A 458,033-nucleotide genomic window follows, 5' to 3' on the forward strand; every position below is an offset into this window, starting at 1 on the left:
GAAGGGTTTGCGGGCTTTTACAAGCGTGCGAATGCGTTCTTCGACAAAGGCGGTCGAAAACGGGCGGATAATCACGTCATCAACACCGGAATCGATGGCCTGCTTCATCACATGGCTGTCACGCACCCAGCTTGTGAAAGCGAACACCACAAACGGGTTGCGGCCCAGCTCGCCTGCGCGCACCGCACGCACGGCGCGCAGAAGCTCGTTCTCGTTATTGACCAGCTCGGCGATGATGAGGTCAGGCGAGGTGTCTTCCAGACGCCGCTTGAATTCGTTGATCGAGCCCAGGCAGCTGATCTCCCGGAATCCGATCTCGTGCAACGCATAGCGCGTGTTGCGCAGATTGATCCCAACCGGATCGAACAGCAGCACCGAAGCGCGCCGATAATCGATATTCCTCATCGCACCACCCATGGCAGGAGGTCTTGCTGCCTCCCCTGCTTGGGTGAACCTTGCCAGCGAAGTCTGAAAATCGCCTTACGAAGATAGGTTAACGAGGCGTGCAAAGACATGCGGGTCAAGGCTGGCGCCGCCCACCAGCGCGCCATCAATATCCGGGCAGGCCATCAGTGCCGCAACATTCTCCGGCTTCACCGAGCCGCCGTAAAGGATGCGCAGCCTGCCCGCGCCGTCACCGGGCCAGGCGGCGCGGATGGCTGCGTGCATCTCCTGGGCCTCGTCCGGACCGGCACTGCGCCCCGTTCCGATCGCCCAGACGGGTTCATAAGCAATAACCACATCGTCCGCGCTGGCTTCAGGCAAACTGCCGGCCAGCTGCGCCAGAACCGTTTCAATGGCGATGCCCGCCTCACGGTCTTTGAGTTGTTCGCCGATACAGATGATGGGCGTCAGCCCCTCGCGCAGCGCCGCCCCGGCCTTGCGGCGGACCAGATCATCGCCCTCGCCATGTCCGTCGCGGCGTTCGGAGTGGCCCACAATCACGTGGCTGCACCCCAGATCCTTGAGCATTCCGGCAGAAACATCGCCGGTATAGGCCCCGTCCGGCTCCGGCGAACAATCCTGTGCGCCCAGTGCGACTGGCGAGCCCGCGAACAGGCCTTGAAACAGGTGCAGCAAGGTCGCAGGCGGACACACCAGAATATCCGTCCCGTTCGCCGTTAGCGAATCCCGGAAACGCTGCGCCCAGGCCCCGTCGGCCACCCGGCCATTCATTTTCCAGTTGCCCGCGATCAGCGGGCGGCGAATTGACATGATGGCTCAGTCCCCTGCGTCAATGACGTGCGAGCGATACCAGCCAGCCCCGCGCGGGGCAAACCCTGTTCGTTTCGCGCAGGCAGTAGCCTTGCCCGCCGCGCGCGCCACGGCTAGGGTCCGCCGCCTTGGCCAGCCAAGCCCGTTGCAGCCCTTCTTACTGGTGTTATCGAAGCTCCATGCTCTCATCGATCCGAAACCTCGCCCGCTCTCCGATTGCCGTTCTGGTCATCATTGTTCCAGTGGTCGCCGCCTTCGCCCTGTTTGGCATCAACGACATCTTCACCGGCACCGGAAACGCGGTCGCAACCGTCGGCTCCGAACGGGTCACACTCCAGGATGTCAGCCGGACCATGCAGCGCGAGGTGCGCCGTCTGCAGATGGAAAATCCGCGCATGACACAGCAGGAAGCGGACGCAGCGGGTCTTGGCGACAGCGTCATCAACCTGCTGGTTGCGCAGGCAGCGATCAGCGCGCAGGCCCGCGAGCTTGGCATCGCGGCAACCGACGAGCAGGTAGCAGAGATCATCCAGTCCGCACCGGCCTTCCAGAGCGTGTTTTCCAATCGCTTCGACCCGGCAGCCTATAATGAATGGCTGCGCCAGGAAGGCTGGACGGCCAATACATTCGAGGCACAGCTGCGCGCCGATCTGCGCCGTCAGCAATTTATCGATGCCGCACTTACCGGCGCAACGCCGCCAGCGCTTTTCAGCCAGCTGCGCGCCCGCTACCAGGGCGAAACCCGCACTATCCGGGCCCTGCTGATCCCGCCTGCCCTGGCAGGCGAAGTTGAAGCGCCCGACGATGAAACCCTGCAGGCCTTCATTGCGGAGAACGAAGCGTTCTTCACCCTGCCCGAACAGCGCCGGATCACGCTGGTGCGTCTCGACCCGCAGCTCGTGTCTGCCGATGTCGCTGTGGACGAAGCTGAACTGCGCGAGCTTTACGATATGCGCCTGGAAACAGGAGAGCTGTCCGAGGCGCCGCTGCGCACCTTCCTGCAATGGGTCACGCCCGACCAGCAGACTGCCGAGAACATTGTCGAGCGGCTTGAGGCCGGCGAAAATCCGTCGGGCATCTCCGCAGCGACAGGTCTGGGTGATCCGGTTCGGCTGGAGGACGTGGAACAGTTTGCCGTCCCCGACCAGGTAATCGGACAGGCCGCGTTTGAAATGGCGCAGGGCGAAGCACGCGCCGTTCAGGGGCGTCTTGGCTGGCGGGCTGTCTATGTGCAGGCGGCCAACGACCCTGAAGTTCCGGACTTTGAGTCCATGGCGGATGAGCTGCGCACCGAGCTGGCCGGCGATGCTGCGGAATATCGGGTTCTTGATGCGCTTGCGGAATTCGAGGATCAGCGCGGACGCGGCGCGACGCTTGAGGAGGCTGCAGAAGCCGCCGGCATGCCGCTGGAACGCTTCGACTTCATGACCCCCGATGCATTTGAGATTTCTTCAGGTTCACCCCTGATGAGCCTCATCCGGGAGGAAGCCATCCTCCAAGCGGCCACCGCCACGCAGGAAGGCTTTGAATCCGACCTGACCGAATTTGGCGAAGGCGGCTATTTCATCCTGCGCGTCGACGCCGTTCGTCCCAGCGAGCTGGCACCGCTGGCCGATGTGCGCGAGCAGGCTGAAGCTTTCTGGCGCCTGCGCCAGATCGACGACCGGCTGCAGGAAACCGTCACGCAGGCGCTGTCGCGGGCCGAGGCCGGTGAAAGCCTTGACGCCATCGCGGCAAGCATTCCCGGTACCCGCGTTGAGGAAACCACCCTTTCACGCGGGCAGACAGCAGGTCCGTTCACGCAAGTCCTGGTGGGCGCAGCGTTCCGGGCCCGCGAAAACACCCCGTTCGAGGCACGCGCGGGCGATCAGCGCACGCGGGCAGTGGGCATTGTAACCGGCATTGCGCCGGGTTCGTCAGAACTCGACAGCACCACGCGCCGGGCCATCGCCGAAGGCTATGAGAACGATATCGTGATCGCGCTGGAGCGGGCCCTGCTGGACAATTATGATGTGCGGATCAACGCCCCGCTGCGCGACGCGGCGCTCGGCCGGTCCGACCCTGAATAGGCAGCCCGTATGATACCCGGTTCGCACGATGTCGACGCAGCCATTGCCCGCTGCGAGACAGAAGGCCATGTCCTGCTGACCGCGCAGCGCGTGGACGATCTGGAAAATCCGGTATCGGCCTACCTGAAACTGTCAGGGACGGCGCGTCATTCCTGCCTTCTGGAAAGCGTCGAAGGCGGTACCTATCGCGGCCGCTATTCGGCTATCGGCCTGGACCCTGACCTGATCTGGCAGAGCCGGAACGGCAAAGCTTATGTCGCGAAGGCCGAAGGCTTTGACGACGTGCCGGAACATTTTGCTGAAGACGGCCAGCCGCTGGAATCGCTCAAGCGCCTCATCGCAGAGTCTGCCCTGCATGTGCCCGGTGAGCTGGCACCGATAGCGGCAGGTCTTTTCGGTTATCTCGGCTATGACATGATCCGGGAGATCGAAAACCTGCCGGCAAATGCGCCGTCCGACCCGCTTGGAACCCCGGACGGATTTCTGATCCGGCCACGGGTAGTGGTGGTTTTCGATGCAGTACGTCAGGAAATTCTGGCCGCCGCCCCTGCCCGCCTCTCGCCAGGCATTTCCGCCCGTGAGGCCGTAGAGGCCGCCGCACGGCGCATAGGCGCGGTTTTTGAGCGGCTGGACACCGCTTCTCCCGTCCAGCGCCGTCAAGCCGCTTGTGAGCCGGCCCCCGAACCGCAAAGCAATATGGCGTCAGGGGCGTTCCACGCGAATGTGGACAAGGCCCGCAACTATATCCGTGCTGGTGATGCCTTCCAGATCGTGGCCAGCCAGCGCTTTTCAACGCCCTTCACGGCGCCTCCGTTTGCGCTTTACCGCTCGCTTCGCCGGACCAACCCCTCGCCCTTCCTCTTCTTCTTCGATCTGGACGGTTTCGCGATTGCAGGTTCCAGCCCGGAAATCCTCGTCCGCCTGCGCAACGGCGTGGTCACCGTCCGCCCGATTGCAGGCACGCGGACACGCGGCGCAACGCCCGACGAGGACAACGCCAACGAAGCCGAGTTGCTGGCCGATCCCAAGGAGCGCGCCGAGCACCTCATGCTTCTGGACCTGGGGCGCAACGATGTCGGCCGGGTCGCCAGGCCGGGCAGTGTGCGCGTCACCGAGCGCGAGATCGTCGAGCGCTATAGCCACGTCATGCATATCGTCTCCAATGTCGAAGGCGAGCTGAACGATGGCGAGGATGCCATATCGGCCCTGTTCGCCGGCTTCCCGGCAGGCACGGTCTCGGGCGCACCCAAAGTGCGCGCCATGGAGATCATTGACGAGCTGGAGCCGCACCGGCGGGGCATTTATGCAGGAGCTGTCGGCTATTTCGGCGCCGGCGGTGGCATGGATACCTGCATCGCGCTGAGAACAGCCATCATCAAGGACGGCGTCATGCATGTGCAGGCAGGCGCGGGCATCGTTCTGGATTCCGACCCCGAGGCCGAGCGCATGGAAACCGTGAACAAGGCCAAGGCCCTGTTCCGCGCAGCAGAAGAGGCATGGCGTTTCGCTTAGCTGGCCTGATGCCTGCCACGCGCTTCGGCAAGGCGCGAAACCGTGACGAGCTCCACCCCTGCCGCCTCGGCGCGCTCTGCCAGTCCTTCAAGGGCGGCCAGCGTCATGGCATGCGGATGACCGATGGCAATGGCAGACCCGGTCGCAACAGCGCGGTCAAGCGCCTCGCCAATCGCCGCGTCAATCGCCTGAGGCGTGCGCACATGGTCCAGAAAGACATCCCGGCGCAGAGCCGTAAGTCCGGCCCCTGTAGCGACCGCGGCAGCAACGCTGCGCTGATGGGTGAGGGAATCGACAAAGATCAGGCCAGAGCCTTCCAGCGCGGCAAACACGCGTGCCATGGCTGCCCGGTCCGTTGTCATGGCGCTGCCCATATGGTTATTGAAGCCGGTAGCGCCCGGAACGCGCGACAACGCCCACCCTGTCCGGCGGGCGATCTCTGCAATGTCGTGCGCGCGGATCAGCGCATTGGGTCCGGGATCAGCAAGGCCGACAGGCTCCATCGGCAGATGCAGGAATACTTCCAGCCCGGCAGCAGAAGCTGCATGCGCAATGTCCGGCGCGGCGTCAGCAAAGGGCAGGATGGAGAGTGTCAGGGGCAGGCCAGACGCTACGAGCGCATCGGCCACCGCCACCTCCGGCCCTATGTCATCAATGATGACCGCCAGCATGGGCCGCACGCCGGACATGACGAATGTTTCTTCAGGCAGAACAGGCATGGCAGCATCGGCCACAACCGGGAGGCTTTCCAGAACTGGCGCGGCTTCTCCCGGCGAAACAGCCTGGAGCGCGCCCTCCTCTGCCGCCTCACGGCTGCCCAGCTGAAACGCCAGACCGGCAAGCAGCAGCATCGCCGCGGCGGCTGCGCTGGCCATATGGATGACGCTGGTTGCGGGCGAGGACATGAAAATGATGCATAAGGTGAGTCGCAAACATTGGCGGCTCCTCAATGCCCGACTAGATTGCCTCTGCCGCGCCGCAATATGGACCTATCGGGCATGCTGCTCATCATCGACAATTACGACAGCTTCACCTTCAACCTGGTCCATTATTTCCAGGAGCTCGGCGCGCAGACCCGCGTGATCCGCAACGATGCCATGAGCGCGGCTGAGGCGCTGGGCCTCGGCGCAGAAGCCATCGTCCTGTCACCCGGCCCGTGCGACCCTGACCGCGCTGGCATCTGTCTGGACGTGCTGCGACAGGCGCCGGCCGGCCTGCCGGTCCTCGGCGTCTGCCTCGGTCATCAGGCGATGGGACAGGTCTATGGCGGCAAGGTGGTTCAGGCACGCGAGATCATGCACGGCAAGACCAGCCCGATCACGCATGACGCTACGGGCGTGTTTGCCGGCCTGCCCTCACCGTTTGAGGCGACGCGCTACCACTCGCTCGCCGTCGACCTGCCCGAGGGCAGCGAGCTGGTCGTCAACGCCCGCACCGCCGATGGCGAGATCATGGGCCTCCGGCACCGTTCCCGCCCTGTACATGGCGTCCAGTTCCACCCCGAATCGATTGCCTCCGAGCACGGCCATGCCCTTTTGAAGAATTTTCTGGCTGAAATCCCCCGCCAGTCCGGCAAGGCCGCCGCATGAGCCAGATGCGCCCGGCCATCTCCGCCCTTGCAGGCGGGAAACTGCCTGCGCCAGAGGCGCTGGAGGCGGCTTTTGATGCGCTGATGGATGGCGAAGCGGATCTGGCCGAGATTGGCGGCTTTCTTATTGGACTGGCCGCGATTGGCGAGGATCCGGGCGTGCTGGCCACCGGAGCGCGCGCCATGCGCGCGCGGATGAACACGGTGAAAGCTCCCGCCAATGCCATTGATACATGCGGAACCGGCGGCGACGCCCGGGGCACATGGAACATCTCCACCGCCGCCGCGCTGGTGGCTGCTGCTGCGGGCGCCGTGGTTGCCAAGCACGGCAACAAGGCTGCCTCGTCGAAATCCGGCTCTGCCGAAGTGCTCGATTCATCGGGTGTGAACCTGATGGCAACGCCTGAACAGATCGAACGGGCGCTGGACGAGGCCGGTGTCGCCTTCCTGTTCGCCCAGGCCCATCACGGCGCCGTGCGCCACGTGGCCCCTGCCCGCAAGACGCTGGGGGTGCGCACCGTGTTCAACCTGCTGGGTCCGCTATCAAACCCTGCGGGCACACGCCGCCAGCTTCTGGGTGTGTTCGACCAGCGCTGGCTTGTGCCCATGGCCGAGGCCTTGCGCGATCTGGGCGCCGAGCGTGCGTGGATCGTCCACGGCGAAGACGGTCTGGATGAGATCACCACAACCGGCGCCACCCATATCGCCAGCCTGGAGGCCGATGGCAGCGTGCGCGAGTTCACCGTCACGCCTGAAGATGCCGGATTGCCCCGCGCGAGCCTTGATGATCTCAAGGGCGGGGAACCGGCCGAGAATGCCGCCGCGCTGCACCGCCTGCTGGACGGCGAGCGTGGCGCATACCGCGACATTGTCCTGTTCAATGCCAGCGCGGCACTGGTGCTTGCGGGCAAGGCTGATGGCCTGAAAGACGGCGTGGCGCTGGCAGCAGCCGCCATTGATGACGGGCGGGCCGCCGGAACGCTCAATAAGCTTGTACATATTACAAACACCTGAGGAGCGCCCGCGATGAGCGACACGCTGGAGCGTATTGGCATCTACAAGCGCGCGGAGACCGCGCGCCGCAAGGCAGCTCTCAGCTATGCCGACATCTGCGCAAAGGCGCGCGCTGCCTCACCTGTGCGCGGTTTTTTCAGGCAGCTGCAAACCCGGCAAGCCGCCGACGGACTGGCGCTGATTGCGGAGATCAAGAAGGCAAGCCCCTCCAAAGGCCTGATCCGCGCCGACTTTGACCCTCCCGCGCTCGCCCGCGCCTATGAGGACGGGGGCGCAGCCTGCCTCTCCATCCTCACTGACACGGAAAGCTTTGAAGGAGCCGACAGCCATCTTGTCGAGGCGCGCGCCGCCGTCTCCCTGCCCGTATTGCGCAAGGACTTCCTCTATGACCCCTGGCAGGTCGTAGAGGCCCGCGCTCTGGGCGCAGACTGCATTCTGGTCATCATGGCAGCCGTGGACGACACGCTGGCCGCCGATCTGGTGGCCGAGGCTGCACGCTGGGACATGGATGCCCTTATCGAGGTGCATGACCGGGCGGAGCTGGACCGGGCCCTCGCCCTGCCCTCGCCGCTCATTGGTATCAATAACCGCAATCTGCGCACCTTCGATGTGACGCTCGATACGTTCGAGGCGCTCAGCGCGCATGTCCCCGAGGACCGCTTTCTCGTCGCCGAGAGCGGCATTTTCTCCTTCGATGACGCTGAGCGGGTGCGTAAGTCCGGCGCCAAAGCGCTTCTGGTCGGCGAAAGCCTCATGCGCCAGAATGATGTAACGTCAGCGGTGAAAGACCTGATGAAGTTCGCGTGAGACCCCGTATTCCGCTTGACCAGCCGCCGGAACAGGCATAGAACAAAACATGGCCTTTCTGGCTTTGTTCCCGCTGCGCCTGGAGATCAGACCCCTCATGCTGACCCGCAAACAACACGAGCTTCTGCTCTTCATTCACAAGCGCCTCTCTGAAGACGGCGTTTCCCCGTCCTTTGACGAGATGAAGGAAGCGCTTCAGCTGGCTTCAAAGTCCGGTGTTCACCGCCTCGTCAGCGCGCTGGAGGAGCGTGGCTTCATTCGGCGTCTGGCCCACCGGGCCCGGGCGCTCGAAGTGCTCAAGCTCCCGGATGCCTCCGCACCGCGCGCAAGCGCCGCAGATAATGTCGTCAGCGGCAATTTTGCCCGCCGTGAAGTCGAGACGGATTCGGTGGATGTGCCGCTTCTGGGCAAGATCGCGGCTGGTGTGCCCATCGAAGCCATCCAGCACGAAACCGAGCGTTTCGGCGTGCCGTCCCAAATGGTCTCGTCGGGTGAACATTTCGCGCTCGAGGTCGAGGGCGATTCCATGATCGAGGCCGGTATTCTGGATGGCGATTACGTCATTATCCGGCGCGGAGACACGGCCAATAATGGCGAGATTGTCGTTGCGCTGGTGGATAATGAGGAAGCCACGCTCAAGCGCATCCGCCGCAAGGGCGGGTCGATTGCTCTTGAAGCGGCCAACCCGGCCTATGAGACCCGTATTTTCGGGCCCGACCGGGTGCAGGTTCAGGGTCGTCTGGTGGGGCTGATCCGCCGCTATCACTGATCCGGGAGTCCGGGCGGCGGCGGACAGTCAGCTGCCCCGCTCCCGCCCCCAGACACGGGCCGCACTGCCATCATTGGCGCCGCGCAGGCGGATTATGCGGCCATCTCTGACCCAGAACTCGGCACTGCCCAGCTCTGCCCGCGCCGCATCATCGAGAACAGGCACCGCGCAGCGGCGCTTCTGCCAGGCGCTTACCGTGCCGCGCGCGACCACCAGGTCTGCGCGTACGCAGTCTTCCTCCAGCGAGGCGGGATGCTCGCTGACCGCTACGCGCAGCCCCTCGGCCGTGACGACAAGGCAGCCCAGCGGATCGCACGCGTAATCCCCGCGCGGCGCGGCGCTTAGCCCTGTTCCTGCGCGCTGCAGGAGAACGCCTGTCTCGAACCGGCCCCGGCGGCGGTCGCTGACCTGCCAGTCTCCAGGTTCACCGGACTCAGCTGAAAGGCTGCGCGAAACGAGTACGCCCGACGAGGTGATCATCATGTCGGGCGGCGATTGCAGTGCCCACAGGCCAAGCGCCCCGGCAGCAAAAGGGACACCCGCCACTCGCACCAGCCCGCGCCCCAGCGTCGCCAGGGCAAACCCGGTCGCATAAAGGCCAAGCACGATCCCGCCCGGTGCCAGCGCCGGCATGGCCGCGCCGGGCAGCGAGGATGTCCACGTGGCGATGGCAAGAACGATGTCCATGCCCGCCGCGCTCACCAGGAGCGGCAGCCCTTCCAGCCCGAAGGGAGCCAGCAATAGCCCCACGACACCCGCCGGCATGACCCAGAAGCTGAAGACCGGCATGGCCAGAAGGTTTGCGCCAAACCCGTAGGCTGCCATGCGCTGGAAGTGGAAGGCGGCAAAAAGCCCGGTCGCGCTGCCCGCCACCAGGCTGGTAACGGCAAGGCCTGTAAACGCGGCCTGTACCCGCGCAAACCAGCCATAGTCGGCCATATCGCGTGTCATCCGCCATCTCTGCCAGGCTTCATAGACGGCGATCAGCGCGGCGGTGGCGGCGAAGCTCATCTGGAAACCCGGCTCGATCACGCTTTGCGGGCTGAATGCGATGATGATGAGTGCGGCCAGAGCAAGCGACTGAAACGACACCGCTCTTCGCCCTATCAATATCGCCGTGAACATGACCGCAGCCATGACGAAGGCACGCTGGGTGGAGATCGCCCCGCCAGACAGCAGCAGATAGCCAAGGGCGGCGAGCAGTGCGATCAGCGCGGCAGGCTTTCGCGGGTCATGCGCGCGGGCGAAGGGCTCAATCGAGGCGATGAGCCAGCGCGCCGCGAAATAGATACCGCCCGCCAGCAATGCCATATGCATCCCCGATATGGCCAGCAAATGGCCAAGCCCGGATAGCCTGAGCGCCTCCGCATGGGCCTCGGTAACGCCTGAGCGCTCCCCGGTCAGCAGCGCGGCAATGACCGGTCCGGAGTTCGGCCCGGCAGCATCGGAAATGCGCTGCGCCAGCCGCCAGCGCCATCCCAGAAATGCCCGCTCGCTCTCATCGCCGGCAATCTCTTCCGGCTGAGGCTGTGAGATGGAAAAGCCGGCAAGCGCCACCCGCTGATACCAGGCCGCCCGCGCACCGTCATAGCCACCCGCCGCCGCAGGCCCACGCGGATGGGACAGGACAGCATTGATACGTATGCCGTCGCCGGGGGTCAGGGTTTCGGTGTTGATCCGCAAGCGCACCCGGAACGGCGCCACATCGGCGCGCTCCAGCGTCTGTACGCGCAGCAGCACGCGCCCCGACCGGCCTCTGCGTTCGATGCGCTCCACCCAGCCTGTAACCGTGCGGGCTCGGTCACTGACCTCGATCACGGGCGGCGCAAGCGAGAGCGTCCTGCCCTGAACATGGGCATGCCCGGCCAGCGCACAGGCGCTCAGCACGATCGCTGCCATCAGGGACGGCTTGGCGGTGAAAAGCGGGACGGCCAGAACGCAGGCAAAAGCGGCAAGCCAGAAAACCGGGATCAGCACGCTGCCAGGCTCTGCCGGAACCGAAAGATAGACTGCCGCACCCAGCCCCGCGGCCAGCGGCGCCCACAAGATCAGATCGGACGGCCGGACAGCTCTTGATGGCAATACAGGCTGCAAAAGACGGCTCAGTGCCGCGCGCTCGGCGCCCGAAACCGGGCTGCGCCCCCGCTGGATTGATGTCCAGACCGCCTGGATGTAGCGGCGCATGCAGCCACCCTGTGTTGTCACTTCAGCGGTGAGACTATCTCTTTACCGCGCTAACATGCTAATCATCCCGCTCCCTTCGCAGCGCAGCAACATCTCGCACGTGCAAAACAGATCAGACATCATCACGCGTTTCGCGCCTTCACCCACCGGCTTCCTCCATATTGGAGGGGCGCGCACGGCCTTGTTCAACTATCTTTTTGCGCGCCAGGCAGGCGGCCAGTTCAAGCTTCGCATCGAAGATACCGACCGTGAACGCTCCACGACCGAGGCTGTAGACGCGATTCTGGCCGGCATGAACTGGCTGGGGCTGGAATGGGATGGCGAGGCCGTTTCCCAGCATGCGCGCGCAGACCGCCATCGCGAAATCGCTGAAGAGCTTGTCGCGCAAGGAAAGGCATTCCGCTGCTATTGCACACCCGAGGAAGTGGAAAAGCTGCGCGAGGAAGCCTTCGCTGAAGGCCGCGCGCTGCGTTCACCCTGGCGCGATGGCGGCACACCGCCCGGTGACATGCGGTTTACCGTCCGCTTTCGCGCACCCGACAGCGATGTGACGCTGCATGACGCGGTTCAGGGCGACGTGCGCTGGGCGGCCAAGGAGTTCGACGACCTCATCCTGCTGCGCGCCGACGGAAACCCGACCTATAATCTCGCTGTCGTGGTTGATGACCATGATATGGGCGTCACCCACATCATCCGCGGCGACGATCATCTGGTGAATGGCGGCCGCCAGGCCCAGCTTTACGATGCGCTGGGCTGGGACCGGCCGGTCTTCGCCCATATCCCCCTTATCCACGGGCCCGATGGCAAGAAGCTCTCCAAACGCCACGGCGCGTTGGGGGCCGAGGCCTATCGCGAGATGGGCTATCTGCCCGAAGGCCTGCGCAATTATCTGGCGCGGCTTGGTTGGAGCCATGGCGATCAGGAGCTGTTCAACGACGCCGAACTCATTGCTGCCTTTTCGCTGGCAGGCCTGAACAAGGCCCCTGCCCGGCTGGACTTCGACAAGATGGCGTTTGTGAACCATCACCACATCAGACAGGCGGACAATGCGCGGCTTCTGGCCCTGCTGACGGAGCGGCTGGAAGGCGAGGAAGGGCTGGTCAGCGGCGCGGTGGCGAACGCCCGGTTAACGCCTGCCATGGATATGCTGAAAGAGCGTTCAAAAACACTCGCCGAAATGGAAACGCAGGCCTATTTTCTGCTCCGTGAGCGCCCGTTCACCATTGACGATACGGCGCGCAAGCATTTGTCTCCCGAGGCACTCGCGCTGCTCTCCCGCCTGCGCGCCGTGCTCGCCGCACACAATGACTGGGACAGCGAAGCTCTGGGCGAGTTGCTCAAGGCCTTTGCGCAAGATGAGGGCGTAGGCTTTGGCAAGATCGGCCAGCCTTTACGCGCCGTACTGACCGGAGGCGCCCCGGCGCCCGATATGAGCCTGGTTCTGGCATTGCTGGGCCGGGAAGAAGCGATTGCCAGGCTGGATGACCACACCCGCCCGGCCTGAACCGACCTGAATTATGTGAAGGGATTGGACCGATGAAGAACAAGACCGAAAAAACGGGCACCGCCCAGCTTACCATTAACGGCAAGACGATTGATTTGCCGGTTCTGGGCGGCTCGGTTGGCCCCGATGTCATCGACATCCGTACGCTTTACCGCGACGCGGGCGTATTTACGTATGACCCGGGATTTACCTCCACGGCCAGCTGCGAAAGCCAGATCACCTATATCGATGGTGATGAGGGCATTCTCCTGTACCGGGGCTACCCGATTGACCAGCTGGCGGAGAACTCCTCCTTCATCGAGGTTTCCTATCTGCTTCTGCATGGTGAGCTGCCGTCTGCAAAAGAGCTGGAAGAGTTTGACTGGACGATCCGCCGTCACACCATGCTGCACGACCAGTTCGACCAGTTCTTCCGCGGCTATCGCCGTGACGCACACCCGATGGCGGTAATGGTGGGAACGGTCGGCGCGCTGGCCGCTTTCTATCACGACTCCACCGACATCAATGATCCCAAGGCGCGCACCATCGCCAGCCACCGCATGATCGCCAAAATGCCGACCATCGCGGCGCGCGCGTTCAAATACTCGGTTGGCCAGCCCTTCATCAGCCCGCGCAACGAGCTGGACTACGCCTCCAACTTCCTGCGCATGTGCTTTGCCGTACCGGCCGAAGACTACAAGGTCTCCCCGACGCTCGCCCGCGCGATGGACCGCATCTTCATCCTGCACGCCGACCACGAGCAGAACGCCTCCACCTCCACGGTGCGCCTCGCCGGTTCGTCTGGCGCCAATCCGTTTGCCTGTATTGCGGCCGGCATTGCCTCGCTCTGGGGCCCGGCCCATGGCGGCGCGAATGAAGCAGCGCTCAACATGCTTGAAGAGATCGGCTCGGTTGAGCGGATTCCCGAATACATCAAGCGCGCCAAGGACAAGGATGATCCGTTCCGCCTGATGGGCTTCGGTCACCGCGTCTACAAGAACTACGATCCGCGCGCGAAAGTGATGCGCACCACCTGCCACGAAGTGCTCGACGAGCTGGGCGTGAAGGACGATCCGCTTCTGCAGGTCGCCATGGAGCTGGAGCGCATCGCGCTCGAGGATCCGTATTTCGTCGAGAAAAAGCTCTACCCGAATATCGACTTCTATTCCGGCATCACCCTGCGGGCGATGGGCTTCCCCACCGAGATGTTCACAGTGCTCTTCGCACTGGCCCGCACCGTCGGCTGGATCGCTCAATGGTCTGAAATGATTGAAGATCCGACCCAGAAGATCGGCCGGCCGCGCCAGGTCTTCACCGGCGCCACCGAGCGCGCCTACCTGCCGGTCAGCAAGCGCTAGAAACTATAGCGGACCGAGTTGAATGAGGGCGCGGGCGGCATTGACGCTCGCGCCCTCTCCTTGTCCGGCCATCAGTTTCGTTGTTTCCACAAGGGCCGCAGAGACCGCTTTGCGATGCCCGGCATCGTCCAGCAGCTTTGCCATGTCCGGCACCAGATGCTCTGGCACGGCGCGCGTCTGCAGGCGCTCTGGCAGCAATTCACGCCCGGCAGCGATATTGACCAGGCTGACATAGGGCGCCTTCAGCATGAAGTTCCACGCAATCGTCCATGCGACCGGCCCCAGCCTGTAGGCAACGACGCCCGGCACGCCCATGCGGGACAATTCCAGCGTGACCGTGCCTGAACAGGCCAGCGCCGCATCAGCAGCAGCGAACGCGTCCAGCCGCTCTTCCGGACCCGCCACAATCATCCCGGACAGCGCATCGCGGCTCGCAAGACGGCTGCGTACAGACTCCGCGACCGACGGTGCCACCACCGTCACCAGGCGCAAGTCTGGGCGGTCTTTTGCCAGCGCTTCAGCCGTGCCGGCAAAATCATCAAACAGGCGTTCCACCTCCGCCTTTCGGCTGCCAAACAGGACCAGCATCACGCGCGCTTGCGCCGCTATGTCATGGCGGCGGCGAAACCCGGCACCGTCACCCGTCAGGTCACGTTCCAGTGCCGGATTGCCAACGACGATTGTAGGCAGGCCGTAGGGCTCGAAATAGTCCGGGTCGAAGGGGTGAATGGCGAGCAGATTGTCGACCGCCTTCGCCAGCGCCTTGGCCCGGCCTGGCCGGGTCGCGAAGGCCTGCGGGCCGATATACTTCACGATCCGCGCGCCGGGGCATGCTTCGCGCGCTTTCCACGCGACACGCAGCATAAAGCCCCAGGAATCGATCAGTACAATCTGGTCGGCGCGAAATTCCGCCGCGGCGCGGGCACACGCCTCCGCGCGCTCATGCACCAGCCGCCAAACGCGTAATCCGTCAAACAGGCCCAGAACCGACAGCGCCGAGAGATCAATATCGGTGTTCACGCCCTCAGCCGCCATGGCCTCACGGCCAACGCCAGCGATTTCAACATTGGCCCCCGAAGCACGCAGCGCACGGATCAGTTCGGCACCGACCATGTCGCCAGACGGTTCGGCGGCAACGATGAAGACGCGCAAGGGCCGGTCTGCCGGGTTCATCAGATATGTCCGTTCAGCTATGTGCAGAAACGCCAACGACGAAAATGCCGTGACGGCGCGCGGCCTCGTCAACGGCTTCGCGTCCCAGTATCAGCGCCGCACCAGCCTCAACGGCGATGCCGGCAAGCCCGGCGGCCGCGGCGCGCTCCACGGTGGCCACGCCCACCACGGGGAGGTCTATGCGGCGCTCCTGCTGCGGTTTGGGCCGTTTGGCGAGAACGCCGCGCGGCGTCTGGCGGGTGCCGCGAATAGTCTCCGGCAGGCCGGCAACGCGCTCCAGCATGGCGTCGGTGCCTTCCTGCGCCTCCAGCGCAAGCACCAGCCCCTCGCATACGACCGCCCCCTGCCCGGCATCGAGAACGCCTATCGCCGCTGCCATCTGCATCGCCTTGTCGATGTCCTGCCGGTGCGCCTCCACATCCACATCGCCGCCAATCACACCGGAAGGGGCCAGCAGGGAGGAAGAGAGCTCATCGGCACCGACGACCTGCAGGCCGTGATCCTCAAACGCTTTCACCACGACGCGCAGCAACGCATCATCTCCGCGTACCGCTGCGGCCAGCAGCCGGGGCAGAAGCTTCGCACCCTCCATGTCCGGCACGAAGCTGCGAAAATCAGGCCGCGTCACGATCCCGGCAAAGCAGACGGCATCGCATCCGGCAGCGTGCAGATCCTTCACGACATGACCAAACTGGCCAATCGTTCTGACAACGGGATCGTCGAACCCGGCGGGGTCAGCAAACCCCTGCAGGGCGATCACACAGCCCAGCCGTCCATCAGCAGCACAGGCCTGCGCCACCAGGCGCGGCAAGGCGCCGCCCCCTGCTATCAGGCCCAAGCGTGTCCAGCCGCTGCTCATGGCTGCTAGCCCTGTTCCGGGCCGCAAAGCGGGCGGGCAGCCGGTGCCTTCACGAAATTGATGATTTCCATCACCTCAGGGCGATGTTCAAACAGGCGGCTGGCGTCCTCCACCCGTTCGGAGAACGCGCCCTCGGCGGCAAAGACCAGCCTGTAGGCTGCGCGCAGATCGTGGATCAGGTCTCGCGAGAAGCCCCTGCGCTTGAGACCGACAAGGTTCAGCCCCGCCAGATACCCGTGATTATCGACCATACCATAGGGGATGATGTCACCCGTTACCGGGGCGCCGCCGCCGACGAATGCGTAGCGCCCGACACGGCATTTCTGATGGATCGCGGACAGGCCGCCCATGATCACGAAATCGCCGATGACCACCTCACCGCCCAGCGTTGCATTATTGGCAAACACGACATTGTCGCCGACGATGCAGTCATGGCCGACATGGGCGCCCACCATGAAATAGCCGCCAGAGCCAACACGCGTCGTGCCGCGGGCGGTCTCGGTGCCCAGATGCATGGTGACGTGTTCGCGCAGCGTATTGCGCTCACCGATGACAAGGCTGACATCACCGCCCTTGTATTTGAAATCCTGGGGCGGCGAGCCTAGCGCCGCGAAGGGATGCACCACACAATCGGCCCCGATCTCGGTCTGGTTCAGCACACTGACATGAGAGATCAGACGGGTGCGGTCGCCGATCTTCACCTTCGGGCCGATCTGGCAAAAGGGACCGATCTCTACGCCCTCGCCCAGCTCGGCGCCCGGCTCGATAATGGCAGACGGGTGAATACGCGTGGTCAAGATGGCTCTCCTTGAGACTGGCGCTGCGCCGAAGTTGCCGAGAACTCCGCCTCGGCCACCTTCACGCCATTGACCCGGGCTTCGCCCTCGAAACGGAACAGCCCGCGGCGATTGGCCAGCACACGTACCGGCATGTCGAGCACGTCGCCCGGCCGGACCGGCTTGCGGAAGCGGGCACGGTCCACGCCAATGAACAGGATCAGCGTATTGGCTATGTCGGCGTCCAGCGTCTTGGACATCAGCAGCGCGCCGGTCTGGGCCAAAGCTTCGATCATCAACACGCCCGGCATGACGGGATTTTCAGGGAAATGCCCCTGGAAATAGGGCTCGCCCGCCGAGACACATTTTATACCGACGATGGACTCGCCTTCCACATAGCTATGGGCGCGATCAACCATCAGAAAGGGAAAACGGTGCGGCAGGCGGGCGAGTATCTCGTCCGGACCAATCATATGGCTTGCGTCGGTCATTGATCCCCCTTGTGAGCGGCCGGGCTACCCGCCCGGCTTGTCATCGTCTCTGTTGCCGCCGCGACCGCCAGAACGTCCCTTGGGCGTAGCCAGGCGTTTCAGGATAGCGAGTTCCCTGAGCCAGCCGCGGATGGGTTGAGCAGGCTGCCCCGCCCATGTTTCTCCCGGCGGCACATTTCCGGCAGGTGACGCGTTTGCCGCCAGCCGCACCCCGTCACCTATCGTGACATGGTCGACGACCCCGACACGTCCGCCGAACTGGGCGCCCCGCCCGATCTTCACGCTGCCGGAAACGCCTGCGAACGCCGCCATGAGCGTGTGCTCGCCAACATCCACATTATGCGCGATATGGCACAGATTATCGAGCTTGACCCCATCTCGCAGGACCGTGTCACCGAACATGCCCCGGTCGATCGTGCAATTCGCGCCCACACGCACATCGTCGCCCAGTATCACCCGACCGTAATGGGGCAGCTCCACCAGCCCGGAAGGGCCAGGTGCCAGCCCGAATCCGGCCTCGCCTATCACACTGCCCGGACCGATACGGCAATTACGCCCGATAACGGCAAACCCGATCACCGCGCAAGCAGACACGCGCGTCCCGTCTCCGATCTCGACGCCGGTTCCAATAACGGCGTTCGGACCGATATGACAGTTTGCCCCGATACGGGCACCTTCACCGACACAAGCACCGGCGCAGACAACCGCATCAGGCGCGATGACCGCAGACGGGTGAATGGCACGGCCCGGCGCGTTTTCGCGGGGCGCTACAACCCTGCTGGCGATAGCCGCAAAGGCCGCTTTGGGATGCCTTACGGCAATGAAGGCAGCCTGCGGGTGCAACACCGCATCCTGGAGCGCGCCAGCATTGCCGATAATGACACCAGCATGCGCCGCGAGAGCGTCAGGCAGCTTTGCAGCGTCGGCAAAAACAAGTGCTCCGGCTGATGGCGCGCTGGCCGACGCGACATCGACAGCCTCACAAACGGGATTGCCGGTGAGCTCGCCATGGAGCTCACCGGCAATGTCCTTCGCGTACAGCGTTCCGGCAGGCCGGTAGAACCGAGGGTCAACAGCCACCGGACTAACGTCTACTGACCGTTGCCGCTGCCACCCTCTGGTGCGCGAACACGCGTCACCGGCGTGGTCTGGATACGCTGGTTCAGCCGCTCGATCACTGCCGCGGTAACGTCAATGCTGTCAGCAGCATAGACAACCTGCGAACGGTCGAGCAGGACCGTGGCGCTACGCTCGTTCACCAGTTCCTGAAGCACAGTCTGCAGGGTTTGCAGAACCGGCTGAAGTGCCTGACGCTCCGTCGCCACCAGCTCCTGCTGGCGGACCCGGCGCAGGCGCTCAAGCTGCTGGGCGTTCTGCTGCAGCTGCTGAATGCGCTGCATCAGATCCGGACGCTGCTGGATGGCATCCTGGCTCAGCGCCGAGGTTTCAGCCTGCAGGGCCTCGTTTTCCTGGGTGAGAGGCTGGGCAGCGGCTTCCAGTTCAGTCTGGATTTCGCGGCCGATAACCTCCAGCTGGCTGGCAATATGCTGGCCGACCTGGCTCTCGGTAAGGATGGTCTCTTCGTTAATGACCAGAATGTTCTGTGCGTGGGCAGCGCCAAGCGTGCCAAGGGCAAGAACAATACCGGCAAAGAACGCGCGCATGCGTTTGCTGGCAATCTGGCTGGGTTGGAAAGTCATTGTTTTAGAACCCTGTACTTGTGCTGAAACGGAAGAACTCACGGCGGTCATACTCTTGATGGACCAAGGCTTCGGCGAAGTCAAAACGCACCGGACCAAACGGCGAGTCCCAGAAAATACTGACGCCTACCGACACACGCGGTGCCAGCTCGTCGATTGTGAAGGCCGATGTTGTCCCGCCTACGTCAGCAATCTGGTCAACTGAAGGCAGGATGCCCATCGTCCCGAACTCGGTGAACAAGCTTCCGCGGACGCCATACTGCTCGGGCAGACCCAGCGGGAAGCCCAGCTCAAGCGCGCCGATAGCGTAGAAATTGCCACCCAACGCGTCTCCGCGGATCAGCTCTCCCTCCGTATTGCGTTGTACGACACGCGGGCCAATACCCGCCGTCTCGAACCCGCGGAAGGAGTTACCACCCTTGAAGAAGCGGTCATTGATGCGCACATCATCCCCGCCCCAGCCCAGTATCAGGCCCGTCTCGCCCGTCAGGCTGAGGACAATATCGGAGCGGAAGACATTGCGGTAGATGGCGCCGCGCCCTTCAGTGCGCACATAGCGCACATCGCCGCCGAAGCCGGCAATTTCCTGATTGAGGCTCATCTGGAAACCGTTCGTCGGGCGGCGGAAATCGTCGATCCGGTTCCAGGCCACTGAATAGCCCACGAGAGAGGTGAGGCGCGAGCCCGCCGCACGGGCAATGGCGCTGGATACACCGGCAAAGGTGCGCACCTCGTCATTACGCAGTGTGAAATTCAACCCGCCTTCTACCGAAGCAGTGAGCGGGAAGCCCGTACGCAGGCTGAAGCCCGTCGATTCGGTTTCAAAGGACGCTTCCTGAGAGAAATTGGAGCGCACCTGGAACAGGTCGAAGCCGGCCGCAAGATTTCTGTCCAGGAAGCGTGGCTCGGTGAAACGGATATCGATCTGGCGGCGGCGCGAACTTTCAGAGACACGAAAACGCAGGAACTGGCCGCGGCCTCGCAGATTGCGCTCCGACACCGAGAAATCGACAAGGAAGGAGTCCGTCGAAGAGTAACCGACGCCGAAGGCGAGCTCGCCTGTAGGCTGCTCGGTCACATTCACCTGCAGCCGCGCACGGTCAGCGCTGCTCCCCTGCACGGGCGTAATTTCAACATTTTCAAAGAAGCCGAGGCGCCGCACCCGCTGACGCGACAGATTCACCAGCACCTGGTTGAAGGCGTCGCCTTCAACCAGTTCCAGCTCGCGCCGGATCACCCGGTCGAGGGTACGTGAATTGCCCAGAATATCGATCCGCTCGATATATACGCGAGGCGCCGGATTGATGACGTACTCAATGTCGACCGTCTGGGTTTCCCGGTTCGTGCGCACCCGCGGACGAACGTCAACAAACGCATACCCGGCGGCACCGGCGGCGAACGTCAGCGTATCTACGGATTCTTCAATCCGGCTGCCGACATAAAGGCTTCCCGGACGGGTAGAGACGATCGCTTCAAGATACTCGGAGCTGAGATCTTCAATCTCGGTCGTGACCGTGATCTCTCCGAAATTATAAACCTGGCCTTCGTCGACCGTATAGGTGATGTAGAAACCGGACTGGTCAGGCACCAGCTCGGCAATGGCCGAACTCACACGGAAATCGGCATATCCACGGTCAGCGTAGAATTCACGCAGCTGTTCGCGGTCAAACTCCAGACGGTCCGGGTCGTAATTGTCATTGGAGCTGAAGAAACGCCACCAGCGCGCTTCGCTGGTTACGACTTCGCTGCGCAGGCGGCGGTCGGAAAAGGCGCGGTTACCCACGAAATTGATCCGCCGAACCCCGGTCGTCGGGCCTTCGGAAATCTCGAAAACGAGATCGACCCGGTTCTGAGGCAGTTCGACAATCTGCGGGTTTACCTGCACGGCGAAACGGCCAGAGCGGCGATAGATCTCAAGGATACGCTGGACGTCGGCCTGCACGCGGGCCCGCGTGAACAGGGCGCGCGGCTGGAGCTGGATCTCGTCGGTAATGCGGCTGTTATTGATCGCGCGGTTACCTTCCAGCACGACCCGGTTGATGACGGGATTCTCGCGCACGAAGATGACGAGCGTAGACCCCTCAATGCCTACGCGGACATCCGCAAACAGATTGGTCGCAAACAGCGTCTGCATCGACAGATTGATCAGCCGCGGATCAGCCACATCGCCCGGCCGCACCAGCATGTAGGACAGGATCGTGTCCGCTTCGACGCGCTGATTGCCCTCAACAAGAATCTGCATGACCCGCACAGGCCCCTGCTCTTCCTGCAGGCTTTGCGCATCCAGCTGGGGCGCTTGCTCCTGGGCCGGCTGGGCATAGGCCAGCGGTGAGCACAGGAACGCCAGGGCCGCTATCGTCCAGACGAAAAACTTCATTGACTGCACCACCCTAGTCCCGTTCTGCCAGCCATCATGAGAAGAGGCCAACCAGATAACTCAAATCATTCCAAGTGGCGACAACCATCAGCCCGAGAATCAGCCCCAGACCGGCCTTGAGGCCAAGCGACTGAACCGAAGGGCTGGGTGGATGTTTCGCCACGGCTTCGTAGGCGTAATACACAAGGTGGCCACCGTCTAGAACCGGGATTGGCAGGAGGTTCATCAAACCGATCGCTACCGACAACAGACCGGCCAGCAGGACAAGGCTCGTCAGAAGCCGTGCCAGTGCGGCCCCCAGATCATAGCTTGCGCCTTCCTGCGCGCCGGGATCGCTGACAGCGGTATTGGCAATCTGCCCCGCCGTAGTGGCGATTCCCAGCGGACCGTTAATGTGCTCGAACGACGCCCGGAACGTGACCAGGCGCGCCATGTAGTCAACAATTGTTACTGAAATATCGGCCGTACGCGTGACGCCATGGCCTATTGCCTCGATGGGCCCGAACCGGCGCTGGACAATTTCGGCATCGCGCGACAGGCCGACGCCCAGATAACCGAATGCCCGCGTACCGCCGAGCCCGTCATCACGCATCTGCCGGCGCGGCGTGGCCTCCAGGGCCAGCTCCCCGCCGTCCCGCTCCACCGTAAAACGCATGGGCTGTCCTGCCCGCGTCATGACCGCTTGCGAGAGATCGGTAAAAGTGCGGGCGCGCTGACCATCAATGGTGAGCAGCAGATCACCGGGCTGAAAGCCGGCATCTTCGGCGGGGCTACCCGCTTCCACCATGCCAATGCGCGGCTCGATCGTTACATCGCCGCGTACCATGCCCAGTGCGGCAAACAGCACGATGGCGAGCAGGAAATTGGCCACCGGACCGGCCAGCACGATAATCGCGCGCTGCCATACCGGCTTGAAATGAAAAACCTTGTCCGCGTCGCTACGAGCAGCGCGCAGGCGCTCAAGCGTTTCGTGGTCGCGCGCGCTTGCTGCATCGGAATCGCCGAGAAAACGGACATACCCACCGAGCGGCAATCCGGCCACCCGCCACAACGTGCCCTTGCGGTCGTGCCAGCTGGCAAGCGTCGGGCCGAAGCCGATCGAAAACACCTCGGCGTGAACACCAAAAAACCGGCCGGCGAGATAATGTCCCAGTTCGTGGATGACCACGACAAAGGAAATCACGGCCACAAAGGCCGCGACGCTGAGCAGTCCCGATCCAAGCAAGTCCGTCACGCTGCCTTATGCTCCCTGTGCGAGGCTGGCGCTGCGCCGCGCGCGCGCCTTTACCAGCGATACTGCAAGCTCGCGCGCTGCAGCGTCTGCCGCGTATACCGTATCGAAGTCGGTCAAAGAACCTCTGGCTACCCCCTCACCCTGCTCCAGAGAGTCCGCAACGATTGCGGCGATGTCAAGGAAGCCGACATGACCATTCAGAAAGGCATCGACAGCGATCTCGTTGGCAGCGTTCAGGATGACCGGGCTCGCGCCGCCTTCGCGGAACGCGGCGCGCGCAAGATCCAGTGCCGGAAAACGCTGCGGATCGGGCGCTTCAAAGGTCAGCGTGCCCAGAGCCGGCAGGTCAAGACGTGAAACGCGCGTCTCCATGCGATCCGGCCAGCCCAGCGCATGGGCAATCGGGGTTCGCATGTCGGGCGTGCCCATCTGGGCCAGCAGGCCGCCATCCTGATGCTCCACGAGCCCGTGAACGATGGATTCCGGGTGAACGATCACATCCACCTTCTCTGGCGGCAGGGCGAAGAGGTGGCAAGCCTCGATCACCTCCAGCCCCTTGTTCATCATCGTCGCCGAATCCACGGAAATCTTGGCGCCCATCGACCAGACGGGATGCGCAACGGCGTCGCGCACGCTGGCGCGCGCCATGGTCTCAAGGCTGGAATTACGGAACGGGCCGCCCGATGCGGTCAGGATGATCCGGCGCACGCTGGCGGCATCGCTCCCCCCGAGAGCCTGGAAGATCGCGTTATGTTCGGAATCGACCGGCAGGATCGTTGCACCGGAAAGGCGCGCGCTTTCCATGAAAAGCGGCCCGGCACAGACAAGCGCTTCCTTGTTGGCCAGCGCGACAACCTTGCCGCGTTTTACCGCCGCCAGTGTAGGCGCCAGCCCCGCAGCACCGACAATGGCGGCCATTGTCCAGTCCGCGTCCATCGAAGCGGCCTCGGCAACAGCTGACGCGCCAGCACCCCATTGCAGGCCAGAGCCTGCCAGAGCGGCCTCCAGCACATGGGCCTGGCGTGGATCAGAAAGCGCCGTGAAGCGCGGACGGAAGCGCAAGGCCAGCTCTGCGAGCTCTGCCGCGCGGGTATTGGCCGTCAGGGCCGTGACGGCGTACTGCCCGGCGGGTGCTGCCGCTATGAGGTCAAGCGTCGCCAGCCCGACCGAGCCCGTTGCCCCCAGAATGGAAACGCTGCGCGTCATCTAGAAGCTCCCGCCCGGCCATCCGGCAGGTGCCAGAAGGGAAAAAAGGCCGGCAAAAACAGTCGCGAGCATCAAGGCGTCCACCCTGTCCAGCACCCCGCCATGGCCGGGGATCAGCGTGCCTGCATCCTTCACGCCAAACCGGCGCTTGGCGAGTGACATTACCAGATCACCTGCAACAGCCATGCCCGCAGCCGGCAATGCCGCCGCCAGCGCGTAGGCCGGGTCCAGCCCCCACATGCCTGCCACCAGAACACCGGCCGCCGCGCCGCATCCGACCCCGGCCACCAGCCCGGTCCACGTCTTGTTGGGGCTGGCGGCGGGCAGAAGTTTCGGTCCGCCCAGCCAGGTGCCGGCCAGATAGGCAAATGTGTCGGCCGCCCAGACCACAGCCAGCAGGAACAACAAGGCGCCGAGCCCGCCATCCGCCGCGCGCAATCCAACAAGGATGCTCGCCGCGCTCGCGACATAGATGAGGCCCAGCGGCGCTTCCCACGCCCTGCCCCGCCTGCGGCGGTCCAGATACGCGCCCGCCGCACCAGCCAGCACCCAGACGGCGCACCAGACCCATTCGCCATTGGCGGCCAGCAGAACCGCGCCAACGGCTGTGCCCGTAGCGATTGAGAAGGCGCGCGGCGGCGCATCCCGGTCCGACATGCGCACCCATTCCCACGCCATGGCGGCCGAGAAGGCAGCGACGAAGATGGCGAACGGGTAGCCGCCAAGCCAGACCAGCCCCAGAGCCAGCGGTGCGAGCACGAGAGCCGATGCCAGCCGGCGCAGGAATACCGGGTCTCTGGGTCCGGGAAGGCGGGCCAGCAGACTCACGGGCGGCCGCCGAAACGCCGGTTGCGCGCCTGGTAGATGGCGATCGCCTCCTTCATGTGGTCCACCGAAAAGTCGGGCCACAAAACATCCATGAAAACCAGCTCTGAATACGCACCCTGCCATAGCAGGAAGTTGGATATGCGCATCTCGCCGCTGGTTCGGATAATCATGTCAGGATCAGGCAGGCCGCTGGTATCAAGGCGCGCGGCGAAAGCCTTTTCGTCAATCTCGCCTTGCAGGGCGCCGGCCTGAGCCTCTGCCAGCAGCGCTTTGGCTGTCCGGACGATTTCGTCACGGCCGCCATAGTTGAACGCCACATTGAGATTGAATCTTGAATTGGAAGCGGTTCGCGCCTCCGCGCGGTCAATAATGTCCAGAATGTCTCGCGAAAGACCCTGTCGGCTGCCCAGGATACGCACCCGCACGCCATTGCGTGCCAGATCGTCCAGATCGGCGTCGACAAATTGCTTGAGCAGGTCAAACAGCGTGCTGACTTCCTCGGAGGAGCGCCGCCAGTTCTCGGTCGAAAAGCCAAAAAGGGTCAGATGGGTCACGCCCAGATCAGCCGAACCACGTACCAGCGCGCGGACGGCCTCCACACCCTGCCGGTGCCCCATGGCGCGCGGAAGGCCGCGCGCGGACGCCCAGCGCCCGTTCCCGTCCATAATTACGGCAACGTGGCGCGGCACCGGGATTTGGCCACCGGGTTCAGCTGACATCGCAAACAGTCCTCCCCGGACCTGTCAGACAGCAAGCAGGCAATCAGACCTGCGTGATTTCTTCCTGCTTGGCCTTAAGCAGCTCGTCGATCGCGGCGATATTATGGTCGGTGGCCTTCTGGACCTGATCGGAAAAGCGCTTGTGCTCGTCCTCGCTGATCAGATTGTCCTTCTCGGCGCGCTTGAGCGCTTCCATACCGTCCCGGCGCACATTGCGCACTGCCACGCGCGCCTGCTCGGCATACGTGCCAGCCGTCTTGGCCAGCTCGGCGCGGCGCTCTTCATTGAGCGGCGGGATCGGGATGCGGATCAGCGTGCCTTCAACAACCGGATTAAGGCCCAGCGAAGAGTTGCGGATCGCCTTGTCCACCGCTGGCGCCAGATTCTTGTCCCAGACCTGAACCGACAGCATGCGCGATTCCGGGACCGACACCGTGCCGACCTGGTTGATCGGGGTCAGGCTGCCATAGGCATCAATCTTGATCGGATCGAGCAGCGCGATGCTGGCGCGTCCGGTGCGAAGCCCGCCAAACTCCTTCTTCAGCGCCTCAACAGCACCGTCCATGCGGCGCTCGATATCCTTCAGGCTAAAATCGCCAGCCTTGCTCATACTGTCCTCACCTCTTTTGTGCCGGTTTGGGCCCGACCACGGTGCAAACGCCCCGCCCGTCAAGCACATCGGCCAGACCATTCGTCTTCTGGATATCAAACACCACAATCGGTATCTGGTTGTCGCGCATCAGGGTCACCGCCGATGCGTCCATCACTTTCAGGTCGCGCGCGATAACATCAAGATAGTCCAGCTGGTCATAGCGTTCGGCGTTCGGATCCTTCTTGGGATCGGCCGAATAAACGCCATCGACCTGCGTGCCCTTGAACAGGGCGTCACAGCCCATTTCGGCTGCCCGCAGCGCCGCCGCCGTATCAGTTGTGAAGAACGGATTGCCGGTTCCGGCCGCGAAAATGACCACCCGGCCCTTTTCCATGTGGCGCACGGCCCGGCGGCGGATATAGGGCTCGCACACCGTCGTCATCGGGATAGCGGACTGCACACGCGTCTGCACGCCCCGGCGTTCCAGCGCCGTCTGCATGGCCAGCGCATTCATGACGGTTGCCAGCATGCCCATATAGTCAGCTGCAGCCCGGTCCATGCCCTTGGCGGCTGCCTGCAGGCCACGGAAAATATTCCCGCCGCCAATTACAAGGCACATTTCATAACCGGCCTTCACCGCAGCGCCGACTTCCTCGGCAATGCGTTCGGCCGTGTTCATGTCGATCCCGTAGGACTGATCGCCCATCAGCGCCTCGCCGGAAACCTTCAAAAGGACCCTGCGATAGGGTCCGGAGGGAACCGGGCGGGCGTCGGCGGGTATCTCGCTCACGGGTATCGTTGCTCCGTCCTGTAAAGCTGTTCCGGCGGCCGGATGGTCCAGCCGCCGGAGATATTCAGATCACGATTTGCCGAGTGCGGCCACTTCGGCAGCGAAATCTTCTTCTTTCTTCTCCACGCCTTCACCCAGCACCATGCGGACAAAACCCGTCAGCTTGATGGGGGCGCCCGCATCCTTGGCTGCCGCCGCGATGGCGCCTTCAACCGTCAGATCCGGATCAAAGACGAAGACCTGCTTGAGAAGCACGACTTCTTCGTAGAACTTGCGCAGGCGGCCTTCGACCATCTTCTCGATGATGGCTTCCGGCTTGCCCGACTGGCGGGCCTGGTCGGCGAAGACCGCTTTCTCACGCTCGATGACGTCAGCAGACAGCTCGTCCACATCAACCGCCAGCGCCACAGCCGGCGAACCGGCGGCAACGTGCATGGCGACCTTGCGGCCAAGCTCGGCCAGAACAGCCTTGTCACCCGTCGATTCAAGCGCGACCAGCACGCCGATCTTGCCAAGCCCGTCAGCGGCGGCGTTATGGACATAGCTGGCCACCACACCGTTCTCGACCGAAAGCGCTGACACACGGCGCAGCGACATGTTCTCGCCAATCTTGGCGATCAGGCTGGTCAGGCTGTCCTCAACCGTCTCGCCAGACTTCGTCTTGGCCTGACGCAGCGCATCGACATTATCGGCATCGATGCCCAGCGCGGTGATTTCAGTGACGGCGGCCTGGAACAGCTCGTTACGGGCCACGAAGTCGGTCTCGGCATTCACCTCGACGGCAGCTGCCGCCATGCCATTGCCGCGTGCCGCAGAGGCAACGCCAACAAGGCCGTCGGCCGCTACGCGGTCAGCTTTCTTGGCCGCCTTGGACAGGCCCTTCTTGCGAAGCCAGTCAATGGCTGCCTCGACGTCACCATTGGTTTCAGCGAGCGCCTTCTTGCAGTCCATCATGCCCGCGCCGGTGCGTTCGCGCAGGTCCTTGACGAGAGCGGCTGTGATCTCGGCCATGGGGAGTCTCCTGTTATTTTTTGTGTCGTTCGACTTAGGCTTTGGCGTCTTCGCTGGCGGGTTCCGCAGCAGCCTCGGCTTGCGCCTCGGGGGCGTCTTCTGTCAGCGCAGGCTCGACCGCCGGGTTTACTGCAGCGCCCATATCGACGCCCAGCGACGCCTGGCTGTCGGAAATGCCGTCCAGCACCGCATCGGCGACGAGGTCGCAGTAGAGCGCGATGGCGCGGGCCGCGTCATCATTGCCGGGAATCGGGAAATCGACCGGATCGGGATCGCAATTGGTATCCACCACGGCCACGACCGGGATGTTCAGACGCCGGGCTTCCTGGATGGCGATCGCTTCCTTGTTGGTATCGATCACGAAGATAAGGTCCGGCGTGCCGCCCATTTCCTTGATGCCGCCGAGCGAACGCTCCAGCTTCTCGCGCTCGCGCGTGAGCATCAGGATCTCTTTCTTGGTGAGGCCTTGCGGGCCGCCATCCTGATCGAGAATGCCTTCCAGCTCGCGCAGGCGGGCGATGGAGATCGAGATCGTGCGCCAGTTGGTCAGCGTGCCGCCGAGCCAGCGATGGTTCATATAGTACTGCGCGCAGCGCTGCGCGGCCTGTGCGACCGGCTCGGACGCCTGACGCTTGGTGCCGACAAACAGGACGCGGCCGCCATTGGCCGCCACTTCGCGCACCTTCACCAGTGCCTGGTGGAGCAGCGGAACCGTCTGCGACAGGTCGATAATGTGGATGTTGGAACGCTCACCGAAGATGAACGGACGCATCTTGGGGTTCCAGCGGTGGGTCTGGTGACCGAAGTGCGCACCAGCTTCAAGGAGCTGACGCATGGAGAAGTCAGGAAGGGCCATATCGATTTTCCTTTTCCGGTTGGCCTCCGCAGGGCGGAGCCGGTCTTCCTGTAAAACAGGAAAAGCCAGGCACCGGATCGACGGATTCGAATACCGAACCTGCCGTTGCCCCACGTGCGGGATTGCGGGCGCGCTTATAGGCGTGCTTTGCCCTGCAGACAAGCGCCTGTCTGCGGTAGCCGGCCGGAATTTGACCGGCCTGGCCGGTCAGACTGCCAGTGCCTCCACGGCGCTGACACCCGGCACCTCTTTCAGGGCGCTGCGCAAGGCCGGATCCAGCCGGTATCCGCCCGGCAGCCGCACCCGCGCACGCGAGCGCCCCTCAACCGGCAAATCGAGCACCACGACCCCGCGCCCCTCGCTTCCGGCAGAGCCCAGGCGTGACAACCGGGCATGGATGCCATCAAGCGCGGCCACATCCTCCACCTCAACACACAGGCCCGGCAGTTGCGCCTCGCGCAGCAGCCCTTCCAGGGGCTCGCAGCCATCCATGATAAGCCGTATCTGCTCGTCCTGGTCCTCGACCTTGAACGTCGCCAGAACCCCCTGCCCGGCCTCCAGAAGGTCACGCACCTCATTGAACACGCGCGGCGGAACCAGCGCCTCGAACTCGCCGCTAGGGTCAGACAGGGTGAGGAAGGCAAAGCGCTCATTGGAACGGCGGGAGATTTTCTCCTGCCGGCGGCGGACAATGCCCGCCATGCGCACCGCCTTTACAGACCCCTCCTGTACACGCTGGACCAGCTCTGACCAGCCCACCGCGCCGCGCCGCGCCAGCACTTCGCTAAACGCATCAAGCGGGTGGCCGGACAGATAGAAGCCGATAGCGGCCAATTCCTCGTCCAGACGCCGGGAGGCCTCCCACGGCTCGAAGGAAGGTAAAGGCGGACGCTCCAGCGCCACCGGATCACTCCCGCCCCCGCCAAACAGGGAAACTTGCGCAGAATCGCGTTCAGCCTGCGCGGCCTGCGCAATCGCGCATAATGTTTCTGCGGCAGCCATGACACGCGCGCGATCCGGCTCAATCCCGTCGAATGCCCCTGCCCGCGCCAGCGTCTCCAGCAGGCGCTTATTGACATTGCGCGCATCCACGCGCGCGGCAAAATCATAAAGGTCCGCGAACGCGCCGCCATTATTGCGCGCGCGCACGACCTCTTCCATCGCGCCCATGCCGGCACTGCGCACCGCGCCTAGCCCATAGCGCACGGCACCGTCCTCGACCGAAAAATCGGCCAGCGAACGGTTGATGTCCGGCCCCAGCACAGAAACGCCCATATGGCGGCATTCCTGGAAGAACACGGCCAGCTTGTCGGTATTGGCGGCGTCCAGGCTCATCAGCGCGGCCATGAAGGCGACCGGGTGGTGCGCTTTGAGCCAGGCGGTCCGGTAGGCGATGAGCGCATAGGCCGCCGCGTGGGATTTGTTGAAGCCGTAACCGGCAAACTCGGCCACGAGATCGAAGATATAGGAGGCTTTATCCTCTCTCACCCCGCGCTCGGCAGCGCCCTTGAGGAAGCGCTCGCGCTGCTTGTCCATCTCCTCCTTCTTCTTCTTGCCCATGGCGCGGCGCAGGAGATCGGCCTCGCCGAGCGAGTAGCCCGACAATATCTGGGCGATCTGCATCACCTGTTCCTGATAGATGATGACCCCGTGGGTCTCTTTCAGGACGGGTTCCAGATCGGGATGGAGGAAGTCAGGATCAGACCGGCCGAACTTGCGTTCGACATAGATGTCGATGTTCTTCATCGGGCCGGGACGATAGAGCGAGATCAGCGCGATAATGTCTTCAAACGTGTCCGGCTTCACCTTCTTGAGCGTATCGCGCATGCCGGAACTTTCCAGCTGGAACACACCGATCGTACTGCCCGCCGCCATCAGCGCGTAGGCCGCAGGATCGTCAAGAGGGACCGCATCCAGATCGATGTCTTCGCCCGTGGACGCCTTGATATACTCCACCGCACGCGCCATCACGGTCAGCGTTTTCAGGCCCAGAAAGTCGAACTTCACAAGCCCCGCGGGTTCGACCCATTTCATGTTGAACTGGGTGGCGGGAATATCAGAGCGCGGATCGCGGTAGAGCGGCACAAATTCGGTCAGCGGCCTGTCACCGATCACGATACCGGCTGCGTGCGTGGACGCGTTCCGGTAGAGGCCTTCGAGCTGGAGGGCGACCGTCATCAGCCGGTCGACGGCTGCATCCTCGCGCCGCATGGCCTGCAATTTGGGTTCGGTGTCCACCGCCTCGGCCAGCGTGACAGGCTGGGCCGGATTGTTCGGCACCAGCTTGGCAATCCGGTCCACGACCGGGAACGGTATCTGCAGGACCCGGCCGACATCGCGCACGACCGCGCGCGCCTGTAGCGTCCCAAAGGTGATGATCTGGGCCACGCGGTCCGAGCCATAGCGCTCCTGCACATAGCGGATCACCTCGCCCCGGCGCTCCTGACAGAAATCGATATCGAAGTCCGGCATGGAGACGCGTTCGGGGTTCAGGAAGCGCTCGAACAGAAGACCAAACCGCAACGGATCGAGATCGGTAATCGTCAGCGCCCAGGCTACGACCGAGCCTGCACCCGAGCCCCGGCCCGGCCCGACCGGAATGCCTTGCGCCTTCGACCACTGGATGAAGTCGGCAACGATGAGGAAGTAGCCGGGGAAGCCCATGCGCTCGATGACGCCCAGCTCGAAGGCCAGCCGGTCCTCGTATTCCTTGAGGGACGCTGCCGGTTCCACGGCCGCCAGCCGCGCCTTGAGCCCGTCCCGCGCCCGCGCGGCAAGCTCCTCGGCCTCGGTGCGCCCTTCAAGCCCCGGAAAGCGCGGCAGCACTGGGTCACCTGTGCGCGGCCGGTAGGCGCAGCGGCGCGCAATGTCGAGCGTATTGGCGATAGCCTCCGGCAAGTCGGCGAACACGGCCGCCATTTCAGCACCGCTTTTGAAATAGTGCGCGGGCGTGACCTTGCGGCGGTCATCGACGATCACATAGGTCGACTGCGCGATGCACATCAGCGCGTCGTGGGCCTCATGGCGCTCCGCCGTCGCGAAGTATGGCTCGTTGGTCGCCACCAGCGGCAAATTGCGGGCATAGGCCACAGGGACCAGCCAGTCTTCGGCGGTCACATCATCGGCCCGCCCATGGCGCTGCAGCTCAATATAGAGCCGCCCGGCAAACGCTTCACAGAGCCGGTCCAGCACGGCCTCGGCGCGCGGTGCCTTGCCGGAGACAACCAGACGGTTGAGCACGCCGTCATATCCGCCCGTGAGGCAGATCAGCCCGTCACTGTGTTCGAGGATCGCGCTGAGCGGCACCGAAGGTTCATCAGCGGGTCCGACATCGAGATAGGCTGACGAGGAGAGCGAAACGAGATTGCGGTAGCCGGCCTCATTCTGGACCAGCAGGACGAGCGTGCCAGTGGGGACAATTCTCTCCCCGGGCCTCTCCGATTCCAGCTTCACAGACAGGGTGCAGCCGATGATCGGCTGCACGCCCGCACCGGACAGATATTCGGAAAACTCCAGCGCGCCGAAGAGATTATTGCTGTCGGTCAGCGCCAGCGCAGGCATGTCCATCTCGCCGCAGAGCTTTGCCAGCTCCGGGATGCGCGTGGCCCCCTCCAGCAAGGAATAGGGCGAACGGCTACGCAGGTGGACGAATGCACTGTCGTTCATACCCGTCTCCTGTAGCCCTGACCGTCAGACAGATTGAAAGTCTCACCGGATTCGGGCGCGCCACCGACTTGCCATGACAGCCCTACCCTATGAGCGCCGTGCTCCATGTCAGCACAACGGCAACGAACCCGAGCGTAACAAAGGCGGTGCTGGCCTCTTCGATCAAGCGCTTCATGTGAGAACTCCTGTTGAAAATTGCGATATTCCCTGTTTGTTCCACTTGAAGTATTCGCTTTTTGTTCCGCCGTCAAGCCGAATCGCCCCGGCGGCAGAAACAATGTCCGCCCCTATTGATTTCATGAGGAAAATGCGAGGCCGTCAGGCCGCGACGACGCGGCCATTCTCCAGCGTGACGACCCTGTCCATCCGCGCGGCCAATGCGAGATTGTGGGTGGCGACCAGCGCCGCTGCGCCCGCCTCACGGCACGCCGCCGCCAGCGCGTCAAACACCTGATCGGAGGTCGCCGGATCGAGATTGCCGGTCGGCTCATCGGCCAGCACCACACGCGGTTCGCCCACCAGCGCGCGCGCGATGGCGACACGCTGCTGCTCCCCGCCGGAAAGCTGCGCCGGCAGATGGGTCAGCCGGGCGCCAAGCCCCAGCTTTGTCAGCCAGTCACGCGCCTTGGCGCGCGCCTTCGCCTTGCTCTCGCCTGCGATCAGGCGCGGCAGGGCGACATTATCGAGCGCATCAAGCTCAGGTAGCAAATGGTGGAATTGATAGACAAAACCGACTTCGCGGCGACGCAGCGCGGTGCGGCCGCGCTCGTTCAGCGCGAGGCCGTCAATACCCGCAACATGCACCGAACCGGCATTGGGCTTTTCCAAAAGCGCGGCCGCGTGCAGGAGCGAGGACTTGCCGGAGCCCGAAGGGCCAACAAGGCCGACCAGCTCGCCAGGCATCAGGTCGAGATCGGCCCCGCTGAGCACCTCGATCAACTCGGCATCGGTCTGGTACTGGCGCACCAGGCCGCGAATGGAAAGGGCCGGATCACTCATAGCGCAGCGCCTCCACCGGATCGATCCGCCCTGCCCGCCAGGAGGGCGGCAGCGTGGCAATCAGCGCGGTCGCAAAACCCCACACGGCCACGAACGCCACTTCAGCCCAGTCCAGCCGCGCAGGCAGGCGGTAAAGCAGATAGACGGACGGATCGAACACATCGACGCCCGTCACGAACGCCAGGAAATCCTGTATCGGGCCGATAAACACGGCGATCAGCACGCCCAGAATGATGCCCGCAATGGTGCCCAACACGCCGATGGCCGCGCCGGAGATGAGGAAAACGCGCATTACCGCGCCTTGCGTCGCGCCCATCGTGCGCAGAATGGCGATATCGCGGCTCTTGTTCTTCACCAGCATGACGAGGCCGGAAATGATGTTCATCGCCGCAATCAGTACGATGATGGAGAGGATCATGCGCATCGCCATGCGCTCCACCTGCAGCGCGGTCCAGAAGGACTGGTTCTGCCGGCGCCAGTCAAACACGGCGGTGCCGGGAGGCACGAGCTGGCGCACAGCCTCCACCACCGCCTCAGGCGCATCGGGATTGGTCACGCGTATATCGATATAATCAGCGCCGCCCGATCGCCCGAAGAACAAAGCGGCCTGCTCCAGCGGCATGAAGACATAGATCCGGTCGAGATCGAGAACACCCATGGAAACAACACCGTCCACGACATAGTTTTTGCGGCGCGGCACTGTGCCCATGGGCGTAGACGCACCCTGCGGTGCCAGCAGTGTAACCGTGTCGCCTGCACTGACGCCCAGCTGCGCGGCGATGCCGGAACCGATCAATATGCCGTCGCCGCCATGATGGCCGACACCGAAGTCATCAGCAGACCCTTGCACGATGCCGCCGCCCGCTGCGGCCGCATCGCCTTCACCGGCAATGAGATCGAACTGGCCAAGGTCAGACGGGCGCACGCCAATCACCTGCGCCCCGGAAGCGCCGCGCTCCGAGCTGATCAGGGCCTGCGCCGCGATGATCGGTCCGGCCTGGCGCACGCCCGGCACCTGATTGATCCGGTCAACCAGATCACCCGTCAGCGCCGCGCTCTCAGCGGTATAGACATAGACATGCGGCTGCACGCCCAGCAGGCGCGACAGCAATTCGTGGCGGAAGCCGTTCATGATCGACATGACGGCGATCAAAGCGGTCACCGCCAGCGTGATACCGATAAAGGAAATCACTGATATGAGCGTCACACCGCCATGCTTGCGCCGGGTTCTGAGGTAACGGAAAGCCAGCAGGAATTCCCAGGCGCTGAACGCGCCTGCGCCTTTGCTATTGCCGGGCTGTGCTTTCGCTGAACTCATTTGCCCGCCTGATCCGCTGTCAGCTGAGAGAGTGCGCTTTCAAGGCTGACCTCAAAGCGCTCGCCGGTGGCGCGGCGCTTGATCTCCACCTTGCCCTCTTTCAGCCCGCGCGGACCGGTAATGAGCTGCCAGGGCACACCGATCAGATCCATGGTGGCAAACTTGCCGCCCGGACGCTCATGGGTGTCGTCCAGCAGCGGGTCTTTTCCAGCCTTCACCAGCGCGTCATAGGCGCTCTGGCAGGCCGCATCGGTATCGGCGTCACCGGGTTTGAGATTAATGATGCCCACGCCGAACGGCGCAACGCTTTCCGGCCAGATACACCCGGCCTCGTCATGGTGCGCTTCGATGATCGCGCCCAGCAGGCGCGACACCCCCACCCCGTAGGAGCCCATATGGACCGGGCGGTCCTTGCCGTCGGGATGGGTGACGTTCGCGCCCAGCGGCGCCGAGTACTTGGTGCCGAAATAGAAGATATGGCCCACTTCAATGCCGCGCGCGGACAGACGCCGCTCTTCGGGCACTTCGGCTGCAAAGCGCTCCGCCTCGTGCATTTCCTCGGTCGCGGCATAGAGCGAGGTGCGCGCGTCGACAAGGGGCTGGAGATCGCCGTCAAAATCGACGTCGAGGCCCGGCGCGCCCATATCGACGAGGGCGGAATCGCAGAACACCTCGCTCTCGCCGGTCTCGGCCAGGATGATGAATTCGTGGGAGAGGTCGCCGCCAATCGGGCCGGTATCGGCGCGCATCGGCACGGCTTTCAGGCCCAGCCGGTCGAACGTGTTCAGATAGGCCACGAACATGCGGTTATAGGCGCGGCGGGCCGATGCCTCGTCCAGATCGAACGAATAGCTGTCCTTCATCAGAAACTCGCGCCCGCGCATCACGCCAAAGCGCGGGCGGATCTCGTCGCGGAACTTCCACTGGATGTGATAGAGAATCTTCGGCAAGTCCTTGTAGGACCGGCAGTATGAGCGGAAGATCGCGGTGATCATCTCCTCATTGGTCGGTCCGTAGAGCAGATCGCGCTCATGGCGGTCGACAATGCGCAGCATCTCCTTGCCGTAATCCTCATAGCGCCCGCTCTCGCGCCAGAGATCGGCCGGCTGCAGGGTAGGCATGAGCAGCTCGATCGCCCCTGCCCGGTCCTGCTCCTCGCGCACGATCTGTTCGATCTTCTTGAGCACCCGGAAGCCCAGCGGCAGCCAGGAATAGATGCCCGCCGCTTCCTGCCGGATCATCCCGGCGCGCAGCATCAGCCGGTGCGAGACGATCTGCGCATCGGCAGGCGTTTCCTTCAGGACGGGCAGGAAAAAGCGGCTAAGGCGCATGGAAACGGTCTCGCGTCAGGGCGGTTGAACAACTGGAGCAACGATTAGACCGCACCGTCAACGCCCGCAAGGCACGCATTGCGGCTAAGGGGGTTGAAACGTGTCATGGCCCGTGCCTTCAGGGTTTCTCCCCCCGTTCACGGGGGGAGTGGTCCGAAGGACCGAGGGGGGGATAAAACGAAAACCTCCCCCCTCCGCCTTCTTCGAAGGCACCTCCCCCGTAAACGGGGGAGGAAAGAGCAGCACGCTCCGAGCATGAATCACCGGCACAAATCAATGCAGGCAAGCCAGACTGCAGGCTACCGGTACTCAGGCCCCCAGAGCGTGTTGAGGTCGATCAGGCCCAACTCCATCACCGCAAAGAAAACCAGCCAGAGCACGCTGGTGATGACGGTGGTCAACAGCGCCTTCTCCTTAAGGCGCGGATTGACCGGCGCGCCGGGCTCACTGCCATCGACAATGTCACCCGCCTCGTACTGGCCCTGTATGCGCAAGGGCAGCACCGTGAAGATCACGATCCACCAGGTGATGAGATAGACCACCAGCCCCTCGACAAAGCCCACCTCGCCGGAGGTGACAAATAACTGCGCGAACATGATCACCAGCGCCAGAACGCTGAGAAACAGGCCGAGATAGCGAAACGCGGGTTGAACCTGCACGCGCGGACGCTCTGCCATCAGTGCGCCCCCTCATCCGGTGCCTGCATCAGCTCGACCAGCACGCCGCCCGTGTCCTTGGGGTGGACGAAGATCACCGGCACGCCGTGCGCGCCGATATAGGGTTCGCCCGTGCCGAGCACTGTCGCGCCGCGTTCACGCATTGCATCACGCGCCGCCACGATGTCGCTGACTTCAAAGCACATATGGTGCTGGCCACCCTTCGGGTTCTTCTCCAGGAATTTGTGGATCGGGCTGTCGGCGCCCAGCGGTTCGATCAGCTCGATCTGCATGTTCGGCACGGAGACGAACACGACGCGCACGCCCAGATGGGGGAAATCCTTCGCCTCGGTCGCGTCAATGGCACCATAAAGATCGGCATAGGTTTTCGCCGCCGCCTTCACGTCCGGCGTGGCTACGCCAACATGGTTCAATCGTCCGATTTTCATGAGCGCGCTTCCCTAGACCATCAACACCATGGCTTCGACGACGGGCTTCTTGCCCCATAGCCGGTTGGCCTCGCGGCGCACGGCCTGTCTCACCACTTCCTCCACCTCGTCCTCGTCGCGGCGCGCCTTGTTACCCATTTTGGCAAAAGCCCGCTCGGCGGCATCGGCCAGAGCATCGAGGAATTCATCCATATCATCACCGCCGGTATCGGGCACACCCAGCGCCCGCAGGTCCGGCCCCGAAACGATCTCGCCCTTGCCGGAGACCGCCAGCGCCACGCTGATCGCGCCGCCATAGGCCATCTTGCGCCGTTCGCGCATGGAGCTGGCCTCGGCATCGACGATGAAATTGCCATCGAGATGCAGGCGGCCCGCCGGGGCTTCATCGATAATGCGCGCGCCGTCCGCATTGATGGCAATCAGGCTGCCATTGCTCGGGATGACGGCGGAGGGAACGCCCAGCTGTTTTGCATAGGCCGCGTGCTCGATCAGATGGCGCGCCTCGCCATGCACGGGGATCGCCACTTTCGGCTTCGCCCATTCATACATTTGCTTCAGCTCATCGCGGCAGGGATGGCCGGACACGTGGATATGCCGGTCGCGCTCGGTGATGATCTTCACGCCGCGCAGAGCCAGCCGGTTCATCAGATCATAGATGCTGCGCTCATTGCCGGGGATCACGCGCGAGGAGAAGATGACCGTATCACCCTCGGTGAGGGTCACATTACGGTGCGAACGGTCAGCAATACGCGAGAGCGCCGCACGCGGCTCGCCCTGACTGCCTGTGCAGACAAAAGCGATCTTGTCGCTGGGGAAATAGCCCGCCTCTTCCTCTTCGACGAAGGGCGCGCACGATTGCAGGAGACCCACGGACTTCGCCGCACCCGCCATGCGGTGCATGGAGCGGCCAACCAGACAGACGCGCCGCCCATTGGCCTCAGCCGCCAGGATAGCCGTTTCAAGGCGCGCGACATTGGAGGCGAAGGCGGCAATCGCCACCTTGCCCTTCTGCTCGGCGATGACCTTGGTCAGGCTTTCGCGTACGCCTGCTTCAGAGCCCGCCTCGCCCGGCGTGAACACATTGGTGCTGTCACACACCATGGCCAGAATGCCCTCGCGGCCCAGCGCCTTGATGGCTTCGGGGTCAGTCGGTGCGCCGATCAGCGGCTCAGGATCGATCTTCCAGTCGCCGGTATGCAGGATCAGGCCCGCAGGCGTACGGATGGCAAGCCCGTTCGGCTCCGGGATGGAGTGCGTCAGCGTGATGAGTTCGAGGTCGAACGGTCCGATGTCGAACCGGCCGGTCAGCGAAATCTCGCGGACCTTGGCTTCGTTCGACAGGCCGCGCTCGGCCAGCCGGTCACGCATCAGATAGGCGGTAAAGGGCGTGGCCCAGATGGGGCAGCGCAGCCGCTCCCAGAGATAGGCCACCGCGCCCATATGGTCTTCGTGGGCATGGGTCAGCACGATGCCCAGAAGCTGATGCTTGCGCTCTTCAATGAAGCGCGGGTCGGGCATGATAACGTCAACGCCGGGCGTCGTCAGATCACCGAATGTCACCCCGCAATCAACGATGATCCATTTACGGTCCTCTTCCGGCCCGAAGCCGTAGAGGTTCAGATTCATGCCGATCTCGCCCGAACCGCCCAGCGGCAGGAAATAGACCGTGTTTTCACTCTCACTCACGCCTCAGGCTCCTTTGCGGACGCTATTGAGGCGCCAGACTTCCAACAAACCGCGAATGGTCACATCCGCGTCAAAATGATCGATAGCGCGCGAGGCGCCCTCAAAGAGCGACGCCACGCCGCCGGTTGCGATGACACTCATGGGCTGGCCGTACTCGGCGCGGATACGCCCGATCAGCCCGTCTATGAGGTCGATATAGCCCCAGAACACGCCAGACTGCATGGCGCCGACTGTATTCTTCCCGATCACGCGATCAGGCTTCTCGATGGCGATGCGCGGCAGCTGCGCCGCCGCATTGTGCAAAGCCTGCATGGAGAGATTGATGCCCGGCGCGATGATCCCGCCCTCAAACACCCCGTCCGCGGACACGATATCGAAGGTCGTCGCCGTGCCGGAATCCACAATGATGAGATGGCCGGGATACTTCACCCGGCAACCCAGCGCATTGACCAGACGGTCCGCACCTGCCTCTCCCGGCCTGTCCAGATTGACGCTGATACCCAGATTGACGCCTGCATCACCAATCACCACCGGATCGGTCTTCAGATAGCGCTTTGACAGATTGCGCAGATTGAACAGGGATTGCGGCACCACTGATGAAATGACGCAGGCCGACAGATCGTCGAAGCTGAGGCCCTGCAGGGTCATCAGCTGCGCCAGCCAGACCGCGTATTCGTCCGCCGTACGCGGGCTGTAGGTGGCGGTGCGCCATTGCGCGCGCCAGTCCTTGCCGTCATGAACGGCAAACAGCGTATTGGTATTGCCGCAATCAATCGCCAGCAGCATCGCGTTCAGCCTTGTGGGTTAGCCGGAAAGAAGACATCGCCTGCGGAGATAAGCCGTCTTGTGCCATCTGCCAAATCCAGCCGCAGTGCGCCATCGGGCATCAGATCGGCGAATATGCCTTCCACCGTCTCGGTCTCCAGCCGCGCCACGACCCGCTCGCCGAGCCCGTGCGCGCGGGCGAGCCACGCATCGCGTATCGGGGCAAAGCCACTCACCTGCCAGCGCTGCAGCCAAATATCGAAATGATGGGCCAGCCGCTCCCCGGCATGGGCCGGGTCAGGCTTGGTGCCATGGGCGGCAAGGCTGGTCGCGGGGCGCTCGGAATCTTCCGGGTGATGGGCGAGATTGACGCCGATCCCGGCAGCCAGCCACAGACCGCCGCCCGGAGCCGCGCCAGATTCCAGCAATATGCCACAGACCTTGCGGCCCTCGATCAGCACATCATTGGGCCATTTCAGGCGCGGATTGAGACCGGGAGCAAGTTCCTCGACGAGATCGGCGACGGCCAGGGCTGCGGCAAAGGAGAGCCGCGCCGCATCACCGGCCTGCGTATCGAGCACGTAAAGCCCGGTGATGAAGAGATTGCCGGGCTGGCTTACCCAGGTGCGGCCGCGCCGTCCGCGCCCTGCCCCCTGACGGTCTGCGCGTATCCAGACCGGCCCGCGCTCTCCTGCGAGCGCCCGGCGGCGGGCCTCTTCATTGGTGGAATCCAGCTCGGCGTAGTGATCGATCCGCAGCACGCTCTAGCCGCCGATGGCCGAACCCGCCTCGATGACGCGGTTAAGCATGAACGGCACCAGCAGGAGCAGGCCCACGGTCGCAATGCCGGTCACGCGCGTGATGACGGCCACGCTGGCGGGCGGGTTGAGGAACTCGCCGCCTGTGGGTTCGTCAAACCAGACCCGCTTCAGGATCATCAGATAGTAGGCAATCGAGACGGTGGAGAAGATACCGGCCAGTACCACCAGCCAGACAAGGCCCGCCTGCACGGCGGCATAGAACACGAACAGCTTGCCGAAGAAGCCGACGAGGAAGGGCATGCCGCCAATCGACAGCAGCAGACCCGTAAAGGCGAGCGCAAGGCCGGGGCGGGACTTGGAGAGACCCGCCAGATCCTCGATCCGCTCCACCATGCCCTCAGCGCGGCGCATGGAGAGGATGACGCCGAACGCGCCGGCCACACCGATCACATAGAGCGTCATGTAGAGCAGAACGGCCCACACAGCCGCCTCGCTGGCTGCAGACAGACCAACCAGCGCATAGCCCATATTACCGATGGAGGAATAGGCCATCAGGCGCTTGATATTGGTCTGCAGGAGCGCGCCCAGCGACCCGATACCCATTGAGAGGATCGCCAGAATAATCGTGATCTGCTGCCACTGGTCGGACATCGCGCCAAACGGCTCCATCAGCACGCGGATGAGCAGCACCATGGCGGCAAGCTTCGGCGCGGTCGCAAAGAAGGCAGCAACCGGCGTCGGCGCGCCCTCATAGACGTCCGGCGTCCACATATGGAAGGGCGCAGCGGAGATCTTGAAGGCAAGGCCGGAGACCACGAACACCAGGCCGAAGATGAGGCCGACAGACGGGTTTTCCGCCGCCAGCGCAATCGCGCCAAACTCGGTGGAGCCAGCAAAGCCGTAAACCAGCGACGCGCCATAGAGCAGCAGGCCGGAGGAAAGCGCGCCGAGCACGAAATATTTCAGGCCCGCTTCCGAGGCGCGAAGGCTGTCACGGTTGAAGGCGGCGAGGATGTAGAGTGCCAGCGATTGCAGCTCGAGACCCAGATAGAGCGCGATGAGATCGCCGGCCGACACCATGACCGACATGCCAAGCGTCGCCAGCAGGATCAGCACCGGGAACTCGAAACGCGCCAGCCGCTCGGTGCGCAGGTAATGGCCAGCCAGAACCAGCGCGATAGCCGCCGCCAGATAGACAACCGCCTTGGCGTAAAGCGAGAAGCTGTCCAGCACGAATGCGCCAAAGAAGGCCGTGCCGCCACCTTGCGGGGCCAGAAACACCGCCACGCCCGCCGCGAGGATCAGGAGCGCCATCGCCGCCAGCGACACCAGACGCGCGGCCGTTTCCTCACCCTTGATGAAGACACCCGCCAGCAGGAGCGCCATGGCGCCAACGGCGAGGATCAGCTCAGGAACGATGAGGCTGAGATCGGCAAGAAGCATGGATCCGGTCATGGGCATCAAGCCTTGAAGCTTACGGGTTGGCGGAGGCGGCCAGCGCCCCCTGATATTGCGAGATCAGCGCTTCGACCGAAGCGGTGGTGATGTCGGTGATCGGGGTGGTGAAGAAGCCGAGCCAGATAGCCAGGAAGGCCAGCACACCCAGATTGATCCACTCACGCCAGTCGAGATCGGTGGCCGACTCCAGTTTCGGGTTCGTCATCTCGCCGAACACGACCTTCTTGTAGAGGGTCAGCATGTAGACGGCCGAGACGATCACACCGAAGGCGGCACCAAAGGCGACGCGCGGGTCGTACTCGAACGCGCCCATCATGGTCATGATCTCGCCGACAAAGCCCGAAGTGCCCGGCAGGCCGACATTGGCCATGGTGAACAGGGCGAAGAAGGCGGCATAGACCGGCATTTTGTGAACCAGCCCGCCATAGAAGGCGATGTCGCGCGTGTGGAAGCGGTCATAGATGACGCCGACACACAGGAAGAGCGCGCCGGAGATGACGCCGTGGGAGATCATCTGGAAGATCGCGCCCTGCACGCCCAGCGCGTTCATCGTGAAGATACCCATCGTCACGAAGCCCATGTGGGCGACCGACGAATAGGCGATCAGCTTCTTGATGTCGGTCTGCCGGAAGGCGACCAGCGAGGTGTAGATGATCGCGATGACCGAGAGCACCATCACCATCGGCGCAAAGAAGGCGCTGGCATCGGGGAACATCGGAATGGAGAAGCGCAGGAAGCCATAGCCGCCAAGCTTCAGAAGGATGCCCGCCAGAATGACCGAGCCGGCCGTCGGCGCTTCCACGTGCGCATCGGGCAGCCAGGTATGAACCGGCCACATCGGCATCTTCACAGCGAACGAGGCGAAGAAGGCCAGCCATAGCCACATCTGCGCATCGCGCAGGAATTCATGCTCCAGCAGCACGGTGATGTCGGTCGTCCCGGAGACGACAAACATATAGATCATCGCCACCAGCATCAGCACCGAGCCGAGGAAGGTGTAGAGGAAGAACTTGAACGCCGCATAGATGCGGTTGGCACCGCCCCACACCCCGATGATGAGGAACATCGGGATCAGCGAGCCTTCAAAGAAAATGTAGAAGAGTACGAGGTCCAGCGCGCAGAAAATGCCGATGACCAGCGCTTCGAGCAGCAGGAAGGCGGCCATATAGTCGGCCACGCGCTTTTCCAGCTTCCAGCTTGCCAGAATACAGATCGGCATCAGGAAGGCGGTCAGCAGGACGAACAGCACCGACAGCCCGTCCACGCCCATGCGGTAATTGATGCCCATGGCAGTGAGCCAGTCGGCCGTCTCGACAAACTGGAAGCCGGGCTGGGCGGTATCAAACTCCAGCACCAGCAGGATCGACAGCGCGAACACGAACAGCGTCACGAACAGGGCGACACCACGCGCATTACGGTCCAGCGCCGGACGGTCTTCTGAGCGCATCAGCGCGCGCAGGACCAGTATCGCCACCGCGCCCAGCGCAGGCAGGAAGGTCAGCGCAGTAAGGATGGGCAGTTGTCCCAGCATGCCTATTGTCCCCCGGCCCGCGCGACCAGCCAGACGGCAAGGCCCAGAACGCCGATCAGCATCACGAATGCGTAGTGATAGAGATAGCCCGACTGCAGGCGCACGATGCGGCGGCCCGCCTGCATGACGGTGCCGGCCACGCCATCCGGGCCGAGCCCGTCAATGATGCGCCGGTCGCCCACCTTCCAGAACAGATCACCAAGCCCGCGCGCGCCGCGCACGAAGATGAAGTCGTAGATCTCGTCGAAATACCACTTGTTATAGAGGAAGCTGTGGAGCGGGCCGCCACGCGCAGCGATCTTCGCGGGCAGGCCTTCCTTCACCACGTAGAACCAGTAGGCGAGCACAAAGCCGAGCACCGTCACGGCAATCGGGCTGAACAGCACCCAGTCGGGCGGATGATGGCCCGTGGCCCCTTCTCCGTAATTGCCTATCGCGTACGGACCGGCAGGCAGGCTGCCGCCCCAGAACTCCAGTGCCCCGCGGCCAACAAAATCACTGCGGAACAGCCAGCCGGCGAATATCGCACCAACGGCCAGCAGCAGAAGCGGGATCACCATGATCCACGGGCTCTCATGGGCGTGGTCAAGCGTATGCTTGTCGCCACGGAACTTGCCGTGGAAGGTCATGAAGATAAGGCGCCAGGAGTAGAACGACGTCAGGCCCGCCGCGATGATGGCCACCAGGAAGGCGAGATAGCCAAACGTCACGCCGTCCGCGCCCGCCATGAAGGCTTCCTCGATGATCATGTCCTTCGAGTAGAAGCCGGCAAAGCCGAGATTGAGCAGCGGAATGCCCACGCCCGTCAGCGCCAGCGTGCCGATAATCATCATGATCCAGGTGACGGGCAGCAGCTTGTAGATGCCGCCCATATTGCGCATGTCCTGCTCGTGATGGAGGCCGTGAATAACCGAACCGGCACCCAGGAACAGGAGCGCCTTGAAGAAGGCGTGCGTAAACAGGTGGAACATGGCCGCCGAGTAGAGGCCAAGCCCCGCCGCGAAGAACATGTAGCCGAGTTGCGAGCAGGTCGAGTACGCGATCACGCGCTTGATGTCGTTCTGCACAAGGCCAACCGTGGCGGCAAACAGCGCCGTCGTCGCACCGATGAAGGTGATGATGGCCGAAGTGTTCGGCGCCAGCTCGTAGATCGGGTAGCAGCGGCACACCAGGAACACGCCCGCCGTCACCATGGTCGCGGCGTGGATCAGGGCGGAAACCGGCGTCGGGCCTTCCATGGCGTCGGGAAGCCAGACATGCAGGAAGAACTGCGCCGATTTGCCCATCGCCCCGATGAAGAGCAGGAAGGCGATCAGCTCCAGCGCCATGAATTCGAGGCCGAACAGGGTGAGCGTCTGGACACTGCCGTCATCGACCTGACCGAACACGGCATCGAAATCGAGCGTGCCGAACACGGCAAACACCGCCATCACGCCGAGCGCCAGGCCGAAATCGCCGACGCGGTTGGTGACGAACGCCTTGATGGCCGCGTCATTGGCGGACTTCTTCTTGTACCAGAAGCCGATGAGCAGATAGGAGGCGAGGCCCACGCCTTCCCAGCCGAAGAACATCTGCAGGAAGTTGTCAGCCGTCACCAGCGACAGCATGGCGAAGGTGAAGAGCGACAGATAGGCAAAGAAGCGCGCGCGGTGCGGATCGTCGGCCATATAGCCCCACGAATACACATGCACGAGCGCGGACACGCTGGTCACAACGACCAGCATTACCGCCGAGAGCGAATCCAGCCGGATGTCCCAGCTAATGTCGAAATTGCCGACGGCCATCCACTGCGCGAGCTCGTAAGTGCGCGCATTGCCAAGGATTGCCACGTCCACAAACAGCCATGCCGATGCCAGAGCGGCGGCGATAGTGGCCCCGGTGGTGATGAACTGGCTGGCGCGCGTGCCGATCTGTTTGTGGAACAGGCCGGCAATGATGGCTGCCAGAAGGGGTCCGAAAACGACGATAAAAGCCATGATGCCGCTCTAGCCCTTCATCAGGTTGACGCCCTCAACCGCGATATCGCCGCGGTTGCGGAAGAAGACGACGAGGATGGCGAGGCCGACAGCCGCCTCAGCCGCTGCGACCGTGAGGATCAGCATCGCGAAGACCTGCCCGGTCAGGTCGCCCAGATGGGAGGAGAACGCGACCATGTTCACGTTCACCGCCAGCAGGATCAGCTCGATCGACATCAAAAGGATGATGACGTTCTTGCGGTTCACGAAAATGCCGAACACGCCAATCGTGAACAGGATCGCGGCCAGCGTCAGATAGTGTCCCAGACCGATCTCGAACATTAGCCGATCCCCTCGCCCGATTTGACCTCGACCAGCTCGACTCCTTCCTCGCGGCGGCGCTGCACCTGGCGCGCGATGTTCTGGCGGCGCACGCCCTCGCGGTGACGCAAGGTGAGCACGATGGCCCCGATCATCGCCACCAGCAGGACAAGGCCCGCCAGCTGGAAGAAGAAGACGTAACGGTCATAGAGGATGGAGCCGAGCGCCTCGGCATTCGTCATCTCCGGCGGTACAGGCGTCTGCAGCGCAGCGCCCGCCGTATCCGACACCACCCAGGTGATGCCCGTCAGGGACAGAATGCCCACCAGCGCCAGCGCAACCGCGCCGCCGAGTGGCAGATAGCTGAGAAAGCCCTCTTTGAGCGCGGCAAAGTCCACATCCAGCATCATCACGACGAAGAGGAAGAGCACCGCCACCGCGCCGACATAGACAATGACCAGCAGCATGGCGAGGAACTCGGCCCCCAGCATCACAAACAGGCCCGCCGCCGAGAAAAAGGTCAGGATCAGGAACAATACGGCGCGCACAGGATTGCGTGCGGCCACTACCATGAAGGCGGAGATAACCGCCGTCCCTGCCAGAATGTAAAACGCCGCTGCCTGCAGCATGGTCCCCCCTTGGGCCCGAACGGGCTGTGGGCTGTCTGGTCAATAACGGCACCGGAAAGGCTTTCCGGACCGGGCTAATATGAGTCGGGCGCCCTTCTAGCGTTACCGGTAGCGGGCGTCGAGTTCGAGGTTCCGGGCAATCTCACGTTCCCAGCGGTCCCCGTTCTCGAGAAGCTTGTCCTTGTCGTAGTAGAGTTCTTCGCGCGTTTCGGTCGCGTACTCGAAGTTCGGGCCTTCCACGATGGCATCGACCGGGCAGGCTTCCTGGCAGAAGCCGCAATAGATGCATTTGACCATGTCGATATCGTAGCGCGTGGTGCGGCGTGAGCCGTCCTCGCGCGGTTCGGCCTCGATGGTGATGGCCTGCGCCGGGCACACCGCTTCGCACAGCTTGCACGCGATGCAGCGCTCCTCGCCATTGGCGTAGCGGCGCAGCGCGTGCTGGCCACGGAAGCGGGGCGACAGGCGGCCCTTCTCGAACGGATAGTTCACGGTCGGCTTCGGCGTGAAAAGCTGGCGCATGCCAAGGCCGAACGCGCCCCAGAAATCCATCAGGGCGGCTCCGCGCAGGGTTTGGGCGATACGGCTCATTGGATTGTCCTAGCTTGCATTCGAGTAGACAACGACAGCGCCCATCACCGCGACCGCGACGAGCGAGGTCGGCAGGAAGATCTTCCAGCCCAGACGCATCAGCTGGTCATAGCGGTAGCGGGGTACGAGCGCCTTCACCATGGCGAACATGAAGAACAGGAACAGCACTTTCAGGGCGAACCAGAAGACCGGCGGTATCCAGGTGAAGGGCGCGACATCAAAGGGCGCATGCCAGCCGCCGAGGAACAGCACGGTCATCAGCGAGCACATCAGCACGATGTTGAGATATTCGCCGATCATGAAGAGCAAATAGGGCGTGGAGGAGTATTCCACCTGATAGCCCGCCACCAGTTCGGATTCCGCTTCCGGCAGGTCAAATGGCGGCCGGTTGGTCTCTGCCAGCGCCGAGATGAAGAAGATCACGAACATCGGAATGGTGATGACAAAGACCGGCCAGGGTAAGAGGTCAAACGACAATACATGCCAGTTCCAGAAGCCGCCGGCCTGCGCCATCACGATCTCGGATAGGTTCATCGTGCCGGCCATCAGGAGGATGGTGACGATCACGAAACCGATGGAAACCTCGTAGGAGACCATCTGCGCGGCAGAGCGCAGCGCGCCCAGGAAGGGATATTTCGAGTTCGACGCCCAGCCGCCAATGATGATGCCGTAAACGCCCAGTGAGGAGATCGCGAACAGGAAGAGAATGCCTACATTGATGTCGGAAATCACCCAGCCCGGCGCGACCGGGATCACCGCCCAGGCGATGAAGGCGAGCGTGAAGGTGATCAGCGGCGCGAGAATGAAGAGCGGACGGTCCGCGCCTGCCGGAATGACGATTTCCTTCAGCACGAACTTCAGGAAGTCAGCGAAGGACTGGAGCAGGCCGAACGCGCCGACCACGTTGGGGCCTTTACGCATCTGCACCGCCGCCCAGACCTTGCGGTCCATCAGCAGCAGGAAGGCCAGCGACAAGAGCAGCACGACCATGAAGGCGAGGATCTGGCCAACCGCCAGCGCCGTGCCCCAGACCGGACCGAATTCGGTGACGAAATCGTTCATCAGCCCCTACTCCGCTGCCTGCAGCGTGGCACGCGCGGCCTTCGCCGCAGCCGAGCACTCCGCCATTGTTTTCGACGCCCGCGCGATGGCGTTCGTCAGGTAGAAATCCTTCACCGGGCTGACGAAGGGCTCAGAGGAAACCTCGCCCGCCTCGCCCAGCGTGGACGGATCAAAGCTGCCCGCACCTTCTGCGCCCGGCGCGTGGTCGATCTGGCCGAAGCTCTCGATCTCCTCGATCAGCTTTGCCCGCAGCGCATTCAGGCTGTCATAGGGCAGCGTCTTGTTCAGACGCGCCGACAGAGCGCGGAAGATCGCCCAGTCCTCTTTGGCTTCGCCTTTGGGGAACACGGCCCGCTCGGCCAGCTGAGCGCGGCCTTCGGTGTTCACGTACAGCCCAGGCTTTTCGGTATAAGCGGCTGACGGCAATATCAGATCGGCGCGCATGGCACCGGCATCGCCGTGATGGCCTACATAAATGACAAACGCCTTGCCGAGCTTGCCCGTGTCGATCTCGTCAGCGCCGAGCAGCACGACCGTATCGAGCTGCCCCTTGCCCGCCGCTTCGAGAATGGCATCCGTATCGCGTCCGCCCTCGCCGGGCAGGAAGCCCATATCGAGACCGGCAACGCGGCTGGCGGCCGTGTGCAGGACGGAGAAGCCGTTCCAGCCTTCGCGCACCACACCGGCGGCTTTGGCCAGCTCTCCGGCGGCGCGCAGCACTTGCGCCCCATCGGCGCGGGCGGTGGCGGCATTGCCGAGGATGATGATCGGGTTTTTCGCGTCTTTGAGCGTCTTGATGAAGCCGGAGCGCTTCTTGGCAAGCGCGCCAATCGCGTCCGGACCGCTGCCCAGATGCTCATACGGATAGGTGAGATCAACGGCCTCGCCGATCATCGCCACATCGAGCTGGCCATTGAGCCAGCGCTGGCGGATGCGGGCATTGAGCACCGGCGCATCGACGCGCGGATTGGCACCGATAAAGAGAATGGCGTCGGCCTTGTCGATACCGGCAATCGTCGCGTTGAAGAGATAGCCTTCGCGCGCTCCGCCGCCGAGTTTCGAGCCATCCTGACGGCAATCGAGCGATGTCACACCGAGCGCGTCAAAGAGGTCTTTGGCGGCTTTGAGGCCTTCGGCATCGTTGAGATCACCAGCGATCACACCGATCTTCGACGCATCGCCGGAGAGTTTTTCCGCCGCCACGGTCAGCGCCTCATCCCAGCCAATGGCGGTGAGTTTGCCGCCCTTGCGCACATAGGGCTTGTCGAGGCGCTGGCGGCCAAGACCGTCCCACACGAAGCGTGTCTTGTCGGAAATCCATTCCTCGTTCACGCCCTCATGGATGCGCGGCATGATGCGCAGCACAGCGCCGGAACGGCTATCCACACGGATATTGGCGCCGAGCGCGTCCATCACGTCGATAGTCTCGGTCTTGGTCAGCTCCCAGGGCCGCGCATTGAAGGCGTAGGGGCGCGAGGTGAGCGCGCCGACCGGACACAGATCGATGACATTGCCGGAGAGCTCCGACGTCATGGACTGCTCCAGATAGGTCGTGATCTCCATGTCCTCGCCGCGCCCGATGGCGCCGATTTCCGGCACACCGGCAATCTCGGTGGCAAAGCGCACGCAGCGCGTACACTGGATACAGCGCGTCATAACCGTCTTGATGAGCGGGCCCATGTATTTGTCTTCAACCGCGCGCTTGTTTTCGCCATAGCGAGAGCCTGCGCGGCCATACATCAGCGACTGGTCCTGCAAATCGCACTCGCCGCCCTGGTCACAGATCGGGCAGTCCAGCGGGTGGTTGATGAGGAGGAACTCCATCACCCCTTCGCGCGCCTTTTTGACCAGCGGAGAAAGCGTGCGCATGGCAGGCGGCTCGCCATTGGGTCCGCCGCGCATGTCACGCACCAGGAAGGCACAGGACGCCACCGGCTTGGGCGCACCGACCAGCTCCACAAGGCACATCCGGCAATTACCGGCCACCGACAGGCGCTCATGGTAGCAGAAGCGCGGAATCTCGCGCCCCGCCGCCTCGGCAGCCTGCAGCAGGTTATAGTCCTGCGGAACGGTGACCTCGTCGCCGTCAATGATGATGGTGCGCGTATTCTCGCTCATCAAACCTGCTCCACGGCCCCTTCGGGCATCAAACTTTCGTCAGGGCGCCTTCGCCCACCACAGTCGTCCATTCACGCACCCGCCAGCTCGCGATCAGCCCGTTCTTCACGTACGGGTCTTCGTTCGCAAACCGCTCGGCCACGCCTTTGTCTTCACCCTTGAACACCAGCACCGCGCCATCGGCGGGGTCTGCCAGCGCACCGGCCAGCACCAGCTCGCCGCGCGCCTGAAACTCGCGTGCGAGACCCAGATGCACCGAGCGGAACTCGCCCCGGCGCTCCATGTAGTCCGGCGCGGTCTCGTAGAAGAGGATGAAGTGTTTCATCGTTCCCTACTCCGCTGCCGCAGGGTGAAGGATGGAATCGGCCAGCCGCCGAGACGCATGCAGCACCTCGATACCGACAATCTTGTTGTCAGCATCCAGATCGATCACGATGTCATCGGCCACCTCGTCGCTTTCCACGACTTTGGCGTCCGTGAGGCGCAGATAGGCTGCATCTGCCTCGTGGTCATACCGCCAGTTCATCACTCTCTCCTGCTCCGGCGCTCTCCGCGGTCGAAGAATGCCGTCACGATGGTGTAGCTGCCCGACTCCTGCCGGGAAACCACTCTGAGGACCCTGCCTTCAAACTCAGGCAGTGCCTTGAAATACCTTACCAGATCCGGGTCTTTCGGGTCTGGCTCTGTCCGGTCTGGCTGAGACAGCGCTGCCTCAATCCATTCCGTTTTTACACCTCTCGCTTCGATCCGCTCACGCGCATGTGCCGTCAATCGAAGCCTCACGCTCCTACTCCGCTGCCACCGGCACAAACACCGGCTTGCCGGCGCGGTAATTATTGATCCGGTCTTCGATCTCGTGGCGGAAATGGCGGATCAGGCCCTGTACCGGCCAGGCCGCCGCATCGCCGAGCGCGCAGATCGTGTGGCCTTCCACCTGGCCCGCCACGTCCAAGAGATCATCGATCTCGCCGATCTCGGCTTCACCGCGCGCCATGCGCTCCAGCACGCGCCACATCCAGCCCGTACCCTCACGGCACGGCGTACACTGGCCGCAGCTCTCGTGCTTGTAGAAATAGCTGATGCGGGCAATCGCCTTCACCACGTCGGTGGAGTTGTCCATCACGATGACGGCGGCGGTGCCCAGACCCGATTTCACATCGCGCAGCGCGTCGAAATCCATCAGCACGTCGTCGCAGATCTCTTTGGGGATCAGCGGCACGGACGAGCCGCCCGGGATCACGGCCTTGAGATTATCCCAGCCGCCGCGCACACCGCCCGCATAGGTGTCGATCAGTTTTTTAAGCGGGATCGACATCGCCTCTTCCACATTGCACGGCGCGTTCACATGGCCGGAAATGGAGAAGATTTTGGTGCCGGAATTGTTCGGACGGCCAAACTGAAGAAACCACTCCTTGCCCCGGCGCAGGATTGTCGGTGCAACGGCAATGGATTCCACATTGTTCACGGTGGTGGGGCAGCCATAGAGGCCCGCGCCTGCCGGGAATGGCGGCTTCATGCGCGGCTGACCCTTCTTGCCCTCAAGGCTTTCCAGAAGCGCCGTTTCCTCACCGCAGATATACGCGCCTGCGCCGTGATGGATGTAGACGTCGAAATCCCAGCCGTTCTTGTTGTCCTTGCCGATGAGTTTGGCCTCATAGGCTTCGGCGACAGCAGCTTCCATGCGCTCGCGCTCATGCACATATTCGCCGCGCAGATAGATGTAGCAGGCATGGGCCTGCATCGCGAAGCTGGCGATAAGGCAGCCTTCGATCAGATGGTGGGGATCATTGCGCATGATCTCCCGGTCCTTGCAGGTGCCGGGCTCGGACTCGTCGGCATTGACCACCAGATAGTGCGGGCGCGCGCCCACTTCCTTTGGCATGAACGACCATTTGAGGCCCGTCGGGAAGCCTGCCCCGCCGCGTCCGCGCAGGCCGGACCCCTTCATCTCGTCGATGATCCAGTCGCGCCCCTGCTGCAGGATTTCGGCAGTGCCGTTCCAGCATCCGCGCTTTTTGGCCCCCTCCAGGCGCCAGTCATGGCGGCCATAGAGATTGGTGAAAATCCGGTCTTTATCGTGAAGAAGCATTATTCAGCATCCTTCTTCGTGGCGGGTTTCTTCGCCGCAGGTTTTTTGGCCGCAGGCTTTTTCGCGGCAGTCTTGGCGGCAGGCTTTTTGGCCGGAGCCGTTTTCGCCACGGCCTTCGCGGTCTTGCGCGGCGCGCTCTTCACCGCACCGCCCGATTCATCAGCGTCAGGCGCCTTTTGGGCCGGGCGGCCCTTCTTGACGGGATCAGGGTCTTCACCCTTTTCCGCCGCCGCTTTGGCTTCCGGTGTGTTGGGCAGGTAAGGCATGGGCTTTGCCCGGCTGCCATCATACAGCTCCGCGGCCGTCAGAACCGCAACATCAGCTTCGACAGGCTCGGAGCATTTGCGCCCCGTTACGGGCCCCATCTCGACGGGTTTACCAGCAGCCAGATCATCCAGAATCTGTTCCAGCGCGGCGCCTGTCAGATCCTCGTAGTAATAGTCACCATCCTTGTTGGCGATCTGGACCATGGGCGCGTTGGAGCACGCGCCGAGGCATTCCACCTCTTCCCAGGAGAATTTGCCATCGGCGCTGACATTGCCGCGGCCCTTCTTGCCGATGCGCTTCTCGCACACGGCTTTCAGGTCGTCCGCCCCGCGCAGCCAGCACGGCGTCGTGCCGCACACCTGGATCAGGTGCTCGCCCACAGGCTCCAGATTGAACATGGTGTAGAAGGTCGCGACCTCGTAGACGCGGATATAGGGCATCTCGCAGCGCGCCGCGATCTCGCGCAGGGCAGGCTCGGACACCCAGCCCTCCTGCTTCTGGGCAAGCCAGAGCAGCGGAATGACAGCAGAGGCTTTCCGGTCTTCCGGATACTTGTTCATCCAGAACGCAATTTTCTTCTCGCTTTCCTTTGAAAACGTGAAGCTTTCCGGTTGCACTTCGGCGGCTGCAAGACGGCGCACGCTCATCCCGGCTACCCTTCCCTTATAAAGTCGACGCGCGCGATAAACCCATCACGCACGGTGTAAATCACAACAAGATCGATGGGCGCGGACTTCGCTTCGCCTTCCAGCCAGACGCGCTCATGATCGATCACGCGAGAGCCGATCACCGCGCGGTGGACAGCGATGGCGTGAAGGCCTTCGCTCTTGAACCGCTCGACATAGCGCGCGCGGAAGGCATCGCGGCCTTTCAGGCTCAGCACGCCGGGGAAATCATAGACTTCCACATCGTCTGCAAAGCAGGCCGCGAACGCGTCCAGATCGCGCGCATTATACGCGGCCAGCTGGGCCTCAGCGAGGCGCTCAGGACTGGCAGCGTCTGCTATGGCGTGCGCGGCGAGCATTAGCGGTCCACCTCTCCGAACACGATGTCGAGAGAACCCAGAATCGCCGATACGTCAGCGAGCATGTGGCCCCGGTTCAGATGATCCATGGCCGCAAGGTGAGCAAAGCCCGGCGCGCGGATTTTCACCCGGTAGGGCTTGTTGGAGCCATCAGCGACCAGATAGACGCCGAACTCGCCCTTGGGCGCTTCCACGGCGGCGTAGCAATGGCCCTCAGGCACGTGGACGCCTTCGGTGTAAAGCTTGAAGTGGTGGATGAGCGCTTCCATGGAGCGCTTCATCTCGGCGCGGCGCGGCGGCGCAAACTTGGTGTCTGTCGGCAGCACTTCGCCCTGATTTTCAGGCTTCGACAGCCACTCACAGCATTGCTGCATGATCTTGCAAGACTCGCGCATCTCCTCCATGCGGACGAGATAGCGGTCATAGCAATCGCCGTTCTTGCCAATCGCGATCTTGAAGTCGAGCTCGTCATAGACCTCGTAGGGCTGCGCACGGCGCAAATCCCAGGCCATGCCGGAGCCGCGTACCATCACACCGGAGAAACCCCAGGCGAGCGCATCTTCCTTCGACACCACGCCAATATCGGCATTGCGCTGCTTGAAGATGCGGTTATCGGTCAGAAGCGCGTCAATGTCGTTGAGCGCCTTGGGGAATGCCTCGCACCATTTGGCGATGTCATCGACCAGTTCCTGCGGCAGGTCCTGATGGACGCCGCCGGGGCGGAAATAGTGCGCGTGCAGGCGCGCGCCCGACGCGCGCTCGTAGAAGATCATCAGCTTTTCGCGCTCTTCAAAGCCCCAGAGCGGCGGGGTCAGCGCGCCAACGTCCATCGCCTGCGTGGTGACGTTCAAGAGGTGATTGAGGATGCGGCCGATCTCGCAATAGAGCACACGTACATACTGGCCGCGCTTCGGGACAGGGATGCCGGCAAGCCGCTCGACCGCCAGGCAGAAGGCATGCTCCTGGTTCATCGGCGCGACATAGTCGAGACGGTCGAAATAGCCGATGCCCTGCAGATAGGTCTTGTGCTCCAGCAGCTTCTCGGTGCCGCGATGCAACAGGCCAATATGCGGATCAACGCGCTCGACTACCTCGCCATCCAGCTCCAGCACCATGCGCAACACGCCGTGGGCGGCCGGGTGAACGGGGCCGAAATTGATCGTGAAGTTGCGGATGTCTTCGGTGGCGGGCGTATCGGTCACAGCGGCGCACCTCCGTGCAAAAGCGAGTAGCGAGTAGTGAGTAGCGAATAGCGGGCGCGCTCTGGCGTCCGGTCTTCAAAGTGGCGTGCGGCGGCGATGCTCATGTCTTTTCCCACCCACTCACTGCGCTTTCTCATCACCGGGAATGACGAGCTTGGCGCCTTCCCATGGCGAGAGGAAATCGAAGTCGCGGTATTCCTGGATCAGGTTCACCGGCTCGTAGACTACGCGCTTTTGCGCGGCGTCGTAGCGCACTTCGACAAAGCCGGTCAGCGGGAAGTCCTTGCGTAGCGGGAAGCCCTCAAATCCATAATCGGTAAGGATGCGGCGCAAATCCGGGTGGCCATCAAAGACCACGCCATACATATCGAACGCCTCGCGCTCGAACCAGTTGGCGGCCGGGTAAATGTCCACCACGCTCTCAACGCTGGCGTCTTCTGCGACGGTCAGCAGCACGCGGATTCGCGTATTATGATGCATGGACAGCAAGTGATAGACGACGTCGAAACGGTCCGAGCGCGACGGCCAGTCTACCCCGCAAATATCAATCAGCGTCGTGAACCGGCAGGCCGGGTCATCACGCAGGAAGCGCAGCACCTTCTTCACCCGGTCACGATGAATGGTCAGCGTCAGCTCACCATGGGCAATCGCGTGCTCGCGCACATCCTCATCAAGCGCATCGGCAAGATGCGCGGCCAGTTCTGAGAGGGTATCGGGCTTGCTCAAGGGAGGGGCTCGCTTGCTCTGATGGTTCTTACTAGCGCTCTATCGTGCCTTCGCGGCGGATCTTCTTCTGCAGCTGGAGAATGCCATAGACCAGCGCTTCGGCTGTCGGCGGACAGCCCGGCACATAGATGTCCACCGGCACGATCCGGTCACAGCCACGCACCACGGAGTAGGAATAATGGTAATAGCCGCCGCCATTGGCGCAGCTGCCCATCGAGATGACGTAGCGCGGCTCCGGCATCTGGTCGTAGACCTTGCGCAGGGCCGGAGCCATCTTGTTGGTGAGTGTGCCGGCCACGATCATCACGTCGGACTGGCGGGGCGAACCACGCGGCGCCGCGCCAAAGCGCTCCAGATCATAGCGCGGCATGGCCGCCTGCATCATCTCGACTGCGCAGCATGCCAGACCGAACGTCATCCACATCAGCGAGCCGGTACGCGCCCAGGTGATGAGATCATCGGCGCGCGCCACCAGAAAGCCCTTGTCGGCCAGCTGGTCTGACAGGCCGTCAAAGAACGGGTCGTGCTTTTTCGGATCGTATGCGGGAACGCCGGTGCGCGCCGCAGACATTGCCGGAACAGTGGGGGCCGGAACAGTGGGGTTCGCCATGATCGTCTACTCCCAGTCCAGGGCGCCCTTGCGCCACTCATAGAGGAACCCGACGGTCAGCACGCCGAGAAACACCATCATCGACCAGAAGGCGAAGATATTCCCCTCGAAGATCGGGAAAATCCACGGGAACAGGAATGCCACTTCCAGATCGAAAATGATGAAAAGAATTGCCACCAGATAGAAGCGGACGTCGAACTTCATCCGCGCGTCCTCGAAGGCGTTGAAGCCGCATTCGTAGGTCGAAACCTTTTCCGGGTCAGGATCAGACGGCGCGAGCACGGCTGCCGCGACGATGAAGCCGATCCCCATTGCCAGTGCGATGGCAAAGAAGATCAGAACGGGAAGGTATTCCAGAAGTACCGCGTCCATTGTCCGCCCTGGCGTAGCTAATCAGCCCCGGATAGCCGGAACGCAGCCCTGCCGCGCCCAGCCGTTGCACAAGCCCCTGACAGAAGAACAGCCCTCCTGTCAATTTCGGCGGAAGCTAGTGCGCACCGCCCCCGCCCGCAAGCCGTATGAGACATCAATTGAAGCGCATATTGCCGCTGCAAGCATCTGTTTTTGCGAGCCATTCTCATCTAGAGAGCCCAAGCTCAGTCCCGGTTCATCTAAGCGACGGAAAATAGGCTGTCATTGCGTTGGACGTAATGAACCCGTTCCGGCTAAAGCGGAGCCCACACCATTGGCGCGAGCAAAGCAGATATGAAAAAATTCCTCCTCCCCGGCGTTACCGCCATCATTGCCGCACTGGCGGCGTTCTGGGCATGGCAGTCATTTTCATCACCCGGCGAAGGCAGCCTGCAGGTCGAGACGGACCGGATCGCCCCGCGCGACCTGTCACGTCAGGTTGCCTCTACAGGCTCCATCGCGCCGCTGATCACGGTGGAGGTCGGCTCCCAGCTTTCCGGCCAGATACTCGAACTGATGGCGGACTTTAACGACGAGGTGGAGGCCGGGCAGATCATCGCCCGGCTGGACCCGCAAACATTCGAGACGCGCGTCCGCGAGGCACAGGCCAGTGTGGAGGTGGCGCAGTCCCAGGTTTCCGTCAGCCAGGCCAATCTGACCCGTTCGCGAGCCGAGGCGCGTGAAGCAGAGCGCGCCTTCGAGCGGGCGAGCGAGCTGGTTGAACGCGGAACCTTCTCGCGCGTCCAGTTCGATACTGCCGAGACCGCGCGCGATTCTGCGGCAGCCAATGTTCAGGTAGCCGAAGCCAATCTCAGGAATGCCCGTGCCACGCTCGACCAGCGCGAGGCCAGCCTGGAAAGCGCGCAGGTTGATCTCGACCGCGCCACCATCCGCTCGCCCATTGACGGCGTGGTTATCGACCGGCAGGTCGATGTCGGTCAGACAGTGGCCGCCAGCCTGAATGCGCCCGTTCTCTTCATCATCGCGCGCGATCTTTCACGCATCCAGATTGAGGCGCGGGTGGACGAATCCGATATCGGCCAGATCGCGGTAGGCCAGCCTGTCACTTTCGAGGTTGATGCTTTCCGGGAACGTGAATTCTCCGGTGAAGTGCGTCAGGTCCGGCTTGCCGCCATCGCCGAGCAGAACGTGGTCACCTACACGGTCGTCATCGAAGCCGACAATCCCGGTCAGCGCCTGCTGCCGGGCATGACGGCCAATGTGAACATCATCACCGGCGATGTTGCGGGCGCGCTCACCGTTCCGGCGACAGCCCTGCGCTTCCAGCCGCGCGGCGCAGCCGAAAGCCTTGTTGCGCCGGACGCTGCAGCCAGCACTCCTGCCCAGAGAAGTGGCGGCAATGCCATGATGGCCCGCCTGCTGGATCCGCTGGAGCTGCCTGATGACCGGCGGGCGCGGGCCGAGCAGGCCCTGCAATCGGCTTTTGAAAACATGCGCCGCAGCGGCCCTCCGGGCATGGGCGGCGACGGTGGCGGCAACATGCAAACCATGTTGCAGCGCGCGCTCGGTGATGTGCTGACATCTGAAGAGTTGGCGCGTCTGAACGCAATTCTGGCCGATGGCGCCCGGCGCAGTGGCGGACGCCAGGGCGCGCGCGAGGAAGTTCAGCGCGGCACAATCTGGATACAGCGCAGCGATGGACGCCTGGAACCACGCCCGGTGCGTGTCGGCCTGTCCGATGGGCAGTACACCCAGGTCATGGGCGAGAACATCAGCGAAGGTGAGCGTGTCGTGGTGCGCGTGCGTGAGGTCCGCTGATGACAGATAGCGCTACGCTGATCAGGGCGCGCCAGCTATCGCGCGTTTACCAGCTGGGCGGCGGCGACGTTCATGCCCTGCGCGGGGTGGATTGCGACATTGCCGAGGGCGGCTATGTCGCCGTGATGGGCGCGTCCGGCTCGGGCAAATCCACCTTCATGAACATGCTCGGCGCACTCGACACGCCTACCAGCGGCGAGCTGACCATTGCCGGACAGTCCCTCCTGAACCGCACAGCCGATGAACTGGCGGCGTTCCGCAACCAGACCGTCGGCTTCGTGTTCCAGCAGTTCAACCTGCTGCCGCGCACTACGGCGCTGGATAATGTCGCCCTGCCCCTGCTCTATCGCGGCATGCCAGCCTCAGAGCGGCGTCAACGCGCGGCGGCATGTCTGGAGATGGTGGGGCTGGGTGACCGCATGGATCACCACCCGTCCCAGCTGTCGGGCGGCCAGCAGCAGCGCGTAGCCATCGCCCGCGCCCTCTCCAATGAGCCGCGCATCCTGCTTGCCGACGAGCCTACGGGCGCCCTCGATTCAAAGACGTCCGACGATGTGATGGACATTTTCGACCAGCTGAATGCATCCGGCATCACCCTCATCCTCGTAACGCACGAGCCTGATGTGGGCGCGCGCGCGCGCCGGCGTATCGTTTTCCGGGACGGCAAGATTGTGGAGGACACACAATGAACTTCACCGCAGCGATAACCGTCGCGCTGACCGCACTGAGAGTAAACGCTCTGCGCAGCTTCCTGGCCATGCTCGGCGTTATCATCGGCGTCGGCTCGGTCATCGTGATGATCTCGATTTCCCAGGGCGCCAAAGCCGCCGTCGATGCGCAGATCAGCGCACTGGGCGCAAACTCGCTGCAGGTCCGCCCTGGCTCCTCCTTCCGGGGCGGGGTGCGCGGCGGTTCGGGGTCCGGCACACCATTGAGCGATGAAGACGTCGAAGCGCTGCGCGAGAACGTGCCCTATGTGATTGCAGCAGCCGGCATCATCCAGCAACGCGGTCTGACCGCCGTGGTCGACGGCGTGAACTGGTCCACCGAAGTGGCCGGCACGCACCCGGACTATTTCATCGTTCGTGAGTGGGCCGTCGTGGAAGGACGCGCCTTCACCGTGCCCGAGCTTGATGGCGCCGCCCGCGTTGCCGTGATCGGGCGCACCGTAGCCAACGAACTGTTTCCCGCCGGCGGCGCAACCGGCGCTGCCGTACGCATCAATGGCGTGCCGCTCGAAGTGGTCGGCATACTCGACGAGCGCGGCCAGTCCAGCTGGGGACAAGACCAGGATGACGTGATTTTTGTTCCGGCAACGACCATGCGCGGCCGCCTGGGCGGGCTTTCAGCAGCCGGGGTGCGCAACCCCGTCCAGTCTATTTGGCTGGGTATTGACCGCGCGCGTAACATGGACGCGGCGACGGAAGAGATCACGGACCTGATGCGCGTGCGCCGCAATATCCGCGTCGGCGGCACGGACGATTTTGCGGTCGTGAACTTCGCGGAGTTTCTGCGCGCCCGCAACGAGACCGAAAGCCAGCTGGGCCTGCTGCTTGCAGCGACAGCGGTAATCTCGCTCGTCGTTGGCGGGATTGGCATCATGAACATCATGCTGGTGTCAGTGACCGAGCGCACGCGCGAGATTGGCCTGCGCCTGGCCATCGGCGCCAAGCAGGCCGATATTCGCAACCAGTTCCTCATCGAGGCCGTCGTGCTGTGCCTGGCTGGCGGGCTGGTCGGCATGGCAGGCGGCGCTATCGGCGCGCTGGTGGTGGAATCGATGGGACAATTCCCCGTCTCGATTGAACCCACGATTGCCTTTGTCGCCATCGGCGCCGCTGCAGGTGTGGGCATATTGTTCGGCTTCTATCCGGCACACCGGGCCAGCCAGCTCAATCCGATCGACGCCTTGCGATACGAATAAGGGAGACCCGGCACGGGGCCTCAGATGCCGGTCTCATCCCTTGCACCGGCCGGGCATCCCCTGGTCGGCATGGCAAGCAGCTCGGGCAGTACGTCGTCGCGGAACACGTCATGCAGGCGGCGAAGCTCTCCGGCCGGATCCTCATGCTCGTCAACACGGATATCCCATAGCGGGTATTCCTCGGTGGACACGATCAGAAGATTGGCCGAGCGTTCGCCCTTGCGGTCGCCGCCCACTGCCTCGCCTGCCTCCACGGCGCGGATCAGCTTCTCATCAAAAGGCGCATCGCGGCTACCCTGATACGCCTCTGCCATGGCCTCCAGCACGTGCGGACCCGCCAGCCGATTGCCCTGCACCGAAAAGTCCGCCCGCTCCAGCGCCCCTGCGTAGGCAATGCAGTCTGCGCCAGTCCATGTCACTGCAGGTCCGGTGGCCCCAATTACCGCCAGCTGCCGCTCGTCCGCGCGCGGATCAGCGCAAATCAGACGCTGCAACGCATCAGCAGCATCAACACCCCTCCGCAGCAATTCCATGGCATCGATCCCCAGATACGGATTGACCTTGGCCTGGGTCGCAGCCGCGCCGGCACCCGGCCAGGCATGGCTGAGCAGCTTGCCGACGGCAGGCATCTCGGTCAGTGCCGCCACGCCGAACAGTTTGCCGCATGAAGAACGCGCAACGATGGAAAATGTCATGGCGGCTCCGGGCAGCGCAGATCAATGGTAATGGCGGATTCGTGGTTCCACCTCGCGTAGCTCCCACAACGTTATGGCAGGCCGGACGTTCCGCTTCGAGGTGGGGATCATTCTGTCCGTAGACGCATGGGTCACAAAACAACGGGCGGTTTCATAAAACCATCAAGACCGGCTGCTACCACTCCTTGCACTCCAGTGACGAGAAAGGAGCGCCCAGATGCGTTTTGTCGCCGCCACGGCCATGGCTCTCGGCCTTGCCATTTCAGCCAGCGCGGATGAACCGCGCGCGCTTCCCAACCCGCCAGCTCCCCATGCGCCGGGGGCCCCTTACGCTCCGGCGGGCGTTCCCGACCGCATTATTCTAACTGTGGGCGCCGATCCGGCCCGGTCCGTCGGCATTAGCTATCGCACCGATACACGCCAGAGCGTGGGCCGTCTTGAGCTGGTGCGCGCCGTCCCCGGCCCCGCACAGAACCCGCAGCGCCAGATGTTCGAGGCTGAGACCCGGGCGCTGGAAACCGAGAACGGCATCGCCCATCATCATCGCTTCGCGCTCGACGGTCTGGAACCCGGCACCGCCTACAGCTATCGCGTCGAAGGAGCCTATGGCTGGACCGGATGGATCGATTTTCGCACCGCTGCAGACAGCGACGAGCCCTTCCAGCTCGTCTATCTGGGCGATGTGCAGAACTATATCGGCGAAGTTGGCCATCGCGTGATTACGCAGGCTATCCGGCACGCCTCCAACCCGGCTGTCATCACCACGGCTGGCGATTTCGTATCCCAGCGCGCCGACATGGTCCACGACGATGAGTGGGGCAAGTGGTGGGACACTGGCACGATGCACTACGCCTCGATCCCTCACATCCCCGCCGCCGGCAATCACGAATACATTCCCGGCGAGATGCCAGATGGCAGCTCTGTTCGTGTGCTGGGACCGCACTGGCCGCTCCAGTTCGTGCTGCCGGAAAACGGTGTGCCGGGCGCGCAAGTCACCTCCTTCTATTCGGACTATCAGGGCGTGCGCTTCATCGTGCCGGATGTCACCGCCGTGCTGAGCCTTGGCCAGATGGAAGCCACTACTGACTGGATCCGGGAGGTGGCCAGCGCGAGCGAAGCCAACTGGAATGTCGTGGTGATGCACCAGCCGCTCATCACCTGCGCGCGGCCCGAAAACACTGACCTGATCCACGAATCCTGGCTGCCCATGTTTGAGGAGGTGGGCATCCATCTCGTCCTGCAGGGCCACGATCACTGCTATGGCCGCTGGAGCAATGCCGATAATCCGCGCCGTCCGGGCGCTGAGCCTGCCCCGCAGAGCGGCCCGGTCAGCATTGTGACGGTCGTAGGCGGCAAGATGTATGCGCTTAACGACCGTGTCGCCAATGAGGCGGATCGCTGGGGCGAAGGCACCCAGCTCTATCACCTGATCGACTTCTCGCGTGATGAGCTGGCCTACACCGCCTACACCGCTCAAGGCACGCTCTATGACGCCTTCACGCTGACGCGCAGGGAAGACGGCGCGGTATGGATCGCCGACGATCTGGCCAGCCTGCCGCCCGTACGCGAATGCGCCGATGACGATACCGGCCCGGATGGTTTTGCCTGCACCTCGCGGGAGAAATAACCCCGGCAGTTTGCAGCCATGAAAGCAAAAAGGCCGCTCCTGAAGGAGCGGCCTTTTTTGGTATCTCTCTTGTGAAGAAGTGGCGCGAGTGACGGGGCTCGAACCCGCGACCTCCGGCGTGACAGGCCGGCACTCTAACCAACTGAGCTACACCCGCTTGGCACTTCTTCTCCGGGGCTGGCCCCGAACGAGATGGGTTACTTAATCGGCGTGTTCTGGCCGGTCAAGCCGGTTCGATCAGGCCGTAGTGAGGAAATACACAGCCATCCGCCCCTAGCCGGAATAATAGCTGCGATAGTTCTTGTAGTAGTAGGACGAGCCTTCATACCCGTAGCGGGCCTGCGCGTTCATATCGACCTGCGCAAGCGTCACGCCGAGCACATTCGCCTTCACATCGCGCAGCGTATCAAGAGCGCTGGCGGCCGCCTCGCGCGGCGTCGTCTTCCATTTGACGTTCATCACAACGGCGTCCGCCTTGGCCGCGATGGCGCGCGTGTCGGTAACGGCCAATACCGGCGCCGTGTCTATCAGCACAAGATCATAACGTTCGCGCAGCACGCTCATGAGTGATTTGAAGGCGTCGGAGTTGAACACGTCACGCGGTGTGAATTGCGATTCGACCACGGGCAGGATCTGCAATCCCTGTTCGGCATCAGCGACCAGCACTTCATCAAGCGTGCAATCGCCGGACAATACTTCCAGCAGCCCCTTGCTGGCCTGGGGTGCAGCAGCCTTGGTCAGCAGGCGGCGGCGCAGATCGCAATCCATTATCAGCGTGCGTGAGCCCGACATCGCCGATATGCGCCCGAGGGAATAGGTCGTCGTCGTCTTGCCCTCACCCGGCAGGGCGGACGTTATCGCGACAATCTTGTGAACGTTATCGATGTTGGACAGCAGAATCGCTGAGCGGATGACGCGGAAGGATTCCGCGATTCCCGAGAGCGGATTTTCGCGGACATAGTCGTAAGGCTGATCGCCTTTGCCCGATCGCTTCTGCCCGAACCGTCCTTGAGCGAGCATCGGCACAGACGCAATATGCGCCGCGCCCAGCTCGCGTTCGACATCGGCCTCGGTGCGCACGCCATTATCAAACACTTCCAGCAGCACAATCGCCCCGGCACCGGCCATACCCGCAAGCATCAGGCCCAGAGCCAGATTGAGCAGCCAGTTGGGAGCGCTCGGCTCCAGCGGAACCGGCGCACGCGCCACGATACGCGCATCTGCCGTGGCAAGATCATCCTGCTCGCTCGTCTGACGGAAGCGGTTCAGAAAGGATTCGAACAATGTGCGCGAGGCTTCCGCCTCCCGCTCAAGCTCGCGCAGCCTCACCAGGGCCCGGTTATTCGTCACCAGCTCGTCGCGGAAGCCCGACAGCGTGCTCTGAAGGGAGGCCACCCGTTGCCGGGCCACATTCACTTCTGTCTCCAGCCCGGCGACGATGCGTTGGATTTCGCGGCTGATCTGCTCTTCCAGATCGGCAACCTCGCGCTCCACAGCCAGAAATTCCGGGTGACGCGGACCATAGCGCGAGGCCAGATCGCTGCGGCGGCGGCTGGTCTCGGTCTGCTGGGCACGCAAGGCGCGGATGGTTTCAGAGCGCAGCACCTCACCAATCGTATCAAGCGATGCACCACGCTGAAGCTGTGTCTGGACACTGCGCAGGGACGATTCAGCGGCCGAAAGCTCGGCGCGCTGAATGGCCAGCTGCGCATTAAGGTCCGAAATCTGCTGCTCGGTCAGATTACTGCCGCCAGCATCCAGCAAGCCGTGCTCTGCGCGGTAAAGCTCCACAGCCTGCTCGGCCGTACGAACCTCTTCGCGCAGAACATCCAGCCGGTCATTCAGCCAGGTATTGGCCCGCTCCGTCGCGTCGAACTTGGCTTCCAGCTGCGACAGGAGATAGAGATCAGCAAAAGCATTGGCGATACGCGCCGCCTTGGCCGGATTCTCCGAGCGAAATCCGATCGATATGACATAGGTCATGCCGGAGCGGCGCGCGGTGAGCCGCTCGAGCACCGCCGAGGTCACAGCCTCCAGCGTGCGCTGGTCGTCATCAATGCCGGCATGCGCCATCTGGGATGGCACCAGCGCAGACAGGAAGCCGCGAAGCCCCGCGGCAATGACTCCCAGCCCGGACGGCTCACGCAAGCTGTCATTGAATTCCGGGTCCGCCGTCAGATCGAGACTATTGATCACGGCAAGTGCCAGTGAGCGGCTCTGGATCAGCTGAACCTCGGTGTCGAGCGCCTGCGCATCCGACCCCACCCCGGTCAGCACGGCCTCGATATCGATCACCTGAGACTGGCGCGGATCAATGATCACGCTGGCCGTCGCGGTATATTGCGGCGTCATCTGCATCGTCACGATGACGGTCAGGGCGAACACTGCAAACGCGACAGCGGCGAAAACCGGGAGCCGCCGGCGGAATATCCGCCACAACTGGCGCAGATCGACGAGTTCGTCATCAGCGGGCTGTTCGGCATACACCTGCGGCTCGCCCCGATTATACGCCATGATTACCCCGGATTTTCATTATACGGCCACACGGATACGCCTTCACCAGCGAAGTGCCGTCAGCTGCCAGAACTGTCAACTGGAAAGCAAGTGCGGGGCCAGCGCTGTCCGCATCCGGTGTTCGCCTCAGTACTGCAGCACAACACCCAGGATGAAGCGGTTGCTGCTGAAATCGCGTGGCCCGGCCGTGCCTGACGAACTCTGGTCGAGATGGCTGTAGCTGGCCGTCAGGCCCACATTGCGGTTCATCAGATAGGTGGCCTGAACGGTGGCACCCCAGCGCTCATCTTCGCGGTCAATGCCCTGATACTCATCGTTGGCGTAATCGAGGCGCGCCGTCAGGATGACATTGCGCAGCAGCTCGTGGTCGGCCTGAGCGGACACCGACGTACCGATAAAACCAGCAGACGCGGCAATACCGGAATCTTCAATGCCACGCCGGGCGGTGAAGGTGAACGTGGTCAGCTGGGTCGGGAACCACTCCAGCAGGCCGTCAATGCTGACACCGTCCACGGTGCCAAAGGCAGGGCTGTCATACTCCTGCTTCATATAGCCGACGCCGATCTCACCGCGCGCCAGACCACCCAGATCAAACTCCACGCCCACATCGAACGTGTAGCCGTCAGAATCGCGGTTGGTGGCGACAGCCGGCGGCGAGAGCCGGAAATCGCGCTGGTTATGCCGGTAGCGGGCAAAAACCGCCGTATCCGGGCTGATCGCCCAGTCACCACGAAGGGTGAAGCGATGCATGTCCTGATCGCGGAAATCCTGGCTCGCGACACCGCCACCGATCAGCCGCGCATCATCATAGTCCGACTTGGCAAAGTCATAACCGCCACGGATGCGCAGCCGGTTGAAGGTGTGCTCCGCACCGATGGCGAAGGTCGTTGTATCAAAGCGGATAGGCTCGGCAGCGAAGCCGGCAGCACCGGCCGAGGTGCGCGGTTCGGTGCCCCGGCTGTGGGACGCAGACGCCCCCACCGACGTGCCGCGATGGATGTCGAGGCGGCCACCGGCGCCGAGCGAATAGTCGGTCGTGCTCTCGGAACCGAAATCCGCATACTCGTTGCGGCGTACATCGGCGAAGGCGTTGAAGGCGTGGCGCGACCAGGTGGTGTCGACCGTGACGGAAGGATTGATCACGAAGATCGTGTCGGACTCCTCATTCGTCGCCGTTGCGAAAATATTGTCGTTGAACTCGACGCCAAGGCTCAGTTCGGGGCGCCAGATGAACGCGCCAGCCCTCACGCCGAGCGCATCATATTCCGGACGCGGCCGCTGCGTCACACTGACATTGCGGTCACGATCCCACAGCCATTGCGCGTCGGCGTCACCGGCCGCCGCAAAATTCGCTGCGCCTCCAGCCGTCAACGTGAGTGCAACCGTTCCTACGCCCGAAAACAGCTTGTTCTTAAGGCCAACCATCTCGTCCCCACCTTATGATACGTCACGCACACGAAGTCCGGCCTGGACGGCACAATGCCCTGTCTGACAATCCGCCGCCGGGTCCGCCAGCTTCAGTAGTCAGAGCCGCCACGGCCGCCCGGGGGCGGAGGCGGAGGCGGGGTCGGCGAGCTGCCTGCAGGGCCGCCAGGCACACCGGCAACACCGGAGCTGGACAGCTGGGCCGCCGCACTTTGCGTTGCAGCCTGCGCAGCCGGGGTTTGCATGACGGGGCTGGCCGAAGCGATGGCAAGAGCGGCCGCAGCCGTCTGGCTGTCAGCGCCGGACGCGACAATCGCACTGACGATTGCAGCCTCAACCTCCTCGGCAGTGGCATCCGGACCGAGAGCGGCAACGGCGGCAACGATGGCGTCGGCGACTTCCTGCGCGGTCGGTGCGACCTGCACGGCGGCCATGGCATAAGCCGGAACGCTCACGGCACCGGCCGGGACCAGACCAAATACCGCCGCGCCCAAAACAGCTTTAGAAAACTTGATAACGGATTTCATAGTAAACCCCTGTAAATTTACCTTCGGTTTACTACTACCAAAACCATGAGCGCGGAGCCAGCCAGATTCCGCGAGAATCTGCGAATTTGGCAATGGACGCAGCGATCCTGGCGACCAGATGCAAAAAAGACACGCCACGCCGCGAATCCGGCCCTGCCAGCCCGGATATTGGGCGCGCAGGAACGCGGCCCGCAGCCCGATTATACATTCTTTAAGTGCTGGAATCGTAGTATTTGCCAATCTGCAAAGTAAATGAGGCCAGTGCGATGGCTGTCAATGCCCGGTCTGAAAATGCGGAAAGCACAGTTTCCGGCGCATTGCCCGATGACATAGCCATTCCTGCCATGAGCAATCCGGCAGCGTTTCTGCTGGACGCAGGTACGCATCCACTGTCCCCTGCCCCATCACCGGCCCGCACTCTCCAGCAAGAACTGGATGCACAGCTGACCGGCTTCAGCGTCCAGATTGCGGATTCAGCCGTCCCGGGCGGAAAGCCTCAATGGTCAGCGCGCCGGACGCTCGCCCTCATACTGGTCAGCAACGGCGTGGCCTGGGCAGCGCTGGCTTGCGCAATATTCGCGCTGACGCGCTAGACGGCCCGAAACACCCGGAAATTCACACCAAGGCGCCGGGCGCAGTTCGCCATCAGCGCGATCAGTGATGTTCATCTTTTGGGAATGAGTGTCGCGGTGGCAGGCCCTAGGGGAATCGAACCCCTCTTTCCAGGTTGAAAACCTGGCGTCCTAACCGATAGACGAAGGGCCCGCATCAGCGCGAGAGCGGTTCTATATCCAAGCAGAATCCCTCACGCAAGCCCTGCGGGTAGCTTCTTGTGCAAGATTGCGCAGTGCAGCTGCGTTCAACCTGCTGCTGCCATGTCTTCCAGATGCAGCTCTGCCTTGCGCCCGAAGCGATTGTCTTCGGCCTTTATGCGCCCGGCTACATGCCATTTGCGGTCCCGTGCGCCTGTCAGCGCGTCGCCCAGCGGCTTTCCAAGCGCCCGGAAGGCTATCCCGGACACCTGCGCGCCGGTATCGGCCTCGAAGGTGAAGCGCAGATGGCCGGTCCCCACCTCCTTCACGAAGCGGATATGCAGATCAGACAGCGCAAAGCGCGGCTCGGGATTACCCATGCCGAAGGGTGCCGCCTGCTTGAGCGACTCGCCAAAATCAAAATCCACCGCCGCCGGATGCACCACCCCATCGAGGCGCAAGGTGCGGGCCTCATCGGCTGCTGCCCATTCCGGCGCAAGCCTGTCGGCAAGGAAGTCGCGAAACGCGGCGATCCTGCCCTCTTCGACCGTCAGCCCCGCTGCCATGGCGTGCCCGCCGCCCTTTTCCAGCAGGCCGGCTTCGCGCGCCGCCAGTATCGCATTGCCCAGATGCACGCCAGGGCAGGACCGCCCTGATCCCTTGCCGACACCGTTCTCGACGCCGATCACGATAGTGGGCCGGTTGAACTGGTCCTTGATGCGCCCCGCCGCGATGCCGATCACGCCGGGATGCCACCCTTCCCCGGCCAGTACGATCACCGGCCCGCCGGCATCGGTGCGCCCGGACTCAATCTCATCAAGTGCAGCCGTCAGCACGGCGTCCTCGATGGCCTTGCGTTCGGCATTGAGCCGGTCGAGCTCCAGCGCGATTTCGCGTACGCGGGCGGGATCCTCTGAGCCCAGCAGCTCCAGACCCAGCCCGGCCACGCCTACGCGGCCGCCCGCATTGATGCGGGGGCCCAGCAGGAAGCCGGCATGATAGGGGCTGGCCGGTCCTGTCAGCCCGGACACCTCCGCCAGCGCCGCCAGCCCGACTTTGTGCCAGCCGCTCATCACTTTGAGGCCTTGCGTGACGATGGCGCGGTTGGGCCCGGTCAGCGGCACGACATCGCAAACCGTCCCCAGCGCCGCCAGATCGGTCATGGCGAGAATATCGGGCTCTGGCCCCTTGAAAGCGCCCCGCGCCCGCCCTTCGCGGTTGAGCGCTGCCAGAAAGACCAGCGTGACGCCAGCCGCTGCCATATGCCCGCAGCCCGAAGTGTCGCCAGGCTGGTTGGGATTGACGAGCGCCAGGGCGGGCGGCGGCGGTCCGTCCATCAGATGATGATCGATCACCACGACCGGCAGGCCCATGCCGGCAGCACTTTCCAGCGCGCCATGCGCCGCCGCGCCGCAATCGACCGTCACGACCAGCCCAGCGCCTGCCGCCTTCAGGCTGGCGAAGGCTTCGGCGGAGGGGCCATACCCCTCCTCGATGCGGTCAGGCACATAGGTCAGCGCCTCCTGCCCCACCGCCCGCAACCAGCGCACCAGCTGCGCGCCGGAGCTGGCTCCATCGACATCATAGTCGGCAAAGACGGCGATGCGCGTGCCAGCCTCCACGGCGTCCCAGACGGCGCGGGCGGCGGCATCCATGCCCAGAAAGCTCGACGGATCGGGAAAGCTGTCACGCAGGCGCGGAGACAGGAAGGCGGGCGCGTCATCAACGCTGATGTCCCGCGATGCCATCAGGCGCGCCAGCGCATCATTGCAGCCGGTGGCGCGTACAATCGCTGCCACCGCTTCATCTGACGCCTCACTGAGCGCCCATGCCCGGCCGGTCACCGATGCGGTGACGCCAAAGAGCGGTTCGCGGCCAGCCATTGGCGGTCAGCTGCCCTCCACAAAGCGCTGGGTCGTGATGATGCGGCGCGAACGGGGCGCGGAAGACAGGAGCAGGGTCTGCGTCGTCACCGTGCCCGGACCGTTCGTCACCGCCTCCAGCAACTGCCCGCCCGTGACGCCGCTGGCGACAAACAGGCAGTCCTTGGACGCCAGTTCAGCGCCCGAATACTTCCGGTCGAGATCCTTGATTCCCGTCTTCGCGGCGCGCGCGCGCTCGTCATCATTGCGGAAGAAGAGGCGGCATTCGATCTGGCCGCCAAGACAGCGCAGGGCCGCCGCTGACAGCACGCCTTCTGGCGCGCCGCCCTGCCCGACATACATATCCACCGGCCGCGCGGGATCGGCTGCAGCAATGACCGCGGCTACGTCACCATCCGGGATCAGCACCACGCGCGCGCCGGCGGCACGCACACCGTCAATGATCGACTGGTGGCGCTCGCGCTCCAGCACACAAACGGTGATGTCAGAGACCGGCACACCTTTGGCCTTGGCTACAGCGGCCACGTTCTCGCCTACCGGCTTGTCGAGACTGATCACCCCTGCAGGCAGGCCAGGGCCCACCGCAATCTTGTCCATATAGGTGTCTGGCGCATGCAGAAGGCCGCCGCGCGGCGCCAGTGCCAGCAGGGTCAGGGCTTCGGGCTTGCCGCCAGCGGTCAGCGAAGTGCCTTCCAGCGGATCAAGCGCAATATCGATTTCCGGGCCTTCGCCCGTGCCGACCTCTTCGCCGATATACAGCATCGGCGCTTCGTCGCGCTCGCCTTCCCCGATCACGATACGTCCACGCATGGGCATGTCGTTGAACGCCTTGCGCATGGCATCAACCGCCGCCTGATCGGCAGCAATCTTGTCGCCGTGACCGGCAAGGCGGGCGGCGGCAATGGCTGCGCGCTCGGCAGCCTCAACAGCACCAAGAGCGAGATTGGATAGAGACGACGAGGTCATTTAACAGACATTCCTTGTGTGAAAGGCAGAGTTGGCGAGCAGTCTCAGTCCCGGCGGGCCGGCGGAGGCGGCGGTGTCGCCCGCTCACGCGCCTGCTGTCCGAAAACCAGGGGATCAATGGGGGGAAGCTGGACCAGCTGGGACTGGGACACCACCAGGTCACGCGTATCGGCCAGCTCGCGCGCGGCGGTGGCCATGCGCCAGCTTTCCATCTGCGGGCGCGGTATTTCCGGCACGAAGGCAGGCGCCTCCCGGGCGGGATCTTGGGCCATGCGCGCCTGTGTCCAGGCCGCTTCCCCTTCGGGCACGGTCACCAGGACGCAACCTGAAAGGAGCGGCCCGGCTAGCGCCGCACTCATGAGCAAGGCAGTCAGGGTGCGCAAGACAGTTATCCTCCCGAAGGGATTGGACGGATCACACGCTTTCTATACGCTTCGCTTCATCAGTGTCACGCCCTACCGGAAGTGCTGTCTGCCATGGCCGAGAAGAAAACACCCTCCAAACGCAAGAAACCCGCATCATCCGGCAAGAAGCCGGCGCCAAAAGCAGCAGCAGCCAAGCGCGCGTCCACACCCGGCAAGGAAGCAGGAAAGCCCGTGACGGCCAGCCCGGGGTCCACGCCGGAGACGCCCTTCCCGGCCCTGCCCGCAGCCGATCTGGAAACGCTGGAGACCATCTCGCGCAATGTCATGCAGTCTGCCCTGAAGAGCCAGAAGCTGATGGCGGACATGATGCGCCGTTCACTGGACGGCGATCCGGCCCTGAAACCGCAGGCCGATCCGTTGCATGCCTCGCCGGAACTGGCACAGACGTGGGAGAATGTGCTCGGCGACCCTGAATTGCTGCTGCAGGCCCAGTCAGACCTCTACCGCGGCTATCTGGATTTGTGGGCCGGTGCCACGAAGAAGATGTTGGGGGAGGATGCACCGCCCGTCATCGAACCGGAGAAGGGCGACAAGCGCTGGCGAGCGGCCGAATGGACCGAACATCCGATGTTCGACGCCATGCGCCAGTCCTACCTGCTAAACCAGCGCTTCCTTTTGAGCCTCGTCAACAATGCCAGGGGCATAGACGAGGAGACGCGGCGCAAGGTGAATTTCGTCACCCGCCAGATGATCGACGCCATGTCGCCGACCAATTTCGCGCTGACCAATCCGGATGTGCTCAAAGCTACGTTCGAGACGAAGGGCGAAAACCTGTCACGCGGGCTGATAAATCTCGTCAACGACCTTGAACGCGGCAATGGCCGCCTCGCCCTCACCCAGACAGACATGGAAGGCTTCGAGGTGGGCGAGGACCTCGCGGCGACGCCGGGCGATGTTATCTACCGCAATGCGGTGATGGAGCTGATCCAGTATGCGCCCGCAACAGACACCGTGCGCCAGCGCCCGATCCTCATCGCGCCGCCCTGGATCAACAAATTCTACATCATGGACATGCGCCCGCAGGGCTCGATGATCCGCTGGCTGACTGAGCAGGGTTTCACCGTCTTCCTGATCTCATGGGTCAATCCGGATGCGTCCATGAAGGACGCAACCTTCGACGACTATATCCGCCAGGGACTGTTTCAGGCGCTGGAGTGCGTGGAGCAAGCCACCGGCGAGCGGCAGGTGGACGCTATCGGCTATTGTATTGGCGGCACCATGCTGGGCAGTGCGCTCGCCCTGATGGCGGCTGAAAACGATGACCGCATCGCCTCGGCCACCTTCTTTGCCGCGCAGCTGGATTTCGAGCTGGCGGGCGAGCTTCTGGTCTTCATCGACGAGGAATGGTTCAAGGAAATCGGCCGCCTCATGGACGCGCAAGGCGGCGTGCTGGACGGGCGCACCATGGCCGACACGTTCAACATGCTGCGCGCGAACGATCTGGTCTGGTCCTTCGTCATCAATAATTATCTGCTCGGCAAGACGCCGCAGGCCTTTGACCTGCTCTACTGGAATGCCGACCAGACGCGCATGCCCAAGACCTTGCACCTCTACTATCTGGAGAAATTCTACAAGAACAACGCATTGTCCAAAGGCGAGCTGGAGCTGGGCGGCCACAGGCTGGACCTCAAAAAGGTGAAAATCCCGGTCTTCATGCAGGCCAGCAAGGAAGACCATATCGCCCCGGCGGACTCGGTTTACCGCTCCGCGCGCCTGTTCGGCGGCAAGACGCAATACATGATGGCCGGATCGGGCCATATCGCGGGCGTGGTCAATCACCCCGATGCGAACAAATACCAGCACTGGATCAATGAGACCCTGCCGGAGAGCCGCGAAGACTGGCTGAAAAGCGCCAAAGAGCATCCCGGCTCCTGGTGGCCGCACTGGAAGGCCTGGCTGCTCTCAATGAACGACGCGCAAGTGCCGGCGAGGAAGCCGGGCGGGGGCAAGCTCAAGCCTCTATGCCCGGCACCGGGCGAATATGTGAAGGTGCGGAGTTGATAGCAGACTTACTCGATCCAGACGTGTTGATCCCGATTATCCTGCTGACGGGGATTGCCGTGATTGCAGTTGGCGCCGGGATGCTAAGGCGTCGCAGCCGGGGTTACGTCGTCGTCACTGCGAAACACTTATTTTATCGAGACAAGCGAAAGATCACCGTTCCGCTCGGATCCATTGTCGCCATCGAAGCGGTATCGGTCGATCTGACAACGCATGAGAGTTGGGGATTACAGCTCCAAACCAGCTCGGCGACACATTATCTGGATGAGGACCTGAAAGGGTTTGAAAAGGCGGCATACCAGCTTGGCGCGCATTTTGGATTCGACGCCAAGGAGGCCATCGGTTCCGCGAACGCTTCACTGATCAAGCGGCCCTTCAACAGCTTTCGACACACTGTGTGGACGGCTAGCGCCAACTGAATGTTCAGTCGGGCCCCGGTGAGTATGTGAAGGTACGAAGTTAGAGGCTTCCGCCCAAGTGCGTTTCACCGGGATGAGCCGGTATCCGGCCCCCGAGCCGGAATCCAGTCTCCAGTTCCACAAAGCATTCCTCGTTGTCCTGGGAATGACGCTTGAGCGCCGATCCCAAACGAAAACGGGCGGCGCCATCTGGCACCGCCCGCTCCGTGTGATCGGCATGGCTCCGCGCAAGCGCGGAGAATAAGCCTTAGCGCTTCGAGAACTGGAAGCTGCGGCGGGCTTTCTTCTTGCCGTATTTCTTACGCTCGACCACGCGGCTGTCACGGGTCAGGAAGCCACCGGCTTTCAGGACGCCGCGCAGGGCCGGCTCGTAGTAGGTCAGAGCCTTGGAGATGCCGTGACGCACCGCACCGGCCTGGCCGGAGAGGCCGCCGCCAGTGACCGTGGCGTACACGTCGTACTGGTCGACGCGCTCAGCCGTCTCGAACGGCTGGGCGAGCATCATGCGCAGCACCGGGCGGGCGAAATAGACTTCCTGCTCGCGGCCGTTGACGACGATCTTGCCGGCACCCGGCTTGATCCAGACGCGGGCGATGGCGTTCTTGCGCTTGCCGGTGGCATAGGCGCGGCCATGCTCGTCGATCTTCGGTTCAGCAATAACCTTGTCTTCGGTTGCGGATACAACCGGAGCATCGGCCTGCTTCATCGCCGATTTCAGGTCTTCAAGAGAGCGTGCTTGTTCGGCCATTATGCGCTCCGCACGTTTTTGGTGTTGAGGGACTTGAAGTCGACGACTTCCGGCTGCTGGGCCTCATGCTTGTGCTCGGAGCCAGCATAGACGCGCAGTTTTCCAAACTGGGTGCGCGCCAGCGGGCTTTCTTTCGGCAGCATGCGCTTGACGGCGTTCTCCAGAACGCGCTCGGGGAACTTGCCCTCGATCAGCTTGCGCGGGCTGGTTTCCTTGATACCGCCCGGGTGGCCGGTGTGGCGGTAGTAGCGCTTGTCTTCGTACTTCTTGCCCGTGAAGATCACCTTGTCGGCATTGATAACCACAACGTGGTCGCCACAATCGGTGTGCGGGGTAAAGTCGGGACGGTGCTTGCCGCGCAGACGGGTCGCGATATAGGCCGCAAGACGGCCGACAACGGCCCCTTCGGCATCAATCACAACCCATTTGTGTTCAACGTCTGCGGGCTTGGCGGAGAAGGTCTTCATCGCGTGGGCCTTGAAACTGGACAGCGAAGCCGGAACCGCCCGGCCTCTCATGGGATGCGGGCTGTTACGCCTGCCAACGGTTGGTGTCAACACCGTCTGTGAAAAACGCTGTAATTCAGCATGATAACAATGCGGTATATAGTTACCGCATATTTTGAGCGGATGCAGCACACGCTCCGCACGCACTGTCATGCGCCTGCCAAATCACCTATAGATTATGGACACTCCGGTCTCACCCCGGCCCATTTTTCTGGAGATATGAGATGCCACTTTCCCGCCGCCGGTTTCTGGGCACCGCCGCTGCCACGGCAACGGCCTTTGCCGGGCTTGCCGCGCTGACGGGCTGCAACGGGGCTGCGCCGCGCAATTATCTCAATCAGGTGCGCGGCTACGGTCCGCTCCGCCGCGACGGGCGCGGACTGTTCGATCTGCCTGCCGGCTTCTCCTACACAAGCTTTTCCGAAACCGGACAGGAGATGAGCGACGGCCTTCTGGTGCCCGGTGACCATGATGGCATGGCCTGCTTTCCCGGCGCCTCCGCCGATCATGTCATTCTGGTCCGCAATCACGAACTCAATCCCGGCGAAACGGAGAAATCCCCGTTCGGGCAGGATCATGGCCTGCTGGACCGTATCGATCCCTCCTACCTTTATGACACCCTGCCCGGCGGCGAGCCGCATCTGGGTGGGACCACGACAATCCATTACAATCTTCGCACACGGCGCGTGGAGCGCGAGTTCCTGTCGCTCGCCGGGACGGTCAACAACTGCGCAGGCGGGCCAACGCCGTGGGGCAGCTGGATCAGCTGCGAGGAAACCCTGATGCAGCAGGGCAGCGTGGCGCGGCTGGACCATGGCTGGAACTTTGAAGTTCCGGCGTCAGCTACCGGCCTTGTCGAGCCTATTGCGCTGCGCGGGATGGGCCGCTTCCGCCATGAAGCCGTCGCCGTCGATCCGGACACCGGCATTGCCTACCAGACTGAAGATGCCGAGCCGGGCCTCTTCACCCGCTTCATTCCCGACCGGCGGGGCGAATTCTGGCGCGGCGGAAAGCTGCAGGCTCTGGCCCTTCGCGGCCGGCCCGGCGCCGATACCCGCAACTGGGAGGACAGCGCCGATCCCATTCCCGTCGGCGAGACGCTGGATGTGGTCTGGGTGGATCTGGAAGCCATCCACAACCCGGAGAATGACCTTGCACCGCGCTCCATAGCAGCGGGAGCGGCCAACTTCACGCGCGGCGAAGGCGCCTGGTTCGGCGAAGGCGAACTCTATTTCTGCTGTACCGATGGCGGTCCGGCCCAGATCGGCCAGATCTGGCGCTACCGCCCCAGCCCCTATGAGGGGACGCCGCGCGAACGCGAGGCACCGGGCCAGCTGACCCTCTTTGTGGAATCCACCGATGCGCGCCTGCTCGAGAAGTGCGACAACATCACAATTGCGCCTTGGGGCGACCTTATAGTTGTCGAGGATGGCGACGGCGAACAATTCATCCGGGGGGTCACACCCGCCGGACAACTCTACACGATCGGCCGCAACGCGGCTCCTGATGCAGATGGCGAATACAGCGAGATAACAGGCCCATGTTTTTCACCGGACGGAACGACGCTTTTCTTCAACGTGCAGAAGGGGCCGGGGCGCACCTTCGCCGTACGCGGCCCCTGGGAGCGGCGCTCGCTAGCCTCTGTCTAGCGGCTACCCTAAGCGCTTGCGAAGAGCCACCGGCCACCGAAGACCGCGAGCGCGCCGGGACGACAGCCAATATCCGCGCGGTTCCGGTCACGGGGATGACGCAGGAGGCCAGCGCCGCCGATCACATCGCGCTGCTGCCCAATGGAGAGGCGCGCGATGCGGGCCTTATCATCGCGGCCGTGCGCGGTGGCGGGTTCGACGCCTTCAACGATTTTGGCGAGCGCGTCTTCCAGACGGCTGGCCCGGCCCTGACCAGCCTGGCCGCCGTACCGGCGTTTGACATGCGCGGAACCACGCTCTCACTGCTGTTTGGCAGCGATGCCGACCGGCTGGTGCGCGGCTTCATCGTTCTGCCGGGCATGCAGGCCGTCGAGCCCCTGCCTCTGGACGTTGCCAGTGTCAGCGATCCGGTCGAGGGGGTCTGCCTCTACCGGCGCGGGACCGGGTTTGTCGAACTTGCCCTTTTGCACGCCAACCGGCGCGCCACCGTATGGCGGATGATGGATACGGGCGGAGAACGCCTGACGCTCAACCGCACCGCCGAAATCGCCCTGCCCTTCACCGCAGAGCGCTGCGCAGGCGTAGATGGCGACATCATCATCGGCAGCTCAACCGGTGGTCTGGCCCGCATTGACTCCGCAGGTTCGGTACGCGCCGATGCCGATGGCCTATCGGTACTGCACTTTGCCTATACCGAGCTTTATGGCCGCCCTGTCGTACTGGTTCCGCTGGCCGCAGAAGGCGTGGTCGGCGTGTTTGACGCGCGCACGCTGGAAGAGATTTCCGCCATTGAAGTGCGCAGCGAAATGTCGATTGCCGGGCTGCAGCGCCCCGGGGCCATCACGGTCACCGACCTGCCCTTCAGCGGCATGGGCTTCTCCACCGGCCTTGCCGCCATTCACGATGGCGAAGATGGCCGGATCAAGCTGGTGACGCGCGACGTGCTGGGCCGGGCTGTTACCGCGCCGGAATAGTTCGCGCCAAAGCGGCGACTTCATTCTGCTTGCGGAAGACGCGCGCCCGCGCCATCGTTCCCGTCAGGGTCCGGCTAATCGCTGGCATCTGTTCAGGGGGCGGCGATGTATGTTCCAAAATGGCTTATTGGCGTAGTAGCCGTGATCTTTATCGGGTTTGCCGTCTGGACGAGCTTGCTGCTCACCGGACGCAATCCCCTGCCCTTTCCTGATTTCGGCTCGCGCATCTATTCGGCCTCATCACCGGAGGCCAAGGAAGTGGTGGTGGAGATTCTGCGCCGCCACGGCGTCTATGAGCGGTTTCAGGTCAATACAGATGGCGTGCTCCGTTCCATCATGATGGACGGCACCATCATCAACCACCCGACCCCGGAAGTTTTCGAACGCGTCGGGTCAGCGGCTGCCTGCATCGGGCTTGTCAGCAATGATCCTGAAACCAGCGCGGCTGAAGCTGCCGCCCTGCTGCGCGATGCGGGCTTTTCCGGCGAGGTTCTGCTGGATGCCGAGCCCGGCCTGCCAATCGCCTTCGTGCTTACGGATGCGTTGAACGGCTCCTGCCTGAACTTCAGGCCTCACATCACACAGATGCCGTCGCCTTAGCAGGCGTTACGCCCTGCGTTCGCGCCGTCAGCCAGGCCGTGAAGCCCGCCATCAGGAAGAGCGCAATCGCGCCGCCCTGATGGGCAAGCGACAAATTCAGCGGCGAGGCCGAAACCAGCGTCCAGATGCCCAACGCCACCTGCCCGGCGATCAGGACCGGCAGGACGGTTCCTGCCCGGCGTAGATCCTCCGCGCCTGTACGCCACAGCCGGAAGGCCAGCACGCCCCCCAGAATGGCCAGCGCATATCCCACCCAGCGATGCTGGAACTGCACCGCTGGCAGGCTTTCAAACACGGCGCGCCAGACGGGCAGGCCTGAGAGATACCCCTCCGGCACCAGCTGCCCCTCAAAGCCCGGCCAGGTGGTGAAGATGCGCCCTGCCCCGGTACCCGCCACCAGCGCGCCGAGCGCAATCTGGAACAGCACCGCGCCCCAGAACACGCTGGCGAGCGTGAACAGCTTCCCGCGCTGAAGGATGGGCGTCTTGCCGTAGCGCAGCTCCAGCGCCGTCCACAGCGTCAGGCCCAGAATGGCGAACGCCATGATGAGGTGGGTGGCAAGCCGGTACTGGCTGACCGAGACGCGCTCTGTCAGCCCGGAGGCGACCATCCACCAGCCAATCGCGCCCTGCAGCCCGCCCAGCGCAAACAGCACCCATAGCCGCGTCTGCAGACGCTGCGGCACACGCCGGGTGAACAGGAAGAAGGCGAAGGGCAGCGCAAACGCAAAACCGAGGAAGCGGCCAAGCTGGCGGTGGCCCCACTCCCACCAGTAGATGAACTGGAATTCCTCCATGCTCATCCCGCGGTTCTGCAGCTGGTATTGGGGGATCTGGCGGTATTTCTCCAGCTCTTCCTGCCAGCCTGCATCCGTCATCGGCGGAATGGCCCCGGTCACGGGCCGCCATTCCGTGATGGAGAGGCCGGAACCCGTCAGCCGCGTCGCCCCGCCCACGACGATCATCGCGATGACCAGCACGGCGATGACCACCAGCCACCAGAACATGGCGCGGCTGGTACCTTCCTGGGAAAACGGACGCGGCAGAGCTGTATGGGCGGACATGGGCGGCCTCTGGTCAACAAGTGCTGGCCCGCTACTTATCGCGTTGGCGGCATCCTGCAAGCGATGCGCGCGCTTTCGCCGCGCTGCCTGCTCACAACCAAGCGCAAATCGGGGCTGGCGTCACGCGCAGCCTCAGCCTAACCTTGACGTAAACGTAAACGGGAGGAGACCTCGAATGTCCCTTGAAACATTCCGCAAAGAGACCCGCGACTGGCTGGAGGCAAACTGCCCGCCGGGCATGCGCGTGCCCGCCAAGGGCGAAGCCGATATATGCTGGGGCGGGCGCAACTGGACCTTTGCCAGCGATGACCAGCGAATCTGGCTGGAGCGCATGGCGGAGCGCGGCTGGACCGTGCCGACATGGCCCAAGGAATATGGCGGCGGCGGCCTCACGAAAGAAGAAGGCTTCGTCCTGAAGGAAGAGATGAAGGCCATGAAGGCCCGCTCTCCGCTGGACAGCTTCGGCATCTGGATGCTTGGCCCGGCTTTGCTCAAATACGGCAGCGAGGAGCAGAAGCGCGAGCACCTGCCCAAGATCGCCCGCGGCGAAATCCGCTGGTGTCAGGGCTATTCAGAGCCGGGCGCAGGCTCCGACCTGGCCAGCCTTCGCACCAAGGGCGTGCTGGACGGCGATGAATACGTCATCAACGGCCAGAAGGTGTGGACCTCCTACGCCGACAAGTCCGACTGGATTTTCGCGCTGGTACGCACCGAGGCCGATGCGCCCAAGCATTTAGGCATCTCCTTCATCCTGATCGACATGGATACGCCCGGCGTCTCCACCAAGCCGATCAAGCTGATCTCCGGCAAATCGCCCTTCTGCGAGACCTTCTTTGACGATGCGCGTGCGCCGGTGTCGAACGTCGTCGGCAAGCCGGGTCAAGGCTGGGACATCGCCAAATACCTGTTGAGCCACGAGCGCGCGGGTATCGTGTCTGACGCCGTCTCCGGCGGTCTCAATCCGGTGGGCGCGGCCCATCTGGCGGGCGAAGTCGATGAAAAGGGTAGAATCGCCGATCCGATCCTGCGCGGCGATGTCGCGCGCCTGACCATCGATGCGCTGGCGTTTGAAGCCACGCTGCGCCGCGTGAAGGATGAGGCCGACAAGGGCGAAGGCGTGGGCGCCAAGGCCTCGATCCTGAAATATGTCGGTACCGAGCTGAACAAGCGCCGCCATGAGCTGAACATGTCCGCGCTCGGCTCTGATGGCCTCTTGTGGGAAGGCGAGAAGGAAGAGGATGGCGAGGCCGCCCGTTCCTGGCTGCGCAGCCGCGCCAACTCCATCGAGGGCGGCACCAGCGAGATCCAGCTCAATATCGTCGCCAAGCGCGTGCTTGAGCTCCCCGGCACCTGATTTTCATAAGGCATTGAACCCATGAGCTTTGTACTGAACGACGAAGAGCAGATGCTGCGTGACAGCGCGCGCAGCTTCCTCAGCGAAACCGCGCCCGTCACCGCCTTCCGCAAGCTGCGCGACGAGAACAACCCGGACGGCTTCTCGCGCGATCTGTGGTCATCCATGGCGGAGATGGGCTGGACCGGCATTCTGGTCGAGGAAGACCATGGCGGGGCCGATTTCGGCGTGTTCGCCGCCGGCCTCCTCCTGCAGGAGATGGGCCGCACGCTCACCCCCTCCCCGTTCCTCTCCACCGCCGTGCTGGCCGCGACGGCCTTGCGGGTAGCAGGTAGCGACGCACAGAAAGCCAAATGGCTCCCGAAAATCGTCTCCGGTGAAACCGTGATCGGCTTCGCCGTGGACGAGCGCGCCCGTCACAATCCCGATTCCATCAACACGACCGCGAAAAAGCAGGGCAATGGGCTGGTGCTGAACGGCACCAAGCGCTTTGTCGCCAATGGCGCGGCGGCTGATGCCGTCATCGTCGTGGCCCGCAATGAGGATGGCGCGCCCTGCCTCGTGCTCGTCGACTGCAATCAGAAGGGCGTGACCCGTAAGGCCCGCCGCACGGTCGACAGCCATCTGCCCGCCGACTTCACCTTCGAGGACGTCGCGCTCGACGGTGATGCCCTTCTGGACGGCGCGGACAACACCGAAGGCGCGCTGAAACATATTCTCGATGTGGGCCGGGCCTGCGTCGCGGCGGAAAGCCTTGGCGTTGCCGAGCAGGCCTTCGATGTGACCATTGATTACATCAAGGAACGCGAGCAGTTCGGCGTGCCGATCGCCAGCTTCCAGGGCTTGCAGCACCGCGCCGCGCACTTGCTGTCTGAAATCGAGATGGCCCGCTCCATCGTCATGAAGGCGCTGCGCACGCTCGATGAAACGCCCTCGCAGGCACCGATCTGGGCGGCAGCGGCCAAGGCCAAGGCGACCGCCGTATCGCGGCTTGCCACGTCTGAAGGCATCCAGATGTTCGGCGGTGTCGGCATGACCGACGAGTACGATATCGGCCTCTACTACAAGCGCGCGCAGGCCGCCGGCGAGTTCCTTGGCGATGATGCCTGGGGCGCAGGCCAGGTGGCGAAACTTTCCGGGTATTAGATAGTCAGGGGTATTAGATAGACGGCCCCTCCTCCTCTTCGTCATTCCAGAAAGCGCGTCAGCGCTTATCTGGAACCCAGTTCTTCTTAAAAAAAGGCTGGGTTCCGGCTTTCGCCGGAATGACGAGGGATGGGATCAGCGCGCGCGATCCCAGCGCCTGAAGACGCGCCACCCCGGCGCGTAGCGCCGCAAGGGCGATCCCCGGTCAAGCCAGGGACAGGCCGCCCGTCCGAGACACCCTCACCCTGAGGAGCCGCCGCAGGCGGCGTCTCGAAGGGGCGAGGCACGACGCGCGGATGCGCGGAGCATCAAGCAAAATTGCCCCTGTTCCGCCACAATCGCCCCGGACGGTGTTAACCATGGACGGGCGGGAGCAAGCTGACACCAGGGACAACCCGCATGGCACGGGCGGGGCGATGGCTCGCGCGCTGCTGATCCTGGGCATTATCCTGTTTCCGCCGGGCATCATGCTGCCCCTCTTTGAGGCGCAGAGCCTCATCGTCTTCAAGGTCAGCTATTCGATCCTCGACACGATTGCCGCCCTCATCGGCGCGCGAGAGCCGGTGCTGGCCCTGCTGATCGCCACCTTCTCGCTCGGCACGCCGCTTTTGAAGGTGTCCATGCTGATCGCCATCCACCGCTTATCCCCCTCGCGCGTCAGCCCTGTCGCCATGCGCTGGATAGAGCTGCTCGGCAAATGGTCCTTCACCGATGTGGTGGTTGTGGCGCTGGCTATCGTGATCTGGTCGAACGAGGCGCTCTCCACCGCCGCCAGCCAGCCGGGCCTGTGGTTCTTCGCCGCCAGCGCGCTCAGCCTGATGCTGGCGTCGGGCGTGATGGCGCGCGACTTACGGGAGCGGGGCGTCGGGCAAGCGGCGGGCGGCTACGAATAGTGTCTACGGGAGACTTTTATGGATGAGACGACCGACCGCGCCAGAACAATTGCCTGGTTCCACCAACAATGCATAGAGTTATGGCCTTGGGCGATCGAGAATGACGGCCTCGTCCTGCTCAATGCCAATGCCAAGCTGGAACAAAGCCTAACTGCCAAAATGGAACGTTGGCGTGACCCACAAGCCGAGGCCGACTATGAGGAAGCGAGGCTTTCATTTGAGATCGAACGTTTTCACTTCATCAGCACGATTGGTGAGGCAGCCGTTCGCCTGAAGTGGGCGTGCTCGACCTATCCGGAACTGGAGCCCCATCTCCAGAAGGCGGCGCACCTGTTCACTGAGGGCCGCGAGCTACGCAATATGACCGTCCACGTGGATGAGTACTTTGAAGGCCGTGGCCACCAACAAAGCCGGTTCGAGCGGTCAGACGTTATTCAGGGCGTAACCGCAGACGCGAGCTCAACGGTCATAAATGAACATGGGCTGTGGCTCGGCGGTCGGTTCAATGTCCAGATCGCCATCAGCGAGGCTCGCGCGCTGCAGGTAATCTGCCAGGACCTCATCGCGGCCGGACCTCGAATTCCAAGCTAAGCCTGTGCGTCGCCACGACCAGAAGTGCAACGCTGTAAACGCTACGGCCCATGGCAGTAAACGGGCCGAATAAATAAATTAAATCAACTTTATAAAAAGCAGTATGGCGACCCCGGCAGGATTCGAACCTGCGACCATTCGCTTAGAAGGCGAGCGCTCTATCCAGCTGAGCTACGGGGTCAATCACGCCTGCCGGGCCGCCAGCAAAGCCAGGTCAGTGCGACCAGGGCTCTTTACGGTCGGCAGCAAAGTTGGACGCGTAGGATTTGATGCGCCGCGTGGTCTCGCGCGCCTCACGGATCTGGAAGGCAATGCCATAGCGCTTGGCATAGGCCACCGCCTCGTCGCGCGTATCAAAGGAGAGATGCACCTGACGGCGGGTATCGCCCGAGCCGGCCCAGCCCATCAGCGGATCGGGGCGCTTGGCCTGCGCAGGTTCAAACTCCAGCACCCAGGCCTTGGTCCGGGCGCGGCCGGACTGCATGGCATTTCGCGAAGGCTGATAGATACGTGCGAACATCCCTGCCTCTTTCCTCGCTCGTCCGGGGTGGGACCCCGGCCGTCAACAATGCTGGTCGGGGCGGCAAGATTCGAACTTGCGACCCTCTGCTCCCAAAGCAGATGCGCTACCAGGCTGCGCTACGCCCCGAATTTCGTGTGCATCGTTTAGGCAAAGCCGTGCGCACGCGCAAGGCCGGGACGCGTCCTACTCCTCAGCGGCCTCATCGTCGCCGGCATCAGAGCCTTCTGCGTCCGGCTCAATAGCGTCCTCTGCGGCGTCTTCGCCAGCATCCAATTCTTCGGCGTCCACCATCGGCTCATCGGCCACATCGGTGCCAAACAGGGCATGACGCACCAGATCGCCCGGCGCAATGCCGGTCTCGGCAGAGCGCCCGCCCGCGATCTCCAGCACGGCCAGAACCGGGAAGTCCGACGGTAAGGAGCGGCGCGAAAGCGGCTGCGCATTGGCGATGATCTTGGCAATCGTGCCGTCCTCGCGGATGAAGATAATGTCCAGCGGGATCAGCGTGTTGGCCATCCAGATGGCCACCGGCTGCACGACTTCAAAGTCAAACAGCATCGCCTCGTTCGGCTCCATGGATTCGCGGTACATCATGCCGCGCGCCCGTGAGGCCTCGGTGGCCGCGATCTCCGCGATAAACTCGACCGGGCCTTCAGCCGTCTCGATGATAACCGGGTCAGGCCCGCCATACTCCACAACCGCGTCCGGCGCGGTGGGATCGAACTGGGCATGAGCCGCAGCGAACAGGACAAGCGCCAGGAACGGCGCGGCGGAGAGGATGAAGCGTTGTATTGTCATGGTCCGCACGCTAGCCAAGCGGCGCGCGGCGCGCAATCGCTCATGCAGGCTGGCCTGAGCTTATTGTGCAGTGCAAAATGCGTCTTGCCTCACGCGCTCAAGCCGCTATCACACCGGCAAAACCAGCCCGCCCCGCATGGGCAACACGAAACCGGAAGGCCCTCATCATGCGTATCGACAAGATTTCCCCCGGCGCCAACCCTCCTGAGGACATCAATGTCATCATCGAGGTGCCGGTAGGCGGCGAGCCGGTGAAGTACGAGATGGACAAGGCCTCCGGCACCGTCTTCGTCGACCGCTTCCTGCACACGCCCATGCGCTATCCGTGCAATTACGGCTTCATGCCGCACACCCTGTCCGAAGATGGCGACCCGATCGACGTCATGGTGCTGGGCCAGACGACGCTGGTGCCGGGCTGTGTGGTACGCGCGCGCCCCATCGGCGTGCTGATGATGGAAGACGAGAGCGGCATGGACGAGAAAATCCTCGCCTGCCCGCACCCCAAGCTGACCCCGCTCTATGACGACATTGTGGAATACACCGATGTCACCAAGGCGCAGATCATGCGCATCACCCACTTCTTCGAGCACTACAAGGATCTCGAACCCAATAAATGGGTCAAAATCCAGGGCTGGGCCGGCAAGGCGCGCGCGCAGGAACTCATCATGGACTCGCTTGAGCGGGTAAAGGGCTGACAAAGCGGTTTGCGGGCCTTGCGGCCTGTGCTGGTATCTCACTCCATAAGAAGTGAGACAGCGATGAAAAAGACCGAATTTGTCAGTGAAACTCAGCCCGGCGACCCGGTAGAGGCGTATGTGAACCCCGATTTCATGGGGTCACCCGATGCGCGCCCCTTGCGCATTCTGGCGGAATATCTCTATCCGAAGAAGCAGTTCGAGACCCACAAGGTCGACGACACGATCCTCTTCTTCGGCTCTGCACGCATCCCCAGCAGGCAGGACGCGCAGGCCGCCCTTGAAACCGCGCGCAAGACCAGCGCAAACCTCAAGGCCGCCGAGCGCGCCGTCTTCATGTCGCAATATTATGAGGCCACGCGGGAGCTGGCGCGACGGCTGACGGAGTGGTCACTTAATCTGGATGATTGCCAGCAACGCCGCTTCGTCATCTGCACGGGCGCTGGCCCCGGCATCATGGAAGCGGCCAATCGCGGCGCGAGCGAAGCGGGCGGTGAAACCATCGGGCTCGGCATAACCCTGCCCAAGGAAGAAACCAATAACCCTTACGTGACGCCGGACCTCAATTTCGAGTTCCACTACTTCTTCACGCGCAAATTCTGGTTCCTCTACCCGGCCAAGGCGCTGGTGCTGATGCCCGGCGGGTTCGGCACGCTGGACGAGCTGTTCGAGACGCTGACCCTGCTGCAGACGCGCAAGATGAAGAAACGCCTGCCCGTGGTGCTGTTCGGCTCTGAATACTGGGACAAGGTGCTCAATCTGCAGGCTCTGGCCGATTTCGGCTCGATCAACCAGGAAGACCTCGATCTCGTCTACCGCACCGACAGCGTGGACGATGCTTTCACCTATATCGTCGATGAACTTTGCAAATACGCCCTGCCCAATCCCGGCAAGGGAATGTAGGGCTGCGGACGCAATGGCTGACAACGAGGTCCAGACCGCATCTGCACCGGGGGAGGCCTGCCGGAATTGCGGCGCGCCTCTCTCGGCGCGGTACTGCGGTGTGTGCGGGCAACGCGCGCTGGACCCTGATGAACGGCGCTTCGGACATCTCCTGCGTGATGCATTTGGAGTTCTGACCAATCTGGACGGAAGGGCGTGGCGGACCTTCATCGCGCTTCTCTTCCGTCCCGGTCAGCTGAGCCGGGATTATATCGCAGGGCGCCGGATATTCTGGCTTTCCCCGATTGCTGTCTTCCTGCTGGCAAACCTGCTGTTCTTCCTCTCCCCGCCGATTAGCGACTTCACGCTTCAGTTCGAGGATCAGGTCACAGGCGAAGTCATACTGATGGCGAACGAGGGCCAGACGGTGTCACCGCAGCTGGAGGCCCTGCTGAGAGACTGGCGCGGACCGGTTTACAGTCCTCTTACCTCCGGCCTCGTCAAAGGCAGGGTGGAAGCGCGTGACGCTGCCGCGCGGGCAGAAAACCCGCCCACCGGCAGCTATTCCGTCTCCAGCTACCGTGATGCCTACAACGCCGTCAGCAGCGAGACCGGCAAACTGCTGATCGGCCTGCATATACCGTTCATGGCACTGGCTCTTGCAGCTCTGTTCCCTGCCCGCCGCCTGCTCTTTACAGACCATTTCGTCGCCGCCCTGCACATGTTCAGCTTCTTTATCATCGCGCAGCAGCTATTGATGCTGCCGTTGCGGATCGCAAGCGGGCTGACCGATGCAAGCTGGGTGTCAGCAGGCTTCAGCTATCTGGTCCTGACCGGATTGCTGGTGTTCGCCGCATACATGGTCATTGCCATACGGGCGATTTACGCGGCGGCGTGGTGGCGAACCGCGCTGTCGTCGGTAGCACTGCTCGCGGCGCTGCTGGCAACTCACCTGCTCATCTACCGGCCTGTCCAGTTCCTCGTCATTCATGCGCTGATCTGATCAACGAAAAAGCCCGGCGGTTTCCCGCCGGGCTTTCCATAGTCCGCGATGTCTGCCGCCTACTGGCTGTAGAGTTCGGAAATGTGGAGCTGGGCGTTGGCATTGCTGTTAGAGCCCCAGGTGCCCACCCAGATGTCATACTGGCCGGACATCGGGCTGTTCCAGCGCAGTGACGGGTTCAGCCCCTGACCACCATCATCATTGCAGTACCACCGGCCATCCGGACCGTTGATGACCAGCGTGGTGTCCGAACCTGAATTGACCGAGATGATCAGGGGCAGGCTGCCGGCCTGAAAGTGCAGCCGGACGTCGGGCGCGTTGGCGACATACCCTACGCAGCTGCCACCCAGCGTCTGGGCCGCATTGATGTTACCGCCAGACTGCAGGTTGATGACATAAGGATCCGGCGCGAATCCCCCGCTAAGCGAGACGGTGCCATAGATCGGGTTCAGGCGAAAATCCTGCGCCATCCCGGCAGCGGCCAGCATGGCAACGCCGATGGCGGCGGTTGCGGCAGTACGAAGCATGGTCGTGATCTCCAGATGCGACCGGCTCGGCTCCCCGCCCCGGTCATTAAGCGTCCCTCTTGCAAAAAAGACGCTATAACGCAGCCTTGACGGGGTAAAGGACAAACACGCCGATACTTCGGTTTTCCACAAAACTGACAGCAAAGATCAGGCAGATACTGCCCGCATGGTCACGATGTCAGTTCAGCCATGTGCCGCCAGGAAAGCAGATCACCCGGCATTTGCCGTGCAGTCCATTGATAGGGCGTTTGCGTCCAAGGCAGGATGTAGGGCGTCATATTGTCCAGCACGTAATCGCCCTGATCAGTGCTCACGACCAGTACCGCGTGGCGCCCTGTAGCCAGCGAATAGCCGACCGCCAGGAACAGAGCACGTTCTGGTATGCCTGCCGCAATGAGGGCCTGGCGCTTCTCCAGAGCATAGTCTTCGCAATCACCTTCAGCAGTGCCCTCGAGCGTCAGCGGCAGGGTCCAGTATTCACTCACACCATAGACATCCTGATCGTCGCGGGGGCGTATCTGCATGTTGATGGACTGGTTGACCCGGTTCAGCAGCGCAAACAATTCCGGCGCCGCGACAAGACGGTCATCGCCATTCAGAACGGCGCCCTCTCCTTCAGCAGGCTCAGCCAACTGCTCTGCCTGCTTCTGGGTCACAGTGCCAGCATCAGGCTGGTCTGCGGGCGCATCACCGCGTTCCCCGGCACGGGTATCGCTGGCGCTCTCCAGCAAGTCCGCATCAGGGGCCAGGCGGTATGCCTTCGCCCCGTCTGCGCTCTCACGCAAAGCTGGCAATGTGGCGCCGGTAGCTTCCGCCAGAGGAATGTCTGCACTGGCCAGCACAATCGCCGCTCCGGCATCGGCTTGTGCGCCCGCAGCAGAACCGCAGATCTCCGGCGCACGCCGGCACATGTCAATCAGACCCGCCGGCGGCATGGCCACACCGGCAACCGGCATGTGTGACGAGGCGGGGGGCGTTGTTGCACATGCCGTTACCGCCAGCCCCGCAAGGCATGAAAGAGCGAGGCCGCGCATCATGCGCGCCAGCGCCTCGGGACCGAACCCATTCATGACCACCCCTCCGTCTTGTTATCGGAGAGCGATCTTGAATAATGGGATTTAAGGCTACGCTATTTATTATAGTTAAGATTACATTTATTGTATTGATTTTTATAGTTAAGTGAAATTAACCATAACAATTTGCTTATAAATATAATGCCATTTAAGTTCTGTTTACTGTGACTACAGCGCCGTTCCGCCCTAGCCCGTTCGCGCCAGCACAGCCTCGATCTCCTCACGGACATTGTCCGGCACTTCGTTCGCAAACTGCTGCAGCCAGCGCCGGTCCATGACGGCCTGGCCACCCAGCTGCAAGCGGACACTGGTGCGGTTGAGATCATCAAGCTGCTCCCACGCCGCAGCCGCAATCTGCAAGCGCCAGCGGAGAATTTCACGGTCACCGTACAGGTTCAGATAGAAGCTCCGGGCGAGCGCCGCCTGCCCTGCCGCCGTCAATCGGCCATTGCGCGCCAGATCGATATAGACAAGGCGGTTCCACGCGGTGACCAGCCGGGGCTCGCGTTCAATGGCCGCCAGTGTCGCGCGGTGGGCAAAGTCCAGATTGCCAGTGTCCGCCTCGATCGCCCGCGCTGCGTAGGCGTCGGCCAGGTAGGCTGAAGGCGGCAGGCCGGGCCCCTGGGCGATGGCGTCCAGCGCGCCGGGCGTCAACTGATGAGCCAGATTGGCACCGACGCGCATCTGGCCTTGCCAGCCAGCCAACAAGCCCGCCGCCAGCGCCAACACGACGAAGCCGGAGCGCGATGCAAGCGCCAGCCGGCGGCCGAGTGCGCTGTCCTGCTGGCGCTGGCGTTTCTGCCCGTTGCGCCCTGCGGCCGCGATCCCCGCGCCCAGCCCCAGTATCCAGGCCCACCACCACATCACACCAGGCACTTCAAGCGCGAAATCCGTCAGCCCGTGCAGGACGACGAACGCACTGATGCACAGCACGGCCCGTAAATAGCCCCGGTGGCGCCGGCGCACCTTCAGCCCCTGCATCACCTGCCAGATCAGAAGCCCGGTAACACTCCACATGGCCAGTGCGCCCGTCCATCCGGCCTGCAGCAGCCATTGCAGGAAGACGTTATGGGCAGCATTTGTGTTGCCCAGAGAGCGGACGGTCTGGCTGGTGATAATGAGATCATTGGTGAAGACAAAGCTGCCCAGCCCGTGGCCCGTCACGGGTGCGAGTGCCACCGCGTTCCAGTAAGCGGCGAACATTTCCGCACGCAGAGCGTCGTGCAGCCCCCTCTCGTAACGCGTTGCCGCCAGCTCACCTGACACCGTCCAGACAAGCCCGCCTATGACGAGAACGCCGACAAAACCGGCAATGCCAAGACCAAGGCTGCGCTGGCTGACGCCGCCATCACGCGTCCACGCCAGCACCTGCCAGCCCGAGAGCGCTGTGGCAGCCAGCCCCGCAAAGGCAATACCTGCCCGTGACGCCGTCAGCACCAGACAGGTTGCTAAGATCAGCACGCAGATCAGGGCTAGCGCCAGCGGCAGCGCCCTGTCTGCAAACGCCCGTCCGCCGCGCAGCCCCTTGCGGATCTGTCCCAGCAACTCGGCAAGCCCCATCAGGGCGATGATGCCAAAAAACGTGGCGGCCGTGTTTGCCGACAGAAAGCCTGCGCTCAACCGCGCAACCGGCGGTGTGCGTGGCGCCATGGTGAACTCGACAAAGGCCCACACGGCGATAAGCGTGCCGGCCGCCAGCGTGGCGCGCCAAAGCACGCTTGCAGTATCGCGCTGGCGCGCACTGCCATAGCCCATCAGCCAGACCGCGCCGCCCGCCGCCAACGCCGCGAACTCTGGCGCGGCGGTGTCCATCCACCCCATCATCACATGCTGGACGCCAAACGCGGCCAGCAGGAGGGCAACGCCCCACACCGCAGGCATGGGCCGGAAAGACGCGCCAAAGCCCACCGATACCGCAGCGGTCAGGATGAGGACGCAGGAAAAAATCGCTTTCGCCGCCGGGATGTCAGCCCCGAAATAGACCGAGGCCGCGCCAAGTATCAGCAGGCAGAATCCGGCAGGAAACGCCAACCGCGCGTATTGGCTCAGCTGGTCCGGCATCATGGCTTCCCGGCCCGGCGCGGACCGGCCTTAGAAGAACCGCTCGCCGATGCGTATCGTGTCGCCCGGCTGGACCGGCGTGTTCACCGTCAGCGGGTACTGGACTTCGCGGTCAGACCCTGCGCGCTTGATGAACACCACGCGGGTATTGGCCCTGTAGGAAAAGCCACCCGCCGTGGCAACCGCATTGACGACCGTCAGGCCGGACGTGAAGGGATATTCGCCCGGCTCGCGGACTTCGCCCATGATGTAGAACGGGCGGAAATTCATGACCTCGGCGCTGACGCGCGGATCGTTCAGATAGCCCTCGCGCAAGGCGGCTTCCACCGCGCGCTGGAACTCGCGCAAGGACAGGCCGCCCGCGCGCACCTCCCCGATCAGGGGCAGCGAGACAGCGCCGCTGCCATCCACCGTATATTCGCCCGACAGGGTGTCCTCGCCAAAGACGATCACGCGGAGCCGGTCGCCCGAACCGAGCCGGTACTCGACCAGTTCGCGCTGCTCCTGGGAGGGGTCAGCCAGCATGACATCCGAACCGGCCACGCCAGCCGAGCCGGTGGACACGCCCGACGTCGCGCACGCCACATTGGAAAACGCAAGAACGAGCACAAGCAACAGGCGGTACATCAGGCATCCCCTCGATATGCCGGCGCTTGCAGCACGGGCGTCTCGCGCACCATGCCAACGTCCGGCCTGCTGATTTAGCGTTCCCCGCGGCGTGATTGCAAGAAAGTTACGTCATCGCCTTCCAGCCGGACGGCGGTCAGCACCCCTGTCAGATAGGCGCCGGTATCGATGCCGATGCGCCGCTCATCCTGATGATGGCCCTGTTCAGGCGTGTGCCCGTGTACAACGACATACTCGAACCGGCGCGTCGAATGCAAGAATTTCTCCCGGATCCAGTAGAAGTCGTGCTCGTTCTGCTCTGCCAGCGGCTTGGCAGGGTCCACCCCGGCATGGACGAACATGTAGGGGCCCTCGACCACGAACGGCTCAAGCCCCTCCAGAAAGGCGCGGTGATGGGCAGGCAACGCCCCGGTCAGCGCCGCGTGCGCATCCTGCCAGGCCTGCGGGCCAGCCTGCGCGGCAGGCGGCTTCACGCCATAGCCCGCCAGCGTCTCCCCGCCGCCATACTGCACCCAGAGCGCCCCCGCCGCCGGATCGGCCAGAAAGTCCAGCATGGCCTCCTCGTGATTGCCCTTCAGGAAGCGCACGTCAAACGGCAAGTCTGACAGGGTCGACAGCCGTTCGATCACCCGCGCAGAGCCGAGCCCCCGGTCTATATAATCGCCCAGCATGATGAGGGTGCAGCGCGTACCCGCCGGCGCCGCCAGCGCGTCATCGCGCAGACGCGCCAGCATCAGGCCCAGAAGATCGTCCTGCCCATGCACATCACCGACGGCATAGAGCCGTACACCCGGCGCGAGACCGGATCTGGCCGTAGCGCGCGCACGCGGCGCGAAGAGGGATTTCAGCCGTTCAAACATGGTATGATGTATAGGCTGCACACCCTGCCGCCGCAACGCACCGGCCCGGACCGGAGGGGCGCGCATCAAAATCGCCGCACCGGGGCCGGAAAATCGCGATGATCTGACCGCCAATGCCTTGACATGGCGCGTTTTCAGGCAAACGGTCCGCCCCGGTGGCGGCTGGCACGGCGCATGCGTTCCGGCCAGCTGGCGGACCTGACGGCCGCGCGGGGAATGATGGACGATACTGGCAACATACCCGGCCCCCACGCCCCGCCCCGGCGCAGCCTGCGCGCGCGTGTGCTGGACTGGGTCCGCGGCCCCGGCGCGGTCAGGGTCGCCGGCCTGACGGCCCTGCGCATCCTCGCCGCCATCGGCACGCTGCTCTCGGTGACGGTTATTGTGCGCGTCTTCCCGGTGGAGGCCGCAGGGCAGTTCTTCGTTTTCCTGGCCGCAGCCCAGTTCGTGGCGGGCGCGGCGCTGGCCCCCCTTCTCACGCTGGCGATACGCTTTGGCTCGGTTCACAAGGCCGATGGCGACCGCGACGCGCTGGGCCGGCTGATCGTGTTTGGCGGCGGCGCGATTGTGTCCGTGGCCGGGCTGGTATTCCTGGCCCACCCGCTGGTCACGCAAGGCGGCTCGCTCGTTCCCGGTGAAGCATGGGCCTTTGCCGCTGTGGCGGCCCTGAGCGGCGCGATGTTCTTCCTTGGCGGACTGGCGCGCGTGAATGGCAAGGTTATAGCCGCCATCGTACCGGAGAACGTGCTGCGCCCCGCCGGCCTCGCCCTCGCCGCGATCACGCTATGGCTGGCAGGCGCGGCGGCCTTTCCCGCGCTCAGCGCCGCTTACGCCGTTGTCCTCGTTGCGGTCTGCGCAGTTCTGGTCCTTATGGCGCCGTGGCGGGCGGCGCGCTTCGCTCCGGCGCCAATCCCTGCCTGGCGGCCCTATTTCAAGGCTTACGGGCCGCTTCTTGTTTACAGTTTTGGAAACACAGCTCTTGCAACCGTTCATATCCTGATAGTTGCCTACGTGGTTTCAGTTGAGGCAGTGCCCGCTTTTAAGGCTGCTGTGCAATACGCACTCTTGTTAGCGACGGGCGTGCAGTTTGCCGAACTAATCTATGGGCCACAGATCGCGATCGCGCACCAAAGGGGTGACCTGCCCGCCCTGCAGCGTCTTGCCCAATCCTCCTCGCGCCTTGCGTTAGGGTTTTACGCATTGGCTTTTGCGCCGCTACTGACCGGCCCGTTCATGTTCGAGCTTGCCTTCGGGGAGATCGGCAGGGAAGCTTGGGGCTTGGCACTGATCCTATGCACCGGGCGGTTTGTCAGTGCGTGGTTTGGCACCGTCGCAAATATTGCCAACCTGTCCGGCCGCACCACACAGTTCGCGCTCACGCAAGGCGCCGGCGTCTGTGTGTTGATTGTCGCAGGGCCGATATTAGGCAACCATTTCGGCAACATGGGAGTGGCGTTGGCGTCCGCGCTCGCAATGACAAGCTGGGTGCTGGTGAGCGTATTTCTCCTGCAACGGAGCCTGAATATAAAAATGGGCCCAATAGGAGCGCGGCGATCTACATGACTTCGACAAAGAAGTATCAATTAGCTCCGCGAAAAATTGCAACGACAGCATTATTTCTGGCTGTCATGTTCCCGTATATCGGGCCTATACCGGGAATAGACACTCAACCTTTTGCCGCGATGATAGCGGCACTTATTGGCATTTATGCCTTACGTATAAATGACCCAATCGTGCAGTCGGCAGCCTTTTCAGCGATCATTGTAACTGCTCACAGCATATTATTCAGCAACGATGCCACAATAACATATATCGCTCGCAGTTTTTTTCCTATTTTTACTGCACTATTTATATACATTTGCTGCAAAGAAAACTGGTTTAAATTCAATGTAACCAACATAATGTTGGTCGCCGGCGTATACATAGCGGTAGGCCTAATTCAAAAATTTATAGATCCCAGCTTTCTGACCGGGCTGGTATCGCGGCCCACGGAACACATTAACCTTCTGATTCAAAGTGGACGAGGCCTCCGCTCATTAGCCCCTGAACCAGCTCAACTCGGGCACACGCTCACCATTTTTAATGTGTTAGTATTTCTGCTTTTCTCAAGCCGGATATCCAATATAAGCACAACTACATTTATTTTTATTTCGTTGATATTGCTTTCTGCAAACATATATATATCATCATCACTATATTCTTTTGCTGTTCACGGAATAATAGTTTTTGTAATTTTTCTTCTTTACCGCCCTACTGTGCTGGCTGCCAGTTTGGCGGCGCTAATTTTGTATGGCGCATTCGAGTTGTTTGGCTCGATTACAGGGCAGGACAGTCGGTTTTTTGTCCTACTCAATGATGCTCGCTCAAATCCAGAAAGTCTTTTTCGTTACGGCGCCATATATAGAGTTTTCAACATTCCAATTTCAATAATCTCGTCGATTCAGTACGGCATCTTTGGATTTGGGCCTAGCGACGAGAAGGTCGTCGTTTATCTAAATATGTTTGGAATTGAATTTTCGTTTTTGGCCGGAGGACGAAACTTAGGCGGACTCATCGAATTTTTTCTACAGTTTGGAATACTGTCGGCAGCGCATTATATTTTAGTGTTTATTATATTTATTGGAAGCATGAAACGATTGGCGCAAGGGCTAAAAAAGTCCGCTAGGGTTAAACTGTATACAGTTTATATTCTATCATTGGTTCTACTTGGGTTTCAATATGGATCTACGTCGAATCCGCTTCTTTGGCTCCTGTTGGTAGTAGGATGGTGTGCGACGGCAGTTAATTCGCGGCAGCACTTCCTCCCCTACCGCCAAGCCTCAAGGCCGGGAATGATGCCGTAATAGCGCTCAGGCGCCATGGGCAGGAGGCCGGGCGTAACGGTCAGGGCGGCGATCCAGACAACTGTGCCAGGGGTGGCGAACACGCGCATGGCGATATTGTCATAGCCTGGATGCTGGCGCGGATTACTGACGAGCTGGCGCGTGACCTGCCGCCAGCCATCATCCGGCGTAAGGCGTTGCGTGGTAGCTTGCGGCACACCGTCAAGAAACAGCCGGTTGGCACTGCTGACATCGGTGCATGCCAGGCTGCCCGACTTTACCAGAACATGCATGTTGATGGTCAGCTCTGGCGGCTGCGGCAGTTGGGGCGTCTGCAATGGCAGGTAATGGGTTGTGCCGTTGACTGTGCGCACGGTGGAGGTGCCGCTGCCTGCCGTTACCTGCAGGACAAAGAACTCCACCCCGTAACGGCGGAAGGCCGGGTCTTTGAGGCGGGTGACGAGGGCATCAATGTCCGGATCTAGCGCTCCGCCCGGCCCGCCATAAGTGCTGTTATTATAAATATATTTCGGACCGCCCACGAACACTGCGCCGTTCACTGGCTGCAGATAGGCGGGCGCCTCGAATGAACTAACGAGGGCGCTTTGCGGCTCGGGGCTGCCACCGAACCGGCCGGCATCTTTCAGCAGGTTGAAGCTGTTGGCCACCGGCGGGGTGTGCGGGCAGGAGACGGCGCCGCTCGCCGCATCAATGACTAGCGCGTCCCGCCAGTCAGCCCCGTTGGCGCTGACCTTGATATGGAAATCGTCATCGCCCGTGGTGCCAAACTCCGCCCGGCCCGACCAGCCCGTCTGGTAGAGCAGGCTCGCAGTGCCGCCGGGCGCCGCCTTGTTCAGCTTCAACTGGATGCCGCCATTGCCCGGCGTCACATCATCATGGCTGAACAATACCGCATCGGACTTTACCGCCAGCCGGTTGGTTTCATCCGCCTCCGTATTTACCCCCGCCATCGCCGCCGGGTTGAGGCCCGCGCCGGCAAACGCGCTCCAGGCCTCGCCGTCAAAGACCAGCGCCCCGCCCTCATCGGCGATCCACGCCGTCCACCCCGTCTGCGGCGCGAAGAACCGCCATGCCCCGTCCTGAAACGCGGCGAGATGGCCCTCAGGCACGCCGGTCCACGGCCCGCTTGCCGCGTCTGCCACGATATGGCGCTCCCCGGCCTCCGGCTCTTCGGGCGGCGCGGATAGCTGGCGGCTGGCGACACTCAGCTGCACCAGCGCATCCAGCATGAGGAGCGCGTCATTGTGCGTGACGTGCTTTTGCGCCTGGGCGGGCATGATGAAGGGCAGGTTCAGATTGGAAGTGGCGTTCACGGGCTGGCGGTTCCTGTCTGTGGTTCGACAAGCGGTCAATTTGGCCCGGAACGCGCCCCAGCCGGATTGATTTGGCGGATTTTTTGCCTCTGCAGGCGATTTTCGCCCTCCGGGCACTGGACAGGCGCCTCATCTGTCCGCAAGAAGCGGCGAAGGGACGGCGGCTCCGCCGCGCGGGGGGATATGAATTGGCGCAAAAAGCATCCCAAACGGGCATCGGCGTGGCCAGTCGCATGACGATTTGTTGCGCGAAACGGGTGCTCCCATGACCGCTGTCGAATGGATGGACCGGACCTTCTATCCTGGTGTGGAGGGCCGCTGGGATGACCGCCTGTTCCGCGACCGCATCCTTTCCGCGTTGGGCCACGATGCAGAGATACTGGATGTTGGCGCGGGGGCCGGAATCATCGAGCTAATGAACTTCCGTGGTATTGCGCGGCGAGTGTGCGGGGTTGATCTGGACCCCCGCGTTAAAGCCAACCCCAACCTCGATGAAGGGCGCGTAGCCGATGCCGGTGCCATCCCGTTCGAGGACAACCGGTTCGACCTTGCCTTCTCCGACAATGTGGTCGAGCATCTCGACGATCCAGCAACTGTCTTTGCCGAGGTCTTTCGGGTGCTAAAGCCCGGCGGACGCTTCCTATTCAAGACCCCGAACCGCTTCCACTACATGCCATTGATCGCGCAGGCGACGCCGCACGGGTTTCACCGATGGATCAACCGCAAGCGCGGACGCGCAGAGGTCGATACCTTTCCGACACGTTACCGGGCAAATTCTGCGCTAAAAGTACGCCAGCTCGCCGCCTCGATCGGCTTCGAGGAGGAACGCCTTGAACTGGTGGAGGGGCGGCCCGAATACATGCGTCTATCGCCGATCACTTATGCCGCCGGTATCGCCTATGAGCGTACCGTCAATGCAAGCGGCTTTTTGCAGAACCTTCGTGTCCTGATGATGGCTACCCTGCGCAAGCCGGAGTAGTCGAACGAAATGACCTCCATCCATCGGGTGGAAGACGCCTAAAAGTGACCGCCATACAAGCATTGCTCCGCCGCCAGTCTCGAGTTTTCAAAGGCGCTTTCGGAAAGCGATCCACCACCGACATGGCCTCTTCATCACAGCACACCCTGATGCGCTATTTCGAGACGCTCCGTCACCTCAAGCCCGGGCAGGTTTATCACCGCATCTGGTTCCGGCTGGCGCGTCCCAAACCGGACCTGCGCGCAGCACCGTCCCGCCGTCCCGCCGCAGCCCAGTGGAGCGCGCCTGCCCGGCGCCATCCTTCGATGACCGGCGCTACCAGTTTCCGCTTCCTCTCAGAGCCTGCATCACTGGATGAAGCAGGCTGGGACGATCCCGCGCGCGACAAGCTGTGGCGCTACAATCTCCACTATTTCGACGATCTGAACGCGGCAGATGCCAGCGCCCGCGCCCACTGGCACGGTGCGCTCATCCATCGCTGGATAGCGGAAAACCCGCCGGGCAAGGGCACAGGCTGGGAACCCTACCCCGTTTCCCTTCGCATCGTGAACTGGATCAAATGGCTGCTGGCCGGCAACGTGCCGCCGCCCGGCATGGTGGACAGCCTTGCCGTTCAGACGCGCTGGCTGATGGGGCGGCTGGAATACCATCTGCTCGGCAATCATCTGTTTGCCAATGCCAAGGCGCTGGTCTTTGCCGGATTATGGTTTGACGGACGCCAAGCAGATAGCTGGCGCCAGACGGGCTTTTCCATTCTGGCGCGGGAATTCGACGAGCAGATTCTGCCCGATGGCGGGCAGTTCGAGCTGAGCCCCATGTATCACGCTCTGGCGGTCGAGGACGTGCTAGACCTTGTGAACATCACGGCCGTCTTCGCTGACGCGCTGGAACCAAGGCTAGCCCCCTCTGCAGATCACTGGCGTCATTGCGCGCCGCTTATGCTGCGCTGGCTTGCGGCACTGTCCCATCCCGACGGAAAGATCAGCTTTTTCAACGATGCGGCCTTTGGCATAGCGCCCAATAATCACGAGCTTGCGGCCTACGCCGGGCGCCTGGGCCTCGTCCCCTCGCCTGCCTCTCCTGGCCCGGTCTTTCTGGAAGACAGCGGCTATGCCCGGCTGGAGCTTGGCGAGGCCGTCCTCATCGCTGACCTCGCCGCCATCGGCCCAGACTATCTGCCCGGCCATGCTCATGCCGATACGCTCAGTTTCGAGCTATCCCTGTTCGGCCAGCGCGTGATCGTGAATTCAGGCACTTCTGTTTACGGCACCGGGGCTGAGCGCCAGCGCCAGCGCGGCACACCGGCCCATTCCACGGTGAATATTGCCGGCGAGAACTCCTCCGATGTCTGGAGCGGGTTCCGGGTGGGGCGGCGCGCCAAGATCTCCCGCCGCCATGTGGAGTTCTTGCCGGAACGTCAGACCGCCACGGCCAGCCATGACGGCTATCGCCATCGCCCCGGCAGGCCGGTCCATACGCGCACCATCGCCCTGGACGGGCAACGCCTCACCATCGAGGACACGATTTCAGCGCCCGGCGGCAACCCGGCAGAGGCGGTCTTCCACCTCCACCCTGATGTGAGCGTGCAGCAGGACAGCGAAGCGCACGGCACGCTGACCCTGCCCGGTGGCAAACGCGTGAACTGGCAGGCGGAGGGCGGGCGTGCGCGCATCGCGCCATCCAGCTGGCATCCGGAGTTCAAGGCGCGCCATACATCAAACTGTCTCGTCCTGCCGCTAAGAGGCGGGAAGTCTCGGCTATGGCTGAATTGGGGCGGTGATACCGCCAAGGGATCAAAGTTTCGCCCATGAGAATTCTGATCATTTCCCAGTACTTTTTGCCGGACATAACTGCCGCGGCGTTCCGGATCGCAGAAACCGCCGACATACTGGCGGAAAACGGGCATTCGGTATCGGTGATCTGCGCCAAGCCTCACCGCTCAAAAGGCGAGGAAGGTGATACTGACAGCAACTACCCCGTGAAGCGGATAGGAATCCTGCCCTTAAACAAGGGCGGTATGGCCGCTTACATTCTTCATTATTTCTCGTTTGTGATCGGCGCGATCTTTTCCGGTATCGGGATCGTGCGGCGCTTCAAACCTGATATTGTCTGGACAACCTCACCGCCACTATTCGTCGGGATGGCCGGGGTTTTTCTTTCCCGGCTCGCCGGAGCACCCCTTGTTCTGGACATACGGGACATCTGGCCGGATTCGGCCGTAGCCGTTGGCCAGATCGGCAAGGGCGGCACGGCCTTCCGCATGGGCCGCATTCTTGAAACATGGCTATATCGCCGCGCTGCGGCAATAACCTGCGTGGCAGAGCCCATGGCGCAGTATCTCATGGAGACCGCGCAGCGCCAGGACGTAACGGTGATCTACAACGGGCCGCGCCGGTCCGCGCTGCCTCAGCCCGGGACCTCCCTTGAAACACGGACAACAAAGACCTTGCTTTACGCGGGAAATCTCGGCCACGCCCAAGGTCTTGACGTCCTGATTTCCGCTTTTGACCAGGTTGCGCAGACCGAAGCTGGAGAAGGCTGGCATCTGGAGATCATCGGCTCTGGCGCGGTGGAGGCCGAGTTGAAAAGCCAGGCCGCCAGCGGCAAGAGCTCGAACCGCATACGTTTCACGGGCGCCCTGAACAAGGCCGCCGCCTTGAAAAAAATGGCGTCGGCAAACCTGCTGTTTCTCAACATCAGGTCAGACGAAGCCTTTGAGCTGACCATACCGTCAAAGGTTTTTGACTACATGCTGACGGGGGTTCCAGTCCTTGCGGGCATAGCCGGGGAAGGCGCACAAGTGCTGGGTCAGTCGGGTGGCAATGTCCTCTTCAAGCCCTCTGATCATGACGAGCTTTGCCGGCAGATGGAGCACGCATTTCGGGACGTGGAGCAGCTGGAAACGAACGCCAGAGAGAACAAAAAGATTGTGCTGGAAAATTATTCCCGCGAGGCCTCTACCGGCAAGCTGGAGCAGCTCTTTTACGCATTATCGGGGCAGACAAAGCCATGAACATACTGATTACTGGCGGAAGCGGCTTTATCGGCACGGTTCTGGCAACCCGGCTCCTGGAACAGGGGCACAGGGTTCGGATTTTTGATAAAAACCCGTCCGCAACGCATCAGCATGTCACGCGCATCGGAGACATCCGCGACTACGACGCCGTGCAGTCGGCTTGTTCGGGCATGGACGCCGTCATCCACCTCGCAGCAGAGCATGCAGACGATGTGGATCCCGTATCGCTCTATTATGACGTGAATGTCGATGGCGCGCGAAATATCGCACGCGCATGCACCGCGTCTGGCATCGCAACATTGATCTTCACCAGCACGGTCGCTGTTTATGGCCTGAATGCAGGCGTCGCCGATGAGGACGCGCCCCCGGCTCCCTTTAACCATTACGGTAAAAGCAAGTACGCCGCAGAGGCGGTTCTTGCCGAGTGGGCTGAAAGCAATGCTGGCAGCAGGCTCGTTATTATTCGGCCCTCGGTGGTTTTTGGTGAAAACAACAGGGGCAATGTCTATAATCTTATTGAGTCCATTCAAAAAGGACGCTTCATAATGGTTGGCGGCGGCGCGAACCATAAGTCCATGAGCTATGTTGAAAACCTCGTTCTTTTCATTGTCCGTGCAATGTCGCAGACCCGGCCGGGCGTCGCGATATACAATTATGCGGATCAGCCAGACCTGTCGTCCGGAGAGATTGTAAGCATAATTCACGAAGCGCTGGGCAAGCGCCAGCCGCGAATTCGGATCCCCTACTGGATCGGCATTGCCGGTGGTCACGCCCTCGACCTCATTGCCAAGCTTTCCGGCAGACGCTTCCCGATCAGCGCCATCCGCATAAAGAAGTTCAACGCCAGCACGGAGGTCAGCTCTGCCAAAGCCCGCGCGACCGGCTTCGAGGCGCCATTCAGCCTTCGGGACGGGCTCACCAGAATGATCGAAGCGGAGTTCCACCCTTCAGCCGAGGATGGCAGCAAGGCGCCGCATGGATAGCGGCACGCCAGCGCCCGCCGCTTGCTTAACAACCCGTTACGCAAATGCAACATCCGTGCGGTAAAGTGCCGGAATTGGGGGCGCTGTCCTGTAGCCGGAGTGATTCACATTGCGGAGCAGGGTGCGCAAGTGTCACGGTCCGCGCGGGACGCTGGCAGGAATGATGGCAGCAATGGACAATCGCGGCACTCTTCTGGGGAGGGATGCAGACGGCCTGCTGGCACTCCGGCAGAGCGTCCAGATGCGCACGTCCGGTCAGCCCGGCCCCTCACCGCGCGATGACGCTGGCCGCGCCTCGCCGGGGCGCGAAACCGGCGGAATGGGAAAGCGCCTTTTTGACATTGTAATTGCCGGAGCTGCCCTGACCTTCATGCTGCCACTGCTGCTGGCAACGGCTCTGCTTGTCAGGCTGACCAGCAAAGGGCCAGTTCTCTTCTGGTCGGCGCGTGATAACGGCAATGGCGGCACATTCCCCATGCCGAAATTCCGTACAATGCAGGCCGGGTCGCCGCTGCAACCGCGCGAGCAGTTCACCACTGCACCTCCCAGCCTGACCCCGCCGGGCCAGTTCCTCCGCCGCACCAGCGTGGACGAGTTGCCCCAGCTTATCCCGGTGCTCACAGGCAAGATGAGCCTGATCGGCCCGCGCCCCTTATTGCCCAGCGATCCGGGGGTTTACGAGCGCAGGCGGCTTGCCAACGGCAAGCGGTCGCGGCCAGGCCTGACCGGGCTGGCGCAGATCAGCGGGCGCAACGACCTGAGCGCGCGCAAGAAGGCACGCTATGACCAGTTCTATACCGATCACTGGTCCTGGCGCCTCGATATGTGGATCCTCTGGCAGACCGTAAAGGTCGTCATCTCGCGCGCGGGCGTGCTTTAGCGGGTAATGCCCGCCCCTTACTGTGCATGGAGCGCCGCTGGAACACGAGCGACGTCAAGGCTGTACACTGTCACCACGCCTGTCGCCTCCCGCGAGTTTCCACCCCCTGCCCGCCGTGTGGCTGCGGGGAAAATTCTCATTTCAATGCTGCCGGCCGCTTGCACGGGAGGGATCAGCGCCTCGAGGGATATTCTGCCGTCATCGGCCATATTGGACCGAAGCACCGCGAATGCCTCGCCGCGAGCCCGGACAGCTCCTGTCATCGGGTCAACATAGATATTGTACTGCTTCAGGTCTGCCGCCTCGCCAATCTCGATACGGATGAGTATCTCGGCGCGTTGCCCGTGCGAGCTGGCAATCTCGCTACGCAATGCCAGCCCTTCATTCTCCGCCAGAAAAAGTCCGGCACGATTGGGCGTTGTGGTAATACGCCGAGAAACATAGTCGCCACTTGAATCGTCCCTGAGGAGCCGGGCTTGCGAACCAGCCGCACCGAGGACCGCCGCAAGGTCAAAGGGGTGAAGCTCGCCCCACGCAATAGTGGAGCTGCGCGGGGCGAATTGTGCCAAAGGCGCGAAGACCGCCTCAGCCAGCGGATCATCGCGGAGGGCCTCGCCCAAAAGGATCGATCCATGAGCGCTCACATGCCCATCATCGTAATAAACGAGTTGCCTGTCGAGAAAGGCCGAACACTGCCCCTCGCGGCAAATCACATCGTTAAAATCAAAATAGGTTGCGCCCGCTCGGCGGGCTGATTGCGCGATTTGCTCATTGATCGCATCAATCACCCCACGCGGCGCCTCCCAGCGGGCCCCGCAATCGAGAAACGGCAGGCGCAGCCTCTTCCAAAGGCAATTCCGGTCGAAATTGCCAATGCGTGAGACCTGGCCGAGAACTATCACATACGTACCGGCCCCGGTCAGGCCACGGACCGTGGCCTCCAGCTCGTCCAGCATCAACGGCGTATCCCGCAGGGCGTAGGTGTCCCAGCTGGCGGAGATAATGACTGCGCTATACTGGCGGGCAGCCTCAGTCATCATGCGCGCAGAATTCACACATTCATCCAGCCTTGCTTGCCGCGCAAATACCCTCGCTTCGTTCGCAAAGGGCGGGCACGCGCTGTGAGCGGCATTGCGAAACGCAAAGCCATAGCGCTCGGCAAGCACACCAAGAGCGGGCACATAGTGGCCGGCGTGGCTGTCACCCCATACGAGCACGAGCGGTTCGTCATCGGTGTTGACGGTGCATGCCGGATTCAAAAGGTCATTTGGCGTAAGATTGGGCCGCTGACACACATAAGCCAGCCGCGAGGCAGGTTCCGCCGCCCCCTCATAACTCGCAACGCTTGCCCGATACCCGGCATCAAAATAGCGCCACGCATACCCGCCCGTCATTACGACCACGCCCACCACCAGTGCGATCATCAGGGCGGGCGCCGCAAAGTGAACGGTAAACAGCCGGGAAAAACTGGCCCGGCTGTGCCGGACCGGCGTCTCGATAAAATAGTAGGACGCGGCCGAAAGACCGAAGGTCAGCGCGATCGCAACAAGCTGATGAGCCAGCAACAAATCGCCGAACATGTAGCGGGAGTACGCCAGAATCGGCCAGTGCCACAGATAGAGCGAGTAGGAGAGCAACCCGATCCAGACGACCGGGCGCCAGGCCAGCAGCCTTCCCAGCGTAGTGGGCCGCGAGGCACCAGCGACGATGATGGCCGCTGTACCGGCAGTTGCCGGCAGGGCGGCAAATCCCGGAAACAGGCTTTCGGCATTGAGCGCTATCAGGCTCCAGCCGATGGCGAGAACGCCGGTCCATGACAATATCTCGCGCCCTGCCCGACCGAGCTTGTCCGCTACGCCTCGCTCGGTCAGCGCATACGCAAGTGCGCCGAGCAATAGCTCACCGGCCCGCGCAGGCAGCATGTAGTAGGCAAACATTGGATGCTCACCCAGGAGCGTCTGGGCCAGCGCGAACGACGCCATCGCCGCGATGATGATTGCTACAATGCCAACACGGCGAGTCAGCCAGACGGCGCCGGCAATCCCCAGAATGGCGGGCCAGACGATATAGAACTGCTCCTCCACGCCGAGAGACCAGAGGTGAAGCAGCGGTTCCAGAGCAGCACTGTCGGCAAAATAGTCCGTATCCAGCCCGAAGGTGAAGAACACATTGGCGGCAAAGAAAATGCTCGCCAGCGCCGATAGCGCCATGCGCTGATTGTCAGGCTCGTTGAGGATGAACTGACCGGCGAGAAGCGTTGCCCCTATCACCGTAAAAAGGACAGGGAATAACCGCTTTATGCGCCGGCGATAGAACTCGGCATAGCTGAAACTGCCGGTTTGATGGGCCTTGGCGATAACGCCGGTGATCAGAAATCCGGATATGACGAAGAAAATGTCGACGCCAATAAAGCCACCGGGCATCCAGCTGGCATTGGCATGAAACAGAATGACTGACAGCACAGCAACAGCGCGCAACCCGTCAATGTCGGCCCGATAGGCCATCTCTGACGCATGTCCACTGAACGACACGGTTTTTTCAACTCCCCCGGAGAAGCTCATTTAGAGCCATGAGGGGTCTAGCCGGTAGCGGCACGATGAGCAACGAACAACCCTGACCTGAGCTGGCATGCGGCGGACAGGCGAGGCCCGTCAATCAAACGAACAGACAGGGCAGCCATCGCAGGAGAATCTGGTGGGTGGTGACGGGGTCGAACCGCCGACCTACTCGGTGTAAACGAGTTGCTCTACCAGCTGAGCTAACCACCCTTCCAGAGGCCGCTGTTTAGCGCCGCGCGCGCGCGCGGGCAATCGCCGCGCTGCCATCAGTTGCACCGAAGCTGCGGCCTATGCTCCGCCCCGCCTGGCCGGCTCCAGCCGGTCCGATCCGTAAGACCCGAACGAATGGACTGACACCGCATGGCTGTGCAGCGTCTCGAGCGCACGCGCCACGTTCGGGTGCTCCTCATGACCATCAAGGTCGAGGAAGAACATTTGCTGCCACGGCTTGCCCGCAATCGGCCGGCTTTCCAGCTTGGTCAGGCTCACCCCTTCCTTGCGGAAGCCGTCCAGCGCGCTGACCAGCGAGCCGGCAGCGTCCGACGTCACAATGACGAGCGATGTCTTGCAGGGCAGCAGCGGCGAAGCCGGTTCGGGGTCAATCGCCAGCGCGACGAAGCGCGTGTAATTCTCCGGGTGATCGGAGGCTTGTGAATCGATCACATTCAGGCCGAACAGGCGCGCTGCGTCGCGCCCTGCCACGGCGGCAATATCCGGCTTGCCCGTCAGCGCCTCGTTCAGCGCCTCGGTGGAGGAACTGACCGCGCGGGTTTTCAGCTCGGGATGACGGGCGAAGAAGCGCTGGGACTGACGCAGCGCCTGGGGGTGGCCCAGCACGGTGCGCACCGTGCCCAGATCGTGCGCCTTGCCGACTATGCAGTGCTCCACCTTGTAATGATGCTCGCCGGCAATCTTCAGCTTCGTATCGCGCAACAGGTCGTAAACTTCGACAATGCCGCCGGTCGTGGTGTTCTCGATGGGGGCAAACCCGTAATCGGCCTCGCCCTTTTCGACCGCTTCAAAAATGCCGGCAAACTCGCGCTGGATCACGGGCATGACGGCGGAGTAGCGCCCCGCGAAATGCGCGTCGGCTGCAAACTGGCTGTAGCTGCCCGGCCCGCCAAGATAGGCCACTTTGGCCTCGTTAAGCGTGGCGGTGCGCACGCGGGCATCCAGCCCGGCGCGCTGACGGCGCAAGGAGTCGTCGATAACCAGCTGGAAGAGCTTTTCAACGAAGGCCTCGTCCAGCCCCTCCTCCCGGCCCAGCGCAATGGCCCGGTCCAGCACCGCCCGTTCCCGCTCCATATCGCGCACCAGCGCGCCGTCACCGGCTTTCAGCGCACCCAGCGCCTCGGCCAGCCGCCGCCGCTCCACCAGCGTGCGCACAAGATTGGCATCTGTCTGGTCAATCGCATTGCGAAGGCTTGCACGCTCTTCGGTCCGGCTGTCGCTGTGTGTGGTCATGGCACCCTGCCCTCTTGTCCCTGAAATGAAAAACGGCCCCGTCCGGTTTGATGGAGGGGGCCGTGAAATCCGTCTGGCTGCTAGTATGCGCGCAGATTTCACCCGCCCCCGGTAAAGAGGCCGAAATAATAGCGGGTGGCAAAAATGCTGCGAGTGCTCATGCGCGCACTGTGAGCGCGAAATCGGGCGCGGTCAACGCCCTATGGCAACGGGCTTGGCAATGCCTCACCCGCGTGGAACGCTATGGCCAGCGCACATGAAGGACATAACAGCCATGAAACACTTCGCCCTCGGGCTAGCCGCACTCGCTCTTGCCGCCTGCACGCCGCCAGAGGGCCAGGAGGGCTATGGCACCCCGCAATCGGAGGTGATTGCCGCCCGGATCGTCACCTCGCTTGGTGTGATTGAGCTGGAGCTTTATCCCGATGCTGCGCCGGCATCAGTCGCCAATTTCATCGAACATGCGCAAGCCGGGCATTACGATGGCGGCTCTTTCTACCGGGCAGTGCGCCCCGACAATGACCGCCCCGGCATCGAGCCCATGCATCTCATTCAGGGCGGCTACGGATTTGACGGCTTGCCAGACGCGCAAGGCATTACCCATGAGCCGACAGAAGAGACCGGCCTGTCGCATGTTTATGGGGCCATATCGATGGCGCGCAATGAACCCGGCACCGCCACGACCGAGTTCTTCATCATGGCCGAAGACTATCCGGGGCTGGATTCCGGCCCCGGCCGGCGCAATCCCGATGAGGCGGGCTATGCGGTCTTTGGCCGGGTCGTTTCGGGCATGGACGTCGTTGCGGCCATCGCGGCGCAGGAAACCGGTCTTGATCGCGCGCCAGAGGACTTCCAGTACCCGCAATTCATCGTGGAGCCGGTGCGGATAGAGAGCGTGCGGGTTACGGAGGAGTAGATTTTGGCCTTGGACTGTCATCCCCCGGCCGCGTTGCGGTCCGGGGGAGCCATTCCTCTCTCATCTTGGTTTCGCAGCCCATCCGGGCTGCGATGTTCCGCGCACTGGCGCGGGCGCGCAGTCGCGCTTGCGGCGCTGCGCGCCGGGGAGCCCATCCGGCCCCGTCAGGGGCCACTAGGCCGAACGGCCGCCCGCAGCGAAGGGTGAGCTTGCGAGCCCGTAAGCGAGGAGCGAAGCCCGGATGGGCTGAGCATCACTAAAGACCCCTAATGCGCTCTTGCCTCGCCCGCCTCGCCAGATGACGGCATGGCAGCCAGAGCTGCCTCGTCGGCCTCGGTCCACTCCACCGGCTCGACCGGATTGACCAAAGCGATGGAGAGCACTTCATCGACGGCTTCCACCGGGATGATGGTGAGGCCAGCCTTCACATTATCCGGCACCTCGGTGAGGTCCTTTTCGTTCTCCTTGGGAATGAGAACGGTCTTGACCCCGCCGCGCAGCGCCGCAAGCAGCTTCTCTTTCAGACCACCGATGGGCAGGACGCGGCCACGCAGCGTGACCTCGCCGGTCATGGCGACATCCTTGCGCACCGGGTTGCCGGTCAGTGCCGAGACGATGGCCGTGACCATGGCGATACCGGCAGACGGGCCATCCTTCGGGGTCGCGCCTTCCGGCACGTGAACGTGAATGTCGGTGCGCCGGAAAATGGTCGGCTTGATACCCACTGACGGCGCGCGCGACTGCACGAAGGAGTTCGCCGCCGAGATGGATTCCTTCATCACATCGCGCAAATTGCCGGTGACCTTCATCTGGCCGCGGCCGGGCATGGTGACAGCCTCGATGGTCAGCAGGTCACCGCCAACTTCCGTCCAGGCAAGCCCGGTGACGAGGCCGACGCGGTCGGCCTCCTCGGTTTCGCCAAAGCGGTATTTCTTCACGCCGAGGAAGCCTTCCAGGCTCTCCGGCGTAATGACCACCTTGTCGGTCTCGCCCTTCTCCAGCTTCACCACGCTCTTGCGGGCGAGGCGCGCCATTTCGCGCTCCAGATTACGCACACCGGACTCGCGGGTATAGTAACGGATCACCTCGCGCAGCGCGTCATCGGTCACCGACCACTCGCCATCTTTCAGCGCGTGGTTCTTCAGCTGGCGAGGAATGAGGTGGCGCCGGGCAATCTCCAGCTTTTCATCCTCGGTATAGCCCGCGATACGGATGATCTCCATCCGGTCGAGAAGCGGCTGAGGCATGTTCAGCGTGTTCGCCGTGGTGATGAACATCACGTCGGAGAGATCGTAATCCACTTCCAGATAGTGGTCGTTGAACGTCGCGTTCTGTTCCGGGTCGAGCACCTCCAGCAGGGCCGAGGCCGGATCGCCGCGATAATCGGCGCCCAGCTTGTCGATCTCGTCCAGCAGGAAGAGCGGGTTGGAATGCTTGGCCTTTTTCATCGACTGGATGACCCGGCCCGGCATCGAGCCGATATAGGTGCGCCGGTGACCACGGATCTCTGCCTCATCGCGCACACCGCCCAGCGACACGCGCACGAAGTCACGTCCCGTGGCTTCCGCAATCGAGCGGCCAAGCGAAGTCTTGCCGACGCCCGGAGGGCCGACAAGGCACAATATGGGCCCGCGGATCTTCTTCGTGCGTGATTGCACGGCCAGATGCTCGACAATGCGCTCCTTGACCTTCTCAAGGCCGTAATGGTCGTTATCGAGCGTGGTCTGCGCCTTGGTCAGGTCGATTTTCGAGCGCTTGCGCTTGTTCCACGGAATGGACAGGAGCCAGTCGAGATAATTGCGCACGACGGTCGATTCCGCCGACATCGGGCTCATCTGGCGCAGCTTCTTGAACTCGGCATCGGCCTTGGTGCGCGCTTCCTTGGTGAGTTTGGTCTTGGCGATGCGCTCTTCAAGCTCGGCCAGCTCCTCGCGGCCATCATCGCCCTCGCCCAGCTCGCGCTGGATCGCCTTCATCTGCTCGTTAAGGTAATATTCGCGCTGGGTTTTTTCCATTTGCCGCTTGACGCGGGAGCGGATTTTCTTCTCCACCTGAAGGACGGAAATCTCGCCCTCCATCAGGCCCAGAACCGTCTCCAGACGGGCCACGACATTCGGGTTGGACAACAGGCCCTGCTTCTCGGTCAGCTTCACCGCCAGGTGCGCAGAAATGGTGTCAGCCATCTTGGCCGCGTCAGAGATTTCGCTGACGACCGAGAGGGCTTCGGGCGGCACCTTCTTGTTCAGCTTGGCATATTCATCGAACTTGTCGGCGGCCGCGCGCATCAGCGCTTCAACCTCGGACTGCGGCCCGGTGTCTTCGTCAACCAGCTCGGCCTCAGCCTCAAAATAGGCCTGATTGTCGCTGAACGCCTTGATGGTGATACGCTGCGAACCTTCCACCAGCACTTTCACCGTGCCGTCGGGCAGCTTCAGAAGCTGCAGTACCGACGCCAGCACACCGGATTCGTAAATGGCATCCGGCTTGGGGTCGTCATCGCCTGCGCTCTTTTGCGTGGCGAGCAATATCTGCTTGCCGCCGCGCATCACTTCTTCCAGCGCGCGCACGGATTTGTCGCGGCCGACAAACAGCGGGACGATCATGTGGGGAAACACCACAATGTCGCGCAAGGGCAGCAGCGGAAGTGTCTTGGTCTCGCTCATACTCATGTCTCCGTTGGCCGCAGCTGGCCCGATAACCGGCTGTGACGGACTGAACCCGTATCGCAGGGTCCGCCAAGGGGTTTAACGGCGCGCTATGCATCTAGCCTCGCGCGCTTCGCTTCGCACAACAAGTGGAAGCTGAAGCGGGCCGGTTCAAGGCGCGCCGCTGTCAGAGCGCCAACAGACAATCTGAGCGCTCCCCTTCCCGCCCCTGAAGGGAGGGGCTGATACGAAAAACGCCCCGGCGAACAGCCGGGGCGTCGATCTTTCCACCATTGTCAGAAGGCGTTAGGCGCCCTGACGCGGTGCCTCTTCCAGCTTGGAGCGGGCTTTGGAATAGATGTAGAGCGGCTTGGCATCGCCATTGACCACTTCGGCGTTCACCACGACCTCTTCCACGCCTTCAAGGCTGGGCAGATCGAACATGGTGTCGAGCAGAATGCCCTCCATGATCGAGCGCAGGCCGCGCGCGCCGGTCTTGCGCAGAATGGCCTTCTGGGCGATGGCGATCAGCGCATCCTCGGTGAAGGACAGGCCCACGCCTTCCATCTCGAACAGGCGCTGATACTGCTTCACCAGCGCGTTTTTCGGCTCGGTCAGGATCTGCATGAGCGCAGCTTCGTCGAGATCTTCCAGCGTCGCGATGACGGGCAGACGGCCCACGAATTCCGGGATCAGGCCGAAGCGCTGCAGATCGTCCGGCTCCACCTCGCGCAGAACATCGCCCTGACGGCGCGCATCCGGGTCACGCACATCGGCGCCAAAGCCGACAGCAGAACCCTTGCCGCGCAGCGAGATGATCTTCTCAAGACCAGCGAACGCGCCGCCGACGATGAAGAGGATATTGGTCGTGTCGACCTGCAGGAATTCCTGCTGGGGATGCTTGCGCCCGCCCTGCGGCGGCACGGAGGCAACCGTGCCTTCCATGATCTTCAGCAGGGCCTGCTGCACCCCCTCACCCGACACGTCGCGCGTGATGGACGGATTGTCAGACTTGCGGCTGATCTTGTCGATTTCATCGATATAGACGATGCCGCGCTGGGCGCGCTCGACATTATAGTCGGCCGCCTGCAGCAGCTTCAGCACGATATTTTCCACGTCCTCGCCCACATAGCCGGCCTCGGTCAGCGTGGTGGCGTCGGCCATGGTGAAGGGCACATCCAGGATGCGTGCCAGCGTCTGGGCCAGCAGCGTCTTGCCGCAGCCTGTGGGGCCGATCAGCAATATGTTGGATTTGGACAGCTCCACATCGGCGTTCTGGGCCGCGTGGTTCAGGCGCTTGTAGTGGTTATGGACAGCCACCGACAGCACGCGCTTGGCGTGCGACTGACCGATCACATAGTCCTGCAGCACCTGGTAGATTTCCTGCGGGCTGGGCACGCCCTCACGGGACTTCACCAGCGAGGTCTTGTTCTCCTCGCGGATAATGTCCATGCACAGCTCCACGCATTCATCGCAGATGAATACGGTCGGCCCTGCGATGAGCTTGCGCACCTCATGCTGGCTCTTGCCGCAGAAGGAGCAGTACAGGGTGCTCTTCCCGTCGCCTGTGGTCGCCTTGGTCATACTCGCTCCAATCGGCAGCGCCCGTGTGTCTTAACATAGGGACCCGATCCGCCATCTTCACCCGTCTGCCGCCGGAATCAGTCCGGTAGGCTACCCTGCAAGATCAGGGCCGGAGCTTGACGAAACGTTTCCCTTCAAACGCCATTCGATCACCAGCGCGCATGTCAATCAAGCGCGAGGTGCTGCCCGCAGCGTAAACTGCGGTTTCAAAACAACAGATGAACAGCGGCAGAACTTTGTCAGGCGCCAGCTTCAGCCCGGCGCTCATAGACGGTGTCGATGATGCCAAAATCGGCCGCTTCGTTCGCGCTCATATAGGAATCGCGGTCCAGCGTTTTCTCCACCGTCGCCAGATCCTGGCCGGTGTGGCGCACATAAATGTCGTACATGCGCCGCTTCATTTTCACCAGATCCTCGCCATGGCGCTCAATGTCGGCTGTCGTCCCGCGAAAGCCGCCATAGGGCTGGTGCATCATGATACGCGCATTGGGCGTAGCGAAACGCATGCCCTTTTCACCGCCCGCCAGAAGCAGCGATCCCATGGACGCCGCCATGCCGATACAGGCCGTCGCCACCGGCGAGGAGATGTATTGCATCGTGTCATAGATCGCGAGACCGGCCGTCACCACGCCGCCGGGCGAGTTGATGTACATGGCGATCTCTTTTTTCGGGTTTTCCGACTCAAGGAAGAGCAGCTGGGCCACCATAAGGCTCGCCATATGGTCCTCGATCGGCCCGGTGACGAAGATGATGCGCTCTTTGAGCAGGCGCGAATAGATGTCGAACGCGCGCTCGCCCCGGCTGGTCTGCTCCACGACCATGGGAACGAGGTTCATCATCACGTCCTGGGGATCTCTCATCACCGGCTCCGTTCGGAATGTGCATTGATACTGGCGCGGACACCCGGACGGGCAACGCCTCAAGGTGCAAGCTGGTAGGCTTCGCTCAATTTGGCAAGCCAACACCGGACCCGCAAGCGGACCCGGTGTTCATCAGGCTGTCAAAGGCAGTTAAGCGGTCTTTCAGTTCCGCAGCCCATCCGGGCTGCGATGTTCCGCGAAAAGTCGCGGGCGGGCGGTCGCCCTTTTCGGCGGCCTCTGGCCGCCGCAAGCCCGAACGGGCGTCCGAGCCTATGCGAGGAGCGACGGGGCGGAGCCCCCGGAGCACAAAAGAAAAGCAGCCTGCAGGTACACACTACTCTTTTTTGGCTGCTGCTTTCTTGGCAGGTGCCTTCTTCGCAGCGGGCTTGTCGCCATCAGCCTTCTTGGCCGGAGCCTTTTTGGCTGCAGGCTTGTCGTCCGCCTTGGCCGCAGACTTCTTCGCCGCAGGCTTTTTGGCAGGTTTTTTGGCCGGGGCCTCGTCCTCATCAGCAAAGAGCGTGTCGCGATCGACGCTGACTTCCTTCACCTCTGCCAGCTCGATAATATAATCGACGACCTTCTCTTCATAGATCGGGGCGCGCAGTGCCTGGACGGCGCCCGGATTGTTCTGGAAGTACTCGACGACCTGACGCTCCTGGCCAGGATACTTCATCGCTTCCTGGTTGACGGCGCGGGCCAGCTCTTCCTGCGTCACGTCGACCTTGGCGTTGCGGCCGATCTCGGCCAGCACCAGACCCAGGCGCACACGGCGCTCTGCAATGGCCCGGTAATCGGACTTGAGCTCGTCGTCGGACTTGTCCTTGTCCTCGTCTTCCAGCTCGCCAGCTTCCTTGGCCGCCAGAACTTCACGCCAGATATTCTCGAACTCGGCTTCGACCATGCGGCCCGGCAGATCAATATCGCCGTGCGCTTCGTCCAGCTGGTCGAGAAGCTGACGCTTCATTTTCATGCGCGAAGCCTGATTGTGCTCCTGCTCGAAGCGCTTGGTCAGCGCATCTTTCAGGGCCTCAAGATCAGACAGGCCGAGGCGCTCGGCCAGGCTGTCATCGATCTTGCTGTCCTGAGGCGCCTGAACCGACTTAACCTTGGTCTCGAACACGGCATCCTTGCCCGCGAGATGTTCCGCGCCGTAATCCTTCGGGAAAGTGACCTTGATTTCCACATCATCACCGGCCTTGGCACCGACGAGCTGGTCTTCAAAGCCGGGGATGAACGCGCCATCACCCAGCGCCACGCGCGAATCGGTTGCCGAGCCGCCCGGGAAAACCTCGCCGTCAATCTTGCCGACGAAATCGATCACCACGACATCGCCGGTCGCTGCCTTGGCGGTTTTCGGCTTGTCTTCGTATGACCGGCTATCCTTGGCGAGGCGCTCCAGCGCTTCATTGACCTGGTCGTCGCCGACCTTGGCCACCGGACGCTCCAGCTTGAGCTTTTTCGGATCGGTGGTCTCGAACTCCGGCATCACTTCGACATTGATCTCGAAGGTGAAGTCCTTGCCGTTCTTCAGAACGTCATCCGCGTCCGATTTCACTTCCACGTTCGGCTGGCTAGCCGGGCGCAGCTTGCGCTCGTCCAGCGTGGACTGGGTAGCCTCAGGCACGATCTCCTGAAGAATATCGCTCATGATCGAAGCGCCAAACATCTTGCGGATGTGGGCAGCAGGCACCTTGCCGGGGCGGAAGCCCTTCAGGCGCACTTGCGGGCGGATTTCCTCGATCTTGGCAGAGAGGCGCGATTGCAGGTCAGACGCAGGCACAACCACTTCAAACGTGCGCGAGAGACCTTCGGCGGATTTTTCCAGGACGTTCATGCGTATTCAGGCCTTGTCTTGACGGGGCCGATAGGGGCCATGCCGGGGATAGTACGGCGCGGCCAGCGCGCGCGACGACGCCCTCGGCCCCATACCGAAACGAGCGCGGGTTATGTCACGCGCCGCAAGAGCGCGCAACGGTCCCTGCATGCGAATTTCCACATGGGGGTTGTGGCACCTTTGTACAGCGCCGGACCGCTCCATGCTGTCATCACCCGCTTCATGCGGGTCAGCCATCTTTGCTGATGCTCCGCACATCCGTGCGTCGCTCCTCGCATAGGCTCGGGCGCGCGGCCTGTCCTCGACTTGATCGGGGATCGCGCTTGCGGCGCTGCGCGCCGGGGTGACAGTCCGGCCCCGTCAGGGGCCGCAAGGCCGACCGGCCGCCCGCGACTTTTCGCGGAACCGACCCCGCGGATGCGGGGGAGGACAGGAGAAGTGGTGCGGGTGAGAGGACTCGAACCTCCACGGATTGCTCCACTGGAACCTAAATCCAGCGCGTCTACCAGTTCCGCCACACCCGCATTGGCCGCTTTCTATGACGTGACGCGATGATTGACCAGAGGCGTCTTCCGCGCCGCCGCGCGCCCCCCCTCCGGGGCAGATTCATCCTTGCCATCACCGTCATAACGGGAAGGATCGGCTAATGGGCTATTCAATGAAGTCACGCGACATCATCAAACGTCTTGAGCGCGATGGCTGGCGGCTGGCGCGGGTGACAGGCGACCACCACACCTTCGTGAAGGAGGGCGTGGACACTCTCGTCACTATTCCTCACCCCAAGCGCGACCTGCCGATCGGCACACTGAGGGCCATTTTCAGGCAAGCGGGCTGGAGCTGGCCGCCGCGTTGACCAGATGGCCGGCGATTGTGTATAAGTTGTGTACTGCTTCGGAGTCACAACGATGCTTGCCCCTTTCATCGCCATAGTTCACCGCGACGGGGAGGACGTGTTCGGCGCGTTCTTTCCTGATGTACCGGGGTGCTATGCCAGCGGCGCCACGCTGGACGCGCTTCTTCACTATGCCGCGCATGCCTTGCGCGCCCATCTCGATGCACTGGCCGATTTCAACCGCCCGGTTCCGACGGCGCGTTCCCTGCAGGCCGTGATGGAGGATCCTTCGCTGGCCGAAGACCGGGCCGATGCCTTCGTGGTCGTGCCCGTTACACCGCTGGCGCGGGCAGGAAAGCCCAAACGCATCAATATCAATGTCGACGAGTTTGCGCTTGAGCGTATCGACCGGGCCGCCCGCAAGGCGGGTGTCTCCCGCTCACGCTTCCTTGTGGAAAGCGCCTTGCAGGCCGGTTCGGAGCGCTGAAGTCCCTTGAGCGCTGACCCGTCCCCCAACCCGCCCCTCGACTGGGATGCGCGCTTCCGCGCCGATGATACGCCGTGGGAGAGAAAGCGCCTGCACCCGGCCTTTACCCACTGGCAGGCGCTGGGCCTGCTTGAGGCCGGCAAATCCATCTATGTGCCGGGCTGCGGGCGCGGCGAGGAGCCGCTGGCGCTGGCGAAGGCGGGCCTCAACGTCACCGCCATAGACCTCTCCCGCACCGCGATTGACTGGCAGAAGGCACGCTTTGCGCAAAGCGGGCTGACGGCGCATCTGGAAGCGGGAGACGCCCTCGCCTACCGGCCCGAAACGCCGTTCGATCTTTACTGGGAGCAGACCTTCCTCTGCGCCATTCCGCCGAAACTGCGCGAAACTTACGAGGCGGGCGCCTACGCGCAGATTCGCCCCGGCGGGGTGCTGCTCGCGCTCTTCATGCAGAAAGAGGAGATGGGTGGCCCGCCCTATGGCTGCGGATTGCCCGCCATGCGCGCCCTTTTCCCGGATACGCGCTGGCAATGGCCGGATGGCGAGCCAACGGCCTTCCCGCATCCGGGGTTGAATGCCAAGGAAGAGCTCGCGGTGCCGCTGGTGCGGCGGTAGCCCGGTCAGTCAGAGACATTGACCAAACCACTAATCCGCACCACCTTGGTGTTATGAAAACCGGCTGCCCACATACTGCACACTGCTTCTTTGCAGGTACGCTTCTCGCAAGCTAGCCGCCCGGGCTGGAACGCCTGAGGGCGTGTCTGGTTCGGGGTATTTCATTTCTCAGCACCTTCATTCTGGCACCGGCCTGTCCGGTCATACCTGTCCGCAATGCGCCGGGCCTTGGAAAATCAGTCATGCAAACTCTCACACAACCGGCCATCTATCTGGATGAAGACACCGCCGACACCCTGTACGACATCGCCAGCGCTGCCCCGGAGGGTAGCCGTGCGACTGCCGAACGCCTGCTTGGCGAGCTGGAACGCGCGATAGTCGTTCCGTCCCGCGACTTGCCAGACAATGTCGTCCGGCTGGGGGTGAATATCGCTTACAGGGATACCGATACCGGGCGGGTGCGTACGGGTTCAATCGTGCTGCCTCAGGAAGCGGACATCAGCGCCGGACGCATCTCTGTGCTGTCGCCGGCTGGCGCGGGTCTGATCGGCCTTGAAGAAGGCAGCGCCATCAGTTGGCAAATCGGCGACCGGGAGACCTCCCTTCTGGTCCTGCAGGTCGGGTAAGCGGCCGCCGCGGCGCCAGCTATTCAACAGGCCCGTCGAGCGGGAGACGGTGGTGTGCCCCCACTAGGCCGCATCCCGCCAGTCGAGGATGACCTTGCCAGACTTGCCAGAGCGCATCGCGTCAAAGCCGGTCTGGAACTCCTTCGCTGGCAGGCGGTGGGTGATCAGCTTCGACACATCAAGGCCCGATTGCAGCATCGCAAGCATCTTGTGCCAGGTCTCGAACATCTCGCGTCCATAAATGCCCTTGAAATTGATAGCGCGCATGATGAGCGAACCCATGTCGAGGTTGAACGGCTTTGCCGGCAAGCCCAGCATGGCGATATTGCCGCCCATCACCATGTGATCGACCATCTGCTTGAAGGCGGGCTCCGCCCCGCTCATCTCCAGGCCCACATCAAAGCCTTCGGTCATTTTCAGCTCCGCCATCACATCGCGAAGCTCTTCTTTCATCGTGTTGACCGGGCGCACGCTCGGCACCACGCGGGTCGCCAGCTCCAGCCGGTCCGGATTGATGTCGGTCAGCACGATATGACGCGCGCCGCAATGACGCGCGACGGCCGCGGCCATGATGCCGATAGGGCCAGCGCCGGTGATCAGCACGTCCTCGCCCACCAGATCAAAGGCCGTCGCGGTGTGGACCGCGTTGCCCAGCGGATCGAGGAAAGCGGCGATCTCCATCGGCACATTATCGGGCAGCGGGACCACGTTGAAGGCGGGGATACGCAGATATTCGGCAAACGCGCCCGGCATGTTCACGCCAATGCCGCGCGTTTCAGGGTCGAGGTGGAAGCGCCCGGCGCGTACCGCGCGGCTCTTCTCGCCCACCACATGGCCCTCGCCGGAAACGCGCATGCCGGGCTTTACCCGCGTCACCTCACTGCCCACCGCCTCGATGACGCCGCCAAACTCGTGGCCGACCACCATGGGCACGGGCACGTTCTTCTGCGCCCAGTCGTCGTAATTATAGATATGGATGTCGGTGCCGCAGATCGCCGTCATGTGGACGCGGATCAGCACATCATCCGGGCCGATTTCGGGCTTGGCCACATCCTGCATCCAGAGGCCTTCACGCGGCTCAGCCTTCACAAGCGCTTTCATCGGGGTTTCCTCCGGGCAGGTGTTTTTATCTGCCCGCTATCTAGCGCATTGTGGAGGCCCGGCGAAGGGGATGGGTGCATCTTCAGCGCTGCAACGCATCCGCGTTGCGATGTTAAAGAATGGATCCCGGGTCAAGCCTGGGAACCCGGTTGAGAAGCTCGGTGACAAATACCGGGGTCCCGGCCCCCGAGCCGGGATCCACAGTTCACACCCACACGGTGCCACCAGACCGGAACGGATCAATTCTGCGATCGAGGCGCTTGAAGCCCTCTCGTCGCCTCCAGAATGGGCAGTCCCGCTTCTGTCGGGACGTAAATCACATCCTGCTGGTTCTCACTGAGTGCCAGGATCCAGAGATAGCGAAGATAGCCCTCCGGACCGCCAAGTCCGTCCGCGATAATGGCGTTAGCTTCCGCCACGCCACGTGCGCGCTCAACCTCGGCCTGGGCGTTCAGACGCTCGGACTCCAGACGGGCTTCGGCTTCCAGAACAGCAATCCTGCGGTTCTGTTCGGCGCGTACCAGCTCGGCACGCCCCGCCTGTTCCTGCTGCCAGACCGAGTAGATCGGTACAATCCACATCGCGAGCGCCACCAGAATGACGCCCGAAATAACCAGAACCATAACCCCGCCTGCACGCATGCCGCTCTCCCAGACCGATTTTGAAAACATTGGCCGCATCAGGCCCTCGCGAAACCACTCACGTGTCTGGCGAGAGACTTACATGCTTTTCTGGCGAAGTTAACGTGCAGATCAGACAACCCCCAGCTTCTTGCCCACCTTGGTGAAGGCCTCCACCGCGCGATCGATCTGCTCAGGCGTGTGGGCGGCGCTCATCTGCGTGCGGATGCGGGCCTTGCCCTTGGGGACCACCGGATAGAAGAAGCCGATCACGTAGACGCCTTCATCCATCAGCGCGGAGGCCATGTCCTGTGAAAGCTTGGCGTCGCCCAGCATCACCGGGATGATCGGGTGCTCGCCGGGCAGAAGCTCGAAGCCGGCCTCGCTCATGCCCGCGCGGAAGCGCTTCGCATTGCTGAAAAGCTGCGCGCGCAAGTCATCGCCGTGCGCGACCATGTCCAGCGCCTTCAGGCTAGCGCCCGCAATCGCCGGAGCCAGCGAGTTGGAGAAAAGATAGGGCCGCGAGCGCTGGCGCAGAATGTCGATCACGGGTCGGCTGGCGCAGGTGAACCCGCCCATCGCCCCGCCGAGCGCCTTGCCGAGCGTGCCGGTGACGATATCGACCCGGCCCAGCACGCCGCAATGCTCCACACTGCCCCTGCCCTTAGCGCCCATGAATCCATGGGCGTGGCAGTCATCGACCATGGTGATGGCGTCATATCTGTCGGCCAGATCGCAGATCTCTTTCAGCTTCGCGATATAGCCATCCATGGAGAACACGCCGTCCGTGGCGATGAGGATGTGGCGGGCACCTGCCGCGCGCGCTTCTTTCAGTTTCGCCTCCAGATCATCCATGTCCGAATTGGCGTAGCGATAGCGCTTCGCCTTGCACAGGCGGATGCCATCAATGATGGAGGCGTGGTTGAGCGCATCGGAGATGATGGCGTCATTCTCGTCCAGCAGCGGCTCGAAAAGCCCGCCATTGGCGTCAAACGCCGCCGCATAGAGGATCGCGTCCTCGTGGCCGGTGAAGGCGGCCAGCGCTTTTTCCAGCTCGCGGTGAACGCTTTGCGTGCCACAGATGAAGCGTACCGAGGCGACGCCATAGCCATAGCGGTCGAGCGCGTCTTTCGCAGCGCTGATCAGCTCAGGCCGGTTGGCAAGGCCCAGATAATTATTGGCGCAGAAATTGATGACATGGCTCTCAGAGCCATTCTTCGCGACATCGATCTCGGAGAATTGCTGCGAAGTGATGACCCGCTCGCGCTTGTAGAGCCCCTCGGCCTCGATCTCCTGCAAGGTGCTGGCAAGGTGGGCGTAAAAGCTGTTGGCCATGGCGGGTGTCTCCGGTGTTTGCGTGCTCGCAACCGGGATAGGCCAAGCGGCTTTGCAGGGCAATGCACCGGGCCTCCCTCGTGCTTCGAGACGCAGCTAGCGCTGCTCCTCAGCATGAGGGAGCCAGATGGTTTTTGCCCTCATCCTGAGGAGCCACGCAGTGGCGTCTCGAAGGACGAGGGCAAAGTCTGCCCTGGGTCCCGGCTCTCCCTGCGGTCGGCCGGGAGTTCAGGCAGTGGGGCCTACCGCACCGGTTCCGGCTTGCGTTTCACGCCGGACTTGCCCTTGCCTTGCGGCTTGATGCGGTCGCCGGGGATGATCTCGAAATCGAGACGTTCCTCATCGGCGGCATCGACATCGACCTTCACCACACCGCCCTTGCGCAGCTGGCCAAAGAGAATTTCGTCGGCCAGAGGCTTCTTGATGTGCTCCTGGATCACGCGCCCCAGCGGACGCGCACCGAACTTCTCATCGTAGCCACGCACCGCCAGCCAGGCCTTCGCAGGCTCGGTTAGCTCGAAGGTCACGCCCCGGTCGGACAGCTGGGCTTCCAGCTCCAGAACGAATTTCTCCACCACGCGGGCGACGACATCCTGCTTCAGGCCGGCAAAGCCGATCACGGCATCGAGCCGGTTGCGGAATTCCGGCGTAAACAGCTTTTCAATCGCTGCCGTGTCCTCGCCCTCGCGCTTGCCGCGGCCAAAGCCGATGGCTTCCTTCGCGGCATCAGACGCGCCCGCATTCGTGGTCATGATCAGGACCACGTTGCGGAAATCGATCTTCTTGCCGTTGGCGTCGGTCAGCTCGCCATTATCCATCACCTGCAGGAGGATGTTGAAGATGTCCGGGTGCGCCTTCTCGATCTCGTCCATCAGCAGGACCGAGTGCGGATGCTGGTCGACCGCATCGGAAAGCTGGCCGCCCTGATCATAGCCAACATAGCCTGGAGGCGCGCCCAGCAGGCGGCTCACCGTATGGCGCTCCATATATTCGCTCATGTCAAAGCGCAGGAGTTCCACGCCCAGTACCGAAGCGAGCTGACGGGCGACTTCGGTCTTGCCTACGCCGGTGGGGCCGGAGAAGAGATAGCAGCCAATGGGCTTTCTCGGCTCGCGCAGGCCCGCACGGGCGAGCTTGATCGCGCTGGAGAGTTTCGAGATAGCCTCGTCCTGGCCGAACACCACGCGTTTCAGCGAGACATCGAGATCTTTCAGCACCCGCTCGTCGGACTTCGATACCGATTTCGGGGGGATGCGGGCCATCTTGGCGACGACCGTCTCCACTTCCTTCACACCAATGGTTTTCTTGCGCTTGGACGCAGGCACAAGACGCATGGAGGCACCAGCCTCGTCGATCACGTCGATGGCCTTGTCCGGCAGTTTGCGGTCGCCGATATAGCGGTCGGCCAGCTCCACCGCGCTTTTCAGCGCTTCATTGGTGAAGCGCACATCGTGGAAGTCCTCGAAATAGGGTTTGAGCCCCTGCAGGATCTTGATGGAGTCCGGCACGGACGGCTCGACCACATCGATCTTCTGGAAGCGGCGGGCAAGCGCCCGGTCCTTCTCGAAGTGCTGGCGGTATTCCTTGTAGGTCGTTGAACCCATGCAGCGCAGCGAGCCGGACTGCAGGGCGGGCTTTAGCAGGTTGGAGGCATCCATCGCCCCGCCGGACGTGGCGCCCGCACCAATGACGGTGTGAATTTCGTCGATGAACAGCACGGCGTTGGGCCGCGCTTCCAGCGCCTTGACCACCTGCTTGACGCGTTCCTCGAAATCGCCGCGATAGCGCGTGCCAGCCAGCAGCGCGCCCATATCAAGCGAGTAGATCGTCGCCTCTTCGAGCACTTCAGGCACATTGCCTTCCACGATCAGGCGGGCAAGGCCTTCGGCGATGGCCGTCTTGCCGACGCCCGGATCACCCACCAGAAGCGGATTGTTCTTGCGGCGGCGGCAGAGAATCTGCACGCAGCGCTCAACTTCCGCGGCGCGCCCGATCAGCGGATCAACGCTGCCGGCTTTCGCCTTGGCATTGAGATCAACGCAATAGGCGGCCAGCGCATCATCCTTGTCGTCGGCCGCGTCCTCATCGGCCTCGTCAGCGCCCATGGGGCGGCGGCTCTCGTCCGCGCCCGCCTTCTTGGCGATGCCGTGGGAGATGAAATTGACCGCGTCATAGCGGGTCATGTCGCGCTCAGCCAGGAAGTAGGCCGCGTGGCTCTCGCGCTCGGCAAAGAGCGCGACGAGCACGTTCGCGCCGGTCACTTCCTCACGGCCCGAATTCTGGACGTGAATCACCGCACGCTGGATGACGCGCTGGAAACCGGCCGTGGGCTTTGCATCATCATCATTATCGACGATCAGGCTCGCCAGCTCGTTATCGACATAGTCGCCGAGCGTGGCGCGCAGCTCCTCCACATCGACATCGCAGGCGCGCATGACCGCTGCAGCGTCCTCGTCATCGCAGAGGGCCAGCAGCAGATGCTCCAGCGTCGCGAACTCATGCCGGCGCTCATTGGCCGCCGTCAGCGCGATATGCAGGCTTTGCTCAAGGGCAGGCGAAAATGATGGCACGGGACTAGTCCTTTTCCATGGTGCACTGGAGAGGATGCTGTGCCCGGCGTGCCGCGTCCATAACCTGCGCCACCTTGGTCTCAGCTACCTCGAAGGTAAAAACGCCGCAAACCCCCACCCCATTCTGGTGAACATGCAGCATGATGCGAGTCGCGTCTTCCTGGTCCTTGTGAAATATGACCATCAGAACCTGAATGACGAATTCCATCGGCGTAAAGTCGTCATTGAGCAGCAGGACCTTGTACATGGACGGGCGCTCGGTACGCGGGCGCGTTTTCACGGTAATGCCCGTCTGGCGCTCCGTGTCGCCGGGCCCAGGTGCCGATGGCCCCTTTGGTCCCGATGGTTTGCGCGGGTCCGTCATGCCCATTCGCTGGTCCGCCTCGCTTCGCATGCGTCTCCGGGCGAATTGCCGCCCGTCCGGAGAATTAAATAGGCATGCGGGGGCCAGTGAGAAGCCCCCCAGAGCGGCTTGTTAACAGTCCGCGCTGGCAGCGGGCGGCTGGAAACACATTTTTGAAGGGGCTTGGTGAGCCGGCCGGGGCTCGAACCCGGGACCTACTGATTAAAAGTCAGTTGCTCTACCAGCTGAGCTACCGGCTCTCATCAAGAGTGCGCGTATCTATAGAGGCCCGCCGCGCCGGTCAAGGCGCTCAAGTGCGTCACGATTGCGCGTTTCACCCTCATGTTTGCCATGGCTTTGCCATCATGGACAGACACTCTGCTCCGGCAGGAGGACGGGCTTGATGAATTTTGCGCGTATGGTGGTGATATGTGGCGTGTCGGCGCTGGCGGTTTCCGCCTGCACGACATCGCGCGAAACCTTTGATGAAGCAGCCGGGCGCACCATGCCGGCCGCCTATGATGCGCTGGGCGCGCCGCGCGAGCGTCCGGGCGCGGTGATGGTGGAGGAAGGCGAGCGCACCGTCCCCACACCCTATGGCGGCTCTGGCGCGCGCCGGGTCTGCTCCACCGTGGCGACCGACATTGCGCGCCTGACAGCCGTACTCGGCCCCGATCGCGAGCAGCCCCCTGCCCGTGACGAAACAGCCGAGGAGGCCCGCGAGCGCTCCATGTGGGATAGCGGGCAGGATTTGCTGTCGCGCGCGCCGGACGCCGCTCAGGACGCAGCCGTGGACGCCTATTATTCGGCCATTGTGGGGCTGAACCCGGTCCGGCCCGTCGCCCGCTTTGTGCAGAATTCGGCGCGTATCGAGGCGCAGGCCCGCGCCCAGCGCGAAATGGCCGACCGCCGCCGTGCATACTTGCGCGGCCTGTTTGACGGGTATGGCTGCAACCGGCGCATCCTGGAACAGACCTTTATCCGCTACGGGCTGGCGGAGGGGGAATGATCCGGACGGATGCTTCCGGCACGGATCTGAAGCCAGCAAAGGCGCCGTAAATCCAACACCCACGCGTGGTCATGTGACACTACTTGGCCAGCGCGGCGGGCAGTCTATATTCCCATTTAGCGCGCTCCACAGGGAGTATCGGGCAAGAAAGTCTGCCCTCCGCGCAGTTGAAGAGATGCTGTTCATGACCGAAAATGTCGACATTCAAGTCTGTGACGTCCGGCACATCGTGCATATGCGTTTTCCCTCACGGGTCAGTGCTGGCCAGCTCAGAGAAATCATTGGACAGTTGATGAGCGGCGCCATCCCCGCCGATTACAATATTCTGCTGGATTTCACACAGACAGAACAGGCCAATGTCCCGGCGACGGAGATACTGGACCTGGCGATGAAGCGCCGCAAGATGTTGCCAGCCCATCCGCTTGCCCCGGTCAGAACCGCCGTGTTGGGCGTGAAAACGGATATTGAAGATGCTCTGGATGCCTGGGAGAGCTTCCTGACGGAAAGCCCGCCCGCAGTCATTTTCAACAGATTTGACAGCGAGACGCAGGCGCTGGCCTGGTTGACCGAAGGTCGGCAAGCGGACTAGCCGCGCTTGCCTGTGCCCTCTTCCCAGCGGGCGAGGAACTCGTTGCGGAACGCCTCGAACCGGCCTGCAGCAATGCTCGCGCGCATGCGCGCCACCAGATCCTCGTAATAGGCGACATTGTGCCAGGAGAGGATCATGGAGCCCAGATACTCCCCCGCGCGCACCAGATGATGCAGATAGGCCTTCGAGTAGTCGCGGCTGGCCGGGCAGTTCACCGCCTCGTTGAGCGGGCTTACATCCTCGGCATATTGCGCGTTTTTCAGGTTGAACGGGCCATAGTCTGACCAGGCCTGACCATGGCGGCCAGAACGGGTCGGCATCACGCAGTCGAACATATCGATCCCGCGCGCCACCGCCTCCACAAGGTCAATCGGGCGGCCTACACCCATCAGATAACGCGGGCGATCCTGCGGCAGGTGCGGCGTTGTCACGTCCAGCACATTGCACATCATCTCAAACCCCTCGCCCACAGCGAGCCCGCCGACCGCATAGCCATCAAAGCCAGTCTCGATCAGGGCTTCGGCGGACTGTTGACGTAAGTCCGGATAGACAGAGCCCTGCACGATGCCGAACAGGTTCTGGGTCTCGCGCCCCCCGAAAGCCTCTCTCGAGCGCCGCCCCCAGCGGATGGAAAGCTCCATGGATTTCGCTGCCGCGTCGCGTTCACACGGGAAGGGCGTGCATTCATCCAGCTGCATGGAGATGTCGGCGCCCAGAAGGTCGGCCTGAATCTCGATAGAGCGCTCCGGGGTCAGCATGTGTTTGGAGCCATCGATATGGCTTTTGAAGGCCACCCCCTCCTCGCTCATCTTGCGAAGCCCTGCGAGCGACCAGACCTGAAACCCGCCAGAGTCAGTCAGGATCGGCCCGTCCCAGCGCATGAAGTGATGCAGGCCGCCAAGGCGCTTCACCCGCTCCGCGCCGGGGCGCAGCATGAGGTGGTAGGTATTGCCCAGAAGAATGTCCGCGCCTGCCTGCCTTACCTGATCGGGATAGAGCGCCTTTACGGTCGCTGCCGTCCCCACCGGCATGAAGGCAGGCGTGCGGATCTCCCCGCGCGATGTTTTCAACGTGCCGGTGCGCGCCTGGCCATCGACGGCGGCGATCTCAAAGGGAAAACTGGCCATGTGAGTCGGATGTCCTGATGCGGCGGGGAAAGTGGAACGGATGAGCTGGAAAGACGAAATTGAAGAGTTGCGCAAGCGTCAGGCGCTGACACGCGCCATGGGCGGGCCGGAAAAACTGGAGCGCCAGCGCGCCGCAGGACGGCTGAATGTGCGCGAGCGCATCGCCCTTCTATCCGATGAGGGCAGTTTTCGCGAGATCGGCTCCATAGCAGGCACAGCGAGCTATGATGAGGACGGCAAGCTCACCGGCCTGATGCCCGCCAACTGCGTCTTTGGCCGCGCTAAAGTGCGGGGCCGCGACGTGGTACTGGTGGCTGATGATTTCACCGTGCGCGGCGGGGCGGCAGACGCCGCCATCGTCGAAAAGCAGATTCAAGCCGAAGCCATGGCGCGGGACTTGCGCCTGCCGCTTCTGCGCCTGATCGAAGGCACGGGCGGCGGGGGCTCGGTCAAATCCATTCTCGACATGGGTGCCACTTACGTGCCCTTCAATCCGGCCTGGGATCTGGTGGTGGAGAATCTGGAGACCGTGCCTGTAGTCTCGCTGCTGCTGGGGCCCGTGGCAGGGCTGGGCGCAGCCCGCGCCGTCTCCAGCCATTATTCGGTGATGGTCCAGGGGCAGGCGCAGATGTTCGTCGCAGGGCCGCCTGTGGTCGCGGGCATTGGCGAGCACGTCACCAAGGAGGAGCTGGGCGGGGCGGACATCCAGCTTGCCGCTGGCGCGGTCGATGACGCCTTTGCCAGCGAAGCCGAAGCGATGGAGGCCGCGCGCTGGTTCCTCTCCTATCTGCCAAACTCCGTCCATGAACTGCCCGCTCGCACCACGCCGAAGGACGATCCGGCACGCACCGATCCGGCGCTCTCCTCAATCGTGCCGCGCGACAAGCGCTACGCCTATGACATGCACGCCATTCTCGCCTCGACCATGGACAAGGGGTCGGTCTTCGAGATGGGCCGCAATTTCGGCCAGTCCGTCATCACCGCCTTTGCACGGCTCGATGGCTGGCCGGTGGCGGTGGTCGCGTCGAACCCCAAAGTCTATGGCGGCGGGTGGACAGCAGAGGCCGCGCAGAAAGTGACGCGCTTCATCGATCTGGCCGAAACCTTCCGCCTGCCGATTGTCCATTTCGTGGATATTCCCGGCTTCGTCATCGGCACGCGCGCCGAACGCGCAGGGACCATCCGCCATGGCGCGCGAGCGCTCGCCGCGCTCTATCAGGCCAGCGTTCCCATGTGCGCGATCATCGTGCGCAAAGCCTTTGGCGTCGCCGGTGCGGCCATGATGAACCATACCGGCTTTCGCTATCGCTATGCCTGGCCGTCAGGCGATTGGGGCTCACTGCCGCTCGAAGGCGGGGTGGAGGCGGCGTTCAAGGCGGCGCTCGAAACAGCCGAAGACCCGGCCGCGATGAAAGCGGAGCTCTCCCGCCAGATGCGCGCCTTCTCCTCCCCCTTCAAGACGGCCGAACGCTTCTGGGTGGAGGAGATCATCGATCCAGCAGAGACACGGCCTTTGCTGACCGAGTTTGCGCGGCTCTCTGCGCCTCTGCGGGAGCGGGGAGAGCGGAAGCCACGCTATCGGCCTTAGGGGATTGTCATTCTGTGGACCGGTTTCCTCCCCCGTTTACGGGGGAGGTGTCAGCGAAGCTGACGGAGGGGGGAGCTTTTTTGAACAATCCCCCCTCGGCCCTTCGGGCCACTCCCCCCGTAAACGGGGGGAGAAACCGTTCCCTCGGGATCGCGCAGCGATCCAAAGATGGAAGCAAAACCAACACCTTAAAAACCTTACCAGCTTCGTCAGATGCAACACGGCACGCTTTGAGGGACGGTCCCTTCCGTTAGCTCCTTTGGGGGAGTGAGAAGGAGAACCGTCATGAAACGCATCCTCTTTGCCGGGCTGGCGATGGCCGCCCTGTCTGCACCCGCCCTCGCCCAGCAAGGCCAGGTGATCCGCATGGGCGATAGCGCGCTGTCCTGCCGCGAAGTGATCGTGGAAGCCAATGCTGCCGCCGAAGTCCTTGGCGGCGCGCCCGAAGGCGGCGTTTTCGATTCCACCTATGCGACCGAGGCTGCAACCGGCCTCGCGCAGCAGGCCGCGCTGATGTCAGGAGCGGGTCGGGCCATTCCCGGCATCGGCGCGGTTGGCGGCTTGATGCGCCAGCGCGCCCAGCAGCGTGAAGCCGAGCTGGCCGCCCAGCGCGAAATCGCCGAGAAGCGCTGGTACTGGCTCTCAGGGCTTTATGAAGGCGGGCAGTGCGACAGCGTGCTGCGGGCCGAAGCGCAAGCCGCTACAGCGGCAGCAGCTCAACCGCAATCAGATGAGCCGGTCTATGAAATGGGGGATCCGGCAGAAGAGTAAGTCCCTCCTCTTCGCACGGTGCAGGCGTGCTGCCTTCAGTCCGGCCGTCCCCGGTTGCGGCTGAAGGCAGCGCGCAGCGCATTCATGGCCTCGCGTGACAGGGTGACATTCATGCCGGTTTCGCGGGCCTCATAGGCGTCCCAGCCGCTCGGCCAGCGCCACGCCGCCCAGTTTGCGCCAGCGCTTTCCAGCGCGGCAATACGGGTCTGGAAATAACGGCCCAGATCGGGCGCATGCAGCGCCGCGCCAAACTCCAGACAGCACCAGCGCGGATAACCCGCCATCGCCTGTGCCAGATGGCGGCCGTCATCATTGAGGCGCACGCCGGCGCGCGCGCCCTGATGGGTATATTCCCGCGGCGCATAGTCATGCACGTTGATGATTGTCTGCGCAGAGACACTCTGCATGGCGCCCAGCGCCTCTGCCCGCGCCCAGCGGTCCGGGCTGAGGATAAGCGGCACGCCAATGGCTTGCGGCCAGTTGCGGTCAATCGCGGCGGCGATTGCCGGCCAGACAGACGGATGGCCCAGATCACTGCCATTGGGTTCGACCATCGCCAGAATGCCCGCCAGCGCCGGATGCGAGCCAAAGCTGCGCGCCGCATGCAGGCACATGGCCACCCAGGCGGCCTGTGCCTCCTCATCGTGCCAGAGCGCATTGTTCAGCAGGCGGCGCGGATACCAGTCATCATCGGGGTGGAAGGCAAAGGCGCTGCGCCCCGGTCCGGTGCGAAAGCCAATGACCGTGTAGAGACCGGCACGCTGACACATATCCAGCCAGCGCCCGACATGGTCCTCAACCGCCGGATCAACGCCAAAGCGGCCCGTTTCACCAAACACGCCCGTGCCAGACCAGACGGCCAGATTGGCGCCTGCCTCGGCCAGTGAATCCAGCGCCGCCTGGGAGACAGGCGCACCCAGCGGCCCCGGCCCGAGAAACGTTGTGCCATCCAGCTCCGGATAGACGCGCCGCTGGGCAAACACAGCCCCGCGCAAATGCGGCCCGGATGTATTGTCCCACAAGGCCAGGCGGCCTGAAGGCGATGGATCGTAGGACGCAAGGCGCAGGCCCGGCGGCGCAAACGCGGCGCTGAAGGCCGCTCCGCCAGAGGCCAGCACATTGCGCCGGGTCGTCATGCCGCCCGGAACGCTGTGAAACGGTCGATACGCCGGAAGGCCCGGCCCGGAAGCGTGGAGATTGGCCCCAGCGGCAGGCGCTCGGCCGCATCCTGGATATTATCGGCCAGCTGGCGGGCAGCACCTGCCAGTGACGGCGCAGCCACATAGCCGGACATCAGCGGAAACTGCCAGCTGGCCAGTTCGCGCTTGAAGTCATATTCGCCCGGGCCAAGGTGGATTTCTTTCAATCCCTGGGCCGGCAATTCGCGTGCGATCTCAAGAAGCAGGTTCAAACCCGGTCCGACCCGTGCAAACTCAGGATCATAGACCGGAAACCAGTAGTGCAGCACCGTGCCGGAGCGCACGCCCACATGAGCGGCAGCCAGCTTTCCGTCAATCTCCAGGCTCGACACCAGCCGCTGTGCATTCTCAAGACCTTCAACGCCCAGCGCATTGATGAGGCGGCGCGTCCAGTCCACCGAGAACACGTCGAAATGGCCGGTGCGCACATACTGGGCTGATTTCCACTCCAACGCCTTGGCCAGCACCTCGGGGCGGTCGTCATGAACCCTGAAGACGAAGCTCGTGGTCTCGTCCTCCAGCTTGCGCCTGCGGGCGCGCAGATTGCGGAAGGCCTTGGGTTCGACGGCGCCGCGCCCGGCAAGCCACGCCTCATATCCGGCGCTGAGATCAATCACCCAGGATCCGTCCGTGAAGTGCGCATGGGGGCGGAACGCGGCTTGCGTGCCGAGCGCGCCTGAGAAGTCGAAAACCTTCAGCCCTGCCTGGCGCAGGACCGCACGCAGATCAAACTGCGCATCGGACGGCGCGATAAAGCCGTGATGGTCGCCCAGCGGACCGCCCAGCGGCCGGGCATAGCCGAGCAGGCCCTGATGAAAGGGCAGGAAGCCGGTGATGGCACCCTTTTCGCGGATCACCGCAATGTGGGTATCACGGCGGGCCTGCGCCACCGCGTCGAGAAAACCGAGCGAGAAATAAGGGCTCGCCAGAGACGGGTTCGCGCCCTGAAACGCGCTCCACGCGCTGCGCTCATGGCTGCCCAGCAGGGATGCCCGGCATGTCTCGACTTCAACCATTCATCCATCCCCATGAACGCGCGCAGCTACCCGCCTGCCCCATACCGGGACGGTTTTTATCCGTCCGGTCTGGTTAAGGCGGTTCTTAAGGCTTGTTATGCATGCTGCGTTCCGCTGCGGCTCCGGCACCGGGCTTGCTAGCAGACAGACAATGTAGCGCACCGGAACGCCTGATAATGCTGAACCGCCATCTGCTGACCTATCTGCCGGTCTATGCCGCGCAAATCCTTGTCGGATTTGGCAGCGTGGTGGTGTTCACGCGAGTCCTGTCACCCGAAGACTATGGGCGCTACACGCTGGTACTCGCCGGCGCCCTGCTCACGCAGACACTGGTATTTACCTGGCTGGACGCCGCCGTTGCGCGCCATCACGCGCGCGCCACCGCCAGAGGACGCCTTGGCGGGCACCTCGCTACAGCGTTTTCCCTCTACGGCGCGCTGGCCGTTCTGAGCCTGGTGATCTTTGGCGGCGCCATCGCGTTTGCGCCCGTCAGCACCGAAATGAAGACAGTGTGCGCGTTCGCGCTGGTCTCACAGGTGCTGCGCTCAGCCATGATGATCGCGCTGGAGACCCGCCGCGCCGAGGGCGAGGCTGTGCGCTTTGCGCTGCTGGAAAGCTTTATCCTCAGTGCCGGTTTCGGCCTTGGCGTGGTGTTCATTCTGGCGGGCGGGATGGGGCCTGCAGGCCCGTTCGCAGGCATAGCGCTGGCGTGCGTGGTGGCCATACTGATCGACATTCCGGTCCTCCTGTCCAAGGCCAAGCGAGACCGTGCCGGGCCGCGCCGGGCTTTGCGCTTCTTTGCCTATGGCGCGCCTGTGGCGGTGTCGCTGGTGTTTGAACACCTGCTCTCCACCGGAGACCGTTTCGTCATTGCGGCGCTGATGGGCGAAGCTGCGACCGGTGCCTATGCCGCCGGATACGGCATTACCGACCGCTCGCTGAACATCATCTTCATCTGGCTGGGCATGACCGCCGGGCCGCTGGCCATCAAGGCGTTCGAGCACGAGGGCGCAGAAGCCGCGCGCGCCGTGCTGCGCCAGGCCGCCGGCCTGATGGGTCTGATCGCGATTCCCGCCGCCACCGGCATCGCATTGCTCTCCGAACCCTTCGCCCGGCTTCTGATCGCTGACAGCCTTGCCGGTGCCGCAGCGCCCATCATGCCGCTGATCGCGCTGGGTGCGATGCTGAACGGCTTCATGACCTATGTCTTCCATGAGAGCTTCGTGATCGGGCGCAAGCCGAAAGTCATGGCCGGGCTGATGGCGGGCAGTGCGGCGCTTAACCTGGCGCTGAACTTGGCACTGATCCCGATGCTGGGCCTGATCGGCGCGGCGCTGGCCACCGTCCTCTCCTACGCCATTGCGCTGGCTGCGTGCGTGGTCATGGGCCGGGGTATTTTCCGGCTCTCTTTGCCTCTGGATGACTGGGTGAAGGCCGCGACCGCCAGCGTCATCATGGCGGCTGCGCTGATGGCGTTGCCGGTGCCGGAAGCCGCCTTCGCGCATCTGGCATTCCACGTTCCGGTGGGCGTGCTGGTCTACGCGGTTGTGGCCCTGACGCTGGACATTGCCGGATGCCGCAGCGTGTTCGTGATGCCCGCCATGCGCCGCCTGCAATGGAGGGGTGCATGAGCGCGCCCTCCCTCTCCGTCCTGATCCCGTTTCACGGCGATGACCCGTCTGCCCTGCTGGACGCCCTGCTGGCGCAGGCCGGAGCGGACATGGAAATCGTCCTCTTCGACGACGGATCACCCGCCGCAGATGTCTTCGAGCGACTGTCCGAGCATCCCGATGTCCTGGACGGGGCGGTGCGTATCTTGCGCTCCGATACCAATATCCAGCGCTCCGGCGCGCGCAATGCGCTGGCCGGGGCGGCAAAGGGCGAATGGCTGCTGTTTCTGGACGCGGATATGGAGCTGCCTGAGGGTTTTCTTGCCCGCTGGCAGACATTGCTCGAAAGCGCGGAGTTTGACGCGGCCTATGGCGGCTATCTCGTGCCAGAGACCAAGGCGGGTCAGTTCGCCGTTCATGCAGCCCTCGCCCGCGCCGGTGACATAAACAATGCCGAGGCCCGCGCCAAACGCGGGGCATCGGCCTTCGCTGGCTCCAACATGGCGGTCAGATCGGCACTGATGGCCCGCGTGCGCTTTGACGAATCCTATCGCGGCTGGGGCTGGGAGGATGTGGACTGGGCCGTACGCGCCGCCAAGACCGGACGCCTCGCCCATATCGATAATCCGGCAGGCCATGGCGGATTGCAGAGCGTTGACCGGCTGATCACAAAATTCGCCGAAGGCGGCATCAATTATGCCCGCTTCCTCGCCCGCCATCCCGACCAGGCAAGCCTTCCCGGCGCGCGTCTTGCACGCCTGCTGGCCCAATGGCGCCTGTTTGCGCCGGTGCAGGCGCTGGCCCCGGCCCTGTCCCGGACAAACGCCCTTCCGACCCGCGCGCGCGTGCTGGCGCTCAAAGCCTACAAGGCAGCGTGCGCCGCAGCAGCTTTGAAGGAGGTAGCGCCATGAGCGGTATCTATCAGCCCGCCGGTAATCTGCTTGGCAAGGTACGCCGTCTGGCAGCGCGCGCGGGCGTCAGGCGTCCGATCGATGTGGCGATCAACGAGCCGATCGTCTCCTTCACCTTTGATGATTTCCCGCGCTCGGCTGCGCTGATTGGTGCGCCCATGCTGGAAAGGCGTGGCTGGCGTGGCACCTTCTACACCGCCATGGGCTTTCTCGGTACGACCACGCATCTGGGCGACATGATGCAGCGCGCCGACATCGAGGCGCTGCACGCGCGCGGCCACGAGATTGCCTGCCACACCTACGCCCATCTCGATGCCAGTCATTGCGAGCCTGACGTTTTCGCAGACGATTGCGAGCGTAATTGCGCCGAGCTGATGGAAATGGGCATTTTGCGCCCGCGCACCAGCTTTGCCTTTCCCTATGGAGAGGCAAGCCCGGCCATCAAACGCGCCCTGCAGCCGCGCTATGGCGCGCTGCGCGGCGTACGCCATGGCATCAACCGCAAGGGCGATGATCTGAACCTGCTAAAAGCCGTCGCGCTGGATGGCGGAAAAGCCGGTCTGGACAAGGCCTTGCGGGCTATCCATGAGGTGAAAAGCGAACCGGGCTGGCTGATCTTCTATGGCCATGACGTGCGCGAAAACCCGTCCGAATGGGGCTGTACGCCGGAGTTTCTGGCGACCATCTGCGCGGAAGTGGACGCGCAGGACCTGCCCGTGCTGACGGTTGGCGAAACGCTGTCCATGCTGTCGGATGAACCTGCCCGGATACCGGCATGAGCGAAGACGCCTCTGTCAGCGTGCTGATCCCCACTTTCCGCAGGGCCGAAGGGCTCTCGCGGGCCGTGGCGAGCGTACTGGCGCAGACCCGCCTGCCTGATGAAATCGTGATCGTGGACAATGACCCGGCAGCAAGCGCGCGCCATGTGGCGAGCCAGCTCGCAGACGATTCGCCCGTTTCGATCCGCTATGTCCACGAGCCACGCCCCGGCGTCGCGAATGCCCGCAATGCCGGGTTTGCCACGGCAACGGGACGCTTCATCGCCCAGCTGGATGATGACGAGGCGGCCAGGCCGCAATGGCTGGAAAGCCTGCTGGCTACTCGCGAAGCCATGGACTGTCCCATCGTGTTCGGGCCGGTCACACCGCTGGCAGTGGACGCGAGCCCGACCGCGCGGGCCTTTCTGGAACGCCTCTATGCGCGCACCGGCCCGCAAGAGGACGCATTGCGCAGCCGGGACTGGGGCTGCGGCAATTCCCTGATCGACCGGGCCGCGGTGTCCCTGCCTGATCCACCTTTTGATGTGCGCACCAATGAAATGGGCGGCGAGGATGATCTTCTGTTCGTGGGGCTGCAGGATACCGGGGTTCGTTTTGCCTGGTCAGCGAAAGCCGAAGTGATCGAGCATGTAGAGGGCAAGCGCGCGCGCTGGCCGCACATGCTGGCGCGCAGCTTCGCCTATGGTCAGGGTGCCAGCCAGAACTGCATCCATGGGACCAAAGTCGATTATCCCGGCCTGCTGGGCTGGATGGTGGTCGGTCTGGGGCAGGCAATGGTGTTTGGACTGATCGCCTTGCCTGCGCGCCTGGCTGCCGGGCCTGAGGCTGGCGCGGCCTGCCTCGACAAGGCCGTGCAGGGGATTGGCAAGCTGTTCTGGATGGAGCGTCTTGCGCCGCGCTTTTACGGCGCTGCCTCGCGCGGCTGAGCCAGCTTGGCCGCCGTTGCGGTGAACATCACCCACATGAGCGAGTTCTGCTCGGCCAGATTACTCTCCGAAAAACTGATAAGCCCCCACATGACGAGGAAGGGCAGCGCCCAGTACGTCTCATTGCCCTTAAACAGGCGCATGGCCGCGCTGCCGAGCGCCCCAGTATAGGCAATCAGGGCAATCCCCACCCCGACCAGCCCGGTGGCGAGCGCCGTCTCTATCCAGCCATTATGCGCGGTCGGCACAGGCCAGCTTGTTTCCAGCCGCACCCAGTGCGCCGGCCCCAGCTCCACCTGCCAGAACACGCCATAGCCAAAGCCCAGCATCGGGCGCTCACGGATCTGGCGGAAGAGCGCCTCCCATATGTCTGTCCGGCCGGTGAAGGTCGCATCGCGCCCTAGTGCTTCGAGCAGCACGCCGGGGCCTATTACCAGCACCAGAATGCCCAGCGAAACACCCACCACGCCGGCCATGACGGCAATCGCGGACGAGGCCGCATCGCGGCGCGCCATCGCGATCATGCCCGGCCCGGCAATCGCGATGAAGCTTGCCAGCAGCGCCGTGCGCGAGGTGGAGAGCAGGACCAGAGCCAGCGCCGGAACGACAAGGGCGAGCCAGAGCATGCGGCGCCTTGCGTCAAACGCCGCCGCGCCCACAAAAGCCAGCACCGCCCAGCCCATCATCGCGCCCAGCGTGTTCTTCTCCCACCACAGGCCGCGCCATGCGCCGGGGTGGATTTGCTGCATCACGCCAAAGCCCGGCACCAATGCCCCGGCAATCGCGCTGCCAATCATCAAAATGGCGAAGCTGACAGCCAGAATGGTCAGCAGAGACTTCCAGTCGAACCGCGATGCCAGCCACAGGCCAAACAGCGTCGTCATGGCCAGTGCCAGCGCGCGGCGCGAGGTGATGTCAGGATCGATCGACCAGAAGGTGGACAATCCGGCGAGCACCGCCAGCAGCACCAGCGGCCAGGCCCTGAACGCCGTCTCCAGGAAGGCCAGAGGCCGCATGGCAATCAGGATGAGGGTCACACCATAGACCGGCAGCCAGACCAGACGCAGCGCTTCGGCCGCATCCGGCTTTAGCGGATCGACCAGCAAGGGCCCCAGCAAGGCCTGCGAGAACAACAAGATGGCCAGAACCGCCAGCGCCGCTTCCAGCAAGGGCAGGAAGGTCAGGCGGGGAAAGGCCGAGCGCCAGACTGCCGCCCGGTGGAGCGCGTTCATTGCGCGGCTCCCCTCGCCTCACCCTGCCAGTCATGGGCGCGGTTCACGATCACGCCCAGCACTTTTGCGCCCAGCTTTTCGATATGAGCGGCAAGGCGTTCGGCATCGGCGCGCTTGTCGCGCCGTGCATTGGCCACAAGAATGACGCCATCAAGATCAGGCGCGACCGCGGCTATGGCCGGTGAGCCATGCGGCACATCCACCACGCTAAGCGGTGCCATGGCGCGCAATTGCTGCCAGTAGCCCGGCGCGCGCTTGTAGACGAGGCGCTCCATCTCACCCGGCTTGTGCTGGAAACGCGTGACCAGCACATAGGCCGCTTCCAGCTTGCGCAGTACCAGACGCCCCGTTCCGGCCGGTTCCGCCGTCCAGAACGGTTCTGCGCCGATTTCGGTGGAATAGGCCGAGCCATTAAGGCGCGCGCGGCTGGCTTGCGGATTATTGGCAAAATCGAGATCCACGAGCCAGACCGGCCCGCCGGTTTCTACCGCAGCGGCGCGCGCCAGCCCGGCGGCGACGCTGGACGTGCCGGCCTTGGCGGTGATGCCAAGCATCATGACAACTTTGCCCGGCGCACCGGGAGGCGCCAGCCGGCGTGCCAGATCGGCAAGTTCTGTGGCGAACGGGTTCACGCCGTCTGTCTCCGCTAGCGGCTGCGCGGGCAGCTCATGCCGGGGCCCGGTCATGCGTGCCCTGACCCGTGCATGGCGCCGGGACCAAAATCCCGCACGCGGGCCAGCACCGCAAGGGGTCTTGCAGCAGGTTCAACATGCGCGGCGCGCTGACCGCCTTGCGGGCGTGGCGCTGGGGCTGTGCTGGCCGCCTGCCGGTAGGGCGCTGGCGCCGGCTCGACATGGGCGTCGGCAAGATCATCCTGCTCACGCCGCGATACCGGACGAAGGGCGCGCGGGTCGCGCGTGGCATCGAAATAGCCTTTCAGCAGCCCCAGCAGAACGGCCGCACCGAGCGCCAGTATGCCCGCTGCCCCGATGGCCGCAGTGCGCAAGGAGCGCGCCTGCGCGGGCGGGGTCGCCCGTTCGACGATACGCACCGAGTCAGCAATGCCGGAGGCACCGCCCCGGCGCGATGAAGCCGCGGCAAACTGGAGGGCGAGACGCCCCGCCGCCTCTCCGCGTGAGGATGCCTCGCGGCTCAGCCGGTCATACTGGCTTGCCAGCCCCGCAAGCCGGTCAGCCTGGGACCGCGCCGCATCAAGCTGGACACGCAATGTGGCCGCAAGGCGCGCCTGCGCAGCAGCCTCCGCCTCCCGTTGCAGCCGGGCCGTATCCAGTTCCTGATAGACCGGATTGGTACCAGTACGGCGCTGGCCGGCACCGTCCGCCCCGCCTGACTGCACCAGCTCACGCAAGGCTCGTATCTCGCGGTCAAGCGCCTGCACGGGCGGCGCGTCGTCCTGATAACGTGAGCTCAGCTCACGGCGGCGTACGTCCAGCGCCAGAAGCTGCCCGGTGACGTCATTTTCAACATAAAGTTCAATGGACTGCGGCATGTCCTGCAGGCGCTGTGAGAGAGCTGCAGCGCCTCCGCGGGCGGACTGCGTGGCCGCCTCCGCAGCCAGAAGAGAGTTTTCCAGCTCCGTCATGCGGGTAACCAGCGCCAGACGCTCGGCCTGGAAATCGACAATGGCATTTTCTGTCAGGAAGGCGCGCAGATTGGTCTCTGCCACGGCAGCAGCTATTTCGGCAGCGGCCAGACGCTGGCCCAGCGCATCGGCGCCGTCTTCAACCAGCACTTCACGGCGATAGGCGAGATAGGCATCGATGATGGCATTGAGCACATTGGCTGCCGATTGCGGTGTTTCCCCGCCATAGCTGGCCTGCAGCACGCTGGCATGCGGAGCCCGCTCGACCTTGAAGCTGGTGCGCATCTCGCGCAGCACCGAAGGCTGCGGCGAACCGCCCTGACGCTCGATGGCGAGGCGGCGAACCGTCTCGGAATTGAGAAGTTCGGCCTCCGACTGAAGCACCTGATCAAGCGTGAACGCGCCGCCGGAGCCGGCCGCGCCGGGCGCCTGGTCCTCAGGATCCAGCAGCACGAGCAGCCGTGACTGGGCAACGTATTCGGGCTTCAGCACGAACCAGGCCGCACCCGCCATGGGAAGGAACAGGAGAACGAAAACGATGACGATCAGCAGTTTCTGCGACCAGGCCAGAGCCAGCAGGTCAAACAGGTCCAGCTCCCGGCGGGCATGTCCCGCCGGGCCAGAATTTCCTGTGCCCGATCCACGTGTTGATTCCATAAGCGACATCTGGCGGAGGTGCGCTTAATTTTTTCTTAGCCCGGCTCGCAGAAGGCTACACTTTATCAAGTACAAGCGACTCGAAGGTGGCAGCCCATGCGCGAATTTGACTGGACCCGGCGCAACGCGCTCGCAGCCCTGCTGGCTGGCAGCGTAGCAATCGGCCTTTCCGCCTGCGGCGGGCGGGCACGTCCGACCGCCAGCTTCGAGGCCTCGCGCTTCCAGACCTGGAGCGGCGGCGATCCGGTTTACCGGCTCTATCCCGGCGATGCGATCGAGGTAACGGTTCACACCGCGCCGGAATTATCGCGCGAAGTGGAAATCGGCCCGGACGGGCGCGCCAGCCTGCCGCTGGTTGGCGGGGTGATGGTGTCGCAGAAGACAGCGCCAGAGGCCGCACGGGCCATCGCAGACGGCTATGCGCGCATCCTGCGTGATCCGATTATCGAAGTGCGCCCGCTGAGCTTTGGCTCGCAGCGCATTCTGGTGGGCGGCGAAGTAAACGCACCCGGCCCCTACCCGCTGCCGGATGGCCGGACAGGCGTGCTCGAGGCCGTCATGTTTGCCGGCGGGTTTCAGACCACCGCACGGCGCAATTCCGTGGTCGTGCTGCGGCGTGCGCCCGATGGCGGCGCGATGATGCGCACGGTCGATGTGCGCTCCGCACTGCGCGGACAGCCCGCCGACATGATCCCGCTGGCCCGCCACGATGTCGTATTCGTGCCGCGCTCAGGCATCGCCGAGGTCAATCTGTTCGTCGATCAGTATATCCGGGGCATCCTGCCCCTGGATTCCGGGTTCAACTACCTGCTGTTCGAGGCCACCCGGAACTGATCGGACAGATCGGCCTAGTGACGGGTGGAAAGCCACTCGCGCGCAGCACGCTGTGCCGCCGCAATGTCTTCGGTGCCCATCTCGCTCGACACTTCCTTGCGGTAGTGCTTGGCAGGCTCAGAGCCCATCAGCGCGGCCAGATTGAACCATTTGTGCGCCTCGACATAGTCGATGACACCGCCCTGGCCCGTCGAGTAGAGCAGGCCGAGCTTGCAAAGGTCCTCGCCGGTCGGATCGGTATTGATCGCGTCGTGAACCTGACGGGTTTCCACATCAGTGAAAGCCATTTGTCTTCCCCATTCCATTTGGGTTCTGCGGGGCTTTGCCCTCGTCTCGAACCCGTGATTGACACCCCACCACCCACGCAATGTTTCGCGTTTGTGTGAGAGCATATTCGCGGGGAATGGTATCCACAGGGTTAAGGCAAACTAAGAATAATGCATTTTAAGCATTTATTTTCGTTAGGTTTTCCTACCAAGAAGTAACTCACGCATCGCAATATCGATGCGCTGGCCGAGGCCCGCTCGCCCGGTGACGCGCACACTGAACGCGGAGACCAGCGCCGCCAGCACAATGCCAAAGGCCAGCGCCGCAAACACGCCAGCGAGCACAAATCGCTCCCATGCCTCGGCGGTAATGCGCGAACCGGCCTGCTCGCCACGGTCCAGCGCCAGCGCATCGCGTCCATGGAAATGCGCCAGTGCCAGCGTACGCGGTCCCGCCTCCAGCGACAGGCGGCGCAGGCGCGCAGCGTCCTGGGGCGTTTCCAGCAGGGCAGTCAGCCGGATGGCATCAATGTTAGACGTGTAGCGCGCCACCGCGCCCAGCTCGCTAGCTACAGCCTGAAGCGTGTCCCCTTCTGCTGACTGAAGGCTGGCAGCAAACGCCTCACCGGCATGCCCTGTCAGCAGGGCAGCGCGCAGAATACGTGCCCCCTGTCCTGCGCCGGTATCGCGGCCGATACGCGCCAAGGCACACGCCAGCGCCTGTGCGCCGGAACAATCGTCAAGAAGCACGGCGCCGTCAGACGCGAGCCACATCTCACCTGTCCCGGACGACAGCCCCGGCAGCAGGGCTAGATTGAGGGCGCCTTCCTCGTGGCCGGCAAAAAAAGCGGCCTGAGACAGCTCCAGAGCGTCGTACAGGCGCGAGGCACGGTCGAGGCGGGCTCTTACCGCCGCGGGCGCCATCACACTGGCGATCTGAGTGTCCGGCTGCGGCGCCCGGCTGGCCCAGGCCGTCTCCAGTTCGCGGGTCCTGACCCAGACGGGCAAGGCCCGAAGAACGGCTTCGGCCTCGCGCGGTGGCCGGGCATGCAGTTCGGCCCACAACATGCTGGAGAACCGTTCACGGCCAGCAATGGGCTCGAATGCGGCCAGGAGGCTCGCTGCCAGCGCATTGTCAGGCGGCAGGCCGGCACGCGGCTGCATGGCCACCTCCAGTTCACGGCTCCAGAGACTGGACGCTGCGGCCGCATCGGGCGCCAGCGATACAAAGGCATCATTTACCCGTCCGGCCCGGGTCGTGGCATCAGCTGTGGGATTTAAATGGCGCAGCCCGTCGAAAACCCAGAATCCGGCAAGGGACACCAGCAAGACGAAAACCGCTGGCCTGACGCTGGACGCCGCCAGCTGCCAGCTCCGCCACAGGACACGGCGTCCCAGCCCTGCTTCACGCAGGGTTCGTACGCGCCGCGCGCGCGCCTCAATCCTGCGAAGACTGTATTTCGATCCCCGTGCCACGCTTTCCCCCTTGCGCACGCCCTATCCAAGCATGGGAGGGGGGATGGGGGAAGGCCTTGCGAGAGCACTCGTGCGTCGCCGCAGCGGGTCATTCTCCAAGCACGGAGCCGTGCGGGGGTGACAAGCAGGCACCTTTCCTCCCCCGTTCACGGGGGAGGTGTCGAGCGTCAGCGAGACGGAGGGGGGAGCTTTTTTTGAATTATTCCCCCCTCGCCGCTTCGCGGCACTCCCCCCGCAGGCGGGGGGAGAAAGAGTCCAAACCGAAACGCAACTGGAACAATCAAAGCGCCTTCTGGCCGAAGAGGATCGCGCGGGCCTTTTTGGCTTCCTCGGAATCCTCGGCGAGGTTGGAGCGCAGCTCCTTGCCCGCATCGCGCCCGCGGCGCAGGGCCGGGCGCTGCTTCAGCCGCTCCACCCAGGCTTTCAGATTGGGGAAGTCGTCAAGGTTCTGCCCCTGCCCCTCGGGCAGTATCCACGGCCAGGCGGCCATGTCGGCGATGGAGTAGGCACCCGCCAGATATTCCCGGTCAGCCAGACGCCGGTCCATCACACCGTAGAGCCGGTTCACCTCATTGGTGTAGCGGTTCGCGCCGTATTCGAGCTTCGTCTCATCGGGCTCGATCTTCTTCGCGTAGGAGCGGAAATGATGCGCCTGGCCTGCCATCGGCCCCAGCCCGCCCATCTGCCAGTAGAGCCATTGCTCCACTTCGGCCTGCTCGCGCGCGTTCGCGCCATGGAACTTGCCCGTCTTGCGGGCGAGATATTGCAGGATCGCGCCGCTTTCAAAGATCGAGATCGGCTTGCCGTCAGGTCCATCGGGGTCGGTGATGGCGGGCATGCGGTTATTCGGGCTGATGGCGAGGAATTCCGGCCTGAACTGTTCCCCGGTGCCGATATTCACCGGACGGATCACATAAGGCAGGCCCATCTCCTCCAGCGCGATGGTGACCTTCCAGCCATTCGGCGTCGGCCAGTAGAAAACCTCGATCGGGGATTGGCTCATGGGACTCTCCTGCTCAGCGCGACATTGGGCCGCGTGATTATGACTGGCAAGTCGTCCCCTATGGCTGCATCGTCAAGGGCAAGCGCCCTTCATCTCCATGGCAAGACGCGCTAAATGCCCTGCCCCGCCCCTTCAAGCCGGTAGATCCATCATGACCGCCATCCTGCAAGACCTGATAAAGCCCGTCTCCTTTGCGCAGGCCGCGCGTGACCCGCAAGGCTTTGCCGATGCGCTGTGCGGCAGTTTTCGCGAGTACGGTTTCGCAGTCGTCAGCGATCACATTATCGATGAGGAGGTCATTGACCGGGCGGTTGCCGAGACCAAGGCCTTCTTCGCCCTGCCCGACGAAACAAAGCGGCAGTATCACCAGCCCGGTGGCGGCGGCCAGCGCGGCTACACCCCGTTCGGCGTGGAGGCGGCCAAGGGCGCAGCTTCGGTCGATCTGAAGGAGTTCTGGCACCGGGGCCGCGACCTGCCGCAAGGCCATCGCTTTTCTGACGTCATGCCCGCCAACGTCTCCGTAGATGCGGTCCCCGGCTTTGATGAAGCCACGCGTGACCTCTTTGATGCACTCGACGCCATGGGCCGCGTGCTCCTCAAAGCCATTGCCCGCCATCTGGAGCTGCCGGAAAACTGGTTCGAGGCGCGCGTCGCCGAGGGCAACTCCATATTGCGCCTGTTGCACTACCCGCCGATCCAGGGCGAGCCGGACGGCGTGCGCGCCGGCGCGCATGAGGACATCAATGTCATCACGCTGCTCTTAGGCGCGGAGGAGGCGGGCCTGCAGGTGAAGACCCGCTCTAGCGAATGGCTGGCCATCAACCCGCCGCCGGGCGCTCTGGTGGTCAATGTGGGCGACATGCTGCAGCGCCTGACCAACCATGTCCTGCCCTCCACCACACACCGCGTGGTGAACCCCAGTGCAGAGCGCATGGCCTTCTCGCGCTATTCCACGCCCTACTTCCTGCATTTTGCGCCGGACGTGGAGATCAAGACCCTGCCGCAATGCGTCAGCGCGGATAATCCGGACCGCTATTTGCAGCCCATCACCGCTCATGAGTATCTTATGGAGCGGCTGCGCGAGATTCGGCTCGCCTAGAGCATTTCGCGCCCTGCCGCCGCCGACGGGGAGGAAGGGCATGTCAGGGCAAAAAAGTCCCGAAGACAGCGTACAGACCATCCGTCTGATGACGCGCCTTAACGGCATTGCCGTTATCGTCTGGCAAGGCGGCGAAGCGCTCACCCTGATTGGCGGCGCCGGCCTGGGTGCCGGTTATCTTGCCTCCGGCATCGGCTTTGGCGTCTGGCTGGTCACCTTGATCTTGTGGGTCTGGATCGTGATCTTCGCCCGCCAGCGCTGGAAGCTGGACGTTCTGGGCGATGCCACGGCCCGTCAGGTTTTCATCCGTGCCGGGCGGACCACCCTGCCGGTTCTGGTCGTGTGCATCGTCATCGGCGGCGGCGTGACGATGCTCACCGCTGTCTCGGGTGAGATCATTCTGCGCATTTCCATTGCCGCCATCGCCGGGACGGCCCTGCTGAGCGCGGCGGCCAGTGACAGGGCCCTACGGCCTGCAACTGCCGCGCAATAGATGCAGGCAATCACTGCCAGCAAAATTATTTATTTTATTGATTGCCTGCTGGCGCGTATTGTGATGTCAGGCTCAGTTCCTGACTGACCAACCTGTAACTCTTCCAGCGCTCCTGTTCCCCGGCAGGAGCGCTTTCTTATTGCGTCAAACCCTCCCCGCTTCACTATTTTGTCACACGAAAACCTGCGGTGAGGCGTTGTATCGCCGGGATCGAGTCCCTAGCTTAGACGTTACCCAAATATATCTGTTCACAAACAGGCTTGCGCGAGGGCGCGCGGGCCCAGGAGGATTCATGACCCCATCAAAACGTCCTTACCGTCACAATCGCGAACCGCGTATCGATATTGCCCGTGTAGGCGAGTCTGGCACCATTCTGGCGCTCGCCGCTCCGGGCTTCTCCGTGCCTGACCTGAATGCTGCGGCCAGCGCTGCCGAGCGCTCCGGCTACAAGCTCAAAGTCGCATCCAGCGCCCGCGCGCTGGTGTCCGGGCGCACGGAAACCGGCGAGGAGATGAACTTCGTCGTCGATACCGGCTTTGACGATGTCGCGGCTGATGAGGGCGCGGGTCTGGTACTCCCCGGCGGCCGGCGCGCGGTCGACGCGTTGAACGATTCCAATGCTGCGCTGCGCCTTCTCCAGGATATGTTTGCCAGTGGCCGCCCGATCTTCGCTGCAGGCGAGTCACTCGCCATGCTGGCCGAAGTCTCCGGCAAGGAAGTCGGTGACGCCGATGCCGCCCTTGCCCTGAATGGCGAAGTGTTTGCCGCCAGCGGCGAAACCGCCCGCGACGATGTCGCCAAGGTGTTTGCCGAGTCGCTGCAGACTCAGGCGTCTGAAGCCGCGTAGCTCAGGCAGCCCGCAACAAGAAAAAGCCCCGGAGCTACGCGCTCCGGGGCTTTTTTTTGCGCAAACGGCAGGGACTACCCTTCCCAGTTCCTCGGCAGCCAGCGCGCCGCAAGAAACATGAAGCCTGCGGCCACCAGATAGAGGCATGAGCCGATCAGGATGGAATAGCGCAGCGATTCATCACCGAAGGTTGGCATCAGCATGGTCGACAACTCGCCCAGCACGTAGATGCCGACGCCGATCCCCAGCAGATTGTTGATCAGCAGGAAGATGGAGGAGGCCACGGTGCGCATCGACGCCGGCACAAGGTTCTGGAAGGCAGACAGCACCGGCCCCAGCCAGGCCAGCGCCAGCGCATTGGGAATGATGAAGACGAAGAAGGCGATGGTCGCATTCGGTGCCAGCACGCCCACAGCATAGAAGGGCATGGTGAACAGGAAGGCGATGCCCGGAACCAGCGCATACCAGGCCTTGGACTTCTTGCCGACCCAGTCGGAGACGAAGCCGCCAAGGATGATCCCGGCTGCGCCGCCAATGACGAGAAGGCCGCCAAACATCCAGCCCGTGGTGACAAGGTCCAGCCCGTAGGAACGCGCCAGGAAGCTGGGCACCCAGAAGAACACGCCATAGCCCATCATGGATGAGCACGCCGCCCCGAAGGTGAGGAACCAGAAAGCGGGCTTTTTCAGCAATACCCGGATAACGGCAAAGAAGCTGGGCTTGGCCGCCTTGGCATCCATCTTCACCGTATCAAGTTGTCCGCGCGCCGGCTCGCGCACTGTCAGGCGGAAAATCGGCGCCAGCAGAATGCCGGCCAGCCCGACAATGACGAACGCCCAGCGCCAGTCCAGCCCCTCGCCAATATTGCCGCTGGCGATCTGCGCGCCAGCGACGACGCCAAACGCGCTGCCCAGCGGGATCCCAAGCGAATAGAAGGCAAGCGCGCGTGCGCGGGCCTGCGGCGGGAAATAGTCAGCGATAAGGGAGTAGGACGGGGCAACGCCGCCCGCCTCTCCAACGCCTACGCCGACACGGGCACCGAAGAGTTGCCAGAAATTCTGTGCCATGCCGCAAAGGGCTGTGAAACCGCTCCAGACCCCAAGCGAGATGGTGATGATCCAGACCCGGTTGGTGCGGTCTGCCAGCCACGCGATCGGCACGCCCAGCACCGAGTAGAGCAGCGCAAACGCGATACCGCCCAGAAGGCCGAGCTGGCGGTCATCCAGGCCCAGCTCATCACGGATCGGGATGGCGAGAATGGAGATGATCTGCCGGTCCAGAAAGTTGAACGCATAGACCAGAAACAGCATGACCATCACATACCCGCGATACAGGTTGGATGGCGGCTTTGGCACGGTGGTGGCGGCGGCCACACCCGGCGCGCCCGGCAGCGTGTCACTCATGGATATTTCCCTTTGCAGTCAGGTTTGCCTGTGCTGATCGCGCCAACATCTCTGTGGCGCATTTTGACGGGCTGATGGCAGGGCGCAAAAGAAAAACGCCGCCGGAGCTGCAAAGCATCCGGCGGCGTCATTCCAGCCGTCCCCCGGCCTGTATTCCGTCCTAGTAGCGTGCGGTGAACACCAGACGCCAGGTACGCGGCGCACCATAGTAGACGGTGCGGATATTGCCCACCGAGGAGAAGTCCTGACCGTCAGTGCGATAGACTTCATCGGCGAGGTTGCGGCCATAAAGACCGACAGAGTAATTGCCGTTCCGGTTGGTCCAGACCGCGTTGGCGTCATAGAGCCAGTAGGCGTCCTGGAACAGGCCCTCGATCTCGACGTCTGAGTTCACCGGCGTGTTGTCCACCGCCAGCGCCATGCGTGAGCGGTAGCGGGCCGAGCCGGACAGGCGCAGCGTGCCATTCTCGGCAAGATCGAAGTCATAGGCCGCACCCAGACGCGTCGTCCACTCCGGCGAGAAGGCCGGGGTCTGGAAGGCGCGGCTGCCACCGAAATTGGTGAAGCGGGCGTCTTCGAACTCACCGTACTCCGCATTCAGATAGCCGATCTGGGCGTCCAGCATCAGCTCGGGCACCGGGCTCCAGGCCAGCTCTACTTCAAAACCGGAAATCTCGAGGCTACCGGCATTGAGCACCGTCAGCTGCGGCACCGGCAGGCCGGTCCCCGGATCGGTCACGAGGCCCGAAACGCGCGCCTGGAAGTCTTCGTAATCGTTATAGAAGACCGTGAAGTTGGCGCGCAGCGTATTGTCGAGCCAGTCGGTTTTGACGCCCAGCTCATAGGAGGTGACGGTTTCCGGATCATACGGAGCCTGCTCGCCCGGATTGTTTGCACGGCCATTGAAACCGCCGGACTTGAAGCCCTGGGACACGCGGCCATAGAGCAGAACATTGTCGGACGCGCGATAGTCCAGCGACACCATCGGCGAGGTGTTGGTCCAGCTGTCGCGGATCGTGAAGGCCAGAGCCGGGTCAACCGTGAGCCCCGGGAAATCCGAGAAAGTCGACGTGGTGCGGAAATAATCCTTCTGCTCGTCGGTATAACGCACACCGGCGGTCACGGAGAGACGGTCCGTCAGCGCATAGGTGGCATTCACGTAGAACGCCCAGCTGCGGGTCTCCAGATCATCGTCAATGGTACGCAGGAAGGTGAAGCCGCCCGGCCCGGTCAGCAGGTCATCGGCAAACGCTTCCTGGTGCGAGGTGATGTTTTCCAGCATGTAGAACAGGCCGCTGACCACCGTCAGGCGCTCGCCCTCATAGTTCAGCTGGAATTCCTGGCTGATCTGGTCCTGATCCACCGCAACGAGCACGTCACCCGTTTCAAGAGCGGTCGCATCGATGTCGATGTAATCTTCGTACTCCAGCTCACGATAAGCCGTGATCGAGCGAAGCGTCAGATTGTCCGACAACTCCCAGTTCATGGTGAGCGCGGTACCCCAATGGGTCATTTCCGTGGAGTTCGGCAGGCCCGGCGTAGCCACGCCCGTAAAGTCATACGCGGGAACCTCGGCCGGCACCGTGAAGATCGGCACGCCGAACAGTGTCGTCAGCGTGTTGATCGGCTGGCCCATAACCAGCGCGTTGTTTTCACGCGACCAGTCTGCATTCCAGTCAACGGTGAAGTTCGGGGCCGCATCCCAGGCCAGCGCCACACGTGCCGCCGAGGCGTTGCGGTCATTATACTCTTCGCCGGTGACGGGATTGGTGACGAAACCGTCCCGGCCCGTGCCGAACAGGGCAATGCTGCCGGCCAGATTTTCGGCAAGGCCGCCGGAGACCGAAGCGCGCGCTTCCCACAGCGAGTAATTGCCAAGGCCGACCTGGAACTGGCCGCGCGTTTCCTGGCTCGGACGGCGGGTGATGACCCGAAGGGCGCCGCCAATGGTGTTCTTGCCATAGAGCGTGCCTTGCGGGCCGCGCAGAACCTCGATGCGTTCAATGTCGAACAGGTCCAGCTGCGTGCCGCGGATACGCGAGAAATAGACATCATCGACGTAGAAGCCGACCGCCGGGTCAAAGGTCTGCAGCGCATCAGGCTGGCCTACGCCGCGGATATAGATGTTGGTGGCGTTCGACGAGCCGCGCCCCTGAACGATGTTCAGGTTCGGAACCGCGCCTTGCAGGCCACTGGGGTCCGTAACGTCGATCCGCTCCAGCGCGGCTTCAGAGAAAGCAGACACCGCACCGGGAACATCCTGAAGGCTTTCCTCGGTCCGGCGCGCCGTGACCACGATCACTTCGCGGTTGGCGCTGGCGCCCTGCTCCTGGGCAAAAGCCGCAGGCGTCATGAATGCAAGCGGTGACACACCGGCCAGTACGGCCGCAGCACCGAAGGTGCGCAGTTTCGTTTTCATGGTGATCCTCCCAATCGAATCATTTGGCGCCTGATCCCTGCCAAGCGTCTCGCGGCGAATTACTTTCAACGTTGAATGAAATGTCAATTGGTATCACACTCGAAGCGATCCATCGTCTGAGGAGTGAGGCTATGCGGCAACAGATTGCCATCGACGCGCGCGGCGAACCGGCTAAAAGTCGGGCCATGGCAACCCGTACCAGAACCCGTCCGCAGAACCGCCGCGGCGAAAAGACCCGCGCATCCCTGCTGGACGCCGCAGAATCGCTCTTCGCCGAGACCGGATTTCACGCCGTGACCGTGCGCGAAATTGCACGCAAGGCAGGCGCCGATCCCGCGCTGGTGACGTATTATTTCGGCGGCAAGCGCGAGCTGTTCGACGAGGTGCTGCTGCGGCGCGCCACCGAGCTGAACGCCATCCGCCTGAAAGAACTCGAAGAGCTGGAGGCCAAGGCAGGCCCTGATGGCCCGACGGTGGAGGAGATCATCAACGCCTTCACCCACCCCCTGCTGGACCGCACCGCCAATGGCGGGCCAGGCTGGAAGAGCTATTTTGCGCTGATCGGCCAGATCACCAATACGCCCGAATGGGGCGCGGCGGTGATGAACAAGTATTTCGATCCCATCGTGATCCGGTTTCTCGAAGCGCTGCGTCCGAAAATCCCGGACTGCACGGAAGAAGACCTGTTCTGGAGCTATCACTTCCTGTCGGGCGTGCTGGTGCTCACCTTCGCGCAGACGGGCCGGATAGATGTGCTGTCGAAGGGCCTTTGCAAGTCATCGGACATCGCCAGCGTCCACGAGCGCATGCCCGGCTTCATCGCCGCTGGCATATTGTACCTGCAGGAGCGCTCACGGGCGCAAAAGAATGGCGGAGCTGACAATACATGAGCGGGTTTACCCAGCACTTCCATACGGCGCCTGACGGCATCAGGACCGCCTTTCGTCACTATGAGCCTGACCAGCCCAGCGGCGCCCTGCCGGTGGTCTGCCTGCACGGCCTGACCCGTAACAGCAAGGATTTCGAGGAAGTCGCGCCGCGCATAGCGGCATCAGGACGCCGCGTCATCGCCGTTGATGTGCGCGGGCGGGGCCTGTCAGACCGGGGCACACCACCCGAAAGCTATAGCCCGCAGGTCTATGTCGAGGATCTGTTCGGCCTGCTCGATCAGGAAGGCATTGAGCGCTTCGTTGCGGTGGGCACCTCGATGGGCGGCATCATGACCATGATCGCGGCTGCGATGCGCCCGGACATGGTGGCAGGCGCGGTACTGAACGATATAGGCCCTGAGCTGGACCCGGCAGGCCTCAATCGCATTGCGGGATATGTCGGCCGGGCCAAGGGTCCTATGGATAGCTGGCAGGAAGCCGCCGCCGCCGTGCGCGCCGTCAATGGCGAGGCCTTCCCCGACGAAACAGGCGAGGCATTCTGGCTGGCATTTGCCCGGCGCACCTGCCGTGAAATGCCGGATGGACGGGTCGAGCTGGATTACGATCCCGCTATAGCCGCACCTTTCCGCGAACCGGAAGGCGCAGCGCCGCCCGATATGTGGCCGCTGTTCGATGCTCTGTCGCCGGTGCCGGTACTGGGGATACGCGGCGCGATCAGCGATCTGCTCTCGCCGGAGGTTTTCCAGGCGATGGGGAAACGTCACCCGCGCTTTACAGGTGTTGAAGTGCCGCGCGTTGGCCACGCGCCTCTCTTGACCGAAACTCACGCCCGCGACGCGATTGACGCGTTTCTGAGAGATACCGACTGATGCGCAACGCTCTTCTCACCCTTCTCGGCATACTCCTCCTGCTGGGCGTTGCCGCCATCGCGCTCTTCGCCTGGCTGACCCGCACGCCCGAACCGGCCGAGCCCCCTGCCCCATCTGCCGGGGAGCGCATGGTGGACGCCGCCGGCATGAGCTGGCGGGTGCGCGAGGACGGCCCTGCAGGCGCGCCTGCCATCGTCCTCATCCACGGCTTTTCGCACTCTCTGGAGAGCTTTGACGGCTGGGCCGAGGCCCTTTCTGACAGCTACCGCGTCATCCGCTTTGACCTGCCCGGCCACGGGGTCACCGGCCCGCATCCTGATGGCGCCTATTCCAACGAAGACACGGCAGCCCAGGTCGCCGAACTTCTGGACGCGCTAGAACTGGACAGATTTGTCATCGGCGGCAGCTCGCTGGGTGGGCTGGTGTCATGGCGCTATGCCGCCGCCCATCCTGAACGCGTCGCAGGCCTCGTTCTGGTCAGCCCCGGCGGCTACTCGATCAATAATGTCGGAGACGAGCCCGTAGAGGTGCCCGTCCCGGTACAGCTCTATCTGCGCCTCGCCCCGGATGCCGGTATCCGCATGGCCACGCAGACATTATACGGCGACCCGTCACGCCTGACCGAGGAACGTATCGCCCAGATCGGCCAGATGATGCGCCAGCCCGGCATCGGTGAAGCCCTCATTGCCCGGCTGCAGCAATTCACCCTGCCCGACCCGGAACCCGTGCTCGCCACCATAGACGCCCCTGCCCTCATATTATGGGGAACGGCGGACACAGTTGTTCCGGCGAGCCACGGCGCGCGCTTTGAAAACGTCATGCCCGATGCCCGCCTTGTTACCTATGACGGCGCTGGCCATGCGCTGATGGAGGAATACCCGGCCGAGACGTCAGCCGATGTGCGGGCGTTTCTTGAGGGTATTGGCTGGGAGTAAGCCCTACCCCTCGAACACGATTTCCGGCGCCGGGCGGTTCGCGGTCCGGGCCGTCTCCAGCATGGCGCTGGCGGCGCGTTCAAACGCACCGGCCAGCGGCCCGTCTTCCAGCGCGACAAGGCGGCCCTCATCGCTGGCAACCCGCAAGGACGGGTGAAGCGGTATCTCGCCCAGAAACGGCACGCCCATCATCTCCGCCTCTGCGCGCACGCCGCCGCGCCCGAAAATCTCGCTTCCCTCTCCGCAATGCGGGCACAGGAAGAAGCTCATATTCTCGATCATGCCGAGCACCGGGATTTCGGTACGCTCAAACAGGGCCATTGCCTTGCGCGCATCGTCCAGCGCCACAGTCTGCGGCGTGGAGACGATCACCGCGCCGCTGATCGGCACGCCTTGCGCGATGGCAAGCTGGGCATCGCCAGTGCCGGGCGGCATGTCGATGATGAGAACGTCCAGAGGGCCATCACCGCCATCCCAGTCCACTTCGGTCAGGAACTGTCGGATTGCGCCCGTCACCATCGGGCCGCGCCAGACGACCGGCTCGCGGCTTCCCACCAGAAACCCGGTCGAAACCAGCTTCACGCCGTGGGCGCGAAGCGGCTCAATACCGGCATCTGTCTTGCGCAGGCCCGGCGCATCCGTGAGGCCGAAGAGGCGCGGCGCGCTGGGCCCGAACACATCGGCGTCCACCAGCCCGGTGCGCAGCCCCAGCCTGACACACGCACCGGCCAGATTGGCCGCCACGGTCGACTTGCCGACCCCGCCCTTTCCCGAGCCAACGGCGATAATCAGCCCGGCCGGCGCTTTCGCACGGGCAGGAGCACTGCGTTTGGTAGCAGCCGCAGGCTGGCGTTCGGTTTCCACGATGACCCTCACCCGCTCAATGCCATCAAGTGCCAGCAGAGCCGTTTCAACGCGGCTGCGTAGCCCCGCCTCATCGCCGCCGTCAGCATGCGCAGGCGGAGAGAGGATGATGGTGGCTATGCCTGAGCGCACATCGAGCGCGGAAACGCGTGCGCTCACCTCGGGAAACTGCGTTTCGAGGGTGTGGCGGAGAGTACGGGCTGAATCGTCCTGCATGGCCTGCTCATAAACCAGCCAGGCTCGCGCATCCACCGGAAGTGGCCGCTGTCATTATGGTTAATTTTTCAGGATCAATTCGAGCGTTCGTGCGTTTCCCCTTTCGGACCACTGCCCGCACGGTTATGGTTAACAGATGATTACCGTGTGCGGGCTGAGGGGAAACGCCAGCTACGGTGTTTGGGAGGGGAGTGCGAATCAATATGTCGAGGGAGGGTGAATCCCGGTATTCGCGGCGGCAGGACGACCCGGTCAGTCCTATGGTCGTGCTATTGTCGGTCATCGTCCTGCTCGTCATCATCCTGATCGCGGGCTATGTGATGTGGCCCTGCAGCGACCGGCCGGGCAGTTTCAAACCCTGCCAGATCGACCGTTTCCTGCTGCGCACGGCGGTTGCTGACGCGTGCTTGCGCGAAGGCCAGAGCCGCTACGTGGACACGGCACCTATCCGGGTGCCGTCACGCTACCGGGACCGCCGCAGCCAGTCATCCAGCTTCACGGCATTTGGCGCGGCCACTCTGGATAGTCTTCCGCCATACACGGCCACTGCCGTCAGCGGCCGCTCATTGCGCCAGCGCCAGGGCGAGAACATCAACTGTCCTGGCGTTACTGAAACACTGATCCCTGTTGGAACCGACAGGTTCTCCGCGGCACGCGGCATGCTCGAATATGAAGCAGAGCTGGTGCTCTACCGTCTTCTCGTGGTCGAGCGCCGCCCGATGAGCCTGCGTGAGACCTACCCTTTCCTGCCTCAGCGCGATGCCGCCACGATCGAGCGGGTAATCCGGCTCAACATTGACGACATCCGGTCGCGCGGCGGCACATACCCGCCCCGGCCCTGGTATGTGCGCTGGGATTTGTGCGGCTATGACGACAATGATGATCGCCGCCCCCGCGCCGCGCTGTTCATCGATCCCGAGCGGGATTCCTTCGAGTGCATGTCACGCGAGAACGCCGCACGGCTATATGCCGAAGGCGCGCGCTACTGGCTCCTGCTGGGCGATGCAGAACTGGCCCGCAGCGATGTCCAGTGCGTCTGGGACAGCGAATATGACGGGTTCTGCCCCGGCGGCTACCGCGACGGCTATACCTATCTGCGCCATGGCAGTTTCGAGCCGGCGCCCACCGCGCTTGATCTTGCAATGCAGAACTGGCGCCGCGCTTCTGACTGGGGCCGCGTCTTCGGGGCGCAGGCCTCCCTGATGGCCCAGCGGCGGCTGCAGGCGCACACCGTGCAGTGCCAGAGCTCGCTGGACGGATCGAGCCTGCGGCGCATCTCACGCTTCGGTCCGGACGGTATTGGCGAGGTTATCCGCCTGTCCTTGCGCCAGCGCGCGCTCGCTTCGCTTGGCTATCATTCAGGTGCGGTTGACGGCTATTACGGCCCGGAAACGCGCGAGGCGGTGCGTGGCTTCCAGCGCGAGCTGGGCTTTGACGAGACGGGCGCGCTCACCCCGCGCCAGACCACCCTGCTGATCTGCCATTCCGCCCAGACCGCAAGGGAGGCCAGCGTGCAGAACACGCTTGGCATCATGTACGCCACGGGGCTGGGCGTGGAGCAGAACACCGATCTGGCGCTGGAATGGCTGGAGACCGCCGCCCGGCGCAATGACCCGGATGCCTATTTCAACCTCGCCATCATCTACGGGACCGGCGCCGTGCTCGGCAGCTATAATCTGTGCGGCATTATCGAGAATTTCGAGCGCGCCGAATCCTATCTGGCCGAGGCGGCCCGGCTGGGCCATCCGGTTGCGCGCCGCTGGCGGGCGAGCCCGGAGTATAACCGCCTGCCCTCCCCCCGCGCGCGCTGGCAAACCATCTCCGAGCGCATCCGCTCGGCCGCCATCGAGGGCGGAGGGTTTTTCTATCTCGAATGGGAAGACCGCAATGTGCGCCTCCCCGACATTGATCTTCTACCGCCCGGCTGCCTTGAGGCCGAGCGCTTCCAGGGGGGCTGACGATGGCTTCGCAATCACTGCCGGGGCCTTTGCGCCAAACACAAGTTGAAGGATGTACGCCATGAGCCTGGTCCGGATTTCAGCCTCTCTCGTGAGCTTGTCACTGCTGGCCGCCTGCGCAGCACCCCAGCAATCGGTCCCGGCGCGCGATATTCACGCACTCGAAACCGCGGAGCGCATCTGCAATATCGGCAGCCTGACGCAGGAGTATAACCGCCTGCGCAACGAGGCGCGCACCGTGGTGACGCCCTCGCACTGGACGTCGAACTGGATACTCGCCCCCTGGCCGGGAAGCTATGTCGACAGCCATTCCAGCCAGTCCTCAAGCCGCAGCGAGGATGTGAGCATCCGTCCGCCTTTCGGCCCCTCCACGCCCACCATTGATCTGGTACGCACCTTCGAGGTCGATCTGGACGCGTCCTACCGGGCATCCACCTCGTCCTGTCAGGCCTATGCCGCCTGCATGTATCAGAACCGCTATAATGAGGGTTACTGCCAGCGCTCGGCCGCCGACTGGCAGATCGCACAGGAGCGGTTCCAGAGCCTCTCCTACCGCCTCGCTGACGTGCGTGTGCAGATGGCCCAGATCTGCCCGGACTGCCCGCCGGCCATCATCGTCCCCGGCCATCGCCGTTATGGCCATGGACATGGCTATCCGCCCCGTCACTACGCGCCCTACCGGCGCGCGCGTGATTGCGAGGATTATATCGGCGGGGTGTTCACCACCAGCTCCTGCAGGCGCTACTAGCCTGTTGGCCGGGCCTTGAGGGTGGATGATCAGGCGGGGCACCGCGCGTGTCCCGCCGGCGCTTTGACAGCCATGGCAGATATATAGGCTTGATCGCGCTTTGCCTTAGCGGCTAAACCGGCCAGTGGAGAGGTGGCCGAGTGGTCGAAGGCGCTCCCCTGCTAAGGGAGTATACCTCAAAAGGGTATCGTGGGTTCGAATCCCATCCTCTCCGCCAGATTTCCCAAGCAAGACGCACCGATAAGGCGCGGATTTCAACAACAGTTTCTCAACATTAGCCTTCCCGTTCGATCTCTGACATCGCGATCTGCTAAACATTTTGCTGCACATTTGCGGCTCGGAGCGATGATTATCACCCGGCGTGGGAGCACGTTTAATCTCTTCCGGCGGGCGCCGAAGTGCTAGCAGCGAGTGGAAAAGTGCGCCACGATCTGGATCAGCCTGCGCACCGATCTTGAAGGTGAGGCGCAGCGCAAGGCTCCGGCCGCGCAGCGTCTGATAGGGGCAGTTTGAGAAGCGCGGCCCCTGCAAGAAGCGTAGTGCTTACACTTCAAACAGAGACACTCCCGCCCTGCACTTTCACTTTTCGTGCCTGATGCGCCTCTGATCAGCAAACCGCGCGCCGGTTGGCAATCTTGATGAGGAGCGCCAACGGTTGGTGCCGCCCACGATACGTCTACCTGGAAACCAGGTTCCAGCCTCAGTTTCAGAAGAGCACCCCGCTTGTTGGCATGCGAGCCGGGATTCTGGCCCGGACCAATTTAACAATGCGACTTATTCGCGATACAGATTAATGCCTGTGAAAATGCTCAACCCATGAATATTGAATGATAATGCCTATAAGATGCGCGGCATTTTCATCAATATTATTGATCTCATGCGCAGGAAGCACGCATGGTAAATAAACATCTATCCCAGATTCTTTACTTTAATTTGAATATGAAGCGATTGGATCGGATCATACTGGGCAGAGCAATATAGTCAAAATCTCTCTGGACCGGCAGCCACAAGCGCACTGCAATCAATCGCTAGTATTTGCAGTATCGTACACGGAGTTAAGTGCATCAATCCAGACTACGCCTATGGCTGGAGAAGAATTGTGGAGACGAGTATATTTCAAGTGGAAACCCATGGGCGGATATTTGTTATCGAAGGAGCTTCTAGATGAACAGAAAAGCAATGTTCACTGGTGGTGTTTTCGCCATCAGCCTCTCGATTTGCCTTCCCGCTTCACTCGCTACCCCCCCTGCACTGAGGGCGGACACCGTGGACGAGATTGCGCTCGCCCGTGTCCAGACCCACGCAAACACGTACCGGGATCCTTTGCTGGAAACAGTGTTGGACGCGACCGGTTGCCACGCACAGGAATGGGCAACACATGGTCATATGCCCATGTTTGCAAATGGCGTTCTGATCGAAATTCCGGAAACCTTGTGGGGTTCAAGGGTGATGGCGGTCTGCCAAGACGGAATCAGTTACGCATTCAGCTCGGCGCGGACGGGCACGGTCCAGGTCGATGATCACGAGTATGGCGTGGGGGTGCGGCTGGCCGAGAACCGGGAATTGAGCAGCAGCTTTGCGGGCTACCCTGCCGAGTTCATCTCCGGGGCCGCGGTCGATGGACGCACCTGGACAGGAATTGTCTGGCAAGCCGATCCGAATACGCAATTCCGCATCCAGACCTCAGACCATGGCGAGCGTGCCCAGGACGCGTCCACGGCTATTGAAGCCATGGTCCAACTGGCGATCACAGCGATAGAATCCCAAGGCTGAGACCCGATCATATCCAGACGGCCACGACGGCTGTGACTGATAGAAAGTTGGCACAGCGCCAGCCTGACGGAGACCGCTGCCATTATTGCCCTCGCCTGCCGTGAAAGAGTTATGTGCCCGGCGCAGGCCAGCAGGCGCGGCGGCGGCGTCAGTTGTATTGCCTGTGACCCCACCCCGTGATCGGTGACACTTGGTGCATTGTGACGAGATCAAAACCGCCACGCATGCCCGGCTGTTTTCCATGCGTTGCGAATGAGAATGATTCTCGTTACTAGCTAAACCCCTCGTAACCGGTAGAGGGGATTGAACCTGATGAAATACGTATCTTTGGCCGCATTGGCCCTGGCGACAGGGCTGGCTGGAACGGCAGCGGGCCAGCAAGCCGAGCCTGAACATTCCGAAACACAGGAGCGCCGCGGATCGACAACTGATCGCGAGGTTCCGCTTCAGCCAGTAGAGGTGGTCGATACGGCACCGTCAGCCGGAAGCTATGGTGGCTTCGACCCGATCGATACTGGCCGGACAATAGTGGGTGAACGCTCGATCCGCGATCACGAGAGCGGCGAGCCTGATATGCTTGATGCTCTGCGGCTGGTGCCGGGTATTCAGTTTGACATCAATCAGCGCTCGGTCAGCCGCGACGATCTCCTCGACCTTCGTCCGTCCGACATCTCGATCTCGGGCGGCCCCATATACGACAACAATATCCGGCTCGACGGTGTGGGCGTGAACAGCGTGCATGACGTCACCAATGATAATGCGCTCAACTGGTTTGAAACCAGCGGAGCTGCGGCCCAGACGATCTTCGTGGACCCGAGCCTGATCCAGCGCCTGGAAGTCCAGGATTCCAATATCTCGGCGCGTTATGGTGACTTCACGGGCGGCGTGGTTGATGCGGTTATCCGGGAGCCGGAACGCCGCTTCGGCGGCCGGATCCGCTTCGGGTATGAGGACGACAACCTGGTCAACTATATCTACAATGACGAGGCGGACCTCGACCGTGCCGACGTGCCACCCTCATTCCACAAATGGCGCTTCAACGCCTCGATTGACATTCCCCTGTCCGACCGTGCCGAAGCGCTCATCAGCTATGGCCGCAATGAAGCCCGGGTCGATTACCGGCAAGGTACCAATTACGGTGGAGAGATGGTGGGGCGCAGCGCGCTGTCGGAGACCTGGCTGATCAAAGGTGTGCTCCGCGCGCGGGAGAATCTGCGCCTGACGGGCAGCCTCGTCTACAGCCCCTATGAAAGCGAGGCAGCGTCACCCAATGGCCGGGACAATCTGGTCCGCACGCAAGGCGGCGGCCTGACTGTTTGGGGACAAGCCGAAGGCCGGCGAGACGATACGGACTGGAGAGTGCGCCTATCCTACGCGGACGCGGACATGACGCGCCGGGCGCCGCCGGCCAATTTCAACTGGAGTTCGGCCGCGCCGAGCATCGATTTCTGCACAGCGAGCAGCTGCACCGAGGGCGGCGGCGGCGATCTTGATCAGTATCAGCGTGACCTGACGCTTGAAGCTGATTTCTCGCGGCCCCTCGCCGGCGGCACACTGAATGGCGGCGTGGAACTGGCCTTCACCGACGCCTTCCGCGAACGCCAGACCGATCACCATGCTTACCTCAGAGGCTCATACAATCCGCTTACGGTATGCGCCTCGGCGGCTGATCCGGCATGTATCGATGGAGAGATCGCCCTGACGACGCTTCAGCTTCGCCCGGCCTATGAGGCGCAGGTGGACTTCCAGCGCCGCGCCTTATGGGCGGAATACCGGCGCGCGCAAGGGCCCTTCGAGATACGCGCCGGCCTGCGCTATTCGTGGAATGATTTCCTCGACAATCACAACGTCGCACCACGGCTCAGCGCATCCTGGGAGTTGCCCAACAGCTGGACGCTCAGCGGCGGGCTGAACCGTTATTATGGCCAGAACATGGTGGGTTACGCCATCCGCGCCCAATACCCCGATCTGTATATCTATGACCGGACAGGCCAGACGGAGGGTGGCTCCCTCGTCTTCAGTCTGGACGACTGGACTCTGACCTCGCACAATGTGCAGGTTGGGCATCGCATGGCCGAACTCAGCACGCCCTACAGTGACGAGGCAACGGCGGCGCTGACCATCCCTGTCTGGATCGGGGTCGGCCGGCTCAAGGCAGTCTATCGCGAACATCGAGACCAGTTTGCCCGCCTGCCTCAGGAAGTTTTCGAAGAGTCCGATGGTCAGGGCGGCACCTATGAGCGCCGGGTCTGGCTACCATCCAATGACGGGCGCACCGACCATCTTGGCTTCACAGCTGAATATGTGGCCGGGTGGCGCAACCACGCCCTGACCCTCAACTTCGCCTGGACAGAGACGACCACCAATTTCGGAGATTATTTCGACACGGTCGATCTCGAAGCCAAGGAGGCCGAACTGCTGGTCTATAATGGCCAGATCATGTCGCGGGCGGAGCTGGAGAACATCGCTCAGCGGGAAAACTTTGCCCGTCCGCTGGCTGCGAATGCCAGCCTCCAGTCGGACTGGTTCGGTGAAAGATTGCGGACCACCGTGTGGGTTTCCTGGCTGGGCGAATACGAGACGATCGCCAGCACGAGCCAGTTCGAAACAATCGATAGTGTACGCTACCGTGTATGGGAGGACAGTGTCCGTCCATCGACCACGCGCGTCGACCTGAACGCGGAATACCGCCTTCCCATGCCTGCAGGTGCCGGGCAGGCGCGTGTGGAAGCACGTATCTCCAACCTCTTCGAGGCGCTGCCCTACACCGATGTAACGTCAACCTTCCCCTATCAACGGGGACGCAGCATCTGGCTGGGCATGAACTACGCCTTCTAAACCTGGCAGGCCGGACCGCCAATCAGCGGTCCGGCCCTTGCCGCAGGGAGAAGCGTATTTCGGTAACATATCGCCGGGTGTGCCAGTGTACGCTCTCCGGCGCCGGCGGAAATGGTGCCGCGCGAGCAATTTGATCAAGCGCGGCGCGGTCGAGTTCTCCCGAACCCGACGACTGTGTCACCGCGCTTTCACGCACGCGCCCGTTCCGATCAATCTCGAACATAACACCAACTGCACCTTCGACACGGTTGATCCGCGCGCGTGGCGGGTAGCGGCGGGCATTGGCGAGAGCCGCCAGAACCAGACCGTCATGGTCTGCAAGCGCACGGCGGCCGGTCTGGTCGCTCTCTCCTTGCGTGTCCGGCAGCGGGGACTGCACAGCCTCACCTGTTTGCACATCCGCGCCTGGAACTGGCACCGGGTTTGCCGCTGCGGCTTCGGCGGCCTCCTCTCCCTGGTCTCGCGTGGCGCTGACCGTATCCGGCGCGCGCTCGACAGCAGATTCAGGAGCAGGCCGCTCCGGCACAGGCTCCGGCACTGCCTCCTCCACCCGTTCAGGTGTCGGCTCGGCCGCCATTTCCAGTTCCGGTGGCTGCACCGGCTGCGCGCCTGGCGCCGCGCCCGTTGAACCCAGCGCTATGACATAGGCGGCCGGTTCAGCGGGTGGTTTTTCGCCGTACCCCGTCAGAAAGAGGGCCGTGCCGGTGGCATGAGCGGTAGCCGACAGGGCAATGAGTACAGACAGAGTGTGACGCGGCCGGGGCGGCATGAAGATCAACGCCTCCGTACGGATATCTCTGCGCCCTCGAACCCGGCGGAACTGGCGATGTCCAGTGCATCCAGAAGGCGCTGCGCCGGAGCAGCAGCATCAATGGCGATGACCAGCGGCCGCTCAGGATCGTTAGCGCGGACAGTTGTCAGTGCCGCCCGGAGTGCTCCGTCGTCTTCCAGTCGTTGGGCTTCGAAGCGCCAGCCCGCCTCCTGGACCTCCAGTACGGCGGGGTCTGCCGTCATGGCCCGGGCGATGTCGGAGTGGGGCGTGGCGATACCGGCCGCCAACGGCGCAGCATTGGCTGTAAGCATCAGGAAGACGAGCAATAGAAACAGCACGTCGACCATGGGTGCCAGCGGCGGCGAGCTGCCCTCTTCCCCCGCGCCGGATGCCGTTTCGTTCAGACGGATCATGGGTGTTCGCCCCCCGTCTCCAGAGCCAGAGAAAAGCGCGAGAGCAACCGCTCGGCGCGAGCAATCCGGGCACGGGCGGCCGAACGGAAGAAGGCATGGGCGATCAGACAGGGCACGGCAATGATCAGGCCCGCTGCCGTCGTGATCATGGCCTGCCATAGCCCGCCCGCAATTACCGCAGGTTCAACCGGACCGGCATGGCTTTCCATGGCCTGAAAGGCGAACATCATGCCGGTGACCGTGCCCAGCAGGCCGAGCATGGGCGCCAGCGCCGCGATTGTTGCCAGCCCGTTCAGCCGGGCCGTCAGCGGAGCGGCGCATTCAGCCAGCGCGATCGTCGCGGCTTCATCCCGCAATGGCTTGGCCCGGCCGCTATGGGCGGCGAGCGCCGCAATCGCTGCCGAACAGAACCCACCCTTGGCGGCAGCTGCCTCAAGCTCGGCCGGAGCGAGCGCGTCTGACGAGCGCGCGGCAAGGCGCTCCACCACCGCCCTTGGCCGTCTCAGCCGCGCGAACACGAGCGCCCGCTCGGCAATAATGGCTGTGGCCGCTATGGAACACAGAGCCAGGGGGATAAACGCAATCACGAGCGGCAGGTTTTCTGGATATGTCATGTTGATCTGATCACAGTGCTCTGAGGAAGGCTTCGAGCGCCAAGCGCTCTTCCGGGCTGAGATCGAGCGACTCAAGTAGCTCGCTCGGAGTAGGGAAAAATGGATCGTCCAGCTGGTCCGGCCGGGGGCGCGGGCGCGGGCCGCCTACGTTGTAGATGGCGATGACACCCGCCAGTTCCGGCACGATTCCGTTGTGCATATATGGCCCGGTCCGGGAAACATGCCGCAGGCTGGGCGTAAGAAAAGTCCCGCTATCTTCGGGCCGGCCCGTGATCGCCGCCCGTCCGGTATCTTCCAGCGCGCGCCCATAGAAATGCAGCCCGATATTGTGGAACCGGTCATCCGTCAGGCGCGGGCCCATATGACAGCTCATGCAGCGCGCCGTGGTTCGGAACAGGTGCAGGCCCAGTATCTGCTGATCGTCCAGGCGATCACGCTCGCCCGACATGAAACGGTCGAAATCCGTGGTCTGGTGCAGCGTCCGCTGGAAGGCCGCGAGCGCGCGTGCCACGTCTTCAAGGCGGATCTGGTCAAGCGGGCCGAAAGCCTCGGCAAAGAAGGCGCGGTAGTCCGGATCGGCATTGAGCCATGCTTCGATGTCCGCACGCTCACCGGCCATTTCACCGGGGTCGAGAATGGGCAGCAGTGCCTGCTCCTCCAGGCTTGCGGCCTGGCCATCCCAGTGAAATAGCGGCTGATCAGCCTTATCGAGAAGGGTCGGGGCATTGCGGCGCGTGCGCTGGCGGTTATGGCCGAACGAGGTCCGCACCCGATCGGTAAAGGCGAGCTCCGGGCTATGGCAACTCGCGCAGCTGATCTGACCCGACCCCGACAGCCGCGGATCATGAAACAGACGCTCACCAAGCCGCGCCGCAGGCGTCCCGCGCCGGGGCGCCTGCCGGGAAACCGCTGCCATTTCCAGGATCGGGATGCCTGGCTCGCCCCAAGGAGTGGGCCAGGTCTCTACCGGACCGGCATAGCTTTCCCGGAGAGTCTGGCCAGCCAGGCAATGCTGCGGACCACACGTCATCTGGTCCCCTTCGGGCACACCGTTGCGCTTGGCCAGCGCCAAACCGGCAATCATCATCGTCGCAACCGCGAGGCTGAGGGAGACACGAAGGAATGGCATCGCCGCGGGTTATCAATATTGCGAATGAGATGCAAACACATAAGGCAGGGCCAGCCAACTCGCCGCACTCATGGCCTCGGCCGGCGGTTATTCGGGCAAGTTGCGCGCACTCCGTCGACAAACACCGCGCCTTGCTTGCGCACTGTCTCGTCATCCCATAGCTCGGACGCGAGATGCACCTCTTCCAGCGCATCTGCCAGGCGCGCGATTTCCGCCGACCCGCCGGCTGCACGCGGCCGGATGAGCGGGACGCCTAATCGGCCCTCTCCATGATCCGGGCCGGAGAGTTTTACGGCAGGTCCGTTCAGAGATGTGGGCCGACGCTCCTGCCACAGCGAGACCCATTCACGCGCGTCTGACAGCACCCGGACGGCCGGATTCAGGAGGCTATAGCTCGTCGGCCGCATCGACGGCTCCGGCTATTTCGGCGCGGAACCAGGCAGCAAACAGGTTCACGGCATCCGACCGCCTGCGGCCGCGCGCGAAGGCGAGCCAGTAGTTTTCCCCGTCCGGCATGTCGCCATCGGCAAAGACGCTGACCAGCCGCCCCTCGTTCACGGCGCTGGCGACCAGCAGCTTGCGGCCCAGCACCAGTCCTGCCCCCGCCTCTGCCAGAGCCATGGCCGGGCCTGTCCCGTCCGTGATGAAGGCCGGCTGCACGGCGATGCCGTAAGCGCCGCGCCGCGCCAGCCATTCCGTCCAGCCAAGCGGGATGCTGGTATCGGCAATGAGAGGCAGGGTTTCGAGATCGGCCGGCGTGCGGATCTGGCGGGCGAGCGCCGGTGCCGCCAGCGGGCTCAGCGTCTCGCGCAGCAGGAGCTGGCTGTCCTGCCCCGTGGGGGTATCGGCGCTGCGTATGATGGCGAGGTCTGCCCCTTCGTCCAACGCGGTGAGTGGATCGCGGGTGATGATCTCCAGGCCGGGGGCAGAGCTGCGGGCTGCAAGACGCGGAGCGAGCCAGAGGCTTGCCATGTCGAACGGCAGAGCCAGAATGATCCGCGCGGCCCGCTTGCTCTCGCGCATGGCGGCGCTCGCCTCGCCCATCAGCTCGAATGCCCGGCTCAGCCGGTCCAGCGCTGCCCCGCCCCGCTCGGTCAGGCGCAAGGTGCGCCCCTCACGCTCGAACAGGGCAGAGCCGATCAGCGCCTCAAGCTGGCGGACCTGCTGGCCGATGGCCGCGGGCGTCACGTTCAGCTCTCCGGCTGCGGCAGCGAAACTGCCGCGGCGGGCAGCGGCCTCGAAGGCACGCAGGGCATTGAGAGGAGGCAGAGCGGCCATGGCAAACCAACAAAAGAAAATCTATCCGATAGAGGCAGAATAACTGATTGGAGAAAACAATCCATAGCGCTTTAGGCTGGTCATCCAGATCTGAAGGACCACGCCTTATGGACCAGTTCCTGCCTGCCATTCCCTTGAAGGGCGCCCGCGTCATCGTTATCGGTGATGGCGAGGCTGCCCGTGCCAAACTGCGCCTGTTTGCCAGCGCACCCAGCGAGCTGATCTGGCGCCCGGCGGCAAAAACCGTCACAGCCCTGCCCGCTATCGATGGCGAAACCGGAGCCCGTATCCTCCCGGGACGGTTTGTACCGCCTGGCGCTTTTTCCGGTGCGAAATTCGTGTTCATCGCGCTGGAGGATGAAGCCCGTGCCGCCCGCCTTGCCGCGCGGGCACGCCGGGCCGGCGCTCTGGTCAATGTGGTCGATAATCTGCCGCTCTGCGATTTCTATACGCCCGCGCTCGTGGACCGGGGCTCTGTGACGATTGCGCTCTCCACCGGCGGGGCTGCGCCCGTGCTGGTGCGTGATATACGTTCAGCGCTGGAGGGGCTGGTCGCGCCCGGCGTGGGTATTCTCGCCCGCAGCGCCAACGCCTTGCGTGATACGGTGCGTAACGCACTGCCAACCGTCGATGAGCGCCGCCGCTTCTGGGAAAGTGCGCTGCGTGGCGAAGCGGCAGCACGCGCCGATGCGGGCGATGGCCCCGGCACCTCGCGCGCCCTGATCGCCACGCTGGACCGCTTTCGTGACGGCAAGGCAGAGCCGGGCCGGGTCTTTCTCGTCGGGGCCGGGCCGGGTGATCCTGAACTCCTGACGCTCAAGGCCGTGCGCGTGCTGCGCGACGCCGATGTGATCGTGCATGACCGGCTGGTGCCGGAAGCGATCCTGCAGCGCGCGCGCCGTGATGCGCGCCGCATCGATGTGGGCAAGCGCCGGGGCCATCACTCCGTGCCGCAGGAGCGTATTGGCGACATCCTCATCGAGGAGGCCCGCAAGGGCCTGCGCGTCGTGCGCCTGAAAGGCGGGGACAGCTTCATCTTTGGCCGCGGCGGCGAGGAAGCCGAGGCGGTGCGCGCTGCGGGTATCGAAGTCGAGGTGGTGCCGGGCATTTCAGCCGCGCTCGCCTGCGCGGCATCCGCTCAAATCCCTCTCACCCACCGCGAGGCGGCGCAGGCCGTCACCTTCGTTACCGGCCAGCCCAAGGCGGACGGGCCGGAGCTGGATTATCGCAGCCTCGCCAGCGCCCGCCATACCCTCGTTGTCTATATGGGCGTGGCCACTGCCGCCGTTCTTAGCGCGAAGCTGATCGCGGCGGGACGCAGCGGCGATACGCCGGTGGCCATTATCGAGAATGGCTCCCTGCCGGAAGAGCGCAGCGTGTCCGGCACGCTGTCAGAGCTTCCCGCCCTGATCGAAGCACATGAGATCAAGGGCCCGGCCGTGATCGTCATTGGCGAGGTCGTGGCGCGCGCGCCGGAGATGATCTCCGGCCTCGCCCGTCAGGCAGAGCTGGAGGCGGCGGCATGAGAGCGATCACCGCAAACCGGCTGACCGATGGCCATGTCGTCTACCGCCGCGCCGACGGCATCTGGACGCCGTCCCTGATCGAGGCGGAACGCTTTGGCGATGAGAAGGCCGCCGAACCGGCGCTGAACGCGGCGCTGCGCGACATTCTCACCGTGGTCGCGCCTTACCTCATCGAGCTCGACGGCGAACAACCGGGCGGGCGCAAGCATGTGCGCGAGGCGATACGGCTGAAAGGCCCCACCACCGGCACCAGCCTGCTTTACGCCGGGGAGCGCTAGGCCGATGTATCGTTATGACGAGATTGACCGGTCGATAGTCACAGAGCGCGTGGAGGAGTTCCGCGAGCAGGTAAGCGCGCGTCTCTCCGGCGCGCTCACCGAAGACCAGTTCAAGCCCTTGCGCCTGATGAACGGGGTCTATCTGCAACTGCACGCCTACATGCTGCGCGTGGCCATCCCCTATGGCACGCTGGATGCGCGCCAGATGCGGGTTCTGGCCCATATCGCGCGCCATTACGACAAGGGCTATGGCCATTTCACCACGCGCCAGAACATCCAGTATAACTGGCCGGCGCTGGTCGATATTCCTGAAATTCTGGAACAGCTTGCCGATGTGGAGATGCACGCCATCCAGACATCGGGCAATTGCATCCGCAACACCACGACCGACCCGTTTGCCGGTGCAGCACAGGACGAGGTGGAAGATCCGCGCCCCTGGTGCGAGCTGATCCGGCAATGGTCCACCTTCCACCCCGAATTCACCTTCCTGCCGCGCAAGTTCAAGATCGCGGTGACGGGCTCGGACGCTGATCGCGCCGCCATTGGCGTGCACGATATCGGGCTGAAGCTGGTGAAGAATGAGGCCGGTGAGACCGGGTTCGAGGTGCATGCAGGCGGCGGTCAGGGCCGCACGCCGCGCGTGGCGGTAAAGCTGCGTGACTTCCTGCCGAAGGGCGAGCTGCTGGCTTATCTGACCGCAATTATGCGCGTCTATAATCTCGCCGGGCAGCGCGACAATATCTACAAGGCCCGCATCAAGATCCTCGTGGAAACCATGGGCGCGCAGGCTTTCACGGCCGAAGTGGAAGCGATGTACCGCCAGCTGCGCGGGCGTGATCTCGCCGTGCCGGCCGAGGAGGCTGCGCGCATTACCAGCTTCTTCCCAGAGCCTTCCCCTGTGGACCGGCCTGAAGGGGTGAGCGATGCGCCGGGCTTTGCCCGCTGGCGGGCCATCAATGTGAAGCCGCACAAAGTACCGGGCCGGGCCATCGTAGTGATCTCCTTGAAACCCCGCGCCGGTTCGCCGGGCGATGCCACTGCTGAACAGATGGATGCCGTCGCCTTCCTCGCCGAGCGCTATGCGGATGGCGAAATCCGCGTCACCAAGGAGCAGAATCTCGTCATCCCCCATGCCGTCGCGGCGCACCTGCCCGCGATTTATGAGGGTCTGCGCGAGGCCGGGCTTTCCACCGCCAATGCCGGGCTGGCCAGCGATATCGTGACCTGCCCGGGCCTCGATTATTGCAGCCTGGCCAATGCGCGCTCGATTCCGGTGGCGCAGGCCCTGTCAGCAGCCCTGATCGACCGGGGGCTGGATGAGGATACGCAAGACCTCACCATCAAGATTTCCGGCTGCATCAATGCCTGCGGCCATCACCATATCGCCAATATCGGCCTGCTGGGCGTCGATAAGAAGGGCGATGAGGTCTACCAGCTCACACTCGGCGGCGTGGCCGATAACGGCGCGGCCATCGGCAAGATACTCGGCCCCGGCCTGACGCCGGACGAGGCCGTGGAGGCTGTGGCCGCTTGCGTCGGCGTCTTCCGCCGCGAACGCGGGGATGATGAAACCTTTACCCACACCCTGGCCCGCATCGGGTTCGAACCCTTCAAGGAGGCCGTCTATGGGCAATGATAGCGCAGCAACGCCCCGGCTGGCCCGCGTGGAGATCGATACCGCCACCACGCCGGACGCGGCGCTGGAGGCAGCGCGCAGCGCACAGGCCATTGATATTCGCTTCCCGGCGTTCAAGGACGGGCGCGGCTATTCGCTGGCAGCGCTGATCCGTGAGAGCGGGTTTGCCGGTGAATTGCGCGCGACGGGCGACATCCTGCCCGATCAGAAGGATTACCTCACCCGCACCGGGTTTGACGTGATCGCGCCGGATGACGGCTCGCCGCGCTGGGCCAGGACCAGCTTTACCCATGCCTACCAGCCAGGGCTCGCCAAAGGCGCCAATGACCGGGTGCCTGCCTATCGTGCGCGCGCGCTGGCAATCCGCAAGGCGCAAGTTGAGGCGCTGAACCAGCAATATGGCGATGCCGTGCCGGAGACCATCATTGCCGTCGCGGTGGAGGTGTTTGAGGGGCGGATCGCCATGCTCTCCTCCTTCGGGATCGAGGCGGCGCTGGGGCTGGCTTTGCTGGCGCAGGTGGACCGCTCGGTGCCGGTGGTCTTCCTCGACACCCAGCGCCATTTCCCCCAGACGCTCAGCTATCGCGACGAGCTGGTGGCGCATCTGCGCCTTGAGGATGTGCGCATCCTCACGCCTGATCCGGCCGAAGCGCGCGCCGCAGACAATGATGGCAAGCTGTTTGAGCGCGATGGCGAAGCCTGCTGTGACCTGCGCAAGGTGCGCCCCCTCAATGCCGGGCTGGAAGGGTTTGACGCGGTCATTACCGGGCGCAAGCGTGCCCATGGCGGCGGACGGCAGGCTTTGCAGCCCTTCGAGTTCGATGGCGAGCGGGTGAAAATCAATCCGGTCGCCGGGCTGGCCCCTGCCGATATTGCTGCGCTCTACCGCGAGATGAAGCTGCCCGCCCATCCGCTCAGCTCACAGGGTTACACCTCTGTGGGGTGCTGGCCTTGCACCGCGCCCTCATCAGGCGCACATGCACGCGACGGGCGCTGGCCCGGTTCGGATCGCAGCGAGTGTGGTATCTTCGATCCGGTCCGCACGGCGCGGGCAGATGCGGCGCGCAAGCGGGCCGTGCGCCTTATCGGATAGGCGGGACGCGCATGACAGGCCAGATTATCGACCTTATCGGCAATACGCCGCTGATCCGGCTTGAGGCGGCCTCACGCGCCACGGGCTGCGAGATTTTTGGCAAGGCCGAGTTTCTCAATCCGGGCGGCTCGGTGAAGGACCGCACCGCGCTGGGGCTGGTGCGCGCGGCGGAAAAATCCGGTGCGCTGAAACCCGGTGGCACCATTGTGGAAGGCACGGCCGGCAATACCGGCATTGGGCTTGCCATTGTGGGCCGCGCGCTCGGCTATAAAACGCTGATCGTCATGCCGCGCACGCAAAGCCAGGCGAAGAAAGACGCGCTCATCGCGGCGGGCGCGCGCATTATCGAGGTCGACCCGGCACCGTTTTCCAGCGAGCACCATTTTGTCCATGTCTCGCGGCGCCTCGCCGAGGAACTGGCCGTAACACCTCAAGGCGCGTTCTGGGCCAACCAGTTTGATAATCCCGCCAACGCTGCCTTCCACGCCGCCACAACAGGCGAGGAAATCTGGAGCCAGACCGGCGGTGCGATTGACGGCTTTATCTGCGCGGTCGGCACGGGCGGTTCCCTCGCCGGCATTGCCCGCACGCTGCGCGCGAAGAAGCCGGACATCGCCATCGGCCTTGCCGATCCGTCGGGCAGCGCGCTCTACAATCATTTCACCCGGGGCGAGCTTAAAGGCGAGGGATCGTCGATCACCGAAGGCATTGGCGTCGGCCGCATTACCGGCCAGTTGCAGGGCTTCAAGCCCGACCATGCCTATCGCATTGAGGATGCCGAGTTTCTGCCCATCCTGTTCGATCTGGTCGAAAATGAGGGGCTGTCGCTGGGCGGATCGGCGGGCGTGAACATTGCCGGAGCGATCCGGCTGGCGCGCGCGCTGGGGCCCGGCAGGACGATTGTCACCCTGCTGTGCGATTCCGGTGCGCGCTATGCGGGCCGGCTGTTCAATCCGGACTATCTCGCCGCGCGCAGCCTGCCCGTCCCACCCTGGACGGACAGCGGCAATACCGCGCGCAACGCCATCTGACACGAGTTGAGGATTTTGCCATGACCGCCCTTCCCGCTGCGGCTGAGACCCTTGCGCCTGTTATCGAGGCCGGTGCCTTCTTCGATTGCGAGGTGCTGGAGGTGCGCCACTACACCGATACGCTGTTCTCCTTCCGCACGGCGCGTCCGCAGAGCTTCCGCTTCCGCACCGGCGAGTTCGTGATGATCGGGCTGGCGGGCGAGGGTAAGCCGACGCTGCGCGCCTATTCGCTGGCCGGTCCGAGCTGGGATGATGCGCTGGAGTTTTACTCCATCAAGGTGGAGGACGGGGCGCTGACCTCGCGCCTGAAGCATATCCAGCCCGGTGACCGGGTGCTGGTAGGCAGAAAACCGACCGGCACGCTGGTGCTCGACGCACTGCTGCCCGGCAAGCGCCTCTTTCTGCTCTCCACCGGCACGGGCGTGGCGCCCTTTGCCAGCATTGTGCGCGAGCCGGATGTCTATGCGCGCTACGATCAGGTGATCCTCACCCATACCTGCCGGACCGCGGCCGAGCTTGCCTACTCGCAAGATCTGGTGGCGGGGCTGAAGGATGATCCGCTGGTGGGCGAAAGCGCGCCGGAAAAGCTGGTCTATTTCTCGTCCGTGACCCGCGAGGATGGCCCGCAGACCGGGCGGATTACCGATCTCATCCAGTCCGGTCTGTTCTTCCAATCCATCCAGCAGGCCCGCTTTGATCCCGAACATGACCGGGTGATGATCTGCGGATCACTGGCCATGCTCGAAGAGCTGAAAGCCATCTTCGGCGAGCTGGGCTTCACCGAAGGCTCCAATGCCCGTCCGGGCAGCTTCGTGGTGGAAAAAGCCTTCAGCGGCGACGGCATTTAACCGGGCTCATAGCCGTGCGTCAGCTTTCCGGAGCAACAGCTCTGGGTGGCGGCCAGGGCGTTGTCTACACAGGGCAGAGCACCTGATAGCTGGCGGACGCTGGCTGCCCCTGCCAGCCGGATCCAGATGGAGCCGGACCATACTGGCTGGGGCGAGCGTCTCGATTGCTGCGCCTAGAACCGCCAGGCTAGCTTGACCGAACCGCTATCGCTCCGGCTGTGATCCCCGCGATACCCTTCATACACTGCCGACATTTCCCACCGCTCACCCGCAAAGGCACGCAGGCCGAGTTCCACGCTCGCGGCGATGTCATCGCGTTCGTGGGTATAGGAAACAGGCCTTGAAGAAAAACGCCCGCCATTGAGCCAGGATTGACGCACATTGCCGTCATTCACGGCCAGACGCGCGCCCACAGCCACATGCGGCCGTAAGACTACATCCCTGATAACCGTCTCGGTGCCAAAGCGGATGGCAGGGTGAATGTCGAACAGAAACTGGCCGTGTGAATGCACCCGCAAGGCCTGGTCGCCCGGCCCGCTTTCGCTATAGCCGAAATCATGGACAAAGCTCGCGTCCACATCGATCAGCGGGATAATGTCCAGGCCACCTGCACTGAATAGCCGCGCAAACCTGAACCGGCCTGACAGGCTCAACGACTCCTGGCTGAACGTGTACGCGTCTGGCGTGACGCTGGCAGTATCAAAGCGCGTGCCGTCTGAACTGTAATAGCCGACCGCGGCCGAAGCGGACGCCAGAGCGGGACCGTTCACGTATTTGATGACACCGCCAAGATTGATCTGCTGGCCTTCACTGCGCGCTGTTGCCGAGCGTGCTGTGGTCTGCTCGTACCCCAAACCGAAACCGATACGCAGCGTGTCGCCGAGCGCGGCCTGCCGGCCAAAACCAAGGGCATAACGGTTCTGACTTGTGCCAGACCTGTCGTCGCGTCCATAGCCTCCAGAACCTCTTACCCAGACACATTCAGCCTCGGCGATGGCCGCCCATTGGCCCGATGGCTGCCCGCAGCTGTGAACGGAGTTGAGGTGGGATATGGCCGACAGGTGATGGAACGCACCGGCCCTGTGTCCGTCGCTGGACGACAGCTCGCCAGCAAACAGCTCCGCTACGTCCTGCGCTGTCTCAAGGCGCGCGGCATAGAGAAGTGTCTGGTAAAAGTCTGCATCAGCCGAATCCACTTCTTCACCGTCCATCCACGCTGTGACGGCCTCATTTGCCAGTTGCGCCACTCCGGATTGGGTGCTGCCAACCAGTGGCAGGAAGTCGACGCTGGCAGCGTGGATCAATACGGACTGCCCCGAGCCGGAACCACTGAGCCGCACATCAAACCGTGTTGCGGCCGGATCATGAATTGAAGCGAGAATATCGTGCGGCAACGCGCCAGATTGCGCGATCAGGGTGACGGGCGCGTCAAAGCGCTGAAAACTTGCAAGATAGGGCCTGATCTCGCCGCTCACGCGGTCCAGCCGCGCGGCCGACAAGGCCGGACCCGGCATTGATGCCGCGACCGGCACATAATGGCGCGCACCCGCAAACAGGGCGTAGTGGCCGATATTGCGAGCGTGCCCGTCCAGCGTGCCGCGCACATTCAGGTCGACCTGCCACGGGCCGGCATTGTCGATGCCGCCGAACACCAGCCCGCCTTCATCGACATTGATCTGGCCCCGGCCATATGTCCGGATTGCCGTGCTGTCATAGGACGTGACCGCATCACCGCTTGCAACCAGCCCACCGATACCAAGCTCAAACCGGCCTATCGTATCAGTAATGTCGATGCCGGTACCACGCGATGACGAGACGACGGACCCGCCGCCCAGGACTCTGAGATAGCTGGTGCGCGTATCGTGCGGAGTTCCTGGCGCGTCCTCGCCAAGACGAACATTGTGCATGCGCACGGCTGCGGACCCGTCCCCGGTTACATCGATCGCGCCAGAAACGTCCACACGCACAGCGTCCTTCTGGTGGAGAGTGGCGTAGGCGTCGATCCCGTGAGCGCGGTTACCTTGCGTTGTAAGCAATCCGGAGTGGCTGACATGGACAGTGCCAGAGCCGTTGGTGCCAAACCGGCCGACACGGGTAAGGCCATCCAGATCCGAAATGACAGCCTCAGCGCCCGCCGCACTGATCGCAACCAGTCCGGAAGCGGCGTCACCGAAAGTGGCAATCAGCCCTCGCGAGTCGATACTGACCGCGCCGCCATGGCCCGCAATACGGTCATAGTCCAACGCACTGGCCAGAGGCGCACCATGGCGGGAAACCAGCAGGCCGCCGCTGGACGTTGACTGGGCGAAGATGCCATGCGCGCCGCGCCCCTGCGTTTGCACTACAGACTGTGCGCCAAGGACAATATTGACCGCTTCACCCTGGCTTTTGCCCTGGTAATTCAAGGTAACAGCTTCGGTCAGACGCGACTGGCTGGCAAGGTTCACCAGCCCGCCGCCGCCGCCGATTGACTGGACGATCAGCCCGAAAGCCTGGTCTCCGGCTGTGCGGATCTCGCCATCGAGTGCCGCGTCGACGCGGCGGCCATATCCAATATCCGTGCCGCCGAATGACACAGCGGCATCCACCCCGCTACCGATGTCGGCAAGGCCGCCGCCGGTCCCGATGCCCTGGAGGATCACCCCGTGTGACTGGCTGCCCTCGGTCTGAACAATCCCCGACAGTGCGGCTGTAAGATTTTGCGAGTCCCCCTTTGCGGCCTGGGCACCGAGACGAAGCGTAAGGTTGGCGCTGCCAGCATCAATACCGCCAAGCTGGAACGTACCGCCGCCGCCGCCAATGCTCTGGCCAATCAGCCCTGCCGACTGGCTGCCGCGCGTTACAATTCTGCCGTCGTGGACAACGTCCAGCGTGCCGGCATGGCTGGTATGGTCGGAAGTGCCTCCCAGCGCGCTGTCGCCGTCAAAGGCCAACTGGAGGCTGAACCCGGCCAGGCTCGCAAAGCCACCGCCACCGCCAATCGACTGAGCCATCGCGCCTGCCGACTGGTCGCCATGCGTGGTGATGTGTCCCTGGAGCTCAAGCGTAACCGCAGCACCATTGCCGCTGCCAGCCTCGCCGCTACCCAGCTGAAGCTGGGTCATTGCAGAGCGTGCATGGCCCTGCCCGTAACGCAGATCACCGCCGCCGCCGCCAATGGACTGAGCAAGAAGCCCGAGCGACTGCTCGCCGTACGTTGTAAGCACATTATTCAGCGTCACGTTCACCGCGCCGCCCCGGCTCGATGAGTGTTCAGCGCCCAGCACACCCGTCAGCGAGAGGGCGTCAATGCCCCCTGAGCCATGAAGCAGGCTGCTGCCGCCACCGGCGCCGATAGACTGGGCCATGACGCCATGCGCGAAATTGCCCTCAGTTGTAATGTCTCCGCTCAGGCTGACAATGACTGTCCCGCCTACGCCGTTGGCACCATGGCTACCGCCGAAACGGAAACTGTGGCCGCTGACAGATCCAGTGACACCGCCATGGTAAGAAAGCCCGCCGCCTGCGCCGATTGACTGGGCGTGGACGCCGGTCGCGGCGTTGCCGGAAGTCATCACGGTGCTGGCTGTGCTGATGGTGACCGACCCGCCATTGCCCGCAACATTGGTGCCGCCAAGCGCGATGTCGAGATCAGGGCCATCATCGCCACCCTCGAGTTCTGCATCCTCGTCATTGTCGAGGCTGGGAAGGTCATCTGTACTGAACTCGGCAAAATCCTCGCCAAAGAACTCCAGTGCCGATGCGGTGCTCCCTGCAGCTCCGCCACCACCACCTATCGACTGCGCGAAGATTCCCGCCGCACTGCTGCCCGAGGTCTGGATCCTACCGCCTCCGTCACCAGGCGTCTCACTATCGGCGATAACGACATCACCGCCATGATTGCCCGAGCCGCCTGAACCGCCGAAATTGTGCCGGCTGTCCGTCGTGTCGTCGTCATTGGCGCCTGATATGCGGCCGTATGAGTGGGCGTGGCCGCCGTGACCACCACCCCCGCCAATCGATTGGGCAAATATCGCATTGGCGCCGCTACCGGCGGTCAGGAAGCTGGCGCCTGTATTGAGGTTGATGGTGACCGTTCCGCCAGTATTGCCACGGCCGCCCGCGCCGCCCAGCGCGATAGCGCGCACCGTCGCCTTGCCGCCACCGCTCTCCTCGTCATCATCACCAGACCCTCCGCCACCCGTCTCGGCAGAGATATTGACGGTTTCCGCGTAGCCGCCATCTCCGCCTCCGCCACCGATGGATTGTGCAAACAGGGCGTGGGAAAGAGCGCCTTGCGTGGCGATATGTGCGTCCGCTCCGGCTGTATAAACAACAGCGCCGCCGCGCGCACCGGACCCGCCTGCTCCACCAATGGCCAGTGTGGTCTGCCGGGAACTGGCGGCACCGCCCCCTTCTCCTGCACCGGCCACGACATTGGCCGACACAGAAATCACGTGACCGCCAGAGCCACCTCCGCCGCCAATCGACTGCAGAAGGAGGCCATGAGATTGAACCCCTTGGGTTTCGAGGCTGCCTGTCTGTTCAAAGCTGACTGCGCCGCCATATCCGCCTGAGCCGCCCGAGCCGCCAATGGCTATATTGACGTTTTCAGCCTTGCCGCCATCGCCGGCCGCGCCAGTACCCAGCGCAGCGGTGAAGCTGTAGGCGTTCCCGCCAGACCCGCCGCCACCGCCGATGGACTGAACCAGCGCGGCATTGGAATGGTCGCCGTATGTGGTGATCTGTCCAGCATGCGTGATGGAGACATTGCTGCCATGACCACCGCCACCGCCCGATCCGCCCAGCGTCACTGCCGCACTGTAAGCAGACTCGCCAGCACTCGCTGATACGCCAACGGCATTGCCGCCATCACCGCCGCCCCCGCCGATCGACTGGGCTACGAGCCCATGTGAACGCGCGCCGGACGTCAGGAGTGAGCCGGTCAGGTCCAGGCTTACGGCCCCGCCATCCCCGCCATCCCCACCCTTGCCGCCAATGGCGACGGACACCGAAGCGCCCACCTCGCCTGCACCAACGGCCACGGCCACGGTATGACCGCCAGCGCCCCCGCCCCCGCCTACCGACTGGGCTGTCAGCGCTGAAGAGAGACTGCCGCCCGTCTGGATATCACCGTGGATATGGGCTGTGACGGCCCCGCCATGGCCAGCCGATCCGCCATGCCCGCCCAGACCGATAGCGGCGCCAAATCCAACTCCGTCCGGGTTCACGCCGGCGCCGACCGACAACGCGGATCCGCCATGACCACCCCCGCCGCCAATCGATTGCAGGACAGCTCCGGACGACTGTTCGCCCCGGTTGCCTGCGCCTGTTGTTATGCTGGCGTTTTCCTCGAGCAGGAAGCTGATGGCGCCACCATGGCCGCCCTTCCCGCCGCGCCCTCCGATGGACACACTGACCGCAGCTGCGCCAACGGCGATGCCGCCAGCATTGCCGCCCGCGCCTCCACCTCCGCCAATGGATTGCGCCAGCACAGCCACAGCATGGTCACCGTCTGTAGCGGTCACCGATCCAGACCGCAGGGCGACATCGACATTGCCGCCATGACCGCCGCCGCCACCCGATCCACCGATGGCAACATCAACAAACGCGCCAGCCGAGAAGGCTGCCCCGCCCCGGCCTCCCCCGCCACCGACAGACTGGGCCAGCACGGCATTGCTCCCGTCGCCGGACGTCGAGATATGACCCGTTGAATGAATACTGACATCGCCGCCAAGCCCGCCCCGGCCACCGGCGCCTCCGATGGCAAAAAACAGGCCTGAGCCCGCACCGCCATCACCGCCATCACCGCCCACGGACAGAGCGTGTACGCCGGCCGAACTCGTGCCGGAGGTCGCAATGCGCCCCGTTATACCAACGCGGACATGGCCGCCGCCAAAGCCGCCCGATCCGCCTGATCCACCACGTGTGCTGAACCAGCCCGAGCCCTTGCCGTTTCCGCCTTCGCCGCCCGAGCTTCGTGCGAGGATACCGTCGGCAAAGTCTCCGCCTGTCATGATGACGCCGCCCAGATTGGCATCAATCAGCCCGCCATCACCGCCATCGCCGCCATCGGCGCCCGAGCCGCTGCCGCCACCGCCTGCATTGCCGCCATGGCCACCCTGGGAGACCAGAACGATTGCGTGCCCGCCATCGCCATCCGTCTCTAAAGTAAACCCGCCTACTAGAGTGAGCGCCAGATCACCGCCATGGCCTCCGTGTCCGCCATGACCGCCGTGCAGTCCGGTTGCACTGCTACGCCCCCCTTCACCGCCATGTCCGCCGGATGAGTACACGTGAATAGCCGAGCTATTGCTCAGGCTCGCATCGCCCTCAATGCACAGATTGGCGTCATCGCCCGCCTGGCCCGTTCCCCCGGTATGCCCGGAATGTCCAAAGCCGCCATGTGAGCCCTTCTTGCCATCTGCGCCTTGAGAAGCCGCCGTATATGGAAGGCTGGTGACAGCCGTGCAGGGCGTTTGTGTTTGTGTTTGCGCTTCCGCAGCTACGGCGCTCAGCGCGCTCGACGCATAAAGGAACACTGCAGACGCCAGAATATCACGCCGCCGGCGCACGATCAGATTGCTTTTCATGTTTGCCATCCCTGCCCAACTGATAAGGAGCGTACAACGTTATGGCGAACATCAGGTTAAGCACCGCGATAAGGTTGGCGCGGCCTTTCCAACGCGCGCAAGGCGACGCGTTCCGGTGCGTCAAGCCCCCACCAGCCCGCTCTGCGCAAGCCCCGCTGCGCCGGCACGCAGCCAAACCCATTGCGCCGGGCGCTGGCATCGTTAAACCGCCCCCATGCTTACGATCTCAAACCTTGATTACCGTATCGGCGCGCGCTCCCTGTTCGAGAATGCGTCCGCGCAGATTTCCGGCGGCTGGAAGGTCGGCCTGGTCGGCCGCAATGGCACCGGCAAATCCACGCTTCTCAAACTGATCCGCGAAGAGATCGTTCAGCCTTCACCGGACACCTCCATCCGCCTGAACAAGGGCGCGAGGCTCGGCTGGGTGGCGCAGGAGGTGGAACCCTCCGACGAGACAATCCTTGAGGTGGTGCTGGCCACCGATACCGAGCGCCATGCCCTGATGCAGGAGGCCGAGACCGCGCAGGACCCGGACCGCATTTCCGAGATTCACATGCGTCTGGCCGATATTGACGCGTGGTCGGCAGAGTCCCGCGCCGCTGAAGTGCTGATGGGGCTAGGCTTCACCGATGCCGATCTCTACCGGGCGACGCGCGAGTTTTCCGGCGGCTGGCGCATGCGCGCCGCCATTGCCGGCGTCCTGTTCTCCGAGCCGGACCTTCTCTTGCTGGACGAGCCGACCAACTATCTGGATCTGGAAGGCGCGGCGTGGCTCGAAACCTATCTGAAGAAGTACCCCCATACCGTGCTGCTGGTCTCGCACGACCGGGAAATGCTCAATCGCTGCGTCACCCACACCATGGCGCTGGAGCACAAGCAGCTTTCCATCTCGCCGGGCGGGTATGATGCCTGGCTGAAACTGCGCGCCGCCAGAACCGCCCTGCTGGAAAGCCAGCGCGCCAAGCAGGAGGCCGACCGCGCCCATCTGCAATCCTTCATCGACCGCTTCGGTGCCAAGGCGTCCAAGGCCAGCCAGGCGCAGTCGCGCGTGAAAATGCTGCAGAGAATGCAGGAGATCACGGTGCCGCTTGAAGAGCGCACCGTCCCCTTCTCCTTTCCCACCTCCACCGACAAGCTTGCCGCGCCCCTGCTGCAGCTGCGTGGCGCGTCAGTCGGCTATGGCGAGGATGCCGTGATCCTCTCTGGCGTAGATCTGCGCCTCGACCCTGATGACCGTATCGCCATCGTGGGCGCCAACGGTCAGGGCAAGACGACGCTGGTCAAATCCATCGCCCAGCGCCTGCCGCTGATCGCGGGCGAGCGGACCGCGCCGCGTGCCTTGCGCATCGGCTATTTCTCGCAAGACCAGATGGACGAGCTGCGCCCCGGCGAAACGGTTCTGGACCATGTCCGTGACGCGCTGCCCGAAGGCACGCCGCCCGCGAGACAGCGCGCCGTCGCCGCCGCCATGGGCTTTGCCCACGAGAAGGTCGGCACCAATATCGAGAAGCTGTCAGGCGGCGAGAAGGTGCGTCTTCTGCTGGGCCTGATGGCGATGGAAAAGCCGCACATTCTGATCCTGGACGAGCCGACCTCCCACCTTGATATCGACAGCCGCGAAGCGCTGATCTACGCGCTGAACGACTATAATGGCGCGGTCATCCTCATCACCCACGATGTCTATCTGGCCGAAGGCACGGCAGACCAGCTATGGCTGGTGAAGAATGGCCGCGCGACGCGCTATGACGGCGATCTCAATGATTATCGCAAGCTGGTCCTGCAGGCCGACCGGGCCAACGCGGCGTAACGGCTCAGCCTTGCGCGGCGGCATGGGCGCTCGCCCACGCCCACTGGAAATTATACCCGCCAAGCCAGCCGGTGACATCGACGCATTCGCCGATGAAATAGAGCCCCGGCACAATCCGGCTCTCCATCGTTTTCGATGACAGCTCATCGGTATTGATGCCGCCAGCGGTCACTTCGGCCGTGCGCCAGCCCTCGGTGCCTGCGGGCCGGACCGTCCAGCGCGACAGGCTGTCCACCAGCGCCTCTATCGCCGCGTGGGACATGTCGGCCATGCGCGGCATGTCCGGAATATCGCCGCGCTCGCTGAGCAGCGCCACCAGCCGGTTGGGAAGCAGGGTTTCCATCGCGCTGGCGAGTGATCTCTTGGGATGCTCCGCCTTGAAGGCGGTCAGCGCAGAGACGGCGTTCAGCCCTGCTAGCAGATCAATCACCACCGGCTCACCTGGCTGCCAGTAGGAGGAAATCTGCAGAATCGCCGGGCCGGAGAGGCCGCGGTGCGTGAACAGCATGGCTTCGTCAAACGCGGCCCGGTCATTCGATGCCCGCACCGGACAGGCCACGCCTGAAATGGAGGCAAAATCCTCCTTGTCGCGCCCCTCAAACACGAACGGCACCAGCGCGGCGCGCGGTTCGATCACGCTATGGCCGAACTGGCGCGCTATATCATAGGCAAAGCCCGTCGCGCCCATTTTGGGAATGGAAAGCCCGCCACTGGCAATGACCAGCCGCGCTGCCTCAATGACGCCGCCCGACGTGCTGATCCGGAAGCCGGTATCGGTGCGGGTAACGCTGTTGATCGATGTACCAAGACGGAGTTCTCCGCCCGTCTCGCGCAGCTCTTCCAGCAGCATGTCGATAATTGCGCCTGAGCGGCCATCGCAGAAGAGCTGGCCCAGCGTCTTCTCGTGCCAGCCAATATCGTGACGGGCCAGCCGGTCCAGAAAATCCTGCGGCGTGAAGCGCGCCAGCGCCGATTTGGCAAAATGCGGATTGGCGCTGATGAAGTTCTCAGGACGGGTATGGATGTTGGTGAAATTGCAGCGCCCGCCGCCGGAGATGCGCACCTTCTCGGCGGGCTTGGCGGCATGATCGATCACCAGCACGCGCAAACCGGCCTCGCCTGCGCGCGCGCCATAAAATAGCCCCGCCGCCCCGGCCCCGATGACCAGCGCGTCAAAGTGTGTGTCTGCGTGCGCGGTGAGTGTCATGGCGTGCTGTCAGCCGGTACGCGCCTACTCGGCGTCGGGCTGCCGGTCCGGGGCGGCATTGGCAAACGCATCGAGCGCCAGACACGCCGCTTCGGCGGCCAGAAGGCGCGGATAGGCATAAACATCCACGCCAAAGCGGCGGGCATTGCCGAGCTGCGGCACCAGGCAGACATCGGCCAGTGTCGGCGCATCGCCAAAGCAGAACGGCCCCGGCTCGCGTGCGGCCATGACCTCCAGCGCCGCCAGCCCGCCGGCAATCACCTCGCCCGCCCATTTCGGACCGGCATTGTCATCCCCCGCCAGCGCCGAGACCTTTTTCAGGATGCTCAAATTCTGCAGCGGGTGAATCTCGCACGCTATCGCCAGCGCAAAGGCGCGCACCTGCGCTGCCCTCACCGGATCGGCCGGCACCATAAGCGGCTGCGGCTTCACCGCATCCAGATACTCGATGATGGCCAGCGACTGAGTCAGAACCGCTCCGTCATCGGTCTCAAGCGCCGGTACCAGCCCTTGCGGGTTGAGCTTCAGATAGCTTTCAGAACGCTGCTCGCCCTTGCGCAGATGGTGGGAGACCTGCCTTGCCTCAATACCCTTTAGGCCGAGCACGATGCGAATGCGCCAGGCGGCAGAGGAGCGAAAATATCCGTGCAAGATCATGGGGTTTTCCAGTGTTCCTAATGGCCGGAAGGCGTGCCGACCGTCACGTTCAGCGGTGCAAGCCCGTCAATCGCCACCTCTATCACATCGCCCGGCACCACCGCGCCAACGCCTGCAGGCGTGCCGGTATAGATGAGGTCGCCCGGCTCCACCCGGTACAGGCCGGAGAGATAGGCGATCACATCGGCCACCGGCCAGATCATGTCTGACAGGTCCGCGTCCTGACGCACCGCGCCGTTCACCGAGAGGCTGATACGGCCCTTTGCAGGGTCAAAGCCGTCACTGGCGGGCGTGATCAGGCCCAGCGGCTTGGACTGCTCGACATTCTTGGCGACATCCCACGGGCGGCCATGGGCCTTGGCATCGGCCTGCAGATCGCGCCGGGTCATGTCCAGCCCGGCGGCATAGCCATAGACATGATCCATCGCGCTTTCGGCGGGGATGTTGCGCCCGCCCTTGCCGATGGCGACGACCAGCTCGGCCTCGTAGTGATAATTGCTGGTCTTTTGCGGATAGGCGATTGTGCCGCCGCCGGTCGCTACCGTTTCGGCCCAGGCGGTGAAGAAGAAGGGCGGCTCGCGGTCCGGATCGGCGCCCATCTCGCGCGCATGGTCGGCATAGTTGCGCCCGACACAGAACAGGCGCCGCACGGGAAACTGCTTGCCATCGCCCGCAGGCGCAAGCACGGGCGGCAGGGGTTCGAATACAAGGGTCACGCTGATACTCCCGGAAGGGCGGCGCGGGTTCGCGCGAAAGGGTTGCGGCAACGAACAGCAGCCCACCCGAAAGCGCAAGGGGTTAGCGGCAGGCGGTGCCGGGCCGGTCAGGAGCCTAAACCGCCTCGCGCGCTTCCCCGTCATCCTCGCGGTCATGGCGCAGCGGCGCCAGACTGGCGACAACACAGTATGAGAGAATGTCCGTGCCGCGGTCCTGCCGGACCACGCAAGGGTGAATGGCGATACCGGAAAAACCCGCCTGCGCCAGCAGCGCGGCGATATAGTCCTGCCCGTGCGCAAACCGTCGGCTATCACGCAGCACGGTATCGCCCTCGCCCGCCTCGACGGTGAAGGCCAGCATGCCATCCGGCACAAGGGCATTGCGGCACCACGCGATGACGTTTTCCAGAGCACCGATATAGGCAAACACGTCGGCCGCCACGATCAGATCAAAGACCTCGCCACTGGCCTCCTGCCGGGCAATGTCACGCTTGTGCAAAGCATCATAGACGCCCTTGGCACCGGCCTCGGCCAGCATGCGCGCTGAGATGTCCACGCCTTCCAGACGGCCGCAATGCGGGCGCAGCACCTCGCCCATCAGGCCAGTGCCGCACCCCAGATCAAGCGCCTTGCCCGCATGACGGAAACCAGCCGCCTGCAGCCGCTGCATCAGGATTTCAGGGCCGCGATACTGGAGGCGCTCGACGAGGGCGCTATCAAAGTCCGGGGCATACTGGTCGAACAGCAATTCCACAAAGGCGGGCGGCATCGACTCCGCCAGTGGCACGGCGCGCGCCAGATCCAGCTTCAGGCTGGCGCCAAACGGGTCGGACGGATCAATCTCCAGCACGCGCGTCCAGGCATTGCCAGCCGCTTCGTCTTGTCCGGCATCCTGGTGATACTGGCCAAGCTGGAACCAGCCAGCCGTCCAGTGCGGCGCCAGGTCCAGCGCGCTCTTGAGCACGTCGATGGCGGCCTGCGTCTCACCGCGCGCCGCGAACTGCCCTGCATATTCGGCGCGCCGGTCCGCGACCGGATCACCAGAGGAAAACCGCGTCGCGGTCATGATTACAGCTTTCGAGACGGCCCGCTCATTTACCCTTGCCGGGTCACGCGGCGGACGGGGCGCTGCATGCAGCCCGCAAGGGCTGCTGCATCGCTATCGCCATTACGAGGGCGGTACCAAGCTGTCAATCACTCGCGCCTAGAGAATGCCCGGCAGGTTGAGCCCGTGCTCGCGCGCGCAGTCGGTGGCGATGTCATAGCCCGCATCGGCGTGACGCATCACGCCGGTCGCCGGGTCATTCCACAGAACGCGCTCCAGACGCCGGTCCGCGTCCGCGCTGCCATCACAGCAGATCACCATGCCCGAATGCTGGGAGAAGCCCATGCCGACCCCGCCGCCATGATGCAGGCTGACCCAGGTGGCGCCGGACGCCGTGTTCAGAAGCGCATTGAGGAGCGGCCAGTCGGAGACGGCATCAGACCCGTCCTTCATCGCCTCGGTCTCACGGTTGGGCGAGGCGACAGAGCCGCTATCGAGGTGATCGCGTCCGATGACGATTGGCGCTTTCAGTTCGCCATTGCGCACCATCTCGTTGAAGGCGAGGCCCGCCTTGTGACGGTCGCCAAGGCCAATCCAGCAGATGCGCGCGGGCAGGCCCTGAAACGCAATGCGTTCGGCGGCCATGTCCAGCCAGCGGTGAAGATGCGTGTTCTGAGGGAACAGCTCCTTCATCTTCGCATCGGTCTTGCGGATGTCTTCAGGATCACCGGACAGCGCGCACCAGCGGAACGGGCCGATACCCCGGCAGAAGAGCGGGCGTATGTAGGCGGGCACGAAACCGGGGAAGGCGAAGGCGTTCTCCAGCCCCTCCTCCAGTGCGACCTGACGGATATTATTGCCGTAATCGAGCGTCGGCACGCCCGCCTCATGGAAGGCCACCATCGCCGCGACATGGGTTTTCATGCTGGCGCGCGCGGCGCGCTCGACTTCCCTGGGATCGCTTTCCTGCTTTGACCGCCAGTCCGCCACGCTCCAGCCCTGCGGCAGATAGCCGTGTAAGGGGTCATGCGCGCTGGTCTGGTCGGTGACGATGTCGGGCCGGATTTCACCGGCTTCCATGCGGCGGACAAGTTCGGGGAAAATATCAGCCGCATTGCCGACGAGGCCGACCGATTTGGCTTCTCCGGCTGCGGTCCAGCGGGCGATCTTTTCCAGCGCCTCATCCAGTGTATGTGCTTTTTCGTCCAGGTATCTGGTGCGTATACGAAAATCGATGCGCGTCTCGTCGCACTCAACGGCAAGGCAGGATGCTCCGGCAAAGACTGCGGCCAGCGGCTGCGCCCCGCCCATACCGCCAAGACCGGCGGTGAGTATCCATTTGCCGGTCAGATCGCCTCCAAAGTGCTGGCGGCCCGCCTCGGCGAAGGTTTCATACGTGCCCTGCACGATGCCCTGCGTGCCGATATAGATCCACGAGCCAGCCGTCATCTGGCCGTACATCATCAGGCCCTGCTTATCGAGCGCGTTGAAATGCTCCCATGTCGCCCAGTGCGGCACCAGATTGGAATTGGCAATCAGCACGCGCGGCGCATCGGCATGGGTACGAAACACACCCACAGGCTTGCCCGACTGCACCAGCAGCGTCTCGTCCTCATTGAGGTCTTTAAGCGCCGCAACAATACCGTCAAACGCTTCCCAGTTGCGCGCCGCCCGGCCAATCCCGCCATAGACGACCAGCTCGTGCGGGTTCTCGGCAACATCCGGGTGCAGATTATTCATCAGCATGCGCAGCGGCGCTTCGGTCATCCAGCTTTTCGCATTCAGCGTGGTGCCGGTGGGCGGATAAATGTCGCGCGCATTGCGCCGTGTGCCGGTCATGATGTCACCTTCAGATCGGGCGCCAGCTCTTCCAGCCGGTGCAGGATTTCAGAGAGGACGGCGCGCAGGCTCGTGGCCTTCGCGTCGTCATAGGCAAAGGGCGCAGTTTCGCTTTGCAGATAAGCTGACTGGGCCAGCTCCATCTGGATCGCATGGACGCCAGTATCGGGCTTTCCGTAATGGCGGGTTGTCCAGCCGCCCTTGAATCGGCCATTGAGGACATGGCTGTAGCGCGCTGATTTACTGGCGATTTTGATCACTTCCCCAGACAGAACTTCAGCACAGCTCGTTCCGTCTGCCGTGCCGATGCACAGGTCCGGGAGTGTGCCATCAAACAGGAAGGGAATGCGCGAGCGGATGGAGTGCGCATCGTAGAGAATGGCCACGCCATGGCGCGCTTTGGCGGCGTCCAGCGCCGCCGCGACCGCCGCATGGTAGGGCGCATGATACGCCGCTACGCGCGCTGCTATCTCGTCCGTTGTAGGCGGCTCGGTCCAGATCGGCTCGCCATCAAAATCGGTATTGGCGACGAGCCCGGTCGTGTTCTGGCCGGGATAGAGGCTCGCCCCGTTGGGCGGCCGGTTCGGGTCGACCACATAGCGATGGAAGTTCGCCACTACCATTGCCGCGCCGGGGAGCAGCCCCTCATAGAGCCGGTCCACATGCCAGTCCGTATCGGCCAGGGCCTCACCCTTCGCGTTCAGCCGCGCACGTACCTTTTCGGGTAGCCAGGTGCCGGCATGCGGCACGGCGATGACGACCGGGCTGGTGCCTTGTCTGACGCTAACCGGGTTCACGGCGCGATCTCCAGACCCGCTGCGCGGATCAGCGCGCCGGAGCGCACCAGTTCGGCGGCACGCTCGATATCGCCCGCCATATAGCGGTCGGCTTCCAGCACCGGCACAGCCGCGCGCAGCGCCTCAATCGCGGCGATTAGCGCAGGCGAAGTCTGCAGCGGCGCGCGGAAGGCGATGCCCTGCGCCGCGCTCATCGCCTCGACGGCCAGGATGCGGGCAAGGTTGGCATTCATCCGCATCAGGCGCACGGCGGCGTGAGCCGCCATGGACACATGGTCTTCCTGATTGGCGGAGGTGGGCGTGGAATCGGTCGAGCACGGATTGGCCAGATGCTTGTTCTCGCTCATCAGGGCAGCGGTCGTGACCTCGGCGATCATGTAGCCGGAATTCAGGCCCGGCGCGGGGGTGAGGAAGGGCGGCAGATCATGATTGAGGTTAGGATCGACCAGAAGCGCGATGCGCCGCTGGGCAATCGCGCCTACTTCGGCAATCGCCAGCGCGATCATGTCCGCGGCGAAGGCCACCGGCTCTGCGTGGAAATTGCCGCCTGAAACAATGGCATCATCCAGCACCAGCGGATTGTCGGTGACGGCATTGGCTTCGATCTGAAGTGTCGCGCCCGCCTGGCGGAGCAGGTCCAGCGCCGCGCCCGCCACCTGCGGCTGGCAGCGTATGCAGTACGGGTCCTGCACGCGGGTATCATCCTCGCGATGACTGTCGCGTATCTGCGAGCCATCCATCAGGGCGCGCATGCGCTCCGCCACCTCGATCTGTCCACGATGACCCCGCAGGGCATGGATTTGCGGATGCAGGGGCGCGGTAGAGCCCATCGCCGCATCGGTGGAGAGGCAGGAGGTGAGCACGGCATTGGCGGTCATACGCAGCGCATCGAACAGCCCCGCCAGCGCCATGGCGGTGGAGAATTGCGTGCCGTTGATCAGGGCCAGACCCTCCTTGGCTTCAAGTACTATCGGTTTCAGGCCCGCTGCGCTGAGAGCCTTGCCGCCGGAAAGGCGCTTGCCCGCATGGATGGCTTCGCCCTCCCCGATCATTACTGCGGCCATGTGGGCCAGCGGGGCGAGATCACCCGACGCGCCGACCGAGCCCTGCAAGGGGATGACGGGCGTGACGCCGCGCTCCAGCATGGCTTCGATGAGCGCGATCAGCTCCCAGCGCACGCCTGACGCGCCGCGCCCCAGGCTCAAAAGCTTTAGCGCCATCATCAGGCGCACGATTGCCGCGTCAGTCTCATCGCCGACACCGCAGCAATGGGAGAGGATGAGATTACGCTGCAGCGTGCGCGTGTCGCCCGCAGCGATCTTCACATGGGCGAGCTTTCCAAAGCCGGTATTGACGCCATAAACCGCGTCCGCGCCTTGCGCAGCTTGTGCCACACGCGCAGCAGAGGCTTCCACGCCCTCGCGCGCGGAGGGATCAAGGCGGGCGGGCAAGCCCTCACGCCAGATGCGTTCAAGATCAGCGAGGCGGACCGAGCCGGGAATGAGGGTCAGCATGGGCGGCCTCCGAACATGCGTTGGTGAAGCGGGTTGAAGCCGATACGCCCGGCGAGTTCGGCCGGAATTTCAGCATCCCAGATGGCGAGGTCGGCGCGCTTGCCCGGCGCGATGATGCCCCGGTCATCAAGACCCAGCGCCTTCGCCGCGTTCAGCGTCACACCCCGTAGCGCCTCATCCGGCGTCAGGCGGAAGAGCGTGCAGCCCATATTCATGGTCAGCAGCAGGGATGTCAGGGGCGAGGAACCCGGATTGCAGTCCGTCGCCAGCGCCATGGGCACGCCATGCTGGCGCAAGGCGGCAATCGGCGGCAGCTTCGTCTCGCGCAGGAAGTAGAAGGCACCGGGGAGCAGCACGGCGACCATGCCGGCCTTGGCCATCGCCTTTGCATCGCCCTCATCGGCGTATTCGAGGTGGTCTGCTGACAGCGCGCCATAGCGCGCGGCGAGCTGTGTGCCGCCCTGCTGGGAAAGCTGTTCGGCGTGCAGTTTCACCGGCAGGCCGAGCGCCCTGCCTTCAGCGAATACACGCTCGATCTGGTCCGCGCTGAAGGCGATGTTCTCGCAGAACCCGTCCACCGCATCGGCGAGGCCCTCCGCGTGCGCGGCGCGCAAGGCGGGCAGGCATACCTCATCGATATAGGCATCCGCCCGGCCCTTGTATTCCGCAGGGATGGCATGCGCGCCAAGGAAGCTGGTGCGAATGGTGACAGGGCGTTCAGCCTCCAGCGCGCGCGCCACGCGCAGCATGGCCAGCTCGGTTTCGATGTCGAGACCATAGCCGGACTTTATCTCGACCGTCGCCACCCCTTCGGCCAGCAGCGCATCAAGGCGCGGCAGGGCTTCGGCGAGAAGCTGCGCTTCGCCAGCGCCGCGCGTCGCCGTGACGGTGGAGACGATGCCGCCCCCTGCCCGCGCGATCTCCTCATAGCTCGCGCCCTCAAGACGCAGCTCAAACTCGCGCGTGCGGTTGCCGCCATGGACGAGATGGGTGTGGCAGTCGATGAGCGCGGGCGTCACCAGACGCCCCTCCAGATCACGCGAAGGCGCCCTGGAATACGCGCCCGGCAGATCGCTCTGAAGCCCTGCCCACGCAATGCGTTCGCCTTCGATGACGATGGCACCGGGGCCAGTCACGGGCTCTACCGTCATGGCGAGCCTCGCGCCGGTCAGCACATGGGTGCGGGCGTGTTCCACCTTGATTCCTCCTGCAAGCCGGCCCATTAAGTATAGACTTAATATGCGAGTCAACGGAGCGGGCATGAGCGTCATTCACGCGGGCGAGGCACTTCTGGAATCCGGCTGGGCGCGCGATGTCCGCGTGGTACTGGAAGGGGATCGCATTACCTCAATAGAGGCAGGCGCTACCCCTCAGAGCGGCGATTACCGCACCGGAATCCTGCTGCCCGCACCCGCAAACCTGCACTCCCACGCCTTCCAGCGCGCCATGGCGGGCCTGACCGAGCGGCGCGGGGCCGACCCGTCGGATAATTTCTGGACCTGGCGCAAGGCGATGTACGCCTTCCTGGATGCCCTCACCCCTGATGATGTGGAGGCCATCGCTGCCTTCGTGCAGATGGAAATGCTCGAAGCTGGCTACGCCACCAATGTGGAATTTCACTATCTCCATCACGGCCCCGATGGCGCGGCCTATGACAATCCGGGCGAGATGAGCCACCGCATCGCCGCTGCCGCCAGCCAGACCGGTGTCGGCCTCACCCTGCTGCCTGTGCTCTACCAGCAGGGCGGGTGCGGTGGCCGTCCACTGGGCGCAGGCCAGATCCGTTTCGGCAATGATGTCAGCCGGTTCGAGCGCCTTGTTGAATCAGCCAGCGAAGCTTTGAAGCCCCTGCCCGCCGATACAAGGCTCGGCATTTCCGCGCATTCGCTGCGCGCGGTCAGCCGCGAGGGGCTGGCCGCCTGTATCGCGCTTGCGCCCGGTGCGCCGCTGCACATGCATCTGGCCGAGCAGACCGGCGAGGTGGAGGAAGTGCTGACAGCTTACGGCGCACGGCCCACCGAATGGCTGCTGGCCAATGCAGACGTGGACGCGCGCTGGTGCCTCATCCACTGCACGCAGATGAATGACGCAGAAACGCGCGCCCTCGCCCGTACAGGCGCAGTGGCGGGGCTGTGTCCGATCACCGAAGGCAATCTCGGCGATGGCATTTTCAACGGCACGACATGGCTGGAAGCCGGTGGGCGGTTCGGCGTCGGCTCGGACAGCAATGTGCGCATCTCCCTGTCAGAGGAATTGCGCCAGCTTGAATACTCCCAGCGCCTGCGTGACCGCAGCCGGGCGGCGCTTGCCACGCGCGAAAAGTCCGCCGGGCGGGTGCTGCTGGAAGGCGTGGCGAAAGGCGGCGCGCAGGCCGCAGGGCGCGAAGCGGGCGTGATCGCCGCCGGGAAACTGGCTGACCTCGTGGCGCTCGATACCGGCCATATCACGCTGGAAGGGCGTTCCGGCGATCTCACCCTCGATAGCTGGGTGTTCGCAGGCGATGACAGCATGGTCAGCGATGTCTGGGCCGCAGGCCGCCATCAGGTTCGCGAAGGACGCCATATCGCGCATGACGCGATTACCGGGCGCTATCGCGCCACGATCCGGCGTCTGGGAGCGCGCCTGTGACCGCCAGCGCCTATGCGTGGCAAAGCGTGCGGGCGGAGGCCCTGCGCCGTATCCGCACGCGCGAATGGCCACCGGGCGCGATGATCCCCAAAGAGGCTGAGATTGCGCAGGAGCTGGGCTGCGCGCGCGCCACGGTGAACCGGGCGCTGCGTGATCTGGCCGAGGCCGGTTATCTCGACCGGCGGCGCAAGGGCGGCACGCGCGTGACCGAGACGCCGGTGCGCCGCGCCGTGTTCGAGATTGCGATCATCCGCCATGAGGTGGAGCAGTCGGGCGCCAGCTATGGCTACACGCTGCTGGAAGACCGCATCGAGCGCCTGCCCGATGAGCTCGCCGCCACGCTGGACCAGCCGCGCGGCACGCGCTGGCGCCGCGTCATTGCCCTGCACAGCGCGGGCAAGCGGCCCTTCTGCCTGGAGGATCGCTGGCTGAACCCGGATCTGGTGCCAAAGGAGCGCGCGGACTTCGCTGCCTCCAGCGCCAATGAATGGCTGGTCCGCAACGTGCCGTTCACGGGCGGCGAGCTCAGCTTTCAGGCCCGCAAGGCCGATACCGCCCTCGCCTCCCGGCTCGGCTGCGCGCGGGGCAGCGCCGTCTTTGGCGTGGAGCGCATAACGCGTACCGATGATGCCGCCGTCACGGCCGTTACGCTGACCTATGCGCCGGGCTATCGCCTCACCACGACGCTAGGCTGAAATCCGCTCGGTAATCGCGCGGCCCATGCCTTCAGTGCCAACAAGACGGGTATCCTCGCCGCCCAGCAGATCGCCTGTGCGGTAACCGGCGTCGAGCACATCGCTCACCGCCTTTTCGGTCAGGTCAGCAAGGTCCGGCCGGCCCAGCTGGTAGCGCAGTGCCATGGCCAGGCTGAGGATGGCCGCGCACGGATTGGCGATGCCCTTGCCCGCAATGTCCGGCGCGGAGCCGTGGATCGGCTCATAGAGGCCCGGCAAGCCCGGCTCGCCCAGCGCGGCAGAGGGCAGCATGCCCAGCGACCCGGTCAGCATGGCCGCCGCATCGGAGAGAATGTCGCCAAACAGATTATCGGTCAGGATCACGTCAAACTGGCGCGGATCGCGCACCAGCTGCATCGCGCAGTTATCGGCATACATGTGGGACAGCGCCACATCGCCATATTCACGCGCATGCAGGGCGGTGACGGTCTCGCGCCAGAGCAGGCCGGATTCCATCACATTGGCTTTTTCCACCGAGCACACCCTGCCCTCGCGCTGGCGGGCCAGATCAAAGGCCATGCGCGCGACGCGCTCGATCTCGGGCGTGGTATAGCTTTGCGTGTTGAAGCCGCGCTTTGTGCCGTCGGGCAGGGTTTCGATGCCGCGCGGCTCGCCGAAATAGACCCCGCCGATCAGCTCACGCACGAAGAGAATGTCGAGGCCGTCGATCACGTCGCGTTTAAGCGTGGAGGCATCCGCCAGCGCCGGGAAGCACAATGCCGGGCGCAGATTGGCGTAGAGGCCCAGACCTTTGCGCAGATTGAGAAGCCCCTGTTCGGGACGCAATTCGTAAGACACACCCTGCCATTTCGGCCCGCCGACAGCGCCCATCAGCACCGCGTCGCTGGCTTTGGCCATTTCAAGGACGTGCGGTGCCAGCGGCGTGCCGTGGCGGTCCAGCGACGCCCCGCCTATGTCACCGTTCTCCACGTTCAGGCCAAGACCGTGATGGGCGTTGAGCCCGTCAATAACGCGCCGGACTTCCGCCAGCACTTCAGGGCCAATGCCATCTCCGGGAAGCAGAAGCAGTTTCATCCGTATTACCCGCCAACTTCAACACACCGTGCGAAACTGCGCGACACGGGGAAATTACGCAAGTGCAGCAAAGCGGCGCTGGCAGTGCAGGCGGGGCTGTGCCTTAGTCTTCGGCGCTGTCATCCGCGTCTTCGCTGCTATCGCGGGGCGCATCGGCTGTTGCTTGTGCCGCTTCCTCGCGGCGGCGCGCCTCCAGCGCATCCAGCTCCCGCAGGGCTGACGTGCCTTCAAACATCCGCCGGAACACGCCGGGAGCCAGCGCCGACAGCGGATTGGCAGAAACACGCGTGGCGTCAAACGGGCCCTCGGCGGCAAAGGTCACGCCGACAATGCCCTCACCCCGGCGCGAGGTCAGCAATTCCCCCACAACCGGCAGATTGCCCAGCACGGAGTTCAGCCCGTAGGACGGCAGGATCGTGCCGGAGAGGTTCATCCGCTCACCAGCCGTATCAACCACGCCCGTCCAGGTCAGCCCGAGAGAGGGCCCCGCCACACGGCCTTCACGCATTTCCAGCAGCCCGTCGGCAAAGGCGTAGTCGACCTCCAGGCGTTCAAAATCGATGCCTTGGCCCGAGAAGAGGCTGCCGAGCCCTTCCAGCGATCCGGCTGCCAGAATGCGCGCCAGAAGCGGCATCTGCTCCAGCCGGAATCCGTTTGCCAGCAGGCGCCCCTGAACACCGCCCGGCGTGCCCGCAGGCGGCAGCAGCCCCTCAAGCTCCATCGTGCCGCCGGTAATCGTGCCGAACCCGCCAAGCGTTGTGAGCACCGCGCCTGCATCGGCGCTTCGAGCCGACAATAGCCGCATCCCGTCGGGCTGGGGCGCGACCGCAAGCGAGATCTCCCCGCGCGGCAGGGCCGCCTGCAGATTAAGCCGCTGCAGGCCTTGCGCATCTGACTCCAGCGCCAGTCCGACAGCGCCATAGCGCACCCGCCCGGCCTGGACCGTCTCCACATCGGCGATCAACGATACCGCGCCAGCGCCCTCTCCGCTGAACAGCCGGCCCGATACGAGATTTGAGATCAGGTCACTCGCATCGAGAAAGCGCCCGGAGATGCGAATATCCAGCGGGCCCTCGCTGCCATCCGGCCTGCTGGCGCTGATGGCCAGATCGGACCGTCCTCCGACAATCACGCGTTCAAACCCGGCACTGAGCAAAAGCCCGTCTGCTGCCAGACTTGCCTGTCCGCGAATATCCACTTCATCGCCCAGTACGGCCAGACGGCTGATTTCAAGCCCGCCTTCGGCTGAGCGTTCGGCTACCATCTCCAGCGCGGCGGGCATGCCGCGCGGCTTGGTCCACAGATTCGCCGGCAGCACCAGAGCCGCGTCGGTGAGATCACCCATCACGACATAGCGCGAGAAATCCAGGCCATTGCCGACAAAGGTGGCATCGAGACCAATCTGTCCGTCAATAATCCCGCGCGCGGGTATGCCGGCCAGATCGAGATCACGCGCATCCGCGTTGGAAACGATCCGCACCCGTGTGCCCAGCTCGCCCTCCGGCGTCTGGAACCGCTCACGCCACTCCAGACGCGCCAGTGACCGGCCGATACGTACATCGCCGCTCGCCTCCAGACCTGCACTGTCCGCCTGGAAGCTGATATCGCCGTCAGTGAAGCGCACTTCGCCGACACCACTGGGACCGGCAGCGCCCGAAAAACGCCCCGACACATCAAAGCCGATATCCTCGTATGGCACATCGCGCAGCATGGGACGGGTGATCTCGAAACGGACCGCGCCCTCCCCTTCAAGCGTCTGCGGATCAAACCCGTAACCGCTCGCCAGATTGAGAGGCGGCTGGTCGAGCAGGGCCACCAGGCCGGATAGCAAGCCGCGCCCCTCTCCGCCAAAGCGGGCTGGCGCGCCGCGCGGATTGAAGCGCGGTATCTCGACGAAAAGCGTATCGATCTCCAGCGCGTCTATGCGCGCTGAACGTCCTGTCAGACTGAGTGAATTGCCGCGCAGCACAGCCGAACCCGAAAGCCCGGTCAGCGGCGTCATGGTGGAGATATAGCGCGCTGTGGCATTGCTGAAATCAAAGCTGACCGTCAGATCTTCATCATCCAGCATCCCGGCATTGAACGCCTCGGCGGGAATGTTGATGTCCGCGCGCAGATTGCGCGCCTCGCCTGCAAGCACATTGGCCTCTACCCAGTCGCGCCCGCCCAGCGCAAACTCCACCGGCCACAGCGCCAGCACTGCGTCCTTGCGTATAACGCCGTCTACATCGCCCTCGATGCGGATGGCGGGCCTGCGCCCTTCCTCCGTCTCGTCGAGCCCCAGACGCCCGGACAGGCTGGCGGTGACATCGAGAAATTCGGCTTCCCCGTCATCAATGAAGAGTTCGAGTGACCGGGTATCGAGCCGCCCCGAAAACGCACCGCGCGACCAGGCAAACGGCCCTTGCAGGGTACCCGGCAGGATCAGCTCTCCTGCGCCCAGAACCAGCTCGTACCGGGCGCGCGAAGGCAGCAGATTATCGTAACCGGCAAAGCCATGCAGACGGCCCGATACGTCCAGCCGCAAACGTTCGCTGTCCAGCTGCAGGGCGCGCAGCTCCAGCTCCCCGCCAGCGGCGTCCAGCGATGCGCTGACATGCGCAGACTCTATTCCCAGCGCGCCATCTGCACCGCGGAACACGCCCGCTCCCGCATCAAGGGTCAGCTCCACGGCGCGCAGCCCGGCTGACCGGCTGGCATCAAGAACCAGATCGACATCGAGCGGGACATCAAAGGCGCCGAGCCGCCCCCACACACCCTGCAGATTGCCGAGCGTGGCGGGAACCAGTCCCTGTGCCGAAAAGGCCAGAAACATGGTGTCAAAATTGGCGCCGGTCTCAAGCTCGACCGTAACCGGCACGGCGCCTGCAGGGGCCAGAAACCCGGCATTGGCAGACACCTGCACGGCGCGCCCATCGCGCTCCAGCGCCAGCTCGGCATCAGCAAACCGGGCCGAAAGCCCGCTGATCGCGTCTTCCACCCGCAGTTCCGCGCCGCTGATGCGCGCGCGCTGCAGGCGTGCAAGCACGGTTCCCGCCGCATCATCGCCGCTTGTGTCTCCGGCCTGCGCGGTCCGGCCGCCCAGCGAGGCGCTCACCACGCCGGACCCATCACGGCGTACGGTAAAGACACCGCCTACCGCATTGATCTCCACCGGACGGATGCGCCCGATGACCAGCTGGTCCAGCGCCAGCGCCAGCTCCACCTGCTCGGCTGTGGCCAGCACCGCGCCGCCGGGCCCGTCAACCTCCAGCTGACGCATGTCGATAACGAGCGCGCGGCTGTCCGGCGCATAGCGGATACTGGCACTGCCATAGCGGGCTTCTTCGCCGCCAAGCGCAGTGGCAATGGCGGGCCGCAAACCGGCCACCACCGCATCGACATCGACCGGACCACTGGCCAGCCGCCACAGCAATGCCGCCGCAGCAAAGATGGCGAGCGCCATCAGAACGGCAATCGCCTCCAGCGTGTAGATCAGGAAAAGGCGGGCGCTTCGGACTAGCACGGCTACCTGTATGTCAGCGTAATACTGGACGGACGCGTCCGGGCACCCACATCTTGCCCGGAACCAATCGGCACACTTGTCAGCAAACCAGGGAGTAAACTCTTGAGCACACTCAAACCCGGCGACGCAGCCCCCGGCTTCTCGATGCCCACCGACAGTGCAGGCACTGTTTCGCTGTCTGACTTCAAGGGCAAGAGCGTGGTTCTCTATTTCTACCCGAAAGATGACACTCCGGGCTGCACGAAGGAAGCTATCGGGTTTAGCGGCAAAATTGACGAGTTCGAGGCGGCAGGTGCAGTTGTGATCGGCGTATCCAAGGATACAGTCGCCAAACATGGCAAGTTCCGCGCCAAGCATGAACTTGCCGTGATACTGGCCTCCGATGCCGAAGGCGATGTAACCGAGCGCTACGGCGTCTGGCAGGAAAAGCAGATGTACGGCAAGACGTACTGGGGTATTGAGCGCTCCACCTTCCTTATCGGCCCGGACGGCAAGCTGAAAGCGGTCTGGCGCAAGGTAAAGGTGCCCGGCCACGTCGAAGAGGTGCTCGAAACGGTGAAGTCCGGCTCGTGAGCGTTTCTGCCCAGGATGCCATTATTGCCGTATTGCAGAGCGCAGAACCGCAGGCGAAGGCGCAACGCGCACGCGAAACCGCATCCCTGTGGGACGGCGGCGCGCTGGCCTTTGACCCGGACTGGCACGATCATGTGCCGGACCGCCCGGCCCGGCCGGAGCGACCCCGTCTCGTCCCGCCTGCGCGCGTGCCGCGCCGCCGCCTGAACAGCGAGGCGGGACGCGCGGCCCTGCTGCACGCCGTGGCCCATATCGAGTTTAACGCCATTGATCTGGCGTTTGACATGGCCCTCCGGTTTGGCAGCGCGGCCGAACTGGAGGGAGATGCGCGTCATGCCTTCCTCACTGACTGGATCCGCATTGGCGACGACGAGGCACGCCACTTCCAGATGGTCAGTGTCCGCCTGTCAGAACTGGGGACGGCCTATGGCGATCTGGACGCTCATGACGGGCTGTGGGCTGCGGCGATGGCGACGTCGGACGATATTGCCGCGCGCCTTGCCATTGCCCCTCTGGTGCTGGAGGCGCGCGGGCTGGACGTGACGCCGGGCATGATCGAGCGTCTTCAGTCCGCAGGTGATGATGACAGCGCGAACATCCTCAGGACGATTTACACTGAGGAGATCGGCCATGTCGCCGCCGGACGGCGCTGGCTGGACCATGTCTGCGAGCAGCGGGGCGAGAACGCCCGCGAGACCTTCCATCGCCTCGTCCGGGAACGATTCCCCGGCGGCTTGAAGCTGCCTGTCAACGCTCTGGCACGCGCCGAAGCGGGACTCGAGCCGGACTTCTACGAAACACTGCTTCCGTAATGACCGCTTAACACTTTGAATTAAAAAAGATTTAATTTTGCCCAACGCGGATACGGCCCGAAGGTTGCATCCGATTGCATGGAACTGGTTGAAAACCGTCACATTACTGTGCGAGTGTTTCGTCTTCGAGGCGGGATTTCAACGAAAAACCGGGCGGGAGCGCATGGTGAAACGTCTTCTCGCCGGCCCATGGGAGCTGATAAAGCAACGCTTCCCGGACCGGCAGATATACCATCGCAGTGATGGCCACGTGCGATACTTCGCCGTGACCACGGAGATGCAGGTGGGAGCCTTGGCGGCCGCATGCGGCCTCGCCATCTGGCTCACTATCTCCACTGTCAACATGATCCTTGAGAGCCGGACGGAGATGATCCGCTCGGCCCGGTTCAACGAAACCATCACCGCTTATCAGGCACAGCTTGAAGAAGCCCGCGCGGCAGAGGCCGCGGCCATCGCCTTCCTGGAGTCACGCAGCGACGCTTTCGACCGCACAGCCGGCGAATTCCAGGTGCGCCATGACACGGTCCGCCGCCTGCTTGATTTCGCCGAAGACCTGCAGATTGGCGAACGCCAGCTGAGCCCCAGCCTCGATAATGGCCGTATTCTGATGGCTGCCAGCACCGCTGAAGCGGCGCCGCGCGAATCCCTGATCCGCACCGTCGCCCATTCAGGCGATGGAAGCCCCGCCGAAGAACGCGTGGCGGGCCTGATGACCGATCAGGAAGACGCGCTGGCCCAGGCGGAAGAGTCCGCCGAATCCCGGCTGGAGAATTTGCGCGCAGTCCTGCGCCTCACGGGTTTGCGCCTCGAGGAAGTGGTACGTGAAGGCCGGTCCGGCGATGGCGGCACCGGCGGACCGTTTGTGGCGCTCGACAACGCCGCCCTCATGGGCGAAGGGCTGGATCTGTCCGATCCGTTCAATGCGCGCGTGGCGCGTATCGCATCCCGGCTCGTCGAACTGGAAGAGCTGGAACGCGCACTTTCCGCGACGCCGCTAAACCTTCCGGTTTCGGGACCGTACCGGGATACCAGCCCTTACGGCTCACGCATTGACCCGTTCACCCGCCGTCCCGCCTTCCACACCGGACGCGACTTCGCAGGTGCTCGCGGCACGCCGATTACTGCTGGCGCAGCGGGCAGTGTCGTTTACGCAGGCTGGCGCTCGGGCTATGGTAGAACCGTGGAGATCGACCATGGCTACGGGTTCAGGACGCGCTATGCGCACCTGCACACGATCGACGTTCGCCGCGGTGATGTGGTGGAAGCAGGCCAGCGCCTTGGAGGAATGGGCACGACCGGGCGTTCGACAGCAACGCATCTTCACTACGAAGTCTGGTTCAGGGGTAACCACCTGGACCCTGAGCGTTTCTTGAGAGCAGGACATTATGTTCAATAAAAAGGCCTCCCCCGCCCCGGAAACGGGAAGCCCGCCGCCCCCAGCAAAAAGGTCCGCCATGAAATCGAAAGCCCCCTCCATTCTCAGCGCTGATCTGACGATCACGGGCTCCATCTCCTCCGAAGGCGAGGTTCAGCTCGATGGCGTCGTCGAGGGCGATGTTCGCGCCGGATCGCTCAGCATCGGAGAGGAAGCCACGGTAAAGGGCGAAGTGGTGGCCGAAAGCGTCGTTGTACGCGGCCGCGTTGAAGGCTCGGTGCGCGCCCGTCAGGTGCAGCTCGCCGCGACCGCCCGCATCGAAGGTGACATTATTCACGCCACGCTCGCCGTTGAAAGCGGTGCGTATTTTGACGGCCATTGCCGCCGTTCGTCCGATCCGCTCGCTGACAAGAAATCAGGTAGCGCGGACTCCATCACGCAGGACAAGCCGAAAGTGGCCGCCTCCTCCATGCCGCCCGCCCCGCCGAGCTCTGCAGCGGCAGCGCCGCGCCCGGCAGCAGCGGCCAATAGCGACCCGTTCGCCTCCAAGGCATAGGCCTTACGTCACAAGCCAATACGATAAAGGGCGGCTCGAATTGAGCCGCCTTTTTTTGTTTTCTTGCCAATCGCGCCCCGGTGGTTGCGCGTCAGGCCTCCGCTTCCCCGCCGACGCGCGCAGCGAGGGCCGCGGCCATGAAGGCATCCAGATCCCCGTCCAGCACGCCCTGCGTATCGGAGGTTTCGACGTTTGTCCGCAAATCCTTGACCATCTGATAGGGCTGCAGGACGTAGGAGCGGATCTGGTGGCCCCAGCCGATATCCGTCTTGGCGTCGGCCTCTGCCTGCGCGGCCGCCTCGCGCTTTTGCAGCTCCAGCTCGTACAGGCGCGCACGCAGCATGTTCCACGCCGTGTCGCGGTTCTTGTGCTGGGAGCGGTCAGCCTGACACTGCACCACAATACCCGTCGGTTCGTGGGTCAGGCGGATGGCGCTATCGGTCTTGTTGACGTGCTGGCCGCCTGCGCCAGAGGCGCGGAACGTGTCGGTACGCACATCCTTGTCGAGTATCTCGATCTCGATCGTGTCATCGATCAGCGGATAGGCCCAGACGCTGGCAAAGCTGGTATGGCGGCGCCCTGAGCTGTCATAGGGCGATATGCGCACCAGGCGGTGAACACCCGCCTCGGTTTTCAGCCAGCCATAGGCGTTCTCGCCCTTGATGAGCAGGGTTGCCGATTTCAGGCCGGCTTCCTCGCCTGCCTGCTCCTCGATTACGTCCACCTTGTAGCCGGAGCTCTGCGCCCAGCGCGAATACATCCGCGTCAGCATCGCAGCCCAGTCCTGGGCCTCGGTACCGCCCGCGCCCGGATGGATCTCGATATAGCAATCATTGCCGTCCGCTTCGCCAGACAGCAGCGCTTCCAGCTCTGCGCGCCCTGCCCGCTCACGCACGGCCTTGAGCGCCGTCACGGCCTCCTGATAGAGGTCCTCATCGCCTTCAATGTCGGCAAGCTCTGCCAGCTCCACCGTCTCGGACAGCTCTGCCTCGATCTCGCGGACCGTGGTCATCTGGCGGTCGAGCTGGTTGCGCTCGCGCATCAGGCTTTGCGCGCGGGCAGCATCATTCCAGAAGTCAGGCGCTTCCGCGCGCGCGTTCAGTTCATCAAGGCGTGCTTCAGCCTGATCCCAGTCAAAGACGCCTCCTCAGCAGTTCCAGTGACTGCTCGATGGAGGATTTGAAGGACGCGATGTCAGCGCGCATGAGAAACCCGTTTCGCTGCGGAAAGTAAAATCGCCCCGGAACATGGGGCCACAAGGCGCATAGCCAACACGGCCGGACCACACAAGGCCCGCGCTGTATCGGCAGTCATTGCCCCGGCGCGTTGATCAGTAAATTCCGTCCAGACTTTCCTGCGCATCTTGCGTTTCGCTGTCCTCGCGCTCGCCCTCACGCAGGCGGCCCGAGCCAAAGCTCAGCGTCTCTTCCTCGCGGCTGGCCCCGCGCACCGGCTCGGTACCGGGACGGAACGCTTCAAGGATCACGCCTGCCCGGCCGAGCACGGACGGTTCGCCCGAGCGCGCATCAATCGGCACCAGGCGCACCCCTTCAGGCACACGGAACGGCGCAACAGGATAGTCGTCAAGGATCGGCGCGAAGGTATCGCGCGCAATCGGCGCAGCGGCTCGGCCGCCCGCCTCGCCGGAACCCAGCGGCGCCGGCGTGTCAAAACCGACATACACACCGACCACCAGGTCGGGCGTAAAGCCGACAAACCAGGCATCGCGGAATTCATTGGTCGTGCCGGTCTTGCCGGCAACCGGGCGGCCAAGCGCGTTCAGCGCGCTGCCTGTGCCGCGGCGCACCGCGCCTTCCAGCATGGAGACAACCTGATAGGCCGTGACGGGATCGACGACCTCCTCGCCCAGCTCGGCAAGCTCCGGCTCGGCCAGCCCGTCGCGCCATTCTTCCACATCGCATGCCACGCATTCACGCTGGTCGTGTACATAGATGGTCTGGCCGGTACGGTCCTGCACCCGGTCGATCAGGGTTGGCGTCACACGCCGCCCGCCATTGACCAGCGCGCCATAGGCACTCATCAGGCGCCACAGCGTCGTCTCGCCTGCGCCAAGGGACATGGACAGCACCGGGTCCATCCGGTCGTAAATCCCGAAGCGCTGCGCATATTCGGCGATGGGCTCCATGCCCGTATCCTGCGCCAGACGCACGGTCATGACGTTACGCGACAGCTCCAGCCCGAGCCTCATGGTCGACGGGCCATAGAACTGGTCTGAATAGTTGGACGGGCGATAGAAGCGGGCATCCCCGCCCCCTGTCGCCGCAAACGGCGCGTCCAGAATGATGCTCGCGGGCGTAAAGCCATTGTCCAGCGCGGCAGCATACACAAACGGCTTGAACGAGGAGCCGGGCTGGCGGCGCGCCTGCGTGGCACGGTTGAACTGGCTCTGCTGGAAGGAATAGCCGCCAATCATGGCCATCACCCGGCCGGTATACGGATCAAGCGCCATCACCGCGCCATTGACCTCGGGCACCTGGCGCAGGGCGTACTCCTCGCCGTCTTCGGACAGGCGCTGTACCAGCACCACATCGCCCAGTTCCAGCACATCAGATGCGCGCTGTATGGACGGGCCAAGCACCGGGAAATTGGTCGTGGAGGATCGCGACGGACGGCGCGCCCATCTCAGCTCGGACAACGGTATCGTGCCTCTGGCCCGGTCAGCCATACCGATCGACACATCGCCATCGCGCACTTCCAGCACCACGGCGTGGGTCCAGCCTTCATCGAGATCGCGCGGCACCTCGATGTCGGCCAGCTGTTCCGGCCAGGCATCAAAATCCTCAAGCGTGGCCAGAGGTCCGCGATAGCCGTAGCGGCGGTCATATTCCAGCAGGCCTGCGCGCAGCGCCGAGCGGGCTGCCAGCTGGGCCCGCGTATTGAGCGAGGTGCGCACCGACAGGCCGCCGGAATAAAGCTGCTCCTCGCCATACATATTGAAGAGCTCGCGGCGTACTTCCTCGACGAAATATTCCGCAGCCAGATAGGTCTCGCCCTGCAGCCGGCGGACAGTTTCCAGCGGCTGGGCCTGCGCTTCGCGCATCTCCGCTTCCGTGATGAAGCCGTTGACGTGCATGCGCGCGAGCACATAGTTGCGCCGGGCAATGGCCGCTTCGGTACGCCGCTCCGGGTGGTAGTTGTTCGGCGCCTTGGGCAGGGCTGCGAGATAGGCAATCTCGTGCAGCTCCAGCTCGTCCAGCGAGCTGTCAAAATAGTTCAGCGCAGCAGCCGCCACCCCATAGGCGCGATTGCCGAGGAAAATCTCGTTGAGATAAAGCTCCAGAATGCGGTCCTTGGTGAAGGCGCGCTCCATGCGCATGGCCAGCACCATCTCCTGCACCTTGCGCCCAACGCGCTGTTCGGAGGTGAGCAGGAAGTTCTTGGCAACCTGCTGGGTGATGGTCGACCCGCCCTCAAGGCGCCTGCCATTGAGGATATTGCCGATATTGGCAATCGCGGCGCGGACCATACCCGTCAGATCGATACCGCCATGATTGTAGAAATTGGCATCCTCGGCAGCGAGGAAGGCTTCAACCACGTGCGGCGGAATGGCCTCAATCGGCACAAAGACCCGCCGCTCGAAGGCATATTCCGCAATCAGCAGGCCGTCACCGGCATGCATCCGGCTCATGATGGGCGGTTCGTACTCGGCCAGCTGCTCATAGTCTGGCAGGTCCTCGGTGACCTGAACGACATAGATCGACACCGCCACAAGAGCGACAATGCCCACGATGGCGATGGTTGATCCTGCCCAGAGGGCCAGCTTGCCGAAATTTTTCACACTGAAAACTGCCATGTATATCGCCCGTCCAGCCCATGCCGCCTGCCTGATGGCCGCGGCAGCAGACCATGCCCCTCACTGCGGCGGCATTATGACGTGATGAGCCTGATCCGTCCAAGCCGGTTTCAGGCAAGTGTACTAGCGCAGCGCCGGACCACCGGCATTGCTGCCCGCAGCGGCTGTGCGCACCGGCCCGGAATTGTTGCAGACGGCAAAATAGCTATCGATGGAATCGGCCACAGCTGTCATCAGGCGCTGGCGGTAGGCCGGGGTGTTGAGATTGCGCGAGTCGTCCGGGTTGGTCATGAAGCCCATCTCGAACAGAACGGCCGGTATCTGGGAATCCAGCAGCACCCAGAAGCCCCGCTCCAGTGGTTCGTGCCGGAAGAGCGGCGTGATCGAGGAGGATGCCTCCAGAATTGAAGCGGCGAAGATCAGCGACTGATTGCGCTTTTCCTGCAGTGACATTTCCAGCAGCAGATTGTTCACCTGCTCGGTGCGCGATGCGCTGGTCTGCAGCCACTCACCGTCCTGACGCGCGCGGTTACGCGCCCGGTTGGTGCCCGAATCCGACAGCGTGTAGACAGCCGCGCCGCGCGGCCCGGTAGCACCGTTCGGTGCGGCATCGGCGTGCAGGGAAATGAAGATGTCGGCCTGCGCCCGGCGCGCCACCTGGATGCGGTCATCCAGCTCCAGGAAAATGTCCCGGTCACGCGTCATGATGACTTCATACCGGCCACGCGCATTCAAAATGTCACGCAGCGCCAGTCCGGCAGCCAGCGCCAGCTGTGATTCCGACACGCCGCCAAACCGGCCAGGCGCGCCCGGATCGCGCCCGCCATGGCCGGGATCGATGACGATGCGCGGGCGCTCGCAGCGCGGCGGCACGTACGATACCTGCACACGCTCGGCCAGATATTGCGTCAGCGTATGGCCCGCGACATCGAAACCCGTACTGGCCGTAACGACCGCGGCAGGCGCCGGTTCGATGTCAATGACGATGCGGTGGCCGCCCTCGCCCGGAGGCAGGCTGAAGCTCTCGCGCACCCGCGCGCTCTCGGTAAGGTCAAAGATCAGGCGGGGTGTCTGCGCGGCCGGTTCAAAGCGGAAGCGTCCGGCAAGGCCGTGTCCCTGCCCCTGCCCGCCATCCAGACCGCTTACGGCCCAGCCGGCACCGGGTATGTCGACAACAAGCCGCGGCGATACTTCGCCGGAGGCAAAGGCGCGAAACTCCATCTCGGAGCGGGTCTCGATGACGATGCGGGTATGGGTGTCGTGTACACCAAAGCGCACAGCGACGATCTCGTCTGCATAGGCGAATCCGGCGGCCAGCATGGCCAGCAACGCCGCCGCGCATGCCGTGAGGCTCGATAGTCCCTTGCTGGTCGCCACCGCCATCACCCTCTGTAAATTGCACCCTCATGCGGCCTGCTTGAACGCAGGTCTCATACAGAAGATACCACGCGCCGGTTTCGATTCGGTTACCAGCGCGTAACGATAATCGCTGGCTAGCACGGATAAGCTTGCTTTTCATCCCGGAGCGAATGGTGCATGGTGTGCTTCGGTGTTGATAACGCTGTCAGCCAGTCCGGCATTTGCTGGCGCCTGACACGCTTCACTACCTCGCCCCGCGCGAAACGGAGTCTGGCCAACGCCACTGGCTTCTGAAGCGGACCAACGGGGCAGCAAAGATTTACCGGGCAGACGCCGCGGGCCGCTTATCCGGTTCTGCGCGCACGCGCCCCAGACCAGTCAAAGCGGCCTGTTCCGCGCTTTGCCCCTGCATGCCGGGGGCTGCCGGGCAGGCCGACAAGGAACCTTGAACATGCGCCAGGCGCGTGCTTTCCCTTCACTCCCTTCTGAAGCGACGCCGCCCTTGCGCTCCCAACTCAGCGCCCAGCCTGTCACCCTGGCCTTCAATGGCCGGGCGATTCGTGCTGGCGCGCGCACCGGAGCACGCCTTTATGTCCCGCAAAATGCTGATCGATGCCTCCCACCCGGAAGAAACCCGGGTGGTCATTGTGGATTCAAACCGCGTTGAGGATTTCGACTTTGAGTCGGCCTCCCGCAGCCCTATCCGTGGAAATATCTATCTCGCCCAGGTCACCCGCGTAGAACCCTCGCTTCAGGCCGCTTTCGTTGAATATGGCGGTAACAAGCACGGCTTCCTGGCCTTCAACGAGATTCATCCCGACTATTACCAGATCCCGTTCGAGGACCGTCAGGCCCTGCGCGAGGCCGAAGCCGAGCTGACCGCCGATACCGAAAGCGATGGCGGCGACGATGCCGATGATGACGAGGATCTGATGGAGGAGATTGCCCGCAAGCGGCGCAATCTGCTTCGCAAATACAAGATCCAGGAAGTCATCAAGCGCCGCCAGGTCATGCTGGTGCAGGTCTCCAAGGAGGAGCGCGGCAATAAAGGCGCGGCGCTGACCACCTATCTGTCGCTTGCCGGACGCTATTGCGTGCTGATGCCCAACACGGACCGCGGGGGCGGCATCTCGCGCAAGATCACCAGCGCGACGGACCGCAAACGCCTGAAAAGCGCCGTTCAGGGCCTCGATCTGCCGCGCGGCATGGGGCTCATCATCCGCACAGCGGGTGCGGCCCGCACCAAGCTCGAGATCAAGCGCGATTACGACTATCTGATCCGGCTGTGGGAAACGATCCGCGAGACCACGCTGAAATCCGTGGCTCCGTCGCTGATTTACGAGGAAGGAAACCTCGTCAAGCGCGCGATCCGCGACCTCTATGACAAGGACATCGAGCACGTTCTGGTCGAGGGCGAGGAAGCCTACAAGGAAGCCAAGGGCTTCATGCGCATGCTGATGCCCAGCCACGCCACGAAGGTACAGCCCTATACTGACGACATGCCGCTTTTCCTGCGCCACGGCACGGAAAGCCAGCTTGAGGCGATTTACTCGCCGGTCGCGCAGCTCAAGTCCGGTGGCTATCTGGTCATCAACCCGACCGAGGCGCTCGTCGCCGTTGACGTGAACTCGGGCAAGTCGACCAAAGAGCGCAATATCGAACAGACGGCGCTGCGCACCAATCTGGAGGCAGCCGAGGAAGCAGCCCGTCAGATGCGCCTGCGCGATCTGGCCGGCCTGATCATCATCGACTTCATCGACATGGAGGACTCCAAGAACGTCCGCGCCGTCGAAAAGAAGATGAAAGAGGCGCTCTCCAAAGACCGGGCGCGCATCCAGACCTCGAAAATTTCCCAGTTCGGCCTGATGGAAATTTCCCGTCAGCGCCGCCGCACCAGCCTTGTGGAAGGCTCCACAGAGCCCTGCCCGCACTGCAACGGGATCGGCTATCTGCGCAGTGTGGAATCCAGCGCGCTGGCGGCTGTTCGCAGCGTCGAGGAAGAAGGACTGAAAGGGCGCGCATCGAAGATCGCGCTGCACTTGCCCAATGAGGTGGCCCTCTACCTGCTGAACGAGAAACGCGAATACCTGCGCGCCGTCGAGCAGCGCTTCGACATGCGCGTCATCATCGCGACAGACATTGATCTGAAACGCGACGGATCGCGCATCGAGCGCCTCGAAACCCGCAAGGACGGTGATCGCGGGCCCTATATTCCCAAGCCGCTGACCGTTGAATCCGCCGTGCTGACCCCCGAGGACGAGGCCGATCTGCGCGCCGCCAGGGAGGAAGCCTCACTCGAAGAGGAAGAGGCCGCCGAGGTCTCCGGCGAACGCCCGCACGAAGAGGGCCAGGGCGAAGAACGCCGTGGCCGCAAGCGCCGGCGCCGGGGCGGACGCAACCGGGGCGATGGCGACAACCGTCCTGATGCAGCCGGACAGGAGGGCGGCGAAGCAGACGCCGCCGAAGGCGAAAGCACCGAGGCGCAAAATGATGGCGGCCAGCCGGCACCAGCACGCGCGGATGCCGGCGATGATGAAGCTGGCCGCAAGCGCCGCCGCCGTGGCCGCAGGGGTGGCCGTGGCCGCCGCCGGCGCGGTGATGGCGAAGCATCCGGCGATCAGGCTGCAGCCTCCACACAGGATTCAGGCAGCAATGCCGGCGGCGACGCCGACATTCCGGGCCTGTCTGTAATCGAGCCGGGTGAAAGTGAAGCCATTGGTTCTGGCGAGACGCCGCCTTCGCGCACCCGCCCCTCTCGCCGCCGAAAGCAGGCTGTGGCGGAGACCGCACCGGCGACTGAAAGCGCTGTTGAGGCGGCTGACGCGCCTGCCGCGTCCGGCGAACCTGACCCTGCCGAGGAGGCGCCCAAGCCCAAGCGCACACGGCGCAAGAAGGCCGATCCTGCGCCTGCAGAAGAGTCTGCAGCCGAAACACCGGCCGCCGGTGAAGCCGCTGAAAAGCCCAAGCGCACCCGCAAGGCACCTGCGCGAAAGGCGGCCAAGGCTGAAGAGAGTGCCGTAGAGGACACGGCCGAGCCGGCAGCGAAGGCACCGGAAGACAAACCGGCCAGACCGGCCCGCAAACCGCGCGCCAAGAAGGCTGAATCCGCGCCGGAGGCACCGGCCGCCGGGGACGCGGCGCCTGCCGAAGAGTCACAGACCGGCGACAGCACCGGGCCAAAGCGGTCTGGCTGGTGGCAGCGCTCCGGCAAGCTGTTCGGACTGGGTTCCTGATACGGGAAATATGCAGCCCGCCGGTGCCATGCACTGACGGGCTGCATATCTGCCATGAAAAGGCTATGGTTCAGCGCGAAGCAGGGGGTGGAAACAGGATCGGAGGTCATCTCTCCATGACGATTATTGCCCGCCTGAAGAAATGCTGCACCACGGCCACCGCCTTCGCTGCCAGCGCAGCCATGGTCGTGTTCCCGTCCACGCCCGCCCAGGCCCAGAGCATAAGCCTGATCCGCGATACCGAGATCGAGGCGGTCATGCGCGGCTATACCGATCCGCTGCTGGACGCGGCAGGCCTCGAGCGCGACTCGGTCGGCTTCTACCTGGTCGGCAATAATGAGTTCAACGCCTTCGTTACGCGCGGGCAGAACATCTTCATGCATACCGGGGCCATCGTCACTGCCGAAACCCCCGGCGAAATCAAAGCCGTTATCGCCCACGAGATCGGCCATATCGAAGGCGCACACCTTGTGCGTTTTAGTGATGGTTCACGCGGTGCCATGGCGACGATGATTGCCACGCTGGGTCTGGGTATCGTCGCGGCCATGGCCGGTGCAGGCGCCGGCGGCGCGGCCATCATTGCCTCCGCGCCGCAGTTCGCCACACTGGACATGCTGCGCTACACCCGCACGCAGGAAGCGGCTGCCGACCAGGCCGCCATCACCTTTCTGGACCGTACAGGCCAGTCATCTCGCGGGCTGGTCAGCACTTTCGAGCGCTTCCGCTATCAGGAAGTAATGAGCGAAGCCCGGCGCTATGAGTATTTCCGCTCGCATCCCCTGTCCTCCCAGCGCATCGACGCCATGCGGCGCCGGGTAGAGGCATCGCCCTATGCCGATGTCGTGGACAGCCCGGAGGAGATCGCCGAGCTCCGCCGCATACAGGCCAAGATCATCGGCTTTACCGTCGCACCGGCCCAGGTTTTCCATCGCTACCCGGAGAGCAATACCAGCGTTGAGGCGGTATACGCCCGATCAGTAGCCTATTTCCGGCAGGGGCGCCTGGAACTGGCGCGCGAGCGGCTGGCACAGCTGATCGAGATGGAGCCGGAAAACCCGTTCTTTCATGAGCTGGAAGGCCAGATGCTGTATGAAAGCGGGCGCATAGCCGATTCCGTGGCGCCGCATCGCCGGTCAGTGGAGCTCATGCCCGACGCTCCGCTATTGCGGGTAAACCTTGCCGCCTCCCTGATAGGCACCAATGAAGCGGATGCGCTTGATGAGGCCGTTTCGCACTTGCGTTTCGCACTGGCGCGCGAGCAGGAAAACGGCTGGGCCTGGTTCCAGCTGGCGCTGGCGCACGAAGCGCGCGGCGAGACGGCACTGGCCCAGCTGGCAACAGCAGAGCGCTACTTCGCCGTTGGCAACAATATGCAGGCCTTTGTATTCGCCAGCCGTGCCCGTGACGAACTGGAGGGCGGCACACCGGCCTGGGTACGCGCCAGCGAGCTGATTGCGGTTGCCGAACCTACACCGCAGGAAATCCGCGAGTGGAACCGGGCTCAGCAAGAGCGCCGTCAGTTCGTACCCGTCAGCCGCGACCACGGCACCGGCCTCAGCTTCAACTAATCTTCATCCGCTTTACGAAAGTGACCTTATGCGCCTCCTGATCGCGTTTGCCGCCTGCTTTGCCCTTGCCGCCTGCTCTGCCAGCAGCGAGGAGACGCGCGCCGATGACGATTTCGATCAGCGCGTGCATCGCTATATCGTCGAGAACCCGGAAGTGATCGAGGAAGCGCTGGTCGCCCTGCAGCAAAGGGCACGCGCACGCGAACAGGCGCAGCTGGCCGCCGGGGCGCAGCAATACCGCGACGCCCTCTTTGCCGACGCACGCGACCCGGCCGTGGGGCCTGAAAATGCCGATCTGACCATTGTCGAGTTTTTCGACTATCGCTGCCCCTATTGCGTACAGGTCAATGACTGGCTGACCGGCGTGATGGAGCGCCATGAGGGACGTGTGCGGGTCGTGTTCAAGGAGCTGCCCCTGCTGGGCGCAGCATCAGAGGAGGCCGCCCGGGCCGCCCTCGCCGTCTGGGCTCTGTCACCGGAAATCTATGGCGATTTTCACGATGCGCTGATGCAGGCCGGCCAGCCGATGAACGCTGAACGCATCGACCATATCGCCGCCGAACACGGCATCGAACCGGACGCGCTGCGCGAGGCTATGGCCGCGCCGGAAATCGAGGAACATCTCGATAGCGTGTATCAGCTGGCACGCTCGATCGGCGTGAGCGGTACGCCCTTCTTCGTTATCGGGGATGAGATCATTCCCGGCGCCGATATTGGCCGTCTCAACCGGATCGTGGCAGCCGCGCTGGAAGACTAGCGAGAGAACGCGCCGTCAAGAACCCATATTGATCCGCCCTTCGGCGTCTATCGCCCAGTAGGGATTGAAGGCGACTTCCCAGGCATGGCCGTCCGGGTCGGCGAAATAGCCCGAATACCCGCCCCAATCGGCCTTGTGCGCGGCTTTGAGCAGGCTGCCGCCGCTGGCCACGGCGTGGTCGATGATCGCATCCACCTCGGCCTCGGTGCGGGTGTTGTGGGCGAGTGCAATATGGCCATGCCCTGCATTCTCGCGCGCCATGTCGGCATCAAGGTCGTGCTTGCCAAACAGCGCCAGCACCAGCCCGCCCATGGGCAGGAAGACGACCTGCTCATTCTCGAACGCAGCCCTGAACCCCATCGCCTCATAGAAGGCTTTCGAGCGGGCAAGGTCCGCCACGCCTAGCGTGACGAGGGAGAGGCGCGCTTCCATCATGGGCGGGGTTCCTTGTTCCAAGCCGCAGAAACAATCGGAACATTATGGGAGCATATCAAGGGTGTTGGGAGCCCTGTCATCCGCCGGTCGGGCGTTAGCGAAATCCAGAACCCATTTCGGCAGGGAGTGTCCTCCCCCGTTCACGGGGGAGGTGTCTGGCTTGCCAGATGGAGGGGGGAGCTTTTGGGGATGTCCCCCCCCTCGGTCCTTCGGACCACTCCCCCCGCAGGCGGGGGGAGACACCGGGAGTGGCCCGGGTTCCCGCCTGCGCGGGAATGACGAATAAATGGACGGATATATGGGAACGCCTAAATCAGCCCGGCCAGCGGGCTGGACGGGTCGGCATAGCGCTTCTTGGGCATGCGCCCGGCGAGATAGGATTCGCGGCCCGCAATGACGGCGTGCTTCATCGCGCTGGCCATCCGCACCGGGTCTTTGGCTTCGGCGATGGCGGTGTTCATCAGCACGCCATCGCAGCCCAGCTCCATCGCGATAGTGGCGTCAGAGGCCGTGCCGACGCCCGCATCGACAATCACCGGCACCTTCGCCGCTTCGATGATGAGGCGGATATTGACCGGGTTCTGAATGCCGAGCCCTGAGCCGATGGGCGCGCCCAGCGGCATGATCGCGCACGCGCCAGCGTCTTCCAGCTTGCGGGCATAGACGGGATCGTCAGAGCAATAGACCATCACGTCGAAGCCGTCGGCGATCAGCATCTTCGTGGCGCGCAGCGTCTCCTCCATCTCCGGATAGAGATGCTTGGGGTCTGACAGCACTTCCAGCTTCACAAGGTTCCAGCCGCCCGCCTCACGCGCAAGACGCAGCGTGCGCACGGCGTCCTCGCCGGTAAAGCACCCGGCCGTGTTGGGCAGGAAGGTGACCTTTTTCGGGTCGATATGATCGACCAGCATGGGCTGGCTCGGATCGGATAAATTCACCCGGCGCAGCGCGACCGTGATGATCTCCGCGCCGGAGGCTGCAAGCGCTTCGGCATTCTGCGCATAACTCTTGTACTTGCCTGTGCCGATGATGAGGCGGGAGTTGAACGTCCGCCCGGCAACGGTGAAGGGACGGTCTTCAGGCAGGGTGGAGGCGGTGTCGGGGGAGGTTTTCTCGGTCATGGCCGCTTATCTAGCGCGCGATTGACCGCCCGTCACGCCCCGGATGAGCCGGGAGGATGCCCGCAGAAAAAAGAACTGAGCGTCAGACGATTTTCCGCTCCCGCGCTTCCCGTGAGAGCAGGAACAGCCCGATCAAAGAAAAGGCTATCCAGAAGAAGATCATCACGCCGTCCAGCGCTTCCTGCTTGTCCGGTCTGGACCGAATGACGGCTCGCGAAGCCAGAACCATCATCACGAGACAGCTGACTGAGGCGATCACCACGCTCGACAAAACCAGCGCAAACTGGCCCGGCAGAAGTCCGTCTATGCCAACAGACCAGACTAGGCCGCCGGTCAGCAGAAATATCCCGGTAGTGGCGATGAACAGGACCGGCAGGCTACGGCCCGCGCTTGAGAACACGTAGACAATGGATGTGTTGATGAAGGCTATCAGCATAAGAATCGCCGCGCTCACCAGAAAGTAAGCTCCACCATCAACAATTTCGGCCACTACGGAGACCAGAACTACTAGCGCTATTGCTGATGCAAGGAAGCGGGCCGGATACCGGATGGGTGCGCAAAGCAGGATGTCTCCGATATTATGCCGGCCATTCTGCTGAGTAGAACCAGACATTATTCCCTCACCCTCCCCCTGCGAACTGGACGATTTCCAGCCGGTCACGGCTATGCGCCTAGCGCATCCGCCCAGAGCTCAAATAGGCGGCGCGCGCCAGCAGCCTTGAATACATGGTCGGCACCACTTCGGTGAATCAGGCCCTTAAGGTCTGAAGGGCTGGCCTCGTTCAAAAGCTTGCGAAGCAGTGGCTTCAGACTCTCGCGCTCATCGGCGCCAAGCAAACCGGCTGGCATGCCCGCGATTGCGGCTTCGACACCTCCGGCTTGTTCAGCCTCGAGCAGAAAGTCCTGATGAAAGCCCGCCATCAGCTTTCGCAGGGCGGGCGGCGGCTCGCGCAGCACTTTCAAACTTATCACCCTCCCCCTACGAACTGGACGATTTCCAGCCGGTCGCCATCGGCAATCGCAATATCGCCATAGGCCGAGCGCGGCGCGATCTCCAGATTGCGCTCCACGGCCACTTTGCGCGGGTCCAGCCCCAGATGGGTCAGCATGGCCGACAGCGACAGGCCGGCGGGCAGGTCGCGCGCCTCGCCATTCAGCGTCACGCGAATGGCGGTGTCAGTGGCGGCGCTGGCGGTCTTCATCATGGCGTCCCGTTTCCTTTAAAATGCCGGTAGTCCTTGTTTATACGGCGCGAGGCGTCGTAGAAACGACATATGGCGCTGCGGTCCGGGTTTTGCACCGCCTGGGCGCATCAGACAGACCAGCCGGGGGACAGTGTACAGGTGGCCAGGCCGCTTTTCATCCTGAACGGACCCAATCTCAACCTGCTCGGCACGCGCGAGCCGGAGATTTACGGCTCTGCGACGCTGTCCGACATCGAGGCGGCGTGCGCCGAGCATGCCAGCATGCTGGGCCTGACCATCGATTTCCGCCAGACCAACCATGAAGGCGTGCTGATTGACCATGTACAGGACGCCGGACGCGCCGCGTCCGCCCTCATCATCAACCCGGCCGGTTATGGCCATACGTCGGTTGCACTGCACGACGCCTTGAAGGCGATTGCCATTCCGGCCATAGAGATACATCTGTCCCAACCGGCTGCGCGCGAGGCGTTCCGCCATCACTCCTATGTTTCCAGCGCCGTTTCCGGCACAATCAGCGGGTTCGGCGCCCGCAGCTACATCCTTGGCATAGAGGCCGCCCACGCGCTGATCGCTGCGTCCGGCCCGAAGACAAAAGCATAAAGGTTCTCCACATGGCTTCCACGCCCTCCAAACCCGGTATCGACCCGAAACTCATCCGTCAGCTCGCGGACATCCTCAATGATACCGACCTGACCGAGATCGAGGTCGCGCAAGGAGAGCTGCATATCCGCGTGGCGCGCGAAGTGCCTGCGCCGGTCTACACGCAGGCCGCGCCGATGGCGGCGGCCCCGGTGGCCGCTCCCGCTGCGCCGCCCGCATCCGTGGCAGCTGCGCCCTCTGCCGATCCGGCTCCCGCTGCGGCGAAGGCCGCGAACGCCGTCAACTCGCCCATGGTCGGCACGGTCTATCTGCGCCCCAACCCGGACGCCGATAATTTCGTCAAACCCGGCCAGAGCGTGAAGGAAGGCGACACCATCCTCCTCATCGAGGCGATGAAGACTTTCAACCCGATCACCGCGCCGCGCTCGGGCAAGATCGGTGAATTGCTGGTCAGCGATGCCCAGCCTGTCGAATACGGCGAGCCGCTCTTCACCCTCATCTAGGAGCGGCCCGATGTTTGAGAAAATCCTGATCGCGAACCGGGGCGAGATTGCCCTGCGCGTCCACCGCGCCTGCCAGGAAATGGGCATCCGCACCGTGGCGGTCCATTCCGAGGCCGATTCAGAAGCCATGCACGTCAAGCTGGCCGATGAGAGCGTGTGCCTTGGCCCGCCCCCGGCTGGCCGCTCCTATCTGCACATCCCGGCCATCATCGCCGCTGCCGAGATTACCGGCGCGCAGGCCATCCACCCCGGCTATGGCTTTCTGTCGGAAAATGCCCGCTTTGCCGAGATCGTGGAGGCCCACGGCCTGACCTTTATCGGCCCCAAGCCGGAAACCATCCGCCTGATGGGTGACAAGATCACCGCCAAGAAAGCCGCCGTCGAGGCTGGCATTCCCGTCGTTCCCGGCTCCGCCGGCGCGATCTCTGACATGGCTGAAGCGCGCAAAGTGGCCAAGGAAGTCGGCTTCCCAGTCCTCATCAAGGCGGCTGCCGGTGGCGGCGGGCGCGGCATGAAGGTGGCCGAGACCGAAGACAAGCTGGAAAGCGCGCTGCAGACGGCTTCTACGGAGGCGCAGGCCGCCTTTGGCGATGGCGCGGTCTATATCGAGCGCTATCTCGGCAAGCCGCGTCATATCGAGATACAGGTAATGGCCGATGAGCACGGCAATGTGCTCCATCTGGCCGAGCGGGACTGCTCGCTGCAGCGCCGCCACCAGAAAATCCTTGAGGAAGCCCCGTCCGTGGCCCTCACCCCTGAGGAACGCTCACGCATTGGCGAGATTGTGCGCAAGGCGGTCGGCGCAATCGGCTATCGCGGTGCCGGCACGGTGGAATTCCTCTACGAGAATGGCGAGTTCTTCTTCATCGAGATGAATACCCGCCTGCAGGTGGAGCACCCCGTTACCGAGCTCATCACGGGTATCGACCTGGTGCGCGAGCAGATCCGCGTGGCCGCGGGCGAGAAGCTGGAGCTCACCCAGGACGACATCAAGGTCAATGGCTGGTCCATCGAGTGCCGGATCAACGCAGAAAACCCCTACACCTTCACCCCATCGCCGGGGAAGGTAACGGAATTCCACGCGCCCGGCGGACCCGGCGTGCGCCTCGATTCCGGCCTCTATGCCGGCTATTCCATCCCGCCCTATTATGACAGCCTGATCGGCAAGCTGATCGTGCATGGGCGCGACCGGCATGAAGCGATCATGCGCCTGAAACGCGCGCTCAAAGAGATGGTCATTGGCGGTATCGAAACCACGATCCCGCTCCATCTCGATCTGCTGGAGGAGCCGGACTTCATCAGCGGTGATTACCATATCCGCTGGCTGGAGAGCTGGCTGGCAGAGCGCAACGCGAAGGCTTAGCGCCTTGGTTTTGGAACGCCTGACGGTTCCGATGTCCTCCCCCGTTTACGGGGGAGGTGTCGAGCGTCAGCGAGACGGAGGGGGGAGCTTTCTGGCAATCCCCCCCTCGCCGCTTCGCGGCACTCCCCCCGTAAACGGGGGGAGACACCCAGACGGTTCCGCCTCCGCCCGGAGTATCAGCTAAATGCGCGGCTTTGGCGCAAAAGAGCTGCTGGAATGCTATGCGCGCGGCGTCTTCCCTATGGCCGAGGACCGGGACGACCCGCGCGTCTTCCTGCTCGATCCGGACGAGCGCGGCGTCATCGCGCTCGACCAGTTCCACATCCCGCGCAGCCTGGCCAAGCAGGTGCGCAAGGACCGCTTCCACGTCACCGTGAACCGCTGCTTTCCAGTCGTGGTTGATCATTGCGCCGCGCCAGCGCGGGGCCGGGAAAACACCTGGATCAATGATCCGATCCGCAATCTCTATGGCGAGCTGCACGAGCGCGGCCATGCCCATTCGCTGGAATGCTGGCATGAGGGCAAGCTGGTGGGCGGACTCTATGGCGTGAGTCTCGGCGGCGCCTTCTTCGGCGAGAGCATGTTCTCGCGCATGACCGATGCGTCAAAAGTGGCGCTGGTTCACCTCGTCGCGCGGCTTAAAGCGGGCGGCTATACCTTGCTGGACACCCAGTTCATCACCGCGCATCTGGAACGCTTCGGCGCGCAGACCATCACGCGCAATGCCTATCACCAGCTGTTACGCGAAGCGCTCAAAGGCGATGGCGATTTCTTCGCCCTGCCGGAGGGCCTGAGCGGGGCTCAGCTCCTGCAGTCAATCACCCAGACATCATAGACGGGGTGATCGAGCGCATTGAGCGCGGGGTTGGAGGCAAACATCCACCCCGAAAACAGGCGCAGCCCCTCATCGGCTGTGCCGAACCCGTCCGTGCGCTGGTCATTGATCTCCATGAACACGAACACCTCCGGCGGCTCTTCAGGCGGGCGGCGGCGGCAATAGCGCACAGTGATGTCCAGCGCGCCGAACCTGTAGCTTTCGCCGACATTGACCTCGAAATCGCGCGTGCGCGCCGTCACCTTGTCGAGGCCACGCAGGACCGCAATCGTGCCGGGCCGGGAGCTGAGCTCGCCTGAACGCGGCGCACGGCGCAGCTCTTCCTGCTGTTCCAGTGGCGCGGTCAGCTCGGTGTCCGGCTCCTCAACATCCTCTTCCCATTCCTCCAGCGAGCCGGGCTCATCGCCTTCCTGGGCAAGAGCCGCAGAGACAAGGATCAGGCTGGCGAGCGCAAACGCGCAGATGGGCAGAAGGCGGATCAGTAATGTCATCGTTGGAAAAACTCCCCTCGCCCCATACTCACCAGCGCAATGCGGCAGCACAAGGGCGAATCTCCGGAGACCAGTAGCCAGAACTGGCAGCGCCTAGCTGTCGCCGCCGCCGCGCCCGCCCGACACGAAGCCGCCAATCAGCTCGAACAGATCAACCGCGCCTTGGGTGAAGACGATCTCACCGCCTTCGGCGATCATGTCGTCATCGCCGCCCGCCTCGATCTCCACATAGGCCCCGCCCAACAGGCCGGAGGCCGTGATCTTGGCGGTGGAATCGGCCGGGATCAGCACATCGCGGCGCAGGCGAATCCTGACTTGCGCAAAATAGGTTTCGGTATCGAGATCAATCGCCGTCACCGAGCCGACCGGCACGCCGGACACGCGCACTTCTGCACCCCGGGTCAGAGCGCCGATCTCGGAGAAGCGGGCTGTCAGCTCATAGCCGCCAGCGGAGGGGTCAGAGTCGAGGCGTCCTTGCGCGAACACGAGGAACACCACCGCGACAACCAGCACGATCACGCCAACCAGTGTTTCGAGAACCGCTCCGCCGCGCATGGTTTACCTAGCCTTCCGGGTTCCAGCTCTCATAGTCCGCCGTCGAGCGCGCACGCGGGCGCGGATCGGCCAGCGACCCGGCCGGGCGGTAGGCATAGAGTGTGCCGGTCATGTTCGGCTTGTGGTCCAGCTCCCATTCGCGGCGCGGCAAAGGCGCATCAACGGGCGCCTCGGCAAAGGTGTGGTGCAGCCAGCCATGCCAGTCTGCCGGCACGCGCGAGGCATCGGCATAGCCGTTATAGATCACCCAGCGGCGCGGCACGCCATCCGCGCCCGAACCGCTCTTGCGTTCCTGGTAATAGCGATTGCCGTAATCATCCTCGCCGACGAGCTTGCCGCCACGGCTGATCGTCCACAGCGCGCCCAGCGTCGCGCCATTCCACCAGGCAAACAGTCGTCCAATGAAGTCGAGCATGGCAGGTCCGCCCCTCGCGAAACATCAAATCAGGTGTGACGGTATATGCCTATCGCGCGCGCCCGCGTCCAGTGTGACGGGCTGCATCCTCAAGGCGTACGCAGGATTTTTTCCATCGCCTTGCCGCGCGCCAGCTCGTCCACCAGCTTGTCGAGATAGCGGATCTCGCGCATCAGCGGATGCTCCACCTCCTCCACGCGCACCCTGCACACGACGCCCTTCACCAGTTCACGCGCCGGATTCATCGAAGGGGCCTTGGCAAAGAAGGTCGCAAAATCGGTCTTGTCATCAAGCACCGCGCGCAAACCGGCTGCGTCATAACCCGTCAGCCAGAAGATTATCTGGTCGACCTCTTCCTTGCTGCGCCCCTTGCGCTCTGCCTTGGCAACGTAAGCGGGATACACGCTCGCAAAACTGGTGGTGAATATCCTATGCTGGGTCATCGATGAATTCCCTGTCCGGCCTGCGATCAGGCTCCTACAATACAAGGTGGAACGGAGGCTGGAAATGACGAGGAAGTTCTTCGAACCGCTGACACTCTGGTACATCGCGGTGTGCCTCGTGCATGGTGGGGCTTTTCTGGCCTTCGACGCAGGGCTGGCGTGGTGGCCCGAAGCTATCACCGATCAAATTGTTTTCGCTTCGTTTTTGCTTTTTCTTTTTGGAACTTTGTTTGTGACAAGCAGGCTCAATGATAGGCCGGCTACCAAGAACGGTCCATTTCCTGTTATGGATATGGAAGCAGAAAAACTGGTCAGCAAAGACTTTAAATTAATGCATTATTTTATCTTTGGATCACTTTGCGTTACTATTATATTTATTTTATTTGCTTTATTTATATTGCCGCTGCTTCTATATTGATCTGCTTTGCCGGATATCGATTGGAAGAGCGACTCCTTCCTATACTGGAATCGTCATCTCCCCATCCTTCGACTCACCTCCCCCGGAGGCGGTATCATTGGCGACAAGTGATTCGCATCTGCTGCCCGCGAGGCTTCGCGGCGGCGAGACGGCCCGCCGCCAGCAAGGCGGCAAGAAGGGAAGTGTCCACGCCATGACGATCAACCGCCGCCTGACTGACGAAGGTGCCGATCCGCTGGCGGGGCTGGAGTTTGCCGACCATCTGGCCGGTAATGCCGACCCGGATGCGCTCACCCCCCATGCGGTGAAGATCAGCGCGCCCGCAGACTGGCCGGAGAGCGCGGTGACGGCGCTGGGGCTTCTCACCGGGGCGGACGTTTCAGGGGGCATGCTGGACGGGCGCAAGGCGCTGGAAAGCACCGCCGCGTCGCTGGCCGCTCTGGCGGGCGTGAAACCTGACAGTATCGAGGCGGCAGAAATCCTCGCGAGCCTCGCCGCGCGCGAAGCCTGCCCTGCCCCGCATCTATGGCGCGGCGAGACGGAAGCCGACATGCCGCTGGAAACGCTGGCCAGCGGCCCGTTCGAGGCCGGCGCGCTCATCAGCATGATAAACACCGCCGCGATGGCGGGGGCCGCGAGCGATGTCGGCGCGCGCATCGTGCGTGACCGGCTGGAGGCCGTGGCGCTCGCCTGCATCAACTGCGATGGCAGCGAGGGCGAGTGCTTTGACCCGCGCCATAACCGCGCCCTTGCCCGCTCTGTGCGCGCCGCGCGGCGCGACGGTGTGCCGGACGCGATGATCGAGCGCGCGATTGCACGCGCCCGCCAGGGCATCGACACGATTGAGGATGGCGCGGGCTTCGTACCCGACATGCCGGTCAATCCGGTGATCGAGATTGGCGCAAACCTCCTGACCGATACCGATCAGGGCGCGCGCGCTTTCCTGCGTGATCTCGCCGCGACGATCTGGACCCATGGCCAGCCCGCCTTGCGCTTTGACGATGCAGTTCTGCCCGAACCCGCCATCGTGCTGGACCTCTCTGCCTTTGCTGGCGATGACGCCGCGCTGGAACACGCTGCGGCGCGGTGGGGGCTGGTGGCGGACAAGGCCGAAGGCAGCCTGTTGCTGGCAGGGCTTGGCGCGTTGCTCGCGCTGGAAGGGCTTGCCTATGACAGCGATGAGGGCCGCGCCCGCGCCGCTGAACTGGCGAGCCTCGTTCGCGAGGCAAGTGCGGCTCCGGTCATCACCGGGCCTGCGCCGGCCGAGATCGCGGGCTATCTGGCGCTGGCCACCCACGGGATCGACCCGGCAGGCATTGCCAGCAACTCGCCCGCTGCGCGCGGCTTTGCGCAAACCCTGCTGGCGGAGCTGGACGCAGACACGGCGAATGCCGCCCTCGCCCACGCCTTTGGCGCAGGCACGCTGTCGGGCCTCAATCCCGGCTGGCTTGGCGCGCTGAAAGAGGCGGGGCTGGACGCCAATGCCCTTGCCCGCATCGAAACAATGATCGCCGATGGCGCGCCGGTGCGCCACGCCTTCAACCGCTGGACGGTGGGCGACGAGATCGCCCAGCGCTGCGGGCTGAGCCCGGAGCGGCTGGAGCAGGCCGGCACGCGCCTGCTGGAGGCGTTCGGCGTCTCCGCGCTGGAGATCGAGGCGGCAGAGCGCTGGGTGCATGGCACCGGCGAGCTGCACACGTGTGAGGCCCTGCCAGAGGCGTTTAGAGCCGCGCTGGCGCCCGTGACGCCCGAAGCCCGCCTGACCATGGCCGCGGCGCTGGAGAGCGCTCTGGAGGCCCCTGCAGGCCTTGATCTGGTCCTGCCCGGCCACGCGACGATTGACGATGTGTCCGCGCTCATCCTGTCGGCGGCGCGTGAGGGCCTTAAAGCCGTCCGCATCCGGCGCGAGGGCGAGGCGCTCTACGATCTGCTGGCCACGATAGAGTTTGACAGCGCCGACCGGGGCGAGCGCCCGGTCTTCACCGGGGAGCGCATTGTCGAGCGCGTAGTGGAGCGGCCCGTGGAGCGCGCGGCCAGCCGCCGCAAGCTGCCCGACCGCCGCAAAGGCTATATCCAGAAATCCACCGTGGGTGGCCACAAGGTCTATCTGCACACCGGCGAGTTTGAAGATGGCGAGCTCGGCGAGATTTTCATCGACATGCATAAAGAGGGCGCGGCCTTCCGCTCGCTGATGAACAATTTCGCCATCTCCATCTCCATCGGCCTGCAATACGGTGTGCCGCTGGAAGAATATGTCGATGCCTATGTGTTCACCCGGTTCGAGCCCGCCGGCCCGGTGGAAGGCAACGATTCCATCAAGCACGCGACCTCCATCCTGGACTATCTCTTCCGCGAGCTCGGCGTCTCCTATCTGGGCCGCGAGGATCTCGCCCAGACCGATGCGCGCAAATCCGATCCGGGCGGCATCGGCAATGGTGTGGCCAGCGAGAAAGTTATCACCGGCGAAGAGGCTTCACGCCTGATCTCGAAAGGCTTCTCGCGCGGGCAGCTGCCCGACAATGTGGTGATGCTCGGCAGCCAGCCGCGCAAGACGGCGCCTCCGCCTGCCAGCGGATCAGGGCGCAAGGGCGATGCCTCGCCCGCTACACGGCCCGAACCGGTCTATTCGGGCGAGCCCTGCCCCAGATGCGGACATTTCACGCTGGTTGAAGCGGGTACCGAGCTGAACTGCGAAGCCTGCGACTGGTCCGGCGCCCTGCCGGAGGGGTGAGGGGCGCTATGCGATGAGGTGTTGTCCTCCCCCGTTTACGGGGGAGGTGTCAGCGTAGCTGACGGAGGGGGGAACTTGTTTGAGTTATCCCCCCCTCGCCGCTTCGCGGCACTCCCCCCGTAAACGGGGGGAGACACCGGCGGGCAAGCCCCCTCCAGTTGTCATGGCCCGGCTTGTCCGGGCCACCCATGCCTCAGGCTTTCGTTTCCCAAGCCCTCGTCCTTCGAGACGGCTTCTGGCGAAGCCCCTCAGGATGAGGGCTTGGGATGCTCTTCCCCTCATCCTTTCGGACGCGGTGGCGCTCGAAGGACGAGGGAAAAGCAACCTCAAACCGGCAATTCCGTCGTGTTCTTGATCGCTTCCATGGCGAAACTCGCGCTGACATCCGACAATGGCGCGATGGCGATGAGTTTCTTATAGAAGGCGTCGTAATCGGCAATCTCCGGCAGGGCGATCTTGATGAGGTAGTCCACCTCGCCGCTCATCCGGTAGAACTCGATCACTTCGGGCAGGCGCGCGACGCCCCTGGAGAAGCGCTCCAGCCAGTCGGCATCATGGCGGCTGGTCTTCACGAAGATGAAAAGCGTGGCACGCAGGCCCAGCCCTTCCTGATCGATCAGAGCCACACGGCCCCGGATCAGGCCCGCCTCCTCCATACGCCTGATGCGCCGGTTGACCGGCGTGGCGCTGAGGCCCACCGCATCGGCCAGCTCCTGCACGGTCTGGTCCGCATTGGCCTGCAACAGGCGCAAAATCTTCCGGTCGTGGTCGTCAAGCTCCATGGGCGCAGCCTTTCATGGTGATTTTCACTACCATACGCGAGAATGCGCGCTGAAATAGGTCAAAAACACTCTCAAAGCCGTGATTTCCTGACAGCAAGAGGAGGAATCATGGCTGCGACAGACATTTCAGGCACTCAGGCAGTGGACACGCTGCGCGAAGGGCTGACCGCCCGGCATGGCATGATCCGTACGCCGTTCGGGGAGCGCCCGCTTGTCTATGCAGACTATACCGCCTCCGGCCGCCCGCACCGCGCGGTGGAAGACCAGATCAATGCGCTCCATGCCCTCCTCGCCAATCCGCATACCGAAGACAGTGCCACGGGCCGGGCCTCCAATGCCTGGCTGAAAAACGCCGAAACGACCATTAAGCGCGCGGTGAACGCCTCTGCCGATGATGCCCTGATCCCGTGCGGGGCCGGCGCCACCGCCGCCATCCACAAGCTGCAGGAAGTTCTGGGGATTGCCTGCCCGCCCGCGAGCCTTGCCCGGATGGGCGATGCCGTCAGCGCCGCTCTGGGGCCAGAGGCGAAGGCCGCCCTTGAAGCCCATCTGGCGGCCACGCGTCCGGTGGTCTTTGTCGGCCCCTACGAGCACCACTCCAATGAGCTGAGCTGGCGCGAAAGCATGGCCGAAGTGGTGCGCGTGAAGCTTTGCCCCGATGGCGGGATAGACTTTGCAGCGCTGGAAACCCTGCTCAAAGCCCCGCAATGGCAGGGAAGGATGCGCATTGGCGCGTTCTCTGCGGCCTCCAACGTCACCGGCATCATCAGTGATGTGCGCCGTCTGGCGAAGCTCCTGCACGCGCATGACGCCATTCTGGCGCTCGATTGCGCGGCCAGCGCGCCCTACACGGCTATCGACATGCACCCCGCAGATGAGCCGGATGCCTATGTGGACGCCATCTCCTTCTCGCCGCACAAATTTGTCGGCGGGCCGGGATCATGCGGCGTGCTGGTGTTCAACACCGCGCTCTACCGGCGCGAGCTGCCGCCCACCTGCTGCGCGGGCGGCACGGTGCGTTATGTCTGGGATGGCGGGCATGACTTCCTGGACGATGTGGAAGCGCGCGAGAAGGCCGGCACGCCCGGCCTGCCCCAGCTGGTACGCGCCGCACTGGCGCTGGAGCTGCGCGATGCGCTGGGCCTGGAACGCCTGCACACCATCGAGCAGGACTGTCTGGAGCGCGCTTTCACGGCGTGGCAGGACTGTCCCGGCGTCGAGATACTCGGCCCGCAAGACCCGTCCCGCCGCCTCGCCATCGTGTCGTTCAACTTGCGTGATCCGCGCGGCGGCTGGCTGCATCCGCGCTTCGTGACGACGCTACTGAGTGATCTCTTCGGCATTCAGGCACGCGCGGGCTGTGCCTGCGCCGGGCCGTACGCGCACGATCTTTTGGGGCTGGGCGAGGATGAGGCGCTGGCCTATCGGGACGCCGTCCTCTCCGGTCATGCGGGCCTGAGGCCGGGCTGGAGCCGGGTCAGCCTGCACTGGGCGATGGACGAGGCGGAGATCGGCTATCTCATTGACGCCATCGCTTTCCTGTCGGCTGAGGGCTGGAAATTCCTCGACCTTTACAGCTTCGACGTGACGACCGGCGCGTGGAGCTGGCGCGGGGCGGCACGCATGGATGCACGCGACGCGATGTGTGGCGAACGCATTGATGACCGCGGCGCACTCTTTGCCGCCCTTCTGGACGAAGCCGCTACACGCGCCTGCGCCCTCTCCCCCTGCCCGGATGCCCGGCCCCGCCTGCCTGAAGCGGTGGAGCGCTTGCGCCAGTTTTCCCTGCCGGTGGGGTAGATTCCGGGTCCCGGCTCGGGGGCCGGAACCTAAGGTATTTGTCACTTAGCTCTCAACCGGGTTCCCGGGCTTGACCCGGGGTCCATTTTTCCTCCCCCGCCTGCGGGGGAGGTGTCAGCGCAGCTGACGGAGGGGGGAGCTTTTGTGAAATCCCCCCTCGGTCCTTCGGACCACTCCCCCCGTGAACGGGGGGAGAAAAGGAGAACCGGGCCATGACAATGATGGGCCGCAGGAGAAAACCCCTACCCCTCATCCATGCCGAAATCGAAATTCGGGGCTGAGTGGGTGAGCGCGCCGACCGAGATCACGTCAACGCCGGTTTCAGCAATCGCGCGGATGGTGGAAAGGGTTACCCCGCCCGAGGCCTCAAGGACAGTCTTGCCTTTGGCGGCTTTCACGGCGGCCGTCATGTCATCCAGCGGGAAGTTATCGAGCAGCACGCTCTCCGCGCCCGCTGCCAGCGCTTCATCCAGCTGGTCCAGCCGGTCGATCTCGACGGCCACCCGTGTCATGTGCCCGGCATGGGCTTTGGCGCGGCGCACCGCCTCACCCACACTGCCCGCAACGGCCACGTGATTGTCCTTGATGAGGATAGCATCATCGAGCCCGAAGCGATGGCTCGCCCCGCCGCCAGCGCGCACCGCGCTGAGCTCCAGCGCGCGTAATGTCGGCGTGGTCTTGCGGGTATGGGCGATTGTCACGCCCGTGCCCTTCACCGCCTCGACATACAGCCTCGTCAGGGTGGCGATGCCGCTAAGGCGGCCCAGGAAGTTCAGCGCCGTGCGCTCGGCCACGAGAATGGCGCGGACAGAACCCTCCACCGCCAGCACCACATCGCCTGTGGCCAGCGCATCGCCATCATGAGCACGCCAGTAGGTTTTCAAGGTGGGGTCGCACTGGCGGAAGACTTCAGCCGCGACCGCCTGCCCCGCCAGCACGCCCTCGCCCCGCGCCGCGATAACGAAAGCCGCATGGGCGTGGGCGGGGATCACCGCTTCGCTGGTCACATCGCCGCGCCCGCCCAGATCCTCGGCCAGCGCGCGCGCCACGATGTCATGCAAGTAGGCGCTGTTCATTCGGCAGGCTCCGCGAGCGGGGGAATGTGGGGATGCACGGCGCGCGCCTCTGCGAGCGTCAGGCGGGTATGGGCGGCCACGGCACTGTCAGAGGGATGATCGCTGCGGAAATGCCCGCCCCGGCTCTCGGTGCGCATCGATGCCCCTGCCGCCACGAAGCGCGCGGCGATCAGCGCATCGGCCTCGCCACAAGCGGCTTCCAGCGTGTCGATCAGTTCAAGCAGGCGGGCAAGCCCCGCGCCGTCGCGCTCCACCCCTGCCTGCATCGCCATGGCGGCGCGCAAGGCACCAAGCGCCTCTCCGGGCAACTCCGGAGCCGGATCAGCGGCAACAGGCTTCAGCGTACGCTGCGGCGCGTTTGCAAGCGCTTCTGCCGCCCGCCTTCCGAACACCAGCCCTTCCAGCAGCGAGTTCGAGGCCAGCCGGTTCGCGCCATGCACGCCGGTGGAGGCACACTCGCCGACGGCCCACAGGCCCGGCACGCCGGTAAAGCCTTCAGTGTCCGTCGCCACCCCGCCCATGTGGTAGTGCGCCGCTGGGGCGACCGGGATCGGCGCCACGCGCGGATCAATGCCCGCCGCCCTGCAGGCCGCAAACACGGCCGGAAAGCGCTCAGGGAATTCATCACCCACCGCCGCGCGGGCATCGAGATAGGCACCGCGCCCGGTCTTCACCTGCCGGTGGACAGCGCGGGCCACCACATCGCGCGGGGCCAGCTCTGCTTGCGAGTGCACGCCGCGCAGGAAGCGATGGCCCTTCGCATCGATCAGGGTAGCGCCCTCGCCGCGCAGGGCTTCGGTGGCGAGCGGTGCCGGATCGCGGCCCACATCGATGGCCGTGGGGTGGAACTGGACAAATTCCGGGTCCTGAATGACCGCGCCGAGCCTTGCCGCCCAGGCCAGAGCCTGCCCCTGGCTGCTGGCGGGCGTGGTCGTCACGCCATAAAGCCCGCACAGGCTTCCCGTGGCGAGCACGGTATCGCTCGCAAGAAGGTCATGGCGCGCGCCGCCCGCATCAAACGCGGTCACGCCCGCGCAGCCGCCTTGTTCATCAGGGATCAGGCCCGCAGCGCGCCAGCCCTCGCGGATCTCGATATGAGGCGCGGCCTGAACGGCTTCGATCAAAGCGGCGAGTATGCCCGCCCCGGCCTGATCGCCCTTCACCCGCGCCACGCGGGCTCGCGAATGGGCGGCCTCCCGCGACAATGCCCAGCTGCCGTCTGCCTCGCGCTCGAACGGCGCGCCCAGCGCATAGAGCGCCTCGATCTCGGCAGGTCCGGCTTCGGCCAGCAGATGTGCTGCCGCCTCATCGACCAGCCCCGCTCCGGCGGCAATCGTGTCGCGCGCGTGCAGGGAGGGGCTGTCATCAGGGCCGAGGGCCGCCGCAACGCCGCCCTGCGCCCAGCCTGTGGAACTCCCCTCGCCCAGCCTTGCGCCCGTCAGCAGAACCACCCGGCGAGGCGCAGCATGCAGCGCGGTCCAGAGACCCGCTATGCCAGCGCCAACGATGATGAGGGGGTGGTTCACCGGATTACCTATCCTTGAAATCCCGGCCGAGCTTGCGAGAGCCGGGATCGGGTAGAGGCTCGGCACGAGGCCCCGGATCGCTGCGCGTCCGGGGTTTCAGCCCTGTTGGCTAAACGCTCACATAGGGGATGGAGACGGCAGGCTTGCTGGTGTCAAACGCAGGCGGCTTGCCCAGCGAGGGCAGCGCCAGCATGGCGTCCACGCTGGCCTTCGCGCGCTCAGCGATGAGCGGATCGACATGCACTTCATGCTTCATGTCACGCAGCGCCTCATAGATGCCGCGCAGCGTAATGCGCTTCATGTGCGGGCACAGATTGCACGGTTTTACGAAGTTCACGCCCGGATTTTCCACCGCCACATTATCGCTCATCGAGCACTCGGTGATGAGGATGGCCGTTTGCGGCTGGTGATCCTTCACATAGGCCGCCATCGCGCCGGTGGAGCCTGCAAAATCGGCGGCTTTCAGCACGTCCGGCGGGCACTCAGGATGCGTGATGATCATGGCCTCGGGATGGGCGGCGCGCAGCGCCTCAATATCCTCCACCGTGAACTGCTCATGCACCTCGCAGCTGCCCTTCCAGGTGAGGATGCGGATGCCGGTCTGGCTGGCGACATTTTTCGCCAGATACTCGTCCGGAATGAGGATGACCGTGTCGGTATTCCATTCCGCCGCAATGGCCTCGACCACCTGCACGGCATTGGATGAGGTGCAGCAAATGTCGGAATACGCCTTCACCTCGGCCGACGTGTTCACATAGGTGACGATCGGATAGTCGGGATAGGCCTCGCGGATGGCGCCCACATTGGCGCCGGTGATGGAGGCGGCCAGCGAACAGCCCGCACGCTCATCGGGGATCAGCACGGTCTTTTCCGGCGAGAGGATTTTTGCCGTCTCGGCCATGAAATGCACGCCCGCCTGCACGATCACGCGGGCTTCGGTCTTGGCCGCTTCCTGCGCGAGTTTGAGCGAGTCACCCATGATGTCGCCCACCGTGTGGAAGATGTCGGCGGTCATGTAGTTATGGGCGAGGATGACGGCATCGCGCTCGACCTTCAGGCGGTTGATCGCGTCGATCAGCGGCGCATGCAGCGGCCACTCCATCGGCGTCACTACCGATTTCACCTTCTCATAAAGGTGATCGGTGCGCGCCTTCACGCCCGCATCATAGACCAGCGCATCGGCTTCGGGCCATGCATTATCAATGGCTTGCATGCGGGTCGGGTCGTGCCGGTCCATCGCGTCTCATCCTCTCTCCGCCCTCTTTTGCTCAATTTGAGCATTACGAGGGGCCAGAAAATCGGCGGGTCCGTAACCGGTCTCGCCGTTATGCTCCAACTGAGCCTAAGGTGGGATGTTTCTACGCCCCGGCAAGGGGGGATGCAAGACAGTTTTCTTACACCCCATCGTGAGAAGCGGCGCGGGCGCCAGCCGTCATGCCTCGATTTCCCCGTATCGGGACCATTTGCGACGGTAGATGTCTCCCCCCGCAGGCGGGGGGAGACATCTACCGCATGGGTGTGTAGCGCGCCTACAGCCCGAAAATCAGCGAGCGGTGGGCGGCGAGGCCAGCCATCGTGCCATCGGCGACTGCGAAGCTGACCGAACCGGCCGCGCGCGCCATGTCCCCGCAGGCGAAAACGCCGGGGCGGCTGGTCTGTTTCATTTCGCTGGTTTGCACGAAGGCACCCAGCGGCCCTTCCTCGAAGGCAAGGCCCATCTGGTGCGCGATCCCCGACGCCATCTCCATGCGTGGCTGGACGAAAGCACCAGCCATAGAGATCCGCCGCCCGTCGGCCAGCACCACGTCCACGCCTTCGCCTTCCAGACCGGTGACATGGGCATGTTCCAGCACCACGCCGCGGCGCTCCAGCGCGGCAAGCTCCTCGCCCTCCGGCACGTAGACGCCATTGGTGAAGAGCGTCGTCGGCCCCCAGTCAGGCAACATCATCGCCTGATGCACGGCCATGGGGGAGCTGGCGATCACGCCGACCGGGCCCTCATCCAGCTCAAAACCATGGCAGTAAGGGCAATGGAAAACGTGCCGTCCCCAGCGCGCCTCCAGCCCGGCAATGGCGGGCAGAATATCGCGTATGCCGGTCGCCAGAATGATGCGCGAGGCTCTGGCCGATGTATCGCCGAGGCAGACCGCATATCCGCCCTCAACCGGCTCCACCTGTCGTGCCTCACCCTCATGCCATTCCACCGTCGGATAGGCGAGAATCTGCTCCCGGCCCAGTGCAGCGAGGTCAGCAGGCGGCACGCCGTCATGGCCGAAAAATCCGTGCGAGGCGCTGGCGAAACGGTTGCGCCGCACGCCGGCATCCACCACCAGCACCCGCCTGCGCGCCCTCGCCAGCTGCAATCCGGCGGCCAGCCCCGCATAGCTGCCCCCGATAATGATCACGTCATACTGCATGGCTGGCTCCTTCTCACCTATCACGCCACTTTAGATGTTACGTGTTTGCGGCGGAGTCAATCCCTTGCTACTTTCAAAGTTGCAAGACCCGCGAAACAGGACGCCGCCCATGGCACGCGATTACCGTCTGAGCCGCATGCTCCACGTGCTGATCCACATGGGGGAGGCTGAAAAGCCCTGCACCTCGCAGGAGATAGCCGCCATGCTGAACACCAATCCGGTAGTGGTCCGGCGCACGATGGCGGGCCTGCGCGACCAGGGCTATGTGGTGTCGGAGAAGGGCCATGGCGGCGGCTGGCGGCTGACCCGGCCCTTAAGCGCCATCACCCTGCTGGATGTTCACCGCGCGCTGGAGCCGGGCACGCTCTTTGCCATCGGCCCCAGCCGGGACCGGCCTGAATGCCTGGTGGAGCAGGCAGTGAATGCCTCCATGCAGGAGGCTTTTGCCCGCGCCGAGGCAGAATTGATCCGCGAATTGCAGGGCCGAACCCTCGCCGACATCGTGGACGGCATGAAGCGTCCGCCAGCCTGCGACACCCACCCCGCCGCCACCACCTGACACCGCCTGATCTGCGGCTTGATTGCGGGCGCGGGCGCGCCTAGGTTCGCGCGCGATTTTCACTCCCGCCGGAACCCGCGCCATGGCCGAGCAAAAAGCCCCGTCCTTTCAGGACCTGATCCTGACGCTCCAGCACTATTGGGCCGAGCAGGGCTGCGCCATTCTGCAGCCCTATGATACCGAGGTTGGCGCTGGCACGCTGCACCCGGCCACGACGCTGCGCTCGCTGGGCCCGAAGCCGTGGCGGGCAGCCTATGTGCAGCCCTCGCGCCGTCCGGGCGACGGGCGCTATGGCGAGAACCCCAACCGGCTGCAGCACTATTACCAGTTCCAGGTGCTCCTCAAGCCCTGCCCGGCCGATATTCAGGACCTGTATCTCGGTTCGCTGGACGCGCTCGGCATCGACCGCAAGCTTCACGATGTGCGCTTTGTGGAGGATGACTGGGAGAACCCGACCGTGGGTGCCTGGGGCCTCGGCTGGGAGGTCTGGTGCGACGGGATGGAGGTCAGCCAGTTCACCTACTTCCAGCAGGTCGGCGGGCTGGATGTGGAGCTGGTCTCCGGCGAGCTGACATACGGGCTCGAACGCCTCGCCATGTATGTGCAGGGCGTGGAGAATGTCTACGATCTCGATTTCAACGGCGCGGGCCTCACCTACGGCGATGTCTTCCTTGAAAACGAGCGCCAGCACTCGGCCTTCAATTTCGAGCATGCCGATGTCGACATGCTGATCGAGTGGTTCAAGGGCGCGGAGAAGCAGTGCATGGCGCTGCTCTCGCTGGATACGCCCCTGCCCCTGCCCGCCTATGACTGGTGCCTGAAGGCCTCCCACCTCTTCAACCTCGTCGATGCGCGCGGCGCGATTTCGGTCGCCGAGCGCGCCAGCTGGATTGCGCGGGTGCGTGAGCTCGCCAAGGGCTGCGCCAGTGCCTGGGTGGAACAGCAGAAAAAGGATGCCGCGTGATGGCCGCTGACCTCATCGTCTGGCACGGCCCCAATACCCGCTCTACCGGCACTGTCTGGCTGGTGGAGGAGCTGGGCGTGCCCTACGAGCTGCGCAAGGTGGACGTGTTCGGCGGAGAAACGCGCGAGGCGGAATTCCTGAAAATCAATCCTGCCGGCAAGGTTCCCGCCATCCGCCACAAGGGCAAGACGCTGACCGAAATGGCCGCGATCTCGCTTTATCTGTGCGATGAATTCCCGAAAGCCGGCCTCGCCCCTGCCATCGGCGATCCGCTGCGCGCCGATTATCTCTACTGGAGCGTGTTCCGCCCCGGCGTGCTGGAACCGGCCATCGTGACCAAGGCGCAGAACCTCGATGTTGATCCGCGCACGGTCGGCTGGGGCGAGTGGGAGACGGTCATCACCCTGATCGAGACCGCGCTGGAGGATGGCCCCTACCTGCTTGGAGAGCGCTTCTCGGCTGCCGATATTCTCATTGGCGGCGCGCTCGGCTGGCTGAAACACTTCAAGCTGATGCCGGACAATCCGCGCATTGACGATTACATCACCCGCCTGCACGCCCGGCCCGCCTATGCCCGCATGCAGGCCAGCAACCAGTAAGAACCGGACGCTTTCCCCTTGGCCCAGCTACTCATCGAACTCTTCTGCGAGGAAATCCCGGCCCGCATGCAGGCACGGGCCGAAGAAGACCTTGCCCGGCTGATGGGCGAGGCGTTCAAGGCGGCGGGCCTTGGCGTGGATGCCCTTACGACTTTCTCCGGCCCGCGACGGATCGGCCTGGTGGCCGAAGGCGTGCCTGCCCGCACAGCAGATGTCAGCGAGGAGCGCAAAGGCCCGCGCGTCGGCTCGCCCGAACAGGCCGTGCAGGGCTTCCTGCGCGGTGCTGGCCTCTCCAGCCTCGATCAATGCCGCATCGACAATACGCCGAAGGGTGATTTCTACGTCGCTGTCATCGAGAAGCCGGGCCGCGATGCAGGCGAGGTGATTGCCGAAGCGCTGGAAAGCGCGATCCGTAATTTCCCCTGGCCGAAATCGATGAAGTTTGGCGAAGGCGAGAAGGCCCAGCGCTGGGTGCGCCCCTTACACCGCATCATCTGCCTGCTCGATGGCAAAGTCGTGCCGGTAGCTGTGTTCGGTATCGAGGCTTCTAACCTCACCGAGGGCCACCGCATCCATTCGAAGGGTGAACGCGTCTTCGCGGTGAAGGACTATGCCGATTACGCCGCGAAGCTGCGCGATAACGGCGTGGTGCTGACGCGCGCCGAGCGCTCCGCCATCATCCTTGAAGGGGCAAAGCGCACCTGCGCGCATGCCGGCCTTGAGCTGATCGAGGATGAGGGCCTCTTGGCCGAGGTGACGGGCCTTGCCGAATGGCCGGTCGCGGTGCTGGGCGAGATCGACCCTGCCTTCCTGGACCTGCCCGCTGAAGTCATCGCGCTCACCATGAAGGTGCACCAGAAATACTTCGCGGTGCGTGATCCCAAGACCGGCAAAATCGCCCCGAAATTTGTAAAAATCGCCAATCAGGACGCGACAGATGGCGGGAAGGCGATTGCCCACGGCGCAGCCCGCGTCGTCTCCGCGCGCCTGTCGGATGCCCGCCATTTCTGGGATCTCGACCGCAAGCGCGGCCTGGACGCGATGGCGGGCGAGCTCTCCAAGGTCACCTTCCATGAGAAGCTCGGCACGCTGGCCGACAAGGTGGAGCGGGTCGCTGCGCTCGCGCGCGAACTGGCCCCTGCGGTGGGCGCAGACCCGGAGCTGGCATACCGCGCGGCGAAACTCGCCAAGGCCGATCTCGTCAGCCAGATGGTCTATGAATTCCCTGAACTCCAAGGCGTGATGGGGCGCTATTACGCGCTTGATACTTCTGCTGAAACCCCGGAAGCGCGCAGCGCTGTCCGGGGCCGGGGTCAGGATGGGCACGAGGTCCCGGCTCGCGCCTCCGGCGCGTCCGGGAGTTCAGGGGGGATGCTCTCCGGCCTCACCTCAGACCAACGCCAGCAGATCGCCGACGCCATCCGCGATCACTACAAGCCGCAAGGCCCGTCAGACGCGGTACCGACCGCTCCGGTCAGTGCGGCGGTCGCGCTCGCCGACAAGCTCGATACGCTGGTCGGCTTCTGGGCGATTGATGAAAAACCCACCGGCTCGAAAGACCCGTTTGCGCTGAGACGCGCGGCGCTGGGGGTGATCAGGGTTTTGATGGAAGGGGATATTCGTATACCGCTCAGGCACTACATATTGCGAATTTCTCAGCTATCAATTTTGGCAATTACTGGCTCGCAAATAAAAGGAAGCAACTTGAGTTGGCTGGAGGGATATCTCGGAAAGGGGATGTCTAACGAGGGGATGAAGGCTGGTCTTCAGCACTTTGTTGACCGTAAGTTGAACGAAATTGAAGGCGATCTGAACTTGATTGCCGAGAACGTTTCTGATCTGGGCCGCTTTTTGGTCGACCGACTTGCGGTTTACCTAAGGGATGATGGGGTGAGGCATGATGTCATCAATGCCGTTTTCGCACCCCAAGACGATGGGACACTTGATGATGACCTCGTGCGCGTCACCGCGAAATCGCGCGCGCTGCAGGCTTTCCTCGATACCGAGGACGGCGCGGCGCTGCTGGCCGGTTACCGGCGCGCGGCAAACATTCTCAAAATCGAGGAAGGCAAGGGCTTTGACGTGGCGGCGGCGCTTGCAGAGCTTGATCCCTCGTCCACCTCTGAAACCCCGGAAGCGCGCAGCGCTATCCGGGGCCTCGATTCCGACGGGCACGAGGTCCCGGCTCGCGCCTCCGGCGCGTCCGGGAATTCAGCCCTGCTGAAAGCCCTCTCCGCTGCCGCGACCGAGCCACAGGAAAAGGCGCTGATCAGCGCGCTTGAGACCGCGAGCGCCGATGCCGCGAAAGCACTGGAAGCCGAAAACTTCGAAGGCGCGATGCGGGCGCTGGCCTCTTTGCGTGCGCCGGTTGATGCCTTCTTCGAGGCGGTTACGGTGAACGCGGACGATCCCATGTTGCGGCGCAACAGACTTGTTCTATTGTCGCGCATCCGTGCGGCCGTTCAGGCCGTGGCAGATTTTGACAGGCTGGAAGGCTAGGCAGGCGCCCGGCACATCACATGACCGCCCCGGCGCGGCGGACCTTAGGAAGAGCGAGTACACTGGCGATGACGAAATGGGTTTATGCCTTTGGTGGCGGCGCAGCCGATGCGATGACCGGCGATGCCCGCGCGCTTTTGGGTGGCAAGGGTGCAAACCTTGCCGAGATGGCGCGCCTTGGCCTGCCTGTCCCGCCGGGCTTCACCCTGACCACCGAGGTTTGCACCGCGTTTTACGCCAATGACCGCGCCTATCCGGCCGAGCTGGAAGGCCAGGTGGAAGCCGCCCTCGCCGATCTGGAAAAGAAGGTCGGCAAGACGTTTGGCGATCCGGCCAATCCGCTGCTGGTTTCCGTGCGTTCGGGCGCCCGCGCCTCCATGCCGGGCATGATGGATACGGTCCTCAATCTGGGCCTCAATGACGAGACAGCAGAGGGGCTCGCCAAGCTTTCGGGCGACCGGCGCTTCGCGCTCGACAGCTATCGCCGCTTCATCACCATGTATTCGGACGTGGTCTTAGGCGTCTCCCATAGCGAGTTTGAGGAAATCCTTGAGCGCTACAAGGAAGAGAACGACCTGCAGCTTGATACCGAGATCACGGCAGAGGGCTGGGAAGTGATCATCGCCGACTACAAGCGGGCCGTGAAATCGGCGCTGGGCGAGCCCTTCCCCACCGATCCGCGCGACCAGCTGTGGGGCGCGATGGGCGCGGTGTTCGGTTCATGGATGAATGACCGGGCCATCACCTACCGGCGCATGTATGACATCCCCGCCAGCTGGGGCACTGCCGTCAACGTGCAGGCCATGGTGTTCGGCAATATGGGCGAAAGCTCGGCCACGGGCGTGGCGTTTACCCGCGACCCCTCCACGGGCGAGCGCGGCTATTACGGCGAGTTCCTGATTAACGCGCAGGGCGAGGACGTGGTGGCGGGCATCCGCACGCCGCAATGCCTGACGAAAGCCATGCGCGAGAAGATGGGCGATACCCAGCCCTCCATGGAAGAGGCCCTGCCGCAAGTCTATGGCGAGCTGGCAAAGGTGTTCGACACGCTCGAGCGCCATTACCGCGACATGCAAGACATCGAGTTCACCGTCGAGATGGGCCGGCTGTGGATGCTGCAGACCCGCAACGGCAAGCGCACCGCGCGCGCGGCGCTGAAAATTGCCTGCGACATGGTCGATGATGGCCTGATCACGCAGGAAGAGGCCGTGCTGCGCGTGGACCCGTCCGCGCTGGACCAGCTGCTCCACCCGACGATTGCCGAGGACTACCAGCGCGACGTGATCGCCAAGGGCTTGCCCGCCTCTCCGGGCGCGGCCTCTGGCCGGGCGGTGTTTGATTCCGATGAGGCCGAGCACCGCGCCAGCCTGGGCGAGAAAGTCATTCTCGTACGCGTGGAAACTTCGCCTGAAGACATTCACGGCATGCACGCCGCCCAGGCCATCGTGACGGCCAGAGGCGGCATGACCAGCCACGCGGCGGTTGTCGCGCGCGGCATGGGCCGGCCTTGCGTGTCGGGTGCGGGCGAAATCCGTATCGATGCGGCGGCCAAGAAGTTCACCGCGCGCGGGCGCACCATCACCGATGGCGACATCATCACCGTTGATGGCGCGACAGGCGAAGTGCTGTTTGGCGAGGCGCGCATGATCAAGCCGGAACTGACCGGCGATTTCGGCAAGCTGATGGGCTGGGCCGACAAGGCGCGCCGCATGAAGGTGCGCACCAATGCCGAAACGCCCGCCGATGTGCAGACGGCCAAGGAGTTCGGTGCCGAAGGCATTGGCCTCTGCCGTACCGAGCATATGTTCTTTGACGCAGACCGCATCGCCGCCGTGCGCGAAATGATCCTGTCGGAAGATCAGGACGGGCGCATCAATGCGCTGGCCAAGATCCTGCCCATGCAGCGCGATGATTTCGCTGAGATCTTCCGCATCATGGAGGAGCGCCCCTGCACGATCCGCCTGCTCGACCCGCCCCTGCACGAATTCCTGCCCCATAATGAGGAAGACGTGAAAGCGGTCTCGGAGGCGACGGGCCTGCCCGCCGACGCGCTGATGGAGCGCGCGCGTTCGCTGGCCGAAACCAATCCGATGCTCGGCCATCGCGGCTGCCGCCTCGGCATCACCTTCCCTGAAATCTACGAGATGCAGGCGCGCGCCATCTTCGAGGCGCAGGCCCTTGTGGAAAAGGAAACCGGCTTCAAACCCGTCGCCGAAGTGATGATCCCGCTGGTCGCCACGGCAAAAGAGCTGGAAATCCTCAAAGTGCGCGTGGCCGCTGTGGCCCGCGATGTGGAGCGGGAATCGGGCGTGGCCCCGGTCTATCTGATCGGCACCATGATCGAATTGCCGCGCGCGGCGCTGCGCGCAGGCGATATCGCGGAATTTGCCGAATTCTTCTCGTTCGGCACGAATGACTTGACCCAGACCACGTTCGGGCTCTCGCGCGACGATGCCGGCAAGTTTCTGGGGGCTTATCTCGAAGCACAGATTTTCGAGCGCGATCCGTTCGTATCCATCGACCAGGACGGCGTTGGCGACCTGATCCGCATCGCCGTTGAGCGCGGACGCGCCGCCAGGCCAGAGCTAAAGCTTGGAATTTGCGGGGAACATGGCGGTGATCCGGCCTCGATTCGATTCTGCGAGTCCGTCGGCCTCGATTACGTTTCGTGTTCACCTTATCGTGTGCCGATTGCCCGTCTGGCAGCAGCGCAGGCCGCACTCAAGGCAAAGCAAGACTGATCTGAACTATAACACCATTACCCCAATACTGAAGTTGGGCGGAATTGTGGCTATAGTTAACGGGCAGTGCAGAGCGGTTGACCTCGTCTGCGCACTTGAGTATGCATGAGCCAGATTTCGTTCACACCTTGCTAACCGAAGCGGGCACTCCATATGTGCCATCTCTAACGCTCGGTCTGGTTTGTGAGCTGCATGGGGGACATGCAGGCCGCAACACCCGAACGGCAAGGCGGAAGAAGAGGTATGCATGGCTATCGCGACGCGATTGCGTTCTGCGTTGTCAGGGTTTGCGCGCCTTTCAGGCGTGGCAGCCACAATCAGTCTGATGTCCGCACTGCCGCTGATCAGCGGCGAGATGTCCGCACGCGCGGACAATGCGCTGTGGTCATCCATCGCTGAACGCTATCTGGGCAGCGCGCTTGAAGGCAGCTGGGATGAGGGCGAGGCCCTGTTCCAGACGGCGTCCTTCACTATCGACGCTTCGGACAGCGATATGGTTCCGCAGGTCAATGGCCGCTCGCTGGACGATCTGCAGACATTTGATCTCGGCCACCTCGCACTCGCCCGTGATGCCCGCCGCCAGCAGAACTGCCTGGCAGAGGCTGTCTATTACGAAGCGCGCGGCGAGACTCTCAGCGGCCAGATGGCCGTTGCCGAAGTGGTGCTGAACCGGGTGCGCCACCGTGCCTATCCCGACAATATATGCGGCGTGGTCTATCAGGGCTCCGAGCGCCAGACGGGCTGCCAGTTCAGCTTTGCGTGTGATGGCTCGGCAGAACGGGCGCCGCGCGGCCGCGCCTGGCGCCAGTCACAGCTCGTCGCCAAGCACGCCATGCTGGGCTTTGCCCCGCAGGTCACGCGCTCTGCCACGCATTTCCACACGGCCAGCGTCAATCCGGTCTGGTCCTCCAGCCTCGTGCAGACACGCCAGATCGGCTATCACGTCTTCTACCGCATGCCGAACCGCGCCGAGCGCGATCTGATCGACCGCGGCGTCTAGTCCCGGTTTTCCAGCCGGCTTTCAACCGCTTTGCGGGCCGCTTCGGCGGCCCGTTCGCGTTTCTGGCGGGCATTGCGGCCGAATATCAGCGCGAAGATTATGGCCAGCACGACAAGGCCGATAGTCAGCTCGATCATGACCGTCTCCTCTCCGGGGACTGCAGGGCAAGGCGCGCCTCGCCCGTCAGCACGGCCTTCGCCTCCGGTGTGAACCGCTCTCCCTCCCCGCCATGCACGATAAGGCCTGGCAGTATACGCAAGGGCGCGCGGCTGGCCTTCACCGCCCGCACGATGATCCGCTTCGCCGGCTCTCCTGCGTGCGGGTGGATCGGCAACACGCCGATATCGCCCGCGCGGCCCTGAAGCTCCGCCAGAATATCGCCCAGCCGGTCCGCCCTGTGGATCAGCACGATCTGGCCCCTCGGGCGAAGCGCTTTCAGGCCTGCGCGTATCCAGTCTGCCAGCGGCGCATCGCTGATCCAGGCCCCGCGCTTTTCCGCCGAGGGCGGGCGCAAGGCGGTCTCGTCATCAAAGAAAGGCGGGTTGGAGAACACCGCATCGAACCGCGCCGTTCCGGCCAGCGCCAGCGCATCGCCGGTTTCCACCTCAATCCGGTCATCACCGCCATTCAGGGCAATGTTCGCGGCGGCTAGCGCCGCCATGGACTGATCTTTCTCGAACGCCGTAAAGCGCGCTTCAGGGTTCAGCCGCGCCGCGCACAGGAGCGCGGCCCCTGCCCCGCAGCCAAACTCGCACGCATGGGCGCCGGGACGCAGTTCCAGCGCCGCGGCCAGCAGGACGGCATCAAGCCCCGCGCGGTAGCCTTTGACCGGCTGGTCCAGCGCCACACGTCCATCATGCAGGGTAGACCGGCTTAGCTGAGCCTCGCCTGAGGCAGCAACGCTCATGCCTTGCCTGTGTTGCCCAGCGCATCGGCGAGGAGGCGGCGGGCCTTGTCCGCATGCTCATCGCCCACCAGCACACGGCGTTTTATCCACGGCACCGCGCCGCCAAACATTCCGGCCGTCTCTGCGTCGGTCACGACATACCTGATCCCGGCATCCTTCAGCACAGCCTCAATGAAAGACAGCTTTACCGGATCGTTGGTGGTCTCTATCTCGATCACGCACTATCTCCTGATGAAGCGGGTTCATTGGCCGCAGTGTCCTGCGCTTGCTGACACGCTAGCGCATTTCTATTGTGGCGGCTTGAACCCGCGCTTAGCAAGAGTACAGCCCATCGTGAACGGACTGCCCCTTTCAGACACGCCGCAGGCGGTAGCCGACCCGGTGTCCACGCTGATGGCGCTGGCCGGCGACGACATGCCGCGCGTGGAGGCCTTGCTGAACGAACGCATGGCCAGCCCTGTCGCGCTGATCCCGGAACTGGCCGCCTGGCTGGTCAAGGCCGGCGGCAAGCGCATCCGCCCCCTCATCACCATCGCCAGCGCGCGCATGCTGGGCTATGAGGGCGAAGGCCATCTGGCGCTCGCGGGCGCTGTGGAGCTGATCCACACCGCCACCCTGCTGCACGATGATGTGGTGGACGAAAGCGAATTGCGGCGCGGCAAGGCGTCCGCCAACCATATCTGGGGCAATCCGCAGAGCGTGCTGGTGGGCGATTTCCTGTTCGCGCAGGCCTTCATGCTGATGGTGGATTCCGGCTCGCTGGACGCGCTGCATGTTCTCTCACGCGCCGCTGCCATCATTGCCGAGGGCGAGGTACGCCAGCTGGCTCTTGTGGGCGACATCGCTGTTTCCCGTCAGAGCTATATGGATGTCATCGATGCCAAGACGGCGGCCCTGTTCGCCGCTGCGGCGCAGGTATCCCCCATTCTGGCCGGGCGCCCCAAGGCAGAGGAAGACGCGCTCTACACCTATGGGCGCGAGCTGGGCCTTGCCTTCCAGCTTGTCGATGATGCGCTGGATTATGGCGGGCTGGCTGCCCTTCTGGGCAAGAATACCGGCGATGATTTCCGCGAGGGCAAGATCACGCTGCCCGTCACTCTCGCGCTGGAAAAAGCCAGCGATGAAGAGCGCGCCTTCTGGACCCGCACGCTGGGCGGCAAGACGCAAGATGAGAGCGATCTGGACGAAGCCATCACCATCCTGAAACGCCATGGCGCGCTGGATGAGACGCTGGCACAGGCACGCGCCCACGCGGCCAACGCCCAGTCAGCCTTGAGCATCTTCCCGCGTAATGAATGGACCGCTGCGCTCTCTGCGCTCGCCGAGTTTGTGGTCGACCGCGCCTACTGAGCGCTACCCGCAAGCCTTGCCGCATAACGCCCGCCCACCAGGTAGAGCGCGCTCAGACCGGCGGTCATTACGCCAAAGACGATAAATGGCGCGCCTTGCGGCCCCTGCAGCGCCAGAAGGCCTGCCAGCACGCACAAGGCACTAACCCCCGCATAGAGAACCGCCACCCGGCCGTGGCTCCAGCCGACTGCGATCAGGCGCTGATAGAGGTGCTCGCGGTGGGCCTGCATGTCCAGCCGCCCGCCAGCGGCACGGCGCGCCATCGTCAAAAGCACATCAGCCAGAAACGGCAGGATGAAGAGCGGTGCCAGCCAGAGCGCACCGGAAAAGCCATATCCGGCCATCGCCAGTGCCCCGCCTGCATAGAGCGCGCCTGCGGTCAGTGACCCGCCATCGCCGGCAAACACCTTCGCAGGTGGCCGGTTGAGTATCAGAAAGCCCGCCAGACCGCCTGCCAGCGCGGCGCCGGCAAAGCTGGTGTCCAGATGGCCGGTGGCCAGCCCCGCCAGCACCAGCCCCACCCCGCCGGGCAGAAGACCGGCGACCAGCATGCCGTCTGACCCGTCCATGAAATTGACGGCGTTGACCGTGACGAAAATGAACAGGCCCGCACCGGCAACCGCCCCCCAGACGGGCAAGGCGAGATACACCGTCTCCGTCACGGCTAGATAGCCCGGAACGCCTATAAACCACGCCAGAATGAGCACGGACGCGGCCATCAGGGCGAACTTCGTGCGCGAGGACAGGCCAAAAAGATCGTCCGCCGTGCCCAGCGCGCCCATGAGGGCAGTCAGCGCCAGAATGGCAAGCGCACTCCCGCCCGGCACCGGCACCAAGGCAAGCCACAGGAAGGCTGCGCCCGCCGCGGCCAGTATGCCGATACCGCCGCCGCGCGGCGTGGGCGTCTCGTGCAGGGATCTGTGATCTGGCATGTCCAGAACACCGGCCTTCCAGACCAGCGCCGAGACACCGCAACTGATCAGGAAGGCGATCAGCGCGCAGATGGCGAGCATCATTCCCATCAGGCCGCTCTGGCCAGCCGCACGGCGCGGACAATCCAGTGCGGATGACTTTCCGACAATGCCCGGGCCACTTGCGAGGCCATTGCGGCCTCATCGACCAGCGCAAAACAGCTCGCGCCCGAGCCGGACATCCGTGCCAGGCGCACCGCGTCGATGGCGTTCAGTTCGGCGAGCACATCGCCAATAACCGGCTCCAGCGCCATGGCAGGCGCCTCCAGATCATTGTGGCCCGCCGCCGCGAGTGCCAGCGCCGCCGCCGGGTCTCCGGCCACCGGCGCACGTGTCAGCGCGCCGAATGCCTTGCGCTCCTTGCCCTGATCGAGAGCCCGGAAAACATCTGCGGTCGATACTGGTTTGCCCGGATTGACGATCACCGCGTTCAGCTCGGGCCATGCGGGCAGAACCCTGATGTCCTCGCCAATACCCTCCATCAGCACGGGGCGCGACCAGACACAGGCCGGCACATCCGCGCCAACCACGCTGCCGATCTCGGCCAGTGCGCGGGTCGAAAAGCCCAGCTCCCAGAGATCATTGAGGACACGCAAGGCTGCCGCAGCATCGGCAGAGCCACCGCCCATGCCGGAGGCGACAGGCAGATGCTTCTCCAGCACGAGCCGCGCGCCCAGCTGCGGCCGGTCTGCGGCTGCGCGCAAGGCCCAGCCTGCCTTGAGCACCAGATTGTGGGTGTCATCCGCGAGCGCCGGTGCAAACGGTCCATCCAGCTGCAAGGTGAGATCATCAGCCGGGCTGGCGTGCAGCGTGTCGCCCCAGTCGGCAAACACGACAAGGCTTTGCAGCGGGTGATAACCATCTGCGCGCGGCCGGGCCACGCGCAAGGTCAGATTGATCTTGGCAGGGGCAAAGACGGTGAGTCGGCCCGCCTGTGGGGCGCTCATTCAATATCCTCAGGCGCGCCTTCAAGGCCGTGCGCAAGGCGCACCTCCAGCAAGGCTTCCTCGCGTGGGTCAGAGGTGAGGTCGAGCGCGCGCTGCCACTGGAAACCCGCTTCAAGCTCCCGTCCCGAGCGCGCATAGGCGTCGCCCAGATGCCAGTGAATGGTCGCGTTGGCGGGCGACAGCTCCACCGCCCGTTCCAGCCATTGCACGGCCTGCTCGTACCGGCCGAGCTTGAAATGTCCCCAGCCCAGACTGTCAAGAATGGCCCCGTTATCGGGCGCCAGCTCTGCGGCGCGCTCCACCAGGGCAAAGCCTTCATTCACCCGCTCGCCCAGCACGATCCAGTTATAGCCCAGATGGTTGAGCACGCGGGCTTCGTCAGGCTCCAGCGCCAGCGCTTGCAGGAAGCCTTCCTCGGCCCCCGTCCAGTCACCGGCAATCTGCAGGCATACCGCCCGGTAGAAGATGTGGCGCCAGTCCATGCCCCGGCCTTCGGCGGACCGCTCGGCCAGCACCGCGTCGTAGAGTGCCACCGCATCATCACAATGCCCGGTCAGCCGGTATATGTCGGCCAGCAGCAGGCGCGGCTGCTCGGCCATCTCGCCGGAGGCCAGCGAGCGGGCGCGCGCCAGCGCATCGGTCTGGTCGCCGCGCCTGAACAGGGTCCACGCCGCATCGACGCGTGCCTGCTCCAAGAAGGGCGCACTGTTGACCGAGTCGAAGGCGGCAATGGCGTCATCCTCCAGGCCGAGACGGTCCAGAACCGTCGCCAGAAGCATGGTGTTACGATCAAAGTCCGGGTCGATGCTCTGGACGATACGCAGATACAGCGCGGAATATTCCGCCGGCGCCGACGCGTTCAGCATGGCAGCAGGCGCAAACATGGAGCGTGCGGCGCCCTGCGCCGGCGTGAAGCGCGCCGGTGGCCGCCGCCCGGCCTCCAGCCGTGCCAGCGCCTGCACCACTTCCGGGTCGCGCTCACCGGCACCGCGGTTCAGATGCGTTTCATAAAGACGCCGCGCATCGTCGCGCCGCCCCTGCCGCTCGAAGAACGCGCCCCGCACAATGGTGGTGAAGCCTTCCATGTCGAGACCGGAATAGGCGGCGCGATAGGCTTCGTCTGCTGCCTCCATCCGTCCGGCCGCTTCCAGGATCATGCCCCGGTGGAGCATGATATGCCCGGTCAGCCCGGCAGAGGCCGTGACCGGCCGGTCAGCAGCCTCATTTGCCCTGCCGGCACGCACCAGCCGCCAGTCGTCCAGCATCGAGGAGACCATCGCGCCAAACGGGCCGAACGGGTCTTCAAGCTCGACGGACGGGCCGCGTATGCGCCCCGCCAGCTCACCGCCCTTCAGGTAGACATGGGCCAGCTGCAAGCCGTCCGGGTGATCCCCGGCAACACGCGCCGGACCGTCTGCCCGCTCAAACTGCCCGGCCAGCAGCGCCGAGTAGAAGGCCCGTTCCGACAATAGCGAGGAACCTGGATCATGGCTCAGCGCCTCGGCATAGAAGCGCGAGGATTCCGCCGTTTCGCGTGAGGAACCGGCATAGCGCCCGGCCAGGAACGCCCCGTAGGCGCTCGGCTCCTCGTCCTGCAGCAAACCGTGCGGCAGCGCACACGACACCGCCAGCACGGGCAGGCACAGGGCCACGCGCATCAGACCGGCCATCATGGCGCGCCGTGGCGGCGCATCCGGGCTACATATTGGGGTAGTTCGGGCCACCGGCTCCCTCTGGCGTCGTCCAGTTGATATTCTGGTTGGGATCCTTGATGTCGCAGGTTTTGCAGTGGACGCAGTTCTGCGCATTGATCACGAATTTGGGTTCACCGCCCTCATCGACCCACTCATAGACCGCTGCCGGGCAATAGCGTGCGGACGGACCGCCATAAACATCGTGCTCGCTGGCTTTCTGCAGCGCCAAGTCGGCCACTTTGAGGTGGATCGGCTGGTCTTCCTCATGGTTGGTGTTGGAGATGAACACCGAGGAAAGCCGGTCGAAGGTCAGCACACCATCGGGCTTGGGATAGTGGATCGGCTTGCACTGGTCTGCCGGTTTGGTCGCCGCATAATCCGGGCCGCCATGGCCGAGCGTGCCGAAAATGGAGAAGCCGAACAGCTCGTTCGTCCACATATCCATTCCGCCAAGCCCGATGCCGATGAGCGTGCCCCATTTGGTCCAGAGCGGCTTGACGTTACGGACCTTTTTCAGCTCCGACTTCACCCAGGACTTGTCATAGGCCGCCTCATAGGCGTCCAGCACATCATGCTGGCGGCTTTCGCCCAGCGCGGCAAAGGCGGCTTCAGCGGCCAGCATGCCGGTTTTCATGGCGTTGTGGCTGCCCTTGATGCGCGGCACGTTCACAAAACCGGCCGAGCAGCCGATCAGCGCGCCGCCGGGGAAGGCCAGCTTCGGCACGGACTGGAAACCACCCTCGGTGATCGCGCGTGCGCCGTAGGACAGACGCTCCGCCCCCTCAAGGACGGGTGCAATATCGGGATGGGTTTTCAGGCGCTGGAATTCGCCAAACGGGAACAGGTTCGGGTTCTTGTAGTTGAGGTGTACCACAAAGCCGATGGCGACCAGATCATCGCCGAAATGGTACATGAACGAGCCACCGCCCGTATCGTTGGAGAGCGGCCAGCCCATGGTGTGCATGGCCAGGCCCTTCTTGTGGTTCTCTGGCTTCACGCGCCAGAGTTCCTTCATGCCGATGCCATATTTTTGCGGCTCGCGGCCCTCATCGAGATTGAAGCGATTGATCAGCTGCTTGGAGAGGCTGCCGCGCGCACCTTCGGCAAAGAGCGTGTACTTGGCGCGCAGCTCCATGCCCGGCTGGTACATATCCTTGTGGCTGCCATCGCGCGCCACGCCCATATCGCCGGTGATGACACCCTTGATGACGCCGTCTTCCTCGATCAGCGAGGCCGCCGGGAAGCCGGGATAGATCTCCACGCCCATGGCTTCAGCCTTCTCGGCCAGCCAGCGGCACAGATTGCCCAGCGAGCCGATATAGCAGCCGTGATTGTGCATGAAGCCCGGCATGGCGAAGCCGGGGAAGGTTGCCGAACCGGACTCGCCCAGCGCCACGAACTTGTCGTCGGTCACTTCAGTGTCAAAGGGCTGGCTGGGATCGTCACGCCAGTCGGGAAACAGCTCGTCGAGCGCCTTGGGATCAAACACCACGCCGGAGAGAATATGGGCGCCAATCTCGGAGCCCTTCTCGATCACGGCCACGGAGACCTCACGGCCTTCGGCCTCGGCCAGTTGCCGGATGCGGATGGCAGCCGCCAGACCCGCCGGTCCGCCACCTGCAATCACCACATCATATTCCATTGCGTCGCGCTGGATCTCGCCGTCAGCCATGTTGCCTCCCGTCAGTTCTTCTTCCCGCGCTGGATATATGCGCTGGCTTGACACCAGCGTTTGCGCGAGGCCCTGTCCCGTCTTAGCTTACCGCCAGGAAATGAGCTAGGGCATCAGCCCCGCTACGCCAGCAAAAAGCGCAGAGCGCGGATAATCCCCAACGCACAGAACGGACCCCAACGCGTGACGCCTGACCATCCACCCTCCCAAGCCGATGCGCTCGCCGCGCTGAAAAGCCTTGTGGGCTGGTGGGATGATGCCGGGATCGCGGTGGACATACCCCCTGCCCCGCCCCCTGCGCTGCGCACCAGCGCGCCGGAGCGCAAATCCGCCCCGGCAGCCCCTGCGGTGAAATCTGCGCCTGCCGCACCGGAAAAGCCTGCGCAGGACGCGAGCGCGATGGCGCGCGACGCCACTGACATCGCGGCCCTGAAAGCCGCCGTGGAAAGCTTTGACGGGTGTGATCTCAAACGCACCGCCCGCAACACCGTGTTCGCGCGCGGCAACTCTGAAGCGCCCCTGATGGTGATTGGCGAAGGCCCCGGACAGGACGAGGACCGCGAGGGCCTGCCCTTCGTCGGCCGGTCGGGCCAGCTTCTCGACCGCATGCTGGCCGCCATCGGGCTGGATGAGGCCAGCGCCTACATCACCAATGTCGTGTTCTGGCGTCCGCCCGGAAACCGCAAGCCCTCGACCGAAGAGATTGAAATCTGCCGCCCCTTCGTGGAGCGCCATATCGCGCTGGCAAAGCCGCGCCTGATCCTGCTCGTTGGCGGCATCTCCACGCAGGCCATGCTGAAAACCCCGCAAGGCATCATGGCGCTGCGCGGGCGCTGGTCGCAAGTGACCGCCGGAGGCCATTCCGCCCCGGCCCTGCCGACCTTCCACCCGGCCTTCCTCCTGCGCCGCCCGCAGGAAAAGGCCAAAGCCTGGGCCGATCTGCTGAGCCTGCAGGAGAAGCTGGAAGAGCTCTCCTAAGCCTCATCCACATCGGCGAGTTCGCGCAAATACGCGATGCGGGCAAGGCCGTGGGCGTGAAGGCGCGCTTCCAGATCGCGGCGCGTATGGACGCTCGACCAGCGAATGCCATCAAACAGGCCGGGCGGTGGCGGGCTTTCAAGCGCCAGCAGCCAGTAGCCGCCATCTTCCGCCGGGCCGATCACCGCGTCATGGCGTTTGAGCAGCGCGAAACCGCGCGCCACATCCCGGCGTGTGATGTCGGGCGCGTCGGTGCCGATAATGGCGATGGGAAGCGCCCCTCCCCTTTTCTCCCCCCGTTCACGGGGGAAGCGCCCCCGCAGGGGGCGAGGGGGGGAGGTTCTTGAAAAAACATCCCCCCTCCGGCCTTTCAGGCCACCTCCCCCGCAAGCGGGGGAGGAAAACCATCCTCCAGCACCGGCCAACACCCTTGCCTGACGCGCGCCGAGATCACCGCCCCCTTGCGGCCAGCGCGCCAGATCATCCGGCCAGACCTTGCCGAACGCGCGAGCGATGGCGCTGTCCGGACTGACCGCAAGCACGGTTCGCCAGCGCGCATCACCGCGTACAGCCCGAAGCGTTTTGGCCGTCATCGCCCGGTAGGCGCGCCACGCCATCACCTTGCCGATACCGGCGGCGAGGCGCGTCTTCGCCCCGCCAATCACCGGCGCGCGGGCAAAGACGATGAGGCGCGGCTTTCTCATGCTCTGCGCCCGGAATAGGCCCGTGCCAGCTTTTCCGGGTCCGCCCCCAGAAAATAGCGCGCCAGCAAGACCAGATTGGCCGCAGAGCGGCGCAGATACCCCTCGGAGCGGAAACGCTCTGCGCTGGTGACGGCGCGCGCAGGGAGAGGTTTCAGCCGCCTTTTGCCGATGCGGCGCACCAGCTCCACATCCTCAAACAGGCGCATCAGCCTGTATCCGCCAAGCCTCTCATAAAGCTGCGCCGGAATGAGCAACCCCTGATCGCCATAGGGCAGGGCGAACACGGCGCAGCGCCAGGCCACAAACCGCTCCAGACGGCGCGCAGGCGCGCTGTCATCATCCAGCGCAAACTGGAAATAGCCTGCCACATCCCCGTTCCCATGTTCTGCCATGAAGGCTTTTACCGCCTTCGCCCAGCCCGCCTCCAGCCGCGTGTCCGCATGCAGGAAGAGCAGCCAGCCGCCCTCGCCTGCGCTTTCCATCGCGCGGGCAGCCCCGGCGGCGAGCTGCACACCGCGTCCGGGCGGGGATTTGACCACATCAAACCCGCGCGCACGGGCGAGCTTCACGCTGGCATCGCCCGACCCGCCATCGGCCAGCACCCAGCGCGAAATCAGCCCGCACGCAATCGCAGGCTCCAGACCGGCGAATGTGTCCGGCAAGGAGGGGGCCGCGTTCAGCGAAGGAATGACGACAATCACATGGCTCATGCGCGCCATAAGGCGCACGGGCGGCGAGCCTCGTCAAATTCATTTTGTTCTTGAATTGTTCTATTTTTCGAGTCAGCGTCCGGGCATGAACGCGATCACCCCCGCCCGCCAGTCCGAGGCCCTGCCCGATCCCTTCCAGCCCAGCGGAAGAGGCGCGAAATCGAATGCCGCCGGGCGGTTCGAGCGCGCCACCGCGGAGCCGGTCGATGATGGCTGGCATAGCGACGCGCCGCCGCGCCAGATCAAGACCACGCTGATCCGCGATGGCGCGCGCTCCATCATCGCAACGAATGACAGTCCGGATATTAGCTTTGACCAGTCTGTGAACCCCTACCGGGGCTGTGAACATGGCTGCATCTACTGTTTTGCACGGCCCACCCACGCCTATTGGGGGTATTCGGCCGGATTGGACTTTGAGAGCGTCATCTTCTTCAAGCCCGGCGCGGCGGAACTTTTGCGCAAGGCGTTTTCAAAGCCCGGCTACGTCCCGCGCGTGTTGGCCATGGGCAGCAATACCGATCCCTACCAGCCGGTGGAGCGCGATTTGCGCATTACCCGCGCCATTCTTGAAACCTGCCTCAGTTTCCGTCACCCGGTCAGCATCATCACCAAATCGGCAGGGGTGCTGCGCGATCTCGATCTATTGCAGGAGCTGGCGGGCATGGGCCTCGCCCATGTGGCGATCTCCGTGACCACGCTGGACGCAAAACTGGCAAGGACGATGGAGCCACGCGCCTCCACCCCCACGCGGCGGCTCTCGGCCATCACCGCATTGAGCGAAGCGGGCGTGCCGGTCAGCGTCTTCACCTCGCCCATGATACCGGGGCTCAACGATCACGAGCTGGAAAACCTGCTCGGCGCAGGGGCAAAATCCGGAGCCCGCCATGCCAGCTATGTGCTGCTGCGCCTGCCGCTGGAGGTGGAGCCGCTCTTTAAACAATGGCTCTCGGTAGAGCGCCCCCTGTCAGCCAAGAAGATCATGGGGCTGATCGAGAGCACACGCGGCGGCAAGGCTTATGACAGCCGCTTTCATGCCCGCATGCGCGGCGAAGGCCCGGTGGCGGAGCTGATCCGCGCCCGCTTTGAGCGCGCCTGCCGGGCAAACGGGCTGTCCAGGAAAGTAGTGCCGCTGCGCACCGGTCTTTTCAACGTGCCGGAAAAGGAGAGCGATCAGTTGAGCCTGTTTTGATTTTGCCTACCTGGTTGTCATGGCCCGGCTTGCCTGCGCCCGCGCAGGCGGGTGATGACAAGGGATGGCTACCTCCCCCCTTTACCCCTTGTCCGCAGCGCCCTAGCAAGGCGGTATGGCCACAGACGCGATTATCGCAGGCATTGACGAAGCCGGGCGCGGGCCGCTGGCCGGACCGGTCGTGGCGGCAGCGGTGATCCTGCCTGCGGGCTTTTCTGCGCTGTCCGAACTGGCAGACTCCAAAAAGCTCACCGCCAGACGCCGCGAGGCGCTGGCTGCCGTGATCCGCGCCGAAGCAATAGTGGGCGTTGGCATTGCCGAACCGGCAGAGATCGACCGGGTCAATGTGCTGGAGGCCACGATGCGGGCCATGTCGCGCGCCTGCCGCAATCTGCCGCTCACGCCCGAACGGGTGCTGGTGGATGGCAACCGGCTGCCGCATCTCGACTGCCCGGCAGAGGCCATTATCGGCGGCGATGGCAGCGAGCCGGTGATTTCTGCCGCCTCCATCATCGCAAAAACCGTGCGCGACGCGCTGATGATCGAAGCGGCACTGCGCTGGCCCGGATACGCGCTGGAGGGGCATAAAGGCTATGGCGCAAAGGCCCATATTGATGCCCTGCAAGGGCTGGGGGCCACCCCCATCCACCGGTTTTCGTACCGCCCTGTCGCGGCTGCGGCAGAAAAAAAAGCACACGGGTGATTCGCGCTTAACCCCTCGTTAGGCGTATCATTTCAACCCTGCTGCACCGGGTTGGAATGAGGGTGACGCTGGTGTCAACAAGTTTGCCGATAAATCAGGTTCTGCATGGGAACTGCGTGGAGATCATGCAGACCTTGCCCGACAACAGCGTGGACCTGATCTTTGCCGATCCGCCCTACAACCTTCAGCTTGGCGGCGAACTGCATCGCCCGGACAATTCCAAGGTGGACGCGGTCGATAATGACTGGGACCAGATTGGCGGGTTCGACGAGTATGATCTGTTCACCTGCGGCTGGCTGGAAGAGGCCCGGCGCGTCCTGAAAGAGGATGGCGCGCTGTGGACCATTGGCAGCTATCACAATATTTTCCGCGTCGGCACCTTCCTGCAGGATATGGGATTCTGGGTGCTCAATGATGTCATCTGGCGCAAGTCCAACCCGATGCCGAACTTCAAGGGCACGCGCTTTACCAATGCGCACGAGACGCTGATCTGGGCGGCCAAGCACAAGACCAGCAAGGTCACGTTCAACTACGCAGCCATGAAATCGCTCAATGACGGCGTGCAGATGCGCTCTGACTGGACGCTGCCGATCTGCTCGGGCGGTGAGCGCCTGAAAGCCCTTGATGGCCGCAAAGCCCACCCGACGCAGAAGCCAGAGGCGCTGCTGCACCGCGTGCTGCTTTCCACCACCCATCCCGGCCAGATCGTGCTCGACCCGTTCTTCGGCACCGGCACCACGGGCGCAATGGCGAGGAAGCTGGGGCGCAAATTCATCGGCATTGAGGCCGACGCGGACTATGTGACGCTGGCCCGCCAGCGCATCGAGGCGATCAGCCCTGGCGATGCCAGCGCGTTGCAGGTGACAGCCTCCAAGCGCTCGCTCCCGCGCATTCCGTTCGGCAATGTGGTCGAGGCCGGCCTCATCAAGCCCGGCGATACGCTGTTCTGCGCGCAGGGGCGGCGTACCGCGCGCGTGCGCGCTGACGGCTCGGTGACAGGCGGCGGCGAGACCGGCTCCATCCATCAGGTCGGCGCGGCTGTTCAGGGCGCGCCCTCCTGCAATGGCTGGACGTTCTGGCATATCCGCCGCAATGGCACGCTGATGCCGATTGACGTGCTTCGCAGCCGCATCCGCGCCGAGATGGAAGAGGCGTAGGGGGCTCTGTTTGCTTTTCCCTCGTCCTTCGAGACGCTCACTGCGTTCGCCCTCAGGATGAGGGAAAAGCGCGACCCAAGCCCTCATCCTGAGGAGCCACAAAGTGGCGTCTCGAAGGACGAGGGCGACCTGCCTACAACACCGCCTGCACGGCCTTCTTCATCGCTGTAGGCAGCCCGGCCGCACGGATGGGATGCACCGCCACCCAGCGCGCGCCATCGGGCAGGCTGGCCTTCGCATCGAAGGGCGCGGCAAACACAGTCAGGCGCAGCTCAAAATGCGTGAAGACATGGGTGATCCCGCCCGCTTCTCGCCACTCCAGCGCCAGTGGAGCAGCCTCCTCTGGTGACGGGAGCGCTCCGGCATCCTCAACCCAGTCCGTTCCCGGCACTTCCAGCATGCCGCCGAGCAGCCCCTTGTCAGGGCGTGTACGCACCAGCACCTCGCGCGCCTCGCCTGCCCCGCGAAAGACCACGAAAGCGATGCCATGGCGCACCGGCTTTGCCTTCTTCGCGGCTTTCACCGGATAGCGCTCCTGATCGCCTGCGACGCGCGCGGCGCAATGGCTCTCCCACGGACACGATCCGCAAGAGGGAGCGCGCGGCGTGCAGATGACAGCGCCCAGATCCATGATGGCCTGCGCGTAGTCTCCCGGCCGGTCCGGATCGGCCAGCATGGCGGCGGCTTTGCGGATTTGCGGCTTGGCTGAGGGCAGCGGCGCTTCGATGCGGAAGATCCGCGTAATCACCCGCTCCACATTGGCATCCACCACGCTGGCGGGCAGGTTGAAAGCGGCGGCGCGGATGGCGTGGGCGGTGTATTCACCAATGCCCGGCAGCGCGCGAAGCCCTTCCAGATCGCTGGGGAACACACCCGCCAGACCACGCGATACAGCCTGCGCACAAGCGTGCAGATTTCGCGCGCGGGCATAATAGCCAAGCCCTGCCCACGCGGCCATCACATCCTCGCGCGGGGCGTTCGCAAGATCATGAACCGTCGGCCAGAGGGAGAGGAATTTCGCATAGTACGGCGCGGCGTGCGGCACGGTCGTCTGCTGCAGCATGATCTCAGACAGCCATACCGCGTACGGGTCCGCCGCGCGCCCCGCCGCGCGCTCTTCAGGCCGGATCCGCCAGGGCAGGGTTCGCCCCTCCCGGTCATACCAGGCGAGCAGTCGGCTACGCATGGCGGCGATGTCACCGCTCACCGGGCTTGCCGCATCATCTCGAAGTGCCGACACTGTGCTCATGGATGAAAGCTGGAAACACGATCGCCAAAAGGCAATCACGCAGCGCAGGCGCATACGCTCGAAAAGCGATGCGGTCTCGCGCGCGGAGGCGGATCTGTGGGCCGTCGATCATCGGGGCAAACCCGCCATCAAGCCACCGCCCCCCGCCGGGAGGGCGCTGGCCAAGGTGCTGCGGCCTCTGTCGCGCGCCTTCGGGCCGGGTGCCTCCGAGCTGGAGGAGCATTGGGAGGCGATAGTCGGCGAGGCGCTGGCGCGCTGGACCAGTCCTGAAAAGCTGCAATCGGGGACACTTACCGTGCGGGCGCGCGGACCTGCCGCTGCGCTGATCGAGGCGCAATCGGGCGTGATACTGGAGCGGGTGGCTCAATATGCGGGCCGGGCGCCCAAACGCCTGCGCATCGTGCAAGGCTCGCTAGCTGCGCCCGCCGGGCCGGTACGCCGCGCGGCAAGCCGGGTGATCAAGCGCGCCGAACCCTTGCCCGAACCGCCCGCCGATCCGGCTGAACGGCTGGCCGCGGCGCTGGCCGACTTCGAGGCGGCGGTAAGGGAGCGCGAGGGCGGGTAGCCGCTGGGCGTTTTCTTTTCCTCCCCCGTTTACGGGGGAGGTGTCAGCGAAGCTGACGGAGGGGGGAACTCTCGTGCAATCTCCCCCCCCCTCGGCCCTTCGGGCGTTCGAAGCTTCGCTTCTCACCCCGCCCGTGAACGGGGGGAGAAAAGGGTCTTCCCTGTATGAAACCCCTTAAAGCCCGCAGGGCTATCCAGGGCCTGTTGCCGGATTATCCTGCACAAGGTCCCGGCTCTGCGCTGCGCTTGGCCGGGAGTTCAGGGGACTGAAATGCCTACCCCGCATCCGCCTCGATATGCAGGCGCACGGTGACGTTCGGCGCGACCTCAGCCCAGCTGGAGCCGCCGACACCAAAATCTGCCCGCAGGATTTCCAGCGTGCCTTGCGCCACGGCGCGGCCATCGCTGATCTCGACCGTGAAGGGCAGGACGGCGTCACGGCTCTCGCCCTTGATGGTCAGGGTTCCCCGCGCCTCATAGCCCTCATCTATCGCCACGACCTCGTCAGACACGAAGATGGCTTCGGAATATTCCGCCGGGTAGAGGCCATCGCGGCTGACAAGCGCGCTTTGATACTCGCGGTTGGGAATAGTGCCGGTGCCGCTGGTCACGCGCGCAGAAATCTGCGCGTTCTCAAGGTCTTCCGGATCGAATGTGATCTCGGCTGAGAACTCGGCGAAACTGGCCGTCACGGCCTGGCCGAAGACGCGGGTTTCGGCGGTGACTTCAGACGCAGCTGCGTCGATCACCCAGTCCTGCGCAGAGAGGGGGAAAGTGCCGGTCAGGGCAAAGGCAAAAGCGGCGATGGACGCACGGATCATGGGGAGCTCTCCGTAAAAGGATTGTTTTTCTTGTAGTTATACGCGGAATTTCAGGAAGGGGATCATGCGCGTCAGCACATCATCCCTGTTGACGAAATGATGTTTCAGCGCCGCGCCGACATGCAGGGCCAGCAGCGCGAAGATCACCCACGCGCCGGCGCTATGGATAGACCCCAGCGGCTCATAGGCCTCATTGGGCACCGGCAGGTGCGGCAGTTCCAGCGCGGGGTTATTGGCGATGTAGGAGGGAAAATTGGTCGCCGAGGCTGTCAGCCAGCCAACCAGCGGCATGCCGATCATCACCGCGTAGAAAGCGATATGCGTGGCGCGCGCCGCGATTGCTTCCCACGGCTTCATGGTGGCGGGCAGCGGCGGAACCTTGTGCGTCAGCCGCCAGCCAAGGCGGACCAGCGCCAGCACCAGAAGGCTGATCCCGATGGTCTTGTGCCAGTTATAATAGGCCTGCACCTCGGCGAAGCTCATCTCGCCCGCCAGCGCCATTTCGCGCATATCTTCCATCTGCCAGCCCATGAAGATCATGCCAACCAGCAGGGCCGCCATCAGCCAGTGGAGCGCTATGGCAACAGCCGTATAGCGGGGGTGTCCGGTGGTGCTCATTGTTTCGCCCATCCCTGTTGTTCCGGCTATATGAGGCAAGCCTGCCGCCACCGCCAGCCCTTCGCAAGCGCGAAGAGGGAAAATGGCTCTGACAGCAGCAGGTACGGCCGGATTTCCATAGCCTGTTCAATGTATTAGCCCATTCTGGAGTGGCGCAAACAACACTGTTTCCGGGAGGGGGTGGATTGCGGTTTTGGTGGTGAACCGCCCCTCATATCGTCGTTCCCGCGCAGGCGGGAACCCAGAGCCACTTCGCAACTGACAGCGCCTTGTGATCGTCTGGATTCCCGCCTGCGCGGGAATGACGAAGGGGCACATGGTCCAGTTTCCCCGTGCCAACCCCGTCCGGCCCCTGTAGGATTGCGCTCAGGGAGGCCGGTCATGCTGCGGCTGCTGGGCGCAATTCTGATCGCAGGTTTCGCCGTTCTCGCGGCGGCATTTGGAGCGGCCTGGCTGCTGGATGCCCGTGCCACAGAAGGCGGGCGTGAGCTCGCCCTGTCACTGGCGATTAGGGATGCGGATACAGCGGCAAGGCCGCTGGAGGATTGTAGTCTAAGATTGCCGGAGTGGATGATCGTTAACTCGATGCGCGGTTGGAGTTATGCCCGCGCTGTTGTCGACGGCGACGACACGTCCTGCTGGCTACCAGTGGTGTGGAGTGATGCTTTTTCAAAGCTCTATTCTCCGGAAACCGGAAACGCGTGCCGCTTCGATCTCGAGTATGCGGGTGACTACACTCTGGCTCACGACAACAGCGGATGTGCGACGACATACCTGTTCCTACCGGGCTTTCGCGAAGAGCTCGGTTCCTGCCTCGGCCTGTCCCCGGACCATCCCCGCGTGAACGTGGAGCTCCGCCGGGACTGGCCGGAAAGGCCGGAGTATCGACGGCCGGTCCGGCCCAGCACTTTCAGCATTCTCACCGGCTGCCCTGATCCGAAATCGTAGCAGCCCTTTCCGCGCCTATCTGCCGCGCAGCTTCGCCCTCGCGTTCGGCGCGCGCCGCGCTATGTTGTGCATCGCAAAAACCTGAACCGGGGAGACCATCCATGAGCTATCGCGCGCCCGTCCGCGACATCCGTTTCAGCCTTGAGGAGATTGCCGCGCTGGACAGCGTGCGCGCCACCGGCGCCTTCCCGGAGTTTTCCGGCGACCTTACCGGCGCGATCCTCGAAGAGGCGGCAAAGCTGTGCAATGACGTGATCGCGCCGCTGAACTGGCCGTCAGACCAGCAGGGCTGCACGCTGAAAGACGGCGAGGTGAAAACCCCGGACGGCTTCCCGGCGGCCTATGCCAAATTCGTCGAAGGCGGCTGGCAGGGCCTGCAGTTCGGGACAGAGCATGGCGGCATGGGCCTGCCACGCGCGCTGGGCTGCGCGCTGATGGAGATGCTGCAGAGCGCCTCGATGAGCTTTGGCCTTGGCCCGATGCTCTCCTTTGGCGCCATCGAGGCGCTGATCGCCCATGGCTCGGACGAGCAGCGCGCGCTCTATCTGCCGAAAATCATTTCGGGTGAATGGTCAGCGACGATGAACCTTACCGAGCCGCAGGCGGGCTCCGACGTGGGCGCGCTGCGCACCAAGGCCGAACCCAATGGCGATGGCAGCTGGGCGGTTTCCGGCCAGAAGATTTTCATCACCTGGGGCGAGCATGACTGCGCGGAAAACATCATCCATCTGGTGCTGGCGCGCACGCCAGACAGCCCGGCCGGCACCAAGGGCATCTCGCTCTTCCTGGTGCCGAAATTCATTCCCGATGAAAGCGGTAATCCGGGCAAGCGCAATGGCGTGAAGGCCATTGGCCTGGAGCACAAGATGGGCATTCACGGTTCGCCCACCTGCACGATGGAATACGCGAACGCGACCGGCTGGCTGATTGGCGAGGAAAACCGCGGCATGGCCGCCATGTTCACCATGATGAACTCGGCGCGCCTGAATGTCGGCGTGCAGGGCGTCGGGATTGCCGAGCGCGCCTATCAGCAGGCGTTTGAGTTTGCAAAAGAGCGCCGTCAGGGCCGGGCGCCGGGCGCCGAAGGCCCTGCCCCGCACGCCATCATCGATCATCCCGATGTGCGCCGCATGCTCTCCCTGATGAAAGCAAAAATCGAGGCAGCCCGCGCTATCTGCTTCCACGCCGCAGTGGAAGGCGATCTGGCCGAGCACCATGGCGATGAAGACGAAGCCGCCTGGTCACGCCGCCGCGAGGAGCTGCTCATCCCCGTCGCCAAGGCCTGGTCGACTGATCTTGGCGTGGAGGTGGCATCGCTGGGCGTGCAGATCCATGGCGGGATGGGCTTTATCGAGGAAACGGGCGCCGCCCAGCATTACCGCGATGCGCGCATCGCCCCGATCTATGAGGGCACGAACGGCATCCAGGCGATCGATCTGTCGGGCCGCAAGCTGTCCATGGAGGGCGGGCTCGCCTTTGCCGAGCTGATCGAGGATATCCGCCAGACGGTGGAAGATTGCGAGACCTCCTCCAACCCGGCCTTGCCGGAGCTGGCGGCACGCCTCGCCCCGGCAGTGGACGCGCTGGAAGAGGCCGTCCAGTGGATGGCATCTGCAGACATGGAAGACCGGCTGGCGGGCTCCACCGCCTTTTTGAAACTGACCGGCGATGTGACAGGCGGCTGGCTCTTGTGCGTCGGCGCGGTCGCCGCCCAGCGCCGCCTGAAAGAGGCGGAAGGCGATGCGGGGTTTGCCGAAAACCGCATCGCGCTGGCGGGCATTTATGCCGAAACGGTGCTGGCCGCCGCGCCGGGCCTGATGGGCGAAATCCGCATGGGCGCCGCCCCGCTCTTCGAGCCGGGCCTTGCCATGCTGGAGAGTGCTTGAGGAAGTTTAGTACCGGACGCTGAAATCCCGGGCGAACGCAGTGAGACCCGGGACCTCGTGCAGGAGAGGCGGAGAGAGGCCCCGGATCGCTGCGCGTCCGGGGTTTCAGCGACTATGGCTTCAACCCAGTAGGTGTGGGTACAGGTCACGCCAATCAGGATTGACCTTTCCAATCAACGCAATTTTCCATTCCCGCCGCCAGCGCTTGATCCGCCGCTCGCGTTCCGCGGCATAAGTCACATCCTGATGCGGCTCGAAAAAGACCAGCGTTTTCAGATTGTACTTGCGCGTAAACCCGCGCACATCGCCCTCGCGATGCTCCCATATTCGGCGCACCAGATCGACGTTGCACATACCGGTGTAGAGGACGCCATACGGCTTGTTGGTGAGTATGTAGACCCAGGCGCGATCCATATCCGCCTCCCTTTTCAAAGGAAAAGACAGTGGCAGAGAAGAGTCCAGCTTTATCCGGCCCGAGGCCCCGGATAGCTCTCCGAGCTTCCGGGGTTTCAGTGATTTGACATCCACATAGCTGAACTCCCGGCCAAGCGCAGCGCAGAGCCGGGACCTCTTGCAGGAGAGGCGGAGAGAGGCCCCGGATCGCTGCGCGTCCGGGGTTTCAGCGGCATCAATCCCCCAATCTATCCCCCTCCCCCCGGCGCGGGCGTAATATGCGTCTTGCCGGTCGGGTTGAGAGCGTGTTCGCGACACGCCTGATGCAGACCGGCGCGAGGGATTTTGTCCCCCGCTCCGGGTGTTGAATGGTTGTCCGCATGGATGGCGCATCCCTCACTGCCCCGCATGGGGCTTAATGGAGATACGGGAAGACAAGCCCTTCGCAATGCGGACGGTCCCAAAAGGCCACGCTGAAGACTGCCCCGACTGCCCATTTTCCGGCCCCACGGGCCGTCCGCATCCCTTCGCCACAAGGCCCTTCGGCCATTTTGCCCAGCTTGTACTTTTTTTTTCAAAGTTCTTTTGACAAGCGTCATACTTTGTCATAAGGTTCAGCCATCAACCCCGGCTGGAGGCCTTACACATGGACCTGAGAGACGAACTTCTGGATGTGCGCCGCAGTGCCTATGCGCGTCTGCGGGGCGGCTACCCGATCATCATGGCTGGAACGGTGTTCTGGCTGGCGCTGGCGGTAATGAGCCAGTTCATGGAGCCGGTGGCGATGCTTCAGGCGGCCTTTGGCCTTTCGGGCATGATCTTCCCGGTGGCGCTGGTCTTTGCGTGGCTGGCCCGCATTCCCTTCATGAAGGACCGCACGGTGCTCAGCCCGCTACTGGTGCCCACCTTCATCGCCATGCTGCTCTTCTGGCCGATGCTGTTCATCGCCACGGCAGAGGCCGGCGCGGGCGTGATCATGAGCATACTGGCCATCGGGCTGTCCCTGCACTGGCCGGTCATTGGCTGGACCTATGGACGCACCGCGCTGTTCTGCGCCCACGCCATCATCCGCGCCGGTCTGGTGTTCTGGATCTATTACGCCTTCCCCGGCCAGCAGATGCTGTACATCCCGCTGGCGGTAGCGGCCTGCTACGCGGTGACCGCGCTCATCGTCTATGCCGATGCCAGCCGCCTTGCCCGCCGCATGGGGATGCTCCCCGCACGGCAGGCCCAGGCGATGGCGGTCTAGCCAGACGCTAGATCCAGAAACCGCGCGGATCGGTGTGGCTGCGTCCTTCGGTCAGGCGGATCAGCCCCACCACCGCGCGGATGATGAACCAGATCGCGGTGGCCAGCATGATGAGCAGGCCAAGGCCCAGCACCCAGATCGTCAGCACACCGATCACCCAGCCTGCCAGCCCGTACCAGAAAGTGCGGATCTGATAGGTGTAGTGGTTCTTCAGCCAGTCCGGGGCCTGATCCTTGCGGACATAGGCGATGATGACCGCGATAACCGCAACCAGCCCGGCGGTGACCACCGAAGCGGCCTGCAATATGTAGCAGACGAGAGCGACGGTACGGTCGCTGTCATCAGACGGCGCGGCAGGCGGCGGGGCAGGCGGCGGGGCCGGGTGTGTGGTCTGCTCGTCGGTCATCGGGAAAGGCCTTTCCTTGTCATCGCCTGCGGCGCGGATACGACACTGTCACAAATTTAATGCAGGCGAAGTGGTCTTTCGCCTTGGTTGTGCCGCTCGGCACGGCCAATATTCCGCCCATGATTGGTGAGGATAATCAAGTTGCCAGGCCGGTAGCGTTGTGGCTGGAGCGCGCATCACTGGCCGCAGGCGGGCTGGGTCTGCTCGCCTTTGGCGCCGGCCGTGCGATCACCGGCGAAGGCCTTGCCTATCCGCAATCCCTGCTCTGGATGGTGCCATGTGCCCTACTTGCAGCGGGCTGCGCACTGCTCTACTGGCGTGTGGCCACACGAACGCCGCAATGACAGGCAAGGAAGCCCCCATGACCGCCCCCGCAATCATCGTCACCATGTCCGACAGCGTGCCTGGCCGCCAGATGGGCGATGTTCTGGGCATTGCGCGCGGCAGCGTGGTGCGTGCCCGCTTTTTCGGCCGCGACTTTGTCGCCGGCCTGCGCAATCTGGTGGGCGGTGAAGTGAACGAATACACCGACCTGATGGCGCAGACGCGCGAACAGGCCATGGCGCGCATGATCGCGCATGCAGCCGAGCTGGGGGCAGACGCCGTTGTCACCTTCCGGTTTTCCACATCCACCATAACTGAAGGCGCTGCCGAGATCCTGGCCTACGGGACGGCGGTGAAGCTGACATGACCGATCATTCCGGCGAGGGCGAAGTACGTCCGCAGAACATGGTGACCACGTTTTTCCGGCGGGTCGTGTCCGAGTTTGGCGAGACAATCCGGTTTTTTGCCGGCGTAGCAGCTGTGTGGTTCGCGCTGGTGACCTTCGGGTTTGCCGCCTTCCACATCCCGTCTGAGAGCATGCAGCCGGCCCTGCAGGTCGGCGACCGCGTGCTGGTCTCGAAGTTCACCTATGGCTATTCGCGCCATTCCCTGCCGCTGAACATGGGCTATCTGCTGCCGGAGAGCTGGACGGGCCGCGTCCTGCATTTTGGCGGACCGGCGCGGGGCGAGGTGATCGTCGTGCGTGATCCGCGCCAGCGCATCAACATCATCAAGCGCGTCATCGGCCTGCCCGGCGACACGATCGAGGTGCGCGGCGGACGCCTGATCATCAATGGTGATGTCATGGAGCGCGTGGAGCAGGACGTCATCCGTTACCGCACGCGCGAGGGCCAGATCGTCGCCGTCACCGTGTATGAGGAGCTGCTGCCGGAAGGCAATAGCCACATTATCTACGAGCGCACGGACAATGCCCTGCTGGACAATGTCGGCCCCTTCCGCGTGCCCAATGACAGCTACTTCCTGATGGGCGACAACCGCGACGCGTCCGCCGATAGCCGGGTCGGGTCGCAGCTGGGCTATGTACACCGCGACAATATTGTCGGCCGGGCCTTCACCGTGCTCTTCACCTTTGCCAACTGCCGTAATGAGGAAGGGCTGACCTGCCCGCCCTGGAGGGTCTTCCGCGGGCTGTAAAGGCGCTCACCGCATTTTCAGCAAAAGTGCAATGCGGTTTTGCGGTTCGAAAATGCGGCAGTCCAGAAAGGTAGAGCGTTTTCAATCTGTGAAAACGCTCTACTCTCCTCCCTGAAAAAAGGGAGGAGAGCCAGATGAGCTTACAAGGAAAGACCATTTTCATTACCGGGGCCAGCCGGGGCATTGGCCTGGCCATCGCTGAGCGCTGCGCGCGCGACGGGGCCAATATCGCCATCGCCGCCAAGACCGCTGATCCGCACCCCAAGCTGGAAGGCACGATCCACACCGCAGCAGCCGCCATTGAGGCCGCTGGCGGCAAGGCCCTGCCCATACAGTGCGATATTCGTGAGGAAGAGAGCGTGGAAGCAGCGGTCAAACAGACCGCTGAGCATTTCGGTGGCATCGACATTGTGATCAATAATGCCTCGGCCATCTTCCCCATGCCCACCAAGGACACGCCGGCCAAGCGCTGGGACCTGATGCATCAGGTCAATGCGCGCGGCACCTATGTGGTCACCCGCGCCTGCCTGCCCTACCTGGAAAAGGCCGAAAACCCGCACATTCTCGCGCTCTCCCCGCCGCTGGACATGCGCGCCAAATGGTTCGGCCCGCACGTGGCCTATACCAGCGCCAAGTACGGGATGAGCCTGTGCATTCTGGGCTGGTCACAGGAGTTCCGCGGCAAAATCGCCGCCAATGCCATCTGGCCGCGCACCGCCGTGGCGACAGCGGCCATCGCCCACGTGCTGGCAGGCGAAGAGGCGTTCAAAAACTGCCGCAAGCCGGAGATTCTCGCCGAGACGGCCTACCGCGTGCTGGTGAAACCGGCGGCGAAGTTCACCGGCAATTTCCTCATCGATGACAGCTTCCTCGTCTCCGAAGGCGTGACCGATCTGGATCAGTATTCGGTGGAGCCGGGCGTGGAATTGCTGCCCGACTTCTTCGTGCCGGACGTCCCCCCTGCCCCGCCGGGCGTAAAGATCATGGCGATCCCGCTGGGGCATTAAACCCTACTTCCTGAAATCCCGGCCAAGCGAAGCGCAGAGCCGGGACCTCACGCAGAACAATCCTGAGAGAGGCCCCGGATCGCTGCGCGTCCGGGGTTTCAGCGTCCCCGAGTAAAGAAAAAACCCCGGAACCTGCAGGTTCCGGGGTTTCATTTTCAGGACTTTTCAGAGCCGTCAGGCCGCCTGCACGTCGCGGATATAGCGCTGGATGTCGCTCTTGATCCGTTCCGAACGCTCGGCAACCTGGGAAGCGGTCATGGCCAGCTGGTTGGCGGCCGCTGCGGTGGTACCCGCCGCCTGCTCCAGCCCGCCCAGCGAACGGGATACCGCTTCGGCGCCTTGCGCCGCCTCGTTGACATTGCGGCTGATCTCGCCGGTCACGGCCACCTGCTCCTCGGCAGAGGAGGCGACAGCGGTCGAGATCTGGCTGACCTCGTCAACCACCTGCTCGATGCTGCGCACCGCCGTCACCGCGGTCTCGGTGCCTTCCTGGATGGCACGGATCTGCTCGATAACGGTGGCGGTTGCCTTCTCGGTCTGCTCGGCAAGCTGCTTGACCTCGTTGGCCACGACCGCGAAGCCCTTGCCGGCCTCGCCAGCGCGGGCTGCTTCAATGGTGGCGTTAAGGGCCAGCAGCTTGGTCTGCTCGGTCACAGCGCTGATGAGCGCGGCCACTTCATCAATGGCGCTGGCGGCATTCACCAGCACATCGATCCGGCTCAGCGCCTCGTCCACGCGCTTGGTGGCGTCAGTCGCAATACCGGAGGTGCGCCCGATCTGGACGGCAACCTCCTTGATCGAGCTGGTCAGCTCCTCGGCGGCACTGGCAACCGTTTGCACATTGGCAGCCGTCTGCGTGGTGCTGGCGGACACGGTCTGCGTCTCGGCCGAGCTTTCCTCTGCCGTGGACGCCATGGACTGCGCGGTCGATTGAAGCTCTTCGGCGGCGCTGGCCAGCGTGGCCACGGCCTCGTCGATTTCCTTTTCGAAGCTGAGGGTCAGGGCGTTGACCCGCTCGGCCTGTTCCAGCTTGCGGCGGGATTCGGTCTCCTGTGCTGCAGCCAGATCGCGGGCAGTGATCGATTGCTGCTTGAATGCCTCCAGAGCCTTGTTGAGCACCCCGATTTCATCGCCCCGGTCAGCCTCGGCAATCTCGACCTCCAGATCACCTCCGGCAAGGCTGTCCAGCCGGCCAATGGCGCGGGTCATGGGCTGGCCGATCCCGTAGCGGCCGATCAGGAAGCTGATCGCGCCGCCAGCTGCCAAAGCGGCAATAATCCCGATGATCATCAGATTGCGGGCTGAAACGACAGTGGCCTCGGCCTGTTCATAGGCGGCAAGCTCATTGGCGGCTTCATAGTCTTGGAACGCGTCTAGGGCAGCGCGCGCCTCAAGGCCGAGCGTGCGTGCAGCGTTCACCGCGCGTTCAACGCGCTGCTGCATCACCTCCCGGTCGGCACCACGCATCGCGCGCAACTCGGCAACGGACGCATCGAACGCCGTGACAAAGCGATCAAATGGCGCGCTGATCGCTGCAAGCTGCTGGCGTCTCCCCTCACTTGCGCCTTGCGAGAGGGCGTCATATTCCGCCTGGAAGCTCTCGCGCGCCTCGCGAACCCGGCTATCAATGCTCTCGACTTCACCGGGCTCGACCGCCAGCAGGTACCAGAAGCGCCGGATATCGCCGAGCGCCTCACCCATATCGGCGGCACGCTGCTGCTCCGTGGAAGCCGTGTGTATCCGGTAGGCGGAATCGCGCACAAGGTGGATTTCATAGATCGCGAACGAGCCAAGGGCAACGAGGGCAACCGCCATAGCCGCTACGATCAAAAGAAGTTTGCCCATGATGGGCAGGTTGGACAGGCGCATAAGGGAATCCCCCAAACAAAGAGCCGATTTCGCCCGACACTTGAAGTAGCCGGGTTAATGCGCCCTAAATCATCCGGCGCACACGGAAAAATGCTCTTTATATATCAATGCGGTAATATTGTTACTTCGCTGGAATGGTTTATGCGCGCCGCACGTGAATAGGCTATCCCGGGTTCAGCCAGCCCGTCACCCCTCTCGCCGCCGCAACACCGCTGGCGAAACCCGCCTGCAGCAGATAGCCGCCCGTGGGCGCTTCCCAGTCGAGCATTTCGCCCGCCACGAACACGCCGGGCATCGCTTTCAGCATGAAGCGCTCATCCACCGAGGTGTGCGCTATGCCGCCTGCACTGGAAATCGCCCGGTCGAGCCCCTGCATGCCGGTGAGCGTGATCGGACATGCCTTGATACGCGCGGCCAGTGCTTGCGGATCACGCGGCACTGCGCCCGCTTCGCGCAGCAGCGCAGCAGAGAGGGGCGACAGCCTCGCCTGCTTGCGCAGCGTGTTGGAAAGCGACTGGCCGGGTTTGGCCGCGTCCAGGCGCTTGACCAGCGCCTCCTCTGATGTGTCAGGCGCGAGATCGAGGGTGAGGACCGCCCTGCCTTCGACCTCAATCGCGGTGCGAAGGGACGCACTCAGCGCATAGATGGCCCCGCCCTCCATGCCGTAGGCGGTAATCATGGCTTCGCCGCGTATCGTGCGGCCCTGATGGCTGAAGCTCGCGGTTTTAAGCGGCTCACCGGCGAATCGATCCCTGAAGACCGCAGACCAGCGCGCATTGAAGCCTGCATTGGACGGCGTGAAGGGCGTGATTTCGACGCCGCGCTCTTTCAGCCAGCCGGTCCATTCACCCCTCGAGCCCAGACGCGGCCAGCTCGCCCCGCCGAGCGCCAGGATCACCGCATCCGGCTCAATCGGCCGGTCAAGCCCGTCCGGCCCGGCGATCAGGAAACGGCCTGCCCCGTCAAAGCCCCGCCAGGTGTGGCGGGTGTGGATGGTGACGCCCAGCGCATCCAGCCTTGCGAGCCACGCTCGCAAGAGCGGCGAGGCCTTCATGGATTTGGGGAAGATGCGCCCGCTGGACCCGGTGAACACCGCCTGCCCCAGCCCTTCACACCATGCCGTCAGTTCAGAAGGCGGAAAGGCGCGGATGGCAGGCTCCAGCCAGTCACGCGCCGCGCCATAACGCTCCAGAAAGGCGTCGAGCGGTTCGGAGTGGGTGAGGTTCAGCCCGCCCCTGCCCGCCATCAGGAATTTGCGCGCGACGCTCGGCATGCGCTCATAGACATCGACCGCGAAGCCTTCGCCCGCCAGCTTTTCTGCGGCGATCAGGCCCGCTGGGCCCGCCCCGATAATGGCAATGCGGGTGCTGGTCTCGTAGCGGACAGTCATGGATCAGGCTGCGCCGTCAAGCGCGCGCGCCACCGCGTCCGGCATGGATGCGATCACGCGCAGATAGTTGCGCGTGGCGGCATCCGGCTTGCGCCTGCCCTGCTCCCAGTCGCGAAGGCTCGCCACCGGTACGCCATAGCGCGCGGCAAATGCAGGCTGGCTCAGCCCCGTCGCCGAGCGCGCCTTGCGGGCCAATACCGCCGCGCGGCCCCGCTCGAATTCTTCATCAGAGAGTGGCGCGTCGGGATCAGGGGCGTTGCTCGCCATGATATCTTTCTGTCTCACGCTCATTGGCTTTCCTCACCGAAATGATGCGGGCCACGCCATCCCTTGGTGCATGGACGCATACCCAGACCCGTCCTTCTGCGAGCCCGTAGGTGACAAAGCGCTCCTCGCCATAGTCGAACCGGGTATCCAGCACATCGACCTTGCCCCGGTCCGCCAGCACCATTGCGGCAAAGCCTAGCGGGACGCCATGCTTGGCGAAGTTGGCTTCATCCTTCTCAGGATCGTAGTCCAGCTTTGACCAAGTATACGGCAATGCCGCACCCCTTTCAATCTACCCCCACACCGCCGAGCGGAGCATGTTGAGGGCGACGAGGGCCAGACCAATCGCAAACGCCTGACGCAGGCGCGCGGCGTTGAGGCGGTGGGCGAGGCTCGCCCCCAGCGGGGTCACGAACACAGCCGTGATGGCGAGCAGTGCAAAGCCCGGCATGGAGACAAAGCCGAGCGAGAACGGCGCACGGTCTGCAACGCCCCACCCCGTAATCACGAAGCCCAGCGCCGCCGGGAAGCCTATCGCGACGCCAAAGCCCGCGGCCGTCGCTACGGCGACATGGATGGAGCGGCCAAAGACGGTCAGCAGCGTGACGCCGAACACGCCCCCGCCAATGCCCATCAGGGCGGACATGATACCGATCGTACCCGCGAGCAGCGCCCGGAAGGGCTGGCCCGGCAGATCATCGCCGAGCTTCCAGTCCGCCCGGCCGAAGAAGAATTGCAGCGAGAGCACCAGCGCCGTGATGGCAAAGATAAAAACCAGGCCGCGCGTCGGAATCGCGCCGGCTATCGCGGAACCTGCCAGCGCGCCCAGAACAATCCACGGGCACCATTTTTTGAGGATGTCAAAATCCACCGCGCCGCGCTTCGCATGGGCCATGACGGAGCGCGCAGAGGTGATGACGATGACGGCAAGGGAGGTGCCCACCGCCGCGTGCATGGCGTGTTCGGGATAGCCGAGAAATACCAGCGTGTAATACATGGCCGGGACCATCACGACCCCGCCGCCAATGCCGAACAGCCCGGCGATCAGCCCTGCAAATGCGCCGACAGCCAGCAGGGTGAGAAGGTAGACGATATAGGTTTCCATCAGGCCGCCGCGCGCGCCTCCCTCACGGCGACAAGCGCCCGTTCTACCACATTCCAGTCCGCGCCATCCTTGTTGGCCTCGGTCGACAATATCTGCCGCCAGCGCCGCGCGCCCGGCATGCCCGCAAAAAGCCCCAGCATGTGACGCGTGATGGCATGCAGGCGAACGCCGCGTGCCAGCTGGCCTTCCACATAGGGGCGGTAGGCTTCGACCACGGCAAAAGGATCGTCATGCGGGTCGGCCTCACCGAAGAAGAGAGAGTCCACGCGTGATAGAATGAAGGGTGTGTGATAGGCCGCCCGGCCCAGCATCACGCCATCGAGGCCCGCCATCTCGGCTTGCGCGTGCTCGAGATTTTCCAGCCCGCCATTGAGGATGATTTCCAACTCGGGGTGCGCGGCTTTCAGGCGGCGCACAATATCATAGTCCAGCGGCGGGATGTCCCGGTTCTCTTTGGGTGACAGACCTTTGAGCCACGCCTTGCGGGCATGGACGCTAAAGCTCGTCACGCCGCTCTGCGCCACCGTCTCCACGAAGGCAAAGAGGGTCTCTTCCGGGTCCTGTTCATCCACGCCGAGCCGGTGTTTCACCGTCACTGGCACCGACACCGCCTCGCGCATGGCGGCAAGGCAGTCGGCAACCAGTTGCGGCTCGCGCATCAGGCAGGCGCCAAACGTGCCCGACTGCACCCGGTCTGACGGGCAGCCGACATTGAGATTGACTTCCGCATAGCCGAAATCTTCCGCGATGCGAGCGGCGTCGCTGAGCAACTTGGGATCGCTCCCGCCAAGCTGGATAGCCACCGGGTGCTCGGCATCGTCAAATCCTATCAGGCGCTTCGCATCGCCGTGAATGACCGCCTGATCGACCGCCATCTCGGTATAGAGCAGCGCACGGCGCGTCATCACGCGGTGGAAGGCCCGGCAATGCCGGTCCGTCCAGTCCATCATGGGCGCGACGCTGAAGCGTCTGGAAAGCGGTGCCGGGCTCATGCCCGCCATGTAGGCCAGAGCGGGCAAAAGGGCAAATGGGATGGATGGTACGAAGCGCAAACCCGGTGACGCCCCGGAACCGCCTCGCCCTTCTTGCGTTTCCCTGCTGATCATCTTTGGCAGGGCGCGGCAGAGCTGCGCGAGGAGACACCTGAAATGGGCAAGGCAATACTGATGTGGTTCCTGGGGATTCCGATCCCCGTCATCATTCTCATTCTCATTCTTTTCTAGGAGGCGCACGACATGACAAATGCACCCATCACTGCGCCTGTAACGGCGACTACACCCGCCCGCTGGGCCGGACCGGCGATCAGCTGGTCAGCCGTTTTTGCCGGCGCGTTTGCCGCTGGCGGGCTGACCATCATTCTGGTCATTCTGGGTTCGGCGTTCGGCTTTGGCGCCATGTCGCCTTTCGCTGACGACGGGCTGTCCCTCACCACGATCAGCATTGTCACGATCATCTGGCTGATCTTCACGCAAGTTTTCGCCTCCGTTCTGGGCGGCTATATCGCCGGACGCACCCGCCTGCGCTGGTCCATCCATGCAGACGAGGTGTTCTTCCGTGACAGCGTACACGGCTTCCTCACTTGGGCAGTGGCCACCGCCTTCATGTTTGCGGCTGCAGCCATCGCCGCTGGCGGTGGCGCTCTGGGCGCAACGGCGGTGACGGCGGCGGCCGTACATTCCGAAGAGGGCGCACCGGCCCCGGCCACCATTATCACTGACCGGCTTTACCGCGCGCCGGGTGCCGACCCTGAGGCCCTGGCAAGTGCCCGCGAGGAAGCTGACCGCTTCGTGGTCCGCGCCATCACCGATCCGGACTCGGTGACGGCAGAAGACCGCGCCTGGCTGGTCGAGGATGTGGCCGAGCGCACCGCCATCGGCGTCAATGAAGCCGATGCCCGCGTCCAGGCCGCGTTCGGCCAGATGGATACCGCACGCGAAGAAGCCCGCGACGCGGTGGACACCGCCCGCGCGGCCAGCGCAACGCTGGCTATCGCCACCGCACTGGCCATGCTGTTCGGTGCGTTCGTTGCCTGCGCGGCAGCCATCTTTGGCGGACGCGAGCGCGACGGGCTGGAAGACAGGCTGGTTTCGCCGTAAGGCGCCAGCAGGTCTTCATCAAAGGGCGCAGCTTCCCCCCGGGCTGCGCCCTTTTTCTTTGCCTGGAAACCCGGCACAGTGCTCGCGCGTAAGTCAGATACGCGTTGGAGGCCTCACATGCCCCGCTGGCTCTTGTTCACCGCCTGTATCATCATCGCCGCCCTGGCGGGATGGTCATTCTGGCGCGCCTTGCCGGCACCGGCGGCTCCGCTGGCTGACCCGATCGTGATCACCCAGACCGGCAGTGTCTCTGGCACAAACCTCATCGCGATTGATCCGGTCATGCGCACCGAAGACTACGCCAGCACCGGGGCCTTCACTGCACGGCTGGCTGACTATCTGGAAGCGGCGCGCGAAGCAGGCGTGCTGACGCCGCGTACGGTGGCCGTCTTTCCCGAACATGTCGGCACCTGGCTGGTCGCTACCGACGCGCCGCGCGGCGTATACCGGGCGGCAAGCGTCGAAGGCGCGATGACCGCGCTCATCGCGGCCAACCCCCTGCCCTTTGCAGGCTCGGTGCTGGCAAGCCCTGAAGCGGACCGGGCTGCCGCGGCCGTATTCCGCATGCGCAGCGCCGATATGGCAGAGCGCTATCAGGCGGCTTTTTCAGCGCTGGCCGAAGACTACGGCATCACCCTTGTTGCCGGTTCGGTCGTGCTGGCAGGCGCCCGCATCGAGGACGGCAGGATCGTGACCGCGAACGATGGCCCGCTGGAGAATGTCAGCGCCGTCTTTGCCCCGGATGGCTCGGTCCACGGCGCACTGGTGCGCAAGGTCTATCCCATTCCGTCAGAGGCGGGCTTCACCGCCGCCGCCACCCTGGAAGACTATCCCGTGTTCAACACGCCTGCCGGGCGGCTGGGCGTGCTGATCTGCGCCGATTCCTGGCACCCGGACGTCTACGCAGCACTTGAGGGGGCGGACCTGCTGGCCGTGCCTGCCTTCCTGCAGCCGGGCGGCGTCTGGGACCAGCCATGGGGCGGCTATGTCACCCCCTGGCCCGATGATGTGCCGCGCGAGGATGCTGGCCGCCTGAGCGAAGGGGAAGCCTGGCAGACCCATGCCCTCGCGGGCCGGCTGCAGGACAGTTCCGCGCGCGCCGGCGTTACGGCCTTTCTGGGCGGCTCGCTCTGGGGCATGGAATCTGACGGGGCGGCCATTGCCGTCGACGCCGATGGCGTCCACGCCGCACGGCGCACCACCGGCGGCGAGATTTTGGTGATGTGGGTCTCCGGCTAGCCTTCAGCTTGCAGTCATGTGTGGCCTGTCAGGGATTATGCCGGTTAGAACTGGAGGCATGAGTCTGATGGCGTTTGCACGATGGATGACCGCTTCGGGCGCTGCCCTGATAATGGCGGCGTGCGCGGCGGCGCCTGCGCCCTCCCTGCAGCCCTCACGGGCGCTGCCCGGCGAACGGGAAACCATCCATTACTGGCAGGACATGCCGGACGGCTCGATCCGCGTTCAGGTGCGCTCAAACGGCTGCACCACAAAGGAGAGCTTCGAGCCCGTGGTGATGGTGGATTCGCGCACCCGCTGGACGTTCACCGTGGAATTGCGCCGCCTGCAGCCCGATCACTGCCGCGCCTTCCTGCCTGAAGGGGTGGAGCTCGTGTGGAGCCGCGATGAGCTGGGCCTGCCGGGGAGCGCCAGCGTGCGCGTCATCAATCCGCAGGCACCGACGCCGAGACCGAGAAGGTAGGTTTCAGCTCGCAGCCCATCCGGGCTGCGATGTTCCGCGAAAAGTCGCGGGCGGGCGGTCGCCCTTTTCAGGCCGCTTTGCGGCCTGCAAGACCCTCGCCCTTCGAGACGCGCTCTTGGGAGCGCTCCTCAGGGTGAGGGCACAGGGCTTGCTTTTCCCTCATCCTGAGGGTGAGCGTAGCGAACGTCTCGAAGGACGAGGGAAAAGCAAGCTCTCAGGCCGCCTCAATGCCCTTTTCGTCGAAAAAGGCTTTCAGCTCGCCGGTCTCGAACATCTCTTTGACGATGTCGCAGCCGCCGATGAACTCGCCCTTCACATAGAGCTGGGGGATGGTCGGCCAGTCGGAATAGACTTTGATGCCTTCGCGTACATCCATGTCTTCCAGCACGTTTACCGAGTGATACTCCACGCCCATATGCTGGAGCACGCGCGAAACGAGGGAGGAAAATCCGCACTGGGGAAAGAGCGGCGTGCCCTTCATGTACAGCACGACATCGTGGCCTTCCACCGTATTGCGGATCGATTCAAGCGTGGCGGTGTCGGTCATCGGGGCGCTCCTTCGCGCGGGATTATCTTGCAAGACAGCTAGGAAGCGCCAGCCATCCGGTCAAGCATGGCTGTCAGGGCGGGGCACTCAGGGCGCGCGGGTGATGAGCGCCAGCGCATGTAGCTCGCCGCCCATGCGTCCGCCCAGCGCATTATAGACCAGCTGGTGCTGCTTCACACGGGGCAGTCCGGCAAAGGCCGGTGAGACCACCGTCGCGCGGTAATGGTCGCCATCCCCTGCCAGATCCTCGATCTCCACCTGCGCATCGGGCAGCGCCTCGCGGATCAGACGCGAAATATCGTCGGCGGCCATGGGCATGGAAAAACCTCCTGTTCGCGGCAGCTTGCCCCGCGCTAGACTGGCGCGGAATTACCGGTGCGAATCCCGCTCCGGCCAGCATTATAACAGTTCATATGGGACGGGAGCCCGCTAGCCCCATGCATTTCAATCTTCGATTCTCAGCGCTTCTGGCCGCGCCGGTGCTGGCCCTGTCGCTCGCGTCCTGCGATATTATGGCAATCTCCGGCGGCAGAGAGCCGCAGCCGGTTACCGATCTGCGCATTCTGTCCGCCGATGACATGCAAGGCCGTCTGGTCGGCAGCGAGGGTAATGCCCGCGCCCGCGCCTATATCGTGGAACGGCTTGGCGAGATCGGCGTCGAGGCGGTGTTTGAAAATTACGAGCAGAGCTTCACCTTCCAGCGCTCACTGGATTTCCGTGACCCCGACGCGGAGCGTGAAACCATCACGGCCGTCAATCTGGTAGGCCGTATCGCCGGGACCAATCCGGGCGATCATGTGATGGTCGTTGGCGCGCATTACGACCATGTCGGCATGGACGAAGACGGCAATATCTTCAATGGCGCGGACGACAATGCCTCCGGCACGGCGGGCCTGCTGGCGGTCGCGGCGGCCTTCATGGAGAACCCGCCGGAGAACGACGTGATCCTCGTGGCGTTTGATGCCGAGGAGGGCGGTCTTCGCGGCGCGCGCCATTTCGTGGCCAACCGGCCCGAAGGCTATGAGAGAATAGGCTTCATGCTGAATATGGACATGATCGCCTATAGCGAGACCGACGATCTCTACGCGGTCGGCACCTGGCATTATCCGGTGCTGCTGGATCTGGTGGCGGCTGCGGCGGAGGCCTCCCGGATCAATCTGCGCACCGGCTATGACGAGCCGAGCGATGATCCGCGCAATGACTGGACCATGCTGTCAGACCACGGCCCCTTCCATGCGGCAGGCATCCCCTTCCTCTATCTCGGCGTGGAGGACCACGAGCACTACCACCAGATCACCGACACGTATGAGAATATGACGCTGGCCTTTTTCGGCGGCGCGGTGGAGACGGCAGTGGACGTGGCGCGCCGCGCCGATGCCATGCTGGACCTCATCGCCACGTCTCCCTCCCGCCAGCCTGAAGCGGTGGAGAAATAGCCGGCATGATGCTGACGGTCGAACAACTGAACGAGCTTGGCGTACCGCTGGCACGCACGCTGGGCGTGGTGGTTCTGGAAGCCGGGCCGGACCGGGTCGTTGCCGAGATGGAGGTGCGCACAGAAATATGCACGCTCGGCGACACGCTCCATGGCGGTGCGATGATGAGCCTGGCAGACATTGCGGGCGCGACGGGGGCCTTCATCTCCCTGCCTGAAGGTGCGGTTGGCACCACGACGACCGAGAGCAAGACCAATATGATCTCCAGCCCGCCCGTGGGCATGAAGGTCATCGCGACGGCGACACCCATCCACAAGGGCAGGACCAGTCAGGTCTGGCAGACGCGCATCGAACGCGAGGACGGCAAGCTGGTCGCCCTGACCACCCAGACCCAGCTTAATATGTGGCCGCAGGGTTAGGGGCAGCTGACCTCTATAGATGTCTCCCCCCGCCTGCGGGGGGAGTGGTCCGAAGGACCGAGGGGGGGATTTTAAAAAGGCTCCCCCCTCCGTCTCGCTTGCGCTCGACACCTCCCCCGTGAACGGGGGAGGACATCTGCGAAGGCCAGGAAGCGGCCTGAAAAGGCCGAACGGCCGCCCGCGACTGCCTGTGCCCGCGCAGGCGGGTATCCGGGCCACCCATGCCTGAGAGGTTGCTTTTCCCTGATCCTTCGAGACGTTCGCTTCGCTCACCCTCAGGATGAGGGAAAAGCGCGAGGAAAGCCCTCATCCTGAGGGGCTTCGTCAGAAGCCGTCTCGAAGGACGAGGGCTAGGAAAAGGAAAGCCATAGGCATGGCTCCCCCGGACCGCTACGCGGCCGGAGGATGACATCTGGACTTAAGCAAACGCCTGATGGCCGGTAATGGCGCGGCCCATGATGAGGGCGTGGATGTCGTGCGTCCCCTCATAGGTATTGACGGTTTCCAGGTTCATCGCGTGTCGCAGGATATGGTATTCCTCGGCAATGCCATTGCCGCCATGGATGTCGCGTGCCTCGCGGGCAATGGCCAGCGCCTTGCCGCAATTATTGCGCTTCATCAGCGAGATGGCTTCCGGCACGAAGGCGCCCTGATCGATCAGGCGGCCAAGTTGCAGCGCCCCCAGAAAGCCAAGCGTGATCTCGGCCTGCATGTCGGCGAGCTTCTTCTGGACCAGCTGGGTGGCAGCAATCGGCTTGCCGAAGACAACGCGTTCCAGCGCGTATTCGCGCGCGGCGTGGAAGCAGAACTCCGCCGCGCCCATTGCACCCCATGAGATGCCGTAGCGCGCCTTGTTGAGGCAGGAGAAGGGCCCGCGCAGACCCTTCACATTCGGCAAGATTGCATCCTCGCCCACTTTCACGTCATCCAGCGAGATCGAGCCGGTGACAGAAGCACGAAGAGAGAGCTTGCCCTCAATCTTGGGCGTCTCGAAACCCTTGGTGCCACGCTCCACGATGAAGCCGCGTATCTCGCCATCAAGCTTGGCCCAGACCACAGCCAGATCGGAAATCGGCGAGTTGGTGATCCACATTTTCGAGCCGTTGAGGACGTATCCGCCATCAATCTTCTTGGCGTTGGTGCGCATCGCGCCCGGATCAGAGCCGCCATCGGCCTCGGTCAGGCCGAAACAGCCGACAAACTCGCCCGATGCCAGCTTGGGCAGGTATTTCTTTTTCTGCTCGTCAGAACCGAAGGCGAAGATCGGGTACATGACGAGGGAAGACTGCACGCTCATCGCGGAGCGATAGCCGGAATCGATGGCTTCCACTTCGCGCGCGATCAGGCCGTAGGCGACGTGGGAGAGGTCCGACCCGCCATAGACTTCCGGCAGGGTGGCGCCCAGCAGGCCCAGCTCGCCCATCTCGGTCATGATTTTGCGGTCGAACTTTTCCTCGCGCGCCGCCTCGATCACGCGGGGCAGTAGCTCGCCGCGCGAATAGTCGCGCGCGGCCTGGGAGACCATGCGCTCTTCCTCGGTGAGAAGCGTGTCGAGATGAAGGGCGTCGTCCCAGCGGAACTGGATTACCGAGCCCTGGGTGTTGGTGCTGGCCATTATACGTTCTCCTCGCAGTTTTCGACGGACCCGAGTGGCGTCTTGCTACTACCCTTGGCGCGCAAAAGGCAGAGACTTTTTCACCTCACGCACAGGATGGTGCGAAGACCGTCAGGTGAACAGCACCACGCTGGCAATGCTGAAATAGATCACCACGCCGGTGGCGTCCGCGATGGAGGTAACCAGCGGGGCGCTGGCCGTTGCCGGGTCCATGTTGAAGCGCGACAGGATGAAGGGCAGCGACATGCCGATAAGACTGCCCACCAGCACGATGATGATCATCGAGCTGGCAACGACCAGCGCAATATCCGGCCCACCCCGGAAGACACCAATGCCGGAGACCGCCAGAGCCATGGTGATGCCCAGCGCGCCGGCAACAAGGAACTCCCGGCCCAGCATGCGGCCCCAGTCGCGGGACCTCACATCGCCAGTGGCGAGCGCGCGCACCATCAGCGTGGCGGCCTGAGACCCGGCATTGCCGCCAGAGGCGATGAGGAGCGGCAGAAAGAAGATCAGCGCGATATGGGCGGCAATCGTGTCCTCGAAATAGGCAATGCCAAAGCCCGACAGCAGATTGCCGAAGACCAGAAGGACCAGCCAGACAATGCGCGCGCGGTAGAGCGTGATAATGCCGGCGGTACGCACGCTTTCGGTAATCTCGCCGTGCGCGCCGAGACGCAGGAAGTCTTCGGTGGCCTCTTCTTCCAGCGCGTCCATCGCGTCATCGTGTGTGACGATGCCCAGAAGATGATGCTGCGCATCGACCACCGGCACGGCCAGGATGTCATATTTCGCGATGGTGCGCGCCACGCTCTCCTGGTCATCGTCCACAAAGGCATAGACCGGATCATCATCCATCAGATCGGCAACCTTGCGCGAAGGGGGCGCAAGGATGAGGTCAGTCAGGCGCACCGTCCCGATCAGTTCGCGATCATCTTTCAGCACATAGGTGCGGTAGATGGTTTCCTTGTCGGGCGCCTCGCGCCGGAGCTGCGCAATCGCATCCTTGGCCGTCATGTCCGCTCTCAGCGTGGCGTAGTCCGAGGTCATGATGGCCCCGGCCGTCGCTTCTTCGTACGAGGACAGCTTGCGGATATTCTCGCGTTCCACATGGGCAAGGGCAGGCAGCAGCATTTCCTGCTGCTCTTCGGACAGGCGGTTGAACACGTCGGCCCGGTCATCGGCCTTCATCTCGGTGATGAGAGCGGTAAGCTGGGGGCGCGTCATGTGCTCGATGGTCTCTTCCTGCAGTTCCGGCTCGATATAGCCGAACACCTCGGCCTGAACCTCGACGGGCAGTGCGCACAGCAGCTTCCAGGCCTCGCCGGGATCGATCTCGGACAGGGCATGGGCGATGTCAGCCGGATGGTCTTCTGCGTCTATGGTGATCGCCATTCCGGCTTCATCGAATGCCATATGAACTCCTTGCAACCAAAGGGGAGGTACCGCGTTACCTGTGTTCTAGACCTGCAAGGCGGCACTTACCAAGAGCGTATCACTCAGATCTCTGCGCTCCGGTAAGCTAGTCCACGCCGCCTCGCTGTCACTGCCACGAAGAAGGAAGGACAGATATATGAGCACCTCTGCTGCACGCGCCGCCAAACAGGTGAAAGACGCCGTCAAGCGCGAAACCGACGCGGAGTCTCTCGCTGCCGAGCTTGAAGAGCTCAAGCGCGAGTTCCGTGAGCTGGTCGAGCAGGTCGGACGCGTTGGAAAAGTCGGTGCTCACGAAGCCTCGACCGCCGCGAAAACCACGGTCAAGCATGGAAAAGATGCCGGCGAGCAACTCATCGAGGAGGTCGTCGACCAGTGGAACTCGGTCGAAGGCCGGATCGTCAAGGAAACGCGTGACAATCCCTGGCAGGCACTTGGCATTGCGGCAGCCGCCGGCCTTGTGATCGGCTTCCTGGCGCGCCGCTAACGGTATGCTTGGTCCTTTAAATGGCTTGATGTCGCTGGCCAGCGGGCACGTATCGCTGGTCAGCCGGCATTTCAAGCGCCGCATCTATCTGAAAATCCTGCTGACCCTGTGCGTTATTGGCGCGGTGGTGTTCGGCTGTGTGCTCGCCAGCGTGATGCTGGCCGAGGCAATCGGCCTCATCACCACCCTTGCCCTGATGGCCGGCGTGTTTGTGTTGGCTGCCCTCATCGTGCTGATCGTGATGGCCGTCGAGCAGAAGCGCCATGAAGCCAGGGAGCGCGCGCAACGCGAGGCGGAGAAGCGCCTGGCCAAGATCGCGCTCGTTTCGGCCCTGCCCGCGCTGAAAGGCGGCGGGCTGCTGGCCGCAGGCGCAGCTGCCATCGCGCTGATGATCGTCATGGGCCGTAGCGGAGGAGATGATGACGGCGAATAGCGCCGTCACACCTAATCCTCTCAAGGGCTTGCCGATCACTTCGTAGCAGACCAGTCTTTGCCTCCACACCGATGCGGGGGCAGAGATGGCTGGCGGCGAAAAACTTCAGAGGCAGATAACGGCCCGGGGCATCTGGCTTCTGGCCGTCAACGGCATGATCGGCGCCGGCATTTTCGCCGTGCCGGGCGGCGCGGCGGCGCTGATGGGCGTGTGGAGCCCGCTGGTCTATGTGGTCTGCGCCGTGCTGCTGGGCCTGATCGTCGCCTGCTATGCAGAGCTTGCCAGCCGCTTCACCTCCACCGGCGGGCCGGTGCTCTATGTGCGCACGGCCTTTGGCAAGTTTGCCGGGTTCGAGACCGGGCTTGCCGTCTACGCGACGCGTATCACCGCCTTTGCCGCCAATGTGAACCTGATGGTGGCCTCCATCGCCTTCTTCGTGCCCGCGCTTGAGAGCGGGCCTTTGCGCATTGTGGTCATCGTGGCCATCATCGCCGTGCTGGCGGGCATCAATATCGCAGGCGCCAGGCCCGCCATGCGCGCGATGGGTGTTCTCACCATCCTGAAATTCCTGCCACTGCTGGCCATCGCGCTGGTGGGCCTGTTTCACATCAATCCTGACATCTTCCCGGAAAACTCCATCGGCTTCCCTGAAAGCGCGCAGTGGAGCGCGGCCGTTCTGCTGGTCATCTACGCCTTTGTCGGATGGGAAGCGGCGGTCATCCCCGCCGGCGAGACGCGCGAGCCGGGCAAGGCCATGCCGCTCGGCCTGTTCTGGGCGCTCGGCGTCGTTGCGCTGCTCTATGTGGTCATCCAGATCGTCTGCGTCGCCGTGGTGCCAGATCTGGCCAGTTCGGAGCGCGCACTGGTTGACGCAGGCGCGATCCTGTTCGGCCCGGCAGGCGCTCTACTCCTGACGCTCGGCGTGATCGTGTCGGTCGGCGGCAATATCACCGGCACGGTGGTGACAACCCCGCGCCTGACCTACGCGCTGGCACGCGAAAACACGCTGCCCGCCTGGTTCGGCAAGGTCGATGAGCGCACCCATGTGCCGGCCAATTCCATCATCTTCTTTGCCGTGCTGGCCGCCATCCTCGCTGTGGTGGGTGATTTCTTCGCCCTCGCCGCGATGAGCGCCTTTGTGCGCGTGCTCATTTACGTCGGCTGCATTGCCGCCATGCCGCGCGTGCGCGCTTTGCCCGCCGAGACCGAAAAGCCGATGCGCCTGCCGCTGGGCTGGACCATCCCGGTGCTGGCGGTGCTCGGCTCGCTGGTGCTGCTGAGCCAGGTGCCGATGCGCTCCATGGCCATTACGGCGGCGTTTCTGGTGGCAGGGGCCGTCATCTACGCGCTGATGCAGTTTGTGAATGCGCGCCGGGCCTGAGCGATAGAACAAGACGGGGGAGAGAATGAACGCTGAACTGGCCGTGCTGATCACGCTGGTGACCTACAAGCTGGTGCTGGTCGGGGTGGGCCTTTGGGCCTCGCGCCTGAACCGCACCGAGACCGATTTCCTGCTGGGCGGACGCGGGCTGGGGCCGTGGGTGGCGGGGCTTTCCTATGCGGCCTCCACCTCGTCTGCCTGGGTATTGTTGGGCTTCTCCGGCTTTGTCTACGCGGTGGGCCTCTCCGCGCTATGGATGGTGCCGGGGATACTGGGTGGTTATGTGGTGATGTGGGTCTGGTTCGGCCCGCGCATGCGCGCCGAAAGCGCGGCAGAAAATCAGGTAACGCTGGGCGATTTTCTGGCCGCGCGCGCCAAAGGCACAGGCCGCACAGCGATCCTCTGGGCGGGCGCGCTGCTCGTCCTCTTCTGCTTCATTTTCTATATCGCGGCCCAGTTCGGGGCAGCCTCGATCGCCTTTGAAAACCAGTTCGGCCTCGGCCGGATGGAAAGCGTACTGATCGGGGCGGGCATCATCCTGCTCTATTCGCTGCTGGGCGGCTTCTGGGCGGTCAGCATCACCGACACGCTGCAGGGCGCGATGATGGCCCTGATCGCCATCCTGCTGCCCGTGCTGGCCCTTATAGCCGCAGGCGGGCCAGCGGAGGTCTGGTCCACGCTGCAGGCCACCGCGCCGGACGGCTATATGTCCTTCACGGGGGAGCGCGCCTTCTTCATCTTCATCGGCTTTGCGCTCGGCGTCGCCGGTATCGGGCTTGGCACGTTCGGCCAGCCGCAACTGATGAGCCGTCTGATGGCAGTGAAGGACGAGGCGGCAAGGAAGCGCGCCTTCGCCGTCTCCATCGGCTGGGGCCTCATCGTCTATGCGGGCATGATCACGCTAGCCCTGTCGGGCCGTGCGCTGCTGGGTGCAGGACAGGAGGGCGAAGCGCTGTTCTACACGCTGGCAGGCGAGCTTTTACCGCCCGTGCTCGCCGGTATCATCATCGCAGCCGTGCTGTCGGCGGTGATGTCGACTGTGGACTCCCTGCTTATTGCCACGTCTGCTGCCGTCTCCCACGATATGGGCGTCTCGAAGCGCTATCCGGGCCGCGAGGTGATGATCTCGCGCATTGTGATGGCGGCCCTCTGCGCCGCCGCCGTGGTGATGGCGCTGGCCATCCCGGCGACAATCTTTGACCGCGTGCTGTTCTCATGGTCGGCGCTAGGCGCTGCCTTCGGGCCGATCATCGTCGCCCGCGTGGCGCGCGTCGAACCCGCCACCGGCGCGATCCTTGCCGCCATGGCGCTCGGCTTTGGCATGAGCGCGCTCTTCTTCCTCATAAGGGGCGTGGGGCTGGAAGGCACCGGCGGCATTGGCGGCGTCCTCGCTGATCTCGCCGCCCTGCCGGGTTCACCGTTCGAGCGCGTGGTGCCGTGGATACTGCCGCTCCTCATCGTCTTCGCCTGGAGACGTCCCGCCCATGCATGATGTCATCATCATCGGCGCAGGCTTTTCCGGGCTGGAGGCGGCGCGCCGCCTCGCGCCCGGCCATGATGTCGTGGTGCTGGAAGCGCGCGAACGGGCGGGCGGGCGCGTCCTGTCCCACAGCTTTGCCAATGGTGACGGGACCGATCTCGGCGGCCAGTGGGTCGGCCCCGGTCAGGACCGGCTCTACGGCCTGATTGCCGAGATGGGCTTTGCCACCTATCCGCTCTGGGATGAGGGCGATCATCTGGTCAAGGCCGGGCGCCTCAAACGCTATCGCGGCACCATTCCCAATCTCCCCATCCCGGTCCTGCTCGATCTCAACAACGCACTCTCACGTTTTGAAAAGATGGCGCGCCAGCTCGATCCCGCTGCACCATGGACGCACCCCAAAGCGCACATATGGGACCGGATAACGGTTGCGGACTTCCTCCGCCGCCATACGCTTACAGCCCGCGCACGCGAGATGTTCACCATCGGCATCGGGGCGGTGTTCTGCGCCGAGCCGCACGAGCTGTCGCTTCTCCATGCGCTCTTCTACGCCCGCTCTGGCGGCTCGCTGGATGCGCTCCTGTCGGTCTCCGGCGGGGCGCAGCAAGACCGGGTGCATGGCGGCATGGGCGGGCTTGCCAGCGCTCTGGCCGCCTCTCTGGGCGATTGTGTGCGCTATGGCGAGCCGGTGCAGGAAATCGGCTGGGACAAGGATAGCGCGACCGTCATCACCAGCCGCCAGAGCTGGCGCGCGAAACGCGTAGTCCTTGCCGTCCCGCCCTCTCAGGCGCTGGGCATACGCTTTGATCCGGCGCTGCCATCAAACCGCGATGCGCTCTGGCGGCGCATGCCCGCCGGGGCCTGCATCAAGTGCGTCGCGCAATATGAGCGGCCCTTCTGGCGGGAGCGTGGCCTGTCCGGTCAGGCAGTGGGCGGTAATCTCGCCGTACGCGTGACCTTCGACAATACCGAGAAGGGAAAAGATGCCGGACTGCTCCTTGGCTTCATCGAGGGCGAGGAGGCGCGCCGCTGGTCGCAAGTGCCAGCAGCTACGCGCCGCGAGGCCGTGCTGGAGGCGTTTGCCGATTTCTTCGGGCCGGAGGCCCGCAGCCCCATCGACTATGCCGACAAGGACTGGACCAGCGATCCGTGGACGCGCGGCTGCTACGCCTCCATCCTCGGTCCCGGCGTCTGGACCACGCTGGGCAAGGGCTTGCGCGAAGCCATAGGGCCGATCCATGTCGCCGGCACCGAAACCGCCACTTACGGCTTTGGTTATATCGAAGGCGCGCTGGAGGCGGGTGCGCGCGCGGCGGGCGAAGTGGCAAAAGCGCTGGGCCGCTAAAAACAAAAAGCCCGCCAGCAAAGCTGACGGGCTTCTCGCATTCGATATTCCGGCGGCGTCTTACGACGCGTAGAATTCGACAACCAGGTTCGGTTCCATCTTCACCGGGTACGGCACGTCGGAGAATTCCGGCACGCGGGTGTAGGTGGCTTTCATCGCCTTGGCATCGAGATCGATATAGTCCGGCACGTCGCGCTCGGCGCTGTCCAGCGCTTCGAGGACGAGGGCCATGTTGCGCGACTTCTGGCGCACTTCCACCACATCGCCCGGCTTAACCTGGTAGGACGAAATGTTGACGCGCTTGCCGTTCACCGTCACGTGGCCGTGATTGACGAACTGGCGGGCCGCAAACACGGTCGGCACGAATTTGGAACGGTAGACCACCGCATCCAGACGGCTTTCCAGCAGGCCGATCAGGTTTTCGGCCGTGTTGCCACGGCGGCGCTGCGCCTCTTCATAGGTGCGCGCAAACTGCTTCTCGGTGATGTTGCCGTAATAGCCTTTGAGCTTCTGCTTGGCCATGAGCTGCAGGCCGAAATCGCTCATCTTGCCTTTGCGGCGCTGGCCGTGCTGGCCGGGGCCGTAGGAGCGGGTGTTCACCGGAGACTTCGGACGGCCCCAGATATTTTCGCCCATACGGCGGTCAATTTTGTATTTCTGCGAATGACGCTTCGACATGGTTCTCTCTTATGTGATGCGGCCCGGCCTGTGCGCCCTCACCTCGCACCGGCTCTCAAAACACGGCGGTTCACGCATCGTCCCGTGGGATGAATATTCAGGACTCTCACCAGCCCCAGCGTGAGGGAAGCGCGGCTTATGCTGCAGAGGGTAGGAATTGTCAATTCGGGAAGGTGTGGAGGGGGCGGCCGTTATTCAAACGCGATATCGATCACGACCTCATTATCCCCATCAAAAGACCACGACAAAGTAGTGGCCGGAGCAACTGAGTCCCCGTCATTTCTGTCCTGGACCCACCCGCAGACAGGATTTCGTTCGCCTCGGCAAGTCGAAAACGAAAGCGGCGCCGAGGAGCGGAATGTTACTGTCATGGTCCGGGCGGCGCCGGGATCGCTGACCGTTACCCTCTGACCTTCCACATTCACCGAGAGATCACCGGGAAAATGAAACCGCCCTGCCCACTCACCCGGCGCTTCCGACGACAATGTATCTGTTATGCGCACCGTCTGGAAATCGCTGTCAACGATAATGGCCCGCGTAAAGGAGGCCGGTTCCAAGAACCGTTCCGAACGCCCCTCGATCCGGTAACCGGACTGCTCAGAGCTGCTATCAGTGATACCGACCGCCCGCTCAAATTCTTCATGTTCGTCAAGATAGCCGCCATTTAGCGTGTAGGTGTTATGGGCAAACGCGCTGCGCAGATAATACGTCATGGGACTACTCTGCGTGGAGTGCTGGCCGCCTTCAGTGATCCACATCCGGCCATGATTGTAGAGCAGCACTGAAAGTTCATCGGCATGGCGCTTGCGTGCAGGCAGATTGTGCGACGCAGTGAAGTGCAAATACAGACCATCGGGATGGCCGCCGCGGATGACGGCATGGCCGTAGCCGGGGAAAACCGTTAGCGAACGCGCCAGTTCTTCCAGTCGCCGCTCGATTACCCGGCCTCTTGCAACGGCCGGACTGATCGTCTGCTGGCTGGACCGCCCGACGGTCGGGATAGTGCGGTCCGGCAATGCCGTATCCACCAGAAAAGCTCGGCTGGCATTCTGGTTGCGAATGAAACGGCTCGGGTTGAATCCGGCATCGCGATCACGCAAGCGCCTGACGCCGTTCATCAGCGCCACCATGTAATTCACATACCCTGGCGCTTGCTCCGACCAGATACCTTCTTCGGTGAACATGCGGCGGGCCGCCAGCTCCAGACGGCTTTCGGCCAGCTCCAGCATTTCACCAGCCCGCGGATGCTGGGGCAGAGACAAGGCTGTCGCCGCCAGCAACATGTCCTGACGAATGCCATGGTTGCCCGGTGAGTACACGTTCGGCTCGTCCAGCAGATAGGTCGCGCCAGCATCGATCAGATAGAGAAGCGTCGTCAGGGTAAGCTCGTCATGCGGACCATGGGCGCGCATATAGTTGAGCGTGTGCAGCAGGTTGGACTGCCGCTTCATCACCGTGCCCTCGTGCCAGGCACGCGGATTGACGTCGCGGTTGTGCGCCGCGCAGTGCCCCCAGTTGAGGATCAGCCGCATCAGGGCCTGTTCAACATCCTCATCCTGTTGCTCTTCATGCTGGGCAAACAGCGTACCGACCGCCGTGAATCCATGAAGCTGAGTAGACACATAGGTGTGGTTATTTTGGGACCAGTCCACCGCGTCTAAAACAACAACATCGCCACGTCGATCGACAAAGATGCGCCCTTCTCGGATAAGCTCCACCTGACGGTCGGTGCTTGACGTGAAACGGGGAACCCTGACTACCGGACCATCCAGAACAGCCTGCTGGGCCTCGGGCGAAAACAGCGCCTCGTAATACGCCGAACCTTCAGCCAGATGTTCTTCAGCCCAGTCCGCTGGAATGATGCGCTCAGCCGGTTCCTCACAAGTCGCATACTGAACCGTGGCAGACGGCGGCGGTGACGGTTCCGTGCAAGCAGCGAGCGCGGCAAGCGCAGCGAGCGAGAAGAGAAGACTAAAACGCATCCGGATCCCCTTTCCCCTGATGCCTAGCATCCCCAGCTCTCCGGGCAACCCCTGCCAGGGGCGGCTTTGAGCCTTTATTATTCAAATGCGATCTCTATCGAGATCTCGTTGTTGCCCTCGAAGGCCCAAGACAGGGTAGTAACCGGCACCGCGTTATTTCTCTCCTGCGCCCACCCGCAAAGCGGCGATCGCTCACCATTACAGGTTGAAAACAACAAATTCTGCGCCGACTGGAAATTCAGCGTCATCGTACGGTCAGTCTCAGGGTCCGTCACCGACACAAGTTGGTTATCGACAACTACTTCAAGATCACCTGGAAAATGAAAGCGACCCTCCCACTCACCCGGCGCTTCCGACGAAAGCGCGTCGGTCATCCGGATCGCGGAAAAATCGTTATCGACATGGATTGTCCGAGTAAACGCCGCAGGCTCTTCAAACCGCTCCGAAAACGCCTCCAGCCGATAGCCGGACCGGCCAGAACTACTGTCTGTAATCTCCACCGCCAGCTCAGGCGCAGAGTGTTCATCGAGATACCCGCCATTCAGCGTGTAGGTGTTATGTGCAAACGCACTGCGAAGATATCGTGTCATCCCGCCCCTTTGCGTAGAGTGCTGCCCTCCCTCAGTGATCCACATCCGGCCGTGATTAAAGAGCAAAACTGAAAGCTCATCGGCATGGCGCTTGCGCGCAGGGAAGTTGTGAGAAGCAGTCAGATGCAGATACAGTCCGTCCGGGTGATCGCCCCGGATAACCGCATGGCCGTAGCCATGGAAAATGGTTATCGAGCGCTCTAGCGCTTGAAGGCGCCGACCGATTTCAGCTCTTCTTGCGACAGAACTCGCAATTGTCCGCCTGCCCGACCTGCCTATCCGCGGGATAGAAAAGTCTGGCAATGCAGTATCAATTAGAAAGCTACGGCTAGAGTGATAATTGTTAATAAAATTCTGAGGGTTGAACCCCGCCTGCCGATCAACCAACCTCTCGGTACTGCTCATTAATGAAACCATATAATGAACATAACCCGGCGCGTGTTCGGCCCAGATACCTTCTTCGGTGAACATACGGCGGGCCGCCAGCTCCAGACGGCTTTCGGCCAGCTCCAGCATTTCACCAGCCCGCGGATGCTGGGGCAGAGACAAGGCTGTCGCCGCCAGCAACATGTCCTGACGAATGCCATGGTTGCCCGGTGAGTACACGTTCGGCTCGTCCAGCAGATAGGTCGCGCCAGCATCGATCAGGTAGAGAAGCGTGGTCAGGGTGAGCTCGTCATGCGGACCATGGGCGCGCATATAGTTGAGCGTGTGCAGCAGGTTGGACTGCCGCTTCATCACCGTGCCCTCGTGCCAGGCACGCGGATTGACGTCGCGGTTGTGCGCCGCGCAGTGCCCCCAGTTGAGGATCAGCCGCATCAGGGCCTGTTCAACATCCTCATCCTGTTGCTCTTCATGCTGGGCAAACAGCGTACCGACCGCCGTGAATCCATGAAGCTGAGTAGACACATAGGTGTGGTTATTTTGGGACCAGTCCACCGCGTCTAAAACAACAACATCGCCACGTCGATCGACAAAGATGCGCCCTTCTCGGATAAGCTCCACCTGACGGTCGGTGCTTGACGTGAAATGTGGAACCCTGACTACCGGACCATCCAGAACAGCCTGCTGGGCCTCGGGCGAAAACAGCGCCTCGTAATACGCCGAACCTTCAGCCAGATGTTCTGCAGCCCAGTCCGCTGGAATGATCCGCTCGGCCGGTTCCTCACAAGTCGCGTACTGAACCGTGGCAGATGGCGGCGGTGACGGTTCCGTGCAAGCAGCGAGCGCGGCAAGCGCAGCGAGCGAGAAGAGAAGACTAAAGCGCATCTGGATCCCCTTTTCCCTGATGCCTAGCATCCCCAGCTCTCCGGGCAACCCCTGCCGGGGGCGGGTTGCAAGCGTCCAACCCCTAATCCCTCACCACCCTGGCCTTCCCTCTCCCGATGGTCAGCGCCTTGATGGCGCCGCGGAAAGTGCGCACTTCCTGCTCGGTCAGGCCCGCACGGGCGAAGATATTGCGCAGATTCTGCGTCATCAGCGGCTTTTTCTCCAGCGGGAAGAAGAAGCCCGCTCGCTCCAGCTCGTCCTCGAAATGCTCATACATGCGGTGGAGCGCCACCGCGTCTGCGGCCTCTTCCAGCGGCTTGAACTCTTGCGGCGGCGGATCGCCTGCGCGCCATTCATGGGCCAGCACGCCCACCGCCATGGCGAGGTTCAGCGAGGCAAAGCCGGGATCCACCGGCAGGGTGAGGATCGCGCGCGAGCGGGCAACCAGCTCGTTGGGAAGCCCCGATTTTTCTGCCCCGAAGAGGAAGCCCGGCTTCTGGCCTGCCGCGATCAGCCCCCTCGCCTCGGCCATCGCCTCGCGCGCGGTCATTACAGGTTTCACCATGCCGCGCGGGCGCGCCGTTGTGGCGTACAGCACCGTGCAGCCCTCCAGCGCATCATCCAGATCATCACTGACGCGCGCAGACGCATAGAGGGGCGAGCCGGCGCTCATCGCCTCGGCGCGCTCATTGGGCCAGCCATCGCGCGGGGCATGGATTCGCAGATCATCAAGACCGAAATTGGCCATCACCCGCATCGCCGCGCCGATATTCTCGCCCATTTGCGGATTGACCAGCACAAAAGCGGGGCCGGGCACGCCTGCGCCGTCACTTGATGACATACCTGCCCTTTCTTAAACGGGTGGGCGATGCTAGATGACCGCCCGAACCAGTAAGGCCCACCTCTAGCGCGTCCCTTCGCGCGCCCTCAAGAGAAGAGCACACCGCACATGGCAAAGATCAAAGTCGATACCCCCGTTGTTGAGCTTGATGGCGATGAGATGACCCGGATCATCTGGGATCTCATCAAGCAGAAGCTGATCCTGCCCTATCTCGACATTGATCTGAAATACTACGACCTCTCCATCCAGAAGCGCGACGAGACCGATGACCAGATCACGGTCGAAGCCGCCGAGGCGATCAAGCATTACGGCGTCGGCGTGAAATGCGCCACGATCACCCCGGACGAGCAGCGCGTGGAAGAGTTCGGCCTGAAGAAGATGTGGCGCTCGCCCAACGGCACGATCCGCAACATCCTTGGCGGCGTGGTGTTCCGCGAACCCATCGTCATCAAGAACGTGCCCCGCCTTGTGCCGGGCTGGACCAAGCCGATCGTCATCGGCCGTCACGCCTTTGGCGACCAGTACCGCGCCACCGACATGCTGGTGAAGGGTCCGGGCAAGCTGACCATGACCTTCACGCCGGAAGACGGCAGCGAACCGGTCACCCACGAGATCTTCAACTTCCCCAGCGCCGGCGTTGCGATGGGCATGTACAATCTCGACGACTCGATCCGCGATTTCGCCCGCGCCTGCCTGCGCTATGGCCTCGATCGCGGCTGGCCGGTCTACCTGTCGACCAAGAACACGATCATGAAAGCCTATGACGGGCGCTTCAAGGACATCTTCGAAGAGATCTACCAGGCCGAGTTCAAGGCCGATTTCGACGCCAAGAAGATCACCTACGAGCACCGCCTGATCGACGACATGGTGGCCGCGGCGATGAAATGGTCCGGCGGTTATGTCTGGGCGTGCAAGAACTATGATGGCGACGTGCAGTCCGACACGGTGGCACAGGGCTTTGGCTCGCTCGGCCTGATGACCTCGGTGCTGATGACGCCGGACGGCAAGACGGTGGAAGCCGAAGCCGCCCACGGCACCGTCACCCGCCACTACCGCCAGCACCAGCGCGGCGAGCAGACCTCCACCAACTCCATCGCCTCGATCTACGCCTGGACGCGCGGCCTCTATCACCGCGGCAAGATGGACGGCAATCAGGCCGTTATCGACTTTGCCGAGAAGCTCGAGCTTACCGTCACCAAGACGGTCGAGAGCGGCTACATGACGAAAGACCTCGCGCTTCTGGTCGGCGACCAGCAGGGCTGGCTCTCCACCGAAGGCTTCCTGGACAAGCTGGGTGAGCGCTTCGAGCAGGCAATGAAGAACTAGGCTTTACCGCCTGACGTCATTTGAAAAGCCCCGCCGGAAATGGCGGGGCTTTTTTGTTGTATTGGCGGGCTGGAGGCTACCCCCTCGTCATTCCGGCGAAAGCCGGAACCCAGTCTTTTTGAGAAACGCTGGGTTCCAGATAAGCGCTGACGCGCTTTCTGGAATGACGATGTAGGGGGCGCGCGAGCCAAATTGGCCTGACTTGTCCGAATACCTATCAACCGGGGGGCTGCCCCCGAGCTGGGAGCCATGAGGTGGCGACGCGAGCCCCCTACCCCCCGAACGCCTCCTCGCACGGCGCAAAGCGTTCCTCCAGCGCGGCCACATCATCGGCGAGGATATGTTCCTGATTGACCGGAAAGAGCGCGTCCTGGACCGACATGATGTATTCGCGGCTGGTGCGGCCATCAGCGACGGCCTGATCCAGCCATTCTGCCGTTTCCATCATCAGGTTTTCAGCAAACTGCGTATCGGCGAGATATTGCGTCATGATACCGGCCTGCGCGTTGCAATAGATATTGAGATCCACCTCGTTCAGCTCCGTCGCAGGGGTCAGGGCAAGGCTGGCGGCAATAAGGGCGATCATGGCGGGTCTCCTGTCATGAATATGTGCCCGAGCCTGCGCCGGGCCAACGCGCCTGCCAACTGACAAACCGTGTCAGCGCCACCCCTGCCTTGCCAAGCCCGGCAAATGGCGTATGCGTGGGGCCATGAGCGAGATTGCTGACCGCCTTATTTCCGGAGACCGCGCCGCGCTGGCGCGCGCCATCACGCTGGCTGAATCCACCCGCGCCGACCACCAGCAAGAGGCGCGCGCGCTGCTGACGCAGGTGATGGATCATACCGGCGGGGCGGTACGTATCGGGCTGACGGGCGTGCCGGGCGTTGGCAAGTCCACCCTGATCGAGGCGTTTGGCACCTTCCTCACCCGTCAGGACCACAAGGTGGCCGTGCTGGCGGTGGACCCGTCCTCCACGCGCACCAGAGGCTCCATTCTGGGCGACAAGACGCGCATGGGGGCGCTGGCGACCGACCCCAACGCCTTCATCCGCCCCTCCCCTTCAGCCGGCACGCTGGGCGGGGTGACGCGCAAGACGCGCGAGAGCCTGCTCCTGTGCGAGGCGGCAGGGTTTGATGTCGTCATCATCGAGACGGTGGGCGTTGGCCAGTCAGAGACCGAGATTGCGGGCATGGTGGACGTGTTCGTCGCCCTGATGCTGCCGGGCGCGGGCGATGAGCTGCAGGGCATCAAGAAGGGCCTGCTGGAGCACGCCGAGATATTGTTCGTGAACAAGGCCGATGGCGAGAACGAGAAGCGGGCGAAACGCGCCGCGCGCGATCTGGAAGCCGCACTGCACCTCTTCACGCCGACCAATCCGCACTGGCAGCCCAAAGTGCTGACGGGCTCAGCGCTGGAGGGGCAGGGTATCGACGCGTTGTGGGAGGCCATCACAGCTCACCGCAATGCCATGCAGGGCGCGGGCGCGTTTGAGGCCCGGCGGCGCGAGCAGCAGGTCGGCTGGATGCGGGCCATGGTGGAAGCGATGGTGCTGGAGCGCTTTCACGCGAGCCCGGCTGTACGCAGCGCTTTGCCCGGTCTGGAAAGCGATGTGGCCAGCGGCACCCTGCCCGCCAGCGAAGCGGCAGAGCGCCTGACCGCGCTGTGGAACAAGGCCCGGCTGGACTAATTCTCCGCCAGTGCCTTCGCCTGCCCGACCCAGTCATCGCGCACGATACGCCCGCGTGCATTCAGAAGCGCGTCATACTTCTCGATATCGGCGGCGCTCCACGCGGCGACCTGGCGGAAGTGGAACACGCCCGCCTCGGTCAGCGTGCTTTCGGCTTTCGGTCCCAGTCCCTTGATGCGGGTCAGGTCATCCGGCCCTGCACTGGCGTCCGCGCCCGTCTTGGCCGCTTCGGGAGCGGGCTTCACCGTTTCCGCCCTGGCCGGCTCTGGCGATGGCGCAGGCTGTGCCGGTTCGGCGGCCGGTGCAGAAGCAGCGGCGGCGGGCTTTTCACGCGGCGGGAGGCGCAGCGTGCCTTCGGGACGCGCGCCGCGCAGTATCCAGCCAATCACCCCGCCCAGCAGCGCCGAGAGCGCCAGCAAGACCCACATATGCCACATCAGCCACATCATTACGGTTCGATCCTAACTTGCTTCGGACACGTCTTCAGCGCCGCCACGCGCAATCACTTCCAGCGTGACCCCCGTCTCCCCGGCCGGGCCGCTGGCGCGTACCATCAGGCGCAGCGGATCGGCCCCGCCCGCAATCAGCGGTGACATCAGGGCTTCAGCAATGGCGGTTCCTGAGCGTGATGGCGTCGTGATCACAAGCTCGCCGCGCTGGCAGCGCGAAAAGGCAGACCCCGCCTCTGCCAGCGCATCCACGGCATCTGGCGAGATCGGCAGGCGCGCCTCCAGCGCACTGCCATCCGGCCCCAGTGCAGCCTGCACCAGAAGGTCACACAGCGCGACAGACCGCAGAGGCGCAGCAAAAACGGTATTGCCCGCGCGCACATGGGCGGCTGAGCCAAAGGGTGGCGGGGGCGACATCATTCCACCGGCAACGCTCTCGCCTGTCTGGATGCTGCCAGCAAACCCGGCAAGCGCAAGCCCCTCATCAAGCAGGAAGGCCGTGCCCTCCTCCAGCCGCACCAACTCGCCCAGAAGCAGACGCACAGCCGCTTCCCAGCCATCGGGCATCTGGCCTGCAGACTCTTCAAGAAACACATCTGCATCCGCTATCAGCACACGGGCGATTTCCTCGACGCGGGAGGCCGCACCGGGATCGGGCGCAAAGCCGCGAACCACCAGCGCGTTGCGGTCCAGATCCGCACGCAGGGCAAGGCCAGCTTCCGGCAAGGCAAGGCGTGTCTCGTCCACCACGCGCGTGACACCGCCCGCAACAGCGCCGCCCGCCCAGTCGGCCTGACGCACCGCCCTTACCGCGCGGGCGCGGGCATCTTCCGAAGGGGCATAGCCTGAGATGATGGCGCGCTGGCCGCGCATCTCCACAACCGCCCATCCCTGCTCGCCCACGCGCTCCAGCCCGGCCTCTGCGGCAGCGCCAAGACGCGCCTCCATGGCCCGCGCCGACCAAGGCGAAAGATACACCGCCCATATCCCGAACAGGATGAAAACACCTGCGGCAATCAGCAGGCCACGATGACGAATCAGAGGGGCGAAACGGTTCATGTCCGCCACTCTAGCGCGAATTGTTTGCGGGTTTTAGGGGGAAAGCGGAACTGAAAGCCCGCTACTCCCTGATCTTCTCATAGGCAGGCAGGGTGAGGAATTCCTCGAACGCCTCGTCGAGCGCCAGCGAGGTGAGAATGTCCTCAGCCTCGCCAAACCGGCCCTCACCCCACGCATTATCGCCGATTTCCGCGCGGATGGCCTTGGCCGCCCCGGCAATCACTTCTTTCACGTAAGCGGCATCGACCACGCGTCCTTCCGCCGTCTTCGCGCCGTGCGTGCGCCATTGCCAGAGCTGGGCGCGGCTGATCTCGGCGGTTGCCGCATCTTCCATCAGATTATGGATCGGCGCTGCGCCCCGCCCCTGCAGCCAGGAGGCGATATAGCGGATTGCGACATCGGCATTGCCCAGCACACCCGCATGCGTGATCGTGCCTTCAGGCGCGGTCAGCAGCGCGGCGGCATCTTCGGTCACGTCCGGGATTTTGGAGAGCTGGTTCGGGCCGGTCATCACGGCGTCGAACGCCTCCATCGCCACGGGCACCAGAGCCGGGTGGGCGACCCATGCGCCGTCATGGCCGATGCTCGCTTCGCGCGTCTTGTCGGCCTTCACCTTGGCGATGGCGGCTTCATTGGCCGCATCATCGCCCTTGACGGGGATGAAGGCGCTCATCCCGCCCATGGCGTGCGCGCCGCGCCGGTGACAGACGGCGATCAGGCGCTTGGCGTAGGCGGCCATGAAGGGCACCGTCATCGTCACCTGGCCCCGGTCGGGCAGGATGGCTGCCGGATTGGTCTTCTGGCGCTTGATATAGCTGAAGATATAGTCCCAGCGCCCGGCATTGAGCGCGGTGATGTTCTCGCGCAGGACGTAAAGGATTTCATCGAGCTCGAACGTCGCCGTGATCGTCTCGATCAGAATGGTGACGCGCACGGTCCCTGCGGGCAGGCCCAGCACGCTCTCGCAATGGCGGATGACGAGCGACCAGAGCTGGGCTTCCTCCATCGTCTCCAGCTTGGGCAGGTAAAAGTAAGGCCCCGTGCCGTTCTTTTTCAGCTGGGCATGGTTGTGCAGGAGGTAAAGCGCGAAATCGGCAAAGCCGCCGCTCATGGGCGCGCCATCAATCTCGATATGGGCTTCATCCAGATGCAGCCCCCGCGCCCGCACGATCAGGACCGCATGATCCTTGTTCAGCGCATAGGATTTGCCGCTATCGGGATCGGTGTAATCAATCTTCTTGTGGACGGCGTCGCGCAAATTGACCTGCCCCTCCATCATGTTGGTCCATGACGGGGTGGAAGCGTCCTCAAAGTCCGCCATGAAGCATTTCGCGCCGCAGTTAAGCGCGTTGATGATCATCTTGCGGTCGACCGGGCCGGTAATCTCCACACGGCGGTCAGCGAGGTCAGCAGGCGCGGCAGGGACGGTCCATTCGCCCGCCCGGATCGCGGCGGTATCGGCGCGGAAGCCAAGCGTTTCAGCACCGGAATCCAGCCGTTTCTGACGCTCGGCCCGCGCCGCCATCAGCGCCTTGCGGCGCGCATCGAACCGCCGGTGGATGTCTGCCAGCAGGGACAACGCTTCGCCCGTGAGGATCGTCTCGTAGCCGGGACGCATCGCGCCCTTGATGGTGACGCCTGCGGGCGTGGAGATGGCTTGTCCGGTCATGTGAATGTCCTTTTTTACGCGTTTTCCCGGCGCAAGCCGGGATCCAGTCTTTTTAGTGATGCTCCGCACATCCGTGCGTCGCTCCTCGCCCCTTCGAGACGCCGCCTGCGGCGGCTCCTCAGGGTGAGGTGCCTCGGGCGCAAGGCCCGTCCCCGGCTTGATCGGGGATCGCGCTTGCGGGCCGCTTCGCGGCCCGGGAAGCCGGGTCCCAGATCAGATTTCCAACTTCCCCGCCGATACCACAACCCCGTCGCGGTCAGCATAAAGCCAGTCTCCGGGTGCGAAGGTCACGCCAGCAAAGCTGACAGAGATGCCGCGCGTGCCGAGGCTTCGCTTGTCGGTTTTACGCGGGATGAGGCCGAGGGCCAGCACGCCCAGCTGTTCGGCCTCCAGCTCGTGCGCATCGCGCGCCGCGCCATGGACCAGAATGCCGGCCCAGCCATTGGCCGCCGCAAGCTTTGCAAGGTCTCCGCCGACCATGGACCGGCGAAGGCTCGCCCCGCCATCGATGACCAGCACCCGGCCCTCGCCCGGCTCCGACAGAGCTTCGCGCACCCGCGAATTATCTTCATAGGCCAGAATGGTCTCGATAGGGCCATGAAACACCTGCCGCCCGCCATAATGGGTGAAGAGCGGCGCCAGCACGCGCACCTTGTCCGGGTAGGTGTCGCAGAGGTCTGCGGTGTGGGGCATGGGTTTTGTCCCTCGTCCTTCGAGCACCACGTGTCCGATGGATGAGGGGCGCATCAAGCATTCCCCCGTCCTTCCAGACACAACTCTCAGCGTCATTCCGGAAAGCGCGTCAGCGCTTATCCGGAACCCAGAGATCATCAAAAACGCTGGGTTCCGGGTCTACGCTGCGCTTCGCCCGGAATGACGCATAAGAGGTGCGAATTACTCCGCCGCGCTCGCCTTGAACTGGGCGGTTTCGGTGCTTTCGCCCATGGCGGTCGTGGAGGCATTGCCGCCCGACAGGGTGAGGTTCACCTTGTCGAAATAGCCGGTACCCACTTCGCGCTGGTGGCGCGTGGCGGTGTAGCCATCCTTCTCGGCCCCGAACTCGGCCTGTTGCAGCTCTGAATAGGCGCCCATGCCCCGGTCGCGATAGCCGCGCGCCAGCTCGAACATGCCGTAATTGAGCTGGTGGAAGCCAGCCAGCGTGACGAACTGGAACTTGTAGCCCATCGCGCCCAGCTCGCGCTGGTAGGTCTCGATGGTGGCCTTGTCCAGATTGGCTTCCCAGTTGAAGGAAGGCGAGCAGTTATAGGCCATCATCTTGCCCGGATAGGCTTTCTGGATGGCTTCGGCAAAGCGCTTGGCCTCTTCCAGATTCGGCTTGGAGGTCTCCCACCACAGGAGGTCAGCCACTTTCGCGTAGGCAAGGCCGCGCTTGATGCAGTGCTCCACGCCAACGCCGCTTTTCAGGCGGAAGAAGCCTTCGGCCGTGCGGCCCGCGTCGAAATCGATAAACTCGTGATCGCGCTCGTCAATATCGGAGTTGATGAGCGTGGCTGATTCCGCGTCCGTGCGCGCGACGGTGATGGTCGGCACGCCCATGATGTCAGCGGCCAGACGCGCGGCATTGAGATTGCGCTCATGCTGGCTGGTCGGGATCAGCACCTTGCCGCCCAGATGCCCGCACTTCTTCTCGGCTGCCACCTGGTCTTCAAAGTGGACGCCAGCAGCGCCCGCCTCGATGAAGGCCTTCATGATCTCAAAGCAGTTCAGCGTGCCGCCAAAGCCGGCTTCGGCATCGGCCACGATGGGGGCAAACCAGTCACGGCTCGCCTTGCCGGTCTCGGCCACTTCGATCTGGTCGGCGCGCTGGAGCGTGCGGTTGATCTTGCGGGCGAGCTCCGGCGCGGAATTGGCCGGATAGAGCGACTGGTCGGGATACATCGCGCCTGCGGTGTTGGCGTCGGCGGCAACCTGCCAGCCGGAGAGGTAGATGGCTTTCAGGCCAGCACGCACCATCTGCATGGCCTGATTGCCCGACAGGGCGCCCAGCGCATTGATGTAAGGCTCGCTGTTGAGCAGCTGCCAGAGGCGGGCCGCGCCGCGCTCGGCGAGCGTATGGCTGATCTGCACGGAACCGCGCAGCTTGATCACCTCTTCAGCGGTGTAATTGCGCTCAATGCCGTCAAAACGGCCCGGTGCGGCGGCGGGGACGAGATCGTAAAATGTGGTCATGGCAGACCTCCTCAAGCTAAAACTTGTAGGTTTCATACACCCAGCGGGCGCGAACGGCACATATGACCGCATATAAAAGCGGAATGCGTGTCGCATATTGATGCAAATCAATTTGTGTGGTTGTAATTATTCATACATGGAGCTGACGCTGATGGACGCTGGCCAGCAGGAAAAACTGTATGCGGGCGCGCGCTTGCGCAGGCTGCGCCGTGAGCTGGGCCTGTCACAGGCCGAGTTCGCCGAAACCGTCGGCATATCGGCAAGCTATCTGACCTTGCTGGAACGCAATCAGCGCCCGGTGACGGCGCGCGTGCTGCTGGCGCTGGCCGAAAGCCATGATGTGGATGTGCGCGCCTTTGCCGCCGAGTCCGACCGGCAGACGGTCAGCGATCTGACAGAGGCGCTGGGCGATCCGGTTCTGAAGGGCGCGGAGCTGGACCAGCGCGACATAAGAGAGCTGGCCGACGCCCATCCGCGCGCGGCCGAGGCCATGGCGCGCCTGTTCCAGGCCTATCGGGAGGCACAAGGCAATGCGGCTGAGCTGGCCTCGCGCCTGGCGGACGGGCCTTCAGCCCCCACGGGCTCGCTCCTGCCACTGGAAACGGTACGCGATGCGCTGGACAATGCGCAAAACCATTTTCCCCAGCTGGAAGATGCCGCCGATGCCCTGCGCGAGGCCGCCCGTCTTGACGATCTCGGCCGGACACAAGGCATGCATGATTATCTGCGCCGCCAGCACGGGGCGGCGGTGCGCGTCTATGATGACAGCGTAATGGCCGGCACGCTGCGCCGTTTCGACTTTCATGCACGCAAGCTTCTGCTGTCCGAACTCCTGTCGCCTGCCGGAAAGGACTTTCAGACTGCGCTGACCATGGTGCTGCTCGACTGCGCTGATGTGCTGGACGCGGTGACAGCGCGCGCGGCCCTGCCAGATCCTGTCACCGCGCGCCTGTTGCGGGCCAATCTGGCCGGATATACCGCCGCCGCCCTTCTCATGCCCTATGACAGCTTCCACCAGGCCGCTGAAGGCACAGGCTATGATGCCGAAGCGCTGAGCTACCGCTTTGGCATCAGCTATGAGCAGGCCGCCCACCGGCTGACCACGCTGAACCGCCCTTCCCGGCGCGGCGTGCCCTTCTTCCTCATGCGCATCGATCAGGCGGGCAATGTGACCAAGCGCTTCGGTGGCGGGGTGATCCCGTTTGCGCGCTCTGGCGGGGGATGCCCGCGCTGGCCGGTACACGACGCTTTCCGCATGCCTGAGCGCAGCCACACCCATACCGTCGAGCTGACCGATGGCACTCAGTACGTATCCGTTACACGTGCCGTGACCCGCCCCCTGCCCGGCGGCGGCGCGGCGCTGCAGGCCGTTGTGCTGGGATGCGAGGCAAAGCATGCAGACCGGCTGGCACTAAAACCCTCATCGGGTGCGCCCATCGGCATCGGCCTGACCTGCCGGCTGTGCGAGCGCGAGATGTGCGCCCAGCGCGCCTTCCCGCCCTTGCAGCGCAATCTGAAGATAGAGCCGCACACAAGGCCAGTGGCGCCGTTTGCCTTTAACTAGAGGCGGCAAACAAAAAGGGCCGGAGCGATGCTCCGGCCCTTCCCGTTTCAAGGTTTCTTGCGAAACCTAGAAGCGCGTGCGCAGCGTGATGCCGTAGGTGCGCGGAGCACCCAGGAAGGCAGCATAGCTGGCCGTGTTGCGCGGCTGGGTCCACTCACCAGCATCAAAGCCGGCCTGACCACGGCGGCCTTGCGCGAAGGCGTCAATCGCGACCTGAGCGTAGGTCTCGTCGGTGAGGTTGCGGCCCCACAGTTCGAGGAACCAGCGTTCGTCGTTCGAGCCGATGCCGATACGGGCATTAATCAGCGTGAACGCGTCCTGGAACTTCTCCGGGTCGTTGTCAGAGCCGGTATTGTAGCCAGACACGTAGCGGCTATCGAGGCCCATACGGGTGATGAGATTATTGCCCAGAGACGCTTCGTAGTTCACCGCGAGATTGAAGAAGTGCTCCGGTGACAGCGAGAAGCTCTCACCCTCCAGCGCGTCGATCAGACCATCGCCGGTATCCACCGTCTCATAGAGCGTGTTGACGTAGGCATAGCCGCCCGAGATATCGAGCCCGTCGACCGGGGTGAGCCAGAGGAAGTCGAACTCGGCGCCGTAGGAGCGGGCCTCATCCACCGACTCCACCACGAAGGCGGTGCCGTTGAAGGTGTTCAGCTGGAAGTCCTCAATGTCCTGGTAGAACAGGTTACCATTGAGCTGCAGAACGTTGCCGAACAGGGTCGACTTGAAACCGGCTTCCCAGGCGGAGATGGTTTCGGGCGCGAACGAGGTGTCCACGTTCGTGTAACCGGTCGCATCAAATGGCCCGTTGAACTGGCGGTCGAGGTTGAAGCCGCCAGCCTTGAAGCCACGCGAGTAGCCGCCATAGATCATCACGTCATCGGTCAGGTCATACTGCGCGCGCAGCGTGCCCGACACTTCCTCGTCCGTGCGCGACTGGTCATAGCCGTTCGCGTCCAGGCCGGAGCGGGCATAAGGCAGACACATATTGCCAATCGCAACCGAGCCAAGAATGACGTCGTTCATGGTCAGAAGACCTGCCTGAACGGCTGGCGCGGCAGACTGCTGGAACCCGGCAATGGGATCAAACCCGAACGCGCCTTCCAGCGCGGCGCAGGCCGCCGGGGAGTTGGTGGAGAAGCTCGCCGTCAGGTCTTTCTCCTCACGCGTATAGCGCAGGCCCGCCGTCACCGAGAAACGGTCCGTGAAGGCGTAGGTGTTGTGGGTGAAAGCCGCCCAGCTTGTGGCGGTCTGGTTGTAGATATCCTGATTCACGCCGGTGCCAGCGACGATCGCCTGGCCGACAGGGATATTCACCGCACCACCCGTCAGGTTGGAGATGGTCTGGCTGACGCCCGCGACGTTGCCCGCCAGCAGGATGCCCAGGAAGGGCTCCCAGTCCGCGCCAAAACGAATGGAATCGCCCAGTTCAAGCTCTTCACGCGAGTAGAAACCGCCGACGAGCCAGTCGAGATTGCCGCGTACGCCCTGCAGGCGGAATTCCTGGCTGAAACGGTCAAGGTCAGTGAAATTGCCATCCAGACGGTTGGCTATGTCCAGGCTGGAATAGTCGACATCCTGGGTGCGCTCATTCTCCCAGTGGCGGAACGCCGTGATGGAGGTGAGAGTCGCACCGTCAAAATCCACATCGAACTCAGCCGAAAGGCCCCAGTCCGTCACGTCCTGCTGGTAGGGCGTGTTGGCGAAGGCCTGACGGGCAGACGGATCGGCCGGGCTCAGGACCTGACCGCCCAGCGAGCCGACAATGCCGACGATGGTCGGATCATAGTCCCACTGCACGGCCGAGCAGCAGAATTCGCTGCGGTCGGAGAAGTCGGCAATGATGCGGCCGGTGACGGTCGCGCTCGGCGTCCACAGAAGCTGGCCGCGGATCGAGTAATAATCCTGATTTTCAGAATCGGTGACGGTCATCGTGCCGCCGTCACGCAAGTTCATGGTGGTGAAGCCATCGCGCTGATTGGTGACAGCAAACAGGCGGAACGCCAGCTGGTCTTCAACAATCGGGCCCGTGATGGAGCCGGACAGGCGGCGAAGATCATAATTGCCGACCTGAAGCTCTGCCTGGCCGCCAAACTCGAACTCGGGCTGCTGCGTCATGATGTTCAGAACGCCGGCCGAAGTGTTCTTGCCAAACAGCGTGCCTTGCGGGCCGCGCAGAACCTCAATGCGCTCCAGCTCACCCAGATCGCCAAAGCCCACGCCGTTACGGGCGCGGAACACGCCGTCGATGTAAACGCCGACGGAGCTTTCAAGGCCGAAATTGTCACCCACCGTGCCGACGCCGCGCACACGCGCCGTGGTGATGGTCTCAGACTGGGTGGACGTCACCATCAGGCCCGGCGCCAGAGCGATCAGATCCTTGATGTCCTGGATACCGGAATTTTCCAGCTGTGCCTGGTTGAAGGCAGAAACAGCAACCGGCACGTCCTGCAGACTTTGCTCGCGCTGCTGCGCGGTTACCGTGATCACTTCGAGCTGGCGCTGGGCGCCGGGCTCGCCTGCTGTCTGGGCGAATGCACCGCCAGCCAGCACGATCGGTGAAGCTGCGGCGAGAAGCGCCGCGCGTACAAACTTCATTTTCATTTGTTTCCTCCGCGAATGCCGGGCAGGGAGGCCCGCATTTCTTGTTGCAACGCAGCATTTCTCTGCGCTGCACCCAGACTATCCTTATTTGCGCAGAAGAGAAGGGGGGACCGGCCAATATCCTCAGAAAACCGTCGCGAAACCCGGTCTTCTGCTGCACTCGCGTCGGACGTGTTGCGTTGCGAACACGCAACTGCGCAAAAACTCGCAATGTATTGGCTGCATTTATGCTGCAGTCGCAAATATACTATACGCAGCTGCAGCAATTCTCCGAAGGGGCCATTGATGCATTCACGCCCCTTGTGGAGTGAGCGATTTCACCATGGAAAAAGGCCGGGGCGATTGCCCCGGCCTTCTCTCCTCCCTGACGGTTCTGATGACCGCTTCAGGCCTATGAGTACTGTCTATACTAGTTTCTGACGCGGAACTCCAGCCCGACGACCCGGCCGCGGTTAAGCGGCGAGAACGTCCCGCCCAGCGGGAACGGCCCCAGCGTTGCGGGCAGCTGGGTGTCGTTGCCGTAAGTGACCTCATTGGAGAGGTTCTTGCCATACAGCGCGAGAATATGGCGGCCTTCATTGAACGACAGCGACAATCCGGCATCCCAGATCCCCACCGAGTCAAAGAAGCCAAGATTACTATCGGTATAGGCGTTCGCGTCGCGATAGTTATAGCTGACCGAGCCGGTCAGCAGCGTTCCGCCAAACAGGTTCAGCGGGACATCGTGATACAGCCCGACCCCGTAGGTCCATGGCGCAAGCCGCGGAATGTCGAGAGCCAGATCTGCAGCATTGATCACGCCATCACCGTTAAGGTCGAAGATGACGCTGTCATAACTGCCGTCCAGATAACCGACCTGTGCCGTCAGCAGCGTGTTCTCGCCCAGGAAGAAGCGGCCCTCCACCTCGAAGCCCTGGATTGTTGCGTCAGCCGTGTTGCGGATGATCTGGACAACCCCGGCCATCGGGTCCGACTCATTGATCTCCCGCTGCATGTCATTGATGCTGTTATGGAATGCAGCGATATTCAGGCGAATATTGCCGTTAGCCAGATCCGTTTTCAGGCCCACCTCGAAGGAATCGATCCGCTCCTGGTCAAACGGTCCGGGAGTGATCGCCGGGTTGGGCGAGGTATTGCGGAAATTGTAGCCACCTGAACGATAGCCTTGCGACCAGCTGGCATAGAGCTGACTGACATCATCATAGCGGAACTGCACGCCGACCCTTGGAGCGAACGAAGACCAGCTGTCAGAGTCAATGAACGCGCCCGGATTTCCGGCAACCACCGTACATCCCTGTCCGACGACACAAGGCGTGCCCGGCAGCAGCGACTGGATACGCGCATCCTTGTCTTCAACCGAGTAGCGGCCGCCAATGCTGAAGGTCAGACGCTCGCTGGCGTGAATGTCGAAATTGGCAAACACACCCCAAGTCGAGTGGTCGATCGTGCCGCCACCCGCAGTGATGAGCGCTCCGCCAAGCAGGTTGCGCCGCTCAACATACTCGATCGTCTGGTCGAAATAGAAGAGCCCGGTCGTGACATCGACATTGCCGAACGTACCCGCGTACCGCAGCTCGTTGGACCACTGATTCTGGGCCAGCGATGACGGCGCGTGGAAGAGGAAGCCCGGCGTGGCGTCAATATCGCCAAGCGACTGACCATCATAGTCCCGCCAGCCAAGGACATTGGTGATCGTGCCGTTGCCGAAATCCACCCCGATATTGGTCTCGAAGATGGCCTGACGCCAATCAGCACGGGCAAAGCCCGGCTCGTCGATTGCAAAGTCGAACGTGCCGCGCTGGAAGAGACCCCCGACACCCGAACCGTTGACGTGGTTCTGGCCTGACGGCCCGTCACCATCGGTCTCGCCGTATTCAAGGCGCAGCAGGAACTCCAGATTGTCGTTGGGCCGGAGGGCGATGGCAGGCCGGATGATCGTGACCTGATTGGCACCATGCGATGAGTTGTCAAAGCGGTTGGTGAACCAGCCATCATCATCGCTGTGATAGACTGCCAGCTTGGCCGATATTTGCTCGGTGAGCGGGCCGGAAATGACACCGGAGGCAACCCAGCGCAGGCCAGTCTCAACGCCGACGCGCCCATTGAAGCGGAACTCATCGGTCGGGGTGGTGGTGCGCACCACGACGGCGCCGCCCGTCACGTTGCGCCCGAACAGCACACCCTGCGGTCCGCGCAGGACTTCGATGGCTTCAAGGTCGAAATTGTCTACGACAACGCCGGAATTGATGCCGTAATAGATGCCGTCAACAAAATAGCCGACAGTCGGGTCAATCGCCGGAATCGAGCTGTTGATGCCGAGACCCCGAATGGAAAAGTTCGCGATACTCGGGCTTGTCCCGACATCTTCAAACTGGACGTTGGGAATGACATAGCTCAGCGAGCTGATGTCCTGATACTACAGGGCGGCCAGCTGATCACCGCTGAACGCCGTAACGGCAACCGGCACTTCCTGTACCGCCACGCCGTCCGGCCGCTTGGTGCCGGTAATGGTGATGACCTCGCGCAGCGCCTCTGTGGCGCTTTGCGCCTGCACGCCTGCCGTGAACACCAGAGGCGAAGCCGCCGCCAGCAACATCATCCGAATCAAAGAAGCTTTCATTGCGTTCGTTCCTCCCGCTCCGGGAGTTCCGCCCCGGATTTATTGTTGCAGCGCAATACAGCACTGTAATTCCGAGATTGGCTGATCCGCCATGCAAGTAAAAGCGGGGCCGCCCGAACAGCAGGCAGGAAATTCGGCGTTTCCGCCCCTTATAGTCCGAAAAGAGCCTTTATGTTGCAAAACTGACACGCAATTTCGCTGATCATTATTTGTTGAATCTGAAACTATTTTTTGCAGATGCGAAGCGACAGCGCCAGCGCAGCAAATCAGGCCGATGCCGAGGGCCTGGCCCTTACGGCTTCCAGCCACCCCGCCAGCGCGTCGTGATTTCCAGCCGGCGCGATCTTCACCCACGCCGCGAACTCGACAAAGACGAAAGCGGCTATGTCCGCGACTGAAAACATATCCCCCGCAAGCCACGGCGTGTCGCCAAGACGCGTGTCCAGAACATCAAGAAAACGATGCGCCCTGGCCCGGCCGCGTTCTGCCAGTTCGGGTATCTGCTCCACCGCATGCGGGCCCGGCAAGGCCCGTCCCGCCATGGCTCTCGAGCTGTTGCGCAACACCTCCATGATGGCCATCAGCCCCTCGAACTCGGCTCGCCACAGCCATTCGGCCACCCGCGCCTTCTCCAGCGGTCCGGTACCCATCAGCGGCGGGTCAGGATACACCTCCTCCAGCCAGCGCGCGATGGACGCATTATCACACAAGGCCTCCCCCTCCGGCGTCACCAGCACCGGCACGGTGCAGGCCGGATTGACCGCCCGGAACTGTTCGGAAAATTGCTCCCCATTGCGCAGATCAATCTCCACCCGCCTCACCTCCACGCGCTTTTCGGCAAGGATCATGCGCGCACGTCTGGGACTGGGGGCGGTAGCGCAGTCGTAGAAAATGATTGTCATGGTGGGGCCTCCGCCCGGGTTGCGCGCCGGGGTGCCGTCCCGGTTCACCGTCAGGGCAATGCTTGGGACACAAGGCCTGCCCCGATTCTGCCCAGATGTGTCCAAAATGGCCTTATTCTGTCCAAGTCCTGACGCGAAGCATAATTACGGTTAATACGGGTTGAACACTAACGGAGGGGGGCCTCCTCATGTCATCGTATGAATTGAGAGATACTATTATACGCCGGCGTCCCGAATACCGCACCGCAGACACCACTGTTTCGGGAGACGTCAGACAGATGAGCCGTATTGACCAGAAGACGCACCAGATTGTCGACCGGCTGAGCGACGCCTTCTATCGCGCAGCGGGTGATTTCAACGCCTATCTCGATTTCAGGGCTACGCGCGGCCGGATGTTTGGCGGGGCACTGCCGCCCCATCGCTGGGTGCAGCGCGCGGCGCAGTATCCTGACAGTCATATCATGCACTTCTCCATTCTGGCCGCCCTCATCCTGTTTGAAGGCCTGGCCAACGCCTATTTCTTTTCCAAGGCATCAGACCTCGGCCTTCTGGGCGGCTGGATTCAGGCCATCACCGTGGCCTTCACCAACGTCATTGCGGCCTTCTTCCTGATCGGGTTTGTCGGCCTTCGCAGCCTGTCCAATCCGGACCGGCCCTTCTCCTTCATCGCGGCGCTGATCGGCGTTCCTGTTGCGCTGAGCTTTGTTGTCTTCCTGAACTTCTCGGCCGCGCACTATCGCGACCTGCTGGAGATCAACGAGGCGGTTCTGGCAACGGGCACGCTGGCCGGTACCGGCGAGATACTCGCCCCTGTCACCCGCGCGCTCACCTTCCAGCCGTTTGAAACACTTGAAGCGCTGCTGCTGTTCATCCTGGGCATCACGTTTGCCGCGATTGCCGCCTTCAAGGGCGCGACCTTTGATGACCGCCTGATCGGCTACGGCGCCGTACAGCGCCGCGCCATCCGCTCTGCCGCCCATCTGGCCGCTGTCATCAAGCAGGTGCCGCTGGACCGCAGCCAGGAGCCGCAAGGCGCCAGCAACACGGTCGGCAGCAGCACCTATGAAGACGCGGTCCGGCTGAAGCTGGATATTGACGCCTTCTTTGCCGAGCAGACCCAGCGCGCGCTCAACCGCCACCGCGAGGCTGCCGATTTTCAGGATGACGCCGCCCGTCATGGCAGCGAGCCCCGCTCGCGCGACGACAAGCCGCCCTTTCCGGGCTAGTATCCGATTGGCCGGTGCGGGGGCGCTGGCGGAAAAGGGGCTGGAACCATGAGAGGCAAGGATCTTGTAGGCCTGTTTAACATGGTGGTTGTCGCCGGGGTACTCGGCGCAATCAGCTATGCGGCTCTGGTCCTGCAGCCAGAGGAGTATGATCCCGAAACGCTCTGCCTGGTCGGGGAAACACCTCCGCACACGGTCATCATGATTGACCGTACCGAGGTCCGCTACACGCCCTCGCAGGCCCGCCGGATCAACGACGTCATCCTTGCCGCACGCAGTCAGCTGGAAATCGGCGAACGCCTCTCCCTTTTTGAGCTCAACCATCGCGGCGAAATCCGCAATACCAACCGGTTTTCGGTCTGCAATCCGGGGCGGGGCGACCAGATCAACCCGCTCTATCGCAACCCGAACCGGGTGCAGGCGCGCTATGATGCGTTGTTTGACCGCCCGCTCGACCGCGCGCTCGACGGGTTGATGGATCTGATCGACTCGCCCGTCACACCGCTGCTGGAATCGCTGGCCGAGCTGGGCAATAGCGAGGATTTCAACACCGCTGTCCCGCGCCGGCGCATCATCCTGATCTCCGACATGCTGCAGAACACGCAGCTATATTCGGTTTACGGCCCCGCCCGCGCGGACCTGGCCAACCGCCTGCCTGATCCGGGCACAATCGCGCGCCAGATCGAAGCGCGCTATGGCCGCACTCTGGCTGGCGTGGAGATCGAGATACTGTTCGTCGCACAGGATCATGATGGCTGGACGCCGGAACAGCGCGCCGCTATCCGCGCACACTGGCAGGCCATTTTTGCCCAGCTGGGCGTGCGCCAGAGCTGGCAGGAATTCGCCCAGTAGGTGAAACCTTCATCCTGCACCTCCCGGTGTCATGGTGTCTCCCCCCGTTCACGGGGGGAGTGCCCCCGAAAAGGGGGCGAGGGGGGGGGTAACTCAAAACAAGCTCCCCCCTCCGGTCCTTCGGACCACCTCCCCCGTAAACGGGGGAGGACATCACCTAGCGGGCTAGGATCACCGGCATGCGCGGGTGATGACAACTTGCCCCAGAATTTAACCGCGCCTTAACCATACCAATTATTTCAGCAATTTACCAAAAATAAATCACGAATTTTTACCGGACTGAAACGCTCCCCGGTGTTTACTCTGCTCACGTTCAGGACGGGTCGGGATGGACTTGGCTCTGGGCAGCCAGCGAGCTAAACAACAAGGAGTAGTGGGATGAAAAATCTGGTTTCGCGTTTCTTCAAAGACGAATCGGGTGCAACGGCCATCGAATATGGTCTGATCGCCGCCCTTATCGCCGTTGTGATCATCAGCGCTGTGACCCTGCTGGGCACCAGCCTTGAGAGCACCTTCGAGACGGTTGAGGAAGCCCTCGGCTAAGCTGGTTTAGTCCAGCCACAAGTTCCCGACCCAGAGTCGGCTGGATGGGCCGCCCCTTGAAGGGGCGGCCTTTTCAGTTTTGGGAGTTGCCCATCTCTGAAATCCCGGCCCAGCGCAGCGCAGAGCCGGGACCCGTTGCAGGATAAAGCCCTCGTCCTTCGAGCGCCACCGCGTCCGAAAGGATGAGGGCTCTGGGGCTTTTCCCCTCATCCTGAGGGTGAGCGTAGCGAACGTCTCGAAGGACGAGGGAAAAGGCCGCCGGGAAGCGGCCCCGCCCTCCGGTTTCAGCGGTCGGAACTTCCCTCCCGCGCCCTGCCGGTATACTCACTGGCACCATGACAGATCAGATCATACCGCTCGCTGACGGATTTGCGCCCGCCACGCCGGATGCGTGGGAAGCGCTTGCCGTGAAGGCACTGGCTGGCAAGCCGGTGAACTTGCTGACACGCCGCACGCGCGACGATGTTGCACGCGGTCCGCTGTTTGCGCCTCACAATGCGGCGCCGCCTGATGCGGCGCTGCCCGGCACACCGCCCTTCGCTCGCGGGCGCGTACTGGCGCGCGATGCCTACCTGCCCTGGGCCATGCGGCAGGCGCACGACACCGCCGCTCCGCGCGAAGCCAATACCGCCATACTGGCCGACTTGGCAGGCGGGGCGAGCGAGATCACGCTGGAGATCGATCCCTCCGGCAAATCGGGAATCGCCGCGCGTAATTCAGACGAGCTCGAAGCCGTCCTCGCCGATGTGATGCTGGACCTCGCCCCGGTCCATTTGCGCGCAGGCGCGTGGGATGTTGAGGCAGCCCGCCTGCTGCTGGACCTGCTGGAGCGCCGGGATGCGGTAGCGGGCGGCGGGCTGGGCCTGTCAGCCGCGCTGGGCCGGGAGGCAGGTAAACGCATCGCACTGGCCACGCGGGCGCGCAAAACATCGCCTGCCATCCGTGCCTTCCGCGCCGATGGCCGCGCCGTATTCGAGGCGGGCGGCACCGAGGTGCAGGAGCTGGCTTTTGCCGCCGCCAGCGCCGTCGAGGCCATGGAAGCGCTGGTCAAAGCGGGCTGGGATGCGGGCGATGCCGCCGCCACGATAGAGGTGGAGCTGGCCGCCGATACCGATATTCACCTGACCATTGCCAAGCTGCGCGCCATGCGCCTGATCTGGGCGCAGATGATGGATGCGTGGGGCATCAGCGACGAGCGCGGCGCGTTGTATATACACGCGACGACCGGCGAACGGGGCCTGTCCGCCATTGATCCGTGGACGAACCTCATCCGGGCCGCCTGTGCAGGCCTTGCCGCCACGGCGGGCGGGGCAGATGCGCTGACCATCACACCGATGACGCGCGCTTCCGGGCGCTCCACGCCCTTCTCACGGCGTCTTGCGCGCAATCTGCACATCTTGCTCGCCGAAGAGACCCATGCCGGAAAGATCAATGATCCGGCAGGCGGCAGCTATCTGCATGAAACGCTCAGCCATAAGCTTGCCGAAGCCGCATGGGGCGAGATGCAGCGCATGATCGCTCTTGGCGGGGCCAGCGCGGCGCTACGCTCCGACAGCTGGAAAGGAGATATCGCCAAGGCCGCTGACGGGCTGATGAAGCTGGTCAGCACGGGCAAGGAGCCGGTTATCGGTGTTACCAGCTTCCCTGATCTCGATCCGCGCGCCCTGAAAGCTGAAGACGGCGCCTACACACCGCCAGCCCTTGCCAAATCTGCCTTCGCAGACGCGCCGGTTGACGCCATCCCGCTGCCCGCACCGATGCGCACAGCCGCGCCCTTCGAGGCTATCCGCGCCAAGGTGGAGGCCGCCGCGCCGGGGCCGGTTTTCCTCGCCACGCTTGGCACTTTGCCGGAATTCAATGCCCGCGCGGGCTTTGCCACCAACCGGCTGGGCGTGGCCGGGCTGCGTACAGCGCCTGCCATGGCCCATGACAACGTAGAGGCATGCGTTGAGGCGTTTAGAAGCTCCGGCTCTGCCCTCGCCATCATGTGTGGCACTGATCAGGCTTATGCAGACCACGCCGCCGGGCTCGCCGCAGCGCTGAAAGCTGCCGGTGCGGTATCCGTCTGGCTGGCCGGGCGGCACGACAGTGCCCCGGCAGACGCCGCCATAGATCACGCGATCCATATGCGCTCTGACGCGCTGGAAGACGCCCGCCTTGCCGCGCGCGCGATGGGAGTGGATGCATGACCCGTCAGACCCCGCCCGATTTCACGCGCCTGCCCTTCAATCCGCCGCGCGCAGCAGCCAGCAAGGCCGCCCGCCCGGACGGCTGGATGAGCCCTGAAGGCATCGAGATCGCCCCCGCCTATGGGCCGCAGGACACCGCGCCGCTGGACTTTGCAGGCGGCCTGCCGGGCCTTGCCCCCTTCCATCGCGGCCCCTACCCGACCATGTTCGTGCAGCGCCCGTGGACGATCCGCCAGTATGCGGGCTTCTCCACGGCGGAAGACTCCAACGCCTTCTACCGGCGCAATCTGGCCGCCGGGCAGAAAGGGCTTTCCATCGCCTTCGATCTGGCCACGCACCGGGGCTATGACAGCGATAATCCGCGCGTGATCGGCGATGTCGGCATGGCGGGCGTGGCGGTCGATTCCATTCTCGATATGCGCCAGCTTTTCGACGGCATACCGCTGGACCAGATGAGCGTGTCGATGACGATGAATGGCGCGGTGCTGCCCGTGCTCGCGCTCTATATCGTCGCGGCAGAGGAACAGGGCGTAAAACCGGCCCAGCTTTCAGGCACGATCCAGAACGACATCCTGAAAGAGTTCATGGTGCGCAACACCTATATCTACCCGCCTGCGCCCTCTATGCGGATCATCTCCGACATTTTCGCCTTCACCTCGACGGAGATGCCGCGTTTCAACTCCATCTCCATCTCCGGCTACCACATACAGGAGGCTGGCGCCCCGGCGGATCTGGAGCTGGCCTACACCATCGCGGATGGGCTGGAATACATTGCCGCCGGCGTGAAGGCCGGGCTGGACGTGGACACATTCGCCCCGCGCCTCTCCTTCTTCTGGGGCATTTCCATGAATTATTACATGGAAGTGGCCAAGCTGCGCGCCGCGCGCCTGATCTGGGCGAAGCTGGTGAAGGAGCGCTTTGCGCCGAAGTCCGACAAATCCCTCTCCTTGCGCGCGCACAGCCAGACATCCGGCTGGTCTCTGACCGCGCAGGACGTGTTCAACAATGTCGCGCGCACCACGATCGAGGCGATGGCCGCTGTCGATGGTCACACCCAGTCGCTGCATACCAATTCGCTGGATGAGGCGCTGGCCCTGCCGACGGACTTCTCCGCCCGCATCGCGCGCAATACCCAGATCGTGCTGGAAACCGAGGCGCACCTGACCGACACAATCGATCCGTGGGGCGGCAGCTGGTTTGTCGAGCGCCTGACCCATGATCTTGCTGCCCGCGCGCTCGCCCATATCGAGGAAATCGACGCGCTGGGCGGCATGGCGAAAGCCATCGAGGACGGCACACCGAAACTGCGCATCGAGGAGGCGGCTGCCAAGACGCAAGCGCGCATCGATTCCGGCCAGCAGACGATTGCGGGCGTGAACAAGTTCCGCCTGACCGAGCCTGAAGACGTGCCGGTGCTGAAGGTGGATAATGCCGGCGTGCGCCGCCAGCAGCTTGAAAAGCTGAAAAAGCTCAAGGCGGAGCGCGATCCGCAACAGGTGGAGGCCGCCCTGCACGCCCTCACCCGCGCGGCGGATGAGAAAACCGGCAATCTGCTGGCTCTGGCCGTCGATGCGGCCCGCGCGCATGCCAGCGTAGGGGAAATTTCCGACGCGCTGGAAAAGGTTTATGGCCGCCACAAGGCCGCCATCCAGTCGATACAGGGGGTGTATTTGAAAGCCTCAGGCAATGACGAGAAGGTCCAGCGCGCGCTGGCCGCCGCCGATGCCTTTGCCGAGGCCGAGGGGCGCCGGCCGCGCATACTGATCGCGAAAATGGGCCAGGACGGCCATGACCGGGGCCAGAAGGTCGTCGCCTCCGCCTTTGCTGATCTCGGCTGGGACGTGGATATCGGCCCGCTCTTCCAGACGCCCGAAGAAGCCGCCCGCCAGGCCATCGAAAACGATGTCCATGTCGTGGCCGCGTCTTCGCTGGCCGCCGGACACCTCACCCTGGTGCCCGCGCTGCGCGATGCGCTGAAAGATGGCGGGGGCGGTGACAAGCTGATCGTGGTGGGCGGCGTGATCCCGCCTGAAGACGTCTCCACGCTGCGCCAGATGGGCGCCGCCGCCGTCTACCCGCCCGGCACGGTGATTGCCGATAGCGCGATAGAGCTGATCGAGAGGCTGGGTAGCGCGCGCTGATCGCCCCCTTATTTCGTCATTCCGGGCGGAGCGCGGCAGCGCGCAGACCCGGAACCCAGCGTCTTGTGAAAAATGGGTCCCCGCTCGGAGGCGGGGACCCCGGTGTTTCTGGCTATTACCTCTCAACCGGGTTCCCGGGCTTGACCCGGGATCCAGAGATCAAAAAGTGCTGGGTTCCGGATAAGTGCTGACGCACTTTCCGGAATGACGAGAAAAGAGGCTCGGTAAGCGCCCCTACCCCGCCAGCGCGGCGCGGATGGCGGCGAGCGCTTCCTCGCCCTTGCTGGCATCGGGGCCGCCGGCCTGCGCAAAGTCGGGACGGCCGCCGCCGCCCTTGCCGCCAATCGCCTCTGACCCTGCGCGCACCAGCGCCACGGCGTCGGCTGCGCTGCCCGCCAGATCCTCTGTCACCCCGACGGCAATCGCGGCCTTGCCATCATTAATGCCGACAAAGGCGGCGATGCCGGAGCCCATTTCAGCGCGCGCGGCATCGACGAGGCTGCGCAATTCCTTGCCGCCCACGCCTTCGACGATACGCCCGGTGAACTTCAGATTGCCAATGGTTTCAACGGCCGCAGGCGCGGCACCGCCGCCACCGCCCATGGCGAGCTTTGTCTTGGCGTCGCTCAATTCCTTTTCCAGCTTACGCCGTTCATCGACCAGCGCAGACAGGCGCTTTTCCAGCTCCGACACCGGGACTTTGAGCGTATCGGCAGCGGCCTTGGCGATGCCGGCCTGCTGTTCCAGATACTCGCGCGCGGCCTCACCGGTCAGCGCCTCGACACGGCGCACGCCTGCCGACACGGCGCTTTCGCCGACAATCTTGAACAGGGCAATATCGCCGGTGCGGCGCACGTGGGTGCCGCCGCACAGCTCCACCGAATACGCCTTGTCCGGTTCGCCCGGCGCCTGGCCGATGGTGAGCACGCGTACCTTGTCGCCATATTTCTCGCCAAACAGGGCCAGAGCGCCCTTGGCGATGGCTTCTTCCGGCGTGGATTCGCTCGTCTCGGTCTCGTCATTCTGGCGCACGACCGCGTTCACTTCCGCCTCGATCGCGGCGATGTCGGAAGGCGAAAGCGCGCGGCCATGGGAGAAGTCAAAGCGCAGCCGGTCCGGCCCCACATAGGAGCCTTTCTGGGAGACGTGCGGGCCCAGCACATTGCGCAGGGCCGAGTGCATGAGGTGGGTCGCCGAGTGGTTGGAGCGGGTGCGGTCACGCCGCTGCGCATCCACCAGCAGCTCCGCCTCGTCGCCTGCCTTGATGGAGGCGCCTTCGAGCGTGCCGATATGGGCGAACACATCGCCTGCACGCTTTTTCACGTCCTCGACCACAAAGCGCGCGCCGCCGGAAAAGCGGATCTCGCCTGCATCGCCAATCTGGCCGCCGGACTCGGCGTAGAAGGGCGTGCGGTCGAACACCAGCTCGCCCCGCATACCCTCGGCCAGAGTTTCCTGCATGCCGCCATCGGCGATGATCGCCTTGAGTGCGCCCTTCGCCGACAGCTCGCTATAGCCGAGGAACTGCGTCGGGCCGGTGACATCGCGCACCGCGAACCAGACAGCGTCGCCCGCGGCATCGCCGGAGCCTTGCCAGTGGGCGCGCGCCTCGGCGCGCTGGCGGTCCATGGCGGTGTTGAAGCCCGCCTCATCAACGCTTAAGCCCTTCGCGCGCAGCGCATCCTGGGTGAGGTCAAGCGGAAACCCATAGGTGTCATAGAGCTTGAACGCGGTCTCGCCGGGCAAAGCCGCGCCCTCTGGCAGATCGGCAATCGCCTCTTCGAGAAGCGTCAGGCCGCGGCCCAGCGTGCGCTGAAAGCGCTCTTCCTCACCGCGCAGCGTCTCCTCGATCACGGGCAGGGCGCGGTTCAGCTCCGGGAAGGCATCGCCCATCTCGGCAGCCAGCACTGGCGCCAGCGTGTAGATGACCGGCTCCGTCGCGCCCAGAATATGCGCATGGCGCATGGCACGGCGCATGATCCGGCGCAGCACATAGCCGCGCCCCTCATTGGACGGCGTTACGCCATCGGCGATGAGGAAGCTGGTGGCGCGCAAATGGTCGGCGATGACGCGGTGGCTGGCCAGCGCCGCGCCCTGCGCCTTCACTTTGAGCGCCTCTTCGCCGGCCTTGATGAGGTTAGCGAACAGATCAATCTCGTAATTATTGTGCTTGCCCTGCAGGACAGCCGCCACCCGCTCCAGCCCCATGCCGGTATCGATGGAGGGCTTGGGCAGGTTGATGCGCGAGCCATCGGCCTGCTGCTCATACTGCATGAAGACGAGATTCCAGATCTCGATAAAGCGGTCGCCATCCTCGTCCGGGCTACCCGGAGGGCCGCCGGGAATGTGCTCGCCATGGTCAAAGAAAATCTCAGAGCACGGACCGCACGGGCCGGTATCGCCCATCATCCAGAAATTGTCAGACGTGGCGATGCGGATGATGCGATCATCCGGCAGGCTGGCTATTTTCTTCCAGAGCGCGGCCGCGTCATCATCCTCGGCATAGACCGTGACGAGGAGCTTGTCCTTGGGGAGCGCGAAGTCCTTCGTTACCAGCGTCCAGGCATGGTGGATCGCCTCTTCCTTGAAATAGTCGCCGAAGGAGAAATTCCCCAGCATTTCAAAGAAGGTGTGGTGGCGCGCCGTATAGCCCACATTATCAAGATCGTTGTGCTTGCCGCCTGCGCGTACGCATTTCTGCGAGGAGACGGCGCGCGGATTGGCGCGCTTTTCAGCGCCAGTAAACACGTTCTTGAACTGGACCATGCCCGCATTGGTGAAAAGCAGGGTCGGGTCATCCTTGGGCACGAGCGGGCTGGAGGCCACCACTTCATGGCCGTTCCCTTCAAAATAGCCAAGGAACTGGGCACGTATGTCGCGCAAGCGCGTCATGGCAGTCTCCGCTCATCTGCAAAATTTCACTTACCGTTGCGCACATATACGAACGGGCGCCCGGCTTAGCCAAGCGCCCGCTGCAATGCAATGCGGTTAAGAGCTGCGAAGACGCCCTACCCGGCCGCTTCCGCCGCATCATCCAGATCATCATCCTCGCCCGGACCAACCAGCATTTCCTCGGCAATGAGGCCGGCATTGGCACGGATCTGGTTCTCGATCTTCTCCGAAATCTCCGGGTGATCGAGCAGGAATTTGCGGGCGTTTTCGCGGCCCTGACCGATGCGCTCGGAGTCATGCGAGTACCATGAGCCGGATTTTTCGATGATCCCGGCCTTCACGCCCAGATCAATCACCTCGCCCATGCGCGAAATGCCTTCGCCATAGAGAATATCGAACTCCACCTCGCGGAAGGGCGGCGCCACCTTGTTCTTGACCACTTTCACGCGCGTCTGGTTACCGATCACCTCGTCACGGTCCTTGATCGCGCCGATGCGGCGAATATCGAGGCGGACCGAGGAATAGAATTTCAGCGCATTACCGCCGGTCGTCGTTTCCGGATTGCCAAACATCACGCCGATCTTCATGCGGATCTGGTTGATGAAGATGACAAGACAGTTGGACTTGGAGATGGAGCCGGTGAGCTTGCGCAGCGCCTGGCTCATCAGACGGGCCTGAAGGCCCGGCAGGCTGTCGCCCATATCGCCTTCCAGCTCGGCACGCGGCGTCAGCGCAGCGACAGAGTCGATCACCAGCACATCAATGGCGCCAGAACGCACCAGCGTGTCGGTAATTTCCAGCGACTGCTCACCCGTATCAGGCTGGGAGACCAGCAACTCACCCACATCCACGCCCAGCTTGCGGGCATAGACCGGATCGAGCGCATGTTCCGCGTCAACGAAGGCGCACACGCCGCCGCGCTTTTGCGCCTCGGCAATGCAGTGCAGGGCCAGCGTCGTTTTGCCCGAGCTTTCAGGGCCGTAAATCTCGACGATCCGCCCTTTGGGCAGGCCGCCAACGCCCAGCGCAATGTCCAGCCCCAGCGAGCCGGTGGACACCGCCTCGATATTCTGGTTCGGGCGGGCACCGAGCTTCATGACTGAGCCCTTGCCGAACTGGCGGTCGATCTGCGTGAGTGCGGCTTCGAGTGCCTTGGACTTGTCCATATCGGTGTCTTTCACCAGTCGGATTGCGGAAGATGCCATCGGTTCGGTTCCCTTATTTCACGCATCGCCCGGATCGGCAATTGCGCTGCGTTGAGGGAATCTGTACCGGATTTGTTCACAGAACACAAGCGGAACATTTACGCGCGACGAACACGTCCTACCGCCCCAACTCGTCCTTCACGCGCTGGGCCAGCGCCTCCAGGCTGAAGGGCTTGGGCAGGAAGGAAATATCGAGATCCGCCGACAGGGTGTGCGAGAAATGCTCCTCGGCATAGCCCGAAATGAAGATCACGCGCGCATTGCCGAGATACTGGGTAGCGGCTTTCAGTAGCCCCGGACCGTCCAGCCCCGGCATAACCACGTCGGAGATGATGAGATCAAACTCGCCGGGGCGCTCCTCGAGAATCGCGAGAGCCTCTTCGCCATCCTCGGCCTGTTCCACCTCATAGCCGCGCTTTTTCAGCGTCGCCGCCGTAATGGTGCGTACCGGCGCTTCATCCTCCACCAGCAGGATTCGCCCGCGCCCGGCGAGGTCTGCAGGCTTGCGCTGCACCGGCACTTCAGCCTTGCGCGCTTCGGTCTTTGCGATCTCCTCGGCATCGGGCGTGTGGCCGGGCAGATAGATCGAGAAGGTCGTGCCCTCACCGGGCTTCGAACGCGCAAACAGGAAGCCGCCGGACTGCTTGACGATGCCATAGACCGTCGCAAGGCCGAGGCCCGTGCCCTTGCCGGGCTCCTTGGTCGTGAAGAACGGCTCGAAGATTTTCTCCAGCGTGGCCTCATCCATGCCGGAGCCTTCGTCGGCGACGTGAATGGCCGCCCATGGCCCGTCCTTGACGTCCGGCGCGCCAGCCGCGCGCACGATGGTGGCATCAACGCCTTCGGTGGAGATGGTCAGCGTGCCGCGCCCCTTGGCTGCCATCGCGTCGCGCGCATTGGTGGCAAGGTTCATCAGCGCGTTGGCAAGCTCGTCCTTGTCAATGCGTACCAACGGCACATCCCGGCCATGACGCACTTCCACGCGCACCCATTCTTCCACGCTCTGGCGCACCAGGTGTACGGTATCGGCGAGCGTCTCGGTCAGATCGACAGTCTCGACGCGCAGGGTCTGCTTGCGGGCAAAGGCGAGCAGGTGCTTGATCCGGCCTGCCGCCTGCGCCACCACGCCATTGATGTTCTGCAGGTCCGGATAGGTCGGGTCCCCTACCGGATGGCGCAGCAGCAGATTGTCAGTATTCAGCCGGATCGCGGTCAGGAAATTGTTGAAGTCGTGCGCCACGCGCGCCACCAGCTCACCGACCGCTTTGAGCTTTTGGGCCTGCGCATACTGGCCTTCCAGCTCGCGCAAAGCCGTGATGTCCACCAGATAGGCCGCCCGCTTGCCCGAACGCGCCGGCGACAGGAAGAGATGCACGTCGCGCAAGCCGTCCGACGATTTCAGCTTGAGCGCCACCGGCTCGCTGCGCCCGGACATGGCCGCAGCAAAGGCCGCCTCCGCACTGTCTCCGAGGCTCCAGTCGAACAGGCTTTCAAATGCCTTGCCCGGCAGCGCCGCGCCGCCCGACAGCTGCACCAGGGCCGGATTGGCATCCTCGATGATCGAGCGGGCCGGGTCGGCGCCGTCAAGGCGCGCCACGCCAAACGGCGCGCTGGCAAACATGTCATCGAAGGTCCGTCCAGTACGCCCGCCGGTGTGCTGGGCAATCATCTGGGCGACGCCGGGGGGCGTGCCTGCCGCCGTCAGCCCGTAAACCACGGCGCGCGCGCGCACAGGGCGCCCCTCATCCCATTCAACGGCGAGGGTAATCGGGCTTTCAACACCTTCGCGAGCCAGCAGCCGCGCATCAAGGCGCACAACGCCCTTCTCGCCGCGGGTTTTCAGGAAGCCCTTGGCCATGTCACCGGCCAGGAAGTCTTTCACCTTCAGGGCCTGCCCCTCAGGCACATCCAGCCAGGAGCGCAAGGTCGCATTGGCGGCCAGCACACGGCCCTCGCCATCGGCCATGAACAGGCCCACCGGCGCATGCTCGGCCCAGTCCGGCGTTCCGGCTTCAGCTTCCAGCGTGTCGCCTGCGCGCACTTCGGTGAAGCGCCACAGCGCGCCGCCCTGCGGCACCGGATCAATGGAAACGCTATACACGCCGCCACCGGACTCTCCGAGCGCGGTAAGGGTTTCACGGGCGGCCTCGCCCGATGCGGCTGCGCGCGACAGACGGTAGAGCGCGCCGCCCGAACTGCCCGGCCACAAACGGTCCGGCGCTGGCAGGGCAATGCCTGCCGTCAGCGGCATCACGGTCTTTGCCAGCTTCTGGTAGGCGTTATTGGCCCAGATCGCCCGCCCACGCACATCGGTGATGAGTATCGGTTCGCCAGCCGCATCAATGGCGGCACTGACCAGCGCATCAGCCTTGGGCCGGACCGCAGGCTCAATGCGCAGCGAGCGCGCAGCGCTCTCCCCGGCGGCCAGCGCGAACATCAGAATGAAGGCAACGAACGCTATGCCCGACAACAGCACAAACCCGTGCCAGCCCGCCGTCGACGCCGCAATGAGCGAGAAGCCGGCCGCCCCAAGCGCCAGCAGGCCCGAAATCCAGAACACGGTGCGCGCCAGCAGCGTGATCCGGCTCTGACGCTCTCTGGGAAGCGACTGCTTACGCACCGACACAGGTCCGGTACTGCCCTTCGCGGGCTTCGGATCCGGCTTTGCGGCCTTGTCTGTACGGGCGGGGGCGTCGGTCATCACGGCACTCCGTGTGGGAAAAGCGATTCGGCCACTGGTTTGACCGATTCAGGTTAACCAGTTTTCCGCGCCCTGACGAAAACTTCTGCGGCAGGCTGCGCGCTCGAGCGCGCCGATTACGGGCCAAGCCAGCGCTTCTATTTCGAGGACCGGGACGGGATCGAGTACGAGGTGGTGAGCTATTCCTAGCGCCGTTTTTTCAGCGAGAGCACATAGCCGATCACCTTGGCGACTGCCGCGAAGTGTTCCGGCGGAATCACCTCGTCGAGATCGACGCTGGCGTGCAGGGCGCGCGCCAGCGGCGGATCTTCGACGATCGGCACGCCGTGCTCCTCGGCGATCTCGCGGATTTTCAACGCCACCGCTTCCACGCCCTTGGCCACGCATATCGGCGCGGCTGTCACACCCTGCTGGTATTTCAGCGCCACCGCGTAGTGGGTCGGGTTGGTGATGACGACAGCCGCCTCCGGCACGGCGGCCATCATGCGCTTTCTGGCCCGCTCCTGACGTATCTGGCGCAGGCGCGCGCGCACCATCGGGTCGCCTTCGGACTCCTTGAACTCATCGCGGATCTCGCGGCGGCTCATCTTGTTGCGGTCATAGAATTGCTGGCGCTGGAAAATGTAATCGGCCAGTGCGATGATCGCGAACACCGCCAGCGCCGCCAGCATGAGCTGGATGGCAATCTCACGGAACAGCACCAGAATCTGGGCTGGCGCCACGGCAGGCAGACCGGCCAGCAGCGACTGGCGCGGCCACAGCACAATGGTGATGGCGATGGCCACCAGCGCCATCTTGGCGAGGCCCTTGACGAAATTCACCCAGCCCTGAGGCCCGAGAATACGCTTCACGCCTTCGACAGGGTTCAGCTTGCTGAGCTTGGGCTCCAGCTTGGACGTGGTGAAGATCAGCCCGTGCTGGACAAAATGGCCCGCCAGCGCCGCCGCAATGATCGCCCCGAACGCCAGCCCCATGACCAGCAGGACCTTCATCACCGCAGCCATGGTCAGCGCCAGCGCGCCGGTATTATCGAGCGACATCTCGTGAGGCTGGGAAAGGAAGACTGACAGCTCGCGCGTCAGCCCTGCACCCATGGACGGCCCGAAGGCGGCCAGCACGCCAAGGCCTGCCGCCAGGATAAACCAGGCCGGGATTTCCTGGGATTTGGGGACGTCGCCTTTCTCGCGCGCCTTGTCCAGCTTTCGCTGGCTTGGCGGCTCGGTCTTTTCGCTCTTGTCTTCACCTTCTGCCATGTGATCCTCACATCAGCGTTGCGGTGAAGGCTTCAAAGCGCTCCAGCCAGACCATGGCGATAGTACCAAGGGCGAGCGCGAAAATGGTGAAACCGATCAGGATGTTCACCGGCATGGCGACGAAAAATATCTGCACTTGGGGCATCATTTTCGAGAGCACGCCAAGGCCCAGATAGAAGACGAGCCCGAACAGGACCAGCGGGGCGGCCAGCTGGATACCGATATTGAACGCGCTGATGAAAATATCCACGGCCCATTGCGCCGCATCACCCCACATGGGCACCTGACCGGCCGGCATCATCATGTAGGAGCCGGCCGCCGCCTGCAGCAGCAGATGGTGCAGATTGGTGGTGAAGATCAGCACGATGAAAAGCAGGTTCAGGAAGGCCGCCGGCAAGGCGCCGGTCTGACCTTGCGCCGGGTCAAACGCCTGGGCCATGGCAATACCGCTCTGATAGCCGATCACCTGGCCTGCCACGGATGCGGAGGCCAGCAGCATGCGTGCAACGCCGCCAATCATCAGGCCGATGACCGCCTCGCCAGCGACATAGCCAGCAAGCCCGCCGAGCGTATCAGGCTGCGCGGGCAGCATCGGCGCCACGACCGGCCCGATGGCAAAGGAGAATGCCAGCGCGAAAGACAGCCTGATGCGGATCGGGATGCCCGGCTCGGCAAAGCCCGGCAGCAGCATGAGGATTGCGCCCATGCGGGCGAACACCAGCGCGGCGGCAAAGACGATGGCAGGAAGATCGAAGGTCAGAATCATCGCGGCTTCAGCCTGCCGCGATTCTGTCCGCGATATTGGTCATGAATGCGCCCAGCACCGCGCCCATCAGCGGCATAAAGACAATCAGCGCCAGGAAGATCGCGAAAATCTTCGGCACGAAGACCAGCGTCATCTCCTGCACCTGCGTCAATGCCTGAAACAGCGCGATGATGACGCCAACGGTCAGCCCGACAATCATGATGGGCGCGGCCATGGCAAGCATGGTCCAGATGGCTTCACGGCCAACATCAAGCACTTCTGCGCCCGTCATTCTGTCAGGCTCCCGCTGGCGTTACGTGTTGGTCCAGACGCCATTGCGCCGGTTAAGAAAGGTTAAACATCCGTTTACCCTGTTTACGCGTTATCGCGCCGCCACCGCTCCATGGCGCCGGAAATGGCAAACGTTTCCCGGTATTTGGGCGAACCTGACGGACGAGGCGGGCGCTCCGATGTCAGCGCCATGATCTCGGCCAGCTTGTTGTGGGCAGCGCCCGCCTGCCCGGCCCCGATATAGGCGTGCAGCTCAACGAGTGCGTTGGACAGCGGATCGTGAGCGCGGATCACGAAATAGGGCTCATCGTCGGCAAGATCGGGCAGGCAGTCGAACTGCGAGGGATTGGCCTTCGAGCCAAGCGGTGCATCACTCATTGTTTCAACCCTTTCCAGCCGGGACATGGGAACCGCCGAAAAGCGGCCTGCAGTCGGCAGTTCTAGCCGATTCCCTGCCCGCTGGCATTTACGCACATACCCTCTTTTCGGCGCCCCCGTTGATTGCCAAATATGTCGATGCGCGGCGGACACCCTTGCGGCCCGCGCGCAATATTTTTTTGAGCGTTCTTTTGTCTGGAGTTCCCCATGACCACCGAGACCGCCGCGTCACCGGCGCGGCTCACCCTGTATGCCATCATCGCCGCTGTGACCGGCTCGCTCTTCATCACCGTTACCGGCTTTCTGACCGTCGCGGCCGTGATCTGGGCGCTGGGCATGACCCTGCACCTGCCCATGCTGGCCATCGAGATCGGCGAAGTGCTCGCCGGTATCGGCGCAGTGGTGCTGACCGTGATCCTTATCCGCGGCGCCCTCGCGCTGGAGCGGCAGAGACTGACCGGCGAACTGGTCTGACATTCGCCGTCAGCCGGGCCAGCCCGTCTTGCCGTTGCCATAATTGACCGCGCACACTTCCCCCCGGATACGCCATCATCTGGCGGCAACGGGGAGGAATGTGTGATGACAGTTCGCGTGATGACGGGCGCGGTATTGCTGGCTGCGCTTGCGCTGGCAGCTTGTGGTAATGGCGGTCAGGACGGTGGCTTTCGCGATCGCGGCGATGCGGCAGTAGACGCCGCCTCTCCGCCGCAAATGTATGAGATGGCACTGTCCTCCCGACAGGCCAGCCCCGCTCCGCCCCCGCCGCCACAAGCAGGCGCGCAGGAGGAACAGGCGGCTCTGCTGGCCTATGCGCATAATTACGGCCTGCGCCTGCCAGCCCGCGTACTGGCCGATGTTCACACCGCCCACCAGCAGGCCTGCGCGGCAGCCGGTGGCAGTGTCTGCCGCGTCGTCAGCGCGACGATCAATGATCCTGATGGCGAGCGCCCCTCCGGCGCGCTGGAGATACGCGCCCGGCCGGACTGGATCGCCAGCTTCCGCGAACGCCTGGCGGGCGAGGTCGATGAGGCCGGCGGCAATATCCAGAGCGAAAACACCAGCGTTGATGATCTGACCACCCAGATTGTCGACGGCGAAGCACGTCTTCGCGCCCAGACGGCCCTGCGTGACCGGCTGCAAGCCCTGCTGGAGACCAATGAAGGCCCCATGGCCGACATACTGGCCGTCGAGCGGGAGCTGGCCCGCGTGCAGGCCGATATCGACAGCCGCGCCAGCGTCATCGCGGCGCTGCGTACACGCGTCGAGACATCGCGCCTGACGCTGCACTACCACCCGATTGTCAGCCAGACCTCGCCGGTGCGCTTCAACCCGATCATGCAGGCGCTGGAAGACTTCACCGACACGCTCTCTGAAGGCGTGGCAGCGGTGATCGTGTTCATAGCCGTGATCCTGCCCTGGCTGATCCTTCTGATACCGGCGGTCTTCCTCATTCGCTGGCTGCTGGTGCGGCGCAAGCGCAAGAAGGCTGTAGCCAAGCCATCATAGTCCGGTCCTGACGCGCCGTTTGCACAGACGTGCAAACGGCGCGTTAACCACGCTCTTTAACGCCGCTCTAAACCGGCTGGCGTAATGTGTCCGTGATTTCGCCTCTCCGGCGAGAAACAGCGGAGCCTGTCATGGCCAAGGCCGTCTTTCACAAGCACCAGCGCGTGTTCGTCCATCCGGTCGGCACATGGGCGCTGGTGGAGAAGGTCAAGCCGCAATGGGTCCGCGATGTCGAGGAGCCGGTAAAGGTCTTCTACGATTGCGGGCTGGGGCGCGATTTCCAGGCGCACGAGCTGGCGGTTGAAGATGGCGGCGGCGAAAACACGGGCAATAACTGGCGTGTACTGCGCGCGGCCAATAAATGGCAGACGCCCGAAGAATGCGCCCACCACCCCTTCCCCGGCACCTATCCGGTGGTCGTCACCGACCAGCAGAACTGGGGCGGCTGGCGTACGCCGGGCGCCGAATATGACCGCGACCCGCACCGCATCGAGACGCAAGCGCGCCTGATCGCGCAGGCCCCGCGCCTTCTGGCACTGGCTGAAGCGGTGGCGCGCGCCGTTGCCGACAATCCTGAATGCGGGCCCGAACTGGTGGGGCTTGCCCGCCAGATGTCAGAGACCGTGCGCACGGTCCGGGCGAAGCCGGGCGAGGCGGGAAGCGCGGCCAGCCAGGCCGCCGAATAATACCTTAGAGGCGCTGGACGTTTACCGGCCTGCAACCCTATTCTGGGAGCGATGATTCGAGCCCGGACAGCGCGCAATACCGACGCACGGCGTCCGCACGGACGGCCGGCCATGGACGGGCCAGCCTCCGGGCGCGCACGCCTGTCCCGTCTTGTCCTGATTTTCCTCATCGTTTTCGCAGGCGTGTTCGGCACCGTCATCTGGGCCAAGCTGCAGATGGAGTGGACCTCTGCACGCGCAGACGCGGAAAACCGTCAGGCCCGCAGCGCCGCCTTCATCGCGGAAAGTGTCTCCGGGCGCTTGTCCGAGATACGCGGCGCCCTGAGCTTTGCTGCCGCCAGCCTTGCCCGGCCCGGTGACGAGGAGGGCCAGCTTGCCATTGTAGAGGCCGTTACTGGCTCGTCTTACGTGTCTGGGGCGGCGCTCTGGCTGCCCGACAGCACGCCACTGACAGCTGGAAGCGTGCCCGCTGATCTGGCTGCAGCAGCCGATGCAGCGCTTGGCGGGCCACAATGGGTTGCCGGTATTGCCGGCGATACTACCCATGTCGTCCTGGCAGCGCCGGTTCCACTGCCGGACCGGCGCGTAGGCACGCTGCTGGCCTTCGCCAGCCCGTCCGAACTGATAAGCGCGGACCGCGCCGCCCGTATTGCCGTGCTGACTGACAGCGTGGGCCGCACGCTCGCGCTATTCCCGGAAGCGCCGGTTTCCGGGGCTCCGCTGGCAGCCGAGCGGTTCGGGCTGCAGAGTTCTGACGTCCGGGCGCTGGGCGATTCCGGCGGCGGCGCCATGACGGGCGCGCGCCTTGGCGAGACCGAGCAGGTGCTGGGGGTGGCCCGGCTGCGTGACGCCCCCTTGTACGTCTACGCCGTTGGCCCGGCAGGGCTCGACGCCATGGCCTGGAACATGACGCTCATTTTCCATGCTCTTCTGTTCTTCGGGCCGCTGTTTACCGCCATCGCGTTTTACGTCGTGCTGCTGATGCAGACCGGGGCGCTGAAAAAGGCTGAAGCGCGCCTGCGTGATTCCGAGCGCCGCTTCCGGCTGGCCATCGAAGGCGCGCGCTGCGGCGTCTGGGACTGGGATCTGGAAACCGACGCCGTTTTCATCACCGACTCCTTTGCCCGCATGCTGGGGCTGGATGATGCAGCCAGCATGTCCGGCGCCGAGTTTCTCCAGCTGTTGTCGAACGAGGACCGCTCCCGCCTGCGCACGGCCATCCGGGCTGCATCCAGAGCGGAAGAGGTGGATCTGGAGGTTCGCGCGCAAAATCTGGCTGTCTGGGTGCAGATGCGCGGCCGCCCTCTGGCCACTGACGGGGCCGGACCGGGACGGCGCCTCGTCGGCGTCGCGATTGATGTGACCGAGCGTAAAGGCGCCCAGAAGCGCGTACTCGCCGCCGAAACCCGCCTGCGGGCAGCGCTGGAGTCCATGACGGAAAGTTTCGCGCTTTGGGACTCGCGCCGCCGCCTGGTGCTGTGGAACCGCAAATTCCGCGATTTCTTCAACCTGCCTGAAGGCTCTCTGCGTGCGGGCATGGCGTATGAAGCTGTGGAAGCAGCAGCGTCCGGCTCTATAGCCAATGTCCACGCCAGCGAGAATGACGGTGAGTCCTACCAGATGGAACTGACCGACGGACGCTGGCTGCATTATTCGGAACGTCAGACCGCCGATGGCGGCCTGGTCAGCGTGGGCGCGGACATCACGCTTCTCAAGCAGCAGCAGGGCGAGCTGCGCGATAACCAGGAGAGGCTGCGTCAGTCCTATAACGAGCTCGAAACCTCATCCCAGCAGATCAGGGAGCTCGCCAGGAGTCATCACGAGGAAAAGCTGCGCGCCGAAGAGGCCAACAGGTCCAAGTCTGAATTCCTGGCCAATATGAGCCATGAGCTGCGCACGCCGCTGAACGCCATTATCGGCTTCAGCGAGATGATGCAGAAGCAGATTTTCGGCCCGCTCGGCCATGACCGCTATATCGAGTATGCTGGCGACATCCACAATTCGGGTGGCCTGCTGCTCTCGCTCATCAACGACATCCTCGATATGTCGAAGATTGAGGCGGGCAAGATGAGCCTGCAGACCGAACCGCTCGATCCGGCTGCCGTTATCGATCAGTGCATCCGCCTGATCGGCGCACGCGCACAGGAAAAGAGCCTGCAGGTGCGCGCCGAATGCGGTGATCTGCCAGAGATTGATGCCGACCCGCGCGCGCTCAAGCAGATATTGCTGAACCTGATGTCAAACGCGGTGAAGTTCACGCCGGAGGGCGGCCGCGTCGTGGTGCGCGGGTTCGAGGCCGCTGACGGCATTGTGCTGCAGGTTGCCGATACCGGCATTGGCATCGCGGAAGAAGATTTGCCCCGGCTCGGCCGGCCATTCGAGCAGATCGAGAGCCAGCACTCCAAGAGCTATCAGGGCTCAGGCCTCGGTCTGGCCCTGTCGAAATCGCTGGTGGAGCTGCATGGCGGCGAGCTGCGTATCGACTCGGTGCTGGGCAAGGGCACCACCATCTCCTTCACCATTCCCCGGCATCAGGACCAGCCGGGAGGCAATGACAATGGTGATACGAGCGCCGTCAACGAGGCCGCAGAATAGCCTATTCGGGCCGTTCGCCACCGTGATGGTGACGGTGTTCTTCGCCCGGCCTTTCACCACCCCGCCTCATGCCCCGCCCGCCCGGCGCGTAGGCCGCCTCCAGCGCGGCCCGGCGGGCCTCCGGCTCAAGGTCCGAAACGATACCGAGGATTACCTCTTCACCCGCCGCATCCAGCTGAGAGCGCAAGGCGCGAATGTCCGCGGTCAGCGCCAGCATGGCTGTCTCATCGAACGCCTCGGCGCGCAGAAGCGCGTTCATCTCGCGGCGGCGTGCAATCATCTCGCCAAACAGGGGACGCAGCTCACGCAGACCCTCGCGCAACTCGGCGCTGGCCGTCTCGCGGCGTTCCTCGGGCAGCGCGGCAATAAAGGCGCGCGGATTGAAGCCGCCACCGCCGGGCATATGCCCGCCCGCTTCATGGACAGCGCCTGCCGGCGTCAGCGCACGCTGGGCGAGTATCCCTGCCAGCACGCCATTGGCGCCCAGCGACACGACGAGAAGTGCAATCCAGAAACGCCGCCCTTCAAACCAGCTCATCAGCGCCCCTCACCATCAATGAAATCGACAAGCTCTTCATAGGCGGGGTCAGCAAAGCTGGAGAAGGCCATGGCATAGGCCGCATCGCTCTGACTGGCACCGCCAAGGCTTGCACCGCCCCAGCCAAGCCCCAGCCCGGCGCTGAGCGCAAGCACAGCCGCCAGCCGCGCCCATTCAGGCGCAAAGCGCGCCTGCGCCTGCCCGGCGGCAAGTATGCGCCCCGCAAGCTCCGCAGAGGGTGGTTCTGCCCGCGCCGCTTCCAGCAGCCCGTCCAGCTCGCCGGTCTCTGCCATCAGCCTGGTGGCCGTCTCGCCATTGTTTTCCATGAAGGCAAGCGCGCCGGGACGCTCTGCCTGCGGCCAGCGTTTGGGGTCCGCCCCATAGGCGGAGAGAAGCGCGGAAAATCGTGTCTGGTCCATCATATCGGGTCCCCCCGGCTTTGATCGCCACGGCCATGAGCCAGCGTGTTTATGAGGTCGGCTGCGTTGTCTGCCAGCTGTTCGCGCAGGCTGCGCCGCGCTCGTGACAGCAGGGATTCCATCGCTTCCACACTGACCTCCATTATCTCTGCCGCCTCGATATTGCCCAGCTCCTGAAAATGACAAAGTTCAAGCGCAAGGCGCTGGCGTTCGGGCAAGGCAGCAACAGCGGCGCGTACGGCCTCCTGACTGTCCTTGCCCGCGAGTACGCTGTCGGCATCCGCCTCGCCATCTGCCCGCTCATAGTTTTCGGGCATGCTGGTTTCGCGGCGTTTTCTCAGGCGGTCATAACAAAGATTGACCGCAATTCTCATCACCCAGCTATCGAAACGCGCCGTGCCGGGCTTCCATTTGTGAGCATGGCGCCAGACCTTCAGATAGGTCTCCTGAGCCACGTCTTCGGCTTCGCTGCTATCGCCCAGCAGGCGCCAGGCAACGCCTGTGATCTTGGGCAGGGTCCGGGTAATGAACGCCTGCATGGCAACGCTATCGCCCTGAGCGAGCGCGCGCGCCAGCGCGGCGTCGCCGTCAGGGACGGCGCCCTTTCCCGAGCCGGTAATGACCTGCAGAACCGGCCGGATGGACGCCTCCCTGACAAGCTGACCTTCAGTCGCTCTAGTCGCGGCTGCGGCGTTGGCGGCGTTCACCGCGCTCACCCCGTTCACCGCGCTGAGCGTGCATTTCCGCCATACGTTCCTGCACAGCGGCGACGGTGACGGAATCATTACCTTCACCAGCCCAGCGGTCAAACATGGCATTACCGCGCGCCTCGAAATCAGCGCGGGTGATCTCGCGATCAGCACGTTCGCTGCGCTCGCCGCCACGCTCGCCCCATTGACGGCGGCGTTCGCCATCTTCAGGGGCACGCTCGGCCCGGCGTTCAGCCCAGCGCTCGCGCATCAACTCACGGTCAGCCGCATTGATGACGCCGTCATCATTGGCGTCCATGCGGTCAAACATGGTGTTGTGATGGGCCAGAAACTCGGCGCGGGTGATGACACCATCGCCGTCAGCATCAATGTCGGCGAGACGTTCGGCAAAAGCTTCAGGATTGGCGCGCGGGCCGCGATGGCCCCAGCGATGGCCGCGGCGTTCACCGCGTTCGCCAGCTTCAGATTCCTGCACGGCCGCTTCAGCAGCAACAGCGCTGACAGACATGACCGGTACAGACGTAAAGCCGAGCGCCAGAGCAGCTGCGGCAAATTTCAGGGAGGTTTTCATTGCGTCGTAACTCCGATTGCTTCGGTGAGCAGTTGTCCCTCTGCACCCATTCAAACGAAGTGCGGCGCTCCTATCCGTCGCGCGTAGATGCCCTTTTTTCTACTGCCTTGATAAATATGGCTCTTGTCTGAGTAGCAAGCGCCTCTACCCGCGCTCTTAGCGCTTCGAGATTGGCGCAGCCTGCCGCCTGAGCGAGACGCCGGGCGAACGGTTCGCTGGCATCTTGCGGATCAAATCCGCTGCCATGGGCCAGCCGGGTCAGCTGCGTCACCGCTTCGTAAAGCGCATGGGCTTCCAGCAGGGTGTGACTGTCTGACGCCTCCAGCCAGCCTTCACCTGCCAGCCTTTCCAGCGCCTTGCGCGTGGACGGTTCGCAGCCCAGCCGGCCCGCCACCAGCCCTGCCTGCGCGACGAACTCAATATCCATCAGACCGCCCTGACGCAGCTTGAGGTCCCAAGACGAGCCCGCAGGCTTGTCGCGCTCCAGACGGGCGCGCATGTCGCTGGCGGCCTTGCACACCTCTCCCTCGCTCAGCGTGTGCGCATTGACCGTATCCGAGATGGCCGTGGAGACAGCCCTGTCATCCCCGCTGGAAACGACCAGGCTCGCACGCGTCATCGCCATGCGCTCCCACACCCATGCCTCCTCACGGTAATAGGTTTCAAAGCGCTGCAGCGAGACCGCTACAGGCCCGGCAGAACCCGACGGACGCAAGGCCAGATCAACCGGGTAGAGCGCCCCTTCCTCAGTCGGCGCAGAGAGCGCTGACACAAGGCGCTGGGTGAAGCGCGTGAACCAGACCGGCGCTTCGAGCGGCTGGGCACCGTCGGACTGCTCGGCCTGCGGCTCGTACACGACGATCAGATCCAGATCGGAATCGGCTGATAATTCCCCGCCGCCCAGCTTGCCCATGCCCAGCACATGCCACCGGCCGGGCGCGGCCCCGTGACGGCGCTCCATCTCGCGCTCAGCCGCTTGCGCCATCGCGGTCACACTATGGCGCGCGAGCAGCGAATAGGCCTGAGCGGCCTCGCTGGCCCCTGCCCGGCCCCGCAGAAGCTGCGCGCCTATGCGCAGGCGCTCCTCGCGCACGAAGCGGCGCGCGGTATTCATGGCATCCTCGAAGGTCTCCCCCCGTGCCAGACGCTCCGTCAGCGCTTCCTGGCTAGCTGGCCCGGTCTCCGACAGCGGTGCCGCAAACGCAGGCTCCAGCATCACATCCAGCAATGCCGGGCGCTTGCCAATCTCCTCGGCGAGGCTGGGTGCCAGCCCCAGAATGGCGACCAGCTCGTCGGCAAGCGCCGGATGCGCGGTGAGAAGTGATAGCGGCTGCACGCCGGAGGGCAGGCCTTCAAAAAAGGCCGCAAACCGGGCAAAGGCCGCATCGGCATCGCCGGTCGCGCCAATGGCTTCCACCAGACGCGGCGCCAGGCGCGAGAACAGCCTGCGCGCCCGCTCTGTGCGCGCGGCCCGCGCCCTGCCTGCCGCCCAGCCCGACAGCTGATGCCAGATGCGCATCGGATCGGAAAAGCCCAGCCGGGAGAGCGTTTCAAGCGTGTCAGGCGTCGGTTCCACCCCGGTCAGCACCAGGCTGCCTTCATGGGTGGCGAGGCTCTCGCCCTCCTCGAACTGCTCGGTGAAGGCGTTGTGTACGGCGCGCAGCGTATCGGCCACACGCGCATCAAACGCCTCGAGCCCGGCATAGCCTGCAAGGGCGGCAACGCGTGCCCGGTCAGCATCCTTCTGTGGAAGCGTCTGGGTCTGTTCGTCATCCAGCATCTGGATGCGATGCTCGACATGGCGCAGGAAGCTGTAGCTGTCAGCCAGCACACGCGCCGTATCGGCTTCGATAAGCTCTGCCTCGCGCAAGGCCTTGAGGGCTGACAACGTACCCGCCACGCGCAGCTCCGGCTTTCGCCCGCCAAACACCAGCTGCAGCACCTGGGCGTAAAACTCCACCTCACGTATGCCGCCAAGTCCGAGCTTCACATCGTGCCCGGCAACATTCAGCTCCGCGCGATTGCCAACGGCCTGAATCTGCTTGGCCAGCGCCCGGATGTCCTCCACGGCCGCGAAATCGAGCGTACGCCGCCAGATGAAGGGTTCCAGATCGGCGATGAAGGCGTTGCCGGCTTCGATGTCGCCCGCCACCGCGCGCGCCTTGGCATAGGCGGCCCGTTCCCAGTTCTGGCCTACCGCCTCGAAATAGTGACGCGCCATGTCGCCATTGACCGCCAGCGGCGTCGAGGACGGGTCGGGGCGCAGGCGCAGATCGGTGCGGAAGACATAGCCCTGAGGCGTCATTTCGCTCATCAGGCGCACAAGGCGCTGGGTGAGGCGCGTGGCCAGCTTTTGCGGCTCCTTGCCTTCGGGCACAAGGAAGCGCTCGGCCTCCCACACAACAACCAGATCAATATCGGAGGAGTAGTTGAGGCTCTGCGTGCCCAGCTTGCCAAGCGCCAGCACGGCAAACCCGGCCACCGCACCATCGTCGCCCGCCAGCCCCATCTCCCGCGCCGCAAAGCCCAGCGCGCCCTGAAGGGCGGCATCAGCGAAGGCGGAGATGGTGGCCGTTGTCTGCTCCAGCGGCCATGCGCCAGACAGATCGGCCAGCGCTGTGGCCAGATGAATATCCATCTTGGCCTCTCGCAAGGCCCGCATAAGGTCAGCCTCGGTGTCACATGCGCCTGCCGGGCGCGCGCTGGCAATAACCGCCTCGCACACCGATTCCGGGCTATCCGTGGCCAGCGCCAGCAGGGTGTCGGCGCGCCGCTCCATCAGCCGGGCCAGATAGGGCGAGGCCGACATCACTGCATCAAGAAACTCCGGCGGCCAGGCGGACAGTGCAGCTGACGGAATATTGGCGCGCCGCTGAAGGGCAGCGTCAGCGTCGCGGACAGGAAGCGCTTTAGTGATGCGTTTGGAGACGGGGGCGGTCATGGGACGCAAACTGGCCCGCGTCTGACCTTCAAGGCAAGCGCGTCACGCGCGATGAGTGGGAAACAGCAATGCGATGCGCAGGCCCGGCCCGGCACCGTCCAGCCCGCCGGGGCCGTCATCGAGTTTCAGCTCGGCGCCGTGTACCTCCGCAATGGCCTGAACCAGTGACAGGCCGAGTCCCACACCGGGCAGGTTGCGGCTGGCTTCCAGACGCACGAACCGCTCCAGCACGCGGGGGCGTTCCTCTGGCGGGATGCCGGGGCCGGTATCGGTCACCGAAATCTCCACCGCGCCGCTGGATGTCGCCCGCAGGCGCAACATGATGGCGCCGCCCTCGGGCGTGTACTTGATGGCGTTGTCCACAAGGTTGGCAATCGCCTGCGCTACCAGTTCGCGGTCGCCCAGTATGGAAAGGCCAGCAGCAGCATCCATCGCGAAATCATGGCCGGTTTCCTCGCATACCGGCTCGTACAGCTCGGCCACGTCGGCAATGATCTCTGCCGGATCGAGCGTTTCAAACGCACGGCGGCGCTCGCCGGTCTGAAGCCGGGAGAGCGACATCACGGCATTGAAGGTCTTCAATAGCTCGTCAGCATCCGAGATCGCCTGCGCCAGCGCGGCCTCACGGTCGGCCAGATCGCCTTCGGTCACGAGCGCCGCTTCCAGCCGCCCGCGCATGCGCGTCAGCGGCAGGCGCAGATCATGCGCGATGGAATCGCCCGCCGAGCGCATGCGCTGCATGAGGCGCTCCACGCGGTCCAGCATGTCGTTGAAGTTGGAAGCGAGGTCATCAAGCTCGTCACCGGAGAAGTTGCGCGGCGCACGGCTCTGCAGCCGTCCGGCCATCACTTCACGGGCCGCTGCATTGATGTCATCGAGACGGCGCGAAAAGCGCCGGCTGACCACCGCGCCCGACACAATGCCCATCGCCACAGCGAGGCCCGACGCGATCAGCACAGCGTTGAGGATATAGGTGACGAAGCGCGCCTCGTCCTCGACATCAAGGCCGACGAAAAGCGTGTATCCGCCTTCCAGCTCGCTGATCAGGCCGCGCGCCGCCCGGCTGGGCTCTGCCGCCGTCTGCCCGCCAAGCGGCGCACGCTCATAGGTGAAACGCACACGCCCCTGATCGTCCGGCGCGATGGCCGGAAGGTTGGAGATATTGCCCGACAGCCGCCGCCCGGATGGCTGGTTGAGGAGATAAAGAAATTCCCCGCCAGCCACCGAACGCTGGACGATATAGCGGTTGGCCGCAGCGGCCCCTTCAGCCCGGAAGCGCGCCTCGATGGCGATGCTTTCCTGCGCAATCGCATTATCGGCGCGGCGCACGCCCGCGGTAACAGTCGCGGCATAAACCAGCGCCAGAATGACGAAGCTGGAAACCGCAAACAGCGCCGCCGACAGCAGGGTTAGCCGGAAGGCCGTAGTACGGGCAAAGGATGGCAGGACGAACCTGCCATCCGAGCCCGGAGTGGACAACGGCGCGTCGCTCACGCCTGCAGCCGGTAACCGGCACCGCGAACGGTGTGCAGCATGGTCGACCCGAACGGCTTGTCGATCTTGGAGCGGAGCCGGGAAATGTGGACATCGATGACATTGGTCTGGGGGTCAAAGTGATAGTCCCAGACCTTTTCCAGCAGCATGGTGCGCGTCACCACCTGTCCGGCATGACGCATGAGAAACTCCAGCAGGCGGAATTCGCGCGGCTGCAGGAGCACATCCTCCCCGCCGCGCTTAACCGTACGCGCCAGGAGATCCATCTCCAGATCACCCACGGCAAGCTGGGTCTGGACCGAGCCCGGATCTCGGCGCCGGGCGAGAACCTCGACGCGAGCCAGAAGCTCGGCAAAAGCGTAGGGCTTGACCAGATAATCGTCAGCGCCGGATTTAAGCCCGTCCACCCGGTCATCCACCTCGCCCAGAGCGGAGAGAATGAGGATCGGGGTTGCCATGCCTTCGGCGCGCAGCGTCTCGATCACGGACAGCCCGTCACGCCGGGGCATCATCCGGTCAACGACCAGCACGTCATACTGGCCGTCACGGGCCATATCCAGGCCCTCCTCGCCGTCATGGGCTGCGTCGCAGACATGCCCCGCCTCGCGCAGGCCCCGGCACATGAAGGCCGCTACCTGCTTGTCGTCTTCCATGATGAGAACGCGCATGCCCGGAACTCCCGATCCAGATAGTGATTATGCCGCCCTATTCAGCGTCCAGCCGGAGAGCGACATAGCGCACCCCGCCCTGCTGCCGGGCTACCAGAACAAGCACCGCGTTGCGGTTGCTCTCGCGCGCCGCCGCCACTGCGGCCCGCAAATCCTCGACGCTGCTGACATCGCGGCCACCCGCTTCCAGAATGACATCGCCATTGCGTATATCGCGGCGCGAGGCTTCGGAGTCTGAGCGCACACCGCTCACCAGAAGGCCGCGCGTTCCGCTGGCACCCACACGCTCGCGCGCAGCATCGTCCGCCGGAGCGAGGCTCATGCCGAACACTTCATTGCGCGAAGGCTGGACTTCAGGCGTGGATGACGGCGTACCGGCATCCGGGCGCTCCGACAGGCGGACGCGGATGGTGCGTTCACGGCCGTCACGGATCACGCGCAGCTCGACCCGCTCGCCAGGCGGCACCGAACCGATGCGCTGGAACAGCTCGCGCTGCTCGTTCACAGCCTGACCGTCAATGCGGATGATGACATCGCCGTTCTGCAGGCCGGCTTCGGCGGCCGGGGTTCCGGCGATGACTTCAGCAACCAGCACGCCGCGCCGGTCACGCGGCAGGCCAAGGCTCTCAGCCAGATCAGCGGTCAACGATTGCGGCGCAATGCCCAGATAGCCGCGGCGCACTTCACCGCCTTCGATCAGCTGGTCAACAACGGACGCGGCCAGATCTGAAGGGATGGCGAAGCCGATGCCGACATTGCCGCCCGTGGGCGAGAAGATCGCAGAGTTCACGCCCACTACATTGCCATTGAGGTCAAAGGCAGGGCCGCCGGAATTACCCCGGTTGATGGGGGCGTCGATCTGCAGGAAGTTCGTGTAGAGCTGGGTATTGCCCAGAGGGCGGCCAATCGCGGAGACGATGCCGGCCGTCGCCGTGCCGCCAAGGCCGAACGGGTTGCCGACAGCCACGACCCAGTCACCCACACGGATGGAGGGGGTGCGGTCCAGGCTGACATGGGCAAATTCCCTGCCCGAGCCGTTCACCCGCAAAAGGGCAATGTCCGTCGCCGCATCCCGGCCTACCACTTCCGCCGGAAACTCGGAGCCATCTGACAGCGTCACCGTGATCTCGCTGGATCCGGCAATGACGTGTTCGTTGGTTACAAGCAGGCCGTCAGCGGAGATGAAGAAGCCAGACCCTTGCGAGCGGCGCTCACGCGGCTGGGCCGGGGCACCCTGCCCGCCAAAGCGCTCGAAGAACTCGCGGAACTGGGGCGGAATGTCGGACAGGTCCGGCACACCCCGCGGATCGACGCTGCCCGCCGCCTCAATCGAGACAACAGCCGGACTGACCCGTTCGATCAGGTCGGCAAACGACATCGGCGTGCCGGGCGGCATGGAAGCCGCGCTTCTGGCGGTCTGGGCCGATGCGCCCGGAGAGAGCTCCATCGGCATCAGGCAGACACTGCCCGCAAGCAGGGCGGGGATCAGAAGCGAACGGAAGGCGCGCGGTGACATCATGAGAAATCCTCTGGCGGTTGGGTGTGGTTTGACCCCGCTTGCAAGGGCGGAGCCAGATCGTCCCTGACCGCGTTCATGAACGGGTCAGGCTCTACGCTCTATTACCAAATGGTGACGAAGCTGTAATGATAAAGGGGGTCAGGTCTCGTCACCCGCATAGGCGGTGTCGATATGGGAGCTGCGTTCCAGCGTGCGGTGGACCGGACACTTGTTCGCAATCTCGACGAGCTTGTCTGACTGCTCTGCGCTCAACCCGCCCTCAACCGAAATCGCGCGGGTAAAAACATCGCGCGGCGGCTGGCCGTCTTCGGCGTCGCTTCTGGCATGGGTCACGTGGGTCGAGATACGCCCCAGCGCCCAGTTCTTCCGGTCTGTATACATCCGCAAGGTGATGGTGGTGCAGGCAGCGAGCGCGGTTGAAAGAAGCTGATAGGGAGCCGGACCGGCATCAAACCCGCCAAGCTCCTCCGGCTCGTCGACCAGAAAGCGCGCTTCGCCTGTCGATGCCCAGCTCAAGTAAGCGCCCTTGCCTGTTTCCTGCACGAGGGCTGAGTTATGGCCCGGTGGCGAGGCGGGCGCAGCAGGCAGCGGATCGTTCAGCGCATAGCGCTCCGCCCAGGCTGCGATGACCTTGGCTGCGTGGGCCGCATGCGCGGCGCCGGTCAGCAAATGATCGCCATCATCAAGACTGAGAAAGCTCTTGGGATGTTTCGCAGCAACGAACAGCCGCGTCGCGTTATCGATACCGACAATCTCATCGCGCGGCGCGTGCGCGACGAGCAGGGCCGCTTTCAGCCCTTTGGCAGCGTCCAGCACGTTCTGTCCGGCAATGTCGTCAAGGAACTGCTTGCGGATGGTGAAGGGCCGTCCCGCCAGCTGGACGCGCGCCTCGCCGGTCTGGTGGATCGTGTCCACATCATCGGTGAACTGCTTCTCCACATGAGCCGCATCGGCAGGTGCGCCGATGGTCACGACCGCCTTCACTTCGGGAATTTTTTCCGCCGCCACCAGCACCGCCGCGCCGCCAAGCGAATGCCCGATCAGGATGGAGGGGGCCTCGTAGTGCTCACGCAAATGATCGGCAGCACGCAGCAGATCTTCAATGTTGGAGGAGAAATTCGTATTGGCGAACTCGCCGTCCGACTGCCCGAGCCCGGTGAAATCAAAGCGCAGGACCGCAATGCCGTGAGCTGCCAGTTCGCGCGCCACCCGTGCGGCCGCCAGCGTGTCCTTGGAGCAGGAAAAGCAATGGGCAAACAGCGCATAGCCGCGCGGCGGCGCCTTGGGCCTGTCCAGCCTTGCCGCCAGCGTCTCGCCCTGGCTGCCCTCAAATTCCAGCTTTTCCGACCGCATCTCACCACTCCTGCTTTGCCTTGACGGCAGGAGTGTCCGGCAAGCAGCTTGCGCTTACAAGCCGTCCTTGGCGGCCTTGCGGCGCATGCTGGTGAACAGGAGCGCGCCGCCCAATGCCAGAAAGATCAAAGGCGCCAGCCAGAGCGGCAGAGTGCGCGGCTCCATGGGCGGGCGCATCAGCACTTCATGGCCAAAGCGCGCCACCAGCGCGGTGCGCACGGCCTCGTCTTCGCGCCCTGCGGCAATCTCCTCGCGGATGAAGCGGCGCATATCGCCCGCCATCGGCGCACTGGAATCCAGCACCGACTCGCCCGCGCACACCATGCAGCGCACTTCACGCATCAGGCCTTGCGCGCGCGCCTCGTCAGCCGGTGCCAGTTCGGGCGCGGCCTGCAGGGCCAGGGCCATCAGGAGCGCGGCGATCATGGCAGCACCGCGCGTTGGCGGCGGGTAAGCACCTGCGCTGTCAGTGCCGATAACCCGCCCAGCACGATCAGCGTCGCGCCAAGGCCCAGCATCCAGACCAGCGGGTGGAAGGCGGCGCGGATTTCGTAAGCCGCACTGCCGTCCTCGCGCGGACGCGCCTCGCCGATGGAGACATAGAGGTCGCCAGTGATGGACGAGCCCAGCCCCACTTCGCGGGTATGCTGGTCAGCCGCCCAGTAGAAACGCCGCTCCGGGCTGATTGTGCGCCCGTCCGACACGGCAAGCGTGGCGCGATCCGCCAGATAGTTCGGGCCATCGGCGCGGCGCACATCGGTGAGGGTCAGCGTGTGTCCGGCAATCTCTATGCTTTCACCGCGGCCGAGCGCGCTGTTTACATCCGGCGGGCGCGAGGCATCGGCTGCCGCGCCCAGCGCGATGAAGCCGACCCCGGCATGCGCCATGGCCCGTCCGGCAGCGGCGAATTTCAGCGCACGCGTCTGTGCCAGCGGGAAGGCTTTCGCGATGTCCATCACGGCCCCGGCCATCGCCCAGACGCCCAGCGCCCCGCCAATCACCGCCAGAACCGGCGCGCCAAACCAGACCAGAGCGATACCCGCCAGCGCCGCCGGCACCAGCAGCAGTGCAGCGCGGATCTGTTTCAGCGCCGGTTTCGCGCCGCCATTCGACCATGGCAGGAAGGGCGCCAGGGGCATCAGAAGGAGCGTCAGGACAAGCAGGGGTGTTGCGGCCGCATCAAAATAGGGCGGGCCAACCGAAACCGGCGCACCGCCCAGCATCTCCACAAACAGCGGGTAGAGCGTACCGACCAGCACCACGCCCGAAGCCGCCGCGAGAAGCAGATTGTTCGCTCCAATGAAGGCTTCGCGGCTGGTCGGCTCAAACCCTTCGCCCTCACCCAGATGCCCGGCACGCAGCGCGAAAAGCCCAAAGCCCGCGACGGCCGAGACGCCCAGCATGCCCAGAATCCAGACGCCACGTTCAGGATCGAGTGCGAAGGCATGTACCGAGGTGATAACGCCCGAGCGCACAAGGAAGGCGCCGAGGATCGACAGGATATAAGCCAGCAGCGCGAGGAAAACCGTCCAGCCGGGAAACGCCCCGCGCTTTTCGGTGGCGATGGCGGAGTGAACCAGAGCCGCCCCCAAAAGCCAAGGCATGAAACTGGCGTTTTCGACCGGGTCCCAGAACCACCAGCCGCCCCAGCCGAGCTCGTAATAGGCCCACCACGCGCCCAGCGAGATACCGGCCGTCAGGCTCGCCCAGGCGCCCAGCGCCCAGGGCCGCAGGGCGCGGGCAATATCGCGTCCGCTGATTTTCTGGATCAGTCCCGCCGCAGCAATGGCAAACGCTGCCGACAGGCCGACATAGCCCAGATAGAGGAGCGGCGGGTGAATGGCCAAGGCCGGATCCTGCAGGATCGGGTTGAGATCGCGTCCCTGCAGGGGCGCCGGGTCCAGCCGGTCGAACGGGTTGGACGCAAACACCAGAAAGGCGAAGAACAGGGTCTGCAACAGTCCTTGCAGGCTGACAGCGCGCGCCCTGAAAGCCGGCTCGGCCGGCCCCACCCGCGTCAGGCCATAACCGAAGAGCGCCAGAATGAGGCACCAGAGCAGCATCGAGCCTTCATGCCCGCCCCAGGCCGCCGTGATTTTGTAGAAAAGCGGCTTGTCGACATGGGAATGCCCCGCGACATACGCCACCGAGAAATCTGACTGGACAAAGGCCGCAATCAGCAGCGCAAAGCCCAGAGCCGAAGTGAGAAGCGCTGCAAGGCTGGCCGTGCGCCCGGCAGCGGCATAGGGAGAACGCCCGCCCTGACTGGCCCCAGCCCAGCTAAGCGCCATCTGCGCGAGTGAGGCGATCAGGGCCAGCGCGATCAGAAAACGGCCAAGCTCGGCGATCATGTCCGGCTTTGCCCGATGCGCGCCTGACCGAGCGTCCAGGCATCGCGCCCGGTGCTGCCCGGCAGCGCACCTTGCGCCTCGGCGCTGGCCAGCGCAGAAGCCACTTCCGGCGGCATATAGGCTTCGTCATGCTTGGCCAGCACGCGGCTGGCCACGAACAGGCCGGTTTCCTCAAACGCGCCTTCAGCCACAATGCCCTGCCCCTCACGGAACAGGTCAGGCAGCGACCCCGCATAGGTAATACGGATGTCTGCGATCGTGTCGGTTACCGAGAAGCTTGCACCGCCCGATGCGGGACGCTCGACCGAGCCTTCGATCACCAGTCCGCCAACCCGGATGCGCTCGCCGGGCAGTGGCGGCGCTTCGGCGACCATGGCCGGCGAGTGGAAAAAGGTCATCGCATCACGCAAGGCAAAACCCGCCAGCACACCGGCAGACACCAGCACGCCGGCAGATGCCAGCACGACCCAGAGACGTTTGCGCGCCTTGATCACTCTGTTTCACCCTCTGCTTCAGGCTCCAGACCGCCCGCCCGTTCAAGCGCGTTGAGGATAGCGCCGATACCGGCATCTCCGCCAGCGCGCGCGCGCGCCTCGGTTATCGCTGCGCGGGCGCCTTCGCGGTCATCAAGCACTGCGCGCACACGCGCCAGCACCATCCAGCGGGTTAAATCATCCGGATCCGCTTCAAGTCCAGCCTCCAGCCCTGCGACCATTCGTGCCACCATTGCGTCGGGGCTTTCATCCGGGTCCATCGCCCCGGCATCCATCATCTGCGGGCCGCCAGCAGGACGCGAAAGCAGATCAGCTGCACGAACGGCAATCGCCTGCCGGAAAGGGTCATCGGAAGGCAGGCGCCCGACAATGCCTGCCCAGTAATCCAGCGCCGCCTCGCGATCACCGGCATCATAGGCCGCAGCGCCCAGGAAAAAGGCCGGTTCAGGCAGCGTGCCGTCCAGCTCCATTGAGGCGGCAAATGCGCGCTCGGCTTCGGGGGTGACAGTGCCTTCGTTGAGATTGACCAGCGCCTGTCCAAGATCGGACAGCACGCGCGCGTCTTCGCGCACGCGCACGGAGCGTTCCAGCATCGCAATGGCTTCCAGATGGCGCCCGTCAAACGCCAGAAACCGGCCCAGCATGGCCAGCGCTTCAGGATTGCCGGGTTCACGCCTTACGATGGCGCGCAGGCGTTCCTCCTGCTCCTCCCCCGTCAGCTCGTCCGGCGGTATCGCCGCCAGCCGGGCTTCGGTGTCCGCATAGGGCCGCCCCTCCAGACCGGGCTGTCCGCCGGCCAGATAGATGCCCAGCGCACCGACCGCGAGACCCGCCATGACGCCAAACGCTACCAGCCGGTGCATGGGCGAGGCGGCGCCTTTGGCCAGCGGGGATGCAATCCACATCGCCACACCCACGCCCAGCGCTGCAATTATCAGCGTGAGAGCAATCATGGCGCACCCTTTGCAAAAACCAGAACCAGATTATTGGCGGGCATTTCCAGCCGTTGCAGGAGGGAAAATCCGTATCGCGCCGCGAGCGCCTCGACATCCTCGCGTGCCCGTACGCCCCAGCGCGGATCGCGCGCCTTCAGGCTGGCATCAAAGTCCAGATTGGACGGCGCGGTGTCTGCTCCCTCCAGGAACGGGCCGTACAGGATCAGAAGGCCGCCCTCGTCCAGCAGCGTTGCGGCCCCTTCGGCGAGGCCTTCAGCCGCTTTCCACGGCGCGATATGGATCATGTTGGCGCAGAACACCGCAGATAGCGGCAGTGGAACGGCCTGCCACCAGCCGGATTGCTGCGTGTCCAGATCAAGCGCGGGAGCAATGCGCCCGGCGCCATCGCGGGCCCAGTCATCAATACTGGCGCGAGAGGCCGCGTCTGGATCGCTGGGTTGCCAGTGAAGATCAGCGCGCCCGGTCACACAAGCCAGAGCATGCTCGCCAGTGCCGCTGGCGATTTCGAGCACCCGCGAACCTTGCGGCAGAACCCTCGCAAGCGCCGCGGCGATGACCTCGCGATTGCGCGCTGCACTGGGCGAGCTGAGGCGTGCGCCGGTCTGGCCGCGATCCTCAAGGGCGATGGGAGATGAACGGGTCATCCCGCCTACATAGGCTGCTGGCCGCCCGGGATAAAGCCATTCACGCGGCGCGTGCTGCGGCTGCGCGCCGCAGGAAGACCGATGCAATATCCTGTTGCCCCATCGCCGTCATCAGCCGCGCGATGACCGCAGCACGCTCCGTCAGATCGCTATCGCCCGGAGTGTTTCTCATCTGTGCCAGCAACATTTCCGAGACCATGTCGAAGCGCTGGCCGATCCGGTCCAACACTCCAGCATGCGCGCCGCCAACCGCTGCCCGCGACGCATCATCACGCGTCAGCCGCAAAAAGGTGCAAAACACCTCCATGCGCGTAGCCGCCGACGCCAGCGCCTCGCCCGATAGCTTCAGTCTTGCCGGCAACGGCTTGTGCGGATCGGGGACCGTCTTGTCGAGCTGGGTCAGGGCGGCCGCATGGATCGCCTCCATCTGGGCCGAGGCACGCTGGCGCAGGGCCAGTATCTGGCGTCCCCAGCCACCATCCTTGCGGATGCCTATTTCCCGGCTCATCCCCACCGTGACCGTGGCAAACTGGGTCAGGGCAGCGGCCATCTCGCGCGCAGCCTCGATACTGGCAGGGATCTCGGCAAACCCGCTGACATAATAGGCCGCATCTTCCAGCAGGGCGTCACCTATGGTGGAAACATCGGTACGCGAAAGCAGGAAGTCATCGTCGCGCCGCACAATCTTCTCGAACACGCGAAGTATGGCCCAGGGGCGTGTCAGGCGCGCCATGACCAGATAGAGAAACCAGACACCTGCGTCCGGGTCCGCCGCACAAGCCTCGTCATACTGGTCGCGCAGCGTCTGGGCCAGTTCCTCACTTAGCTCGGAAACTTCTTCCGGAATGCCTGCCATGGCTGCGCGCAGGACCGGCGCCGTCCGCAGGATGGTCGCCAGATCGCGCACCGCACGAAAATCACTGACCCCAAGCCGGTGGCGCAACTGCTTGGTGGCGCGCGGATCGTCACGCAGCTCGTCAATCGTGGCCAGGATACGCCGCGAAGCGTCGGCCCTTAGCCCATCCTCGGCCCTGTCATCGGGCGGCAGGAGCGGGTTTGCGCACCGCGCCTTCATGTCCGATGTGATGTCAGGCGCGAGCGTTTCGTCCAACCAGCCCCACACGGTCGCCAGCATGGCAGGCGGGATATGCGCCAGCGATGGACGGGCAAGGGCCGGATCAAGGCTCAGCGGCGCAACAGGCGAGAAAAAGCGCTCCCGCGCATAGACTTCCGCCTTTCTGGTGCAGGCATGAAGCAGCTGGCCCATAGCCTCGTCGCCTGCCCCTGCCGCCTCCACGATGCGGGCCGACAACGCCGCAGGCAGGGCGCTCATCAGGGCGCGCAACTGGGCGATCTTGGCGGGTGTCAGCGTGGTCATTGAAGTGGCCAGGATGGAAAATCCGGGGTCCAGCGTCACATTTTGCGGTTAATGGCGCGTTTCCCCTGTGCGGGTCACGCCGGGCAGCACCAGACGGGCACTCAAACCGCCCAGAGGGCTGGCTTCCAATGCCAGCGCCCCGCCATAGGCTTTCACCAGATCACTGACGATCGACAAGCCAAATCCGGTCCCCGGTGCCTGCTCGTCCAGCCGCACACCCCTGCCCAGAACGCGTTCGCGCGCCTGCGGGTCCAGACCTGGCCCGTCATCGTCCACGCTGAGCACAATCGAGCCGTCCGCTCCGGTGCGGGCACTGACCTGCACCGCGCCGGCCGCCCATTTGCAGGCATTATCGACAAGATTGCCGACAAGGTCTTCGAGATCCTGACGCTCGCCGCGAAACACCGGATCGCCTTCGACTTGCCAGTCGAGCTGTACATCACGGCGGGCATAGATGCGGCGCAGCGTCCGGCCGAGATCCTCGACCACCTCGCCAACGGGGGTTCGCGCGCCAATGGCCTTGGCGTTGGCGGCGGCCCGGGCCCGCCGCAAATGGTGCTCCACCTGCCCGGTCATCGCATCGGTCTGACGGCGGACAAGATCACCCAGCCGGGTGTCATCGCCGCGCGCCTCGTTGGAGAGCACGGTAATCGGCGTTTTCAGGGCATGCGCAAGATTGCCGACATGGGTGCGCGAACGCTCCACCACCTCGCGCGAGTGATCGATCAGCGCATTCAGCTCGGTAGCCAGCGGCAGCATTTCGGACGGGTACTGACCGGAAATCCTGTGCGTTTCGCCGTCACGCACACGGGCCACGGCGCGCCGCAATTTCAGCACCGGAGACAGGCCAACGCGCACCTGCACCACCACGCCAACGGCCAGCAGGATCGCGAAGCCGGCAAGCAGGCCGGCCGCAACGAGGCCGAATGTCCAGACACGCGTGTCGGACGGACGCCGGTCTTCCGCAGCGATGATGATGACAGGCTCTTCCAGCCCCGGCAGGACGACGGCCCGCGCCGAAAGGCGCAAAGGCTCACCGTCCGGTCCCGCCGCGTTGCCCGCGACAGGCTGGCCATTGGCGGCAATCGCCGCCGCCCGCACGCTGTCAGAGAGAATAATGGTTTCATCCCACAAGGAGCGGGAGCGCTCGACAGGCTCCGCATCAGCGGGCGCACCGGCCCGGCTCACCTGCCAGTAGCGGCCGGAGAACACCTGGCCAAATCGGGGGTCCAGCAGCTCGCGCGTCAGCACGACGCCGCCATCGGGCGTCGCTTCGAGCTGGATCAGCAGAAATTCGGCGATATTGGCCTGCCGGTTATCAAGGTCCGTCAGCACGGTCTGGCGAAATACCGCCGTCAGTGACACCGCGCCGACCGTCAGCAGGATGAGCCCCCAGCTGAGCGCGAGAAGGCTCAGCCGCCTGAGCAGCGATCCGCGTTCGATCAGCGTGTCACTGCTTTCAGCGCTCACCCCGCCTTGGCCCGCGTGTCAGGACCGGGCGCCACCAGCCGGTAGCCCAGCCCGCGCACGGTCTCGATCCGGTCATTGCCGATCTTCTTGCGCAGGCGGCCGACAAACACCTCGATCGTGTTGGAATCACGGTCGAAATCCTGATCGTAAATGTGCTCGACCAGCTCGGTGCGCGAGATCACGCGCTCACGATGGTGGATCATGTAGGAGAGGATGCGGAACTCGTGCGAGGTCAGCTTGACCAGCTGGTCGCCGACAAACACCCGCGCGCCGCGCGTATCCACAGACAGATCACCCATCTCGATCGTTGAGCTGGCATGCCCCGCCGCCCGCCTGGTCAGCGCACGCAGGCGCGCCAGCAATTCTTCAGGGTGGAAGGGCTTGGTCAGATAGTCGTCCGCGCCCGCATCAAACCCCGCCACCTTCTCGCTCCAGCGGTCACGGGCGGTGAGGATCAGAACGGGGAAGTCGCGGCCCGCACTGCGCCAGCGCTCCAGCACGCTCACGCCATCAAGGCGCGGCAGGCCGAGATCGAGCACGACGGCATCATAGGGCTCGGTATCGCCCATGAACCAGCCTTCCTCGCCGTCACCGGCCTCGTCCACGGCGTAGCCGGAATGGTCCAGCACGTCTTTCAGCTGGCGGCGCAGATCGGGATCGTCTTCAACTATCAGGGCGCGCATCAGACACACTCCGTTGAGCAAGGTACAAGCATTACATGACCCGGCCAGTGGCCGCATCAACGCGCACGTCGATCCGGTGGCCTTCCTGGGTCAGTATTTTCACGATGTAGTAGGCAGAACCCGACCGCACGAGCTCGACATCAAGAACCTGCGCGCCGGGATAGCGGCGGCGCACATTGTCGATGGCGACGCGGGCGGGCACGACATTGCCCGACTGACGCTGGTCACGCGCTTCATCGGCCGAATAGCGCGAGCGCGGGTCAAACGCCTGCGCCTCGCCTGACACGTCAGACGCACGCGCATCGGCGGCCGCAAGAGCGGCCAGGCAGGTCAGGAGAAGGGCATAGCGTTTCATCATGCCGACATGTTTCGCACCGGAGCGCTGAACCTTATCTGAACGACAGTGTCATTCTGCAGACATGCAGGCTCCGGGCCAAGCACGCATGCATTAGCTCTTTAAACGCCTGCGCGGGTCATATCCCGTCGGTGGACGCCAGCTTTCTGCAAATTCTTCCAGCTCAGGATCACCTGATGGCAGATCGACCATCAGCCGGATGAGCTGATCGCCACGCTGCCCGCCGCTTTTGGGCGCGCCGCGCCCCTTCAGACGCAGCACCGCCCCGGAACTGGCACCGGCGGGAATACGCACCTCCACATCGCCATCCAGCGTGGGCGCGCGCACCTGCCCGCCCAGCACCGCTTCTTTCAGCGATATGGGAAGGTCGAGGCGTATGTCATCGCCCTCGCGGCGGAAATGGGGATGGGGCGCAATCCTGATCTCGACGAGCAGCGCGCCGGGCGGTCCACCCGATAGCGAGCCATGGCCCTGCCCTTTCAGGCGCAGCACCTGCCCGTCATTGACGCCTGCGGGGATGGTCACATCCAGCGCCCGCCCGCCGGGCAGCGACAGGCGCTTTTTCGTGCCCAGCACCGCTTCGGGCAGGCTGATGCGCACCTCGCTGCGCAAATCGGCGCCCTTCTCCGGCGCGGACCGGCGGCGCTGTCCGCCTGCATTCTGGGCCGCGAACAGATCGGCAAAGATGTCGCCCAGATCTTCAAACCGTCCTTGCGGCCCGCGCTGGCCCGGCCCGGCACCGGGGCGTGAACGGTAATGGTATTGGGGCCGCTCCTGGCCCTGCCCGTCCACCTCGCCCCGGTCAAAGCGCGCGCGCTGTTCGGGATCGGACAAGAGCTTGAAGGCCTGCGTCACCTGTTTGAAGCGTTCCTCGGCGGCCTTGTCGCCGGGGCGCGCATCAGGGTGCAGCTCTTTGGCCAGCTTGCGGTAAGCCTTGCGGATCTCGTCCGCCGGGGCACGCTCCGAAACGCCCAGAATCGCATACGGGTTCATCATGATGCAGATGGGATAGCAGCGCTTTGACCGCTTGGCGATGTGGCGTGCTGCAGGGCTCAGGGCAAGGGGGCAGGCAGTGTGCCTTGCGCCGGGCGGCCCGGCCCGGTCCGCGCTGACGTTTGTGCCACCTGCCAGTAGGCACCAGCGGGCAGTTCCAGAGCCGTTTCAGACGGAACAAGCATTGAGGGCAGCGTGCTTTCGCCCGTCCACAGCAGCGCCCCGGCATCGTCGCTGATTTCTACCCGGTAGAGCTCTTGCGCCTCGCCCAGCGCCACCTCGCCCACGCCCCAGGCATCGCCCTCAAGGCGGGTGCGGCGTATCCAGCTCAAGGCGAGCTCATCGCCCTGCCAGACGGCTTTGAGATGCACCGGCGAGAGCGGGCGATATTCCACGCCCTCATAGAGGGCTTCCACCTGCCTTGCGGAGACATCGTCAAGGCTGCGCCCCGGCGGCACGGCAATCAGTGTCAGTCGCGCACCAAGGGCGTTGGCATCAAGGGGCAGCACCGCGCCTGCCCCGTCCAGCACTACCACGCGCGCACCGGACGGCGCGCCGCCAATGGCGCTGCCGCCTATGCCGCGTACCAGGTCACGCAATCTCCATTGTGACGGCGCTACCAGCTCGGCGCTCGCAAACTGGATGATTTCCCACCCGTCCGCGCCTTCCACCGCGAGCTGATTGACGCCTGACAGCGCCGATAATGGAGCCACGCTCTCCAGAGCGCCATCAAACAAGGTGATGTCGAGCACGCTTGCCCGGTCCCACCTGCCTTCAAATCCGGCAGGCAGATCAGCGGTCAGGCGGCCAAGGCTCGCAGGCTGCTCCAGTTCGAGCACCGGCGCCACAGACGACGCATCCGGCCCGGCATAAAGTGTCAGCGGACCGGGCCACGGCGCAGCAAAGGCCGCGACCCACAGCCCGCCCCTCTCGGACGTTTCACCAGGCAGGACAGGCAGATCAAGCGCCACCAGAACGGGCCGCGATGGCGGGGCCTGATCCGGTTCCCGCGATGAGGGCTGCGTCCCGGCCAGAACAGGATCACGCGCAGCGGCCGTCACCAGAGCGGCCTGACGGGCGGCGACGCCTTCAAGGCTTGCCACCATTAGCGGCGCGTCCATGCCGGTTTCGCCAGACAGGATGAGCGTATCGCCAGCCTCCACCGCCATCAGGGACGGCGGCAGCGTCAGATCAACGCCCAGCGCGCCCGCCTCATCACTGCGTAGCAGGCCTTGCGCCCAGCCTTGCGCCTGACCGGTATCGGCGAGAATGCGCAGGCCAAACTCCGCCACGCCCTCCACCGCCGCATCCAGCCCGCGCGCCGAGGCGATGGCCGGGCTGTAAGCTTCATCATCGGCGATATGGGCGATGCGCACTTCGCGCACGCGTCCTGCCGCTGCTTCGTGGGTGATGACCAGCGGCGGCGCATTGCCCGCGCGCAAGCAATGGCTGGCATCAAGGCTTGTGACGGCCAGCGCCGAACGCGGCCACGCGGCCACGCCATTGGCGCGGTCCACCATGTCGAAGCCGTAGAGCGCACCCAGCCGGACGAGCACATCGCGCGCCCGCTCCCCGCCATCAATGACCAGCCCGGCGACGAGGCCGTCGAGCCGGGTTGTATCCACCGCATCGAGACCGGCGCGCGCGGCCACATCCTGCACGATGCGCGCAAGGCTCGCCTGCCCGGCACGGCCGGTCAGCCAGTGGCCGAGCTGCCAGTTCGCCCCGTCATCCCAGACGGTGGACAGGGCGGGAAATTCGGGGAAGGGCCGCGCATCCCACGTCCAGGCATGACTTAAGCCGAGGTCGATCATCGGCCCGCCATAGAGTGGCGAGACGGGATTATTGGCACCCTGCCAATAACCCATCAGCGCCTCGATATAGCGCCGCTGGACCACGTCATCGCGTGTGCCGCGCGAGAAGTATGGCGCGAAACTTTCAGAGCTTTTCGGATCGATGAAGACATTGGGCTGGTTTGCGCCCTTGTCGACCGCCGGGCAGCCATATTCGATGAAGGTGAAGGGTTTGGAGCGGGGAACCCATGCCGTCGGCTGGGCCAGGCGTGTCCCGGATGCGTCGCGCTCGTGATGGGCCTCGCTCCACCAGCTGCGCAAATCCTTGTAGCGCCAGATCCATGGCTCGCCCTGACCATCGGTGATGGGCGTGCGGGTCTGGCTCTCCCGGTCAGCGGGGCTGGCATAATACCAGTCAAACCCCTCCCCGCCCTCGACCTGTGAGACGAGATAGGCCGGATCGTGGGTGGAGGTGAAACCGGCCAGCGCATCGAGATGGCCTGCGCCGTCGCGCCAGTCCGCCAGCGGGATATACCAGTCGAGGCCAATAAAATCGATATTGGCATCCGCCCAGAGCGGATCGAGATGGAAGCGGCGCTCGCCCCCGCCCGGCGCATGGCCCCAGTATTCCGACCAGTCCGCCGCGTAGGAGAGCTTGCACCCTGCCCCCAGCAGCGCGCGCACCTGCCCGGCCAGCGTTTTAAGGTGTGCGGTCGCCGGATAGACGCCGGACGCGGAGCGGATAGTGGTCAGCCCGCGCATCTCCGACCCGATGAGGAAGGCGTCCACCCCGCCCGCCGCCGCCGCCAGTGCCGCGTGGTGCAGGATGAAGCGGGAAAACCGCCACTCATTCGGCCCGGAATAATGCACCTGTCCGGACGACGTGCTGAAATGGGATGCGCTGGCGCTACCGAAAAAGCTCGCGACCTGCGCAGCGGCGGCAGAGCTGGCATCAACGCTGCCCGGCTGGCCGGGCGCGGGATGGCAGGTAATGCGTCCGCGCCACGGAAAGACCGCCTGCTCGGCCCCGCCATAGGGGTCTGGCAAGCCATTGCCTTGCGGCACATCCATCAGGATGAAGGGGTAGAGGACTATCCTGTAGCCACGGCTTTTGAGGAGCTGGATGGCTTCGATGACGCTGCGGTCAGAGGGCGTGCCGCCATAGACCGGCTTCTCTGGCCCGCCGCTGATCAGGTGCGCGTGCTCCCGGTTCACACCGCCAGCCCGCCAGGCATGGGGCCGGGTGATCTTGTCAAAGGACTCGATGCCGGGGCGAATCTGGCACTCCCCGCAGCGCAGATCAGTCCCGATCCAGGCGGTGACCAGCGCCACAGAGCGGCATTCGGGCAGGCGCATGGCCAGATCATCCAGCGCCGCCTCGATATTGGTATCGGCGCGCAGGATATGGACGTTTTCCGGCGCGTCGCGCCCGTCTGCGATCTCGCGCATGACCGGCTGGCTCGCATAGGCAAACTCGCCCGATGCCGGGATCAGGCACACGCCCTCGATGAGGCTTTCCAGCGAACCGGCTTCGGGCGCATCGCCGCCGCCCAGCACCTCGAAGTTCAACTGGGGAATGCGCAAACCAAAATCGTCCAGCGGCAAATCCTCAAACACTACATAGGCAAGGCCCTTGTAGGCGGGCGCGGCCTCCACCCCCTCGATCATCGCGATCAGCGGGTCGGGCAGCTGGCCTTCAGTTCCGGCATGTACGCGCATGGTGACGCGCCCCGTATCCAGCGGCGCGCCATTGGCCCAGACCCGCCCCACACCCGCAATCGGCCCCTCACACAGGGCGACGGCGAAGCTGACCGAATAGGCATAGCTGCGCGTGGAGCCGCCCGCACCCTTGCCCGAGCGCTGCTCCTTCACCCGCGTCTCGCGAAAGCGCGACGCCCAGATCACCTGCCCGGCAAGGCGCATCCGTCCATAGATGCGCGGCACAGGACTGCCTTCAGTGGAGGTCTGGATGTCCAGCCCGTCAGGACGTGCAGGCTCGCGCCCGCCCGCAGAAAACAGGCGTGCCACGCCCTGGGCGGCAAGCGTACGCAAGGCACCGGCGGCAAGGCGCGCGCCAGCGGCAAAGGCCATCTGGGCCATGGGAGATGTCCTTGTTCGGGAGAGAGATCAGTCAGGGATGGGAAAGGCCGCCACAGCACTGATGCGCCTCATCCAGAAGCCATCCAGCGGCGTTTCGGCCACCGCCCGCCCCTGCCATGCGTGAATGATGGAATGGGGTGTGGAGAGGATGGCGCAATGGCGCGACGGTCCGCCGACGCGAATACGGAAGAGAAGCACGTCGCCGGGTTGGCGTTCATCGAGGCCACGAGGATCGAAATGCCGGTTCAGCGCCGCCAGCAGCGTATCTTCACCTGATCGCTCCGCCCAGTCCGGGCTGTAGGCGGGCAGGGTTTCAGGCTCCGGGCCAACACACACCCGCCACACGCCGCGCACCAGCCCCAGACAGTCCGTGCCAGCGCCCTTGCAGCTTGCCTGATGGCGGTAGGGCGTGCCGATCCACTGACGTGCCTCGGCAATGATCGCGGCGCGGTTGGCGCTCACCGGCGGCCTCCATCGCGCACGGGCTCAGACCCCGCATGGCGGATCAGTACATCGTTGCCGGGAATGTGCGGGCAGCCCCGGAAGCGGGCAAAATTGGCAAACTTCGCCCGGCACGTTTCCGCCCGGCCATCGCACCCCGCAATGATATGGAATGTGTCGCCTGCCGCCAAGGGAAAGGCGGGCGCGCCGGCCAGCGCGATCTGCACCGCGCCGCCGCGCAGCTCATGGGTGTCGATGCGTGCCGCTGCACCCGCATTCGCGCCGGTCAGCCAGACCAGCCTGCCATGGGCAAACCAGCCGGGCGTGAAGCCGGCAAGCCCCGCTGCGGTGAAGCTCGCCGTGCTGGCCACATCCGCCACGTTGCCTTCGCCGGTATAGGCGGGAGCAGACACATCCACGCCGCAGCGCGCGTCGCCCAGCTCCGCATCACAAGTCTTTGAAAACACGCGGCCAATGCGCCGGTTCAGGCGCGCGGAAAGCCCTGCGAGCTCCACCTCGAACCCGGCGCCAGAGCGGCGTATCTCGCCAATCTCGCCAGTGAAGACGCGCACAGCGGTCCCCGGCGCTGCCCAGTCCACCCGCCAGACCTCCACGCGCGCGCCGTCATAAAGCCCTTTGGCGATGCCGGTCGCGCTGATCCGGTCTGAACTGACCGCTCCGAAGGCCGCACCGCGCGCCGGACTGCCGGTTTCTGCGCGGATATGGCCGGGGATCAGCCCGCTGCCCGGCTCGCACGCCACGCCGTCAATCTCCAGCACGCCATCATGGTCGGTAAAGCCGAGCTGCGTGCCGTCACGGCGCGTAATCAGCCAGCACCAGGCCAGCTGCGTCACGCCGCTATCCAGCGCGGCCTGCATGGCAGGAGGAAGGGAGAGCATGGAAGCCTCATTCAATTCGAAGAAATTTCGTCATTCCAGAAAGCGCAAAGCGCTTATCTGGAACCCAGCGCTCTAACAAAAAGACTGGGTTCCGGCTTTCGCCGGAATGACGAGGGGGGGTGAAGAACTGGTCGTCTGACTTTCAACCGGGTCCCCGGCCCCCGAGCCGGGGTCCATGTTCAGCCATTGAGCTTTTCCATGGGTCCCCCGTTCCCCGTTTTCACGGGGACAGGCGGGGCGGGGGACCCCGGTGGAGAGGTTCCGGCGATAACATTTTCGACCGGCGAGCGCGGATGCGTGGAGCATCACTAGGAGAGTCGCACCTCAACCAGCGGCACGCTGAAGACCGCACCGGCGCGGAAGGCATCGAGCGCGATTTCCAGCCTGTCGGTGTCAAAGCGCACCGGTACATCAAAGCGGAAACCGGCGCTGACGCTGGCGCCATCAGGGGCCGGTTCGGCCAGCACGATCTCCGCGCCATCGAGCGTGAAGCCCGCCGCCGCGCCATTGACCGCCACCTGCACACTGCCCGCCACGGGCAGGGCAATCGGGCGCAGATAGACGCCCTCTCCCTCGCCATAGCGTTTGAGAAGCGGGAAACGGGTCCGCGTGCCATCGCCCAGCCCCAAAAGCTGGTCGCTGGCGCTCACCTGCGCGGACGGCAGGCACGAGGCATGATCGGCCGGATCGCGAAAACGAAAAGCATGCAGACGCCCGCGCCGCGCCTCGAAAAACGCCGTCAGCAAAGCCAGATCATCTGCCGAGCGTACGCCCGGCCCCGCGTCCCAGCGGCGGCGCGAATGCGCCCAGGGAGAGTTGCGCTCCTCATGGCCGCTGGCGAGCTCGACAATCTCGGTGAAGCGTTCCGGCCCGCCGCGCGCGCCCAGCCCCACGCTTAACGGAAAGAGGACGTCGTGAAACGCGCTCATAGCCGCTCACTCCCGGCGCGGACCGCGCGCGCAAGGCTCGCGGCAATCTGGCCTTCACTGCGGCGCACGGCGGAAAGCGTATCGCCGCTCGCCTGAATGGATATGTTGATGATGGGTGCGGCACCCGTCTGCGCGACCGCGCCATTGGCCATGGGCGTGAACACTTCCGGCCCGCGCTCACCCACCAGATAGCTCTGGCCCGCCAGCACCGGACCACCTTCCGCGCGCTGGCCGGTAATCCCGGCGATCTGCTGGCCCAGCATCTGGCCCAGCGGATTGATGATGAACCGGTCCAGCGCCAGGCGCGCCAGCGATTGCAACGCCTCTTCCACCATGGTGTGGATGGAGAGCGAGCCGGAGCGCGCCGCGCGTTCCATGGCGCGGGCAATGTCATCGCCGGTGCGCTCAAACGCACGCGAGACCGACAGGGCGGCCTCTTCGGCCTCGCGCGCGGCGCTGGTAAGAGCACCCGCATCAAAGCGGTCAGTATCGGGCATGGCTCATGCCTTTCATGGATTGAAATTCAGTCAGGAAAGCGCGCCGCCAGCGCCCGCAGGGCCGCCGGGTCGGGCAGATCCGGAACACCCGCAACGGGCTGCGTCAGCGCCCGCCATTCGGCCAGCGACAGCGCCCAGAAAGCCTGCGGCGTCAGGCCGAGGCGCAGAACCGCAAAGCTCAAACACGCCGCCCAGTGCGCGTTCATTGCGCCGCCGCCTCGAAGGTGCGGGCGATGGCCTTCGCGGCCTCTGCGGGCGTGATGGCCAGCGTCCGGGCATCTGCCGCGCTACCGCCCGCCCGCAGGAGGATGGAGAGCAGGTCCAGCATGCCGCTGGCACTCAAGGAGGCGAGCTTCGGCCCGATTTCGGTCATGCCTGACGCGCCGGTCAGCGCCTCGATCTCGGCCAGCGCGCCCAGCGTCAGGCAGAGCACATGGCGCTCCCCGCCCGCCTCCAGCACCACTTCGCCGCGCTGCGGATTGGCCATGGTCACAGCGCCTCGAAGCTGAGCGCGCCGGCAGAGGCGAGCGAGATCGAGAACGTCGCCTCGCCATCATGGCGCCCGGCATATTCCAGCGCGCTGATGGCAAACGGGCCTTCAATGATCCCGAACTCCGGCATGACCAGCTGGAAGTTCGGCGTCGCGCCCGCGAAGAAGTGCTGCCTGATGGCATTATCCCCCTCACCGGAGAGGAAGATACCCGTGCCGGTGACGGCAGCCGTTTTCACGCCCGCCCCGGCGATCAGCTCGCGCCACTGGCCGGGGCTGTCTGCGTGGGTGGCGTCGATTGTGCGCGCATTGAGGCTCAGCGCTTTTGCGCGCAGGCCCGCCACGCTGGCAAAGCTCTCCGGGCTCGCGCCATTGCCGAGCTTGATGAGCATGTCCCGTCCTGCCTGGGCAGTCATGGGCGTCTCCTTTTTTGGGTTGAATTGCAGGCAAGAAAAAAGCCGCCCTAAAGGCGGCTTTTGATCAGGTGGGGAGGGCGCGTTGCCTCACCTTAAGGAAATCACCCTGTCAGCTAATTGCTGGTCACCAGCTTAGGGCGGGGAGTGGCTGCTGTCCTACGAGGGGATGGCGGCAATGGCCACGCAGGACCGCCAGCGATCCGCAGGAAGTTAGGACCGCATTCTTCAAGCTCGCGAACCTGAGCATGCAAATCCCGTATAACTTGCATTTGCTCATCGATAGTCTTTTGCGCGTTCTCCAACGCCTCACAAATTTCTCTGTCGCGCTTCTCTGCAGCAGCGCGCCCGCAACCCGGCTTGGGCGCTTTGCGACCCATCGCCTTTTGCGCAGACAGCCACTGCTCAATCGCATCAAGCGCGTTTTCCAGCGCCTCCTGCGGGGTGTCGCCGTCAGAAAGGCACCCATTCAAATCGGGTACAACAGCAATGTACCCGCCACCCTCTTCATCGGGCAGTGGAGCAACCAGAATCTCGTACTGGTTATTTGCCATTGTCATCCTCCTGCATGTGCAAGTGCGCGCAGCAAAACTCCGCGAACAGCCTAATATATAGCGGCTTAATCGGTCGTTTATAAGGCACGGTCACGTGACCTTGCGTCACATGTACGCTTGAGAAAACGTAATGGCTCCCGCCATTTGGGGACTGAACACGAAGCCCAACCTTCTCGGCAACACTCACGACCTGCTCAATCCGCCAATCATCTTTCGGATTGGCGAGCATTTTTTGTAGCGTTTTCGGCAGCTTAGCGCCCGACTTAGGCATTTTCGCCGCAACTGGCCGCCGAGCCATTGCGCTCTCCCCTGTTAGTCTCGACACAACATCACCGGCTTGGTGGAGTCAACTAACGTCGTAAGTCCCAGCGTACGGGGCGGCCCAACATGTGCCGTCGCCGCCACGCAGGACAAGGCGTTACTCTCTTTCTAGGTTGAAAATCAGACGGTCTGGACCAGCGCCCTGATCCGCACCAGGCCGTGGACGGCGCGTTCGTCTGCGCCCTCGAAATGGTCGGTGTAGACGCATCGGCAGAGGACAAGGCGCCAGCCATCAGGCAGGGCGAACTGCGCATTGTGCAGCGCGGAGGCAATCGCGCCGGTGATGGATTTCACTTGCCCAAAGTCATGGCGGCGGGTCCAGACATGAAGGGTCAGGCGATGCTCGCTCAGGGGTGCGCTATCACCATCCAGCGGTCGGCTCTCGCCCCGGCCCAGCGCCACATAAGGGTAGGCCGCGCCCGCCGGTGCGCGGTCATGGATGCGTGGTGGATTACCGAGCTGTTCCTGCACGCCCGCATCGGCCGCGAGATGCGCAAGGATAGCGGCCTGCAGCGCCTTGGCCGCGCTCATAACCGCACCTGCCGGAAGGGCCGTAAGAGACTCTCCACCGTTTCGGGCAGGCGCGCCGGGCCACGCCCCGTGGCGAGCGAAGGTTCGCTGGCCGCATAGCCTTCGGTCACCAGGCGCAATACCGCCTCGATCAGGGCGGGCGGCACGTCGCTGGCGGTCTCGCCATAACCTGCGGTGAAGTCGATTTCGATGCCCGCCGCCAGCCGCCCCGGCCTTGGAAAAGCAAAGGGCGCGCGGGCGATCAGGCGTCCGGGGTCGGCGCTGGCGTCGACGCGGTATTCGTCCGCATCCCAGAGTGTTACCTCGCCTGCGCGGTCGAAAATGCGCACGGCCTCCACGCTGACGGCAGGGGCAACCGCCAGCGCGAAGGCCGTGCCACAGCCCGACAGCCGGCGGATCGGCCAGCCATCGAGTGTCTCGCGGAAAGTACGGACAAGAAGCGCCCGGCCCGTCTCGGCCTCCACCCGCGCGGTTGCCGTATTGATGAGCGCGGTGATGCTAGCGTCCTCGCCCGCATGGCCGACACGCAGCCACGCCTTGGCATCAGACAGCGCAATAGGCGCTGCGGGGGCTGCCCCCAGCGTTTGAAGTCCCATGGGAGAAGCTCCTCAGAAGTTGGGGAAGCGCGGACCCTTTTCTCCCCCCGTTTACGAGCGGGGTGAGACGCGAAGCGTCGAACGCGCGAAGGGCCGAGGGGGGGGGATTGCACGAAACAAGCTCCCCCCTCCGCCTTCTTCGAAGGCACCTCCCCCGTAAACGGGGGAGGAAACCTGCTTGCGGAAGCTAAAACCGCCCTAGCTCTCGCCAAACTTCAACAGCTTGATGGCGTTGAAGTCCTGCACCCCGCCGCCGACGCGCTTGGTGGTGTAGAAGAGCACGTAGGGCTTGGCCGAATAGGGATCGCGCAGGATCTCGATGCCCTGGCGGTCGACCACCAGATAGCCGCGCTCGAAATCACCAAAGGCAATCGCGTACGCATTCGCGCCAATGTCGGGCATGTCCTCGGCCTCGGTCAGCGGATAGCCCATCAGGCTCGCGTCCTGACCGGCGTTTACCGCCGGCTGCCAGATATAATTGCCGTCCTGGTCCTTCAGCTTGCGGATGCGCGACACGCTCTGGCGGTTCATCACAAAGCGCGCGTTTGAGCGGTAGCCGGTAGCGGGCGCATAGATCAGATCGATCAGCGCATCGACCGGATCCTCATCGAAATCGCCCGCCGCGCCGGTGGCGACATAGCCGATCTCGCCCCAGCCTTGCGTGCCTTCCGGCTCCTTGTCATAGGCGAGGAAGCCGCGCGGCTGGTTGGTGCCATTGCCGGACACAAACGCCTTGCCCTCCTCGGCGGCGAACACGTCGCGCACCTCTTCGGCCAGCCACTGATCAATATCCACCAGCGCATCATCGAGGATCACCGGCGTGGCCGCCGGCATGGCGTAGAGCTCGGCCGTCGGGAACTCGACCAGCGTGATCTCCGGCGTCGCCGTCTGGTTACGCACGCCGGTCTCGGCAGACCAGCCGGCGACAGCGCCGCCCAGGCTGACGGGCTTCCTGAAGGTGTGGCTCGTGGTCTGGCGCACGGATGCAATCGCGCGGATCGGGGAGACGCTGGCCAGCAGGCGGTTGATCATCGCCTCGGTCTCCGGCGGGGCGACATAGCCGCCATCGCCCGGCGAGCCAGCCGAGAGGGCCTTGGCTTCGATCAGGGCAGAGGCATCGCCCCGGCGCACATAGGCGTTCCAGCCGGGATGGGCGGCGGACTTGCGCCCGATGGAGGGGCGCGTGGCGTCCACGCTCATGCGGTCCAGCGCCGCCTTCTGGCGGGTCAGGGCCGCATCAATGCGCGCCACTTTCTCCTCCAGCAGCACGTCAGAGGATTTGCGCTTCTCGATCTCGGAAAGGCGCTGGTCATTGGCGCTCTTGAAGCGCTCGAAAGCGGAGAGAAAATCGTGCAGCGCGGCGCGGGTCTGCGCATTGGGCGCACTCATTTTGGTTTCACGGGACATGGGGTTTCCTTCGTGTCGGTCAGGGATGTGAAAAGGGGGTGGGGATCAGGCCAGAACCGTGTCGAGAAAGGCTTCGACCGGTTCTGCGGCGGGCGCGGCAGGCGGCACGATGTCGAGGCGCGCGCCGTCGGCCATCGGGAAGGTGACGATGGAGATTTCCCAAAGATCCACTTCCGTCAGGATGCGGCCGCCGCCCGAGGGCCGGACGGTTTCGGACACGGCCCGGAAACCGATGGAGAGGCCATCGACCGCGCCTTCGCGGATCAGGGCGGCGGTGGCGGCGCTGCGCGGGGTGGTGCCGGTCAGATGGCCGCGCACGAACAGGCCGCGCTCATCCTCATAAATCTCGTCCCACACGCCGACGGGCTCTTCCGCGTCGTGCTGGAACAGCATGCGGATACCGCCCGCCCCGCGCGTGGCCAGGCTGTCGGCGAACGCGCCGCGGCGGATGATGTCGCCGGAATAGTCCTCAATATCGAACACGCTGGCATAGCCGGCGATCTCGAGCCTTTCGCCCGAGCCGTCATCTGCTGTCATCTGACAGCCTCCTTTTTGTTAGGGGGTCGCTTGAAAAATGAAACCCCGGACGCGAAGCGATCCGGGGGCGGGATTTGAGGGTTGGGTATCGGTCAATACCTCGTCATTCCGGCGAAAGCCGGAACCCAGCGGGCTCTGGAAAACTGGGTTCCAGATAGCGGCTTACGCCGCTTCTGGAATGACGAGTTGAAGGGCTTGGAAGAAGTGTGGACTTCACGGCGCGCAGCGCCGAAAAGCGCGAACGCGCGCCCGAGCTAATGCGAGGAGCGACGCGCGGAGGCGCGGAGCACAAAGAAAAGAGAAACTACTCCCCCGCCAGCCGCCTTTCGATGCGCTCCAGCGCGAGGCGGGTATAGGCGGAGTTTTCCTCCAGCCGGGCGATGCGCTCATAGACCGGGGCGGTCGCCTCCACGCGCAATTCCAGATGGCGGATGCGTTCAGAGGTCGCGCCGGCCCAGATCAGCCCGCCCGCGGTCTGCAGGGCCAGCGTGACGAGGACGCCAAGGGTTATCTGCCGGTCGATGCGCCAGCCAATGGGCCGTTCAGTCATCATCATCCTCCGTGTCTGCAAGCGATTTCAGGCCGAGCAGCTCGCGCTTCTCGCCATCGGTCAGGAACTCCGCCTCGCCAATGCGTTTCCAGCGGGCCAGACGCTCTTCAGAGAGGGCGGGCAGCGCATCCTCATCGGGGCGGATGTCAAACCCGCCCCCCAGCCAGGGGGAGAGCCAGCCATTGAGCGAGGCGCAGGTCTTCCTCGCCAGCGGCAATATGGTCTGGCGGTAGAAGGCGAGGTTCGCCTCGCGGTAATTGGCGTAGGTATTATCGCCCGGCAGACCCAGCATCATGGGCGGCACACCAAAGGCCAGAGCGATCTCGCGCGCGGCCTCGCGCCTTGCGGCAATGAAGTCCATCTCGGCTGGCGAGTGGCCCATCGGCTTCCACTCCAGCCCCCCTTCCAGCAGCAGAGGCCGCCCGGCATTGGCAGGGCCGGAATGCAGGGTTTCCAGCTCGTCTTTGAGGCGCTGATATTGCTGCTCGGTCAGGCGCGCGTCAGAGCCATCCTTCGATGTCACCACCAGCGCGCCGGAGGGGCGGGCGGCATTGTCCAGCAGGGCTTTCGCCCACGCCCCGCCCGCATTGTGGACATCCACCGCGCGGGCAGCGGCCTCCAGGGGCGGGGTGCCATAATGATCGTCCGACGGGTTGAAGAGTTTGAGATGCAGGACAGGGCTTTTGCCGCTCGCCCGGTCGCGCTCGATAAGGCGGCGATCAGCGCCATTGCGGTATTCCCAGGCATCCGCCCAGCCCTTCGGCCCCGGCACCACGCGCACCCGGTCCGGGCGCAGCACGAAGAGGGCGGACGGGCCGTCATAGCCTTCCGCGATCTCCAGATAGGCATTGCCCGCCACCTGCAGATGACCGTGAAACAGCTCCATAAGCTCCACGCCGGTCTGGTCCGGGTTGGGCTGGGTCAGCAGTGTTCTCACCGCATCCGCCGCCCTGCCCTGCCCCTCGATGCGCAGCGGCACCGCGGCGGCGGCCTCGGCGATCAGCCGGATACAGCGATGGGCGACGGCATTGCGCCCATAGCCCTCGCGCGACAGGGCCGCATAGTCACACGGGCTCCACGCAGGACGGGGAGACAGCGACAGCGCCACCAGCCTGCCCGCGCTCTTGCGCTGCAGTCCAAACCATTGTCGTAACATGGGTTTTTCTCTTTTTTGTTGCGTAGTTGGACGCATATCTCTTTCTCCCCCCGCCTGCGGGGGGAGTGCCCCTGCAAGGGGCGAGGGGGGGATTTGCAAAAGAAAAGTGTCCCCCCTCCGTCAGCTGCGCTGCCGTTCGTCGCTCCGCGCCTCACCCCGCCGTAAACGGGGGAGGAAACCGGGCCGTCTGGACGCCACTCCAACGGTTGAAACCCCGGATGCGAAGCGATCCGGGGCCTGGTGCCAATGCTGCCAGAGATCCCGGCTCTCGCCACCGCTCGGCCGGGAGTTCAGGAATGGGTATCGGTCAATACCTCGTCATTCCGGCGAAAGCCGGAACCCAGCCTGTTTATGATCTCTGGGTTCCGGGGCTCCCCCGGATCAAGTCCGGGGTTCGCCCGGAATGACGAGGGGAGAGGCATATTGCTTCCACCTTTGCCCACCCGGCGCGCAGCGCCAGCAAGAATGGATCCCCGGTCAAGCCGGGGAACCCGGTTTTGTTGATCTCTGACGTATCAACCGGGGTCCCCCGCCCCGACGGGGGACCCAGAAAACTCATATCCACCGAAGCCTCGGCTCAGCGCCGCTTCCCTTAAGCGCCGCAATCGCCCAGACGAGGGCGTCCACCCGGTCGGGGGAGCCGGTAAAGCCCGGCGCGCCAAAGGCGCACATCTGGTCTTCCAGCCCCGGCATCCGCGCGCCGTGCGCCACCCGGCCCATCGCATAGAGCGCGGCGACAGGTTCGGCCCGCGCGCGTTTGGCCCGGCTGGCATGGACGAGGCGCACCGGGAGCCCCGGCAGCGCGGCGGCGAGCACCGCGCGCACCATCTCCCCGCCCTGATTGCTCTCGGCGACGACGCTGTCGGCCTCATGCGCGGTGAAGGCTTTGGCGACCTGTTTGGCCCAGCCCTCAGGCCGGGCGCGCAGGGAATAATCGGCGATCACGCGGAACACCTGCCTCGCCCCCTGCCCCGCCGCACCGGCCACTACAATTCCGCATTCATCGCCCGTGGACCCGGCCGGCGGATCAACGGCGACGACAATCCTCTCCGCTTCCACCGCCTCGCGGGCGAGCGCGGCATCGATCATCTCGCGCGTCCACAGCGCGCCTTCAGGATCGTCGACCAGACGCCCTTCCAGCTCCTGCAGAGCCAGGCGCGACGCGCCATAATGCTCACGCAGCGCCTTGATGAAGCCCGGCGCCAGATGGGCGGCGTTCTCCTCGCTCGTCGCATGGGTCACGACCGTGCCGTGCGCCGCGATCAGGCGTTTGAGCGCCGGCAAGGGCCGGGGCGTCGTCGTCACCATCAGGCGCGGATCATCCCCCAGCCGCAAACCAAAGCGCAGCATGTCCAGCACGCCTTGCGGATAGCGCCAGGCGGCAAATTCATCGGCCCAGGCGGTGTCAAACTGCGGGCCTCTCAAGGCATCCGGGTCTTCGCCCGAAAACGTGTAGGCGACCGCGCCGGACGGCCAGACAAGGCGGCGGCGTGTCGCTTCCCAGACCGGGCGCTCCCTTCGCGGCCCCAGACTGCGCAGGCCGGACGGCCCGGCAATCATCACCTCGCGCACATCGCCATGCGTCGGGCCGACCAGCGCAATGCGCCCGGCCCCGCCCGCAATGCGCGCGCGTATCCATTCGGCCCCTGCGCGGGTTTTGCCGGCGCCGCGCCCGCCCAGAAATAGCCAGGCTTGCCAGTCTCCTTGCGGAGCCAGCTGGGCGGGGTGCGCCCAGCTTTGCCAGTCATCGAGAATGCGTTCGGCCTCACGGGCATCGATGGAGGCGATGAGCGCATCAATCCCGGCTGGCCGTCGCATCAAGGCGCGAAAGCCGCCGGCGAAGCTCTTCAAGGAGAGCCTCACGGGTGTGTGCATGTGCCTGCGCCTCGCTTGTCTCGGTTTTGCGGGCGATCTCGGCAAGCCGCGCCCAGTCATCAACGCTCATCGCGGCTTTCAAAAGCGCGCTGACCGCCCTTGCCCGCTTTTCCGCATCTGCCGTCTCGCCGCGCGCCAGCGCCGCTTCGGCGGCCTCCAGATGCGCTTCCAGGCGCACTTTGAGGCTGGCCGTCTTGCTGGCAGGCGAAACCCGTTCCACCCACCCCAGCCCGTCCTTGAGATATTGCAGGGTGATGCCTTCACGCAGGGCCAACCCTTCAAGGCTCATCCCTGCCCGGTGCGCCTCGCGGATCGCCAGCCAGTCGCGCCGGGGCGGTGCTCTCTTCTCGGATGTCTCGACCATGCCTGAAGTATGCCGCAAGACCGGCCCCGCCGGAGTGATTGGTGAGGGTTTGTTGCAAGCTTTTGAGGGTGTTGAGGGATTATTTTCGCGAGGTGGGGATTGGGGGGAAGTTATGCGCTCTTTTCCTGATGCTCCGCGCATCCGCGCGTCGCGCCTCGCATAGGCTCGGGCGGGCGGTCGCCCTTGCAGGCCGCGATGCGGCCTGAGTCCCCGGCTGGCCCGGAAGGGCGCAGGGAACGCCACCCCCTCGTCATTCCGGGGGAGCGGAGCGACACCCGGAACCCAGAGTTTTTGTTTCTATGCTGGGTTCCGGATAACGCCTCACGGCGTTTCCGGAATGACGAGTGGTGGGGTGGAGGACAAGAGAATGGGTCCCCCGTCGGGGCGCGGGACCCCGGTTGAGAGGTCAGTGGTAAAACTGGCCGGTCATTCGGGAAGGCAAACTCCGGGGTCCCCCGCCCCGACGGGGGACCCAGCCTTTTTTAAGAACCCTGAGGGTGTCATCACCGGCGCATACGGGCGCCCCTCCCTACCCCCTCACATAATCCTCGAAATCTTCCTCATCGACATCGCGCTCGGAGACCAGACTGCCTTTGACCGAGACACCCGCCTCAACGACGCTGTCCGCGCGCCCGGAAACCAGCGGGTGCCAGTCAAAGAGCGGTTTTCCTTCCGCGATCAGGCGATAGGCACACGTCTGCGGCATCCAGCTTAAAGCCGCCACATTGCCGGGGGTGAGTTTCACGCAAGACGGCACGCGCTCATGGCGGCTCGCGTAATCGGTGCAGCGCACGGTTTGCAGATCGAGCAGTTCGCAGCCAATGCAGGTGCGCAGCACCTCGCCATCGGGGTCGTCCTCATCAATGAGAGAGACCGTGCAGCACTGGCCGCAGCCATCGCACAGCGATTCCCATTCCGCCTCGCTCATCTGCGCCAGCGTCTTGGTCTTGTAAAAAGGGGCTTGGCGGGTCATCGCCCATAATTTAGCCGTGATCGTCTGGCTTTGAGAACACACCTTCCCCAGCGCCCGCCCGATGGAGGCTGATCATTACTTTCCGCGCCGACCAGCCGACGACCTTCAAGGAGCGCCTTGCCGCGTTTGGCGAAACCTTGCGCGCCCGCAAGCTGATGGTGATGGCGGGCATCGCCTCGCTGTTTCTGGCCGCCGGTGCCATCGTGGCGCATGCCGCATGGGAGTGGGCGTTCCACGATCTGCCGCCCGTGCCGGAAAGCGCAGAGGATCTGTGGCGCGTGCGCATGGAGTCGACCGTCACCCTGCTGGATTCTGACGGCGCGGTGCTGGCCATTCGCGGTCCGCTCTACGGCATGCCGGCACGGCTCGATGATCTGCCGCCGCACGTGGCGCAGGCATTCCTGTCCATCGAGGACCGGCGCTATTTTGAACATGACGGGGTGGACTGGCGCGGCACGGTGCGCGCCATGCTGGCCAATGTCCGTGCCGGGCGTACGGTTCAGGGCGGCTCCACCATCACCATGCAGCTGGTGAAGAACCTCATCCTGACGCCCGAACGCACAATCCGCAGGAAGATCCAGGAAATGCGCCTGGCCATGGCGCTGGAGCGGGTGCTGACCAAGGAAGAGATTCTCGAGCTTTATCTCAACCGCATCTATTTCGGCGAGCAGGCCTATGGCATCGAGGCGGCTGCGCGGCGCTATTTCAACAAGCCCGCCAGTGAGCTGACCGTGCAGGAGGCCGCGCTTCTGGCCGCGCTCCCCGCTGCGCCCTCGCGCCTTGCCCCGACAGATAATCTCGCCGAAGCCCAGGCGCGCGCCACCAATGTACTCATCGCCATGCGCGATGCGGGCTTCCTCTCCCCGATGGATTTCATCGTCGCCAACGCCACGCAGGCCGAACCGGTAGAGAGCGCTTTTCGCCCCGGCGGCGCGCTGCAATACGGCCATCTGTTTGACTATGCCGTCACCGAAGCCCAGCGCCTGCTCGGCCCGGACAATGACGTGCCCGATCTTGTCATCGAAACAACACTGGACACGCGCCTGCAGAACGCCGCGCAGGAGGTTGTCACCAACCGGCTGGAGCGCGACGGGCCGGGCGTGCGCGCGGGCGAAGCGGCCGCGGTGGTGCTGGCGGATGATGGCGCGGTGCGCGCCATGGTGGGCGGGCGCGATTATGTGTCCAGCCAGTTCAACCGGGCGATACAGGCCCGCCGCCAGCCGGGCTCTGCCTTCAAGCCCTTTGTCTATCTGGCTGCACTGGAGGCCGATTACTCGCCCTCCAGCGTCTTCAACGATACGCCCGTTACCTATGACAACTGGTCGCCGGTCAATTTCGGCGGCGGCAATCGCGGCCAGATGACGATGGAAGATGCGCTCAAACGCTCGGTCAACACGATCGCCGCGCAGGTGGGCATGCTGGTGGGGATTTCCGAAGTGGCCGAAATGGCGCGTCGCATGGGCATCTCCACGCCGCTCAACGAAGTGCCCTCGCTCTCGCTCGGCTCCAGCGAGGTCCGCGTGATCGACATGGCGGCAAGCTATCTCGTGATCGCCAATGATGGACGCCGGCTCGACCCGTATTTCGTCACCACCATCCGCACCACGCGCGGCGATGTGCTCTATGAGCGCCCGGAGGAAACCCGCACCCAGCAGGTGATCGCGCGCGGCCATGCCCGGGCCATGTCCACCATGCTGCAGGCCGTGGTGCTGGACGGGACAGGGCGGCGCGCCGCCGTCCCCGGCCACCGCGTGGCGGGCAAGACCGGCACCAGCCAGAACAGCCGCGATGCCTGGTTTGTCGGCTATAGCGCGCAATACGCCGCCGCCGTCTGGACCGGCAATGATGACGATAGCGCGATGGCAAACGTAACCGGCGGTGGCCTGCCCGCTGACATATGGCGCGAGATCATGGTCGCCGCCCATGAAGGGGAACGGGCACAGCCCCTCGCCGCCCCTGCCCCGCGCGTGCGTTCCGAGCGCGAGGAGCGCCTCGTCGCCTTCTATTCAGGGCTGTCAGCCGATTTCGACCGCGTGCTCTCTGGTGGACGGCTTAATTGAGGCTGTCCCGGAACGCGCCGGGCAGTTCATCCATGAACAGGCGCACTGCCGGGATCAGCCCTCTGCGCGAGGGAAACACCACATGCGCCAGCCCGCCCGGCAGCTCGTAATCGGGCAGTAGCGCGGTCAGCCGCCCGGCCTCGATGTCATCATGCACAAGCAGGCGCGGCAACGCCGCCAGCCCGATGCCTGCCAGCGCCGCCTGACGCAAAGCCTCCATATCGTCGGTCACAAGGCGCGGCGTGTGGCGCACACGATGGACCGCGCCGTCCGGTGCCGTCAGGGCAATCACGTGCTCGCCCGACCGGCTGGTCATGCTCAGCGTGTCAAAACGGCCAATATCTTCGGGCGTGGCCGGAATGCCGAGCCGCGCGGCCAGATCAGGGCTGGCCACCAGCGCGCCGCGATGCGTGGCCAGCTGGCGCAGGATCAGCCCGGAATCCTCCAGAGGAGGCGGGCGCACCCGGATCGCCATGTCAAAGCCTTCCTCAATCACATCGACCCGGCGATTGGTGGATTCCAGGCGCACCTGCACCTTGGGATAGCGCGCCATGAAATTGGCGATCAGCGGGGCCAGCACCTTCTCCACGATCAGAACCGGGCAGCTGACCCGGATCGTGCCTTGCGGCTCGGAGCGGGTCGCGGCCATCGCGTCTTCTGCCGCCTGTGCCTGTGCGATCATCGCCGCGCAATGCCGGTAGAAGAGCTGACCGGCCTCTGTCACCGCAAACTGCCGCGTGGAGCGGTGGATCAGCGTGACGCCGAGGCGCTCCTCCAGCTGCGCGACCTTGCGGCTGAGGCGCGATTTCGGCACCGCAATGGCCCGGCCCGCAGCGGCAAACCCGCCATGCTCCACCACTTGCGCGAACAGGTAGAGCTCGTTCAGGTCGGGCAGGTTTATTGTTCCACTCATGGAACGCACAGTGACATTTATAGCGCCTACTGGCAACGCCGTTCCATGAATAGGTTTCTGCAAACGCCGGATCGTCCGGCTGGACGGAGGCTGACATGACACTTCTTCACATCGACTCTTCAATCCTGGGCGAAGCATCGGCTTCCCGCCAGATTGGCGCTGACCTCGTGGCTGCGCTCGCGGACACCAATCCGGATCTGGGCATTGTTTACCGCGATCTGGCCGCCGCCCCGCCCGCCCATATGGACGGGTCCGTGCTGCAGGCCGTGCGCGGTGACATAGCCGGGCTGAACGACGCCCAGCGCGCCGAGCGCGTCTATAACGATACGCTGGTCGAGGAGTTTCTCGCCGCCGGCATCGTGGTGATGGGCGCACCCATGTACAATTTCTCGGTCCCGACCCAGCTGAAAGCCTGGCTCGACCGGCTGGCCGTTCCCGGCAAGACCTTCCGCTACACCGAGACAGGCCCGATCGGTCTGGCTGGCGGCAAGACGGTCTATGTCGTCTCCTCGCGCGGCGGCAAGCTGGCGGGCAGCGCGGCCGAAGCCGCCATGGACCATCAGGAAGCCTATCTGAAGACCATGCTGGGCTTTTTCGGCATCACGGATGTGCGCATCGTGCGGGCCGAGGGTCTTGCCATGGGCGAGGACGCGCGTGACGCCGGCTTGCATGCCGCAGCCAGCGATATTGTGAAACTGATCGGCCGCAAGGCCGCGTAAACCGCTTACCCGGCGCTCCCTAGGGCCTATCCTCATCCTCGCCGGGCGCTTTCCGGGCGGGCTTTGCCTGCCCGGAAAGCATCAGCGTTTTCAGCTCGGCGATCTCGCCGCGCAGGGCCGTCACCTCCTCCCGCAGCAAAGAGCGCTCGTCGGTCGCCTTGTTCTGGCGATCAGTTTCCTCGTCGAAATGTTTCGCCTGCAGCGAGTCCACGATGACCGCGATGAACATATTCAGGACGGCAAAGCTGGTCAGGATGATGAAGGGCACGAAAAAGGCCCAGGCCAGCGGATGCTCGGAGATGACCGGCCGCGCCACGCCCATCGACCAGCTCTCCAGCGTCATCACCTGAAACAGGGTGAAGGCCGCCGCCCCCAGATCACCGAAAAACTCAGGATGCGTGCCGGAAAAGAGCTTCGAGCTCATCACCGCGCCGACATAGAAGATCAGGCCCAGCACCATCATGATCGAGCCCATGCCGGGGATCGCCTTGGCCAGCGCCATGACAACGCGGCGCATTTCCGGCACGACCGAGAACAGGCGGAACAGGCGCAGGACGCGCAGCGCCCGCAGCACCGCAAACGGCCCCGCCGCCGGGATGAGCGAGATCGTCACCACGATCAGGTCAAACCAGTTCCAGCCCGAACGGAAGAAGCTGACACGATAGACAAACAGCTTGAGCAGGATCTCCGCAGCGAAGATGTAGACGATCACCTTGTCGGCAATCAGGAACGCCCCGGCCACATCGGGCGGCAGGGCATAGGTTTCCAGCCCCAGCAGCACCGCGTTGACGAGGATCAGCGCGGTAATGCCGTTACGGAACAATGCGCTCTCGACAAAGCTCTCCAGCCGTGATTGCAGACCGGCCTTTTCGCCATCCATCGCGCGCGCTCCCTTCATGCTTGGCAGGCTGTCTGGTTAGCCTTTAGCGGGGGGCGTGTGCAATGGGGGTGGTGTTCTATGATCCCTCGTCATTCCGGCGAAAGCCGGAACCCAGCATTTTTTTAGTTCCGCAACGCATCCGCGTTGCGATGTTCCGCGAAAAGTCGCGGGCGCGCAGTCGCGCTTGCGGCGGCCGTTGGCCGCCGGCGGGGTTTCGCAAAACACCACAGAAACCCTTCCTTCATCGCTTGTGCGCCAAATCAGCGTCATGATCCTCGCGCTCCTCATCGCCAGCCTGTCCCTGCCCCATGGATTGCCAGCGGGCGCGATCCTGCATGGCGAGGAAAGGCGCGGCGCAGTGCTGGTGCGCCTTGAGGGCGCGCCCGCGCTGAGCTGGCAGGCCTGCGCCTCGGCGTGCGGGTATCACGAAGCCTGTCAGGCCTGGACGCATAATGCGTATCAGAACCGCTGTACGCTGCATGCAGCCCCGCTCACTCCGCGTCCCTTTCCCGGCGCGGTGACGGGCCTCTCGCCTTCGCTTGCGGCGCGCATTGAGCGCTCCAGTGAAAGGCCTCCGAGCGCGCGCGAGCGCGAGGCGCTGGACGGCGGGCTGTCAGCCCCGCCTGCCGCCATCAGCCCGGTGCCTGAAAGCGCCCAAAGCCAGCTATTTCCTGAACGTTAAGCCTGACCGGCGATTAACCGTTCGCAGGACGGCAAAGAACGCCGCGGGAACCGGGCGTTTACCCTCAGCCCCTAACCTGCAGCGAGAACCGTATTCAGGGGTGGTGGGAATTCATGGATATTGAGAGCAAGCTTCACCATCTGACCGGACTGGCGCGCGAGAAATCGTCCGAGCGCCGCCGCGCGCTTCTGCGTGAAGTCACCGACCTGTTCTTTGAAGACACGCCAAAAAACGGCACCGGCGCGCACCAGCAGTTTGACGCGGTGCTGTCCACGCTAGCCGCCCAGACCGCGCAGGATGCCCGCGCAGAGCTGGCGCGCCGCTTTGCCGATGCGCCAATGGCCCCGCGCGGCCTCGTCATGCAGCTGGCCCGCGACGCCATCGAGGTGGCCGCGCCCATTCTCGCCCAGTCCGGCGTGCTGACCGAAGACGACCTGATCGCCATCGCCACCGAGGCCGGCGAGGAGCATCGCCGGGCCATGGCCACGCGTGAGGCGGTGCCCGAACGCCTCAGCGACGCCATCGTCGCCAATGGCGATGATGAAACGCTGGCGCGCCTGGTCGCCAATGATGGCGCACGCCTGTCGCGCGGCGCCTTCGAGACCGTTACCCGCCGCGCGGAGACCAGCCCCGTTCTGCAGGCGCCCATCGTCAACCGGGCCGACACGCCCGCCGACCTTCTGGGCGATCTGATGAGCGTGGTGGAAACCTCTCTGCGCGACCGGATCATGAAGCGTTTCGAAACGCTGGACCCGGCCATTGCCGAAGCCGCCCTTGCCGCTTCGCATGCCCGGCTGGAAGCGCGCATCGCCAGTGACAAGGCCATTGCCGACGCCCGCAAATTCGTCACCACACGGCGCATGCGCAAGGAGCTGGACGGCTCATTGCTGGTGCGCCTGCTGCGTGAGGGTGAGCGGGTGAAATGCTGTGTGGCGCTGTCCGAGCTTGCTGATGTCGATTACTCGGCCGCACAGCGCGCGCTCGACCATCGCAGCCCTGACGGGCTGGCTCTGGTCTGCAAGGCGGCCGGCTTTGACAAGGCCCTGTTCGTCACGCTGGCCATATTGCGCGGGCAGACCAGCACCAATCTTTCTGCTGACGCACAGGTGCTTGGCGCGCTCTACACCAGCCTGTCGAAGGAAGACGCCGAACGCGCCATGCGCTTCTGGCGCATGCGCAAGGACATGCAGGCGGCCTAGAACTTCGCGCCAAGTCCAGCCGATTTCAAAATCGCATTGGCTGTATGACGGCTTTTCGTGTTTCGCGGGACCAGCACCCATTTGCCTTGGGGTGACTCCCACTTCTCATGGCTACCCTTGCCGGCCGCTATCTGACGAAACCCGGCACGTTTCAGCTCAGTGATGACATCGCGGTAATAGCCCTGCCCCATCCCGCTTCACGCGCAAAGCGGCTCGGCTTCCGAAGGCCGCTGCCAAACAATGCCCGGAATGAGATCGGCGAGCGTCAGATTGGCCGCACCGGTCTGGTTGAGAATGTGGTTTTGCAGCGCCAGCTCACGGGCGTGCTCATGGATCAGCCGCTCGAACTCGTCGAGCGTTTCAGCCTCTATATGCAGCCCTTCTATATCGCTTTCGCAGACGAAGACTTTGGCTTCCTCATCCCATAGCGCCTTGACATAAAAGGTCTTCTGCATTGGCTTTCCCTCCGGGACAGCACTCCACGGCTTTGCGCCGTACTTTAGCAGGGTTTGTATCCTCAACCTACCGCGAATTGGCCTGCGCGCACCCTACTCCTCACCATCCCTGTGCTTTGGGTGGCGCTTGTAGATCGTGCCCCTGCCCTTTTTCGCCGGCATGGCGCCGGCTTTTCGCGAGCGGCGGGCCAGGCCGCGCGCGACCGGGTTGGGCTTTGGCGTGCGTCCCTTTTTCGGACTCAATCGCTATCGCCTTCCTCTCCGCGCGTGAGCGTTTCAGGGGCTGCCTTCGCATCCGGGTTGGCGTCCGGGTCAGTCTTGCGCCCATGTGCGCTGACCTTGGGCGGCACAAACACCTCCACCCCGTCATCCATATAGACGCTGGTGGACGGGAAGGCGAAAGCGGTCCCGGCCCCTTCCACAATGTCTTTCAGGGCCAGCGCCAACTCTTCCTTGAGCGCCAGCCATTCGCCCCAGTTTGTCGTGTGCGTGAAGCAGTAGAGCAGATAGTCGATGGAGGACGGGCCGAAACTGTCCACCCGCATGAAGGTCGCAACCTCCGGCGGCTTGGCAAAGCCCGGATGATTATCCAGCCATTCCAGCGTCTTGTCGCGGATATACTGAAGCTGCTCCTTGGTGGTCTTGTATTCCACGCCCACCATCCAGCGTATGCGCCGATGGGTCATGCGCGAGAAGTTCGTCACCGCCCTGTCCGACAGGAAGGAATTGGGCACATAGACCGGCGAACGGTCAAAGCGGCGTACCAGCGTAGAGCGGAAATTGATCTGTTCGACCGTACCTTCAACGACGCCGTCGACCAGAATCCACTCACCCGGCAGGAAGCGCTTCTCGGTCAGCACCAGCAGGCCGGAAATGAGGTTCTTGAACAGATCCTGCGCGCCAAGACCGACGGCCACGCCAAACAGGCCAAGGCCGGCCACAATCGGCGCCACCGGAATGCCCCAGAGCTGCAGCACCGCGCCGGCACCGACCACCACGAACAGTATGCGCAGTGTCTTGGCCAGCCAGTCCACCAGCACAGGGCCCAGCGCGCGCTGCAGCGGCCGCAAGAGATAGGAGATCGGCGTCACCACATTGTGCAGCGCCCAGAAGATCGCGATCACGATCAGCGTGCGCACCAGGTTGAGGCCCGGCCCCTCTCCGTCAGGCTGATCGAGGCCGACGATGAGCACGGCGATATAGACACCGATAATGATCGGAATCATGCGGATCGGCCCGGAAAGCGCCCGCACCACCTTCTCGTCCATCTGGGTGGTGGTTTTCTGGGCATGGGCCAGCAGGAATTTCGTGATGGCCCAGCCGACAAGTCCCCGCACGGCAAACGCCAGCGCGACCACCAGCAGGCCAACCAGCGCCTGGCCGACATTCAGGCCCAGAAAGCTCGTGGTCCAGACATCGACCACAATGGCCCACAAATCGTTCATCGTTTCCATTAAGCGCGGCGCTCCTTGGCCCGGTGGAACTCTATATCGGGCCATTTCTCCTGAATGTAGGACACCTCCCAGGCGTTCTTGGCCATGAAGACCAGCGCGCCATCAATGTCCTCGGCTATCGCCGTTTTATGCCGGTCGATCAGCGCTTCCAGCTTGTCGCGCTCACCCGTGATCCAGCGCGCGGTCTCGTAAGGGCTTGGCTCGAAAGTGACGTCCAGATTGTATTCAGCCGCTACCCGCTCTGCCATCACGTCGATCTGCAGCGCACCGACCGCGCCGACCACGAAATCGCCGCCCACCTGCAGACGGAAAAGCTGGGTGACGCCCTCTTCAGCCAGGCTTTCCAGCGCTTTTTTCAGGTGCTTGGCTTTCAACGGATCCTTCAGCCGGGCGCGGCGCAGCAGCTCCGGCGCGAAATTGGGGATGCCCGCCACGCGCCATTTGCCACTTTCCGACAGCGTATCGCCCACACGCAAAGCGCCATGGTTGGGCACACCGATCACGTCACCGGCAAAGGCCTCGTCGGCCAGCTCCCGGTCCTGGGCAAAGAACATGATCGGGCTGGAAACGGTGAGCAGCTTGCCGCTATCGGTTTTCAGCTTCATGCCGCGCTTGAACGTGCCGGAGCACAGACGCATGAAGGCCACGCGGTCGCGATGGTTCGGGTCCATATTGGCCTGCACCTTGAACACGAAGCCGGCCACTTCCTTGCCGTCGGGCGTCAGCTCCGGTGCCGGGCCGCCGGTCGCCGGCTGGGCTTCAGGCCCCGGCGCCACCTGTTTGAGGGCTTCGAGCAGCTCGAACACGCCGAACTGGCGCAGGGCCGAGCCGAAATAGACCGGCGTCATGTGCCCTTCGCGATAGCTCTGCGGGTTGAAGGCGGGGCAGACCTCGCGCGCCAGTTCGGCGCCCTCGCGCAGCTCGGCCAGCTCGGCTTCGCTCAGGATCGAGCTGATCTCGTTGCCTGACAGGGACACGCGCTGGCTCCTGACCGGGTCGGCGTCATCGGCAGACGGGCGGCGATAGACGACAAACTCGTCACGCTCCAGATCGGCCACACCCTTGAACCGGTTGCCCGAACCGGACGGCCACTGCATGGGCGCAGCGTCCAGTGCCAGCTTGTCCTGGATGTCATCAAGCAATTCGGACGGATCCATCGCCTCACGATCCATCTTGTTGATGAAGGTGAGGATGGGAATGTCACGCAGGCGGCACACCTCGACCAGCTTCAGCGTGCGCGGCTCCACGCCCTTGGCCGCGTCCAGCACCATGATCGCGCTGTCGGCGGCCGTGAGGGTGCGGTAGGTGTCTTCAGAGAAGTCTTCGTGGCCCGGCGTATCGAGCAGGTTGAACAATAGCCCGCCATACTCATAGGTCATCACCGAGGCGGAGACCGAAATCCCGCGCTCGCGCTCGATCTTCATCCAGTCAGACTGGGTACGCCGGTTCTCCCCCCGCGCCTTGACCTGCCCGGCCAGACGGATTGCACCCGCGCTGAGGAGGATGTTCTCGGTCAGCGTGGTTTTACCGGCGTCCGGGTGGGAGATGATGGCAAAGGTACGCCGCCGCGCCCATTCGGGCGACACGCTTGTGGGGGAGGTCATGGCCGGTCCTGGCTAACGAAACAGTTTCGCGCCCGGACCTAGCAATCGCTCATCACGCGCGCAAGCGCGGCGGGGCGTGCAGCCACACCGCATCATTGGCCGCGCGGGCGCTGAGCATGTCCATTTCCTGCAAGCCTTTCAGCTGTGTCAGGACCATCAGGCCGACAGAGGCAACGCGCACCTGAACGTCCTCCGGGCCACGTGCCGTGTTCGGCCTGACGGCGAGCAAGGCGTTCGCCTCATCGCTCTTCCAGCCGATCAGGGCCGCCAGAAAGCGCGCCTTTTCCGGCGCATTGCGCGCCAGCAGCGGATCTTCGTAAATCGCCTCGCGGACCAGCCTGACCGCCTTGCCGAGCGTCATGGCGCGCAGCTCATGCTCGGGCACGGGACTGACTGCCGTCAGCGCGGCGCGTTCAGGATCTCCCAGAGAAAACACGACATCATTGAACAGGAACAGCACGCTACCTGACCCCACTACCGATACGGTATGCCCGCGCCACCCGGCTGCGCTGTCGTGTGCAGCGCCTGCCCCCGGGCCGGCAAACCGTGTGAAAAATCCTCGATGGCTTCAGTCTGACTTATCCGCGTTAAAACTGCGTCACCGGCGCGTTGAGAAATAAGCAGTGTTACCGAATAGTTAACGGCTACTCCTCAACCCGTTCCATAAGGAAATGACGCCCTTCGCGATCAATGATTTCGACCGCCCATATATCCGGATCATCCTCACGGCGGCGGGCGATATAGGAATCGGCACGGGCCTCCTCCATGGGCAGGGCGCCCAGAGGCTGCGACCAGACGCGCTCACCCTCCATGTCGCGTACCGGCACAAACAGGCGTGCCAGCCGGTCTGCGCCGACCAGCTTTACCAGCACCACGCCGGCATCAGCATCGCCCTTGTGCAGCGCGTAGAAGGACGCGCCCTCACGCTCCGCACGCCACCGCAGGGCATCCACCCAGATCCATGTGCTGAGCTCAGGCATGATTCTCCCTTGCTGGCCGGACAATTGCTTAATAATGTGTAAATCGAGGGGAGCGTTTCATGACGATACAGGCACGTTGGTGGGGTGTCATGTGTATGGCCGCAGCGATGGCGGTGGCCATGACCTGTATGGTCAATCCGTCTGCTGCGGCGATTCCGGACGCCGAGGCCAGCGCCACATCCACTACCGCTCCCGCGCCCGGCCGTATCGCCCGCTCCGAGGAACGCACGCTCGCCAGTCTGACCGCAGACAGCCAGCCAGCCTACCGCCTAGACCGGAACACCCGCGAACTGCGCATCCCCTTCACCCTGGCGCCCGGCTCCGTTCCCGAAAGCGTGGAGCTTGTCCTCTCGGCGCGGCCCGCCTCCGCGCGGTCCGGCGGCCGTCTTGAGGCCCTGCTGGCCGGTTCGCGCACCATATCACTCACCCCGCGCGCGGACAGTTTCGAGGCGCGCTTCTCGCTCTATTCGGACAGCCTTCGGGCTGGCGACAACATGCTGGTGATCCGCTTTGATGCCGGTGATGCTGACGGGTGGCGCATTGATATGCGCGCGAGCCGCCTGCGGGTGACGGCCCTGCCATCAGCCGGGCATGAGACACTGGAAACGCTGGAAAGAGCGATGGCGGCACACTTCGCTGCGCCGCGCCGCGTGTTCATCCAGGCCAATGGATCAGGGCGCGAGCAGCTGGCCGTGGAGGCTCTGATCGCGCAAGGGCTCGCCCTGCGCATGGGGCAGGCGCCGGTTCTGGTCGAGCGCCCGGAGGCAGCGGAAATCGTTGTACGCGCTGCCACAGACCCGCTGTCTCCCAACGCCTCCATCGCCCTTGCAGACCCCTACACCATCCGCCTGGCGGGCGCGGAGACCACGACGGTCGCCGCAGCGGCGCGCCTGTTTGCCGCGCGCAGCTTTGCCGGGACACAGACACGGATGACTCCGGCCGATGCGCTGTCAGCGCCGCGCCTTTCCCATGCCTCGTCCGGCACCCCGTCGCGGCTGGACAATCTGCAGGCGCTGGCCGAATCCGGCATTCCCTTCGCACGGGAAAATGGCGGGCGGGCCGCGATCATTCTGGCCGGAAACAGCACTGCCGAACGGCTCGGCGCCCTCAGCCTGCTCTCGCGCGCCTCACTCGTTTCCGGGTCAGCCTGGCTCTACGCCTGGTATGGCAGTGATGCCAGTCTGGCGCCCGCCGACCATGACCTGTTCCTGATGGGACCGATTGGCGCGATTGATCCGCGCCTCGTCAGCGCGGCGCCCGCCGAAGTGCGCGCAGCCACCCAGGCGGCGAACCGGCGCGTGCCGCGCGAGCGCCGCTCCTACGGGTCCACCGCCTTCGCCGATGAAGGCAGCCCTGTCGCCGGAGCCGTTACCGGCGTTGCCGCGCTTTACCGCGATGCAGGCGGGCGCACGATCGTGCTGCTGACCGCGCCTGAAGGCGCAGACTTCTCGCGCGCCGCCCGCCGGCTGGCCCATTCCGATCTCTGGCGTGAACTGCAGGGCCGCGCCGTCCTGTGGGATGCCGGGTCAGTCACCGCCTTCGGCCCGACCGCGCGCAGCGATCACGCCCTTGGCGAACAAATGGTCGAGCTGTTCCGCCGCCATGACAGGCTGCTCGCCCTGATCGCCTTCGCGCTGGCTGTGCTTTTGCTGTTCGCGGGCAATGCCGTAAACCGGAGATCAACCCGGAGCGTGTAATACACGCGCTCATGATAGGTCTCGTTCTTGCCTCCAGCCTTGCACTGACCGCTTCGGGCGATGATGCGCGTGCCGAAACCGCTGCGCGTCTGGCACGGCTGGTTGAGGTCGCCGCCATTGACGAGGCGTGCGCCATGCTGCCTCCCGCAGAGCGCGCCATTCTCGACCGGGAGATTGCCAGCGTCCGCCACCAGGCCGAAGCCGGCGGCATGTCATCAGCCACCTGGTCATCCGGCTCGGAGCGGATTCGCCGCCGCTGGGCCAGCCCCGACTGCAGCGCGTCTGCGGCCCAGCAGACCGTCTTGCGCTACCGGCAGGCATTAAGCGGCTGGCTGATGGGCGGCGAGCGCAGCTTTGAGGGCCAGAGGCGCGTCTGGACAGCCCGCGCGGCGCAAGACGAACACAGCCACTGGGCGCTCGCCCAGGAGGCCGTCCATGGCGGCATCTCCGCGCGCTTCGGCTCCGTCATCATCGGTGAGGATGCGTTGGTCCTGCTGTCCTTGCGCGCCCCGCGCCAGCCGGCCAGCGCCGTGCTGGTCCTGCGTGATGTGCAACTGGCACCGCGCCCTGTCGATTTCACATCCGGCGGGCGCCGCCAGCCGCCGGGCGGCGAACCGCTGGCCGGTCTGGGGGCCCTGTCCTCTGGCCAGCGCCGTATCTGGTCCAGCGGTGTCCTGCGGGATGGCGGGCGCTTCGCCCCCGATGGTGACGGCGTAACGGCGAGCTTCACCTTTCCCGGTGATACGCTGGAGCAGATGATGGCGCTGGAAGCGGCCGAGGCCGCCCGCGTGGACCTCTACGATGCCTCTGGCGCGCGGATGGGCCGTATCTGGATAGAGATCGGCGCCCTGCGTCAGGCCCGCAATTACGCGCTGGCCGCCAACCCATCACCCTTGGAATAGGCCGATCAGCTGGCAGCGGCCTGCTGGACGATGGCCTCACCAGCCGCCTGTGCCAGGCGGATCTGTTCGTGGACGGCGGGCGTTTCCGGGTCGCTCTTGAGAATGCCGTCATCGCTGGCAGACACCACGGGAAGCGAAACCGTGACCGTGGTGCCCTCACCCAGCCGGCTCTGCAGGCTCATCGTTCCGCCATGCAGACCTGCCAGCGCATGCACCAGCGCCAGGCCCAGCCCTGAGCCGCGTTCATCGCTCTGGTGCGCGTTTGCGGCCTGTGCATAGGCATGGCCCAGCCGGCTGACCTCGGCCTCGCTCATGCCCGGCCCGCTATCACCGACCGCCAGCACCAGCTCGGCTCCGCTGGCGCGCAGCATCACGACGACAGCCCCGCCATCGGGCGTGAACTTGATGGCATTGGACAACAGGTTGAGCACGATCTGGCGCAGCGCCTTGCGGTCGGCGTGAACCGTGAGTTCGCTTTCGCGCAGATCGCAGCTCAGGCGGATATTCTTGTCCTCGGCGCGCAGGCGCATCATCCGCACGCACGTCTCGACGACCTCGCCCGCATCGAACGTCTCGCGCAGCAGCTCGTAGCGGTCCGCCTCGATCTTCGACATATCGAGAACATCACCGATCAGATCGAGCAGATGCACGCCGCTTTCATGGATGAGGTCGGCATATTCGGCATAGCGCGCCGGCATCGGGCCGAACAGGCGCTGCTTCATCAGGTCTGAAAAGCCGATAATGGCATTGAGCGGCGTACGCAGCTCATGGCTGATCGCCGCCAGGAACTCTGACTTGGCCTTGCTGGCGGCAACGGCCTCGTCGCGCTCGCGCGCCAGCCGGTCCAGAATCTTGTCCTCACGCTGCGGCACCGACAGGGCGACGACAAAGCCCTCTCCGGCCCGGTGCGCGCGCGCCTCCAGCGTTACCGGGCGGCCATTATCGCCGCGCATCTGTGTGACGATGGACCCGCTCGCCTTGTGCAGCTGGTGCTCCAGCATGTCGCGCCCCTCGTCTTCATAGGCAAGGTGCGACACCGGCAGGCCCGCCACATCGCGCGGCAGGCCGGGCATGAGGGAACGCGCCGCAAGCGACGCGGCTTGCATCCGCCCGTCCGCATCGCACACGATCAGGGCGGACGGCGCATGCACAAACCCGTCTGCCAGCGGCTGCACCCCGGCATTTTGCCGGTCCAGCCGGGTGAGTGCGGGCAGCAGGCCAGCCAGGGCCACCAGCACGCCAAGCCCCAGATAGGCGGCCAAACCCAGCTCAAGCGGGAAAGGCAGGCCCGAGGCAGCGGGCTGCACCACACCGGCATAGAACATGATGAACAGGGAGGCGGAATTGACCAGCAGGCTGACCAGCGCGCCGCCATATTGCCGGCTGGCCGCCAGCGCTGCACCACCGGCCAGCGCCGCAAACGGCGTCAGCCAAGCCGGCCCGCCAGGAAGCGCGGCCAGCGCCAGCACCGGCACCACCCAGCTGATGACGATGAAGGCACGTGCGGCATCGCTCCAGCCGTCCGCGCGCGCCAGACGCAGGCCCACCAGTCCGGGAAGGGCCGTGGCAGCCAGCAGGGCGGCGGTTTCAAGGGGCGAACCCAGCATCAGCGCCGACACTGCGGCGCACAGCCAGAGCGCTGCCCAGAGCGCATGAATCCAGCGGGCCCGGGTACGGGCTATCCATCTGCCAAGCCTTGTTGCCAGGGTGATCATGCGGCCCTTGAGATTCCGACTCACTAACATCGTTGATGACCGCAAGCTCTGCCTGCGGCGTTAACAATTATTGAATCCCGCTTAACGCCTGTGATCGCTGCGTGCGCCCTTGGACAACGGCAAATTTCACGGCAAAGTAGATCCACTCAAGCTGTCTGGAGCGTTACCGGCCATGATCACACCTCTGCTGGCCATTCTTTCTGTGTCCCTGCTGCATACTGGCGTTCAGGAAGTTGCTGAAAACGCTGATGAAAGCGCAGTCCCGAATCCGGTTCTCGTGCTGGAATCCGCGCCCCAGACCTCGGCCCTGCGCCTTCATGCCGACACCTATGCCGCGTATCACTCGGATGTCAGCGAGGCGGGCGCCCGCGAATTGACCTCTGTCATGGCGCTCGACGAGACAATGGACTCGCTGGCCGCCTATTACACCGATGACCGGCTTGTGGACGCGCAGATCGCCTATGCCGCCCTCGTCGCCGCGCAGCATCCCGAATTTATCGACTCGGTGCGCGCCATCGCTGACTATTACGGTTCCGGCATAACGGCCGCCAGCCTCATGAACGATCCGGTTTTTGTGACCGGCTTCATGGGCGCTGACACCGCCTCTGACAATGTGGTCGGCGCGCTGACCACCGATACACGCACGATGAACATCGTGGCCGACCGCTACCGCGAGGCGGCCTACGATCTGCAGAGCCAGACCTGGGCGCGCACGCGCGCTCAAGACCGCCGCACCCGGCTGGAGCAGATCGAAAGCGGCTCGGTCCGCCTGCAGACGCCGTTCCGCATGGCGGAAAATGGTAATGGCCGCCGTCTCGGCGCCGCCTCTGACCTGTTTGGCGCATCGGCCAATGCGCCCCGCCCGGAAGCCCCGGTACCCGGTCTGGCGCTGACCGTGGGTGAGACCCAGCTTCAGCCCGATGAGCGCCGCGTGGGCCGCATCCTTGCGGTGGCGGCGCTTCAGTCCATCGAGTCCGGCGACATGCGGGCGATGGATGCGCTGCTGGCCGATCCGGCCGTGGGCCGCTGCATCGTCTCGGCGCGGCTGAACCTCGCCCAGTGCGTCGCCGCTGGTCACTTCAAGTATGAAGACGCTTTTTGCATCGCTGAACACGCGCTTCAGGAAGTGGCTGTCTGCCTGACGACAACGCGCGCGCCAGTGGCCGAGTAGCGGCAGTGTTAATGCTCTGAAAACCATTACCAACTGGCGTTAACAGGGCATTTACCCCGAGCACTGCTTTTGCTGGAAATGGCCGGAACGCTCGCCTAGCTTTCATCGTAAGGGTCAGTAAGTCCCCGTCGAAGCAGGTCTGAGGCACAAGCCGATGATGTTCATATTGCGCGCTGTATTCTGGATCGCAGTCGTGGCGGCATTCGTGCCGCCGGGCTTCACTGCGGCTGGCGGCCTGTTTGCCAGCGACATGGAACGCATGCTGGCCGAACCGGCTGCGCGTGCGGCCCAATCCCTGCACAGCGAAACGGCCCAGCCAGCACAGACCCGTGCGCACGAAACGGGCATTTGCGCCGAGTATGGCGAGCTGTGCGAGATCTGGGACCATGTCACGGGTTTCGGCGGCTATGTCGGCTCGATGGCCCTGTCACAGGCCGACGCGATGATTGAATCGGCGCGCGAGACCAGCTCTGCAAAACCCGCCGCGCAGACGCGCTAGCACACCCGCGTCTTGCCCTTGACTGCCGGTGCGCCTAGGTCAGGCGCATGCAGACCGGCGACACTGTCATTGAATCCCTCGTGGACGAGTTCGACTTCCTGGGCGACTGGGAAGAACGCTACCGCTATCTCATCGAGATGGGCCGGGCGCTGGAGCCTTTAAGCGCGCAAGAACACAGCGATACCAACAAGGTGCAGGGCTGCGTCAGCCAGGTCTGGCTGGTTCTCGGCAAGGATGGCGAAGGCCGGCTCCTCATTCGCGGGGATTCCGACGCCCATATCGTCAAGGGTCTGGTGGCGCTTCTCATCCGCCTTTACGCCGGGCGCCCGCCGGCCGAAGTGGCCGCTATTGATGCGCGCGAAGTGCTGGCCCGCATCGGACTGGGAGAGCATCTCTCCCCGCAACGCTCCAACGGCCTTGCCTCCATGGTGGCGCGCATCCGCGCCTGGGCCGCAGAGGCCTAGCCCGCAAATGGATCAGCGGCCCTCGCGGCCCGCTTCAGCCCGTAATGGATGGCCAGACGCTCCAGCGCGAGATGCAAGGCCGTGCCGCCCGCCTTGTCCGGCCAGTCAAGATCCCGCACCGCCCGCTCCATGCCCGTCTCCCGGATGACGATATTGATGAGCAGCCTGTCCAGCCCCGGCCCTGCCGCTGCCAGCGCCGCCATCACCCGTTCGCGGGCATCCAGCGCCCGCGCAGGCGCGCCAGCGGGGTCATGACCGCCGCGCGGACCGGATCGTGGCACACCTGACCAGTCAGACGTCACGCGCGAGCGCAGCGTCGAGGCATCATAGTCAGCCCGCAGCCGGTCTGCCGCTGTCACATGGACGCGCTCCAGCAAGGCCGCACGCCCCGGACGCGCAACGGCGTAGCGGGCAACGGGCGACGCATCGCCATTGGCCAGCGCCGCTACCACGCGGCCATCGGCCTGCATGACGGCGCGCGGTTCGAGCCTGCGGTGCTGGGCGGCAAACCGGCCCTCATCGTTGCTGCCCGGCACCTCTTCGCGTTTCAGCCTTGCAAGCCCTGCCTCCGTCACGGTCCAGCACGTTCCGCCCTCGCCGGCCTCCAGCGTGCCGTCGCTGACGCCCGCAGACAGCTCGCGCGCACTGAGCACCGCCAGCGGACGGCGGCGGCGGTCAGCACCGGCAAACACGCCATAGCCGCGCCCGCCGGGCAAAGCCGCGATGCGTCTTCCAGGGCGCGCCAGCCGGATCAGCCAGGAGGGCGCGCTCACCAGCACAGCTCCGCGCGGTGGCGTCCGTCTGCGTTCAGCGGAGCTGCTGCCGGAAGAGCGGGCGATGGCATGGCCCGCAGCGAGGTTTCAAGATCATCCAGCCGTGCATCAAACCCGGCATCATCGCGCATGTCCTCGATCTTGTGGCAGGCATGGGCGACCGTGCTGCGATCCCGGCCAAAGGCGAGCGCGACGCGCGCCAGCGACATCTCGAACGCCACATGCGCCAGATACATCGCAACCTGACGCGCCTGCGCAGCCTCGGCCGTACCGCGGCCCGTAGCCTGCACCGCCTCCACCGGCACGCCCAGGCTGAACGCGGCGGCCTGGCGGGCCAGCTGGGCCCGCGCCCGGTCTAGCCTGACCCGGTCTTGCGTTCTCCTGCCCTGACCGCCGCGCGCATGCATGTTTTCCATGTCCTCAACTCCCTGCTTCAACGCCATGCCGGGCATAATAGGCCCATAAGCCGAAAGTGAGGATAATATTCCTATCTGAAACGCAAAACCCCTCTCCCCCTCACGAAACCTCTCGGAGACAAACCGGGGTGACACCCCGGCAGACCGTTGAAATCACTGATGAATGAGCTTTTGCGCGGAGCGGCCCGCTTCGCCACAGGCGATGCGGACGGGGAACATGAGCGGGGATAAGGGAGGCTGGCCTAGGCCACCGGGCGCGTCAGCGACCAGTTCCAGTAGCGCAGCACGGTCTGCGCCTTGTCGACCGAGAGCGTGTCGAACACATAGCGCGCCTGTTCGGGCGCGGGATCACCGCGCCCTGCCGTTTGCAATAGCGACATCAGATGCCCGCGTGACAGGCCGGTCGCCTTGGTGAGGACCGCCAGCGGCTCACCGCCGAAATCCGCCAGCATCCGCTCCAGCAGCGAGCGCTGGATGTTCGCCAGCCGCGCCATTTCGTCGACCAGTTCCGGAGAAAGACCCGTCCGGGCCGCTTCTTCAATGGCCCCTTCCAGCGATCCGAAGGGCGAGTTTTCCGCAGCGGCACGATTGCGCTGGCGGCGCTCGATATAGTTCAGGGCACGGCCGATCAGCTCGTCGCGCGGTGTTTCGCTAGCCGCCAGCGGGAACACGTCCTCGGCGGCGTCCTGCAATATCGCGCGGCCCACGGCGAAGCGTTCCAGCAGGGCCCGCCGCTCGCCATGCCCGCATTCCCAGAACAGGGCCATGGCCTGTGCCGGGCGCATCTCAGCGCGCTTGATGAGGCCGTGGGTCAGGGCCAGCTCGTCAGCGGCCATCTGCAGCAGGCGGTCCACCGTCTGGCTGGCAAGCTTCGCGCCGGGATTGGCCAGCAGCGCCAGTATCTCTGACGTGCTCCCGGAGGCCACCAGCGCCGCCGATACCACTTCGCTCACATGCTCACGCCGGGCAATGGCCATCCGGTGGCGGGTTTCGCCCTTGGCCGCAATCTCCATCAGATCGAAATCGGTCAGGGCGCGCGCTGATTGCAGGATCGGCTCGGCCACCTCATAGGTGTCCAGCGCCAGACGGCGCAGGAGGCCCGGCGGGGCCTCTGCCTGCTCTGCCAGCCGCCGGGCAATGCGCATGCGCAATTCCGGCGCGGCATGGCGCATGATCTCGTCCAGCACGTCAGCAACCACCCAGCGCTCCTGCGGGCTGACCTGGCTGGAGGGCAGGCAGACAATGTCGGCCAGCCGCCGCGTCAGCCGCGAACGGGCCGTCACGCTGGGCGCAATTGCTGGATCGGCTCGGTCCATTGCGGCTTGGCTCCCTGACGCACGAAAGGCTTGTCGCTGCAAAGCTTGCCTTCAGCGCGTTAAGGAAACGTGGCAAAGCCTGTTCAATCGGCGTAACTGGTCTTCTCCGGCCCGCTGCAAGGATCTGTGCAGATTCGCCATGAATGACAGACCGACCGTATCCCGGCAGCCCTCCCGGCGGCGCTTCAGACCTGATCCGTTCTGGGCCTATATGGCCGTGGTGGCGGCCTGGTTTGCCAGCTTCGGCTTGCAGACCACCCTGTTTCCGGGCGTTATCAATTTCACCCTCGCCGAAAGCCCTGCGCGCCTTGGCATCGCACAGGCCGCCCTTACAGCGCCCATGCTGTTCCTCCTGCCGCTGACCGGCGTGCTCGCCGAGCGCGCAGACCGGCGCACCCTGCTTCTGGTCTTTCACGGTGTGGCAGGCGTCTCGGCGGGCATCATGGCCGCCCTGATGTTTGCCGGCCTGCTCAGCTATGAGGCGCTGGTGGTCTATGCGCTCGTGGTCGGATCGGCGGGCGCGTTTGTGATGCCCGCGCGCGATTCCGCGATCAATGGCGTGACACGCGTCACCCAGCGCCTGGGCAACCCGCTCAGCCTGCAGCGGGCCATCGTGTTTGCGTCCCTCGTGCAGTTCGGCGCCCAGATCACCGGCATGGGCGCGGGCTTTCTGGCCAGCTATGTCGGCCCGGCGCCGCTGTTCGCCGTACAGGCCCTCATACTGGTGGCAGGCGGCGCAATGGCCATGTCGATGCCGCGCCTGCCACGCCCGCGCGAACACACCGAGCCCGTGCTGACCGCCCTTGTAACCGGACTGCGCACGGTCATCAGCTCACCCGTCATCTGGCCGATGACGCTCATCATGATCGCGGTGGGCGCGCTGGTGGTCGGCGGCGGCTTCTTTGTCATCATCCCCGTACTGGTGCGCGACATCTATCTGGCCGGCTATGACGTGCTGGCGGGTCTGATGGTCACATTCTGGGTCGGCGCGCTGTTTTCCAACATCATCCTGGCGCGCATGCCGCTGATCGAGCGTCCGGGCAGGACACTGATGGTGGTGCAGACAGCCGCCGCATTCGCGCTTGGCTGCATTGCCCTGCCTCTGCCCCTGCCCGCCCTGTTCCTGACCATCTTCGTCTGGGGTCTGGCGGGCGGCGTGGCGATGTCGCTATCGCGCGCGCTGGTGCAGGAAAACGCGCCCAAGCGCCAGATCGCGCGGGTGATGAGCGTCTACCAGCTGGGCCTTTTTGGCGGCATGCCGGCCGGCGCCGTCATCATGGGCTATGTCGTTGAGTGGATGGGGCCGCGTGATGCGGCGCTGATCCCGGCTGCCGGCATCCTGGCCGTTCTCATTGTCATCGTGCTGACAACGCCCATCTTGTCTGTCAGACGCGCCGATCCGTCATAGGCGGCGTACAATACGGGAGCTTGCCCCATGCCGCGCCTGCCAGCCGACCAAGTCCGCGCCCTGCGGGCCAGACTGACCCCCGAACAGGACCGGATCGCCTTCCACGAGGGCACCGAGCCGCCCGGCTGCTCGCTTCTGAACGCCGAAAAGCGCGCCGGAACCTATCATTGTGCCGTATGCGGCGAGGCCCTGTTTTCCTCGTCTGCCAAATACGAGTCCCGCTCCGGCTGGCCGAGCTTCTTTGAGCCGGTAAGCCCGGACGCCATCGGCACAAAATCTGATTTCAAGTTGCTGATGCCGCGCACCGAATTCCACTGCGCCAATTGCGGTGCCCATGGCGGACACGTCTTCAATGACGGACCGCCGCCAACCGGGCAGCGCTGGTGTGCAAATGGCGAAGTGCTGGACTTCCGTCCGGAGGCGAATGAGGGCTAGAGTGCAGGCCATGCCGCGTTGCGGTCTGGTCTTTTATTTCCGGAGCCTGATTTCCATGTCTTCCATTCATTTGCGTGCAAGCCTTCTGGCTGGCGTCGCCGGTCTTGCCCTTGTCGGCCTGACCGCCTGCGAGCCCGCCAGTACACCCGAAAACACCAGCGCCGCGAGCCAGTCTGAAATGAACGAGAATGCCCCGCAATCTGCCCTGATCGACCGGGCGCTTGCCTTCACCCCGCCAAGCGTGGAGGCCCGCCCCGTCACCATCGAGCAGCTGGGCCGCACCCGCACCGACAATTACGCCTGGCTGCGTGACGAGAACTGGCAGCAGGTCATGCGTGACCCGTCTGTCCTGACCCCTGAAATCCGCACCTTCCTGGAGGCGGAAAACGCCTATTACAACGAGGTGATGAGCCCGCTCTCCGAGCTTCAGGAGACGATCTACCAGGAAATGCGCGGCCGTATCCGCGAGGATGACAGCTCTGTGCCCAGCCGCGATGGCGACTGGTTCTACTATTCGCGCTTCCGGCAAGGCGGCCAGTACGCGATCTATGCGCGCCGTCCCGCCGACGGGAATGGCGAGATTTCCGGCGAGGAAGTCATCCTGATGGATGGCGATGCACAGGCCGAGGGGCTGGAATATTTCCGCCTTGCCGCCTTCTCCCACAGCCCCGACCAGCGCTATGCCGCCTGGGCCGCCGACACCAATGGTTCGGAATACTACGAGATCCGCATCCGCGATCTGGAAACGGGCGAAGACATCGCAACCCTGACCGATGAGGGCTATGGCTCGCTGGTCTGGGCCAATGACTCGCGCACGATCTACTGGGTGTGGCGTGACGAGAGCGCACGGCCCAAGCGCGTCTATCGCCAGGCCATCGACTCCACCGAGCGCGAGCTGGTCTACGAAGAAGCCGACGATGGCTACTTCATCGGCGTCGGCCGCACGGGCGGCGATAGCTGGATCAGCGTCTATACCGGCGACCACACCACCAGTGAAATCCGCCTTTACGACGCCAATGACCCCGCGGCTGAGGCTCTTCTGGTCTCCGAACGCGAGGAAGGCGTGGAGTACTCCCTCACCGAAACCGGCAACGGCATGTTCATCCGCACCAATCAGGACGGCGCGGTCGACTTCCAGATCATGCGCGCACCGGTCGATGATCCGCGCCGCGAGAACTGGGAGCCCTTCATCGAGCACCGGTCGGGCGTCTATGTCAGCGGCCTGATGGGCTTTGAGAACTGGCTTGTCCGCTCCGAACGCGAGAGCGCGCTGCCGCGCATCATCGTGCGCAATGTGGAAAGCGGCGAGGAGTTTGCCATCGCGTTCGAGGAGGAGGCCTACTCGCTCGGCATGAGTGGCGGCTATGAATTTGCCACCGACGAGATGCGCTTCACTTATGAAAGCCCGTCCACGCCGCGCCAGACCTGGGACTTCAACATGGCGACGCGCGAGCGGACCCTGCGCAAGGAGCAGGAAATCCCCTCCGGCCACAACCCGGACGACTACACCGTGCGCCGCATCAACATCACCGCACGCGACGGCACGCCGGTTCCGGTGACAATCCTGCACCGCGCCGACACGCCGATTGACAGCTCCGCGCCGCTGCTTCTCTACGGCTACGGCTCGTACGGGATTTCGATCCCGGCCGGCTTCTCGATCGGCAATCTGTCGCTGGTCGACCGGGGCATGGTCTACGCCATCGCCCATATTCGCGGCGGCACCGACAATGGCTATCAATGGTATCTGGACGGCAAGCTCGACCGCAAGATGAACACCTTCAACGATTTCGTTGATGCGGGCCGGGCACTTGCCGCGCAGGGCTATACCAGCGAAGGCCGCATGGTGGCGTTCGGCGGCTCGGCGGGCGGCCTTCTGGTCGGCGCGGCGATGAACCAGGCGCCGGAACTCTTCGCCGGTGTGATCGGCGCTGTGCCGTTCGTCGACGTGATCAACACCATCTCCGATCCCACCCTGCCGCTGACCCCGCCAGAGTGGAATGAGTGGGGTAATCCCATCACCGACGAAGCCGCCTATGACTACATGCTGTCCTACAGCCCGTACGATCAGGTAAGCGCCCAGGACTATCCCCACCTTCTGGCGACGGCCGGTCTTACCGACCCGCGCGTCACCTACTGGGAACCGGCCAAGTGGGTTGCCCGTGTACGCGAGATGCGCACGGATAACGGGCTGACCCTGCTGCGCACCAATATGGGCGCAGGCCATGGCGGAGCCTCTGGCCGCTTCGACAGCTTGCGTGAGCGGGCACAGGACTGGGCGTTTGCGCTGATGGTCTCTGGCCTGGCTGATAGCGAAGCCAGCGTCGAACTGGAAGACGCGCCTGCCGAGGATGCAGCCGAATAGGCCGCACCCTCACTTGCCTGTTGAATGCAGAAAGCCGGGCAGTGTCGCTGCCCGGCTTTTTTCTGACCGAAGGCCTGTCGATGACGCCGACGCCAGCAACGAAAAAGGCCCCGGACAAATCCGGGGCCTTTCATTGATCAGAGCGGCCAAGCCGGCTGTGGACTAGCCCGCAGCGGCTTCGCGTGCGGCACGCTCCAGAGCTTCCCGGCGTTCCGCCGCCTGCTCGTCATTCATGCCGACTTCACGGAACTGCTCGCCATACTGGTTGAAATAGATCTGACAGCGCTGCGGGACATCGATCCGCACGCGGCCATCCTCGTCTGCCTCACCGATAACCGTCGCGATGCGGCGTTCGGCTTCGACCGTCAAGCGGCACTCGTCGATCTGCACCTGCTCACGCTGGCGGGCGCGGCGGGCCACACCCTCTATCTGGCCGTTGACGAAAGTAATCCAGCCATTGGCCTGATTGCGGGAGGAGGCAAAGCGCGCGCCCTCACGGAAGGCAGCCAACGCGCCCTGGTTGTCATTGAGGTTGAAGCGCGCGGTACCCAGCAGCACCCAGGCTTCGCCGGGCTGACGCAGCCCGCCACGATTGAGGGCGGTCTGGAACGCTTGCGCAGCAGGCTCCCACTGGTTCAGCTGGTAATGCGCCTCAGCCAGCACCAGTGCCGTCTGGCCATCCTGACGCATTTCGGACAGCTGACGCAGGACCGGCAAGGCACGCTGGAACTCGGCAGCCTGACGCCACATATTGGCGAGCAACTCGACATTGCGAACATTGCGTTCGATGCGCCCGGCGTTCATTTCCCGTTCGAGAATGGTCGCGCCGCGATACGGGTTGTCGTAATAGCTGTAATACTGGGCAAGGCGCAGCAATTCCTCGCCCTGGGTAAACAGCCCGTTGAGATACATCAGCTTGTTGGCTTCAAACGCCTGTTCTTCCTGCTCCGTGCGCGCGAGAAGACTGACCAGGTTCTGCCAGCCCGTACGCTCCTGCGGGAAACGGTTCACCATCTCGCGCACAACCCGAAGCTCGTCCGCCGGACGGTTCAGCTGCTGGTAATAGACCAGCATGATCGGGTACTCGTTCAGCGTCTTGTTGGGCGTGGCCTCATACCACTGCTCCGCGTAGCGCAGCCCGTCGCTATAGCGGTCGCCTTGTGCGTAGGCGATGGCCAGAAGGCGTGCGAGACCGGCATTGACCGTAGCACCTGCTGCAATGGCGGCTTCCAGCTCGCGGATACCGGCATCGATCTGATCCATGCTGATCAGGATCTGCCCCAGATTGATCCGCAGATCGCGTACCTCATCGGCATTCAGACCGCCCGTATTGATCGCCGAACGGAAGTCGGCAACCGTCTGGTTGTAGTTGTCGACCTGAAAGTAGAGACGCCCGCGCTGCGAATACATGACGCCGGCCTCATACGCACTCGGATCCATGCCAAGGCCACGGGTGAAGGTCTGGATCGCCGCCTGATAGTTCTCGGCTTCAATCTGTTCCTGGGCCTGCAGCACGAGCGTACCGATCGCCGTTGAAAAGGTCCGGTTCTCGTTATTCTGTGACCGTTCCTGGTCCCGGTCGCGGCGCTGCGCTTCGGCATCCGTTCCGATGGCGGTCATGCCGATGCTGCCAGCTACCAGCACAGCTGCGAGGACACGCCCAATTCCGGTCATGCTCTGGCTCTCGCGGATCATCTTGTCACTCCTGTAGAACGTCTCGCAGGCAGCGAGCCGACACGTATCGCTCTGTTACTGGTCGAGGGTGTAGTCAAACTGCGTCTGGACACCACGGCGCCATTGGGGTGTGCCGTCCTGGACGCGCGGCTCATAGCGCCAGCGCTCAACCGCGCGGATCGTTTCCCGTTCAAACACCGAGTTGGTGCAGCTCAGGATACGCACATTCGTCGGGCTGCCCTCAGGCGTCACGTCGAACTCGACCGAACAACGCCCTTCCAGACCACGCTCTGCCGCACGGGGAGGGTATTGCGGCGGGATGCGCACCAGCGGCTGCGCGTCACGGTCGGACACGTCGAAGCTAATATCACCACCGGCCAGTGACGGACGGTCAAACTCCGGCAGGCCGCCGACGATGGTGGACATGCTCTCGGTCGGCTGATCGGCGCGAGCGCGCTCGATTGCCGGCGGCGGAGGCGGCGGCGTTACGTCCTCGACCTGGTCGATATTCGCGTCACGTTGCCGGGCCTGGATTTCCTCCGGGGCGTCGGCAATCGTGATCCTGACCTCATCACCCGCGTCGTCAGGCGGCGCGGTATCATCAAAGATGAGGATCTGCATCAGGGTGAAAAGGAGGAAGGTGACGATTGCCGCGAGCGGCGCACCTACAAGAAGACGGACAAGACTGGCCATCGTTATATTCCTTCCTGCCTAACGCGGACGCGTCGAAATGGTGACCGTGACGCCCAGCTGCTGAAGCACTTCCTGGACATCAAGAACGGTGCCCACAGGCGCATCAGCATCGCCTTGAATCATCGCTTCCGCGCGGGGGTTTTCCTGCAGAAGCTGCTCCAGCACGTTTCTGAGCTGGTTCATCTGGTAGACCTGACGGTTCACCCAGATCTCGTCATCGGACGTTACCGCAACGAGAATAGTGGGGCGAACCCGCTCTTCAGTCTGGGTCAGCGGACGCTGAACGTCCACACCCGGCTCTTTAACAAACACGGCCGTCACGATGAAGAAGATCAGCAGGATGAAAACGACGTCCAGCATGGGCGTCATGTTCAGTTCTGTATCTTCGTCTTCGGTTACGACCCGGCTCTGTCGGCGCGCCATACTGAATACTCCTCGCTACGACTGACCGCCGGGACGGTCGCGATTGATCGACACAGGAATGCCGTTCGCCATCATCTCATCCCAGATCTGCACCGTGATCCCGTGATGGGCCTCGTCATGAGGCTGGATCAGCACCGCAGAGTTGGGCGCTTCGGCCCGCAGCCGCGATACTGCCGCCATGACACGATCAACCGAGGTCTGATCCTGGTTCACGAACACACGGTTCTGCTCCGTCACCTGGACCAGAATTACAGGATTGGCGTCCTGTGGCGGTGTGTCAGACGGAGGCGGCGGGCGCATATCAATGCCCTCTTCCTGGAGGAAGGTCGCCGTCACGATGAAGAAGATCAGCAGGATGAACACGATATCCAGCATCGGCGTCATGTTGACTTCGGCTGAATCGTTCCCGCGGTTCTTACGTCTGCGCATGGGCTACCCCACTTCCAGTTCGTCGGCCAGCTCGTGTACACGGCGCTTGGCCATGCGTTCAATCTGGCTGGAGAAAATAAGTCCCGAAAGCGCGGAGACCATGCCGGCCATGGTGGGGATGGTGGCGCGGGCAACACCCGCTGACATCCCGCGAGCATCCGACGAGCCTGAAATGGCCATCACGTCGAACACTGCCACCATGCCGGTCACCGTACCCAGAAGACCGAAGAGAGGCGCAAGAGCCACGAGGGTCTTGATCAACTCCACATTCTGGTCGGCCTTCAGCCTGACCTCGGAAATGAGCTGGTCGCGGATGGCGTGGGCGTGCCAGGAGCTATGGTCGCTGCGCGCGCCCCACTCCCTGATCGCCCGGCCGGCCACTCCCTTGTGGGCCAGCCCGAAATAGGCCAGCCGCTCAAGGATAAACGCCCACATCACGAAGGTCAGAGCCATGATCCAGGTGAGGATCGGGCCACCGCGCTCCAGGAATTCCTGCAGGCCGGAAAAGGCGCCTTGGAAATCCATGATTGCCGGTCCTTCTAGCCAGCACGCTCTTCAGCGTGACGTGCGATGATGCCAGCGGCCTGCTCTTCCAGCGTTTGCTGTGCCCCGCGAGCGAAGCTGGCGGCAAACGAGTGGATGAAGAGCAGCGGGATGGCGGCGATAAGACCCATAACCGTGGTCACGAGGGCTTCGGAGATACCGCCCGCCATGATGCGGGGGTCGCCGGTGCCGAACAGGGTGATCTGCGTAAAGGTGCGGATCATACCCGTAACCGTACCCAGAAGACCCAGCAGCGGCGCAACAGCGGCAGCGAGCTTCAGGAAATTCAGGCCGAATTCGAGCTTGGGCGTCTCGCGCAGGATGGCTTCATCCAGCTTGAGCTCAATCGTCTCGATCGGACGGTCTTTCACCTCTTCATAGGCGAGCATGATGCGGCCGAGCGGGTTGCCCTTGGAGGCCGTGGAACGGCGCTTCTGGCCATTAATCGCCGAGTTCGTGGTGAACAGGGCAAACAGGCGGAACAAACCGAAGGCAGCCGAGAAGATCAGCAGGCCGAGAATGATCTGCGCAACGATACCACCCTGGTTGAAGCGTTCGACCGTGTTGGGGACATCCTTGTAAATGTTTAGCAGCTGGCCACGCGACGGATCGATCGGGCCGGAGACAATCTCGCCTTCAGAAGCGCGGGCAAGATTGCTGGCGGCATCAAGCAGGCGGCCTGGCGGCTGGCGCTCAAGCTGCACGAGACGGTAGCCGGCAGCCGGGTTGGTCTCTTCGGTGCGCCACAGCACGTAACGCGTGCCACCTTGCGTGATGAAGGCGTTGAACACGCCCACGCGGGTCACCGGAACCGGCTGGCCGTCATTCACACCCGACACGCGGGCATTGAAGGTTACGACATCACCCTGAAGCTCCATTTCGGAGATCATGGCCTGCCAGATCCGGTCCAGCTCGGCACGGTCCGGCAGGGTGCGGCTTTGCGACAGTTCGCGAAGCGGCTGGTGACGGCCCGGCGCCTGCGCCGAAGCGATGGAGGCCTCAATGATGGAGGCGAACTCGCCTGATTTCTGACGGGCTGCACCAAACAGCTCACCGAACGCGCCCTGGGCCTGACGCAGTTCGGCGTCAAGCTCGCGGATCCGCTCCTGATTGGCCTCGAACCGCTCCTGATTGGCGCGGCCCGCCGCTTCCAGCGTGTTCAGCTGGCCGCGCGCCTGGGCGACAAGAGCCGCCTGACGGTCACGGTTGGCACGGAACTCCTGCAGGCGGCGCTGGTTTTCCGCCGCTGCATCGCGGGCGTCGGCCCGGACACGGTCAAGAAGCTGGGAAATTGATGTCACCGGCTGGCGCTGGCTTTCCTGGGCCATCGCGGTGCCGGCAAGAAGGCTGGCGCTGAGCGAGACAGCCGCGGCAATTTTAAAAAGCGTTTTCATCGCTTTGTTTCTCCGTCTCTACAGCGCTAGCGGGTAGCCGGGCCCGGAAGGGGCGCGACAAACACATCAGGCGTGGTCACTTCCTGCGCAATCCGCAGAGCACGCTGGACGTTGTTGGCGTGAGACCCTGACAGCGGACGCCATTCAGGATTCGACTGGGTCATGATCTCCATCGAGCGGTCTTGGAAGATGCGCACCAGCGCAACACGGCCGAACTGAAGAACGTTCACCTCATTGGGAACGCCATCAATGACGACCTCTTCGCCATAGGTGCGAAGGCTGCGCCCGTAGGCGGCTTCGATCTCGTAGGCGTTCAGAATGACCCGGTACTTCTCGGCCGGCGGCACAGATGCGTCGCCCAGCATCCGCTCGATATTGTCGAGACGGGCGCGGCGCACATCGGTCTGGAACGGCAGGTCATTGGAAACGAATTCGTCGATAGCGACATACATTTCCAGAAGCATCGGCGTGAGATCGCGCTCGATCGAGCCTACTCGCTCAAGCTGGAACTGAAGCGCTTCAAGCTCGTTTGCCTGCGAACGCAGGAAGACTTCCTGCTGTTCCACATAGACGCGCTGATCCTCGATCTGCTGACGCAGAGCCAGGTACTCGCGCTCGAGATCGCCGGCGCGGTCCGCGACGTCATTGATCTCTTGCTGAGCCCGGGCGCCCTCCTGGGTGGACTGACGGGCCACCTGAAGCGCTTGATCGAGCTGGGCATGGGCAGCGCCCGCGACCAGCATGGAACCCAATCCGACGGCAATCGCCGTACGGAGACGTGATTTCAATTGTGACATGTCTCGCCTCACAGAAGCCGGCCAGCAAACAGGGAACGTTGCTCGTCCGGTTACCCTCTAAAAAAACCTGCCAGGTCAAACCTCAACCCGGCACCCCCGACAAAGCATAAGCGCCAACAACCTGGCGCCAGAGCCCGTCAGGGCCCGCGAATCGTCCGCAGGGAATAACCGTGTGATCAATTATCCCCTTTCAAACGCGGCGTTTCCCGCCGTCTTTTTGAATGAGCAGATGCCATGCATTCCACTCCATGATTTCGACGCTAGCGCTCAAAACGCCTTCGATCAACCGTGCAAGCGCTGCAAATGCTGTGCCGCTCGCAGTTAACGCTTCCTAGTGCGAAACGGTTTCGAAATTGCGACAACTTCCCGATTGCTGCAGTGCAAGGGGGCATCCCGCTGGCGGCCGGAGCGCCGGGAGGGCCACACCCGTCAGGCTGCACGGCAATGAAGGCGGTAACATGACGGGAAAATGGCTGGGGTGCCAGGATTCGAACCTGGGAATGGCGGTACCAAAAACCGCTGCCTTACCGCTTGGCCACACCCCAGCAGAACACCCGGAGGTGTTTGCGGACCGGCTAGATAGCCCGCGGCGGAACGCGATGCAACGCCCTCCTGCAACTGTCTGACACAATCTTCTGCATAAAAGCCCGCCTAGCGCGATTGCCATGCTGCCGGGGACTGGATATACAGCCCGCCGGTTCGGAGTATAGCTCAGCCTGGTAGAGCACCGTCTTCGGGAGGCGGGGGTCGCAAGTTCGAATCTTGCTACTCCGACCAGTATATCCCGCCCCCATCATCGCACATTGCACACAATACATACTTGGCGGCCTCGACCCGGCCCGCCGCGCTCTATATCTTCGCACGCGAGGGGCCCGTATTGCGGCCACGTCTTCGCATGATCGGGAGTGCTGCGATGCGCCAGTTCTGGATAACGTTTTTCGGGTCGATAGCCGGTGTCATCGCCGGTGCAATACTTACCATGCTGCTGCTCGGCTTCATGCTGGCAGCGCTGATCGCGTCTGTAGCGCAACAGGCCAGCGAAGGCCGCAGCGCGCGCGCCTCTGGCGGCGATCTGGTTCTTCAGCTGGATCTGCGCCGCGACCGGCTGGACCAGCCCTCGCGCTCACCCTTTGCCTTTTCAGAGCCGCTGTCCGTGGTTGATATCGTGACCACGCTCCAGCGCGCTCAGGGCGATAGCCGGGTACGCGGGGTTCTCGTCCGCGCCAACGAGTTTGGCATGTCTCCGGCACAGGCCGAAGAGATTCGCAGCGCCCTCGCCCGCTTCTCCGCCAGCGGGCGCTTCGTCATCGCTCACGCCCAGGGCTTCGAGGGCACAGGCATCACGAACTATTTTGCCGTCAGCGGGGCTGATGAAATCTGGATGCAGGACACATCCTCGTTCTCGGCTGTGGGCCTTGCCAGCGAGTCGCTCTTCCTGGGCGGCCTGTTTGAGCAGTTCGGCGCACAGGCGGAGTTCCTGCAGTTCCACGAATACAAGAACGCCGCCAACACCTTTACCGAGGACGGGTTTACCGAAGCCCATCTGGAAGCCACCAGCTCCTTCCTCAACGCCATTCTGGAATCGGCCCTGACGGCGTCCGCCGGGGACCGCGGAATGGAGCTTGCCACGTTCCGCCAGCGGATCGTGTCCGGCCCGCACAGCGCCGAAGCCGCCTTGCAGGCCGGCCTGGTGGACCAGCTTGGTCATCCGGCCGCCGCGCGCGCAGCCGCCCTGGAGCGGGCTGGCACCAACGCGGCGGTGCAGGACATCGAGACCTATGCCCGCAATCTGGCGGCCACGCCTGCCGCCACACGCGGCCCGGTGATCGCCATGATCAGCGGGCAGGGTTCCATCATCACAGGATCGGGCCAGACCGGATTTGGCGGCGGCAATGCCATTGGCGGCGACGCCATGGCCGATGCGATCGACGCGGCGGCAGCAGCAGACGATGTGCGCGCCATTATCGTGCGCGTCGATAGTGGCGGCGGCTCGGCCATCGCCTCAGACCAGATCTGGGACGCGGTTGTCCGGGCCCGCGAGGCGGGTAAGCCTGTCATCGTATCCATGGCCTCCCTCGCGGCATCGGGCGGCTATTATCTGGCAGCGCCGGCGGACCTGATTATCGCCAATGCGACCACGCTCACCGGCTCGATCGGAGTTGTCTTCGGAAAGATTGTCATTGATGGCGCTCTGGACCGCATCGGAGTCAATATCGAGCCTGTTTCGGTTGGCGGCGAGTTTGCCACGGCTTACTCGTCCCAGACTCCGTTCTCCGAAACCCAGCGTGCGGCCATCGAAGCCATGGCTTCGGAAATCTATGACGATTTCACTGGCCGCGTAGCCGAAGGACGAGACCTGCCGATTACGCGCGTGCGCGAAATCGCCCGCGGGCGGGTCTGGACCGGCGCGCAGGCGCTGGAACTGGGGCTGGTCGACCGCATTGGCGGCCTGCACGAAGCGCTGGAAGCTGCGCGTGAGCTGGCCGGCATCGACGCCGATGAAACGGTGCGCGTGCGCAGCTATCCGCGCCAGCCAACCCCGATGGAGGCCCTGCAACAGATCTTCGGCCTGAGTGCGGAAGGTGCGCAGTCAGCATCGCGCCTGCAAGCACTCCTGGAGCTGCCGGAGGTGCGCGCAGCGCTGGAAGCGCGCGAGCGGGCGGGCGTACGCGGCGTGCAGATGCGTACCGACGAGACCGTGCCCCGCTAGCAGCCAGCTACTCGAGACTGAAAATAATGAGCCCGCCGGAACATTTCCGGCGGGCTTTTTTTGGTGCGCTGCGCTTCAGCTAGTTGGCCAGCGACAGGGCACCGAATATGACCGCCATGAGCAGCCCCGTCATAAGGAAGAAGAAATACAGCGTGTCCAGCACGATGGTTCGCACTACCGAGCTGAACCGGCCGCGTCCGTAGACCACCCGGTTGATCCGGTAGAGATAGGCGTTGGCGTAGATCAGGAGGCCCAGCGTCGCCCAGCCCCAGCCGATCACCATGGATGCCAGCACGGTCACAGTCATGGCCAGGAACAGCGCCGCATGGAAATGCAGCGATACGATCAGGTGATCGAAATAGAAAAAGCGCCGCCGCCACAGATACACCAGGGCCAGCAGGCCTGCGTAGACTGGCAGCAGGACGAACATGATACGCGGCACCCACCGGCGGGTCTCGGCCCACAGGCGGGACGCATTGTCACGAACAAATCCAAGCCCTGCAGCGTCGAGATCGCCTGTCAGGTCCGTTGCCGCACGTCCGCTCCCGGTGCTCTCCGGCGCGTCCTGCGGCGTCGCTTGCGGCGCGCCTCCGCGCAATATGCTCTCTGCCAGTCCGAGCCCTTCAACGGCCTCCCGGTATTCCTCTTCGCTCATCTCGCCGCTATCGCGCGCCTGCTCCAGCTGCTCACGAGCGGTATCGATGCCGCCCAGGGACGGATCGAAACCGATCCCCTGCCCCAGCGTCAGCGGCAGCAGAACGAAGAATATCAGGGACGCGAAGACATACAGGCGGAAGGGCGGAATGAACCGGGCACGGCGCCCGTCAAGATAGTCCCGCGATACACGGCCCGGAAACACCATCAGCGCCGGCAGGGTTTGTGCCACCCGCCCGTCCATGACGAACAGGGTCTCGACGCTTTCCTTTACCAGCGTCCAGAAGGGACGCCGCAGGCTGCGCGCGCTTTGACCGCATTGATGGCAAAACTCGCCAACCAGATCTGCGCCACAATTACGGCAGATCCCGTCACTGCCCCCATCACCGCGGTCGGTGCCGAGCCCGCCCAGAGCATCTGCCTGGACGTGCTCGACAACCGTATCTGCGGCTTCCCCCAGCGTATCGTTCAATACCCTCAGCCTTCAGCTGAACCGTCCTCAAGATCGGAGAAGCACATCCAGCGTGTACGGTGAATGTGGACGATATTGTCTTCCCAGCCCGTCACCCGGGGATTCACCAGCGACTTGTTCACATAGTAGACAATCGGGATGTAGGGCATGTCATCGAGCATGATCTGCTCGGCTTCCACCAGCAGACGGCCGCGTTGGTCGGCGTCGACCGTGCGATTGGCCCGCGCCACCAGCGTGTCGTACTCCTCGTTGGACCAGCGGGTATAGTTCATCGGCACGGATTCAGTCTCGGCCAGGAACAGGAAATTGTAGGCGTCGTTATAGTCGCCGATCCAGCCACCATCGCCCAGCTCGTAGTCGCCAGAGCGCATGTTCGAGTAGTGAATCTGCGTTTCGACGACCTGGATATCGACCTGCACCCAGTCTGCAATCAGCTGCCAGTCCTGCTGCACCACCGGCGCAATACGCGGGTTATCGCCCGTCGCGCGGAAGGTGTAGGTGAAGCGAAGCGGGTTGTTGGGCCCGTAGCCGGCTTCTTCCAGAAGCTCGCGCGCCAGGCGGCGGCGCTCTTCTACCGGCGCATCAAACCAGCCGATGCGCGCCGTGCCCGGATAATTGTCAACACCGGGCGGAATGAAGGAGTGCGCCGGGATCTGGCCGGCCCGCAGAATGTTCTCGGCGATGAACTCACGGTCAATCGCCATGCCGAGCGCATTGCGCACGCGGGCGTCGGTGAACTTATCCAACGTCGTGTTGAAGGAGAAATACACAATGCCGAGATAGGGGTGTACGCGCACATAGTCCGGCACCTGCTGGCGCAGGAAGGGCAGGCTCTGGCCGGCAAAGTCGGTGATCAGGTCCAGCTCGCCATTGCGCACCCGGCGCTCGGCGGCCGCATTGTCGACAGTGGGGTAGTAGAACACCTCGTCGATGCAGACATTGTCATTGTCCCAGAACAGCTCGTTTCGGGTCACATGAACGTAATTGCTGGCCCGCCACGCGACCAGCCTGTAGGGGCCATTGGTCTGGATGTTCTGCGGCTGCACCCACGCATCACCGAACCGCTCGACGACGTGACGGGGGACGGGGAAGGTTGTGTAGTGCGTCAACAGGCCCGGCAGGTATGGCGCCGGAAACTCCAGCTCGATCACCAGCGTACGGTCATCAATCGCGCGCACACCCAGGTCTTCAGGGGTCATCTCGCCCGTATTGACGGCGCGCGCATTACGGATGGGGTAAAGAACGGAGGCATAGTTTGCCAGCGTCTCAGGCGTCAGGATCCGGCGCAGCGCGTACTCGAAATCATAGGCCGTAACCGGCTCGCCATCGCTCCACTGCGCTTCACGCAAGCTGAAGGTCCAGCTTAAGCCGTCCTCGGCCATTTCCCAGCTTTCGGCCATGCCCGGAATGGTTTCGCCAGCGGCATCCTCGGTGAACAACCCGATGAACATGTCACCGATAATGTTGTTTTCCCACGTTCCCGACGCCTTGTGAGGATCGAGCGTCAGGGGCTCTGCCATATTGCCCCGGTGGAGAACCACCGAATCTCCATCGACATTGCTGCGGCCGCACGCGTTAAGCGCCAGCGCGGCAATACCGGCCAGCGCAAGGCTGCCCGCCTGTCTCATTATCCCCATGGATTTTCTCCTTGTTATTGACGGCGCAGCGCGTTTCCCCTCGCGGCCACACCAAAGCATCCGGTTTGTGATTTGAACCAGACCATATCCGTTATCGTCTGGCGAGACTATGACATCTCTCTTTCGCTTTTCATCTGCCTGCTGCAGATGTTTGCATCAGCAGGGCCATATTTGACGGCAGATGTTACGCTTGCATTGACACACGCCCGCGCAGCTGGGCTCTATCTGACAAAATCGACTGTCTGGAGGAATCCGCCATGTTTCACACCGGCCGCCGCACCGCGTCTTACCTCGCGTTTGCCGCGAGTGCCCTCGCGCTTGCAGGCACCAGCGCATCGGCGCAGCAGCTGCAGGGCTCACCGCTGATGGACGATCTTCTCGCCTGCCGCGCCCTGGCATCCGATAGCGAGCGCCTCAGCTGCTTGGACCGCGCTGCGTCAGCGCTGGACAGCGCCATTGGCGCAGGCGAGCTGACCGTTGTGGAGCGACAGCGGGCCCAGGCTGCGGAACGGGACAGTTTCGGGTCTGCCGTGGCTGGCACAGGCCGCTTCTTTACATCCTTGTTCAGCCGCGAAGCGGATGCAGCCGGCCCGCAAGTGCAGACATATGAGGACGGGGCTCAGCTGATCCGGGGCGCGGACGGCGACATTGAATCGCTGCGCGGCGTGCCGGTTCGTTCGGTGCGAGCCGATCCGCTCGGCAAGCTTGTCGTCACTCTGGAAAACGGGCAGGTCTGGCGCCAGATCGATCAGCGCAGGATCGACGTGCCGCGTGATATGAACGGTGTAACGGCGGACATCACGCGCGGCGCCATCGGCTCATTCTTCATGCAGTTGAGCACCAGCCACTCCCAGTTCAGGGCGCGGCGCGACTAACGCTCCCTCATCCATGGTGTCGCCCCGGATTCCTGTGAGAGTCGCGCGCGCTAGCGATCCTTCGGATCGATAGCGTCGCCCCCGATTGATGTGAGAGTCGCGCGAGCGCTAGCGATCCTTCGGATCGATAGCGTCGCGCAGGCCATCCCCGATGAAGTTGAAGCAGAACAGCGTCAGCATCATCGTCAGCGCCGGCACGATGAGCGTCCAGGGCGCGACTTCCATATCCCGCGCGCCGTTGGAAATCAGATTGCCCAGCGAAGTGAGCGGCTCCTGCACGCCAAGACCCAGGAAGCTGAGGAAGCTTTCGGCAAGGATCACCGCCGGAATGGTTAGCGTCACATAGACCACCACCGGACCCAGCACGTTCGGCACGATATGCCGGCGGATGATGGCGAACTGGCTGACACCGGCCGCTCTGGCCGCCTCGACAAACTCCATACCCTTCAGGGCAATCGTCTGCCCGCGCACAATACGCGCCATGGTCAGCCATTCCACGGCCCCGATGGCTACGAAGATCAGGATGATATTCCGCCCGAACACCACCATCAGGATGATAACGAAGAAGATGAAGGGCAGCGAGTAGAGCACGTCCACGATGCGCATCATCAGCTGGTCTACGCGCCCGCCGATAAAGCCGGCTGTCGCGCCCCAGAGAACGCCAATGACCAGTGACACGGCGGTTGCCACCACACCGACCATCAGCGACATGCGCAGGCCGACCAGCGTGCGCGCCAGAAGGTCACGCCCCTGCGCGTCGGTACCAAACAGGTGCCAGTTTTCCCAGCCGGGCGGGATCTGCACGCGGTCACGATAGATGAAGCTGGAATCATGCACCCACAGCAACGGTCCGATAAACGCCAGGAAACACAGAACACCCAGGACAACGAGGCTGGCGACAGCTGCGCGGTTACGCAGCAGGCGCGCACGCGCATCATCCCACAGGGACCGGCCGCTTACCGCGGCGCGTTCCATCATTTCGGCCTTTTCGGTCGGAGGAGATGTAAACGCCATCAGTCGTACTTCACTTTCGGATTGAGCGCCGCATAGAGCAGATCCGCGATCAGATTCAGAATGATGATGAGGCTGGCATAGAGTATGACCACGCCCATCACGACCGTGTAGTCACGCTGCAAGGCGGCCTGCACGAACTGGCGCCCGATACCGGGCAGCTGGAAAACCTGCTCGATCACAATGGAGCCCGTCAGCAGCGCCGCAGCGGCAGGGCCCAGATAGCTGACCAGCGGCAGGACGGCACTGCGCAGGGCGTGGCGCACGATGACGCTGGCAGCGGGCAGGCCCTTGGCCTTGGCCGTTCGCACATAGTTCGACCGCAGCACCTCGATCATGGAGGCGCGCATGAGCCGGGAAATGATGGCGATCTGCGGCAGGGCCAGCGTTATCACGGGCAAGATGAGTCGCTCCGCCGTCATGCCATACCTTGGATCAAGCCCGCCCGTTGGCAGCAATCCCCAGTGCAGACCGACGAGCAGGGCCAGGATTGGCCCCATCACAAAGGGCGGAATGACAATGCCGATCGTCGATATGCCCACCACCGTATAGTCGGCTGCAGTGTTCTGCCGGAGCGCGGCAAGGGAGCCCATGATCGTGCCGACAAACACGGCCAGCGAGATCGAGAGCGCACCTATCACAGCCGATACAGGGAACCCCTCGGCTATGATGTCGGCGACCGACTTGTCACGGAATTTCAGCGACGGACCAAGATCGAACCTCGCGATCCCGGCCATGTAGTCCACATACTGCTTCCAGACAGGCTGATCCATGCCATAGGCCGCCATGACATTCTGGCGGATCTCTTCCGGCATCGGGCGTTCAAGGTCGAACGGCCCGCCGGGCGCGGCGCGCATCATGAAGAACGCAACAGTGATGATCACCAGGATCGTCGGGATAGCGACGAGCAGGCGCCGGGCGAGATAACTGAGCATGGAGCCTTGCGCGGTAACTGAACGAAGGCGCGAAGTCTTGGCCGCTTAGACGTGCGCGATCAAGCAAGCCTCGCAGTCATTTCTGCGCTCCGTTACAGAGCGCCCTGTTCCAGCACTATTCGCGCGCTGCCCGCTGGCCCCTGCCCTGCATCGCCTCCCGCAGCGCCGGGAGAGCCGCCAAGTTTTATCGCTGCGGCGACCAGGATTGCCATCAAAACAACACGAAGGCGCGCCGATATTCCCGATAACAGTTTTCCGGTCTTTGCCATTGGGCTGTACCAACCTGTTTCAGCTTTCCGCCACTGTACGCACTGCAGCAAAAATCACGCCGACCCAGCTACTGTGCAAAACACACCATTTGCGTTGCCAAGCCTCACCGAGGCGCTAGAGTGCGCCCGGAACCTGTCTGGGAGCCTAGCCTGATGGCCTCTTCTGCCTGGTGGAATGATTTCCGCTACGCCAAAGGGACGATGCATGTGAAGAAGACCGGCGCGGCGGTGCCTATCGAACCGGCCATCGTGCGGGACTTTCTGAACTGGTGCGTGTTTCACGGCTGGGTGGAATGTGCCCGCCACAGCGTGGTGTCTGACGGGCCACGTATCTGGTTTTCGCCCGACCAGCCCAGGCCCTGGTATCTCATCTGGCCGGTCATGGCGCTTAGCCGCGCGCGCTTTGCCCGCCACCCCTCCGAAGCCGATGTGATTTTCACCTTTGATGACGCCACCTGGGTGCCGGAGCGGCCAGTGCCGCTGCATGTTCCTGTGCTGAACGCCCGCTGCAGCGACATCTCGAAAACGCATGTGGCAGAGGTGTTCGAGCAGGTCTCAGGCCGGGCCTTGCGGTGTGACCCGTTAAATTACGGCGCTCCCTATGTCGAAAAATCCGAGCAGAACGCCGCACATGACGGCCGCATCCTCTACCAGCCGCAAGCGCCGCGCGATGGCTACACATACCAGCGCCTCATCAACAATCTCGACCATGACGGCAATGTGCTCGACCTGAGATGCTCCACCATCGGCGGGGAGATTGTTCAGGTCTATCTCAAGCGCCGTCCGGTCGAGCGCCGCTTTGCCAACAGCAATACGCGCGTAACGCTTGCAGACCCCGCAACGGTCTTTACGGCGGTCGAACGGGCGATGATTGCCCGCTTCTGCTCAGCCATGGAGCTTGACTGGGGCGGCATTGACGTCTTGCGTGATCGCGACACAGGCGAATTGTGGATCGTTGACGTGAACAAGACCGATATGGGGCCGACCATTACGCTCGGCCTGAAGGACAAGATTACTGCCGTACGCAGGCTCGCCACCCGGCTGGACGCCTATCTGGAGGCGCGCCTGCATCAAAAACAGTCCGCGATTGCCGCGTGACCCGGCAGGCCCCCACACCCCCGCCGCCGGTCCCCTTTGTACGGGAAATGGCGTTCCAGCCCGGACAGGCCGATCAGGTTTCCCCGGCCATCAGACGCGTGGTGGCAGGCAATTCGGGTGCCTTTACCTATACCGGCACCGGCACCTATCTGGTCGGGCGCGGCAAGGTTGCCGTGATCGACCCCGGCCCCGCAGAAGAGGCGCATTTTGCCGCGCTGAACCGGGCGCTGGACGGCGAAACGGTCAGCCACGTCATCGTCACCCATCACCATCTCGACCACTCTGCCCTCGCCCGGCGCTTTGCCGATCATCATGGCGCGAAAATCTACGGACGGCCCGCATCTGGCGGACGGCCCATGGATCCCGATGCGCCAGTAATGGAAGAAGGCGCTGATTTCAGCTTCACACCGGACCACACGCTGGAAGATGGCGATGCCATTGCCGGACCGGGCTGGACGCTGGACGTGCTGCACACGCCGGGCCATACGGCCAACCATATCTGCCTTGGCCTGATGGAAGAGAACGCCCTTCTGTGCGGCGATCACATCATGGGCTGGGCGACCTCGGTCGTGCTGCCGCCTGATGGCGATATGGGCGATTATCTCCAGCAGCTGGAGCGCGTGCGCCAGCGCGGCTTTGCGACGCTCTGGCCCAGCCACGGCCCGCCCGTGACAGACCCAGAACCCTTCATCACCGCCTACATCGCCCACCGGCATTACCGCGAGGCGCAGATTCTGTACGCGCTTGAAGCCGGACCATCACGGATTACAGATCTGCTGCCCGTCATGTATGCCGGGCTGGACGAGCGGCTCTACCCGGCCGCAGCCATGTCGGTCTGGTCCCACATGGTGGATCTGCACCGGCGCGGGCGCGTGACAGCGGGCGGCGAACCGGCGCTGGACAGCACTTACGCGCTTATCCGCTAGTCCTCGCCCAGCCGGTCACGCAGACGGTCCGAGAAAGTGCGCAGGCGCGCCGCATTGGCACCGAGATCAGATACGCCTACGCGCGATACGGACCGCGCATCCACCACGGCCCCGCCATCGGCAAGCGCCGTGACGCGCACCACAATATCGTCGCGGAAACCGTACCAGAAGGTCGTCGCGGTCGCCTCGAACATGAGCTCACGCTCGGACTCGGTGGAGACCGTCCAGCCCAGCTCGCGTGCCACCCGCAAGGCCGCCTGATAGGCAGCCAGCGGCTCGGCGGACACGATAACCGGCTGGATGTCGGGATAGGCCTCCGCCTGCACCTCCGGCAGCGGGCGGCCCGAACGCGGATCGGTCTTGGCAGCGTAATCGACGCTATTGGCGTCCGCCCCGCGCCGGATAACCAGCGAAGCGGTAAACTGGGGCGGGTTCGTCGTATCAGTGGAAATGTCGTGGATGGGCGGAATCTCGGCAGCGCGTGCGGCCACAGATGCAGCGTACCAAAGGCCGGCCGCACCGACGGCGATCGCCGCTAGTGCCGCAACCCACGAGCCGGCTCCTGCCCTGCGATCCTTGACGAAAATCGCCGTGGCAATCAGCAAGACCAGCGCCAGCGCGCCCAGCCCCAGGGCGGCAAAAAGCAGGTTTGGCCCGATCTCGCGCGTCATTATGCCAAGGCCGAAGCGCCAGTCCCACAGGCCAAAACGCGAGCCCAGCCCTGCGGCTGCGAACCAGAATGGCACGATGATCGCAGCCAGCCCTGCCAGCCAGATAACGATTACCCTGATGGTCAGCAAAATGCCCATAACGCTTCCCCGCCCCGCTTTTACATGCTGGCTAAGGATAGAGCCTTGTCTGCGTGAAGGGCGAGTCCAAATCGGCCCGCTCGAAAACCAGACGGTCATGCAGGCGGAAGGGCCGGTCGCGCCAGAACTCGATACGCAAGGGGCGCACGCGGTATCCGCTCCAGAAATCCGGGCGCGGTATCTCGCCGAGGCCAAACTTCGCGGCGAACTTCGCCACGCTCTTTTCCAGCGCATGGCGGCTTTCCAGCGGGCGCGACTGGGATGATGCCCAGGCGCCGATCCGGCTGTCGCGCGCCCGGCTGGCGAAGTATGCGTCGGCTTCGGCATCGCTGACCGGCTCCACCAGCCCCCTCACCCGCACCTGACGGCGCAGCGACTTCCAGTGAAAGCACAGCGCCGCCTTCGATACGGCCGCCAGTTGATTGCCTTTGGCGCTTTCCAGATTGGTGTAGAAGACAAAGCCGCGCGGATCGGCGTCCTTCAGGAGCACCATGCGCACATCGGGCAATCCGTCTTCATCGACTGTCGCCAGCGCCATGGCATTGGGGTCATTGGGCTCTTTCCCCCGCGCCAGGGTCAGCCAGTCGGCAAAGAGCAGGAAGGGGTCATTGCCTTCGGTCAGCGGCACATCGCCCGCCCCGCCCTCGCGCTGATAGTCCGCCTCGCTGGGGCTGGGCGGGATGATGTCGCGTGAGGCCATGAGGAAGGCTCCTTAGGAAAAAATCAGGCATGGACGCAGAAATGACACCCCGCGCCATATCGTCAACCTTTCGCCAACCGGCCTGCGGTTAGTTTGCACCGATGAGCAATGCGAGCGAAGCCATTTGTGCCGCGTACCGCGTGTTGGGCCTGGAGCCCGACAGCGACTACGCGTCGGTGAAATCTGCCTTCCGTAACAAGGTGAAAGCGGTCCACCCCGATCATGTGGAACCAACCGCCGATACGCTGTCGCGCCTGCAGATTCTGCTCAAGGCCCACGAAATCCTGAAAGTCTGCGCGCCGCGCCAGATGGACCTCGTTTTAACGCCGGACGAGGCGCGCGTAGGCGGGCTGCGCACGGTAGATCTTGATGGCCGCAGCGCCATGATGCGGGTGCCGCCGGTGACGAAGACTGGAGCGATTGTCGTCCCGATTGGCGAGCCGGTCTGGCGGGTGCGCATTCTGGTGCGCGATCCGATGGCCGACTGCGCCGCCGATGAAGGCCCCGCAGAGCGCGCCGCGCGCGAAGAGAAGGCCCGCAAGCTGGCCGAAGCCGATGCCCGCCGGCAGGCGGAGGAGAATGCCGGTCTTCTGTCGGCCTTCTATGAGCGCTTTGTCAAAGCCTCTCCGGCGGCCCGCTTTGCCCGCTGGGTGCGCAAGAACGCGGCGTAAAGCTTGTTGCGTGATCGAGGAAGTCGGCCTACATTATCTGTATGACCACTTTATCGCAGCGCCCGACGGCACTTACCCAAGCTGATGTTGATGCTTTCAAGAAGGCGTCCGAACAGGTCGTTAAAGAGCATGCTAGATCGCCCGAAGCGGCCAGAGCTTACCTCGTGCGACTCGGAGTGATTACCGAAAATGGCAATCTCCGGCAGGTGTACCGGCGCTAATTACACCCTGTGTTCGATCTGTCTTACGGTCTAGTTCTCGGATATCACGGCTGTGACGATAGCACAGCTGAAAACTTACTCAGCGGCAACCCTTTCAAAGCCAGTGAGAACGCATACGACTGGCTGGGAAAGGGTATTTATTTCTGGCAGCACAACCCTAAGCGAGGCCTTAGCTTCGCAAAAGAACTAGCTGCACATCCCAAGCGGGGCAGAGGCATCACAACACCGACCGTCATTGGCGCCGCGATACAGCTTGGACATTGCCTCGACCTTATGACGGAGCAGGGGCTTGAGCTGGTTGCTGAGAGCTACCGCACCCTCGATGCAGTCTACAAGGCCAGTCCAAGCTTACCACGCCCGACCAACTCTGCAGATCTCCTCCGGCGAAACCTCGATTGTTCCGTAGTAAACAATTTGCACCAAACCCGGGTAGACAACAAAATGCCCGCCTTCGACACGGTTCGGGGCGTCTTTGAAGAGGGCGGTAAGCTCTATCCCGGCGCTGGCTTCTGCGAGAAAACGCACATACAAATCGCTGTTCGCAATCCGGCGTGTATTCTCGGTGTTTTCCGGGTTCCTAAAGAGCATCTGAAATAGCCTATGTCTCACAACAGTTTCGGTCATCTGTTCCGCTTCACCACATGGGGCGAAAGCCATGGGCCTGCCCTTGGCTGCGTGGTCGATGGCTGCCCGCCGGGCATCGCGCTCACGGAAGCCGACATCCAGCCCTTCCTCGACCGGCGCAAACCCGGCCAGTCACGCCACGTCACCCAGCGCCGCGAGGATGACGCCGTGCGCATTCTCTCCGGCGTGTTCGGGGACGAGCGCACGGGCGGTCAGGTGACAACCGGCGCACCAATCAGCCTGATGATCGAGAACACCGACCAGCGCTCAAAGGATTATGGCGACATCCGCGATAGCTGGCGGCCCGGCCATGCCGACTACACCTATGACGCCAAGTATGGCGTGCGCGATTATCGCGGCGGCGGGCGCTCCAGCGCGCGGGAAACCGCTGCGCGCGTTGCCGCCGGAGCGATTGCCCGCAAGGTTCTGGGAGACACAATCACCATTCGCGCCGCCCTCATCCAGATCGGTCCGCGCGCGATTGACCGCGCCCGCTGGGACTGGGACGAGGTCAGCCGCAACGATTTCTTCTGCCCGGATGCGCAGACCGCCAAGCTGTGGGAGGCGGACATGGATGCCATCCGCAAGGACGGCTCGTCTGTCGGCGCGCTGGTTGAGGTGGTGGCCACCGGCGTGCCCGCAGGCTGGGGCGCGCCCGTCTATGGCAAGCTTGATGCCGATCTTGCCAGTGCGATGATGAGCATCAATGCGGCCAAATCGGTCGAGATCGGCGCAGGCCTCGAAGCCGCTTCGCTTCGCGGTGAGGACGCCGCTGACGAGATGTATCTCGATGAGAACGGCCGTCCCGCATTCCGCTCCAACCACAATGGAGGTGTGCTGGGCGGCATCTCGACAGGGCAGGATGTGGTTGTCCGCATGGCGATCAAGCCCACCTCCTCCATCCGCATTCCCCGCCAGAGCCTGAACCGCGATCTTCAGAGCGTGGACGTGATCACCAAGGGCCGCCATGATCCATGCGTCGGCATCCGCGCCGTGCCGGTCGCCGAAGCGATGGTGGCGCTGGTGCTCGCCGACCACATGCTGCGCCACCGCGCGCAGACCGGCCGATGACTCTGCACTCCGGGCCGAAGCTGGCCGTCGGCGGCGTGGTCTGGCGCGGCGGCGAGGTGCTGCTGATCCGCCGCGGCAAGGAGCCCTGGATGGGCCAGTGGTCCATTCCCGGCGGCAAGGTGGATTTCGGTGAGACGCTGGAAACCGCACTGGCGCGTGAAATCCGCGAGGAGACCGGCGTCGAGGCTGCGCTGAAAGGCTTTGTCGGCGCGTTTGAATCCATCACCGCCCACGGCCATTACGTAATGATCGACTATGCCTGTGAATGGCTGTCGGGCGAGCCGGTGGCCGCCGATGATGCGCTGGACGCCGCCTTCTTCCCCTTTGCCGAGGCGATGGAGAAGGTGGGCTGGGACGAGACGCGCAATGTCATCTCGCTCTCGAAATCTTTTCTCGCGCCTTGAACATGCCGCTTTTTCAGACGAGTAGACGCCCCATGATCGCGCGCATCGCCCTCCTCGCCCTTCTTCTGCCTGCGCTGACGGCCTTTGCCCCCAAGCCGGGCATGCTCGCCAGGCAGGCGCCCGCTCATGGCAGCGCCCAGTCCGACGCCACCTACCCGCTCGAACAGCTCGCCGGCGTGCTGGGAGAGTTGCACGCCCTCGCCTTCCTGTGTCAGGGGTCGGGCGCGCAAGCCTGGCGCCGCCGGATGGAAGAAATGCTCAATCTGGAAGCGCCCGATAATGCGCGCCGCCAGCGCATGATTGCCCGCTTCAATGAAGGCTTCCGCCAGCACCAGCAGCGCCGCACGCGCTGCGGCGCGGAAAGCGAGATGGAGGCCCAGCGCCTCGCGCTTCAGGGCCAGGCGCTGTCGGAGACACTGCGGCGCAATTACGCGGATTGATCTTGCAAATTTGTACAGAATTCTGTACATGTTCCACATGGATACGATCCTCACCTTCAGCCAAGCGCGCGCCAGCCTGAAAGCGCTGATGGAGCGCGTCACCGGCAACAAGGCACCGGCCATCATCACCCGTCAGGGCGGTGAGCCGGTGGTGATGGTGCCGCTGTCTGAATGGGAAGCCATTCAGGAGACGAACTATCTGCTCAAAAGCCCGGCCAATGCCGCGCGCCTTGCCGCCTCCATCGCCGCTGCGGACAAGGGCGAAGCCGTGCGCCACAGCGCCGATGAGCTTGCCGCGCTGCTGGACCGGTGAATGTCGAGCTGACGCCTCAGGCCCTTGAGGATATTGGCTGGCTGACCGCCCAGCAGCCCAAACTCCTGAAACGCTGCCTGAAACTCATCGAGGACATACGCCGTGCGCCGTTTGACGGCCTTGGCAAGCCTGAACCGCTAAAGGGCTCGCTGTCGGGCTGGTGGTCGCGCCGCATCGATGGCGAACACCGCCTCGTCTACCGCGTCACCGGAACGGGCGACGATGCCCGCATCCAGATCGTGCAGTGCCGGTATCATTATTGAGGGTTTGAGATGATTTGGGATAGCTATGAGTGGAAGAAATATTTGAGGCGCTTACTCTGGGATTTAAAGCGCAAAATCCAAGAAGAAGGTGATGAAGTTCCTTTTATAGTAGAGCGAAATATTTTCATTATCGCGTTCACTATCAGAAAGCTTTTTGATAGCCACAAAATAACCGACAAACTTGCGTCTCTTGAATTTTCATTCCGAATGCATCGAAAAATTGGAGAAAGGCACCACGACCGTTCACTCCACACGGCAGACCCTGAATACTGGGATTTATGCTCCCACACTGTAGCTAAAATGAAGATACGGGATGTCTGCAATGAAATTATTCACAGCGACATACTGAATTGGATCGGCGACGAACAGCAAATAACAGCCTTCTTTGTGGCTTCCGAACTGAGGGCCTCGAAGCGCCTAGTTCAGATTGATTTTGAAACGTTTACCCACATCACAGATCTAGTAATCTCTGATAGCGTGGACTCCATCTCAATTTCATTCGATGAAACTGGAAAGATCGAAAAGCGCCAGCTTAATTAGGACTCACAACGGAATATTGTCGTGTTTCTTCCACGGGTTGGTGAGTTTCTTGTCGCGAAGCGTGCGCAGTGCCTTGATGAGGCGCACGCGTGTGTTGCGCGGCTGGATCACGTCATCGAGATAGCCGCGTGAGGCCGCCACGAACGGGTTGGCAAAGCGCGTCTCGTAATCCTTCACGTGCTCGGCCATTTTTTCAGGATCATCCATATCCCTGCGGAAGATGATCTCGGCCGCGCCCTTCGGCCCCATCACGGCGATTTCCGCCGTCGGCCAGGCATAGTTCACATCGCCGCGAAGGTGTTTCGACGCCATCACGTCATACGCCCCGCCATAGGCCTTGCGGGTGATGACAGTGAGCTTCGGGACCGTCGCCTCGGCATAGGCAAAGAGCAGTTTCGCGCCGTGCTTGATGAGGCCGCCATATTCCTGGCGCGTGCCGGGCAGGAAGCCTGGCACATCGACAAAGGTGATGATCGGGATTTCAAACGCATCACAGAAACGCACAAAGCGCGCGGCCTTCTTGGACGCATCGATATCGAGCACGCCAGCGAGCGAAAGCGGCTGGTTGGCGACAAAGCCCACCGTCTGGCCTTCGAGGCGGCCAAAGCCGACCACGATATTCTTGGCATAGTCCGGCGCGATCTCGAAGAAATCGCCCTCGTCGGCGGTTTTCTGGATCAGCTCGCGAATATCGTAGGGCTTGTTCGGGTTGGGCGGGACCAGCGTATCAAGGCTCGGCTCCACGCGGGCCGGATCGTCATAGACCTCGCGCACCGGCGGCTTGTTGCGGTTATTCAGGGGCAGGAAATCGATCAGGCGGCGCATCTGGATGAGCGCTTCAAGATCGTTGGAGAAGGCCCCGTCCGCCACGCCGGACTTCTTGGCGTGGACGCTCGCCCCGCCCAGCTCCTCATGGGTGACGATCTCGTTGGTGACGGTTTTGACCACGTCCGGCCCCGTCACATACATGTAGCTGGTATCCTTCACCATGAAGATGAAGTCGGTCATGGCGGGCGAATAGACATCGCCGCCCGCGCACGGGCCCATGATCACGCTGATCTGCGGGATCACGCCGCTGGCCAGCACATTGTTCTGGAAAATCTCGGCATAACCGCCCAGCGCATCGACGCCCTCCTGGATGCGTGCGCCGCCCGCATCGAAAAGCCCGATGATGGGCGCGCCGTTCTTCAGCGCGGTTTCCTGCAGGCGGGTGATCTTGCGCGCATGCGCCAGCGAGAGCGAACCGCCAAACACGGTGAAATCCTTGGCAAACACATAGACGAGACGGCCGTTTACCGTGCCGGAGCCCGTCACCACGCCATCGCCGGGGATTTTCGATTCGTCCATGCCAAAGTCGGCGCACTGATGCTCGACAAACATGCCGGTCTCTTCAAACGAGCCGGGATCCAGCAGCACATCAAGGCGCTCACGCGCGGTCAGCTTGCCCTTGGCGTGCTGGGCCGCGATACGCTTTTCACCACCGCCAAGGCGCGCCGCTGCGCGCTTGTCATCAAGCTGTTCGAGAATGGGTTTCATCGGTTTGGCCGTCCGCCCTGAACTGGAGTTGTGTTGGTCGCCGTGCTGGTTAGCACGCAGAGCCCAAAGGGCAAATCCCGGCCAGCTCCGGCGCAGGCGCAAACGCCCCGCGACAAGCAGGCCAAACCCTTGCTAGAACGCTGTTCATGACCAGTAACGATACCAAACGGCCCGCAGACACGTTCGAGGAGATGGACGAGACCGCCACCTCCGGCGCGATCACGGCGACCGATCCCGGCGCGGCGCATGGCAAGTTCCGGCCCGGCATCGTCTCGCGCGTCGGCATGGCTATCGGGCGGGCTTTGCCACCCGGCCGTCCGGGCCTGAAGCTGGCAGGTCTTGCCCAGCCGCTTGCCATGAGCGCGCTGAAAGACGGCGTGGCCGATATCAAGGTGCTGGGCCTGAAGCTGCGTCTGCACCCTAACGACAATCTGTCCGAAAAGCGCGCCTTCCTGACCCCGCAATGCTTTGACGCGGTAGAGCTGGACGCGCTGCGCGGCGCGATGGGGCCGGGCAAGATTTTTATCGATATCGGGGCCAATGCGGGTCTCTACAGCCTTGTCGCCGCCAAGGCGGGCGGGCCGGCCGCACGCGTGATCGCGGTCGAACCACAAGACGAGATGCGCCGCCGCCTGGCCTATAATGCGCGTGCCAACAGTCTGGACAATTTAGAGATTTCCGGCGTGGCGGTGGCCGATTATGAGGGCGAGAGCGTGATGCGCCTGATCGGTCATAATCGCGGCGGCACGCAGCTGGCCGTCACCGATGATGGCGCCAGCGGACGCACAACGGCGGTGCGCGTGGCAAAGCTTTCCACCCTGCTGGAGGAAATGCGTGTCAGCCGGCTGGACGTGATGAGGATTGATGTCGAGGGCGCAGAGCTGGCCATTCTGGCCCCCTTCTTCGCCAGCGTGCCGCGTGAGACATGGCCTGAAATGATCATCATGGAGCGTCCGGCCGTCAGCAAGGCCGGGGCCGCGCGCGATGCGCTGTCACTCGCCTGCTCACGCGGCTACCGGGTAGAGACCGAGACCCACACCAACGCCATTTTGAAACTCGCCCGCACCGAGGGCTGACGGGAAGGCGCGGGGGCAATCAAGGCATGGTCTTCAGCACGCCAATATTCCTGTTCGTCTTCCTGCCCCTGACGGTTCTGGCGTTCTACGCGGTGAACCGGCGGCTGGGCCATGAGGCCGGGCTGATCTTCCTGCTCCTTGCCTCGCTTGTCTTCTATGGCTGGTGGGATGTGCGCTTCATGCCGCTCATCCTCGGCTCGATCGTGGTCAATTACGCCCTCGCGCGCGTCATCAGGCCCGGCAATGGCGGCTGGCTGCTGGCCTTTGGCGTCGCGCTCAATCTCGGCGCGCTGGCGGTTTTCAAATACGCCGATTTCTTCGTACGCAATGTGAACGCGCTGACCGGGCTGGAACTCTCCGAACCCGGCCTGCCCTTGCCGCTGGCCATATCCTTCTTCACCTTCCAGCAGATCGCGTTCCTGGTCGATTGCTCACGCCGGATCACCGCGCCCGACGGCAAACCCCACCGCTACAGCCTGTTCGTTGCCTTCTTCCCGCAGCTGATCGCCGGTCCGATCGTCCATCACCGCCTGATGTCGCCGCAGCTGGGCGAGAAAAGCCGCCAGAGCGATATTAGCGCCAATCTGGGTATCGGGCTGTCCATCTTCGCGGTCGGCCTGGCCAAGAAGGTGCTGCTGGCCGACAATCTCGCCCCTTACGCCAATGCCGCCTTTGACACCGCTGCCGCCGGGGAGCCGGTCGGGCTGTGGCTCGCCTGGACCGGCGCGCTGGCCTACACGCTGCAGATATATTTCGACTTTTCGGGCTATTCCGACATGGCGATGGGCATTGCGCGCATGTTCGGCTTTCAGCTGCCGGTCAATTTCAATGCGCCCTACAAGGCCCGCAACATCACCGATTTCTGGCGGCGCTGGCACATCACCCTGTCGCAGTTCTTGCGTGACTATCTCTATGTGTCGCTCGGCGGCAACCGCAAGGGCTATGCCCGCATGCTGGCCAATCTGATGATCGTCATGCTGCTGGGGGGCTTGTGGCATGGCGCGGCGTGGACCTTCGTGGTCTGGGGCGGGCTGCACGGCGCAGCCCTGATCTGGTGCCGCCTGCTGGACCGCTGGTTGCCGAACGGCCTCTTCGGACGCTTCTGGATAGCGTCCAGCGCCTGCACCTTCCTGTTTGTCATCATCACCTGGGTATTCTTCCGCGCCACCAGCTTTGATGCGGCGGCCATCATGCTGCAGGGCATGGCCGGACTGAACGGGCTGGGCGTCAATCCCGGCGACGGACCGTTTATCGCGGCCATTATCGGCCTCATCCTCATCTGGTCGCTGCCGGAAACGGCGCAGATCTTCTACCGCCAGATCGAGGATGGCGTGCTGAAAACCGCCAATGTCGCACCACCGCGCAAGGAGCGCTGGAAGCCGAATGCGCGCTGGGGCATTGGCCTCGCCGTCCTGCTGTTTGCGTGCATGATCGCCAGCTGGTCCTATTCCGAATTCATCTATTACAACTTCTGATCAGATGCAGCTTTATACCCGCCTCTTCCTCATCATTCTCGGCAGCGCACTCGCCCTCTTTGTGGCGTTCAACGCGCTGGTCGATCCGTATGATACGGGAACGGGCCCGCGTATTGCGGGACTGACGGCGGAAAAGACCCGCGTCCACGAGGACGGGCGGCGCGTACAGGTCGGCCACCAGATAGGCCAGGTGAGCGCCGGCACGCTCATCACCGGGTCTTCGCGCACGGTGGATGGCTTTCCGATGGAGGTCGAAGACTGGCCGGGGGGCCTGTGGAACGCGGGCATCAGGGGATCGAACGCGTTCGAGCTGGCGCATCTGGCCGCCATTGCGGGCCGGGAAGCGGACCTGCGCTGCTTCATCGTGGGCCTCGACATGGCCGAGTTTGCCAGCGGTGAAAAATACAAGCCTGCCTTCCCGATCAGCCGGCTGGCCGACGGCCGGCGTTTGGTGGCCACGGCCCGCGTGACCCTCTCGCCCAACACGTTTGCCCGCGCCGTTCAGACCGTGCAGGAGAACATCACCGGCACTGCGCCGGAGCCGCCCTTCCGGGCGGTTTACCCCGCAGGCGAGCAGTACCGGCGCTTCATGAACACGCCCCTTCCCACGCTTAGCTATTACCGCGCCATGCGCGTCTCGCCTGAACGGATGGACTTTCTCTTTTCCACGCTGGAAGCGCTGGCACGCGAAGGCGTGCAGGTGATCGGCTATATCCACCCGGTCCATGCCTGGAACGAGGAAGCCATCTTTTCCGCCGGGCGCACGCAAGCCTATTTCGACTTCCGGGCAGAGATGGCGGCACGCTTTGCTGCGCTGGAACAGGCTGGCGAACCTGTGAGCGCCTGTGTTCCCGGTGGCGCGGCCGTGCTGTGGGACTTCTCAGGCTACCAGCCCCCGTCCACCACGCCCCTGCCCGCCCCGGACCAGACCATCAGCCATGATGTCTACCACGAACCGGCGCACTACCTGCCCGCGCTGGGGCTGCAGATGCTGGCCGTCATGCAGGCGGGCGAACCGATTGACGGGTTTGGCATCAATCTCAGCCAGAGCGATCCGCGCAATAGCGAGGCCGCCATTCTTGCGCGGCGCGAGGCGTATCGCAGCACGCCGGATGGCGAGAGGCTGTACGCCATGCTGGCCCCGGCACTGACAGAGACGGGCTCGCGCGGCTGGCAGAGCGTGGGTATCAGCCACGCCGAATGGCGCAGCCTGATCGCGCTGAACGGGGCGATAGCCAGCCGCGAGGAGCGGCTCGCGGCCAGCGCCGACTAGTTGCGCTGACGCAGGAGCTTTTTCAGGAAGTATTGCAGCCCGCCACGGTTTTCCTTGCGGTCGAGCTCGTCCTGACTGGTCAGGAAGGTGACCTGGATCACGTAGCGCTCGCCCTCGAACGGCAGATGGCCGTGCCAGGAATTGTCAGAGCGCAGAAAGGCGAAGACCTGACCGGCGAGCGGTGGCACCTGGGCGGTATAATCGGCAAAATCGTCCGGCCCGTTGAGCACGCGGATACAGCCCGCATCGCTCTCATCCCAGTGCTCATTGAGATAGAGCAGCATGGTGAGGATTTTCGATTTTGAATCGTTGTGGATCGGCCCATCCGACAACTTGGAGATGCGGCGCACCGTGATCATGCGCGGCTTGCCGGACAGATCGATGCCCAGCTTTTGCCCGAGTATCTCTGCAAGACGCGGGCTCATCAGATCATCGGTGACGGCGGCGAACGCGCCCTTGCGCTCCAGCTTGGACAGCGGCAGATAGCCCGGCTCGTTGATACCGGGATAATCGGCGCGGATCTGCGCAGCCTGCTCCGGCGTCACGACATTTTCAGCCATCAGGTAGGTGTAGGGCTGGTGCTGCACCGGACCGGAGGCCAGAGCCTCGAAATTCATCAGCGTGGTGGCGCTCATCCGCTTGTCCTTTGAAACCGTCGCGCTTTCCGTGAGTTCTATCTACTATCGTAGCCTGTCCCGTTCAATCGGCCTGCGCTTACGCGCCGCAACTGGCAAGGAAAGAGACCATCATGTCCGAACCCGATATCATTATAGAAGGCCGCAAGAAGGATCTGGGCGGGTTTCAGGTGGCGCGTGTGCTGCCATTCGCGAAGAAGCGCATGGTCGGCCCATTCGTGTTCTTCGACGAAATGGGCCCGGCAAGATTCGCGCCCGGCAATGGGATCGACGTGCGCCCGCACCCGCATATCGGGCTGGCCACCGTCACCTATCTGTTCGAGGGCGCCATGCACCATGCCGACAGTCTGGGCGTGTCGCAGGAAATCCTGCCCGGCGCCGTCAATCTGATGATTGCCGGCAGCGGCATAACCCACTCGGAACGCACCGACCCGGAAGTGCGCGCGCGCGGCTTCTCCCTGCACGGCATCCAGACCTGGATCGCCCTGCCCGAGGCACGCGAGGAAGACATGGCCAGCTTCGAGCATTACAGCGCCGACACTCTGCCAGTCTTCGTCGAGGGCGGCGCCACGATACGCCTGATCATCGGCAGCGCCTACGGCCACACCGCGCCGACGACCATGCTGTCGCCGACCATCTATTTTCACGCTGAGATGGCGCCAGGGGCATCCCTCAAATTGCCCGAAGACCATGACGAACTGGCAGTCTATCTGGTGTCCGGCGACGCCCGCGTTGATGACACCGCGCTGGAGCCCGGACAGATGGGCACGCTGGAAGGCCGCAGCGCCAAGATAACGAGCCAGAACGGCGCGCGCGTGATGGTTCTGGGCGGCGCCGTGATCGGCAAGCGGTTCATTGAGTGGAATTTCGTTTCGTCCTCCAGGGAGCGCATCGAGAAGGCGAAAGAGGACTGGCGCGCCAGCGCCGCTGGCGGCTGGACCGGCACGCCCTTCACCCTGCCGCCGGGCGAAAACGAATACATTCCCCTGCCCGGCGACGATCTGCCCGAACCCCCTGCACCGTCGAAGGACTGCCCGACGACCTAGCGTTCCGTTTCGAGGGCCTTGAGGCGGGCGGCGAGGTCACTGCGCACGTGCAGGAAGTCGAGTATTTCGACGTCCCGGCCTGTTCGGCGGAACACGATGAAGTGCATGGACGCACGCCGGCAAACAACTTCGCCTTCACCGCGCATCCTCAGGCCGTGCAGACGCCGGTCGAGAGGGGATGGCGCTGGCAGGGACTGGCAGGCGTCCAGCAGTTCAAGCCGATAAGCCTGCACCTGCTCCGGGCCGAAACGGTCAAATGTCCAGTCCGCAATATCGACAAGCGCCGCGACGGCGCGTGACGTAAAGCGAACCGCCATCAGACAGAATGGCGTCGGCGGTGGCGGCGCTCCGCGCTATCGAAAGCCTGATTGATAATGTCTTCGACGCTGCCATCGGCGAACGCGCCAGCATCGGCCTCCGCAAGACTGGCTTCGATGCGTCCGCGAAGGGCCGCCATCATTGCCTCCTCCCGCTCCAGCAGGCGCAGCCCCGCCCGCATGGCTTCGCTCACATTCTGATAGCGGCCTGATTTCACCAGACCGTCCAGCATCTCGGCCTGGGTATCGGTGAGCACCACGTTGCGCGTGACCATTCCTGCCTCCTCGGACTATTGGCATAATATGCCAACAAAGGCTTGAATGCTACTCCGGCAATATCGCCTCCAGCGCCTTGCCGGTCACCAGATAGGTGGCAAAGCTCGCCAGCCAGTGACTGCCCTCATAGTGCTCATCAGAGACCGATGCGACGCCCGCTTCACGGTGCTCGGCAGCCGAAGCGAGCAGGGAGGCTATACGCGTATCGCCCTCCGGCAGGCGAGCGGCGATAGCCTCCAGATTCCAGGCGCGTGACAGGTTGAACCCGTCCAGATGGACAAGCTTTCCGTCGGTGGGGTCGAGCACCACGCCGGGGCGGATCCAGTCCGCGCTGCCATCCTCAGGGATTTGCGGCATGAAGGCGGAAAGCCAGTCAGAAAACTCTGACTGGCTCATCACCCGGCGCATCAGGTCGGCCTGCATCAGGCAGGGTGAGAGGAAGTCCTCGCCTGATGGCTCATAGGCCAGCGGACAGTTCACATCGCCCAGATGGAACTCACGCGTCTTTTCCACCAGCAGCGCTTCCAGCTCGCCATGCCTGGTCTGGCGTGCCCAGTCGAGCGCCAGGGCAAAGCCGAACGCGGTCTGGTTATGCGTGCCAGACCGCACCGGGTAGACCAGATTGGGCAACCATTCGAGATAGCGCCTGACAGCCACCTCCTCCAGCGGCTGCAGGACTTCCGCCCAGCGCTGCGCGTCGGCATCATCAAAGGCGCGCAGCTCCGCCGTCAGTTGAAGCAACCAGGCAAGGCCATAGGGGCGCTCAAACGATGCCCGGCCCTCACCCGCCATGTAAGCAGCCTCCACCGCAGCCGCGTCATCGGTGAAGTTCCGCTCCAGCGCGGCGCGCGCCTCGGCGGCGATCGGCGTATCGGGATAAAGGCGCATCAGGCGCACCAGCAGCCAGTGGCCATGCACGGCGGAGTGCCAGTCAAAGCATCCATAGAAGATCGGGGTGAGCTGGCTGGGCGGCAGCGCATCGGCGTCCGAATGCAGCACATGGGCGATCTTGTTGGGGTATTCGCGGTGTACACAACCCAGCGCCAGCCGGGCAAACCGCTCGACCTGCGAAACATCCAGCATGGCATCGCCCTCCTCTGCTTTCGCGGCTCCCGCCCCGGCCACCATGAAGCCGCCAAGGGCCCAGACCAGCAGCCATTTTCTGAAACCCGTCATCGCCTGCCCTCCCTGTCCGTTCAGCGCCGCAAGCCTAGGCGCCATCGCGCTATGGGGAAAGCGCCACACTTTGTGTACTTGGCGCGCTGGCTGTTTCGGGGCTAGAAGGAGGGCATGCACGACAAGGCCCCGGCAAGCGGGCCAGTCCGAGGGAGAGATCATGTCTGACGTAGCAACGCCGATCCGCGATCTGCGGGATCTGGGTATTACCCGTCCAGGCAAGCTGAACATCAACTGGCTTGAACCGGCCCTTTACGAAGAGGCCATCCGGCGCGGCGAAGGCCGCGTGGCTAAGGGCGGCGCGCTACTGGTCGAAACCGGCCAGCACACCGGGCGCTCCGCGCGCGACAAGTTCACCGTGCGCGACGAAAACACCGATGGAAACATCTGGTGGGACTTCAACGCCTCCATGACACCGGCGCATTTCGACGCGCTCTGGGCCGATATGCGCGCCCATATGGAGGGCCGTGAGCTCTTCGTGCAGGAGCTGTTCGCTGGCGCAGACAAAACCCACCGCCTGAATGTGCGCGTCGTCTCGGAGCTGGCCTGGCATTCGCTGTTCATCCGCCATTTGCTGCGCCGGCCTGAAACCGCAGAGCTGGCGGACTTCGCAGCAGAGTTCACCATCGTGAACCTGCCAAGCTTCCGCGCCGATGAGCACCGTCATGGCACACGCCATGGCTCTGAAACCGTTATCGCGATCAATTTCACCGAAAAACTGGTCCTTATTGGCGGCACCTCCTACGCAGGCGAGACCAAGAAGGCCGTCTTCACAATCCTGAACTACCTCCTGCCCGAAAAGCACATCATGCCGATGCACTGCTCGGTCAATGTGGGCGAGAAGGGCGATAGCGCGGTCTTTTTCGGCCTGTCGGGTACCGGCAAGACCACCCTCTCGGCTGATCCCAAGCGCAAGCTGATCGGCGATGACGAGCACGGCTGGTCGGAGAACGGCCTCTTCAATTTCGAGGGCGGTTGCTATGCCAAGATGATCCGCCTGTCCAAAGAGGCCGAGCCGGACATTTACGCCACCACCGCCATGTGGGGCACCGTCCTTGAAAACGTGGTGATGGACCCGGCGACCCGCGCGCTCGACCTTGATAGCGCCGAACTGGCCGAGAACTCGCGCGGGGCCTACCCGCTGCACTACATTCCCAATGCCTGTGACAAGAACACATGCGGCCACCCGTCCACGCTGGTCATGCTGACCTGTGATGCGTTTGGCGTGATGCCGCCCATCGCACGGCTGACCCCGGCGCAGGCCATGTATCACTTCCTGTCGGGCTATACGGCCAAGGTTGCGGGCACCGAAAAGGGCGTGACCGAACCGTCCGCCACCTTCTCCACCTGCTTTGGCGCGCCCTTCATGCCGCGCCACCCGGCCGAGTACGGCAACCTGCTGCGCGAGCTGATCGCGCGCCACGGCGTGCAGTGCTGGCTGGTCAATACCGGCTGGACGGGCGGCGCCTATGGCGTGGGCCACCGCATGCCGATCCGCGCCACGCGCACGCTGCTCAACGCCGCCATTGACGGCTCGCTGTCAGCGGCCCAGTTCCGTAAGGATCCGGTGTTCGGCTTTGACGTGCCGGTATCGGTACCCGGCATTGACCCGGCCATCCTCGATCCGCGCCAGACCTGGAGCGATGCGTCCGCCTATGACGCGCAGGCGCTGAAACTGGCTGACATGTTCGTGGCGAACTTTGAGAAGTTCGAGACCCATGTCGATCCGGCAGTGAGAGCCTCTGCCCCCAGCCCGGATGCCATCCGGGCGGCAGCGGAGTAGCTGGCAGGGCCAAAATGGAGATTGTCCGGCTTTGGCCCGGTCATGACGCCCGCTTCCGCTGAAGCGGGCGTAGTCTGCCCCGGCTCCTTATTCGTCGACGCGGGCAATAATGCAGCGATCCAGCCGGTGAAGCGATGTCCTCCCCCGTTTACGGGGGAGGTGTCAGCGCAGCTGACGGAGAGGGGAGTTCTTTTGTTTATCCCCCCCTCGGCCCTTCGGGCCACTCCCCCCGTAAACGGGGGGAGACACCATGGGCCATACGCTCGGCCGGGGGATGACAAGGTGCAGATGTGTTACGCGCTCTGGCGTTGACCACCGCCGGGCTTGCGCCGGCGATTGCCTGAACGCTTCTGGCCGCCACCGCCATTGTTCTGCTGGCCACGCTGGCCGCCCTGGCGATTGCCGCCCTGGCCACCACCGTGTCCGCCACCCCGGCGGGGGCCGCGCTGAGGCTGCACGGGACGCGTGGGGCCGGAGATCGGCGGAGCGTCATTAAGCCCCTTGATCCGAAGCCCTGTCAGCTTCTCGACATCCTGCAGCAGGCCACGCTCGTCCGGCGCAACCAGAGCCACGGCCCGGCCTTGCGCGCCGGCACGGGCTGTACGCCCGATCCGGTGAACATAGGATTCCGGCACGTTCGGCAGCTCAAAGTTTACCACCAGTTCCACGCCATCAATATCGAGCCCGCGCGCGGCAATGTCGGTCGCGACCAGCACGCGCATCTCGCCGGACTTGAACGCGGCAAGCGCTTTCTCGCGCTGGTTCTGGCTCTTGTTGCCGTGAATGGCAGCCGCCTTGTGGCCGTACTCGGCCAGGAATTTCGCCACCTTGTCGGCCCCGCGCTTGGTGCGGGTGAAGATAATGGTGCTCTTGTTGGCTTCCGGCGCCATCAGGTCGATCAGCGCCTGACGCTTTTCCGCCGTGCCGACATACATGACAGCTTGTTCGATACGCTCGACCGGCTTGGACTGGTTGGCAACAGCCACCGTCACCGGATCGTGCAGGAAGTCGTCTGCCAGCGCGCGGATGGGCGGCGGCATGGTGGCCGAGAACATCACCGTCTGGCGGGGCTTGCCCACCATGTGCAGGATTTTGCGAAGCGCCGGCATGAAGCCAAGGTCGAGCATCTGGTCAGCCTCGTCGAGCACAACCAGCGAGGTGAGATCGAGGCGCGCCTTGCGGTCGGCCACATGGTCCAGCAGACGGCCGGGCGTGGCCACCAGAATATCGAGGCCGCGCGCGAGGGCACGCACCTGCGGCCCGTGCTTCACGCCGCCAAAGACAACCGCATGGGTGAGGCCCGTATGGCGGCCATAAACGGCAATGGAATCGCCGATCTGCGCCGCCAGTTCACGTGTTGGCGCCAGTATCAGGCAGCGGCAGGACAGGCCCGGGGCCTGCTTCTTTTCGGCCAGCAGACGGGTCAGGATCGGCAGCACGAAGGCCGCCGTCTTGCCGGTGCCCGTCTGGGCGATGCCGACAACGTCCTTGCCCTGCAGAAGCGGCGGGATGGCGCGCACCTGAATGGGTGTCGGCGTCTCATAGCCTTCATCCACAACTGCACGCTCGACCGGGGCCGCAAGGCCCAGCTCAGTAAATTTGGTCATATCAATGCCTTTCATGCGGGCGCGCAAACATGCGTCAGCCCGCGAGGGGAGTTATGTTTTTTGACAACTGCGCAGATCAGCCGCCGGTTAGGAGATGGGCCTGCCACACTGGCAGATCATGCATCTCACGCCCGGACTGAAGGTTTGCGGGACATGTCCGCTACCGGTCCGATCAGGCCGCGCTTGAAGCCCTTGGGAGGGCTTTTCTACGCACGCGGCACTTATGCGCTGGCGCGGTGTATGCGCATGCTTTGCGGCGAATGCAAGGCGTATTGCGGTCAGATCACAAGATCGGGATCGAAAAAGATGGCCATCTGGCTTGCGCCGCCCACCCCGTCGCGCACCCCGGCAATATCACGCACCAGCCAGCGCCTGCTGTGACGCGCCGCCACGCCTTCGGCCCATACCCGGAAGCGCGCCCGGTCCCACTCAAACGTGTGTTCGGGATGCCGGAAACGGTGAGCGGGCACGCCCAGCAACGGATTGTATTCGGCGTTGGGTGTGGTGATGACCACCAATTTCGGCGCGATGACATCAAACACCGCCCTCTCCCAGCGCGACAACTGGTCAGGAGGCAGGTGCTCGATGGTCTCCACCATCACTACCGCGTCGACCCCTGCCAGCTCGGGGCGCGGCTCCAGCATGGAGCCTTCAATCAGCGTCACGCGGCTGCGGATATTTTCATCAAGGACGGCCAGTGCCGCGCGCAATGCCCCAAGCGCGGCGACAGATTGCTCAATGCCCGCCAGACGCACAAAGGCAGGGTCTTTGGCCAGACGCAGCAAAAGCGCGCCATCACCGCATCCCAGATCGGCGACCGAACGGGCAGCCGTCAGGCGCAGCACGTCCATCACCGCCTGAAGACGCTCCTCATGCAGGGCTGTGCTCAAGGTTTTCTCATCAGGGCGACGTCCTTGGCCGGGATTTCACAGTGCCAGCCGAAATGTCCCGCCAGCCAGCGCAGGGTTTCCTCGCGATAGAAAACCACATGGGTGGGGTCCTTGCGGTAGTGCCAGCCACCAAACCGGGCATCATCGGTGTGAAAGCAGGTCATCACGCCCAGCCATCCGCCTGGTCTGAGCAGGCCATCAAGCCGCGCAAACTCGGCCGCCGGATCGTGGAAGTGTTCGGCCACTTCAGAACAGGTCACAAAGTCATAGCGGCGTTCGAGAACCGCGGCGTCCGGCGCATAGAATGGATCGTAGAGCGCCACCGAATGACCTGCCTCCTCCATCATGGCCGCCAGTGCGGGGCCGGGACCGCAACCATAGTCCAGCCCGTGGCTGCCCTCTGGCAGCCTCTCCAACAGCGGATTGGCAAGGCGTGACAGAAATTGCCTGTAGCCCGCGTCCGAAGCGTCGTTCTCATGCAGGTCATAATGGGCGCGCTCGGCGCCGGCATCCAGCCGCGAACCCGGATCGAGATAGCGCGCGCCGCACTCTGAGCAGCGGCTATAGCCCTTCATACCCTCATGGAAAAAGGGCTCAACCTGGCACCCGGAACACACCGGGCAGACACACCGCGCCATGTTGATTTCCTACCTTGCTCCTTGATCCGGCCAAGCCTGTCACGCAAAGTTTGTAGCCGGAGCAATACAGGATTACCCTGCCCTTCAAATCAGGCGTATTTGATCATATCCACGTCTGTCAGATACGTTTATCAAAATAGCAGGCGGGGGCAGCAGAGCTTTGGTAATTCAACCGGACCGCTTCTCACCTGACAGCGGGATGGGCCTTCGGCTCGCAGGAAAGGCGGATATCGGTGATTTCCGGCGGTCTTGATCAGATTTTTGAATGGCCGCGTCCGGTCAAGCGCGCAATCCTGACCGTAGTGGACGCCCTCTTCATCGCGGCGAGCTTCCTTGCCGCCATGACGCTGCGTCTGGATAGCCTGCACTGGATGGACGCGCCCCAGATCTGGATGGCGCTGGCGGTCACACTGCCCGTAACGTTACTGCTTTTCGACAGGTTCGGCATCTACCGGACGGTGGTGCGCTTTATCGGGGTCGATTCGCTGAAGGCTCTTGGTCTCGGCGTCATTCTCTCAGCCTTGTTCGTGTTCACAGCGAGCCATTTCTTCGAGTTGCTCGTGCCGCGCTCGGTCCCCTTCATCTACGCCCTGCTTCTCTTCATAACGGCAGGCGGCACGCGCTTCGCGGTGCGCTCACTCTTCCTTCAGCGCCGGTCATTGCAGAAGTCGCGCGTGATCATCTACGGCGCTGGCATGTGTGGCCGCCAGGTTCTGGTATCGCTGCAGCAGGCATCAGACTATCTGCCAGTTGCCTTTGTCGACGATGCGCCTGAGCTTCATGGGGCCCATATCGGCGGTCTGGAGGTGTTTCCGCCCCAGGCCATACCGCAACTGATGGCGTCCACCGGCGCAAAGATTGTACTTCTGGCCATTCCCAGCGCCACGCTCGCCCAGCGCAAACGCATCATCGCGCAGATGGAAGACCTGCCCGTACGGGTTCAGACCATTCCCGACATGACCGATATTGTCTCTGGGCGGGCCAATGTCAGCGAGATCAGACAAGTGGCCCCCGAGGACATGCTCGGGCGTGACCCGGTGCCCCCCGATCCCGCTCTCATGGGCGCCAATATCACTGGCAAGGTGGTGCTGGTGACTGGAGCGGGCGGTTCAATCGGCTCTGAGCTCTGCCGGCAAATCCTTCGGCAGAAGCCCAGCCAGCTTGCCCTGCTCGAGCAGTCAGAGATCGCGCTTTACATGATCGAGCGCGAACTGGATGCGATGGCCTCCAAGGAAGGGATCGACGTTGTCATCACGCCGCTGCTCGGCTCGGTCCAGCACGAAGGCAGGATAGGCACAGTCCTCTCCCGGCTGGGCGTGAACACGATTTTTCACGCCGCCGCCTACAAGCACGTCAATCTGGTGGAGGAGAACGTCGTCGAGGGCCTGCGCAACAACACGTTCGGCACATTGACCATGGCGCGCGCCGCCATTCAGGCGGGCGTAAACATGTTCGTGCTCGTTTCCACCGACAAGGCGGTACGGCCGACCAATATCATGGGCGCCAGCAAACGGATGGCAGAGCTTGTCTGCCAGTCGCTGGCCTCGGAACAATTGAACACCCGCTTCTGCATGGTCAGGTTCGGCAATGTTCTGGAGTCCTCGGGCTCTGTCGTACCGCTATTCCGCCGTCAGATTGCCGCCGGCGGGCCGGTAACCGTGACCCACCCGGAGGTCACCCGCTACTTCATGACCATCCCCGAGGCTTCCCAGCTGGTCATCCAGGCCAGTGCGCTTGCGCGGGGAGGAGACGTCTTCGTTCTGGATATGGGCGAGCCGGTAAAGGTCTACGACCTCGCCCGGCGCATCATCAGGCTCTCAGGCCTGAAGCCCTATGTCGCCGGCGAACGCGGAGCCGAAGCAGGCGATATCGAGATCGTTTTCGGAAAGCTGGGGCCTGCCGAGAAGCTGCACGAGGAATTGCTTGTATCGGACCATGCGAGGCCAACGCGCCACCCGCGGATCCTGACAGAGCCCGTAACCTCGATGGCCTGGAGCGAGCTTGAACCCGTACTGCACCGCCTGCGCGATGCCTGCGACGCATATGACATCACCAATATACGCAATATTCTGGTGAGCGCGCCGGCCGAGTATACCCCTGCCCCGCGCATCGCCGACCTGATGTGGCGACTGACGGCGCGCAACGCTGCGGCAGAATAACATGCCGGCCTCGCGCGGGTTACGCGGCAAGTGTTGACTATGCTGAGCGGATGGTCTGTACACCCCTGACACTTGCAAGGAAGCACGGGCCAGTCATGCCGGATATCGCCGATAACCTTAAAAAATATGCCGCCCGGTTTGGTGCAGGCGCCGGCGAACGCTCACGTCCCCTGTCACCGCACCTGAAAGCGCTGGAGGCTGAATCCATCCACATCATGCGCGAGGTTGCGGCAGAGTTTGCCAATCCCGTCATGCTCTACTCGATCGGCAAGGATTCAGCGGTCATGCTGCATCTGGCGCTGAAGGCGTTTTACCCCTCCCGTCCGCCATTCCCGCTGCAGCATGTCGATACGGGCTGGAAATTCCGCGACATGATCACCTATCGCGACACGCTGGCGAGCGCGCTGGGGCTGGAACTGCGTGTGGAGATCAATGAGGACGGCGTTAAACGGGGCATCAACCCGTTCGACAGCGGCTCAAACCTGCACACGCAGGTGATGAAGACCGAGGCGCTGAGAAACGCGATGAACCGCCATGGCTATGACGCGGCCTTCGGCGGCGCACGGCGCGATGAAGAGAAATCGCGCGCCAAGGAACGGATCTTCTCCTTCCGTGACGCCCACCATGCCTGGGACCCGCGCAATCAGCGCCCTGAGCTCTGGCGCACCTTCAACACCCGCATCAAGCAGGGCGAATCCATCCGGGTTTTCCCCCTGTCCAACTGGACTGAGCTGGATATCTGGCAGTACATCCTGGAAGACGATATTCCGATTGTCCCGCTCTATCTGGCCGCTGAGCGGCCCGTTGTCGAGCGCGGGGGCACCCTGCTCATGGTCGATGATGACCGTTTCCCGCTGCAGCCAGGCGAAACGCCGCAAATGCGCCGGATCCGGTTCCGCACGCTGGGTTGCTATCCGCTGACCGGGGCCATCGAGTCCGGCGCGGAGACACTGGAAGACATCGTGCTGGAAATGCTGACGGCGCGCACGTCAGAGCGCTCCGGCCGCCTGATCGACCACGACGAATCCGGGTCGATGGAAAAGAAAAAGCGTGAGGGATATTTCTGATATGGCCGAGGGGGACGCACGCAGCGCCGTGCTGAGCCGGCTCACGCGAGCGGGTGACAAGGGGGTTTTGCGCTTCATCACCTGCGGATCGGTGGATGATGGCAAGTCGACGCTGATCGGACGGCTGCTTTACGATTCCAAGCTGTTGTTCGAAGATCAGATCGCCACGCTTGAGCGCGACTCGAAAAAGCACGGCACGACCGGCGAGAACACGATGGATTTCGCGCTTCTGCTCGACGGGCTGGAAGCCGAGCGCGAGCAGGGCATCACCATCGATGTCGCCTATCGCTTCTTCAACACCGAAAAGCGCAAATTCGTCGTCGCCGACACGCCCGGCCACGAACAATATACCCGCAATATGGCCACCGGCGCGTCCACGGCCGATCTGGCCATCATTCTGGTCGATGCGCGCAAGGGCGTGCTCACCCAGACGCGCCGCCACACCTATATCGCCAACATGATGGGCATCCGCCACGCCGTGCTGGCGGTCAACAAGATGGACATGGCCGGGTATTCCCGCTCGCGCTTCCACGAGATCGTGTCGGACTATCTGCGTATCGCTGAAACGCTCGGCTTTGACACCATCACGCCGATACCGATCTCGGCCCTGCATGGCGACAACATCTTCGCGCCTTCAGAGGCCATGAGCTGGCATGATGGCCCTACCCTGCTGGCCCATCTGGAGAGCGTGGAAACCGCGACCGAGGAAGTGGCCAACCGGCCTTTCCGCATGCCGGTCCAGTGGGTGAACCGCCCCAATCTCGATTTCAGGGGCTTCTCCGGCGCCGTCACCTCAGGGCGGATCACCGCCGGTGACGAGATCGTCGCGGCCCTGAGCGGCAAGACGGCCAATATCGCGCGCATCGTGACCGCTGATGGCGACCAGTCAGAGGCCGTGGCCGGCGACGCGGTGACCATCGTGCTCGACCGCGATATTGACGTGTCGCGCGGCGATATTCTGGCCGATGCCAAGGCGCGCCCGGAGGTCTCCGGCCAGTTTGCCGCCGAGCTTTTGTGGATGGCAGAGGAGGAGATGCTGCCCGGCCGCTCCTATCTGCTAAAAGCTGGCGGGCAGGTAACACCGGCTTCCGTCACCACGCTCAAACACAAGCTGAACGTGAACACGTTCGAGAAGGAGCCCGGCACCAGCCTGAGGCTCAACGAGATCGGCGTGTGTACGCTGGCCACTTCCCGCGCCATCGCCTTCGACCCTTATGCCGACCAGCGCGATACCGGCTCCTTTATCCTGGTCGACCGTTTCACCAATCAGACGGTTGCTGCCGGCATGATCGAGTTTGGCCTGCGCCGGGCCAGCAATGTCCACACTCATGCGATGGATGTCGATCAGACCCGCCGCGCCGCCATGAAAGGCCAGAAGCCGTGCGTGCTCTGGTTCACGGGCCTTTCGGGCGCGGGCAAGTCCACAATCGCCAACCTGGTCGAGCGCAAGCTCGCCGAAGGCGGGCGCCACACCTATTCGCTGGACGGCGACAATGTGCGCCACGGGCTGAACCGGGATCTGGGCTTCACCGATGCAGACCGGGTGGAAAACATCCGCCGCATTGGCGAGGTGGCTCGCCTGTTTGTGGATGCCGGCCTGATCGTGACATGCTCCTTCATCTCGCCCTTCCGCGCCGAGCGCGCCATGGTCCGCGAGATGCTGGAAGCGGGCCGCTTCATCGAAGTGTTTGTCGATGCGCCGCTGGAGCTGTGCATGCAGCGCGACCCCAAGGGCCTCTACAAGAAAGCCCAAGCCGGCGAGATCAAGAACTTCACCGGCTTTGACAGCCCCTACGAAGCACCTGAAACACCCGAACTGCATCTTCGCACCGGCGAAATGTCAGCCGAAGAGGCCGCTGAACAGGTGATCGACCAGCTGATAAGACAAAGGCTGATCGGGTAGGAGTAGGAACAATCACTTTGGCGTAAGGATGGGAAGGTCGGTGTTGAACGCAGCGTTGAAGCGCTCAACGGCCTCCTTCAGCTCGGCACTGTTGGTCAGGAAATTCTGCTCCTCATCAGTGAGCTCGGAGCGCGCGGGCTTCCCGGTGACATTCAGCGTGGAGTTTCTGTTGCTGGTGCTGGCTAGCGCTTGTGCAGCGGGTTGCCGCGCATCGCCGCCGAATAATGGGCGATAGACGCGGTCAAACAGCCAGTCCTCGCGGGAAGCGGCATCCAGAAACGCATTAAGATGCAACAGGTGGATCTGCCACCCCCCATCCTTGCTCTCGTTCCAGGCCTTGAACTTCACAATAGATTGCAGGAGCGGCAGCAAGCGCTCCACATATTCTTCAACGTCTTTTCTCCAGCCACGGCTATGGAGAGAGAGGAAATTCTGATCCAGATTGCGGATACAGAAGAAGAAGTGCCGCTCGTTTTCGAATTCGCCGTATAGCTCGTTCATCAGCCGCCAGCGCTTCTCTATCTGAGGCGTCTTGAAGCCCACGACATGCCTGGACGTTAAGGCATTAAAATTGAAAGGCATTTGAGGGCTTTTGGCGTACATTCCCGTCAATGTCAGGGCGACACGATGCGAAGCAAACTTCTTCTGGCGGCCGCGCCCGCGAAGGGTACGCCGGCTCGTCTCTTCAGCATGATAGGCCGCCATCTCCTCGAGGGCGCCCTTCACCTTTGGCAGGGCGTAATGGCCCACTTCGCCAAACAGCTGTGTATCGGGGTGCGCCGATATCAGATCAGCAAAGTTCCGGGTCCCGCTGCGGGGACTCCCGCCAATAATGCACAGTTTGGGATCGTTCACCTTATGGCCTCCAAAGCATTAAACCCTTGGCCCGGGTACAGTTGTTCAAGTTCGCGCAGCAATGACCACAACTCGTCATCCTGTTGGCAGTACTGCCAATCAGCATCCGACAGAGCCGTCGGGCGCTGCTTTCCAGTCGCCTGCACAGTCGCGTTCCGGTTGGTGGTTTTGTGGAAAAGACTTAGGGCGTCGTCTGCGGACATTGGCAGCTGCAACGGTTCAAAGACGCGTGAACGCAGCCACTCCCCCTTGCTGTCCGATGCCAGGAACTGATCAAGGCTCAGTATCCGTATCGCCCATTCATCTCCCAGGCCATTAGCGCCGGACATTTCAACGAGCGCCTTCAGCGACCTCTTATAGTAATCAATGAAAGATTGAATGTCTGCCTTCCACCCCAAATTATAAACAGATAAAAATATATCCCGAAAATCTCTGTTGCAGAAGAAAAATACTTTATTAGCCTCGCCAACATCCAGTATATTTCTAATCTTACTAAATTGCCACTCCGCTCTCGGGGTTTTGAATCCGATAACGGCGCCGCTTCCTTTCACCTGAAAATGCTTGGGGTACTTGGCATAGAGGGCACAAATGGACACGGCCATGCGCGCAGTCGTTTCCGCGTCCAGCACGCTATCGTGCTTTAAGTGAAAGGCGCGCAACTGGCTGATTAGCTTGTCGATTTTAACAAACGCGTACCTGCCAATTTCACCCGAAATCTGCACATCAGGATGCTGATTAAGAATATCTGTGAACTGCCGGGTACCGCTGCGCTGATACCCTCCAACGACGCACACAGTGCTCATATTGCCCCCAACCTTAATCCGGCTACACCTGCAGCAAGCGTGCAACCAGCAAAGTATTTTGCCATCAAAGAAGACAAGCCACCCGGCACAGCAATCACACCGGCAGCTGTTGTTGTCCGGGAGCGATAGCCTTCTCCCGCTCGGTCTCGGGCAAGCTCACAAATTGATCCGAAGACAGGATGTCGAAGTCCTTGGCGATCATGCTCACCAGCTCCCGGTATTCCTCTGTCCGCTGATCATTCACATAATTGGCGATCTTTCCGCCCTCCTCGAACTCCAGCAATGACCATGAGTGGGTGAGCAGGTTGAGGAATTTACGTTTCTCCCCGCTCCGGTCCTGCAGAGCGTATTTGCGGTAGAGCGCTTTCACATTGTGTGCTCCGTCACGCTTCATAGGAAAGGCGAACGAAGCAAAGACGCTCTCATCACGCTGCTCCTCGGTCAGCGGAATTTCGATGATGCCGTTGGACCAGCGGTACGGGCCATCCAGCTCGGCAGGCTGCGCGCCTCGCCCCATGGCGGCAGATTTGTGGCTGGCGTTAAAGGAAAGCTGCAACCCCGCCTCGGCCATTGCTTCAATGGTCGCGCCGCTCCAGCGGAATGACCCGGCCCGGTAGGCAAGCGTAGGCCGTCCGGTAAGCTGCGCCAGCCGGTCCGCGAAGTGCTTCAGGACGAAGTGCGCCCGGCTCTTGTCGAACTCGTTCATCTGGGACGGCTCAGACGGCAAGTCGTGACGCGCCCCAAAACGCATCGGGCAAAATCTCCGGGTGAGCGTGAAGCTGCACGTCCTCCCCCGCATCACCAAGATAGCGGGCCACATCAGCGATCGACTCGCCGAACAGCTCTTCTTCACACATATCGAGAAAGAAGACGTGCCGGGCGCCAAACTCCTTGCCTATCGCCGCCATTTCCCTGATCCCGGCGCGCCCTTTTGGGTGCTCCCCCCAGATCAGCTTGTTGACGTGGCGGTTTTTCGCCCTGTAGCGCATGGCCTCGGTATCTACCGTCAGGAAAGCCAGCCGCGAGCCCAGCCGGTTTACCGCCGGACGAGCCGGGCGCGTTCCAAGCAAATTTGCATCCCGCTTGGGCGCGTACTGCGAGTAGGTTTGCCACTTTCCGGGATCAATAACGCCCCTGGACGCCAGGGCGGAAATGCCATCTGCCAGCTTATGTGCGGCCGCTTCCTTCTCCGCCTCCGTCAGACGGATTTTCTGCGTATTTTCTGACAGCTTAGTGCGGACGTAGGGCACCTCCTCAAACGGGAAGGCATCAATCTGCAGAAATTCTGAAAGGCGCCCCAGCAACTCGGCGCGCCTTTGTTGGAGATCCTCAAGCGCATAGATGAATAACCGCTTTCCGGGAAACGCGTTCTCGAAGCGCTCAAGCTGCATGTTGTAATCAGAGTACGCTAGCGCCTGAGCAAGAAACTTGGCTCTTGCCTTCGGGTTTTCAGGATCGACATATCCCTTGCCCGCATTGTGGACAAAGTGACTTTCGATCCGCTCGATCGGATCCCTCATGGCGTAGATAAAGGTGAAATCCAAGCCTGAGCGCCGCATCCGCTCAGGCACCCGCTTGATAAGGGGGTATTTGGTATAGTGGGTGGACGATTCCAGTCCGTATAGATGGGCTTGAGGATCGAACTTCGTCCATCCTGAGAGATACCAGCTCAGCCCTTTCTTCCAGTTCTCATCGCTCGAAAAGAAATGCGGGTCGTGCGCCTTCTCGTGGGGGCACAGCTGAGGGTGCTGGGACAGATAGCGCAGCATCGCCCGGGTCCCACACCGCATGCCGCCAATCATGACCAGTAGTTTGGCCGGTATAGCCTGTTTGGTTACGCTGGGTTGGGGCGGTGCGTCATTCATAGGATCTGACCTTGGCAGAAAAGTCGGAAAATGGAGGGCGCTACGCCCGTGCTATGGCTTCGCCCGCTTCCATAGTCGCCAGATTCAATGGCCGAGGCTACCGCCCCCTGTCAGTCAGCACCTTGCGGTAAACGTCTGCCACGCGGGCGCCCGCCACGTCCCAGGTGCGGTGGGCCAGCACCCAGCGGCGCGCCTCGGCGCCCAGACGTGCGCGCAAGGCCGGGTCAAGGATCAGGCGCTCGAGTGCATCGGCAAGAGCCTGGGTCGAGCCCTTGGCAAACTGCAGGCCGCGCTCCTCGTGCTCCACGATCTCGGCCAGCGCCCGCACATCCGACACGATCACGGCCTTTTCCATCGCCATGGCTTCAAATGGCTTCAGGGGCGACACGACCTCGCACACCTCCCAGGGTTTGCGCGGGAAAGGCGCGATGTCGACCAGCGAGTAATAGGCCTCCACCTCTTCGTGGGGCACCCGCCCCGGCGCGATGAATGTGTCGCCAAGCCCCGCTTTCTCGGCCCGGTAGATCAGATCGGGCGTTTCCTTGCCATCCCCGACCAGCAGGAGCCGGAAATCGATCCCCTTGCCGCGCAGGCGTGCGCACGCATCGATCAGATCATCAAGACCCTCATAGATCACGTGGGACCCGATATAGCCGATGACCGGCACTCCCGCCGGCACACCCAGCTTCGCGGCCAGCGCTTCATCGCGCGCCTGCGGCAGGAAGCGGGCGGCATCCACACTATTGTGAACCAGCGTGATCTGGGCCTCGTCCACGCCGCGCTCGATCAGCTCGTCCTTCATGGCCGAGGTCAGCGTAATCGCCGCGTCGGCTTCACGCGCGCAGACTGCCTCCAGCCGCGCCATGCCCCGGAACTGGGAGCTGCGGCGGAAGGCCGGCTCGCGCGATGCGCGCGTGATTTCCCAAAACCCCCTCGCCTCATAGATGAAGGGCACACCGCACCGGCGTGCTGCGATCAGGGCCGGGAAGCCGGTCATGTAGTTCGATGCAGCGTGAACCACCGCAGGGCGCACCTGGCGGATCAGCTTTTCAAACTCGTCGGCGGTCTTGTGGATGTATTCCGGCTCGGTGTGTTCGGGGCGGCCGAACACGGTGTTGTAAACATAGGTCACACCATCAATCTCGAGAGTCGGCGGTATGACCTCCGGAACGGACGGACCGAGATCAAGATCGTGCGGGAAACCCGGCCGTGTAGCGGGAACCACTTGAACGCCTGCCTTGATCAGCCCCAGGCAAATGCCATGGCTACGCGTAGCGTACCCTGCCGAGGCGTAAGGCAGAGCGTTGTGCAGGAAGTAAATGGCTTTCCCGCTATCAGGCTCGAACGCAGACTCGCCCGGCGCCCCAAGACGCGCCAGCTCGCCTTCAGCGTTTTCCCAGAGGAATTTCTTGTCGATCAGCTGGGCAACCTTCAGCACGTCCTCGCGGCCTTGCGCATCCTCGCGCGCACGCAGCCGCTCGATCAGCGCGCGGGCCTCGATCACCTCACCCCGGCGTGTCAGGAAGCGGGCCATCTCCACCATGTGCGACGGCGATGCATATATATCGATCGCCTTCGACAACAGCTCACGCTGGACATCTATATTGCGCAACGCGCCGGCAGCGGCGGCGGCATAACCGTAGAGCGCCGAGCGCGCATAGTCCGGCCGGCCCTCGCCGAGGCGGTCCAGCCATTCTTCCAGCTCCCGCATCTTGCCGGCGCTGATCTGTGAACGCGCGAACGCGCGAACGCGGGCACGGTCAACCGGCAAGATCGGCCCATACGGCGGACTGACGAGCACTGGCGCCCCGTCTTTTTCCGGAGCCGGCGCCCCGGCAAAGAGGGCCGCGCGCGCGGCCGCGCCGTCGGCAGGCGGGTTGACGGCCGTCTGGCGGAAACGGTTGCGCAATGTGCGTACCACCCCGCCCAGCCTGACCATCACATTGCGTCCCACACTGTCCTGCGCAGAGGAGAGTGCCAGCACGGCCTGGTTCAGAGCGATTACGTCCGCCGCCAGCCCGCGGCTGAGCTGATCGACCTCATTGAGCCGTACCTCGGCCTTACGGGCGCGGATTTCAGCGCTCTGCATCCGTCCCAAGAGGGACTCAACCGATATCTGGGTTGTCTCCAGACGATCTTGCACTTGCCAGCGGCTGAGCGGAGCCAGCCAATACAACTCCGGCAGAAGCGGGGCCAGCGCCACAGGGGCGTCGACGGGCTGGAAGCGATTGGACAGCCTTGGTGCGTGCTCCTCGGCAATCCCGGGAGCAAGCAGAGCCAGCCTACCATCTTCCTGCAGCATACGGTCAGCAAGCCTTGCAAACGCACGCCCGCCGACGTCAAAAAACACATCGCCCTTCTTCGGCGCCACCGTAACAATCAGCTCGAACAGGGCGCCGGAATTGGCGATATCCGCCAGTGCCTGCCCGCTGTCCGGCGACCACAGGGAAACGGCGAAACCTGCCTTGGCCAACGCGGCAGGGACCTTACTGCCCGGCTGGGCGCATACCAGCGCGGCGCGCTCACCCTTTGAATGGGCCGTGGCCGCGAAACCATCGGGTGCGTCCGGAACTGTTTCCATAACCTTGTCGCTCATATGTGTGACTGCCCTTGCAAATGCAGGCGAAGTGAACGCGTCGACGCCTCGAAAATGCGGGCCATTTCCGCGCTTCGCAGCGTCTACGATATTGGCCCCGGCTCACCGGAGCGAGGCAATAACAAATGCCGGTGAGCAGCGCGCTGAACACCGCGAAAATGAATATTCCCCCGTCTCGATCGACGTTTTGGTAACCATGGCGAGTTGCGCTGGCAAGTGCTGAACCGGCGTTCAGCCAAGATTTTCAGGGATACTTCCGGCCAGGCACATCACTGGTGCATCCACCGCGCTCCCTGACACCGCCGGCGCGTCCCGCAACCGGAAATGAGGCAGAAGGCAGAGTTGCCTCTTCTACCTCTTTTCGTGCCGCTCGATGGATTTGAGCTCAATCCGCCAACGCAAATTCACTGCACGGCCAGAGCGGCGCAAGGCAAGTGTATGGCAGGGCTCCAGCTGACGGTACGTTCGCGACCGCCAACCATAGCGAGGGTTGGTGGAGCCGTGATAGTGGTGAAGCCTCCCACCACTCCACGACACCCGGACCCTGGTCTTGCCACGCTTTATGATGATGGTTGATCGCCCGATCCTTTTGACGCTTGCCTCGCCATCAATCTGCAACAGACTTTCCGCCGCGTGCCGCGTGAAGTTTTCGACCGTGTCTTCAATTTCGATGAGAACGCCGGGCCGGTAAAGCAACCGTCTTGACTGGTGGAACAGGCTTGGACGATGCACTTCTCCGCTTAGCCGCAGACCATCCTCATCACAGGCTACGACGTCCTTGATGCCGGTCCCTGATTCCGGCCACTCGATTGAATCCGGGGCAGGCAACTGGGAGGCCAGCGAAACAGTATTGTGCGCCCGGCATGAAACAATGAACTGCCGCAGCTCATCCTTGTCATAACTGTACTTTCCAGCATCAATAAATAATGGCGCCACACTGTCAGACCACATGAATGAGAGGTCATCCGCATGCTTGTGTACACCGGAGAACGCAGACGCATGGAAAATAAATGATTCAGAGCTGCGCTTGGACATGACGTAGCCGTCACTCGACAAATCCGACAACTGGACCTTTTTTCCGGCAAGCACGGTCGAACGCGTCTTGTCGGTAACTTTGAACTTCTGAGGCGTACTGGTGTCCCCAATGGGGAGCAGGGTATTTCCAGCGCCGACAAACTTCTGCGTCAACGCATCGGCCTGCTTCAGCAGCATCGACAGCCGCTTGGTACGCAACGCCTTGGGAAGGCGCAGCAATTCGCGCGTTACAAACGCATGATACTCTGGAGAATGCTCCTTATGGATTCCGCGCGGCGTAAACCATTTGGCCGTCCTGTCTTCGAGGAACTCGCTCGCCAGTGCTCGCGCGGCGGCTCCGGCCTCGCCCCCTACGGCCAGGCCAGCCGCATAAAGCCCGACGATCTGAAACAGAGCGTGATTATTGTGCGCCAGAAAGTCCGGGTCGCTCAGCACAGCTATGTGTTCGCCTGCCAGCGCCCGTAACTTGTTCAGCTCATGCGTCTTTATCGGAAAGCCACCAACTTCGGCATGCTGTAACACGTAAGCGATGCGCGCCGCGCGCAGCCCGCATGCCATGTCATGGTTGGCAAATTCGCTTACCGTCCCCTCGATTTGTGCGCGCCTCCAGTCGAGTATCCACTTCAATGCGTACTCAAGTGGCTGCGGCTTGTCCGTTCGCAGGTGTTTGTCCAGCGCGGGGTCGATGGCCCTCAGCGCGTGCAGATTGAAACACCAGTTGCGATCGTTGAAAGGGTCCTGCTCCCAGTCTATCGGCGGCTTGAGATGAACAGGTTCGCCACCCTTGCGAAACATAACGCCGTGCCGCTTTGTCTTGCCAAACGGCCGGACAGTAAGCAGGAACAGCATGTCGCGCTTAATTGCAGTTTCCATCGTATCAGCGGCTTTTCCTGAACTGTCCCCGCGCCAAATGCTCCGGGAAGTTGGGCCTTGTCTGCAAGTCAGGCTGCTCATTGACCGTCCGGTTCATCCAGCGTGCCGGTGCCGTGCGCCCTCCCGGCATCATCATGGACTTGCGAAAGCCGCAATGCGCTGAGGAGGCATCTACTCGTCCAGACTATCCTCGATCTGCAAGCTGGTATCGGTTGGCCCCTCCAGCTCCGCTTTGGCCGCCAGAACGTCCTTCAGCTTGCCACTCATGCGCAGGACACCGCGATCCAGCCAGATCGCTTTGGTGCAGAATTTGCGGATTAGGCCGAGATTCTGCGAGGCCAGCACGAAGATACGGGACTGCTTGAGCATCCCTTCAACGCGCTTTCGCGCCTTTTTCTGAAACTCCGGGTCGCCGGCCCCAAACACCTCGTCGATCAACAGGATCTCCGGCTTGAGCGAACTGACAATCGAAAAGCCCAGACGCGTCCTCATGCCGGTGGAATAGGCGCTGATCGGCAGGTCGAGATAATTGCCAAGCTCGGAGAAGTCGGCGATCTCTTCGGCCAGCGCAGGAATGTCCTTCAGGGGCACATCGTACAGCATGCTGGCAAAGCGTATATTCTCCCAGCCGGTCGCTTCATTGCGCAATCCAAGCCCGGACGAGAACAGGCACGTCACCCGCCCCTGAACCTCCATATGTCCAGAGGAGGCGTGGTATATGCCCGCCAGAAGGCGCAGCAGGGTTGTCTTGCCGCTGCCATTGCGCCCGATAATGGCGACCTGCTCGCCATCGCGGATATGAAGGCTGATATTGTCCAGCGCAGCGATGCTCGCCTTGCCGGCGCCTTTGGTGATACGCGCTCCGACCAGCGCTTGTGCTGTCGACAGCTTCCCCCAGACGCCCGAATGACGCACGGGCAGGTCAAGACTGACATTCTCGAGGTGGATATAGGGCTTCTTGCTGGCCATTAGACAAGCGCCGAAATTCGGGGGCGGATAAGGCTGAACAGCACCACGCCAACAGCCCAGAACACAGCCAGGCAAGTAAAGACCACAAGATAATCCAGCATGTCAGGCATATTACCGCGCAACGGCTCACGCACGACGTTCAGAAAATAGGTGAACGGGTTGTAGGTCGAAATCATGCCCCGGAACCCGCCACGCGTTTCAGCGACCCAGAAAACAGGAGTCATGAAAAACAACAGCCGTGTCATCGCCGCAAGCGCCAGCACCAGATCGTGCACCACAACGCAGGCTGTTCCGACAGCAAGGGCAAGTCCCGTAAATGCAACGCTTACCAGGACAACGCCAGCGCACGCCACCAGAACTTCCAACACGCCCGGCCACTGATTGGTGTAGGCGATGGCAATCAGGATGATCGGGGCCGCGAAGAACGCCAGTATGATCTGCTTGTAAAAGAGCCGGAAAACGTAGAGCGAAATCGGATGGGGAACGTTCTTTATCAGCCCCGCCTGCTTGGAGAACGTCGTCGAACCATCAACTAGCCCGATCGAGATGAACTGGTAAACGGTCACGCCCGCAGCCAGATATATCGCGTAATCTACAACGTCCTGACCACGCAGATCACGGAAGAGGAGATACAATACGAGCACCAGCAGGCCGATTTGCAGGCTCGCCCAGACCAGCCCCAGATAGGAGCTGCGCAGTGGCATGACCGTATCGTTCCAGCTCAAGGCCAGGCCAAGCTGCCAGCGCTTGAGCCCCCCTGCGAGGTCCTGAAGCGGCGTGCGGATCATTTCGCGTCCAACTGCGGTGCGCCGACGGGAATTACGGTGAATTGCGCCGCGGCCAGCGCTGCCCGGTCAACAAGGCTCCGGCCATCCGCAACGACGGCTCCGGCCATACCGGCAAAGGCCTGGGGCCCGAGCCCGCGATAGTCAGAATGGTCTGTCATGATGATAGCCGCGTCGGCCCCTTCCAGCGCTTCTTCCAGATTGGCGCTGATCGGTATCTCCCGGCCGCCATGGAGCCGGAACCGCGATACATACGGATCGTGTACGGCATAGCTGACGCCATCTGCCTCCAGCGCATGGATAAGGTATTCGGCCGGCGTGTCACGCGCATCATCCAGATTGCCGCGATAGGCTGCACCCAGGATGGCGACCTTGCGGATGGTTGCACCCGTTGCCTTCACCCGGCTCCAGATGCGGGCCGCCTGATTATCATTGATATTGCGCGACTGGAGCAGCAATCCGGTCTCTTCCGGGAAACCGTCAATCAGGAACCACGGATCAACCGGAATACAGTGCCCGCCCACACCCGGCCCCGGCGTGTGTACGTTCACTCGCGGGTGCCGGTTGGCCAGCGCGATCACCTCGTTGACGTCAATCCCGGCAGCCTCGGCAATATGACCAAACACATTGGCCAGCGCGATATTCACGTCCCGATAGGTGTTCTCCATCAGCTTGGAAAACTCGGCCGTTGCTGATGTCGTTCTCAGCTGGGGGCCTGTACAGAAGCGCGCATAAATGGCGCTGGCACGTTCAGCAGCGCGCGGTGTCAGGCCGCCGATGATCCGGTCATTCTCGACAATCTCTGAAATGGTCGAGCCGGGAAACACACGCTCGGGGCAGTAGCAAAGGTCAAGGTCTTCACGAATGTCAAACCCTTGCGCCGCCAGCTCTTCGCCGACCGTAAATTCAGTCGTGCCAATCGGGCTCGTTGACTCAAGAATGACCAGATCGCCCTTTTTGACGTGCTTGGCCAGCGCGCGTGTAGCAGCGCGCACAATGGAAACATCGGACTTCTTGTCATCGGTAACGGGCGTAGGCACGCAGATGATAAAGACGTCACCGGCCTCAGGCTGGCTGGTGGCCTTGAAGCGGCCAGATGCCAGCGCATCCGTCACGAGCTGGACAACCTCGGGTTCACCGATCGGGCAGCGGCCGGCATTGAGCGCGTCAAGCGTATCAGGATTGATGTCCACGCCATGCACATCAAAACCGGCTTTGGCCATGAGGGCGGCTGTGGGCAATCCGACATAGCCGAGCCCGATTACAACGATTTTGTTGTCACTCATAATCAGTCCTTGAATTCAAAAGCCGGGAAAAATTGACCCGTTATGGCTGGAAGGGCACGTAATCGCGTCCGGTCAACACATCACAAATGCGTTTTGACGCCAGCCCGTCTCCGAACGGATTGGGCGTATCGCGCGCCGTGAAACGTTCCGGATGAGCAAGCAATTCGTGGGCCCGTTCAACCATCCGCTCCGGGTTGTTGCCAACCAGTTCGCACACCCCGGCGTCCACCGCTTCCTGGCGCTCTGTGGTCTGGCGCATCACCAGCACCGGCACACCAAAGCTGGGGGCCTCCTCCTGGATGCCGCCGGAGTCCGTGCAGATGACCGCGGCCCCCAGCATCAGGCGAACAATCTCGGGATAGCTCACCGGCTCAGTTAGCTGGATGTTCGCCTTGCCGCCAAGATGGGCCCGCGCCGCCTTTTGAACATTCGGGTTGAGGTGAACCGGGTAGATGAAGTCCACGTCCGGGTTCATTTCGGCCAGACGCGCCAGCGCGCCAAACAGGGCGTCAAACGCCGCCCCGTGATTTTCGCGCCGGTGCCCCGTGATGAGGACATAGCGCCGGTCGCGCGCCGTCACGTTCGTCTGCTTCACCCGTTCAGCCGTGCTCAGCAGCGCATCGACAACCGTGTTGCCGACAATATGCACAATACCCTGCCCCTTTTCGTCTCGAACGGCAGTGGCCGCACGCTGCGTGGGACAGAAATGCCAACGGGTGATCCGGCTGACCAGTTGCCGGTAGCCCTCTTCCGGGAAGGGGTGTTCAAGATCGTAGGTCCGCAAACCCGCTTCGACGTGACCAAACGGGATCTGGCGGTGGAATGCAGCCAGCGCAGCGGCAAAAACGGTTGCCGTATCGCCTTGCGCCACCACGGCATCAGGCTTGTGCTCCAGGATCAGCCCGTCCAGCCCCTTCATTGCCTGCGTGACAACGTCGGTCAGTGTCTGGTTGGGCGTCATGATTGCCAGGTCATGGTCCGGCGTAATGCCGAACCAGTCGAGCGCCGTGGCGACCATCTCGCGGTGCTGCCCGGTCGAAACGAGGATCGGCTCGATATCGGGATCTGCGCGCATCGCTTCGATCACCGGGGCAAGCTTAATCGCCTCGGGCCGCGTGCCCAGAACTACCAGAACCCTCATACCGGCCCCTCATCTTCGCCATTGCGCGGTAACTATCCTAGTGCCATGTCATACGCAACAGCTTACGCGTGACCCGCGGTGCGCAGCCAGAACAGAGTCGATGACAAAGCAAGAATCCGAGGCCGATCCGTTAGCGGATGATGCTCCTGACTCAAGCGTTTCAGCCCGCGAACAAATGGGATGGCTTCTCGCCAAGGCGGCAATATCGCCCAGGCAAGCACCCGGGCATTTGTTCACGGCGGCCAGGATATTCCTGGTGTTCATGCGCAGCCGGCGCCGCTTTGTGCGTATATTGAGAGAGCGCCGTAGCGAACCGGTCTTTCACAGCCTGCTCTCCATTGAACCACAGATTTCGGCGCACCTTTCCATCCCGGAGCTGCGTCAGCTTGCAGCTCTGGCCCGTCATAACGATCCCTCAGCGCTCATAAACCAGCTCCTGCATGCACCGTCCGCTCAAGAGAGCTTGCCGCTGACGGTGCGGGCAAAGCTCACCCGCTTCAACGAATTCATGATGGCCGCAGCAGGCAGCTTCCTTGAGCTGCCCGCCTCACCGGCAACTGCTCCGGATAGTAAGGGCCGCGCGGTTGTAATGGCATTTCACTCAGGCGCCCCGCTCGTCATCAATGGCTATGCCGCCCGCTCGGACGAGATGATCGCGGCTGCCGAGGCCGCGGGCTGGCAGCCAAAGCCGGTCTTGCGTCTGGGCTACCCACAGGAACTGAACCGCTTCAGGAGCGAACCGGCAACCGGCACCGAACTGGTGAATGACCGGGAATGGCGGCGCCTGCCGGACGACCGTCTGGGGCTGCTCACGCGCGGACTGAACGACTATGTCGAAGCCTATGCCCGCCGTCTCGCTGACGTGTCACACGACACCGGAGCCAGCATCATTCATGCGGCATCGAACTATGTGAACGGGCTTGCCGCCTCGTATGCGGCCAGGCTGGCTGGCAAGAAGAGCATCTACGAGGTGCGTGGCCTCTGGCATGTCACCAAGGCTGCACAAGGCAGCCGGATCGACAGCGACATCTTCTATCAGGGTGCTGATGCCCTGGAGGTGGAGGCCGTACGCCGGGCAGACGCAGCCATCTGCATAAGCGGGGCCGTACGGGAGTATCTCGCCGCAAGAGGAGCCGACACAGCGCGTATCAGTGTTATCCCGAACGCTGTGTGCACCCGCCATTATGCGCCGAGAGAACGGAACCCGGCACTTGCGCGCAAATGGGGTCTCGATCCGGACCGCATCACCGTCGCCTATTTCGGGAGTTTTGCGCCGTATGAAGGGCTTGAAACACTGGTGGACGCGCTGGAACTGGCCAGCAGCGGCGGCGCGAACATTCAGGCCCTTTTTGTCGGCGGCGGTCCGGCAAAGGATGCCATCCGCCAGCAGATCGGCCGCGCTGGCCTTGCTGCCCGCGTGCAGCTTGCAGACCATGTTCCGCGCAGCGAGATCGCGCAACTGTACAGTATCGTCGATATTGCTCCCGTCCCGCGCATTGACCGTCCCGTCACGCGGCTGGTCCCTCCAATAAAGCTTGTCGAGGCCATGTCGAGCGGCGTCAGCCCTGTTGTGTCGGCGCTTGCGCCCCTTACCGAGATAGTCGAGCACGAGCGCACGGGCCTTGTAGTCCCGCCCGGAGACGCCAATGCTCTGGCTACCGCCATCACCCGGCTGGCAGGAGACACGCCCCTGCGGTTACAACTGGCGGCTGCAGCACGCGCAGAAGCCGAGGCACGGTTCAGCCGCGAAATCGTGGCGGCAGCGCTAAACGCCGTCTATGCAAAGGTACTTGAGCAATGACTGGCCCCGGCCCATCGAAAGACCGGAACCCGGAGCGTATTGCAGAACTCGAAGCGGAGCTCGAGCGGCTGCAATCCTCTGCGCGGTTCCAACTGGGCGACCTGCTGATCAGCCTGCGCTCGCCTGCCAGCTGGCTTCAGGCTCCGTGGCGAGCCACACGCATAACCCGTTCACTGGTAGCCCGCTCCGGATCCAGGCGTCTGGCGATTGCGCTGGAGTGGGGTGCAGGTGACAGGACATTCCCGGACATCGCTGCCCTTCCCCCCGCCGAACGCCGCGCCCTCGCACGCATCTGTGCAGGCCGGGCAGCGAGTGCGCTACCATCGTCCAGCTCACTGGAAGATCTGGCCGCACTGGTGAGCGAGCTTCGCGGATACGCGGAAAATCCGGCGGCACTGTTCGCACAGGGCGCCGCACACACCCCGCAACCACGCCCCTCCAACAGCCGGGTCTTGTTTGTAGTGCGTAGTGCGCTCCCGGCGGTACGCAATGGCTACGCCTTGCGCACTCACGCGCTGGCACGCGCGCTCACCCAGGCCGGTTGGAGTGTCTGTGTGGCCGTGCTTGACCAAGCTGACGGCACGCAGACGGACATTGACGGCGTGATGTATCGCGGCGCCGGAACGCACGCCACAAGGCTTGGCCCCGAAGCCTGGATTTCCGCCCGCGTGGAGAAAGTATCCCGCATCGCGGCCAGCTTCGAGCCGGACATCATCCATGCGGCTTCAAACTTCCTGTGTGCAGCGGTCGCCAGCCGGGCGGCAGCTGTCCACGGAACAGCGTGGACCTATGAGGTGCGCGGCCTCTGGCACATCACGCGCAGCAGCGTTGAACCGCGCTTTCCCGGCGGTCCGGGTTTCGCCTTTCAGAACAACGCCGAGCGCGAGGCTATCCGGCAGGCAAAATGCGTCTTCACCAACGGACCAGCTCTTGAGAATTGGGCGAGAGAGGGCGGAGCGCAACAAACCGTCAGCATCCCCAACGGCGCATCGGACCGGCCAAAGCCCGATGATGCGGCTGTCCAGACGCTGCGCCTGAACTGGGGTGCGAAGCCGGACATGCCGGTCATCGGCTATCTGGGAAAACTGACCAGCTATGAAGGCCTCCCGATACTGATGGAGGCCAGCGCCACGCTGACCAGACGCGGCATTCAGCATAGGCTGGTGATTGCAGGGGATGGCCCTGAGCTGGGCAGTTTGCGGCAGGCAGGTGGCGCCCGCCCCGATGTGGTGTTTACAGGTTTGCTGGACGACGGCGATGCCTGGACGGCGGCCCATGCATTCAACATCCATGCGGTTCCGCGGCTGGACCGGCCCGTGACCCGTCTGGTGCCCCCCTTGAAACCGCTTGATGCCATGGCCGCCGGACGCGCCCTCGTCGTGTCCGACCTGCCGTCCATGGCGGACATTATCGCTGCCGGAGCGGGCATTGGCTGCAAGGCAGGCGATACGAAAAGCCTGGCCGCAGCCCTTGCGCGGCTCATTGCAGACGAAGCGCTCCGGGCCTCAACGGGCGAGGCGGGGCAGCGTCTGGTGCGCGAGCAGCGCAGCTGGACTCAGGCCGCAAGCAAGCTGGCTGAGAACTGGCGCGGGATCGCCGCCGCGCCCTGAGGACCACATTCTGATGTGTTTCACCCGGACTGGCTGACACTCCCCCCGCCGGCTTCCATCCATGACCGCAACTGCACGCCGGTCTCCTCAGACGTGGGCGGGACAGGCAGCACAATACCTTCCTCCTGCCCGGCGAGAACCGCCGGCGCGTTCACGCGCTGCCAGCCCGCCTCGGCCACCCAGTTGCCGCCGCCCATCACAAGCACGGGAACTGCGCTGGCGGCATACTCAAAAAGCTTGCCGGGCACTGCAGGGCTGTCCGGCGCGGCAAAGACAATGCCCAGATCGGCAGCGGCCTAAAGCTCCCGCGCGCGGGCAAGCGGCAATACTCCATGCAATACGATCGTGTCGCCCAGCCCGGCATTGGCAGCCGCAGCCTGCTCAGCCTGTGTAAGGCGCCCCGCGAGATGCACAACAAGGCCGCCATTGAGAGACTTTGCTTCCCGCACCATGTCGATGAAGCTCTCTATCCGCCGGTTTGGGTCTGACAGGCTGAACGAGCCTGTGTGTACGGCATGACGCGAGCTGTCCTTCAGTTTCATTGTGCCGGGGGCTGGATCAGCGGCCTGCGGCAATACACGCCGCTTTTGCACTGTGCCCGGCGCCAGCCCGGCCAGCTCTTCGTCGATACGCGCGTTGACACTCGTCACCAGGTCAGCCGCGCCGAGATAGCGGCGAGCCCAGTGCCGCTCAATGACGCGCCTGAACGCGCTGTGCCGGATCGGGCGAAGCGGGCTGTCAAGCCAGTGGTCGCGAAAGTCTGCGAGCCACCGGCATCCCAGCTTGCGCTGCAGGATCAGACCACACTCGTGAATGGATTCCGGCGGCGCGCTGGTGATGACCCAGTCAGGCTGCCAGCCGGCTTGAAGTGCGGCCCCCGCGGCACGGCGAGCCCAGCGAACATCGGGGTCGGGCAACAATAGCCACTCACGCAAATAATCCTTGAGCCGGGGCGGTGCCGGCGGACCTTGCGGCGGTGAGACGTTGGGATGATGCACTTCATAATCAACATCCCCGCCGCCGCATTCCGATTGGGGCGCAACCACCCGCACCTCGGCCCCGACTGCGCGAAGGCCCGCCGCCATGGTGTATGCCCGCCGCGATCCGCCCGAAACCGTTGGCGGAAAATGTCTGGCGATCAGCAGAATCTTCATCGTCAATGCCCCTTATCCGGAGCCTAGCTCTGCCGTGCTTTGCCGCGTTACGCCAGCACCAGCCGGCTCTCAGGCGATGGCACCGATCCAGAACGCGTATTTCGTATCGCCAAACTCCTGGCTGACACGCACGTCAACAGGACTGGCATCGGCGTGAGACGAGCGGATGCAGGACGGGCTGACGCCAAAGCGCGCACGGAAGCAGCGCGAGAAATGCGCCGCATCTGCAAAGCCCCAGGCATAGGCGATGTCGGCGATCTGGCGGTGCTGGCTGGCGGGCGAGGCAAGATCTGTAAAAGCCCGGCGCAAGCGCATTTCCCGGATATAGCAGGCAATCCCGCCACACGGCTCGAAAAGCCGGTACAGCCGGGCCCGCGACACACCGGCGGCATGGGCGACCCGTTCCGGCCCCAGCGAGAGCAGAGACAGATTGTCCTTTATGTAGGTCTGGGCCTTGAGCAATAGCGTATGATCGGCGATGCCGGGCGGGTCTTCCACCGGCACCATGCTGCCATTCATGGCCAGTGCCGCCAGCTCGACCAGCGGCTGCGCGGCAGTAGGAGCTTCGGCCAGCGATAGCCCGCCCGACACCTGGCAAAGAGACACGATGTAGTCACGCAAGAGCCGCCCGGCGCCGCTATCGGAATCGAACACGTGTCCATGTACACTGTCCGGCGCTTTCAGCAGCGGTGCCAGCCGCCGGCGCGGTATGAACACGTTCAGGATTTCATAGTCGGTCGTGCGCGAGCTGAATGTGTCCCCGTGATCGAGCACCACGAAGTCTCCTGCGCCGGCGCCAATGCACCGCGACCCGCACTCCATCTCCACCGAACCGCGCAAGAATACGTGAATCTGATAGTGATCGATGCCGTCACGCGCGATACGCGCAGCCGAACGCGAAAAGCGCTGAGCCCCAAGCCGGCAATGATTGATCACGATCCCGTCGAGCAGAAAGCTGTCCACGCGCGCACAAAAGCGCTCTTCCGATGTCCGGTCATGCGGGCTGACATCAAAAACCACACCGATATTCTCGCGCCACGCAGCAAATCTGCCCGCAGGCGCGATGCCGCGCGTATTGAAATACGACGTTTCGATCAACCCCATCGCCAGTAAACCCCGCCCCGTCACATATGGCCAAGTTCACCATACACGAAAACGTCACAGGACCAGACAAAACCTGCAAATCAGCCGCGTGAAGAGGGGCTGACCGTCAGAACCGGCGGCAAGCTACTTTCTCTACTGCCTTATGTACTCCAGCGCCGCACAGACCTCATTGTGACGCGTCCTGTGGGTATTGCGGTCATCAGGATCGCGCTCGGCCTTCTGCCTGAAGTTGGGCTCCAGTCTTTCAGCGCTCTACGGGTCAGTCGAGGCCACACGTCCCGTTATAGCCGGCATGCTGCCACTGCCAGGCAGGGACGGTGTCGCCCCGAGGCAGGAAGGTGATGGCATGGCGGGCGTCGCCGCGGCGCACCTGCAAGGTCAGTGTGGCGTACTGGTCGGCCTGAATGGAGTCCTGCGGCACCGGCACCAGCACCTCATCCCCTTCCCGCAACCCCGCGCGATAGGCTTCTGAGGCTGGGTCGAGCCCGCGAATGATGCGCGGGCTGGCGTTAAGAGAGGCAGGCTCAAACCCCAGATCAAAACGCCTGAAATCGTGTTCCACGCGTTCAAAGCAGGGGCCGAACGCATCAGAGGGCGGTGTCATTACCGCACCCGCCATCATCGCCCCATGAAGGCTGACCCCCTCCTCGCCCAGCTCGGCGCGGAGCAGTTCGACCCAGCCCGCCTCGTCCATCGCGCGGCCCTCATGCCGGGCCAGAATCGTCTCGAACACCAGATCGTCCACGCTGCGCGCACCGCCCGGCCGCTCACGGATCAAGGCGTCGAGCACCGCCAAATACATTGCGCCCCGGTCATAGGGCAGCACGCGGATTCGGGTGTCTTCCCAGAAGCGAGCGGCAATCTCGCCATTGGGCGTATCGATCAGCGCGTTGGTGAAATAGCGCGCGGCAGTGCTATTGAGATCGTCCAGAAACGCCTCCGCCCCGATCATGCCCGCCCGCCAGGGCAGAAGGCGCTGGTAATGGACGGCTACGCCTTCGGAAAACCAGGCATTGTCCGGTCCCTCCAGCCCGCCCGCCCATGTGTGGACCATCTCATGGGCCAGCGTCGATTTCAGGCTGTCGGCACGGGTTGCGTCATTGAAGGTGACAAGGAAGGAGTTGATCATGGCTATCCCGCCCCCGGCATTGACCGGGTTATGGCGCAGGAAGACGCGGTAGGGCGCGTCATCGCCTGCGGGAAAGAAGTCATCCATCCAAGCATGCAGGCGAGCCGTCCAGCCCATGAGTTCGTCCGCATCGAAGGGCGGATCACCCAGCCACGCCGCCGCAAACCGGCCGCCCTCCTCGCCCGCAGGCTGATACCTGTTCAAGGGGCCTGCCATGAAGAAGGCCCGGTTCAGGCGCGAAACCGAACCGGCGGGCAGCACTACATCCCCGTCACCGAAACTGCCTGACGCGCTGGCATGAGCGCCCAGCGCCGAGACATCCCAGTTGAGCGTGATGCCGTAATCGCGCCCATCCGCAGGAAGCGCCAGAAAGGCCCCGCCCGCCCCGGAGACGCCGCCACCTTCGGTGCGCAAATCATAGGGCGGGGCCGCCCCGCGCGCGGGCAACGCATTGGTGACAGGCGCACGGTAACGCACCCTCACCTCGCCCGAAACCTCGCGCTCCGGCAGCCAGCGGCGAAAGGCCACCAACCCATCAGGCTCGTCTTCGACTGTCAGCGCGAGCGGGCCGAGCGCATCGCTAACCTCAAAACCCGTCATCGTGGCGGCCACGGTGTCGACATTGGCGTAGATGCGTGCCAGCGCCAGCAACGGCGCGTCCGGCCCGTTGCCCCCGGCCTCGAAGCGTATGTCCACATCGATATGGGTGACATCCCCGCCCGGTGCCTCTGCGCCCGGTAACAGGCTGACATGCAGCGCCGGCTCTCCGGCCCGCGCATCGCCTGTACCGGCAAGACAGGCAAGCAGGAGGCCGGCAAGGAGACAGCGGAAGAGATCGATCATGGACATGGCCTCTGGCAAGGGCGTGATGATGTCAGCTTAGGCCCTTACAGGCACAAAATTTATGCGATTTTGCTTCTCCGGCGGGTGGAACATGCCTTCATCCGCGCCCATCGCTGCGAAGAAGGAGACGAACTTCCTGACCAGGCGGATATAATCGGTCGCAAACGGGTGATCAGGAAAGAGAACGCCATGGGAATGACGTACCGGACGGCAAGAGCCATAGCTTTCGCGAGCCTGGCGCTGGCTGCAATAAGCGCAGCCCATGCGGAGCCAGCCAGCTTTCCCGTCATCACTCACCATGAAGGCGTGTTCAATGGCGAGGCTGTGCGCTATCGCGCCCTTGTCGAGGAAACCGTCATCCCTAACGCGGACGGCAACCCCGCTTTCAGCTTCGTGACCACGGCCTATATAGGCGAGGATGCCGGAGAGCGCTCCGCGCGGCCGGTTGTCTTCCTGTTCAATGGCGGCCCCACCGTGCCTGCCAGCTGGCTGCATATGGGCGCGTTTGGCCCGCGCCGCATCCTGCCGCCTGCCCGCCCGGCCGATCCGGTAAACGATCCCGGCGCGATGGCGGATAATCCCCATACCGTGCTGGACGTGGCTGATCTGGTCTTCATCGACCCGCCAGGTACCGGCTTCAGCCGGATACTGGACGAAACCAGCACGCCGGAGATCCAGTCCGTGCCGGGCGATGCCCGTGCCGCCAGCGACTTCGTGATTGCCTGGCTGCAAGCCCATGACCGTATGGACGCGCCCGTTTTCCTGATCGGCGAAAGCTACGGCACCATTCGGGCCGCGGCGATGACCGGGCTATTGCATGAACAGGTCAATCTTGAAGGCGTGGTCCTGTTCGGTCAGGCGCTCAACATGGTGGAAACCACGCAGCGCGCGCGCAATGCGCTGTCCTACGCGACCAATCTCTCCGCTCTGGCGGCCATCGCCGCCTATCACGGGCAGGCGGACATGGACGGGCTCACGCTGGAAGCCTTTATCGACGAGGCCGAGGCGTTCGCGATGCACGAATATCTGCTGGCGCTGGTGGCGGGCAATACGCTTGACGATGATGAAGCACGCCTGATCGCAGATCGTCTGGAGCGCTATACGGGTATCTCAGCGGCGTATTATCTCGCCAACCGGCTGGTTATATCCAAGCCGGACTTCCGGCGCGAACTCTTGCGCGATGAGGGCCTGATCCTCGGCGTATATGATGCGCGCTATGCAGGCCCCGCCCCGGAGCCGGGCAATCCGCCATCCGATCCGTTTGGAGCCGTTGCCGCGATGGTGCCGGTGGCACTGCAAACGCATCAGCGTGAATTTCTGGGATTGAACCGTCCCTTTGAGGAATACAGCTTTCGCGGCCCTTCCTCGGCGGGCTGGGATTGGGGCCGTACAGGCGGCATGACCGGCGGACCCTTTGCCGACTATCAGCACGATATATGGATCGAGCAGGCGATGGACGCCAATCCGCGCTTCCGCCTGATGGTAGGCACAGGCATCTACGACACCACCACCACGATCGGCCCGGCCCGCTATCTCGCCGCGCAGGCAGGCTATCCACGCGAGCGGATCACCCTGCGCGAGTATGAGGGCGGGCACATGGCCTATACCAATGAGGAGGCGCTGATCGCGTTTACGCGTGATGTGCGCTCGTTCCTGACCGCACATTAGCGTCACGCCGGGAACGCAGCGCCGCGTGCAGGCGGGCAAGACCATGGTCCAGCGCCGCAGTCTCCATCCCGAAGCCCAGCCGGATATGACCCGGCTCGCCGAAAAACTCGCCGGGCGCCACCAGAATTTGCTCGGCCTGCCACACGGCGCGCGCCACGGCGCGGGTATCGCTCTCGCCAGTCACGCTGGGGAAGTAGACGCAGCCATTTTCTGGAATTTCGCCTGCTATCAGCCCGTCTGACTTCATCGCATCGACATGCCTGGCGAGCACCGCCCGGTTCGGCTCAAGAATGGAGCGCCAGCGATCTGCGAAGGGTTGCGGGTTCTCCAGAACCAGCGCTGCCACCGCGTGGCCGAGCTTGGATATGCCGAACTCGCGCGAGGCATTGGCACGGGAAATCCGCGCGGCCAGCCCCTCCTCGGCAATGATCCAGCCAAAGCGCAGCGAGAACAGGCTGAACACCTTGCTAAGACTGTTCACCGTGATGAGGTTCGGGGCCAGCGACGCGGCATGAGGATAACCCAGCGCCTCGGCGAAATCGGCATATACCTCGTCCACCAGCACCAGCGCACCCACCTCGCCGGCTATCGCGGCGACGGCCTGCAATCCGGCAGGCGTCAGTACATGGCCGGACGGATTATGCAGATTGGACAGCATGATCAGACGCGGACGTGCCTTCACGGCCTCGCGGAGTCTGTCCAGATCCACCTCGTAGCGCGGGCCGGTGCGGGTGAAGGATTCCACACGCGCTCCGGAATCGGCGGCAAGAATTTCCAGCACGTCAAAACCCGGCCTTTCGGCAAGCACCAGATCGCCTGGCTGGATCAGCGCACGCAGCACCATGGCGACCGCGCTCGACGCACCCGTCGTGCATATGATCTCGGCTTCGGTTGCGCCATAGCGTTTGGCGAGCGCCTTGAGAGCAAACGGATTACCGCGCCCGAACACGCTGGCAAAACGGTCCGTCACGCCGTCACAGAACGCATCGCGGACAATGCCGGTCAGCAGATCGGTAGGTTCTTCAGGCGCACTGTCAAACAGAAAGCTGGACCGCGCGACAGGCGGTTTCTGCCGGTACAGCGCACGGCTCCAGCTCGCGAAGTCGGCGAAATCGAACAGGTCCGAGGATACGCCCGGCGTCATGCGCACCAACCCGCCCCGGAACCCCGGACGGCAATGTTCTGGTAGATCGGCATGAGGCAGCGGTCCTGTGCAGCTATAGTCCCGGCGGGCACCGCCAGTCCGGGCGCCCTGCCACCTACTCTATGCCGCCAACCACACGGTGTTGTTCTTTTTTGAATGCGATCATGCTAGGTGTTTGGATAGTAATTCTGCATCTGGCGGCATTTTGAGGAAAACCATGTCCGGCAAACTCGACGCAATCGACGTGAAGATTCTCCAGCAGCTGCAGAAAGACTGCACCATTTCCACCTCCGAACTGGCCGAGCGGGTGGGCCTGTCGCAATCGCCGTGCTGGCGCCGTGTGCAGCGCCTGCGCGAAGAGGGCTATATCCGCGCTGAAGTGGCCCTGCTCGACCCGGAAAAGCTGGGCTATCAGCTGCACGTCTTCGCCCAGCTCAAAGTGTCCTATCTCACTGATGCAGATCGGGAAAAATTCATCCGGGCCATCGCCTCAATCCCCGAAGTGGTGGAGTGCTATTCCATTCTGGGGGAACGCGATGCGCTGATAAAGGTGCTCGCGCCCGATATACGCTGGTATCAGGACTTCATCTTCCAGCGCATTCTCAAGCTTCCCGGCGTGCAGGACATCAGTTCCATCGTCGCGCTCTCGGAGATGAAGAACACCACCGCCCTGCCCGTACACGCCGATTAGAATGCCCATGCCAGGCAAGCTGAAGGGATAATTATCCCCGGCCTGGCCGGGGAGCGATACAAACAGACTGATTATTCCACCTTCGCCACGATACCCTGACATCGTCGACAGGTTTCAGAAGGCAGGGTCTGCAATGCGTGCAACATCACTCCGGATCGGCATGCTCATCAGCGTCTTGCTGGTTGTGGCGGGCTATGCTGGCGCAATGGCCGATGAGACGGAATGGACCGACCGCTATGTGATCCTGTCTGGCGATGAGCAGACCGGCTATCTGCACGTGCGCGAGGAGAATGGCGCGGCCCAGCTGGAATACTTCGTCGACAATAACGGGCGCGGCCCGAAGAACAGCCAGCACATAGTGTTCAATCCGGACGGCATCCCGGTGAGCTGGACCATTACCGGCGAGAGCACGTTCGGCGACCCGGTCAACGAGTTCATGCGCTGGGAAGACGGCATGTTCGAGTGGCGCAGCCAGGCCGATTCCGGGCACATCGAAGCTGCTACGCCGCCGCTCTATGTCGCCAACGATTCCAGCCCGTGGTCACTGGGCATCTATACGCGCGTCCTGATGAACCTCGCAGAGCGCAGTCTCGACGTGATACCCGGCGGCACGCTCAGCGCGGAACCCGTGGAGACGATCACCGTCGCCGGCCAGGACATGACGATCTGGCAGATTGGCGGACTGGACATGGCGCCTTCCCATATCGTGCTGGACCGCAATGGACGCTTTATCGGCACGGCCGGTGGCGGGATCATTCACGAGGATTTCCGCGACGCCCGCGAGGAGTTGTTGCGCGTGGGCCAGGAGCTGTCGCAAGCCCGTCTCGACAACCTCCACACCGGGCTCGCTCACACGTTTGACGGACCACTACGCATCCGCAATGCGCATGTTTTCGATCCCCATACCGCCGGCATTACCGGACCGCACGCGGTGACTGTCTTCGACGGCGTGATCACCCTGATCGAGCCGGAGGCGGGTGCGCCTGACCGCGAGGGTGAATACGTGATCGATGCGGCCGGCGGCTATCTGGTGCCCGGCCTGCATGACATGCACGTGCATATGAACGCGCAGAACGGCCTGTTCCATCTTGCAGCGGGCGTCACCAGTGTGCGCGATCAGGGCAATAATCCCGAACGCCTGCACCAGCTGATGCGCCAGATCGATAGCGGGGAGATGCCCGGCCCGCGCATCGTGCCTAATGGCATGCTGGAAGGGCGCAGCCCCTTCTCGGTACGCAACGGGCTTCTGGCCGGTTCGCTGGATGAGGCGCTGGAAATTGTCCGCTGGTATGCCGAGCGGGGCTATTTCCAGATCAAGATATACAACTCGATCCATCCGGACTGGGTACAGCCCATCATTGATGAAAGCCGGCGCCTCGGCATTGGTGTCAGCGGGCATGTGCCCGCCTTCGTGACACCGGATCAGGCCATCGGTGGCGGCTATGACGATATCGCCCACATCAACCAGCTCATGCTGGGCTGGGTGCTCAACGAGGGTGAGGATACACGCACACCTCTGCGCCTGACAGCCATGGCCCGCGCCGCTGATCTCGACCTGGGAAGCGATCGCGTACAACGCACGGTAAGCGCCATGCGCGAGAACGCAGTGGCGCTCGATACCACTGCGATGGTTCTGGAATTGCTGATGCTCAGCCGTGCGGGCGAGTACCCGGATAATGTGCGCGGCCACGTTGAACATATGCCGGTCGGCTATCAGCGCCGCCGCCGGGTCGCTCATGTCACCATCAACACGCCAGAAGACGATCAGCGCTACCGTGCCGCCTTCCAGACATTGCTGGACACGCTGGCCATGCTGCATGGCGAAGGCATCCAGCTATTGCCGGGTACCGATGCGGGCACGGGCTTTCCCCTCCATCGCGAACTGGAACTTTACGTGCAGGCCGGCATTCCGGCCGGAGAAACGCTGGCACTCGCCACCCTGCGCGCAGAGGAGTTTCTGGGCCGTGACCAGTATCTGGGCAGTATCGAGCGCGGCAAGCTGGCCGACTTCTTCCTGATCGACGATGATCCGACCCAAAATATCAGCGCGATCCGTCAGGTCCGTTTCGTCATGCGGGGTGAGGCTGGCTATATGCCCGCCGAGATTTATACCCGGCTTGGCGTTCGCCCGTTCGGTACGCCGGTGGAGATACGCGCGCCTGAAAACCGGCCCGGTGACGACGAATGATCATTCTGGACCGTGAATTCGTACGCCAGCACCTGACCTATGAGGCGTGCATTCCGCTGATGCGCGCCGCCATGATCGCCCTGTCGCGCGGGGAAACCATCCAGCCCTTGCGTTCCATCCTGAAGCTGGCAGACGGGCATATGTTCGGGATCATGCCCGGCGCGATGGGTGAGAGCGGCAGCTTCGGTGCCAAGCTGGTCAGCGTGTTCCCCGAGAACGCCTCTCTGGGCCGCCAGTCACATCAGGGCGTGGTGCTCGTCTTCGACGCGGAGACCGGTGCGCCGACAGGCCTGGTCCAAGCCGGAGAGGTCACCGCGATCCGTACCGCTGCCGCGAGCGCTGCGGCAACAGACGCGCTGGCCCGCCCCGATGCGGCAAGCCTGGCCATTCTGGGCTGTGGCGAACAGGCAGGCACGCATCTGGAAGCCATCTCGAAAGTGCGCGAACTGAAACGCGTCACGGTGTGGGGGCGCTCACTGATCAAGGCGCAAAGCTTTGCCGCGCGCATGAGCCGCAAGACCGGCCTCGCCGTGACAGCCTCGCCCACGGTTCAGGCCTGTGTGGAAGATGCCGGCATCATCTGCACTGTCACCGCCGCACAGGAACCCATCCTGAAACGCGACTGGGTAAGCCGGGGGGCGCATATCAATCTGGTCGGCTCCAGCTATGCCGGCCCGGCCGAGATCGATACTCCGCTGGTTGTAGCTTCCCGCTTCATTGCCGATTACCGCCCCGGCGTGCTGGCACAGGGCGCAGAATTCCTGCGCGCGAAGGAGGCGGGGCTGATCGGCGATAATCACATCCATGCCGAGATTGGCGAGGTGTTTGATGGCAAGGCGGAAGGCCGCGCCAACCGGGATGACATCACTGCCTACAAATCACTCGGCCATGTTGTGCAAGACCTTGCCAGTGCCGCCTTCCTGCTGGAACGCGCCGGCCAACTCGGCATGAAGCCGGTCAGTTTCTAATGCCCGGTAACGAAGGCTCTGAGGTCTTCGCTCAGGGACTCTGCGCTGTCATCACCGAGATAGGGCATATGGCCCGACGGATAGCGGCGGGACACTATCCTGTCTGGCTGCAGGCCTGCATGGCGCACGAAATAATCCGCACTCCCGATATGGGTGACGAGATCCATCTCGCCGGTCACCACCATGACCCTGAGATCGCGATTGGCCCGCATAAGACCGGCGAGCGAATCCGCTGCGCCTGAGGAGGGCGGCCGGATCGTTCTGTCCCAGCCGCTATTCACCGAGAAACTGATAGCGGTGTAAGTGCCGCTGACATCAATACCCGTCTCGGCCAGATACTGGCGCAGGCCCGCCACGTAAGAGGGCGAATACTGGGCCATGGCCGGATCATCGCCGACGGGATCAGGCATGGCAGGCAATCCGTTGGCCGGCAGGGTGTAGCGCGCATCATAGGCCCCCAGATGCAGACCCTCCCCGTTCAGCAATCGCTCGCGGAAGAGCTGGGCCGATGGACGCAGGTTTTCTGCCTCAATCAGATCTGCAGGCAGGCCGGTGAAGCGCGCCAGCGATGCCGCGATCTCCGCGCGGTCTGCAGTGTCCAGCGCGTCCCCCAGGAACAGGGCCGGCAGATAGCGCTCCACAGCGAAGGCCTCGGCGTCGGCAATGAAGTCCGTGCGGCTTTCCCCCTCACCCGCCTTGCCGTGATACCAGGCACTGGCGGCCATCGCGCCGAGCGACGCCGCCTGGCCTGCTTCCGGCCCCTGTGGCGACATGATCGCCTGACCGACCAGCACGATGCCATCGACACCGATCCCGGTCATGCGCGCACCAGGGCTCATCGGCCCACCCGCCAGAATGCGGGCGGTCAGCGCGGCGCGGGTAGTGCCATAACTGGCGCCCACCAGATATTTCGGCGATTCCCAGCGGTCATGGGTGATCAACCATTGCTCGATGAAGCGCGCCGTTGCCACCGCATCTGCTTGCGTTCCCAGGAAGTCCGCCGCCTCGCCACCGGGCAGTATCTGGCTAAAGCCGGTTTCAGCCGGATCGATCAGCACCAGATCGGCCGCATCAAGGATGGAGTAGGGATTGTCCTCCAGCGCAAAGGGCGGCGTGACCGGAGGGTTGAGCGGATCATCCATGGCGATGCGGCGCGGGCCGAACAGGCCCATATGCATCCAGATCGAGGATGATCCCGGGCCACCATTGAAGATGAATACAACCGGGCGGCTGCGGCGATCCCGCACATCCTCGCGCAGATAGGTGAAGGTGAAGAGGGCTGCGCCCGGCCGCCCGTCGCTGCCATCAATAAGCGTATCGCCCGCGATCAGCCGGTAGCCGATGCGCTCGCCGCCGAAAATGCCCTCTCCGTGATACTCGAAATGGCGGGGCTCGAAGGCTTGTGCTGGTGGGCTCGCTGCGCGGCTGCTATCCACACTCGCACCGGGCTCACGTGGCTCGTCGGCGGGGACGCATCCGCCTGACACCAGCAGGAATGAGCAGAACGCGGCCTTTGCAAGAATCCGCACAAGCTATCTCCCCAGTTCAGATGCCACAGACGCTCTCATCGATGTCATCCACACGCTCCCATTTCCAGCCGGGAAGGCTCTCCCCGCGCGGGCCGAAGCTGATCTCGAAGCGCTCAGCTTACCCAGACTGGTCACCTGACCAAGCCGGAAGTCATCAAAGTCCAGCTCGAAGGTGCCGGATTCGGCCGGGACGAGGCAAAGACAGTGGCAGCAAGACTGCGGGCAAGCAGGATCATAGCCTCACCGGAGTTCGAAAAGACAGAATGAGGCAGGCCGGAGGGGAAACAATCCGGCCTGCCTGGGTCTGCCGGGCTACAGATTGGCCCGGATACCGACGAAGTAATAGCGGCCAATGATTTCGCCGTAGTCCAGCGTCGGATAGGACGGACGCTCGTCGGTCAGATTGTTGACACCGCCCCGGACCGAGAACCGCTCATTGACCTGGAACTGGCCCGACACGTTGTGACGGAAATTATTCCCGACCACCGGATTGGGATCGTTCTCGATGTTGGAGCCTTCCTGACGGAGCACTTCCGGCAGGTAGTTGAGCGTGTAGGTCAGGCGCACCGGCCCACGCGTATAGTGCGCGTCAAGGCGAGCCACCCAGTCGGGCTGTGCTACCGTGCCATCAGTGCGCGACAGGTCAAACCCGGTCACCGAGGTTTCCAGCCGCGACACATGGGTCGCTTCCAGATTGAGGTTCAGCTGCCCGACATCACCGGAGAACACTGCATCAAGCGGGACATCGTAGTTGATGTTGTAAACCTCGCCCCGGAAATGCACCCGGCCCGCATTGACGGTGCTGGAATTGGCCGCAACCACCTGGCCGGTAGCATCACGGGTGAATCCGCTGCAGAAATCCTGCGACTGCGTGCTGGAGTCATAGCACACGGCCAGGAACTGGGCCGGGCCGAAGACTGACAGGCCGTCGGTCAGGTCCACTTCCACCCGGTCCGCGATAATGGTCAGGCCCGGCACAAAGGACGGCTCGAAGATGAAGCCGTAGGTCGTGGTGTCTGACAGCTCGTTGCGCAGCTCGGCATTGCCGGACGTTGTCACGAGCGCAGTCTGGAAGTTGGTGGACGAGTTCTGGAAGCTCGGCAGAGCCTCATACCCCGGATTGGCCGCCCATTCGGCTTCGCAATTCGCCCGGCGGACCGACGGGTTAGGGCCGCTATCGATATAGCGGAAGTCACACGGGTCGATGCCGACCGACGAATTGGCCGTCTGCACGGGTGCAAAAAGCTGGTTCAGGTTCGGCGCACGGAAGTTCCGGCTGCGCGAGGCGCGGAGCACGAAATCGGAGGTGACCGTCCAGCGCAGGCCCGCATCCCAGACATTCTCCCCGCCCGCGATGGAATGCTCCACGCGGCGATAAACGCCCGAAAACTCCAGGTCTTCAACCAGCGGCATGCTCGTCGCGCCGCCAATCAGCGGCACCAGCACCTCAAGCGAGTATTCGTGGGTGTCGTAGCTGCCCGATTCCGATGCCGTGGGAATACCTTGGCGCCCAAGCCCCAGCAGATTGGCCTGACGTGGAACGAACTCGGCTTCTTCGTAGCGGTATTCATAGGCCGCGACAAACGCGAGATCGCCAGCTGGCAACCTGAAGGCCGTGCCGCCGAACGTTGCCAGGAAGTTGGTCTGGGTATTTGTGTAAGTCTCACCGAAGACCGTGTTGATGTAATCGCGCGCTTCCTGGCTGACATTCCCCTCTCCAAACGGGTTCAGCGGAGCGCAGGCCGGGTCATCGGTTGCCGGATCGCCATCATTATTTATGGCGCAGACGATATTCCCGCTGCTGTCCAGTACGGCATCGATGGCGTTATTGAACCGGGTCTGCCAGACGCCCCAGCTGCGCGTATTGCCATCCGCACGGCCATGGCTGATCGAGACCGACCAGTCATAGTCGCGATTGCCAAACTCCACCGCCCCGTCCAGCGCGGCCAGCGCGCGGTAGACCTCAGTCGTGGTGAAGGCGCTGTCATCGTGCAGAAGGTCGTTCCACATCTTCGAGATGAAGATCGGCGCACCGGCCCCGAAAGCGGGGTAGGCCGCACTGAGCGCCGCAACCGCATCGGCGGACAAGAACGGATTGGAGCGGTCAAACTGGATCGCGCCGGCGCCGCTGGCGGCCGGGTTCAGGATCGTATTGCTCGGACGGCCGGCGCGCGCATCCTCGCCCTGGGTATGAGACCAGAGCAGCTCGGTAGACAGCCGCACGCCATTATCAAAGTCGTAATGACCGATCACATTGATATTGCGCCGCTCCACACCGGAATAGAGCGCGCCAAGCTCATCATAGCGCAGCCCGTCCCCGCCGCTGGCGAAAGGAACACCGGCAAGCTCTCCGGGATTATAGGCGATCGGCATGCCGTCCGGGCCCATCTGGAGCGGCACACCGCCCTCCGGATACGGGGTCCCGTCCGCCGTGATGAAGGCCGTCGTTATCGGCGCGGGCGGGAAGAACAACACGCCATTGGCGTTGAAGGACCAGAAGTGGGCATCAAAGATTTCCCGCAGGGAGGGGATTCCGTCACTCGGCCCCGTATCTGCGGGATTGGCGACGAGAAGCCGGGCCCGTTCCGTTTCCGGCCGTGCGCTCGCCAGCAGCGGCTCAGACCGGGACCATTCGAAGTTGGCCGCCAGATTGGCCCGCCCATCGAAGAAGTTGCGGCCCGCCGTCAGGCGCAGGCTATGAACGGGATAATCGTCACGGGAGGAAATTCCGGTCTGCGCATCGATCTGAACACCTTCAAAATCATCACGCAGCACGTAGTTCACCACGCCCGCGATCGCGCCAGAGCCGTATACAGCCGCGCCACCGCCCTGAACGATCTCCACCCGGCTGAGAAGCCCCGTTGGAACGGAGTTGGTGTCCACGACCGGATCACCGATGCCGTTGGCGGTCGCGACGGTCCGCCGCCCGTTGACAAGGGTCAGCGTACGACCGGCCCCAAGACCGAACAGGGACGGATACTGCTGGCCACCGCCACTGCTGCCGCCTGAATACGCCGTCTGCGGCACAGAGGGCGTGATCGAAGTGGCATCGTTGAGCGCCTGACCCGCCTGTACAAAGCCCCGATCGGTCAACGCCTGCTGATCGATGACGCTAAGCGGTGCGGAGGTGGCCACTTCAGGCCGGGCGATCCGTGAGCCGGTGACCACGATGCGGTCAGCGCGCTCGACAGTCTCTTCGGTGGTTTGCGTCTGCGCGTCCTGCGCATGAACAGCCGCAGCCGGCAAGGCAATAGCGGCAACACCGGCAAGCAGGCAGGCGGTAAATGAGTACTGGCGATCCCTGGACATCGAAACTCCCCTTCCTTGTCCCACAAGCGACCATCTGCCACCTGCTTACATCGCAGGCACAAACGCTCTCCTTCACGACAAAGAATAATCAGCTTTTAGGAGAAGTTCTTTTCGAATTATTCCCATAATTGACCGCACGCGACTGCAACAAGCCGTTCACAAATCTGTTGCGAATAATTTTTGCTCCAGACTGCCAGCCAGTATGGACGCCTACTGGCGCCGGCCGAGGAAGTTGCGCACGGCGTGAGACAGCCGCTCCAGATTGGCGGTCTCCACATAGACCGAGTGACCGGACGGGAAATAGGCCGCTGTCAGCCTGTCCGCGGGTATATCACCCTGATCGAGCGTGTAGCGCCCGGCATATACCGACGTTGTCAGATCATAATATCCGGCCACCCAGAACACACGCAGGCGCGCATTGCGTTCCATCGCCTCGGCCAGCAGCGCGATGGCATTGCCGCCACCCTCATGGTCCCAAGCGCTATTCACATCGAGATTGAGGCCCGCATAGAATTCGTCGCCCCGATAGCCCAGCACATCGCGGAAATAGGTCTCCACGATGGAGTCATGACCGCCACGCTCCAGAAGCCCTGGCAGGTCGTCGGGCAGATCAGGATCGGATGGTGCATAGCCCAGACCCGGGTCATCATGGGGAGGACGCTGGGGCGGCGCATCAAGCGAACGCGTTGCGCGGGAATCCAGCTGGCCGGTGCGCAGCCCCTCATCCGCCAGTAGGTTCAGCATGAAGGTGTGGTTATCCAGGCGCAGATTATTCTCTTCGATCAGGTCTGCAGACAGGCCGGTAAAGGCAGCGACGCGTTCGGCCATCGCCCGTCGCTCCCCGGCAGGCAGCGAAGCGCCGCGTATCAGGGCCTGCACGTAATCGGTGCGCGCAAACTCTACCGCCTCTTCGAAGACCGCTTCCAGGCTGTCGTGATGCTGGCTCGCCCGCCCGTGGTACCAGGCGGTGGCAGCCATGGTCGGCAGCGCCGTCATGGGCCCCAGCGGGCCGGGACGCGGCCCTGCGACCAGCGCGAACAACATCACCCCGTCAAACTCCAGCTCAGGATCGACGCGGTGGATTTCGGCAGCGCGGGCCGTGCCATAGCTCTGGCCGAGCAGATAGCGCGGAGAGGCCTCGCGATCATGACGGGCCAGCCAGTCGCGGATGAAGGCTGCCACCGACACGGCATCGCCCGTGCGCGACCAGACGAGGCCGCGCTCCGCGCCGTCCGCAAGGCGGCTATAGCCGGTCCCGACAGGATCGATGAATACCAGATCAGCCGCGTCCAGTATGGAGTGCTGGTTGTCGTACATCACTGCATCGTCGTCCGTGCCGGTACGCCGTTTCGGCCCGAATGCGCTGAAATGCAGCGGCGTGGTGGAAGCGCCCGGACCGCCATTGAACAGGAAGATGACCGGACGGGTTGCCGGATCGGCCACGTCCTCTCGCACATAGCTGACAGTGACGAACTGGCCCGCCAGCACGCCCGCCACGCTATAGCGCCGCTCTTCAAGCAGCGCGGTGTAGCGCACGGACACTCCGCTGAAAACGCCTTCGTGAACGGTACGGTTTGTGGATACCAGTTCGATGTCGCCGGCATGGGCAAGGCCTGCGGCCAGTACGACCAGCGCAAGGAGCGTGACGCGAAGATGGGCCATGACGGAACTCCCGAAAAAGCTAATCGATTGCCCATAGACTACGCATGAGGCGGGGCAATTCTTGCCAAAATCATCCAGCAAAGCTGGCGAGTGCGCATCAGCGTGCCTGCAAATCGGCACGAACGCGCACTGCCCGCGCACCCGCACGCATAGAACTGCCGCTCCGGCACATGGCTTGATGCTTCATTTAAATAAACATGCCGCCTCCGGCGCGATAGCGTCGTTTCAGCAATGGGAGGAGAACCGGCCATGGCACTGCCTGAAGGCTCTGTCGCGCATCAACGTTTTCGCGCTTTGGCGCTGGCGGGAACGGCGGTCATGCTGGTTCATGGCGCGGCGGCCAAGGCCGATGAAAGCGTGGTGGAAACCCGTCACACGCTGGAGGCGGGCGATCTGCGCCTGGACTATGCCGCCCATGCCGGCCGGTTGGCCATTCGCGATGTCGAGACAGGCAATGCGCGCGGCTACATGTTCTATGTCGCCTACCGTGTGCCCGGCGATCCGGGCCGCCCCGTCGCCTTCATCTGGAATGGCGGGCCGGGCGCTCCCGCCACTATCCTGCATTTCGAGACGGCAGGCCCTTACCGCGCTGAAGACGGCGCTCTGGCACCCAACGCGCATAGCTGGCTTAGCGAAATGGATCTGGTGTTCGTAGACCCGATTGGCACCGGCTTCAGCCGCCCTGCACGCGCTGAGTACGGTGATGAGTTCTATGGCACGCTAGGCGATATCGCCTCAGCCACCGAGTTCGTCCGGGCGTGGCGGCTGCGCAATGAGGCGCTGGATTCCCCGATCATCCTGGCTGGCGAAAGCTGGGGCGCGATCCGCGTGGCCAGTGTTGCCTATCAGCTGGAAGAACGGGGTATTCCCGTCGGCGCACTCTCACTGATCTCCGGCGGGTCCGGCCTGCACGCGGAGGACGGTGACGGCGTGTTGATCGACGCCTTACGGGTTACGGGCTTTGCCCGGACGGCATTCCACTATGGCCTTTCAGACCCTTCTGTGGGCGAAACGCTGGATGAGGTGCTGAACAATGCAGAACGCTGGGTCAGGGAGCGCTACGCGCCTGCCCTTGCGCGCATCGACACCCTTTCATCAGCCGAGCGGGACGCCATCGCAGAAGAGCTGTCAGACTTTATCGGGATCGGCGCGGACCAGATCAGCCGCGAGAGCCTAGTCATCACCACACGAGCCTTCCGCGATACGCTGCTGAGCGATCGCGAGGCAACCCTCGGCGTCTTCGACATGCGGCTGAACACAGCCGATCCGCAGGCGCACACAGGCGCCCCCTCAGTGCGCGAGCCGATACTGCGCTATCTGCGCTACCGGCTGAATTACCGCACTGATCTTCCCTATATCGGGCTGGAAAACTGGAGCGTGGGCTATGCTCCCGGCGGCGAGATACCCCGCCCGCCCAGCGCACGCTGGAACTACGCCACCGGCCCCGTCACCGACGAGGAATATGCTGCTGCCGTCGCAGAAGCGATCCGCAGAGGTGATGGCCCGCCGCGCATTGGACCGCCTCTACCCTCCACCGTGGACGCGTTGGAGCTCAATCCGGCCATTCAGGTACTGATCGCATCAGGCGCGTATGACTCGCTAGCCAATTGCGCCGGTATCGAGGAGCTGGCCGCCCGCCAGAGCGAACCGGTGCGCGCAGCCGTCACCACGCGCTGTTATGAGGGTGGTCACATGATGTATCGTGACGCCCCGGTGCTGGACGCGTTCAATGCCGATATGCGCGCACTGGCAAGGGCGCTGCGCTAGGCAGCCTTCATGCGCTGGCGGATGATGTAATAGCTGGCGCCGATAAGCCCCCAGACGGTGAGCGCCACATAGGGACGCCAGTCTGCGGTCAACCCCATCACGACGACGCCCAGCGAAGCGGCAATGCCCAGCCATGACCAGAATACGGTGAACTTGCGCCCCATGCGGAAGCTCGCCTGACGGTAGAGGTCTGGGTGATCGGCGGCGACTTTCGCGGCGGCCAGGCACGTCCCGGCATACTTCAGAAGGGTCGGGATATTGATGGCCAGGAACAGGGCGAGCAGATTCAGCGGCAGGAACAGGCCCAGCACACACAGGCAGAACGCGGCGGCCAGCGCCCAGTGGGGTGTACCAAAGCGCGGATGGACCCGGCCCAGCACCTCAGGCAGGGCTCCGGTCCGGCCCATGGCAAAGAGATAGCGGCTGAACATCATGCACAGCGCATTGAGCGAGGTGCCAATGGCGGCGACAGATGCGGCTATCACGAGCGGGGTAGCCAGCGGTGCAGCCATGAAGGCATTGGCGGCATCCAGGATCGGCGCTTCGCTCTCGGCCAGCGCCTGCGGACCCAGCACGCCGATCGAGACGACCGCGATCAAGAGATAAAGGACAAGCGCGGCGATAACCGCTCCGGCAATGCCCAGCGGGATATTGCGCCGGCCATCTTTCACCTCGTCGCCCATCTCGGTAGCCGCCTCCAGCCCGAAGAACAGGCCCACCAGCACCGGCACAGCCGCCAGCACGCCGGCCCAGCCAAACGGAGTGAAGGGTGTGAAGGCCTCCAACTCAATAGCCGTCATGCCCCAGCCACCGAACAGGAGGAAGAAGGCGATGATCGCGGCGATCAGGAAGCCCTGTGCCCGCGCGGCGATACCCACGCCAAAGAAATTCAGGGCAAAGACCACGGCGAAAATCGCGAACATGGTGGGACGCAAGGGCAGCGGCACGGCCATGGACAAGTAGCGCACCAGCACCAGAGAGAGCACCAGCATCGCCCCCACACTGCCTGCAATGCGCAGCCACGCGATCATGAAGCCGAAGGCTGGCGACACGAAGCGGCGCGGCCACTCATAGGAGGCACCCGCTGTCGGCAAGGCCGAGCCCATGAAGGCGTAGGTGAGCGCGATGATGAATACCGGGATCGCTGCCAGCGGCACTGCGAGCAAAAGCGCAGGCCCCGCCAGCGCAGAGGCAGGCCCCATGACCGAGAACACGGCGACACCCACCGCCATGCCAAGCCCCAGAGCCACGACGGAGAACAGGCCGACGCCCTGTTTCAGACCAGCTTCGCTCATCCCTGTCCCCTTGCTTTCATGTCGTTGTAGAGCCATGCCACAGCCGCGAGATCCTGCACGGCATGGCCCAATGATTTGTAGATCGTGATGTCCTCGGGGCCGGTCCGTCCGGCTTGCGTCCCGGCATAAACCTCCCCGATCTCGGCCACGATATGATCATCGTCGATCAGGCCGGCTTGGCGCGCGCGCAAGAACTCTCCACCATGCGCCAGAACATGCGTCCGATGGTCCGCGATGAAGCGCGCGGCGGCTACCAGAGCGCTGTCCGCCTCGGCCGCATGAGGGCCGCTCGATCCGGCAAGGTTTACATGCGTGCCTGGCTGGACCCACTTACCCTTAAGCACCGGCTCGGCCGAAGCCGTCACGGTGCTGATGATGTCCGCCCTGGCGGCGCGTGCCGGATCAGGCTCGGCCATCGCATCAATGTTCAACTCGCTTGCCAGACGCGCCGCCAGCGCCCCGGCCAGGTCTCGGTCCCGGCCCCAGACGATGATCTGCTCGAGCTTTCGTACATGGGCGATGGCGAGGGCATGGGTATGGGCCTGCACGCCCGTGCCAAAGATGGCGAGGCGAGACGCATCAGGACTTGCCAGCGCATCGGTGGCTGCTGCGCTGGCCGAAGCGGTACGGATACGCGTCACCTCCCCGCCATCTGCCACGCAGACAGGCGCACCGCTCCGCCCGTCAAACAGGATCACCAGCCCTTCATGGCTGCGCCGTCCGGGATGGTCCGGATCGGCAAAGACGCTGACCAGCTTGGCACCGAAGGGGCCGCCAGGCACAAACCCTGCCGGCATCAGCGCGAAGGTGCGCCCTTCGCCGAGTTTGAGAAAGCTGCGCAAGGCCTGCTCGACCTCACCGCCCGATAAGGCGCGCATCGCCTCGCGCATCAGGCCGGTACAGACGTCAAGCGAAAGGCGTTCCGCCACCTGCGCAGCGTCAAGGAAGAGCGGCGATGTCACGCCAGCGCCTCCAGCAGCATTTCAATGTCGTCCATCGTGTTGAATACGGACGGCGAGATGCGGAAGCGATGTTGACTGAGTGAAATCTCCACGCCCGCATCCCTTAGCTTCGGCCCAAGCCGCGCGCGCGCATTCTCAAAAGCAAAAGCAATCAGCGGGCCTGTGCTATCCTCCGGCGTTAGCGGCTGGAAGCCGCGCGCCGTAAATTCCTCGCGCACCCGCTCGATCAGGGGCTGACGCCTGGCCTGGATATTCTCCACGCCCAGCTCAAGCAGGAAGTCGAGCGAATAATCGAGATGGGCCACACCCGTGTTGGAATAGGTGCCCATGGCAAAC

At 63.6% G+C, this 458,033-nt stretch carries 416 protein-coding genes, 10 tRNA genes and 1 pseudogene (2 of these 427 running past the window's edge); 161 read left to right on the forward strand and 266 right to left on the reverse strand.

From position 1 onward, the window contains the following. Both X907_RS08625 and tpiA read right to left on the reverse strand, forming a co-directional pair. On the reverse strand, window positions 1-417 hold the 5' end (the start) of the coding sequence (locus tag X907_RS08625; RefSeq protein WP_233352267.1) for a response regulator. Its footprint begins 588 nt before the window's first position; the window shows 417 of its 1,005 coding nt (coding positions 1-417); it begins with the start codon at window positions 415-417; its stop codon lies off the left edge, out of view. A 63-nt stretch (window positions 418-480) separates the two neighbouring features. Further along, entirely contained in the window at window positions 481-1,215 is a 735-nt protein-coding gene (tpiA, locus tag X907_RS08630; protein ID WP_127567096.1) for a triose-phosphate isomerase, read from the reverse strand. Window positions 1,216-1,394: 179 nt separating this feature from the next. On the opposite strand from tpiA, the gene X907_RS08635 reads away from it, so the two are divergent. Continuing rightward, the gene (locus X907_RS08635) at window positions 1,395-3,284 is read left to right on the forward strand and encodes a peptidylprolyl isomerase (protein ID WP_127567098.1); all 1,890 of its coding nucleotides are present in this window, start codon (window positions 1,395-1,397) and stop codon (window positions 3,282-3,284) included. Between the two features lie 9 nt (window positions 3,285-3,293). Beyond that, window positions 3,294-4,796, forward strand: a complete 1,503-nt coding sequence (gene trpE, locus X907_RS08640) for an anthranilate synthase component I (protein ID WP_127567100.1) — start codon at window positions 3,294-3,296, stop codon at window positions 4,794-4,796. Here trpE and X907_RS08645 read toward each other — a convergent pair. Then, complete coding sequence (locus X907_RS08645; RefSeq protein WP_127567102.1) at window positions 4,793-5,701, reverse strand: divergent polysaccharide deacetylase family protein; 909 nt, start codon at window positions 5,699-5,701, stop codon at window positions 4,793-4,795. The genes trpE and X907_RS08645 overlap by 4 nt on opposite strands. A 93-nt stretch (window positions 5,702-5,794) precedes the next feature. Here X907_RS08645 and X907_RS08650 point away from each other — a divergent pair, with 93 nt between their 5' ends. The 4 genes from X907_RS08650 (at window position 5,795) to lexA (ending at window position 8,974) form a co-directional block, all read left to right on the forward strand. Then, entirely contained in the window at window positions 5,795-6,385 is a 591-nt protein-coding gene (locus tag X907_RS08650; RefSeq protein ID WP_127567104.1) for an anthranilate synthase component II, read from the forward strand. After that, complete coding sequence (trpD, locus tag X907_RS08655) at window positions 6,382-7,398, forward strand: anthranilate phosphoribosyltransferase (RefSeq protein WP_127567106.1); 1,017 nt, start codon at window positions 6,382-6,384, stop codon at window positions 7,396-7,398. The genes X907_RS08650 and trpD overlap by 4 nt, the downstream gene beginning before the upstream one ends. Before the next feature lie 12 nt (window positions 7,399-7,410). After that, window positions 7,411-8,205, forward strand: coding sequence for an indole-3-glycerol phosphate synthase TrpC (trpC, locus tag X907_RS08660; protein ID WP_127567108.1), 795 nt, complete (start codon window positions 7,411-7,413; stop codon window positions 8,203-8,205). 97 nt (window positions 8,206-8,302) lie between these two features. Next, window positions 8,303-8,974: a transcriptional repressor LexA gene (lexA, locus tag X907_RS08665; protein ID WP_127567110.1), complete on the forward strand. Its 672-nt coding sequence runs from the start codon at window positions 8,303-8,305 to the stop codon at window positions 8,972-8,974. A 27-nt stretch (window positions 8,975-9,001) separates the two neighbouring features. Here the strand turns inward: lexA and X907_RS08670 are convergent, their stop codons facing one another. Further along, window positions 9,002-11,158, reverse strand: coding sequence for a ComEC/Rec2 family competence protein (locus X907_RS08670; RefSeq protein WP_127567112.1), 2,157 nt, complete (start codon window positions 11,156-11,158; stop codon window positions 9,002-9,004). A gap of 55 nt (window positions 11,159-11,213) precedes the next feature. Here X907_RS08670 and gltX point away from each other — a divergent pair, with 55 nt between their 5' ends. Then, a complete protein-coding gene (gene gltX, locus X907_RS08675; RefSeq protein WP_127567114.1) occupies window positions 11,214-12,662 on the forward strand; it encodes a glutamate--tRNA ligase in 1,449 nt (482 codons plus the stop codon). A 32-nt stretch (window positions 12,663-12,694) separates the two neighbouring features. Further along, window positions 12,695-13,999: a citrate synthase gene (gene gltA / locus X907_RS08680; protein WP_127567116.1), complete on the forward strand. Its 1,305-nt coding sequence runs from the start codon at window positions 12,695-12,697 to the stop codon at window positions 13,997-13,999. 3 nt (window positions 14,000-14,002) lie between these two features. Here the strand turns inward: gltA and lpxB are convergent, their stop codons facing one another. The 42 genes and pseudogenes from lpxB to X907_RS08890 all read right to left on the reverse strand — a co-directional run bounded on the left by lpxB (window position 14,003) and on the right by X907_RS08890 (window position 56,197). Next, on the reverse strand, window positions 14,003-15,172 hold the full coding sequence (gene lpxB, locus X907_RS08685; protein ID WP_127567118.1) for a lipid-A-disaccharide synthase: 1,170 nt from the start codon (window positions 15,170-15,172) through the stop codon (window positions 14,003-14,005). A 13-nt stretch (window positions 15,173-15,185) separates the two neighbouring features. After that, a complete protein-coding gene (locus tag X907_RS08690; protein ID WP_127567120.1) occupies window positions 15,186-16,031 on the reverse strand; it encodes an LpxI family protein in 846 nt (281 codons plus the stop codon). Between the two features lie 5 nt (window positions 16,032-16,036). Continuing rightward, entirely contained in the window at window positions 16,037-16,828 is a 792-nt protein-coding gene (gene lpxA, locus X907_RS08695; RefSeq protein WP_127567122.1) for an acyl-ACP--UDP-N-acetylglucosamine O-acyltransferase, read from the reverse strand. Next, window positions 16,825-17,298 (reverse strand): 3-hydroxyacyl-ACP dehydratase FabZ, encoded by a 474-nt coding sequence (fabZ, locus tag X907_RS08700; RefSeq protein WP_127567124.1) that lies wholly within the window; start codon window positions 17,296-17,298, stop codon window positions 16,825-16,827. Before fabZ ends, lpxA begins: the two co-directional genes overlap by 4 nt. A 24-nt stretch (window positions 17,299-17,322) precedes the next feature. Further along, on the reverse strand, window positions 17,323-18,378 hold the full coding sequence (lpxD, locus tag X907_RS08705) for a UDP-3-O-(3-hydroxymyristoyl)glucosamine N-acyltransferase (protein ID WP_127567126.1): 1,056 nt from the start codon (window positions 18,376-18,378) through the stop codon (window positions 17,323-17,325). Window positions 18,379-18,389: 11 nt separating this feature from the next. After that, entirely contained in the window at window positions 18,390-18,998 is a 609-nt protein-coding gene (locus tag X907_RS08710) for an OmpH/Skp family outer membrane protein (protein ID WP_233352269.1), read from the reverse strand. Between the two features lie 4 nt (window positions 18,999-19,002). Further along, entirely contained in the window at window positions 19,003-21,375 is a 2,373-nt protein-coding gene (gene bamA / locus X907_RS08715) for an outer membrane protein assembly factor BamA (RefSeq protein ID WP_127567128.1), read from the reverse strand. A gap of 34 nt (window positions 21,376-21,409) precedes the next feature. Beyond that, complete coding sequence (locus X907_RS08720; RefSeq protein ID WP_127567130.1) at window positions 21,410-22,609, reverse strand: M50 family metallopeptidase; 1,200 nt, start codon at window positions 22,607-22,609, stop codon at window positions 21,410-21,412. Between the two features lie 6 nt (window positions 22,610-22,615). Further along, entirely contained in the window at window positions 22,616-23,815 is a 1,200-nt protein-coding gene (gene dxr, locus X907_RS08725) for a 1-deoxy-D-xylulose-5-phosphate reductoisomerase (RefSeq protein ID WP_127567132.1), read from the reverse strand. Beyond that, complete coding sequence (locus X907_RS08730; protein WP_170175398.1) at window positions 23,816-24,643, reverse strand: phosphatidate cytidylyltransferase; 828 nt, start codon at window positions 24,641-24,643, stop codon at window positions 23,816-23,818. Then, window positions 24,640-25,362: an isoprenyl transferase gene (locus X907_RS08735; protein WP_127567136.1), complete on the reverse strand. Its 723-nt coding sequence runs from the start codon at window positions 25,360-25,362 to the stop codon at window positions 24,640-24,642. The genes X907_RS08730 and X907_RS08735 overlap by 4 nt, the downstream gene beginning before the upstream one ends. A 43-nt stretch (window positions 25,363-25,405) precedes the next feature. After that, window positions 25,406-25,972 carry a ribosome recycling factor gene (gene frr, locus X907_RS08740; RefSeq protein WP_127567138.1) on the reverse strand — a complete coding sequence of 189 codons (567 nt, stop codon included), beginning with the start codon at window positions 25,970-25,972 and terminating at the stop codon, window positions 25,406-25,408. A gap of 7 nt (window positions 25,973-25,979) precedes the next feature. Continuing rightward, entirely contained in the window at window positions 25,980-26,735 is a 756-nt protein-coding gene (pyrH, locus tag X907_RS08745) for a UMP kinase (protein WP_373870270.1), read from the reverse strand. A gap of 78 nt (window positions 26,736-26,813) precedes the next feature. After that, window positions 26,814-27,755, reverse strand: a complete 942-nt coding sequence (tsf, locus tag X907_RS08750; protein ID WP_127567139.1) for a translation elongation factor Ts — start codon at window positions 27,753-27,755, stop codon at window positions 26,814-26,816. A 34-nt stretch (window positions 27,756-27,789) separates the two neighbouring features. Next, window positions 27,790-28,611: a 30S ribosomal protein S2 gene (gene rpsB / locus X907_RS08755; protein WP_127567141.1), complete on the reverse strand. Its 822-nt coding sequence runs from the start codon at window positions 28,609-28,611 to the stop codon at window positions 27,790-27,792. 207 nt (window positions 28,612-28,818) lie between these two features. Then, on the reverse strand, window positions 28,819-32,277 hold the full coding sequence (gene dnaE / locus X907_RS08760; protein WP_127567143.1) for a DNA polymerase III subunit alpha: 3,459 nt from the start codon (window positions 32,275-32,277) through the stop codon (window positions 28,819-28,821). Window positions 32,278-32,595: 318 nt separating this feature from the next. Beyond that, a complete protein-coding gene (locus tag X907_RS08765; protein WP_127567145.1) occupies window positions 32,596-33,276 on the reverse strand; it encodes an ABC transporter ATP-binding protein in 681 nt (226 codons plus the stop codon). Then, window positions 33,269-34,594, reverse strand: coding sequence for a lipoprotein-releasing ABC transporter permease subunit (locus X907_RS08770; RefSeq protein ID WP_127567147.1), 1,326 nt, complete (start codon window positions 34,592-34,594; stop codon window positions 33,269-33,271). The genes X907_RS08765 and X907_RS08770 overlap by 8 nt, the downstream gene beginning before the upstream one ends. Continuing rightward, on the reverse strand, window positions 34,591-35,925 hold the full coding sequence (gene proS / locus X907_RS08775) for a proline--tRNA ligase (RefSeq protein ID WP_127567149.1): 1,335 nt from the start codon (window positions 35,923-35,925) through the stop codon (window positions 34,591-34,593). Before proS ends, X907_RS08770 begins: the two co-directional genes overlap by 4 nt. Before the next feature lie 299 nt (window positions 35,926-36,224). Then, on the reverse strand, window positions 36,225-36,602 hold the full coding sequence (locus X907_RS08780; protein WP_127567150.1) for a DUF1467 family protein: 378 nt from the start codon (window positions 36,600-36,602) through the stop codon (window positions 36,225-36,227). Beyond that, complete coding sequence (mce, locus tag X907_RS08785) at window positions 36,602-37,030, reverse strand: methylmalonyl-CoA epimerase (protein WP_127567152.1); 429 nt, start codon at window positions 37,028-37,030, stop codon at window positions 36,602-36,604. Before mce ends, X907_RS08780 begins: the two co-directional genes overlap by 1 nt. Before the next feature lie 12 nt (window positions 37,031-37,042). Then, window positions 37,043-38,656: a ribonuclease J gene (locus X907_RS08790; RefSeq protein WP_127569424.1), complete on the reverse strand. Its 1,614-nt coding sequence runs from the start codon at window positions 38,654-38,656 to the stop codon at window positions 37,043-37,045. Between the two features lie 63 nt (window positions 38,657-38,719). Beyond that, on the reverse strand, window positions 38,720-39,502 hold the full coding sequence (locus X907_RS08795; RefSeq protein WP_127567154.1) for a type III pantothenate kinase: 783 nt from the start codon (window positions 39,500-39,502) through the stop codon (window positions 38,720-38,722). Window positions 39,503-39,507: 5 nt separating this feature from the next. Then, window positions 39,508-40,242 (reverse strand): biotin--[acetyl-CoA-carboxylase] ligase, encoded by a 735-nt coding sequence (locus X907_RS08800; RefSeq protein ID WP_127567156.1) that lies wholly within the window; start codon window positions 40,240-40,242, stop codon window positions 39,508-39,510. Between the two features lie 3 nt (window positions 40,243-40,245). Further along, window positions 40,246-41,697, reverse strand: a complete 1,452-nt coding sequence (gene nuoN / locus X907_RS08805) for an NADH-quinone oxidoreductase subunit NuoN (protein ID WP_127567158.1) — start codon at window positions 41,695-41,697, stop codon at window positions 40,246-40,248. A 19-nt stretch (window positions 41,698-41,716) separates the two neighbouring features. Next, window positions 41,717-43,231 (reverse strand): NADH-quinone oxidoreductase subunit M, encoded by a 1,515-nt coding sequence (locus X907_RS08810; RefSeq protein WP_127567160.1) that lies wholly within the window; start codon window positions 43,229-43,231, stop codon window positions 41,717-41,719. 2 nt (window positions 43,232-43,233) lie between these two features. Next, the gene (gene nuoL / locus X907_RS08815; RefSeq protein ID WP_127567162.1) at window positions 43,234-45,207 is read right to left on the reverse strand and encodes an NADH-quinone oxidoreductase subunit L; all 1,974 of its coding nucleotides are present in this window, start codon (window positions 45,205-45,207) and stop codon (window positions 43,234-43,236) included. Between the two features lie 9 nt (window positions 45,208-45,216). Then, on the reverse strand, window positions 45,217-45,528 hold the full coding sequence (gene nuoK, locus X907_RS08820; RefSeq protein WP_127567164.1) for an NADH-quinone oxidoreductase subunit NuoK: 312 nt from the start codon (window positions 45,526-45,528) through the stop codon (window positions 45,217-45,219). After that, window positions 45,528-46,136 carry an NADH-quinone oxidoreductase subunit J gene (locus tag X907_RS08825; protein ID WP_127567166.1) on the reverse strand — a complete coding sequence of 203 codons (609 nt, stop codon included), beginning with the start codon at window positions 46,134-46,136 and terminating at the stop codon, window positions 45,528-45,530. Before X907_RS08825 ends, nuoK begins: the two co-directional genes overlap by 1 nt. A gap of 102 nt (window positions 46,137-46,238) precedes the next feature. Beyond that, complete coding sequence (nuoI, locus tag X907_RS08830) at window positions 46,239-46,727, reverse strand: NADH-quinone oxidoreductase subunit NuoI (RefSeq protein ID WP_127567168.1); 489 nt, start codon at window positions 46,725-46,727, stop codon at window positions 46,239-46,241. Between the two features lie 9 nt (window positions 46,728-46,736). Beyond that, complete coding sequence (gene nuoH / locus X907_RS08835; protein ID WP_127567170.1) at window positions 46,737-47,789, reverse strand: NADH-quinone oxidoreductase subunit NuoH; 1,053 nt, start codon at window positions 47,787-47,789, stop codon at window positions 46,737-46,739. 6 nt (window positions 47,790-47,795) lie between these two features. Beyond that, window positions 47,796-49,907 carry an NADH-quinone oxidoreductase subunit NuoG gene (gene nuoG, locus X907_RS08840; protein ID WP_127567172.1) on the reverse strand — a complete coding sequence of 704 codons (2,112 nt, stop codon included), beginning with the start codon at window positions 49,905-49,907 and terminating at the stop codon, window positions 47,796-47,798. Between the two features lie 28 nt (window positions 49,908-49,935). Further along, complete coding sequence (locus X907_RS08845; protein ID WP_127567174.1) at window positions 49,936-50,232, reverse strand: YciI-like protein; 297 nt, start codon at window positions 50,230-50,232, stop codon at window positions 49,936-49,938. A gap of 6 nt (window positions 50,233-50,238) precedes the next feature. Further along, window positions 50,239-50,433 carry a DUF2283 domain-containing protein gene (locus X907_RS08850; RefSeq protein ID WP_127567176.1) on the reverse strand — a complete coding sequence of 65 codons (195 nt, stop codon included), beginning with the start codon at window positions 50,431-50,433 and terminating at the stop codon, window positions 50,239-50,241. Next, a complete protein-coding gene (locus X907_RS14775; protein WP_127567178.1) occupies window positions 50,433-50,690 on the reverse strand; it encodes a DUF4258 domain-containing protein in 258 nt (85 codons plus the stop codon). The genes X907_RS08850 and X907_RS14775 overlap by 1 nt, the downstream gene beginning before the upstream one ends. Window positions 50,691-50,694: 4 nt before the next feature. Continuing rightward, window positions 50,695-51,996: an NADH-quinone oxidoreductase subunit NuoF gene (nuoF, locus tag X907_RS08860; RefSeq protein WP_127567180.1), complete on the reverse strand. Its 1,302-nt coding sequence runs from the start codon at window positions 51,994-51,996 to the stop codon at window positions 50,695-50,697. A gap of 212 nt (window positions 51,997-52,208) precedes the next feature. Next, window positions 52,209-52,910: pseudogene (gene nuoE, locus X907_RS08865) on the reverse strand (NADH-quinone oxidoreductase subunit NuoE); the annotation flags it as partial. 5 nt (window positions 52,911-52,915) lie between these two features. Next, complete coding sequence (locus tag X907_RS08870) at window positions 52,916-53,287, reverse strand: nuclear transport factor 2 family protein (RefSeq protein WP_127567184.1); 372 nt, start codon at window positions 53,285-53,287, stop codon at window positions 52,916-52,918. Next, window positions 53,287-54,489, reverse strand: a complete 1,203-nt coding sequence (locus X907_RS08875) for an NADH-quinone oxidoreductase subunit D (RefSeq protein ID WP_127567186.1) — start codon at window positions 54,487-54,489, stop codon at window positions 53,287-53,289. Before X907_RS08875 ends, X907_RS08870 begins: the two co-directional genes overlap by 1 nt. 120 nt (window positions 54,490-54,609) lie before the next feature. Then, entirely contained in the window at window positions 54,610-55,215 is a 606-nt protein-coding gene (locus X907_RS08880) for an NADH-quinone oxidoreductase subunit C (protein ID WP_127567188.1), read from the reverse strand. 31 nt (window positions 55,216-55,246) lie between these two features. After that, window positions 55,247-55,825 carry a NuoB/complex I 20 kDa subunit family protein gene (locus tag X907_RS08885; protein WP_127567190.1) on the reverse strand — a complete coding sequence of 193 codons (579 nt, stop codon included), beginning with the start codon at window positions 55,823-55,825 and terminating at the stop codon, window positions 55,247-55,249. 6 nt (window positions 55,826-55,831) lie between these two features. After that, window positions 55,832-56,197 carry an NADH-quinone oxidoreductase subunit A gene (locus X907_RS08890; RefSeq protein WP_127567192.1) on the reverse strand — a complete coding sequence of 122 codons (366 nt, stop codon included), beginning with the start codon at window positions 56,195-56,197 and terminating at the stop codon, window positions 55,832-55,834. Window positions 56,198-56,530: 333 nt separating this feature from the next. Here X907_RS08890 and X907_RS08895 point away from each other — a divergent pair, with 333 nt between their 5' ends. The 3 genes from X907_RS08895 to X907_RS08905 are packed head-to-tail and all read left to right on the forward strand — an operon-like array spanning window position 56,531 to window position 59,939. Further along, the gene (locus X907_RS08895) at window positions 56,531-58,015 is read left to right on the forward strand and encodes an efflux RND transporter periplasmic adaptor subunit (RefSeq protein ID WP_127567194.1); all 1,485 of its coding nucleotides are present in this window, start codon (window positions 56,531-56,533) and stop codon (window positions 58,013-58,015) included. Then, entirely contained in the window at window positions 58,015-58,704 is a 690-nt protein-coding gene (locus X907_RS08900; RefSeq protein WP_127567196.1) for an ABC transporter ATP-binding protein, read from the forward strand. The genes X907_RS08895 and X907_RS08900 overlap by 1 nt, the downstream gene beginning before the upstream one ends. Then, window positions 58,701-59,939, forward strand: a complete 1,239-nt coding sequence (locus tag X907_RS08905; RefSeq protein WP_127567198.1) for an ABC transporter permease — start codon at window positions 58,701-58,703, stop codon at window positions 59,937-59,939. Before X907_RS08900 ends, X907_RS08905 begins: the two co-directional genes overlap by 4 nt. A gap of 20 nt (window positions 59,940-59,959) precedes the next feature. Here the strand turns inward: X907_RS08905 and X907_RS08910 are convergent, their stop codons facing one another. Continuing rightward, window positions 59,960-60,634, reverse strand: coding sequence for a DUF1028 domain-containing protein (locus X907_RS08910; RefSeq protein ID WP_127567200.1), 675 nt, complete (start codon window positions 60,632-60,634; stop codon window positions 59,960-59,962). A 217-nt stretch (window positions 60,635-60,851) separates the two neighbouring features. On the opposite strand from X907_RS08910, the gene X907_RS08915 reads away from it, so the two are divergent. Then, on the forward strand, window positions 60,852-62,261 hold the full coding sequence (locus tag X907_RS08915; protein WP_127567201.1) for a purple acid phosphatase family protein: 1,410 nt from the start codon (window positions 60,852-60,854) through the stop codon (window positions 62,259-62,261). Between the two features lie 80 nt (window positions 62,262-62,341). Here the strand turns inward: X907_RS08915 and X907_RS08920 are convergent. The 4 genes from X907_RS08920 to X907_RS08935 all read right to left on the reverse strand — a co-directional run bounded on the left by X907_RS08920 (window position 62,342) and on the right by X907_RS08935 (window position 66,727). Then, a tRNA-Asp gene (locus tag X907_RS08920) sits at window positions 62,342-62,418 on the reverse strand. 116 nt (window positions 62,419-62,534) lie between these two features. After that, window positions 62,535-64,775, reverse strand: coding sequence for a GumC family protein (locus tag X907_RS08925; protein ID WP_127567203.1), 2,241 nt, complete (start codon window positions 64,773-64,775; stop codon window positions 62,535-62,537). A gap of 126 nt (window positions 64,776-64,901) precedes the next feature. Further along, on the reverse strand, window positions 64,902-66,200 hold the full coding sequence (locus X907_RS08930) for an outer membrane beta-barrel protein (protein WP_127567205.1): 1,299 nt from the start codon (window positions 66,198-66,200) through the stop codon (window positions 64,902-64,904). Window positions 66,201-66,292: 92 nt separating this feature from the next. Continuing rightward, entirely contained in the window at window positions 66,293-66,727 is a 435-nt protein-coding gene (locus X907_RS08935) for a hypothetical protein (RefSeq protein WP_127567207.1), read from the reverse strand. A 266-nt stretch (window positions 66,728-66,993) separates the two neighbouring features. Here X907_RS08935 and X907_RS08940 point away from each other — a divergent pair, with 266 nt between their 5' ends. After that, entirely contained in the window at window positions 66,994-67,320 is a 327-nt protein-coding gene (locus X907_RS08940; RefSeq protein WP_127567209.1) for a hypothetical protein, read from the forward strand. 97 nt (window positions 67,321-67,417) lie between these two features. Here X907_RS08940 and X907_RS08945 read toward each other — a convergent pair. The 4 genes from X907_RS08945 to X907_RS08960 all read right to left on the reverse strand — a co-directional run bounded on the left by X907_RS08945 (window position 67,418) and on the right by X907_RS08960 (window position 70,600). Continuing rightward, window positions 67,418-67,492: transfer RNA gene (locus X907_RS08945), tRNA-Glu, on the reverse strand. Window positions 67,493-67,586: 94 nt separating this feature from the next. Then, window positions 67,587-69,362, reverse strand: coding sequence for a single-stranded-DNA-specific exonuclease RecJ (gene recJ / locus X907_RS08950; protein ID WP_127567211.1), 1,776 nt, complete (start codon window positions 69,360-69,362; stop codon window positions 67,587-67,589). A gap of 6 nt (window positions 69,363-69,368) precedes the next feature. Continuing rightward, the gene (glpX, locus tag X907_RS08955; RefSeq protein ID WP_127567213.1) at window positions 69,369-70,328 is read right to left on the reverse strand and encodes a class II fructose-bisphosphatase; all 960 of its coding nucleotides are present in this window, start codon (window positions 70,326-70,328) and stop codon (window positions 69,369-69,371) included. Window positions 70,329-70,372: 44 nt separating this feature from the next. Further along, window positions 70,373-70,600: a hypothetical protein gene (locus tag X907_RS08960; RefSeq protein ID WP_127567215.1), complete on the reverse strand. Its 228-nt coding sequence runs from the start codon at window positions 70,598-70,600 to the stop codon at window positions 70,373-70,375. A gap of 204 nt (window positions 70,601-70,804) precedes the next feature. Here X907_RS08960 and phaC point away from each other — a divergent pair, with 204 nt between their 5' ends. Further along, complete coding sequence (gene phaC, locus X907_RS08965; protein ID WP_127567217.1) at window positions 70,805-72,754, forward strand: class I poly(R)-hydroxyalkanoic acid synthase; 1,950 nt, start codon at window positions 70,805-70,807, stop codon at window positions 72,752-72,754. A gap of 26 nt (window positions 72,755-72,780) precedes the next feature. Further along, window positions 72,781-73,173 carry a hypothetical protein gene (locus tag X907_RS08970; RefSeq protein ID WP_127567219.1) on the forward strand — a complete coding sequence of 131 codons (393 nt, stop codon included), beginning with the start codon at window positions 72,781-72,783 and terminating at the stop codon, window positions 73,171-73,173. Between the two features lie 247 nt (window positions 73,174-73,420). Here the strand turns inward: X907_RS08970 and rpsI are convergent, their stop codons facing one another. Further along, a complete protein-coding gene (gene rpsI / locus X907_RS08975; RefSeq protein ID WP_127567221.1) occupies window positions 73,421-73,921 on the reverse strand; it encodes a 30S ribosomal protein S9 in 501 nt (166 codons plus the stop codon). Then, on the reverse strand, window positions 73,921-74,388 hold the full coding sequence (gene rplM, locus X907_RS08980) for a 50S ribosomal protein L13 (protein ID WP_127569426.1): 468 nt from the start codon (window positions 74,386-74,388) through the stop codon (window positions 73,921-73,923). The genes rpsI and rplM overlap by 1 nt, the downstream gene beginning before the upstream one ends. Window positions 74,389-74,651: 263 nt before the next feature. Between rplM and X907_RS08985 the strand changes: the two genes are divergently transcribed. The 3 genes from X907_RS08985 to X907_RS08995 all read left to right on the forward strand — a co-directional run bounded on the left by X907_RS08985 (window position 74,652) and on the right by X907_RS08995 (window position 77,650). After that, the gene (locus tag X907_RS08985) at window positions 74,652-76,076 is read left to right on the forward strand and encodes an alkaline phosphatase PhoX (protein WP_127567223.1); all 1,425 of its coding nucleotides are present in this window, start codon (window positions 74,652-74,654) and stop codon (window positions 76,074-76,076) included. Between the two features lie 95 nt (window positions 76,077-76,171). Next, window positions 76,172-77,050: a hypothetical protein gene (locus X907_RS08990; protein WP_127567225.1), complete on the forward strand. Its 879-nt coding sequence runs from the start codon at window positions 76,172-76,174 to the stop codon at window positions 77,048-77,050. A gap of 105 nt (window positions 77,051-77,155) precedes the next feature. Beyond that, a complete protein-coding gene (locus X907_RS08995) occupies window positions 77,156-77,650 on the forward strand; it encodes a hypothetical protein (protein WP_127567227.1) in 495 nt (164 codons plus the stop codon). Here X907_RS08995 and X907_RS09000 read toward each other — a convergent pair. After that, the gene (locus tag X907_RS09000; RefSeq protein ID WP_127567229.1) at window positions 77,628-78,713 is read right to left on the reverse strand and encodes a COX15/CtaA family protein; all 1,086 of its coding nucleotides are present in this window, start codon (window positions 78,711-78,713) and stop codon (window positions 77,628-77,630) included. The genes X907_RS08995 and X907_RS09000 overlap by 23 nt on opposite strands. A 175-nt stretch (window positions 78,714-78,888) precedes the next feature. Here X907_RS09000 and X907_RS09005 point away from each other — a divergent pair, with 175 nt between their 5' ends. The 4 genes from X907_RS09005 (at window position 78,889) to X907_RS09020 (ending at window position 82,697) form a co-directional block, all read left to right on the forward strand. Further along, entirely contained in the window at window positions 78,889-80,067 is a 1,179-nt protein-coding gene (locus tag X907_RS09005; RefSeq protein ID WP_127567231.1) for an acyl-CoA dehydrogenase family protein, read from the forward strand. Window positions 80,068-80,088: 21 nt separating this feature from the next. Continuing rightward, window positions 80,089-81,213, forward strand: coding sequence for an acyl-CoA dehydrogenase family protein (locus tag X907_RS09010; protein WP_127567233.1), 1,125 nt, complete (start codon window positions 80,089-80,091; stop codon window positions 81,211-81,213). 416 nt (window positions 81,214-81,629) lie between these two features. Beyond that, on the forward strand, window positions 81,630-82,106 hold the full coding sequence (locus tag X907_RS09015; RefSeq protein ID WP_170175510.1) for a paraquat-inducible protein A: 477 nt from the start codon (window positions 81,630-81,632) through the stop codon (window positions 82,104-82,106). A gap of 18 nt (window positions 82,107-82,124) precedes the next feature. Beyond that, on the forward strand, window positions 82,125-82,697 hold the full coding sequence (locus tag X907_RS09020; RefSeq protein ID WP_127567237.1) for a hypothetical protein: 573 nt from the start codon (window positions 82,125-82,127) through the stop codon (window positions 82,695-82,697). 104 nt (window positions 82,698-82,801) lie between these two features. Here X907_RS09020 and X907_RS09025 read toward each other — a convergent pair. The 4 genes from X907_RS09025 to X907_RS09040 all read right to left on the reverse strand — a co-directional run bounded on the left by X907_RS09025 (window position 82,802) and on the right by X907_RS09040 (window position 84,018). Continuing rightward, a tRNA-Arg gene (locus X907_RS09025) sits at window positions 82,802-82,878 on the reverse strand. A gap of 33 nt (window positions 82,879-82,911) precedes the next feature. Beyond that, window positions 82,912-83,217: an ETC complex I subunit gene (locus X907_RS09030; RefSeq protein WP_127567239.1), complete on the reverse strand. Its 306-nt coding sequence runs from the start codon at window positions 83,215-83,217 to the stop codon at window positions 82,912-82,914. 52 nt (window positions 83,218-83,269) lie between these two features. Continuing rightward, window positions 83,270-83,346, reverse strand: a tRNA-Pro gene (locus X907_RS09035). Between the two features lie 57 nt (window positions 83,347-83,403). Next, window positions 83,404-84,018: a DUF192 domain-containing protein gene (locus tag X907_RS09040; RefSeq protein ID WP_127567241.1), complete on the reverse strand. Its 615-nt coding sequence runs from the start codon at window positions 84,016-84,018 to the stop codon at window positions 83,404-83,406. A 167-nt stretch (window positions 84,019-84,185) separates the two neighbouring features. Here X907_RS09040 and ppa point away from each other — a divergent pair, with 167 nt between their 5' ends. The 3 genes from ppa to X907_RS09055 all read left to right on the forward strand — a co-directional run bounded on the left by ppa (window position 84,186) and on the right by X907_RS09055 (window position 86,598). Further along, entirely contained in the window at window positions 84,186-84,713 is a 528-nt protein-coding gene (ppa, locus tag X907_RS09045) for an inorganic diphosphatase (protein WP_127567243.1), read from the forward strand. Window positions 84,714-84,776: 63 nt separating this feature from the next. Further along, window positions 84,777-85,616, forward strand: a complete 840-nt coding sequence (locus tag X907_RS09050; RefSeq protein WP_127567245.1) for an LOG family protein — start codon at window positions 84,777-84,779, stop codon at window positions 85,614-85,616. A 13-nt stretch (window positions 85,617-85,629) separates the two neighbouring features. Continuing rightward, window positions 85,630-86,598 carry a DUF3667 domain-containing protein gene (locus X907_RS09055; protein WP_170175511.1) on the forward strand — a complete coding sequence of 323 codons (969 nt, stop codon included), beginning with the start codon at window positions 85,630-85,632 and terminating at the stop codon, window positions 86,596-86,598. A gap of 59 nt (window positions 86,599-86,657) precedes the next feature. Here the strand turns inward: X907_RS09055 and X907_RS09060 are convergent, their stop codons facing one another. The 5 genes from X907_RS09060 to X907_RS09080 all read right to left on the reverse strand — a co-directional run bounded on the left by X907_RS09060 (window position 86,658) and on the right by X907_RS09080 (window position 91,746). After that, window positions 86,658-87,125 carry a peptidase S1 gene (locus X907_RS09060; RefSeq protein ID WP_127567249.1) on the reverse strand — a complete coding sequence of 156 codons (468 nt, stop codon included), beginning with the start codon at window positions 87,123-87,125 and terminating at the stop codon, window positions 86,658-86,660. Between the two features lie 170 nt (window positions 87,126-87,295). After that, window positions 87,296-88,195 (reverse strand): transglutaminase-like cysteine peptidase, encoded by a 900-nt coding sequence (locus X907_RS09065; RefSeq protein WP_127567251.1) that lies wholly within the window; start codon window positions 88,193-88,195, stop codon window positions 87,296-87,298. A 189-nt stretch (window positions 88,196-88,384) separates the two neighbouring features. Beyond that, complete coding sequence (locus tag X907_RS09070) at window positions 88,385-90,262, reverse strand: O-antigen ligase family protein (protein ID WP_127567254.1); 1,878 nt, start codon at window positions 90,260-90,262, stop codon at window positions 88,385-88,387. Window positions 90,263-90,289: 27 nt separating this feature from the next. Beyond that, the gene (locus X907_RS09075; protein WP_127567256.1) at window positions 90,290-90,886 is read right to left on the reverse strand and encodes a polysaccharide biosynthesis/export family protein; all 597 of its coding nucleotides are present in this window, start codon (window positions 90,884-90,886) and stop codon (window positions 90,290-90,292) included. 74 nt (window positions 90,887-90,960) lie between these two features. Then, window positions 90,961-91,746, reverse strand: a complete 786-nt coding sequence (locus X907_RS09080) for a metallophosphoesterase (RefSeq protein WP_127567258.1) — start codon at window positions 91,744-91,746, stop codon at window positions 90,961-90,963. Between the two features lie 123 nt (window positions 91,747-91,869). On the opposite strand from X907_RS09080, the gene X907_RS09085 reads away from it, so the two are divergent. Together X907_RS09085 and X907_RS09090 are read left to right on the forward strand one after the other, a co-directional pair. Continuing rightward, window positions 91,870-93,309 (forward strand): lipopolysaccharide biosynthesis protein, encoded by a 1,440-nt coding sequence (locus X907_RS09085; protein ID WP_127567260.1) that lies wholly within the window; start codon window positions 91,870-91,872, stop codon window positions 93,307-93,309. Next, the gene (locus X907_RS09090; RefSeq protein WP_127567262.1) at window positions 93,306-94,589 is read left to right on the forward strand and encodes a hypothetical protein; all 1,284 of its coding nucleotides are present in this window, start codon (window positions 93,306-93,308) and stop codon (window positions 94,587-94,589) included. The genes X907_RS09085 and X907_RS09090 overlap by 4 nt, the downstream gene beginning before the upstream one ends. Here X907_RS09090 and X907_RS09095 read toward each other — a convergent pair. Further along, on the reverse strand, window positions 94,553-95,902 hold the full coding sequence (locus tag X907_RS09095) for a DUF2793 domain-containing protein (protein ID WP_127567264.1): 1,350 nt from the start codon (window positions 95,900-95,902) through the stop codon (window positions 94,553-94,555). The two genes, X907_RS09090 and X907_RS09095, sit on opposite strands and share 37 nt — an antisense overlap. A 265-nt stretch (window positions 95,903-96,167) precedes the next feature. Here X907_RS09095 and X907_RS09100 point away from each other — a divergent pair, with 265 nt between their 5' ends. The 5 genes from X907_RS09100 (at window position 96,168) to X907_RS09120 (ending at window position 101,760) form a co-directional block, all read left to right on the forward strand. Continuing rightward, complete coding sequence (locus X907_RS09100; protein ID WP_127567266.1) at window positions 96,168-96,881, forward strand: class I SAM-dependent methyltransferase; 714 nt, start codon at window positions 96,168-96,170, stop codon at window positions 96,879-96,881. 122 nt (window positions 96,882-97,003) lie between these two features. Further along, window positions 97,004-98,692 carry a heparinase II/III family protein gene (locus tag X907_RS09105; protein ID WP_233352275.1) on the forward strand — a complete coding sequence of 563 codons (1,689 nt, stop codon included), beginning with the start codon at window positions 97,004-97,006 and terminating at the stop codon, window positions 98,690-98,692. After that, the gene (locus X907_RS09110) at window positions 98,689-99,894 is read left to right on the forward strand and encodes a glycosyltransferase family 4 protein (protein WP_127567268.1); all 1,206 of its coding nucleotides are present in this window, start codon (window positions 98,689-98,691) and stop codon (window positions 99,892-99,894) included. The genes X907_RS09105 and X907_RS09110 overlap by 4 nt, the downstream gene beginning before the upstream one ends. Beyond that, window positions 99,891-100,880 (forward strand): NAD-dependent epimerase/dehydratase family protein, encoded by a 990-nt coding sequence (locus X907_RS09115; RefSeq protein ID WP_127567270.1) that lies wholly within the window; start codon window positions 99,891-99,893, stop codon window positions 100,878-100,880. Before X907_RS09110 ends, X907_RS09115 begins: the two co-directional genes overlap by 4 nt. Before the next feature lie 160 nt (window positions 100,881-101,040). Then, window positions 101,041-101,760, forward strand: coding sequence for a sugar transferase (locus X907_RS09120; RefSeq protein WP_127567272.1), 720 nt, complete (start codon window positions 101,041-101,043; stop codon window positions 101,758-101,760). A 17-nt stretch (window positions 101,761-101,777) separates the two neighbouring features. On the opposite strand, the gene X907_RS09125 is transcribed toward X907_RS09120, so the two are convergent. The 3 genes from X907_RS09125 to X907_RS09135 form a co-directional block, all read right to left on the reverse strand. Further along, the gene (locus X907_RS09125; protein ID WP_170175512.1) at window positions 101,778-104,291 is read right to left on the reverse strand and encodes an acyltransferase family protein; all 2,514 of its coding nucleotides are present in this window, start codon (window positions 104,289-104,291) and stop codon (window positions 101,778-101,780) included. 161 nt (window positions 104,292-104,452) lie between these two features. After that, a tRNA-Val gene (locus X907_RS09130) sits at window positions 104,453-104,528 on the reverse strand. A 78-nt stretch (window positions 104,529-104,606) separates the two neighbouring features. Further along, the gene (locus X907_RS09135; protein ID WP_127567276.1) at window positions 104,607-105,782 is read right to left on the reverse strand and encodes a bifunctional chorismate mutase/prephenate dehydratase; all 1,176 of its coding nucleotides are present in this window, start codon (window positions 105,780-105,782) and stop codon (window positions 104,607-104,609) included. Between the two features lie 274 nt (window positions 105,783-106,056). Here X907_RS09135 and X907_RS09140 point away from each other — a divergent pair, with 274 nt between their 5' ends. Next, window positions 106,057-106,698 carry a peptidylprolyl isomerase gene (locus tag X907_RS09140; RefSeq protein WP_170175513.1) on the forward strand — a complete coding sequence of 214 codons (642 nt, stop codon included), beginning with the start codon at window positions 106,057-106,059 and terminating at the stop codon, window positions 106,696-106,698. A gap of 266 nt (window positions 106,699-106,964) precedes the next feature. Here X907_RS09140 and lon read toward each other — a convergent pair whose 3' ends face one another. From lon to X907_RS09165, 5 genes are all read right to left on the reverse strand, one after another. Next, window positions 106,965-109,361, reverse strand: a complete 2,397-nt coding sequence (gene lon / locus X907_RS09145) for an endopeptidase La (protein WP_127567280.1) — start codon at window positions 109,359-109,361, stop codon at window positions 106,965-106,967. Between the two features lie 288 nt (window positions 109,362-109,649). Further along, on the reverse strand, window positions 109,650-110,927 hold the full coding sequence (clpX, locus tag X907_RS09150; protein WP_127567282.1) for an ATP-dependent Clp protease ATP-binding subunit ClpX: 1,278 nt from the start codon (window positions 110,925-110,927) through the stop codon (window positions 109,650-109,652). 239 nt (window positions 110,928-111,166) lie between these two features. Beyond that, the gene (locus X907_RS09155; protein ID WP_127567284.1) at window positions 111,167-111,787 is read right to left on the reverse strand and encodes an ATP-dependent Clp protease proteolytic subunit; all 621 of its coding nucleotides are present in this window, start codon (window positions 111,785-111,787) and stop codon (window positions 111,167-111,169) included. 334 nt (window positions 111,788-112,121) lie between these two features. Then, window positions 112,122-113,621: a trigger factor gene (gene tig, locus X907_RS09160; RefSeq protein ID WP_127567286.1), complete on the reverse strand. Its 1,500-nt coding sequence runs from the start codon at window positions 113,619-113,621 to the stop codon at window positions 112,122-112,124. Window positions 113,622-114,060: 439 nt separating this feature from the next. After that, a tRNA-Leu gene (locus tag X907_RS09165) sits at window positions 114,061-114,145 on the reverse strand. Window positions 114,146-114,267: 122 nt separating this feature from the next. On the opposite strand from X907_RS09165, the gene X907_RS09170 reads away from it, so the two are divergent. From X907_RS09170 to X907_RS09185, 4 genes are all read left to right on the forward strand, one after another. Continuing rightward, window positions 114,268-114,474: a type II toxin-antitoxin system HicA family toxin gene (locus X907_RS09170; protein ID WP_233352276.1), complete on the forward strand. Its 207-nt coding sequence runs from the start codon at window positions 114,268-114,270 to the stop codon at window positions 114,472-114,474. Window positions 114,475-114,526: 52 nt separating this feature from the next. Continuing rightward, on the forward strand, window positions 114,527-114,940 hold the full coding sequence (locus tag X907_RS09175) for a type II toxin-antitoxin system HicB family antitoxin (RefSeq protein ID WP_127567288.1): 414 nt from the start codon (window positions 114,527-114,529) through the stop codon (window positions 114,938-114,940). 6 nt (window positions 114,941-114,946) lie between these two features. Further along, a complete protein-coding gene (locus X907_RS09180) occupies window positions 114,947-115,555 on the forward strand; it encodes a methyltransferase domain-containing protein (RefSeq protein WP_127567290.1) in 609 nt (202 codons plus the stop codon). Between the two features lie 242 nt (window positions 115,556-115,797). Further along, on the forward strand, window positions 115,798-116,181 hold the full coding sequence (locus tag X907_RS09185) for a GreA/GreB family elongation factor (protein ID WP_127567292.1): 384 nt from the start codon (window positions 115,798-115,800) through the stop codon (window positions 116,179-116,181). Window positions 116,182-116,244: 63 nt separating this feature from the next. Here the strand turns inward: X907_RS09185 and tdh are convergent, their stop codons facing one another. From tdh to X907_RS09215, 6 genes are all read right to left on the reverse strand, one after another. Beyond that, the gene (gene tdh / locus X907_RS09190) at window positions 116,245-117,282 is read right to left on the reverse strand and encodes an L-threonine 3-dehydrogenase (protein ID WP_127567294.1); all 1,038 of its coding nucleotides are present in this window, start codon (window positions 117,280-117,282) and stop codon (window positions 116,245-116,247) included. A 239-nt stretch (window positions 117,283-117,521) separates the two neighbouring features. After that, the gene (locus X907_RS09195) at window positions 117,522-117,962 is read right to left on the reverse strand and encodes an SPFH domain-containing protein (RefSeq protein WP_233352277.1); all 441 of its coding nucleotides are present in this window, start codon (window positions 117,960-117,962) and stop codon (window positions 117,522-117,524) included. 72 nt (window positions 117,963-118,034) lie between these two features. Beyond that, window positions 118,035-119,237, reverse strand: coding sequence for a glycine C-acetyltransferase (locus X907_RS09200; protein ID WP_127567296.1), 1,203 nt, complete (start codon window positions 119,235-119,237; stop codon window positions 118,035-118,037). Between the two features lie 242 nt (window positions 119,238-119,479). Continuing rightward, complete coding sequence (gene clpA, locus X907_RS09205; protein WP_127567298.1) at window positions 119,480-121,807, reverse strand: ATP-dependent Clp protease ATP-binding subunit ClpA; 2,328 nt, start codon at window positions 121,805-121,807, stop codon at window positions 119,480-119,482. A gap of 4 nt (window positions 121,808-121,811) precedes the next feature. Beyond that, the gene (gene clpS, locus X907_RS09210; RefSeq protein WP_127569435.1) at window positions 121,812-122,171 is read right to left on the reverse strand and encodes an ATP-dependent Clp protease adapter ClpS; all 360 of its coding nucleotides are present in this window, start codon (window positions 122,169-122,171) and stop codon (window positions 121,812-121,814) included. Between the two features lie 163 nt (window positions 122,172-122,334). Beyond that, window positions 122,335-122,410, reverse strand: a tRNA-Lys gene (locus X907_RS09215). Window positions 122,411-122,553: 143 nt separating this feature from the next. Between X907_RS09215 and X907_RS09220 the strand changes: the two genes are divergently transcribed. Next, window positions 122,554-123,159, forward strand: a complete 606-nt coding sequence (locus tag X907_RS09220; RefSeq protein ID WP_127567300.1) for a hypothetical protein — start codon at window positions 122,554-122,556, stop codon at window positions 123,157-123,159. 184 nt (window positions 123,160-123,343) lie between these two features. Continuing rightward, complete coding sequence (locus tag X907_RS09225) at window positions 123,344-123,748, forward strand: hypothetical protein (RefSeq protein WP_127567302.1); 405 nt, start codon at window positions 123,344-123,346, stop codon at window positions 123,746-123,748. On the opposite strand, the gene tgt is transcribed toward X907_RS09225, so the two are convergent. Beyond that, window positions 123,745-124,875, reverse strand: a complete 1,131-nt coding sequence (gene tgt, locus X907_RS09230; protein WP_127567304.1) for a tRNA guanosine(34) transglycosylase Tgt — start codon at window positions 124,873-124,875, stop codon at window positions 123,745-123,747. The two genes, X907_RS09225 and tgt, sit on opposite strands and share 4 nt — an antisense overlap. A 40-nt stretch (window positions 124,876-124,915) precedes the next feature. Here tgt and X907_RS09235 point away from each other — a divergent pair, with 40 nt between their 5' ends. Both X907_RS09235 and X907_RS09240 read left to right on the forward strand, forming a co-directional pair. After that, the gene (locus X907_RS09235) at window positions 124,916-126,463 is read left to right on the forward strand and encodes an acyl-CoA carboxylase subunit beta (RefSeq protein ID WP_127567306.1); all 1,548 of its coding nucleotides are present in this window, start codon (window positions 124,916-124,918) and stop codon (window positions 126,461-126,463) included. Between the two features lie 285 nt (window positions 126,464-126,748). After that, window positions 126,749-127,234 (forward strand): hypothetical protein, encoded by a 486-nt coding sequence (locus X907_RS09240; protein ID WP_127567308.1) that lies wholly within the window; start codon window positions 126,749-126,751, stop codon window positions 127,232-127,234. Between the two features lie 35 nt (window positions 127,235-127,269). Here X907_RS09240 and X907_RS09245 read toward each other — a convergent pair whose 3' ends face one another. Both X907_RS09245 and X907_RS09250 read right to left on the reverse strand, forming a co-directional pair. Then, entirely contained in the window at window positions 127,270-128,370 is a 1,101-nt protein-coding gene (locus X907_RS09245) for a glycoside hydrolase family 5 protein (RefSeq protein ID WP_127567310.1), read from the reverse strand. Beyond that, window positions 128,367-129,449 (reverse strand): GNAT family N-acetyltransferase, encoded by a 1,083-nt coding sequence (locus tag X907_RS09250; protein ID WP_127567312.1) that lies wholly within the window; start codon window positions 129,447-129,449, stop codon window positions 128,367-128,369. The genes X907_RS09245 and X907_RS09250 overlap by 4 nt, the downstream gene beginning before the upstream one ends. Window positions 129,450-129,625: 176 nt before the next feature. Between X907_RS09250 and X907_RS09255 the strand changes: the two genes are divergently transcribed. From X907_RS09255 to X907_RS09270, 4 genes are read left to right on the forward strand one after another with little or no spacing between them, the layout of a single operon-like run. Continuing rightward, entirely contained in the window at window positions 129,626-131,080 is a 1,455-nt protein-coding gene (locus X907_RS09255) for an oligosaccharide flippase family protein (protein WP_170175514.1), read from the forward strand. Beyond that, on the forward strand, window positions 131,077-131,970 hold the full coding sequence (locus X907_RS09260; protein WP_170175515.1) for a glycosyltransferase family 2 protein: 894 nt from the start codon (window positions 131,077-131,079) through the stop codon (window positions 131,968-131,970). Before X907_RS09255 ends, X907_RS09260 begins: the two co-directional genes overlap by 4 nt. After that, window positions 131,967-132,749: a polysaccharide deacetylase family protein gene (locus X907_RS09265; RefSeq protein ID WP_170175516.1), complete on the forward strand. Its 783-nt coding sequence runs from the start codon at window positions 131,967-131,969 to the stop codon at window positions 132,747-132,749. The genes X907_RS09260 and X907_RS09265 overlap by 4 nt, the downstream gene beginning before the upstream one ends. Then, window positions 132,746-133,675, forward strand: a complete 930-nt coding sequence (locus X907_RS09270) for a glycosyltransferase family 2 protein (RefSeq protein WP_127567320.1) — start codon at window positions 132,746-132,748, stop codon at window positions 133,673-133,675. Before X907_RS09265 ends, X907_RS09270 begins: the two co-directional genes overlap by 4 nt. On the opposite strand, the gene X907_RS09275 is transcribed toward X907_RS09270, so the two are convergent. Genes X907_RS09275 through X907_RS09285 form a run of 3 tightly spaced genes read right to left on the reverse strand, consistent with a single transcriptional unit; the run spans window position 133,651 to window position 137,167 of the window. After that, on the reverse strand, window positions 133,651-134,907 hold the full coding sequence (locus X907_RS09275; RefSeq protein ID WP_127567322.1) for an O-antigen ligase family protein: 1,257 nt from the start codon (window positions 134,905-134,907) through the stop codon (window positions 133,651-133,653). The genes X907_RS09270 and X907_RS09275 overlap by 25 nt on opposite strands. Next, a complete protein-coding gene (locus X907_RS09280; RefSeq protein ID WP_127567324.1) occupies window positions 134,904-135,593 on the reverse strand; it encodes a P-loop NTPase family protein in 690 nt (229 codons plus the stop codon). The genes X907_RS09275 and X907_RS09280 overlap by 4 nt, the downstream gene beginning before the upstream one ends. Next, window positions 135,590-137,167 (reverse strand): GumC family protein, encoded by a 1,578-nt coding sequence (locus X907_RS09285; protein WP_170175517.1) that lies wholly within the window; start codon window positions 137,165-137,167, stop codon window positions 135,590-135,592. Before X907_RS09285 ends, X907_RS09280 begins: the two co-directional genes overlap by 4 nt. A gap of 96 nt (window positions 137,168-137,263) precedes the next feature. Between X907_RS09285 and X907_RS09290 the strand changes: the two genes are divergently transcribed. Continuing rightward, window positions 137,264-138,001, forward strand: a complete 738-nt coding sequence (locus X907_RS09290) for a polysaccharide biosynthesis/export family protein (RefSeq protein WP_127567328.1) — start codon at window positions 137,264-137,266, stop codon at window positions 137,999-138,001. 14 nt (window positions 138,002-138,015) lie between these two features. On the opposite strand, the gene X907_RS09295 is transcribed toward X907_RS09290, so the two are convergent. The 3 genes from X907_RS09295 to X907_RS09305 all read right to left on the reverse strand — a co-directional run bounded on the left by X907_RS09295 (window position 138,016) and on the right by X907_RS09305 (window position 140,746). Continuing rightward, window positions 138,016-138,288, reverse strand: coding sequence for an SEL1-like repeat protein (locus X907_RS09295; protein ID WP_127567330.1), 273 nt, complete (start codon window positions 138,286-138,288; stop codon window positions 138,016-138,018). A 174-nt stretch (window positions 138,289-138,462) separates the two neighbouring features. Then, the gene (locus X907_RS09300) at window positions 138,463-139,743 is read right to left on the reverse strand and encodes a hypothetical protein (RefSeq protein WP_127567332.1); all 1,281 of its coding nucleotides are present in this window, start codon (window positions 139,741-139,743) and stop codon (window positions 138,463-138,465) included. A 280-nt stretch (window positions 139,744-140,023) separates the two neighbouring features. Continuing rightward, window positions 140,024-140,746 (reverse strand): glutathione S-transferase family protein, encoded by a 723-nt coding sequence (locus X907_RS09305; protein ID WP_127567334.1) that lies wholly within the window; start codon window positions 140,744-140,746, stop codon window positions 140,024-140,026. A gap of 151 nt (window positions 140,747-140,897) precedes the next feature. Here X907_RS09305 and X907_RS09310 point away from each other — a divergent pair, with 151 nt between their 5' ends. The 3 genes from X907_RS09310 to X907_RS09320 all read left to right on the forward strand — a co-directional run bounded on the left by X907_RS09310 (window position 140,898) and on the right by X907_RS09320 (window position 143,185). Continuing rightward, window positions 140,898-141,845, forward strand: coding sequence for an isopenicillin N synthase family dioxygenase (locus X907_RS09310; RefSeq protein WP_127567336.1), 948 nt, complete (start codon window positions 140,898-140,900; stop codon window positions 141,843-141,845). A 40-nt stretch (window positions 141,846-141,885) separates the two neighbouring features. Next, the gene (locus tag X907_RS09315) at window positions 141,886-142,338 is read left to right on the forward strand and encodes a hypothetical protein (protein ID WP_127567338.1); all 453 of its coding nucleotides are present in this window, start codon (window positions 141,886-141,888) and stop codon (window positions 142,336-142,338) included. Between the two features lie 292 nt (window positions 142,339-142,630). Further along, entirely contained in the window at window positions 142,631-143,185 is a 555-nt protein-coding gene (locus X907_RS09320; RefSeq protein ID WP_127567340.1) for a DJ-1/PfpI family protein, read from the forward strand. A gap of 74 nt (window positions 143,186-143,259) precedes the next feature. Here the strand turns inward: X907_RS09320 and X907_RS09325 are convergent, their stop codons facing one another. Then, entirely contained in the window at window positions 143,260-144,588 is a 1,329-nt protein-coding gene (locus X907_RS09325) for a spinster family MFS transporter (protein WP_127567342.1), read from the reverse strand. A 160-nt stretch (window positions 144,589-144,748) separates the two neighbouring features. Continuing rightward, a complete protein-coding gene (locus tag X907_RS09330; RefSeq protein ID WP_127567344.1) occupies window positions 144,749-147,007 on the reverse strand; it encodes a TonB-dependent receptor in 2,259 nt (752 codons plus the stop codon). Window positions 147,008-147,138: 131 nt separating this feature from the next. Here X907_RS09330 and X907_RS09335 point away from each other — a divergent pair, with 131 nt between their 5' ends. Genes X907_RS09335 through X907_RS09345 form a run of 3 tightly spaced genes read left to right on the forward strand, consistent with a single transcriptional unit; the run spans window position 147,139 to window position 149,701 of the window. Next, on the forward strand, window positions 147,139-147,897 hold the full coding sequence (locus tag X907_RS09335) for a TetR/AcrR family transcriptional regulator (protein ID WP_233352279.1): 759 nt from the start codon (window positions 147,139-147,141) through the stop codon (window positions 147,895-147,897). Beyond that, complete coding sequence (locus X907_RS09340; RefSeq protein ID WP_127567349.1) at window positions 147,894-148,766, forward strand: alpha/beta fold hydrolase; 873 nt, start codon at window positions 147,894-147,896, stop codon at window positions 148,764-148,766. Before X907_RS09335 ends, X907_RS09340 begins: the two co-directional genes overlap by 4 nt. Next, window positions 148,766-149,701, forward strand: coding sequence for an alpha/beta fold hydrolase (locus X907_RS09345; protein ID WP_127567351.1), 936 nt, complete (start codon window positions 148,766-148,768; stop codon window positions 149,699-149,701). The genes X907_RS09340 and X907_RS09345 overlap by 1 nt, the downstream gene beginning before the upstream one ends. 3 nt (window positions 149,702-149,704) lie before the next feature. Here the strand turns inward: X907_RS09345 and X907_RS09350 are convergent, their stop codons facing one another. Then, window positions 149,705-150,781, reverse strand: coding sequence for an Mrp/NBP35 family ATP-binding protein (locus X907_RS09350; RefSeq protein WP_127567353.1), 1,077 nt, complete (start codon window positions 150,779-150,781; stop codon window positions 149,705-149,707). Between the two features lie 203 nt (window positions 150,782-150,984). Between X907_RS09350 and X907_RS09355 the strand changes: the two genes are divergently transcribed. The 5 genes from X907_RS09355 to X907_RS09375 all read left to right on the forward strand — a co-directional run bounded on the left by X907_RS09355 (window position 150,985) and on the right by X907_RS09375 (window position 158,098). Beyond that, window positions 150,985-152,739, forward strand: a complete 1,755-nt coding sequence (locus tag X907_RS09355; RefSeq protein WP_233352280.1) for a peptidoglycan-binding protein — start codon at window positions 150,985-150,987, stop codon at window positions 152,737-152,739. 61 nt (window positions 152,740-152,800) lie between these two features. Beyond that, window positions 152,801-153,487 (forward strand): hypothetical protein, encoded by a 687-nt coding sequence (locus X907_RS09360; RefSeq protein ID WP_127567355.1) that lies wholly within the window; start codon window positions 152,801-152,803, stop codon window positions 153,485-153,487. Between the two features lie 126 nt (window positions 153,488-153,613). Beyond that, window positions 153,614-153,704 (forward strand) — tRNA-Ser (locus X907_RS09365). Between the two features lie 947 nt (window positions 153,705-154,651). Continuing rightward, window positions 154,652-155,260 (forward strand): hypothetical protein, encoded by a 609-nt coding sequence (locus X907_RS09370; RefSeq protein ID WP_127567357.1) that lies wholly within the window; start codon window positions 154,652-154,654, stop codon window positions 155,258-155,260. 312 nt (window positions 155,261-155,572) lie between these two features. After that, window positions 155,573-158,098 (forward strand): TonB-dependent receptor plug domain-containing protein, encoded by a 2,526-nt coding sequence (locus X907_RS09375; protein ID WP_127567359.1) that lies wholly within the window; start codon window positions 155,573-155,575, stop codon window positions 158,096-158,098. 22 nt (window positions 158,099-158,120) lie between these two features. On the opposite strand, the gene X907_RS09380 is transcribed toward X907_RS09375, so the two are convergent. From X907_RS09380 to X907_RS09400, 6 genes are all read right to left on the reverse strand, one after another. After that, on the reverse strand, window positions 158,121-158,867 hold the full coding sequence (locus tag X907_RS09380; RefSeq protein ID WP_127567361.1) for a TonB family protein: 747 nt from the start codon (window positions 158,865-158,867) through the stop codon (window positions 158,121-158,123). A gap of 5 nt (window positions 158,868-158,872) precedes the next feature. Further along, window positions 158,873-159,283 carry an ExbD/TolR family protein gene (locus X907_RS09385; protein WP_170175518.1) on the reverse strand — a complete coding sequence of 137 codons (411 nt, stop codon included), beginning with the start codon at window positions 159,281-159,283 and terminating at the stop codon, window positions 158,873-158,875. After that, entirely contained in the window at window positions 159,280-159,897 is a 618-nt protein-coding gene (locus X907_RS09390) for a MotA/TolQ/ExbB proton channel family protein (RefSeq protein WP_127567365.1), read from the reverse strand. The genes X907_RS09385 and X907_RS09390 overlap by 4 nt, the downstream gene beginning before the upstream one ends. A 10-nt stretch (window positions 159,898-159,907) precedes the next feature. Then, a complete protein-coding gene (locus X907_RS09395; protein ID WP_170175519.1) occupies window positions 159,908-160,969 on the reverse strand; it encodes a cytochrome-c peroxidase in 1,062 nt (353 codons plus the stop codon). 125 nt (window positions 160,970-161,094) lie between these two features. Next, entirely contained in the window at window positions 161,095-161,433 is a 339-nt protein-coding gene (locus tag X907_RS14780; RefSeq protein ID WP_373870269.1) for a DUF6746 family protein, read from the reverse strand. After that, window positions 161,414-162,304 (reverse strand): LysR substrate-binding domain-containing protein, encoded by an 891-nt coding sequence (locus X907_RS09400; protein ID WP_127567369.1) that lies wholly within the window; start codon window positions 162,302-162,304, stop codon window positions 161,414-161,416. Before X907_RS09400 ends, X907_RS14780 begins: the two co-directional genes overlap by 20 nt. 107 nt (window positions 162,305-162,411) lie before the next feature. Between X907_RS09400 and cysG the strand changes: the two genes are divergently transcribed. From cysG to X907_RS09430, 6 genes are read left to right on the forward strand one after another with little or no spacing between them, the layout of a single operon-like run. Then, complete coding sequence (cysG, locus tag X907_RS09405; RefSeq protein WP_127567371.1) at window positions 162,412-163,830, forward strand: siroheme synthase CysG; 1,419 nt, start codon at window positions 162,412-162,414, stop codon at window positions 163,828-163,830. Then, entirely contained in the window at window positions 163,827-164,108 is a 282-nt protein-coding gene (locus X907_RS09410; protein ID WP_127567373.1) for a DUF2849 domain-containing protein, read from the forward strand. The genes cysG and X907_RS09410 overlap by 4 nt, the downstream gene beginning before the upstream one ends. A gap of 4 nt (window positions 164,109-164,112) precedes the next feature. Then, window positions 164,113-165,744, forward strand: coding sequence for a nitrite/sulfite reductase (locus X907_RS09415; RefSeq protein ID WP_127567375.1), 1,632 nt, complete (start codon window positions 164,113-164,115; stop codon window positions 165,742-165,744). Further along, window positions 165,734-166,837: a phosphoadenylyl-sulfate reductase gene (locus X907_RS09420; protein ID WP_179951432.1), complete on the forward strand. Its 1,104-nt coding sequence runs from the start codon at window positions 165,734-165,736 to the stop codon at window positions 166,835-166,837. The genes X907_RS09415 and X907_RS09420 overlap by 11 nt, the downstream gene beginning before the upstream one ends. 11 nt (window positions 166,838-166,848) lie before the next feature. Then, complete coding sequence (locus X907_RS09425; protein WP_127567379.1) at window positions 166,849-167,868, forward strand: cysteine synthase A; 1,020 nt, start codon at window positions 166,849-166,851, stop codon at window positions 167,866-167,868. Window positions 167,869-167,888: 20 nt separating this feature from the next. Continuing rightward, window positions 167,889-168,716, forward strand: a complete 828-nt coding sequence (locus tag X907_RS09430; RefSeq protein ID WP_127567381.1) for a ferredoxin--NADP reductase — start codon at window positions 167,889-167,891, stop codon at window positions 168,714-168,716. Between the two features lie 173 nt (window positions 168,717-168,889). Here X907_RS09430 and X907_RS09435 read toward each other — a convergent pair whose 3' ends face one another. Continuing rightward, window positions 168,890-175,288, reverse strand: a complete 6,399-nt coding sequence (locus tag X907_RS09435; protein ID WP_127567383.1) for an autotransporter outer membrane beta-barrel domain-containing protein — start codon at window positions 175,286-175,288, stop codon at window positions 168,890-168,892. Between the two features lie 214 nt (window positions 175,289-175,502). Between X907_RS09435 and X907_RS09440 the strand changes: the two genes are divergently transcribed. Next, window positions 175,503-177,095, forward strand: coding sequence for an ABC-F family ATP-binding cassette domain-containing protein (locus X907_RS09440; RefSeq protein ID WP_127567385.1), 1,593 nt, complete (start codon window positions 175,503-175,505; stop codon window positions 177,093-177,095). A gap of 4 nt (window positions 177,096-177,099) precedes the next feature. On the opposite strand, the gene X907_RS09445 is transcribed toward X907_RS09440, so the two are convergent. The 8 genes from X907_RS09445 to hutI form a co-directional block, all read right to left on the reverse strand. Next, window positions 177,100-178,302, reverse strand: coding sequence for a BaiN/RdsA family NAD(P)/FAD-dependent oxidoreductase (locus X907_RS09445; RefSeq protein WP_127567387.1), 1,203 nt, complete (start codon window positions 178,300-178,302; stop codon window positions 177,100-177,102). A 24-nt stretch (window positions 178,303-178,326) separates the two neighbouring features. Beyond that, window positions 178,327-178,959: a maleylacetoacetate isomerase gene (gene maiA / locus X907_RS09450; protein WP_127567389.1), complete on the reverse strand. Its 633-nt coding sequence runs from the start codon at window positions 178,957-178,959 to the stop codon at window positions 178,327-178,329. 17 nt (window positions 178,960-178,976) lie between these two features. Further along, a complete protein-coding gene (locus X907_RS09455) occupies window positions 178,977-179,675 on the reverse strand; it encodes a fumarylacetoacetate hydrolase family protein (RefSeq protein ID WP_127567391.1) in 699 nt (232 codons plus the stop codon). Window positions 179,676-179,790: 115 nt separating this feature from the next. Next, complete coding sequence (locus X907_RS09460; RefSeq protein WP_127567393.1) at window positions 179,791-180,741, reverse strand: methyltransferase; 951 nt, start codon at window positions 180,739-180,741, stop codon at window positions 179,791-179,793. 138 nt (window positions 180,742-180,879) lie between these two features. After that, window positions 180,880-182,559: a urocanate hydratase gene (hutU, locus tag X907_RS09465; RefSeq protein ID WP_127567395.1), complete on the reverse strand. Its 1,680-nt coding sequence runs from the start codon at window positions 182,557-182,559 to the stop codon at window positions 180,880-180,882. Next, complete coding sequence (gene hutG / locus X907_RS09470; protein ID WP_127567397.1) at window positions 182,556-183,356, reverse strand: N-formylglutamate deformylase; 801 nt, start codon at window positions 183,354-183,356, stop codon at window positions 182,556-182,558. Before hutG ends, hutU begins: the two co-directional genes overlap by 4 nt. Next, entirely contained in the window at window positions 183,353-184,870 is a 1,518-nt protein-coding gene (gene hutH, locus X907_RS09475) for a histidine ammonia-lyase (protein ID WP_127567399.1), read from the reverse strand. The genes hutG and hutH overlap by 4 nt, the downstream gene beginning before the upstream one ends. Continuing rightward, entirely contained in the window at window positions 184,864-186,021 is a 1,158-nt protein-coding gene (gene hutI / locus X907_RS09480) for an imidazolonepropionase (RefSeq protein WP_127569439.1), read from the reverse strand. The genes hutH and hutI overlap by 7 nt, the downstream gene beginning before the upstream one ends. A gap of 109 nt (window positions 186,022-186,130) precedes the next feature. Here hutI and X907_RS09485 point away from each other — a divergent pair, with 109 nt between their 5' ends. Further along, a complete protein-coding gene (locus X907_RS09485; RefSeq protein ID WP_127567401.1) occupies window positions 186,131-187,498 on the forward strand; it encodes a formimidoylglutamate deiminase in 1,368 nt (455 codons plus the stop codon). Next, window positions 187,495-188,193 (forward strand): GntR family transcriptional regulator, encoded by a 699-nt coding sequence (locus tag X907_RS09490; RefSeq protein WP_233352283.1) that lies wholly within the window; start codon window positions 187,495-187,497, stop codon window positions 188,191-188,193. The genes X907_RS09485 and X907_RS09490 overlap by 4 nt, the downstream gene beginning before the upstream one ends. Here X907_RS09490 and leuB read toward each other — a convergent pair. Both leuB and X907_RS09500 read right to left on the reverse strand, forming a co-directional pair. Beyond that, window positions 188,185-189,267 (reverse strand): 3-isopropylmalate dehydrogenase, encoded by a 1,083-nt coding sequence (leuB, locus tag X907_RS09495; protein ID WP_127567403.1) that lies wholly within the window; start codon window positions 189,265-189,267, stop codon window positions 188,185-188,187. The genes X907_RS09490 and leuB overlap by 9 nt on opposite strands. Window positions 189,268-189,370: 103 nt before the next feature. Beyond that, on the reverse strand, window positions 189,371-192,772 hold the full coding sequence (locus tag X907_RS09500) for a YhdP family protein (protein ID WP_127567405.1): 3,402 nt from the start codon (window positions 192,770-192,772) through the stop codon (window positions 189,371-189,373). Between the two features lie 102 nt (window positions 192,773-192,874). On the opposite strand from X907_RS09500, the gene bcp reads away from it, so the two are divergent. The 4 genes from bcp to X907_RS09520 all read left to right on the forward strand — a co-directional run bounded on the left by bcp (window position 192,875) and on the right by X907_RS09520 (window position 196,088). After that, window positions 192,875-193,345, forward strand: coding sequence for a thioredoxin-dependent thiol peroxidase (gene bcp, locus X907_RS09505; protein WP_127567407.1), 471 nt, complete (start codon window positions 192,875-192,877; stop codon window positions 193,343-193,345). Beyond that, entirely contained in the window at window positions 193,342-194,157 is an 816-nt protein-coding gene (locus X907_RS09510; protein ID WP_127567409.1) for a ferritin-like domain-containing protein, read from the forward strand. The genes bcp and X907_RS09510 overlap by 4 nt, the downstream gene beginning before the upstream one ends. Before the next feature lie 163 nt (window positions 194,158-194,320). After that, window positions 194,321-195,553, forward strand: a complete 1,233-nt coding sequence (locus X907_RS09515) for a M23 family metallopeptidase (RefSeq protein ID WP_127567411.1) — start codon at window positions 194,321-194,323, stop codon at window positions 195,551-195,553. Between the two features lie 58 nt (window positions 195,554-195,611). Continuing rightward, window positions 195,612-196,088 carry a bactofilin family protein gene (locus tag X907_RS09520; protein WP_233352284.1) on the forward strand — a complete coding sequence of 159 codons (477 nt, stop codon included), beginning with the start codon at window positions 195,612-195,614 and terminating at the stop codon, window positions 196,086-196,088. A gap of 91 nt (window positions 196,089-196,179) precedes the next feature. Here X907_RS09520 and prfB read toward each other — a convergent pair. The 3 genes from prfB to X907_RS09535 form a co-directional block, all read right to left on the reverse strand. After that, window positions 196,180-197,293, reverse strand: a protein-coding gene (prfB, locus tag X907_RS09525) for a peptide chain release factor 2 (RefSeq protein ID WP_127567416.1) whose coding sequence is annotated in 2 segments (ribosomal slippage) — window positions 196,180-197,223 and window positions 197,225-197,293 — 1,113 coding nt in all. Because the reading frame shifts where the segments join, the coding sequence is not laid out codon by codon here. A gap of 125 nt (window positions 197,294-197,418) precedes the next feature. Further along, window positions 197,419-199,902: a penicillin-binding protein 1A gene (locus tag X907_RS09530; protein WP_127567418.1), complete on the reverse strand. Its 2,484-nt coding sequence runs from the start codon at window positions 199,900-199,902 to the stop codon at window positions 197,419-197,421. A gap of 123 nt (window positions 199,903-200,025) precedes the next feature. Continuing rightward, entirely contained in the window at window positions 200,026-201,279 is a 1,254-nt protein-coding gene (locus tag X907_RS09535; RefSeq protein ID WP_170175521.1) for an N-acetylmuramoyl-L-alanine amidase, read from the reverse strand. Window positions 201,280-201,851: 572 nt separating this feature from the next. Here X907_RS09535 and X907_RS09540 point away from each other — a divergent pair. The 3 genes from X907_RS09540 (at window position 201,852) to X907_RS09550 (ending at window position 206,819) form a co-directional block, all read left to right on the forward strand. Next, a complete protein-coding gene (locus X907_RS09540) occupies window positions 201,852-204,494 on the forward strand; it encodes an Rne/Rng family ribonuclease (protein WP_127567422.1) in 2,643 nt (880 codons plus the stop codon). 116 nt (window positions 204,495-204,610) lie between these two features. After that, complete coding sequence (locus tag X907_RS09545; protein ID WP_127567424.1) at window positions 204,611-206,062, forward strand: M48 family metalloprotease; 1,452 nt, start codon at window positions 204,611-204,613, stop codon at window positions 206,060-206,062. A gap of 28 nt (window positions 206,063-206,090) precedes the next feature. Next, complete coding sequence (locus tag X907_RS09550; RefSeq protein WP_127567426.1) at window positions 206,091-206,819, forward strand: DsbA family protein; 729 nt, start codon at window positions 206,091-206,093, stop codon at window positions 206,817-206,819. Between the two features lie 15 nt (window positions 206,820-206,834). Here X907_RS09550 and X907_RS09555 read toward each other — a convergent pair whose 3' ends face one another. From X907_RS09555 to thiS, 5 genes are all read right to left on the reverse strand, one after another. Next, on the reverse strand, window positions 206,835-207,254 hold the full coding sequence (locus X907_RS09555) for a VOC family protein (protein WP_233352286.1): 420 nt from the start codon (window positions 207,252-207,254) through the stop codon (window positions 206,835-206,837). Window positions 207,255-207,562: 308 nt separating this feature from the next. Further along, window positions 207,563-208,375 carry a thiazole synthase gene (locus X907_RS09560; protein WP_127567428.1) on the reverse strand — a complete coding sequence of 271 codons (813 nt, stop codon included), beginning with the start codon at window positions 208,373-208,375 and terminating at the stop codon, window positions 207,563-207,565. 82 nt (window positions 208,376-208,457) lie between these two features. Beyond that, window positions 208,458-208,988: a hypothetical protein gene (locus tag X907_RS09565; RefSeq protein ID WP_127567430.1), complete on the reverse strand. Its 531-nt coding sequence runs from the start codon at window positions 208,986-208,988 to the stop codon at window positions 208,458-208,460. Window positions 208,989-209,038: 50 nt separating this feature from the next. After that, a complete protein-coding gene (locus tag X907_RS09570; RefSeq protein ID WP_127567432.1) occupies window positions 209,039-209,338 on the reverse strand; it encodes a hypothetical protein in 300 nt (99 codons plus the stop codon). A gap of 5 nt (window positions 209,339-209,343) precedes the next feature. Next, window positions 209,344-209,580, reverse strand: a complete 237-nt coding sequence (thiS, locus tag X907_RS09575; protein WP_249776173.1) for a sulfur carrier protein ThiS — start codon at window positions 209,578-209,580, stop codon at window positions 209,344-209,346. A 138-nt stretch (window positions 209,581-209,718) separates the two neighbouring features. Here thiS and X907_RS09580 point away from each other — a divergent pair, with 138 nt between their 5' ends. The 4 genes from X907_RS09580 to aat all read left to right on the forward strand — a co-directional run bounded on the left by X907_RS09580 (window position 209,719) and on the right by aat (window position 212,881). After that, the gene (locus X907_RS09580; protein WP_127567434.1) at window positions 209,719-210,180 is read left to right on the forward strand and encodes a type II 3-dehydroquinate dehydratase; all 462 of its coding nucleotides are present in this window, start codon (window positions 209,719-209,721) and stop codon (window positions 210,178-210,180) included. 11 nt (window positions 210,181-210,191) lie between these two features. Beyond that, window positions 210,192-210,683 carry an acetyl-CoA carboxylase biotin carboxyl carrier protein gene (gene accB / locus X907_RS09585; protein WP_127567436.1) on the forward strand — a complete coding sequence of 164 codons (492 nt, stop codon included), beginning with the start codon at window positions 210,192-210,194 and terminating at the stop codon, window positions 210,681-210,683. A gap of 10 nt (window positions 210,684-210,693) precedes the next feature. Beyond that, the gene (gene accC / locus X907_RS09590; protein WP_127567438.1) at window positions 210,694-212,046 is read left to right on the forward strand and encodes an acetyl-CoA carboxylase biotin carboxylase subunit; all 1,353 of its coding nucleotides are present in this window, start codon (window positions 210,694-210,696) and stop codon (window positions 212,044-212,046) included. Window positions 212,047-212,230: 184 nt separating this feature from the next. After that, window positions 212,231-212,881: a leucyl/phenylalanyl-tRNA--protein transferase gene (aat, locus tag X907_RS09595; protein ID WP_127567440.1), complete on the forward strand. Its 651-nt coding sequence runs from the start codon at window positions 212,231-212,233 to the stop codon at window positions 212,879-212,881. Here the strand turns inward: aat and X907_RS09600 are convergent. The 4 genes from X907_RS09600 to X907_RS09615 form a co-directional block, all read right to left on the reverse strand. After that, a complete protein-coding gene (locus tag X907_RS09600) occupies window positions 212,848-213,372 on the reverse strand; it encodes a DUF2155 domain-containing protein (RefSeq protein ID WP_127567442.1) in 525 nt (174 codons plus the stop codon). The genes aat and X907_RS09600 overlap by 34 nt on opposite strands. 93 nt (window positions 213,373-213,465) lie before the next feature. Further along, window positions 213,466-213,927, reverse strand: a complete 462-nt coding sequence (gene mlaD, locus X907_RS09605) for an outer membrane lipid asymmetry maintenance protein MlaD (protein WP_127567444.1) — start codon at window positions 213,925-213,927, stop codon at window positions 213,466-213,468. Between the two features lie 7 nt (window positions 213,928-213,934). After that, entirely contained in the window at window positions 213,935-214,342 is a 408-nt protein-coding gene (locus X907_RS09610; RefSeq protein WP_127567446.1) for an NADH:ubiquinone oxidoreductase subunit NDUFA12, read from the reverse strand. An 89-nt stretch (window positions 214,343-214,431) separates the two neighbouring features. Continuing rightward, window positions 214,432-214,785 (reverse strand): DUF2200 domain-containing protein, encoded by a 354-nt coding sequence (locus X907_RS09615; RefSeq protein ID WP_127567447.1) that lies wholly within the window; start codon window positions 214,783-214,785, stop codon window positions 214,432-214,434. A 64-nt stretch (window positions 214,786-214,849) separates the two neighbouring features. Between X907_RS09615 and X907_RS09620 the strand changes: the two genes are divergently transcribed. Together X907_RS09620 and X907_RS14500 are read left to right on the forward strand one after the other, a co-directional pair. Further along, window positions 214,850-215,203: a hypothetical protein gene (locus X907_RS09620; protein WP_127567449.1), complete on the forward strand. Its 354-nt coding sequence runs from the start codon at window positions 214,850-214,852 to the stop codon at window positions 215,201-215,203. A 97-nt stretch (window positions 215,204-215,300) separates the two neighbouring features. Further along, entirely contained in the window at window positions 215,301-217,934 is a 2,634-nt protein-coding gene (locus X907_RS14500) for a TSCPD domain-containing protein (protein WP_179951433.1), read from the forward strand. Window positions 217,935-218,260: 326 nt separating this feature from the next. Here X907_RS14500 and X907_RS09630 read toward each other — a convergent pair whose 3' ends face one another. After that, entirely contained in the window at window positions 218,261-218,716 is a 456-nt protein-coding gene (locus X907_RS09630; RefSeq protein ID WP_127567451.1) for an Lrp/AsnC family transcriptional regulator, read from the reverse strand. A 108-nt stretch (window positions 218,717-218,824) separates the two neighbouring features. On the opposite strand from X907_RS09630, the gene X907_RS09635 reads away from it, so the two are divergent. Next, on the forward strand, window positions 218,825-220,516 hold the full coding sequence (locus tag X907_RS09635) for an aminotransferase class V-fold PLP-dependent enzyme (protein WP_127567453.1): 1,692 nt from the start codon (window positions 218,825-218,827) through the stop codon (window positions 220,514-220,516). A 242-nt stretch (window positions 220,517-220,758) separates the two neighbouring features. Here the strand turns inward: X907_RS09635 and nadC are convergent, their stop codons facing one another. The 4 genes from nadC to X907_RS09655 all read right to left on the reverse strand — a co-directional run bounded on the left by nadC (window position 220,759) and on the right by X907_RS09655 (window position 225,535). Continuing rightward, window positions 220,759-221,592, reverse strand: coding sequence for a carboxylating nicotinate-nucleotide diphosphorylase (nadC, locus tag X907_RS09640; protein ID WP_127567455.1), 834 nt, complete (start codon window positions 221,590-221,592; stop codon window positions 220,759-220,761). Continuing rightward, entirely contained in the window at window positions 221,589-223,118 is a 1,530-nt protein-coding gene (locus X907_RS09645) for an L-aspartate oxidase (protein WP_127567457.1), read from the reverse strand. Before X907_RS09645 ends, nadC begins: the two co-directional genes overlap by 4 nt. Window positions 223,119-223,227: 109 nt before the next feature. Beyond that, on the reverse strand, window positions 223,228-224,355 hold the full coding sequence (gene nadA, locus X907_RS09650) for a quinolinate synthase NadA (RefSeq protein ID WP_127567459.1): 1,128 nt from the start codon (window positions 224,353-224,355) through the stop codon (window positions 223,228-223,230). 292 nt (window positions 224,356-224,647) lie between these two features. Beyond that, the gene (locus X907_RS09655) at window positions 224,648-225,535 is read right to left on the reverse strand and encodes an NAD(P)/FAD-dependent oxidoreductase (protein ID WP_127567461.1); all 888 of its coding nucleotides are present in this window, start codon (window positions 225,533-225,535) and stop codon (window positions 224,648-224,650) included. A 109-nt stretch (window positions 225,536-225,644) separates the two neighbouring features. Here X907_RS09655 and X907_RS09660 point away from each other — a divergent pair, with 109 nt between their 5' ends. The 6 genes from X907_RS09660 to X907_RS09685 all read left to right on the forward strand — a co-directional run bounded on the left by X907_RS09660 (window position 225,645) and on the right by X907_RS09685 (window position 233,897). Then, window positions 225,645-226,094, forward strand: a complete 450-nt coding sequence (locus tag X907_RS09660; protein ID WP_127567463.1) for an Rrf2 family transcriptional regulator — start codon at window positions 225,645-225,647, stop codon at window positions 226,092-226,094. Between the two features lie 82 nt (window positions 226,095-226,176). Continuing rightward, a complete protein-coding gene (locus X907_RS09665) occupies window positions 226,177-227,058 on the forward strand; it encodes a glycine--tRNA ligase subunit alpha (protein ID WP_127567465.1) in 882 nt (293 codons plus the stop codon). Then, a complete protein-coding gene (locus X907_RS09670) occupies window positions 227,058-227,657 on the forward strand; it encodes a glutathione S-transferase family protein (protein ID WP_127567467.1) in 600 nt (199 codons plus the stop codon). Before X907_RS09665 ends, X907_RS09670 begins: the two co-directional genes overlap by 1 nt. 18 nt (window positions 227,658-227,675) lie before the next feature. After that, the gene (gene glyS, locus X907_RS09675) at window positions 227,676-230,156 is read left to right on the forward strand and encodes a glycine--tRNA ligase subunit beta (RefSeq protein ID WP_233352288.1); all 2,481 of its coding nucleotides are present in this window, start codon (window positions 227,676-227,678) and stop codon (window positions 230,154-230,156) included. 68 nt (window positions 230,157-230,224) lie between these two features. After that, window positions 230,225-232,897, forward strand: a complete 2,673-nt coding sequence (gene ppdK / locus X907_RS09680) for a pyruvate, phosphate dikinase (protein WP_127567469.1) — start codon at window positions 230,225-230,227, stop codon at window positions 232,895-232,897. 247 nt (window positions 232,898-233,144) lie between these two features. Beyond that, window positions 233,145-233,897, forward strand: a complete 753-nt coding sequence (locus X907_RS09685; RefSeq protein ID WP_233352290.1) for a cell wall hydrolase — start codon at window positions 233,145-233,147, stop codon at window positions 233,895-233,897. On the opposite strand, the gene X907_RS14440 is transcribed toward X907_RS09685, so the two are convergent. The 3 genes from X907_RS14440 to X907_RS09695 are packed head-to-tail and all read right to left on the reverse strand — an operon-like array spanning window position 233,894 to window position 235,022. Then, entirely contained in the window at window positions 233,894-234,034 is a 141-nt protein-coding gene (locus X907_RS14440) for a hypothetical protein (RefSeq protein WP_170175522.1), read from the reverse strand. The genes X907_RS09685 and X907_RS14440 overlap by 4 nt on opposite strands. Further along, window positions 234,031-234,804 carry a tRNA1(Val) (adenine(37)-N6)-methyltransferase gene (locus X907_RS09690; protein ID WP_127567471.1) on the reverse strand — a complete coding sequence of 258 codons (774 nt, stop codon included), beginning with the start codon at window positions 234,802-234,804 and terminating at the stop codon, window positions 234,031-234,033. The genes X907_RS14440 and X907_RS09690 overlap by 4 nt, the downstream gene beginning before the upstream one ends. Further along, the gene (locus X907_RS09695) at window positions 234,801-235,022 is read right to left on the reverse strand and encodes a putative signal transducing protein (RefSeq protein ID WP_127567473.1); all 222 of its coding nucleotides are present in this window, start codon (window positions 235,020-235,022) and stop codon (window positions 234,801-234,803) included. The genes X907_RS09690 and X907_RS09695 overlap by 4 nt, the downstream gene beginning before the upstream one ends. Before the next feature lie 175 nt (window positions 235,023-235,197). On the opposite strand from X907_RS09695, the gene X907_RS09700 reads away from it, so the two are divergent. Continuing rightward, window positions 235,198-236,154 carry a polyprenyl synthetase family protein gene (locus X907_RS09700; RefSeq protein ID WP_127569447.1) on the forward strand — a complete coding sequence of 319 codons (957 nt, stop codon included), beginning with the start codon at window positions 235,198-235,200 and terminating at the stop codon, window positions 236,152-236,154. Here X907_RS09700 and X907_RS09705 read toward each other — a convergent pair. Genes X907_RS09705 through X907_RS09720 form a run of 4 tightly spaced genes read right to left on the reverse strand, consistent with a single transcriptional unit; the run spans window position 236,148 to window position 241,438 of the window. Continuing rightward, a complete protein-coding gene (locus X907_RS09705) occupies window positions 236,148-237,176 on the reverse strand; it encodes an MraY family glycosyltransferase (RefSeq protein ID WP_127567475.1) in 1,029 nt (342 codons plus the stop codon). The genes X907_RS09700 and X907_RS09705 overlap by 7 nt on opposite strands. Then, window positions 237,176-238,072: a 4-(cytidine 5'-diphospho)-2-C-methyl-D-erythritol kinase gene (locus X907_RS09710; protein ID WP_127567477.1), complete on the reverse strand. Its 897-nt coding sequence runs from the start codon at window positions 238,070-238,072 to the stop codon at window positions 237,176-237,178. Before X907_RS09710 ends, X907_RS09705 begins: the two co-directional genes overlap by 1 nt. Beyond that, a complete protein-coding gene (locus tag X907_RS09715; RefSeq protein WP_127567479.1) occupies window positions 238,069-239,745 on the reverse strand; it encodes a tetratricopeptide repeat protein in 1,677 nt (558 codons plus the stop codon). Before X907_RS09715 ends, X907_RS09710 begins: the two co-directional genes overlap by 4 nt. 25 nt (window positions 239,746-239,770) lie before the next feature. Continuing rightward, window positions 239,771-241,438, reverse strand: a complete 1,668-nt coding sequence (locus X907_RS09720) for an electron transfer flavoprotein-ubiquinone oxidoreductase (protein ID WP_127567481.1) — start codon at window positions 241,436-241,438, stop codon at window positions 239,771-239,773. A gap of 183 nt (window positions 241,439-241,621) precedes the next feature. Here X907_RS09720 and X907_RS09725 point away from each other — a divergent pair, with 183 nt between their 5' ends. Further along, window positions 241,622-242,416, forward strand: a complete 795-nt coding sequence (locus tag X907_RS09725; protein ID WP_127567483.1) for a uracil-DNA glycosylase — start codon at window positions 241,622-241,624, stop codon at window positions 242,414-242,416. Here X907_RS09725 and X907_RS09730 read toward each other — a convergent pair. Then, a complete protein-coding gene (locus tag X907_RS09730) occupies window positions 242,413-243,120 on the reverse strand; it encodes a TIGR04282 family arsenosugar biosynthesis glycosyltransferase (protein ID WP_127567485.1) in 708 nt (235 codons plus the stop codon). The two genes, X907_RS09725 and X907_RS09730, sit on opposite strands and share 4 nt — an antisense overlap. Next, entirely contained in the window at window positions 243,117-243,839 is a 723-nt protein-coding gene (locus X907_RS09735) for a TIGR04283 family arsenosugar biosynthesis glycosyltransferase (protein WP_233352581.1), read from the reverse strand. The genes X907_RS09730 and X907_RS09735 overlap by 4 nt, the downstream gene beginning before the upstream one ends. A 76-nt stretch (window positions 243,840-243,915) precedes the next feature. Here X907_RS09735 and X907_RS09740 point away from each other — a divergent pair, with 76 nt between their 5' ends. The 3 genes from X907_RS09740 to X907_RS09750 all read left to right on the forward strand — a co-directional run bounded on the left by X907_RS09740 (window position 243,916) and on the right by X907_RS09750 (window position 246,879). After that, complete coding sequence (locus X907_RS09740; RefSeq protein WP_127567487.1) at window positions 243,916-245,019, forward strand: PA0069 family radical SAM protein; 1,104 nt, start codon at window positions 243,916-243,918, stop codon at window positions 245,017-245,019. 115 nt (window positions 245,020-245,134) lie between these two features. After that, on the forward strand, window positions 245,135-245,722 hold the full coding sequence (locus tag X907_RS09745) for a ribonuclease HII (protein WP_127567489.1): 588 nt from the start codon (window positions 245,135-245,137) through the stop codon (window positions 245,720-245,722). Between the two features lie 56 nt (window positions 245,723-245,778). Further along, a complete protein-coding gene (locus tag X907_RS09750) occupies window positions 245,779-246,879 on the forward strand; it encodes a site-specific DNA-methyltransferase (RefSeq protein WP_127567491.1) in 1,101 nt (366 codons plus the stop codon). A gap of 133 nt (window positions 246,880-247,012) precedes the next feature. On the opposite strand, the gene mutY is transcribed toward X907_RS09750, so the two are convergent. Beyond that, a complete protein-coding gene (mutY, locus tag X907_RS09755) occupies window positions 247,013-248,065 on the reverse strand; it encodes an A/G-specific adenine glycosylase (protein WP_127567493.1) in 1,053 nt (350 codons plus the stop codon). On the opposite strand from mutY, the gene X907_RS09760 reads away from it, so the two are divergent. Beyond that, the gene (locus tag X907_RS09760; RefSeq protein ID WP_127567495.1) at window positions 248,064-248,693 is read left to right on the forward strand and encodes a DciA family protein; all 630 of its coding nucleotides are present in this window, start codon (window positions 248,064-248,066) and stop codon (window positions 248,691-248,693) included. The genes mutY and X907_RS09760 overlap by 2 nt on opposite strands. A gap of 274 nt (window positions 248,694-248,967) precedes the next feature. On the opposite strand, the gene X907_RS09765 is transcribed toward X907_RS09760, so the two are convergent. Together X907_RS09765 and X907_RS09770 are read right to left on the reverse strand one after the other, a co-directional pair. Further along, window positions 248,968-249,513, reverse strand: a complete 546-nt coding sequence (locus tag X907_RS09765; RefSeq protein ID WP_127567497.1) for a YceI family protein — start codon at window positions 249,511-249,513, stop codon at window positions 248,968-248,970. A gap of 36 nt (window positions 249,514-249,549) precedes the next feature. Beyond that, complete coding sequence (locus X907_RS09770) at window positions 249,550-250,131, reverse strand: cytochrome b (RefSeq protein ID WP_127567499.1); 582 nt, start codon at window positions 250,129-250,131, stop codon at window positions 249,550-249,552. Window positions 250,132-250,512: 381 nt separating this feature from the next. Here X907_RS09770 and X907_RS09780 point away from each other — a divergent pair, with 381 nt between their 5' ends. After that, window positions 250,513-251,079, forward strand: coding sequence for a hypothetical protein (locus X907_RS09780; RefSeq protein WP_127567503.1), 567 nt, complete (start codon window positions 250,513-250,515; stop codon window positions 251,077-251,079). A gap of 101 nt (window positions 251,080-251,180) precedes the next feature. Further along, complete coding sequence (locus tag X907_RS09785) at window positions 251,181-252,965, forward strand: acyl-CoA dehydrogenase (RefSeq protein WP_127567505.1); 1,785 nt, start codon at window positions 251,181-251,183, stop codon at window positions 252,963-252,965. 120 nt (window positions 252,966-253,085) lie between these two features. On the opposite strand, the gene X907_RS09790 is transcribed toward X907_RS09785, so the two are convergent. Then, on the reverse strand, window positions 253,086-253,379 hold the full coding sequence (locus X907_RS09790; protein ID WP_127567507.1) for a GIY-YIG nuclease family protein: 294 nt from the start codon (window positions 253,377-253,379) through the stop codon (window positions 253,086-253,088). 625 nt (window positions 253,380-254,004) lie between these two features. Between X907_RS09790 and X907_RS14445 the strand changes: the two genes are divergently transcribed. Beyond that, window positions 254,005-254,607, forward strand: coding sequence for a DUF7010 family protein (locus tag X907_RS14445; protein WP_170175523.1), 603 nt, complete (start codon window positions 254,005-254,007; stop codon window positions 254,605-254,607). 7 nt (window positions 254,608-254,614) lie between these two features. On the opposite strand, the gene X907_RS09800 is transcribed toward X907_RS14445, so the two are convergent. Continuing rightward, on the reverse strand, window positions 254,615-255,013 hold the full coding sequence (locus X907_RS09800; RefSeq protein ID WP_127567509.1) for a DUF4870 family protein: 399 nt from the start codon (window positions 255,011-255,013) through the stop codon (window positions 254,615-254,617). An 83-nt stretch (window positions 255,014-255,096) separates the two neighbouring features. Here X907_RS09800 and X907_RS09805 point away from each other — a divergent pair, with 83 nt between their 5' ends. From X907_RS09805 to X907_RS09820, 4 genes are all read left to right on the forward strand, one after another. Beyond that, a complete protein-coding gene (locus X907_RS09805; protein ID WP_127567511.1) occupies window positions 255,097-255,357 on the forward strand; it encodes a hypothetical protein in 261 nt (86 codons plus the stop codon). A 17-nt stretch (window positions 255,358-255,374) separates the two neighbouring features. Continuing rightward, window positions 255,375-255,704 (forward strand): YbjQ family protein, encoded by a 330-nt coding sequence (locus X907_RS09810; RefSeq protein WP_127567513.1) that lies wholly within the window; start codon window positions 255,375-255,377, stop codon window positions 255,702-255,704. Further along, window positions 255,701-256,492: a signal peptidase I gene (lepB, locus tag X907_RS09815; RefSeq protein WP_233352293.1), complete on the forward strand. Its 792-nt coding sequence runs from the start codon at window positions 255,701-255,703 to the stop codon at window positions 256,490-256,492. The genes X907_RS09810 and lepB overlap by 4 nt, the downstream gene beginning before the upstream one ends. Before the next feature lie 134 nt (window positions 256,493-256,626). Continuing rightward, complete coding sequence (locus X907_RS09820; protein ID WP_127567515.1) at window positions 256,627-257,499, forward strand: SDR family oxidoreductase; 873 nt, start codon at window positions 256,627-256,629, stop codon at window positions 257,497-257,499. A 174-nt stretch (window positions 257,500-257,673) separates the two neighbouring features. Here X907_RS09820 and X907_RS09825 read toward each other — a convergent pair whose 3' ends face one another. The 6 genes from X907_RS09825 to dusA all read right to left on the reverse strand — a co-directional run bounded on the left by X907_RS09825 (window position 257,674) and on the right by dusA (window position 263,122). After that, window positions 257,674-259,368, reverse strand: coding sequence for a methyl-accepting chemotaxis protein (locus X907_RS09825; protein WP_127567517.1), 1,695 nt, complete (start codon window positions 259,366-259,368; stop codon window positions 257,674-257,676). Window positions 259,369-259,531: 163 nt separating this feature from the next. Next, window positions 259,532-260,758: a TIGR03862 family flavoprotein gene (locus tag X907_RS09830; protein ID WP_127567519.1), complete on the reverse strand. Its 1,227-nt coding sequence runs from the start codon at window positions 260,756-260,758 to the stop codon at window positions 259,532-259,534. A gap of 3 nt (window positions 260,759-260,761) precedes the next feature. Beyond that, window positions 260,762-261,025: a helix-turn-helix domain-containing protein gene (locus X907_RS09835; protein ID WP_127567521.1), complete on the reverse strand. Its 264-nt coding sequence runs from the start codon at window positions 261,023-261,025 to the stop codon at window positions 260,762-260,764. Then, the gene (locus X907_RS09840) at window positions 261,006-261,299 is read right to left on the reverse strand and encodes a BrnT family toxin (protein ID WP_127567523.1); all 294 of its coding nucleotides are present in this window, start codon (window positions 261,297-261,299) and stop codon (window positions 261,006-261,008) included. The genes X907_RS09835 and X907_RS09840 overlap by 20 nt, the downstream gene beginning before the upstream one ends. An 18-nt stretch (window positions 261,300-261,317) precedes the next feature. Beyond that, a complete protein-coding gene (locus X907_RS09845) occupies window positions 261,318-262,130 on the reverse strand; it encodes a sulfite exporter TauE/SafE family protein (protein WP_127567525.1) in 813 nt (270 codons plus the stop codon). Beyond that, a complete protein-coding gene (gene dusA / locus X907_RS09850; protein WP_127569453.1) occupies window positions 262,130-263,122 on the reverse strand; it encodes a tRNA dihydrouridine(20/20a) synthase DusA in 993 nt (330 codons plus the stop codon). Before dusA ends, X907_RS09845 begins: the two co-directional genes overlap by 1 nt. Window positions 263,123-263,365: 243 nt before the next feature. Here dusA and X907_RS09855 point away from each other — a divergent pair, with 243 nt between their 5' ends. From X907_RS09855 to X907_RS09865, 3 genes are all read left to right on the forward strand, one after another. After that, window positions 263,366-264,226, forward strand: a complete 861-nt coding sequence (locus X907_RS09855; RefSeq protein WP_127567527.1) for a hypothetical protein — start codon at window positions 263,366-263,368, stop codon at window positions 264,224-264,226. Between the two features lie 117 nt (window positions 264,227-264,343). Next, a complete protein-coding gene (locus X907_RS09860) occupies window positions 264,344-265,465 on the forward strand; it encodes a nitrilase-related carbon-nitrogen hydrolase (protein WP_127567529.1) in 1,122 nt (373 codons plus the stop codon). Window positions 265,466-265,532: 67 nt separating this feature from the next. Continuing rightward, complete coding sequence (locus X907_RS09865) at window positions 265,533-265,928, forward strand: hypothetical protein (protein WP_127567532.1); 396 nt, start codon at window positions 265,533-265,535, stop codon at window positions 265,926-265,928. Window positions 265,929-266,142: 214 nt separating this feature from the next. Here the strand turns inward: X907_RS09865 and grxD are convergent, their stop codons facing one another. Together grxD and X907_RS09875 are read right to left on the reverse strand one after the other, a co-directional pair. Then, on the reverse strand, window positions 266,143-266,475 hold the full coding sequence (grxD, locus tag X907_RS09870; RefSeq protein ID WP_127567534.1) for a Grx4 family monothiol glutaredoxin: 333 nt from the start codon (window positions 266,473-266,475) through the stop codon (window positions 266,143-266,145). An 87-nt stretch (window positions 266,476-266,562) separates the two neighbouring features. Continuing rightward, a complete protein-coding gene (locus tag X907_RS09875; protein WP_036512270.1) occupies window positions 266,563-266,793 on the reverse strand; it encodes a BolA family protein in 231 nt (76 codons plus the stop codon). 119 nt (window positions 266,794-266,912) lie between these two features. On the opposite strand from X907_RS09875, the gene X907_RS09880 reads away from it, so the two are divergent. Together X907_RS09880 and X907_RS09885 are read left to right on the forward strand one after the other, a co-directional pair. Beyond that, on the forward strand, window positions 266,913-267,911 hold the full coding sequence (locus X907_RS09880; RefSeq protein ID WP_127567536.1) for a M20/M25/M40 family metallo-hydrolase: 999 nt from the start codon (window positions 266,913-266,915) through the stop codon (window positions 267,909-267,911). 8 nt (window positions 267,912-267,919) lie between these two features. After that, window positions 267,920-268,330 carry a PaaI family thioesterase gene (locus tag X907_RS09885; RefSeq protein ID WP_127569456.1) on the forward strand — a complete coding sequence of 137 codons (411 nt, stop codon included), beginning with the start codon at window positions 267,920-267,922 and terminating at the stop codon, window positions 268,328-268,330. Between the two features lie 418 nt (window positions 268,331-268,748). Here X907_RS09885 and X907_RS09890 read toward each other — a convergent pair whose 3' ends face one another. Then, on the reverse strand, window positions 268,749-269,945 hold the full coding sequence (locus tag X907_RS09890; RefSeq protein ID WP_127567538.1) for an acyl-CoA dehydrogenase: 1,197 nt from the start codon (window positions 269,943-269,945) through the stop codon (window positions 268,749-268,751). A gap of 111 nt (window positions 269,946-270,056) precedes the next feature. Next, the gene (gene mgtE / locus X907_RS09895) at window positions 270,057-271,361 is read right to left on the reverse strand and encodes a magnesium transporter (protein ID WP_127567540.1); all 1,305 of its coding nucleotides are present in this window, start codon (window positions 271,359-271,361) and stop codon (window positions 270,057-270,059) included. 157 nt (window positions 271,362-271,518) lie between these two features. Between mgtE and X907_RS09900 the strand changes: the two genes are divergently transcribed. The 5 genes from X907_RS09900 to X907_RS09920 all read left to right on the forward strand — a co-directional run bounded on the left by X907_RS09900 (window position 271,519) and on the right by X907_RS09920 (window position 276,505). Then, window positions 271,519-271,866, forward strand: a complete 348-nt coding sequence (locus tag X907_RS09900) for a glycine zipper domain-containing protein (protein ID WP_127567542.1) — start codon at window positions 271,519-271,521, stop codon at window positions 271,864-271,866. Between the two features lie 28 nt (window positions 271,867-271,894). Next, window positions 271,895-272,299 carry a hypothetical protein gene (locus tag X907_RS09905; RefSeq protein ID WP_127567544.1) on the forward strand — a complete coding sequence of 135 codons (405 nt, stop codon included), beginning with the start codon at window positions 271,895-271,897 and terminating at the stop codon, window positions 272,297-272,299. Window positions 272,300-272,384: 85 nt separating this feature from the next. Then, the gene (locus tag X907_RS09910) at window positions 272,385-273,680 is read left to right on the forward strand and encodes an APC family permease (RefSeq protein WP_127567546.1); all 1,296 of its coding nucleotides are present in this window, start codon (window positions 272,385-272,387) and stop codon (window positions 273,678-273,680) included. Between the two features lie 25 nt (window positions 273,681-273,705). Next, complete coding sequence (locus X907_RS09915; protein WP_127567548.1) at window positions 273,706-275,172, forward strand: sodium/proline symporter; 1,467 nt, start codon at window positions 273,706-273,708, stop codon at window positions 275,170-275,172. After that, entirely contained in the window at window positions 275,165-276,505 is a 1,341-nt protein-coding gene (locus X907_RS09920) for a flavin monoamine oxidase family protein (protein WP_127567550.1), read from the forward strand. The genes X907_RS09915 and X907_RS09920 overlap by 8 nt, the downstream gene beginning before the upstream one ends. A 60-nt stretch (window positions 276,506-276,565) precedes the next feature. On the opposite strand, the gene rpsD is transcribed toward X907_RS09920, so the two are convergent. The 4 genes from rpsD to X907_RS09940 all read right to left on the reverse strand — a co-directional run bounded on the left by rpsD (window position 276,566) and on the right by X907_RS09940 (window position 281,865). Continuing rightward, complete coding sequence (rpsD, locus tag X907_RS09925) at window positions 276,566-277,183, reverse strand: 30S ribosomal protein S4 (RefSeq protein ID WP_127567553.1); 618 nt, start codon at window positions 277,181-277,183, stop codon at window positions 276,566-276,568. 191 nt (window positions 277,184-277,374) lie between these two features. Further along, entirely contained in the window at window positions 277,375-279,165 is a 1,791-nt protein-coding gene (locus tag X907_RS09930; protein ID WP_170175524.1) for a heparinase II/III domain-containing protein, read from the reverse strand. 77 nt (window positions 279,166-279,242) lie between these two features. Further along, window positions 279,243-281,054 (reverse strand): heparinase II/III domain-containing protein, encoded by a 1,812-nt coding sequence (locus X907_RS09935; protein WP_127567557.1) that lies wholly within the window; start codon window positions 281,052-281,054, stop codon window positions 279,243-279,245. A 52-nt stretch (window positions 281,055-281,106) separates the two neighbouring features. After that, window positions 281,107-281,865, reverse strand: coding sequence for an RNA methyltransferase (locus X907_RS09940; protein ID WP_127567559.1), 759 nt, complete (start codon window positions 281,863-281,865; stop codon window positions 281,107-281,109). 108 nt (window positions 281,866-281,973) lie between these two features. Here X907_RS09940 and X907_RS09945 point away from each other — a divergent pair, with 108 nt between their 5' ends. Beyond that, window positions 281,974-283,191: an NADP-dependent isocitrate dehydrogenase gene (locus X907_RS09945; RefSeq protein WP_127567561.1), complete on the forward strand. Its 1,218-nt coding sequence runs from the start codon at window positions 281,974-281,976 to the stop codon at window positions 283,189-283,191. 271 nt (window positions 283,192-283,462) lie between these two features. On the opposite strand, the gene X907_RS09950 is transcribed toward X907_RS09945, so the two are convergent. Next, a complete protein-coding gene (locus X907_RS09950; RefSeq protein WP_127567563.1) occupies window positions 283,463-283,777 on the reverse strand; it encodes a hypothetical protein in 315 nt (104 codons plus the stop codon). Window positions 283,778-283,901: 124 nt separating this feature from the next. Between X907_RS09950 and meaB the strand changes: the two genes are divergently transcribed. Then, the gene (gene meaB / locus X907_RS09955; RefSeq protein ID WP_127567565.1) at window positions 283,902-284,879 is read left to right on the forward strand and encodes a methylmalonyl Co-A mutase-associated GTPase MeaB; all 978 of its coding nucleotides are present in this window, start codon (window positions 283,902-283,904) and stop codon (window positions 284,877-284,879) included. On the opposite strand, the gene X907_RS09960 is transcribed toward meaB, so the two are convergent. The 5 genes from X907_RS09960 to aceA all read right to left on the reverse strand — a co-directional run bounded on the left by X907_RS09960 (window position 284,876) and on the right by aceA (window position 290,246). Further along, window positions 284,876-285,328 carry a hypothetical protein gene (locus X907_RS09960; RefSeq protein ID WP_127567566.1) on the reverse strand — a complete coding sequence of 151 codons (453 nt, stop codon included), beginning with the start codon at window positions 285,326-285,328 and terminating at the stop codon, window positions 284,876-284,878. The two genes, meaB and X907_RS09960, sit on opposite strands and share 4 nt — an antisense overlap. 12 nt (window positions 285,329-285,340) lie before the next feature. Beyond that, window positions 285,341-286,387 (reverse strand): hypothetical protein, encoded by a 1,047-nt coding sequence (locus X907_RS09965; protein ID WP_127567568.1) that lies wholly within the window; start codon window positions 286,385-286,387, stop codon window positions 285,341-285,343. 61 nt (window positions 286,388-286,448) lie between these two features. Then, on the reverse strand, window positions 286,449-288,056 hold the full coding sequence (gene aceB, locus X907_RS09970; RefSeq protein WP_127567570.1) for a malate synthase A: 1,608 nt from the start codon (window positions 288,054-288,056) through the stop codon (window positions 286,449-286,451). A 213-nt stretch (window positions 288,057-288,269) separates the two neighbouring features. Beyond that, window positions 288,270-288,749 carry a ribonuclease E activity regulator RraA gene (gene rraA / locus X907_RS09975; protein ID WP_127567572.1) on the reverse strand — a complete coding sequence of 160 codons (480 nt, stop codon included), beginning with the start codon at window positions 288,747-288,749 and terminating at the stop codon, window positions 288,270-288,272. Between the two features lie 201 nt (window positions 288,750-288,950). Continuing rightward, entirely contained in the window at window positions 288,951-290,246 is a 1,296-nt protein-coding gene (gene aceA, locus X907_RS09980; protein WP_127567574.1) for an isocitrate lyase, read from the reverse strand. A gap of 151 nt (window positions 290,247-290,397) precedes the next feature. Between aceA and X907_RS09985 the strand changes: the two genes are divergently transcribed. Further along, window positions 290,398-291,810 carry a helix-turn-helix domain-containing protein gene (locus tag X907_RS09985; protein WP_233352296.1) on the forward strand — a complete coding sequence of 471 codons (1,413 nt, stop codon included), beginning with the start codon at window positions 290,398-290,400 and terminating at the stop codon, window positions 291,808-291,810. Between the two features lie 66 nt (window positions 291,811-291,876). Here X907_RS09985 and X907_RS09990 read toward each other — a convergent pair whose 3' ends face one another. From X907_RS09990 to X907_RS10005, 4 genes are all read right to left on the reverse strand, one after another. After that, the gene (locus tag X907_RS09990) at window positions 291,877-294,420 is read right to left on the reverse strand and encodes a TonB-dependent receptor (RefSeq protein ID WP_127567578.1); all 2,544 of its coding nucleotides are present in this window, start codon (window positions 294,418-294,420) and stop codon (window positions 291,877-291,879) included. 409 nt (window positions 294,421-294,829) lie between these two features. Then, the gene (locus X907_RS09995; RefSeq protein WP_335808404.1) at window positions 294,830-296,827 is read right to left on the reverse strand and encodes a TonB-dependent receptor; all 1,998 of its coding nucleotides are present in this window, start codon (window positions 296,825-296,827) and stop codon (window positions 294,830-294,832) included. 9 nt (window positions 296,828-296,836) lie between these two features. Further along, the gene (locus tag X907_RS10000) at window positions 296,837-297,040 is read right to left on the reverse strand and encodes a hypothetical protein (RefSeq protein ID WP_127567582.1); all 204 of its coding nucleotides are present in this window, start codon (window positions 297,038-297,040) and stop codon (window positions 296,837-296,839) included. A 266-nt stretch (window positions 297,041-297,306) separates the two neighbouring features. Beyond that, window positions 297,307-297,942, reverse strand: a complete 636-nt coding sequence (locus X907_RS10005; protein ID WP_233352298.1) for a glutathione S-transferase family protein — start codon at window positions 297,940-297,942, stop codon at window positions 297,307-297,309. Window positions 297,943-298,220: 278 nt separating this feature from the next. On the opposite strand from X907_RS10005, the gene X907_RS10010 reads away from it, so the two are divergent. The 5 genes from X907_RS10010 to scpA all read left to right on the forward strand — a co-directional run bounded on the left by X907_RS10010 (window position 298,221) and on the right by scpA (window position 304,893). Next, window positions 298,221-299,168 carry a hypothetical protein gene (locus tag X907_RS10010; RefSeq protein WP_127567584.1) on the forward strand — a complete coding sequence of 316 codons (948 nt, stop codon included), beginning with the start codon at window positions 298,221-298,223 and terminating at the stop codon, window positions 299,166-299,168. Window positions 299,169-299,216: 48 nt separating this feature from the next. Further along, a complete protein-coding gene (locus X907_RS10015; protein ID WP_127567586.1) occupies window positions 299,217-300,020 on the forward strand; it encodes a hypothetical protein in 804 nt (267 codons plus the stop codon). A 378-nt stretch (window positions 300,021-300,398) separates the two neighbouring features. Further along, window positions 300,399-300,563 (forward strand): Flp family type IVb pilin, encoded by a 165-nt coding sequence (locus tag X907_RS10020; protein WP_127567588.1) that lies wholly within the window; start codon window positions 300,399-300,401, stop codon window positions 300,561-300,563. Window positions 300,564-300,898: 335 nt separating this feature from the next. Beyond that, window positions 300,899-302,752 carry a methylmalonyl-CoA mutase family protein gene (locus X907_RS10025; protein WP_127567590.1) on the forward strand — a complete coding sequence of 618 codons (1,854 nt, stop codon included), beginning with the start codon at window positions 300,899-300,901 and terminating at the stop codon, window positions 302,750-302,752. Next, window positions 302,749-304,893, forward strand: coding sequence for a methylmalonyl-CoA mutase (gene scpA, locus X907_RS10030; protein ID WP_127567592.1), 2,145 nt, complete (start codon window positions 302,749-302,751; stop codon window positions 304,891-304,893). Before X907_RS10025 ends, scpA begins: the two co-directional genes overlap by 4 nt. A 234-nt stretch (window positions 304,894-305,127) precedes the next feature. Here scpA and alaS read toward each other — a convergent pair whose 3' ends face one another. The 7 genes from alaS to X907_RS10065 form a co-directional block, all read right to left on the reverse strand. Continuing rightward, window positions 305,128-307,785, reverse strand: coding sequence for an alanine--tRNA ligase (gene alaS, locus X907_RS10035; RefSeq protein ID WP_127567594.1), 2,658 nt, complete (start codon window positions 307,783-307,785; stop codon window positions 305,128-305,130). A gap of 116 nt (window positions 307,786-307,901) precedes the next feature. Further along, on the reverse strand, window positions 307,902-308,990 hold the full coding sequence (gene recA, locus X907_RS10040) for a recombinase RecA (protein ID WP_127567596.1): 1,089 nt from the start codon (window positions 308,988-308,990) through the stop codon (window positions 307,902-307,904). A 118-nt stretch (window positions 308,991-309,108) separates the two neighbouring features. Further along, window positions 309,109-310,956, reverse strand: a complete 1,848-nt coding sequence (locus tag X907_RS10045; RefSeq protein ID WP_418766413.1) for an ATP-binding protein — start codon at window positions 310,954-310,956, stop codon at window positions 309,109-309,111. 920 nt (window positions 310,957-311,876) lie between these two features. Beyond that, window positions 311,877-312,944, reverse strand: coding sequence for a flagellar biosynthesis protein FlhB (flhB, locus tag X907_RS10050; RefSeq protein ID WP_127567600.1), 1,068 nt, complete (start codon window positions 312,942-312,944; stop codon window positions 311,877-311,879). Window positions 312,945-312,951: 7 nt separating this feature from the next. After that, on the reverse strand, window positions 312,952-313,710 hold the full coding sequence (gene fliR / locus X907_RS10055; protein ID WP_127567602.1) for a flagellar biosynthetic protein FliR: 759 nt from the start codon (window positions 313,708-313,710) through the stop codon (window positions 312,952-312,954). Between the two features lie 7 nt (window positions 313,711-313,717). Further along, a complete protein-coding gene (fliQ, locus tag X907_RS10060) occupies window positions 313,718-313,981 on the reverse strand; it encodes a flagellar biosynthesis protein FliQ (protein WP_127567604.1) in 264 nt (87 codons plus the stop codon). Between the two features lie 83 nt (window positions 313,982-314,064). Continuing rightward, window positions 314,065-314,358, reverse strand: coding sequence for an aspartate decarboxylase (locus X907_RS10065; RefSeq protein WP_127567607.1), 294 nt, complete (start codon window positions 314,356-314,358; stop codon window positions 314,065-314,067). Window positions 314,359-314,565: 207 nt separating this feature from the next. On the opposite strand from X907_RS10065, the gene X907_RS10070 reads away from it, so the two are divergent. From X907_RS10070 to X907_RS10085, 4 genes are all read left to right on the forward strand, one after another. Then, window positions 314,566-314,832: a hypothetical protein gene (locus X907_RS10070; RefSeq protein ID WP_127567609.1), complete on the forward strand. Its 267-nt coding sequence runs from the start codon at window positions 314,566-314,568 to the stop codon at window positions 314,830-314,832. 105 nt (window positions 314,833-314,937) lie between these two features. Then, window positions 314,938-315,864: a DUF4349 domain-containing protein gene (locus tag X907_RS10075; RefSeq protein WP_127567611.1), complete on the forward strand. Its 927-nt coding sequence runs from the start codon at window positions 314,938-314,940 to the stop codon at window positions 315,862-315,864. 131 nt (window positions 315,865-315,995) lie between these two features. Continuing rightward, window positions 315,996-316,550, forward strand: a complete 555-nt coding sequence (locus tag X907_RS10080; RefSeq protein WP_127567613.1) for a hypothetical protein — start codon at window positions 315,996-315,998, stop codon at window positions 316,548-316,550. A gap of 111 nt (window positions 316,551-316,661) precedes the next feature. Further along, window positions 316,662-319,145: a sensor histidine kinase gene (locus X907_RS10085; protein WP_127567615.1), complete on the forward strand. Its 2,484-nt coding sequence runs from the start codon at window positions 316,662-316,664 to the stop codon at window positions 319,143-319,145. 1 nt (window position 319,146) lies between these two features. Here the strand turns inward: X907_RS10085 and X907_RS10090 are convergent, their stop codons facing one another. From X907_RS10090 to X907_RS10275, 37 genes are all read right to left on the reverse strand, one after another. After that, entirely contained in the window at window positions 319,147-319,683 is a 537-nt protein-coding gene (locus tag X907_RS10090) for a periplasmic heavy metal sensor (protein ID WP_127567617.1), read from the reverse strand. After that, on the reverse strand, window positions 319,683-320,105 hold the full coding sequence (locus X907_RS10095; protein ID WP_127567619.1) for a hypothetical protein: 423 nt from the start codon (window positions 320,103-320,105) through the stop codon (window positions 319,683-319,685). The genes X907_RS10090 and X907_RS10095 overlap by 1 nt, the downstream gene beginning before the upstream one ends. Next, window positions 320,102-320,809, reverse strand: coding sequence for an RNA polymerase sigma factor (locus X907_RS10100; RefSeq protein ID WP_233352300.1), 708 nt, complete (start codon window positions 320,807-320,809; stop codon window positions 320,102-320,104). The genes X907_RS10095 and X907_RS10100 overlap by 4 nt, the downstream gene beginning before the upstream one ends. Then, entirely contained in the window at window positions 320,778-321,383 is a 606-nt protein-coding gene (locus X907_RS10105) for a hypothetical protein (RefSeq protein ID WP_127567624.1), read from the reverse strand. Before X907_RS10105 ends, X907_RS10100 begins: the two co-directional genes overlap by 32 nt. Before the next feature lie 70 nt (window positions 321,384-321,453). After that, entirely contained in the window at window positions 321,454-324,324 is a 2,871-nt protein-coding gene (locus X907_RS10110) for a bifunctional [glutamine synthetase] adenylyltransferase/[glutamine synthetase]-adenylyl-L-tyrosine phosphorylase (RefSeq protein ID WP_127567626.1), read from the reverse strand. A 42-nt stretch (window positions 324,325-324,366) separates the two neighbouring features. After that, window positions 324,367-325,818 carry a sensor histidine kinase gene (locus X907_RS10115; RefSeq protein ID WP_233352302.1) on the reverse strand — a complete coding sequence of 484 codons (1,452 nt, stop codon included), beginning with the start codon at window positions 325,816-325,818 and terminating at the stop codon, window positions 324,367-324,369. Beyond that, entirely contained in the window at window positions 325,815-326,486 is a 672-nt protein-coding gene (locus tag X907_RS10120) for a response regulator transcription factor (RefSeq protein ID WP_127567628.1), read from the reverse strand. Before X907_RS10120 ends, X907_RS10115 begins: the two co-directional genes overlap by 4 nt. A gap of 37 nt (window positions 326,487-326,523) precedes the next feature. Beyond that, window positions 326,524-328,005, reverse strand: a complete 1,482-nt coding sequence (locus X907_RS10125) for a Do family serine endopeptidase (RefSeq protein ID WP_233352304.1) — start codon at window positions 328,003-328,005, stop codon at window positions 326,524-326,526. Window positions 328,006-328,143: 138 nt separating this feature from the next. Beyond that, window positions 328,144-329,358 (reverse strand): bifunctional alpha/beta hydrolase/OsmC family protein, encoded by a 1,215-nt coding sequence (locus X907_RS10130; protein WP_127567630.1) that lies wholly within the window; start codon window positions 329,356-329,358, stop codon window positions 328,144-328,146. A gap of 54 nt (window positions 329,359-329,412) precedes the next feature. Further along, window positions 329,413-329,784, reverse strand: a complete 372-nt coding sequence (locus X907_RS10135; protein WP_233352306.1) for a cytochrome c-type biogenesis protein — start codon at window positions 329,782-329,784, stop codon at window positions 329,413-329,415. After that, on the reverse strand, window positions 329,781-331,709 hold the full coding sequence (locus X907_RS10140; protein ID WP_127567632.1) for a heme lyase CcmF/NrfE family subunit: 1,929 nt from the start codon (window positions 331,707-331,709) through the stop codon (window positions 329,781-329,783). Before X907_RS10140 ends, X907_RS10135 begins: the two co-directional genes overlap by 4 nt. Further along, the gene (gene ccmE, locus X907_RS10145) at window positions 331,706-332,203 is read right to left on the reverse strand and encodes a cytochrome c maturation protein CcmE (RefSeq protein WP_127567634.1); all 498 of its coding nucleotides are present in this window, start codon (window positions 332,201-332,203) and stop codon (window positions 331,706-331,708) included. The genes X907_RS10140 and ccmE overlap by 4 nt, the downstream gene beginning before the upstream one ends. Next, on the reverse strand, window positions 332,200-333,156 hold the full coding sequence (locus X907_RS10150; protein ID WP_127567636.1) for a tetratricopeptide repeat protein: 957 nt from the start codon (window positions 333,154-333,156) through the stop codon (window positions 332,200-332,202). The genes ccmE and X907_RS10150 overlap by 4 nt, the downstream gene beginning before the upstream one ends. Then, window positions 333,153-333,803: a DUF938 domain-containing protein gene (locus X907_RS10155; protein WP_127567638.1), complete on the reverse strand. Its 651-nt coding sequence runs from the start codon at window positions 333,801-333,803 to the stop codon at window positions 333,153-333,155. Before X907_RS10155 ends, X907_RS10150 begins: the two co-directional genes overlap by 4 nt. A gap of 40 nt (window positions 333,804-333,843) precedes the next feature. Then, a complete protein-coding gene (locus X907_RS10160) occupies window positions 333,844-335,181 on the reverse strand; it encodes a hypothetical protein (RefSeq protein WP_127567640.1) in 1,338 nt (445 codons plus the stop codon). 48 nt (window positions 335,182-335,229) lie between these two features. Continuing rightward, complete coding sequence (locus X907_RS10165; protein WP_233352307.1) at window positions 335,230-336,651, reverse strand: ATP-binding protein; 1,422 nt, start codon at window positions 336,649-336,651, stop codon at window positions 335,230-335,232. Beyond that, complete coding sequence (locus X907_RS10170; protein ID WP_127567642.1) at window positions 336,648-337,334, reverse strand: response regulator transcription factor; 687 nt, start codon at window positions 337,332-337,334, stop codon at window positions 336,648-336,650. Before X907_RS10170 ends, X907_RS10165 begins: the two co-directional genes overlap by 4 nt. Before the next feature lie 31 nt (window positions 337,335-337,365). After that, a complete protein-coding gene (locus X907_RS10175; protein ID WP_127567644.1) occupies window positions 337,366-337,692 on the reverse strand; it encodes a PepSY domain-containing protein in 327 nt (108 codons plus the stop codon). 90 nt (window positions 337,693-337,782) lie between these two features. Next, window positions 337,783-338,688 (reverse strand): DnaJ C-terminal domain-containing protein, encoded by a 906-nt coding sequence (locus X907_RS10180; protein WP_127567646.1) that lies wholly within the window; start codon window positions 338,686-338,688, stop codon window positions 337,783-337,785. Between the two features lie 53 nt (window positions 338,689-338,741). After that, entirely contained in the window at window positions 338,742-342,575 is a 3,834-nt protein-coding gene (locus tag X907_RS10185) for a baseplate multidomain protein megatron (protein WP_127567648.1), read from the reverse strand. Between the two features lie 27 nt (window positions 342,576-342,602). Then, the gene (locus tag X907_RS10190) at window positions 342,603-343,037 is read right to left on the reverse strand and encodes an NlpC/P60 family protein (RefSeq protein WP_127567650.1); all 435 of its coding nucleotides are present in this window, start codon (window positions 343,035-343,037) and stop codon (window positions 342,603-342,605) included. After that, window positions 343,034-343,915 (reverse strand): DUF2163 domain-containing protein, encoded by an 882-nt coding sequence (locus X907_RS10195; RefSeq protein WP_127567652.1) that lies wholly within the window; start codon window positions 343,913-343,915, stop codon window positions 343,034-343,036. Before X907_RS10195 ends, X907_RS10190 begins: the two co-directional genes overlap by 4 nt. A gap of 308 nt (window positions 343,916-344,223) precedes the next feature. Beyond that, a complete protein-coding gene (locus tag X907_RS10200) occupies window positions 344,224-344,844 on the reverse strand; it encodes a DUF2460 domain-containing protein (RefSeq protein WP_127567654.1) in 621 nt (206 codons plus the stop codon). After that, entirely contained in the window at window positions 344,841-345,341 is a 501-nt protein-coding gene (locus X907_RS10205) for a phage tail tape measure C-terminal domain-containing protein (protein ID WP_127567656.1), read from the reverse strand. The genes X907_RS10200 and X907_RS10205 overlap by 4 nt, the downstream gene beginning before the upstream one ends. A gap of 26 nt (window positions 345,342-345,367) precedes the next feature. Further along, window positions 345,368-345,547, reverse strand: a complete 180-nt coding sequence (locus X907_RS10210) for a phage tail assembly chaperone (RefSeq protein WP_127567658.1) — start codon at window positions 345,545-345,547, stop codon at window positions 345,368-345,370. Next, window positions 345,544-345,828 (reverse strand): GTA-gp10 family protein, encoded by a 285-nt coding sequence (locus tag X907_RS10215; protein ID WP_127567660.1) that lies wholly within the window; start codon window positions 345,826-345,828, stop codon window positions 345,544-345,546. Before X907_RS10215 ends, X907_RS10210 begins: the two co-directional genes overlap by 4 nt. Window positions 345,829-345,830: 2 nt before the next feature. Next, window positions 345,831-346,247 (reverse strand): phage major tail protein, TP901-1 family, encoded by a 417-nt coding sequence (locus X907_RS10220; RefSeq protein ID WP_127567662.1) that lies wholly within the window; start codon window positions 346,245-346,247, stop codon window positions 345,831-345,833. 113 nt (window positions 346,248-346,360) lie between these two features. Further along, window positions 346,361-346,798 carry a type II toxin-antitoxin system HicB family antitoxin gene (locus tag X907_RS10225; protein ID WP_127567664.1) on the reverse strand — a complete coding sequence of 146 codons (438 nt, stop codon included), beginning with the start codon at window positions 346,796-346,798 and terminating at the stop codon, window positions 346,361-346,363. A 441-nt stretch (window positions 346,799-347,239) separates the two neighbouring features. Beyond that, window positions 347,240-347,650, reverse strand: coding sequence for a DUF3168 domain-containing protein (locus X907_RS10235; RefSeq protein ID WP_127567666.1), 411 nt, complete (start codon window positions 347,648-347,650; stop codon window positions 347,240-347,242). Continuing rightward, entirely contained in the window at window positions 347,647-348,246 is a 600-nt protein-coding gene (locus X907_RS10240) for a head-tail connector protein (RefSeq protein ID WP_127567669.1), read from the reverse strand. The genes X907_RS10235 and X907_RS10240 overlap by 4 nt, the downstream gene beginning before the upstream one ends. A gap of 198 nt (window positions 348,247-348,444) precedes the next feature. After that, on the reverse strand, window positions 348,445-349,653 hold the full coding sequence (locus X907_RS10245; RefSeq protein WP_127567671.1) for a phage major capsid protein: 1,209 nt from the start codon (window positions 349,651-349,653) through the stop codon (window positions 348,445-348,447). A gap of 45 nt (window positions 349,654-349,698) precedes the next feature. Next, window positions 349,699-350,190, reverse strand: coding sequence for an HK97 family phage prohead protease (locus X907_RS10250; RefSeq protein ID WP_127567672.1), 492 nt, complete (start codon window positions 350,188-350,190; stop codon window positions 349,699-349,701). A gap of 304 nt (window positions 350,191-350,494) precedes the next feature. Then, the gene (locus X907_RS10255) at window positions 350,495-350,740 is read right to left on the reverse strand and encodes a hypothetical protein (RefSeq protein ID WP_127567674.1); all 246 of its coding nucleotides are present in this window, start codon (window positions 350,738-350,740) and stop codon (window positions 350,495-350,497) included. Next, a complete protein-coding gene (locus X907_RS10260) occupies window positions 350,733-351,896 on the reverse strand; it encodes a phage portal protein (RefSeq protein ID WP_127567676.1) in 1,164 nt (387 codons plus the stop codon). The genes X907_RS10255 and X907_RS10260 overlap by 8 nt, the downstream gene beginning before the upstream one ends. 555 nt (window positions 351,897-352,451) lie before the next feature. Beyond that, window positions 352,452-353,714 (reverse strand): DNA-packaging protein, encoded by a 1,263-nt coding sequence (locus X907_RS10265; RefSeq protein ID WP_233352583.1) that lies wholly within the window; start codon window positions 353,712-353,714, stop codon window positions 352,452-352,454. Then, complete coding sequence (locus tag X907_RS10270; RefSeq protein ID WP_127567680.1) at window positions 353,692-354,135, reverse strand: hypothetical protein; 444 nt, start codon at window positions 354,133-354,135, stop codon at window positions 353,692-353,694. Before X907_RS10270 ends, X907_RS10265 begins: the two co-directional genes overlap by 23 nt. Before the next feature lie 529 nt (window positions 354,136-354,664). Beyond that, window positions 354,665-355,108 carry a YcgN family cysteine cluster protein gene (locus tag X907_RS10275; RefSeq protein WP_127567682.1) on the reverse strand — a complete coding sequence of 148 codons (444 nt, stop codon included), beginning with the start codon at window positions 355,106-355,108 and terminating at the stop codon, window positions 354,665-354,667. 137 nt (window positions 355,109-355,245) lie between these two features. On the opposite strand from X907_RS10275, the gene X907_RS10280 reads away from it, so the two are divergent. Further along, entirely contained in the window at window positions 355,246-357,168 is a 1,923-nt protein-coding gene (locus tag X907_RS10280) for a transglycosylase domain-containing protein (protein ID WP_233352308.1), read from the forward strand. Here the strand turns inward: X907_RS10280 and X907_RS10285 are convergent. Beyond that, window positions 357,161-358,081, reverse strand: a complete 921-nt coding sequence (locus X907_RS10285; protein ID WP_127567684.1) for a LysR substrate-binding domain-containing protein — start codon at window positions 358,079-358,081, stop codon at window positions 357,161-357,163. The genes X907_RS10280 and X907_RS10285 overlap by 8 nt on opposite strands. A 95-nt stretch (window positions 358,082-358,176) precedes the next feature. Here X907_RS10285 and X907_RS10290 point away from each other — a divergent pair, with 95 nt between their 5' ends. Then, complete coding sequence (locus X907_RS10290) at window positions 358,177-358,800, forward strand: FMN-dependent NADH-azoreductase (RefSeq protein WP_127567686.1); 624 nt, start codon at window positions 358,177-358,179, stop codon at window positions 358,798-358,800. Window positions 358,801-358,819: 19 nt separating this feature from the next. Here X907_RS10290 and X907_RS10295 read toward each other — a convergent pair whose 3' ends face one another. Further along, a complete protein-coding gene (locus X907_RS10295; protein WP_127567688.1) occupies window positions 358,820-359,680 on the reverse strand; it encodes an ion transporter in 861 nt (286 codons plus the stop codon). 268 nt (window positions 359,681-359,948) lie between these two features. Here X907_RS10295 and X907_RS10300 point away from each other — a divergent pair, with 268 nt between their 5' ends. Further along, on the forward strand, window positions 359,949-360,362 hold the full coding sequence (locus X907_RS10300; RefSeq protein ID WP_127567690.1) for a PAN/Apple domain-containing protein: 414 nt from the start codon (window positions 359,949-359,951) through the stop codon (window positions 360,360-360,362). A 113-nt stretch (window positions 360,363-360,475) separates the two neighbouring features. After that, a complete protein-coding gene (locus X907_RS10305; RefSeq protein ID WP_127567692.1) occupies window positions 360,476-361,561 on the forward strand; it encodes a DUF2336 domain-containing protein in 1,086 nt (361 codons plus the stop codon). Here the strand turns inward: X907_RS10305 and X907_RS14785 are convergent. The 7 genes from X907_RS14785 to X907_RS10335 form a co-directional block, all read right to left on the reverse strand. After that, a complete protein-coding gene (locus X907_RS14785; RefSeq protein ID WP_127567694.1) occupies window positions 361,558-361,752 on the reverse strand; it encodes a type II toxin-antitoxin system HicA family toxin in 195 nt (64 codons plus the stop codon). The genes X907_RS10305 and X907_RS14785 overlap by 4 nt on opposite strands. A gap of 6 nt (window positions 361,753-361,758) precedes the next feature. Continuing rightward, entirely contained in the window at window positions 361,759-362,016 is a 258-nt protein-coding gene (locus X907_RS10315) for a DUF1902 domain-containing protein (protein WP_127567696.1), read from the reverse strand. Between the two features lie 93 nt (window positions 362,017-362,109). Further along, window positions 362,110-362,259 carry a hypothetical protein gene (locus X907_RS14450; protein ID WP_170175526.1) on the reverse strand — a complete coding sequence of 50 codons (150 nt, stop codon included), beginning with the start codon at window positions 362,257-362,259 and terminating at the stop codon, window positions 362,110-362,112. After that, window positions 362,256-363,470 (reverse strand): mechanosensitive ion channel family protein, encoded by a 1,215-nt coding sequence (locus X907_RS10320; RefSeq protein WP_127567698.1) that lies wholly within the window; start codon window positions 363,468-363,470, stop codon window positions 362,256-362,258. Before X907_RS10320 ends, X907_RS14450 begins: the two co-directional genes overlap by 4 nt. Further along, window positions 363,470-365,074, reverse strand: a complete 1,605-nt coding sequence (locus tag X907_RS10325) for a peptide chain release factor 3 (protein ID WP_127567700.1) — start codon at window positions 365,072-365,074, stop codon at window positions 363,470-363,472. Before X907_RS10325 ends, X907_RS10320 begins: the two co-directional genes overlap by 1 nt. A gap of 52 nt (window positions 365,075-365,126) precedes the next feature. After that, window positions 365,127-365,534 (reverse strand): hypothetical protein, encoded by a 408-nt coding sequence (locus X907_RS10330; RefSeq protein ID WP_127567702.1) that lies wholly within the window; start codon window positions 365,532-365,534, stop codon window positions 365,127-365,129. Window positions 365,535-365,718: 184 nt separating this feature from the next. Continuing rightward, on the reverse strand, window positions 365,719-366,054 hold the full coding sequence (locus X907_RS10335) for a DUF1491 family protein (RefSeq protein WP_127567704.1): 336 nt from the start codon (window positions 366,052-366,054) through the stop codon (window positions 365,719-365,721). Between the two features lie 59 nt (window positions 366,055-366,113). On the opposite strand from X907_RS10335, the gene X907_RS10340 reads away from it, so the two are divergent. Together X907_RS10340 and X907_RS10345 are read left to right on the forward strand one after the other, a co-directional pair. Further along, a complete protein-coding gene (locus tag X907_RS10340; RefSeq protein WP_127567706.1) occupies window positions 366,114-367,751 on the forward strand; it encodes a hypothetical protein in 1,638 nt (545 codons plus the stop codon). 11 nt (window positions 367,752-367,762) lie between these two features. Beyond that, on the forward strand, window positions 367,763-368,653 hold the full coding sequence (locus X907_RS10345; protein WP_127567708.1) for a hypothetical protein: 891 nt from the start codon (window positions 367,763-367,765) through the stop codon (window positions 368,651-368,653). Window positions 368,654-368,658: 5 nt separating this feature from the next. Here X907_RS10345 and X907_RS10350 read toward each other — a convergent pair whose 3' ends face one another. Beyond that, the gene (locus tag X907_RS10350; RefSeq protein ID WP_170175527.1) at window positions 368,659-370,368 is read right to left on the reverse strand and encodes a sensor histidine kinase; all 1,710 of its coding nucleotides are present in this window, start codon (window positions 370,366-370,368) and stop codon (window positions 368,659-368,661) included. A gap of 172 nt (window positions 370,369-370,540) precedes the next feature. Between X907_RS10350 and X907_RS10355 the strand changes: the two genes are divergently transcribed. From X907_RS10355 to X907_RS10365, 3 genes are all read left to right on the forward strand, one after another. Beyond that, entirely contained in the window at window positions 370,541-371,539 is a 999-nt protein-coding gene (locus X907_RS10355; protein WP_127567712.1) for a hypothetical protein, read from the forward strand. 154 nt (window positions 371,540-371,693) lie between these two features. Further along, complete coding sequence (locus X907_RS10360; protein ID WP_127567714.1) at window positions 371,694-372,038, forward strand: hypothetical protein; 345 nt, start codon at window positions 371,694-371,696, stop codon at window positions 372,036-372,038. Window positions 372,039-372,085: 47 nt separating this feature from the next. Beyond that, a complete protein-coding gene (locus X907_RS10365; protein WP_127567716.1) occupies window positions 372,086-372,502 on the forward strand; it encodes a SufE family protein in 417 nt (138 codons plus the stop codon). Here X907_RS10365 and X907_RS10370 read toward each other — a convergent pair. The 3 genes from X907_RS10370 to X907_RS10380 form a co-directional block, all read right to left on the reverse strand. Beyond that, window positions 372,499-373,275: a DUF6456 domain-containing protein gene (locus X907_RS10370; RefSeq protein WP_127567718.1), complete on the reverse strand. Its 777-nt coding sequence runs from the start codon at window positions 373,273-373,275 to the stop codon at window positions 372,499-372,501. The two genes, X907_RS10365 and X907_RS10370, sit on opposite strands and share 4 nt — an antisense overlap. Beyond that, window positions 373,272-373,691 (reverse strand): helix-turn-helix domain-containing protein, encoded by a 420-nt coding sequence (locus X907_RS10375; protein WP_233352309.1) that lies wholly within the window; start codon window positions 373,689-373,691, stop codon window positions 373,272-373,274. The genes X907_RS10370 and X907_RS10375 overlap by 4 nt, the downstream gene beginning before the upstream one ends. A gap of 242 nt (window positions 373,692-373,933) precedes the next feature. Continuing rightward, a complete protein-coding gene (locus tag X907_RS10380; protein WP_127567720.1) occupies window positions 373,934-375,007 on the reverse strand; it encodes a DUF2336 domain-containing protein in 1,074 nt (357 codons plus the stop codon). Between the two features lie 139 nt (window positions 375,008-375,146). Between X907_RS10380 and X907_RS10385 the strand changes: the two genes are divergently transcribed. The 3 genes from X907_RS10385 to X907_RS10395 are packed head-to-tail and all read left to right on the forward strand — an operon-like array spanning window position 375,147 to window position 379,212. Then, on the forward strand, window positions 375,147-376,415 hold the full coding sequence (locus tag X907_RS10385) for an MFS transporter (protein WP_127567722.1): 1,269 nt from the start codon (window positions 375,147-375,149) through the stop codon (window positions 376,413-376,415). A gap of 27 nt (window positions 376,416-376,442) precedes the next feature. Beyond that, window positions 376,443-376,850 carry a peptide-methionine (R)-S-oxide reductase MsrB gene (msrB, locus tag X907_RS10390; RefSeq protein WP_127567724.1) on the forward strand — a complete coding sequence of 136 codons (408 nt, stop codon included), beginning with the start codon at window positions 376,443-376,445 and terminating at the stop codon, window positions 376,848-376,850. Between the two features lie 55 nt (window positions 376,851-376,905). Then, window positions 376,906-379,212: a S9 family peptidase gene (locus tag X907_RS10395; RefSeq protein ID WP_127567726.1), complete on the forward strand. Its 2,307-nt coding sequence runs from the start codon at window positions 376,906-376,908 to the stop codon at window positions 379,210-379,212. Window positions 379,213-379,374: 162 nt separating this feature from the next. On the opposite strand, the gene X907_RS10400 is transcribed toward X907_RS10395, so the two are convergent. From X907_RS10400 to X907_RS10435, 8 genes are all read right to left on the reverse strand, one after another. Next, window positions 379,375-380,907 (reverse strand): tetratricopeptide repeat protein, encoded by a 1,533-nt coding sequence (locus X907_RS10400; RefSeq protein ID WP_127567728.1) that lies wholly within the window; start codon window positions 380,905-380,907, stop codon window positions 379,375-379,377. A 54-nt stretch (window positions 380,908-380,961) separates the two neighbouring features. Beyond that, on the reverse strand, window positions 380,962-381,579 hold the full coding sequence (locus tag X907_RS10405) for an energy transducer TonB (protein WP_127567730.1): 618 nt from the start codon (window positions 381,577-381,579) through the stop codon (window positions 380,962-380,964). Window positions 381,580-381,597: 18 nt separating this feature from the next. Beyond that, on the reverse strand, window positions 381,598-382,002 hold the full coding sequence (locus X907_RS10410) for an ExbD/TolR family protein (RefSeq protein ID WP_127567732.1): 405 nt from the start codon (window positions 382,000-382,002) through the stop codon (window positions 381,598-381,600). A 15-nt stretch (window positions 382,003-382,017) separates the two neighbouring features. Beyond that, window positions 382,018-382,431 carry an ExbD/TolR family protein gene (locus tag X907_RS10415; protein ID WP_127567734.1) on the reverse strand — a complete coding sequence of 138 codons (414 nt, stop codon included), beginning with the start codon at window positions 382,429-382,431 and terminating at the stop codon, window positions 382,018-382,020. Between the two features lie 3 nt (window positions 382,432-382,434). Next, window positions 382,435-382,956 carry a MotA/TolQ/ExbB proton channel family protein gene (locus X907_RS10420; RefSeq protein WP_127567736.1) on the reverse strand — a complete coding sequence of 174 codons (522 nt, stop codon included), beginning with the start codon at window positions 382,954-382,956 and terminating at the stop codon, window positions 382,435-382,437. A gap of 14 nt (window positions 382,957-382,970) precedes the next feature. Then, window positions 382,971-384,368 carry a MotA/TolQ/ExbB proton channel family protein gene (locus X907_RS10425; RefSeq protein WP_127567738.1) on the reverse strand — a complete coding sequence of 466 codons (1,398 nt, stop codon included), beginning with the start codon at window positions 384,366-384,368 and terminating at the stop codon, window positions 382,971-382,973. A gap of 26 nt (window positions 384,369-384,394) precedes the next feature. Then, window positions 384,395-385,165, reverse strand: coding sequence for a DUF3450 domain-containing protein (locus X907_RS10430; RefSeq protein ID WP_127567741.1), 771 nt, complete (start codon window positions 385,163-385,165; stop codon window positions 384,395-384,397). 470 nt (window positions 385,166-385,635) lie between these two features. After that, window positions 385,636-385,710 (reverse strand) — tRNA-Gln (locus tag X907_RS10435). 155 nt (window positions 385,711-385,865) lie between these two features. On the opposite strand from X907_RS10435, the gene X907_RS10440 reads away from it, so the two are divergent. Further along, window positions 385,866-385,942 (forward strand) — tRNA-Pro (locus tag X907_RS10440). 100 nt (window positions 385,943-386,042) lie between these two features. Continuing rightward, a complete protein-coding gene (gene sppA, locus X907_RS10445) occupies window positions 386,043-387,875 on the forward strand; it encodes a signal peptide peptidase SppA (protein WP_127567743.1) in 1,833 nt (610 codons plus the stop codon). A gap of 79 nt (window positions 387,876-387,954) precedes the next feature. Here the strand turns inward: sppA and X907_RS10450 are convergent, their stop codons facing one another. After that, window positions 387,955-389,001: a DUF3667 domain-containing protein gene (locus tag X907_RS10450; RefSeq protein WP_127567745.1), complete on the reverse strand. Its 1,047-nt coding sequence runs from the start codon at window positions 388,999-389,001 to the stop codon at window positions 387,955-387,957. A 5-nt stretch (window positions 389,002-389,006) separates the two neighbouring features. After that, entirely contained in the window at window positions 389,007-390,638 is a 1,632-nt protein-coding gene (locus X907_RS10455; protein WP_233352310.1) for a peptide ABC transporter substrate-binding protein, read from the reverse strand. Between the two features lie 257 nt (window positions 390,639-390,895). On the opposite strand from X907_RS10455, the gene X907_RS10460 reads away from it, so the two are divergent. Further along, window positions 390,896-391,513: a hypothetical protein gene (locus tag X907_RS10460; protein WP_127567747.1), complete on the forward strand. Its 618-nt coding sequence runs from the start codon at window positions 390,896-390,898 to the stop codon at window positions 391,511-391,513. 108 nt (window positions 391,514-391,621) lie between these two features. On the opposite strand, the gene X907_RS10465 is transcribed toward X907_RS10460, so the two are convergent. Both X907_RS10465 and X907_RS10470 read right to left on the reverse strand, forming a co-directional pair. Continuing rightward, window positions 391,622-392,527, reverse strand: a complete 906-nt coding sequence (locus X907_RS10465) for an ABC transporter permease (protein ID WP_127567749.1) — start codon at window positions 392,525-392,527, stop codon at window positions 391,622-391,624. Further along, entirely contained in the window at window positions 392,527-393,459 is a 933-nt protein-coding gene (locus X907_RS10470; protein WP_127567751.1) for an ABC transporter permease, read from the reverse strand. The genes X907_RS10465 and X907_RS10470 overlap by 1 nt, the downstream gene beginning before the upstream one ends. A 422-nt stretch (window positions 393,460-393,881) precedes the next feature. Here X907_RS10470 and X907_RS10475 point away from each other — a divergent pair, with 422 nt between their 5' ends. Beyond that, a complete protein-coding gene (locus X907_RS10475) occupies window positions 393,882-394,826 on the forward strand; it encodes an ATP-grasp domain-containing protein (protein WP_127567753.1) in 945 nt (314 codons plus the stop codon). Window positions 394,827-394,873: 47 nt separating this feature from the next. Continuing rightward, window positions 394,874-395,752, forward strand: a complete 879-nt coding sequence (locus X907_RS10480; RefSeq protein WP_127567756.1) for an MBL fold metallo-hydrolase — start codon at window positions 394,874-394,876, stop codon at window positions 395,750-395,752. Here the strand turns inward: X907_RS10480 and X907_RS10485 are convergent. Together X907_RS10485 and pdxH are read right to left on the reverse strand one after the other, a co-directional pair. Continuing rightward, window positions 395,749-396,561, reverse strand: a complete 813-nt coding sequence (locus X907_RS10485) for a DUF1499 domain-containing protein (RefSeq protein ID WP_170175528.1) — start codon at window positions 396,559-396,561, stop codon at window positions 395,749-395,751. The two genes, X907_RS10480 and X907_RS10485, sit on opposite strands and share 4 nt — an antisense overlap. Before the next feature lie 31 nt (window positions 396,562-396,592). Further along, window positions 396,593-397,261, reverse strand: coding sequence for a pyridoxamine 5'-phosphate oxidase (gene pdxH / locus X907_RS10490; RefSeq protein WP_127567760.1), 669 nt, complete (start codon window positions 397,259-397,261; stop codon window positions 396,593-396,595). Window positions 397,262-397,362: 101 nt separating this feature from the next. Here pdxH and X907_RS10495 point away from each other — a divergent pair, with 101 nt between their 5' ends. The 8 genes from X907_RS10495 to X907_RS10530 all read left to right on the forward strand — a co-directional run bounded on the left by X907_RS10495 (window position 397,363) and on the right by X907_RS10530 (window position 401,808). Beyond that, on the forward strand, window positions 397,363-397,932 hold the full coding sequence (locus X907_RS10495; RefSeq protein ID WP_127567762.1) for a J domain-containing protein: 570 nt from the start codon (window positions 397,363-397,365) through the stop codon (window positions 397,930-397,932). 230 nt (window positions 397,933-398,162) lie between these two features. Beyond that, on the forward strand, window positions 398,163-398,750 hold the full coding sequence (locus X907_RS10500; RefSeq protein WP_127567765.1) for a hypothetical protein: 588 nt from the start codon (window positions 398,163-398,165) through the stop codon (window positions 398,748-398,750). Between the two features lie 3 nt (window positions 398,751-398,753). Then, on the forward strand, window positions 398,754-399,848 hold the full coding sequence (aroC, locus tag X907_RS10505; protein WP_127567767.1) for a chorismate synthase: 1,095 nt from the start codon (window positions 398,754-398,756) through the stop codon (window positions 399,846-399,848). Then, on the forward strand, window positions 399,845-400,252 hold the full coding sequence (locus X907_RS10510) for an NUDIX hydrolase (protein WP_127567769.1): 408 nt from the start codon (window positions 399,845-399,847) through the stop codon (window positions 400,250-400,252). The genes aroC and X907_RS10510 overlap by 4 nt, the downstream gene beginning before the upstream one ends. Before the next feature lie 32 nt (window positions 400,253-400,284). Further along, window positions 400,285-400,692: a TIGR02301 family protein gene (locus tag X907_RS10515; protein ID WP_170175529.1), complete on the forward strand. Its 408-nt coding sequence runs from the start codon at window positions 400,285-400,287 to the stop codon at window positions 400,690-400,692. A gap of 28 nt (window positions 400,693-400,720) precedes the next feature. Continuing rightward, window positions 400,721-401,005: a type II toxin-antitoxin system Phd/YefM family antitoxin gene (locus X907_RS10520; protein ID WP_233352311.1), complete on the forward strand. Its 285-nt coding sequence runs from the start codon at window positions 400,721-400,723 to the stop codon at window positions 401,003-401,005. After that, a complete protein-coding gene (locus X907_RS10525) occupies window positions 401,002-401,268 on the forward strand; it encodes a Txe/YoeB family addiction module toxin (RefSeq protein ID WP_127567774.1) in 267 nt (88 codons plus the stop codon). Before X907_RS10520 ends, X907_RS10525 begins: the two co-directional genes overlap by 4 nt. Window positions 401,269-401,277: 9 nt before the next feature. Continuing rightward, the gene (locus X907_RS10530; protein WP_127567776.1) at window positions 401,278-401,808 is read left to right on the forward strand and encodes a hypothetical protein; all 531 of its coding nucleotides are present in this window, start codon (window positions 401,278-401,280) and stop codon (window positions 401,806-401,808) included. A gap of 3 nt (window positions 401,809-401,811) precedes the next feature. On the opposite strand, the gene X907_RS10535 is transcribed toward X907_RS10530, so the two are convergent. Continuing rightward, complete coding sequence (locus X907_RS10535) at window positions 401,812-403,344, reverse strand: acyl-CoA carboxylase subunit beta (protein WP_127567778.1); 1,533 nt, start codon at window positions 403,342-403,344, stop codon at window positions 401,812-401,814. A 146-nt stretch (window positions 403,345-403,490) separates the two neighbouring features. Between X907_RS10535 and X907_RS10540 the strand changes: the two genes are divergently transcribed. Genes X907_RS10540 through X907_RS10550 form a run of 3 tightly spaced genes read left to right on the forward strand, consistent with a single transcriptional unit; the run spans window position 403,491 to window position 407,168 of the window. After that, complete coding sequence (locus X907_RS10540; protein WP_127567780.1) at window positions 403,491-404,420, forward strand: FkbM family methyltransferase; 930 nt, start codon at window positions 403,491-403,493, stop codon at window positions 404,418-404,420. Between the two features lie 26 nt (window positions 404,421-404,446). Continuing rightward, window positions 404,447-405,895, forward strand: a complete 1,449-nt coding sequence (locus X907_RS10545; protein WP_127567782.1) for an MBOAT family O-acyltransferase — start codon at window positions 404,447-404,449, stop codon at window positions 405,893-405,895. A gap of 4 nt (window positions 405,896-405,899) precedes the next feature. Next, window positions 405,900-407,168 (forward strand): hypothetical protein, encoded by a 1,269-nt coding sequence (locus X907_RS10550; protein WP_127567784.1) that lies wholly within the window; start codon window positions 405,900-405,902, stop codon window positions 407,166-407,168. On the opposite strand, the gene X907_RS10555 is transcribed toward X907_RS10550, so the two are convergent. Continuing rightward, window positions 407,165-407,803: a 2OG-Fe(II) oxygenase gene (locus tag X907_RS10555; protein WP_233352312.1), complete on the reverse strand. Its 639-nt coding sequence runs from the start codon at window positions 407,801-407,803 to the stop codon at window positions 407,165-407,167. The genes X907_RS10550 and X907_RS10555 overlap by 4 nt on opposite strands. 113 nt (window positions 407,804-407,916) lie before the next feature. Here X907_RS10555 and X907_RS10560 point away from each other — a divergent pair, with 113 nt between their 5' ends. Next, on the forward strand, window positions 407,917-408,849 hold the full coding sequence (locus X907_RS10560; RefSeq protein WP_127567786.1) for a pirin family protein: 933 nt from the start codon (window positions 407,917-407,919) through the stop codon (window positions 408,847-408,849). Here the strand turns inward: X907_RS10560 and X907_RS10565 are convergent. Genes X907_RS10565 through X907_RS10575 form a run of 3 tightly spaced genes read right to left on the reverse strand, consistent with a single transcriptional unit; the run spans window position 408,846 to window position 410,618 of the window. Continuing rightward, the gene (locus tag X907_RS10565; RefSeq protein ID WP_127567788.1) at window positions 408,846-409,166 is read right to left on the reverse strand and encodes a type II toxin-antitoxin system RelE/ParE family toxin; all 321 of its coding nucleotides are present in this window, start codon (window positions 409,164-409,166) and stop codon (window positions 408,846-408,848) included. The genes X907_RS10560 and X907_RS10565 overlap by 4 nt on opposite strands. Further along, entirely contained in the window at window positions 409,166-409,441 is a 276-nt protein-coding gene (locus X907_RS10570) for a type II toxin-antitoxin system ParD family antitoxin (RefSeq protein WP_127567790.1), read from the reverse strand. Before X907_RS10570 ends, X907_RS10565 begins: the two co-directional genes overlap by 1 nt. A gap of 49 nt (window positions 409,442-409,490) precedes the next feature. Next, complete coding sequence (locus X907_RS10575; RefSeq protein ID WP_233352314.1) at window positions 409,491-410,618, reverse strand: DUF2891 domain-containing protein; 1,128 nt, start codon at window positions 410,616-410,618, stop codon at window positions 409,491-409,493. A 160-nt stretch (window positions 410,619-410,778) separates the two neighbouring features. Between X907_RS10575 and X907_RS10580 the strand changes: the two genes are divergently transcribed. Beyond that, complete coding sequence (locus X907_RS10580) at window positions 410,779-412,401, forward strand: phosphoenolpyruvate carboxykinase (protein WP_127567792.1); 1,623 nt, start codon at window positions 410,779-410,781, stop codon at window positions 412,399-412,401. 293 nt (window positions 412,402-412,694) lie between these two features. On the opposite strand, the gene X907_RS10585 is transcribed toward X907_RS10580, so the two are convergent. The 3 genes from X907_RS10585 to X907_RS10595 all read right to left on the reverse strand — a co-directional run bounded on the left by X907_RS10585 (window position 412,695) and on the right by X907_RS10595 (window position 415,473). Then, complete coding sequence (locus X907_RS10585; RefSeq protein ID WP_127567794.1) at window positions 412,695-414,008, reverse strand: DEAD/DEAH box helicase; 1,314 nt, start codon at window positions 414,006-414,008, stop codon at window positions 412,695-412,697. Between the two features lie 278 nt (window positions 414,009-414,286). Next, window positions 414,287-414,898 carry a methyltransferase gene (locus X907_RS10590; protein WP_127567796.1) on the reverse strand — a complete coding sequence of 204 codons (612 nt, stop codon included), beginning with the start codon at window positions 414,896-414,898 and terminating at the stop codon, window positions 414,287-414,289. Then, window positions 414,895-415,473, reverse strand: coding sequence for a class I SAM-dependent methyltransferase (locus X907_RS10595; protein ID WP_233352315.1), 579 nt, complete (start codon window positions 415,471-415,473; stop codon window positions 414,895-414,897). The genes X907_RS10590 and X907_RS10595 overlap by 4 nt, the downstream gene beginning before the upstream one ends. A gap of 296 nt (window positions 415,474-415,769) precedes the next feature. Between X907_RS10595 and X907_RS10600 the strand changes: the two genes are divergently transcribed. The 3 genes from X907_RS10600 to cysN all read left to right on the forward strand — a co-directional run bounded on the left by X907_RS10600 (window position 415,770) and on the right by cysN (window position 420,665). Continuing rightward, complete coding sequence (locus tag X907_RS10600) at window positions 415,770-417,695, forward strand: polysaccharide biosynthesis protein (protein ID WP_233352316.1); 1,926 nt, start codon at window positions 415,770-415,772, stop codon at window positions 417,693-417,695. A 215-nt stretch (window positions 417,696-417,910) separates the two neighbouring features. Then, window positions 417,911-418,762, forward strand: a complete 852-nt coding sequence (gene cysD / locus X907_RS10605; RefSeq protein WP_233352584.1) for a sulfate adenylyltransferase subunit CysD — start codon at window positions 417,911-417,913, stop codon at window positions 418,760-418,762. 1 nt (window position 418,763) lies between these two features. Next, complete coding sequence (cysN, locus tag X907_RS10610; protein ID WP_127567802.1) at window positions 418,764-420,665, forward strand: sulfate adenylyltransferase subunit CysN; 1,902 nt, start codon at window positions 418,764-418,766, stop codon at window positions 420,663-420,665. 12 nt (window positions 420,666-420,677) lie between these two features. Here the strand turns inward: cysN and X907_RS10615 are convergent, their stop codons facing one another. The 10 genes from X907_RS10615 to wecB all read right to left on the reverse strand — a co-directional run bounded on the left by X907_RS10615 (window position 420,678) and on the right by wecB (window position 432,873). Beyond that, window positions 420,678-421,520, reverse strand: a complete 843-nt coding sequence (locus X907_RS10615; protein WP_127567805.1) for a hypothetical protein — start codon at window positions 421,518-421,520, stop codon at window positions 420,678-420,680. Continuing rightward, window positions 421,517-422,323: a hypothetical protein gene (locus X907_RS10620; protein WP_127567807.1), complete on the reverse strand. Its 807-nt coding sequence runs from the start codon at window positions 422,321-422,323 to the stop codon at window positions 421,517-421,519. Before X907_RS10620 ends, X907_RS10615 begins: the two co-directional genes overlap by 4 nt. A 94-nt stretch (window positions 422,324-422,417) precedes the next feature. After that, window positions 422,418-423,050 (reverse strand): polysaccharide deacetylase family protein, encoded by a 633-nt coding sequence (locus tag X907_RS10625; RefSeq protein WP_170175530.1) that lies wholly within the window; start codon window positions 423,048-423,050, stop codon window positions 422,418-422,420. Further along, a complete protein-coding gene (locus tag X907_RS10630) occupies window positions 423,040-424,188 on the reverse strand; it encodes a sulfotransferase domain-containing protein (RefSeq protein WP_127567811.1) in 1,149 nt (382 codons plus the stop codon). The genes X907_RS10625 and X907_RS10630 overlap by 11 nt, the downstream gene beginning before the upstream one ends. 97 nt (window positions 424,189-424,285) lie before the next feature. Then, on the reverse strand, window positions 424,286-426,784 hold the full coding sequence (locus X907_RS10635; protein ID WP_127567813.1) for a glycosyltransferase family 4 protein: 2,499 nt from the start codon (window positions 426,782-426,784) through the stop codon (window positions 424,286-424,288). 351 nt (window positions 426,785-427,135) lie between these two features. After that, on the reverse strand, window positions 427,136-428,692 hold the full coding sequence (locus tag X907_RS10640; RefSeq protein WP_170175532.1) for a heparinase II/III domain-containing protein: 1,557 nt from the start codon (window positions 428,690-428,692) through the stop codon (window positions 427,136-427,138). A gap of 171 nt (window positions 428,693-428,863) precedes the next feature. Then, window positions 428,864-429,661 (reverse strand): ABC transporter ATP-binding protein, encoded by a 798-nt coding sequence (locus X907_RS10645; RefSeq protein ID WP_127567817.1) that lies wholly within the window; start codon window positions 429,659-429,661, stop codon window positions 428,864-428,866. Beyond that, the gene (locus tag X907_RS10650; RefSeq protein ID WP_127567819.1) at window positions 429,661-430,449 is read right to left on the reverse strand and encodes an ABC transporter permease; all 789 of its coding nucleotides are present in this window, start codon (window positions 430,447-430,449) and stop codon (window positions 429,661-429,663) included. The genes X907_RS10645 and X907_RS10650 overlap by 1 nt, the downstream gene beginning before the upstream one ends. Then, on the reverse strand, window positions 430,446-431,732 hold the full coding sequence (locus X907_RS10655; protein WP_127567821.1) for a nucleotide sugar dehydrogenase: 1,287 nt from the start codon (window positions 431,730-431,732) through the stop codon (window positions 430,446-430,448). Before X907_RS10655 ends, X907_RS10650 begins: the two co-directional genes overlap by 4 nt. Window positions 431,733-431,772: 40 nt before the next feature. Continuing rightward, window positions 431,773-432,873: a non-hydrolyzing UDP-N-acetylglucosamine 2-epimerase gene (gene wecB, locus X907_RS10660; RefSeq protein ID WP_127567823.1), complete on the reverse strand. Its 1,101-nt coding sequence runs from the start codon at window positions 432,871-432,873 to the stop codon at window positions 431,773-431,775. A gap of 262 nt (window positions 432,874-433,135) precedes the next feature. On the opposite strand from wecB, the gene X907_RS10665 reads away from it, so the two are divergent. Beyond that, window positions 433,136-434,674: a glycosyltransferase gene (locus tag X907_RS10665; protein ID WP_170175533.1), complete on the forward strand. Its 1,539-nt coding sequence runs from the start codon at window positions 433,136-433,138 to the stop codon at window positions 434,672-434,674. After that, on the forward strand, window positions 434,671-436,284 hold the full coding sequence (locus tag X907_RS10670) for a glycosyltransferase (RefSeq protein ID WP_127567827.1): 1,614 nt from the start codon (window positions 434,671-434,673) through the stop codon (window positions 436,282-436,284). The genes X907_RS10665 and X907_RS10670 overlap by 4 nt, the downstream gene beginning before the upstream one ends. Window positions 436,285-436,304: 20 nt before the next feature. Here the strand turns inward: X907_RS10670 and X907_RS10675 are convergent, their stop codons facing one another. The 4 genes from X907_RS10675 to X907_RS10690 form a co-directional block, all read right to left on the reverse strand. Further along, window positions 436,305-436,532 (reverse strand): hypothetical protein, encoded by a 228-nt coding sequence (locus X907_RS10675; protein ID WP_127567829.1) that lies wholly within the window; start codon window positions 436,530-436,532, stop codon window positions 436,305-436,307. Window positions 436,533-436,580: 48 nt separating this feature from the next. Beyond that, a complete protein-coding gene (locus X907_RS10680; RefSeq protein ID WP_127567831.1) occupies window positions 436,581-437,438 on the reverse strand; it encodes a glycosyltransferase in 858 nt (285 codons plus the stop codon). 69 nt (window positions 437,439-437,507) lie between these two features. Further along, window positions 437,508-438,536 (reverse strand): AraC-like ligand-binding domain-containing protein, encoded by a 1,029-nt coding sequence (locus tag X907_RS10685; RefSeq protein WP_170175534.1) that lies wholly within the window; start codon window positions 438,534-438,536, stop codon window positions 437,508-437,510. 265 nt (window positions 438,537-438,801) lie between these two features. Continuing rightward, window positions 438,802-440,514, reverse strand: coding sequence for a M61 metallopeptidase family protein (locus X907_RS10690; RefSeq protein WP_127567835.1), 1,713 nt, complete (start codon window positions 440,512-440,514; stop codon window positions 438,802-438,804). Between the two features lie 189 nt (window positions 440,515-440,703). Here X907_RS10690 and X907_RS10695 point away from each other — a divergent pair, with 189 nt between their 5' ends. Beyond that, on the forward strand, window positions 440,704-442,182 hold the full coding sequence (locus X907_RS10695; RefSeq protein WP_170175535.1) for a S10 family peptidase: 1,479 nt from the start codon (window positions 440,704-440,706) through the stop codon (window positions 442,180-442,182). Here the strand turns inward: X907_RS10695 and X907_RS10700 are convergent. Next, window positions 442,145-443,326 (reverse strand): pyridoxal phosphate-dependent aminotransferase, encoded by a 1,182-nt coding sequence (locus X907_RS10700; RefSeq protein ID WP_127567839.1) that lies wholly within the window; start codon window positions 443,324-443,326, stop codon window positions 442,145-442,147. The two genes, X907_RS10695 and X907_RS10700, sit on opposite strands and share 38 nt — an antisense overlap. Window positions 443,327-443,543: 217 nt before the next feature. Here X907_RS10700 and X907_RS10705 point away from each other — a divergent pair, with 217 nt between their 5' ends. The 3 genes from X907_RS10705 to X907_RS10715 all read left to right on the forward strand — a co-directional run bounded on the left by X907_RS10705 (window position 443,544) and on the right by X907_RS10715 (window position 447,173). Then, complete coding sequence (locus tag X907_RS10705; protein WP_127567841.1) at window positions 443,544-444,017, forward strand: Lrp/AsnC family transcriptional regulator; 474 nt, start codon at window positions 443,544-443,546, stop codon at window positions 444,015-444,017. Between the two features lie 133 nt (window positions 444,018-444,150). After that, window positions 444,151-446,205, forward strand: a complete 2,055-nt coding sequence (locus X907_RS10710; RefSeq protein WP_127567843.1) for an amidohydrolase family protein — start codon at window positions 444,151-444,153, stop codon at window positions 446,203-446,205. Beyond that, a complete protein-coding gene (locus tag X907_RS10715) occupies window positions 446,202-447,173 on the forward strand; it encodes an ornithine cyclodeaminase family protein (RefSeq protein ID WP_127567845.1) in 972 nt (323 codons plus the stop codon). The genes X907_RS10710 and X907_RS10715 overlap by 4 nt, the downstream gene beginning before the upstream one ends. Here X907_RS10715 and X907_RS10720 read toward each other — a convergent pair. The 3 genes from X907_RS10720 to X907_RS10730 all read right to left on the reverse strand — a co-directional run bounded on the left by X907_RS10720 (window position 447,170) and on the right by X907_RS10730 (window position 453,673). Continuing rightward, window positions 447,170-448,702, reverse strand: coding sequence for a S10 family peptidase (locus tag X907_RS10720; RefSeq protein ID WP_127567847.1), 1,533 nt, complete (start codon window positions 448,700-448,702; stop codon window positions 447,170-447,172). The two genes, X907_RS10715 and X907_RS10720, sit on opposite strands and share 4 nt — an antisense overlap. Before the next feature lie 312 nt (window positions 448,703-449,014). Then, window positions 449,015-452,011: a TonB-dependent receptor domain-containing protein gene (locus tag X907_RS10725; RefSeq protein ID WP_127567849.1), complete on the reverse strand. Its 2,997-nt coding sequence runs from the start codon at window positions 452,009-452,011 to the stop codon at window positions 449,015-449,017. 210 nt (window positions 452,012-452,221) lie between these two features. Next, window positions 452,222-453,673 carry a S10 family serine carboxypeptidase-like protein gene (locus tag X907_RS10730; protein WP_127567851.1) on the reverse strand — a complete coding sequence of 484 codons (1,452 nt, stop codon included), beginning with the start codon at window positions 453,671-453,673 and terminating at the stop codon, window positions 452,222-452,224. Between the two features lie 249 nt (window positions 453,674-453,922). Here X907_RS10730 and X907_RS10735 point away from each other — a divergent pair, with 249 nt between their 5' ends. After that, on the forward strand, window positions 453,923-455,440 hold the full coding sequence (locus X907_RS10735; protein ID WP_170175536.1) for a S10 family serine carboxypeptidase-like protein: 1,518 nt from the start codon (window positions 453,923-453,925) through the stop codon (window positions 455,438-455,440). Here the strand turns inward: X907_RS10735 and X907_RS10740 are convergent. The 3 genes in view from X907_RS10740 to X907_RS10750 are tightly spaced (each overlapping or abutting the next) and all read right to left on the reverse strand, a layout consistent with a single transcriptional unit that may run on beyond the window. Then, window positions 455,437-456,735: an APC family permease gene (locus tag X907_RS10740; RefSeq protein WP_127567855.1), complete on the reverse strand. Its 1,299-nt coding sequence runs from the start codon at window positions 456,733-456,735 to the stop codon at window positions 455,437-455,439. The two genes, X907_RS10735 and X907_RS10740, sit on opposite strands and share 4 nt — an antisense overlap. After that, on the reverse strand, window positions 456,732-457,697 hold the full coding sequence (locus X907_RS10745; RefSeq protein WP_127567857.1) for an ornithine cyclodeaminase family protein: 966 nt from the start codon (window positions 457,695-457,697) through the stop codon (window positions 456,732-456,734). The genes X907_RS10740 and X907_RS10745 overlap by 4 nt, the downstream gene beginning before the upstream one ends. Then, window positions 457,694-458,033 carry the end of an aminotransferase class V-fold PLP-dependent enzyme gene (locus X907_RS10750; protein ID WP_127567859.1) on the reverse strand. The gene runs 917 nt beyond the window's last position, so only the last 340 of its 1,257 coding nucleotides appear in the window; its start codon lies off the right edge, out of view; the stop codon is at window positions 457,694-457,696. The genes X907_RS10745 and X907_RS10750 overlap by 4 nt, the downstream gene beginning before the upstream one ends.

The sequence above is a fragment of the Glycocaulis alkaliphilus genome, assembly GCF_004000605.1.
GTDB classification, from domain to species: domain Bacteria; phylum Pseudomonadota; class Alphaproteobacteria; order Caulobacterales; family Maricaulaceae; genus Glycocaulis; species Glycocaulis alkaliphilus.

What these genes read in the sequence shown, in the direction of transcription:
- X907_RS09530 (WP_127567418.1), bottom strand. Translation starts at nt 199,902, where the DNA reads ATGGCAGTTTTCAGTGTGAAAAATTTCGGCAAGCTGGCCCTCTGGGCA.
- X907_RS09715 (WP_127567479.1), bottom strand. Translation starts at nt 239,745, where the DNA reads ATGATGGCCGGTCTGATGCGCGTGGCCCTGTGCCTGCCCGTGCTGGCG.
- X907_RS09555 (WP_233352286.1), bottom strand. Translation starts at nt 207,254, where the DNA reads ATGATGGAAGCGCGCCTCTCCCTCGTCACGCTAGGCGTGGCGGACCTT.
- X907_RS10465 (WP_127567749.1), bottom strand. Translation starts at nt 392,527, where the DNA reads ATGGCGTTTACATCTCCTCCGACCGAAAAGGCCGAAATGATGGAACGC.
- X907_RS10015 (WP_127567586.1), top strand. Translation starts at nt 299,217, where the DNA reads ATGAGAGGCAAGGATCTTGTAGGCCTGTTTAACATGGTGGTTGTCGCC.
- X907_RS10585 (WP_127567794.1), bottom strand. Translation starts at nt 414,008, where the DNA reads ATGACCAAATTTACTGAGCTGGGCCTTGCGGCCCCGGTCGAGCGTGCA.
- X907_RS09985 (WP_233352296.1), top strand. Translation starts at nt 290,398, where the DNA reads ATGGACGCTGGCCAGCAGGAAAAACTGTATGCGGGCGCGCGCTTGCGC.
- X907_RS10175 (WP_127567644.1), bottom strand. Translation starts at nt 337,692, where the DNA reads ATGATGAAACGCTATGCCCTTCTCCTGACCTGCCTGGCCGCTCTTGCG.
- mutY (WP_127567493.1), bottom strand. Translation starts at nt 248,065, where the DNA reads ATGCGTAGCCGACTGCTCGCCTGGTATGACCGGGAGGGGCGAACCCTG.
- X907_RS10645 (WP_127567817.1), bottom strand. Translation starts at nt 429,661, where the DNA reads ATGGCCAGCAAGAAGCCCTATATCCACCTCGAGAATGTCAGTCTTGAC.
- X907_RS10655 (WP_127567821.1), bottom strand. Translation starts at nt 431,732, where the DNA reads ATGAGTGACAACAAAATCGTTGTAATCGGGCTCGGCTATGTCGGATTG.
- lon (WP_127567280.1), bottom strand. Translation starts at nt 109,361, where the DNA reads ATGAGCGAGACCAAGACACTTCCGCTGCTGCCCTTGCGCGACATTGTG.
- X907_RS09445 (WP_127567387.1), bottom strand. Translation starts at nt 178,302, where the DNA reads ATGACACTCACCGCGCACGCAGACACACACTTTGACGCGCTGGTCATC.
- X907_RS09560 (WP_127567428.1), bottom strand. Translation starts at nt 208,375, where the DNA reads ATGACCGAGAAAACCTCCCCCGACACCGCCTCCACCCTGCCTGAAGAC.
- X907_RS10735 (WP_170175536.1), top strand. Translation starts at nt 453,923, where the DNA reads ATGGCACTGCCTGAAGGCTCTGTCGCGCATCAACGTTTTCGCGCTTTG.
- maiA (WP_127567389.1), bottom strand. Translation starts at nt 178,959, where the DNA reads ATGATCTTGCACGGATATTTTCGCTCCTCTGCCGCCTGGCGCATTCGC.
- X907_RS10510 (WP_127567769.1), top strand. Translation starts at nt 399,845, where the DNA reads ATGACTCTGCACTCCGGGCCGAAGCTGGCCGTCGGCGGCGTGGTCTGG.
- X907_RS10075 (WP_127567611.1), top strand. Translation starts at nt 314,938, where the DNA reads ATGACAGTTCGCGTGATGACGGGCGCGGTATTGCTGGCTGCGCTTGCG.
- X907_RS09630 (WP_127567451.1), bottom strand. Translation starts at nt 218,716, where the DNA reads ATGGAGCTTGACGACCACGACCGGAAGATTTTGCGCCTGTTGCAGGCC.
- X907_RS10320 (WP_127567698.1), bottom strand. Translation starts at nt 363,470, where the DNA reads ATGGAAACGATGAACGATTTGTGGGCCATTGTGGTCGATGTCTGGACC.
- X907_RS10410 (WP_127567732.1), bottom strand. Translation starts at nt 382,002, where the DNA reads ATGGCGCGCCGACAGAGCCGGGTCGTAACCGAAGACGAAGATACAGAA.
- X907_RS09760 (WP_127567495.1), top strand. Translation starts at nt 248,064, where the DNA reads ATGGCGGCGATGTCACCGCTCACCGGGCTTGCCGCATCATCTCGAAGT.
- X907_RS10085 (WP_127567615.1), top strand. Translation starts at nt 316,662, where the DNA reads ATGGACGGGCCAGCCTCCGGGCGCGCACGCCTGTCCCGTCTTGTCCTG.
- X907_RS10170 (WP_127567642.1), bottom strand. Translation starts at nt 337,334, where the DNA reads ATGCGCGCCCTGATAGTTGAAGACGATCCCGATCTGCGCCGCCAGCTG.
- X907_RS10285 (WP_127567684.1), bottom strand. Translation starts at nt 358,081, where the DNA reads ATGAGTGGAACAATAAACCTGCCCGACCTGAACGAGCTCTACCTGTTC.
- X907_RS10110 (WP_127567626.1), bottom strand. Translation starts at nt 324,324, where the DNA reads ATGACCGCCCCCGTCTCCAAACGCATCACTAAAGCGCTTCCTGTCCGC.
- X907_RS09310 (WP_127567336.1), top strand. Translation starts at nt 140,898, where the DNA reads ATGACCGCCATCCTGCAAGACCTGATAAAGCCCGTCTCCTTTGCGCAG.
- X907_RS09080 (WP_127567258.1), bottom strand. Translation starts at nt 91,746, where the DNA reads ATGTTTGAACGGCTGAAATCCCTCTTCGCGCCGCGTGCGCGCGCTACG.
- X907_RS09545 (WP_127567424.1), top strand. Translation starts at nt 204,611, where the DNA reads ATGACGATTATTGCCCGCCTGAAGAAATGCTGCACCACGGCCACCGCC.
- X907_RS10405 (WP_127567730.1), bottom strand. Translation starts at nt 381,579, where the DNA reads ATGGCCAGTCTTGTCCGTCTTCTTGTAGGTGCGCCGCTCGCGGCAATC.
- ppdK (WP_127567469.1), top strand. Translation starts at nt 230,225, where the DNA reads ATGACGAAATGGGTTTATGCCTTTGGTGGCGGCGCAGCCGATGCGATG.
- X907_RS09085 (WP_127567260.1), top strand. Translation starts at nt 91,870, where the DNA reads ATGGCGCGTTTTCAGGCAAACGGTCCGCCCCGGTGGCGGCTGGCACGG.
- X907_RS09185 (WP_127567292.1), top strand. Translation starts at nt 115,798, where the DNA reads ATGCAAACTCTCACACAACCGGCCATCTATCTGGATGAAGACACCGCC.
- X907_RS09820 (WP_127567515.1), top strand. Translation starts at nt 256,627, where the DNA reads ATGAGCTTACAAGGAAAGACCATTTTCATTACCGGGGCCAGCCGGGGC.
- X907_RS09785 (WP_127567505.1), top strand. Translation starts at nt 251,181, where the DNA reads ATGAGCTATCGCGCGCCCGTCCGCGACATCCGTTTCAGCCTTGAGGAG.
- X907_RS09075 (WP_127567256.1), bottom strand. Translation starts at nt 90,886, where the DNA reads ATGTACCGCCTGTTGCTTGTGCTCGTTCTTGCGTTTTCCAATGTGGCG.
- X907_RS10200 (WP_127567654.1), bottom strand. Translation starts at nt 344,844, where the DNA reads ATGAGCGCGTTTCACGACGTCCTCTTTCCGTTAAGCGTGGGGCTGGGC.
- X907_RS09195 (WP_233352277.1), bottom strand. Translation starts at nt 117,962, where the DNA reads ATGCGGCCAATGTTTTCAAAATCGGTCTGGGAGAGCGGCATGCGTGCA.
- mgtE (WP_127567540.1), bottom strand. Translation starts at nt 271,361, where the DNA reads ATGGCATTCGATGAAGCCGGAATGGCGATCACCATAGACGCAGAAGAC.
- X907_RS08985 (WP_127567223.1), top strand. Translation starts at nt 74,652, where the DNA reads ATGCCACTTTCCCGCCGCCGGTTTCTGGGCACCGCCGCTGCCACGGCA.
- X907_RS08885 (WP_127567190.1), bottom strand. Translation starts at nt 55,825, where the DNA reads ATGGCGAACCCCACTGTTCCGGCCCCCACTGTTCCGGCAATGTCTGCG.
- X907_RS09520 (WP_233352284.1), top strand. Translation starts at nt 195,612, where the DNA reads ATGAAATCGAAAGCCCCCTCCATTCTCAGCGCTGATCTGACGATCACG.
- X907_RS09435 (WP_127567383.1), bottom strand. Translation starts at nt 175,288, where the DNA reads ATGAAAAGCAATCTGATCGTGCGCCGGCGGCGTGATATTCTGGCGTCT.
- X907_RS10470 (WP_127567751.1), bottom strand. Translation starts at nt 393,459, where the DNA reads ATGCTCAGTTATCTCGCCCGGCGCCTGCTCGTCGCTATCCCGACGATC.
- X907_RS10705 (WP_127567841.1), top strand. Translation starts at nt 443,544, where the DNA reads ATGTCCGGCAAACTCGACGCAATCGACGTGAAGATTCTCCAGCAGCTG.
- X907_RS09070 (WP_127567254.1), bottom strand. Translation starts at nt 90,262, where the DNA reads ATGATGCCGGACCAGCTGAGCCAATACGCGCGGTTGGCGTTTCCTGCC.
- X907_RS09635 (WP_127567453.1), top strand. Translation starts at nt 218,825, where the DNA reads ATGGCTGCGACAGACATTTCAGGCACTCAGGCAGTGGACACGCTGCGC.
- X907_RS09885 (WP_127569456.1), top strand. Translation starts at nt 267,920, where the DNA reads ATGCTGACGGTCGAACAACTGAACGAGCTTGGCGTACCGCTGGCACGC.
- X907_RS10325 (WP_127567700.1), bottom strand. Translation starts at nt 365,074, where the DNA reads ATGACCTCCCCCACAAGCGTGTCGCCCGAATGGGCGCGGCGGCGTACC.
- X907_RS10550 (WP_127567784.1), top strand. Translation starts at nt 405,900, where the DNA reads ATGCAGCTTTATACCCGCCTCTTCCTCATCATTCTCGGCAGCGCACTC.
- X907_RS09660 (WP_127567463.1), top strand. Translation starts at nt 225,645, where the DNA reads ATGGCACGCGATTACCGTCTGAGCCGCATGCTCCACGTGCTGATCCAC.
- X907_RS08690 (WP_127567120.1), bottom strand. Translation starts at nt 16,031, where the DNA reads ATGAGCAGCGGCTGGACACGCTTGGGCCTGATAGCAGGGGGCGGCGCC.
- X907_RS09825 (WP_127567517.1), bottom strand. Translation starts at nt 259,368, where the DNA reads ATGCGCCTGTCCAACCTGCCCATCATGGGCAAACTTCTTTTGATCGTA.
- X907_RS09030 (WP_127567239.1), bottom strand. Translation starts at nt 83,217, where the DNA reads ATGTTCGCACGTATCTATCAGCCTTCGCGAAATGCCATGCAGTCCGGC.
- X907_RS09880 (WP_127567536.1), top strand. Translation starts at nt 266,913, where the DNA reads ATGCATTTCAATCTTCGATTCTCAGCGCTTCTGGCCGCGCCGGTGCTG.
- X907_RS09320 (WP_127567340.1), top strand. Translation starts at nt 142,631, where the DNA reads ATGACCCCATCAAAACGTCCTTACCGTCACAATCGCGAACCGCGTATC.
- X907_RS09115 (WP_127567270.1), top strand. Translation starts at nt 99,891, where the DNA reads ATGAACATACTGATTACTGGCGGAAGCGGCTTTATCGGCACGGTTCTG.
- X907_RS10365 (WP_127567716.1), top strand. Translation starts at nt 372,086, where the DNA reads ATGCAGACCGGCGACACTGTCATTGAATCCCTCGTGGACGAGTTCGAC.
- X907_RS10270 (WP_127567680.1), bottom strand. Translation starts at nt 354,135, where the DNA reads ATGGTCGAGACATCCGAGAAGAGAGCACCGCCCCGGCGCGACTGGCTG.
- X907_RS09890 (WP_127567538.1), bottom strand. Translation starts at nt 269,945, where the DNA reads ATGGCCAGCACCAACACCCAGGGCTCGGTAATCCAGTTCCGCTGGGAC.
- X907_RS10420 (WP_127567736.1), bottom strand. Translation starts at nt 382,956, where the DNA reads ATGGATTTCCAAGGCGCCTTTTCCGGCCTGCAGGAATTCCTGGAGCGC.
- X907_RS09945 (WP_127567561.1), top strand. Translation starts at nt 281,974, where the DNA reads ATGGCAAAGATCAAAGTCGATACCCCCGTTGTTGAGCTTGATGGCGAT.
- X907_RS09065 (WP_127567251.1), bottom strand. Translation starts at nt 88,195, where the DNA reads ATGAATGGGTTCGGTCCCGAGGCGCTGGCGCGCATGATGCGCGGCCTC.
- X907_RS09720 (WP_127567481.1), bottom strand. Translation starts at nt 241,438, where the DNA reads ATGGCTGACGGCGAGATCCAGCGCGACGCAATGGAATATGATGTGGTG.
- aceB (WP_127567570.1), bottom strand. Translation starts at nt 288,056, where the DNA reads ATGACCGGACAAGCCATCTCCACGCCCGCAGGCGTCACCATCAAGGGC.
- X907_RS08845 (WP_127567174.1), bottom strand. Translation starts at nt 50,232, where the DNA reads ATGAAACACTTCATCCTCTTCTACGAGACCGCGCCGGACTACATGGAG.
- nuoK (WP_127567164.1), bottom strand. Translation starts at nt 45,528, where the DNA reads ATGTTCGAGATCGGTCTGGGACACTATCTGACGCTGGCCGCGATCCTG.
- X907_RS09140 (WP_170175513.1), top strand. Translation starts at nt 106,057, where the DNA reads ATGAAACACTTCGCCCTCGGGCTAGCCGCACTCGCTCTTGCCGCCTGC.
- X907_RS10650 (WP_127567819.1), bottom strand. Translation starts at nt 430,449, where the DNA reads ATGATCCGCACGCCGCTTCAGGACCTCGCAGGGGGGCTCAAGCGCTGG.
- X907_RS09425 (WP_127567379.1), top strand. Translation starts at nt 166,849, where the DNA reads ATGACAGGCCAGATTATCGACCTTATCGGCAATACGCCGCTGATCCGG.
- nuoI (WP_127567168.1), bottom strand. Translation starts at nt 46,727, where the DNA reads ATGAGCCGTATCGCCCAAACCCTGCGCGGAGCCGCCCTGATGGATTTC.
- X907_RS10265 (WP_233352583.1), bottom strand. Translation starts at nt 353,714, where the DNA reads ATGCGACGGCCAGCCGGGATTGATGCGCTCATCGCCTCCATCGATGCC.
- X907_RS09375 (WP_127567359.1), top strand. Translation starts at nt 155,573, where the DNA reads ATGAAATACGTATCTTTGGCCGCATTGGCCCTGGCGACAGGGCTGGCT.
- X907_RS09690 (WP_127567471.1), bottom strand. Translation starts at nt 234,804, where the DNA reads ATGAGCGTTGCTGCCTCAGGCGAGGCTCAGCTAAGCCGGTCTACCCTG.
- X907_RS08905 (WP_127567198.1), top strand. Translation starts at nt 58,701, where the DNA reads ATGAACTTCACCGCAGCGATAACCGTCGCGCTGACCGCACTGAGAGTA.
- X907_RS09275 (WP_127567322.1), bottom strand. Translation starts at nt 134,907, where the DNA reads ATGAACGCGCTCCACCGGGCGGCAGTCTGGCGCTCGGCCTTTCCCCGC.
- X907_RS10630 (WP_127567811.1), bottom strand. Translation starts at nt 424,188, where the DNA reads ATGAATGACGCACCGCCCCAACCCAGCGTAACCAAACAGGCTATACCG.
- tpiA (WP_127567096.1), bottom strand. Translation starts at nt 1,215, where the DNA reads ATGTCAATTCGCCGCCCGCTGATCGCGGGCAACTGGAAAATGAATGGC.
- X907_RS09865 (WP_127567532.1), top strand. Translation starts at nt 265,533, where the DNA reads ATGGCGTTTGCACGATGGATGACCGCTTCGGGCGCTGCCCTGATAATG.
- X907_RS09460 (WP_127567393.1), bottom strand. Translation starts at nt 180,741, where the DNA reads ATGACCGCGACGCGGTTTTCCTCTGGTGATCCGGTCGCGGACCGGCGC.
- X907_RS09105 (WP_233352275.1), top strand. Translation starts at nt 97,004, where the DNA reads ATGGCCTCTTCATCACAGCACACCCTGATGCGCTATTTCGAGACGCTC.
- X907_RS09960 (WP_127567566.1), bottom strand. Translation starts at nt 285,328, where the DNA reads ATGATGTGGCTGATGTGGCATATGTGGGTCTTGCTGGCGCTCTCGGCG.
- X907_RS09920 (WP_127567550.1), top strand. Translation starts at nt 275,165, where the DNA reads ATGCATGATGTCATCATCATCGGCGCAGGCTTTTCCGGGCTGGAGGCG.
- X907_RS09670 (WP_127567467.1), top strand. Translation starts at nt 227,058, where the DNA reads ATGGCCGCTGACCTCATCGTCTGGCACGGCCCCAATACCCGCTCTACC.
- X907_RS10250 (WP_127567672.1), bottom strand. Translation starts at nt 350,190, where the DNA reads ATGACAGCAGATGACGGCTCGGGCGAAAGGCTCGAGATCGCCGGCTAT.
- X907_RS10665 (WP_170175533.1), top strand. Translation starts at nt 433,136, where the DNA reads ATGCGCAGCCGGCGCCGCTTTGTGCGTATATTGAGAGAGCGCCGTAGC.
- X907_RS09385 (WP_170175518.1), bottom strand. Translation starts at nt 159,283, where the DNA reads ATGATCCGTCTGAACGAAACGGCATCCGGCGCGGGGGAAGAGGGCAGC.
- X907_RS10635 (WP_127567813.1), bottom strand. Translation starts at nt 426,784, where the DNA reads ATGAGCGACAAGGTTATGGAAACAGTTCCGGACGCACCCGATGGTTTC.
- X907_RS10125 (WP_233352304.1), bottom strand. Translation starts at nt 328,005, where the DNA reads ATGATGTCACCGCGCGCCTTCCGTTCGCTTCTGATCCCCGCCCTGCTT.
- X907_RS08670 (WP_127567112.1), bottom strand. Translation starts at nt 11,158, where the DNA reads ATGCGCCGCTACATCCAGGCGGTCTGGACATCAATCCAGCGGGGGCGC.
- pdxH (WP_127567760.1), bottom strand. Translation starts at nt 397,261, where the DNA reads ATGGCCTCACGCGACATCATCCCGCCCAGCCCCAGCGAGGCGGACTAT.
- frr (WP_127567138.1), bottom strand. Translation starts at nt 25,972, where the DNA reads ATGAGCAAGGCTGGCGATTTTAGCCTGAAGGATATCGAGCGCCGCATG.
- X907_RS10240 (WP_127567669.1), bottom strand. Translation starts at nt 348,246, where the DNA reads ATGGGACTTCAAACGCTGGGGGCAGCCCCCGCAGCGCCTATTGCGCTG.
- thiS (WP_249776173.1), bottom strand. Translation starts at nt 209,580, where the DNA reads ATGATGAAGACCGCCAGCGCCGCCACTGACACCGCCATTCGCGTGACG.
- X907_RS08650 (WP_127567104.1), top strand. Translation starts at nt 5,795, where the DNA reads ATGCTGCTCATCATCGACAATTACGACAGCTTCACCTTCAACCTGGTC.
- X907_RS10485 (WP_170175528.1), bottom strand. Translation starts at nt 396,561, where the DNA reads ATGGGCATTTTGCTGACCATCAGGGTAATCGTTATCTGGCTGGCAGGG.
- X907_RS14780 (WP_373870269.1), bottom strand. Translation starts at nt 161,433, where the DNA reads ATGCGGCCGACGAGCTATAGCCTCCTGAATCCGGCCGTCCGGGTGCTG.
- fabZ (WP_127567124.1), bottom strand. Translation starts at nt 17,298, where the DNA reads ATGACCGACGCAAGCCATATGATTGGTCCGGACGAGATACTCGCCCGC.
- X907_RS10400 (WP_127567728.1), bottom strand. Translation starts at nt 380,907, where the DNA reads ATGATCCGCGAGAGCCAGAGCATGACCGGAATTGGGCGTGTCCTCGCA.
- X907_RS09335 (WP_233352279.1), top strand. Translation starts at nt 147,139, where the DNA reads ATGCGGCAACAGATTGCCATCGACGCGCGCGGCGAACCGGCTAAAAGT.
- hutI (WP_127569439.1), bottom strand. Translation starts at nt 186,021, where the DNA reads ATGACGGTAGAGCCCGTGACTGGCCCCGGTGCCATCGTCATCGAAGGC.
- X907_RS10595 (WP_233352315.1), bottom strand. Translation starts at nt 415,473, where the DNA reads ATGAAGGGCTATAGCCGCTGCTCAGAGTGCGGCGCGCGCTATCTCGAT.
- X907_RS10355 (WP_127567712.1), top strand. Translation starts at nt 370,541, where the DNA reads ATGATCACACCTCTGCTGGCCATTCTTTCTGTGTCCCTGCTGCATACT.
- X907_RS09745 (WP_127567489.1), top strand. Translation starts at nt 245,135, where the DNA reads ATGGCCACAGACGCGATTATCGCAGGCATTGACGAAGCCGGGCGCGGG.
- X907_RS09090 (WP_127567262.1), top strand. Translation starts at nt 93,306, where the DNA reads ATGACTTCGACAAAGAAGTATCAATTAGCTCCGCGAAAAATTGCAACG.
- X907_RS10690 (WP_127567835.1), bottom strand. Translation starts at nt 440,514, where the DNA reads ATGATCGATCTCTTCCGCTGTCTCCTTGCCGGCCTCCTGCTTGCCTGT.
- X907_RS09710 (WP_127567477.1), bottom strand. Translation starts at nt 238,072, where the DNA reads ATGAGCGCCCCACAGGCGGGCCGACTCACCGTCTTTGCCCCTGCCAAG.
- trpC (WP_127567108.1), top strand. Translation starts at nt 7,411, where the DNA reads ATGAGCGACACGCTGGAGCGTATTGGCATCTACAAGCGCGCGGAGACC.
- X907_RS08930 (WP_127567205.1), bottom strand. Translation starts at nt 66,200, where the DNA reads ATGGTTGGCCTTAAGAACAAGCTGTTTTCGGGCGTAGGAACGGTTGCA.
- X907_RS09280 (WP_127567324.1), bottom strand. Translation starts at nt 135,593, where the DNA reads ATGACCGGGCCCCGGCATGAGCTGCCCGCGCAGCCGCTAGCGGAGACA.
- X907_RS09765 (WP_127567497.1), bottom strand. Translation starts at nt 249,513, where the DNA reads ATGATCCGTGCGTCCATCGCCGCTTTTGCCTTTGCCCTGACCGGCACT.
- X907_RS09260 (WP_170175515.1), top strand. Translation starts at nt 131,077, where the DNA reads ATGAGCGCGCCCTCCCTCTCCGTCCTGATCCCGTTTCACGGCGATGAC.
- X907_RS09345 (WP_127567351.1), top strand. Translation starts at nt 148,766, where the DNA reads ATGCGCAACGCTCTTCTCACCCTTCTCGGCATACTCCTCCTGCTGGGC.
- X907_RS09990 (WP_127567578.1), bottom strand. Translation starts at nt 294,420, where the DNA reads ATGAAAATGAAGTTTGTACGCGCGGCGCTTCTCGCCGCAGCTTCACCG.
- gltA (WP_127567116.1), top strand. Translation starts at nt 12,695, where the DNA reads ATGAAGAACAAGACCGAAAAAACGGGCACCGCCCAGCTTACCATTAAC.
- ppa (WP_127567243.1), top strand. Translation starts at nt 84,186, where the DNA reads ATGCGTATCGACAAGATTTCCCCCGGCGCCAACCCTCCTGAGGACATC.
- X907_RS10640 (WP_170175532.1), bottom strand. Translation starts at nt 428,692, where the DNA reads ATGGAAACTGCAATTAAGCGCGACATGCTGTTCCTGCTTACTGTCCGG.
- X907_RS09655 (WP_127567461.1), bottom strand. Translation starts at nt 225,535, where the DNA reads ATGCAGTATGACGTGATCATTATCGGGGGCAGCTATGCGGGGCTGGCC.
- lpxB (WP_127567118.1), bottom strand. Translation starts at nt 15,172, where the DNA reads ATGAACCCGGCAGACCGGCCCTTGCGCGTCTTCATCGTTGCCGCCGAA.
- cysD (WP_233352584.1), top strand. Translation starts at nt 417,911, where the DNA reads ATGCGCGAGGTTGCGGCAGAGTTTGCCAATCCCGTCATGCTCTACTCG.
- X907_RS10545 (WP_127567782.1), top strand. Translation starts at nt 404,447, where the DNA reads ATGGTCTTCAGCACGCCAATATTCCTGTTCGTCTTCCTGCCCCTGACG.
- accB (WP_127567436.1), top strand. Translation starts at nt 210,192, where the DNA reads ATGGCTTCCACGCCCTCCAAACCCGGTATCGACCCGAAACTCATCCGT.
- X907_RS10290 (WP_127567686.1), top strand. Translation starts at nt 358,177, where the DNA reads ATGACACTTCTTCACATCGACTCTTCAATCCTGGGCGAAGCATCGGCT.
- X907_RS09225 (WP_127567302.1), top strand. Translation starts at nt 123,344, where the DNA reads ATGACCGAAAATGTCGACATTCAAGTCTGTGACGTCCGGCACATCGTG.
- rpsB (WP_127567141.1), bottom strand. Translation starts at nt 28,611, where the DNA reads ATGGCCCTTCCTGACTTCTCCATGCGTCAGCTCCTTGAAGCTGGTGCG.
- X907_RS09120 (WP_127567272.1), top strand. Translation starts at nt 101,041, where the DNA reads ATGATGGCAGCAATGGACAATCGCGGCACTCTTCTGGGGAGGGATGCA.
- X907_RS10260 (WP_127567676.1), bottom strand. Translation starts at nt 351,896, where the DNA reads ATGTTACGACAATGGTTTGGACTGCAGCGCAAGAGCGCGGGCAGGCTG.
- X907_RS09000 (WP_127567229.1), bottom strand. Translation starts at nt 78,713, where the DNA reads ATGTCCGCCCATACAGCTCTGCCGCGTCCGTTTTCCCAGGAAGGTACC.
- X907_RS09780 (WP_127567503.1), top strand. Translation starts at nt 250,513, where the DNA reads ATGCTGCGGCTGCTGGGCGCAATTCTGATCGCAGGTTTCGCCGTTCTC.
- X907_RS10020 (WP_127567588.1), top strand. Translation starts at nt 300,399, where the DNA reads ATGAAAAATCTGGTTTCGCGTTTCTTCAAAGACGAATCGGGTGCAACG.
- clpX (WP_127567282.1), bottom strand. Translation starts at nt 110,927, where the DNA reads ATGACCAAGGCGACCACAGGCGACGGGAAGAGCACCCTGTACTGCTCC.
- X907_RS09790 (WP_127567507.1), bottom strand. Translation starts at nt 253,379, where the DNA reads ATGGATCGCGCCTGGGTCTACATACTCACCAACAAGCCGTATGGCGTC.
- X907_RS10415 (WP_127567734.1), bottom strand. Translation starts at nt 382,431, where the DNA reads ATGCGCAGACGTAAGAACCGCGGGAACGATTCAGCCGAAGTCAACATG.
- tsf (WP_127567139.1), bottom strand. Translation starts at nt 27,755, where the DNA reads ATGGCCGAGATCACAGCCGCTCTCGTCAAGGACCTGCGCGAACGCACC.
- X907_RS10245 (WP_127567671.1), bottom strand. Translation starts at nt 349,653, where the DNA reads ATGTCCCGTGAAACCAAAATGAGTGCGCCCAATGCGCAGACCCGCGCC.
- X907_RS08900 (WP_127567196.1), top strand. Translation starts at nt 58,015, where the DNA reads ATGACAGATAGCGCTACGCTGATCAGGGCGCGCCAGCTATCGCGCGTT.
- X907_RS10025 (WP_127567590.1), top strand. Translation starts at nt 300,899, where the DNA reads ATGACAGATCAGATCATACCGCTCGCTGACGGATTTGCGCCCGCCACG.
- X907_RS10620 (WP_127567807.1), bottom strand. Translation starts at nt 422,323, where the DNA reads ATGAGCACTGTGTGCGTCGTTGGAGGGTATCAGCGCAGCGGTACCCGG.
- X907_RS09135 (WP_127567276.1), bottom strand. Translation starts at nt 105,782, where the DNA reads ATGACCACACACAGCGACAGCCGGACCGAAGAGCGTGCAAGCCTTCGC.
- X907_RS10225 (WP_127567664.1), bottom strand. Translation starts at nt 346,798, where the DNA reads ATGGCAAATAACCAGTACGAGATTCTGGTTGCTCCACTGCCCGATGAA.
- proS (WP_127567149.1), bottom strand. Translation starts at nt 35,925, where the DNA reads ATGCGCCTTAGCCGCTTTTTCCTGCCCGTCCTGAAGGAAACGCCTGCC.
- X907_RS09100 (WP_127567266.1), top strand. Translation starts at nt 96,168, where the DNA reads ATGACCGCTGTCGAATGGATGGACCGGACCTTCTATCCTGGTGTGGAG.
- X907_RS09770 (WP_127567499.1), bottom strand. Translation starts at nt 250,131, where the DNA reads ATGAGCACCACCGGACACCCCCGCTATACGGCTGTTGCCATAGCGCTC.
- X907_RS09930 (WP_170175524.1), bottom strand. Translation starts at nt 279,165, where the DNA reads ATGCGTTTTAGTCTTCTCTTCTCGCTCGCTGCGCTTGCCGCGCTCGCT.
- X907_RS09220 (WP_127567300.1), top strand. Translation starts at nt 122,554, where the DNA reads ATGAATTTTGCGCGTATGGTGGTGATATGTGGCGTGTCGGCGCTGGCG.
- nuoN (WP_127567158.1), bottom strand. Translation starts at nt 41,697, where the DNA reads ATGACCGGATCCATGCTTCTTGCCGATCTCAGCCTCATCGTTCCTGAG.
- X907_RS10275 (WP_127567682.1), bottom strand. Translation starts at nt 355,108, where the DNA reads ATGACCCGCCAAGCCCCTTTTTACAAGACCAAGACGCTGGCGCAGATG.
- X907_RS08995 (WP_127567227.1), top strand. Translation starts at nt 77,156, where the DNA reads ATGTATGTTCCAAAATGGCTTATTGGCGTAGTAGCCGTGATCTTTATC.
- trpD (WP_127567106.1), top strand. Translation starts at nt 6,382, where the DNA reads ATGAGCCAGATGCGCCCGGCCATCTCCGCCCTTGCAGGCGGGAAACTG.
- X907_RS09685 (WP_233352290.1), top strand. Translation starts at nt 233,145, where the DNA reads ATGGCTATCGCGACGCGATTGCGTTCTGCGTTGTCAGGGTTTGCGCGC.
- X907_RS10120 (WP_127567628.1), bottom strand. Translation starts at nt 326,486, where the DNA reads ATGCGCGTTCTCATCATGGAAGACGACAAGCAGGTAGCGGCCTTCATG.
- X907_RS10730 (WP_127567851.1), bottom strand. Translation starts at nt 453,673, where the DNA reads ATGGCCCATCTTCGCGTCACGCTCCTTGCGCTGGTCGTACTGGCCGCA.
- X907_RS08795 (WP_127567154.1), bottom strand. Translation starts at nt 39,502, where the DNA reads ATGCTGCTGGCGATTGATTGCGGCAATACCAATACGCTGTTTGCCGTT.
- dxr (WP_127567132.1), bottom strand. Translation starts at nt 23,815, where the DNA reads ATGACGCGCAGCGTTTCCATTCTGGGGGCAACGGGCTCGGTCGGGCTG.
- X907_RS09250 (WP_127567312.1), bottom strand. Translation starts at nt 129,449, where the DNA reads ATGGTTGAAGTCGAGACATGCCGGGCATCCCTGCTGGGCAGCCATGAG.
- X907_RS08825 (WP_127567166.1), bottom strand. Translation starts at nt 46,136, where the DNA reads ATGCTGCAGGCAGCGGCGTTTTACATTCTGGCAGGGACGGCGGTTATC.
- hutH (WP_127567399.1), bottom strand. Translation starts at nt 184,870, where the DNA reads ATGCTGACCCTCATTCCCGGCTCGGTCCGCCTCGCTGATCTTGAACGC.
- X907_RS09485 (WP_127567401.1), top strand. Translation starts at nt 186,131, where the DNA reads ATGAGCGTCATTCACGCGGGCGAGGCACTTCTGGAATCCGGCTGGGCG.
- X907_RS10495 (WP_127567762.1), top strand. Translation starts at nt 397,363, where the DNA reads ATGAGCAATGCGAGCGAAGCCATTTGTGCCGCGTACCGCGTGTTGGGC.
- X907_RS10375 (WP_233352309.1), bottom strand. Translation starts at nt 373,691, where the DNA reads ATGGAAAACATGCATGCGCGCGGCGGTCAGGGCAGGAGAACGCAAGAC.
- X907_RS10150 (WP_127567636.1), bottom strand. Translation starts at nt 333,156, where the DNA reads ATGATTGCTCTCACGCTGATAATTGCAGCGCTGGGCGTGGGTGTGGCG.
- X907_RS09360 (WP_127567355.1), top strand. Translation starts at nt 152,801, where the DNA reads ATGAGCCTGGTCCGGATTTCAGCCTCTCTCGTGAGCTTGTCACTGCTG.
- X907_RS08770 (WP_127567147.1), bottom strand. Translation starts at nt 34,594, where the DNA reads ATGAGTTCAGCGAAAGCACAGCCCGGCAATAGCAAAGGCGCAGGCGCG.
- X907_RS08850 (WP_127567176.1), bottom strand. Translation starts at nt 50,433, where the DNA reads ATGAACTGGCGGTATGACCACGAGGCAGATGCAGCCTATCTGCGCCTC.
- X907_RS10345 (WP_127567708.1), top strand. Translation starts at nt 367,763, where the DNA reads ATGATAGGTCTCGTTCTTGCCTCCAGCCTTGCACTGACCGCTTCGGGC.
- X907_RS14445 (WP_170175523.1), top strand. Translation starts at nt 254,005, where the DNA reads ATGGACCTGAGAGACGAACTTCTGGATGTGCGCCGCAGTGCCTATGCG.
- X907_RS10715 (WP_127567845.1), top strand. Translation starts at nt 446,202, where the DNA reads ATGATCATTCTGGACCGTGAATTCGTACGCCAGCACCTGACCTATGAG.
- X907_RS10560 (WP_127567786.1), top strand. Translation starts at nt 407,917, where the DNA reads ATGTCCGAACCCGATATCATTATAGAAGGCCGCAAGAAGGATCTGGGC.
- X907_RS09935 (WP_127567557.1), bottom strand. Translation starts at nt 281,054, where the DNA reads ATGCTAGGCATCAGGGAAAAGGGGATCCAGATGCGCTTTAGTCTTCTC.
- X907_RS09615 (WP_127567447.1), bottom strand. Translation starts at nt 214,785, where the DNA reads ATGACCCAGCATAGGATATTCACCACCAGTTTTGCGAGCGTGTATCCC.
- X907_RS09290 (WP_127567328.1), top strand. Translation starts at nt 137,264, where the DNA reads ATGCGCGAATTTGACTGGACCCGGCGCAACGCGCTCGCAGCCCTGCTG.
- mce (WP_127567152.1), bottom strand. Translation starts at nt 37,030, where the DNA reads ATGAAAATCGGACGATTGAACCATGTTGGCGTAGCCACGCCGGACGTG.
- recJ (WP_127567211.1), bottom strand. Translation starts at nt 69,362, where the DNA reads ATGGCTGGCCGCGAACCGCTCTTTGGCGTCACCGCATCGGTGACCGGC.
- X907_RS08940 (WP_127567209.1), top strand. Translation starts at nt 66,994, where the DNA reads ATGGCTGTCAATGCCCGGTCTGAAAATGCGGAAAGCACAGTTTCCGGC.
- X907_RS09055 (WP_170175511.1), top strand. Translation starts at nt 85,630, where the DNA reads ATGGCTGACAACGAGGTCCAGACCGCATCTGCACCGGGGGAGGCCTGC.
- X907_RS10195 (WP_127567652.1), bottom strand. Translation starts at nt 343,915, where the DNA reads ATGCTCTCCCTTCCTCCTGCCATGCAGGCCGCGCTGGATAGCGGCGTG.
- X907_RS08960 (WP_127567215.1), bottom strand. Translation starts at nt 70,600, where the DNA reads ATGGCCCAAGATCCCGCCCGGGAGGCGCCTGCCTTCGTGCCGGAAATA.
- X907_RS10065 (WP_127567607.1), bottom strand. Translation starts at nt 314,358, where the DNA reads ATGAGTGATGCACCGCTTGGCTCGAAGGCCAATCCCTCGCAGTTCGAC.
- X907_RS10575 (WP_233352314.1), bottom strand. Translation starts at nt 410,618, where the DNA reads ATGACGGGTTTCAGAAAATGGCTGCTGGTCTGGGCCCTTGGCGGCTTC.
- X907_RS10670 (WP_127567827.1), top strand. Translation starts at nt 434,671, where the DNA reads ATGACTGGCCCCGGCCCATCGAAAGACCGGAACCCGGAGCGTATTGCA.
- X907_RS10005 (WP_233352298.1), bottom strand. Translation starts at nt 297,942, where the DNA reads ATGACAATCATTTTCTACGACTGCGCTACCGCCCCCAGTCCCAGACGT.
- tgt (WP_127567304.1), bottom strand. Translation starts at nt 124,875, where the DNA reads ATGGCCAGTTTTCCCTTTGAGATCGCCGCCGTCGATGGCCAGGCGCGC.
- X907_RS10205 (WP_127567656.1), bottom strand. Translation starts at nt 345,341, where the DNA reads ATGCCCGATACTGACCGCTTTGATGCGGGTGCTCTTACCAGCGCCGCG.
- nuoH (WP_127567170.1), bottom strand. Translation starts at nt 47,789, where the DNA reads ATGAACGATTTCGTCACCGAATTCGGTCCGGTCTGGGGCACGGCGCTG.
- X907_RS10520 (WP_233352311.1), top strand. Translation starts at nt 400,721, where the DNA reads ATGTTCCACATGGATACGATCCTCACCTTCAGCCAAGCGCGCGCCAGC.
- X907_RS09170 (WP_233352276.1), top strand. Translation starts at nt 114,268, where the DNA reads ATGGGCTATTCAATGAAGTCACGCGACATCATCAAACGTCTTGAGCGC.
- tig (WP_127567286.1), bottom strand. Translation starts at nt 113,621, where the DNA reads ATGAACGTCCTGGAAAAATCCGCCGAAGGTCTCTCGCGCACGTTTGAA.
- X907_RS09040 (WP_127567241.1), bottom strand. Translation starts at nt 84,018, where the DNA reads ATGACAATACAACGCTTCATCCTCTCCGCCGCGCCGTTCCTGGCGCTT.
- X907_RS10210 (WP_127567658.1), bottom strand. Translation starts at nt 345,547, where the DNA reads ATGAACGCGCACTGGGCGGCGTGTTTGAGCTTTGCGGTTCTGCGCCTC.
- dusA (WP_127569453.1), bottom strand. Translation starts at nt 263,122, where the DNA reads ATGAGCCCGGCACCGCTTTCCAGACGCTTCAGCGTCGCGCCCATGATG.
- X907_RS09440 (WP_127567385.1), top strand. Translation starts at nt 175,503, where the DNA reads ATGCTTACGATCTCAAACCTTGATTACCGTATCGGCGCGCGCTCCCTG.
- X907_RS10295 (WP_127567688.1), bottom strand. Translation starts at nt 359,680, where the DNA reads ATGGATGGCGAAAAGGCCGGTCTGCAATCACGGCTGGAGAGCTTTGTC.
- X907_RS09020 (WP_127567237.1), top strand. Translation starts at nt 82,125, where the DNA reads ATGGATGAGACGACCGACCGCGCCAGAACAATTGCCTGGTTCCACCAA.
- X907_RS10300 (WP_127567690.1), top strand. Translation starts at nt 359,949, where the DNA reads ATGATCCTCGCGCTCCTCATCGCCAGCCTGTCCCTGCCCCATGGATTG.
- X907_RS09950 (WP_127567563.1), bottom strand. Translation starts at nt 283,777, where the DNA reads ATGATCGCCCTTATTGCCGCCAGCCTTGCCCTGACCCCTGCGACGGAG.
- lepB (WP_233352293.1), top strand. Translation starts at nt 255,701, where the DNA reads ATGACCGATCATTCCGGCGAGGGCGAAGTACGTCCGCAGAACATGGTG.
- X907_RS10515 (WP_170175529.1), top strand. Translation starts at nt 400,285, where the DNA reads ATGATCGCGCGCATCGCCCTCCTCGCCCTTCTTCTGCCTGCGCTGACG.
- X907_RS08710 (WP_233352269.1), bottom strand. Translation starts at nt 18,998, where the DNA reads ATGACTTTCCAACCCAGCCAGATTGCCAGCAAACGCATGCGCGCGTTC.
- X907_RS09420 (WP_179951432.1), top strand. Translation starts at nt 165,734, where the DNA reads ATGGGCAATGATAGCGCAGCAACGCCCCGGCTGGCCCGCGTGGAGATC.
- X907_RS09855 (WP_127567527.1), top strand. Translation starts at nt 263,366, where the DNA reads ATGACAAATGCACCCATCACTGCGCCTGTAACGGCGACTACACCCGCC.
- X907_RS10430 (WP_127567741.1), bottom strand. Translation starts at nt 385,165, where the DNA reads ATGTCACAATTGAAATCACGTCTCCGTACGGCGATTGCCGTCGGATTG.
- X907_RS09270 (WP_127567320.1), top strand. Translation starts at nt 132,746, where the DNA reads ATGAGCGAAGACGCCTCTGTCAGCGTGCTGATCCCCACTTTCCGCAGG.
- X907_RS10740 (WP_127567855.1), bottom strand. Translation starts at nt 456,735, where the DNA reads ATGAGCGAAGCTGGTCTGAAACAGGGCGTCGGCCTGTTCTCCGTCGTG.
- X907_RS09845 (WP_127567525.1), bottom strand. Translation starts at nt 262,130, where the DNA reads ATGGAAACCTATATCGTCTACCTTCTCACCCTGCTGGCTGTCGGCGCA.
- X907_RS10395 (WP_127567726.1), top strand. Translation starts at nt 376,906, where the DNA reads ATGTCTTCCATTCATTTGCGTGCAAGCCTTCTGGCTGGCGTCGCCGGT.
- X907_RS09350 (WP_127567353.1), bottom strand. Translation starts at nt 150,781, where the DNA reads ATGCAGGACGATTCAGCCCGTACTCTCCGCCACACCCTCGAAACGCAG.
- X907_RS10580 (WP_127567792.1), top strand. Translation starts at nt 410,779, where the DNA reads ATGTCTGACGTAGCAACGCCGATCCGCGATCTGCGGGATCTGGGTATT.
- phaC (WP_127567217.1), top strand. Translation starts at nt 70,805, where the DNA reads ATGGCCGAGAAGAAAACACCCTCCAAACGCAAGAAACCCGCATCATCC.
- X907_RS09830 (WP_127567519.1), bottom strand. Translation starts at nt 260,758, where the DNA reads ATGACTGTCCGCTACGAGACCAGCACCCGCATTGCCATTATCGGGGCG.
- X907_RS09965 (WP_127567568.1), bottom strand. Translation starts at nt 286,387, where the DNA reads ATGAACCGTTTCGCCCCTCTGATTCGTCATCGTGGCCTGCTGATTGCC.
- X907_RS09330 (WP_127567344.1), bottom strand. Translation starts at nt 147,007, where the DNA reads ATGAAAACGAAACTGCGCACCTTCGGTGCTGCGGCCGTACTGGCCGGT.
- X907_RS10255 (WP_127567674.1), bottom strand. Translation starts at nt 350,740, where the DNA reads ATGACTGAACGGCCCATTGGCTGGCGCATCGACCGGCAGATAACCCTT.
- X907_RS10160 (WP_127567640.1), bottom strand. Translation starts at nt 335,181, where the DNA reads ATGACCACGCTGACACCCGCCAAGATCGCCCAGTTGCGCGCCCTGATG.
- glpX (WP_127567213.1), bottom strand. Translation starts at nt 70,328, where the DNA reads ATGACCTCGTCGTCTCTATCCAATCTCGCTCTTGGTGCTGTTGAGGCT.
- leuB (WP_127567403.1), bottom strand. Translation starts at nt 189,267, where the DNA reads ATGAAACTGCTTCTGCTTCCCGGAGATGGCATTGGCCCTGAAGTGCTG.
- X907_RS09900 (WP_127567542.1), top strand. Translation starts at nt 271,519, where the DNA reads ATGAGCACCTCTGCTGCACGCGCCGCCAAACAGGTGAAAGACGCCGTC.
- nadC (WP_127567455.1), bottom strand. Translation starts at nt 221,592, where the DNA reads ATGAACAGCGCCTACTTGCATGACATCGTGGCGCGCGCGCTGGCCGAG.
- X907_RS10080 (WP_127567613.1), top strand. Translation starts at nt 315,996, where the DNA reads ATGGCCAAGGCCGTCTTTCACAAGCACCAGCGCGTGTTCGTCCATCCG.
- X907_RS14440 (WP_170175522.1), bottom strand. Translation starts at nt 234,034, where the DNA reads ATGATCGAGCTGACTATCGGCCTTGTCGTGCTGGCCATAATCTTCGCG.
- X907_RS09910 (WP_127567546.1), top strand. Translation starts at nt 272,385, where the DNA reads ATGGCTGGCGGCGAAAAACTTCAGAGGCAGATAACGGCCCGGGGCATC.
- fliR (WP_127567602.1), bottom strand. Translation starts at nt 313,710, where the DNA reads ATGATTCTGACCTTCGATCTTCCTGCCATCGTCTTTGCCGCCGCGCTG.
- X907_RS10315 (WP_127567696.1), bottom strand. Translation starts at nt 362,016, where the DNA reads ATGCAGAAGACCTTTTATGTCAAGGCGCTATGGGATGAGGAAGCCAAA.
- X907_RS09515 (WP_127567411.1), top strand. Translation starts at nt 194,321, where the DNA reads ATGGTGAAACGTCTTCTCGCCGGCCCATGGGAGCTGATAAAGCAACGC.
- X907_RS09610 (WP_127567446.1), bottom strand. Translation starts at nt 214,342, where the DNA reads ATGCTCGACTTCATTGGACGACTGTTTGCCTGGTGGAATGGCGCGACG.
- rpsI (WP_127567221.1), bottom strand. Translation starts at nt 73,921, where the DNA reads ATGGCCGAACAAGCACGCTCTCTTGAAGACCTGAAATCGGCGATGAAG.
- X907_RS10140 (WP_127567632.1), bottom strand. Translation starts at nt 331,709, where the DNA reads ATGATCGCCGAGCTTGGCCGTTTTCTGATCGCGCTGGCCCTGATCGCC.
- wecB (WP_127567823.1), bottom strand. Translation starts at nt 432,873, where the DNA reads ATGAGGGTTCTGGTAGTTCTGGGCACGCGGCCCGAGGCGATTAAGCTT.
- X907_RS09860 (WP_127567529.1), top strand. Translation starts at nt 264,344, where the DNA reads ATGCCCCGCTGGCTCTTGTTCACCGCCTGTATCATCATCGCCGCCCTG.
- X907_RS08735 (WP_127567136.1), bottom strand. Translation starts at nt 25,362, where the DNA reads ATGTCAGCTGAACCCGGTGGCCAAATCCCGGTGCCGCGCCACGTTGCC.
- X907_RS08925 (WP_127567203.1), bottom strand. Translation starts at nt 64,775, where the DNA reads ATGGCGTATAATCGGGGCGAGCCGCAGGTGTATGCCGAACAGCCCGCT.
- accC (WP_127567438.1), top strand. Translation starts at nt 210,694, where the DNA reads ATGTTTGAGAAAATCCTGATCGCGAACCGGGGCGAGATTGCCCTGCGC.
- X907_RS09060 (WP_127567249.1), bottom strand. Translation starts at nt 87,125, where the DNA reads ATGCTTCGTACTGCCGCAACCGCCGCCATCGGCGTTGCCATGCTGGCC.
- X907_RS09700 (WP_127569447.1), top strand. Translation starts at nt 235,198, where the DNA reads ATGGCGCTGGCCGGCGACGACATGCCGCGCGTGGAGGCCTTGCTGAAC.
- X907_RS08910 (WP_127567200.1), bottom strand. Translation starts at nt 60,634, where the DNA reads ATGACATTTTCCATCGTTGCGCGTTCTTCATGCGGCAAACTGTTCGGC.
- tdh (WP_127567294.1), bottom strand. Translation starts at nt 117,282, where the DNA reads ATGAAAGCGCTTGTGAAGGCTGAGCCGCGTGAAGGCCTCTGGATGCAG.
- hutU (WP_127567395.1), bottom strand. Translation starts at nt 182,559, where the DNA reads ATGACCGGCACACGGCGCAATGCGCGCGACATTTATCCGCCCACCGGC.
- X907_RS08990 (WP_127567225.1), top strand. Translation starts at nt 76,172, where the DNA reads ATGACGCAGGAGGCCAGCGCCGCCGATCACATCGCGCTGCTGCCCAAT.
- X907_RS10710 (WP_127567843.1), top strand. Translation starts at nt 444,151, where the DNA reads ATGCGTGCAACATCACTCCGGATCGGCATGCTCATCAGCGTCTTGCTG.
- nadA (WP_127567459.1), bottom strand. Translation starts at nt 224,355, where the DNA reads ATGGACCGGCACGACCCGACCCGCATGCAAGCCATTGATAATGCATGG.
- rplM (WP_127569426.1), bottom strand. Translation starts at nt 74,388, where the DNA reads ATGAAGACCTTCTCCGCCAAGCCCGCAGACGTTGAACACAAATGGGTT.
- X907_RS10130 (WP_127567630.1), bottom strand. Translation starts at nt 329,358, where the DNA reads ATGCGGTCGGAAAAGCTGGAATTTGAGGGCAGCCAGGGCGAGACGCTG.
- X907_RS09550 (WP_127567426.1), top strand. Translation starts at nt 206,091, where the DNA reads ATGCGCCTCCTGATCGCGTTTGCCGCCTGCTTTGCCCTTGCCGCCTGC.
- X907_RS10235 (WP_127567666.1), bottom strand. Translation starts at nt 347,650, where the DNA reads ATGAGCGCGGCCAAGGCGCTGCAGGCCGCTATCCTTGCGCATCTCGCG.
- X907_RS09245 (WP_127567310.1), bottom strand. Translation starts at nt 128,370, where the DNA reads ATGACGACCCGGCGCAATGTGCTGGCCTCTGGCGGAGCGGCCTTCAGC.
- X907_RS09235 (WP_127567306.1), top strand. Translation starts at nt 124,916, where the DNA reads ATGAGCTGGAAAGACGAAATTGAAGAGTTGCGCAAGCGTCAGGCGCTG.
- X907_RS10530 (WP_127567776.1), top strand. Translation starts at nt 401,278, where the DNA reads ATGATTTGGGATAGCTATGAGTGGAAGAAATATTTGAGGCGCTTACTC.
- X907_RS08895 (WP_127567194.1), top strand. Translation starts at nt 56,531, where the DNA reads ATGAAAAAATTCCTCCTCCCCGGCGTTACCGCCATCATTGCCGCACTG.
- X907_RS09390 (WP_127567365.1), bottom strand. Translation starts at nt 159,897, where the DNA reads ATGACATATCCAGAAAACCTGCCGCTCGTGATTGCGTTTATCCCCCTG.
- grxD (WP_127567534.1), bottom strand. Translation starts at nt 266,475, where the DNA reads ATGACCGACACCGCCACGCTTGAATCGATCCGCAATACGGTGGAAGGC.
- flhB (WP_127567600.1), bottom strand. Translation starts at nt 312,944, where the DNA reads ATGGCAGAAGGTGAAGACAAGAGCGAAAAGACCGAGCCGCCAAGCCAG.
- X907_RS09315 (WP_127567338.1), top strand. Translation starts at nt 141,886, where the DNA reads ATGTCAGGGCAAAAAAGTCCCGAAGACAGCGTACAGACCATCCGTCTG.
- X907_RS10460 (WP_127567747.1), top strand. Translation starts at nt 390,896, where the DNA reads ATGTTTCACACCGGCCGCCGCACCGCGTCTTACCTCGCGTTTGCCGCG.
- X907_RS10105 (WP_127567624.1), bottom strand. Translation starts at nt 321,383, where the DNA reads ATGAAAACCTCCCTGAAATTTGCCGCAGCTGCTCTGGCGCTCGGCTTT.
- X907_RS09355 (WP_233352280.1), top strand. Translation starts at nt 150,985, where the DNA reads ATGTCGAGGGAGGGTGAATCCCGGTATTCGCGGCGGCAGGACGACCCG.
- rpsD (WP_127567553.1), bottom strand. Translation starts at nt 277,183, where the DNA reads ATGTCGAAGCGTCATTCGCAGAAATACAAAATTGACCGCCGTATGGGC.
- X907_RS10350 (WP_170175527.1), bottom strand. Translation starts at nt 370,368, where the DNA reads ATGATCACCCTGGCAACAAGGCTTGGCAGATGGATAGCCCGTACCCGG.
- X907_RS09905 (WP_127567544.1), top strand. Translation starts at nt 271,895, where the DNA reads ATGTCGCTGGCCAGCGGGCACGTATCGCTGGTCAGCCGGCATTTCAAG.
- X907_RS10155 (WP_127567638.1), bottom strand. Translation starts at nt 333,803, where the DNA reads ATGACCCGTTCATCTCCCATCGCCCTTGAGGATCGCGGCCAGACCGGC.
- aroC (WP_127567767.1), top strand. Translation starts at nt 398,754, where the DNA reads ATGTCTCACAACAGTTTCGGTCATCTGTTCCGCTTCACCACATGGGGC.
- X907_RS10010 (WP_127567584.1), top strand. Translation starts at nt 298,221, where the DNA reads ATGAGCCGTATTGACCAGAAGACGCACCAGATTGTCGACCGGCTGAGC.
- X907_RS09340 (WP_127567349.1), top strand. Translation starts at nt 147,894, where the DNA reads ATGAGCGGGTTTACCCAGCACTTCCATACGGCGCCTGACGGCATCAGG.
- lexA (WP_127567110.1), top strand. Translation starts at nt 8,303, where the DNA reads ATGCTGACCCGCAAACAACACGAGCTTCTGCTCTTCATTCACAAGCGC.
- X907_RS10555 (WP_233352312.1), bottom strand. Translation starts at nt 407,803, where the DNA reads ATGAGCGCCACCACGCTGATGAATTTCGAGGCTCTGGCCTCCGGTCCG.
- aceA (WP_127567574.1), bottom strand. Translation starts at nt 290,246, where the DNA reads ATGACCACATTTTACGATCTCGTCCCCGCCGCCGCACCGGGCCGTTTT.
- X907_RS10135 (WP_233352306.1), bottom strand. Translation starts at nt 329,784, where the DNA reads ATGATCGCCGCGCTCCTGATGGCCCTGGCCCTGCAGGCCGCGCCCGAA.
- X907_RS09740 (WP_127567487.1), top strand. Translation starts at nt 243,916, where the DNA reads ATGAACGCGATCACCCCCGCCCGCCAGTCCGAGGCCCTGCCCGATCCC.
- X907_RS08870 (WP_127567184.1), bottom strand. Translation starts at nt 53,287, where the DNA reads ATGCTCGCCGCGCACGCCATAGCAGACGCTGCCAGTCCTGAGCGCCTC.
- X907_RS09620 (WP_127567449.1), top strand. Translation starts at nt 214,850, where the DNA reads ATGACGAGGAAGTTCTTCGAACCGCTGACACTCTGGTACATCGCGGTG.
- aat (WP_127567440.1), top strand. Translation starts at nt 212,231, where the DNA reads ATGCGCGGCTTTGGCGCAAAAGAGCTGCTGGAATGCTATGCGCGCGGC.
- X907_RS09325 (WP_127567342.1), bottom strand. Translation starts at nt 144,588, where the DNA reads ATGAGTGACACGCTGCCGGGCGCGCCGGGTGTGGCCGCCGCCACCACC.
- X907_RS10335 (WP_127567704.1), bottom strand. Translation starts at nt 366,054, where the DNA reads ATGCCTGAGCTCAGCACATGGATCTGGGTGGATGCCCTGCGGTGGCGT.
- X907_RS09565 (WP_127567430.1), bottom strand. Translation starts at nt 208,988, where the DNA reads ATGTCTGGTTCTACTCAGCAGAATGGCCGGCATAATATCGGAGACATC.
- X907_RS09265 (WP_170175516.1), top strand. Translation starts at nt 131,967, where the DNA reads ATGAGCGGTATCTATCAGCCCGCCGGTAATCTGCTTGGCAAGGTACGC.
- X907_RS10185 (WP_127567648.1), bottom strand. Translation starts at nt 342,575, where the DNA reads ATGGCCCAGATGGCCTTTGCCGCTGGCGCGCGCCTTGCCGCCGGTGCC.
- X907_RS08765 (WP_127567145.1), bottom strand. Translation starts at nt 33,276, where the DNA reads ATGAGTGATCCGGCCCTTTCCATTCGCGGCCTGGTGCGCCAGTACCAG.
- scpA (WP_127567592.1), top strand. Translation starts at nt 302,749, where the DNA reads ATGACCCGTCAGACCCCGCCCGATTTCACGCGCCTGCCCTTCAATCCG.
- X907_RS10360 (WP_127567714.1), top strand. Translation starts at nt 371,694, where the DNA reads ATGATGTTCATATTGCGCGCTGTATTCTGGATCGCAGTCGTGGCGGCA.
- X907_RS10425 (WP_127567738.1), bottom strand. Translation starts at nt 384,368, where the DNA reads ATGAAAACGCTTTTTAAAATTGCCGCGGCTGTCTCGCTCAGCGCCAGC.
- X907_RS09155 (WP_127567284.1), bottom strand. Translation starts at nt 111,787, where the DNA reads ATGAGAGATCCCCAGGACGTGATGATGAACCTCGTTCCCATGGTCGTG.
- X907_RS09665 (WP_127567465.1), top strand. Translation starts at nt 226,177, where the DNA reads ATGGCCGAGCAAAAAGCCCCGTCCTTTCAGGACCTGATCCTGACGCTC.
- X907_RS09010 (WP_127567233.1), top strand. Translation starts at nt 80,089, where the DNA reads ATGAGCTTTGTACTGAACGACGAAGAGCAGATGCTGCGTGACAGCGCG.
- X907_RS09305 (WP_127567334.1), bottom strand. Translation starts at nt 140,746, where the DNA reads ATGAGCCAATCCCCGATCGAGGTTTTCTACTGGCCGACGCCGAATGGC.
- X907_RS09600 (WP_127567442.1), bottom strand. Translation starts at nt 213,372, where the DNA reads ATGACATTACTGATCCGCCTTCTGCCCATCTGCGCGTTTGCGCTCGCC.
- X907_RS09050 (WP_127567245.1), top strand. Translation starts at nt 84,777, where the DNA reads ATGAAAAAGACCGAATTTGTCAGTGAAACTCAGCCCGGCGACCCGGTA.
- X907_RS10340 (WP_127567706.1), top strand. Translation starts at nt 366,114, where the DNA reads ATGACGATACAGGCACGTTGGTGGGGTGTCATGTGTATGGCCGCAGCG.
- X907_RS09735 (WP_233352581.1), bottom strand. Translation starts at nt 243,839, where the DNA reads ATGGCGCGCATGAGCCATGTGATTGTCGTCATTCCTTCGCTGAACGCG.
- recA (WP_127567596.1), bottom strand. Translation starts at nt 308,990, where the DNA reads ATGGCATCTTCCGCAATCCGACTGGTGAAAGACACCGATATGGACAAG.
- X907_RS09005 (WP_127567231.1), top strand. Translation starts at nt 78,889, where the DNA reads ATGTCCCTTGAAACATTCCGCAAAGAGACCCGCGACTGGCTGGAGGCA.
- clpS (WP_127569435.1), bottom strand. Translation starts at nt 122,171, where the DNA reads ATGACGGACCCGCGCAAACCATCGGGACCAAAGGGGCCATCGGCACCT.
- X907_RS08790 (WP_127569424.1), bottom strand. Translation starts at nt 38,656, where the DNA reads ATGAATCTGAACCTCTACGGCTTCGGGCCGGAAGAGGACCGTAAATGG.
- X907_RS10220 (WP_127567662.1), bottom strand. Translation starts at nt 346,247, where the DNA reads ATGACTGCCCAGGCAGGACGGGACATGCTCATCAAGCTCGGCAATGGC.
- X907_RS09200 (WP_127567296.1), bottom strand. Translation starts at nt 119,237, where the DNA reads ATGGCCAACAGCTTTTACGCCCACCTTGCCAGCACCTTGCAGGAGATC.
- X907_RS09380 (WP_127567361.1), bottom strand. Translation starts at nt 158,867, where the DNA reads ATGCCGCCCCGGCCGCGTCACACTCTGTCTGTACTCATTGCCCTGTCG.
- X907_RS09240 (WP_127567308.1), top strand. Translation starts at nt 126,749, where the DNA reads ATGAAACGCATCCTCTTTGCCGGGCTGGCGATGGCCGCCCTGTCTGCA.
- X907_RS09110 (WP_127567268.1), top strand. Translation starts at nt 98,689, where the DNA reads ATGAGAATTCTGATCATTTCCCAGTACTTTTTGCCGGACATAACTGCC.
- rraA (WP_127567572.1), bottom strand. Translation starts at nt 288,749, where the DNA reads ATGCCCCACACCGCAGACCTCTGCGACACCTACCCGGACAAGGTGCGC.
- X907_RS09750 (WP_127567491.1), top strand. Translation starts at nt 245,779, where the DNA reads ATGAGGGTGACGCTGGTGTCAACAAGTTTGCCGATAAATCAGGTTCTG.
- X907_RS09915 (WP_127567548.1), top strand. Translation starts at nt 273,706, where the DNA reads ATGAACGCTGAACTGGCCGTGCTGATCACGCTGGTGACCTACAAGCTG.
- X907_RS10215 (WP_127567660.1), bottom strand. Translation starts at nt 345,828, where the DNA reads ATGGCCAATCCGCAGCGCGGCGAAGTGGTGCTGGAGGCGGGCGGGGAG.
- msrB (WP_127567724.1), top strand. Translation starts at nt 376,443, where the DNA reads ATGCCGCGCCTGCCAGCCGACCAAGTCCGCGCCCTGCGGGCCAGACTG.
- cysG (WP_127567371.1), top strand. Translation starts at nt 162,412, where the DNA reads ATGGACCAGTTCCTGCCTGCCATTCCCTTGAAGGGCGCCCGCGTCATC.
- nuoL (WP_127567162.1), bottom strand. Translation starts at nt 45,207, where the DNA reads ATGGCTTTTATCGTCGTTTTCGGACCCCTTCTGGCAGCCATCATTGCC.
- X907_RS08890 (WP_127567192.1), bottom strand. Translation starts at nt 56,197, where the DNA reads ATGGACGCGGTACTTCTGGAATACCTTCCCGTTCTGATCTTCTTTGCC.
- X907_RS10090 (WP_127567617.1), bottom strand. Translation starts at nt 319,683, where the DNA reads ATGAGCTGGTTTGAAGGGCGGCGTTTCTGGATTGCACTTCTCGTCGTG.
- cysN (WP_127567802.1), top strand. Translation starts at nt 418,764, where the DNA reads ATGGCCGAGGGGGACGCACGCAGCGCCGTGCTGAGCCGGCTCACGCGA.
- X907_RS08915 (WP_127567201.1), top strand. Translation starts at nt 60,852, where the DNA reads ATGCGTTTTGTCGCCGCCACGGCCATGGCTCTCGGCCTTGCCATTTCA.
- X907_RS09255 (WP_170175514.1), top strand. Translation starts at nt 129,626, where the DNA reads ATGCTGAACCGCCATCTGCTGACCTATCTGCCGGTCTATGCCGCGCAA.
- X907_RS10695 (WP_170175535.1), top strand. Translation starts at nt 440,704, where the DNA reads ATGGGAATGACGTACCGGACGGCAAGAGCCATAGCTTTCGCGAGCCTG.
- X907_RS10540 (WP_127567780.1), top strand. Translation starts at nt 403,491, where the DNA reads ATGACCAGTAACGATACCAAACGGCCCGCAGACACGTTCGAGGAGATG.
- X907_RS10725 (WP_127567849.1), bottom strand. Translation starts at nt 452,011, where the DNA reads ATGTCCAGGGATCGCCAGTACTCATTTACCGCCTGCCTGCTTGCCGGT.
- X907_RS10455 (WP_233352310.1), bottom strand. Translation starts at nt 390,638, where the DNA reads ATGGGGATAATGAGACAGGCGGGCAGCCTTGCGCTGGCCGGTATTGCC.
- X907_RS09940 (WP_127567559.1), bottom strand. Translation starts at nt 281,865, where the DNA reads ATGTCATCAAGTGACGGCGCAGGCGTGCCCGGCCCCGCTTTTGTGCTG.
- X907_RS09810 (WP_127567513.1), top strand. Translation starts at nt 255,375, where the DNA reads ATGACCGCCCCCGCAATCATCGTCACCATGTCCGACAGCGTGCCTGGC.
- alaS (WP_127567594.1), bottom strand. Translation starts at nt 307,785, where the DNA reads ATGACGCGCTTGCGCGACATACGTGCCCAGTTCCTTGGCTATTTTGAA.
- X907_RS09730 (WP_127567485.1), bottom strand. Translation starts at nt 243,120, where the DNA reads ATGAGAAAGCCGCGCCTCATCGTCTTTGCCCGCGCGCCGGTGATTGGC.
- X907_RS10305 (WP_127567692.1), top strand. Translation starts at nt 360,476, where the DNA reads ATGGATATTGAGAGCAAGCTTCACCATCTGACCGGACTGGCGCGCGAG.
- dnaE (WP_127567143.1), bottom strand. Translation starts at nt 32,277, where the DNA reads ATGAACGACAGTGCATTCGTCCACCTGCGTAGCCGTTCGCCCTATTCC.
- X907_RS10475 (WP_127567753.1), top strand. Translation starts at nt 393,882, where the DNA reads ATGGCCTCTTCTGCCTGGTGGAATGATTTCCGCTACGCCAAAGGGACG.
- X907_RS09015 (WP_170175510.1), top strand. Translation starts at nt 81,630, where the DNA reads ATGGCTCGCGCGCTGCTGATCCTGGGCATTATCCTGTTTCCGCCGGGC.
- X907_RS08635 (WP_127567098.1), top strand. Translation starts at nt 1,395, where the DNA reads ATGCTCTCATCGATCCGAAACCTCGCCCGCTCTCCGATTGCCGTTCTG.
- X907_RS09400 (WP_127567369.1), bottom strand. Translation starts at nt 162,304, where the DNA reads ATGGCCGCTCTGCCTCCTCTCAATGCCCTGCGTGCCTTCGAGGCCGCT.
- X907_RS08780 (WP_127567150.1), bottom strand. Translation starts at nt 36,602, where the DNA reads ATGGCAGAGCGTCCGCGCGTGCAGGTTCAACCCGCGTTTCGCTATCTC.
- X907_RS10680 (WP_127567831.1), bottom strand. Translation starts at nt 437,438, where the DNA reads ATGAAGATTCTGCTGATCGCCAGACATTTTCCGCCAACGGTTTCGGGC.
- trpE (WP_127567100.1), top strand. Translation starts at nt 3,294, where the DNA reads ATGATACCCGGTTCGCACGATGTCGACGCAGCCATTGCCCGCTGCGAG.
- X907_RS09800 (WP_127567509.1), bottom strand. Translation starts at nt 255,013, where the DNA reads ATGACCGACGAGCAGACCACACACCCGGCCCCGCCGCCTGCCCCGCCG.
- X907_RS10000 (WP_127567582.1), bottom strand. Translation starts at nt 297,040, where the DNA reads ATGAAAGCTTCTTTGATTCGGATGATGTTGCTGGCGGCGGCTTCGCCT.
- X907_RS09175 (WP_127567288.1), top strand. Translation starts at nt 114,527, where the DNA reads ATGCTTGCCCCTTTCATCGCCATAGTTCACCGCGACGGGGAGGACGTG.
- X907_RS10565 (WP_127567788.1), bottom strand. Translation starts at nt 409,166, where the DNA reads ATGGCGGTTCGCTTTACGTCACGCGCCGTCGCGGCGCTTGTCGATATT.
- X907_RS09295 (WP_127567330.1), bottom strand. Translation starts at nt 138,288, where the DNA reads ATGGCTTTCACTGATGTGGAAACCCGTCAGGTTCACGACGCGATCAAT.
- X907_RS10095 (WP_127567619.1), bottom strand. Translation starts at nt 320,105, where the DNA reads ATGATGGACCAGACACGATTTTCCGCGCTTCTCTCCGCCTATGGGGCG.
- X907_RS10385 (WP_127567722.1), top strand. Translation starts at nt 375,147, where the DNA reads ATGAATGACAGACCGACCGTATCCCGGCAGCCCTCCCGGCGGCGCTTC.
- X907_RS10070 (WP_127567609.1), top strand. Translation starts at nt 314,566, where the DNA reads ATGACCACCGAGACCGCCGCGTCACCGGCGCGGCTCACCCTGTATGCC.
- X907_RS08935 (WP_127567207.1), bottom strand. Translation starts at nt 66,727, where the DNA reads ATGAAATCCGTTATCAAGTTTTCTAAAGCTGTTTTGGGCGCGGCGGTA.
- meaB (WP_127567565.1), top strand. Translation starts at nt 283,902, where the DNA reads ATGAGCGAGATTGCTGACCGCCTTATTTCCGGAGACCGCGCCGCGCTG.
- X907_RS10700 (WP_127567839.1), bottom strand. Translation starts at nt 443,326, where the DNA reads ATGACGCCGGGCGTATCCTCGGACCTGTTCGATTTCGCCGACTTCGCG.
- X907_RS10570 (WP_127567790.1), bottom strand. Translation starts at nt 409,441, where the DNA reads ATGGTCACGCGCAACGTGGTGCTCACCGATACCCAGGCCGAGATGCTG.
- X907_RS09705 (WP_127567475.1), bottom strand. Translation starts at nt 237,176, where the DNA reads ATGGGAATGATGCTCGCCATCTGCGCGCTGATCGCCTTCCTGATCAGT.
- X907_RS09415 (WP_127567375.1), top strand. Translation starts at nt 164,113, where the DNA reads ATGTATCGTTATGACGAGATTGACCGGTCGATAGTCACAGAGCGCGTG.
- nuoG (WP_127567172.1), bottom strand. Translation starts at nt 49,907, where the DNA reads ATGAGCGAGAATACGCGCACCATCATCATTGACGGCGACGAGGTCACC.
- X907_RS10480 (WP_127567756.1), top strand. Translation starts at nt 394,874, where the DNA reads ATGGCGTTCCAGCCCGGACAGGCCGATCAGGTTTCCCCGGCCATCAGA.
- gltX (WP_127567114.1), top strand. Translation starts at nt 11,214, where the DNA reads ATGCTAATCATCCCGCTCCCTTCGCAGCGCAGCAACATCTCGCACGTG.
- mlaD (WP_127567444.1), bottom strand. Translation starts at nt 213,927, where the DNA reads ATGCGCGGCGGAGCGGTTCTCGAAACACTGGTTGGCGTGATCGTGCTG.
- X907_RS08645 (WP_127567102.1), bottom strand. Translation starts at nt 5,701, where the DNA reads ATGTCCTCGCCCGCAACCAGCGTCATCCATATGGCCAGCGCAGCCGCC.
- X907_RS14785 (WP_127567694.1), bottom strand. Translation starts at nt 361,752, where the DNA reads ATGGGGCAGGGCTATTACCGCGATGTCATCACTGAGCTGAAACGTGCC.
- X907_RS09410 (WP_127567373.1), top strand. Translation starts at nt 163,827, where the DNA reads ATGAGAGCGATCACCGCAAACCGGCTGACCGATGGCCATGTCGTCTAC.
- X907_RS09875 (WP_036512270.1), bottom strand. Translation starts at nt 266,793, where the DNA reads ATGCCCATGGCCGCCGACGATATTTCGCGTCTGATCCGCGAGGCGCTG.
- X907_RS09540 (WP_127567422.1), top strand. Translation starts at nt 201,852, where the DNA reads ATGTCCCGCAAAATGCTGATCGATGCCTCCCACCCGGAAGAAACCCGG.
- bamA (WP_127567128.1), bottom strand. Translation starts at nt 21,375, where the DNA reads ATGAAGTTTTTCGTCTGGACGATAGCGGCCCTGGCGTTCCTGTGCTCA.
- X907_RS10380 (WP_127567720.1), bottom strand. Translation starts at nt 375,007, where the DNA reads ATGGACCGAGCCGATCCAGCAATTGCGCCCAGCGTGACGGCCCGTTCG.
- X907_RS09430 (WP_127567381.1), top strand. Translation starts at nt 167,889, where the DNA reads ATGACCGCCCTTCCCGCTGCGGCTGAGACCCTTGCGCCTGTTATCGAG.
- X907_RS09835 (WP_127567521.1), bottom strand. Translation starts at nt 261,025, where the DNA reads ATGGCGAGCAACGCCCCTGATCCCGACGCGCCACTCTCTGATGAAGAA.
- fliQ (WP_127567604.1), bottom strand. Translation starts at nt 313,981, where the DNA reads ATGACGGGCGCAGAAGTGCTTGATGTTGGCCGTGAAGCCATCTGGACC.
- nuoF (WP_127567180.1), bottom strand. Translation starts at nt 51,996, where the DNA reads ATGCTTCTTCACGATAAAGACCGGATTTTCACCAATCTCTATGGCCGC.
- X907_RS10045 (WP_418766413.1), bottom strand. Translation starts at nt 310,956, where the DNA reads ATGGCCGATGGCGAGGGCCGTGTGCTGGCCGCCAATGCGACCTTGCGC.
- X907_RS09285 (WP_170175517.1), bottom strand. Translation starts at nt 137,167, where the DNA reads ATGGAATCAACACGTGGATCGGGCACAGGAAATTCTGGCCCGGCGGGA.
- X907_RS09370 (WP_127567357.1), top strand. Translation starts at nt 154,652, where the DNA reads ATGAACAGAAAAGCAATGTTCACTGGTGGTGTTTTCGCCATCAGCCTC.
- X907_RS10535 (WP_127567778.1), bottom strand. Translation starts at nt 403,344, where the DNA reads ATGAAACCCATTCTCGAACAGCTTGATGACAAGCGCGCAGCGGCGCGC.
- X907_RS08810 (WP_127567160.1), bottom strand. Translation starts at nt 43,231, where the DNA reads ATGCTGGGACAACTGCCCATCCTTACTGCGCTGACCTTCCTGCCTGCG.